Genomic DNA, 458486 nt, shown 5'->3' on the forward strand with positions numbered 1-458486 from the left:
GCTCGGCGTGTACGTGGTGGCGCTGGCCTACTTCGCCTTCTACAGCCGTCACCGCCTCGTCGCGAGCGCCCCGGAGGAGGAGTTCGCCGCCCTGGCGGCGGCCGAGGCCGAACTGTCGCGGGACTGAACAGGTCCTCGGCACAAGGGCGTCGCGGACACGCCCGCACCGCCGCACCCGCACCCGTACGCGGCAGCGGCGGCACCACGACCGAACAGCGAACCAACCGGAGGAGGCGGCCATGACCCGGCCCGTCATCGGTATCAGCACCTATCAGGAACCGGCCCGGTGGGGTGTCTGGGACACGCAGGCGGTCCTGCTGCCCGCCGTCTACCCGCGCCTGGTGCGGGCGGCGGGCGGCCTGGCGGTGATGCTGCCGCCCGACGACACCGCCGAGGCGGCCCGGGAGGCCGTGGCGGCACTGGACGGTGTGGTGATCGCGGGCGGCGCCGATGTCGAACCGGACCGGTACGGCGAGTCGCCCGACCCGCGCACCGGTCCGCCGGCACGTGAACGCGACGCGTGGGAAATCGCGCTGATCGAGGCGGCGATCGACCGGAGCGTCCCGCTGCTCGGCATCTGCCGGGGCATGCAGCTGCTCAACGTCGCGCTCGGCGGCACCCTGCACCAGCACCTGGACGGGCACACCGGCGGTCCCGGCGTCTTCTGCGAACACCCCGTCACTCCCGTTGCCGGCACGGCGTACGCGGCGGCGGTCGCGGAACCGGACGTGGTGCCCGCCTACCACCACCAGGCCGTGGACCGCCTGGGAACCGGCCTCGTCGCGAGCGCCCACGCGCCCGACGGCACCGTCGAGGCCGTCGAACTCACCGGCCACGACAGTCTGGTGCTGGGGGTCCAGTGGCATCCCGAGATGGGCCACGACACCCGGATCATGGCCGCACTCGTGGACGCGGCCGCCCGGCGCCGCGCCACCACATTCGTACCCTGACAGCTCGTCGGGGGCGGGACCGCTGGGTCGGCGGTGACGGGTGAGTCCGGTCGCTCTCTTGTCACCGCCCTTTGCCTGCACATAAGTTGGGCGCTTGCGACGTGTCCTACTGTCAGTGGGGGAGCCAAGCCATGGCCGCGAACGGACGGCACCGCAGATATCAGCCCAGCCGGATCAACCGTGCCTCGCTCACGGTCACCGCGGGCGGTGCGGGCCTCGCTCTCCCGCTCATCGCGGCAGCCTCGGCGGGCGCCGCGTCGACGGACGTGTGGGAGAAGGTCGCCGCCTGCGAGTCGACCGGCGACTGGCACATCAACAGCGGCAACGGCTACTTCGGCGGACTGCAGTTCACCCGGTCCACCTGGGCGGCGTACGGAGGTACGGTCTACGCCCCGCGCGCCGATCTGGCCACCCGGGACGAGCAGATCTCCATCGCCGAGAAGGTGCTCGACGCGCAGGGACCCGGCGCGTGGCCGGGCTGCTCGACGAAGGCCGGGCTGACCAGCGGCGGGGACACCCCCGACATCAACCCGCAGTCGCAGCGCACCAGTCATGTCAAGGCTCCGGACCGGACCGCCCCGGGCACGACCGTCTCCGGCAAGTCCACGGCGAAGCGGACCTCCGCCCCCGCCACGCCGACCACCGTGCCCGGCAAGCGCGAGTCGTACACCGTGGCACGCGGCGACTCGCTCTCCGCGATCGCGGCGGCCGAGCGCGTCCGGGGCGGCTGGCAGCACCTCTACGCGCAGAACCGCGAGGTCGTGGGGGACGACCCCGACCTCATCCTGCCCGGGCAGCGCCTGAGCCTGGACACGGCCCGGCCGCCGAGGACGGGCCCAGCCGGGCCGGCGCAGCCGAAGGCCGAGCCGAAGCCCCGGAAGTCCACCGCACCGCAGCGGTCGGCAGCCCCGGAGCGCCCGAAGGCGAAGGCCCAGGACCGGGCCGCCGAACCGAAACAGCAAGCGGCCGCCTCCCGGCACCAGACGGCGAAGCCCCGCCCGACCACCGCAACACCCAAGCCCCGCCCGACCACCGCAACACCCAAGCCACACCACAGCACCGCGAAGCCGCAACCGAAGCCGAAGCCGAAGAAGACCGAGAGCCACCGGCCGAAGCCGCGCGCGGAGCATCACGCCGGTCTCGTCGCCCCCGTCGCGGCCGGCATCGGCACCCCGTACCACCAGTCCGGATCCTGGGCCAGTGGCTACCACACCGGGGTCGACTTCCCCGTCCCGACCGGTACGTCGATCAGGGCGGTGGCCTCCGGCACGGTCGTCTCGGCGGGCTGGGGCGGGGCGTACGGCTACCAGGTCGTCATCCGGCACAGCGACGGCAAGTACAGCCAGTACGCGCACCTGTCCGCGCTGCACGTGCGCGAGGGCCGCCACGTCTCGGCGGGCCAGCGGATCGCGCGCTCGGGCTCCACCGGGAACGTCACGGGCCCGCACCTGCACTTCGAGATCCGCACCGGCCCCGGCTACGGATCGGACATCGACCCGCTGGCCTACCTCAGGGCGGGCGGCGTCAGGGTCTGAACGGCCCCCAGGGATTCGGCCCCGTCACCGGGTTCGGCAGGGCCCGCAGACGAGCGGCTCTGCTCCTCGGGGCCGGGGTCCGGCGACAAGCCGAACGTCACCCCGCCCAGGCACTCCAGCGGCATCAGCACCGGCAGCGGACGCGGTGCGGAGAACGTGCCCCGGACCCCCTCGGCGGTCCCGGCGGGCGTCGAAGGGCCGGCTGAAGCGGCAGGCTCTGCCGGTACGGGCCCGGAGAGCACCGCGGTCCCCGGTGCGAGGGCCGGGCGGACCGGTTCCGCCGCGGGTACCGCCGCCCCCGAGCCACCGGCTCCCGCTCCCGCTTCCGCACTCGCCACGTCCGCAGTGTCCGGGAGCGCACCGTCCGCCGTCTGCGCGACCTGGTGCTCCGTGCCCAGCCGCTCCGTCGTGAGCAGGATCAGGCCGCCCGCCGCGACCACCGCACAGGCCAGCGCGAGCATGGTTCCGGTCGTGCCGTACCGGAACTGCTCGCCGAACATCGTGATGCCCACGACCGCCGCTATCACCGGGTTCACCACGGTCACCGTCGCCAGCGGTGCGGTCAGTCCGGCACCCCGGTACGCGGCCTGGGAGAGCAGCAGCCCGGTGGCCGCGAAACCGGCGATCGCCAGCAGCGCCGGCAGCCCTTCCGTCACCGCGCCGGACGTCCACCCCACCGCCACCGTCTTCACGAAGACCGAGGCGATCCCGAACGCGATGCCCGCCGCCCCGGCCAGGATCACGCTCCGTACCACCGGCCGGTGCACGCCCGTGGAGACCAGGGCGAGCAGCGCGACCGCGCCGAGCGTGACACCGGCGACGATCAGCTGATCCCGGCCGTTCAGGGCGTGCGACCCGGCGTTCCCCGTGAGCGCGAGCAGGCCCGCCAGACCGACGGTCGCCATGATCGCGCCCCGCCACGCGGTGGCTCCCGCCCGGCGGCGTACGAAGAGCGCCGCCATCGGCAGGGCGAAGACGATGGTCAGCGCACCGAGCGGCTGGACGAGACTGAGCGGACCGTAGGCCAGCGCCACGACATGGAGCACCGCGCCCCCGCCGTTCAGCGCCACGGCGGCCCACCAGACGCGGTTGCGAAGCGGCGCCAGCGAGTGGTCGTCGCCGGTCGCCACGCGCTCCTGGACGATCGCCCCGGCCGCGTAGGCGACCGCGGAGACCAGTGACAGCAGCACAGACAGCGCAAGGGAACTCATGTACACCACGATGTCCCTTCGACGCGGCTGCGTCGTCGTCCTTGAGACGGCGATTCGGCGTACTGCCTCAGTAGTACGGCCGTGGTCCCAGTGTCCTCCTCCGGAGGGTAGTTCTCCCTCGGAGGGCTTAGAGTCCTCACCCCGCAGGGTTACGGCGAACGCCGGGAGGGAGCAGGTGCGATGGACGGGTCCGCAGCGGCCTCGGTGGGCGGATTCTTCGCGCTGCGCACCACCGCGTCACCCGACGGAGCACATGCTCCACTGGCACGGCTGTACGCGGGTGAGCAGGCCCCGCTCACGGCCCGGATCGACACGGTCGCAGCCCGGCTGGGCACCTCCGAGCGCAGGGTGGCCGCCTCGATCGCGCACCTGGGGCTGGCCTCCCGGCTCTGGTCGGTCGCGCTCGGACCGGCGGCGCTGACCGGCAGCTTCCCCGCCCTCGCGCCCGGCGCCCTCCACTGGGACCCGCGGCACCCGGCCCCCGACGACCTGTGGCTGGACGGCACCGAGTCACTGCCCGGCACCGCCTGCCGGATTCGCGAAGCCGTCCAGTACGGCCACCTCGTATCCCTGGCCGAGGCGGTCCACCGCGACGGCCCGCTGTCCGACCGGCTGCTGTGGGGCAACGCCGGGTCCGCCCTGGCCGGAGCCCTGCGCCAGCTCCTCGCCTGGGCACGTACGCACCGCCGCCCCGACGCGGCGGCGCGGGCCCGCGCACTGGCCGCCGAGCTCTTCGACCACCCGGACCTCCGGGACACCGGCGCCCCGCACGACGCGGCATTCCGCCGACGCAGTTGCTGCCTGTACTACCGCACACCGGCCGGTGGTCTGTGCGGGGACTGCGTCTTCGAGCGCGGCTGAACCACCGCCGCCCCCGGAAAGCGGTCGGCCCGGCACACCCCCGGGTCCGCTGTCACAGGCCCCCGCGATCATGTGGGAAGGGACGGCGGACGCCGTACTCGGAGGGGCTTCACGCGGGCGGACACGGTACGGGACCCCTGTCTCGCGGACCGCGTGCCACGGCGGCGGACGCCCTGGCCGGGGGCCGGCGCGGTCGAAGCCATCGTGCGCGCGCATCCCGCACCGCTCGTGCGCCGACAGTCGGTCCGGGGGGTCCGGTACTGCGACGACGCCGGGGCGGGCGGCGTCGAAGCGCGTGCCGACGGGCGCGTACCGCATCTGAGGGCCGGGCATGGTCGTGGGGCGGGCGGCGTCCCGCCCGCCCCACAGCTCAGCTGCTCAGTTCGAACTCGGCCCGGATGCGCTTGCCCACCGGCACCCGCTCCGCGGTCAGCCGGTCGCACAGCGCCACCACGATCTCCATGCCGTGGCCGCCGGGGCGCGTCGGGTCGGGCGAGTAGAACAGCGGCAGGGCGGTGCTGGAGTCGTACACCGTGACGCTGACGCGCTCCGCGGTGCCCTCCAGCTCCAGCAGATAGGGGCCCTGGCTGTACCGGTCGGCGTTGGTGACCAGCTCGCTCACCGCCAGCAGCAGATCGCTGCGGGTGTGCTCACCGAACACCGCGAGCCACTCGGCGGCCAGCCGGGCCAGGAAACGATCGGCCAGCGCCCGCGCCTGTGCGATGCAGCCGGGCTCGCCGTCGAACACCTCGGCGCTGTGCAGAACCTCCGTGGACCGGTCCGGGCAGGGGCAGCCGGCCGGTCGCGAGGTGACCTGTTCGTTCATGTGCTCCAGCCAGGGCGACGCAGGGGTGTTCGGTGACAGCTTCTCGACGTCCGCCTACCCGCGACGAACGGTCCCACTCCGGGAAGAATCCGGCGGATCTCAGCCATGGCCGGGCCGCCCGGCTGCGGTGTCTGCCACGAGCGGTTCCGCCGCGGAGCGCGCGGGCGCGGCGGCGACCGGCAGTGTGAAACGGATCCGGGTGCCTTCGGAGGTCTCCTCGTCCAGCCAGATCCGGCCCCCGTGGAACTCCACGATCTTCCGGCAGATCGCCAGGCCGATGCCTGTCCCCTCGTACTCGTCCCTGCCGTGCAGACGCTGGAAGATGACGAACACCTTCTGCGCGAACTCCGGGGCGATGCCGATGCCGTTGTCCGACACGCACAGGTGCCAGTCCTCGCCCTCCCGGACGCAGCCGACCGTGATCCGGCACGGCACGTCCGGCCGGCGGAACTTCACCGCGTTGCCGATCAGGTTCTGCCAGACCATGGAGAGCGCCGTGGCGTCCCCGGTCACCTCGGGCAGCGTGGACTCCCGTACGACCGTGGCGCCGGACTCCTCGATGACCAGCGCGAGATCGGCCAGCGCCCGGTCGAGCGTCCGGTCGAGGCCGACCGGCTTCCACTTGTCGTGCACCCGCCCCACGCGGGAGAAGGCGAGCAGGTCGTCGATCAGCACCTGCATCCGGGTCGCGCCGTCCACCGCGTAGTCGATGTACTGCCGGGCCCGGTCGTCGAGCGAGGCCGCGGCCCGCTTCTCCAGGAGGCGGCAGAACGAGGCGACCTTGCGCAGCGGCTCCTGAAGATCGTGCGAGGCGACATGGGCGAACTGCTCCAGTTCCGCGTTGGACCGGCGCAGTTCCTGGGCCTGCTCCGCCAGCAGCTGCTCGCGCTCCTGGGATTCGGCGAGCTCCCCGACGATACGGCGGCGCATGTCCTCGACGGCCGCCGCGACCGCCCGCACGTCGGACGGTCCGCCGACCTCGATCCGGTTGCGGAACGCGCCCGAGCGGACCGTGTCGGAGGCGGCGGCCAGCCGGCTCAGCGGCCGTCCCACCATCCGGTGCAGCAGCAGCCCCAGCGCCACCACGGCCGCCAGGAAACCCACGACCAACGCGATGAACACCCGGTCCCTGGTGGTGCGGGCGGTGCCCAGATCGGCGCGGGCCCGGTCGCGCGCCGCATCGAGATGGGCCTGCTGGGTCCGGTACAGCCGCCGCAGCGTGTCGAACTCGGTGTTGCTCCGCCGGATCGGGGCGGAGGACTCGGAGGCCGGACCGTCCCGGCGGACCGCGGCGATCAGCGGCTCGGCGTGCCGGCCGCGCCACTCCCGCGCGGCTGCGGCGATCCGGTCGAGGTCGTCGGCGAAGGGCTGCTCGTTCCCGACGAGCGCGCGGACCCGGGCCAGCCGGAGGCTCTCGTCCCGCCTCCCCTCCTCGTAGGGCCGGAGGAAGGCCGAATCACCGGTGAGCGCGAAGCCACGGACCCCGGTCTCCTGGTCCAGCAGGGCGTTCTGCAACTGGAAGGACGAGGAGCGGGCGGGCTGGATGCGGTCCACCAGCTCGGTGGTGCGGTCGGATATCCGGGACTGCACCAGACCGCCGACGACCGCACCGGAGCAGACGATCAGCACGAAGACGGCGAGTATCAGATGCACCCAGCGCTGGACGGAGAGGCGCGAGGCCGGACCGGGCCGGGTCTCCGGCGACGCGTCGCGGCCGCTCATCGCGAGCTGCTCCGTCCCCAGCCCAGGTGGAGCACGGCGACGTCGTCCGCGAGACCGCCGTACGGGGACGCCGCCTGCGCGGCCTCGTCGACCAGGGTGTCGACGAAGGCACGGGCCGCCAGCGCCCCGTGCCGCCGGGCCATGGCGAGCAGCCCCTCCTCGCCCAGCCGGGAGCCCGGCCCCGAACGCCCCTCGAAGAGCCCGTCGGTGAACAGCACGAGGCGGCCGTCCCCAGGCAGCGGCAGCTCCGAGGCGCTCCACCGCTCGGTCCCCGTTCCCGGCACCAGACCCAGCGCCATCCCGGGCTCGGGCTCCTCCCAGCTCACCCGGGCACCGCTGCGCAGCAGCAGCCCGGGGTGCCCGGCCCGCACCACCCGCACCCGGCGCCGGTCCGGAGCGAAGGCCAGTGAGGTGACGGTCGCGAAGACATGGGGGTCGGAGCGCTCGGCGACCAGGATCTCCTCCAGCAGCCGGACCTGTTCGAGCTGGCCGGTCGCGCACAGCACCGCCGTACGCCACGCCACCCGCAGACAGACCCCCAGCGCCGCCTCCGCCGCCCCGTGCCCCGACACATCGCCGATCACCGCGTGCACCGTGCCGTCGGACGTCTGCACCACGTCGTAGAAGTCGCCGCTGAGCAGGGCGTGCGCCCGGCCCGGCTCGTACCGTGCGACCGCCTCGAAGGAGTCGTCGAGCAGCAGGGGCACGGGCAGCAGACCGCGTTCGAGGCGGGCGTTCTCCTGCGCCATCAGCCGGTTGGCGCGCAGCGCCGCCGCCGCCCGCTCGACCTGCTTGCGCTGGAGGGCGTACCGGACCGAGCGGCCCAGCGCCTCCGGATCGAGCCGCCCCTTGACGAGGTAGTCCTGGGCGCCGGTGGCCACGGCCGACAGGCCCGTATCGGACTCCGCCCGGCCGGTCAGCACCACGATGGCCGCGTCCGGAGCCGACTCGACGAGCTGGGTGACGGCGTCCAGACCGAACACATCGGGCAGATGCAGATCGAGGAGCACACAGCACGGGGTCCGGCTCCCGGCCAGGAAACGGCGCGCCTCCGCCAGCGTCTTGCACCAGGTCAGCGCGGAGTCCAGTTCGCTGTCCGCGAGCATCTCCTCCACCAGGAGCGCATCGCCGGCATCGTCCTCGACCAGCAGGATCACGGCATCGACGTCCCAGACCGATCCATTGCCGACCGGGGGAGGACCTGGCTGTACGGGGATGGCGTCCGAACGCGCGGGTCTGGCCGGAGAGCTGCCCGCGGGGAGCCCGGTCACACTGCACCCCCTCGTACGCGCGGCACGGCTCGCCCCGGCCGTATGGCAGCGAAGCATATGTGACCGTCTTGTGGAGGAGACGTCGGGGCGCCGGGCGGCCGGCGGCCGCCCGCATCCGCGCCGAACGGGAGTGGAGGGGGAGTGGTGGCGGGCGTGAACGCGGGCGCGAAGTCGCGTGACATGTTCCGCGACATGTCACGCGAACGGAGCAGCATCCGGTGCATGGCAGACTTGATCGGGGCGTTGGGCCCGGCAGGGGCAGGTACGGCGGTCGGCGCCACGAGAGACGGACGGCAGAGGAACGGCAATGACGGTGACAGAGGACAGCCCGGGGCTCGCTCCCGGAACTGAGGAGTTCGGTCCCGGTATCGACCCGGAGCGGCTGGCCGTCTGCCTGAGCGTGCTCGACGAACTCGACACCATCGAGGTCGACCATCCCGACGCCATTGCCGTGCGCCGTGCCACGGCCGGTATCTACCGGACGGTGAAGCAGCGCCGTCGCCAGGAGCGCCGCGCCGCCAAGACCGCGCACGACAAGGCGGTAACCGAGGCCACCGCGACCGGCTCGGCCGACCGGATCGACGACGAGACGCAGGGCGTACTGCCGTCCTCGTCCGCCCGCGCCGAGATCGCGGGAGTGCTCCAGCGGCCCCGCTCCTGCTACATCTGCAAGACCCGTTACGTCGAGGTGGACGCCTTCTACCACCAGCTCTGCCAGCCGTGCGCAAAGGAGAACCGCGCGCGCCGCGACGCCCGCACCGACCTCTCCGGCCGCCGTGCGCTGCTGACCGGCGGCCGGGCGAAGATCGGCATGTACATCGCGCTGCGGCTGCTGCGCGACGGGGCGCACACCACCATCACCACCCGCTTCCCCAACGACGCGATCCGCCGCTTCAAGGCGATGCCGGACAGCGACGAGTGGATCCACCGGCTGAAGATCGTCGGCATCGACCTGCGCGACCCCGCCCAGGTCGTCGCGCTCGCCGACTCGGTCGCCGCCGAGGGCCCGCTGGACATCCTGATCAACAACGCAGCGCAGACGGTGCGCCGCTCCGCCAACGCGTACAGCGAACTGGTCAACGCCGAGTCGGCGCCGCTCCCGGCGGGCGAACTGCCCGCCGCCGAGGTCATCGGCACCTTCGGCAGCGGCACCGTCGACCGGGTCGCGGCCCTTCCGGCCGCCCGCAAGGAGGGCCTGAGCGCGCAGGACGTGACCGAGCTCGCGCTGGTCACCGGCTCCGCGTCGCTGGAGCGGATCGCCGCCGGGACGGCGATCGACGCGGGCGGACTGGTGCCCGACCTGCACGACACCAACAGCTGGATCCAGACCGTCGAGGAGGTCGAGCCGATCGAGCTGCTGGAAGTCCAGCTCTGCAACTCCACCGCCCCGTTCATCCTGATCAGCCGGCTCCGCCCGGCCATGGCGGCGACGGCCGCCAAGCGCGCCTACGTGGTCAACGTCTCCGCGATGGAGGGTGTGTTCAGCCGCGGTTACAAGGGCGCGGGCCACCCGCACACCAACATGGCCAAGGCCGCCCTGAACATGCTCACCCGGACCAGCGCCCAGGAGATGTTCGAGAAGGACGGCATCCTGATGACCGCCGTCGACACCGGCTGGATCACCGACGAGCGCCCGCACCCCGACAAGATCCGTCTCGCCGAGGAGGGCTTCCACGCCCCGCTCGACCTGGTCGACGGCGCCGCCCGTGTCTACGACCCGATCGTGCGCGGCGAGGACGGCGAGGATCTGTACGGCTGCTTCCTCAAGGACTACGCACCCGCCAACTGGTAGTCGCGCGGTGACGCATCGTGCGTGAGCAGGGCCGGGCCCGGTCGGGATTCGCTCCCGACCGGGCCTTTTGCGTATGCGGTGGCTGAAAGTGACCTAGAGCACACGTTCCATCGAGCGCGAAGGCGCTCATTTGGTTACCCTGATGTGAACGGACGTAATCGAGGAGTCCACAAACCTTCCTCGACCGTCCCGGGACAGGCTTTCAACCAAGTCGCCGTCCCGCCCCGTACCCGGCGCCACCGCGACCGAACTGTTCTTGCCCCTTCCCACCACGGGCAGCCGATCCCCGGTAATGAGGCCGGAACGTCGGCGACGCCCGGGGCTACGCGACACAAAGGAGTGCGCGGTGACGACACCGGACCTGACGAAGCACGAGAAGCGACCGGCCGAACGGCACGGAGAGCGGGCCCGCGGGCCCGAGAAGCTCCGGAACATCGAGGTCTGGGCCAGGTCCGCACCGATCCGGCTGGCCGGCTACGAGGACGACCTCGCCGAGCCGCACATCCTGCCCGGCATCGACTGACCCCGCTTCACACCCGGCGCCACCACACCCGAGCTCCGGACCGCATAGCGCGGTCCGGAGTTCGGCCGGTCCGGGCTTGCGCCGTTCACAGGGCCGCCCGCGCCACGGCCGCCCCGGCGAACGACAGCCCGACGCCCGCACCGACGGTGAGCACCAGATATCCGGCCGCCACGGCCAGCCGACGGGCCGACGGTGGTGAAGCCGCCCAGGAACCCGTTGCCCAGCAGCGGACTGATCAGCCGGGGCGCCCGGGAAACCGCCGCTTCACCGTGACCATCAGGACACCCATGAGGAAGCAGCCCATGGTGTTGACCAGCAGAAGCTTCCAGGGGAACGCCGAGGCGCCGGTCGGCCGGATTCGCTCGGCGCCATAGCGGGCCACGGTCCCCGCGGCGCCGCCGATCGCCACGGCCGCCACGACGGCCGGCTGCGCCCCGGGGTGGTGATCGGGGTGGGTGCGGTGATGCAGTCGCATCCTGGGGCATCTGGACCGGCGCGTTCATCCTCACCGGGCTGTGGGCGGCCGGTTGGCAGACCGGACTCTTCGCCACCCTGGGCACCGTCGTCTCGACGCTGACCGCCTACGCGCTCGGCATCGACCGTTCCGGCATCGCCCTCGGCCTCCACGGGTACTCCGGCTGCCTCACCGGCATCGCGCTGGTCAGCTTGCTGGGACACCACCCCGCGACCTATGCGCTCGCAGTCATCGGCTCGATCATGTGCACCGTACTGACGACGACGCTGACCACCCTGCTCAAGCCGTACGCACCGTTCTGCCTGGTCTCCGGAGTCATGGTGCTCGGGGCGCCGTCCTTCGGACGGATCTGGCACGGAGCGCCGAATCCCGTGTCCAGCACCACCAGCGGGGACACCGCGATCTCCTGGGACGACCTCTGGCTCCTGGTGGACGCGTGGTACGTCGGGCTCATCATGCTCGTCGGCCTGGCCTTCGCCGGGGTGCGCGTGGTGCTGTACGCGGCGGCCGGCTCCGTCATCGGGATCGTCGCCGCCTGGGCGCTGGGCGCCCCCACCTCGCTGATCGCCGACGGGATCTACGGATACAACGCCGTGCTCGTGGCCATCGCCATCGGCGCGGTCTTCCTCACCGGCACGGTGTGGAACGGGGCGTACGCCCTCTTCGGTGCCGGGGCCTCCACCGGTCTGCGTGATCGCGTTCTCCTTCATCCTCACCTGGATCATCGCGAAGGTGGTCGATCTGACCGTGGGCTTCCGCGCGGCCGACGAGTACGACAGCGTTCCCGGCACGGACCGGGAACGCGCCTACGACTCCCAGACCGCCGAGCGCCTCGGTGCCCTGGCCTCCGGCAAGGCCGTGACCAGCGACGACGAACTCGTCAGACAGATCACCAAGCTGCTGAGGGCCCGGGAGGAGTCCAAGTGACGGGCTCCGCCCCGGCAGCGGGGCCGTCCCGGGGGCCTCAGAACCGCCGGGCCGGGCCGGTCCGGGCGGGGCCGAGCGAGACCGGGGGCATGAACTCCCGCACATGGGTCCGGTGCCACCAGCGCCCGGTGGCCCGCAGCTCCCGCCAGGTGGTGTACCGGTAGTGGTACAGCCTGGCGCGGACATGCGTCGGAGGAGCATCGGGGAACGGGTTGTGGCGCAGCAGCCGCAGGGTGTCCCGGTCGTTCTCCAGCAGCCGCTCCACGAACGGGCCGAACCAGGGATGGGCGTACGCGGGGGAGAGCGCCGCGAACCACATCAGCCAGTCCAGCCGCAGATGGTACGGGGCGAACTGGCGGGGCATCCGGCGCGGATCGCCCGGTTTGCCGCGGAAGCCGTACTCCCGCCAGACGGTGTCGTCGTGGAGCTCCGGCTCGTCCGTGCCCTCGACCACCACCTCCAGCCGGACCCGGCTGATGCTGCCGAACGCGCCGTAGGTGTTGACCAGGTGCAGCGGGTCGAACGAGCGGTTCATCACCTGACGGCGGGAGACCAGATTGCGCGCCGGGCGGTAGCTGAGGAACAAGACCAGCGCGGTCACCGCGATGACGACGACCTCGTACCAGAGCGGCGGCGCTGACTGGGCGGGCGGCGTGGTGAACAGGGACCAGTCGACGGCGGACAGCGCCAGGGTGATCGTCAGCCAGTTCAGCCAGGCGAAGTTCCCCGAGACGACGAGCCACAGCTGGGTGACGATCATCAGCCCCGCTGCGGCGCTCGCCACCGGCTGCGGAGTGAAGAGGAGCACCGGAACCAGGAGCTGGGTGACATGGTTGGCCGCGACCTCGGCCCGGTGGACGGGTTTGGGCAGCCGGTGGAAGAACCAGCTCAGCGGCCCCGGCATCGGCTGGGTCTCGTGGTGGAAGTACAGACACGTCAGCTTGCGCCAGCACTCGTCGCCGCGGATCTTGATCAGCCCGGCACCGAACTCCACCCGGAACAGCACCCAGCGCAGCAGCCACAGCACCAGCACCGGGGGAGCGGTGTGCGCGTTGCCGAGGAAGACGGCGAGGAAGCCGGTCTCCAGCAGCAGCGACTCCCAGCCGAAGCCGTACCAGGTCTGGCCGACCTGGACGATCGAGAGGTACAGCGCCCAGGGGAGCGCCCAGAGCAGCATCGCCGCCCAGAGCGGAACATACGAGTCCGCGCCCACGAGCAGGGCGACGGCCAGCGCGCAGCCGGTCCAGGCGACGAGCGCGAAGAAGCGGTCGGAGTAGTGGAGCCGGAAGAGCCCGGGGCCGTCGCGCCACTCGGTGCGGCGCAGGAAATCGGGCACCGGCAGCATGCCCCGTTCGCCGATCAGCGCCCGGAACTGGAGCGCGGCGGTGAGGAACGCGAACAGGTAGACAGCGGCCAGCGCCCGCTGGAAGATCAGCCGGCTGAGCCAGTACCCGTCTGCGGTGAACCACTCCATCACCTCCAGTATCGGCGATTCAGCCCCGCCCGCCGCGCTCCTCGTCCACGATGCGACGCAGCGTGCTGCCCAGCCGCCGTGCGTACCACCGCTGGAGCACCGGGACGACGGGCCCCGCGAGCCGGCTGTACCAGGCCGCCGGGCGGCTGAACGCCGTGACGGTGAACCACACCGTCCCGTCGTCGGCCAGCTCCACCACGAAGGACTCCTCGCCGCGCTCCGGATGCCGGGTCTCGGTCCCGTAGGCGAACCCGACGCGGTCCTGCTCGTACGCGGTCCAGACGACCTGGCAGGGCGCGGCGAACCGGAGCGGGCCGACGCCCAGCGACACCCGGACGCGCACCCCGTCGCCGGCGCACGGAGCCGACGCGTCGACCCTCGCCCCGCTGGTGCGGTGCATACGCCATTCGGTGACCGCCGCGCCCGCCGCCCGGAGATCGGCCCGGCCGCGCCCGACCCTGGCCCGGTGGTGGAGGTGGTGGTATCCGGCGGGCAGCGGGCCGAGGCGGGTGGCGCCGGCCTCGGGATAGCTGAGGTTGCTCATGCGGTCCTGCCTTCTTCGTGGTCGGTGCGATCGCGGAGCCGCTGCCAGGCGAGCACCGAGCAGAGCGCGAAGCCCAGTGCGTTTCCGAGGCCGTGGGTGGCGGCCATCCAGGTCAGTGTGGGGTGCGGGAGTCCGGTGGCCTCGCCGAGCGCCCAGCTCAGGGCGAGCACCATGGTGACGGCGAGCACGGCGGACGAGACGGCGAGCAGGGCCCGGGTGACCCGGTCCCGCTGCCCGGCACGGACCTGCCGCCAGGTGAGGAGGGCGACCGTCCACATCCCCGCGGTCAGCACGGCGGCTCCCGCGAGCTCGGCCCAGTCCCCGATGAAGTAGCCGATCAGGACGAGCAGGGTGCCCAGCGGCACGCTCAGTGCGGCGAACCTTCCCGCGCGGCTGTCGGTGATCCGGCAGACGAGCCCCGCGACCAGCGCGGCGGCGAATCCGGCGAAGTGGAAGTGCGGCACGGTCAGCGCGAGGATGCCGAGCCCGAAGCCGAAGAGTGTGTGCCCCGAGCGTTCGGCGACCAGGGCCGTGGCGGCGATCGACGGCGTGACCAGGGCGGTGAGCAGGGCGATCTCGGCCGGTGCCCGGGACGTCGGGAGGTCGCGGAGCCGCAACAGCCGGGGCGGGGCGTGCAGGGCGAGCAGTACGGCGCCGAGCGCGTAACAGACCGCCAGGGCGGTGGCGGCCGTGCCGCGCGGCAGCCAGAGCGAGACGGCGCCGGGAACGGCGAAGAGCGGCCACAGGCGCCGCATCCGGTCCAGCCCGGCCGCACCGGTCAGCCGCAGCCCCGCGGGAACCACCACCAGCATGCCCAGCATCACGATCGAATTGACCAGCACGGACATCGCCGCCCCCCGACTTGAACGCGTTCAACTGTGCTCGGCGCAGACTCTACGAGCTTTCTTGAACACGTTCAAGGGGGCGCGGGGCCGAGGTCGCTTCAGTGGCGAGTGGCGTACGGTGCCGGCCTCACAGGGCTCCCCGGCGCCACTCCCGTACCAGTAGATAGCCCAGGTACACGCCTCCGACGGCCATCGTGTAGATGCCGACCGGCAGGTTGTCGAAGAGCGGCAACTGCTGGGCGCAGAGATCCGCGAGCACCAGCAGCAGTGCACCGGTCAGCGCCGAGAGCGCCAGGTGCGGGCCGGAGACCCGGGTGATCCGTCTGGCGATCTGCGGGGCCGTCAGCGAGATGAACGCGATGGGGCCGGCGACGCCGACCGCACCTGCCGAGAGCACGATCGCCAGCAGCACGGCGGCCGTCTTCGTGCGGCGGGGCTCGGAGCCGAGCGCGGCGGCGATGTCGTCGCCCATCTCCCCGATGTCCAGCCGCCGCGACACCAGCGCGGTGAGCGGGGCCGCCGCCAGCAGCACCAGCCAGATCGTGGTCGCGTCCTCCCAGGACCGCGCCGACAGGCTGCCGTTGACATAGGCCGTGAGGACGGCGGCGCGGTCGCGCTCCATGGCGTAGACGACGTACTGGGTGATCGCGGTGCCGATCGCGGCGACCCCGATCCCCGCGATGACCAGCCGGGCCGGGTTGCGGAACCCGGTCCCGGTCGACACGTAGACCAGCGCCATGGCGAGGACGGCTCCGAGCAGCGCGCCGAGCGCCACCGGCACGGTGTCCGGGAACAGCAGCGCCGAGATCGCGGCGCCCGCCCCGGCCCCGGACGCCAGCCCGATCACATCGGGGCTGCCCAGCGGATTGCGGGTGACGGACTGGAACAGCGCCCCGGAGAGCCCGAGCGCCGCACCGGTACCCACGGCGACCGTCAGCCGGGGACCGCGCAGCCGCTCCAGCACGAACGCGTCCTTGCCCTCGGCCCCGCCGGTCACCGCCCCGGCCAGGTCGGCGAGCGGAATGCCGAGCCGCCCGAGCGACAACGTGGCGACGGCGCCCGCCAGGAGCAGCACCAGCAGCACGAGGGCCGTCAGCACCGACACCCGCCGGACCGGCACGGCCACCCTCCCGCCGGCCCTGATCACCTTCCGGGGCGAAGCGGTGCGGACCGCGGTCTGATGCGACGTCATGCGTTGCCCCTCATCCTGCGTACGGCGACGAGCAGTGCCGGCGCCCCGATGAACGCGGTCACCACACCGACCATCAGCTCCTGCGGGCGCATGACCACCCGGCCCACGACATCCGCGAGAAGCAGCAGCGCCGGACCGGCCAGCGCCGAGAAGAGGACCTGCATGCGGAAGTCGACACCGACCACGGCCCGCACCACATGCGGAACGGCCAGTCCGACGAAGGCGATCGGACCGACCGCCGCCGTCGCCGCCGCACTCAGCAGCGTGGCCGCGAACAGCCCGCCCGCTCGAACCAGCGCCGGATTCGCCCCCAGGGACGCCGCCGTCGAGTCGCCGAGCGCGAGTGCGTTGAGGCCGGGACCGAGCACCGCGGCGATCACCAGACCGGCCACGGCGAACGGCAGGACCGACCAGAAGACATCGAAGTCCCGCCCGCCGAGCGCCCCGACGACCCAGTACCGGTAGCTGTCGAACACCTGCGGGCGGCTCAGCGTCACCGCCTGGATGAACGCCATCAGCACGGCGGAGAGCACCGCGCCGGCGAGCACCAGCCGGATGAGACCGCTGCCCGAACCCGCCGACCCGATCGCATGGACGAGCAGACCCGCGAGCAACGCACCGGGCAGCGCCCACCACATGGTGTCCGTGCTGCCCGAGGCCCCCAGGAACGCCGTCGCGGCGACGATGCTCGCGGAGGCACCCGCGTTGATCCCGAGGAGCCCGGGATCGGCCAGCGGATTGCGGGTCACCCCCTGCATGAGGGTGCCCGCGACGGCGAGGCAGAGACCGGCCAGCACACCGAGCGCGGTGCGCGGATAGCGGCTCTCGACGACGGTGGTGACATTCGGGTCCGCGCTGCCGGACAGGACGTGCAGCACATCGCCGAACGAGGTCGTACGGCTGCCGAACATGACGCTCGCGAGTACGGCGAGCACAAGGACGGCGACCGCGATGACGACGGAGAACGCCCGCCGAGCGGTGCCGGTCCGTGAGGTACCGGCACCGCTCGGCGGTGCGTGCGCGGTGATGACCATGGGGGTGGTGGTCCGCCTCAGCCCTTGGCGGCGGACTCGACGGCCTTGTCGATCAGCGGCAGGTAACGGTCGATCACCCACGGCACGGTGAGCGGGTTGATGATCGAGGAGGCGGTGACGAAGGAGTTGTCCTTGCCGGCCACCACGGCACCGCTCTTGACCGCCGGGATCGCCGCGTACAGCGGCTGCGCCTCGATCTCCTTGCGGGCCTTGTCATCCATGTAGAACGTGAAGACCAGGTCGCTGTCCTTCAGCTGCTCGGCGTTCTCCAGGCCGATGAGCGCCGAGTCGGTGCCCTTGGTCTCCTTGAAGGTGTTCACCACCGGGTCGACCGTGAGGCCGAGCGAGGAGACCATCTTGACGCGCTGCTCATCGGGCTTGAAGACACCGAGGGTGCCGGGGCCGGTGTTGTAGATGTACGAGAACTTGTACTTCTTGTACTCCGGCCGGGTCGCCGCCGCGTCGGCCAGCTGCTTCTCGATCTTCGAAGTGAGGGTCTTCGCCTCGTCCGGCTGTCCCAGCGCCTTGGCGATGATCCCGATCTGCTGGTCCCAGTCGGTGCTCCACGGCAGGTCGGGATAGGCGACGGTGGGGGCGATGTCCTTGAGGATGTCGTAGTCCTTCTGCGTGATCCCGGACCACGGCGCGAGGATGACGTCCGGCTCCAGCTCGGTGATCGCCTCGAAGTCGATGTCCTCACCGCCCGTGAACTGGGTCGGCAGCTTGTCGCCGGACTTCTTCACCGCGTCGTGGATCCAGGGCAGATAGCCCGTCTTGTCGCTTCCCCACTCGTACTTCTCGATGCCCACCGGGGTGTGGCCGAGCGCGATGGCCGTCTCGGCGGAGCCCTGGCCGAGGGTGACGACCCGTTCGGGCTGCTCCTTGATCTCCGCGGTGCCGAGCGCGCTCTTGATGGAGACGGGGAACGCGCCGCCGCTCTTCCCGGACGCGCCGGACGCCTCCTTGCCGTCGTCGCTCGACGAGCAGCCGCCGAGGGCGAGGACGAGCGCTGCGGCGGCGGCAGTTGTGGCGAGCGTCCGGCGACGCGCGCGGGTGAACCGGGACATGGATGTTCCTCATGCTTGAACGGATGGAGCAGCGGGTCCCCGCGACCGTGTGAGGGCATGCCGAATGAGCGGCCGTACGGGGGTACGACGGGCGGCCCCCGATGCAGATCGCAAGGAGTTAGGCAAGCCTAAGCTAAGCCATTGTGTGGCAGCAACCGGCCCCCCGGGGAGTGCTCTCGGGCCTGCTCGCGCGAAATCGCGGCCGGTTCCGGGGCTCGGCCCGGTCGCTGCTTTGGTCCAGACCTATTGACGGAAGGTCCGGGCCTCCCTAGCGTGTGGCGAGCCGTGAAATGCGAGACCGCATTCCGCCTGGATTTGTCAGGCGCATGCCATTCACGCGCCAACTCGCCCCGCGCCGGGCCGCCTCGGGCAGCAGTACCGCCCCGGCGGCACCGGCCGCGACAGGAAGGGAACTGAGCATGTTCGGTCGGACATCGCGCCTGCTGGGGGTCGGCCTCGCGGCGGCATGTGTCGTACAGCTGCTGGTGGGTGCGGAGTCGAGCGTCGCGCAGGACGAGACCTGCGCGGTCAAGTCGAGGCCCTCCGGAAAGGTGCTCCAGGGGTACTGGGAGAACTGGGACGGCGCCTCCAACGGGGTGCACCCGCCGCTCGGCTGGATACCGGTCACCGACGGCCGGATCGCGCAGCACGGCTACAACGTGATCAACGCGGCCTTCCCGGTCATCCGCTCGGACGGCACCGTCCTGTGGGAGGACGGGATGGACTCCACCGTGAAGGTCCCGACCCCGGCCGAGATGTGCCGGGCGAAGGAGTCCGGACTCACCACCCTGATGTCCATCGGCGGCGCGGCCGCCGGCATCGACCTCAACTCCACCGCCGTCGCCGACCGGTTCGTCGAGACGATCGTGCCGATCCTGAAGAAGTACAACTTCGACGGCATCGACATCGACATCGAGACCGGTCTGACCAGCAGCGGCAACATCAACCAGCTGTCGGCCTCGCAGTCCAACCTCATCCGCATCATCGACGGCGTGCTCGCGCGGATGCCCTCGAACTTCGGGCTGACGATGGCGCCGGAGACGGCCTATGTCACCGGCGGCAGCATCACCTACGGATCGATCTGGGGCGCGTACCTGCCCATCGTGAAGAAGTACGCGGACAACGGGCGCCTGTGGTGGCTGAACATGCAGTACTACAACGGCAGCATGTACGGGTGCGCCGGGGACTCGTACTCCGCGGGCACGGTCGAGGGGTTCACGGCCCAGACCGACTGTCTGGACAAGGGGCTCGTCATCCAGGGCACCACCATCAAGGTCCCGTACGACAAGCAGGTTCCGGGGCTGCCGGCCCAGCCCGGTGCGGGTGGCGGTCACATGACGACCGGCCAGGTGTCACAGGCCTGGAACCACTACGGCAACGCCCTCAAGGGCCTGATGACCTGGTCGCTCAACTGGGACGGCTCGAAGGGCTGGACCTTCGGGGACAACGTGAAGGCGCTGCAGGGACGCTGAGGCGCCGCGGCACCCCCTGCACGACCGGGCGGCTCCGCCGAGGTGGACGGAGCCGCCCTTCCGGCCGGCCGTGACATCGGCCGGCCGGTGCGCCGTACGGTCAGGAACGGGGCTCGGAGGCGTCCAGCATGGCTTCGCGCTCCACGACCTTGATCCGCTCGCGGCCCTGCTCCTCGCCCAGGGCCTTCTCGTGCGCGTCCAGGCGGTACCAGCCCTCGCGGGTGGTGTACCGGACGCCGCGCTCCTCCAGGAAGGCGGTGACGGCCTCCGGTTCGGGCCGGACCGGCGCGGGCAGCCGGCCCTCGGCCTGGTCCTCCAGCAGGCAGGCCACGGTCTCGTTGGCGTCGCCCTTGGTGTGGCCGATCAGGCCGACCGGGCCGCGCTTGATCCAGCCCGTGACGTAGACCGAGGGCATGTGCTCCCCGCCGTCGACGACGCGTCCGGCGGCGTGCGGGACGGTGCCGGAGACCACGTCGAACGGGAGCTTCGGGAGCTCCTGCGAGTAGTAGCCGACCGCGCGGTAGACGCTCTGCATGTCCCAGTCGGTGAAGTCACCGGTGCCCTTGACGTTGCCGGTGCCGTCCAGCTCGGTGCGCTCGGTGCGCAGGCCGACGACCCGGCCGTCCTCGCCGAGGATCTCCACCGGGGACTCGAAGAAGTGCAGGAACAGCTTGTGCGGCCGGTCGCCGACGTCGCGGATGGCCCAGTTCTCCAGTGTGGAGGCGACCATGTTGGCCTGCTTGTTGCTCCGCCGGGTCTCGATCGAACCCGCGTCGTACTCGATGTCCTCGGGGTTGACGATGACCTCGATGTTCGGCGAGTGGTCCAGTTCCCGCAGCTCCATCGGGCTGAACTTGGCCTGCGCGGGGCCCCGGCGTCCGAAGACGTGCACTTCGAGGGCCTTGTTGGCCTTGAGGCCGTCGTAGACGTTGGCGGGGATCTCGGTCGGCAGCAACTCGTCCGCGGTCTTGGCGAGGATCCGGGCCACGTCCAGGGCCACGTTGCCCACGCCGAGGACGGCCACCTTCTCCGCCTCCAGCGGCCAGGTGCGGGCGACGTCGGGGTGGCCGTCGTACCAGGAGACGAAGTCGGCGGCGCCGTGGGAACCGTCCAGGGTGCTGCCGGGGATGTCGAGCGCGCGGTCCGCGTCGGCGCCGGTGGAGAAGATCACGGCGTCGTAGAAGGACCGCAGATCGTCCAGGTCGATGTCGTTGGGGTAGTCGACGTTGCCGAACAGCCGGAGCTGCGGCTTGTCGAGAACCTGGTGGAGTGCCTGGACAATGCCCTTGATCCGCGGGTGGTCCGGGGCCACTCCGTAACGGATCAGGCCGAAGGGGGCGGGCATCCGCTCGAACAGGTCGATCGAAACACCCGGTTCCTGGGCGGCCTCGGATTTCAGCAGCGCGTCCGCTGCGTAGATGCCGGCGGGGCCGGCTCCGACTATGGCGACGCGGACGGGGCGGGTCATCAGGTGCTGGTCCTTAGAACGTGCTGATGCGGGCAGTGCAGCTCAGGGTAAAGGTAAGGCTGGGCTTACCGTGCTCCACGGAACACCGTATCCGTTGCCGGTCCGCGGCCTCGGGGCGGTTCGCCCTACGAGACGTCCGGTCCCTCCGTGCGGTGCTCGAAATGGCGTGAAGTGCACTCGGGTGGCGCGAGTGCGGGATTCGCCCGGCCGTGCGGGGTTCGCTCGAAGAATCGGACAAATGATGGCAGAGTGACCCGCATGGATGATCGGGTAGCGGGTGCCCTGTCACTCCCGGACGACTGGCCCGCCCACCCGGATCTCAGCCTCGCCCTGAACCGTATGGGCAGCTTCGACTGGGACCTGGACAGTGGCCTCATGCACATGGACCGGCCCGCGCTCGACGTGTTCGACCTGAGGACGGAGGAGTACGACAACCGGCCGGAGACGCTGGGACTGCGGGTGCCGCCGGACGAGGGCGTCCGGCTCGACGCCATGGTCGCGCAGGCGCTCAAGCGGGGGCAGAGCAATTACGGGGCGTACTTCAGGATCAGGCGGCGCGACGGCAGCCTCCGCTGGACCCACACCCAGGGCTTCATTCGGCGGGACGGCACCGGCCGCCCGCACCGCATCATCGGCATCGTCCGCGATGCGACCCAGGAGCTGGCCGACTCGACCGCCCGCAGCGAACTGGACACGGAGCGGCGCCGCCGCACCAGCCTGGTGGACGGCACCACGGCCGCGCTGGCCCACGCCCGCACCGTCGGCGACGTCATCGAAGTGCTGAAGAACTCCCAGGGGCTGGCGCATCTCGGCGCGACCAGCCTGGTCATGGGGCTGATAGAGGCCGGGCGCATCCATCTGGTGGCCGACGGGCCGGAGGACTCCTTCGTGCCCGGCACCCGGTACACCCGGACGGACGAGCAGTACCCGATGAGCGAGGTCGTGCGCACCCTCACCCCCCGCTTCATCGAGTCCGCCACCGACTTCGCCACCTCGTACCCGATCCTGTGGCCCCACATCAGCCACCTCGGCATCACCTCGGCGGCCTATCTGCCGCTGATCGCCCAGGCCCGCCCCATCGGCGCGCTCGGCCTGCTCTACAGCGACAAGGACGGCTTCACCGGCGACGAACGCAATCTGCTGGTCGCGCTCGGCAGCTCCATCGCGCAGAGCCTGCAGCGGGCCATGCTGTACGAGCAGGAGCACGACCTCGCCGAGGGCCTCCAGCAGGCCATGCTGCCGCGTAGGATCCCGGACGTGCCGGGGGCGCAGATCGCAGTCCGCTACCGCTCGGCCCGGCTGGGCCGGGACATCGGGGGCGACTGGTACGACGTCATTCCGCTGCCCGGCGGCCGGGTCGGGGCCGTCATCGGGGATGTGCAGGGCCACGACACCCACGCGGCGGCCGTCATGGGGCAGCTGCGCATCGTGCTGCGCGCCTACGCGGCCGAGGGGCACAGCCCTGCCACGGTGATGGCGCGGGCCTCGGTCTTCCTGCACGAGCTGGACACGGACCGCTTCGCGACCTGCACCTACGCCGAGGCCGATCTGACGACCGGGGTGGTGCAGCTGGTCCGGGCCGGCCATGTCGACCCGCTGGTGCGCGAGAGCGACGGCAGCTGCCGCAGGCTTCCCGCGGAGGGCGGGCTGCCGCTGGGGCTCTCGGCCGAGTTCGAGCGGCTCGAATACCCGGTCAGCACCGTGGAGCTGGACCCCGGCCAGACCCTGGTGATGTTCACCGACGGGCTGGTGGAGATGCCGGGTGCCGATCTCGACGAGGGCATCCAGCTGCTGACGGCCATGGTGCGCAACGGCCCGCAGGACCTCCAGCGGCTGGCCGACCGGCTCTGCGAGGAGGTCGACGAGCGCGGCGGCGAGGACGACGTCGCCGTCCTGATGCTGCGCCGCAAGGCCGCCCACGCACCCCAGCCCGGCGGCCGGCTCCAGCAGCACGTCGCGCAGAGCGACCCGGAGGCGCTGAGCTCCGCGCGCCACATGATCCGGGCGGCGGTGCGGGCCTGGGGCGCCAAGGCGCGCGCCGACGAGGTCGAGCTGGCCGCCGACGAGCTGATCACCAATGCGCTCATGCACACCGACGGCGGGGCCATCGTCACCATCCGGGTGCTCACCGGCCCCGAGCGGCGGCTGCGGGTCGACGTCGAGGACCGCTCCAGCGCGCTGCCCAGGCGCCGGGACGCGGGGGAGGCCGGGGTGTCCGGGCGGGGGCTGATGCTGGTGGACCGGCTGACGGACCTGTGGGGCGTGGAGTCCCGGGGCGGTGGCAAGTGCGTCTGGTGCGAATTCGTCATCCCGGCACACGAGTGAGAAACGCACTTCTTTACCTGATAGTAACGGAACGTAAGATGTCTGTACTTGACCGTAACCGATCGCGAGCGATTGACTGCGACTCCGCAAGTCTTTGGCGACTCCGTCAGTCCTTGTCTTCGACGACATGAGGATCCGTTGGGAACTGAGCTGCTGGCACCCCTCGATCTTGCCTTCTGGCACCTCGAATCCGATGCCCACCCGATGCACCTCGGCGCGCTCGCCGTCTTCTCGCCGGCCCCCGGCCCGGCGCACGGCGCCGACGCGGAGACCGTGCTCGAACTGCTGGGCGTACGCGCCGCCGCCATTCCCCGGCTGCGGATGCGGGTCAGGGACGTACTGCTGCCCGTCGGCGGCGCGGCCTGGTTCGTCGACAAGGACTTCGACGTCCACCGGCACATCGGGCGGGTGCGGCTGACCGGGGCGGAGGCGCGGGACGAGGACGGCGGTTTCATGGCGGGCGCCACCCGGCTCGCCGGTGAACTGATGGAGCGGCCGCTCGAACGGGGGCTGCCGCCCTGGCAGATGTACGTGATCGGCGGCGCCGACGGCGGCCCCTTCGCGGTGCTCGTCAAACTCCACCACGCGCTGGCCGACGGCATGCGCGCGGTCGCCATCGGCGCCGGGATCTTCGACGAGATCGCCGCCGTCGGCCGGACCCGCGCCGGAACCCCCGTCCGCCGGGCGCGCACCGTCCCGCCCCGCTCCTGGATGCCCGGCCCGCGCCAGGTCGCCGGATTCGCGCTCGGCCGGATCGAGGATCTCGGGCGGGCGTTCGGCGTCGGCGCCTCCATGGTGCGGGCCAGCCGCCTCGATCCGCGCGGCACGCCCGCACTCACCGCGAGCTCCAGCGGCACCCGGCGGCTGGCCACCGCGGACCTGGACCTCGAAGCCGTCCAGCGGATCCGCCGCGCCGCGGGCGGCACGACCAACGACGTCCTGCTCGCGATCGTCGCCGGGGCGCTGCGCCGCTGGATGCGCGAGCGCGGTGAACCACTGCCCGTCGAGGACCCGCGCGCCCTGGTGCCGGTCTCCCGGCGCAGGCCGGGCCAGGCCGCGGCGTCCGGGAACAAGCTCTCCGCCTATCTGCTCGGGCTCCCGGTCGGCGAACCCGACCCGTGGCGGCGGCTCGCCGTCGTCCGCGCCGCCATGGACCGCAACAAGGCCGCGGGTCCCTTCCGCGGCGCCGGCGCGGTCGCCGTGCTCGCCGATCAACTTCCCTCGCTCGCCCACCGCTTCGGTGCGCCGATCGCCGGGAACGCCGCCAGGATGCTCTTCGACGTCCTGGTCACCAGCGTGCCCCTGCCGCGTTCGGCGCTCTCGCTCGGCGGCTGCCCGCTGCGCGCGGTCTACCCGATGGCGCCGCTCGCCCGCGGTCAGTCCCTCGCCGTCGCGCTGTCCACGTACGGCGGCCGGGTGCGGGTCGGGCTGGTCGCCGACGGCAAGGCGCTGCCCGATCTGGACCGGCTGGCGCGCTGCGCCGACGACGAGCTGGCCGAGCTGCTCGCCCTGCTGTCGGCGCACTGAGTTGACGCCCGCCCCGGACCGGCCACAGAAACGCTGCCCCCGATCGGTCATAGATCGGACAGATATCCAGGAAAGTGCCACAACCAGTGGCCGCCGAGGTGTTGACGTGCCCAAGTGATCCGATGAATATTCCTGTGTGCAGGAAACGATCATCGGGGAGGGCGGCGGAAGCATGCGGCGCAACAGGCTGGGAAGCAGCGCGGTCGAGGTCACCGAGCTGTCCTTCGGGGCGGCCGCCATCGGCAATCTCTTCACCGCCGTCGACCCGGCGCGGGCGGCCGCCGCGGTCGACGCCGCCTGGGACGAGGACGTCCGCTACTTCGACACCGCGCCGCACTACGGACTCGGCCTCTCCGAACGACGGCTGGGCGAGGCCCTGCGCTCCCGGTCCCGCGACTCGTACGTGCTGTCCACCAAGGTGGGGCGGGTGCTCGACCCGCTGCCCGCCGACGCCACCGGCTCCGGCTACAACGCCGACGGCCTCTCCGAGGGCTTCGCCGTACCCGCCACCCACCGCCGACGCTGGGACTTCAGCGCCGACGGCGTACGCCGCAGCATCGAGGACAGCCTGGAGCGGCTCGGGCTCGACCGTATCGACATCGCCTATCTGCACGACCCCGACGACCACGCGCGGGCCGCGTTCGACGAGGCGTACCCGGCACTGGAGAAGCTGCGCGCCCAGGGCGTCGTCGGCGCCATCGGCGCCGGGATGAACCAGACCGCGATGCTGACCCGGTTCCTGCGCGACACCGACGTCGACGTGGTGCTCTGCGCCGGGCGCTACACCCTCCTCGACCAGTCCGCGCTCGACGAGCTGCTGCCCGAGGCGGCCGCCCGGGGCCGCAGCGTGGTCGTCGGAGGGGTCTTCAACTCCGGGCTGCTCGCCGACCCGCGCCCCGGCGCCACGTACGACTACACGGCCGCGCCCCTCACCCTCCTGGACCGGGCCCTGCGGATCAAGGCCGTCACGGAGGGCCACGGCGTCCCGCTGCGGGCCGCCGCCCTCCACTACCCGCTCGCCCACCCGGCCGTCGCCACGGTCCTCGTGGGCATCCGCTCCCCGGGCGAGGTGCGCGACGCCGCCGCCCTGCTCCGCCGCGAGATCCCGGACGAGCTCTGGGACGAGCTGCGCGCCGAGGGCCTGCTGACCGAGAACGGACACTGACATGAGAATCGCCCTGCACACCAAGGTCCGCGCCGACCGCATCGAGGAGTACGAGGCCGCGCACCGCGAGGTCCCGGCGGAGCTCACCGCCGCGATCCGCGCGGCGGGCGCCACGTCCTGGACGATCTGGCGCAGCGGCACCGACCTCTTCCACGTCATCGACTGCGAGGACTACGCCGCACTCCTCGCCGAGCTGGAGCGGCTCCCCGTCAACATCGCCTGGCAGGCCAGGATGGACGAACTGCTCGACGTCGCGCACGACTACTCGGCCGACGGCGCCGCGGCCGGGCTCCCGGTCGCCTGGGAGCTGTGACATGACCGGTCAGGAACGGATCGTCGACGCCCACCACCATGTGTGGGACCTCTCGGTACGCGACCAGGACTGGATCACCGGCGACGGACTCGCCCCGCTCCGGCGGAACTTCACCCTGGCCGACCTGGAACCCGAGGCACGCGCCGCCGGGGTGTGCGCCACCGTCCTCGTCCAGACCGTCACCGTCGCGGCGGAGACCCCCGAGTTCCTGGCGCTCGCCCACGACAACGACCTCGTCGCGGGCGTCGTCGGCTGGTGCGACCTCACGGCGCCGGACATCGCCGACACCCTGGCCCACTTGCGTGAACTGCCCGGCGGCGACCGGCTCGTCGGCATCCGCCACCAGGTCCAGGGCGAGCCCGACCCCGGCTGGCTGCTGCGCCCCGAGGTCCTGCGCGGACTGCGCGCCGTCGCCGACGCCGGGCTCGTCTACGACCTCGTCGTCCAGGCCCGCCAACTGCCCGCCACCGTCCAGGCGGCGGCGCTGCTGCCCGAGCTGGCCTTCGTGCTCGACCACGCCGGCAAGCCCCCCGTCGCCGCCGGTGAGCTGCGCCCCTGGGCGGACGACATCAGGGCGCTGGCCGCCCGCCCCAACACCGTCTGCAAACTCTCCGGCCTGGTCACCGAGGCCGATGTGCGCTCCTGGACCGTGCACGACCTGCGCCCGTACGCCGACACCGTCCTCGACGCCTTCGGCCCCGACCGGCTGATGTTCGGCTCGGACTGGCCCGTGTGCCGGCTCGCGGCGACGTACGAGGAGGTCGTCGACACGGCACGCACCCTCACCGACGCCCTCACCGGGGAGGAGCGGGCTCAGGTCCTCGCCACCACGGCCGAGCGGGTCTACGGCCTCTGAGAGCCACCACGGCCGAGCGGGTACAAGGCCGCCGACAGGCACCGGACCGACGCTTTTGGCAGTCTGGGACCATGCCCGAACTGCCGGAGGTCGAAGCCCTGCGGGTCTTCCTCGACGACCACCTGGTCGGCAAGGAGATCGACCGCGTCCTGCCGCTCAACGTGAGCGTCCTCAAGACGTACGACCCCCCGCTGTCCGCCCTCCACGGTGGTGCGGTCACCGGCATCGCCCGGCACGGCAAGTTCCTGGACATCGGCGCCGGGCCGCTGCACCTGATCACCCATCTCGCGCGGGCCGGCTGGCTGCGCTGGAAGGACGCCTTCCCCGCCGAACCGCCGCGCCCCGGCAAGGGGCCCCTGGCACTGCGCACCGTGCTGACCGGCGGCGACGGCTTCGACCTCACCGAGGCGGGCACCACCAAGCGCATCGCCGTGTACCTGGTGCACGATCCGGCCCAGGTGCCGGGCATCGCCCGGCTGGGCCCCGACCCCCTCGCCGACTCCTTCGACCGCGACGCGTTCGCCGCGCTGCTCGCCGGGGAACGCCGCCGGATCAAGGGCGCGCTGCGCGACCAGTCGCTGATCGCCGGCATCGGAAACGCCTACAGCGACGAGATCCTGCACGTCGCGAAGATGTCGCCGTACCTGCTCACCGCGAACCTCACCGACGAGCAGATCACCGCGCTCCACACGGCGACGCGCACCACGCTCCAGGACGCGGTGGCCCGATCCAGCGGCCTCACGGCCGGGAAGCTCAAGGCCGAGAAGAAGAGCGGGATGCGGGTCCACGGACGCACCGGCGAGCCCTGCCCGGTCTGCGGGGACACCATCCGCGAGGTGTCGTTCAGCGACTCCTCGCTCCAGTACTGCCCGACCTGCCAGACCGGCGGCAGGCCGCTGGCCGACCGCCGCCTGTCCAGGCTGCTGAAATGACCCGCCGGGGTGCGCGGGCGGGCCGGTACGCGAAGAAGCGGTGAATCACCGGGCTCCGCACCCCCGTGCGCGCTCTACACTCCGGCCCATGCTGCGCGTACTCGCCGTCGACGACGAAGAACCCGCCCTGGAGGAACTCCTGTACCTCCTGCGCGCCGATCCCCGGATCAGCAGTGCCGAGGGGGCCACCGGGGCCACCGAGGCGCTGCGCCGCATCGGCGCCGCCGTCGAGGCGGGCCCGGACGACCCGGCGGCCATCGACGTCGTGTTCCTGGACATCCACATGGCGGGCCTCACCGGTCTCGACGTCGCCCAGCTGCTGGTCGGCTTCGCCGCGCCTCCCCTCATCGTCTTCGTCACCGCCCACGAGGGCTTCGCCGTCCAGGCGTTCGATCTGAAGGCCGTCGACTACGTCCTCAAACCCGTACGCCGCGAGCGGCTGGCCGAGGCGGTGCGCCGGGTCGCCGAACAGGTGGGCGACCGCTCCGCGCCCGTGCTCGACACCGCGGGCGACCAGATCCCGGTGGAGCTCGGCGGAGTCATCCGGTTCGTCCCGATCGACGACATCGCCTACGCCGAGGCCCAGGGCGACTACGCCCGGCTGCACACCGCCACCGGCAGCCACCTCGTCCGCGTCCCCCTCACCACCCTGGAGGAGCGCTGGCGCTCCCGGGGCTTCGTACGCATCCACCGGCGCCACCTCGTCGCCCTGGGCCGGATCGACGAACTCCGCCTCGACGCGGGCAGCATGAGCGTCCGCATCGGCACCGCGGAGCTCGCGGTGAGCCGCCGCCACACCCGGGCGCTGCGTGATCTGCTGATGCGCCAGACCGGCCGCTGACCAGCACCGACCAGGATCCGGCCCTTCCCACGGCGGTCCGGCGCCGCATACACTCCGGGCCCATGTCCGCAGAGCCAGCGCCCCGGCGCGAAGTGGTGACGGGGGAGCCCCGGCGGGTGCGCCCGCTGCCGCGCTACCGCACCCAGTCGGAGATCGACGAGCAGACTGCGCTCGGCGGCGCGTACGTCCGTTCGCTGATGCGCAGCCAACTGCGGGCCGGGATCACCGCGTTCACCGTCCTCGCCGTGGTCGTCGGGACGCTGCCGCTGGTCTTCGAGGCCCTGCACAGCGCCGCGCTCGTCTGGGCGGTCCTCGGCTTCGCCGCCTACCCGCCGCTCACCCTGATCGCCTGGTGGTACGTGCGACGGGCCGAGCGCAACGAACGCGACTTCGCCCGGCTCGTGGAAGGCCGCCCCGCACAGTGAGCCGTACGTACGCGGTGGCGGCGGTCGCCGCCGTCGTCCTCGCGACCGTCCTCGTCGGCGGCTTCGGACTGCGCATCTCCCGCACCACCTCCGACTTCTACGTCGCCTCGCGCACCGTACGGCCCCGGCTCAACGCCGCAGCCATCAGCGGCGAATACCTCTCCGCCGCCTCCTTCCTCGGCATCGCCGGCCTGGTGCTGGTGCACGGCCCGGACATGCTCTGGTACCCGGTCGGCTACACCGCGGGCTATCTGGTGCTGCTGGTCTTCGTCGCCGCACCGCTGCGCCGCTCGGGGGCGTACACCCTGCCCGACTTCGCCGAAGGAAGGCTGGAATCACGGCAGGTGCGCAGACTGGTCAGCGTCTTCGTGGTCGCGGCGGGCTGGCTCTACCTCGTACCGCAGCTCCAGGGCGCGGGGCTGACGCTCAAGATCCTCACCGGGGCGCCCGGCTGGCTCGGCGACGTGCTCGTGGCCTCCGTCGTCGTCATCGCCGTCGCTGCGGGCGGCATGCGCTCCATCACCTTCGTCCAGGTGTTCCAGTACTGGCTGAAACTGACCGCGCTCCTGGTCCCCGCGATCTTCCTGGTGCTCGCCTGGCAGGGCGACGGACGCCCCCGCGTCAGCTTCGACGAGCAGCTCTCCGTCTTCCGCGCCGACCACCCGCTGTACGCCACCTACGGGCTGATCGTCGCGACCTTCCTCGGCACCATGGGGCTGCCGCACGTCGTGGTCCGCTTCTACACCAGCCCCAACGGCCGCGACGCCCGCCGCACCACGGTCGCCGTCCTCGCCCTCATCGGCGTGTTCTACCTGCTGCCCCCGGTCTACGGAGCCCTGGGCAGGCTGTACGCCCCCGAGCTGATCCACGGCGGGGACGCGGACGCCGCCGTGCTGCTGCTGCCCGGCCGGATCGTCGGCGGACTCGGCGGGGAGCTGCTCGGCGCGCTCATCGCGGGCGGCGCGTTCGCCGCGTTCCTGTCGACCGCCTCCGGGCTCACCATGGCCGTCGCCGGGGTCATCACCCAGGACGTCCTGCCCTCGCGCGGGGTACGACACTTCCGGCTGGCCACCGTCCTCGCCATGTGCGTACCGCTGGCCGGTTCGCTGATCGTCAGCCGGGTGCCGGTGGCCGACTCCGTCGGCATGGCGTTCGCCGTCTCCGCGTCCTCCTTCTGCCCGCTGCTGGTCCTCGGCATCTGGTGGCGGCGGCTCACCCCGCCCGGCGCCATCGCCGGACTGCTGCTCGGCGGCGGCTCCGCGTTCCTGTCCGTCGCCATCACCGTCAGCGGCGCGGTCCGCCCGCCCGGCTGGCCGCACACCCTGCTCGCCTGGCCCGCCGTCTGGTCGGTGCCGGTCGGCTTCCTCGCGATGATCCTGGTCTCCCTCGCCACCCCCGGCCGGATACCCCCGGGCACCAACGCCGCCATGACCCGCTTCCACCTGCCCGAAGCACTGACGTCGGGGAGGCACCGATGACGAGCGCCGGATACGCCGCACTCGTCCTGCTCGCCCTGCTGCTGCTCGGCGCGGGTTTCCTGCTCGGCCGCCGCACCGCCCGGCCCCTGCGCACCAGCGACGTCGGGACCCCCGTCGAGCACGCCACCTTCGAGACCCTGCACACCGCCTCGCTCGCCGCGCCCCCGCTGCGCGCCGGTCTCACCGAGGAGAGCGCCCGCAGGTCCGCCCGCCGGCTGCGCTCCCTGCTCGGCACGGAAGCGCTCTGCCTCACCGACCGCGACCGGGTCCTCGTCTGGGACGGCGAGGGCGAACACCACGGCCGCCACGTCATGGACCAGGTCCGCGACCTGCTCGCCAGCGGCCGGGACACCGCCTTCCGCAGCGACTGCGACGACCTGGACTGCCCGCTGCGCTGGGCCGTCGCCGTGCCGCTCACCGTCGACAACCGGGTCCTGGGCACCCTGATCGCCTACGCCCCGCGCGAATCCGCGGTGCTGGCGCGCGCCGCCGGAGAGGTGGCCCGCTGGGTCTGCGTACAGCTGGAACTCGCCGAGCTCGACCGCTCCCGCACCCAGCTCATCGAGGCCGAGATCAGAGCGCTGCGGGCCCAGATCTCCCCGCACTTCATCTTCAACTCGCTCGCCGCCATAGCCTCGTTCGTCCGCACCGACCCGGAACGGGCCCGCGAACTCCTGCTGGAATTCGCCGACTTCACCCGCTACTCGTTCCGCAGCCACGGCGACTTCACCACCCTCGCCGACGAACTCCACTCCATCGACCAGTACCTGGCACTGGTGCGCGCCCGCTTCGGCGAACGGCTCCTGGTCACCCTCCAGGTCGCCCCCGAGGTACTGCCCGTCGCCCTGCCGTTCCTCTGCCTCCAGCCGCTCGTCGAGAACGCCGTCAAGCACGGCCTCGAAGGGGCCGTCACCTCCAGCCGCATCACCATCAGCGCCCTGGACGCCGGCTCCGAGGCCGAGGTCGTCATCGAGGACGACGGCACCGGAATGGACCCGGAGCGCCTGCGCCACATCCTGCGCGGCGAGGGCGGCCACTCCACCGGAATCGGACTGCTCAACGTCGACGAACGGCTGCGCCAGGTGTACGGGGACGACTACGGCCTCGTCATCGAGACGGGCATCGGCGCCGGGATGAAGATCACCGTACGGCTGCCGAAGTACCGTGCCGGGGTGCACGGTTCCTGACCGGCCGACCGGGTCCCTGTCAGTGGAGATGGATCGCCAGATGCCCCAGCGGCAGCCCCAGTTGCCAGGCCGGCGTCCACACCTGGGCCGCCTCCTCCGCTTCCGGCCCGTCGCCCACCGGCTCCCAGGGCGGCGGCGCGATGGCGTCGAGGTCGGCCGCGAGCAGCTCGGTCTCCTCCAGCCAGCGCCAGGCTGCGCGGGCCAGGGCCAGATCGGGATCCGGGCCGGCCGTGCCGGACACCGGGGCCGCGCCGAGCGCGTCCAGCCGCTCACGGACCCAGCCGCACCACGTCGCCCCGTACGCCGTCAGCAGGCGCAGCTCGTCCAGCCGGGCCGCGGGCAGCGCATCGGCCACCGCGCCGTCCGAGAGGAATACGGTGAGAGCGAGGGCATCGCGCCCCGCTCGGTACTCCAGTGTGGACGGTTCCATCAGATCGCCGGTCCGCAGCAGCTCATCGGCGATGTACTCCGCGTACATCCAGGCCATCGGGACCTGCAGCCCGGCCCCACCGGTTCCATTCTGACGCTCCGGGCACATCCCGTCTCGCCTCTTTCTCTGTTCGGTACCGCGCTTCACGGAGCATTGAACCGGGGGAGCGCGCCCCGCGTGGCCAGAAGGACAGGATCCGTCACCACCGGATGCGTCGACGACACGAGGATGCGATGACCGCCGATCCCGGGGAGGGCCCGCACGTGCGCCATGCGCTGGGCGCCTACGTACTCGACGCGCTCCCGGCGGGCGAGACCCGCACGGTCTCGCGCCATCTGCAGTCCTGCGACCGCTGCGCCGCCGACTACGTGGAGGCCGCGGAGGCCGTCTCGTTGCTCGCCCTGCTGCGTGAGGAGGACCTGCTGGAGTAGCCGGGGAGGTTGTGGGAGAGCCGGCGCAGCGCGTAGTAGGAGCGCGACTTGACCGTGCCCGCCGGAATGCCGAGAACCCGGGCCGTCTCGTCCACGGTGAGCCCGCGGAAGTACATCTGGACGAGGACCGCGCGGTGCTCCGGACTGAGGGTGCGTACCGCGTCGCGTACGTCGAGCGCCGAGACCGTGGTGTCGGCGGGGTCCTCGCCGGCCGGGGTGGTCTCCAGCACGGCGTCGCCGACCTCGGCCGGCCGGGCCTGCCTGGAGCGGCGCGCGTCGATCGCCAGCCGCCGCGCGACGGTGAAGAGCCAGGGCCGCATCGAGTCGTACGGGGCGTCGAAGGCCTCCGGATGCTGCCAGGCCCGGACCAGGGTCTCCTGGAGCAGGTCCTCGGCGCGCTGCCGGTCGCCGAAGGTCAGACCGAGCAGGAAATGCAGGAGGGCGGGCCCGTGCTCCCGTTGCAGATCCGCGAGGGTCCGCTCATCGGTCGTCGTGATGGTCATCGTGAACGCCCTTTCCGCCGAGGCCCTGCGGCTTCGCTGCCGACTGGCGTATACGAACGCATCGGGGCGCCGAGGAACAGGCGGTGGGCGGCCTCGTGCGACGAGCGGTCGCACAGTGCGGCGAATGGTGCGGTGAACGGTCGGGCGGCGGCCGGGCAGCCGCCCGATCACCCGGTCAGCCCGTCCCCGTCCCCGTTCCGGAGGTGTTCGCCATGTTCGACTTCCGGTACGAGTAGCCGAAGTAGATGACCAGACCGATCAGGAACCAGATCACGAAACGCACCCAGGTCTGCCACTGGAGGAAGGTGATCAGCCAGATCGAGAACACCACCCCGAGCGCCGGGACGAACGGCATGCCGGGGGTGCGGAACGTGCGCGGCAGCTCCGGCTGCTTGTAGCGCAGCACGATCACCGCGATGCACACCACGACGAACGCCAGCAGAATGCCGATGTTGGTCAGCTCGGCGGCCTCGCCGATCGGCAGGAACCCGGCGATCAGGGCCGAGGCGCCACCGACGATCCAGGTCACCCGGGTCGGCACGTGCCGGGTCGGATGGGTCTTGGCGAACCACTTCGGCAGCAGCCCGTCACGGCTCATCGAGAACCACACCCGGGTCACGCCGAGCATGAAGGTGAACATCACCGTGAGGATGCCGATGATCGCGCCCACCGCGATCACATCGGCGAGCCGGTCGAGCCCCACCGACTTGAAGGCCGTGGAGAAGCCGGACTCCGGGTCGATGTCCTTGTAGCTCTGCATCCCCGTCAGCACCAGGCACGCCGCCACGTAGAGCACCATGGAGATCCCGAGGGAGTACAGGATCGCCTTCGGCATGTGGCGCTGGGCGTCCTTGGACTCCTCGGCCGCAGTCGACATGGCGTCGTACCCGAACACCGCGAAGAACACCGTGGCCGCACCGGTGAAGGCCCCGCTGATCCCGAACGGGAAGAACGGGGTGTAGTTGGCGGTGTTGATGTGGAACACACCGACGCCGATGACCAGCAGGACGACCAGGACCTTCAGGACGACCACGACCGTCTCGAAGCGGGCCGCGTTCTTGATGCCGAGGGTGAGCAGGTACGCGACGAGCAGACAGAGCAGCGCGGCGAACAGGTCCACCTTGTGGCCGTCGCCGGTGCCGGGCGCGCCCAGCATCCACTTCGGGACTTCGAGCCCCATCTCCCCGAGCAGGAAGCTGAAGTAGCCGGAGATGCCGATGGCGACCACCGCCACGATCGCCGTGTACTCCAGCAGCAGGTCCCAGCCGATGAACCAGCCCACCAGCTCGCCGAGCACCGCGTACCCGTAGGTGTAGGCGGAGCCGGCCTTCGGGATCAGGCCCGCGAACTCCGCGTAGCTGAACGCGGCCGCGGCACTCGCCACACCCGCGATCAGGAACGAGACCAGGACGGCGGGACCGGCGGTGCCGTTCGCCACCGTGCCGGCGAGGGTGAAGATGCCCGCGCCGATGATGCCGCCCACGCCGATGGCCGTGAGCTGCCACAGTCCGAGCGTTCTGGTGAGCTGAGTGGTGGCTTCCCCCGCAGGCGCTTTCTCGTCGATCTGCTCGATCGGCTTGCGGCGCAGCACACCCTCGCCCACTCGGAGCCTTGCCATGAGTCACCTCTCCGCTGACGGCTGTCCCTGACGGGCGCTCATGATGGCTCAGGCGGAGCCGGTGCGGAAGAAGGCGTGCCGTCCGTCGGAGTGAAGGATTCCGCGGCGCCTACGGGACCACCGTGACGGGCCAACGGCCTGCCTTCACCAGCCGGATCGCGACCGAGCCGATGAACCGGTGTCCGGCCGATTCCGACGCGCCCACGACCACGGCGTCCGCCTTCAGTTCGTCCGCCGCGGTCACGAGCCCGTTGTAGGGATCGCCGCGGAAGGTGTGGAACTCCCAGCGCACGTCCCATATTTCCTTCACCCGTTGGGTCGACTCCCGGATCTCGCTCACCAGTCCCTCCGCGACCTCGCCGGTCGTATCGGCGATCGGTGCGCCCAACGCGGCCCCCGCGGGCAGCACCGGCTGGACGTAGACGAGGGCGAGCATGGCGCCCTGGCGGCGGGCGAGCCCCGCAGCGTAGGCCGCGGCACGCATGGAGGAATCGGACCCGTCGAGGCCTGCGACGATCACTTTCGGGCCGTCTGTGCCACGTTCGAACTTATGAGGCTGCGGTTCTGTCACGGCAGCGAGGTTATCCGCTGCTCGGGCCGACTCCGGAGCGGGCTGCGGCATGCCCTCGGCCGGGGCTGCCGGATGCCCCGCCGGGGATCCCTCCATCGGGTGCAGAACCGTCCGGGGCCGGGCGCTTCGGCCCCGGCGTCGGGACCGGACCGAAACGCCCGTCGCCCCGGGGCCCGCAACGGGACCCGGGGCGACTTCTCGGTCGGCACCTACCCTGCTGTCAGTGCGAGCGGCGCTCCCTGCGACGGCGTGCCACCAGGACGGAGCCGGCGACCGCTGCCATCGCCGACGCCGCTCCGGCGGCGATCTCCACCCTGTTCATCGTGCCGATGCCGCCGCCGAGCCCGCCCTGCGCACCGGCCGGGGCCACCGCGGGACGGGAGGCCCGTGCGGGAGCCGCGGCGATCGTGAGACCGGACTTCGCCGTGGGGTCGGGCGACGTGCTGCAGATGAACGTCACTTCGTAGGAGGCGCCGGGTCTCGCGTCCCAGTCGACCGTGGCCACTCCGGTGCCACCCGCGGGGATGGTGACGGTGTCGAAGACGGCCGAGCCGGCGGTTGCGGTTGTGGAGCACCCCCGGGCGGCCAGGGTGACCTGGCTTCCCGGCGAGATCACCGACGGGGTGACGGTGAATCCGGTCGCGGAGGACGCGCCTCCCGACGTCGTTCCGTACGCGGCTGCGGACGGAGCGGTCAGGGCGAGAGCGGCGGCGCCTAGCAGGGCGACGGGTGCGACGCCTATTGCGCGCATGGGTGAGCCTCCGGATCCCCGAGGAGCACTTGCGGAACGAGTTTCCACAAAGCGTCAGAAATGCACCTCGACGTGCCAAACGCTAGGAGCCGTGCATACCGCCCGCGATCGGAGTGCGCCGCTCGGGCTCCGGGTTCGCCCGAGCGGCGCACTCCGGCCCGTTCTGACGGACCGCTAGCCGCCGGTGGCGCGGGGGAACAGATCGAGGAACGGTGCCGCGGTGGCCGAGATGCCCCGCCCGAAGGGGGAGTCGAAATCCCAGATCAGGAACAGCAGAAAGGCGATCAGAACACTGAAGAGGCCCGCCAGCAGGAGTTCCCGGAACGTTCTGCGGATCTGCAACGTGAACATCAGCCCAATGGTCACCAGGGCTCCGACGATCAAGCCGAACCAGACCACGCCCGGCATGGTCGCACCGGCGCTCTGCCCGCGTGCGCTGCGTGCGTCGTCGGCCGCGGCCACCTGGTCGACCAGTGGCTGATATGCCTGCCCCTCGTGGTCGTTCCTCGGCTGGTACTGGGTGACATCGGCGCGCACCTTGGCCAGCAGGCGGGTCCCTTCGGGGGTGAGGCTGCCGTGCTCGCTCATCGCCCGCCACTCGTCGTTGACGACGTGGTGGACGTAGGCGTCGACATCGGCGCGGATGCGGGAGCGCACCTCGGCCGGGTAGACGGCGGAGCGGACACTCACCTCGTGCAGTGCCTGGGCCTCCTGACGTACGTACTCCTGCGCGGCGCCACGTCCCTCCCAGACGCCGGCGATGGCGAGGCCCAGCACGATCGCGTAGACCACGCCGATCATCATCGTCATGTACTCGATGACGTCAGGGGTCTCGGACGGGTCGTCGTCCTCCCCGATCCGGCGGTTGTTGAGTACGGCGATGGTCAGCACTACGGCGCTGGCCGCGGCCATGGCGAGGGCGAGAACAAGCCATTCCGACATTGTGATCCTCCGGAGGTCAGCGGGAGCGGGGACGCAGTACGGCGACGGCGAACACCGCGGGCGCCGTGATCAGCAGGGTGAGGTTGACCAGGGAGGTGCCGTGCCGCACGACCTTGCGCGGCGGCTTGCGGTAGGTGGGCAGCGCCACGGGCCGGGGTGTGGGGCGTACGGACGGCGAGGGGGACGGCGTCGGTGTGGGCGACGGCGTGGGTGTGGGCGCCGGCGCGGGGGGTGGCGGCACGGGCACCGGCTTCGCCCGCGGCGGTGCGGGTGACGGCGGTGGCGGTGGAGGCGGCGGGGGAGGCGGTGGCGGAGGTGCCGGTCGTGGTGTGGGTGGTGGCGTCGGCTCGGGAACCGGGCCCGCGTGGCAACTGCCGTCGCCCGACGTAGCGATCGATGAACTGCCGCCGCTCTCACCGATGGAGGCGTACGCGCAGCTGTCCGCGACCGCGGGCGCCGGGGTGCCGAGCAGCCAGAGAAGGGCGACGGCTGCCGTGAGCCGTCCTATGAGTGATCCGTACACGACCGGGAGCATGTTCCGGCAGCTCACGGGACACGCGGAGCGAGGGCGGGATTCGCCTGATGGTGGGGACCTGGAGCGGCGGACGTTTGCCGTCGGGGGAGGGCCCGGGACCAGGCAGAACCCGGCAGGGGCGGGGCCGGTGCCCGATGTCATGGGTGGTGCGAGTGCCCTCGGCAACTGGGACGAGCCGTCGGGAAGTTGACGCGTCCGGCCAGGCCGGACCGGTGAAGTGGCGGTGAAGCGACCGGACATTGCCTCATTGGTAAAGAACGCTTCCAAAGGCGTCGCCGCCAAGGCATTTGTCACCGCCAATCGACCCGGCGGACCCAACTGCCGGTACATCGCCGGCCATCCGGTCCGGAACTGAATCCGCCGATGTGAAACCGGCGCCGTCACCGGATTCACCAACAGCCAAGGCCGCAACGGAGCATGGGGTCCGGAGACACGTCGCAGGGACCGGTCCGGCATCGAATGTCACCCGCAGCAACGGCCCGGTTGCACATGCCACTGGTGTGTGACCAATAACGGACGGCTAATTTCCGTTTCCGCTCGCTCTCTTGGCAGTCGATCAGTAGCCTCTGGACAACACTGACCATGGACATGGCCGGATCGCCGTGGCGACTTGTTGGAGACATCGATGGAGCGTCCCGCCTGGGCACCGCGAGGCATTGACATTTCAGTGCCGAGCGTGTCTCGAATGTACGATTTCTATCTGGGCGGATCGCACAATTTCGAGGTGGACCGGGAAGCGGCACGCAAGGCCATGGAGTTCATGCCGGGACTCCCCAAGATCATGCAGGCGAATCGCGCCTTTATGCGGCGAGCCGTGCGTTACGCGGTGAGCGAGGGCATCAGTCAGTTTCTGGACATCGGTTCCGGAATACCGACCTTCGGCAATGTGCACGAAGTCGCCCAAGCAGCCGACCCCGAGGCCCGGGTGGCGTACGTCGACCACGACCCGGTCGCGGTCGCGCACAGCCGGGCCGTGCTCGAAGGAAACGACCGGGCGGTGATCGCCGCCGCCGATCTGCGCCGCCCGCAGGACATCGTGAAAAGCCCGGAGATCTCCGGACTGCTCGACCTGGACCGCCCGGTGGCCCTGCTGCTGGTCGCGGTGCTCCACTTCATCGAGGACTCCGACGACCCGCAGACCGCGGTCGCCGAACTGCGCGAAGCGCTCGCCCCCGGCAGCATCGTCGTCGTGACCCACGCCTCGTACGAGGGCCTTCCGCTCACCCGGGAAGAGGCGGGCGGCGCGGTCGACGTCTACGAGAACATCCGCAATCCCCTGGTCATGCGGTCCCGCGACGAGATTGCCCGCTTCTTCGAGGGGTACGAGATGGTGGAGCCCGGCCTCGTGTCGATGCCGAACTGGCGCCCGGACGCCCCGGTGGTGACGGAGCAGGAGGACCCATACGCGTTCTCGGGCTTCGCGGGAGTGGGACGCAAGGCGTGAGCATCCCCGCCCAGTCGTCCGGTGCGCCGGACACGGATCCCGACGGCCCCGAGGATCGGCTCCGGCGATTCGCCACGATCTGGAGCCGGGCCATCTTCCCCTCGACGGCCACCTCCTTGACGCGCACCGAGTTCGAACAGCATCTGCTGCCGCTGGCCCGCGAGCTCAGCGACATCCTGCACGCCCGGCCCTTCGACGCGGCACCCGCGGTCGAGGTGGGGGCAGCCCTGGTCACCGCGCACTGCACCGATCCGGACGCGCTGAGCAGCACGCTCGGCGTCATCGACTCGTACCTGGTGCTCTACTGCGGAAACAACGGCGCCACGGCGTTGTCGACCGAGGACAGCAGGGCCCGCTGCGCGCGGATCCAGCACACCCTCGCGGGCGGCTTCACCCAGGCGCTGCGCGAGCGCACCCTGGCCGAGCAGGAGGCCATCGCCCGATCGGCGCTGACCGCCCGCACCGACGCCGAACACGCGCTGCACGCGACCGAGGCGCGCTTCCGTGCCGTCTTCAAGGACGCGGCCATCGGCATCGGCATCGCCGACCTCGACGGCAAGGTGCTGGAGGTCAACGACACCCTCACCCGGATGTTCGGCGGGCTCGACCACCATGTGCGCAGCCACAGGCTCAACGAGTGGGTCCACCCCGAGGACTCGCCGCACGTGTGGAAGTACTACGACGAGCTGGTGCGCGGAGAACGCGAGCACTACCGGGTCGAGAAGCCGTACTACCGCAACGACGGCACGGTGCTGTGGACCAATCTGACGGTGTCGCTGCTGCGTGACGCAGACGGCAAGCCGCAGTACCAGCTCGCGCTGATGGAGGACACCACCGAGCGCCGGCTGCTCAATCTCCGGCTGCGGTACGAGGCCACCCATGACGCGCTCACCGGCCTGCCCAACCGGACGCTGTTCTTCGAACGGCTGGAGAAGGCGCTGTCCGCCGCCGACAGCAGCAGGTTCGGCCTGTGCTACCTCGACCTGGACGGCTTCAAGGCGATCAACGACAGCCTCGGTCACGCGTCGGGGGACCGGCTGCTGGTCGAGGTGGCCGACCGGCTGCAGAGCTGTGCGACGGCGCCCGGAGAGATGGTCGCCCGGCTCGGCGGCGACGAGTTCGTGGCCCTGACCACCGGACCCGACACCGAGACGGAGGTCGCCGAACTCGCCTGCCGCATCCTCGGCGTGCTCGGCACCCCGATCCGTCTGGACGGCCGCGAGCTGACCGTACGCGGATCCATCGGGGTCGTCGAAGGACCGGCCCGTGAGCGCAACGCCGCCGAGGTGCTGCGCAGCGCCGACATCACGATGTACCGGGCCAAGTCGGCGGGCGGCAATCGCTTCGAACTCGCCGACGACGAGGCCGACGCACGGGCCATCACCCGGCACGGGCTGACCACCGCGCTGCCCGCCGCCCTGGAGCGCGGCGAGTTCTTCATCGAGTACCAGCCGCTCGTGCACCTCGACGACGGCACGGTGCACGGCGCGGAGGCGCTGGTGCGCTGGTGCCACCCGCAGCACGGGGTGCTCGGCCCGGACCGCTTCATCCCGCTCGCCGAACACACCGGGCTGATCGTGCCGCTGGGCCGCTGGGTGCTGGAGGAGTCCGTACGCCAGGCCAACTTCTGGCAGGAGCGGCACACCGACGGCGGTCCGCTGCGGATCAACGTCAATCTCTCACCGACCCAGCTGCACCATCCGCGGCTGGTCGCCGAGACGGTCGACGTGCTGGAGCGCTCGGGGCTCGAACCCGGGGCGCTCTGCCTGGAGGTCACCGAGTCCGCGCTCATCGGCGCGGACGACGACCTGCTCAAGCCGCTGCGACAGCTGGCCGAAATGGGCGTGGACATAGCGCTCGACGACTTCGGCACCGGGTACTCGAACCTGGCGAATCTGCGCCGGCTGCCGGTGAGCGTGCTCAAGCTGGACCGTTCCTTCACCATGGGCATGCAGCAGCATCCGGCGGACCCGGTCGATCTGAAGATCGTCGAGGGGATCGTCTCGCTGGCGCACAGCCTGGACCTCGCGGTCACGGTGGAGGGCGTGGAGACCGGCGCCCAGGCGGAGCAGCTGCGCAAGCTGGGCTGCGACACGGCACAGGGCTGGTACTACGCCCGGCCGGGTGCGCCCGACCGGATCCACTCGCTGCGGCTGGCCGACGCCGTGTGAGGTGACGGGTACGGGGCCTCCGGCCGACCCCGTACCCGCCGCCTCGGCGCTCAGGCCCGTCCGGCGGCGAGGAGCACCTTCTGGAGCTCGCGTGCCGCGCGCGGCGGAGCCACGTCGCTGCGGTGCGCGAGCGCGATCGTGCGCCGCAGCCCGGGGCGGGCCAGCGGTGTGGTCCGCAGGCCGTGGCCGGAGCGGACGGCCACCATGCTCGGCACCACGGCGATCCCGAGCCCCGCCCGTACGAAGCCGAGCACGGCGTCCATCTCGCCGCCCTCCACCGTGAACGACGGCTCGAAACCCTCCGCCCGGCAGGCGGCGACCGTCAGCTCCCGCAGGTCGTAGCCGTGCCGGAACATCACCAGGGGCTCGCCCTGGAGGTCGGCGATCCGTACGCTCCCGCCCCGGCCGGGCCTCGGCTCCCGCGCCGAGGACACCACGACCAGGTCCTCCCGGAGCAGCTCCACCGTGGTCAGCGCGGGCGACGCGGCGGGCAGGGGCAGCACCACCAGCGCGAGATCGAGCGCGCCCCGCGCCAGCTCCCGCACCAGGTCGAGCGAGCCGCCCTCCTCCAGCAGCAGCTGGATCCCCGGATGCCGGTCGTGGAAGGCGCGCAGCACGTCGGGAAGCAGGCCGGTGCAGAGGCTGGGCGTCGCGCCCAGCCGGACCCGGCCCCGGCGCAGCTGCGCCAGCTCCTGCACCTCGTGGCGTGCGGTGTCCGCGTCCGCGAGGATCCGGCGGGCCAGCGGCAGCAGGGCCTCGCCGGCGTCGGTCAGCGTGATGTTTCCGCGCGCCCGGCTGAACAGCTCCGCCCCCAGCTCGCTCTCCAGCGCCCGGATCTGCTGGGAGAGCGAGGGCTGCGAGACATGGACCTCCTCGGCGGCCCGGGTGAAGTGCCGGGTCTCGGCCACGGCCACGAAATACATCAGCTGCTGGAACTGCATACACCCACCCTACCGAGGTCGATAGTCTCAGCCTATGAACATGAGCTGTTCCATGTCTTGGACTGATGAGGTGGATCGGTTCTAGCGTCGTGTCCATGGCATTGGCAACCCGGACGGACCGACGGCCGTCCATGACGCGTACGCTCTGGGACTCGTCCCTCGGCAAGAAGACGGTCATGGCCGTGAGCGGCCTGATCATGCTCCTCTACTTGGTCGTCCACATGATCGGCAACCTGAAGATCTTCTTCGGGTCCGGCGAGTTCAACCACTACGCGCACTGGCTGCGGACCATGGGCGAGCCCTTCCTGCACTACGAGTGGGCCCTGTGGATCGTCCGCGTCGTGCTCGTCGCGGCGGTGGTGCTGCACGCCGTCTCCGCGTACCAGCTCAGCCGCCGCGACATCAAGGCGCGCCCCGCCAAGTACGTGCACCGGAAGCCGCGTGCCACCTATGCCACCCGCACCATGCGCTGGGGCGGGATCATCCTCGCCCTGTTCATCGTCTGGCACATCCTCGACCTGACGACGGGCACCGTGCACTCCGGCGGATTCCAGTCCGGCCACCCGTACCAGAACGTCATCGACACCTTCTCCACCTGGTACGGCAACACGATCTACATCGTCGCCATGCTCGCCCTCGGACTCCACGTCCAGCACGGCTTCTGGAGCGCCGCCCAGACCCTCGGCGCGGGGAAAGCGACCCGTGACCGCGTCCTCAAGACCATCGCCAACGCCCTCGCCGCGGTGCTGACGCTGGGCTTCATCTCCGTACCCGTCGCCGTCATGACCGGAGTCGTGAGCTGACATGACCGACTACTCGCACTACGAGACCGGCGCACCCGTCGTCGACACCAAGGCCCCCGAGGGCCCCGTCGCCGAACGCTGGGACACCCGCCGCTTCCAGGCCAAGCTGGTCAACCCGGCCAACCGCCGCAAGCACACCGTCATCGTCGTCGGCACCGGCCTGGCCGGCGGCTCGGCCGGCGCGACGCTGGCCGAACAGGGCTACCACGTCGTCCAGTTCTGCTTCCAGGACTCGCCCCGCCGCGCCCACTCCGTCGCCGCCCAGGGCGGCATCAACGCCGCGAAGAACTACCGCAACGACGGCGACTCGATCCACCGGCTCTTCTACGACACCGTCAAGGGCGGCGACTTCCGGGCCCGCGAGTCCAATGTCCACCGGCTCGCCCAGATCTCCGTCGAGATCATCGACCAGTGCGTCGCCCAGGGCGTGCCCTTCGCCCGCGAGTACGGCGGCCTCCTCGACAACCGCTCCTTCGGCGGCGTCCAGGTCTCCCGCACCTTCTACGCCCGGGGCCAGACCGGACAGCAGCTCCTGCTCGGCGCCTACCAGGCGCTGTCCCGGCAGATCGCCGCGGGCAACGTCGAACTGCACGCCCGTACCGAGATGCTCGACCTGGTCGTCGTCGACGGCAAGGCCCGGGGGATCGTCGCCCGCGACCTCGTCACCGGGAAGATCGACACCTACTTCGCCGACGCGGTCGTCCTGGCCAGCGGCGGCTACGGCAACGTCTTCTACCTCTCGACGAACGCCATGAACTCCAACGCCACCGCCGTCTGGCGCGCCCACCGCCGCGGCGCCTACTTCGCAAACCCCTGCTTCACCCAGATCCACCCCACCTGCATCCCGCGCACCGGCGACCACCAGTCCAAGCTGACGCTGATGAGCGAGTCGCTGCGCAACGACGGCCGGATCTGGGTCCCGAAGGCCAAGGGTGACGACCGTCCCGCGGGCGAGATCCCCGAGGACGAGCGCGACTACTACCTGGAGCGCATCTACCCCGCCTTCGGTAACCTCGTCCCCAGGGACATCGCCTCCCGCGCCGCGAAGAACGTCTGCGACGAGGGGCGCGGCGTCGGCCCCGGCGGCCAGGGCGTCTATCTGGACTTCGCCGAGGCCATCGAGCGGATGGGCCGGGACAAGGTCGAGGAGAAGTACGGCAACCTCTTCGACATGTACGCACGGATCACGGCGGAGAACCCGTACGAGACCCCGATGCGGATCTACCCCGCCGTGCACTACACGATGGGCGGCCTCTGGGTCGACTACGACCTCCAGACCACCATCCCCGGCCTCTTCGCCATCGGCGAGGCCAACTTCTCCGACCACGGCGCCAACCGGCTCGGCGCGTCCGCGCTGATGCAGGGCCTCGCCGACGGCTACTTCGTCCTCCCGTCGACGATCAACGACTACCTGGCCCGCCATCCGCACCACGAGGCGGTCGACGCCTCGCACCCCGCGGTCGAGGAGGCCGTCGCCGACACCGAGGACCGGCTCAACCTGCTGCTCTCCGTCGACGGCGACCGCACCCCCGACTCCTTCCACCGCGAGATCGGTGAACTCATGTGGGAGTACTGCGGAATGGCCCGCACCGAGGACGGGCTGCGCACCGCTCTCGAACGCATCCCGCAGATCCGCGAGGAGTTCTGGCGCCGCATCAAGGTCCCCGGCACCGGCGAGGAGTTCAACCAGTCGCTGGAGAAGGCCAACCGCATCGTCGACTACCTGGAGCTCGCCGAGCTCATGTGCCTCGACGCACTGCACCGCGCCGAATCCTGCGGAGGCCACTTCCGCGAGGAGTCGCAGACCCCGGACGGCGAAGCCGCCCGCCGGGACGAGGAGTTCTCCTACGCCGCCGCCTGGGAGTTCTCCGGCACCGGTGAGGCCCCCGTCCTGCACAAGGAAGACCTCGTCTTCGAGTACGTCCACCCCACTCAGCGGAGCTACGCATGAAGCTCACCCTGCGCGTCTGGCGCCAGAAGAACGCCGGCGCACCCGGCGCCATGTCCACCTACGAGGTGGACGGCATCTCGCAGGACATGTCGTTCCTGGAGATGCTCGACACCCTCAACGAGGAACTGATCCTCGCCGGCGACGACCCCGTCGCCTTCGACCACGACTGCCGCGAGGGAATCTGCGGCGCGTGCAGTCTCGTCATCAACGGCGATGCGCACGGCCCCGAGCGCACCACCACCTGCCAGCTCCACATGCGGTCCTTCGAGGACGGCGACACTATCGACATCGAACCGTGGCGCGCCTCCGCCTTCCCGGTCGTCAAGGACCTGGTCGTGGACCGCTCGGCCTTCGACCGGATCATCCAGGCGGGCGGCTACATCTCCGCCCCGACCGGCACCGCCCCCGAGGCGCACGCCACCCCGGTGCCCAAGCCGGACGCGGACTTCGCCTTCGAGCACGCCGAGTGCATCGGCTGCGGCGCCTGCGTCGCCGCCTGCCCCAACGGCTCGGCGATGCTCTTCACCTCGGCGAAGATCAACCACCTCAACGTGCTGCCGCAGGGCGCCCCGGAGCGCGAGACCCGGGTGCTCGACATGGTCGGCCAGATGGACAGTGAGGGCTTCGGCGGCTGCACGCTCACCGGCGAGTGCGCTACCGCCTGCCCCAAGGGCATCCCGCTGCCGTCGATCTCGGCCATGAACAAGGAGTGGCTGCGGGCGACCCGCAAGGTCCGCCGCTGAGCGGAGCGCGAGTTCCCGGCCCCGGAGGCCGCCCGCCTCCGGGACCGGGAAGTCTCATCCGTTCCGGCGGATCAGGACGTTACGGAGATGTCGTCGCCGTAGACCGTGCCCTGTCCGTACCAGCCGTGCAGATAGACGGTCACCGTGCCGGAGGAACCGGTGGTGAACGTCACCGACTGCTTCGCGTAGCCGCTCGACGAACCCCAGGCGCTCGCCGTCGCGTTGCCGCGCACCCCGAGGTATCCGTAGCTGCCCTGCACCCAGCCGCTCAGCGTGTACTTGGTGTTGGCGGACAGGGTGAGGGTCTGCGCGCACTCACCGGTCTGCGACGCGGTGGCCGCCGCGGCGAGCGCGTGCGAACCGCCGTGCACCGGCGTGGAGACGACCGCGCCACCGGACTCGCATGTCCAGGGGCTCAGTGCACCCGACTCGAAGTCACCGTTCACCAGGGCACCGGTGCCGCCACCCGGGCCCGACACCGTCAGGGTGAAGCCGGCCGTGTGGCTGAGCGTGCCCGAGGCACCGGTCACATCGATCCGGTACGCGCCCGGCGCCGCGGACGCCGATGCGGCGAGCGTCAGCTTGGCCGTCCCGCCCGCGGTGACCGAGGTGGGGCTGAGCGTCGCCGTCACACCGGCGGGCGCACCGCTCGTCGTCAGCGCGACGGTCTTCGCGCTGCCGGAGGTGACCGCGGTGTTCACGGTCGCCGTCGTGGAGCCACCGGGTGCGACCGTCGCCGAACCGGGAGCCACCGTCACGGAGTAGTCGTCCGTCACCGGACCCCCGCCGCCCGTGAACGGAGCGAAGGTGTGGCTGAAGTACCACGTGTCCTGTGCGATGCCGGAGCAGGTGTCGTTCCCGCCGGTCCCGGGGCAGCCGCCGTTGTCGCGCTGGAGCGCCCAGAACGACAGGGTGCTCAGGCCCTTGGACACGGCCCAGTCGTAGACCACGGGCGCGTCCGCCGTCGTGAACGTCTCGGCCGGGCCGTAGTCGTCGATGCCCGGCATCTCGATGATCCCGGTCATGCCCCACAGCTGGGCGTCGGTCTTCGACGGGTACAGATCGGCCAGCTGGCCCTTGAGACCCGTGATCGCCGTCTTGGTGTCCTCGGCCATGTTGTGCGTGGCACCGTCGTAGTAGTCGAAGGTCATGAGGTTCACGACATCGACCTTGGTGCCGTTGGACACGGCGTTCTCCAGCACCGCGAGACCACTGTCGGCCAGACCGCTCGTGGTGGTGGGCAGGGTGTACGAGATCTGCACCGAGCGCCCGTTGGCGGCGGCCCAGTCCTGGACCTTCTTGATCGCCTTGTTGCGGCGGTCGATCCCGGCGCTGTTCTCCAGGGAGTTGTCCTCGATGTCCATGTCGAGGCGGGACACGTCGTACGTCGTGATGACCTTCTCGTAGGCCGCCGCGATGGAGTCGACGCTGGTACAGCTGTCGGCGATCTCGGTGCCGCCGTTGTCGGCCGTGTATCCGCCGAACGACGGGATCACGTCGCCGCCGCGCGAGCGCATGGTGGTGAAGTCGGCGCCGAACTCGGACTGGGCGATGGGTGTGCTCGAATCACCGTTCCAGTAGGGGGTGCAGGAACCGCGGGCCTCCGTCTGGATGAAGGCCATGGTCAGGTACTTGGCACCGGACGCCTGCGAGAGCGCGGCCGGGCTGTCGCCGTTCCACGCCTCGAAGTACGGGGCGAAGACGTGCGCGGGCAGGGGGGTGGCGGCGGTCTCTGCGGCCTGTGCGCCGGCGCCGGATCCGAGGATCAGACCTGCGGACGCGACGGCGGTGGCCAAGGCGCTCAGGAGGGCGCCGACTGTTCTTGGACGTCTCATGGGACAGCTCCCAGCGGGGTGAGGCAGCGGGCGGATCGCGCGGCTCGGCCGCGCCCGGGGAGGGGCGCGGCCCGTTCCTGTGATTCCCGGCCGGGGTCACGTGCCGCACGGCGTGGAGCGGCCGTGAGGCATGCCCATAATTGGTCTGGACCAACTGACTGTCAATGTTCTTTACTGTTTCATTCCCCATCGCTTGCCAGGGTCGGCAACTGACGTGGCAAATAGGCGAGTTGGTGACGACTGGACGGTCAGTCGAGACGGAGCGCGGTCCGGAGGTACGGGGCCGTACGGCTCTCCGGGGACCGGGCCACGTCCATCGGCGTCCCCGCCGCCACGATCCGGCCGCCCCGGTCGCCGCCGCCGGGGCCCAGATCGATCACCCGGTCGGCAGCCGCGACCACCGACATGTCGTGCTCCACGACCACCACCGTGTCGCCCGCGTCGACGAGACCGTGCAACTGCCGCATCAGCACCTCGACATCGGCGGGGTGCAGCCCCGTCGTCGGCTCGTCCAGCAGGTACAGGGTGTGGCCCCGGCGGATCCGCTGGAGCTCGGTGGCGAGCTTGATGCGCTGGGCCTCGCCGCCGGACAGCTCCGTCGCGGGCTGACCGAGCCGCAGATAGCCGAGCCCGACGTCGAGCAGGGTCCGCAGACTGCGCTCGGCGGCCGGCGTACCCGCGAAGAACCCGGCCGCCGACTCCACCGTCAGGTCCAGCACCTGAGCGATGTCCAGACCGCGCAGGGTGACCTCCAGGGTCTGCGGGTTGTACCGCGCACCGTGGCAGTCCGGGCAGGGCGCGTACGTGCTGGGCAGGAAGAGCAGCTCCACGGAGACGAAGCCCTCGCCCTGGCAGGTCTCGCACCGCCCGCCCGCCACGTTGAAGGAGAACCGCCCGGCCCGGTAGCCGCGCTCCCGCGCCGTCTCCGTCGCGGCGAACAGCTTCCGTACGACGTGGAAGAGCCCGGTGTACGTGGCCAGATTGGACCGCGGGGTACGGCCGATCGGCCGTTGGTCGACCTGTACGAGACGGTCCACCGCCTCCAGCCCCTGCGCCGAGGCGCACCAGGGCGCGGGGCGCTCCGCGGCCGGTTCCGCGGCGGCGCCGGTCTGCCGGTCGGCGAGCGCACCGGCCAGGACCTGGCCGACCAGCGTCGACTTCCCCGACCCCGAGACCCCGGTGACGGCCGTGAAGACGCCGAGCGGGAACTCGGCGTCCACGCCCCGGACATTGTGCCGGTCGACCCCGTTCAGCCTCAGCAGGCCCGACGGCGTACGCACCTTCCGCTGCGGCGCGGGCCCGTCGTCGAAGAGGAAGCGCCGGGTGGCGGACTCCGCCACCTCCGCGAGCCCGGCCGGTGGACCGCTGTGCAGCACCCGGCCCCCGTGCTCACCGGCCAGCGGCCCCACGTCGACCAGCCAGTCGGCCCGGCGCACCACATCCATCTGGTGCTCCACGACGAAGACCGAGTTCCCGGCCTCCTTCAGCCGGCCCAGCACCCCGAGCAGCGACTCGGTGTCCGCCGGATGGAGGCCGGCCGACGGCTCGTCCAGCACGTAGACGACCCCGAAGAGCCCCGAGCGCAACTGGGTGGCGAGGCGCAGCCGTTGCAGCTCGCCGGAGGACAGGGTCGGGGCGGTGCGGTCCAGGCTGAGATAGCCGAGGCCGAGCTCGGTGACCGTCTCGATCCGGGCGAGCAGATCCGCCGTCAGCACCCTGGCCGTCTCGCTGCCGCCCGCCGCGCGCAGCAGCTCGGCGAGCGAGGTCAGCGGCAGCGCGGCCAGCTCCGCGATCGTACGGCCCGCGAAGGTGACGGCCATCGCCTGGGGGCGCAGCCGGCTGCCGCCGCAGGCCGGACACGGGGCACTGGCCAGGAACCGTTCCGCCTTCGCCCGCAAAGTGCGGCTCTTGGAGTCCGCGAAGGTGTGCATCACATAGCGCCGGGCGCTCATGTACGTGCCCTGGTAGGGGCGTTGGATGCGCCCCGCCTCCCGGACCGGATGGACCGTCACCACCGGCTGCTCGTCGGTGAACAGGATCCACTCCCGCTCCTCGGCGCCCAGCTCGCCCCACGGCCGGTCGATGTCGTACCCCAGCGCGTCCAGCACATCGCGCAGGTTCTTGCCCTGCCACGCCCCCGGCCAGGCGGCGATCGCACCGTCCCGGATCGACAGCGAGGGATCGGGGACCAGCAGCTCCTCGGTGGTGCGGTGGATCAGGCCGAGTCCGTGGCACTGCGGGCACGCCCCGGCGGCGGTGTTCGGCGAGAAGGCGTCGGAGTCGAGCGGCTCGGCACCGGCCGGGTAGTCCCCGGCCCGCGAGAACAGCATGCGCAGGAAGTTGGAGAGCGTGGTGACCGTGCCGACGGACGAACGGGCGCCGGGCGCCGAACGGCGCTGCTCCAAGGAGACCGCGGGCGGCAGTCCGGTGACCTCTCCGACCGCGGGCGCGCCGACCTGATGGATCAGCCGGCGCGCGTACGGGGCGACCGACTCGAAGTAGCGGCGCTGGGCCTCGGCGTAGATCGTCCCGAACGCGAGGGAGGACTTCCCGGAGCCGGAGACACCGGTGAAGACGGTGAGGGTGTCGCGCGGGATGTCGACCGAGACGTCCTGGAGGTTGTGCTCACGGGCGCCGCGCACCCGGACGTACGGATCGTGGGGGGTGGACATGTGCGCGGGCACTCCGTACGGATCGGGGCAGGGCCGACGGCCTGGGGCCTGTCCGGCGGATCACGGTCGGACAGGCCGTAGGGGCAAACAGTCTGATTCTAGACATCGAGGGGCGGCCCGTGACTCCGGTGCCCCCTGCCGGGCCGGCCCTGCGGATCGGTGCGGGAAGCCCCTGGCCCTACCGGGAGGGACGCAGTGCGCGCTTGATGGGCCTGCCCACGACGCTGCGGGCGCGCTGGTACGTGGACCGCTGGGCGGGCAGCGAGGCGTTCTTCTGGACCTTGCGCTTGAGCCGGGTGTTCTCGGCGGTGAGTTCGGTCAGCTGGGTCTGGAGCCAGTTCAGCCGGGCCGCCATCATGGCGGGGTCGGAGCCGACCCAGGGGCGGACGCCCGGCGGGAAGGACAGCCCGCTCATCCGCTTCTCGAAGGCCGCGCCGCCGTCGCCGTGGGTGAAGGTGTTCTCCAGGCCGTTCTTGTCGAGGAAGTTCATGAACCGGTCGAACCGCTCCTGATGGCCGCGCATCAGTGGCCCGAAGTCCGCCGAGGCGTGGAGGTCGGCGGGGTCGAGGTCGGCCGGGACCTTGGAGAGCATCCGGTGCGGGATGTCGAAGTAGCGGCACAGCTCCAGCGTCCGGGAGTCGCCGCAGAGGACCGTGGCCGGCGTTCCGGCCAGCAGCGCCGCGATGTTGCCGTGGATCCGGGACCCGAAGGAGAAATCGAAGCCCCTCAGGTCGTCCATCCAGGTGACCGGGTCGATGTAGACCCGGACCTTGCCCTCCTCGAACATGGGGTGGTCGGGGTGGGTGGGGATGCCGGTCACCGCGGCGTTCGGGTGGGACAGGTCGCGCCAGTGCAGCTGACGGGCGTCGGAGAGGTTCTGGCCGATGAACCGCAGGTGCGGGTAGCGCGCGTGGGTGCGGTCGATGATCTGCCCGAGCTTGTGCTTGCGCACCGCGTCGTGCGATCCGTTGACGGCGACGCGGGACTCGGGCCCGAGCGCCCGGCCGTCCTCCCGGATGGTGAGCCTGCTGCCGTTGAGGAACATCGAGGGGCAGCCGATGACATCGACGTCGCGGAATCCCATGTCCCGCAGATACCGCTCGGTGAACTCGCCGCGCACACCGATGGAGGCGCTGTGGTCGAGTACGGCGGAGACGAACGCGTAGACCGTGGACTGCATCGGCTTCAGCCGGTCCGCGGAGTAGTTGACGCCGGTCTGGGCGCCGACGCCCGGGACCACGACGGGGATCTTCAGCTTCGAGATGAGCTGGGTGAGCCGCTCCAGCTGCGGTTCGAAGGAGGGCCGGAAGGCGTTGGCGAGCGGGATGACGAAGACGTCGTACTCGCTGTTGATCCGGTCGGCGTCGGCGACCCGGGTGGTGATCCCGTTCGACGCCACCTGCGAACGCGGTGTCTCAAGGATCTTGTGTGCGGCATCGCTGAAGATCAGGTTGCCCGAGTTGGTGGCGAACACGTCCTCGTGGAGAGCGCGCTCGACAGGTACTACGTCGTAGGGGCTCTTCCCTGATCGCAGGAGTATTCGCTTCACATCGTTAACGTTGGATGCCACAAAACTGAATATAGCTTTACAAACGCTGGTGCATCCATGCGGATCCTGTACAACCTTTTGCGATCCGTGCGGAACGTGAGGGCATGATCACCCATCCGTGCGCGCGAGCGGGTGTGCACGGTGAGCAACGGGTGCCGGGCGTGGCGCCCATGGGCTTGCTCGTGCGGCCCTCTTGAGCCCCCGGCGGCGCCGACCGTACGCTGCGTCGAGCGCGCAGGCACGCCTGCCGGGGAGGAGGTGGAAGCGCCGTCATGGCCGACTCACTGTCCGAGGACGACATTCTGGAAGCGGTCGCCCGGCACATCGGCCGCCCGGGGCAGGGGCCGCAGTTGCGGCGGACCGGCGCCGGTATCACCCGGCTTCCGATGCTCGACCTGAGCATCGTCCGCTCCGTGGAGACCCGCAGCACACAGCCGGAGTCCAGACCCGGCAAGTACGACATATCCGGACGGGAGACGTACGAAGGGGAGCTCCGAGACCATCCGGTCGAACCGCCGAAGGATCCGGCCCGGTCGCGGAAGGTGGAGCTGGTGCTCCACGGTTCCGTGCGGACGGTGGCCTGCGGCTGCGACGAAGGACGGCAGCCCTGTTCGCGCTGCCGGGCCAAGGGGAAACTGCGCTGCGAGACCGGACCGTTGTGCCCGGCCTGCAAGGGTGTGGAGCCGTGCACCTGGTGCGACGGCACGGGCGAACGCCGCAAGGACCGGGCACCGGCCGGATCGTCGCGGGAACGGGGCGCGGCCGGACGGACCACCTGCCTGAAGTGCCGCAAGCCCCGCACCGCCTGCCCGCAATGTCAGGGGTGGGGCACCAAGAAGTGCCCGAAGTGCGACGACACCGGATTCCGGGACTGCCCGGTCTGCGAGGGCGAGAGGTCCACGGAGCACACCCCGTGCGACGGCACGGGCCTGGTCACCCTGTGGACGGGCGGCTCGGTCGGGCACGCGCCGCAGCGGAGCACGGTGAAACTGCCGGACCCGGCACCGCCGCTGCGGGTCCGCCAGCAGACCGGACGCACCGGTGCGTGGCAGCGGGCCACGCTGACCTCGGCCGACGAGCCGATACCCGAGACGCTGGACCCCGCCCATGTCGAGGCCGTCGAATCGGCACTCGCGCCCCGGCCGGACGAGGTGGCCAGACGGGCCGAGATCGGGTGGCTGCAACTGGTGGCGGTCACGATCCCGGACGATCCCGACCACGTCTTCCATGTCTTTCCCGGACCCGACGGTCCCCAGGTGCTTCCGGTCTGGTCGAGACGCAGGTCCCTGCGGGTGGCCGCGGTGCTGGCCGGGGTCGTCGTCGTACTGCTGCTGGTGGCCGCGCTGGTCTGATTTGCTGGGGGTGTGAGAAGCGACCACCGGCCCCTGGCCGTATTCGACTTGGACGGCACCCTCGCGGACATCGGCCACCGGCAGCACTACCTGCAGGGGCGCCGGCGCGACTGGGACGGCTTCTTCGCCGCGGCCGTCGACGACCCGCCGCTCGCCGAAGGCGTACGGCTGGCGCTCGACAGCGCCGGGAGCTGCGAGGTCAGGTACCTCACGGGCCGGCCCGAGAGGTGCCGCCGGGGCACCGTTGCCTGGCTGGCGGAACAGGGGCTGCCCGAGGGGCGCGTGTACATGCGCCGCGACGGCGACCGCAGGCCGGCCCGGCACACCAAGCTGGAAATCCTGAAGCGGCTGGGCCGGGAGCGTGAGATCCGGATGCTGGTCGATGACGACGAACTCGTCTGTGACGCGGCCGAGCAGGCCGGTTTCACCGTGGTACGGGCCCGCTGGGCGAAGGCGTCGGCGGCTCTCCGGGACGCGCAGGAGCGGGAGGGCCGTACCTGATACCCGGCGGCGTGCGACCGGCCGGACACGGCCGCGGTCCGGTCGCGCCGCGGCGGCGGTGCGGGGCGGTGGGTATCAGGTGGCGGCCATCAGCTCGTCTCGTCGAGCCGGAAGCCCACTTTCAAGCCAACCTGGTAGTGCTCCACCCGGCCGTCCTTGATCTCGCCCCGCACCTGAGTGATCTCGAACCAGTCGAGATTGTGCAACGTTTCAGAAGCTCTTGCGACGCCTCTGCGGATGGCGTCGTCCACCCCCTCGTGCGAGGTTCCGACGATTTCGGTGACCCGGTAGGTGTGATTTGACATCTTATGTCTCCTCTCGTCCCTACTACGGTGCCCCAACCGGCCCGAGTCCGCGAGGGGTCGAAGTGGCGAATGCGCTGTGAACGGCGCTTGACCAAATCAATGGTCCATACCAAAATCCAGCCACGCCCGTGCGAGCGCCGCCCGCAGTCCCCCACACCGGGTCCTGAATTAAGCCGTGCCGTTTCGCAGAAGGTGAACCTGGTGAAGAACCGCATACTCGTCGGCGCCGTCGCGCTCGTCTCCACGTTTGCCCTGGGGGGATGTGGCCTGTTCTCCGGATCGGAGGCGTCCGGCAGCAAGAAGGTCACGATCTGGCTGATGAAGGACAGCGTCTCCGCCGATTTCCTGAAGCGGTTCACCAAGGCGTACAAGGAAGAGCACCCGTCCGTCGAGCTGGAGTTCAAGTTCCAGAGCTGGAGCGGAATCGGCCCGAAGGTCACCGGCGCACTCAGGGGCGAGGACACCCCGGACGTCATCGAGGTCGGGAACACCCAGGTCGCCCAGTACGCGGAGAGCGGCGGCCTGCGCGATCTCACCCTGGAGTCCGTACGTGACCTCGGCAGCGAGGACTGGCTGCCCGGCCTCGCCGACCCCGGCAGCATCGGCGGCATGCAGTACGGCATTCCGTGGTACGCGGCCAACCGAGTGGTGATCTACAACAAGGAACTCTTCGAGCAGGTAGGCATAGAGAACCCGCCGAAGACCCGGGACGAGTGGATCGCGGACAGCCGGCAGCTGAACCGGAACGGAAATCAGGGGATCTACCTCGCGGGCCAGAACTGGTATGTCCTCGCCGGATTCATCTGGGACGAGGGCGGCGAACTCGCCGAGGAGAAGGGCGGCCAGTGGGAAGGCGCCCTGGACAGTCCCGCCGCGCTGCGGGGCATGAGCTTCTACAAGGAACTCCAGGCGTTCGGTGACGGCCCGAAGGACGCCGACGAGGAAAAGCCCCCGCAGGCCGATGTGTTCGCCGAGGGGAATGTCGCACAGATCATCTCGGTGCCCGGCACCGTCGCGCAGATCGAGAAGAAGAATCCCGAACTCAAGGGAAAACTCGGCTACTTCCCGATCCCGGGCAAGACCGCGAAGGAGCCCGGCTCCGTCTTCACCGGCGGGTCCGACCTGATCGTCCCGGACAAGGCGGACCATCGTGCCGAGGGCATCGAAGTGGTCAAGGCGCTGGCGGGCCGGAAGTGGCAGGAAGAACTCGCCAGAACGATGAGCTACGTGCCCAACAAGCCCGACCTCGCCCGCGTCATCCTGGGTCAGGAAGGCACCGCGGCGATGGCCCGCGGCGCCACGAAGGGCCGCGCGACCCCCAACTCGCCGCAGTGGGCGGATGTGGAGGCCGACAACCCGATCAAGCCGTACATGACGGCAGTGCTGGAGGGCGGCGACCCACAGCGTGCGGCGAGGACCGCCTCGGCGAAGATCACCTCCAAGCTCACCGCGAGCTGACCCGCACGACGCACCCGGCCGCCCCCGGGATTCAGCCTTCGCACATTTCGGCTCTCCCGAGCGGTCATGTCGAATCCAGCCGGTCACGGAAGAAGTAAGGGGCCGGGCCTTCGCACCCAGTGCGGCGGCCCGGCGGCCGCCCTTGCCGATCCGTCCCCGGAGACCGTCATGAACGCGCTGCCCGTCACCTCCCTCCCCACCGCGCCCGTCGTTCCCGCGCAGCCCGTCGCCCCCGCCCCGCCGCGCTACCGGGTGTCCCTCGCCGCCGACCAGGACGAGGTCCGCGCCGCCCAACGGCTGCGCCACCTGGTCTTCGCCGGTGAGCTGGGCGCCAGGCTCGACGGACCCGAACCCGGCCTGGACAGCGACGCGTTCGACGCGTACTGCGACCATCTGCTGGTCCGGGAGGAGACCACCGGCGACGTCGTCGCCACCTACCGCGTGCTCCCGCCCGACCGGGCCCGCATCGCCGGACGCCTCTACGCGGAGAGCGAGTTCGACCTCGGCCGGCTCGGCCCGATCCGCGACGACCTGGTCGAGGTCGGACGCTCCTGCGTCCACCCGGCCCACCGCGACGGCGCCGTCATAGCGCTGATCTGGGCCGGACTCGCCCGCTACATGGAACGCACCGGCCACAACTGGCTGGCCGGCTGCTGCTCCATCCCCCTCGCCGACGGAGGCACCGCGGCGGCCGGCGCGTGGGAGACCGTACGGACGAAGCACCTGGCACCCGAGGATTACTGGGTCACCCCGCACCGCCTCTGGCAGCCCACCACGGCCGCCCAGGCGGCCCCGCCCACCGGGCTCGCGACGCTGCCCCCGCTGCTCCGGGGCTATCTGCGCCTCGGTGCCTGGGTGTGCGGGGCGCCCGCCCACGATCCCGACTTCAACGTCGCCGACCTGTACGTACTGCTGTCGCTGCGCCGCACCGACCCCCGCTACCTGCGCCACTTCCTCGCCCTCGCCCCGCTGCGATGAACCCCTGGCTGCCCACCGCCCCCTGCACCCCGGGCGCCTGCGCCGGTCACGAGGGCCGCGTGCGGTGCCGCCCGGCCGCCGCGGTCCTGCTGCTCGCCGGGTGCCTGTGCATCATGGCCGGGGCGCTGGGCGCCCCGTTCGTGGCGCTGCTCGGCGCGGCACGACGGGAACGGCTGATCCGGCGCTGGGCGTACGGCGTCGTGCGTGCCTTCGGGGTGCGGGTAAGAATCGTCGGTGCCCCTGTGGAACCCGCCGGGGCACTCGGCACGACGGGCACGCTCGTCGTCGCGAACCACATCTCATGGCTGGACATCCCGCTCGTCGCCGCCGTTTTCCCCGGACGGATGCTCGCCAAGAGCGAGATACGCGGCTGGCCGCTGCTCGGCCCGCTCGCCGCACGCGGCGGCACGCTCTTCGTCGAGCGCGACCGTCTGCGCGCACTGCCCACGACCGTGCGCACCATCGGGGCGGCGCTGCGCGGCGGTTCACGTGTGGTCGTCTTCCCGGAAGGCACAACCTGGTGCGGGCGCGGCCCCGGAGGCCGGTTCGCACCCGCCGCCTTCCAGGCCGCGATCGACGCGGACGCCGAGGTCCGGCCGGTATGCATCGCCTACCGCACCACGCCGCCCCGGCGCACCGGGACCGGCCGGACGGGGCACAACGAACCGGCGGAACACAACGCCTCGACGGAACGCAACGCACAGGCGGAACACAACGAACCGGCCGGTGCGGCCGCGTTCGTCGGTGACGATCCGCTCGTCGCCTCGCTGTGGCGGGTGGTGACGGCGGCCGGCCTGACCGCCGAGATCCGCGTGCTGCCGCAGATCCCGGCGGCCGGCCGGCCGGACCGCCGTGAACTGGCCCGCCGCGCTCAGACCGCCGTCGCCAACGAGAGCGCGAACCGGCCGCCGGAATCCGTCCACCACTGATCCAGCCGCAGCCCGGCCGCGTCCAGTTCCGCCCGGACACCCTCCTCGCGGAACTTGGCCGACACCTCCGTACGCAACTCCTCGCCGGCCTCGAAGGGCACCACCAGATCCAGCTCCGGGATCTTCACGGTGTGTGCCCGACGGGCCCGCAGCCGCATTTCGATCCACTCGTGCCCCGGGTCCCAGAACGCCACGTGATCGAAACCGTCGGGGTCGAAGTCCGCCCCCAGCTCCCGGTTCACGACCCGCAACACGTTCCTGTTGAACTCCGCGGTCACCCCCGCCGCATCGTCGTACGCGGCGACCAGCACCTTCTCCTCCTTCACCAGGTCCGTGCCGAGCAGCAGCGCGTCGCCGGGGGAGAGCAGCGACCGTACGGACTTCAGGAACACGGCGCGCTCGGCGGGCAGCAGGTTGCCGACCGTGCCGCCCAGGAACGCGATCAGTCTGGGCCCCGGGGTGCCCGGCAGCGCCAGACCGACGGTGAAATCGGCGATCAGGGCGTGCACGGACAGCTCGGGCCGCTGCGCGAGCAGCGCCTCGGAGGCCCCGCGCAGCGCGCTCTCGCTCACATCGACCGGCACGTAACTGTGCAGCGCGGGCAGCGCGTCCAGCAGATGCCGGGTCTTCTCGGACGAGCCGGACCCCAGCTCGATCAGGGTCCGTGCCCCGGAGGCCCGCGCGATCTCGTCGGCGCGGTCGATCAGGATCTCCCGCTCGGCGCGGGTCGGATAGTACTCGGGCAGCCGGGTGATCTCCTCGAACAGTTCACTGCCGTGCGCGTCGTAGAACCACTTGGGCGGCAGTGTCTTCGGGTGCCGGGTCAGACCGTGCAGCACGTCGGCGCGCAGCGCCGCGTCCGTCGCGTCCACCGGCAGGGTGCGGGTCAGCAGAAAGGGACTCACGCGGTGGGCTCCTTGAGCGGGGTCAGCAGAACTTCGGCGCGGGTGGCCGTCAGCAATGTGCGGTCGGGGACCGTGCGCCAGCGCGGATCGTCGTCGTACGGCTCCGAGGCCACGACGGTGCGCTGGCCCGGCCCGGTGAGATACGACAGGGTGTCGCCCCAGGCCGTCGCCACGATGGTCGTGCCGTCGGTGAGCAGCAGGTTCAGCCGGGACTCCGGTGCCGCGGCGGCCACGTCGAGCACGGTGTCGGAGACGGCCTGCGGCAGTTCGTCGCCGTCGGCCAGACGGTGCCGTACCAGGGCCCAGACGAGGGCCGAGTCGCAGCGCGCGGTGAGGGTGAGCAGTTCGGCCGGTGGCAGCGTCGCGGCGAGCGGGGCCACGGAGTGGGGCCAGCCCTTCACCGCACCGTTGTGGCTGAACAGCAGCGGCCCGGCGGCGAACGGCGCGGCCGCCGCCTCGCCGTCGGCGCCCGCCTCGGTGGCGTCACGGACGGCGGCGAGCAGTGCCGTGCTGCGCACCACCCTGGCCAGGTCGGCGAAGGTCTCGTCGCCCCAGACCGGGCCCCGGCGCCGGTAGCGTCCGGGCACCGGATCGCCGTCCGCGTACCAGCCCACGCCGAAGCCGTCCGCGTTGACGGTCCCGTACCACTGGTTTCTCGGTTCCCAGGACTGGCGCACGAGCGAGTGCGGCGGCCGCGTCAGCAGTTCGCCGAGGGGCACGAGCGGTCCCAGGTATGCGATGTGACGGCACATCAGGCATCCCTCGCGGTACGGAAGCCGGAGAAGATCTGCCGGCGCACCGGCAGGTCCCAGTTGCGGAACGTCCCCCGGCACGCCACCGGGTCCACGGCGAACGAACCGCCGCGCAGCACCTTGTGGGCCGGCCCGAAGAACACCTCGGAGTACTCGCGGTACGGGAACGGCGAGAAACCGGGGTAGGGGAGGAAGTCGCTCGACGTCCACTCCCACACATCGCCGATCAACTGCCGTGCACCACAAGGCGACCGGCCATGCGGGTATGCCCCGGCCGGTGCGGGCCGCAGGTGGCGCTGACCCAGGTTCGCCAGCTCGGGGGACGGGTCCTCGTCGCCCCAGGGATAGCGCCGCGAACGCCCGGACTCCGGGTCGTGGCGCGCCGCCTTCTCCCACTCGGCCTCCGTGGGCAGCCGGCGCCCCGCCCAGCGGGCGTACGCGTCGGCCTCGTACCAGCTGACATGAAGCACCGGTTCATTGCCGGGCACCGCCTCGGTGACCCCGAAACGACGGCGCAGCCACTGACCGGCGTCCCGGTGCCAGAAGAGGGGAGCGGCCAGTTCGTGCTCACGGACCATCGCCCACCCCTCGGGCGCCCACCAGCGCCGCTCCGTGTAGCCGCCGTCCTCGATGAACGCCTGGTACGCACCGCAGGTGACCGGGGTCGTGTCGATGAAGAAGCCCGGTACGTCGCGCACGTGCGCCGGGCGTTCGTTGTCCAGGGCCCAGGGCTCGGCGGACGTCCCCATGGTGAACGGGCCTCCGGGGACCAGGATTTCGGCCGGAAGGCCCGCCGCGTCCGTGGGGGCGGGTGGCACGGGCGCGGTCAGCACGGCCGGACCCGACCGGAGCTGGTGGGTGATCAGCATCGTCTCGTCGTGCTGCTGTTCGTGCTGGGCGATCATCCCGAAGGCGAACCCGGACCGCACCAGTGGGCGGGCGCCGTCCAGTGCGGTGCCGTCCAGGACGTCCAGAGCCCGGCCGCGTACCTCCGCGGCGTACGAGCGCGCCTCGGCCGGGGCCAGCAGCGGCAGCGAGGGGCGGGTCGCCCGGGGATGCTCGAAGGCGTCGTACAGCCCGTCGATCTCCGGACGCATCGCCTCCCGCCCGGCCACCGCGCGCAGCAGCCACAGCTCCTCCTGATTGCCGATGTGCGCGAGGTCCCAGACCAGCGGCGACATCAACGGCGAGTGCTGGGCGGTCAGTTCGCGGTCGTCCACACTGTCGGTGAGCAGTGCGGTGCGTTCGCGGGCGCTGAGCAGCGCGGCAAGAGCGCGCTGCCGGAGCACCTCGGGTTCGGCCCACCGGGGTGCGGATCCGGTGGGCGTGGCGGAATCGTTCATGAGCGGGACCCCTCCCAGGGGCGGCCCGGACCGCCGGGCGAGCCCGGCGCGAGCAGTTCGGGAAGATCGTCGGCGGGACATCGGCCCCGGGCGACGAAACGGTCGTTGAAGCCGGCCACGGCGTCCTGCACGGCCTTCGTGGCACCCATCCGGGGCAGCGCCTCCAGCGCGGCCCCGAAGCAGGTGACCGCCGCGGCCCGCAGTTCGGGATCGGCCAGGCCGTCGCGGGCCGCGCAGACCCAGAGGGGATTGCGCGGCGCCGGCTCCGCCCCGGCCGTCTCGGCCAGCGGTTTCACGGTGCGGTACACGGTCTCGGCGGCCTCCGGGTCGTCGAACAGGGCAGTGGTGACGGCGAGCGGCACCAGCCACCCGTCCGCACCGTGCTGTGCGTCGATCATGCGCAGCTCCAGGTGACCGCGCGGGCGGACGGGCGGGAAGAGCGTGCTGATGTGGTAGTCGAGATCGGCGCGCACCGGTGGTCTCGGCGCGCCGGTCCGGATCCATTCGCGGAACGAAAGCCCCTCGGGCACGGGCCAGGGGCCCCCGTCGCTGCGGATGCACATCACCGGGGTGTCCAGCACATGCGCCGTCCAGGCGTCGCGCGGCGGCAGCAGGCCGGGAGGCGCCAGGGACCGCCAGGGATCGAGGTCGGCCCAGAGCGACTGCCGGGCGGACCGCCAGGCCGTCGGGCTGCCGAGCCGGAAGGACGAGTTCGCGAACGCCGCCACCAGGACGGCGCCCAGCAGATGGGACAGCTGCCAGCGCCGTCCGTAGCCGAGCGGACCGGGCTCCTCCTCCCCGGCGTCCAGGCACACCTGGACGGACGCGGTGGTGCACATCATGGCGCGACCGGCCGGTCCCGACCGGTCGAAGGCGACCTCCATGGCGTCGTAGCGGGGCTCGTGCAGCAGACGGCGCGGCGGGTGCCACGGGTCGACGCCGAGACCCACCGGCACGAGGTCCACCCGGTCCAGGGCGTCACGTACGGCGGTGAGGTCGGCGGCGGTGGCATCGATACACGCCATCAGGGAGTCGGCGGGGCGCGAGCTGAGCTCCAGCTGGCCGCCGGGCTCGAAGGTGAGGGCCGCGCTCAGGGGCAGTGCCCGGAGGATGTCGGCGGCCGCTTCGAGGCGGTGGTGCGGGACCGGGACGCGGGGTTGATCCCGGTCGTGGATGAGCCATTCGAGTTCCACGCCGACCCTTCGGGGCGGTCCCGTCTTGAAGCAGATGCAGCGCAGTAAATCCTCCGCCTCACCCTCGCCGAGGGGCGGGGAATGGCTGGGCGGACCGTGGTCCCCGGGGGTGTCGGACGACATGCCGGGCCTCCTTCTGTCGGTGCCTCCCCACCACCCAAACCCCTCTGGATGGATCGCACAAGGGCGCCCCTTCGGAACGGAAATCCGGTTGCGTCCATGCCGCCGGAGCGTCGAGCATGCCCCGTATGCACCACACGGGGGAGTACCGATGAGCGCACGACTGCGCGGCATCGCGCGTGAGACCGAGGCCATCGTCGAGGCGGGCCGCTACCGCACGCCGGACGGGCGCGAGGTGAGTATCGAACGGGCCCTGACCACCGCAATCTCGGGAACCAGGCTGTACGGCCCCGAGCCGGTTCCGGTCGCGGCACTCGACTCCGACCGCACCACGGCCGTCGAGGTCACCGACGAGAGCAGCCTCCGGGCGGCGCGCCGGATGACCGGCGAGGGCCCCGGCAAGGTCGCCGTCCTGAACTACGCCTCCGCCCGCAATCCCGGCGGTGGATACCTCAACGGCGCACAGGCCCAGGAGGAGGCGCTGTGCCGGGGCTCCGCCCTGTACGCCACCCTGCTGCGCGCCCCGGAGTACTACGCCCACCACCGCGCCGAAAGCAGCGCCTTCTACACCGACCGGGTGATTCACTCACCGGGCGTGCCGGTGTTCCGCGACGACCGCGGACGGCTGCTCGACACCCCGTACACCGCGGGCTTCCTCACCTCCCCGGCGCCCAACGCCGGGGTCATCCGCAGCCGCACCCCCGAGGAGGCCCACCGCATTCCCGCCGCGCTCGCGTCCCGGGCGGAGCGGGTGCTGGAGGTCGCGGCGGTGCGCGGGTATCGCAGGCTGGTGCTGGGCGCCTGGGGCTGCGGGGTGTTCCGCAACGATCCGGCGCAGGTGGCGGGGGCGTTCCGGGCGCTGCTCCTGGACGGCGGCAGATTCGCCGGGCACTTCGAGCAGGTCGTCTTCGGCATCCTCGACCGCAGCCCCGAATCAGCCACCCGGACCGCCTTCAGCCGGACGTTCGACCAGGACCTTCCGGGGCCCTACTGCCAGCCGTAGAGCTCCCGCAGCCGGCCCGCGACCAGGTCGAACCTGTCCCGGTCCAGCGCACACGCCTCACGCCGCATCCCGTCCTCGTGCACCCGCAGGACCCGGTCCAGATCGACCCACGACGGGCGGCCGGAGCTGTCCCAGGGACCGGCCCCGAGCGCCACCCACTCGCGGTCCCGGTCGTGCTGCTTGCTGGAGAGCTGCACGGCGAGCAGTGTGCCCGCCGCCTCGCGGGCCACCACCAGGACCGGGCGGTCCTTGCCGCGCCCGTCCATCTCCTCGAACGGCACCCACGTCCAGACGATCTCGCCGGGGTCGGGGTCGCCGTCCCGGTCGGGGGCGTACGAGGTGCGGACCGGCCCCACGTCGCGCGGGTCGGCCTCCGAGGTGGCGGTCGTGCCGGTGCGGCCGGGGAAGTCCGCCGAGGTGTCGATGCTGTCGTCACGGTGCTGGATGGTCATCCCCACACCGTAGGACCTGTACGGCCGATTCCGTGGAGCGAGGCCGGTGCGCGCCCGGACCGGGAACGCACCGGCAACCGGCGCCGCCCGGACCGGTCAGGAGGGCGAGCCGCCCTCCTGATCATCCGTCACCGCGATCCGCTGCTTCCGCGGCGAGGGCGGGGCGGCCGGAGCCACCCCGTTCGTCTGCGGGGCCGGCCGCGCCGGGTCGTTCTGGCCCATCGTGGCCAGCAACTGCCGGGCGAGCCCCAGTCCCGTGCCGCCCATCGTCAGCGCCTTCGCGAACATGTCCGACATGCCATCGGCCCCGTTCAGCAGCACCATGTGGTCGACACTGCCGAAGGCACCCGCGCCCGCCTGGACGATCTCGGGCCACTTCTCGGCCAACTGCTGGGCGACGACCGCCTCCTGGTTTTCCGCCAGGGCCGCGGCCCTGGCCTTGATCGCCTCGGCCTCGGCAAGGCCCTTGGCTCGGGCCGCCTCCGCCTCCGCCAGCCCCTTGGCCTGAGCCGCGGCTGCCTCAGCCTCACCCGTGGCCCTGGTCGCCGTCGCGGACGCCGCGCCGCGCGCCTTCGTGGCCTCGGCCTCCGCGAGCGCCGCCGTCTTGACGCGATTGGCCTCCGCGACCGCGGCGAGCTCCGTCTCCCGCGCCTTCGCCTCGGCGGCCGAGATCCGGGCGTCGCGCTCGCCCTCGGCCAGGGTGCGCTTCTCGTACGCCGCGGCGTCCGCGGGCTTTCGGACATCGGCCTGGAGCTGCTGCTCGCGCCGCTGGGCCTCCAGTTCGGCGACCCGGGTCTCCTGGACCACCACTTCCTGCCGGGCCGCCGCGTCGGCGAGCGGGCCCGCCTGGCGGGAGCTGGCCGCCGCCTTGTCGCGCTCGGCCTGGTAGCCGGCCTGCAGGATCTCGCTGTCCCGGGTCGCCTCCGACATCCGGGCGGCGGCCTGCTGCTCCGCCTCGGTGGCCAGCCGGTTGGCCTCGGCCTGCGCGATGCGGGCGTCCCGCTGAACGGCCGCCGCGTGCGGCATCGCCAGGTTCTTGATGTAGCCCGTCGGGTCCTCGATCTCATGGATCTGGAGCGAATCGACGATGAGCCCGAGCTTCTCCATCTCGGTCCCGCACGCGGCCCGGGTCTGCCCGGTGAGCTTCTCCCGGTCCCGGATCATGTCCTCGACCGTCAACCCGCCCACGATGGAGCGCAGATGACCGGCGAAGACGTTGTGGACCCGCTCCGACATCAGCTTCTGCTGATCGAGGAAGCGCCGGGCCGCGTTGGCGATCGACACGAAGTCGTCGCCCACCTTGAAGATGACGACGCCCCGCACCCGCAGCGGTATCCCCTGATGCGTGACGCAATCGACGGAGAGTTCGGTCTCGTTGAGATCCAGGGACATCTTCCGCACGGCCTGGACCCCGGGCAGGACGAGGGTGCCGTGACCGGTGACGATCCGGAACCCCATGCCCTGCCCCAGGCCCTCGGTCTTGTGCTTGGAACCCGAGATGACCAGTGCTTCGTTCGGTTCGGCCACCCGCCACATCAGCTTGAACAGGCCGAACAACACCATGATGGCGGCGAGTACGAGACCCGCCGTGACGCCGATGACCATCGGCATGCGCCCCCTTATCACGGTACCCCGTCGGTACCGCTGAACACGTGGGAGTCTTCTCCTGCTCGCGGCGGTGCAGAAGACGCGTGTGGATCCTTGCCGAATCCTTGACGAAGAAATCCGTCAAGAACCCCCCGCTCGGGCCTCAACTCCCGTACGCGGGAGCCACATAGACCGTACGCGGCGGCAGGTGCTCGACCACCGTCACCACCGTGCCCACCTCGATGCGCTCCTGCCCGGAGGCCGGATGCGCGAGAAAGTGCTCGGCGCCGCCCCGGATCTGTACCATCACCTCGCCGACCAGTCCCGGCCCCACCGTCCCGGTCACCCGGCCGAGCAGCCCCACCATCGAGGAATCATCCATGCCCCGGAGCGTACCCACGCCCAACGGGTCTGGAAGACTGCCGGACGCCATGAGCCAGTTACCGAACCAGCCCACCCAGCGCCCCGTCCCCACCAGCGCCGACGTCGCACGGCTCGCCGGGGTCTCCCGGGCCACCGTCTCGTACGTGCTGAACAACAGCTCCACCGTACGGATCAGCGAATCCACCCGCCGCAGGGTCAGGGAAGCGGCCACCGAACTGGGTTACGTACCGCACGCGGCGGCACGGAGCCTGCGCGCCGGACACACCCGCATGGTCCTCCTGCCCACCGCAGCCTTCCCGACCGGTCCGCTGCACCAACGGTTCTTCCACGACCTGGAATCGGGGCTGCGCCGCCTCGACTACACCGTCGTCCAGTACGGCAACACCGGCCTGGACCCCGACGACGCCCCCCGTGCCTGGGCCGAACTCCGCCCCGTCGCCGTGATCGCCCCCGGCACGATCCCCCTCGGCCCGCAGGGGATATCCGTGCTCAGGCGATCCGGGGCCAAGGCCGTGATCACCCTCGGCCCCCGGCCGGTGCCCGGCGCCCACGCACTGGTGATGGACCAGCGGGAGGTGGGCAGCTGCGCGGTCGGCCATCTGCTGGAACACGGCCGGCGCCGCATCGGTGTGGTCATGCCCGAGGAGAGCGGCCTCGCCCTGTTCGCCGAGCCCCGGCTGACCGGGGCCCGGCAGGCCGCGCAGCTCCACGGGGCGCGGGCCGAACCACTGCCGCTGCGGTACGACGAGGAGTCGGCCGCCCGGCTCGCCGCCCGCTGGCGCACCCTGGACCTCGACGCCGTGTTCGCCTACAACGACGAATACGCGATGCTCCTGATGCGGGCCCTTCAGGACGCGGGCATCGACGTGCCCCGCGAGGCCGCCGTGGTCGGTGCCGACGACCTGATGCTGGGCAGGCTGCTGCGGCCCCGGCTCAGCACCGTACGGATGGAGCTGGCCACGGCCCAGCCACTGGCGGACCTCGTCGACAGGCTGGTACGGAACCCCGGCGGCGCACCCGAGCACCACGACCTGCTGCGGGTCAGGGCGGTCGGGCGTGAGTCGGCCTGAGCCGCCGGGGCCGGGCGCGGCGGCCGGACCGCACCGCGCCCCAGCGCGGCAACGTGCGCACCACCCGCCGCATGCCTAGCGTCATGACCATGAGCCATCCGCAGAGTTACGAGATCCTGCTGGTCCCGCGATTCGCCGAGGAGACCACCACCGGCGCGGCGGAATCCGACGCCGCGGAATCCGGCGCCGCCGAATCGGAGGCCCCGGAATCCGAGGCCGCCGGGTCCGAAGCCACCGCGCCCGAGGCCGCCGGGTCCGAGGCCGATGCCGAGGCCACCGAGCCCGGCGGGGTCGTCCGCTCGGCGGTCGTGTCGGCGACCGGTGAGACGGGCGCGTCGGGTTACCCCCGGTATTCCGGCGAGGGCGTCGTCGCCGACATCGACCCCGAGACACACGCGGTCGAGGCGCTGCTCGTCGACGGCGCCGAGCTGTCCTACGGCCTCTCGGCCCGGGTCAAGGAGACGGACGCCGGAACCGGCTCCGACCGCTGAGGCCGCGCCCCCGGACCCGGCCGGACACGGCGAAGGGCCCGGCCGGATCGGCCGGGCCCGTCCCCCGCGCGCAGAACGCGGGGCGCGCGCGAAGCGCCAGGAGCGTGGAGCCTACTGCTGGCCCTTCTGCTGCTCGATCGACTTGCGGACCTCATCCATGTCCAGCTTCCGCGCCTGCCCGATCACATCCTCCAACGCCGCCTCCGGCAGCGCTCCGGGCTGCGCGAACACCGCCACGTTCTCCCGGACGATCATCAGCGTGGGAATGGAGCGGATCTCGAAGGCCTCCGCCAGCTCATGCTGGGCCTCCGTGTCGACCTTGGCGAAGACCACGTCGTCGTGGCGCTCCGACGCCGCGTCATAGACCGGCGCGAACTGCCGGCACGGGCCGCACCAGGAAGCCCAGAAGTCGATCAGGACGAATTCGTTCTCACTGACGACCTCATCGAAGTTTTCCTTGGTGAGCTCAACGGTGCTCATTGTCTGATACCTCTTCCTGTGCCCGCTCGGACCTGTCTCAACAACGGTGTCTTCACCTGCGCTATTCCGCCTGCCCATGTGGCCGCCGCGCACACCCCCGACCAGACTGTCCCCATGACAGATCCTTCACTGAACACCGAGTACGACGTCGTGGTGATCGGGGCAGGTCCGGTGGGCGAGAACGTCGCCGACCGGGCCCGTGCCGCCGGGCTGAGCACCGCGGTCGTCGAGGCGGAGCTCATCGGCGGCGAATGCTCCTACTGGGCGTGCATGCCCAGCAAGGCCCTGCTGCGCCCGGTGGTCGCCCGCGCCGACGCCCGCCGCGTCCCGGGCCTCAGCGACGCCGTGCAGGGCCCGCTGGACACCGCGGCGGTCCTCGCCCACCGTGACGCGTACACATCGCACTGGAAGGACGACGGGCAGGTCGCCTGGCTGGATGGCATCGGCGCGGACATCTACCGGGGCCAAGGCAGGCTCACCGGCGAGAAGACGGTCTCCGTCACCGCGCCCGACGGCACCGAACACCGGCTCACCGCCCGCCACGCCGTCGCCGTCTGCACCGGCAGCCGCGCCGTCGTCCCCGACCTGCCCGGCATCGACGCGGCCCGCCCGTGGACCAGCCGGGAGGCGACGAGCGCCAAGAAGGTGCCCGGCCGCCTCGTGATCGTCGGCGGCGGCGTGGTCGGCGTGGAGATGGCCACCGTCTGGCAGGCCCTCGGGGCCCGGGTGACGATGCTGATCCGCGGCAGCGGACTCCTGCCGAAGATGGAGCCCTTCGCCGGCGAGCTGGTCGGGCAGGCGCTCACCGAGGCGGGCGCCGACATCCGTACCGGGGTCTCGGTCGCCGCCGTACGGCGCGCGGTCCCGGACGGCCCGGTCACCGTGGAACTCGACGGTGGTGATCACATCGAGGCCGACGAGATCCTCTTCGCCACCGGCCGGGCCCCGCGCACCGAGGACCTCGGACTCGAAACGGTGGGCCTGGAGCCCGGTAGCTGGCTCACCGTCGACGACAGCTGCCGCGTCGACGGCAGCACCTGGCTCTACGCGGTCGGCGACGTCAACCACCGGGCGCTCCTCACCCACCAGGGCAAGTACCAGGCACGCATCGCGGGTGCCGCGATCGCCGCCCGAGCCGCCGGCGCACCGCAGCTGGAGACCGACTGGGGCGCCCACGCGGCCACCGCCGACCACGCGGCCGTCCCCCAGGTCGTCTTCACCGACCCGGAGGCGGCCTCGGTCGGCCTCACCCTCGCCGCGGCCGAGCGGGCCGGCCACCGGGTCCGGGCGGTCGATCACGACCTCGCCGCGGTGGCCGGTTCCGGCCTTTACGCGGACGGATACCGGGGCCGTGCCCGCATGGTCGTGGACCTCGACCGGGAGATCCTGCTCGGCGTCACCTTCGTCGGGCCGGGCATCGGCGAGCTGCTGCACTCGGCGACGATCGCGGTCGCGGGCGAGGTCCCCATCGACCGGCTCTGGCACGCCGTTCCCGCGTACCCGACGATCAGCGAGGTCTGGCTGCGGCTGCTGGAGGCGTACCGGGACGCGTAACCGCCCGGGGCGGGCCGGCGGTGAGGGCGGCGGTGAGCGGTGACTCGGTGCACGGCGGGGGCTGGTTGTACGGGTGTCGGGGTGCGGCGAGCAGTTCGGACGTCGGTCCCGTCGTCACGGCCGAACCGTTCCGCAGCACCGCGGTGCCGTACGCGATCCGCGCGACGGCGCCGAGGACGTGACTGATCAGCAGCCGCCCCGTCCCGTCCTCCCTCGCCCCGGTGCAGCAGCTCGACGACGCGCGCGCCGATCAGCGCTACGCGGAACTGCGTTCCTTCTTCGCCGAAGCCGAAGCCTCGGCGGGACCGACCGGCGCCTGCACCACGATCAGCGCCTCCGGGGCGTCGACCTGGCGGAAGGCCGAGAGCAGCAGGCCGAGCCCGCCGTGGCGGGGGAGCAGAACCGAGATCCGGCGGGCCGTCAGATCGCCGACGCCCTGCCACTCCCACCACTCGGCCGGCTCGGGGAAGTCCGCGCGCATGGTCACGTAGGCGCCGCCAGGAACCGTCCGGCGAGGACGGGATGCCCGGCGGGCCACGGATGCAGCCGGTCCAGGCCCTCGGGCCCCAGCAGCGGTCCGGCCCCGCGCGGGCCGAAGATATCAGGCCCGTCGATGTGGTGGAGATTCAAATCGCCGTGTCTGCAGGGGAGTTCGATGGAAACCAGGCTCGACAGGCTTGGCCGCAACGATCGTCTCGCCACAGTGCCACCCGACCCGACAGAGCGTGAAGCCAGGCACGCGGCGTACAGAGCGGTGGTCCAGGTCCAGCTACCGGCACGGGCTCGATCGGTGCCTGTCAGCTCACTGGCTCGGGGCCGGCAAGAGCTGCTTTGCGCCGGGTCTCCGTGAGATGGAGGTCGATGTACCGGGCGAGGATCAGCGCGTCCGCAGGCTCGTCGGCCTGGAACGTGAAACGGCGCAGCAGGCCGACCTCGTCGAGCGCGACGCCTTCGCGGGCGAGGACGAAGACGAGGGTGAGGAAGGCAGACCTGGCGTTGCCGTCGTCGAAGGGATGGAAGAAGCAGACGTCGAGATAGGCGCGGGCGGCGCGGGCGGTGAGGGGGACGGGCGGCTCTGCGTCCTTCGCGCTCTCGGCCAGGCAGGCGTCGAGGCGGGCCCGGGTGTCCGGGCTGATGCCATAGCGTTCCCGGCCCGCCTTGGCGAAAGCGGGCAGATCGCGGAACGGCGGTGGCTGAGGTGTGCCCAGGACGTGTTGCTGCCATTGCTGGAGCAGTTCGAAGCCGAGGGAGGCTCCGCGAGCCGCTTCGGTGCGCAGCAGTTCGAGGGCGGCGAGCAGGCCCTCGGCCCGGTCGGGGTCCAGGGCGCCGTCAAAGGCGCGGATGTCCTCCGTAGCGCCATCGCGCGACGGGTTCACCGGTCCGTCCCCACCGCCGTCCGGCGCTTCCTGCCACGGCACGGTCTCGCGCACCGTGAGCCAGCGTTCGAGGTGATCCGGCAGGGGCCGCCCGACGGACCGTGCGCCGTCGGCCGGCCGGAGCGACAGCGCGAGCTGTTCCGCGACATCGTCGACCAGCACCGCGTCGGGGCCGGTCCAGCTCTCGAACCGCCCTCCGATCGCCTGGTCGACCAGATCCTCGGCGAGGTCGGGCGCGACACCCCAGTGGCTGAGGAACCAGGTGAGCACCTGCCGGCAGTGGCCGTACCAGCCGCTGCCGCAGCCAGTGCGGTCGACCACCTGGAGGATCAGGTTCCGGGCGGCGCGCTCCCACAGGACCCGCTGATCGTCCACGTCGGCAAGGGCCAGCGGGTACGCCTCGAACCAGCCGGAGAGGGTCTCCAGCCAGGCGCGCCACTCGCACAGCGCCGCCGCGACACGGGCGAGCGTTTCCTCCGGGGTGGTGATCGAGTGGCTCGGACAGCACCAGTTCCCGACGGGTCCCCCGTCGAAGTCTCCTTCGTCGTGCGCCCAGCGCCAGCCCACGGTCCAGCGGCCGTAGTGCTCCGCGAGGGCGGACGCCATGGCATCCGCCCAGAGCCTGCCCTTTCTCCAGCTCCGGTCACTCGTCGCCGGGGCCCCGTCGGGAATGCCGGGGCGGCCGGGTATCCGATCGGCCGGCCCGAGGGACCGCACCACCTGCGGCGCCGACGTGCTGTCGAAGGGGTGACGGGCGGGGTCCACATCGTCCCAGGTCAGAAAGGGGGGTGCCAGCTCGACAATCACCGCGCAAGCCTGCACTTCCATCCGACTGTGTCGCAAGCGGATTACTACCGGGCGGGGTCGGGCGTGGGGGACAACGGCTGTCCGCACCGCAGGTTCCACCGGCCGGAACGCCCGCTGAGCGCGGTGAGCGTCAGCGGGGCGACGTCCAGCCGCCAGAACGCCTCCACCGGCAGAGCGAGTGCCGCCACCATCATCGCCCGCACCACCGCGGGTTCGACGACGCCCAGCACGCGGTGGGCCCCGGCGCCCTCGGCGGACTCCGTCGTCCCCACCGTCTCCAGCCAGTGTTCGGCCCGGCAGCAGAGATCCAGCAGGGACTCGCCGCCGTGGGGAACCGCCGACGGATCGGTCAGCCAGGCCGACACCGCCTCCGGCTCGGCCGTGCTCACCGCTGTCAGCCGCCGACCGCTCCACCGGCCCATGTCCCAGCCACGGACCGCCGGTTCGGGCCCGGCACGGAGCCCCAACGCGTCGGCGGTCCCGGCGCACCGTTCGGACGGCCCACGCAGATACCGCTCGGCGGCGGGCACCGCCGCGGCGACGGCCCGCGCCCGGCGGGCCCCGGCCGCGTCGAGCGGCGCGTCACCGTCGAAACGGGCCTCCCGCAGCGCGGCGTTGAGCGCCGGTGAGATCAGCATCACCTGTACGGTCATGGCCCGGTCAACTCCCTGAACTCTGGCCCCATGGGTGTGCCCACCATGGCATCAGGGCGGTCCGGCCGCCGTCGGCACCATGGCAGGGGGTTGCCCCCAAGGAGTATCGTCACGACGAGCATGACGTAGGTGCGACGGAAGTCCGGTGAGAATCCGGCACGGTCGCGCCACTGTGAACCCGCCTCCGCGCGGGAAGTCAGACCCAGCACCTACGTCTCAGGCACCACGATCGGGACGCGTGTTCCCTCAGGAGGTTCTGCCATGGCACAGACTGCTGCCCCCGCCACCGCCGTACCGGCGATCACCCCCATCTCCCTGAAGGCCATCGCCCCTTGGGCGGTCTTCTTCGGCATTCTCATGCTCGTACTGCTGTACTTCGTTGGCGCCGAACAGGGCGCCACCGCGGTCATCTCCGGCGAAGGTGTCCACGAGTGGGTCCACGACGGCCGCCACCTCCTCGGTTTCCCCTGCCACTGACGTACCGTCCGATCCCGGGGAAACCTCATGAACTCCATATCTGTCAGAGCCCTGCTCGTCCGCGGCATGCTGGCCGGCCTCGCCGCGGGCGCGCTCGCCCTGCTGGTCGCCTACTTCCTCGGTGAGTCGCGTGTGGACGCGGCCATCGCCCTGGAGGAATCGCACAGCCACCACCATGACGGCGGCGAGGAACTGGTCAGCCGCACCATGCAGTCCACCGCCGGCCTCGCCACCGGTGTACTGGTCTTCGGCGTCGCGATCGGCGGCATCGCCGCCCTCGTCTTCTGTTACGCCCTCGGCCGGATCGGCAGATTCGGCCCTCGGGCCACGGCCGCACTGATCGCGGGTGCGGCCCTGCTGACGGTGTACGTCGTCCCGTTCCTGAAGTACCCGGCCAACCCGCCGGCCGTCGGCAACCCCGACACCATCGGCCGGCGTACCGCCCTGTTCTTCCTGTTGGTCGCCCTGAGCGTGCTGCTGGCCGTCGCCGCGGTCATCCTCGGCAAACGGCTGGCTCCCCGCCTGGGCAACTGGAACGCGACGATCACGGCATCCGCCGCGTACGTCCTGGTGATCGGGCTCGCCTACGCGTTCCTGCCCTCGTACAACGAGGTCGGCAAGGACTTCCCGGCCGCCCTGCTGTGGGAGTTCCGCCTGAGCACCCTCGCCGTGCAGACCACCCTCTGGGTGGCCTTCGGGCTCTTCTTCGGCTATCTGACGGACCGGCTGCTCGCACCGGGCACCGGCGCCGTCACCACCGCGAACGGCGGCGCCGGACGGGCGGCCACCGCGGCCGGCTGACCGGCACCGCCCACGCGGGCCGACGACCGGAACCCCGCCGGGACCTCCCGGCGGGGTTCCCGCGTCCCGCCCCGCACCGGCTCACCGCTCGGGCCGCGGGCACCAGTCGATCCGGTAGTACTTCAGCCGCTCGTCCTGCTTCACCAGGCGCATGCCGACGGCTTCCATGACGCGCTGGGACGCGGTGTTGTCCAGGTCGCTGTCACCGTGCACACGACTCACCCCCTGCTCACGGGCGAACAGCAGCAGGGCGCGCAGCGCCTCGGAGGCGTAACCCATCCCTCGTGCCGAGGGGACGAGGCCGTAGCCGATCGTTACCTCCCCGTTCTCGTCCGGCGCACCGTGGAATCCCATTCCGCCGATCACCAGCCCGTCGGTGCGGCGCCGTATCTCGTACGAACCGAAGGGGCTGGGATCGCCGGTCGTCGCACAGGTGTCGAGGAAACGCTCGGCCGCGGCCATCTCGCCGGGGGACGGGTAGCCGGGTGCCCAGCTGTCCCCTTCGCCCGGCGTGCCCGAGATCACCCGCAGGGCGTCGGAGCCGTTCATCAGGCGGAGCAGAAGGCGCGGAGTCTCGATGTGGGTCATGAGGGAGTGAAGTATCACGCGGGGCGGTCAGGCGGCATCCCGGATTTTCCGGAATGCCGCCGTGGCGCCGATGCCCGCTCACATGCCGGCGGGCCCCCGGGTGCTCGTCCGCCCCGGGCCGGAGTCGAAGTCGAAGTCACCGGAGAGCGCCGCGGCCATCCGCAGATGACCGGCCGCCTCCGCGCCCCGCCCCTGCCGCTCAAGGGTGCGGCCCAGCATCAGCCGCGCGTAGTGCTCCACCGGGTCGAGCTCCAGCACTGCCCGCAGCTCCGCCTCGGCCTTTCCGAGCCGCGCCGAGTGGTAGTAGGTCCGGGCCAGCAGCAGTCGCGGCGACACCTGCTCCGGGACCTCCTCGACCAGCCCCTCCAGGATCCGGGCCGCGGTCATGTACTCCTTCGCCTCGAAGAACATCTGCGCACGGTTCCAGCGGTCGGCAGCCGTGCCGAACTCGTAGTAGGTGTCGCTCACTTGACCTCCTTGGTCACGGACCGTGCCGGGGCGGTGCCCCGTTTCGTCCAACCGCCGGCCGAGCCGCTGCCCGGCCACCCTGTGACTGCCTGAACCCCACCTGGTGATTGAATATTCCACTAAATCATCGGCGTGGGTACCGGCGCTCCCGGGCCTGCTCGGGAATAGGTTGAGCGCCATGAGCAATCTCGATCGCCAGGCCGCACTCTCCGTCTGCGGAGGACGGGGCTTCGTCGTCGCCGAGCCCGTACGGGAACTCCTCACCCCCCGCCACGTCCGGCTGGGCGAGTCCACCGAGGTCCGCAGGCTGCTGCCCAACCTGGGCCGCCGGATGGTCGGTGCCTGGGCCTTCGTCGATCACTACGGCCCCGACGACATCGCGGACGAACCCGGGATGCAGGTGCCGCCCCACCCCCACATGGGCCTGCAGACGGTCAGCTGGCTGCACGCCGGCGAGGTCCTGCACCGGGACAGTCTCGGCAGCCTGCGCACGATCCGGCCACGCGAACTGGGGCTGATGACCTCCGGCCGGGCCATCAGCCACTCCGAGGAGAGCCCGAAGGCCCACGCGAGGTTTCTGCACGGCGCCCAGCTCTGGGTGGCGCTGCCGGCCGCCCACCGCCAGGTCGAGCCCCATTTCCAGCACCACCCCGACCTGCCGACCGTCTCCGCCCCGGGCCTCGTCGCCACCCTGATCCTGGGCGAACTCGACGGCACCACCTCGCCCGGCACCACGTACACCCCGATCGTCGGCGCCGACGTCGCCCTGGCCGCAGGCGCCGAGGCCCGACTGCCGCTCGACCCCGACTTCGAGTACGCGGTGCTCTCGATGTCCGGCCAGGCAGAGGTCGACGGCGTGCCCGTGCTCCCCGGCTCCATGCTCTACCTCGGCTGCGGCCGCACCGAACTCCCGTTGCGCGCGGACAGTGACGCGGGCCTCATGCTCCTCGGCGGCGAGCCCTTCGAGGAGGAGATCGTCATGTGGTGGAACTTCATCGGCCGGTCCCACGAGGAGATCGAGGAGGCCAGGCAGGCATGGATGGAGAGCTCCCGCTTCGGCGACGTGAAGGGCTACGACGGCGACCGGCTGCCCGCGCCCGAACTCCCGCCGGTCGCGCTGAAGCCGCGGGGTCGGGTGCGCTGAACCGGAGCCCCGGCTGCCACCCCGTCCGTCCGGCCGCGCGGGCAGGAGCGCGGCAGCGCTTCGACAGATCCGCGCTGTCGAGCACGAGCTCAGTCGGACGATGTGACGGGGGGCCACATGCCGAACCACTGCTCGGCGCCGTAGGCCTCATACCGCTCCACCTCGATGAACCCCAACTTCGCCGCGAGGCGCATCGAGCGGAGGTTGGCGGTCTGGGTGGCGAGTACCACCGGTTCGCCGGGAAGCGTGCCGGCGAACCAGTCGAGTGCCGCTGCGCACGCCTCAGCGGCGTACCCGTGTCCCCACGCCTGCGGCAGGAACAGGTAGCCGAGCTCGGTTCTCCCGGCAGCCTGACGAAGGTGCCCTGTGTTCTTGACGAGCGTGATCTGGCCGATCATCGCTCCGTCGAGATCGACTATGAAAAGGCCGGGGCGCCGGCTGGGTGTCCCGGGCATCGCGTGTTCGAGCTCGTCACGCGGTCGAGGGCCACCGAGGTAGGTGCCCACCTCCGGCGAGGCCAGCAGCTCGATGACCGCGGCACGGTCCCGGGCCTCGGGCTCACGGAGCACGAGTCTCTCGGTCTTGATCGGGGCAGGTGGCCAGGGTACGGGTCCGAGCTCGGTCATGCCGGTCAGCTAATCAGCAGGCTCGGCAGCGATCAAGATTCGCGGGAGGGCCGCCTGCCCACACCGCACTCGTACACCCACAACCCTGCGTGAACCACGTGGAAGTACATCCCGCCCGTCACCGGGCGGCCCGGCCGGCCTCGGCGGCGGCGACTCAAGAACGCCAGATCATGATCGCGCCATGGGCTCTCATGGCCTCCACGCGGGCAGAGAACCTCTCCTCCTGCCCGCGCGCAGGCCGTACCGGTTCCCCGGCTCAGGCAGGTCCTGTCAGGTGCTGCCACACCGTCGGGTCCGTGCGGGGCCCGCCGCGGGTGTCCGCGCCGTACTTGGCGATCTCGGCGTCGAGGTCCAGGGGGCGGGTGGGAGAGGTCATGGCCGACAGTTCGGCGACAACCGCCCCGTCCGGGACCAGCCAGCACACCTCGAAGTCCAGACCGTCCGGGTCACGCGCGTAGAGCGCCTTCGTGGAGGCGTGATTGCTCGCCCCGGTCAGCGCACCCGCCTCGGTGAGACGCGCCTGCACACGGCGCAGCTCGGCCAGGGTGTCGACCTCCCAGGCCAGGTGATACAGCCCCACCGCCCCGGCACGGTGGCCGCCGGGCGCCGTGTCCCGGGCCTGGAACAGTCCCAGGTCGTGGTCGTTGGCGGAGTCCGCCGCCTGAAGGAAGGCGGCCCCGGGGAACGCCTGGGGCAGCGCCCTGAAGCCGAGGACGTCACAGTAGAAGGCCGTACTGCGCGCCACATCGGACACGAACAGCACGGCGTGGTTCAGCCGGTGGATCGGCATGGTCGGAATCGGCTCCATTCGCGAAACGGTCTGCGGTCACAAAGAAGTATCCGGTGCAGGTCACTCGGCCCCGCACCGGGATGGGCAGCCGTTCCAACGGGCGACACACGTGCGGAGGTTCAGAGCGGCGAGCCGTTGTGTCCGCCGTTGTGTCCGCCGAACCATGCCCGGGTTTCCGGCTGGTTGGGCCGGACGAGGGCGAGGATCGCGGGCACCAGCCAGGCGACCCCGAGAACGGGCATCACCTGGAAGAACACCACGGTGAAAGGCAGGGCGGTCCAGCCGTACGCGAAGGCCGAGGTCCGCAGGCCGGGGTTGCGGGTGGGGAACTTGAGGGCGGTGATGATGCCCCAGGCCGCGACGGCCAGCACGAGGATCCCCGCGAAGACGACCTGCCCCGAATGAGCCTCGCCCTGCGTCGCGCCCCACGGATTCGGCTCGCCCTCGCCCCAGATCGACGTGGCGATCGCCACGCTGTTGCTCACCAGGGCGAGCCCGAGCACGGCCTGCATGCCGCCGAGGACCATCATCAGGACCCGCAACTTCCGTACCGGGTCGGGCATGGGGACTCCGGAGGGAGAGGGGGGACCACCGGGCCCCCAGGGCCGCCCCTGCCCCGGGCCACCGCCGCCGTCCGGACCGGGATTGCCGCTCGCCCGGCTGCGCTCTCCGTGCCGCTCGTTCCCGGGCCCGTTCGGGTCGTCAGGTTCCATCTCGGCTCCCTCCATGACAAGCGTGACGCGCCCACGACATACTGCGGTTGCGCGGATCGGCCGTCGAGTGCGCGTCCGGCGAACACAACGCGTGGGGAGTCCGCGGCTTTCGTCGAAACCGAGGGGGCAGGGGGACTGTGGTCGGGGGACGCATCGGTACGTACGTGATCGTGCGCGAGCTGGGCAGCGGGGGCATGGGCTCGGTCTACCTGGGCCGCTCGCGTGCCGGGCGGGCCGTCGCCATCAAGGTGATCAGGGCGGAGTACGCGGCGGACCCGGAGTTCAGGAGACGCTTCCGCAAAGAGGTCGAGGCCGCCGCCAAGGTGGGCGGTTTCCATACGGCGGCGGTCGTCGACGCCGACGCGGACGCCCCGCAGCCGTGGATGGCCAGCGCCTACATCGAAGGCCCGACACTGGCCGACGAGGTCGCCCGGCGCGGCCCGCTGGACGAGCGGAGACTCTGGGCGCTGGCCGCCGCGCTCGCGGAGGCGCTTCAGGCCATCCACGCCTGCGGTCTGGTCCACCGTGACCTCAAGCCGGGCAACATCGTCCTCGCCGAGGACGGCCCCCGGGTACTGGACTTCGGCATCGCCCGTGCCGTGGAGGGCACCCGGCTGACCGCCGACCGGGCGGCCATCGGAACGCCCGGGTTCATCGCTCCCGAGCAGGCCCAGGGGCTCGAAGTCACCGGCGCCTGCGACGTGTTCGCGCTGGGGGCGGTGCTGGTCGCGGCGGCGGGCGGCAGCGCGTTCGGGGAGGGGCAGGTCTTCGGGCTGCTGTACCGCGCGGTCCACGAGGAGGCGGATGTCTCCGCGATCCCCGCGGACCTGCGGCCCCTCGTCGCCGCCTGTTTGCGGAAGGAGCCCGAACTGCGGCCCACCCCCGAGCAGTTGCTGGTCGCGTGCGCCGACCGGATCGACCTGACCGTCGTGGCGCCCGGTGAACCCGCACCGACGCCACCACCGCCCACGCCCCCGGCACCGGCCCGGCCCCGCGCGGCGACTCCGCTCCGGCCACCGGGGCAGGCCGCGCTCCGGCGCCGCTCCGCCGCCCGCTCCGGGTCCGAGCCCATCGCCTCCTACCTCCGCAGCAGGCGGAGCCGGAGGGTACTGATCCTGCGGAACGCGCTGATCATGCTCGCCTTCGCCGGAATCGCGGCGATCGGCGATCTGCTCCACATCGGTGACGGGGCGAGGGCATCGGCCGGGTTCGTCGCGTTCCTGATGCTGCTGCGGCTCTTCGGCCTGCTGGGCCAGAACGACGGACTCGTGGTGAACGACCTCGGCATCGGAGTCGGCTCGGCCATGAACCTGGCGGTGCTGCGCTGGGCCGACGCCGATGCGGTCGAGCTCGGCCGGCAGGCGGGCGAAACCGTGCTCACGGTGCGGATGCCCCGGGGCCACCGGCTGCCCGAGGCATTCCTGAAACCCCGGTGGGTACGCAGGCGCAAGGACGGAAGCATCCACATCCGGACCGCCTGGCTGACTCCGAGCCCCGGCACGGCGCCCCTTGCCGAAACGGTCCGCTCCTTCGCCACCCGCCATGAGGTACCCGTCACCGAGAACCACGACGGCTCCTAGACGGATGAGCCCGATGTGATCAGTGATCGAAAGCGATGGGTGAACGGTTCACCGGTGCGCCGATCTTGTTGCTGAGCCAGATGTCAGGGCGGTCGTCGCGTCTATCGCGTTCCTCCGGTCCTGTCGTCGATCTCCGCATGGAGTGCGGTCAGGGAAGGTCACCAAGTCGGCTGCTACAAAGGGAACTTGGGGGCCTTCATCGGGTCCGCGCACCCGATGTCCGGGCCCATCGCTCGAATGAGCTCTTCCATGCGTCGACTGAACGGAGTCCCACCGTCATGCCGGACACAACCTCCGCCCACCTCGGCCGCCGTGAGGTCCTGGCCCGCTTCCAGCAGGCGATGCTCGACAAGTCCGCGGACGACCTGGCCGACCTGTACGCGGTCGATGCCGTCCATGAGTTCCCCTTCCTCTCTCCCGGTATGCCGGCGCGTTACGAGGGGCGCGAAGAGATCCGTGCGGGCTATCGAGCGGCCTGGGGCGCAAGTCCGGTGCAGCCGCAGGAGATCCGCGAAGTCGGTGTGCACGAGAGCACCGACCCCGAGGTGATCACCGTCGAGCAGGTCGTCACCGGGACCGTGGCCACGACCGGCAAGTCCTTCAGAATTCCCGGCCTCCTGGTGATCCGGGTCCGAAGCGGTCGGATCGTGCATGTCCGCGACTACATGGACGGGCTCGGCGTGGCTCACGCCATGGACCGACTGGACGCTGTGGTCGCCGGCCCAGGTGACCGCGGCTGAGGCCCCGCTCCGGACTCGTTCCTCCTGTTGCCGTCCTGGGCATGGCGTCGTACGGGCAAGGCGCAGTCGGACTTCGCCCGCCCGGATCGGGTTGTCAGTGGGTGAGGTTAGGGTCACGACCATGGCCAACCGTTCTTACCTCTATTCAGCGGGCACGTTGCCGACCGCGGCGGCGAATCCGGAGAAGATCCGGTGCATCTCCGAGCACAACTGGAGCATTCCGCTGGCGCACAAGCTGCTCGTCGGGCGTGGGACGGACATAGTCCCGTCCATGCTCTGGAACATGCGTATCGGCATCGCGGCGGACTTCGCAGGCGGCGCCGCCCTGCTGGGCGATCTCCTGCGCGTGGTCGGGCAAGGGCTCGCGGACGACGGCGACTTCGCCGAGTGCGTCGCCAGGACCACGGCCCACCTGGACAAGCAGCGGGACACGTACTTCGTGCTGGAGACGGGCGAGATGGTCGCGCTCGGCGACGAGGATCCCGAGGAGGCGGTGCGGTACCTGGTTTCCCGCGACATCCCCGACGCCGTGGCCCGTGCCGAGGCAGCGATCGCCGGGGAGGACGACGTGTGGCTCGCGTCCCTCCGGGCCGACTGGCAGAACCACTTCGCTTCCTTCTACAGCGAGGCGCTCTACTTCTCGTTCCCCGACGAGTAGGACGAGTTCCGAGGCCGCCTGCGACCGCACACCGTCGGCCGTCGCGCTCGAATGCGGTGCACACCGGCTGAGCTACGCGGACCTCGACGTTCGGGCCAATCGGATGGCCCACCACCTGCGTCGGCTCGGGATGGGGGCGGCGGCCGGCGCGACGCTCGTCGCCGGACCGGCCGGCCCCGGACGGCTCGGTACGGAGCTCGCCGATTTCCTCCAGGAGCGCGCTGCGGCTGCGGCTGACGGCCGCCGCGGCCCTGGTCATGGCGGCCGGGCTGGCCGGAGCCGCCGTCCTGCTCGCCGTCTGGCTGCACGGCAGCCTGATCGCCGGTCTCGACCAGACCGCCTTCCAGCGAGCGCAGGTCGTGGCGGCGGACGTGGACACCAACCAGATCGGCGCGGAGGTACCGGCCACCTCCCACGCGGAGACCGCCGTACAGGTCGCCGACGCCAAGGGGAAAGTGGTCGCCAGCTCGGCCAACCTGCCCGGCCTGCCACGGGTGTTCCCTTCCCGGCCAGCCGCTCCGGCACCCCGCGGGCCCACACCGTCCACGACATTCCCCAGCACGAGCATGGAGCCTGGCGCGCCGTCGGCGTCCCCGCGGGCACGCCGGGCAACCCCGTCACGGTGTACATGGCCCTGCCCACCGAAAGCGTCGACCACGGACTGGCGCAGCTCAATGCGGGCCTGGCCACCGGCGTGCCCTCGCCATCGTCCGCGACATCGTCGAGGCCCACCACGGCACCACCCACATCGAGGACAACCGGCCGGGTACCCGGCTGATCGTCCTGCTGCCGGTCGCAGGACGGTAGGTGTCAGAGGCCCCCGTTTGATAGGCAAGTCGATGCTTGCCTATGGTGTGGGGCGTGGCGGAAGATGTCTTCAAGGCGCTGGCCGACCCGACGCGTCGGCACATCCTCGACGAGCTGGTGGAACGGAACGGCCAGACCCTGTTCGAGATATGCACACGGCTGGTGACCAAGCACGGCCTGGGGCTGTCCCGCCAGGCGATCAGCCAGCATCTGGCCGTACTGGAGTCCGCGGGCCTGGTCCGTACGCGGCGCCAGGGCCGCTACAAGTTCCACGACCTGAACACCCAACCCCTTGAGCGCATCGTGACCCGGTGGCTCAGGCCCGGCAAACCGGAGCGCACCCCATGAGGATCCACCTGACCAGTGTCTTCGTCGACGACCAGGACAAGGCCCTGCGTTTCTATACGGACGTGCTGGGCTTCCTGAAGAAGGCCGAGGTCCCGTTGGGCAAGGACCGGTGGCTGACCGTGGTCTCGCCGGAGGACCCCGACGGCACCGAACTGCTGCTGGAGCCCGACGGCCATCCCGCGGTGAAGCCGTACAAGACGGCGCTGGTCCAGGACGGCATCCCGGCCGCGTCCTTCGCCGTGGACGACGTGAACGCGGAGTTCGACCGGCTGCGCGGGCTCGGGGTGCGCTTCACCCAGGACCCGCTGGAGATGGGCCCGGTCACCACCGCCGTGCTGGACGACACCTGCGGCAACCTGATCCAGATCGTGCACAGCAAGTAGGACCGGATCGGACCGTACGGGCGGTGGCTGTCGTCAACCGCGCGTCAAGGGCCGGACCTGCGGGATCAAGGGACCGCTAACGGAGAGGTCCGGACCTGCAGGAGCGGGCATAGCGTCTTTGCATGCCCCGGATCGCCAGTGGTCCGGGGGCGACGTACCCGCCTCCACGAGGAGTGTCATGAACGACAGCCGGCCTGCCGAGGACCCCGACCCCCTTCGACCGAGCCGGACCGGAGCACTGTTCGTTCCGGTCCGGCCGGGGCCCGAGGGCCACTGCGCCCGCCTCTTCCGTACGCCCCTCGGTGTACGCACCGCCGTCGCCTTCACCGATGACCGGCAGCTGACCCGCACCCTCGGACAGCGCCAGCCCTGGATCCGCCTCTCCGAGCCCGCGCTGCGCGCCCTCGTCGCACCCTTGGGGGTCGTCGATCTCGTCGTCGATCCACTGTTCGCCGTCCCGGCGCCCGGTGCTGCCGCCCCTGCGAGGCGCCCCCGCCGTACGGCCCCCGTGCCACAACACGACCGGCGGACGGCAGCCACCTCCTGCGGCAACCTCCTGATCGGCTGAGGGAACACCATGACCACAACACTGCACGGGCTGCCGACTCCTTCTCCGGCTCCTTCTCCGGCTTCGGTTCCGTCCGTGGCACCGGCCGCCGCGGGACTGTCCGTCTGGCCCGCTTCGGCACGGCTCACCTCCCATGGCGATGTCGCGGTGGGAGGCGTCTCGCTCGTCGAGGCGGCAGAGCGGTTCGGCACACCGGTGTACCTCCTCGACGAGGGCGAAGTACGGGAACGCTGCCGCACCTATCTGCGGTCCTTCCCGGACACCGACGTCGTCTACGCGGCCAAGGCGTTCCTCTGCCGCGCCCTTCTGCACTGGGTGCGGGAGGAGGGCCTCGGTCTGGACGTCTGCTCCGCGGGCGAGCTGGAGTTCGCCGTGACCGCCGGCTTCCCGCCCGACCGCATCGTGCTGCACGGCAACGCCAAGAGCCCGGACGACCTGGAGGCCGCGCTGCGCCTGGGCGTCGGGCGGATCGTCATCGACAGCGCGTGGGAGATCGCCCGGCTGTCCGCGCTCATCCCGGACGGCGCCCGCCAGAAGGTGCTGGTGCGCGTGGTTCCGGGCGTGAGCGCGGGGGGCCACGCCGCGATCCGCACCGGCACGGACGACCAGAAGTTCGGACTGTCGATCAACGACGGGAGCGCCGGGCACGCCGTCGCCCGGATCCTCGACCAGCCACGGCTCGAACTCGTGGGCCTGCACTGCCACATCGGCTCGCAGATCACTACCGTCAAGCCCTACCTGACCGCGCTGCGACGCGTCGTCGGGCTGCTGGCCCAGATCCGCCACCAGCACGGAACGGTGCTGCCGGAACTGGACCTCGGTGGCGGACACGCCGTCGCCTACCGGCCGGGGGAGGCCGCGCTCGACATCCCGACCCTCGGCGCCCGCATCCGTCGCGAACTGGCCGAGAGCTGCGCCGCGGCCGGCATCCCCGTGCCCCGGCTCACCGTCGAGCCCGGCCGTGCGCTGGTCGGGCCGGCAGGCGTCGCGCTGTACCGGGTGCTCGCGGTGAAGAGGACCGGCGACCGCACCTTCGTGGCCGTGGACGGCGGAATGAGCGACAACCCACGGCCCGCGCTGTACGGCGTACGTTACGCACCCCGGCTCGTCGGACGACGCTCGACGGCGGGGCCCTGCACCGCGACCGTCGTCGGCCGGCACTGCGAGGCGGGCGATGTGCTCGCCGCCGATGCGACCATGCCCGGCGACATCCGCCCCGGGGACCTGGTGGCCGTTCCGGTCGCGGGCGCGTACCACCTCTCCATGGCATCCAGTTACAACGCGGTCGGACGTCCGCCGGTGGTCGCCGTCACGGACGGCCGCGCACGGCTGCTGGTCCGCCGTGAATCCCTCGCCGACATGAACGGCCGCGACATCGGTCTGTGAGCCGTGGCCCTTTCCCGGGCATGCCGTGGAAGGGCCCGGTCGCCGGCCGCAGCCGTGGTGGATCCACCGGCCCGGTCCGGCCTAACGGGCCAGGGCCCCGGCGACGGCATCGCTGTGGTGGCAGGCGATGTCGCCGCCTGGCTCACTGTCCGTGCACAACTGCCGCTGTTCCGGGCCGAGAAGCGGATGCGCCGGGCACCGGGACCGGAACACGCAGCCGCTCGGCGGGTCGGCCGGGCTGGGCAGATCGCCGGACAGCCGGATCCGTCCGCTGCGGTCCGCCGTCGGGTCCGGTTGCGGGACGGCCGACAGCAGCGCCCGGGTATAGGGATGCCGAGGGGTGTCGAAGACCCCGGCGGTGTCTCCGTACTCCATGATCCGGCCCAGGTACATCACCGCGATGCGGTCGGCGAAGTGGTCGACCACGGACAGGTCATGGGCTATGAAGAGGTACGCCACCCCGGTGTCCCGCTGGATGTCCTCCAGCAGATTGATCACCTGTGCCTGCACCGAGACGTCCAGCGCGGACACCGGCTCGTCGCAGATGATCAGCTGTGGGTCCAGGGCAAGGGCACGGGCGATGCCCACGCGCTGCTTCTGGCCGCCGGAGAACTCGTGCGGGAAGCGGTTGTAGTGGTCGGGGCGCAGTCCGACCCGGTCCATGAGGTCCCGCACCTTGGCCTTGACGCCGCCGGCCGGTGTGATCCGCTGGGCCACCAGCGGTGCGGCGATCGCACTGCCCACGGACTGGCGCGGGTTGAGTGATGAGGAGGGGTTCTGGAACACCATCTGCACCCGGCGCCGGTATTCCTGCAGTTCGGAGCGGCGCAGTTCGGCGATCTCCCGGCCCTCCAGCCGGATGCTCCCGGACGTGGGCTCCAGCAGCCGCATGAGCAGCCGGCCGGTGGTCGACTTGCCGCAGCCGGACTCGCCCACCAGGCCGAGGGTCTGCCCGGCCCCGACCGAGAAGCTGACACCGTCGACGGCCTTGATCACGCCGCCGCCGGACCGGAAGGCACCGGGGCGGAACGCGCCGGAGCGGATCGGGAAGTGCTTGGTCAGATCGGTGACCTGCAGCAGCGGTGTCATCGGGTCGCCTCTCCGGCCGGTTGCGGGCTCTTCAGGTGGCACCGTGAAAGGTGCCCGTCGGGGCCGGTCAGGGCCGGCCGCCGGGTTCCGCAGGCTCCGTCCGGCACCAGGTGCGTCTTCGGGCAGCGGTCCGCGAACAGACAACCCTCGGGCAGCGCCAGCAGCGACGGCGGGAAGCCCGGGATCGGGCTGAGCCGCTCGGAGCGCCGTGCCAGCGACGGCATGGAGGTCAGCAGCCCCTGGGCGTAGGGGTGTTGTGGTTCGCGGAACAGGTCGGTGACGGTCGCCCGTTCCACGCACTGACCGCCGTACATCACCACGACCTGGTGACACACCTCGGCGACCACACCGAGGTCATGGGTCACCAGGATCACCGAGGCCCCGGTCTCGGCCTGCAACTCGCCCAGCAGATCGAGGATCTGGGCCTGGACGGTGACGTCCAGCGCGGTGGTGGGCTCGTCGGCGATCAGGAGCTCGGGTTCGCAGACCAGCGCCATGGCGATCATCGCGCGTTGCCGCATGCCGCCGGAGAACTCGTGCGGGTACGCGGAGTACCGGCGCGCCGGATCGGGGATCCCGACCCGGCCGAGCATGTCGACGGCGACCGCCGCCGCGGCCTTCCTGGACACGTTGTTGTGCACCCGGTAGGCCTCGGCGATCTGCGCTCCGACCGGGTAGAAGGGGTGCATCGCCGAAAGCGGGTCCTGGAAGATCATCGCGATCCGCTTGCCGCGGTAGGCCCGCATCCCCGCCTCGCCGAGCACATTGAGATCCTGCCCGTCCAGCAGGATCTGCCCGGTGACGGTGGCCGAGGTGCCCTTGAGCAGCCCCATCAGGGCCTGACTCGTGACGGTCTTCCCGGACCCGGATTCGCCGACGATACCGACGGTCTCGCCGCGCGCCAGGGTCAGGTCCATCCCGTTGACCGCGTGCACCACGCCGTCGTCGGTCGGGAAGCTCACCCGCAGGTCGCGGACGGCCAGCAGGGGAGCCGGCTCGGGCGTGGTCATCAGGCCATCCTCACTCGCGGGTCGATCACCGCGTAGGCGATGTCGACCAGGACGTTCGCGACGATGATGAAGAACGCGGCCATCATGGTGATGGCCATGGTGACCGGCAGGTCGCCGGCCTGTGCCGCGTGCACCGCGGTGAATCCGACACCCGGCACCGAGAAGATCTGCTCGGTGAGCACGGCGCCGCCCAGCAGTCCGCCGATGTCGAGGCCCAGCATGGTGACCACCGGGGTGATCCCGGCCCGCGTCCCGTGCTTGAACACGATGCTCCGCCGGGACAGGCCCTTCGAGCGAGCGGTCCGCATGAAGTCCTCGCCGAAGGTCTCCAGCATGTTGCTGCGGGTGACCCGGATGTACTGCGCGCTGAACAGCACGGCCAGTGCCACCCAGGGCAGCAGGTAGTTGAGGAGCCAGCCGCCCGGCCCCGCGGCGCCGAACGGCGAGGCGATCTCGTTGGTGGTGAAGGGCAGCACGTCCAGGGTGCTGACGAACAGCAGCAGCAACAGCAGCCCGGTCACCGGAATGGGCAGCGACACCCCGACCGAGGCGGCGCCGACGATCAGCTTGTCGGTGAGCCGGCCCTTGCGCAGAGCCGCCAGCAGACCGAGCCCGACGCCGGCGACGGTCCACAGCACGATCGCACCGCTGGCCACCGACAGTGTGTAGGGCAGGGCCCGTCCGATGATCGCGGTGACGTCCTCGTTGGTCTGGAACGACTTGCCCAGACAGGGCCACGAGCACAGCGTCTCGGCGCCGGGTGCACCGACCGGGTGGCTGCTCACGAGCCCGGACATGTAGGTGACGTACTGGGTGAGGAACGGCTTGTCCATCCCGAGGGCGACGCGGGCCTCGGCGATGCGCTGCGGAGTGCACTCCTGACCGCAGGCCGCCCCGGCCGGGTCCGCCGGACCGAGCTGGAACAGGGTGAACGTCGCGAAACTGATCACGATCAGCAGCACGATCATCGCGGCGATCCGCCGCAACAGGAAACCGGTCATGGGCGCGGCCCGCCGACTCGGGATGGACTCACCGTTGTGCCTCTCTCGCCTGCTGTCGCGTCGTCGTCAGTGCTCTACGCCGACGACCGACAGGTCGATGGCGCCGAAGAAGTAACCCACCTGCGCGTTACGGACCTTGGAGCCGACCACACTGCTCGTGTAGCTGCGTACCAACGGCACGAGCGGGTAGTCCTGCATGGCCCGGTCGAAGAGGGTGGCCCACTTCTTGCCCAGTTCCTCACTGGTCCCGTTGGTGCCGCGGAGCCGGTACATGGCGCCGGAGATCTCCGGGTCGTGGTAGCGCGGGATGTTGGAGAAGCCGAACGTCTTGCCGTCCAGGCTCGGGCCCAGGTTGGGGTCGATGGTGGTGCGTACGGAGCCGCTGTCCGCGCCGCCGCACCAGCCGCTGCGGGCGATGTCCGGCATCTGGTCACCGGCCAGCACCGTGTAGTAGTTGGCGGCCGGGATCGGGCGCAGCTGCAGGTCGATGCCGAGCGCCTTGAGGTTCTGCTGGAGCACGGTGCCGACGTTCTTGTACCGGGCGTTGGTGTCGGCGTACCCGTACACGAGGGTCTTGGGGACCTTCTTGCCCTTGAGTGCCTTCTTGGCCTCGGCGAGCTTCGGCTTGCCCGTGGGGTCCAGGTCGGTGTGCTGATCGACGTAGCCGCGCTGTGCCGGGTTGATGTAGGACTGGGCCAGCTTGCCGAACCGGCCTCCTCCGTACTGCAGTTGGATGGCGCTCCGGTCGATGGACAGTGCGATCGCCTTGCGTACCAGGGGGTCCTTGATGGTCTCGGTGTTGAGGTTCAGGACGTCCGTGCAGCCCAGCAGACCGGCCGCGGTGCGCGCCTTGACCCGGGGGTCGTTGAGCTTGGCGGCGTCGGAGGCCTGCAGGCCGCCGTTGCTGTCCAGGGTGATCGCGGTCGGGTCCGAGTCGGCGATCAGCTGCTGGCTGATGGTGGCCTGGGCGGTGGACAGGGTGAAGCTGAAGGTGTCCGGGCGGGCGGGCCGGTTCGGATCGGTGGCCGGGTCCCACTGGCTGTTGCGGACCAGCTTCATCGACCGGCCGCGGTCGTACGACGCGATCTTGTACGGGCCGGACGAGACCGGGTGGTTGGTGTAGTCGAGCTTGGTGTCCTTGGCCCGCGGCACCGGCGCCGTGTTCGAGCGCGAGACCAGGGCGGGGAACTCGGCGAACGGCTGCTTGAGGTGGAAGACGACGGTGTGGTCGTCCGGGGTGTCGATGCCCTTGAAGTCACCACCGGTGTAGGGGCCCTTGTACTTGTCGTCCGCGAGCGCGGAGTTCAGCTCCTGCGGTGCCTGGGTGAAGACGTCGCGGGCGTAGGTGCGCTCGACGCCGTACTTGATGTCCTTGCTGGTGATCGGCGTGCCGTCCTCGAACTTCAGCCCCTTCTTCAGGGTGTAGGTCCAGGTGAGGCCGTCGGCGGAGGGCTTGCCCAGGTCGGTGGCGAGATCCGGCACGACGGTCGGCGGCCGGCCCGCGGTCTCCTTCGCCATCGTCAGGGTGCGGTAGTACAGCTGCCCCACATCGGCGGTCTGCACGTAGTTGCTGTTGCCGGGGTCCAGCGTCTGGAAGTCCGAGGACATAAGGACGTTGACGTTCCCGCCCTTGGCGGTGTTCCCCTTCCCGATCGTGACCGGTGCGAAGGCGTCGGCCGGGCGGTCGGAGCCGGAGCCGGGGGCGGGCTTGGCACCGCCGCATGCGGTGAGGGCCAGCCCGGCGGTGACCGTCAGGGCCAGTCCCGCCACGGTGGTTCTCTTCACTGAAGTCTCCTTGCGAGTACGTAAGGGGTGGTGCGGACGGGCGGATCAGCCGCGGGACGACTTGGGGTCCAGCGCGTCGCGGACCGCGTCGCCGAGCAGATTGAAGGCCAGCACGGTGATCACCAGCGCGCCGGCCGGCACCGCCAGGAACCACGGGTCGGACAGGTACCAGTTGCCTGCCTGGGCCGCGTTGAGCATCTGGCCCCAGGACGGAGTGGGGTCCTTGACCCCGACACCGAGGAACGAGAGGGCCGCCTCGGCGGTGATGTTGGTGGGGATCATCATCGTCGCGTAGACCAGCACGACGCCCATGACGTTGGGGATGATCTGCCGGAAGATGATGCTGCGGTGGGAGGCTCCGTAAGCCTGGGCGGCCTCGACGTACTCCTGCTCGCGGATGGAGAGGACCTGGCCGCGCACCACTCGGGCGAGATAGGCCCACCCGAAGAAGCCCAGGATGATCACCAGCGAGGCGATCGGCACCAGGCTGCCCGAGTCGAGGGCGGTGCCCCGCAGCCGGGACTGCAGGATCGGGGTCAGCGACAGCACCAGCAACAGGTGCGGGAAGGCCAGGAACAGATCCATCACCCGGCTGATCACCATGTCGACCTTGCCGCCGAAGTAGCCGGCGGCGGCACCGAGCACGGTGCCCAGGACCACCGAGACCAGGGTGGACAGCAGCGCGATGGTCAGCGAGATCCTGGCGCCGAAGGCCATCCGGGCGAAGATGTCACGGCCCAGGCCCGGTTCGAGGCCGAGCCAGTGCTCGCCGGACGGGAAGCGGTAGTACGGCAGTGGCAGCCCCGGTGTGTAGAGGTCGTCCAGGAAGTCCGGGCCGATCCGGGGGGTGAACGGATCCGAGCCCTCGATGGCGACCAGCACCGGGGCCAGGGCCGCGAACAGCACCATCAGGACCACCACGGCCAACGCGGCGACGGCGATCCGGCTGCGCCGGATCCGGAGCCATGCGGTGCCCAGCAGCGACCGTGCGGTGGCGATCTCCGCCGCCGGAACGCGTCCGGCCGGTATGGCTTCGGCAGCCGGTGGGTTCAGGGTGGCCACCTGTCCGTCAGCGGGCTCCGGCGCGCCGGCGCGAGGCAGTGGGATGGGTGGCTCTTGTGGATCCGGCACGTCGGTCCTTCGGTGCTCGGGGGTGCGAGTTGCCGAGACGGTATACCAAGGATCGCGATTTCTACTAGGGTTCGGCGACATTCGGGGCAACCCGTGCCACGCACCATGGAGCACGTCGAATCTCCGCTGATCTGTGTGTTCTTGGATGCAGTGCGAGGTGTACGAGCGTTGTTCCGAAGGTCTGCCCGGTTCGTGAAGCGCCGATCGCGCGCGGATCACGGGCGGTCTGTTCTGCGATTTGGTGTACCAAACGTGAAAGGGAATCGATGAAGACCCTGGTCACCGCCTCCTGGGTGATAGCCCATGACGGACGCTCGCACGTGGAGATCCCGGACGGCGCCGTGCTGATCGACGGCGACACCGTCGTCGACGTGGGCGATCGCGCCGAACTCGGCCGGCACCGGCCCGACGAACACATCGAGCTGGGCGACGCCGTTGTCACCCCCGGCCTCATCGACCTGGACGCCCTCACCGACATCGACCACCTGATCCTCGACTCATGGGCGTCCCCGGAACTGGCCGACGGCTTCACCTGGTCGGCCGGGTACTTCGCCGCGCCCCGCGCGGTGTTCGACGCCGCCCAGCGGCGCACGGTGCGCGAGTACGCGCTGGTGCAGCTCGCCCTGCACGGCATCACCAGCTACATGCCGATCGCCTCCGAGGTGCACAGCGACTGGGCGGAGACGTACGAGGACTTCGTGGCGATGACCGAGGTCTCCACCCGGCTCGGGCTGCGCGCCTTCCTCGGGCCGTCGTTCCGCTCCGGGGTCAACGTGGTGGGCGCCGACGGCAAGCGCACCGTGATGTTCGACGAGGAGGCGGGCCGGCGCGGCCTGGCCGACGCGCTCCGGTTCCTGGACCACACCGAGCACCTCGCTGATCCCCTGGTGACCGGGGTGCTGCTCCCGTGCCGGATCGAAACCCTGACCCCGGACATGCTCCGCGAGATCGCCGAGGCCGCGCACCGACGAGGCTCGCTGGTGCGCCTGCACGCGCTCCAGGGCCAGTGGGAGCGGGAGTTCGTCCAGCGCACCCACGGCCGCACTCCGTCGCAACTCATCGCGGACTCCGGGCTGTTGTCCGACCGGCTGATCGTGCCGCACGGCGTGGTGCTGGACGTGCACCCCGACGTACTCGGTACCGACACCGGTGATGTGGCCGTACTGGCCGACTCCGGGGTCTCGATCGTGCACTGCCCGCTGACCAACGCCCGGTACGCCCACAACCTGCACACCTTCGCCGGCTACCGCGAGCAGGGGGTCAACCTGTGCCTGGGCACCGACTCCTTCCCGCCGGACCTGATCAGGGGCATCGACGTGGGCACCCAGATCGCCAAGCTCCAGGCCGGTGACCTGGGGCAGGGGCAGCTCACCGGCTACTTCGACGCGCTGTGGACCGGTGGGGCGACCGCGTTGCACCGCCCGGACCTCGGGCGGCTGGCCCCGGGGGCCACCGCCGACCTGGCGGCGTTCGCCCTGGACGACTTCCGCATGGGCGTCACCGAGGACCCGCTGCGCACCCTGGTCCTCAACGGAACCGCCCGCGACGCGGTGCTGACCATGGTCGCGGGCAGGGTGGTCATGCGCGACGGAGCCGTCCCAGGGGTCGACCTCGCCGCGCTGAGGCGGGCCGGCCAGGAACTGTTCGACACGATGCGTGCGGCCTATCCGGAGCGCGACCACCGCCGCCGCCCCGTGGACGAACTGTTTCCGCCGGTGTTTCCGCGCGGGTAGGAGCCAGTGCCGCCGTCACTCACCCTCTTCGGTCTCTTCGGCGGCGTAGTCGTCCAGGATGGCCAGCGCGGCGGCGGTGGCGGCCGGGGACCCGCCGCTGAAGCCCCTGCCCGGTCGGCGGTGCCCAGCGGCGCCGACCGGGCGCGGGACGAGTGGATGTGTTCTCGGTACGCGGGCCGTGCCTGCACAATTCGACTCGTGACTGATGACGATCCGTACCTGTGGCTGGAAGACATCGACGGCGAGGCCGCGCTCGCATGGGTGGCCGAGCGGAACGCCGAGACGGCGGCGGCACTGTCCGCCGACGCCGGGTTCGCCGCCCTGAAGAAGCGCCTGAGAGAGGTGCTGGACGCCTCGGACCGGATTCCCTACACCGTCCGGCGCGGCGCGTTCCTCTACAACTTCTGGCAGGACGCCGGGCAGGTGCGTGGTGTGTGGAGGCGCACGACGCCGGAGCAGTACCGCAAGGAATCGCCCGACTGGGAGGTCCTCCTCGATGTCGACGCGCTCGCCGCGGCGGAGGGCGAGAAGTGGGTGTGGGCGGGCGCGCAGGTGCGCCGCCCCGACCACGACCGGGCACTGGTGTGTCTGTCGCGCGACGGCGGTGACGCCGTCGTGGTCCGCGAGTTCGACCTCGCCACCCGGACCTTCGTCGAGGACGGGTTCCGCGTGGGGGAGGCGAAGACGCGGATCGGATGGATCGACGCCGACACCGTCTTCATCGGCGCGGACCTCGGTCCCGACTCGCTGACCGAGGCCGGCTATCCGCGCACGGTACGCAGATGGCGCCGCGGCACACCCCTGGAAGAGGCCGCGCTGGTCTTCGAGGCCGGGACGGGAGACGTGGCGGCATGGGGACGGCACGACAGCACACCCGGCTTCGAGCGGGACTTCGTCTCCCGGTGGCTGGACTTCTTCCGCAGCGAGACCTACCTCCTGACCCCCGACGCCTCGCTCGTCAGGATCGACGTCCCCGACGACGCCAACGCCTACGCCCACCGCCGCCATCTGATCGTCACCCTGAAGTCCGACTGGCTCGGACAGCCGGCGGGCTCCCTGCTGGCGTTCGACTTCGACGCCTTCCTGGCCGGTGACCGCACCGCACAGGTGCTGTTCACCCCGGACGCGCGGACGGCTCTGGCCGGGCACTCCTGGACCCGCCACCATCTGATCCTGGAGACGATGCGCGACGTCAGCACCCACATCGAGGTCCTGACCCCCACACCCGGAGGCGGATGGGAGCGCAAGCCGCTCGCGGACGTCCCGGCACTCTCCCGCGTCACGGTTGTGGACACCGACCCCGACGTCTCCGACGAGTACTTCCTGGACGTGTCCGGGTTCCTCCAGCCGTCCGCCCTCCACCACGGGCGGATCGGCGCCGAATCCGAGATCCTCAAGCAGGCCCCGGCCCGCTTCGACACGGCCGGCCTGACGGTGGAGCAGTTCTTCGCGCCCTCCCAGGACGGCACCCGGGTGCCCTACTTCGTGATCGGCCCCGGACACTCTCCCGCCACCCCCGGACCCACACTGCTCTACGGCTACGGCGGCTTCGAGGTACCGCTCGTCCCCTCCTACGACGCGGTCACGGGCCGGGCGTGGCTGGAGCGCGGCGGCACCCATGTGATCGCCAACATCCGGGGCGGCGGCGAGTACGGGCCGGACTGGCACCAGGCCGCGCTGGGCGCGGACCGGCCGCGGGCCTTCGAGGACTTCGCGGCCGTCGCGACGGACCTCGTCGCACGCGGCATCACCACCCCGGCCATGCTGGGCGCCGCGGGAGGAAGCAACGGCGGCCTGCTCATGGGCGCGATGCTCACCCGCTACCCGCACCTGTTCGGCGCGATCGTCGCCCAGGTACCGCTGCTGGACATGCTCCGCTTCCACAAGCTCCTGGCCGGCGCGTCCTGGACCGCCGAGTACGGCAACCCGGACAACGAGGCCGACCTCCCGCACCTTCGCGAGCTCTCCCCATACCACCGGCTCACCGCGGACCGGGTCTACCCGCCGGTACTCCTGACCACCTCCACCCGTGACGACCGGGTCCACCCCGGCCATGCCCGAAAGACGGCGGCACGACTGCGCGAACTCGGCCACCCGGTCCTGTTCCACGAGAACACCGGCGGCGGGCACGCCGGCGCCAGCGACAACGAACAGTCCGCCCACAACGAGGCCCTGACGCACACCTTCCTGTGGCAGCACCTGGCGCCACCGGCATAGCCGGCGTCCCGGTTCGTTCAGGCCAGGACGACCGGGTTGCAGAGCGCCGCCATCTGCCCGTCGGGATGGCGCACCTCGATACGGACGAACGCGGAGTCCGCCGTACGGGTGCGCCACTCCACGGTGCCCGCTCCCGATCCGGGCAACGATGCGCGATGCGCCACGCCCCGCTCGGTGTGGAAGGCGACGGTGCCCGAGGGCACACCCCGTACGTCCACCCGCACCTCGGCCGGTGCGTCGCCCGCCATCAGCCGCTCACCGATTCCGGCGCTGCGGCCGCCGGCCGAGGCCGTGCACGACAGCTCGACGGCGGCCGATCCGGCGATCCAGCTCCGGCCGGCCCGGATCCCGGCCAGGACCGCTTCGGCGCTCAGCTCCTCGGCCAGCACGACGGTGTGCGGGACCCCCATCTGGCCCGCCAGATGCGTATCGCTGTTGCCCATGGCCGGCCGCCAGCGCCCCCGGTGGATGTCCGCGGCCAGGCCGCGCCCCCACTCGGCCAGGGCCGCCTCGTTGTCGGCGTTCCACGGCACGTCCGAGCTCCACGCCCCGTTCCAGACCTCGACCACATCGAACCCCTGGTACGGATACATGAAGGTGCCCGAGGCGTACGGTGCGTGCGGATGGGCGGCCACGCACAGCCCACCGGCCCGGTGCACCTCGTCCAGATGCCCGTCGATGCGCCCGTCCCGCACCCCGTACCGCCAGTCGACGACCTGTCCGGGGCGGATCCCCAGCGCGAGCCAGTGCCCCGTCCGGGTGGTGACCTCTTCGCCGAGGATCACCAGCAGATCGTCACCGGCGGGCCGGCGCCAGACGCCGTGCGCCTCGGCGGTGTTGTGTTCGGTGGTCGCCAGGAAATCGAGCCCCGCCGACCGGGCAGCGGCCGTGAGCTCCTGCGGTGTCAGTTCGCCGTCCGAGTGCACCGAATGCACATGGCAGTCACCGCGATACCAGCCGCGCCCCCGGCCGGCCACCCGTCCCGGCGGAGCTTCCGGCGGAAGATTTAGTATCCCATTGTCCATCGGTGTGTGACCTCCACCGTCCGTGTCGAGCCTGTGTCATGGGACTTCTTTGCCTGAGAACCGATATTTGGTATACAAAAAAGCCATGTCTGGTTCCGCGTCACCCCACAGCTCCCCGCCGTCGCCGCACCCGCACCCCAGGCGCTGGTGGGCCCTGGGCGTTCTGGGGCTGGCCCAGCTGATGATTCTGCTGGACAGCACGATCGTGAACGTGGCCCTGCCGTCGCTGCAGAGCGAACTGGACATGAGCGACGGCGACCGCCCCTGGGTGGTCACCGCCTACACCGTCGCGTTCGGAGGGCTGCTGCTGCTCGCCGGGAGGCTCGCCGACCACCTCGGACGCAAGCGGGTGTTCACCGCCGGCCTGCTCGGGTTCGCGGTCGCCTCCGCCGCGGCGGGCGCGGCACCCACCGCGCAGGCCCTCTTCGCCGCCCGTGCCGTGCAGGGCGCCTTCGCCGCACTGCTCGCCGCCTCCGCCCTCGCACTCGTCGCGACCACCTTCACCGACCCCGGCGAGCGACGCCGTGCTATCGCCGTCTTCGGCGCCCTCGGCGGGGCCGGAGCATCCCTGGGCGTCGTGCTGGGCGGGGCGCTCACCCAGTGGTTCGGGTGGCGCTGGTGCCTGCTGGTCAATGTGCCGATCGCCCTCACTGCGCTCCTCGGCACCGCCTGGATGCCCCCGGACCACTCGCAGCGCCTGCACGGCCGCATCGACATCGCCGGTGCCCTGCTGGGCTGCGGCGGGCTGACGGCCATGGTGTACGGCTGCAGCCAGGCCGAGGCGCACGGCTGGTCGGCCCCCTCGGTGCTGGGCACCCTCGTCGGCGGCGCCGCACTGCTCATCGCCTTCGCGTACTGGCAGACCCGCGCCGCGGCGCCGCTGCTGCCGCCGCGGCTGATGCGCGACGGCCGCCGTGTGGCCTCGCTGGTGGCCGGGGGAGCGCTCATGATGGGACAACTCTCCGTCTCCCTGTTCCTCACCTACTACCTGCAGACCGTCCTGGACTGGTCCGCACTGGCCAGCGGTCTCGGCTTCCTGCCGATCAGCCTCGTCACCACCGCCACGGCCACCCAGATCGGCACGCGGCTGCTGCCTCGGCTCGGTCCCCGCGTGATGATGACGGCGGGTCTGTCCGTCTCGGCCTGCGGACTGCTCCAGCTCGCCCTCCTGACACCGGACTCCGGCTACGCCGCCAACGTCCTCCCCGCGCTGGTCACCTTCAGCGTCGGGAACGGTGCCAGCTTCCTCGCCATCATGACCGGGGCGACCTCCAACGTACCCGCGCAGGACGCAGGAATCGCCTCGGCCTCCGTCAACTCGGCCCAACAGGTGGGCGGTTCCATCGGCTCCGCCGTCTTCAACACCGTCGCGGCGAGCGCCGCCACCGCGTTTCACGGCAGCGCGCGGGCGGCCACACTGCACGGCTTCACCGCCGCCGTCCGGTTCCCGCTGACCGCTCTGCTGCTCGCCGCCGTCGTGACGGCCGTGCTCGCCCGCACGCCCGCACGGCCCCCCTGCCCGGGCCCGGCCGCCCCGCGAGCCATAGACGCCGACAATGAGATCTATGGGAAGTGAGTCTTGGACTCTATCGGTGCGGGCAGGGCATCGTGAGATACGCCGGTCCGTTCGCGCAAGCGGCGACCGGCCGCCCGCCCGCACCGCCGGGCACACGAGCACCGACGGAGTACCCCATGACCATCACGTCACCTTGCCGCGGCCCGTCCACCGAGGAGGCGCCGTTCCGGGCCGTCTGCACAAAGGAGGCGATCGCGTCGTCCGTGCCGTTCCTGCGCCGTTTCGCCGGGGCGGCCGTCGAACGGTGGGAACTCTCCGGCGATGTTCGCGAAGCCGTGGCCATCGTGGTCGCCGAACTCGTCACCAATGCCGTCGTCCACACCACCAGCGACGACGTCACTCTGCGCCTGCACATCCGTGACGGCGTGCTGAGGATCGAGGTCCGGGACCAGGGGCACTGGCGACCGGAGGGACACGACCGCCCCGGTCCGGCCCCCGCCGACGCGGAATGCGGTCGCGGGCTGGACATCGTCGCCGCGTACAGCGGCGTTCCCGCCGTCCGCACGACCGCCACGGGCACCACCGTGTCCACCGATCTGCGGCTGCTGCCGCAGACGGCCTGAAACCCGGCGGGGCCGGCCCACCGGGTTCCAGAAGGTGCGGGCGCCCCGGAGGGCCCCCGTCGGACTCAGGTCCTGTCGTTTCGCTCGATCAGCAGCCCCGACCGCCCGGTGATGTTTCCGTCCTCGGCGATCCGCTCACCGCGCAGCCACGTCCCGCGGACGACACCGTGCAGCGTCTTTCCGGCGTACGCGGTGATCGGGTTGCGGTGGTGCAGCCGTGCGGGGTCGACGGTGAAGGTCTCCTCGGGGGCGAGGACCGCGAAGTCGGCGTCGTAGCCGGGGGCGATGGCTCCCTTGCCCGTCAGTCCCGCCAGCCGGGCGGGGCCGGCCGACATCCAGTGCACGACGTCCTCCAGGCTGTGGCCGCGCTCGCGGGCAGCGGTCCAGACGGCGGGCAGACCGAGCTGGAGCGAGGAGATGCCGCCCCAGGCCGTACCGAAGTCGGGGGTCTTGAGGTCGGTGGTGCAGGGCGAGTGGTCGGAGACGACGCAGTCGAGGGTGCCGTCGGCCAGGCCCTGCCAGAGGGCGTCCTGGTTCTCCCGCTCGCGGATGGGCGGACAGCACTTGAACTCGGTCGCGCCGTCCGGGACCTCCTCCGCGGTGAGGGTGAGGAAGTGCGGGCAGGTCTCGGCGGTGATGCGGACCCCCTCGCGCCTGGCCGCGGCGATGAGCGGCAGCGCGTCGCTGGAGGAGAGGTGCAGCACGTGGACCCGGGCGTCGTGCTCCCGGGCGAGCCGGATCAGCAGGGCGATGGCGTCGTTCTCCGCCGCGCGGGGGCGGGAGGCGAGGAAGCCCGCGTAGGCGGGGCCGCTGTTCTGCGGGGCGGCGGCGAGATGGCCCGGGTCCTCGGCGTGCACGATGAGCAGCCCGTCGAAGGAGGCGATCTCCGCGATCGCGGCGGCCAGCCGGGCCGGGGCGAGCTCCGGGAACTCCTCGACCCCCGAGGGCGAGAGGAAACACTTGAAGCCGAACACCCCCGCCTCGTGCAGCGGTCGCAGGTCCTTGAGGTTGGACGGGATCGCGCCGCCCCAGAAGCCGGTGTCGATGTGCGCCTTCGCGCGGGCGACCTCCTGCTTGACCCGCAGGTTGTCGACCGTGGTGGTCGGCGGCAGCGAGTTGAGCGGCATGTCGATGAGGGTGGTGATGCCACCGGCGGCGGCCGCCCGGGTGGCGGTCCAGAAGCCCTCCCACTCGCTGCGGCCGGGGTCGTTCACATGGACGTGGGAATCGACGAGGCCGGGCAGCACGGCGTCGTCGCCGACGTCCTCAAGACGCGCCCCGGCCGGCACCTCGGCGGTGTGCGGCAGCACGTCCACGATCCGGCCGTCGGCGACGGTCACGGACGCGGGGCGGGCACCCTCGGGAGTGATGACGCGCGTGGAGCGCAGTACGAGCTGTACGTCGGGCAACGGATGCCCCTCCTCCTGTGTTGTTTCTCCGTCCACCGCCGCTCCCCGGCCGGATGCCCGGGGAGCGGCGGCCACTACGCGCCGGTCGGTTCCGGCATGGCCTGCGGCGTCACGCCCGCGGCGGCCAGTTGAGGATCTTCTTGGGACGAGGCGCCGCGTACGTGCGCACCTTGGAGGTGCTCAGGCCGAGGCGGACGAGGGACTCGGCGATCGTCACGGCGGCGGTCACCCCGTCGACGACGGGAACCCCGGTGCGCTCGATGACGCGCTCGGTGAGACCGGACATGCCGCCGCACCCCAGACAGATCACCTCGGCGCGGTCCTCCTCCACCGCACGGGCGGCCTGCTCGACGATGGCGTCCACGGCGGCCTTCTCGTCCCGCTCCAGGTCGAGTACGGCCATTCCGCTGGCGCGCACGGAGGCGCACCGGGCGCTCAGGCCGGCGGCGTGGAGGCGCTCCTCGATCAGCGGGACCGTACGGTCCAGGCTCGTGACCACGGAGTAGGTGCGGCCCAGGAACTGGGCGGTGCTGGCAGCCGCCTCGGTGATGTCGACGACCGGTACGTCGAGCAGCTCCTGCAGCCCTTCCCGGCCGTGTTCGCCGTACCCGGCCTGGATCACGGCGTCGAACGGCTCCGGATAGGCGCGGACGGCCTCCATCACGGCGATGGCGGCGAGGTAGCTCTCGTAGTTGCCCTCGACCGACTCCGCCCCGAAGGCAGGGGTCAGCGGAACGATCTCGGTACCGGGTGACGCCACACCGGCAGCCTGCTCACCGATCGAGTCGGTGATGGACTGCGTGGTGTTGACGTTCACAACGAGGATGCGCATGGTTCGGCTCTCTGCTGGATGGTTCATTCGGCGGCGACGGCGATCGACTCGCCGTCCACGTCGCGGGTCTGCATGCTGCGGTCGGCGATGGCCGCGTACAGCACGGCGGCAAGGATGGCGCCGACGAACCACGAGAATCCGGCCACGGCGCTGAAGAACGGCACCAGCGCGACGACGACGGCGATCGCGGCGCTGGGGACGAAGGCCCAGACGGCCCGGGGGTTGAAACCGTGGCGGTAGTGGTAGTCGCCCTGCGCGGCGTCGGTGTAGAGGTCGGGCACGTTCACCCGGGCCTTCCGCAGCAGCCAGTAGTCGGCCATGATCACGCCGAAGAGCGGCCCGAGCAGGGCCCCGAGCCCGCCGAGGAAGTAGTTCACCACGACCGGGCTGTTGTAGAGGTTCCACGGCAGGATCACCAGGCCCACGACGGCGCTCACCATGCCGGCCCGGCGGAAGTTCAGCCGCTGCGGGAAGAGGTTGACCAGGGCGTAGATGGGGGCCACGAAGTTGGCCATCAGGTTCACCGCGACGGTCAGGGCGATGAGCGCGAGCGAGGCGATGGCCAGCAGGAACATGTTCGGAATCGTCCGCACGATGTCCGTGGGGCTGGTGATGACGTGCCCGTCCAGCTTGAACTGCGCTCCGCTGAGCACCGCGACGATCACGGCGAAGAACAGCATGTTCACCGGGATACCGATCACGTTTCCGCGGACGATGGAGCCGCGGCTCCGGGCGGACCGGGTGAAGTCGCAGAAGTTCAGCACGAACGTTCCGTAGATCACCACCCACAGCGCGGCGCCCTGCAGGATCTGGAGCCACATCTCGCCGCCGCTGAGCGGGGAGTCGATGGACATCGAGATCGAGCCGTCCGCCCGCCAGAACATCCAGGCCGCGAGAGCGCACATGGTGATCAGGGTCGTGGGCGCGGCGAAGGCCATGTACCGCCGGATCATCTGCATCCCATAACTCACGATGAGGACCTGGAGGGCCCACAGTGCCAGGAAGGTGATCCAGCCGAGCGTCGACTGGCCGAGAATGGAGTTGGTGTCCAGGGACTTGATGCCCGGGAACATCGTCACGAGGAGCGTGCTCAGCACGGACGACGCGAGGTAGGTCTGGATACCGAACCAAGCGATGGCGACGAGGCCACGCACTGCGGCCGGTATCTTCGCCCCCCTGATGCCGAAGGCGATGCGGCTCATCACGGGGAAGGGCACGCCCGTCTTGTGGCCCATGAAGCCCGAGAGGGTCAGCAGGAGGAAGAGCAGCACCGAAGCGAGCGCGAAGGCGGCCAGGATGCCCCACACGTTCAGCCCGAGCGCGAAGAGCCCGATGGCGAATGCGTAGTTGCCGAGGCTGTGTACATCGTTGGCCCAGAGGGTGAAGACGTTGTAGGCGCCCCAACGGCGCCCTTCCTTCTTCGTCGGGGCGAGATCGTACGTGTACAGACCAGAACTGGCGGTGCCGTCGGTTTCCACGGACGATCGGTCATCCACGGCAGTCATATGGAGCTCCGGGGAGTGGCGATGGGGGAATGTTTCAAAGTTTCCACATAATGGAAGTGAACTTCCGTTGGCCAAAAACGTAGTTTTAGCCAACTCCACCGTCAAGGGTTTGGAGGTAATGACTTCGGCAAGCGGACATACCGTCCGCGATCGAGGCGAATGTGCTCCGGTGGTGACGTATGCGTGACATGCCGGGCCGGGCAAAACCGGGCAAGTCTTCAGTTATTGGGGAGTGTTGTGTTGTGAATCGCCGTGTGTGGGAGTGGTGAAAACACTCCCACACGCGGCGGAGAAACAGTGTGATCGGCGCCCGGAGGGCGGCTGGCCGAGCCGGGTGAGCAGGGGTTACGCGGCTGTCGGTGCGCCGGGGACGCGGCGGCTGCCGCCGTTGTGCTCCTGCCACAGCCGGTACACATCGACAGCGGCGTCGTACGGCTCGTGGCGCATCGGGAGGCGCCGCTCGGTGTGGTCCTTGGCGAATTCACCGTAGAAGGTGTCGAGCTCGAAGTACTTGCGGTCGTCCACGTAGTGCGGCTCGTAGGCGTCGCGGGTGGTGAGGAAGACGACCTCGTCGGGGGAGCAGTAGTACAGCGACCCCAGGCACATCGGGCAGGGGTGGGCGAGTACGTAGATGGTCGTGCCGACCAGGTGCTCGGTGCCGAGCTTCTGGCAGGCGTCCCGGATGGCGAGGATCTCGGCGTGGGCGGTGGGGTCGTTGGTCTGGGCCACCATGTTGGGGCTCTCGGCGAGGATCTCGCCGTCCTTGACGATGACGGTGGCGAAGGGGCGTCCGCCCTCCTCCACGTTCTTGCGGGCGATGTCGATGGTGCGCTGGGCGAAGTCCATGGTGGAGCCTCCGGTGAGAGACGGCTGGTGCCGGTGTCGGTACCGGTGTTGGTGAAGAGGTCGGCGGGCGGGGCCGGTGCGGCCGTGCGGCATGGGCCGGCCCCGCCCGGTCATGAGCTGATGTGTTGTCAGAAGGGCTTGGTCGGGAGGTACTTGCCGTCCAGGGTGATGACGGCGCGCTCGCCGCCCTCGGGGTCGGCGACCTTCTTGACGTCGAGCTTGAAGTTGATCGCGGAGATGATTCCGTCGCCGAACTGCTCGTGGACCAGGGCCTTGAGGGTGGTGCCGTAGACCTGGAGCATCTCGTAGAAGCGGTAGATGGTCGGGTCGGTGGGGATGCCGCCGGGGATCGAGCCGCGGGTCGGGATGGTCTGGAGCAGCATGGCCGCGTCCTCGTCCAGGCCAAGGAGCTCGGCGACGGCCTCGGCGGAGGCGGCCGGGAGGGCGTGCTGGCCGAGGACGGCGGCGGTGACGAACGCGACGGACAGTCCGGCGGCGTCCGCGATCTGCTGCCACGACAGGTCCTTGCGGACCTTGGCCTCGACGGCGGCGGCGGCAAGCAGCTGGCGGGCGGTGGGGTCGAACTGGGCGTGCGCCATGAGGGGGGTTCCTTGTCGGTTCGGTGCGCCGGCCTCGGGGTGCGGCCGGGCGGGTTCGTGCGTGAGGGGAGCGGCGGGTGGTTGTGGGGGTGGTCAGGCCGCTACCAGGGCGGCGTCGACCGGATCGACGGTCCCGGTGGCGATGTCGAAGACCCAGCCATGCAGTGTGAGTGCGCGGTGGGCCAGGGCGCGGGCCACGGAGGGGTGTGTGGTGAGGTTCTGCAGTTGTGCGGCCACGTTGGCCCGCACCAGGGCGGCCACCTTGGCCGGTCCGGACTCGGCCGGTGTGGCGGCGGCACGGGCCCGCGCGGCGTCCGCGTGCCGCAGCCAGCCGGCGACGACCGGCGCCGCGCTCAGGTCGTGCCCCTCCGCCAGGGCGGTCATCGCGCCGCAGGAGGAGTGGCCGCAGATGACGATGTCGGTCACGTGCAGCACGGTGACGGCGTACTCGATGCTGGCCGCGATGCCGTCCGGGCCGGCGGCGTGGGCCGGGACCAGATTGCCGGCCGTGCGGATGACGAACAGCTCGCCCGGGTCGCTCTGTGTGATCAGTTCGGGGACCACTCGGGCGTCGGAGCAGCCGATGAACAGTGTCTTCGGCCGGTGAGTGGTGGCCAGGTCGGCGAAGAGCTCCGCCTTTGCCGGAAAGACATCGCGGCGGAAACGCGCGAGGCCGTCCGTGAGGTCGTGCATCGGTCACTCCCTTCGGTGAATGTCGGCCCGACGGGCTGACGGGATCCACCATGCATGAGCTCGACCTATAGTGTCCAAGTCTTGCTATCCATAATTTCCATAGATTTCATCAATGACTTAAGGGTGTGAGGCGGCGACCCTGCCAACCAGGGGGCCATAGGTGGCGAGATGCCCTCGCGGGGATATCGATTGGGCTTCTCTATACTCGGATCATGGGTCCGGAACTACGACACCTCCGCTATCTGATCGCGGTGGCCGAGCACGGCAACTTCACGCGCGCCGCCGAAGAGCTGCGCATCTCCCAGCCGACGCTGTCGCAGCAGATCAAGCAGCTGGAGCGCGTCGTCGGTGTCCAGCTGCTCGACCGCAGCGGCCGCAGCGTCCGCCCCACGGACGCGGGCGAGGCCTATGTGCACTACGCGCAGCGGGCGCTGCGCGAGCTGGCCGCCGCCGACCGTGCCGTACTCGATGTCGCCGACCTCTCCCGGGGGCATCTGCGCCTCGCGGTGACGCCGACGTTCACCGCGTACCTGATCGGCCCACTGGTGGAGGCGTTGCACACGCACCATCCCGGCATCACGCTGGATCTGCGGGAAATGACCCAGGACCGAATCGAGGCGAGCCTGCTGGCCGACGATCTCGACCTCGGGATCGCCTTCGCCGGAACCCATCTGCCCGGCATCACCGCGACCGCGCTGTTCACCGAGACCCTCAGCCTTGTCGTCACCGCGGACCGCGTCCAGGGCCGAGGCGACCGGCCGCTGCCGGTACGTGACCTGGTGGACCAGCAACTCGCGCTGCTCAGCAGCGACTTCGCCACCCGGATCCACATCGACGGCTACTTCGCGCAGCATCGTGTCAGCCCGCCGATCGCCGTGGAGGCCAACACCATCCAGGCCCTGACGGAGATCGTCCGGCGCACCGGCCTGCTGGCCACCGTGCTGCCCGACGCGGTGACGGACGACCACCCGCATCTCAGGCCGATTCCCATCGACCCTCCGCTGCCCGCCCGCGTCGCCACCCTGCTGCACCGGGAGAGCGCCTACGAGAGCGCCGCCGCGCGCGCCTTCACCCGGATCGCCCACGACCTGGTCCGCGCGCGCGGCTACGCACCGGCCTGAGAAACCCGTCCCGTGGACGGCGAACCGAACAACGACTTCGAGTGATGAGAGAATTGAGGACATGACAGGGTCTGGGGAGTTCGAGCCCGAGTCGGAGCGGGTCACGCGCCTGCTGCGTGACGAGATCATCGACGGTGTGCGTGAGCCGGGCAGCAAACTCGTCGAGCGCGAGCTCGCCGCGGAGCTCGGTGTGAGCAGGCTGCCCATCCGAGAGGCCCTGAAGGCACTGGTCACCGAGGGGCTGGTCACGCCGAGGCCGCGGACCTGGGCCGTCGTGCGGGAGTTCACGCCGGCGGACGTCGAGGACCTGGACGAGGTACGCGCGGCGCTTGAGACGCTGACCTTCCGGCTCGCCGCCCAGCGGCGTACCCGCGCGGGACTGGAGAAGCTCCGTTCGGACCTCGACGCCGAGCTGAAGGCGGCGGAGAAGGGCGACGCCGTACGGGCCCACCGCGCCGCCGCCGACTTCCACGAGACGGTGACCGAACTCGCCGACAACGAACTCCTGAACGAGCTCCAGAGCACCCTGAGAAGCAGGATGCGCTGGCTGCTGGGGCAGCACGACGACCTGGCGGGCGTCGCGCAGGAGCACGAGGGGCTGTACCAGGCGATCGCGGAGCGGGATGTCGCGACCGTCGAACAGCTGGCCAGCACACACCTGGTGACAGGCCGCAACGCGGCCGCCGCGCGACGCAAGTCCAAGGACTGACCGGAGCGGCCTCGCCGGGGCGGCGCGCCCGTCGGCGGGCCCGTCGGCGGGCCGTCCCCAGGGCCTTTCGTCCGGATCATGCCGGGCTCGCGTGTCCCGGTCCCTGACCCGGCCTGATCCGGACGAAAGACCCTGGCGCCCTCAGACGTAGACGATGCCGTCCGGGACATCCGGGCGGATCTCCGTGCCGATGTTCCGGTCGATGAGGTCGTCGAGCCGTTCGAGGGGACCGATGAGAGCCCGCCCGCCGGCCTGGGCGACCCGTACGGCGGCGTCGACCTTCGGCTTCATCGACCCCTCGGCGAAGGCCAGCCGGGAGATCGCCTCCGGTGAGGCCGTGAGAATGTCCCGCTGCTCGGCCGTCCCCCAGTTCTCGCTGACGAAGTCACCGTCCGTCAGCATCACCAGCATGTCCGCCTTGAGTTCCGCGGCCAGGGCCGCCGAGGCGAGGTCCTTGTCGACGACCGCCTGCAGGCCGGTCTGCCGCCCCTTGCTGTCGGTCCGTACGGGCACACCGCCACCGCCGACGCAGACGACGAGGTGCTGGCTCTCCAGCAGTGTGCGCACGAGCGGCGCCTGGACGATGCGTACGGGTGAGGGGGAGGGCACTACCCGGCGGAAGGCGGCGCCGTCGCGCGCGATGGTCCAGCGGTACTCGGCCGCGGCCTCGGCCGCGTCCTGCGCCGAGTACTGGGGGCCGATCAGCTTGGTGGGGTGCTCGAACGCGGGATCGTTCTCGTCGACCTCGGTGGTGGTGAGTACCGCCGCGACCTCGCGTTCACCGGCGAGCGCGTTCGACAGCTCCTGCTGGATGACGTAGCCGATCATCCCCTGAGTCTCCGCGCCGAGTATGTCGAGAGGGTAGGCCGCGACGTCCTGGTACGCGAGATTCTGCAACGCGAGAAGTCCCACCTGCGGCCCGTTGCCGTGGGTGATGACGACCTCGTGCTCGCGGGCCAGGCCCGCCAGGGCCTCGCAGGATGTTCTGACGTTCGCCCGCAACCGGTCGGCCGTCATCGGCTCCCCCCGCCGGGCCAGCGCATTGCCACCGAGAGCCACCACGATGCGCATGGAATTCCTCCTCAGACGTGTAGGCCTCTGCATCGCCAAATGGTATACCAGAAGCAGTACATCGCCGGGGAACACCGTGGACCGGCGGAGTCCCGACAAGGAGGGGGCGCATATGACGTCCACCCGGTGCGACGCCGCCGTACTGCGCGCACGGTCCGCGGACGCGGTGCTCCTGGACCGGCTGCGGACACTCGGTGCCGACGGTCGTGTCGACACCGTGTTCCGGCACGTCATCAATGTGCTGACCTCCGATGGGCAGCTCATCGCACTCGCCTCCCGGTCGAGCGGTGACGCCCCCCGGACCCTTGTCGTCGACGTCGAGGACTGGAGCGGCAGCGCCGTCGAGGCCGGGCAGGTGGTGCGGTTCGGGGCGGGGTCGATCCTGCTCCCGGCCCCCGCGGGGGATCTCCGGATCGACATCCGGGCGGCGCGCCGGTGGAATCCCATCCCTGCCTCGCTCGGACACCTCGGCGATGACCACCTCGCCGTGGCCACCCGCGCCCTCGGTCACCTGCTGCGTTCCAACGGAGTGCCCGGCGGCATGCTCGCCGGCCCACCGGACGCCCCGCCGATGGACGCGGCCGTCGGCCGGGCACTCGCCGCCGGACGGGACGCGTTCGTGCACGCGGTGCGGCTCCAGGACGACGAGGGCACACGCCGCGCCGTACTCGGCCTCCTGGGACTGGGGCCGGGCCTGACCCCGGCCGGCGACGACTTCCTCACCGGACCGGCCCTGCTGTCCGCGCTGACCGGCACCCGCCTGCGCCCCTTCGCCCGCACACTCGCCGCAGTGCTCGGCGACCACCCCGGGCGGACGACGCTGCTGAGCATGACGACCCTGCGCGAAGCCCTGGCCGGGCGCGTACGCGACCCCTGGCCGGCGGTACTGCACGCCCTCGCCGCGACCGCCGGCCGCAGCGAGGCGCAGGTCACCGAAACCCTCCGCAACCCGGTCCGCCGCGCGCTGGCCATCGGCCACACCTCCGGCACCGACACCCTGTCCGGCCTGCTGACCGGACTCCACCTGGAAAGAGAACTGCGAGGTTCGCTGTGAGCATCACAGCAGTCATCAAGAAGAACACCTATTTCGACTCGGTGTCGCTGATGTCCATCTCCACCAAGGCCAACACCCTGGACGGGGTGGACCAGGCATTCGTGGCCATGGGCACCGAGATGAACAAAGGCGTGCTGAACAACCTCGGTCTCCTCACGACCGAGCTCGAGGCCGCCACCAACGGCGACCTCATGATCGTCCTCGTAACACGTGAGGACACCGACACCGAGCAGGTGCTGACCGAGGTCGAAGCCCTCCTCGTGCACAAGAAGCCGGCCGGCGGGGCCCACACGGTCGCCCACCGGACGGTCGCGGCGGCCGCGGCGGACAACCCGGACGCCAACCTCGCGGTGATCGCGGTCAACGGCGCCTACGCCGGACGCGAGGCCCGCAAGGCCCTGGAGAACAACCTGCACGTGATGCTCTTCAGCGACAACGTCCCCGTCGAGGAGGAGATCGCCCTCAAGCAGTACGCCCACGACCACGGGCTGCTAATGATGGGACCGGACTGCGGCACCGCCATCATCAACAACGTCGCCCTGTGCTTCGGCAACGCGGTGCGCCCCGGCAGCGTCGGAGTCGTCGCCGCATCGGGCACCGGCGCGCAGGAGGTCAGCGTCCGCATCCACGCGCTGGGCGCCGGGATCTCCCAGCTCATCGGCACCGGCGGCCGTGACCTGAGCGAGCAGGTCGGCGGCATCATGATGATCGACGGCATCCGCGCACTGGCCGCCGACCCGGCCACCGACGTGATCGTGCTCGTCTCCAAGCCGCCGGCTCCGGCCGTGGAGAAGAAGGTCCTCGCCGAGATCGCCACCGCCGGCAAGCCCGTCGTCGTCTACTTCGTCGGCGGCTCCCGCGACGCAGTGGTCGAGGCGGGCGGACACTTCGCCGCCGGCAGCCAGGACGCGGCCCTCCGGGCCGTCCGCCTCGGTGTGGACCCCCACGCGGATGTCGAGCCCCTCGACAGCGAGCGGGTGGACGAGGTGGTCTCCCGCCTCGCACCGCACCAGCAGTTCGTCCGCGGACTGTTCTGCGGCGGCACCCTGTGCGACGAGTCGATGTACTCCCTGCTGGAGATCAGCGACAACGTGTGGAGCAACATCCAGAAGAGCCCCGAGCGCCGCCTCACCGCCGACAGCCCCAGCACCGGACACACCTTCCTCGACTTCGGCGACGACGACTTCACCAACGGCCGCCCGCACCCGATGATCGACCCCTCCCTGCGCCTGGCCCGCCTGGTCGAAGAGGCCAAGGACCCCCAGGTCGCCGTCATCGTCATGGACTTCGTACTCGGCTTCGGCGCCCACGAGGACCCGGTCGGCGTCACCCTGCCGGCGATCGCGCAGGCCCAGCAGATCGCGGCCCAGGACGGCCGCCACCTGGAGATCGTCGGCTACGTCCTCGGCACCGACCTCGACACCCCGGCCCTCGACGAGCAGGTCGCGGCGCTGGCGGCCGCCGGAGTGACCGTGACCCGAAGCAGCACCGAGACGGGCGCCTTCGCCCGTGAGATCGCCAGGAAGGTACAGACCGCATGACCAGCCCCATCACCAATCTCTTCGCAGCCGACCTCGATGTCATCAACGTCGGGCTGGCCATGTTCGAAGGGGACATCGCCGCCCAGGGCGCGAACGTCACGACGCTCGACTGGGCCCCGCCCGCCGGCGGCAACCCGGAGATCCTCGCCGTACTGGACGGCCTGGAGGAGACCGCCGTCGCGGCGCGCATCGAGGCGGCCAACGCCGAGGCCGTCGAGCGCATCACCAACTCCCGCCCCATGCTGGTCGGTTTCGGCCGCGCCCTCGACGTCGTGCCCGGCATGACCCCGACGACGATCCTGCACGCGGGCCCGCCCATCACCTGGGAGCGCATGGCCGGCGCGATGAAGGGCGCCGTCACCGGAGCCCTCGTCTTCGAGGGCCTGGCCGCCGACCTCGACGAGGCGGCCGCCCTCGCGGCATCCGGCGAGATCACCTTCTCGCCCTGCCACGAACACAACTGCGTCGGTTCGATGGCCGGTGTCACCTCCGCCTCGATGTACATGCACATCGTCCACAACGAGACGTACGGCAACACCGCGTACACCAACCTGTCCGAGCAGATGGCGAAGATCCTGCGGATGGGCGCCAACGACCAGTCGGTGATCGACCGCCTCATCTGGATGCGTGAGGTCCTCGGCCCCATGCTCAAGGAGGCCATGGAGATCGGCGGACCCGTCGACCTGCGCCTGCTGCTCTCCCAGGCCCTGCACATGGGCGACGAGTGCCACAACCGCAATGGCGCCGGCACCCTCCTGCTCATGCAGGCGCTCGCGCCGTCGCTCCTGCAGACCGGTTTCACGACCGAGCAGAAGAAGGAGGTCTTCGACTTCATCGCCAGCTCGGACTACTTCTCCGGACCCACCTGGCTGGCCATGGCCAAGGCGGCCATGGACGCCGCCCACGGCATCGAGGGTTCGACAATCGTCACCACGATGGCCCGCAACGGCGTCGAGTTCGGCATCCGGGTCAGCGGACTCCCCGGCAACCAGTGGTTCACCGGCCCCGCCCAGCCGGTCATCGGGCCGATGTTCGCCGGCTACAAGCCCGAGGACGCGGGCCTGGACATCGGTGACAGCGCGATCAGCGAAACCTACGGCTTCGGCGGTTTCGCCATGGCCACCGCACCGGCCATCGTGCCGCTCGTCGGCGGCACCGTGCAGGAAGCCATCGGCTTCACCCGGGACATGGGCGAGATCACGACGGCCCAGAACCCCAACGTCACCATCCCGATGCTCGACTTCCAGGGCATCCCCACCGGCATCGACATCCGCAAGGTGCTCTCCACCGGAATCCTCCCGGTCATCAACACCGCCATCGCCCACAAGGAAGCGGGCATCGGCATGATCGGCGCCGGAATCACCCACCCGCCCGTCGAAGTCTTCGACCAGGCCCTCGTGGCCTTCGCAGCCAAGCTGTCCTGACCGCGTGCCAGCCCACCCAGGAGACCAGCCATGAGCAGTCGTCAACCCGCAGCGCAGGACACTGCGGAAACGGACGCCGCACTCGACTCCGAGTACGAGCACACTCCCGTTCCCGTGGAGCGCCGCAAATCCCTGCTGACCGTGTCGGCCGTCTGGTTCGGATTCCCGATGATCCTGACCAACGCCGTCCCCGGCGGGGTGGTCGTCGCCGTCCTGGGCTTCTGGCGTGGGCTGGCCGCCATCCTCGCCGCCAACCTCGTCATGCTCGTCTACGTCGGACTGCTGAGCCACCGGGCCGGCAGCACCGGCGAGAGCTTCGCCCTCCAGGCAACCCGGACGTTCGGCAGGATCGGCTACGTCATCGCGTCCGGCTTCCTCGCCACGATCGTCGTCGGCTGGTTCGCCTTCAACACCGGCGCCACCGGAGCCACCCTCCACCAGGCGTTCGGCTGGCACGAGCAACTCGTCGCCGTACTGGCCGGGGCCGCGTTCATCGCGATCACGTATCTGGGCATCCGCGCCCTGTCATGGCTGGGCGCCGTGGCCGCCCCCCTGTTCATCGTCGTCGGTGTGATCGCCCTCGTCATCGTCGCCAGGGACCACGACCTCGGTGCGGTCTTCGACTACCAGGGCGCCCCGGGGAACAGCACACTGACCTTCGGTGCCGCCGTCTCGCTCATCATGGCCACCTTCGCCGACTCCGGCACCATGACCGCCGACTTCACCCGCTGGTCCAGGAACGGCAGGGAAGCCGTCCTTGCCACCGCGACCGCGTTCCCCATAGCCAGCCTCGTCGCCCAGATCACCGGCGGCCTGGTCGTGGCGGCCGGAGCGATCGCCTCGGCCCGGACCGTCGGCGGAAACTTCCTGCCCATCCTCACCAGCGGCCACGGAGCCCTCCTGAGCACCCTCGCCGCGGTGTTCGTCTTCGTCAACCTCGGCTCGGTCTGCAGTCACTGCCTATACAACGGCGCCCTGAGCTGGTCGCACCTGACCAACACCCGAATGCGCCTGATGACCCTGGTCCTGGGCATCATCGGAACCGCCGCCGCACTCGCCGGGGTCTGGAACCACTTCCTCGACTGGCTGGTCGTCCTCAGTGTGTTCGTCCCGCCCCTCGGCGGAGTGCTCATCGCCGACCAGGTCCTCCTGCGTCACCGGCTGAAGGACCGCCCGGACGCGGCGGTGCGCCCCACCGCCTTCATCGCCTGGGTCGCGGGTGCCGCCGCAGGCGGACTCGTCCACTGGTTCGCACCACAACTCTCCGACGCGGTGAGCGGACTCGTCGTGGCGCTGCTCGTCTACGTCGTGATCGAGCGGGCCGCCCTTGCCCGTCCCGCCGTCGTGCAGACCACGTAGGTCATCCGAACGAACGGCCCAACTCTTGTGCCAGGCACAAGGGTTGGGCCGTTCGCGTCCCGCTGTCCGGCTGCCCGGTCGTCACTTGCTCAGCAGCCGGGCGATCTCGTCGAACCCGCGCTGCCGGGCGTGCTGGAGTGCGGTCGTGCCGGTCTTGTCGGCGATGGACGGATCGGCGCCTCCCGCCAGCAGTAGCTCCACGGTCCTCCGGTGGTCCTTCCCTCCGTCGCCGAGGATGACGGCCTCCAACAGAGCGGTCCAGCCGAGGTTGTTGACGTGGTTGACGTCGACGTCGATGTCCGGGTTGGTGGTCACCTCCCGGACGTAGTCGACGTGGCCGTGTTCGCCGGCCGGGATGAGGGAGGTGCCTCCGTACCGGTTGACGATGGTGTAGTCGGGGTCGGCCGCCGCCAGGGTCCGGGCCATGGCGGCGCTGCCGGTCACGCCCGTCACCAGCCACGGAGTGTCGTGCTGCTGGTCGAGGGCGTCCGGGTCGGCACCGGCGTCGACGAGGATCTCGGCGGCCTTGACGTGATCGCCGGTGGCCGCGAGGAGAAGCGGGGTGCGGCGGTCATTGTCGCGGGTCTCCAGATCGGCGCCCCGCTCGATCGCACCGCGCACCGCGCCGACGTCACCGGAACGTGCGGCTTCCAGCAGCTCCCGGTCGGCGGCCGACTGCTTCCCGGGCGCCCCGGTGGGGGACAGGGGGCCGGATCCGGTGACCGAGGGCTTCTGCCGGGCGGCATCACCGTCGGACGGGGCGCCGCACGCGGTCGCCAGCGTGGCCAGACCGAGGAGCGGGGCGATCAGGAGGGCGGCGCGTCGTGTCGGAGACATGGTTCCTCTCAATCCATGGGGCGGCGGACCCCGGATGGTGCGGGTCCCGCATCATCCATGCTGGGGGCGCCCGGAGCCCCGCGTCGTCGCTGAACCGGATGGCGATGCGCGGACGTTGGGACGACGGCGGGGTCGACCGATCGGATGATGCGGGGTGCGGGCAGCTTACCCATGTCGTATACCAAGAGGGTCGAACTGGTAAGTCATTGGCGAGGAAACAGCCTATTCCGTGCAAGATTTCGAGTGAACCCTTGTCTCGCCCTGCATTTTGGTATACAAAATGGCTCCCGGTTGTGTATCGGATACATCGGATACGAGGAGCCCGTCATGTGTGTCGAGTCCGTCCCGCCCCCCTCCAGCCGGCTCACGCGCCGTGGTGTGCTGGCAGGGGCCGCAGCGCTGGCGGGTACAGCAGCCGCCCTGTCGGTGGCACCGTCCGCGGTGGCGGCGCAGCCGAGAACACCGGGCAGCACGGCCGCGCACTCGGGCGACCTGGTCGTCGAGGGCGGCACGCTGCTCGACCCGGAGACCGGCCATGTCACCGAGGACGCGGTCGTCGTCATCCGCTCCGGCACGGTGCGGGCGGCCGGCCCGCGCGACCGGGTCGAGATCCCGGACGGCGTTCCGGTCCTGGACGCGCACGGCAGCTGGGTGCTCCCGGGTCTCGTCGACGCGCACATCCACCTGAACACCGCCGCCGAGGCGCTCGACGCCGTCCGCCAGGGCGCCACCAGCGCACGCAGCGGCTCCACCAACTTCTACCAGGACATCGCCGTACGGGAGCTGGCCCGCCAGGCCCCCGCCCTGGCCCCGCGACTGCGGACAGCGGGCATATTCGTCACCCCCGACCTGGGTGACACCATCCTGGCCGACCCGGACCTCACACCCCTCGCGCGGTCGCAGGACGGCGTCCGTTCCGCCGAGGCGCTGTGCCGGGTCGTCGAGGTGAACGTCGCCCGCGGCGCCGACGTGATCAAGACGCGCGTCAACGAGCGCGCGGGTCTGCCGGAACAGGACCCGCTGGCCCAGGTCTACTCGTACGAGCAGCTCTCCGAGGTCGTGGCGGCGGCACGGCGCGGCGGCAAGGGCGTGCTCTGCCACAGCTACAGCGAGCGCGGCTGCGACGACGCGGTCCGGGCCGGCGTCCGCTCCCTGGAGCATGGGGTTTTCGTGGGCGAGCGCACCCTGCACGACATGCGGCGCAGGGGCACCGCCTTCACGCCGACGCTGAGTGCGATCGCCGGACTCGTCGACTCGTCGAACCCGGTGCTGGCCGAGCGCGGGCGTGCGTATCTGCCGGTCCTGAAGGAAGCGGTGCGAACGGCCCACCAGATGGGGGTCCTGGTGGTGGCGGGCACCGACTCCTCCGGTGGCAAGGTCAAGCCGATCGGACGCGAGGTGGAGCTGATGCACGCGGCGGGTCTCACGACGCTCGACTCGATCCGCACGGCCACCACCCGGGCCGCCCGGCTCCTCGGCCTGGAAGAGACGGTGGGCCGGCTCGACCGCGGCTTCGCGGGCGATGTGATCGTGGTGGACGGCGACCCGCTGGCCGATGTGTCCGTGCTCAAGCGGCCGCAGCATGTGGTGCGGGCGGGCCTGGTGGTCCAGGGCGCATCCGCATCCTGACGCGGAACTCAGCCGGGGTCGGCTCCTTGTGACGAGCCATCAGCATGAAGCCGACCCAGCCCGAGCCGTGGGCGGTGCGGGCGTTGCGGGTGACGTCGGCGGTCGACTCCGCCTCGGTTCCGGCCACGGTGAGCGTGGAGATGTACGCCTCGCCGGTGCCCAGGGTCCAGAAGTGGTCGAGGAACAGCTCTTCCTGACCGGCGACGAAGACGTTGTTCTGCACCCAGGGCGGCGGAGTGCGTCCCTCGCGGGTGCGGTAGTAGGCCAGCAGGGCGGCCGAAGCCCGGTCGTAGGCCCCGGACTTCGCGGCCGCCTCGACCTCGGCGAGCGCACCGAACGCCGCGTAGTCGAGTGCGGGCTCCTTCGTCCAGGTGCTGGTGGCGGGGTTCCAGACGCCGAAGAACTCGTCCTCGGAAGGCACCGGTGCGGCGGCGGCCGGAATCGACGCGAACAACCCGCCCGCGCTGACGGCGAGTGTTGTGGCGATGGCTGCGCGCAGCACAGCCCTGCGGCCGAACTCCATGGCTGCTCCCGAGATCCAGTGATGCGCGAACTGCGCGCCCGGCCACCGTGTGTGTGACCGCCGCCCCTTTGCTGCCGGTACAAGATGCAGGGAATCTAGAGCGCTTACTATCGGCGGTCAAGGCTCCCGACCTCGGTGATCGGCCGCTCCAGGAAGGGGTGAACTCCCGGCTCCGGACGGGTGATTGGAAACGCTTACTGTCGTGTGACGGAGGCAGAGATCGAACGGTCACGTGAGGTTTGCGGCCTGTTGCCAGTCGACGATGCGCGGCTCGTCGAGAAACAGCAGGCGCAGATCACTGCCGGGAGTCAAGTCGTCGATCAGCTCGACCAGTTGCGCCCACAGGGCTCGGCCCAGCCGGTCCAGCTCTTCCCGCGCACCCGGTATGGGACCCATGACGCCCCCTTCTCGCCCGGCCCTGCCATCGCCAGGCAAACCGCTCGGCCACCGGGATCCTATTCGGCGGTCGTATGAATCCGGCCTGCCGCGCTGTGGCACAGTTGCCTTGAGCGGGATCGGAGCGGACGGGGCGTCGAGTCGGCGGGTGGTCGGCGGACTCCGAGGGGCGGTGCCGCCCCGAACCGACGGAACGAGGACGGTATGTTGCCGGTAGCCGCGCAGGCCGAGGCCCGTGCACAGTTGCTGCGGCACTTCACCGGGACGCTCCGGGCGCTGCCCGCCGAACTGGCCCTGGCGCTATGGCATCCGGACCTCCCCAAGGCGAGGTTTCACGATGGCGTCACCCTGCCAGCGAACCAGATCGACGACGACATCGTCCTGTTCGCGTCGTTCGGCATCAGGTACTGGGTGCTCGGAACCACACCCGACACCTGCGACCAGTATTTCGACGCGGTGATGCGTGTCTGGAGTGATCAGGGCCGGCCGAGGCGGACCATCAGCACCTCGCGCCCGCTCGCGGGGAACGCGGGCACCCCCGACGGGTACGGATTCAGCCTCACGCAGAGTGTCAACGGGTACCTGAGCATGGCCGGGTCGACACCGCTCTTCGTGGCCGACTCGGACACCGGAGACCCGTTCCCGACCCGGATCGACCACCCGGCCGCATCACGGAACTGAGCACCGCCCATGCGACTGCCCGGTGCTCGGGCAGGAGCGAGGTGAATCGGTCCCGGAGCGGGTCGGCCGGTCGCACGGAGGCATGCGCCCGCTTCGTTGTGGGGGTGTCCCGCACCACCTGTCCGCGCGAGCTATAAGCTGCACATGCCCCGCGGGGGAAGTCCGGTCGAAATCCGGCGCTGACCCGCAACGGTAGGCGGAGCCCGGCATCGGGCCCCGTAAGCCCGATTACCCGCGGTGGTGAAGGCTCCTGTCGATTCGCCGTGGACTGCGAGTGGTGCTGCGCAGGGCGCTTCGCGTCCGGGCTGCTCCTTTGATCACGTAGGTGCACGGCCCGAGGCGAAAGCGACCGCCCGTGGCCACACCCCTCGACCGCAGACCCGCCGTGCCCCCGCGGACCTCCCGCGCCGCGGCCGGGCCCGCGCCGCCCCGGCACGTGTCGCTGCCACTGCTGCTGGTCACCCTGTGCGCCGTGCTCCTGGTCTGTCCGCCGCTGGCCAACGCGTCGGCCGTCAAGAACGACCGGATCTCCGTTCTCGACTACGCGGACCTGGTGGAAAGCCCACGCAATCCGGCGGCCATCGGCTCACTCGCCGCATATCTGAAGAAAGTGACCTCCTGAGCGAGGCACCGTGGCGGCCACCTGGCCGCTGCCCGATCACGGCCGGACAGTAGAGTTCGGCTGCGTCATCCACTGAACACCGAGGTACCGTCCGTGACTCTCGCACCACCCGAACAACCCGTCCCACCTGCGGTGACCGTCGTGGGAATCGGCGCCGACGGATGGGCGGGACTGCCCGACGCGGCGCGCGCGGAGCTCGTCGACGCACAGGTCCTCATCGGCGGCGAACGCCAGCTCGGCCTGCTCCCGCCGTCCTGCCGGGGACAACGGGTGCCGTGGCCCTCGCCGTTGCGGCCCGCCGTCCCCGGCCTGCTCGCCGAGCACGCCGGGAGCAGGATCGCCGTGCTCGCCAGCGGCGACCCCATGTTCTACGGCATCGGCCGGGCCCTCACCGAAGTGCTCGGCACCGATGCGCTGAGAATCCTGCCCCACCCGTCCTCGGTGTCCTACGCCTGTGCCCGGATCGGCTGGCCGGTGGAGGACACCGAGGTCGTCACCCTGGTCGGCCGCCCCGCCGCCCGGCTGGCCGCCGCCCTGCACCACGGCCGGCGGGTCCTGGTCCTGAGCGCAGACGCCGCCACCCCGGCCGCGGTGGCCGGGCTGCTGCGCGAACAGGGCTTCGGACCGAGCCGGCTGCGCGTGCTCGAACAGCTCGGCGGAGCGGACGAAGCCTGCCTGGAGGGCACCGCCGACCACTGGCCGCACCCACCGGGCGACCCGCTTAACGTCATCGCGATCGACTGCCGGCGCACCCCCGAGGCCCTGCGCCTCGGCGCAGTACCCGGCCTGCCCGACACGGCGTACGAACACGACGGGCAGCTCACCAAGCGGCACGTCCGGGCCGCGACGCTCGGTGTGCTCGCCCCCGCCCCCGGCGAACTCCTGTGGGACATCGGCGGAGGCTCGGGATCGATCGCCATCGAATGGATGCGGACCCACCCCTCCTGCCGCGCGATCACCGTGGAACGCGACCCGCGACGCGCCGGGCGCATCGCACGCAACGCCGACCGGCTCGGCGTACCGGCCCTGCGCGTGCTCACCGGACCGGCCCCCGGCAACCTGGCCCAACTGCCCGCGCCCGACGCCGTGTTCATCGGCGGCGGGCTGACCGTGCCCGGCCTGCTCGACACCTGCTGGGACGCGCTGCCGCCCGGCGGACGGCTGGTCGCCAACACGGTCACGCTGGAGTCCGAGGCGCTGCTCGCCGAGGCGCACCGCACACACGGCGGCGAACTGGTCCGGCTTGCGGTCGCGCACGCCGTGCCGGTCGGCGGGTTCACCGGCTGGCGGCAGGCCATGCCCGTCACCCAGTGGTCCGTACGCAAACCCCTGACCAGTCCCGAAGCGGCACACTCGGCAACCGAGCCCGCGCAACACCCAGGAGACAACACATGACCGTGTACTTCATCGGCGCGGGCCCGGGGGCCGCCGACCTGATCACCGTGCGCGGCGCCCGCACCCTCGCCTCCTGCCAGGTGTGTCTGTACGCGGGCAGCCTGGTGCCCCGGGAACTGCTCGCCGAATGCCCGCCGGACGCCCGCCTGGTGGACACCGCGCAGCTCGACATCGACCAGATCACCGCCGAACTGCTCGCCGCGCACGAGGCCGGTCACGACGTGGCCCGGCTGCACTCGGGCGACCCCTCGGTGTTCAGCGCGGTCAACGAGCAGATGCGCCGGCTCGACGAGGCCCGGGTGCCCTACGAAGTGGTGCCCGGCGTACCCGCGTTCGCGGCCGCGGCGGCGGCGCTCAAGCGGGAACTGACCGTGCCGACCGTCGGCCAGACCGTCATCCTCACCCGGATCGCCCACCGCGCGACCGCGATGCCGAAGGGCGAGGACCTGGCCACCCTGGGCCGCAGCGGCGCCCTGATCGTGCTGCACCTCGCCGCCAGGTACGTGGACCGCGTCGTCGAGGAACTGCTGCCGCACTACGGGGCCGACTGCCCGGCCGCCGTGGTGGCGATGGCCTCACGCCCGGACGAGATCGTGCTGCGCGGCACCCTCGACGACATCGCCGGGCAGGTGAAGGCGGCGGGCGTGATCCGCACCGCCGTCATCATGGTCGGCCGCACCCTGGGCGCCGAGCAGTTCCGCGACAGCCACCTCTACTCGCCCGCACGCGAACGCCACGTCTGCTGACGGGCCCCGCACCGGCCGGGCGGCCGGTCAGCGCACCTCGCTGCGCCCGACGACCGTGCCCGCCCGGTCGATGCAGATGACGTCGACGGCGACCGGCGCGCCCCGCAGCACCGACAGCGCCTCGTCCCGCGCCGCCACGGCCACCAGGTCCCCGAGCGGAACACCCCGCGCGAGGCACAACTGGAGCGCCGCGAGTCCCGTGTTCGCGACCGCCACCTCGGCCGCCAGGGCCTCGTCCGCACCACCGCGCCGGGCCAGCCCGGCCAGGAACGGCTTGTCCACCTGCGACCGGCCCGAGTGCAGGTCGAGGTGGCCGGCGGCGAGCTTCGACAGCTTCGCGAACCCGCCGCAGACCGTGAGCCGGGCCACCGGATGACGGCGGATGTACTTGAGGACCGCGCCCGCGAAGTCGCCCATGTCGAGCAGCGCGATCTCCGGCAGCCCGTACTCGGACACCACCGTCCGCTCCGAGGTGGAACCCGTGCACCCGGCCACATGGGTGTGCCCGGCGGCCAGGGCCACGTCCACACCGCGGCGGATCGAGTCGATCCACGCCGAGCAGGAGTACGGCACCACCACACCGGTCGTGCCGAGGATCGACAGACCGCCCAGGATGCCGAGGCGCGGGTTCCAGGTGGAGCGGGCGATCTCCTCGCCGTGGTCCACCGCGACGGTGACCTCCACGTCCCCCGCCCCCCGGTGCTCCGCGGCGACCCGTGCGATGTGGTCGCGGATCAACTGACGCGGCACGGGATTGATCGCCGGCTCACCGACGTCGAGCGGCAGCCCGGGAAGGGTGACCGTGCCCACTCCGGGCCCGGCCCGGAACACCACACCCGAGCCCGGCGGCAGCCGCCGCACGGTGGCCCGGACGAGAGCGCCGTGCGTCACATCGGGGTCGTCGCCCGCGTCCTTGACCACCCCGGCCGTTGCCCGCCCCTCGGCCAGCTCCTCCACCGCGAGCGCGAAGGCGGGCGTCTGCCCCTTGGGTAGGGTGATCGTCACCGGGTCGGGGAAGTCGCCCGTCAGCAGGGCCGTGTACGCGGCGGTGGCCGCCGCGGTCGCACAGGCGCCGGTGGTCCAGCCGGGCCGCAGACCGGTGTGTTTCAGCTGGGCGCTGCGTCCGCCCTCAATCTCACCCATGGATGGATCCGATGCATGTACTCGTACTCGGCGGAACGACGGAGGCCCGCCGCCTCGCCGAGTTGCTGGTGGAGGTGGTCCCGGCCGGTGCGCTGACGAGTTCGCTCGCCGGACGCGTGGCCGGCCCGAGGCTGCCGCCCGGCGAGGTCCGCATCGGCGGCTTCGGAGGAGCCGACGGGCTCGCGGCATGGCTGCGTACCCACCAGGTGGACGCGCTCATCGACGCCACCCATCCTTTCGCCGGGACGATCAGTTTCAACGCGGCCGCTGCCGCCGCTGCCGCCCATGTTCCCCTGCTCGCCGTGCGGCGGCCCGGGTGGGTGCCCGGTGACGGCGACGACTGGCATCCGGCCGGTTCCCTCGCCGAGGCCGCCGCGATGCTGCCCGTGCTGGGCCGGCGGGTGTTCCTCACGACCGGACGGATGGGACTGGCCGCCTTCGCGGGGCTCGACGAGCTGTGGTTCCTGATGCGTTCGGTGGACGCCCCCGAAGCCCCGTACCCCGCCCGCATGGAGGTGCTGCTCGACCGGGGCCCGTTCACCCCGGACGGGGAACGCGAACTGATTTGCCGTCACCGCATCGACGTCGTCGTCACGAAGGACAGCGGCGGCGCCGCCACGGCCCCCAAACTCGCCGCGGCCCGCGAGGCGCGGATCCCGGTGGTGGTGGTGCGACGGCCTCCCGTGCCCCAGGGCATCCCGGTCGTCGAAGACCCGGAAGCGGCCGTCGCCTGGCTCCGCGCACACATCCTGCACGGCAGGTAGCCGACGGCCGCGCCCCGACAGGCTCTCAGCCCTCCGGATAGCGGCGGGGCGTCCAGACGATCTGCCGCCCGTCACCGCGCTCGACCCAGCGGGTCTGCGAGGACCCGACGAGCAGGATCGTGCGCATGTCGACCTCGGCGGGGTCGAGATCGCCCAGGCGCACGGTCCGCACACTCTCGGCGGGCCCGCCGACATCCCGGCCGAGGACCACGGGCGTGTCCGGCGAGCGGTGTTCGAGCAGCAGGTCACGGGCCTTGCCGACCTGCCAGGTCCGGCTGCGCGAACCGGGGTTGTACAGCGCGAGCACCAGATCCGCCGTCGCCGCGGCGCGCAGCCGCTCCGCGATCACCTCCCACGGCTTGAGCCGGTCGGAGAGCGATATCGTCGCGTAGTCGTGGCCCAGCGGCGCACCCGCCCGCGCGGCGGCGGCGTTGGCCGCCGTCACCCCCGGCAGCACCCGCACCGGGACCTGCGCGTACTCGTCCTGCGACGCCACTTCGAGGACGGCCGTCGCCATGGCGAAGACCCCGGGGTCGCCGCCCGACACCACGGCCACCCGCCGCCCGCGCCGGGCCAGATCGAGGGCGAACTCGGCACGCTCCGACTCGACCTTGTTGTCCGAGCCGTGACGCACCTGCCCCGGCCGCACCGGCACCCGGTCCAGATAGGTGGTGTAGCCGACCAGGTCGTCGGCGGCGGCCAGCACCCCGCGCGTCTCGGGGGTCAGCCACAGCGGACCGGCCGGGCCGGTACCCACCACGGCCACCTCGCCACCCTCCGGGGTGCCTTCGGGACGCGGCGCCCCGATCCGGCTGGGCAGGACCGCGACCGCGAAGTACGGCACCGAGCCGGCGTCGACCTCGGCCAGCTCGCCCACCCGCTCCCCGGCCATCGTGGCGCGCTCCACGTAACGCGCCTCGGGCAGCCGCCCGGACGCCTCGAAGGCGCCGCGCACCGCGGGAAACGTACGGCCCAGCTTCATCACCACGGCCGCGTCGGTGGCGGCGAGACGGGCGGTCAGCTCCTCCTCCGGCAGCGTGCCGGGCAGGATCGTCAGCACCTCCTCGCCCTCCACGAGCGGGGTGCCGAGCCGCGCGGCGGCCGCGCTGACGGAGGTGACGCCCGGGATCACCTCGGTCGGGTAGCGGTCGGCGAGCCGCTTGTGCATGTGCATGTACGAGCCGTAGAAGAGCGGGTCGCCCTCGGCCAGCACGGCGACCGTCCGCCCGGCGTCGAGGTGCGCCGCCAGACGGGCCGCCGCCTCGGCGTAGAACTCCTCCATCGCACCCCGGTAGCCGCCCGGGTGGTCCGTGGTCTCCGTCGTGACGGGGTAGACCAGTGGCTCCTCGACATGGTCGGCACGGATGTGCTTCGCCGCGATGGACCGGGCGATGGACCGCCCGTGCCGGGCGCTGTGATAGGCGATCACATCGGCCTCGGCGATGATCTCCACCGCGCGTACGGTCATCAGAGCCGGATCACCGGGGCCGAGCCCGACCCCGTACAGCCGGCCCGTCTTCTGCTCGCTCACGTCTACTCTTCCTCGCTGGCGATCGCGTTGAGGGCGGCGGCCGCGATGGCGCTGCCGCCGCGACGGCCCCGTACGATCAGATGGTCCAGCCCGGACGGGTGCGCCGCCAGGGCGTCCTTGGACTCGGCGGCACCGATGAAGCCGACCGGCACACCGATGACGGCGGCGGGGCGGGGCGCGCCCTCCTCGATCATCTCCAGCAGCCGGAACAGGGCGGTCGGCGCGTTCCCGACAGCCACGACCGCACCCTCCAGCCGGTCCCGCCACAGCTCCAGGGCGGCGGCGCTGCGGGTGGTGCCCAGCTCCTTCGCCAGGCCGGGCACCGACGGGTCGGACAGGGTGCACACCACTTCGTTGTCCGCGGGCAGCCGCTTGCGGGTCACACCGCTGGCGACCATCGCCACATCGCACAGGATGGGTGCGCCGGCCCGCAGCGCGGCACGGGCGCGGGCGACCGCGTCCGGGGTGAAAGCGAGATCGCGGACGAGGTCGACCATCCCGCAGGCGTGGATCATGCGGACCGCGACCTGGCTCACATCGGCGGGCAGCCCCGCGAGGTCCGCCTCGGCACGGATCGTGGCGAAGGACTGGCGGTAGATCGCCGGTCCGTCCTTCTCGTACTGGTGCACAGTGCTTTCGCTTTCTTCCTCGGGCGTGCAATGGTCGGGTGCAGTCGGATACAGGAGGAGTGGGACGTACGGGATCAGCCGCGCGTACCGCGGGCCGCGGCCACCGCCGCGGCGAGACCGCCGGGGCTGTCGGGGCTGTCGGGGACGTTCACGGGGGCACCCCGCTCCTCGCCCCGTACGAGGGAGATCCGGTGCCCGTCGGGGGTGGCGACGACGTCGACCCACTCGCCGCGGGGATGGCCGCACCGGCGTTCGCACCCGGACCAGTACACCGGCAGCAGGCCCACGGGCCCCACCACGGCCGCCGCCCGGCCCCGCACATCGGCCAGCGACTTCGCGCAGCCGGGCCGGCCGATACAGGCACCGACACCGGTCCAGGGGGAGTCGGGCCCGACGACGAGGCCGGTGGCCCCCAGATCGTCCAGCAGCCCTGACGCCCGCCGCCGCTCCACCCCCGGTACGACGACCCCGCGCCACGGTGTCAGCCGCAATTCGCCACGCCCACCGTGCCGGGCCGTCTCCGTCAGGGCCCGCCACTGCGCCGGGGTGAAGCGCCCCAGCGGGATGCCGACGGACAGCGCGGCCCCGTCGTGCGGGCCGGTCACCACGCCCGGGCCGGGGCCGTCCGAGCCCGGCGGGCAGTCACGGTCCTCGGTGGAGGCGGCGCCGGAGCCCTCCTCCCGCAACCGCCGTACGACCTCGTCGAGAAGCGGGCCGGCGCCGCCGGGCAGATCCCTCACGCGCCAGGCACCGGTGCCGGCCGCCCGTTCCAGAAAGACCTCGGCCGCCATGAGGGCGGCCCGCGGCGCCTGCGCGCCGGGTATCCGCACCACGGTCCGGTCCGTGCCGATCCGCAGCAGCGCCGCGCCGTCGTCCTGCGCCAGCAGCGTCACATCGCCGCCCAGCGCGTCCACATCGCCACGACCGTCGTCGAGCACGAACAGGAACCTGCCCGACAGCCCGGCTGTCCGGTCGCCCGCGCACAACAGCCCGTCCAGCGCCCGCAGCCACGGTCCGACGTCCCGCGCCCTCCGGCCGTCGAGCCCTGACAGCGGCGACGCCACGATGTTGCGTATCCGCTCGTGGCGGGCGGAGGGCAGCAGCCCCGCTTCGCCCAGCCGGCCGGCCAGTTCGCCACCGCAGTCCGCGCCCAAACCGCGCAACTGGACATTGCCGCGCGAAGTGAGATGCAACTCACCATCGCCCAGGCTCTCCGCGACCGCTCCCAGCGCATCGGCCTGCATCGCGGTCAGCAGACCACCGGGCAACCGGACCCGGGCCAGAGCGCCGTCGTCCGCCCGGTGCAGCCGCAGCGTGCCGGGACAGGCGTCACCGCGGCCCCGGGCAGACGCGTCTGCGGGCAGCGAAGGCGAAGTGGCAGGTGGGGGCATGGCGGCGAGCATACCGACCATCCGACCGGATCCGTATGCCTCCATCAGTTGACCGGCCCTTACTATGCCTAGTGACGGGCCATCCGGCACGTCGTCGCCACAGACGGCGACAGGGGAGGAAGTCCGGTGCGATTCCGGCACGGTCCCGCCACTGTGAGCCCGGCCCCGGCCGGGCGAGTCAGGAACTCCCTTCCCCGGCCCTCGACTCCGTCGAGCAGGGGAGACTCCATTCCGACACCGCCCGGGGCGTGGACACCCCGAGGAAGGCCCGACGCCGCATGATCCTGCTCCTGTCGACGTCCGACACCGACCTGCTCAGTGCCCGCGCCTCGGACGGCCCGGTCCCCTACCGCTACGCCAACCCCTCCCGGCTCCCGCTCCAGGACCTGCCCGAGCTCCTCGACGGCGCCGACCTGGTCGTCGTCCGCCTCCTCGGCGGCGTACGCGCCTGGCAGGACGGACTCGACCAAGTCCTCGCCACCGGACGCCCCGTCGTCGTCCTCACCGGCGAACAGGCCCCCGACGCCCAGCTGATGGCCGCCTCCACCGTCCCCATCGGCATCGCCGCCGAGGCCCACGCCTACCTGGCCCACGGCGGGCCGGCCAACCTGGACCAGCTCGCCCGCTTCCTCTCCGACACCGTCCTGCTCACCGGCCACGGCTTCGCACCGCCCGCCCCGGCGCCCTCCTGGGGCCCGCTGGAGCGCACCGCCCGCCGCACCGACGGCCCGGTCGTCGCCGTGCTCTACTACCGCGCCCACCACATGAGCGGCAACACCGCGTTCGTGGACGCCCTGTGCGGTGCCGTCGAGGACGCGGGCGCACGCGCGCTGCCGCTGTACGTCGCCTCGCTGCGCACCCCCGAGCCCGAGCTCATCGAAGCGCTGCGCGCCGCCGACGCGATCGTGACCACCGTCCTCGCCGCGGGCGGCACCCGGCCGGCCGAGGCATCGGCGGGCGGCGACGACGAGTCCTGGGACGCGGGCGTCCTCAGCGGCCTCGACGTCCCCATCCTCCAGGCCCTCTGCCTCACCGGTTCACGCACCGACTGGGAGGACAACGACGAGGGCGTCTCCCCGCTCGACGCCGCCAGCCAGATCGCGGTCCCCGAGTTCGACGGCCGCCTGATCACCGTGCCGTTCTCCTTCAAGGAGATCGACGAGGACGGCCTGCCCGCGTACGTCGCCGACACCGAGCGCGCCGCCCGCGTCGCCGGGATCGCCGTGCGCCACGCCCGGCTGCGCCACATCCCGGCCGCCGAGAAGCGGATCGCGCTCGTGCTGTCCGCGTACCCGACCAAGCACTCCCGGATCGGCAACGCCGTCGGTCTCGACACCCCGGCCAGCGCCGTCGCCCTGCTGCGCCGACTCCGCGACCAGGGATACGACTTCGGTTCGCAGGAGGTCCCCGGCCTCGTGTCGGGCGACGGCGACGAGCTGATCCGGGCCCTGATCGAGGCCGGCGGCCACGACCAGGAGTGGCTCACCGAGGAGCAGTTGGCCCGCAACCCGGTCCGGATCCCGGCCGCCGACTACCGGCGCTGGTACGCGACCCTCCCGGCCGAGCTCCGCGAAGCCGTCGAGCAGCACTGGGGCCCCGCCCCGGGCGAGATGTTCGTGGACCGGTCGAGCAACCCGGACGGCGACATCGTGCTCGCCGCCCTGCGCCGCGGCAATCTGCTCATCCTCATCCAGCCGCCGCGCGGCTTCGGCGAGAACCCGATCGCGATCTACCACGACCCCGATCTGCCGCCCTCGCACCACTACCTGGCCGCCTACCGCTGGATCGCCGCCTCCGCCGACGACAACGGCTTCGGCGCCGACGCCATGATCCACCTCGGCAAGCACGGCAACCTGGAGTGGCTGCCCGGCAAGAACGCCGGCCTCTCCGCCGCCTGCGGTCCCGACGCCGCCCTGGGCGACCTGCCGCTGATCTACCCGTTCCTGGTCAACGACCCGGGTGAGGGGACGCAGGCCAAGCGGCGCGTCCACGCCACCCTGGTGGACCACCTCGTACCGCCGATGGCACGGGCCGACAGCTACGGGGACATCGCCCGCCTCGAACAACTCCTGGACGAGCACGCCCAGATCGCGGCGATGGACCCGGCGAAGCTCCCGGCGATCCGCGCGCAGATCTGGACCCTCATCCAGGCCGCCAAGCTCGACCACGACCTGGGGCTGGAGGACCGCCCCGAGGACGAGGGTTTCGACGAGTTCATCATGCATCTCGACGGCTGGCTCTGCGAGATCAAGGACGCCCAGATCCGCGACGGCCTGCATGTGCTGGGCGGCGCCCCGGCCGGCGCCGACCGGGTCAACCTCGTCCTCGCGATCCTGCGGGCCCGCCAGATCTGGGGCGGCACCGCCTCCCTGCCCGGCCTGCGCGAGGCCCTCGGGCTCGACGAGTCCGCCGCGACCCGCGTCACCGCCGACGAGGCGGAGGAGCGGGCCCGCGCACTGGTCCAGGCGATGGAGGACGCCGACTGGTCCCCGGAAGCCGTCGCCGAGGTGGCGGCCGGGCACCCGCGGGCGGTCGCCGACATCCTCGCCTTCGCCGCCCGCGAGGTCGTCCCGCGGCTGGCCGCCACGACCGACGAACTCGACCACGCCCTGCACGCCCTGGACGGCGGATTCGTGCCCGCAGGACCCTCCGGCTCCCCGCTCCGCGGCCTGGTCAACGTCCTGCCGACCGGTCGCAACTTCTACTCCGTCGACCCCAAGGCCGTGCCCTCGCGCCTCGCCTGGGAGACCGGCCAGGCCCTGGCCGACTCGCTCCTGGAGCGCTACCGCACCGACAACGGCGACTGGCCCACCTCGGTCGGCCTGTCCCTGTGGGGCACCAGCGCGATGCGCACCGCCGGTGACGACGTCGCCGAAGCCTTCGCCCTGCTCGGCGTCCGCCCCGTCTGGGACGACGCCTCACGCCGGGTGACCGGGCTGGAGGCGATCCCGCCCGCCGAGCTCGGCCGCCCGCGCATCGACGTCACCCTGCGCATCAGCGGCTTCTTCCGCGACGCCTTCCCGCACACCATCGGCCTGCTCGACGACGCGGTCCGCCTCGTCGCCTCCCTGGACGAGCCGGCCGAGCAGAACCACGTACGCGCCCACACCCAGGCCGACCTGGCCGCCCACGGCGACGAACGCCGTGCCACCACCCGTATCTTCGGTTCCCGCCCCGGCACGTACGGCGCCGGTCTGCTCCAGCTCATCGACTCCCGCGACTGGCGCACCGACGCGGACCTCGCCGAGGTCTACACGGTGTGGGGCGGCTACGCCTACGGACGGGAGCTCGACGGCCGCCCGGCCCGCGAGGAGATGGAGACGGCGTACAAGCGGATCGCGGTCGCGGCCAAGAACACCGACACCCGCGAACACGACATCGCCGACTCGGACGACTACTTCCAATACCACGGCGGCATGGTGGCCACCGTCCGCGCCCTGCGCGGCACCGCCCCGGAGGCGTACATCGGCGACTCCACCCGCCCCGAGACGGTCCGCACCCGCACCCTGGTCGAGGAGACCTCACGGGTCTTCCGCGCCAGGGTGGTGAACCCCAAGTGGATCGAGGCGATGCGGCGGCACGGCTACAAGGGCGCCTTCGAGCTGGCCGCCACCGTCGACTACCTCTTCGGTTACGACGCGACGACGGGTGTGGTCGCCGACTGGATGTACGACAAGCTCACCGAGACGTACGTCCTGGACCCGACCAACCGCGAGTTCCTCCAGCAGGCCAACCCATGGGCTCTGCACGGCATCGCGGAACGCCTCCTGGAAGCGGAGTCCCGCGGCATGTGGGCCAAGCCCGACCCGGCGATTCTGGAGGCCCTGCGCCAGGCGTACCTGGAGACGGAGGGCGACCTGGAGGGCGAGGACTGACTCCCGGGGGCCCGGCTCCGGACCAGCGGTCGGTCACGGGTGTCCGGGCCCCGGGGCGTCACCCCATTGCCCCAGGTAGACGCACTGTTCATCGAAGGGGCGTTACCCGTCCTGTCACCGGGCATAGTGTCACCTGTGGCGTGGAAGCGATCTACGCATGACCGAAAGTTCCAGTCCTTACATCTCGTCGGCCCGGATCACCGTGCTCGCGGTGCAGCCCGGTGACCCGCCCTTCCGCCTCGTGGAGATCGACGGGGAGGTGGTGAGCGCGGCAACCTCGATGGTGGATGTGCTCGCCGCCGCCTCGGCCGCAGGAATCAAGGTCCATGACCTCGACGACCCGACTGTGGTGCGGTGGGTGGGGGGTGGCAAATTCCATTGGCGGCCGCACTGAGAGTGGTCGCGCGGCGGCCCCGCGGGTCGGGCGGCGGGTTCGACCCCGCCGCCCGACCTCCGGCGGCATCCCGGCGGGGTGCCGACGACGGTTTGCGACCACCGTCCGAAAACCCAACGCGCGAAATCCGGCAACGGGAACCGGCACACGGAAACCCAACAACCCGAGAACCAACACCCGGACCCAACACCCAGAACCGAAACCCAACACCCGGACCACGGCTCGCGAGCACAACACGACAACCCACGAGCGCGTCACAAACCGGGGCCGACGGATCGGCCGGGCCCCGAACTCTCCCGTCCCACGCTGACGTTCCACGCACGTTTCGCTGACGTTTCGCTGACGTCCCTGGCCTGCGGCCGCCGCTTCAGGCGAGCGAGGCGGAGCGGGCGGGGTCGATCGCGTGCTGGAGAGGTTGGTCATGTATAAAGCGTCGGAGTTCGTCGAGCACAAGCTCTCCGAGGCGATGGCGTTCGGCCCCGAGGGCACCGCCCAGGTGGGGTGTCAGGACGACGTTGGGAAGGGTGAAGAGTGGCGAGTCATGGGCGGGAGGCTCCGGGTGCGTGACATCGAGTACGGCGGTGAGGTCGGGTCTGGCGTGCAGGACCTGCGCCGCGGCGGTCTCGTCGATGAGCGCGCCGCGTGCGGTGTTGATCAGCGTCGCGCCAGGCCCCAGGGAATTCAGCAGCCGTGCCCCGATCGTGCCGCGGGTCTCGGGCAGGAGGGGCGCGTGGAGGCTGACGACATGGCAGGTGGCGAACAGCTCCTCGATGCCGACCAGCCGGACGCCCGCCTGCCGGGCGGTGTCGGGGGAGGCGAGGGGATCCGTGGCGAGGACCTCGACGTCGAAGCGGCCGAGGTGGGCCGCGACGAGACGGCCGATGTGCCCGAGCCCGAGCAGGCCCACGCGTGACCGGTAGGCCCCCGGCACCTGGGGGTTGTGCGGGAAACGGCGGCTGCTCGCGACCTCCCGGGCGATGCGATGCACCTGCTTGAGGCCCAGGAGGACCTGGGCGAGAGTGAACTCCGCGACCGGGACGGCGTTGGCCGCGGCCGCGGAGACGATCGGGACGCCGCGTGCCCAGAAGGCCGGCGTGGTCAGGTGCCGCACGGAGCCCGCGGCGACGAAGACCGCCCGCAACCGGGGGGCACGCGAGAGGAAGGCGGCATCGAGCACGGGCGCGCCCCAGCCCGTGAGCAGGACATCGACCTGTCGCAGCACGTCGGGATCCTCGTCGAGCTGCTGCCGGGTGAGGGGTGGACCCTGCAGGTGTACGAGACGTTCCACTTCGGCTAGGACCTCGCGGGGATAGACGTCCGCCCTGCGTTCTTCCTCCATGACCAACAGGGCTGTCGGTGTGCGGGCCGGCTCGTTCATGGCGTTACGCTCCTCGGCTCTTCGCTGACAGGCGGTCAGTGATTCCACTCGTGGTCCCTGGTCGGGCGCGTGGGGAAATGTCTGACCCGGTGTTGAAGATTGACGTGGCTTGTTTGTTGCCTTGGTCGGTGTGGTTGCAGGCACGATACATCGGATGATTGGGGAGTCCCTGGATGAAGATCGGCCACCCGGAACTCGCCGAACCACAGGCTTTCGCGTTTGTCTGCCAATGGTGTGCGGCCGGTCCATCGGTGCACCAAGCGGCGAAACCAGTGGCTCACCAGGGACTTTCGCCAACTGATTCGGCCGCATCCCGAGGTGGCGGACGGTGGGTGAGGGGTGCGGGGGCGGGTTCGGCAAGGCTGTTGTGGGTCATCGCGAAAGTTTTGTATTCATCGGACTATTGACCAAGGATTCGGACGCCGTTAGCGTCCCCAGCAAGCGCTTTCCAGGCCAGCTGTGACCAAGCGCTTCCAGGCCGGCTGTGATGCGGCGAAACAGGAGTTGTCATGCAGAGATCGCGGTGGATCGGTGCGGGTGTTCTCGCTTCCGCACTTGTCCTCACCAGCTGTACATCAGGGCCTGCGGGAGTGGACGCCAAGCAGAACTCGAAGGCACCGCTCGAACTGTGGACCCGGACGACACCGGGCGGCCCGGGAGAGCAGGGAGCGCTCAAGCTCGCCGCCGCCTTCGAGAAGGCCACGGGCTACAAGGTCAAGGTCACAGCGATCTTCGACGACTTCGAGACCAAGCTCCAGCAGCGGGCCGCGCAGAAGAAGCTGCCCGACATCGTCATGAACGATGTGACGCAGCTCGGCGCCATGCACAGCCAGGGCCTGCTGAGGGAGATCGACCTGGACAAGCTCAAGAACGCCGAGCAGATCGTCGGCCAGGGGCTGGACTCCGGCAAGAGCGTGGACGGCAAGCAGTTCGGCCTGCCGTACTCGGCGCAGGCGTCCGCGCTGCTCATCCGCAAGGACTGGCGGGAGAAGCTGAAGCTCGAAGTCCCGCAGAGCTGGGACGACTTCGCCGCGATGGCCGAGTCCTTCACCACCAAGGACCCCGACGGCGACGGCAAGAAGAACACCTACGGTCTCGCCGCACCGCTGTCCACCAAGCGCGGATACGCCTCCTGGTACTTCTCCAACTTCCTCTGGGCCGCGGGCGGAGACTTCATCACCGACGCCGGAGGCGGCAAGTACAAGCCCGCGATGACCACGAAGGAATCGGTTCAGGCCGTGCAGTGGTTCCGCGACCTCGGCTGCAGGAACAAGGTCATCCAGCCGGGCGCCGTGACCATGGAGACCCCGCCCACGAACGAGACGTTCGAGGCGGGCCGGACCGGCATGTTCGTCGTCGGCCCGTACCTGCTGCCCCGCTTCGACGAGACCCTCGGCAAGGACAAGTACGAGGTCGTCCCGATGCCCAAGGGCCCGAAGGACGCCACCGTGCTCGCCGAGGGCGGGTCCATCTACCTGATGGCGGGCTCCGAGAACATGGCGGGGCAGGACGCCTTCGCCGACTACGCCGTCTCCGCCGAGGGGCAGAAGACCGGGATGGCGGGCGACACCGGATTCACCGTGCAGCTGCCCGTCAACAAGACGGTGGACATCTCCGAGGTGCGCCCCGACCCCCGCTGGAAGACCTACGCCGAGGTCTACCGGAGCGCCGGCCGGTACGCGCCGTCCATCCCGAACTGGACCCCCGTCCGGCAGACGACCGCGGAGACCGTCAACGCCCTGATGGCCGACTGCGACCTGGACACCGGGACCAAGCTCAAGGAGCTCGACAAGCAGCTCGCCGACATCCTCAAGGAACAGGGAATCGCCGCGTCATGAGTCTTGACCAGGCGGACCCGGCCGCCCTCCCGGCGGCCGGGCCCGCCACCCGGAAAACGGGCCGCGCGGCCACCGGCCGCCGCGGGCACGACCGCCGGGCCGGCCGGTGGTGGACGCCATGGCTGTTCCTGGCACCGGCACTGCTCCTCTTCCTGTACTTCAAGTTCATCCCCATGGTCAGCGCGCTGACCATGTCCTTCCAGGACGTCCAGCCCTACCTCGGCAACAGGTGGGTCGGCACCGAGAACTACTCCACGGTGCTCCAGTCCGAAGGCTTCCGCGAGGCCGCCTGGCACACCGTCGTCCTCGCCGCCGGACAGACGGCCGGCTCGATGGCCCTCGGCCTCGCACTCGCGCTGCTGATGGAGGGGCAGGGCCGCAGGCTCGGATTCGTCCGCTCCGCGGCGTTCCTGCCGGTGGTGGTGCCGATCGCGGTCGTCGCCGAACTCTGGCGGATCATGTATCACCCGACCGAAGACGGCATGCTCAACTCCATCCTCGGTCTGGTGGGGTTCGGCCCCTCGGGATTCATCAACGACCCCGACACCTCGATGGCCTCCATCATGCTCACCGGCATCTGGCGGGGCGCCCCCTACGACATGATGATCTTCCTCGCCGGCCTCACCAGCGTGGACCGCGGCCTGTACGAGGCCGCGAAGGTCGACGGCGCCTCCAGGCTGCAAAGGGTCTGGCACGTGACGGTGCCCGGACTGCGGTCGGTGTTCTCGATCCTGTTCATCCTCGCCGCGATCCGCGGACTGCGCGTGTTCACCGAGGTGTTCCTGCTCACCAACGGCGGGCCCGACGGCTCGACCGAGGTCGTGATGACCCTGATCTACAAGCTCGGCCTCGAGCAGAACAGACTCGGCGTCGGCGCGGCGGGAGCCGTCCTGCTGTTCATCGCGACGCTGATCCTGACAGTCGTCGTCCACCTGCTGCGACGGAGAGAGAGCAAATGAACGCGCCGACCGAGACCGCGCTGGGCCTGACGGAGAGCCGCAGTCCGGGCGGGCGGATCCTGAAGGCCGTCACCTACCTGCTGGTCCTGATCGTCTTCGCCGGCCCCCTGCTGGCCCTGCTGGTCAGCGCCTTCAGCCACGTCAAGGACCCGACCCAGCTCAGCGTCATCCCCTCGGGCGCCACTCTGGACAACTTCCGGATCGCCTTCGACCAGGGTGTGCTCGGGTACCTGCTGAACTCGTTCTTCGTGGTCGGCTTCGGGCTGCTGCTCCAGGTGGCCGTCTCCGTCCTCGCCGGGTACGCACTGGCCAGGAAACGCTTCCCCGGGATGACGCTGGTGCTCGTCGCCATCCTCGCCACGCTGATGCTGCCCGAGGAAATCCTGGCCCTCCCGCTCTCCTTGATCCTCTCCGACCTGCCGGTCGTCCACTTCAACCTCATAGGCACCCTGGCCGGAATGATCGTCCCGCTGGGCGCCTGGGGATTCTCCATCCTCGTGATGACCGAGTTCATGAAGGACGTGCCGCGCGAACTCGAAGAGGCCGCCCGCATCGACGGCGCCGGTGACCTGCGCATCTTCGCCCAGATCATCCTGCCGATGTGCAAGCCCGCCCTCGGGGTCATCGGGGTCTTCGGCTTCACCATGATCTGGGACCAGTACCTGCTGCCCCTCCTGGTCTCCACGGACTCCTCCTCGTACACGCTCCCGCTGGCGCTGCGGACCCTGCGGATCGACCCCGCCGTCACCCCCGGAGTGGTGATGGCCGCCTCCCTGCTGGCCCTGCTCCCCTCCGTGATCGTCTTCCTGTTCTTCCAGCGTTCCTTCGTGCACGGTCTGTCCTCCGGCGCCCTCAAGGGCTGACCCGGCAGACCGTCCGCGCGCGAACCTCCTCGCACGACCCGTACGACCAGCCCTCCGGCGGCGCACCGAACACGCCACCGGACGCCGACGACAAGGAACGATGCCCCATGACCCCGAGCGCCGAGACCCCGGTTGCCGCGCCCGCCGCCCCGGACACGACCTGGTTCACCACCGACCGGTTCGGCATGTTCGTCCACTGGGGCCTGTACTCGCTCGCCGCGCGACACGAATGGGTGAAGAACCGGGAGAAGCTGACCGACGAGCAGTACCAGGTCTACTTCGACCACTTCGACCCCGACCGCTACGACCCGGTCCAGTGGGCCAGGGCCGCCAGAGCGGCGGGCATGCGCTACGTCGTCCTGACCACCAAGCACCACGACGGCTTCTGCCTGTGGGACAGCGCCCTCACCGAGTACAAGGTCACCAACACCCCGTACGGCCGGGACCTCGTCGGACCGTTCGTCGAGGCGTGCCGGGCCGAGGGGCTCAAGGTCGGCCTCTACTACTCCCTCATCGACTGGCACCATCCGTCCTTCCCGGTCGACGGCACCCATCCGCAGCGCGACGACGAGGAGTTCAAGGCCGCGGCCGCCGACCGCGACATCCGCGACTACCAGCGCTATCTGCACGGCCAGGTCCGCGAACTGCTGACCTCCTTCGGACGCGTCGACTACCTGTTCTTCGACTTCTCGTACGCGGGGCGCACCTGGTGGGGCGGCAAGGGCCCGGACGACTGGGACTCCCCGAAGCTGCTGGAGACGGTCCGTGAACTCCAGCCGCACATCCTCGTCAACGACCGGACCGGCCTGCCCGGTGACTTCATCACGCCCGAGCAGTACCAGCCCTCCGGCCCCATGACCAAGGACGGCCGGCCCGTGCTGTGGGAGGCGTGCCAGACGCTCAACGGGAGCTGGGGCTACGACCGCGACAACCTCGACCACAAGAGCGCCGACCTGCTGATCCGCATGCTCGTCGACGGCGTGTCCAAGGGCGGCAACCTGCTCCTCAACGTCGGCCCGACCGGCCGCGGCGACCTCGAACCGCGTGCCGTCGCCGTCCTCGGCGAGATCGGCCGGTGGATGGACCTGCACGAGCGGTCGGTCCGGGGCTGCGGCCCGTCCCCGTACACCGCCCCGCCGGAGTGCCGCTACACCCAGCGCGGCGACCGGCTCTACGTCCACCTGCTCGCCTGGCCGCTGCGCCATCTGCACCTGCCGGGACTCGCCGGCCGGGTGCGTTACGCCCAACTGCTGAACGACGCCTCGGAGATCATCCAGGTCCACATCGACCCGGACCGGCCCGCCATGAACACGGAGATGGGCGGGCAGCCCGCCGGAACGCTCACTCTCGAAATCCCCGTCCAGCGCCCCGACACCCCGGTGCCGGTCATCGAGCTGTTCCTGGACACCCCGGCAGACCGGGCCGACGGCTGACACCGGCCCCGGTCCCCTCGATCCACCACCACACTCACGGAGGCACCATGCAACGCCGCACGTTCCTCATGGCTTCCGCGGCAGGGGCGGCGCTCGCCGTCGCCCCCACCGGCCCTCTCCCGACCGCGAGCGCGGCGGCGGCCCCGGCCGCCGTCGGTTCGCTGGACGAACTCCAGGCCGCCATCGACGGGGCACGGCCGGGCACCCGGATCGTCGTGGCCGACGGCACCTACACCGTTCCGCCGGACCGTCCCCTGACCATCCGGAACAAGCAGGGCACCGAGCGCGCGCCCATCACCATCGTCGCCGGCTCCCGCGGCGGCGTCGTCCTCGACGGCGAACACAGCTTCGTCCTCGACGCGTCCAGCCACATCACACTCAGCGGCTTCGCCTTCCGCCAGAGCAGCACCCTGGACATCCCCCCGAACTGCTCGCACATCAGGCTGACCCGCAACGACTTCCAGCTCGCCGACATCGAGGGCCTGCACTGGGTGATGGTGCGTGCCGACGACAGCAAGGTCGACCACAACCACTTCCACGGCAAATCCACACTCGGTATCTACCTCGGGATCGAGGGCGCGGGCACGGAGGAGATGGCCCAGCGCGTCCATGTGTTCAGGAACTACTTCTCCGACCACAGCTTCGCCGGCTCCAACGGCGGAGAGCCGATCCGGCTCGGCGTCAGCCCCCGGGCACTGTCCAGCGCCCACGCCGTCGTGGAGTACAACCTGTTCGAGCGCGCCAACGGCGACCCGGAGGCCATCTCCGTCAAGAGCTCGGACAACGTCATCCGGCACAACACCATCCGCGACAGCCTCGGCGGAATCGTGCTGCGGCACGGCAACCGCAACCGGGTGGACGGCAACTACCTCGTCGCCGGCACGGAAGGCGTACGGATCTACGGCAACGACCATGTGATCGTCAACAACCACCTCGCCGGTCTCTCCGGCCGGGCCATGGTGATCGGCAGCGGTTCGGAGCGCGACCACCTGCCCGGCGAGTCGCCGGACGCCCGCCGCGGCAACGACGCACCCGACCGGGTCCTCATCGCGTACAACACCCTGGCGAACAACAAGGGCACGCTCTCCGGCGAGAGCCACCGCCCCCACGAGCCGCGCGATGTGACCGTCGCGGACAACCTGTTCGTCGGGGACTCGGGCGAGCTGGTCGCGATGGCGAACACCGTGCGGTTCAACTGGTCCGGCAACGTCCTGTGGGGTGCCGCCACCGACGGCAACATTCCTTCCGGCGGTGGCACACGCGTCGACCCGAAGCTGCTGACCGGCCCGGACGGCATCGCCCGGCCGGGCTCGGACAGCCCGGTGATCGACGCGGGCACGCTCAGGCGGCCACCGGTCACCCACGACATCGACGGAGAGCCGCGCGGCCGGCACCGGGACGTGGGCGCGGACGAGTACTCGCACCGGCCGCCCCGGCGCGGACCACTGACCACGGCCGACGTCGGCCCCGACGCCCGCTGACCAGATCCCCCCCACAACGCAGGAGGCACCATGCAACGACGCACGTTCCTCAGGGGTACCGCGGTGGCAGCACTCGCCGCCGTGCCACTCGGCACCTCGATGTCGGTCGACGCCTCGGCGGCCGACAAGCCGGTCGGCTCCCTGGCCGAACTCCAGAGCGCGATCAACGCCGCCGTACCCGGCGACCGGATCATCGTGGCCGACGGCACGTACACCGTGCCGTCGGGGGGTGCGATCAATGTGTCCGGCAAGAACGGCACCGGCGCCGCTCCTATCACCATCGTCTCCAAGTCCCGTGGCGGCGCGGTGCTGCGCGGCGAGCGCAGCTTCGTCTTCGCCGATTCGAGCAACATCACTGTCAGTGGTTTCGCCTTCCGGCAGAGCACCACGCTGGAGATCCCGGCGAGCTGCTCGTCGATCCGGCTGACCCGCAACGACTTCCAGCACGTGGACACCGGCGACCCGTACTGGGTCGTCGTACGGGCGAACAACACGAAGATCGACCGGAACCACTTCCACGACAAGACCACCGCCGGCATCTTCCTCGTCGTCGACGGCCCCGGCTCGACCGACATGGCCCAGAACATCCAGATCCTCAGGAACCACTTCTCCAACCACAGTTTTGCCGGGGACAACGGTGGGGAGTCGATCCGGCTCGGCGTCAGCGGACGGGCGCTGTCCGGCGCCCACGCGGTCGTGGAGTACAACCTGTTCGAGCACGCGGACGGGGACCCCGAAGCCATTTCGGTGAAGTCCTCCGACAACACCATCCGCTACAACACCATCCGCGACAGCCGCGGCGGGATCGTGCTGCGGCACGGCAACCGCTCCAGGGTGGAGGGCAACTATCTGATCGGCGGCAGCGAGGGCGTACGGCTGTACGGCAACGACCACGTGATCGTCAACAACTACCTCAGCGGACTGTCCGCGCGGGCCCTGGTCGTCGGCAGTGGCACCACCCGCGACCACAACTCCGGCGAGACGCAGGACGAACGGCGGGGCAACGACGCCTGCGACCGCGCGGTGATCGTGCACAACACCCTGATCGGCAATTCCAGCACGCTGTCGGGCGAGACCCGGACGTACGAGCCCCGGGACGTCGTGATCGCCGACAACCTGCTGGTCGGCGACTCCGGCAGCCTCGTCGCGATGGGGACGGCCACCGGCTTCACCTGGCAGACCAACATGCTGTGGGGTGCGGCCGCCAACGGCAACATTCCTTCCGGCGGTTGCACCCGCGCCGACCCGAAGCTGGTGACCGGCACGGACGGCGTCGCCCGGCTGTCGGCGGGAAGCCCGGCGATCGGCGCGGCCACCCTGGGCAGCCCCGCCGTGGCAGACGACATCGACGGTGACACCCGGGGCAGCGCGCGGGACATCGGCGCCGACGAGTACTCGACCGCGCCCGCGCTCCGCCACCCCCTCACGGCCGCGGACGTCGGTCCGAACGCAGCGTGAGGTGACACGGGTGGTGACGGCACCACCGGTGAGACGGTCGCTTCGTTGGAGCCCGGCCGCAGGCCGTTGCCGGGCTCCATGGCAGGGCGGGGCACCGTCCCGCAGAGGAGGACCGCCGCCAGGCGGCCGAAGAAGGGAACGCCGTGACAGGCAGCGAGACCCGGGACCGCGCCCCGGGCACCACCGTGACCAGACCCGGATTGTGCTCGGTCACCTTCCGGCAGCTGCCGGCGGCCGAGGTCGCACGCCGGGCCGCGGACGCGGGCCTCGAAGCGGTCGAGTGGGGGGCGGACGTGCACGCACCCGCGACGGAACCCGACATGCTCCGCGCCGCCCGCGAGGCCGGCGACAGTCACGGGCTCACCTGCTGCTCGTACGGCTCCTACTTCCGAGCCACGCAGGACGAGCTGGCCGCGTTCCCCTGGACCGCCCGTGCCGCGGTACTCCTGGGCGCGCCACGGGTACGGGTCTGGGCGGGCGGGGCCGGATCGGCGGCCGTCACACCGCAGGAGCGGGGCGCAACCGTGGACTGTCTGCGGGAGGCGGCCCGGATCGGCGCGGACCACGGGCTGGAACTCGCGCTGGAGTTCCACTCCAGGACCCTCACCGACACCGTCGACTCGACGCTCCGGCTGCTGGACGAGGTCGGCGAGGACAATCTCCGTACTTACTGGCAACCGCCGCTGGACGCCCCCGACGACGAGGCGCTGGCGGGGCTCTCCCAGCTCGTCGACCGGGTCAGCGCGGTACATGTCTTCTCGTGGTGGCCGGGCAACCGTCGGCTGCGGCTGGCCGAGCGCGCGGAGCTGTGGACCGGGGTCTTCGACCTGCTGAACGAACGGCGCGTCCCGATGGACGCGCTGCTGGAGTTCGTGCCCGGCGACGACCCCGAGGTGCTGGCGCACGAGGCCGCGACGTTGCGGCGCGTGGCAGGTCACCGCCGGCGGCCGCTGCCCCAGGACGTGCTTCAGTAGGGCACCGGCGTACGAGGCACACTCGACCGGCGGCCACCGACCCACCACACCACCGTCAGGACGGCACCATGCACATCGAGGACGAGCACATCAAGGACAAGCACGACGTGGAGATGCACATCGCGGGGACGCACATCAAGGAGACGGACACACTCCTGTTCATCGGTGACTCCATCACCGACGCGGGCCGCGACCGTACGGACTCCGCATCGCTCGGCAGCGGATACGTCCACGAGATCGCCCGGACCCTGCACGACCGGGCGAGCGGCGGACCCGGGCCCGCCGTAGTCAACAAGGGCCTCAACGGCAATCGCGTGTACGACCTCGAAGCCCGCTGGACCACCGACGTCATCGATCTCCGGCCCACCGTGGTCACCGTGAAGATCGGCATCAACGACACCTGGCGGCGCTACGACCGCGGAATCATGAGCCCGGTCGACGAGTTCGAGGCCTGCCTGGACCGCCTCCTCGCGGACACCGCGCGGAAGCTGTCCGCCCGACTGGTCGTCATCACCCCGTTCCTGCTGCCGGTCACCGCGGAACAGGAGGACTGGTTCGAGGACCTCACGCCCCGTACCGAAGCCGTCCTGCGTGCCGCGACGGCCAACGACGCCCAACTCGTCCGCGCGGACCTCGCGCTCCGCCGAGCGGCCGAGCAGCACGAGGCCGCGGAGCTGGCCCGGGACGGCGTCCATCCGAGCCCTGCCGGCCACCGGATCATCGCCGATGCCTGGCTCGACGCGGTCGGCTTCGCCGCCGCCGTTCCGGACCCGCGACGGTAGAGCCGTCGCCGGCGCGGCACCCCTGGGCCTCTCCCTGCTCGCGGAATTCGCGGAGCGGGGGGAGGCCCATTTGCACATCCATGGACTCCGTGCGGCCGTCGATCTGTGCCGAATCGCCGAAGCGCAGGGCGCGATCCGGGCAGAGGGCCGGTTAGCCGAGTCGCAGCAGGCCCTTTCCGTCGCGCCTCGGCCGGGAGCATGCCGCGTATTCCCGGCTGTACGACACGACTTGCCCGCATCGGCGCGTGAGGCGGGTCACTTTCCGTGCAGCCCGGGGCATGGTTCTCCGAACCCGGGGCATGCGGCCAGATCGCCGGGGTGTGACCGGCGCACCAGGCAATCCGGAACCGAAGGGCCAGATACGACGTGTCGGCAGCACAACAGACCATCCATGTGGGCGGACAGTGGCGTTCGGCCGTCTCCGGCGCCACGCGCGACATCATCGACCCCGTCGACGCGAGCGTCTTCGCCGTTGTGTCGGAGGGCGACGTCGCCGACACCGATGCCGCCGTCGCCGCCGCGCGTGCCGCCTTCGATGACGGTTCCTGGCCGCGTACTCCCGTGACCGAACGGGCCGGCCTGCTGCGACGCGTCGCGGACCTGCTGGAACGGGACCGGGAGAAGATCGGCGCCCTGGAGAGCCAGGACGCCGGAAAGACCCTCGAAGAGGGGCGCGTCGATGTCGACTGCGTGCGTGACGCCTTCCGCTACTTCGCCGACCTCGTCATGAACGAGAGCGGCGGACGTGTCGTCGACGCCGGGAACGACGAGGTCCACAGCGTCGTCGTCCACGAACCCGTCGGCGTGTGCGCATTGATCACCCCCTGGAACTACCCGCTGCTCCAGGCGAGTTGGAAGATCGCCCCAGCCCTCGCGGCCGGCAACACCTTCGTGATCAAGCCCAGCGAGATCACCCCGCTCACCACCGTCGCACTGATCGGGCTCCTTGCGGAGGCCGGGCTGCCGCAGGGCGTCGCCAACATCGTCACCGGCGCCGGTACCACCGTCGGCGCCCGCCTCGCCGAGCACCCGGACGTCGACCTCGTCTCGTTCACCGGCGGCCTGGCCAGCGGTACGAAGGTGGCGCGGGCCGCCGCCGACACCGTCAAGAAGGTCGCCCTCGAACTCGGCGGCAAGAACCCCAACGTCGTCTTCGCCGACGCCTGCGCCACCGACGAGGGCTTCGACACCGCCGTCGACCAGGCGCTCAACGCCGCCTTCATCCACAGCGGTCAGGTCTGCTCCGCCGGATCGCGCCTCATCGTCGAGGAGTCGCTGCGCGACCGGTTCGTCACCGAACTCGCCCGCCGCGCCGAGCGGATCCGCCTCGGCCGGGGCACCGACCCCGGCGTCGAATGCGGGCCGCTCGTCTCCGCGCGGCAACTCGCGAGGACCGAGGACTTCGTCGCGTCCGCCATCGAGGAGGGTGCAGTGCTCCGGGCCGGCGGCGAACGGCCCCACGGCCCAGGCTACTTCTACCGCCCCACCGTCCTCGACCGGTGCCACCGCCGGATGCGCGTCGTCCGCGAGGAGGTCTTCGGCCCTGTCCTGACCGTCGAGACCTTCCGCACGGAGGAGGAGGCCGTCGCTCTCGCCAATGACACCGATTACGGGCTCGCCGGCGCCGTGTGGACCGCCGACGCGGGCCGAGCCCGGCGCGTCGCCGGGCGGCTGCGCCACGGCACCGTCTGGATCAACGACTTCCACCCCTACCTCCCGCAGGCCGAATGGGGTGGCTTCGGGAAGTCCGGCATCGGCCGCGAGCTGGGCCCGACCGGGCTCGCCGAGTACCGCGAGGCCAAGCACATCTACCAGAACCTCGCCCCGCGCCCCGTGCGCTGGTTCGCGGGCTGAAGCACGCGCGACGCGACGCGCCCGCCACACCTGACACATGGAGCAGGGCGGTGGGCGCACCCGCACCCGTACGCAACCGGCGCAACGCACACAACGGAGCAGAGGGAAGCAGCACATGACCGACAACCACGTCTACGACTATGTCGTCATCGGCGGCGGCACCGCCGGATCGGTGATCGCCTCCCGGCTCACCGAGAACCCCGACACCACTGTCGCCGTCATCGAGGGCGGCCCCAGCGACGTCGGACGGGACGACGTCCTCACCCTGCGCCGCTGGATGGGCCTCCTCGGCGGTGAACTGGACTACGACTACCCGACGACCGAACAGCCCCGCGGCAACTCCCACATCCGGCACAGCCGGGCCCGCGTCCTCGGCGGCTGCTCGTCCCACAACACCCTCATCGCCTTCAAGCCCCTGCCGTCCGACTGGGACGAGTGGGTCGACGCGGGCGCCGAGGGCTGGGACGCGGAGTCGATGGATCCGTACTTCGCCCGGCTGCGCAACAACATCGTCCCGGTGGACGAGGCCGACCGCAACGCCATCGCCCGGGACTTCGTCGAGGCCGCGCGGACCGCACTCGACGTGCCGCGCGTCGAGGGCTTCAACAAGCAGCCGTTCCACGAGGGCGTCGGCTTCTTCGACCTCGCGTACCACCCGGAGAACAACAAGCGCTCCTCCGCCTCCGTGGCGTATCTGCACCCGTTCCTGGACCGGCCCAACCTCCATATCGCCCTGGAGACATGGGCGTTCGGACTGGAGCTCGAAGGCACCCGGGCCATCGGTGTGCGGGTGCGCACCAAGGAGGGCGAGGAGCACGTCGTACGGGCCCGGCGCGAGGTGCTCGTCTGCGCGGGCGCCGTGGACACCCCCCGGCTGCTGCTGCATTCGGGCATCGGGCCCCGCGCCGACCTGGAGAAGCTCGGCATCCCCGTCGCGCACGACCTGCCGGGCGTCGGCGAGAACCTCCTCGACCACCCCGAATCCGTCATCGTCTGGGAGACCGACGGGCCGATCCCGGAGAACTCCGCGATGGACAGCGACGCGGGCCTGTTCGTACGCAGGGACCCGGACGCCGGCGGGCCGGACCTGATGTTCCACTTCTACCAGATCCCGTTCACCGACAACCCCGAGCGGCTGGGGTACGAGCGGCCCCCGCACGGTGTGTCGATGACCCCCAACATCCCCAAGCCCCGCAGCCGCGGCCGCCTCTACCTGACCAGCGCCGACCCCGAGGTCAAACCTGCCCTCGACTTCCGGTACTTCACCGACGAGGACGACTACGACGGCCGCACCCTCGTCGACGGCATCCGCATCGCACGCCGCATCGCGGAACAGGAGCCGCTCGCCGGCTGGCTGAAGCGCGAGGTCTGCCCGGGGCCCGGGGTCACCTCCGACGAGGAGCTCGGGGAGTACGCGCGCAAGGTCGCGCACACCGTCTACCACCCGGCGGGGACCTGCCGCATGGGCTCCTCGGACGACGAACTCGCCGTGGTGTCACCCGATCTGAGGATTCGTGGCCTGGAGGGCATCCGGATCGCCGACGCGTCCGTCTTCCCGACGATGACGACCGTCAACCCGATGATCGGCGTGCTGATGATCGGGGAGAAATGCGCTGACCTCCTGGAAGGCAATGCCTGATGACCGCCGAGTCGCCTGTCTTCTCCGTACGCGAGTTGTGGAAGGTCTTCGGCCCGAAGGCCGAACGGGTGCCGAAGGATCCGGCTCTCGCCGCTCTCGCCCCCGTCGAGCTGCGCGAACACACCGGCTGCACCGCCGCCGTGCGCGACGTGTCCTTCGACGTCCGCAAGGGCGAGGTCTTCGTCGTCATGGGGCTGTCGGGCTCCGGCAAGTCGACGCTCGTACGCTGCCTGACCAGGCTGATCGAGCCCACCTCCGGCTCGATCGCCATCGACGGTGAGGACGTGCTGTCGATGGACGCGTCCCGGCTGCGCGAACTGCGCCGCCACCGCGCCGCCATGGTCTTCCAGCACTTCGGGCTGCTGCCGCACCGGTCGGTGATCGACAACGTCGCGTACGGTCTTGAGATCCAGGGCGTCCCGCGCGCCGAACGGCGGGAGCGGGCGGCCGAGTTCGTCACCAAGGTCGGCCTCGAAGGCATGGAGGGCCGCCTCCCCGGCCAGCTGTCCGGCGGCCAGCAGCAGCGGGTGGGACTGGCCCGCGCACTGGCCGTCGACCCCGAAGTCCTGCTGTTCGACGAGCCGTTCAGCGCGCTGGACCCACTGATCAGGCGCGACATGCAGGAGGAGGTCGTACGGCTGCACGGCGAGGAGGGCCGCACGATGGTCTTCATCACGCACGACCTCGGCGAGGCGCTGAAGCTCGGCGACCGGATCGCGCTGATGCGGGACGGCCGGATCGTGCAGCTCGGCACGCCCGAGGAGATCGTCGGCGCCCCCGCGGACGACTACGTACGCGACTTCGTCCGCGACGTGCCGCGCGAACACGTCATGACCGTGCGCACGGCGATGCGGCCGGCCGAGGCCGCCGAGGCGGACAGCGGGCCGGCGCTGCCCCCCGGCGCCACGGTCCACGAGGCCATCGAGGCCGTGGTCCGCAGCGGCGGGACGGCCCGGGTCGTCGAGAACGGCCGCTGCGTGGGCGTGGTCGGCCACGCGGACCTGCTCGGTGTGGTGGCGGGGCTCGCCCCGCAGAAGGAGGCGGCCTGATGCCCGCGCACACCACCTGGGGCCCGCCGGGCCCCGGCACCGCACCCACCCCCACCCGTGCCTCGGCCGCGACGGGAAGGCTGCCACGATGAGCACCACCGTCACCACCACCGCCGCCGAGGCGCGCGTGCCACTGAGCGACACCCTCGCCCGGTACCGCACCGCACTCGTGGCGGGCGCCGCACTCGTCGCGCTCCTGCTCGGCACCCTGTTCCTGGGCGGCGGCACCTGGCCGGCGCGCCTCGCCGTCGACCTGTCCGGGCCGCTCGGCGACGCCAGCGACTGGATCATCGACAACCGGGACAGCCACCCGCTCTTCCTGTACTTCTTCGGCCACATCAGCAACACCGTCGTCCTGTCCGTACGCGCCGTCTACCTCGTGCTCCTCGCCGCCGGCTGGGCCGGGGTCACGGCAGCCGCCGGCCTCGTCGCCTGGCGCCTCGCGGGCATTCGCTCGGCGCTCACCGCCGTCGCCGCGTTCGCCGTGTGCGGGCTGCTCGGCATGTGGGTCCCCACCATGCAGACCCTCGCACTGATGACCGTCGCGGTCACCGTGTCCGTGCTGCTCGGCGCGGTGCTCGGGCTCGCCGCCGGACTGTCCGACCGGGTGCACCGGGCGTTGCGCCCGGTGCTCGACACCATGCAGGTGCTGCCCGCGTTCGCGTATCTGCTCCCGGTCGTACTGGTCTTCGGCATCGGCGTCCCGGCGGCCGTCCTCGCCACCGTCGTCTACGCGGCACCGCCCATGGCCCGGCTCACCGCGCTCGGGCTGCGCGGCGCGGATGCAGGGGTCATGGAGGCCGCGGCCTCGCTCGGCGCGACCGGCCGACAACGGCTGCTGACCGCCCGGCTCCCGCTGGCCCGCAAGGAACTGCTGCTCGGCGTCAACCAGTCGATCATGATGGCGCTCTCGATGGCCGTGATCGCCTCCGTGATCGGCGCGGGCGGCCTCGGTGATCGCGTGTACCAGGCCCTGGCCTCCGTCGATGTCGGCGCCGCGCTCGCCGCCGGTGTGCCGGTCGTGCTCCTCGCCGTTGTCCTCGACCGTGTCACCGCCGCGGCGGGGGAGCGGATCGGCGCCGCACCCTCCCGGGGGACGGCCCTCGGCTGGGCCGTCGCCGCAGTCGTGGCGGCCGCCGTCGCACTCGTCGGCCGCCACACCGGCCGGCTGTCGTGGCCCGATGCCTGGACCGTGGACATCGCCGCGTCCGTCAACCGCGCCGTCGACTGGATGACCGCACACCTGTACTCCGGGGTGCCCGTCGTCGGCGGCACCGCCGACTGGGCCGCCCGCTTCACCGGCTGGGTCCTCGACCCGGTCCGCGACGGCCTGCAGTGGCTGCCCTGGTGGACCGTACTGCTGCTGGTGGCAGTACTCGCCCAGCTCGTCGGCACCTGGCGCACCGCGCTGACCGCCGTGCTCGCCATGGCTGTGATCGGGGTGCTCGGGGCATGGGAACCGGCGCTGGACACCCTCTCGCAGGTGCTGGCCGCGGTTGCCGTCACGCTCCTTGCCGGTGTCGCCATCGGCGTCGCCGCGGCGCGCGGACCACGCCTGGAGCGGCTGCTGCGGCCGGTGCTCGATGTCTTTCAGACGATGCCGCAGTTCGTGTACCTGATCCCGGTGGTCGCGCTGTTCGGCGTCGGCCGGGCACCCGCCGTCGCCGCCGCAGTGGTGTACGCGCTGCCCGCCGTCGTCCGCATCACCACCCAGGGCATGCGGGCCGTGGACCCGGTCGTGCTGGAGTCGTCCCGCTCGCTCGGGGCGACCGGCTGGCAGCAGCTGCGCCAGGTCCAACTACCGCTCGCCCGCCCCGCGTTGCTGCTGGCCGTCAATCAGGGAGTGGTCCTCGTCCTCGCCGTCGTCATCATCGGCGGCCTGGTCGGGGGCGGTGCGCTCGGCTACCTCGTGGTGTTCGGGCTGGCCCAGGGCGACCTGGCGACCGGACTGGTCGCGGGCGTGGCCATCGTGTGCCTCGGACTGATGCTGGACCGGGTCACCCAGCCTGCCGGAAAGGAGACCCGGAATGCGTAGCCGTACCATCGCCGCCGCTGCAGCGGCGTTCGGTCTGCTGGCCCTCACGGGCTGCGGGGCGGCGGACATGACCAAGCAGGCGTCCCCGTACGCCGATGCCCACGGCGCGAAGACCGTGACACTGTCCGTCCAGTCGTGGGTGGGCGCGCAGGCCAACGCCGCCGTCGCCCGGTACCTGCTTGAACACGAGCTCGGGTACCGCGTCGACACCGTCCAGATCGACGAAGTACCCGCTTGGGACGCGCTCAGCCAGGGCCGCGTCGACGCGATCCTGGAGGACTGGGGCCACCCGGAGCAGGAGCAGCGGTACGTCGCGGACAAGAAGACCATCGCGCCGGGCGGGGAACTCGGCGTGACCGGCCACATCGGCTGGTTCGTGCCGAAGTACTTCGCCGACACGAACCCCGACGTGACGGACTGGAAGAACCTCAACAAGTACGCCGACCGGCTCCGCACGGCGGAGAGCGGCGGGAAGGGCCAGCTCCTGGACGGCTCGCCGTCGTACGTCACCAATGACAGGGCGCTGGTGAAGAACCTGGACCTGGACTACCAGGTGGTCTTCTCCGGCTCCGAGGCGGCGCAGATCACCCAGATCAAGCAGTTCGCCAAGGAGAAGAAGCCCTTCCTGACCTACTGGTACAAGCCGCAGTGGCTGTTCGAGCAGGTTCCCATGACGGAGGTGAAGCTGCCCGCGTACGAGGAGGGCTGCGACGCCGAACCGGAGAAGGTGGCGTGCGCGTATCCGCACACCCCGCTGCGGAAGTTCCTCAACGCCCGGTTCGCCGACGCGGGCGGCCGGGCCGCCGAGTTCCTGAAGAACTTCCGCTGGACGACCCGGGCCCAGAACGAGGTGGCGCTGATGATCGCGGACCAGAAGCTCGCGCCCGAACAGGCCGCGGAGCGCTGGGTGAAGAAGAACGAGTCCACCTGGCGGGCGTGGCTGCCGAAGTGAACCGCGACGGTATGCCGTGCCGTACCGGACTTCGGTACGGCACGGCAGGACATGTGTGCGGTGGCAGGTCAGGCGCTGGTGTGCAGCGGGACCGTCAGCTGCTTGAGCCAGGTACCCGTGGTGAAGTCACGGGCCTTGATGACGACGGAGTGGGGACCGACCTCGACCTGGAGCCCCTGGTTGAAGGCACCGCCGAGGGAGACCTCGCCGCCCTTGCCGTCGTCCATCCAGCCCACCTGGACGGCCGCGGTGTTGACGACGGTGAAGCCTTCGAGGTTGCCGGTACCGGGGACGACCCGGCGCACCACCCAGTCGGACAGGTTGAGGTCCCAGTGGGTGTGCCCGGAGAAGAGGAACACGTCCTTGTGCCGGCCGAGGATCGACAGGAGCCGGTCGGGCTGGAGGTAGTCGTTGAGGTAGAGCTTGTTGTGAGTGCCCGACACGGTGTTGGGCAGCGGGTGGTGGGTCATCACCATGACGGGCCTGCGGCGGCGGGCCCAGTACGCGAGACGGTCCTCCAGCCAGGCGAACTGCTCGTCGCTGATCCACACCTCGTCCCACAGCTTCGCGTCGTGGTAGTGCGAGTAGCGCTCGGTCCCGAGACTGAGCACGGGCACGCCACCGAACGACGTCTCGGAGTAGACCTTGTTGCGGCCGGCGAAGTTGTAGAAGCTGCGGAAGAGGGAGTCCTCCGTAGTGCCGTTGGGCCAGGTCGCCTGGGCCAGGGTGTTGGGGTCGCTGTACTTCGGCACGTAGAACTCGTGGTTGCCGATGGCCCAGGCGACGTTCTTGGGATGCGGGTGCCGCTCAAGGGTCTGGCGGACCGCCGCGTACTCGAAGTCGTAGCCGCGCGGGGTGATGTCGCCGGCTATGCCGAGGCCCGCACTGTCGGGGTTGATGTGGTGCAGATCATCGAGGGCCTTGCCGAAGTCCGTCAGATCGCCCTGGATGTCACTGATGATGTTGAACCGGACCGTCCGGCCCTTGCCGGGCCGGTACGGAGCGGCCTCGGCCGCCGGTGCCGCGAGTCCGGCCCCGGCGGCAAGGGCACCGCCCACCAGGGAAGCGGTGCCTGTGGTGGCCATGAACGATCTGCGATCCATTGGAACTTCCTTCGTCTGTACGCCCCCGTGCGGATGGGACAGGGGGAGTGTCGCTGCCTGGGATGGCCCGCCGGGGTATCGCGGATGACTGTGGCCTGAACTGTTCGGTCTGGCCGATTTCGGTGAGGCTGGAAGAGGATGCCTGCCTCGGGCCGGCGGAGGTTTCTACCGCATTCCGTCGTGTGGGAACCTTTAGAGTGCGAGTCCTGGACAGCGGCAAGTCTTCGGACGGAAGCCGGGTTTGCGCGGAGTACCTGGCTCGGCCGTGTCGGGCAGGGGATGGGAGCGGATCCTGAATGAGGGTTGAACTGCCACCGGAGCCGATGCACTTCGTCAACCGCGAGGAGGAGAAGGCACGGGCCTTTCGCGCGGTGGAGGAGTGGCAGGGCCGCTCCCGGCCGCTGGTCCTGTCGCTGAGCGGACCGGGAGGTCTCGGCAAGACCGAGCTGGCCTTCCTGATCGCGCGGAAGCTGCGTGAAAGCTTCTCCGATGTGCTGTCGGTCGACCTGGACGACTTCCGGGTGGGCGGCGCGGTGGACCCCGGCGAGGTGCTCGCACAGTTGCTGCTCTCCCTCGATGTGGAACCGGACTCGGTGGAGCGCCAGTTCAAGGCGCGTTGCCGGCAGTACTGGAACGTGACCTCCGACCGCCGGCTGGTCGTCGTCGTGGACAACGCCCGGTACGCCTCCGAGATCGTCCCGCTGCTTCCGGCGTCGGGCGACAGCGTGGTGATCGTGGCGAGCCACGGGCCGCTGTACGACCTGGAGGACGGTGCCGCCGTCGACCTGGTGCTGCCGCCGCTGGAGGATCCGGTTGCGACGGAGCTGCTGGAACTGATCGTCCGGGACCGTCGGCTGACCACCGATCCGGAAGCTGTGCAGACAGTGGTGCAGATGTGCGACGGCTTGCCCGCAGCCCTGCACGTCGCGGGCCGCTGGGTCCGCTCCCACCCCTTGCGGCCGCTGTCGCGTCTGATCGCGGAGCTGCGGGCCGAGCTGGACGAGAAAGGGGTGTCCTCCGGGGTGGAGGACATCTGGGACGCGATCTACCGCAGTCTGTCCTCCTCGGCCGCCCTGCTCTACCGGTTGCTGCCCAACCACCCCGGCTCGACGTTCACCCACGAGTCCGCCACCGCGTTGCTGGGGCTGGGGCCGGAAGTCTGCCAGGACGCGCTGGAGGAGCTGGTCACGGCGGGGTTGCTGGACCTGCGCATGATGCAGCTCACCGATGACGGCCGGATGAGGCTGCCGGGTCCGCTGCACGCCCACGCCCGGCGCCGGGCCCGCGACCACGAGGCGCACGGCGAGACGGCCGAGGCGCAGAAGCGGGTGCTGCGCTGGTTCGTCCGGCAGGCCCAACTGGCCGACCGCTTCGCCGCCGGCCGGCGGCTGGTCGTCGCCGACGGCTTCGGCCCCGTCCCCGATGCCCCGGACGTGCCCCTCGACGATCCGGCCCGGTCGGAGGACCGCTCGGTCCGCACCGCACGGGCCGAGAGGGCGGCGCGCTGGCTGTACGCGGAACGGCACGCGTTGTTCGCGTGCGTACGGCTGGCCCACGGGCGAGGAATGGACGCCGAGGTCGTGGCCCTGTGCGAGCCCGTGTGGACGTACGCGATGGACCATCCTCACGCCTCCGATGTGACCGAGCTGTTCCGGCTCGCGGTGACCTCCGCGCTCCGGTCCGGAAACGCCTCCTGGATGGTGCGCATGCGATGTCAACTCGCACGTCCCCTCTGGGAGTCGGGCAGGCTCGCCGACGCCGGACGCGAACTCGACGGCGCGTTCGCGGCCCTCGATCTGTTGGGGGACTCCGAGGCGGACCACAAACTCCGGGCCTCGACGATCGAGTTCCGCGGCATGCTCAGCTCCGCACGCGGGGACTGGAACGCCGCGGTGGCCGACTTCGCCCGGTCCCGTGAGGTGCACCTGGCCATCGGCAACGACTACGGAGCCATGCTCCAGACCTACCGCTCGGGCCAGGCGAGCGCGGAGCTCGGGGACCTGGAGGAGGCGGCCCGCCTGCTGGCCGAGGCACGCGACGCGGCCGTGGCACAGGACCGTGCGAGGCTGAGCGGGCGCACCGGATTCGCACTCGGCGGCGTCCTGCAACGGCTCGGCCGTACCGATGAGGCCCGGGGGCTGTACGAGCGGTCACTTGAGGGAGCACGCCAACGGGGCTCCGGCTTCGACCAGGTCCGTGTCCTCGACGCACTGGCCGAGCTGGCCGGTGCGGAGGGGGCGAACACGTCGGCCGAGGAACACCGTGCCGCCGCGGACGCCATCCGACGCCGCAACGGCCTGCTCTAGACGGCCTGCCCGGCTTCCTCGTCCGTGGCCGGGCGGAGCAGAACGTGGAAGGTCCGGTCGCCGATGACGCAGTTCAGGCCGGACTGTCCGTCGGGTACGCCCCGGTGGGCGGACAGCCAGGCGTGAACGGCGGACAGTGCGGCGGCCGGGTCGACGCGCACGATCCGGCCGTCCTCGTAACGGGATTCGACGTGCACGGCGTACGTACCGTCGTCGCCCCGGACCTTGAGCACGCAAGGCCCGGTGGTCATGATGGCCGCGGCGGAGCGGCAGCCCGAGTACTCGGACAGGGCGTGCCGAGCCCACCCCGCCGCCGTCCACTCGACTTCCCCAGCAGTGGGGGAGGGCTGCGACGGGCGGCAGTACAACAGGCCTGCGGACCGGACGAGTTGTTCGCTCGCGGCGCCGTACTCCGCAGCCAGGTGGTGTCCGGGCGGGCCCATTCCGGCGGGGCGCCGGTCGATCAGGACCCCGTCCTCGGAGACCGTGGCGTGTACATCGAAGGCTGCAGGCGTACGGGTGGCAGCCGAGGGGGAGGGCAGCAGCCGCGGCGGGACGTGGTGGGCCGGCGGGGCGAGGCCGAGGAGTGCGTAGACCTCGGTGCGCAGCCGGCTCGACGACTCGCCCCGGGCGGCGAACCCGGCCTGGGCGGCGGCATGTCCTGTTCCGGGCCGGTACGCACTGAGGGCTTCCTGCACCGTTTCGGCCGGGCCCAACTCCGGTACCTGTCGCAGGAGTACGTCCATCGGGCTGCCGGGGATCAGCTCGGCGCCGGTCCGGTGGACGTTGACGACCGGTCGGTCGCGTACTGCGGAGTAGTACAGGGCCGTCGACCCGTGGTCGGTGATGAGCGCGTCGGCGGCGATCAGTACGGATGCCCATTCCTCGTACGGTCCGGCGAGGACCAGTCCCGCGTCCAGTGCCGGGGACAGGCGCTCGGTCAACTCGTACTTGCCGAGCAGGCTCCGCTCGTTGGGGTGCACGATCAGCGCCAACTGGTACTCGTCGTAAGGCAGATGGGCGGCCAGCTCGGCAGGCAGTCCGGGCCGCCGGCGCAGCAGGCATTCCGGTCCCCACGTCGAAGCGAGAACGATCAGTGTGCGGGAACCGGTGCCCAAAGCCGTGCGGTATCGGTCGCGGAGGGACAGCGAGGCGAGGATGCGCTCCAAGGTGGGGTCACCGATGACCTCCGCCCTCTCGGCGGCCCTCGGGCTCGCGGCAGCCAGCCGGGCGACCTGATCGGGATGGGCGAGCGCGTACAGGGCGGCGGGCGCGTCGTCGTCGGACGGCAGCAGGTATTCCGGATCCAGTCCGGAGGCCGAATCGGGGGAACCCTCTCCCGGAATCGACTTGTTGAACCCTGCTCCGTGCGGGAGCAGCACGTGCTGCCCGGAGAGCAGGCTCAGTTCGCCCTTCGGGCTGGCCGTGAGGACCAGGTCGAATGTGCGCCGGCACGCCTCGTCCCACGGAAGCGTTCGGCCGCCGACGTCGTCGATGACCGAGAGCGCGTCAACTCCGAAGTCGGATCCCGGCACCAGGGTGAAGAGACGGGTGATGCGGTGATCACCGGCGAAGACCGGGAGAGCGTCGAGAAGGCGGTAAAGAGCTACCGCGGACCGAGCCGCGAAAAGAACCGCCCGTCGCCCGTCGCCCGTCGCCCGCAAGTGTCCATTCTAGGGAGGCGGGGCGGGCGCTATCCGGCGTTTCCGCAGATCGGGGGTCCTTCTTCGCGCCGTCGAACGACATGTTCCGATCGTACCGTGTGCTCGGTACGCTCTCCGAGCGTGATCCACAACGCACATTCGGCAAGCGTGCGGCGCGGGTCGGCGGCTGTTCGGGAGGATGACGACATGAGTGACTTGGGGATCGCGCTGATCGCTGCGGGAGCAGCCATCGCGGGGAGCGTCGCTACCGGTTGGTACACCCGCAGCGCCGGACTGCGGCAGGCCGAGGCGGCGCGTCAGGCCGGAGACCGTCAGGCCGACGCGCTGCTCGAAACGGTACGGATGACTCTCCGGGAGCAGGCGGCCGTGCGCTTGCTCGACATCCGGCGTCAGACCTATGTGGCATTCCTCGGAGCGGCGGAGTCGAGTATCCGGACCGAGCGGACGGGGCGGGGGCGGGGGGACGACGACGCCCTGCTGGAGACCGCACTGGGTGAAGTCGTCCTGGAGGGACCGGCCGAGGTCGCCGACGCCGCACGGGATGTCGTCGACCGCCTGCGCCGCCACGAGGCGCCGGACAGCATCCAGCGCGCCAAGCTCGCCTTCGTATCCGCTGCGCAGGAGGTGCTGACCACATCACCCGGGGTTCTGTAGGCGTCGGCACGCCCTGCCGTAGTTGTTCGGGGTAGGGCGAACTCCGTTGTCAGTGGCCGCGCGTAGGGTCTGCGCATGGTTGATCAGAGATCTCGCTCGTCGTTGCTGCACGACTTCGCGACGTGGAAGCCCGTGCTGCGATTCCTGCGGGACGGCGGAGAGCAGGAGCAGGCTGCGCACTCCATCCGAGTCGCGGGACGTGTCGGCCGGGGGAGCTGGAGTCTGCCCCGGCAACGAAAGTCGCCCGGGTTCGGTCGGGCCTCCCTGGCCGATGGCATGCGGGACGAGATGAAGGCGGTGGAGCGGGTGCGGCGCGTACTCGCGGACGCCGGTGTCGATGACGTCGCGTTCACGGCGGAGATATCACCGGCCGGGAAGACCGAGCTCCGGCTGTTCGGGACGAGCCCCGCGGTGGAGCCCGGCCTCGGCAACCCGCACCCGGGGACGCTCATCCTGGTCGAGGACGCCGTTCCCCGGCCCTGGCTCCGTCTTCCCGACCCGGCGCCCGGGGCGGTGCCGGCCCCCTCGGCGGATCCGGCGCTGCTGGAGCGGACGCTCCGCGAGCGGCTGCCCGAAGCCGTCGGCGCTACGGAGACGGATATCGCCGCTGCGGAAGCCCGACTCGGCATCACCCTGCCCGAGGAGCTCAAGGCGCTCTACCGGGTGACACGGGCGCGGTGGGAGGACCAGGTCGACGACCACACAGCGGCGGAACGGGAATGCATGGCGGTCGGCTGCGAGCTCTTCGCCCTGGACGACCTGTACATCGCGGAGCCGGCGTCCCGCCACTGTCTCTGGAAGTTCGCGGCGATGGAGGCGGTCGTCACCCCGCCCGACGCGGCGGTGCAGGGCGTGGTCGGCTCGCCCGGCTGGATCGTGTTCGGGGACAACGGCGGCGGCGACCGGCTGGCGGTCGATCTGACACCCGGCCCGCGTGGGCACACAGGGCAGGTGATCATCCTCAGCCATGAGAAGAACATCGGCGCCGGCCTGGTCGCGGACTCGCTCACCGACCTCGTGATGGGGCGGCGCAGCAAGCGACGTGGTGGTTCGGACGGAGACCGGCAGCCCGCCGTGGCCCACGTCAATATCCGGAGCCTGCCGAGCATCGAGGCCGCCGCGCACCCCGGTCTGGAGGTCCTGTCCATCGGTGTGTGGGAGGCCGAGCCGCTCAGCCTCTCCCCGGTCATGGAGCTGCCCCGTCTGCGGACCCTGGCCGCCTACCCCGGCACGCTCGCCGATCCTCTGGAGATCGCCGGCCTCACCGCACTGGAGTTCCTGGAGCTCGGCCCGGAGGAATGGCGTGTCCTGCTCGACGCGGGAGCCGTCCCGCGCAGCCTGTCGGCCGCGGCCATCACAGTGCACGGCACCCGGGACCCCCTGCCCATTGTGGGCTTGGCCAACGAACTCCTGGCCCTTTGGGACCGGCCCCAGATCATCCAGACCGTCCTCGAAGGCGACCTCGGGCCCATGGCTCGGGGCGGGGAGGAGGCTATGGACGGTGTCTCCCGAGACCGTGAATGACAGCACCTCAAGCCTCGACGGCCTCGGGGACGACGGCCGCGGAGCTCACGAAGCGGATCCGCTCCGCTTCTTGTCCGGGGGCGCTCCGTACGTGACGGGGCCGGGGTCGGCGGGCAGATGGCGCACCGCGGCCGCCACGGCCTCCTGTGCCGTCGCGGCCTCGGCCAGCGGGTCCCCGCCCATGAACCCCTTGCTGACCGTGTAGGCCTGGCCGGCATCGCCCGCGAGCAGGCACGGCCCGATGACGGTCAGGCTCGGGCCGGTGGTCGTGGAGAAGCGCAGCGCCCAGTGGCTGGTCAACGGGTAGAGGCGCCGCAGCGCCGGCTCGGCGTAAGCCGCTTCGATGAGCGCGTGGTAGGCGGGCCAGTTCCGTTCGACGGCCTCCGTGCGCATGCGCTGCCACTCGGATTCGGTGAGGCGTACGGGATCGGGGTCGGGTACTTCGAAGCGCCCGGTCAGACGCACGAACGGCGCGGCCCGCCGGATGTCGTTCAGTGCCGCCCCGTCCTGCCACCCCTGCACGGCCCGCGCGACCTGCGCCAAGTCGTCGGTGTCTCCTTGGACGAGCGGGCTGTCCTCGAAGGGCTCCTCACCGCGAATCGACCACCGTCGCTCGACCGCCCACGCGCTGACGACCAGAGCCTTGCGGTACGGCAGCCGGCTCGCGGCGCGGGCATGGGACAACGGGTCGGCGGACGAGGGCGTCGCAACGACGGAGAAGCCGCCGTCTTCCGCCACGGCTCGCAGTGCCGCGGCGAGGCTGCCTCGCGCCGCGACATCGGGATACAGAACGGCTGGATCAAGGTGTGTGACCACAGCCGTTGATTGTGCCGCAGCGGCGGGAGGTGTTCCGCCGGGTGTGCGGAACACCCCGCGCCCCGGCCCGGAGACGGCCACGGTCCGGCGCGCGGCCCGTGTCAGGTCTCCTCGTCCTCCCCGCGGCGCTCACCCTCTGCCTGGGACGGCTGGGTGCGCATGGTGGCGGGGTGGCGCTCCTCGGCCGGATCCCTGTCCTCGTCCAGCCTCTCGCCCTCGGCCTGCGACGGAGTCGGGTACTCGATGTTCTCCTTCATGGCAGCCTCCGTAGTCGGGACGCCTGCCTACAGATCGAGCCTATCGCGTCCGTCGGGTCGACGGCCGGGCCGGATAGGGGTGGTCAGCACGGCCGGCGAGCGGGTGCGGCGAGGCGGCGGCGCATACCGAAGGCGTAGACGGTGGCGGCGACGGCCATGCCGACCGGGAGGGCGAGGTCGAGTCCGCCCGCCGCGTCGGCCAGTGGGCCCACGTAGGGCTCCGTGCTGACACAGAGAGCGGATGCGGCCGTGCCGGTGGCCGGCGCGATGACGCCGGTCCAGTTGACGCCGGCGGTGTACCGGTACGTACCGCCCGGGGTCTCGTCGGTGAGAGCGGGGCCGTCGTACCGGTTGCGGCGAAGGCCTGCCAGAGGGTCAGGCCCATGAGGATCAGGGCGCCGCCTATGACCAGGCACAGGTGGTTGACGTTCGCGGCGGCCCGGACGGAGAAGAGCTCACAGGGTCGGCCATGGCGTTCCCGTTCGGGAATGTGGTCGATGCGCGGGACTCGATGTGTCCGGCCTGATCGGACGCCGGGGCGAGATTCGGGCAGGGATGCGGGGCGTCCGACTCAAGGCCGGGGGGCTGTGGAAGTCATGCGCGCCTCTGCCTGGTGTGCGTGCCCACACATTTGTCTATTGGTCGGACACTCAATAACATCGGGTTCATGGCGTCAAGAGTTCACCGGCCACGAAGTCGGCAGTCACTCACTGATCGACGTGCGGAGATGGCCGAAGCGGTCGCCCCGGAGGCCCTGGCTGAAGGGCTGGAGGGTGACGCCCTGCGGCGGACCGGTGAGCGCATCGATGTACGCCAGGGGCCGATCGGCCGCTGTTTCTCCGTGGCGGACGAACCGGTGGCGGGGGCGTTCGGCAGGGTCGCCGGTGCCGAACCGGGCACTCTCATTCTGTCCGTCCGGGCGGAGGATGCCGCTGTCGAGCACCTCACACACTCCTTCGCACTCGCGACCGGATCCCGGTATGACGCTCTCGGCCGGCCGTGGATCAACGCCCGGAGACTGAGCCGGTACGGTGCCGGCGGCGGCCACGGCCGAACGCGAACCCGGTCCGGCCGCCGGCACTGTGCACTCTGCTGGAAGCGCCCGGCACACCGGACCGTCGCACTCTTCGCCACCCACTGACCAGCCCCCAAGGAGACCGCCCGTGCACCCCGGCCTCGTACTGCTTTCCGCCCGCCTGGTCGACGTCGTCACCGGCGAACTGCTCCCGCAGACCGCCCTGGCCGTCTCCGGCGGCCGGATCTCCGCACTCGACGACGACCAGCGGATCCGCGCCCTCGCCGGACCGGCGACCACGGTGATCGACCTCAGGGGCGCCGTCGTGACGCCCGGCCTCGTCGACGGGCACATCCACCCCCTCATGGGCGCCGAACTCACCCACGGCCTGGACCTGTCCGGCTGCACCACACTCGACGAGGTGCGTCAAGCCCTGGCGAGGGAGGCCGGATCGCTGGCGCCCGGAGCCTGGCTGCACGGCTGGGGCCTGGACCCGAACGTCTTCGGCGACCGGCCCGTCGCATCCGCCGCCATCGGACCGGTCCTGGACGGCGTCCCGGCCGTCCTGCTGCTCTTCGACGCCCACTCCATGATCGCCAGCCCCCGTGCGCTGGAACTCGCCGGAATCGACGGGCCCCGCCGGTTCGAGCAGTACGCCGAGATCGTGTGCGACGAGGCGGGCCGTCCCACCGGTCTGCTGCTGGAGGACGCCGCCTGCGAACTGGTCGAGCGGGCCGCACCGCCGATCGCCCCCGCCGAGCGCCGCGCCCGCCTCGCCTCGGCGCTGCGCGAGGTGGCCGCCTCCGGGCTCACCGGCGGGCACGCCATGGACGCCAACGGAGAGAGCCTGTCGCTGTACGCCGAACTCGACGAGGCGGGCGAACTGCCGCTGCGCCTGAGGGTCGCGCCCTGGCTCCAGCCCGGAGCCGACAGCCGGGCCGTGGCCGACCTCATCGCCCAGCAGGGCAGGGGCGGCCGGCTGTGGGAGGTGGCGGGCGTCAAGCTGTTCATGGACGGCACGATCGACAACGGCACCGCCTGGCTGGAGCGGCCCGACTGCCACGGCGAGTCCACGCACGCCTTCTGGCCCGACCCCTCGTCCTTCACCAAGATCATCGACGAGCTCCACCGGGCCGGTGTGCCCACCGCCACCCACGCCATCGGCGACGCCGCCGTGCGCCACGTCCTCGACGCCGTGGAGGCGGCGACAAGTGCGGAGTACCGAGGCGTACGGCACCGGATCGAGCACATCGAGACCGTCCCCGACGACACCCTGCGCCGGTTCGCGGAGCTCGGAGTCATCGCGTCCATGCAGCCCACCCACTGCTGCGACTTCACCCGCGCCGACCACACCGACAACTGGTCCCGGCGGCTCGGCGAGGAGCGTGCCGGGCACGCCTGGCGCTGCCGCGACCTGTGGGACTCCGGAGCCACCGTCGTGCTCGGCTCCGACTGGCCCATCGCGCCCTACCCTCCGCTCACGGTCATGGCCGGCGCCCGCCACCGTCGGCCCACCCGCGATCTCACCCAGCCCCCGCACAACCCCGGACAGGCGCTCACCGCCCTCGAAGCGCTCCAGGGCATGACCCTCAACCCGGCGCGCGCGGCGGGCGCGGAACACGAGTCGGGGCGCCTGGCCATCGGCCACCGCGCGGACCTCACCGTGTTCTCGGAGAACCCGCTCGCCACGCCCGCCACCGACCTGGCCGGCCTTCCCGTCCTGCTCACCGTGGTGGACGGCCGCACCACCCACCGCGACGCCGGCCTGTGACGGCGCGAGGGGCGAGGCTGCCTCGGACAGCCTCGCCCCTCGACCCTCACACCTGTCCCGCCGCGCCGGTCACTCCCCGGCCGCGGCGCCGAAGACCTGCTGCCCGCCGACATAGGTGGCCTCGACATGCAGCGAGGCCAGTTCGGCCGGATCCACGGAGTGGGGGTCGCGGTCGAGCACGATCAGGTCCGCGAGATGGCCCGCCCGCAGAACGCCGGTGTCGTCGAGCTGGTTGACGTACGCGGAGCCCGATGTGTACGCGCGCAGGGCGGTCGTCAGGTCGAGCCGCTGGTGGGGGAGGAACGGCGGCATGTCGCCGCCGGGAACGATCCGGTTGACCGCCACGTGGATGCCCTCCAGGGGATCGGCGGAGCTGACGGGCCAGTCGCTCCCGGCGGCCAGCGGGGCGCCGGCGCCGTGCAGGTCGCCGAAGGGGTACTGCCATGCCGCGAGCTCGTCGCCGAGGAACGGGGTGGTGAGCTCGTCCAGCTGCGGCTCGTGCGCCGCCCACAGCGGCTGGAGGTTGGCGACCGCCTCCAGCCGTGCGAAGCGCGGTACGTCGTCCGGGTGGACGACCTGGAGGTGGGCCAGGTGGTGGCGGTTGCCGCGCGGCCCGTTGGCCTTCCGCGCCGCCTCGACCGCGTCGAGCGCCTCGCGGACGGCCCGGTCGCCCAGCGCGTGGAAGTGGACCTGGAAGTCCAGGGCGTCGAGCTCGGTCACGTACCCCCGCAGCGCCTCCGGGTCGACGAAGCTGAGGCCGGAATTGGCGGTGGCGCAGCCGCAGGCGTCCTTGTACGGGGCGGTCATCGCCGCAGTGTGGTTCTCGGCGATGCCGTCCTGCATGATCTTGACGGTGTCGGCGCGGAAGCGGCCCGTGAGCAAGGTCCTGCGGCGTTCGACGAGCTGGGGGATCTGCTCGGCGCCGGCGTCCCGGTCCCACCACAGGGAGCCGTTGACCCGGGCAGTGAGCAGGCCGCGTCCGGCCGCCGTGACATAGGCGGCCGAGACGTCGGGGTGTCCGCCGTACTCGCCGAGCAGGGCGTCCTGCCAGGCGGTGATGCCGTACGAGTGCAGCAGCCGTTGGGCCCGCAGCAGCCCGTCGACCAGGTCCTCCACGGTGGGCCGGGGCGCGGCGCGGCCGACGAGTTCGACGGCGCCTTCCTGCAGCATGCCCGACGGTGTGCCGTCGGCCTCGCGTTCGACGCGTCCGTCGGCGGGATCGGCGGTCGAGGCGGTCACCCCGGCCAGCTCCAGGGCCCGGGTGTTGGCCCAGGCGCCGTGATGGTCCCGGTTGACCAGCAGTACGGGCCGGTCGGGCACGGTCTCGTCGAGCATCTGCCTGGTCGGCAGGCCGCCGGGGAAGCTCTCCATCGACCAGCCGCCGCCGGTGATCCAGGGCCGTTCGGGGTGGGCGGCTGCGTAGTCCGCGATCCGGCGGCGGTACTCGGCCGGGTCCGTCGTGCCCGTCAGGTCGCAGGTTCCCAGCTCCAGGCCGCCGAACACGGCGTGGACGTGGGCGTCCTGGAAGCCCGGCAGCAACGCCCGCCCCGCCAGGTCGACGACCCGGGTGTCCGGACCGATCAGTTCGCGTACCTCATCGCCGCCGACCGCGGTGATCCGCTCACCGGTCACCGCCAGGGCGGTGGCGCCGGTGTGCGCGGGGTCCATGGTGATCACGGAGCCTGAGGTGAAGACGAGATCTGCGTGGCTCATCGGGGGTACTCCTCGTGGTGCTGGTTCATGGGGCCGTCCCGTGCAGTGGGACGGTTCAGGGGGGCGGCGGCTAGTCAAAGGGCCGGCCTGTCACGCGGTCGGAGCGGTGTCGCGCTCGGCGGGCACGGGCGCCTTCGAAGGGCGGGGTGCGGACGGACGGTCGCGGTGGAAGTACGGTGCGCGCCGCCCGTACTTGGCCCACAGCGCGGCCGGGACTCCGGTGACGAGGATGACCACCGGCACCAGGGTCAGGAAGCGGCCGTTGTCGGCGGCGAACGCGAAGTGCTCGGAGGACGTCCACAGGCTGTAGACCATGTAGCAGCCCAGCCCGAGCAGCGCGAGCCCGCACACGATCGGCACCAGCACCGTGACCACCAGCATGCGCGGGTCCCGCCGGGCGTCCGGGGCGAAGGTGATCGCGCAGGCCAGGGCGGCGAAGGCGTAGTAGAGGGAGATCAGGATGCCGACGGAGGTGACGGATCCGACGATGATGTCCTGCAGGCTGCCCAGACCGGCCGACAGCAGGGCCAGCACCGCCGACAGCGCGGCGATCCGCAGGGTCGACAGATGCGGGGTGCGGCGGCGGGTGTGCACCGCGGCCCAACCCGCACCGAGCACCCCGTCCCGGCTCATCGCGAGTGTCTGGCGTGCGGAGCCGATCAGTACGGACTGCACGCAGGCGATGATGGAGCACAGCAGGACGACGGTGGTCACCGCCCGGCCGAAGCCCCCGGCCGCCATCTCGCCGATGTGGGGCAGACCGCGCTCCCCGTTGGCGACGAGTTCCTCGGGGGTCAGGGCGCGCTGGAAGGCCACGGCCGCGAGCAGGAAGAGCCCCGCCACCGCCGCGAGCGACCACATGCCGGCCCGCGCCGAGGTGCGTGCGTCGGCGTTCTCCTCCGTCACCGAGAACGCGGTCTCCCAGCCCCAGTACATGAACACCGCGAGCAGGATGCCCATCGCCATCACCGAGGGCGAGGAGAAGACCGTCGGCGAGAACCAGCTGAGGTCGAAGTCGGCCGCGCGACCGGCGACGACGGCCCACCCGCAGACGGCGAGGAGCACCACGAACTCCAGGCTGATCAGCACCAGTTGGAAGCGCGCGGCGACATCGACACCGAGGATCGCCAACGCGGTGAGTCCGACGGTGAGGACCAGGCCGACCGCTATCGATGCCAACGCGGGGGCATCGGCCAGGCTCACCCCCGCCACCTGGTCCAGTCCCATCGAGTCGGCCGCGAGCAGTGTGTACTGCCCCATCAGCGGGATGGCGTAGGACAGGAACAGCACCTGGGTGACGACGGTGACCCAGCCGATCATGTACCCGGGCATCGGCCCGACCGCCTTGCCCACCCATACGTACGCCGTGCCGCAGTTGGCCTCGCGCTGGTTCAGCTTGGTGTAGGCCAGGGCGATGCCAAGGATCGGCAGCAGCCCCAGCAGGAATGCCGCCGGGATCCCCACGCCCACCGAGGCGCCGATGATGCCCAGGCCGACGCCGATGCTGAAGGTCGGGCTGATGTTGGACAGGGAGAGCACGACCCCGTCCAGCACTCCGAGAACCCTGGGCAGCTCGGTGGGGGCTTGCGACGGGGTGCCCGAGGCCGGGGAGGAAGGGGGCGGGTGACCGGGCATGGGCTACTCCTTGACCTCTGAACGGGGCGGTGCGATGTGCTGTGCCGTGGCGCGCTGTGCCGTGGCGTGGTGCGGGTGGCGGCAGCGTGGCAGGGAGGCGACATCAAAGTCAACGGTGATGACAACGAGGTTGACTCCGAATGGGTGAGGGTATGACGTGCGAGGGCGCGGCTGACGGCACAATGGGGCCGACCGGAGCGAGGGGAGTGCGCAGTGGAGTCACGTACGGGGAAGCCGGCCGCGGCGGCCAGAGGGAAGCGTGCCGACTCCGGCCGCCCTCGGCCGTCGCTCAGTCCCCGGCTGATCGTCGAGGCGTGCCTCGAACTGATGGACACCGAAGGAGCCGACGCCCTGACGTTCCGCCGGATCGGCGCCCAGCTGGGCGCCGACCCCACGGCGCTCTACCGGCACTTCCGCAACAAGGACGATCTGCTGCTGGCGGTGGCGGACCATCTGCTGGAGGAGGGCATCGAAGGGTTCGAGCCCTCCGACGACTGGCGGCAGACGCTGCGCAGGCTGTTCATCCGCATGCACAAGGTCTATCTCTCGCACCCGCGCGCCGCCGTGCTCGCCACGGTACGCATCACACGGCGCCCGGCCGAGATGCGGGTGATCGAGATGACCCTCACCGCGCTGTCCGACGCGGGATTCCCGCCCGAGCAGGCGGTGCGCCACTACCGGGCGCTGGTGGACTTCCTGCTGGCCTGGTCGTGCATGGACGCCACCTACTCCACGCTCGACGCGCACACCCGCCGCGGCGACGAGTCCGCCTGGTCCGGCGAGTACGCGGCGGTCCCCGCCGCCACCCACCCCCATATCGCGGCGGCGGCCCCCTACTTGGCCTCGGTGGACGACGACGCCAACTTCCATTTCGCCCTGGACCTGATGCTGGACGCGATCGCCGCCCGCGCCCCCGCGAGCGGCTGAGGGGCCGGGCGTCGCGAGCCGGACGGCACGGTTGGGAGCTGTCCGGCCGATCGCGCATGTGGGTAGTCCGGCAACTTCGATCCTGAAGAGGCTGTGGTCGGGTGGGAGTGCCTGCTTGCCGGCGGCAGCTTCGAGGAACTCGTCGAAGCCGCAGGGCCGTCCGCCGCGTGATCCTCTGCGCAGGCGGGCGACCCGGCTGTCAGTCTTCTCCGGGATGGTGTGCCGGATGCCCCGGACCAGGTTTGTGGTGCTGAAGGAGGCCGTTCGCCGGGCTGGGCGGTTGATCTTCGGTGAGCGAATCACTGAGTAGTCGCCTGGTCGGTGTGTTCCTGCGGCGTCTTCGGAGCACCCCTGTGCCTGCTGAGCAGTGTGGAGATCAGGAGGGATGCCGTCAGGCCGCTGAGGAGTATGGCGGCGAGCGCGCCGAGGACGGCGGGCTGGTCGGCGAAGGCGAGGCCGATGGCGGCCAGCGCGGGGCCGGCGTTGCGCACGGAGGTGACGCCTCCCATGGTGGTGCGGCGAGTCATCGGGCCGGTGGCCAGCAGTGTTCCCAGGGCGAAGGCGAAGGCGGCGAGCAGGAAGCCCGCGAGTAGGGCGAGTGAGCCGAAGAGGTCGACGACATCGTGCCAGCTGCCCAGCAGCATGCCTGCAAGCACGATGAGGAACGTGATGTTGGAAAGGGCTGCTGCCGTGGGATGCCAGGACTGTGCGGTGGGTTCGGCGTAGCGGCGCAGGAGCAGGCCGATGACGAACGGGACGAGTTGCAGGAGCGCCACTGTCCGCACGAGTGCGCCGACGTCGAGGGAAACCTTGGTGCCGATGTCGGCGGCGGTGAGGACGGCGCTTGCGGTGGGGGCGAAGGTGAGGCTGCCAATGGAGGCGAGCAGTACCTGCATTGCCGCGCCTGTGACGAGGTCGCCTTGCTGTACGGTCGCCAGCTTCGCCCCGAAGGGGCCGCCCGGGGACGAGGCGATCAGAATGAGGGCGGTGAAGGAGGCTGAGGGGAGACCGAGCAGGGAGCCGATGCCCCAGCCGAGCAGCGGGATGACCATCATGTTGGCGGTCAGCGCCAGCAGCAGCAGGGGGACGTTGGCGAAGACGCCGCGCAGTGCCGGGACGGTGGCTCGTAGGCCGGCGGCGAACATGGTGGCCGCGATGAAAATGACAGTGACGGCGTTGAGGACGAGATGCAGGGTGTTCATGGCGCTTGCCGGCCCTGTCAGTCGTGGAGGTCCCCGAGCCAGCGCAGGGCGCTCAGGCTCGGCACGAAGCAGTACTCGCCTCCACGGGTGACGACGAACCGGGGCAGCGGGGCCAGGCAGCGCCTCACCGGCCTTCGAGGAATGGTGTAGCGGGTCTGCCCGTCCTCGGCGCCGACGACGGGGTCCTTCGTGCTGCCGGCCCCGAAAAAGACGCCGTCGTTCATCCACTCCGACTGGACGAACTCGAACTGGCGGCCCAGGTGGGCGCCGATGAACGCGAACATCAGACCGCGGTCCGCTCCGTCGTCCTCCAGCGCTCCTTCCGGCAGCGGCGGGCCGTACACGGCGCCGCGCCGGATCATGCGGTGCAGACGCACCTCTCCGGCCACTGAGGCGTCGCGTGGGTTGGCGCGGCGGATGTGGCAGCCACCGGGAGTGGTGAATCCCATCGGGTCGTCCTGTTCGTACAGAAAGGTGTTGCGGCGGTGGGGGTCGGCGCCGAGGGCTTGGTCGTCGCGCTCCGGAGCGAGTGCCAGTGGGGCCCCGCTGCGCCAGCGGCCCATGATCTTCGCGGCGATCAGTTCCTCGTCGTGGTCGCCGGTGGAGTTGTCCTTCAGATAGCGCCTGAACGCGGCGACGTTCTGGTGGAGTTTGCGGAAGACCGCGTAGCTGCCGTTGCGCCCCAGCACGGGCGGCTGAGGTGTCTGGACACCGCCGATCTCATCGGGGTAGCCGAGGACGAACTCCCCGCTCTTCAGAGGCGCTTCCAACTTATTGGACCCTGGGATACCGCTGCCTTCGACAGCCGGATGGCTGACGCTGTCGAGATAGCCGAAGTGCTCCTTCTCGGTGGGCAGGGCGTAGCAGTCCTGTCGCCAGACCGCTGTCACGCCGGACAGGCGTTCGTAGGCGGGCCGTGCGCGGTCGATGGCCGCCTCCAGGCTCAGAGGGTCGGGTGCGACGGCCGTGATCACCACGTGAACGTCGTGCGAGCCGAGGGGCGCTTCCCAGTGCTGCGGGCTGCTCGGTCCCTCGTCGCGCAGCGCCCGCGCACGGGCGGCCATGCCCTGCCGGAGCTCCCAGGCGAACGTGGCCAGCGATGAACGTGGCGTCCCCAGCGCCTCCAGGCCCCAGTACGTGACTGCAACACTGACCCAGGTGTTCCCGAGAGGGCTGGAGGTGTCGGCGGCGGAGGTCGCCACCGCGCTTGCCCGCCGCATCAACTCCCGGCCCTGGGAACGGTCGTCGATACGGAAGACCAGGTACGTCGCCGCGTACGGGGTGGGGCGCGGGCTGAGGACCCCGCGCTGGATGTCGTCGAGTTCCAGCGTGACGTCCGTGGGTGCGCTCATATCGGCCTCCCTGCGGCATCGCTACGAGACGAGGTTGCGCCAGAAGTTCCGCAGGCTGTCGTCGGCGCCGAAGAGTGTGCTGAAGATTGTCGAATCGGCCAGCAGCACGTCTGCTGCGCGGTCATCGCCAGGGGGCATCCACAAGAGCATGTTGAACTCGGTGTTCCCGTCCTTGGTGAACGGATGGGGCCGGGACGTGTCGATCGGCTGCCGGGCCAGCACATGGATGGCCTGCGGCTCGTGGGTCGTCACCGCGTAGTGCGGCAGGTGCATGTGGAAGTTGAAATTCGTCACCCCGTTCAGCCATCCCTTCTCGTCCAGATCCCTGATGGTCGACAGGGGGACGATCCGGTTGTCCCGATCGGTGGCGGGGCGCAGCCCGTATTGGTTGATGACGGGCACGTCCAGGCCGTTCATCACACCCCTGACGTAGGTGGCGAACCGTTGTTGGCGAGGCACCAGGGGATCGCCGTGGTGGCGGTACTCCACCTCGCGCACGGACAGGTCGTCCGACGCGCCGACGTCGTGATGGGGTCCCAGGACGAGGCGGGCGTCCTCCCGCGAGAGGAAGGACCGCAGGGCCTCGATCTCGCCGGGCTCGGCTTCCTGTCCGGTGATCATGTGGTCGAGTCCGAAGACGAACAGGACGTCTGTGTCGTCGAGTACCCGCCCATCGAGGGGGGTGTGGAAGCCGGCCTGGTCGATGCGCTGGTAGACCGGGACGGGATGCCCGGTGACCTCCGCGACGAATTCCTGGAACGGCACCCAGGCCCGGAAGAACAGCTCCAGCGATCCCGCGATGCCCTGCTGGAACTGGTAAGGGTCCGACCACTTCGGGTCCTCATAGGCCGGCCACGCCACCCGCCGGACCTCGGTCATGGTGGAGAACCGGTTGTCCAGTTCGGCCGCGTTCCGGCCCGCCTCGGCTGGATAGCTCCACGAGACGTAAATGCTCACACGCCGTCCGGCAGGAGTGTACTTCCGGGGAATGTGCCGCTGGTTGTAGGTCCGCGCTGTTCTGGCCTCACTCATCGCCCAGCTCCCAGCCTCACTGCATCTGGTCGAGTATCTCCGACAGAGCGCTCTTGATCCGCAGGGCCTTCTTGATCTCGTCCGCCGTCACGTACGGGTACTCTCCGTACTCGATGAAGCTCGGACAGTGGTGCTCACGGACGAATCTGACGAACGCCTCCGGATTGGTCCGCCAGTCCTCGGGGAATCCTTCCAGATGCTCGAACGCGGTGCTCACGCCCGCCTTCGAGAACAGTGCGATGGCGTCCTCGGTGTACTTGTCGAAGTCGGTGTCGAAGATTCCCTGGTACATGAAGCGCGTGTCATCGTCGAAGAGAACCCACCGCAGGTAGTGCAGCTTCAATGGCGCGAGAAGGTACGGATCCTGTTCGAGCGCCTTGGCCAGCGAGTAGCCGTACTCGCGCATGGCATCGGCGTGACCGGGCTTGACCCGCGCGACGATGGTGAACCCGTAACATGCCGGAGTCATGGGAAAGACGGGCCCGTACTTCCCCTGTTCGAGATGGTCCGTCCCCTTTGGGAGGACGGCTGCCTCAGGCCTGATCTCCATGTCCACTCCTCCCGACGACCAGCGAACCGGGACGATTACATCTTCGCGCCTCAACGTTGGGCGCGCCTGCCGGACAGCCCTTGGGCTGCGGCTTCACCAGCAAGCTCCGCCTGATCGCGGACGGCCGCTGCCGCCCGCTGTCCCTGATCGTCATGCCAGGTCAGCGGGCGGACTGCACCCAGTTCATTGCTGTGCTGGAGAAGATCTGCGTTCCGCGGATCGGTCCGGGCAGCCCGCGCAGGAATCCCGACAGCCTGGCGGCCGAGGGGGGCATACAGCAACGGCATCGTCCGCGAGTACCTGCGTCGCCGGGGCATCCGGCACACCATTCCGGAGAAGACTGACAGCCGGGTCGCCCGCCTGCGCAGAGGATCACGCGGCGGACGGCCCTGCGGCTTCGACGAGTTCCTCGAAGCTGCCGCCGGCAAGCAGGCACTCCTACCCGACCAGAACCTCTTCGGGACCGAAGTTGCCGAAGGAGAGCGACTCGAATGCGCGTTGCGGCCCGGTCCGAAGAGCCAGAGCCGCTGACGCGTCATCCGGAGCAGCGAAGAACTCGACGATGACGCTCATCCCGGCATCATGCCGGACTTCCCACATGCGTGACCGGCCGGACGGCTCCCAACCGGTGCGCCGCAGGCCGATGCGGTCGATGGCGCACGTCCCGGGGGACCTGGTGCTGTCGGGGTGCTGGCCGACGTGGGCCAGGCGGAGTGTGTTGGTCCCCGCCCGCACGGGTACCTGGCCGAACTCCGGTTCGTCGTAGGTCATGACGGGGTGGACCATCCACAGCCCCGCCGAGCTGCCGCCGATGCCCACGACGAGACTCCCGGTATCGGCGCGGGACTTCCACACGCCGTGGGTGCCGACCGGCACGCCCGCAGCGGCCTGGTCCCAGATCATTTTGCCGTGCGGTGCGTGGACCGGATGCAGGCCCATGAGTGGATGCTGCCGCCGAGCGCGTAGCCGATCCACTCCGGATCGTGGGCGCTGTGATGGAAGTGCGTGGCGAACGCGTCCCCGGAGCAGACGTCCCTCACTCGGCCGCCCGCAAGCTCGACGTCCACCGCCGTGGTGGGGCCGGCGGTGATCGGTGTCGGGTGGTGGCTGCACAGCACCCGATCGCCCGCCGGATGCAGATCGACGACGACGCTGAGGTCGCGGGGTGGCGCAACTCGAACGGTTCCTCGGCGGCAGTGGCAGTGGCAGTGGCGGCGGCGGTGGCAGGGGCAGTGGCACCGGAAGTGTCTGCGGCTGCGGCCCTGCCCACACCCTGCGTCCCGGTGGTGAACCCTGCGGCCGGCACAGCCGGCCCGGCCATGCGGCCGAACCCTCTGCGGGTGATCTCACTCATGGCGTCCTCACTCATCCGTGCTCACGGTGGGTGGCGCTCGGCTTCGAACCCGCCGATGGAGGAAGTCAAGGTAGTAATACGAATTAGTAGCCGTCCGGGTGCCGTGGCCGCTCCGTCGACGGCTCCTCCATTCCGTTCCGCCGCTCCCGGCGGCACCGCGCTCCGGCCGTCAGGGCTCGGTCTCCAGCACCTCGGTCACGGGGCGGCGCGGCGTACGCGGCCCCTCGGGCCCGTACCCCAGGCGCACGATCATCTGCAGGTGCCCCGTGCCGAGAGCCGGGTCGCGCAGCAGGTGCCGGAGTTCCGGCCATTCCAGGGGCTGCGTGGCGAACGAAGCGACGAGCCCGTGCACCACGGCGGTGAGCAGTACGCGCTCCAGGGCCTGACCGGCACGCAACCAGTCGGCCGGGCGGTCGCGCACGGTACGGAGCAGGGCGAGCTGCGGCCTGCTCTCGAACAGGGCGCGCGCCCGCACCGGAACGACATCCCTGCCCGCGAAGTCCCGGTTGACCGCTCTGCCCGATGCGTCGGTGGGGCCGAAGGCGTAGTCCGGGATGCCGTCGACCGGTGCCTCCACCTCTGTGTCCCGGGTCCAGTAGCGCTGCTCCGCCTCCCTCGCAGGGTCGCTCAGGCCGTACCCCTCGGCGTCCCGGATCAGCGCGAGCACAGCTTCCAGGTGTTCCGGCGGCAGGAAGGCGAAGTCGGCCCCCTCGACGCGGGCCGCGTCGACGAGGCGTGCGCGGACGTCGTCGGGGATGACCCGGTCGCCGAACGGAGCGCGGCTGGTGTGACGGTTCCGGATCGCGGGATGCAGGGCGGCGAGGGCCGCATCCGCCGGCTCTCCGGGTACGCCGGAGCACTCGGCCAGGCGGACGGTCGCCGCGACGGCCGGATCGGCGGGAACCGGAAGCAGTGTGGTCACCGCGTCGAGGCCCCGGTGCGACGCCGAGACCCGGAGATTCAGCAACGCCGCGCCGCACCCCACATGCAGGGCGCGTGTGGACGGGTCGGCCTCCGGCATCTCCCGGTCGAACTCCGCCCGGAGCGTGAGCGTCCGGGTGGCCTGCCGGTACCGGAACCGCCAGGGCTGGGCGTTGTGCATCGACGGGGCGGCGGTGGCATCGGCGACCAGTTCCCGAAGCGTCGTGTCGTCGAGCGGCTGTGCAGGCATGCGACACCTCCCGCAGCACACGGTGTCCTTCCACCGTCCCACGCGCGGCGGGGCCGGGCGCGAGAGGCCCGCCGGGTACGGGACACAGCGTGTCGCGCAGCGCGATGTCCGAATAGCGCCGGATCCGATGCCCGGGGCGGGCCCGCATTGACCACAGGAGCCACCGAGAAACCAGGAAACCGGAATCAGGACCAGACCCGTGATCGACACAACACACCCGGCCGGAACCGTGCGCGACCGGGTCGACGCCACCGACTGGGCCGCGCTCACCGACGAGATCGCCGCACACGGCAGCGCACCGACCCGGCGGCTGCTCACCCCCGCCCAGTGCCCGCGCACAGTCCCGCGGATCGGCCACCACACTGCTCCAGGGCCACGGACTGGTCTTCACCACCGGTGACCGGCCGGTCGCCTCCAGGCGCGGCTGGTCGACCGCGCCCATGCGGCACGGAGTCAGCACCGTCCGCTCCGGCCGACGCCGCACCTTGGGCCTCGTCTTCCATGACGCCGAGTGAACGACCGTCCGGGAGAAACGAATCCTGCGCCAGGGACCGGTGACCGGGCCCGTGTCACCCCGTGCGGTCGATCAGGTACGGGAAGAGCGCGAGGATCTCGCCCAGCGCTGCCGGAGCGAGCGGAACGGGCTCCAGACCGCGCCGGGCGATGTCCAGCTGCTGATGGGCTTCGGCCAGGGTGGCGGTGCGTCCGCCGGCCTCCTCGACGAGCTCGGCCGCCCGCCGGGCGTCGGCGTCGTCGAGCTGGTTTCCGGTGCCCAGCAGCAGGGCGAGCCGGCGGGCGGCGGGGTGGTCCGTCGCCAGGGCCGAAAGGACGGGGTACGTCTTCTTCAGCCGGCGCAGATCGCTGTGCACGGGCTTGCCCGTGACCTCGGGATCTCCCCATGTCCCCAGGAGATCGTCCACCGCCTGGAACGCCACCCCGAGATGCCGGCCCGCCCGGGCGAGTGCGTCGACGGTCGCGTCCGGGGCACCCGCCAGCACGGCGCCCAGACCGGCCGCGCAGCCGAGCAGCGCACCCGTCTTGTTCTCGGCCATCCACCGGTACTCGTGCGGCTGCACCGCCTCGGGTCCCTGCCAGGGCCGGGACTCGAAGAGCAGGTCGTCGGCCTGGCCGCGCACCAGCTCGGTCAGCGTCCCGGCGAGGTGCCGGACCGCTGCCGCACTGTGTCTTCCGGGTGCGTCGGCCAGGGTCTGCACCGCCAGCGCGAAGAGAGCGTCGCCCGCGAGGATCGCCGGGCCGGTTCCGTACGCCTTCCACACGGTGGCGCGCTGTCGGCGGGTCTCGTCGCCGTCCATGATGTCGTCGTGCAGGAGCGAGAAGACATGGATCAGTTCCACGGCGACCGCCCCGACGACCGCGTCCTCGGCCCGTGCGCCGGCGGCCTCGGCGCTGAGCAGCGCGAGGGCCTGCCGGACCCCCTTGCCCTGTGAGCCCGGGGCGGGGCTGCCGTCCGCCGTGGCCCACCCGAGGGAGAACACGGCCATTTCCGCGTGCCACGGATGCAGGCGACGCACGGCCTGTGCGAGCGCCGGGCGCACCTGCTCGCGGCAGCGGGCGAGCACCTCCGGCGGCGCGGCCTGCCGGGTTGCGGGCGGTGGTGTCATCGTCGTCCGCTCTCCTCGTCCGCGCCGCCGTCGACCGGTGCCACGCCGAGCTCGGCGTATGCCTTGTCCACCATGTCCCGGGCGTTGAGCAGGCCGATCCGGCTGAGGGTGCGGCGCAGCTCGTGCAGATCCGCCGCGGTGTCGTCGCGGTCGCGGCCGAGCCGGGCCAGCGATTTGACGAGTCCGAGCCGGGCCAGCGCCTCGCCCCGGGGTTCGGTCATGGCGCGGAACTCCCCGAGCGCTTCCTCGTACATCGCGCGCGCCTCCTCGTACCGCTCGGCGCGGAAGAGGACGTTGGCGCGCATCTTGTGGTTGTAGGCGAGCGCGCTGGACAAATCCATCGCACGGCAGGTGAGTTCGGCCTCCGCGAGCAGGGCAAGGGCACGTTCCGGATCGTCCCGCAAGGAGATGATGTCGGCCATGCCGCGCAGGGCCCACGCCCGGCCGCGCCGGTCGTCCGCGTTGCCGGCGAGCTCGGCCGCCTCCTCGAACATGGCCAGGGCGGTGTCGAGCGAGCCGGTGTTGCGGTGGATCTGCGCGATGCCCTCCAGCGCCCAGACGGTGTGACGTGCCTCGCCGCGCGCCCGTGCCTCGGCGAGCAACTGCTCGTGCAACGCGGCAACGGTGCGGTAGTCCCCCTGGATCCGGCCGGTCTCCGCGAGGCCGGCGAGGGAGTAGCCGCGGGCGACTATGTCCCCGCCGCGCTTTCCCATGTCGGCGGCCAGCCCCAACAGCCGGAAGGCAAGCCTGAGTTCACCCCGCTGCCGGGCCAGGGTCCCGCCGCTCCAGAGTGCCCAGGCCATCGCCCCGAGGTCGCCGGCCGAGCGGGCGGACCGGTAGCTGGACTTCCAGGCCCGATCGGCTTCCTCGACGTTGCCGAGCCGGCGGTGCGCCTCGGCGACGGCGAGCCCGCACCGGGCCACTTCCTCCTGTGAACCGGACAGTTCGGCCTCCCTCAAGTGGCGTACTCCTTCTGCCAGTACGTCTGTGAGGGAGGAGTTCACCGACATCTTGGTGAGGGCGCCTTGGTACTCGGGCGCCAGTGCCTTGCTGTGCATGGGGGCCTTTCGTGCGCGGGCGGATCAGGGCAGGGGATTGCTATGCACTCGATGTATACATTTCGTGCATAGTTGCCTGGCCGGTGGACCCGGGCGCTTGCGAGGGGTCGGTCTGGGCTGTCGGACGTGGCTGCTGCTCGTGGCTGTTGCCCGTGGCGAGCCGCCTTGTTGTGGATCAAGACGACGGTCGTGCGTCCGAGGTTGCTCCGCGTTCAACAGAAGTCGACGTCGCCGCTACGGCAAGGCCGCGGCCTCGTGTCCGGTACGTGGCCATCGGGCCGCAACTGCCGGGCGTCGCCGACTCCACCCGTAATGCCGCCCGGACTCCGCCCGTAATGCCGCTCGGTGTCAGCGGTTACTGTCGCCGTCGCATGCCCTGGCCATAGTAAAAGACAGAAACATTCGAGAGCCCCTTGCACCCTATGGCAATCGCTTACATGCTGACGCGCAGCCCCCACGCCCCCGATTCCGTTGATCCCCAAGGGAGTTTCCGGATGCGTCCTGCCCGATCACCGTTCACCACCCCGCCCCCCGGCATGCCGGACGGCTCCGTCCCGCGTGCCTTGAGCCGCCGGACCGTCCTGGGCTCACTTGCCGGTGCCGGTGCGGCGACCCTGCTGGGCGCGGGTCCGGCCGCCGCTCGCCGGGCCGGACAGCAGGGCGGGGGACCGGCCGGACGGGAGGCCGGGCGCAGCGCGGGGGACACGCTCCTGATCAAGGCCCACCCGGGGCTGGGGGCTCTACCACGAGCTCGGCCACCTCCACCAGCAAGGCGCATACCAGGCCGACCAGTTGACGGAGGTCACCGTCAACGTCTACTCACTGGCCGCGCAACGCACCCTCGGCCGGCCCTCCAACCTGCTGACGGTCGACCCGAAGACCGGGCTGAACCCGTTCCAGACCGCGCTGCCGAAGCTCGGCGCCGAAGGAACCAGCTACGAGAAGACCTTCGGCGCGTACGAAAAGCTCATCCCGCTCCGGCAGTTGGAGCTGGCCTTCGGCGAGGACTTCTGGCCGAAGCTGCACCGGCTCGTACGCAGTGAGCACCAGCACGACGCCCCGGTCGACGACTACACGCACGACCCCGTCATCAACGCCCGCCAGTACCTGGCCCTGGCGAGCTATGCCGGCCGCACCGCCGGATACGACCTCACCGACTTCTTCGTCCACAGGTGGGCTCTCCCTGTCGATTCCGCGGGCGTCGCCGCACTCGCCGCGCTGGGGCTGCCGAAGCCGCCCGTCGATCCCAGCACGCTCACCGACTGATCGGAGTCCGACACCCTGCGGACCACCCGAGCCGCAGGGTGTCGGACCCGGAAGAACTCGGAACCGTACACAACACAAGACCGCATCAGCGCACATCGCGCACCGCATCACCGCGTACGGCATCACGGCACACGACAATAGGCCCAGCACACCAGCCAGGAGATGACATGAACGCGACATCGACGATCCGCTCCGGTACGCCCGCCCGCAGGCATCTGCGCAGCCTCATGAGGTCGGGCACGGTCCTCGCCGCCACCGCACTGCTCGCCGTCGGCACGGCGGGCCAGTCCTGGGCCTCGACGCCGATCCTCCGCTGGACCACGAACGCACCCACACCCGTGTCCACGCTGACGCTCCCGATGGCCGTGGACTCCGCGCCGGACGCATCCGGCGTCTACTTCGCCTACTACACCACTCTGGAGAGCGGTACCCGCCCCTACGCCGGCTTCCAGCCGAAGCCCGTGGACGCGAACGGGAACCGTGTGCTCCAGGCGATCTTCAGCTCCTTCAACGCCGATGCCACGACGACGGACGACCACTGCAACTACGGCGCCGACGGCGGTGCCGGAGTGAGCTGCGCGGTCCGGTTCCGCTACACACCGGGGACGATGTACTCCCTGGTCCTCGAGCGGGCCGGTGTGAGCGGTACGACGCAGCTGATGACCGGGGACGTCATCGAGACCGCGACAGGGGCGCCGGTGGCGCACATCGGCAGTTTCGGGCTGCCGTCCGCCTCGGGCCGGTTCAAGAACGCCGATCAGGGGTTCATCGAGCCGTACCTCTCCGCGGGCTGTGGCCAGCGGATCACGGTGACGTACGGCAGGCCGGTCGGCAGCGAAGCGGGCGTCGCCCATACGGGCAGCCTCCCCACCGTCACCGATCCGTCCTCCGGGAGCTGCCTGAGCACCGCCTCGCAGACCACCAGCCGGGGGCAGCAGGTCACGGTGACGGGCAACGCGGCGGCAGCGGCGTCGGAGCCCGCAGCCGGCCGAATCGATTGAATCCGGAACCACGCCCGGCCCGGCCCCCTACTGGTGAAGCGCCACCGGCGCCCACTGGCTAAGCTCGACGAGGGGCCCGGAACGGGACGGAGGCTCCCATGACGACTCTCGAACCACGCGATGTCCCCCCTCGCCTCGCCACTGGCGCGTTCATCCTGAACTCCGGCCTGGGCAAGCTGAAGGCCGACGCGGAGACGGCCGAGGGCCTGCATGGCATGGCCTGTGTCGCCTATCCGTTCCTGAAGAAGATCGAGCCGGAGAGGTTCACCCGGCTGCTCGCCTGGTCGGAGATCGCGGTCGGCGGAACGCTGCTCGCCCCTTTTGTGCCGACCAGGCTGGCCGGGCTGGCGCTGACAGGGTTCTCCGGGGGACTGGTCGGTCTGTACCTGCGGGTACCCGGCCTGCGGGAGCCCGGAAGCCTTCGCCCCACCCAGAACGGCATCCCGATGGCCAAGGACTTCTGGATGCTGGGCATCGGCCTCGGTTTCCTGGGCGCCGGCGGGCGCCGGTCGCGCACGGCCGCGTCCGGATGCCCATGGCATCGGTTCCGTGGCTGACAGGCACCGGCCGGGAACCGTACGGACGACGAGCGGCTCCGTGCCGGGGGCCAGCACATCCAAGGAGTGATCATGAGTGAGTCGGACGAGCTGCGCAATCGCGTACAGCAGATGCGAGCCAAGGCGAAGGACCTGAAGGCCGAGGCCGAGCGCGCCACCGATCCCGAGGAGCGCCGGCGCCTGAAGGAGAAGGCCCGCAGGATCGAATCGGAGAGTGAGCAGGTCAGCGGAATGGCGAGTGGGGACATCTACCCCATGAAGTGAAGCCGGGAAGGCCCGGCGCGTGCCCCGTCCCCGGCTCCCGCACGGATGCGGGAGCCGGGGACGGGTCATGGGGAATGCGGGCGGGCCCCGGACGTTGAACAACGATGTGAGCTCAGTGATCGCATCCACCCGGTTCTCCGTGCTCGACCGTTCCCGCATCCGCGCGGGGCACGACGGCCCGCAGGCGCTGCGCGACACGGTGCGCCTCGCCGAGGAGGCCGAGACGCTCGGCTACCACCGCTTCTGGGTGTCCGAGCACCACAGTGTGCCGGGCGTCGCCGGCTCGGCGCCGACCGTGCTGGCCGCAGCCGTCGCGGCCGCCACCTCCACCATCAGGGTCGGTACCGGCGGCGTCATGCTGCCCAATCATCAACCGCTGCTGGTGGCCGAGCAGTTCGGCGTTCTGGAGTCCCTTTTCCCCGGCCGGATCGACATGGGCCTCGGCCGCTCGGTGGGTTTCACCGACGGCATCCGCAGGGCGCTGGGACGGGACAAGTCGGCTGCCGAGGACTTCGCCGGGCAACTCACCGAACTGCTCGGCTGGCTGGACGGCACCCAGCGCTCCCACCCACAGGTCCACGCCCTCCCCGCCGAGGGGCTGCGCATCCCGCCGTTCCTGCTGGCCACCGGCGAGGGCGCGGGCATCGCGGCCGCTGCGGGGCTGCCACTGGTGGTCGGCGACCTCAGAGGCCGGGAGAAGCTGCTGCGCGCCGTCGAGCGCTACCGCCGCGAATTCCGCCCCTCCTCCTGGGCCGCCGAGCCCTATGTCGTCGTGGCGGGGACCATCGCCCTCGCCGGCAGCACGGAGGAGGCCCGGCGGCTCCTGATCCCGGAAGCGTGGTCGATGGCTCATTCCCGGACCCACGGCGTCTTCCCGCCGCTAGTCCCCGCCGAGCAGGTCGAGGCGCGAACCATGACGGAGAAGGAGCGCCGTTTCTACGAGAGCGGGCTGCGCGGCCACCTCCACGGCACGGAGGACGAGGTCGCCACGGAGCTCGAAACGGTCATCAAGGAGACCGGCGCCGACGAGGTGCTCGTCACGACCAGTACGTACGACTGTGCGGCGCTGGTCGACTCGTTGCGTCGCCTGTCCCGGATGGCGCGGCTGACCCCGCACCGATCGGGGTGGTGACCTGCCCTTCGCGGATCTTCCCGTGGACGGTGTCGATGAACAGCGGCTCATCCACCGGGGCGTGCCCGACGCAGTGGCCGTCTCCAGGGCCGTGTCACGACCAGGCTGTGACACGGCCCTGGAGATGCCTCGACTCAGTCGAGCCAGTAGCGCTTCCGCTGGAATGAGTAAGTCGGCAGATCGACCCGCTGAGTGGCGTGTCCCTCGAAGACGGCGTGCCAGTCCACCGCCGCTCCTTGCGTGTAGAGAGCGGCGAGAAGACCGAGCAGCGTGCGGGGTGCGCTCCGCGGGGCGTCGGACAGGTGGAAGGCGATGTGAGGGACATCTGTCTCCCTCGGCGGATCACCTTCAAGCGTGACATGGGGGCGGACACCCCAGTGCGTCAGCAACTGCTCCACGCCTGCCGGCACGGAGTCCCGCCCGCCTTGCTGACCCGCCTTTGCCGGAGACGGGAAAGCGGGGAAGGCGGACGCGAGATCGGCGGCCGTGCGATCAATGTCATGGAGATGGGTGAACAGCAGCGTGGCGTGAGGTGCCTCCGCGTCACGCGCGCGAGGCACTGAACCTTGGATCAGTGCGGAGGACTCCTCACCGTCCTTGAGCGCTTTCAGCCCTTGGAGCAGTTCGTCCATGCTGCTCGCGACGACGACCGCTCGATGGCTCAGTGCGGCTCGTCCGGTCGCCAACGAGTGCCCGATACTCGCAAGCGAAGCCGTTGCGAGGCCTGACGCCTTGTCATCGCTGGTGAGCGCCTGGTACAGGCGTGCGGCCTGGGCGCGCAACGCCTCAGGGGTCCGGCCGTGAACAGGCAGGGGTACCGGGCCCGGACGAGGCTCCTGGAAGGAGACCTGCCCCTCTGCCGGTGGCGCCTCTTCCACTATGAGGTGGGCGTTCGTGCCGCTGATGCCGAAGGCGGAGACGCTCGCCCGTCGCCTGTGCGTCGTCACCGGCCAGGGCTGCGCCTCGGTGAGGAGCTGTACCGCGCCGCCTGCCCAGTCGATGTGCGGTGAGGGCTCCGTGATGTGGAGCGACTGCGGCGCTGTGCCGTGACGCATCGCCATGACCATTTTGATGACACCGCCCACCCCGGCCGCGGCCTGGGTGTGGCCGATATTGGACTTGAAGGAGCCGAGCAGCAGGGGACGGTCCACGGGCCTGTCCTGCCCGTACGTGGCCAGCAGCGCATTGGCCTCGATGGGGTCGCCCAGCATGGTGCCGGTCCCGTGCGCCTCCAGTACGTCGATGTCGCAGGAGGCGAGGTTGCCGTCGGCCAGCGCCTGCCGGATGACCTGCTGCTGGGCCCGTCCGTTCGGGGCGGTCAGCCCGTTGGACGCACCGTCCTGTGCCACGGCGGACCCGCGGATCAACGCGAGCACGGTGTGACCGTTGCGCCGTGCGTCGGACAGGCGCTCCAGTGCCAGGAGCCCGACGCCTTCGCCCCACCCCGTACCGTCCGCGTTCGCCGAGAAGGACTTGCACCGGCCGTCAGCGGCCAGGCCGCGCTTGCGGGAGAACTCGATGAACTTGCTGGGGGTGGACATGATCGTCACGCCGCCGGCCAGGGCCAGCTCGCAGTCCCCGGAACGCAGCGCGCGGCAGGCCTGGTGGAGGGCGACCAGGGAGGACGAGCATGCCGTGTCCACTGTCACGGAAGGCCCTTCGAACCCCAGGGTGTAGGAGATCCGGCCGGACAGCACGGCGGCAGCCGCGCCCACCCCCTGGTAGACCTCGGCGGGACCGCGCGCCGCTCGCAGGAGCGCGCCGTAGTCCTGGCCGTTGGTTCCGATGAAGACGCCGGTGGCGCTCCCGCGAAGAGTCGGCGCGGGGACCCCCGCACGCTCGATCGCTTCCCAGGCCGTCTCCAGGAGCAGCCTCTGCTGAGGGTCCATGGCCGTGGCCTCGCCCTGAGGAATGCCGAAGAACGGAGCATCGAATTCAGCCGCATCGTGAAGGAAACCGCCGGCTCGACCGTACGACGGATCGTCCTTCCGGCCGGCATTGAGCCGGTCGAGCCTCTCGTCGTCCCATCCCCGGTCCACGGGGAACTCAGAGATTCCTTCCGCGCCGTCGGAGACCAGTCGCCACAGGTCTTCGGGCGACGAGATTCCTCCGGGGTAGCGGCACGCCATCCCGACGATCGCGATCGGATCGTCGCTGTTGCCCATGCCGGACCGTCGGGTGGTGGCGCCCTGATGAGAACCCCGTGCCATATCGGCGAGGTGATCGGCCAGGGCAGCCACGGTCGGGAAGTCGAAGGCCGCCGTGGTGGCCACCGGCAACCCGGTGCTGCTTCTGATCGCCTCCCGCAGTTCCACCATGGCCAAGGAGTCGAGACCGAGCTCGCGGAACGGGATGTCGTCCTGGACCTGGCTGTCGGCGAGATCCGGCCGCACCGCCGCCACGGACGCCCGCACCACGTCCTCGAAGGCGTTCGGATCCTCGCTCGGGCTTCGGTGCCCGGCGGTCGCCGCAGGGATGTTCGCGCCGGTGTGCAGCTGGGCCAGTGCCTGAGTGGCGGTGGCTGCTTCGGATTCCCCGGCTCGCAGGAGATGGATGAACCTGGTGCGTTCACCCGGCACGATGCGCCGGGCCATGGCCGTGAGCACGGGATCCGGGCCCACCTCGACGAACGTGGCGACGCCCGCGGTGTGCAACTCGGTGATTCCGTCGGCGAAGCGCACCGTGTTGCGTATGTGCTGTATCCAGTAGTCCGGAGCCCCCAGCGCGGTGCTGCCGGCCAGGCGCCCCGTCAGGTTGGACACGATCGGGGTCCTGGCCTCTTGGTACGTCAGCTGCTCCGCCACGACCCGGAAGTCATCGAGCATCGCGTCCATCCGGGGCGAGTGGAACGCATGGCTCACCCGCAGCCGTGACGTCCTGCGGCCGGCCGACCTCCATCGCTCCGCCAGCGCCAGCACCGGCTCCTCGTCGCCGGACAGGACGACGGAGGCCGGGCCGTTGACGGCGGCAAGGGCCATGCGTCCCTTCTCTCGCGCGAGGTCCGGCAGCACTTCGGATTCCGATGCCTCCACCGCCACCATGGCCCCGCCGCGAGGCAGGGCATCCATGAGCTGCCCCCTTGCCGCCACGAGGCGGCAGGCGTCTTCGAGGGAGAAGACACCCGCGATGTGCGCAGCCGTGATCTCGCCCAGGGAGTGGCCGATGAGGAAGTCAGGGTGTACGCCCCACTCGCGCAGCAGCCGGCTGAGCGCCACTTCCATGGCGAAGAGGGCCGGCTGAGCCAGCGATGTGCGGTGGAGAGCAGTTTCGTCGCTGCTGTTCTCCAGAGGTTCCGCGCGGTCCGGGAACAGGGTTTCACGCAGCCCGGGGCCCGTCAGGTGCGGATCGAGTGCTGCGCACACCTCCGCGAACGCGTTGGCGAACGCGGGGAAGACGTTGTGGAGTTGGTTGCCCATGAACAGCCGCTGACTGCCCTGCCCCGTGAACATGAAGGCAGTCGCCCCCACGGATCCGTTCATCATGCACCTTTCATTGCCTGTTCGTGGTGTGTTCGTGGTGTGTGCGTGGTGGGGCTACGCGGAGTGGGCCCGTGCGTCCCGGGCAGTGCCACGGTGGAGTGCCATGACGTCGCCGTAGAACTTCTCGACCTGTGACGCCATCGCATCGACGCCGAAGTGGAGGCGGGCGTGCTCGCGAGCGGCTGCCGTGGGCGAGAATTGCCTGGTCAGGGTCTCCCTCAGCGCGTTTGCCGCATCGGCTCCGTCGGGCTCTTCGACCAGACGCCCGAAGGCACCGCCGCCGAGGAGCTGCGGGATCCCTCCCACGTGGGAGGCGATCACCGGGGCACCGGCGGCCATGGCCTCGACGATGACGCGAGGAGTGGCTTCGGTGTGTGAGAGGAGGACGACCGCGTCCGCCGCCGCGTAGACGGTGGACAGGTCGCGTACCAAGCCGGCGAAGGTGGTCCTCGAGCCGATTCCGAGCCGTTCGGCCTGTTCCCTCAGCCGGTCCTCCCACGGCCCCGCACCGGCGATGAGGAGCCGGGCGTCGGCGAGATCTCCGTCCAGCCCGGCAACGGCTTCGATGACCCTGTCGGGGCGCTTCTCCGGTGCGAGACGGCCCACGTAGCAGACCAGAGCCGCCTTCGGTGGGATACCGAACTCCGCCGCCAGGCTCTTCCTGGCCTCGTGCCGGTCGACCGGCTTCGGGAACCCCACGCCATTGGGTATGTACCGGACTTCCGCACGGGGGTTCCACCGGCGCATGCGCGGCACGAGATCTTCCGCGCAGGCAATGATCCCGTGAGCCGTACGCATGAACAGGCTGTCTCCCAGGGTCGTCAGCCGGCCACGCCAGGCGTTCTCTACGATGCCGTGCTGAGTGAAGACCAGCCTCGGTGAGCTGCGTCTTCGTTGCCCGGCCAGGGCCGCGAACGCCCAGGCGTCCGAGGCCGGCCCGTGAGCATGCACGAGGTCGGTGAACGGCCTGGTGGCGGCGCGGCGGAGTAATCGTACGGCGCTGTGCGGACGCATCCCTCCGGTCGAGGCCACGGCAATGCCGCAGCGCTTCGCACGCTCGACGAACTCGGGTGCCCCTCGCTCGACGACCAGAGGATGATGGCCGCCTTCTTGCTGAGCTCGCGCCAGCTCCAGCACGTGCATGTCGACGCCGCTGAGTTCGCCTGGTACTTCTTTTACGAGAATATGAACAATGCGCAAAGGCACGTGAGATCCCCCCGAATGGTGATACGTGTTCGCAAGCGCAGTGGCGATGAGATGAGTGGTGTCGCCGACCCCGGGTCGGGTGCTGCCGATCAACGAACCTATGAAGGCGAAATTGATTTAGTCAAGAGGGTAAGGATTGAGCCAGCGGCGCGAAAGCGCTATCTGCATGCCTGAAAAATGAGACACAGCACCTCGAAACCGACGACCTGTTGACGACGGGGTATTTGACGGGATTCGCGCGTTCGCGGGTTGACACCGGTGATGTGGCAGCCGTTAGGATCCCCGTCGATCATGGAGTACTGGACGTTTGCCCCGGTGAATCCGGGGGATAGCTGAGGGGGGCTTCGTGTCTGACGGTGTTTTACAGAGCGGTTTGGGTGGCAGGCGGGTCAGGGCTTCGCATACCCAGGAAGAGCGCCTTCTCGCCGGTGATGGCTACATAGCCAACAACATCATCGCCTCCGCGCTTGAATTCGAAGGAGCGTTGGATATCTCCGCACTGCAGCGGGCCCTGGTGGCGCTGGCGTGCCGGCACGAGAACCTGAGGTCCTCTTTCTCCGTCGAAGGGGACGCGGCCTGGCTCGAGATATCTGACGCAGTGACAGATTTCTTTGAAGTCGTCGACGGAGGCGTTCGCGGTTTCTTGGAGCGGGACGCCGCACTGGCCCTTCTGAGCGATCGCTTGCAGGAGCCGTACGATCTCGAAAAGGGCCCGCTCGTGCGGGCGGTACTGGTGCCGGTGTCCGAGGAGCACAACGTCCTCGGTCTGGGCATGGATCACATCATCGCCGACGGTCGTTCCAGGGAGATCCTCCTGAGCGACCTCGAAGCTCTCTATGAGGCGGAGGTCGTCGGCGAGGCGCCGGATCTGCCGGACATCTCCGTTCAGTTCGCCGACTACGCGTCCTGGGAACGGGACTATCTGCAGGGCAAGACCCTGGAACGTCTGCAGGCCTACTGGAGCAAGACGCTCGAAGGCGCGGACCCCATCCCCGATGCCGGACTCGTGGACGAGCAGGCACCTGGCGGTGAACCGAGGGGTGAGCGTCTGCGCGTCACCATCCCGGCGGATGTGAAGCGGAGTATCGAGGCGGTCATGCGCGAGGAACGCGTGACGATGTTCGGTGTCGTGTCGGCTGCGCTCAAGGCGGCCATCTTCACCCATCGATCCACGGAAGCGGCCACCGCGCCGGTCGCTGTATTCGGCTCGGCCGCGAACCGGCTTCGCAAGGAACACGCCAAGGTCTTCGGCTACTTCGCCACCCCCATCGTCTTCTGCACGGACCTCCGTGGTGATCCCGCACTCAGTGAGCTGATCGGGCGGGAGACGCGTTCGGTACTCGGCGCCCTCAGGCACCAGCAGCTGCCCCATGCCCTGGTCACCAAGCTGGTCAACCCGGCCCAGTACGGAGCTCGGCACCGGCAGGACCAGACCGGCGTTCCGGCCTATGTGAACTTCGACTTCGGCAGTGCCGTCCCGCACATCGACTCAGCCGCGGACGAGGCGCGGGACGAACGGCAGGAGCAGAGGATCGGCGTCAGGATCCGCAAGGTCGGGCTGCCCGTCCTGCCCCCTCCGCGCGGCGGACTGCGCATCCTCGGTACGGAGCAGCCCGATGCCATCGTCATCGAGGTGCGCTACCGGGCCGATCTGTACAGCAAGCCGTGGGCCGAGGGCTTCGCCCACTACTTGCAGAGGTTCCTGGAGGCCGTCGCCACCGATGCAGGGATGCCGCTGTCCGCGGTCAAGGGGGCGTGAGATGCCCCAATACGCCGCCGTGGCCCTGGACTTGGACGGCACGCTGCTCAGATCGGACGGAACACTCAGCGACCTCTCTGTCGCAACACTCCGCGCCTTGGCGAGCCGGCGGCATCGCATCGTGTACGTCACGGCCCGCCATCTCGAAGCCGCCCGGCTGGTCACCGACCAGGTGGGCGTCCCTGCCGATGTCGCCAGTAGCCTCGGCGCGGCCCTGCACGAACTGCCCGGCGGTGAGCCGGTGCGCGACCGGTCACTGCCCGCGGGAACAGCCAGGGCTGTCGCTGAACGTCTTGCACACGCCGCGCCCGGAACGTCGTTCGGGTGGGTCGAGCAGGGCAAGGCATACGTTCAACCCACCTACCCCGACCCGTTCGGCACGGCACACATCGCCGAGTCGCCGGGCTGCCTGCCGACGAACCCCGTGGCCAAACTGTTCGCCAAGAACATCACGGCTGAACCCGGCGCGTTCTGGGGGGCCGCAGTGGAAGCGGCCGCAGCGGCGGGCGCAAGGTCCTTGCCGGCTTCCGCCGGTCTTGCCGAATTCGTTCTGCCAGGGGTGGACAAGGGCGCAGTGCTGCAGGCGTGGTGCTCGCTCAGGGGCATCGACGAGCGGTCGGTGGTGGCCTTCGGTGACTCGCTGCCCGATCTGCCTCTGCTGGCTGCAGCCGGGCTGGGGCTGGCCGTGGGGAACTCCGTCGAGAAGGTACGGGCGGCCGCGGATGCGGTGGTGGGAGGCAACGACGACGACGGCGTGGCTCTCGCGCTGCACGACCTGTTCCAACTGAGCACGGAAGAAGTCCGGTTACATACCGATGCGCCGCAGTGCGATGGCGCGTCGCTCTCGAAATGACACAACTTGTAGGGGGAACAGCATGTCGGAGCACTGGGACGACAACTTCGTGGACGCGTTGCGGGAGAACCTCCCCGATGGGGAGGCACTCGTCGACCTGGACGAAGAAGCATCACTGTCCGACCTCGGGCTCGAATCGATCAACATGATCAGCCTGATGATGAGGCTTGAGGGGGACTACGACATCAGCTTCCCGGACGACGCCGTCAGCTTCGCCACTTTCGCCACGCCCATCGCACTGTGGAACACAGTGTGTGAGCTGCGCGTCAGCGAAGCGCGTCCGGCATGAACGAGGGCACGTCGGCACCCGCGCCGCCGGGTGCCGTCTCCCTGTGGGCATCGGGCAACTTCCGCAGATACTTCGCCGCGCGCTCGGCGTCCCTGCTGGGGGACACCGTTCTGCCGATCGGTCTCAGCGCCGCGGTGCTGGAGCAGGGGTTCGGAGCCAGCGGCGTCGGCTATGCGCTGGCGGCCTCCCTGGCGCCCACGATCCTCTTGATGCTCTTCGGCGGTGCGCTCGCCGATCACTTCCGCCCCAAACCAATGATGGTCATCGCGGACGTGGTCCGGTTTCTCGCACAGGGCGTCCTGTGCGTGCTGCTGCTCGTCGGAGAACCGTCCCTGTGGGCGATCCTCGTCACGCAGGTCGTCTTCGGAGTGGCGACGGCACTGTTCCAGCCGACCATCTCCGGGCTCGTGCCGGAGATCGCGCCGGACGACGTGCACAAGGCGAACGGGCTGCTGCGCATCGCGGAATCCATGGTGACCCTCGGCGGACCTGCCCTGGCCGGCATTCTGCTGGCCTTCGCCCCGGCCACCGCAGTGGTCGGGATCGATGCCGCGACCTGCCTGATCAGCGCGGTCCTGGTCGCCACGCTGCGACTGGCGGGCAAGCGTGGGGACCAAGGGCCTCCGAAGGTCTTCGACGACATCCGCGAGGGCTGGAGCGAATTCGTCTCCCGGCCGTGGCTCTACTCCGTCATCTCCGCGTTCGCCGTGATGGGCCTGGTCGTCTTCGGGCCCTTCCAAGTGCTCAGCGCCACCGTTCTCACCGAGGACCACGGCGCCTCCGCGTACGGACTGCTGATGTCGGCGCACGGCCTGGGCGCTGTGATCGGGGGCCTGGTCGGCCTGCGACGCATGCCGCGGCGCCCGCTGCGCATCGGCGCCCTCGCCATGCTGGCGTTTGCGCCGCAGCTCGCCTTCATCGCCCTCGGCGCTCCCGTACCACTGGTGGCCGTTGGCATGCTGGTGGCGGGGATCGGACGCTCGTACTGGGCGGTGATGTGGTCGACCTCTGTCCAGACGCGCGTCCCACCGGACGTACTCAACAGAGTGCTCGCCTACGAGATCACCGGCTCGATGATGCTCATTCCGGTCGGCCGCGCCGTCGCGGGACCGGTGTCGGAGTCGCTGGGCAGTACGCCTGTTCTGATGACCGGGGCCGTGTGCACGGTCATCGGGTGCCTGTCGCTGCTTCTGGTGCCATCCGTCCGGCGCCTCGCCCTGCAGCGGCCGGGCCGTGTACCGGGAGACCCGGCGGAGCCCGTGCCGGCATCTTCACCGAGGACCGAAACAACGGAGGGACGATCCGCATGACAGCGCAGGAACCACTGACCGTAGGGGTGGTGGGTGCCAGCCTGGGGAAGAGCTGGGGTGCCGGAACACACCTTCCGGCGCTCAGGCGACTGCCCGCCTACCGCATCCTGGCCGTGGGGAGCAGCCGAAAGGAGAGCGCGCAGGCGACGGCTGAAGCCTTCGACGCGCCTCTGGCGTTCTCCGATGCCGAAGAGCTGATCGCGCATCCGGACATCCAAGTGGTGTCGATCTGCGTCAGGGTGGCCCACCACGAGGAACTGGTCCGGGCCGCCGTCGCGCGCGGCAAGCACGTCTACTGCGAGTGGCCCCTGGCCACGGACCTGCTGCAGGCCGAGGCGCTGGCCGCGCTCTCCGCGCGCGCTCCCGAGCAGCACATGGTCGGGCTCCAGGGGGTTCGCTCACGAGGAGCGCTGCAGGCCAAGGAGCTGATCGCGCAGGGGCGCATCGGGCGCGTCCTCTCCGCCTCACTGACCGTCCGACTCTCGGGCTTCGGCAATGCGACACTGCCCCGGACACGCTTGCACACGCTCACCCCCGAGAGCGGTACGAACTTGCTCACGGTCGGAGCAGGGCATGCCCTGGCGACCTTGACCACGGTGCTGGGGCCGTTGCGCAGCCTGTCCGCGGCGACCGGCACCCGTACCCCGACCGTGATGGTGGCGGAGACCGGAGAGCAAGTCGCGGCCGAGGTGCCGGATCAGCTGACGCTGGCAGGCGAGTTGACCGACGGGGCAGTCGTCTCAGTCGCCGTGCTGGGCGGAGCGCAGCCCGGCGCGGCCCACTTCTCCCTGCACATCGTGGGATCCGAGGCGACACTGGACATTCAGCCGGTGACGCCCACTCTCCCCGTTCAGATCGCCGAGTGGGCGATCCGGCTCACGGACCACAACGGATCCAGGAACCTGTCGTCTGACGGAGCCGAGGGCGCGGTGGAGAACGTGGCCGCCATGTACGACGCGCTCGCAACGGCGATCACCACAGGAGGCAGGGTGTCTCCCGGATTCGAGGAGGGCCTGGCCACACACCGGCTGCTCGCGGGTATCGAACGCAGCGCGCAGACAGGCAGCCGGGTGGAGTTCACCGACCCGTCATGAGGGCGCAGGCCCCATGGAACCCGGCAGGGACGGCGGGATCCGCGTACTCCCACCCCTCCATCCTGGCCGGAACGGGGCCGGCCGACGTGCGCTCGCGAGAGCCCGCCGGCCGGCCCCGTTCCCAGTGCCGTCAGGTGTGCTTCCTCAGGTGCCCAGCAGCGATCGAAGCGGGCCGGGCGCTCACCCCGCCGTAGGCCGTGACCGGGCCAACAGGGCATCGGCAATGGCGATCTGGGCCGGATCCAGGGCCCTCTCGCCGTCCTCGATGTCCCACAGCGCGTTCTGCAGGACACGCCCCAGCGTCCAGCCGGTCGCCCGCTGCCGGTCCAGGCCGAGCACCTCGGTCAGCAGGTCGAAGCGGCGGAGCACCGCGCGGGGCACGTCTCCCGTCGCCACGACGTCGTCCCAGCGGTTGTGCAGCGCCGGCAGCAGGTCGAAGCCGGGGTCGCCGGCCAGTGGTTCCGGATCGATGGCCAGCCAGGGTTCCCGCTGCCCGGCGAGGACGTTGTCGTAGTGCAGGTCCCAGTGCAGCAGGCGGTCGCCCGGTTCGCCGACGAGTTCGGCCACCGCCGACGCGCAGGTACGCACCAGCCGCCGTTCGGCCGGGTCGTGCAGCATCGGCACGCTGCGCGGGACCTCTTCGAGCATGGCCGCCACGATGTCGGCCAGCCGGCGGAAGCCCGGCGGTGCGTCCACCGCGACCAGACGTGCCAGCAGTTCGGCGAGGATCTGCACGGCGGCCGCCTCGTCGGCCACCGCCGACAGGGGCCGCGCGGTGTCCAGCCGTTCGAGCAGCATGGTGCCGGTGTCCGGGTCGTGGTCGAGCAGGTGCACCACTCCGTTGCCGTTCCACGCCCGCAGGCCCGGCGCGGCGTCGATGTTGTCCTCGGTGGCCTCCTGGAGCTTCAGCACCGCGGGCGTGCCGTCGGCGCGGGTCACCGGCAGCACCAGAGAGGCCATGCCGTGTGCGGGGGGTCCGTCCAGCCGCAGGCTCCAGCGGTCCAGGAAATCCTCGGCCAGCCCCGGGAGCGCGGCGAGCCAGGCGCGGGCGGACGCACCGCCGTTCTTGCTGTAGGACGCGGCGAACGCGTCGGGGACGTCGATGGGCAGGGCAGTACTCATGTGTCGCTCCTTCGTCGGGTCCGGAACCGGTCGGGTACGAGGGAGGCGGCGGTGGTGCCCGGTCTGCGGGCAGGCGTCAAAGCATGCTGCCACCCTATGCGGACGACGGGGCCCGGCGCGTGTCGATAACGGGGGAGCGGGCCCGCAGCGGTGAGGGTGAGGGCATGAACAGTGCTGACCTTTTGACCGACGCGTTCACCCGCGTCCGGGAGACGGTGCACTCGGCGGTCGAGGGCCTTTCGAGCGCCGACCTCCATGCCCGTCTCGACGACGGCGCGAACTCCATCGGCTGGCTCGTATGGCATCTCACCCGGATCCAGGACGACCACGTCTCGGACGCGGCCGCAGCCGAACAGGTCTGGTTCTCCGAGGACTGGGCCTCCCGCTTCGATCTGCCCTTCGCGAAGGAGGCCACCGGGTACGGACACAGCAGCGCGGACGTCGCGGCCGTGCGGGTGGGCTCGGCGGAGCTGCTGCTCGGCTATCACGACGCGGTCCACGAACAGACCCTCGGTTTCGTGAGCGGGCTCGACGACAGGGCCCTGGACCGCATCGTCGACGAGGCGTGGTCCCCGCCGGTCGCTCTCGGGGTGCGTCTGATCAGCGTCATCTCGGACGATCTGCAGCACGCGGGTCAGGCCGCATTCGTCCGGGGAGCGCTGGAGCGCCGGTAGGCGGCAGAACCGGCGGGCGCCCTCTCCGGGCCCCGCCGCGTGATCGATAGATTGACCGCACGGCTCGGCCGGAGCCGTGGACCCCGATGACCGGAGGGCACACGTGGGAAGTGACGTACGTTCACGAATATCGGCGTATGCGATCGCTGTCGTGGAGCATCAGCTGCTGCTGACCCAACTCTCGGACAGCTCACCGGTCTTCTTGCCCGGACTGTGGCACCTGCCGGGCGGGGGCATCGATCCCGGTGAGCAGCCGCGTCAGGCGCTGGCACGCGAACTGTACGAGGAGACCGGCCTCGAACTCCTGGACGCCCACCTGGTGGACGCCCGCTCGTACAGCGCGTACCGGCTCGGCGTGAACTGGCACCTGGTGGGGCTCTTCTACCGGGTCGACCTCAAACCGGGACCGCTCGCGGTCACCAGGACCGACGACTCCACCTCGGCCGTCAGCTGGAAGCCCCTGTCGGGCCTGGAGGAGTCACTGCTCTCCCCGGCGGCGATCGACGGTCTGGCGATGATCGACACACAAGGGACGCGGCAGTAGGGCGGTCGTACGCCGCGCACCACCGCCGGAAAACCGGATGAGGGACTGGCCGGCCCGGTGGTGGGATGGCGCGATGCGAAACGATACGGCGGTGGCGGTCGACCGAGGGCGGTACCCGGACGCGGTGACGCCCTGGGAGCGGGAGGACTGGCGGGCGGACGCCCTCGGATGGGCGGAGCGCGGGCTCGCCGCGCACGGGCTGCGCGAAACCGGCCCACGGAAGGTGAGACTGCGGCCCTGGTCCGTTTTGGTACGGATGTCCGTCGCGGGCGGCGAAGCCGTGTGGTTCAAGGCCAACCCGCCCGCCAGCGCCTTCGAGGCGGGGCTGACCGAGGCGCTGGCCCGCTGGGTGCCCGGTTACGTACTGCGGCCGCTCGCCGTCGACGCGGACCGGGGCTGGTCGCTGCTGCCGGACGGCGGCACGCTCTTCCGCGACGCGCTCGACTCGGCGGCGGACCGTACCGCAGCGGATCCGCGGGCCTGGGAGGAACCGCTGCGGCAGTACGCCGGGATGCAGCGCGCCCTCGTTCCGTACGCCGGCGAGATCGAACGGCTCGGAGTCCCTGGCGCACGCACACCCGACCTCCCGGCGACCTACGACCGGATCGTGGCCGGGAACACCGCACTGGAGCCCGCCGACCGCCGGGCCCTGGGCGAGCTGCGGCCCCGGCTCGTCGAGTGGTGCGAGGAGCTCGCGGGAGTGGGCATCGCGGACACGCTCGACCACGCCGACCTGCACGACGGCCAGCTCTTCGCGCCGGAGCCGGGCCGTTTCACGTTCTTCGACTGGGGCGACGCGGCCGTCGCCCACCCCTTCTGCAGCTTCCTCGTCCCCGCCCTCGCGGCCCGCGAGCGGTTCGGGCCCGAGGCGCTGCCGCGGCTGCGCGACGCCTACCTGGAACAGTGGACGGGCCATGGCCGCACCCCGGCCGAGCTGCGGCGGGCGCTGAGCCTGGCCTGGCGGCTCGGGGCGATCGGCCGGGCCCGCTCCTGGGGACGGCTCTTCCCCGGCGCGTCCAGCGGGGGCGTGGACGCGCAGGGCGCGCGCTGGCTGCTCGAACTCCTCGCCGAGCCACCGCTGTAGGGGCGTTCGGCGGGCCGGGGGCCCGGTGGGTCGGGCCGGGGCAGTGGCAACTACGCTGCTCCGATGCCTCGTACGACGCCTCCGCGCCCGGTGGACATCACCCAGGAGTTCCCCGAACTCGCCCCGCTGGCACGCACGGCGGTGCGGCTGCACCCGCGCCCGGGGCAGCCGGCCGTCTCGGACAGCTCCGTCGGCGGACCGTTGCTGTGGCCACGGGACGAACCCTGGCCCGGCTGCCCGGAGCACGCGGGTCCGTGGCACCTCGGCTATGTACCCGACGAGGTGTGGGACAGCCGCCGTGTTCTGACCGCGGGCTGGGCACGGGCGGAGGGAAACAGCCTGACCCTCGCCCCGCAGGAGCGGGAAGTGGTGGACCGGGTCGGCTGCACCGGTCGGCGCCTCCCACAGGACGGGCCGGTCCCCCTGCTGGCTGTCGCCCAGCTGTACGCACGCGACCTCCCGGCCGCAGAGGGCGCCGAGGGCGGCGGCCTCTGGCCGGGTCCGGAGGAGGCCGATCTGCTCCAGGTGCTGTGGTGCCCCTTCGACCACGACGAGGACTGCCTGCCGCGGGTGCGGCTGGTGTGGCGGCGGGCCGCGGAGGTCGGTACGCCGCTGTCCACGCCTCCCGGGCCGTCGGTGATCGGGGACGACAACTACCTGCCCGCCCCCTGCGTCCTGCACCCCGAACAGGTCACCGAGTACCCGGCACCGCACGAACTGGCCGAGGAACTCGCCGAACGCGTCAGGGACTGGGAGGAGCCGCGCGACTACCTGTACCAGGACGCCCTGTCCGTGGCGCCCGGATGGAAGCTCGGCGGCTGGGGCAACTGGAGCTTCAGCGATCCGTGGCCCATGGAGTGCCCGGACTGCGGAGGGCCCGTCCGCCCGCTGCTGACCGTCGACAGCGGCGAATGGGACAACGAGAGGTATTGGTGTCCCGTCGAGGACGAAGCCGCGGCCGCAGCCCCCGGAGTGGTCTACCCGCAGCCGCAGGAACCCACCCAGATCACCATCGGGCGCGGCTACACCATGCAGGTCTACTCCTGCGAGCGGTCCTTCGGACACACCCCGCTCCAAGTGATGCAGTAGCCCTACGAGTCGATGCCGAGGCGCTTCGCCACGGCCGGGGGCACCGGGCAGATCCGCTCCGGCGGGAGCAGCCGCTGGGCCTGCGCGCTCCGGCCGCCCTGCCTGAGCGCCGCGATCCTCTGGACCCTGGGCGTGATGTCGCTGAGGTCGACGACCCACTCCTCGGCGAACGTACGGATCAGACCGCGTCCCACCCCGACCTGGATGCTGTAGTGATTGAGCGCGGCTCCCCGCAGCGAGCGCTCGGGATCCCACTGGACGTGCACGGGAGCCTGGGCGACAGCTGACGGATCGGCTGTCGTCAGCACCGCCTGCGAGAGCGCCTCCTCCCAGCCGGCCCGGGTGATCCGTACCGCGAGAATCCGCTCCTGGCCCGGCTTCTGCGCCCAGTTGCTGCGGTGCATGAGCCAGCGGAACGACGGCTTGATCCAGGTCATCCGGTTGAACGAGAAGGGCGGGACGAACCTGTTCGCCCGCAGGGCCGGTCCGGCGACCGCCGGTGAGTACGCCTGAAAGACGACGATCGTCCGGGCGTCGTAGTCGGCCCGTATCTGATGCTGCGCAGTCATACGCCAGACGTTTTCACCTGGCGGATCTCCGCCGCGATCGGTTTTCCCGCGCCGGAACTCCGCCGTCCGCGATACCGGGTCCTTGCATCCGTCTTCGGTGCGGCGCACCGTCGGGGGCCTCGATTTTTGTGCGGCGCGACCAGTCGGAGCCGGTGCGGCGCTGCCTACTGTTCCCTCACTCGGCGGCGGAGTGCCGCTTCTTCGGAGGTGGACCATGGCCGGCACCGCAGGCACGGAGAACAGGAACAGAAGGGCCCGCGGGACCAGGGCGGCGGCAGCGGTGGTCACGGCGCTCGGCCTCGTCGGCACCGCGCCCGCGTGCGGCGGCGGTACGTCCGCCGGCGGTGGTGACGGGTCGGCGGTGACGGTCGCCGTCGCCGGTGATCCCGGCAGCCTCAGCCCCACCACGGCACTGGCCGGCACCGCACTGGCGATGAACTCCTTCGCGTACGACACCCTCGTGCACCTGGACGCCGACGGTTCGCCGGTGCCCGGAGTGGCCGAGAAATGGATCGCCGATGCTCGGCCTCTCCGTCCCCGTCACCGCTGTGGCCAAGGCCGACAAGGCGGCCCGGACGGTCACCGTCACCACCCCCGGCGCCGGGTGTCCGTTCGCCGCGCGCTGCGAACGCGCCCGGGAACGCTGCCACGACGACGCCCCCGGACTGACGGACCTCGGGCCGGGACGCCAGGTCGCCTGCTGGTACCCGGTCGGGCCGGCCGCGGCCACGTCATACACAGAGGAGGCGACGTCATGAGCTCACTCGAACTGCGCGGGATCACGGTCCGCTACGGCCGCTTCACCGCCGTCGACAACGTCGACCTGCTGGTGCCGGAAGGCACGGTGACCGGACTGGTGGGCGGGTCCGGGTCGGGGAAGTCGACCCTCGGCAAGGCCGTCGTGGGGCTGGCTCCGGCACGGTCGGGGCGCGTGCTGGTCGACGGGAGCGACGCTTCCCGCCGGCACGGGCGCAGCCCCGTGCAGCTGGTGTTCCAGAACCCGTACGCCTCGCTCGACCCGCGCATGACCGTCGGCGCGTCCGTGGCCGAGGCACTGTCCGGCGGGGCGCTTGGGCGCCGGGCACCCCGCCGCGAACGCCGCGCCGCACGCGACGCCGAGGTGCGGCGCTACCTGGAGCTCGTCGGCCTCGACCCCTCGCGTGCCGCGCTCACCCCGGACGCCCTCTCCGGTGGCCGGCGCCAACGCGTGGCGCTGGCCACCGGAGAGGGCGTCCGGCCCGCCGTGCTGATCGCGGACGAGATGACCTCGGCCCTGGACGTCTCCGTACAGGGCGCGGTGCTCAACCTGCTGCGCCGCCTCCAGCGCGAACTGGGCTTCGCGATGCTCTTCATCTCCCACAATCTCGCGGTCGTCCGCCATCTCTGCGACCAGGTCGCCGTGATGGAGGGCGGACACCTCGTCGAATGCGGCCCCGCCGAACGGGTGCTGGCGCATCCGGAGCACCCGACGACCCGCGAACTCATCTCCTGCGTACCCGGACTCGCCCTCGCCGAGGAGGCGTCATGACCCGACCGCTGACGATCGACGACCTGTACCGGTTCGAGATCCCCGGTGATCCCGCACTGTCCCCCGACGGCGAACGTGTCGCGTACACGCTGACCACGCAGGACGCAGGGAACGACCGGGTGGTCCACTCGATCTGGGAGGTACGCGGCGGGGGCGGCCCGGCCCGGCGCCTCACCCGCGGCCCGGCGGACACCGCGCCGCGCTGGTCCCCGGACGGGAAGCGGCTGGCCTTCCTGCGCGCGGGGCAGCTCCATCTGCTGCCCGCCGACGGGGAAGAGGCCATGCCGCTCACCACACCCGCCGGCTGCCCGGCCGGGGCGGGCATCCCGGTCTGGAGCCCGGACGGGTCACGCATCGCCTTCGCCGCTCCCGAGGCATATCGCGCGGACGGCGCACCGGTGGTCATCGACGCCCTCGGCTGGAAGGCGGACGGGGCGGGCCTGACCGGGTCGGTCCGGACCCAGCTGTTCGTGGTGGAGGTGGCGTCGGGAGAGGTCGTACAGCTCACGCACGACGACCGGCACGTCGGCTCGCCGAGCTGGTCGCCCGACGGCACCCGGCTCGCCTACCCGGCGCAGACCACCCCGGACGCGGCCGTCTTCGGCCCCTCGGCCGTCCATGTCGTGGGGGTCGGGGAGAACGCGTCCGAGCCCCGCCGGGTCGGGCCCGCCGACGGTCTGGCCGGTCCGGTGGGCTGGTTCCCCGACGGGTCCGCGCTGCTCGTCGTCGGCCGTGCCTCGTTCGGTGTCGGCCACTCGGAGCTGCTGCGCCAGCCGCTGGACGGCTCCGCGCCGGTGTCGCTCAGTGCCGCCCTGGACCGCAACGTCATGGGCGGTGGCCCCGGATACCCGGGCGCGCTCCCGCAGTTCCACGGCGACGACATCGTGTTCTGCGCCCGGGACCGGGGCGCGACCCGGCTGTACCGGGTGGGCGCGGACGGGATCAGCGCCTCCCCGCTGCCCGCCGGTAACGGGGTCAGCGGCTGCTCGGTCGTCACCGAGGCCGGGCGGGCGGCGGTCGTGGTCTGCGACGCGACGCGTTTCGCGGAGATCGTGCTGCTGGACCTGGAAGCCTGGGCCGACGGGGAGCCTGGACGGCCTGTGCGGCTCACCGACCACATGGCCCGGTCGCTGCCGGAGATCGCCCTCCACCCGGTCACCGAACGTGAGTTCGATATCTCGGACGGTACGGTCGTGCACGGCATGATCACCCGCGCCGCCGGCACACCGCCGGGCGGTCCGCTCCTGGTCGATGTGCACGGCGGCCCGCACAACGCCTGGGCCCCGCACTCCGACCCGGTCCACCTCTACCACCAGGAGCTGGCCTCGCGGGGCTGGACGGTCCTCACGCTGAACGTCCGCGCCAGCGACGGCTACGGCGAGGCGTTCTACACCGCCGCCGTGGGCGCCTGGGGCGAGACGGACGAACAGGACGTCCTGCAACCGGTCGCCGCCCTGGTCGACGAGGGGCTCGTCGACCCGGAACGGATCGCCCTCACCGGCTACAGCTACGGCGGCTATCTGAGCTGCTGGCTCTCCACCCGCACCGACCGGTTCGCCGCCGTCGTCCCGGGCGGCGTCCTGGTCGACCTGAAGAGCATGGCCGGCACCTCGGAGGAGGGCCACCTGATCGCCGACCACGAGATCGGCGACCCGGCACGGATGACGGAACTCTCGCCACTCAGCCATGCCGACTCCGTACGCGCCCCCACCCTGATCCTGCACGGCGGCGCGGACGACACCTGCCCGGTCGGCCAGGCCGAACAGTGGTTCCACGCGCTGCGCACCAGGCACGTACCGGCCCAGTTGGTCGTTTACCCGGGCAGCTCGCATCTCTTCCTTCTGGACGGCCGGCCCTCGCACCGGGAGGACTACTCCCGCAGGCTTGTCGACTGGGTCACCACGCACACCAACCGCTGAACGAGACGGAAATCGGAGTACGACATGACCGACCCCACCGAGCTGTCAGCCCGCTGGACCACCCGGCTCACCGAACTCGCCGCCCGTCGCTCCGTACCCGGTGCCGGCCTCGCGATCCTGCACCGCGGAGAGATCGTCGCCGAGACCGCCGTCGGCCTGGCCAACACCGAGGCCGGGATCGGGACGACCACCGACACCCTCTTCCAGATCGGCTCGATCTCCAAGGTCTGGACGACCACGGTGGCCATGGCCCTGGTCGACGAGGGCGTACTCGACCTGGACGCCCCCATCGTCTCCATCCTCCCCGAACTGCACGTCGCCAATGAGGAGTTGACCCAGGGTCTGACGCTCCGGCACCTCCTGACCCACACCAGTGGCATCGACGGCGACCTCTTCACCGACACCGGCCGGGGCGACGACTGCCTGGAGAAGTACGTCGCTCTGCTGGGCGACACCACCCCCAACCACCCGCTCGGCGCCACCATGTCGTACTGCAACGCGGGCTTCACCCTGCTCGGCCGGGTGCTGGAGGTCGTCACCGGCGTCCAGTGGGACGAGCTGATGCGCGAACGTCTGTACCGGCCGCTCGGCCTGACGCACACCGCGACCCTGCCGGAGGAGGTGCTGCGCTTCCGCGCCGCCATCGGGCACCTGGGGAGCCCGCCGGCGCAGGCACCCATGTGGGGGCTGATGCGCTCGGCCGGACCGGCCGGACTGATCTGCTCCACACCGCGCGAGGTACTGGAGTTCGCCCGGCTGCACCTCGACAAGGGCGTCACCGCGGACGGCACCAAGCTCCTCTCGGAGGAGTCCGTCGCCGCCATGCAGACCCCGCAGGTCGAGCTGCCCGACCCGTACATCCTGGGCAACGCCTGGGGGCTCGGCTGGTTCCTCGACACCTGGGACGGGCAACGGGTGTACGGACACGACGGCGGCACGATCGGGCAGAGCGCCTACCTGCGGGTCCTGCCGGAGGCCGAGCTGGCGATCTGCCTGCTCACCAACGGCGGTGATACCTCCGGCCTCTACCGGGACGTGTTCTCAGAGATCGTCCAGGAGCTGGCCGGGGTGACGATGCGCGCCGCCATCGAGCCCGCGACGGAGCCGGTGGCGGTGGACCCCGCCGACCACGTCGGTGTGTACCAGCGGCTCTCCAGCCGGATGGAGATCGTGGAGCGGGACGGCGGCCTGGTGATGCTGGACCGGATCACCGGCCCCCTGGCCGAACTGGTCCCCGAGACGGAGTCGGAGTACGAGCTGCATCCAGTCGAGCCGGGACTGTTCGTCGTGCGGCGGCCGGGGTTCGACATCTGGGTCCCGGTCGTGTTCTACACGCTCGACGACGGCACTCCGTACATCCACCACGGTGGCCGGGCCACCCCCAAGGTGGGCTGACATGACGGCGATCGTCACCGCCCTGGAGGCCGGACTGCCGGACCTGCTGGCCGACATCGAGGAGCTGGTCCGCACCGAGTCGCCCAGCGAGGACCTGGCCGCGGTCGCCGACTGTGCCCGTGTCGTCGCCGGGATCGGCACCCGGCTGACCGGTGCGGCGCCCGAGTGGGTCGACGGCTCGGGACGGCCCGCCCTGCGCTGGCGCTTCGGCTCCGGCGACCGGGTGCTGCTGCTCGGCCACTTCGACACGGTGTGGCCGGTGGGTTCCCTGGCCCGGCACCCCTTCGAGGTGGCCGGCGGCCGGCTCACCGGACCCGGCTGCTTCGACATGAAGGCAGGTGTGGCGCAGCTGTTCCACGCACTGTCGGTGCTGGACGACCTGGACGGGGTCTCGGTGCTGCTCACCGGCGACGAGGAGATCGGCGCCCCGACCTCGCGCACCCTCATCGAGGACGAGGCCCGGCGGACCGGCGCCGTACTCGTCCTGGAGGCGAGCGAGGGCGGCGCGCTGAAGACCGCGCGCAAGGGGATGTCCGGCTACGAGCTGACCGTCGCCGGACGTGCCGCGCACGCCGGTCTGGAACCCCACAAGGGCGTCAACACCACCACCGAACTCGCCCACCAGGTCCTCGCGTTGTCCGCCCTCGCCGACCCGGCGGCCGGCACCACCGTGACACCGACCGTGGCCTCCTCAGGCACCACCCGCAACACGGTGCCGGACACGGCCCGGCTGATGGTCGACGTACGCGTGGCGACGGCCGCCGAACAGGCCCGGGTGGACCGCGCCGTGCACGGCCTCCCACCGGTGCTCGACGGCGCCTCGCTCACCGTCTCCGGCGGCCCGAACCGGCCGCCGCTGCCGACCAGCGCATCGGCCGGGCTGTTCGAACTCGCCCGCGGCCACTACGAGGAGCTGGGCTTCGGCCCGCTGCGCGGCGTGGCGGTCGGCGGCGCCTCCGACGGCAACCTCACCGCCGGAGTGGGCACCCCCACGCTCGACGGCCTGGGCGCCGTGGGTGGCGGAGCGCACGCGGACGACGAGCACGTGGCCGTCGCCGAACTGCCCCGACGCGCGGCACTCGTGGCCTGTCTGGTGGCCTCGCTGCTGCGCGGGTCGCCGGCCGCCCCAGGCCGGGTGGCACCGTGAACGGCACGCAGGCAGCCGCCGCGACGGCCGCCGCCGAGCTGGCCGCGCAGCGTGCGGGCGTCACCGTCCGGGAGCTGCACGGGCTGGACGAGATGCACGAGGCCTGCCTGGTACTGGACCGGATCTGGCGGCCCGATCCCGGGAAACCGCTGATCACCCCGGAGCTGCTACGGGTCTTCGCGCACTCCGGCAGCTATGTCGTAGGCGTCGAACGGGGCGGCCGGATGGCCGGATTCTGCCTGGGCTTCCTGGCCAGCGCCGGACTGCACTCGCACATCGCCGGGGTGGACGACAGCCTCCGGGGCCGCAACGCCGGCTTCGCGGTCAAGCAGCACCAGCGGGCCTGGGCACTGGAGCGCTCCATCACCACCGTCACCTGGACCTTCGACCCGCTGATCAGCCGCAACGCCTACTTCAACCTGGCCAAGCTGGGTGCGGAACCGAGCGAGTACCTGGCCGACTTCTACGGGGCCATGCAGGACGAGGTCAACGCCGGGACCGAGACGGACCGGCTGATGGTGCGCTGGGAGCTGACCGGCGAGCATGCCGTCGGATCCGCCGCGGGCACGCCCCGCATCGTCACCGCCGACGGCGCGGGAGCCCGCACCGTGGTGGCACTGGACGCCGGACCCGACGGCCACCCCGCCGTCGGGCGGCAGGACGGCGACACCTTCCTGGTACGGATCCCCGCCGAGGCGGAGGAACTGCGCCGGACAGACCCGTCCCTGGCCCGCGAATGGCGGTACGCGCTGCGCGAGGTGCTCGGCGGCCTGATGGCCGAGGGACACACCGTCACCGGATTCACCCGGGACGGCTGGTACGTGATCGACAGACGTCAGGAGAGTCAGGCATGAAGCTCGCAGGGGTGGAACTGCGCCGGATCGCGATGCCGCTGGTCGCGCCCTTCCGGACCTCGTTCGCCACGATGACCACCCGGGAGATCCTGCTGGTCAGGGTCGAGACCGAGGACCACGAGGGCTACGGCGAATGCGTCACCATGGCCGATCCGCTGTACTCCTCGGAGTACACCACCGGCGCGGCGGACGTGCTGCGCAGCTACTTCGTGCCCGCCCTCGCCGCCCTGCCGGCGCTCGATCCGTGGGCGGTCGCCCCGGCACTGGCCGCGTTCAAGGGACACCGGATGGCCAAGGCCGCACTGGAGACGGCGGTCCTCGACGCCTGGCTGCGCGCCCACGGCCTGTCGATGGGCCAGTGGCTGGGAGCGACGGCCGAACGAGTGCCGGCCGGGGTGTCGGTCGGCATCATGGACTCGGTCCCCGCACTGCTCGACACCGTCGAGGGCTATCTGGCCGAGGGCTATCTGCGGATCAAGCTGAAGATCGAACCCGGCTGGGACGTGGCACCCGTGCGCGCCGTCCGGGAACGCTTCGGCGACGACGTACAGCTCCAGGTGGACGCCAACACCGCGTACACCCTTGCCGACGCCGCACAGCTGGCCCGGCTCGATCCGTACGGGCTGCTGCTGATCGAACAGCCCCTGGACGTGGAGGACGTCCGGGGCCACGCGGAACTCGCCCGCCGGGTCCGCACCCCGATCTGCCTGGACGAGTCCATCGTGTCCGCCCGTTCGGCGGCCGACGCCATCGCGATGGGCGCCTGCTCGGTCGTCAACATCAAGCCGGGGCGGGTCGGCGGCTATCTGGAGGCCCGGCGCATCCACGACGTGTGCGCCGCGAACGGCGTCCCCGTCTGGTGCGGGGGGATGCTGGAGACCGGCCTGGGCCGCGCCGCCAACGTGGCCCTCGCCGCACTGCCCGGCTTCACCCTGCCCGGCGACACGTCCGCCTCCGACCGGTACTACCGGACCGACATCACCGAGCCGTTCACACTGCGGGACGGCCATCTCGACGTGCCCCGCGGACCCGGCATCGGAATCTCCCCGATCCCCGGGCGGCTGGCCGAGGTGACCGAATCGACGGAATGGATCGGCAGATGACCGGCCCCGGCCCCGGACCGTCCGCCCCCGCCGCGGACGATCCCCGGTCAACTACCTTGTGATGATGACGGAGCAGCCACGGGCCGTGCTCGGCCGGATCCTCAACGATCTCGGGTCGACGCTGATCGAAGTGGTGGCCGGGGAAGCCGACCCGGCCCGCACCGTCACCGGGGTGCTGATCCAGGACCCCCTGGACGAGCCGGCGAGGCTGCCCGGCGCGGTGGTGCTCGGCGTCGGGGTGTACGGCGCCGAGCCGGTCGCCGCCCTGGTCGACACGGCCGCCGGACTCGGCGCGGTGGCCGTGGTGGTCCGCTCCCCGGTCCCGGTGGACGGTCCGGTGTCCGAGGCGGCGGCCCGCACCGGCCTGACCGTGCTGGGCCTGACCCCCGGAGCGTCCTGGGCCCAGGTGGCCGCGCTGCTGCGGTCGCTGCTCGCGGTCGACGAACTGGGCACGGTGGGCGGCCCCGACGAGGCCGACGGCGCCGAGCCGCTCGCCGGGGACCTGTTCGCCCTGGCCAACGCGACGGCCGGGCTGCTGGACGGCCCGGTCACCGTGGAGGACCGCGGCGGCCGGGTGCTGGCCTTCTCCAGCCGGCAGGACGAGGCCGACCACGACCGGATCGCGACCGTCCTGGACCGCCAGGTGCCTGCCGAGAAGCTGCGCGCCCTGGAGGAACGCGGCGCCTTCCAGGCCCTCTACCGCAAGGAGGAACCCGTCTATGTGGACGGCATCTCGGACAAGCCCCGGGTCGCGATCGCCGTCCGCGCCGGCGGCGAGATCCTCGGCTCGATCTGGGTCGTGGTCGGCCGGCCGCTGAGTGCGGACCGGACGCAGGCCCTCCAGGAGGCGGCGAAGGTGGCCGCCCTGCATCTGCTGCGCCGCCGCACCGGTGAGGACGCCGAACGCCGGCTGCGCGCGGATCTGCTCGCCACCGTCCTGGAGGGCGGTATGCACGCACCGCAGGCCGCCGTCCGGCTCGGCCTTTCCGCGCAGCCCGCCTGTGTACTGGCGCTCGCGGTGACCGGCGAGCAGTACGAGCCCGACCGGGTGGCCGCGGGCCACCGCGTCGCCGAGGCACTCGCCCTGCACCTGGCCGCGATCCACCCCCGCACCGCCGCGGCCGCCCTGGGCCAAGTCACCTACGCGGTCCTGCCCACCAGTTCGGACGAGCAGGGACTGCGGGTCGCCGAGTCGTTCCTCGGCCGGATCGGCGGCCGGGTGCCCGCCGTCATCGGCGTCGGCCGGCTCGCCGCCCGTCCGGTGGAGCTGCGCCGCTCGCGCGCCGACGCGGACCGTGCGCTGCGGGTCCTCGGCTCCGGCCGCACCCGGCGCAGGGCCGCCCGGCTTTCGGACGTCTACGCAGCCTCGCTGCTGGAGGAACTGACGGACCGGATGGCCGCCGAGGACGATCTGCCGGACGGCCCCGTCATACGGCTGCTCGCCTACGACGCCGAACACAACACGGCCCTCACCGAGACCCTGGACGCCTGGCTGAGCACCTTCGGCGACGTGGCCGCGGCCGCTGCCGCCGTACACATCCACCCCAACACCTTCCGCTACCGCCTCAAGCGGCTGGCCGTGGTCGCCGACATCGATCTCGACGATCCGGAGGCGAGGTTCGAAGCGATGCTGCAACTGCGCCTGAGACCGCCGCACTCCTGAGCCGGATCACTCCATCGCAGTGCCGCACGGAGCCACCGTGACGCCGGTCGGACGGAATGGTGCGAGAGTTTCCCGGAGCAGTGGGACACACCGGCACCCGGGTGTCCGGAAGCCGACGATGGGACAGATGCCATGCCTCTGCAGGGAGAGTACGAGCCGAGCCCCGAACAGTGGGTCCGCGACCAGGTCGAGCTGTTCGAGAGGTCCGGCGGCACCGAGGGAACCACGATGCGGGGCATGCCCGTCATCATCCTCACCACCCGCGGGGCCAGGAGCGGGAAGATCCGCAAGACCCCGCTGATGCGGGTCGAGCACGACGGCACGTACGCCGTGGTCGCCTCGCAGGGCGGCGCCCCCAAGCACCCCGTCTGGTACCACAACATCGTGGCCGACCCCCGGGTGGAGCTCCAGGACGGGCCGGTCCGCCAGGACATGAACGCCCGCGAGGCCACCGGCGAGGAGAAGGCCCTGTGGTGGCGGCGCGCGGTCGAGGCGTTCCCCGACTACGCCGACTACCAGCTCAAGACCGACCGCCGGATTCCGGTCTTCGTCCTCGAACCGGCGGCCGGACAGCGCTGACGGCCGGGCAGCACCGACGACCGTCGGGGGAGGCGCGGGCCGGCCCGCCCGCGCCCCCGCGCGCGGCCGGGGCACGGTCAGCGGTGCTCCGGATTGGGAGCGTCCGCACGGCAGCCCGCTTCCCACGCCGAGCGCTGATTGCCATGGGCCGGGATGCCGCCCGCACGCTTCAGCATCGCGGCGAGGTGCATCAGGTTCCAGGCCATGAACGAGGTGTTGCGGTTGGTGAAGTCGTTCTCCGGACCACCCGACCCCGGGTCCAGGTACGAGGGGCCGGGCCCCGCCTCCCCGATCCAGCCCGCGTCGGCCTGCGGAGGGATCGTGTAGCCCAGGTGCTGGAGGCTGTAGAGCAGGTTCATGGCACAGTGCTTGACCCCGTCCTCGTTCCCGGTGATCAGACAGCCGCCGGCCCGGCCGTAGTACGCGTACTGGTCCTTGGCGTTGAGGATGCTGGAACAGGCGTAGAGGCGCTCGACGACCCGTTTCATCACCGAGCTGTTGTCGCCCAGCCAGATGGGCCCGCACAGCACCAGGATGTCGGCCGCCATCACCTTCTCGTACAGTCCGGGCCAGGCGTCCCGCTCCCAGCCGTGCTCCCGCATGTCCGGCCAGACGCCCGTCGCGATGTCGTGGTCGACGGCCCGGACCACCTCGGTGCCGACACCGTGCCCCTCCATCACCGCACGGCTGCGGTCGATCAGCCCCTCCGTGTTGCTGACCTCCGGGGAGCGCTTGAGGGTGCAGTTGACGTACAGCGCACGCAGGTCGTCGAAGCGGTAGGCGTCGTCGGAAGGTCCGGACGGCGGCATGCGGGGCTCCTTGGCAGGCACGGGGAACGCGGGATGTGGACCCGGTCTACCGTCAGCTCCGGCCGTACCGGGCGGTAGACGCGCCGACACCCCCCGTACGCAGCAAGTCCGGCCCCGGGACCAGAGCGCCCCCGGACAGCCGATCAGGACGCGCGCCCGCGCCGCCCCGCGCGCTCCAATGGACGGGTGACCGTGCCCCCGGACGACTGCCTGGCGCGCAACGAGTGGCTCTGCGGGGCCTACCTCTCCAGCCGTCGCGAGATCCTCTGGGACGCCGTCGTGGAGCACCTCCAGCTCACCGCGGTCTCCGTACTCATCGGGCTGGCGCTCGCCGTTCCGCTCGCCCTGGTGGCACGCCACCGACGCTGGGCGGCGGGCCCGGTGCTCGGTGTGACGACCGTCCTCTACACCGTGCCGTCGCTCGCCATGTTCTCGCTGCTGCTGCCGGTGTACGGACTCTCCGCCTCGCTCGTCGTCGCCGGGCTCGTGCTCTACTCGCTCACCCTTCTCGTACGGAACATCCTCGCCGGACTGCGCGCCGTGCCCGAGGAGACCTTGCAGGCCGCACGCGGGATGGGATACGGCCCGCTGCGGCTGCTGCTCGCCGTGGAACTGCCCCTCGCGCTGCCCGCGGCCATGGCCGGACTGCGGATCGCGACCGTCTCCGCCGTCTCCCTGGTCACGGTCGGCGCGCTCGTCGGCTACGGCGGGCTCGGCAATCTCATCTACTCCGGGATGAACACCTACTTCAAGGCCCAGGTGCTCACCGCGTCCGTCCTCTGCGTCGTGATCGCCGTCGCCGCCGACCTGCTGCTCCTGCTCGCACAGCGGGTGCTCACCCCATGGACCAGGAGGCAGTCGTGAAAACCCTCGCCGACGCCTGGTCCTGGCTCACCACCTCCGCCAACTGGTCCGGCGACGGAGGCATCTGGCACCGGCTGGGACAGCACATCTTCCTCACCGTCGTCTGCCTGCTCATCAGCTGCCTGATCGCGCTGCCCGTCGCCCTGGTCCTCGGCCATCTCGGCAAGGGCGGCGCACTGGCCGTCAACATCTCCAACATCGGCCGGGCCGTGCCCACCTTCGCCGTGCTGGTACTGCTCCTGCTCACACCGATCGGCGGGCACGGCGAATGGCCCACCATCATCGCCCTCGTCCTCTTCGCCGTACCGCCGCTGCTCACCAACGCCTACGTCGGCATGCGGGAGGTCGACCGCGACATCGTGCGCGCGGCCAAGGGCATGGGCATGACGGGCAGACAGCTGATGCTGGGTGTCGAGGTGCCGCTCGCCCTGCCGCTGATCCTCACCGGAGTACGGATCGCCGCCGTCCAGCTCGTCGCGACCGCCACCCTCGCGGCACTGGCCGGCGGCGGTGGCCTCGGCCGGATCATCACGGCGGGCTTCAACCTCGCCTCCACGGCACAGGTCGTCGCCGGGGCGGTGCTCGTCGCGGTCTTCGCGCTGATCGTCGAAGGGCTCTTCGAAGCGGGCAGGCTGCTCGTCCCGGGCCGGCTCGGCGGCGGAGGGTCCGGATGAGGCCGGCAGCCGCCCTCCTCGTACTGCTGGTGCTGCTCCCGGCGGCCGCCTGCACCACCGGCCCCTCGCTGGAGAACCAGGGCGAGATCACCGCACCGCCGGGCGACAGCAGACACCTCACCATCGGCTCCGCGGGCTTCACCGAGAGCGATCTGCTCGCCCAGATGTACGCGCTGCTGCTGGACCGGGCCGGCTACTCCACGAAGATCATCTCCGTCACCAACCGGGAGATCTACGAACCGGCGCTGGAGAGCGGCCAGATCGACGTCGTTCCGGAGTACGCCGCGACCTTCGCCGACTGGCTGAACGCCAAGAAGAACGGCGCCGACGCCGCCCCGGCCGGTTCGCCCGACCTCGCTGCCACCATGAAGGCGCTGCGCGCCCTGGCCGAACCCCGTGGCCTCACCGTTCTCGATCCCGGGCGAGCCGTCGACCAGAACGCCTTCGCGGTCGCCGGCCGGTACGCGGCCGAGCACCACCTGAAGACACTGAGCGACCTGGGCCGGTCCGGGCTGCCCGTACGGCTGGCCGCCGGCGACGAATGCGTACAGCGCCCCTACTGCGCACCCGGGCTGAAGAAGACGTACGGCATCCGCATCACCGCCGTGGACCCCAAGGGTGTCGGCACCACCCAGGCCAAACAGGCCGTCCAGAAGGGCCGGGACCAGATGGTGCTGACCACCACGACCGACGCCACGCTCGACGACTTCGGGCTCGTCCTGCTCGCCGACGACCGGCACCTCCAGAACGCCGACTACCTCGTCCCCGTCGTCAACCGGTCCCGGGCGGGCAGCGAAGGCGTCCGCACGGCACTGGGCAGGCTCAACACCGTACTGACCACCGCCGACCTGGCCCGGCTCGACGAGCAGGTCGACAGCTGGCGGCGGCTGCCCGAGGGCGTGGCGCGCAACTACCTGGAGTCCAAGGGCCTCGTCCCGCGCGGCTGACCGGCGTGGAACACCGCCGCGGACCACCGTCGTGGCCGGCCGCCGCCCCGCGCGGTCAGGCCCGCAGCCTCCCCGGCAGCCAGCCCAGCTGCACGGCCTCCTGGAACGGCCCGCCGCCCTCGTGGTCGTTGAAGTCGTAGACCTCGATGGTCTTGTCCGGGTGGGCGTAGGCGTTGAAGGCGGCGAAGACGGTCGAGGGCGGGCAGGTCATGTCCTCCAGGGCGGTCGAGAACAGCGCCGGCGCCCGCCCGCGCGCCGCGAAGTGCACCCCGTCGAAGTAGGACAGCGTGGCCCTCGCCCCATCGGCCCGGCCGCGGTGTGTCTTGAGGTAGTTGCCCACCTCGCGGTACGGGGTCCGGTCGGTGACGGTGAGGGCGCGGGGGAAGTCGCAAAGGAACGGGACGTCCGGCGCGATCGCCACCAGGTCGGGTATCAGCCCGCCCACGGCGAGGGTGATGCCGCCGCCCTGGCTCTCGCCGATGGCCGCGGTGCGCGCCGCGTCGGCCAGCGGATGCGAACGCGCCGCCTCCACCGCCCGCACCGCGTCGGTGAACACCCGCCGGTAGTAGTAGGACTCAGGGTCCTCGATGCCCCGGGTCATGAAACCGGGGTACGCCGGGGCACTGCCCACCGGGTCCGGGGTGTCGCCGACGAGCCAGCCGCTGCCCTGGCCCCGGGTGTCCATCACGAAGTGGGCGAATCCGGCCGAGGCCCAGAGCAGATGGGTGTGCGCCAGGCCCCGCCCGCCGCCGTAACCGATGAACTCGACCACAACCGGCAGCGGCTCCGTGGTGCCCGCCGGGAGGACGAACCAGCCCTTGACCGGATGACCGCCGAAGCCCGCGAACGTCACGTCGTACACGTCCACGGTGGACAGCCCGGTGCCGGTGCGCGGCTCGAAACGGGCGTCGAGGTCGTGGGACCGGGCCTCGTCCAGCGTCTTCGTCCAGAACGCGTCGAAGTCCTCCGGCTCGACCGAACCGCTGCGGTACTCACGCAGCCGGTCGAGCGGCAGATCGAACAGGGACATGTGGGACCGCCTTCTTCGCGGGGATGGTTGATCACACCGTACGGGGGTGTGCGGCGAAGAAGTTGTGCCCGCCCCCTTGACCGGCGTCAGGCCGACCCTCACAGTACTCGTCAATGCGCATTAGTAATACGCATTAATCGATGTGAGGAGCCATGGTGGAGGAACCCAGGAAGCGGGCCAGGCCCGGCCGTTCACCCGCACCGGCGGGCCGCACGGCCCGTCCGCGCCAGGCGGAGGTCGCACGGCTCGCCGGAGTCTCGCAGGCCACGGTCTCGCTGGTGCTCGCGGACAAGAGACAGGGGCCCGCGATCTCGGAGGAGACCCGGCAGAAGGTCCTGGAGGCGGCCCGCACCCTCGGATACGTCCCCGACCCGGCGGCCCGCAGGCTCGCGGCGGCGCGCAACAACCTGCTGGGCGTGTTCAGCTTCACCGCGACGTTCCCCACCGATGTGCAGCACTCGTACTACCCGTTCCTGGTGGGCGTGGAGCGCGAGGCCGCGGAGCGCGGCTACGACCTGGTGCTGTTCACGGGGTCGAGCACCGGCGGCGCGGGGGCCGCCGGGCCCGACGCGCTGAACCGGGTCCGCCTCGCCGACGGCTGCCTCTTCCTCGGCCGCCACGCACCGGCCGAGGAGCTGGGGCGGCTGGTCGCCGACGGCTTCCCGGTGGTCCACCTCGGCCGCCGGGACGAGCCGGAGGGCCTGCACTGGGTCGGCGCCGACTACGTGAGCGCCGCCCGCGAGGTCGTCGGCCACCTCGCCGGCCTCGGGCACCGCCGGATGGTGCTGATCCGCGAGGACGACGAGGCGCCCGCCTCCACCGACCGCGAACACGGCTTCCGCGAGGGGCTCGCGGCGGCCGGCCTGGCCGGACCCGGGACCGTCTTCCGTTCCGCGGACCCGGAGCGAGACCTCACCCCCGAGCGGCTGCGGAGCTGGCTCGCCGACGGCGTCACCGCGTTCGTCGCCGAGGAGACCGACACCTCAGCCCCCTGGCGCGCCCTGCGGCGGGCAGTCACCGACACCGGGACCGACTACCCGCGCGACGCCTCGCTGGCGCTGCTCGGCAGCCCGCCCGCCGACCTCGCGGACGGACCCGAACCCACCGGTTTCGACATCCCCCGCACCCGGCTCGGCGCGGCCGCCGTGCGCATGCTCGCCGCACTGGTCGCGGGGGAGGAGGCCACCGAACCCCTGGTCGCCTGCGCCTTCCGGCCGGGCGCCACCTCGGGCCCGCCACCCGTCACCGAAGACTGGTGACCGACCGCAACACCCGTACGTGTGTGTGGCTCAAGGAGACCCTTGATGCCCGAACCGGACGTCCTCGTCGTGGGCGCCGGACTGGGCGGCGTCGCCGCCGCGCTCGCCGCCCGCCGCGCCGGACGCACCGTCGTCCTCACCGAGGAGACCGACTGGATCGGCGGCCAGCTCACCGAGGCGCGCGGCGAGTTCGACGAACCGCACGCCCCCGAACAGGCCCAGCCGCTCAACCCCGGATTCCCCGGACTACGGATCCGCCCCGACATCACCGGCACCGAAGACGGCCTGGCCAAGGCCCCGTACGTACGCGAGTCCCGCCGGATCAAGGCCGTCACCATCGTCACCGAGCAGGACGTGTCGATCGACATCGTCGGCCCGCACGGCGGAACACGCCACCGGGACGCGGTCGGTGTCGGCAGCTACCGCATTGATCTGCACCCCTCCACCGGAGGCGACAACTGCATCGGTCCGCACCCTGCCCCACATCTGGGCCGTCGCCCTTCGGCGGCTTCTGCGTGACGGCCGCCACGTACCTCTGATCCGGGGGCGTTCACCCGCTCCCGCGGGCGGGCAGAAAAACCGTTGCCCGCGGGGCGGGTGCCTGCGATCCTCCTCCCCATGCCAGACAACGAAACAAGCGGCTCGCGCCAGGTCGAGGCGCTCTTCTCGCACGGCCGCCTGACGGCGATCCCCCGCAAGACGGCCCGCCGGGAGCAGTTGCTCGTCCACCTCTCCGAGACCCTCTTCGAGCGGGACCGGAGCTACACGGAGCGAGAGGTCAACGAGGCCCTGCTCACGGTGCACGACGACTGCTCGGCGCTGCGCCGCTACCTGGTCGTCGCCGGCCTGCTGGTCAGGCCCAAGGACGGCAGCAGCTACCGGCGCGGGCGGTAGCACCGGCCGCGCCCGTACGTCCTACGCGTCCGCGACCGAGTCGAAGGGCACCTCGCCCCGGGCCACGCCCCGCGCGTCCGCGTCGACCGAGCGGCGCAGCGCCTCGTGGAGCTTGGCCGGTGTCAGCACGCCGAGGAACCGCGAACCGTCCAGTACCGCGACCCACCCCGCGTCGTGCTGGAGCATCTCGCTGAACGCTTGCTTCAGCGGGGCGCCGACCGGCACCCAGGCATCCATCCTGCGGGCCAGTTCGCCGACCGTGCCGTGCCCGCCCGCGATGCGCAGCGCGTCCGCCGCCACCCAGCCGTGCAGATCGCCCTCGCCGTTCAGCACCACCGCCCAGCGGGCCCCCGTGGCGCCGAGCCGGGCCGCCGCCGCGCCGGCCGGCTCGTCCAGCCGGGCGACCGGCGGCTCCTGAAGGTCCTCCGGCTCGATCTCGGTGACCGAGAGCCGCTTCAGGCCCCGGTCGGCGCCGACGAACCGTGCCACGTACGGGGTCGCGGGAGCCCCGAGCACGGCGGCCGGGGTGTCGAACTGCTCGATGCGCCCCGCCCCGTACACCGCGATCCGGTCGCCCATCCGGACCGCCTCCTCGATGTCATGGGTGACCATCAGGACCGTCTTGCGGACCGTCGCCTGCAGGCTCAGGAACTCGTTCTGCAGCCGCTCGCGCACCACCGGGTCGACCGCGCCGAACGGCTCGTCCATCAGCAGCACCGGCGGATCCGCTGCCAACGCCCTTGCCACGCCCACTCGTTGGCGCTGACCGCCGGAGAGCTGCGCGGGGTAGCGGGAACCGTAGGTCTTCGGATCGAGGCCCACCAGATCCAGCAGCTCGGCCGCCCGCTCCCGGGCCCGCGCCCGTTTCCAGCCGACCAGGGCCGGCACGGTCGCCGTGTTGTCGAGGACCGTGCGGTGCGGGAAGAGACCGACCTGCTGGATGACGTAGCCGATCCGGCGACGCAGTTTCACCGGGTCGACACCGGAGATGTCCTCGCCGCCGACGAGGATCCGGCCCGACGACGGTTCGATCAGCCGGTTCACCATCATCATCGTGGTCGTCTTGCCGCAGCCGGACGGCCCGACGAGGGTGACCAGTTCCCCCTCGGCGACCTCGAAGGAGAGCCCGTCGACCGCGCTCGTGCCGTCCGGATACACCTTGCCGACCTGCTCGAACCGGATCATGCCTGCACGGTAGGAGCCGTCCGGGCAGCGCGCACACGGGCCGCGACCGTCCGTGTCGGTGCCGTGTGCTGAACTGTCCGTGGCACATCTGATTCAGGAGCACCTTGTGAACAGCTACCGGCACCCCGGCATCGTATTCACCGACCGCTATTTCGCGGTCCCGCTCGACCACAGCGATCCGAGTGGCGAGCAGATCGAAGTCTTCGGCAGGGAGGCCGTGGCGAGCGGCCGGGCCGATGAGGAGCTGCCCTGGCTGGTGTACCTGGAGGGCGGTCCCGGCTTCGGTGCGCGGCGCTTCATCGGCACGGAGGCCTGGCTGGGGCGGGCCGTGCAGGAGTTCAGGGTGCTGCTGCTCGACCAGCGCGGCACCGGCCTCTCCACCCCCGCCAACCGGCAGACCCTGCCGCTGCGCGGCGGCCCGCGCGAGCAGGCCGACTACCTCACCCACTTCCGGGCCGACAGCATCGTGCGCGACTGCGAGCTGATCCGCCCGCAGCTGACCGGCGGCGAACCCTGGACGGTCCTTGGCCAGTCCTTCGGCGGCTTCTGCGCCGTCCGCTATCTGTCGGCCGCCCCCGAAGGGCTCAGGACCGTCCTGATCACCGGCGGGCTGCCCTCCCTCGACGCGCACGCCGACGACGTGTACCGGGCCGCCTACCCGCGGATCGAGCGCAAGAACGCCGCGCACTACGCCCGCTATCCGCAGGACGTCGAGCGCGCCCGGGAGATCACCGCCCATCTGCTGGAGCACCCCACCGACAGCGCCCACCGCCTGACGGCCGAAGGGTTCCAGTCCCTCGGCATCATGCTCGGCGGCGGCAGCGGCAGCCACCAGCTGCACTACCTGCTGGAGAACGCCTTCGTCCGCACTCCGCACGGCACCGAGCTCTCCGACACCTTCCAGGAGGCCGTGCGCACGGCCTCCTCGTTCGCCGGGCACCCGCTGTACGCCCTGCTGCACGAGGCGATCTACGGGCAGGACGAGCGGCCCACCGGCTGGTCCGCCGAGCGGGTCCGTGGTGAATTCCCGCAGTTCGACGCGGCCGAGGCGCTCAAGGGCGACGGCCCGGTGCTCTTCACCGGTGAGAGCATCCACCCCTGGCACTTCGAGGTGGACCCGGCGCTGCGCCCGCTGCGCGAGACCGCCGAACTGCTGGCCGCCCGCACCGACTGGGCGCCGCTGTACGACCCCGAGCGCCTGGCGGCCAATCAGGTGCCGGTCGCGGCGGCCGTCTATCACGACGACATGTACGTCGACACGGCACACGCGCTGCGCACGGCGGCGTCGATCCGGGGACTGCGCACCTGGGTGACCGACGAGTACGAGCACGACGGGCTGCGCGCCGGCGGACCGCGGGTGCTGGACCGGCTGCTGGCCCTGGTCCGGGACGAAGTCTGACCGTGTCCGTGAGCGGAAGGAGCCGGCCGGCTCCTCCCGCTCACGGCACCGCGGGTGTCAGTTCTGAAGGGCGTGCAGCGTTTCGTCCAGGCCGGCGCCCGAGCGCGGGGCCCGGTTGTACGGAAGCTTCGACAGGGCCGCAGCCATGCCGCAGGTGTTGGTCACGGCGGAGAACACCAGGCCGGAGCCGATACCGGCGGAGATCCAGCGGGCTGCCGGGAACCGCACCCCGGCGAGCAGGCCGGCCACCACGAGCGAACCGGCGGCGAGCCGGACCTGACGCTCCATGGGCCAGGTCGCGCGGGCCCCGGCGGGGTGGTCGAGATCGCGTCCCTCGCCCGCCCAGGCCGAGGTGCCACCGGTGAGCGTCATGGCGTCGATGTCGGCGGCGGCGAGGATGTCGCAGGCCCGGGTGGAGCGGACGCCGGAGGCGCACACCATCAGCAGCGAGCTGCGGGCGGCGGCGGACTTCAGCGCGGGCACGGCCTCGGAGAGGCGGTCCAGCGGGATGTTCAGCGCACCGGGCACATGCCCGGAGGCGTACTCGCCGGGGGCCCGCACATCGATCACGGTGAACTCCGCGAGACGGGCCGCGGCCTGGGCGGGGGAGAGGGAGACGGGGCTGGTCACGAGCAGTGTTTCCTTTCGTTCACCGGGGATCGGGAGGGACTCGGTCCGTCCCAGGTCCTGTCCGGCGGATCAGGCCCTGCCCCGGTCGGGCTAGAATACCCCTCGGGGTATCAGGAGGAGGATGTTGTGGAACTCGACATGGCGGCCGACGAACTGAAGTCGGTCCTCAACCGCCTTCGCCGCGCGCAGGGCCAGCTCGCCGGGGTCATCAGGATGATCGAGGAGGGCCGGGACTGCGAGGACGTGATCACGCAGATGGCGGCTGTGTCCCGGGCGCTCGACCGGGCCGGTTTCGCGATCATCGCGACGGGCCTTCAGCACTGCATGGCCGACGGCGGCAGTGAGCCGGAGGACCGGGACCGGATGCGGTCACGGCTGGAGAAGCTCTTTCTCTCACTGGCCTGAGCCGGCCGGGGGCGACGCCGTGGTTCATGCCACCGCGTCGACGATCATGAACGCGGCCACCGCCAGCAGGGCCACGCCGAAGATCCGTCGCAGGGCGGCCGTGGACACCTTCGGGGCGATCGCCGCCCGTCCCAGGCGCCGAGCACCGCCGTCGCCGTGAACGGGGCGATGGTCGCCCAGTCCAGCGCGGTGGGCGTGGCGAGCCGGGTGCGCCGAGCGCCAGTCCGACCACCGCACCGGCGACCAGCGCCACGATCAGCGCGCTCACGCCGCGGAGGGCGCGGTCACGGGGGCGGCGACACCGAGGCCGGCCTCCGCCGCCGCGCCGAAGCCGTCGTCGACGGCCACCACCTCGCGCCCCGCCGCGTCCAGCATCGACGCGGCGATCGCTGCCCGCGCCCCGCCCGCGCAGTGCACCCACACGAGGCCCGGAGGCACCTCGGCGAGCCGCCGGGGCAGCTCGTGGAGCGGAATGTGCACCGCGCCGGCTATCGCACCACCGAGGTGCTCGGTGTTGCGGCGCACGTCGAGGACCACCGGGTCCTCGCCGCGCTCCCGGGCGGCCGCCAGGCCCGCGAAGTCGGACCTGGCGAAGGACCGGAGCTCCGTCGCCGGGGCCGCCCAGTCCTCGGGGCCGCCGGTGGCCGCGGCGGCCGGGCGGTCCAGCCCGACGCGGGACAGTTCCCGCTGTGCGTTGGCGATCTCGGCGGCGGTGCCCGCCAGCAGGGTGACCGGCTTGCCCCACGGGATCAGCCAGGCCAGGTACGTGGCGAGCGGGCCGTCGCCCTCGAAGTTGAACGATCCGGCGATATGTCCCTGGGCGAAGGCCACCCGGCTGCGCAGGTCCACCACCCACTCGCCCGCGGCCAGTCGCCGGGAGATCTCTCCGGCGTCGGCGGGGCCGGGTGGGGTCAGGTCGAGCGGAGCGGGCCCCGCGGCATTGGCCGGGCCCATGTGCGCGTAGTACGCGGGGATGTCGTCGAGGCCGGCGAGCAGCTCCGCGACGAAGGTGTCCACGTCCTTGACCAGGGCGTCGTTCCGGCGGCGCTCGTCGCCGATCGTCGTGGCCGACCCCTCGGCCTGCGAGGACGAACAGAAGCTGCCGAAGCCGTGCGTGGGCAGCACGGGCACCTCGTCCGCGAGCTCGTCGGCGAGGCGGTGCACGGAGGCGTGCTGGGCGCGGGCCAGTTCGGCGGTGAGCCGGGGCTCCACCAGATCGGGCCGGCCCACACTGCCGATCAGCAGCGAGCCGCCGGTGAAGGCGGCCACGTCGCGGCCCTCCTCCACCAGCACGTACGAGGTGTGGTGCGGGGTGTGCCCGGGGGTGGCGAGCGCACGCAGCGCGAGGCCGTCGTCGACCTCGGCGATGTCGCCGTCCGCGACCGGCACCCGGGCGAAGGAGACCTCCGCGGCGGCGGGCACCAGGTAGCGCGCCCCCGTGACCCGCGCCAGCTCCAGGCCACCGGTCACGTAGTCGTTGTGCAGATGCGTCTCCACCACCAGGGCGATCCGCACGCCGCGCCGGGCAGCGGCGGCGATGACCCGGTCGATGTCGCGCGGCGGGTCCACGACGACGGCGGCCCGCCGGCCGCCCGCCAGATAGCCGCGGTTGCCGAGGCCCGCTGTCTCGATGGTGTCGACGAAGAACACGACACGGCTCCTTCCGTGATGCTTTACCCCGGGGGGTATCTCTGAATCAGGCTAACACCAATACCCCAGGGGGTATTTCTCGCCCTGGGTGAGACGTGCGCTACGTCGGGGGCATCCGGGGAACGCGGGGGGTCGTTGATCGGCGGCGGTCGGGGCCTGTCCGGTGGATCGGGGCCGGACAGGTCCTAAGCTGCCGACATGACGGAGCAGCTCGAACCCATGCCCGCGGACTGGCTGCGCGCCCTGGCCGTGGTCGCGCACCCCGATGACCTGGAGTACGGCTGCGCGGCGGCGATCGCGGGCTGGACCGACGAGGGCCGCGAGGTCTCCTACCTCCTCGCCACCCGCGGTGAGGCCGGCATCGACCGGCTGCGGCCGGAGGAATGCGCACCGCTGCGCGAGCGCGAGCAGCGGGCGAGCGCCGCCGTCGTCGGCGTCCGCGAGGTGGAGTTCCTGGACCACCGCGACGGCGTGATCGAGTACGGCCTCCCGCTGCGCCGGGACATCGCCGCCGCCATCCGCAAGTACCGTCCCGAGCTGGTCATCACGCTCAACCACCGGGACACCTGGGGTGGCGTCACCTGGAACACCCCTGATCACCGGGCGGTCGGCCGCGCCACCCTGGATGCCGCCGCCGACGCGGGCAATCGTTGGATCTTTCCGGAACTCGCGGAGTCGGGACTCCGGCCGTGGAACGGGGTGCGGTGGGTCGCGGTCGCCGGGTCGAACGCGCCCACCCACGCCGTCGACGCGACGGTCGGGCTGGAGCGCTCGGTGCAGTCGCTGCTGGCGCACCGCTCGTACATCGAAGGGCTCACGGACGAGGACCCCGAGGCGTACTGCCGTACCTTCCTGACCGGTCACGCGCGGGCCGAGGGCGAGCGCTTCGGCGGCCGCCCGGCCGTCACCTTCGAACTCTTCACCCACTGATTCCGGTCCGGATCCGCTCGGTGTTCCGGCTGCGAATGTTCGATGTCGCGCATATTCGGGTACCGCCTCGGAAGACAAAGTCGCAGGTCCACGACTCGATGTTGTCCAGACCATTGACATGCAAGCGCCACGATGTTGAATTCGGTCTTGTTCTGCTGCGCGACTCCGGTGACTTGAGTGATCAATGGAGGACCTGTGACGCCTCGCCCACCCCGCCTCGCCGCGCTCGGCACGGCGGCGACCCTGCTCGTCGGCGGTCTGCTGACTGCCGTGCCGCCCGCCCAGGCGGCCGGCGGCGCCCGCGCCGCCACCCCGGCGAAGGCCGCGGACGACCGGCCGGCCCCGGCCATCACGCCGACCCCGCAGTCCGTGAAGCCCCGGCCCGACCGGATCACCATCAGTCCGACCGTCACTCTGGTGGCGGGCGATACCTCCGACGAGTCCGCCATGCAGGTCGTGGAGAGCGCGCTGCGCCGGGCCGGTGCCCAGCGTGTCGTACGCGCCGACAGACCCGCCCGGAACGGTCTCACCGTCCATGTCGGTGACTCCGCCGCGCTCGCCGCGCAGCGGATCGACGGTCCGGCCGCGCTGCCCGCCGACGGCTATGTGCTCGGCATCGGCGCCGGTCGCATCGTCCTCGCGGGCAAGGACACCACGGGTACGTACTACGCCGCGCAGACGCTTCGTCAGGTCCTGCCGGACGCCGGGCATCCGGGGGCGAAGGTCGCCGGGCTCGCGGTGCGCGACTGGCCGGGCACCGCGCTGCGCGGTGTCATCGAGGGCTTCTACGGCACCCCGTGGTCGCACGAGGCCCGGCTCGATCAGCTCGACTACTACGGCGAGCACAAGATGAACATCTATGTGTACTCGCCGAAGGACGACGCGTACCTCCGCGCGAAGTGGCGCGACGCCTACCCGGCCGGCCAGCTGGATCGGATCAAGGAGCTCGCCGACCGGGCCGCGCGGCGCCATGTGGAGTTCACCTACGCGCTCTCGCCGGGGCTCTCCGTCTGCTACAGCTCGGAAGCCGACGCGAAGGCGCTGGTCGACAAGTTCCAGACCATCTGGGACATCGGGGTACGCACCTTCGCCGTGCCGCTCGACGACATCAGCTACACCGACTGGAACTGCGCCGAGGACAAGGCGAAGTGGGGGACCGGCGGCGGCGCCGCGGGTGCGGCGCAGGCGTATCTGCTCAACCGGGTCAACAAGGAGTTCATCGCCACCCACCCGGGCGCCCAGCCGCTCCAGATGGTCCCGACCGAGTACTACAACGTCTCCGCCTCGCCGTACAAGAAGGCGCTGTCCGAGCAGCTCGACCCCAATGTCCTGGTCGAGTGGACGGGCGTCGGCGTCGTCGCGCCGACCATGACCGTCGCCCAGGCGGAGGCCGCCCGCACCGTCTTCAACCACCCGATCCTGACCTGGGACAACTACCCGGTCAACGACTACGCGACGAACCGGCTGCTGCTCGGCCCGTTCAGCGGGCGGGAGAAGGGGCTGCCCGGCAAGCTGGCCGGGATCACGGCGAACCCGATGATCCAGCCGTACGCCTCGAAGATCGCGCTGTACACCGTCGCCGACTACGCGTGGAACGACGCCGCGTACGACCCCCGCGCCTCGTGGGGCAAGGGGCTGAAGGAGTACGCGGGCGGCGACCCGCGCACGCAGAAGGCGCTGCGGGCGTTCGCCGACGTGAACTACAGCTCGGCCCTCAACAAGGGCCAGGCACCTGAACTGGCGGCGGAGTTCGCCCGCTACTGGAAGTCCGGTGACGCCACCCGGCTCGCCTCGGTGCTCGGCGGACTCGGTGCGGCCCCCGGGCGGCTGCGCGACGGCCTTCCGGACCGTGGCTTCGTCGCCGACGCCGGACCCTGGCTGGATGCCACCGGGTCCTGGGCCACCGCGGCCCGCACCGCCCTTCGCATGGTCGAGGCGGCACGCGCCGGAAAGGGCGCGCAGGCCTGGGAGCTGCGGCAGCAGCTGCCCGCGCAGGTCACCGAGGCGAAGTCCTTCACGTACACCGGGCTCGACGGGCGCAAGGTGCCGGTCCTCGTCGGCGACGGCGTCCTGGACCGGTTCATCGACGCGGCGAACGCCGAGCACGACCGGATCCTCGGTGTGAACGGCAGGCCCACGGCCTCGACGAACCTGGGCACGTACCAGACCAACTCCGCCGCCCGGATGCTAGACGGCGACGACTCCACCTACTTCTGGAGCGACGGGGCGCCCGCCGCGGGGGACACGGTCACCGTGGACCTCGGCCGGGTCCGCGACATCGGCTCCGTCGCCCTCGCGATGGGCAAGCCCGGCAGCACCGAGGACTACCTCCACCAGGGGGTGCTGGAGTACTCCGCCGACGGGCAGAGCTGGCAGCAGCTCACCGCCTTCTCCCAGAAGCCTGACGTCACCGCGACCGCACCCGCCGGGACGAAGGCGCGCTACGTGCGGGCACGGGCGACCGCGGGCCAGGACAACTGGCTCGTCGTACGGGAGTTCAGCATCCCGACGGACGAGGGCGCCGTGACCGGAGGCCCGCCCGCCGCGGCCGGTTCCTCGCTGCGCGCGGCCTCCGACGGGGACCCGGGCACCGTCTACCGGGCGGCCCGTGCCCCGGAGGCCGGGGAGACGCTGGAACTCGGGCTCCTTGCCGCGCGTGCCGTGCCCTCCGTCACCGTCCTCCAGCCGGCCGGGTCCGAGGGCCGCGCCGACATCCAACTGCGGGGGACCGACGGAACCTGGCAGACCGTCGGCAAGCTCGACGGCCCGTACACCCGACTCGACACGGCCGGCCGCACGGCCGACGCGGTGCGGCTCGTCTGGCACACCGGGTCGGCGGCACCGCAGATCGCCGATGTGGTGGTGGCCGGCCAGGACTGAGGCACGCTCCCGGTAGCCCCGCCGCCCGGAGCCGTCCCGCACCTGGAACCGCCCGGCACCTGGAACCGTCCCGCGCCCGGTGCGGCCCGAACCTCTTCGGGCCGCACCGGGCGCACCCATGTCCGGGTCCGGCCGAAACCGGCACCGGCAGGTTGTTCCCAGAGGGGCAAGCAACCGCTTAGTATGCGCCGGAGCAGTGGTAATGCCGACAGTGTTGTGGAGGCCCCTCATGCAGGCATGGCGAGTGCACCGGAACGGCGAGCCGAGCGAGGTGATGCGGCTGGAGGAGACGGACCGGCCGGCGCCCGGCGACGGGCAGGTGCTCATCGAGGTGCTCGCGGCGGACATCAACTTCCCCGACGCGCTGCTCTGCCGCGGCCATTACCAGGTGCGGCCGCCGCTGCCGTTCACCCCCGGCGTGGAGATCTGCGGCCGGACGGCGGACGGGCGGCGGGTGCTGGCCACCCCCGCCCTGCCGAACGGCGGGTTCGCCGAGTACGTCGTCGCCGACGAGGCGGCACTGCTGCCCGCCCCGGACGCCCTGGACGACGCCGAGGCCGCCGCCCTGCACATCGGCTACCAGACCGGGTGGTTCGGCCTGCACCGCAGGGCGCGGCTCCGGGCGGGCGAGACCCTCCTGGTCCACGCGGCGGCCGGCGGCGTCGGCAGCGCCGCCGTCCAGCTCGGCAAGGCCGCCGGAGCCACCGTCATCGGTGTGGTCGGCGGCCCCGAGAAGGCGAAGACCGCCACCGGGCTCGGCTGCGACCTGGTCATCGACCGCCACAGCGAGGACATCGTCGCCGCGGTCAAGGAAGCAACCGGGGGACGCGGTGCCGACGTGGTGTACGACCCGGTCGGCGGCGACGCCTACGCCAAGTCCGTGAAGTGCATCGCCTTCGAGGGCCGGGTGATCGTCGTCGGCTTCGCGAGCGGCGTCATCCCCACCCCGGCGCTGAACCACGCGCTCGTCAAGAACTACTCGATCACCGGACTCCACTGGGGCCTGTACAACACCAAGGACCCGGCCGCAGTCCGCGCCTGCCACGACGAACTCACCCGGCTCGCCGCGCAGGGCGTCATCAAGCCGCTGATCAGCGAACGCGTCGGGCTGGCCGGGGCCGCGGCCGCCGTCCAGCGGGTCGCCGACGGCACCAGCACCGGCCGGATCGTCGTCCTCCCGTCAGGAGCCGCCCGATGACCGCACCCGACGCGGCCGGACTGCGCCGCCGCACCCAGGACCTGCTCGCCGCGCACCCTCCGGCCACCACCGGCCGCACCGAATTCCTCAAGGCCCGCTTCGACGCCGGACTGGCCTGGGTGCACTACCCGGCCGGCCTCGGCGGCCTCGACACGCCACGCTCCCTGCAACCCGTCGTCGACGCCGAACTCGCCGCGGCGGGCGCCCCCGACAACGATCCGCGCCGGATCGGGATCGGCCTCGGCATGGCCGCCCCCACCGTCCTCGGCTTCGGCACCGACGAGCAGAAGCAGCGCTTCCTGCGGCCGCTCTGGGTCGGCGAGGAGGTCTGGTGCCAGCTCTTCAGCGAACCGGGCGCAGGCTCCGACCTCGCGGCCCTCGGCACCCGCGCCGTCCGCGACGGCGAGGACTGGGTGGTCGACGGCCAGAAGGTCTGGACGTCCAGCGCCCACCTGGCCCGCTGGGCGATCCTCATCGCCCGCACCGACCCGGACCTGCCCAAGCACCGCGGCATCAGCTACTTCATCTGCGACATGACCGACCCCGGCGTCGAGGTGCGGCCGCTGCGCCAGATCACCGGCGAGGCCGAGTTCAACGAGGTCTTCCTGACCGGCGTACGCATCCCCGACAGCAGGCGCCTCGGCCCGGTCGGCGAGGGCTGGAAGGTCGCGCAGACCACGCTGATGAACGAGCGGGTCTCCATCGGCGGGGCACGCGTCCCGCGCGAGGGAGGCATGATCGGCCCGGTCGCCCGCACCTGGCGCGAACGCCCCGAACTGCGCACCCACGACCTCCACCAGCGGCTGCTGACCCTCTGGGTCGAGGCCGAGGTGGCCAGGCTCACCGGCACCCGGCTGCGCCAGCAGCTCGTCGCCGGACAGCCCGGCCCCGAAGGCTCCGGAATGAAGCTCGCCTTCGCCCGGCTCAACCAGGAGATCAGTGGCCTGGAGGTCGAACTGCTCGGCGAGGAAGGGATGTTGTACAGCGACTGGACCATGCGCAGGCCGGAGCTGGTCGACTTCACCGGCCGGGACGCCGGCTACCGCTATCTCCGCTCCAAGGGCAACTCCATCGAGGGCGGCACCAGCGAGGTGCTGCTCAACATCGTTGCCGAGCGCGTACTCGGTCTGCCGGCCGAGCCGCGCAACGACAAGGACGTCCCCTGGAAGGACCTGGCCCGATGACCGCACCGACCGACGAGACCCCGACACCCGATCTGCTGTACTCGGAGGCCGAGGAGGACCTGCGGGCAGCGGTCCGCTCGCTGCTCGCCGACCGGAGCGACGCGCCGACGGTGCTCGCCCGGGTCGAGTCCGACACGCCGTACGACCCGCAGCTCTGGAAGGCCCTCGCGGCGGACATCGGCGCCGCCGGGCTGCTGGTGCCGGAGGAGCTCGGCGGGCAGGGCGCGGGCCATCGCGAGGCCGCGGTGGTGCTGGAGGAGCTGGGCCGCGGTGTCACTCCCGCGCCCTATCTGACCAGTGCGGTCGTCGCCACGGAGATCCTGCTCGCGCTGTCCGTGCGGGAGGGGCCGGCCACCAGCCTCCTCGGTGAGCTGGCTGCCGGGCGCAGGGTCGCTGTGCTCGCCGCGCCGTTCGCCGCCGGGCGCCCCGGCGGCGCGCAGCCGGTCGCGGTGGTCGCCGACACGCTGGAGGGCACGGTGACCGGCGTCGCCGACGCGGCCGCCGCCGATGTGCTGCTGGTGCCCACGACCGACGGCCTGTACGCGGTCGAGCCGGGCGCCGAGGGGGTCGCTGTCGAGCCGCTCGTACCGCTCGACCTGACCCGCCCGCTGGCCACCGTCACCCTTCGCGGGGCGGCCGGGACCCGGCTGGCCGACGGCGCGTCCGCCGTCGACGCCGTGCGCCGGGGCCTGCTGGCAGGCGCCGGACTGCTCGCCTCGGAGCAGCTCGGACTCGCCGAGTGGTGCCTGACCGAGACGGTCCGGTACACCCGGGAACGGCACCAGTTCAACCGGCCGGTCGGCTCGTTCCAGGCGCTCAAGCACCGCATGGCGCAGCTCTGGCTGGAGGTCGTGTCGGCCCGCGCCGCCGCCCGCAACGCCGCGGACGCCCTGGCGAGCGGCAGCCCCGACGCGCCGTTGGCGGTGGCCGTCGCGCAGGCGTACTGCTCCCGGGTCGCCGTGCGTGCCGCCGAGGAGTGCGTCCAGCTGCACGGCGGCATCGGGATGACCTGGGAGCACCCGGCGCACCTGTACCTGAAGCGGGCCAAGGCCGACTCGGTCGCGTACGGCACCGCCGGACAGCACCGCGCGACCGTCGCCGAGCTCGTGGAGCTGCCCGCACCGTAACGGCAGGAGAGGCAACCATCCGCGGAACTGCGGGACTTGGAGCGGAGGCGCGTGAAGAAGCGCCTCCGCTTCCGCTGTTTCCCGTCAGGCGGGGTACCGCGCACCCCTTTACCTGCTGTTTAATTGCGATCTGTTCGCAATAACATTTGATCTTGAATAAGGGGTGCGGGTATGACGGCCCGATCGATACGGGGAGCGGCCGCCGCGACACTGGCGACCGTGCTGTTGGCGGCCGCGACGGCCTGTTCGCAGCCGGGAGGCCCGGACGGCGGCGGCTCCGGATCGGGCGCGGGGGATTCGGCGGTGGTCGGCATCGCCTACGAGCCCGACAGCCTCAGCCCGCTGCTCGGCTACGGCAAGGACGGCAACTCCAAGATCTTCGACGGGCTGCTCACGCTCGACGACAAGATGGAGCTGCGGCCCGCGCTCGCCACCGCCCTGCCCGAGGTGAGCGACGACGGACTGACGTACACCTACCGGCTGCGCAAGGGCGTGAAGTTCAGCGACGGCGAGCCGTTCGGTGCGAAGGACGTGGTCTTCACCTACCGGACCATCCTCGACGAGAAGACCAACAACGCCTCCCGCACCGAACTCGACGCGGTGAAGAGCGTCGAGGCGGCCGGGGACGACACCGTCGTCTTCACGCTCAAGTACCCCTACGCGCCCTTCGCCCGGCGCACCGTCCTGCCCATCGCACCCGAACACGTCGCGGGCAAGCAGGACGTCAACACCGGTGACTTCACCACCCACCCCATAGGCACCGGACCGTACCTGCTCACCAAGTGGTCCAAGGGCGAGAAGATCGCCTTCAAGGCCAACCCCGGCTACTGGGGCGGCGCGCCGAAGGTGAAGAAGTTCACCATGGCGATCATCAAGGACGACGACGTACGCGCCACCCGGCTGCGCTCCGGCGAACTCGACGGCGCGATCCTGCCGCCCAACCTCGCCAAGGGCTTCGCCCGCACCGACGGCACCCGGACGTACGCCGCCACCACCTACGACTACCGCACCGTGACCCTGCCCACCCACAACGAGGTCACGGGCGACATCGCCGTCCGGCGCGCCCTCGATGTCGCCGTCGACCGCAAGGCCATGGTCGACTCCCTCCTCAACGGCGAGGGCCGGCCCGCCTACGGGCCCGTCCCCACCGACAGCGAGTGGTTCACCAAGGGCACCGAACGCCCCCACGACCTCGCCGCCGCGAAGAAGATCCTCGACGACGCCGGATGGAAGCCCGGCAAGGACGGCATCCGCACCAGGGACGGCGTGCGCGCCGCCTTCCCCCTCTGGTACCTCACCGGCGACAAGCTGCGCCAGGACCACGCGCTCGCCTACGCCTCCGACGCCAAGAAGGCCGGCATCGACATCACCACCGAGGCCGGGACCTGGGAGGTCATCGAGCCCCGGATGAAGCAGGACGCGGTCCTCGCGGGCGGCGGATCACCCGCCGACCCCGACTTCGACCAGTACACCCTGCTGAAGTCCTCGCTCGCGGGCGACGGCTTCAACAACATGGCGTGGTACGACAACAAAGCCGTCGACCGGGCCCTGGAAGCGGGCCGCAGAAGCGGTGACCGCGCCGCACGCAAGGCTGCCTACGACGCAGTCCAGCGCGAACTGGTGAAGAACCCCGGCTACACCTTCCTCACCCACATCGACCACCTCTACGTCGTCAAGGACCGCTTCGGCACCCTGACCACCCAGGTCGAACCGCACGACCACGGACTGGCCTCCGGCCCCTGGTGGAACGTCGAGGACTGGACGCCGAAGAAGTGAACCACCGCCTCCCCTGGGGGCCGATGGGCAGGATGGCGGGACGGCGGGCACTGCTCGCCGTCCCCGTCCTGGCCGCTGTGACGTTCGGCGTCTTCGCCGTCGCCGCCGCCTCCCCCTTCGACCCCGTCAAGGCGTACGCGGGCACCGCCGGCCTCACCGCCTCGCAGGACAACCTCGACCAGCTGCGGGCCAACCTCGGCGTCGACCAGCCGCTCGTCAGCCGCTGGTGGAACTGGCTGACCTCCGCGCTCGGCGGCGACCTCGGCGACTCCGCGGTCATGCGCCAGCCGGTCGCCGACGTCATCGCCGAACGCCTGGGCTGGTCCGTACTGCTCGCCGCGACCGCCTTCGCCGTCGCCGTGGTACTCGGCACGGGCCTCGGCGTGCTGGCGGCACGCAGGCCGGGACGCCTGCTCGACCGGTGCGCAAGCTCCGCCGCGTATACCCTCGAAGCCGCCCCGGCCTTCTGGCTCGGCCTGCTCGCCATCTGGCTCTTCGCCCTGGAACTCGACGTGCTCCCGGCCGGCGGCCTCACCGACGCGGCCAGCGACACCGTCACCCCCGGGCAGGTCGCCACCCATCTGGTGCTCCCCGCGGCCGTGCTCGGGATCTCCCAGCTGCCGTGGTTCTTCCTCTACGTGCGCCAGGGCGTCGCGGACGCCCTCGACGAGGACCCGGTGCGCGGCGCCCGCGCCCGCGGACTGCGCGAACGCACCGTACTGCTCGGCCACGCACTGCGCTCCGGAATGCTGCCGATGCTCACCCTCATCGGCTCCCGCGTCCCCGAACTCATCACCGGCGCCCTGCTCGTCGAGACGGTCTTCAGCTGGCCCGGCATCGCCGCCGCCACCGTGCAGGCCGCCACCTCCGTCGACTTCCCGCTGCTCGCCGCGCTCACGGTGCTCGCCACCGCGGCCGTGGTGCTCGGCAACCTCCTCTCCGATCTGCTGTACGCGATCGCCGACCCGAGGGTGGGCTTCGATGGCTGAGACCGACCTCGGACCCGCGCGTCGCACCACCCGCCGGATCCGCGTGATCGCTTCCGCCGGGATCACCGGCGCGGTCCTGCTCGCGGTCCTGCTCGTGCCGCCGCTGGTCCAGCTCGACCAACAGGCCGTCGACCTCGCCGCCAAGCTCCGGCCACCGTCCTGGGAGCACCCGTTCGGCACCGACGACGTCGGGCGCGACCTGCTGCTGCGCTGCGTGTACGGGCTCCGTGTCTCCCTGCTCGTCGGCGTCGTCGCCGGGCTCACCGCGACCGTCATCGGGACCGCGGTCGGGGCACTGGCCGCGGCGTCCGGCGGCTGGACCGACCGCGTCGTCATGCGGCTCGTGGACACCTTCTCGTCCGTGCCGCATCTGCTGCTCGGCATCTTCATCGTCGCGATGTTCCGGCCCGGCGTCGGCCCGGTGATCGTGTCCGTCGCCCTCACCCACTGGCTCTCGACCGCCAGGATCGTCCGCGCCGAGGTGCTGTCGCTGCGCTCCCGCCCGTTCATCGACGCGGCGGTCTCCGGCGGCGCCTCGCGCAGCCGGGTCGTCGCCCGGCACCTGCTGCCCGCCGTGCTCCCGCAGGCCGGCCTCGCCGCGGTGCTCATGGTGCCGCACGCCATGTGGCACGAGTCCGCGCTCTCCTTCCTGGGGCTCGGACTGCCCACCCATCAGGCGAGCCTGGGCAATCTCGTACAGACGGCCCGCGGTTCGCTGCTCGCGGGGGACTGGTGGCCGACGCTCTTCCCCGGCCTGTTCCTGATCGTCCCGACCCTCGCCCTGGCGGGCCTCGCCGGAGCCTGGCGGGAGCGGATCAACCCGCGCCGCCGATCGGAGCTGATGCTGTGACGTCCGCCCCCGGCCCGATGACGCCGGTGCTCCGTGTCCGTGGACTCTCCGTGCGCTTCCGGATGCGCGGCGGGCGGCACATCGCCGCCGTCGATGACGCGCACTTCGACCTCGCGGCGGGGGAGTGCCTGGCCCTGGTCGGCGAGAGCGGCTGCGGCAAGTCCGTACTGGCCTCCGCACTGCTGGGGCTGCTCCCCGGCAATGCGCGGACCTCGGGCTCGGCGCTGCTCGGCGACGGCACCGAACTCCTCACCGCCGGTGAACGGACCCTGGCCCGCACGGTACGGGGCCGCCGCATCGGACTCGTCCCGCAGAGCCCCGCCGCACACCTCACCCCGGTCCGCACCGTGCGCGACCAACTGGAGGAGACCCTGCGCGAGCTGACCGGCACCCGCGGGTCCGCCCTGCGCCCGGCCGCCGAACGGGCCGCCGCACGCGCCTCGTTCCCGGCCGGGCACCTCGACCGGTATCCGCACGAACTCTCCGGCGGCCTCGCCCAGCGTGCCGCGACCGCGCTCGCCCTGATCGGCGACGCGCCCCTGCTCCTCGCCGACGAACCCACCACCGGGCTCGACCGCGACCTCGTCGAGCGGACCGTCGACGAACTGCGCCGCCACACCGACGGGGACCGGGCGCTGCTGCTCATCACCCACGACCTCGCGGCGGCCGAGCGGATCGCCGACCGGGTCGCCGTGATGTACGCGGGCCGCATCGTCGAACTCACCGACGCCGCCGGGTTCTTCGGCGATCCGGGACCGCGCCACCCGTACGCGCGCGGCCTCCTCGACGCCCTGCCGGAGCGCGCCTTCGTGCCGATCCCCGGCATGCCGCCGGAACTCGGGGCGCTGCCCGAGGGGTGCGCGTTCGCCGCCCGGTGCGGCCGTGCCGACGACCGGTGTGCCGAACTGCCCCTGTTCGACGGCCGTCTCGCCTGCCACCACGGTGTGCGGGCGGACGGGGAGGAGCCGGTCCGTGCTTGAACTCACCCGGGTCACCGCCGGATACGACCCCCGGGACCCCGTCGTCCGCGAGGCGTCGCTGAGCCTCGCGGCGGGGGAGTCGGTCGGGCTGCTGGGCCCGAGCGGCTGCGGCAAGTCCACCCTGGCGAGGGTCGCCGCACTGCTGCACCGCCCGTACGCGGGCACGGTCGTGCTCGACGGCGAGCAGGTACGCGGCTGGCGGCACGCCGCCCCGCGCGCGCAGCGCACCGCCGTCGGTGTCGTCTTCCAGCAGCCCCGGCTCGCCGCCGACCCCCGGCTCACCCTGCGCGAGCTCATCGCCCAGCCGCTGCGGGCCACCGGCCGCCGGGCCCAGGTGCCGGACCGGGTGGCCGAACTGGCGCCGGCCGTCGGACTCACGGCCGAACTGCTCGGCCGGCGCCCGCACGAGGTGAGCGACGGCCAGCTGCAGCGCGCCTGTCTGGCCAGGGCGCTGGTCCTGCGGCCGCGGTGGCTGATCTGCGACGAGATGACCGCGATGCTCGACGCGTCGACGACCGCCGCGCTGGTCGCGGTGGTGGAGACCTACCGGCGGGAGTCCGGGGCCGGACTGCTGGCCGTCGGCCACGACCGGGTGCTGCTGGAACGCTGGTGCGACCGGACGGTGGGCTGGACGACGGTGTGCGGTGCGGGCGGCACGGCGCAGGAGTCCATGAGCCCGACCGGATAAGTCCATGCCCCTGGCGGTCCGCCGACCCCCACCCTGTTTGACGAGTCCATGACCAATGGGTGAGTCCGTGGCCAATGGGCGAGTCCATGACCGAAGGGCGGGTCCACCGCCGACCGACGGGTCGGCCCGTCGACCCGTCCGGACAAGGAGTGGGACATGCACGGAGCACGCGCCACCGCCATGGTGGTGATCCTCGCCGTTGCCGCCTGTCTGGGCCTGGCCGGTCCCTCCGCCGCGGCCGGCCAGACCCCGGGTTCCTACAGCAACTACACGTTCCCGGCCGGGACTACCGCTCTCGACGAGGTCACCTTCGGGACGACCGTCCAGTCCGACCCCGGCCGGGCGAACGTCTTCTGGTCCCATCAGTTCGGCTTCACCAACGGGGTCGGCGGCTACATCGGCATGCAGCGCAACCGCTCCGGCGGCGGCCTGTTCCTCTTCTCGCTCTGGGACTCCACCGGAGGCAGGGCGGGAAGCACGGGCACCTACTGCCAGACGTTCACCGAGGGCGGCAGCGGCTACACCTGCCGGCTCGGTGAGCGTTTCGCGGCCGGGCACCACTACCGTTTCCGCGTCGCACCCGACGCGACGGCCGGCTGGTACCGGGCCACGATCACCGATGCCACGGCAGGGACCTCGTTCGTGCTCGGCAGCCTGCAGACCGGCACCGGCGCGAAGGTCGCCACCGGTGGAATGGTCGACTGGGTCGAGTACTTCGACTGGAACAACAACGCCGCCACCTGTGCCGACTCGCCGTACTCCAAGGCCCTCTTCGACCTGCCCGGCGGTACGACGGGCAGCGGGACCGTCACCGCCGCCCTCGGCGGCACCAGCGTCAGCGGCACGTGCTCCAGCGGCGCAGCGGTGCGGGGCCAGAGCGGCGGCAGCGTGCACGAGGACGGCATCGGCAACTCGTCCTCCGGCTCCCTCACCGGCGTCGGAGGCGCCTGCGTCGACATCCCCGGCGGCACCACGGGCACCCAGCTGAACCTCTGGAGCTGCAACGGCGGCAACAACCAGAACTGGGTGCGGGCCGCCGACGGAACGCTCCGCGCGCAGTTCCACTGCATGGCGGTGAGCGGAACCACCGTGCGGACCGCGGCCTGCGACGGCTCGGCCGCCCAGCAGTGGCGGACCGACGGAGCGGCCCTGGTGAACCCCGCCACCGGGAAGTGCCTCGACGCCTACGGGGGCGGCAGCGCCAACGGCACCCCGCTCGGCATCTACACCTGCACCGGTGGAGCCAACCAGCGCTGGACGCTCCCGGCCTGATCGAGGGAACGGCAGCCGACGGACGGACGACGACCGGGACAACTCTTGTGCGGGGTCTGCCCGTTGAGGTGATCACCGTCGCATACTCGGTCGCGTCCGCCCGTCCGGTCCACCACCGAATCCCGGGAGAATCCATGGCGTTCCCGACCCGCCGGTCCGTCGTCACCACCGCGCTCGCCATCGCGGCCGCAGGCACGTTCCTGTCTTCGCGGACGGCCGTCGCCTCCGACGCGGCCGCCACGTCCCCGGCCGCACGGCACCATCGCACCCGCGCCCTGCCCAGGGCCCACGCGCACAACGACTACCTGCACCCGCGTCCGCTGCACGACGCGCTCGCGCACGGCTTCACCAGTGTCGAGGCCGACATCTTCCTGGTGGACGGGGAGCTGCTGGTAGCCCACGAGGCCACCGACCTGGACCCCACCCGCACCCTCGCATCGCTCTACCTCGACCCGCTGCTCGCGAGGGTCCGGGCCAACCACGGAACGGTCCACCCCGGCTACCGCGAACCCGTGCAGCTGCTGATCGACATCAAGACGGACGGAGCCGCCGCCTATCTCGAACTGGACCGGCAGCTCCGGCGCTACCGGCGGATGCTGACGTCGTACCACCACGGCCGGGTGCGGCCCGGCGCGATCACACCCGTCATCTCCGGTGACCGCGCCGCCCGCGCCCCGATGGAGGCACAGAGCACCCGGTACGCCTTCTACGACGGCCGGCCCGAGGACCTCGGGGGCGCGGCCGACGCCACGTTCGTCCCGCTCATCAGCAGCAGCTGGACCGACGGCTTCAGCTGGCTCGGCGCGGGCCCCTTCCCCGTGGCCGAGCGGGACAAACTGCGCGCGCTCGTCGCCACGGCCCACCGGAGCGGGATGCGCATTCGCTTCTGGGCCACTCCCGACACGCCGGGACCGGAGCGGGAGGCACTCTGGACGGAGCTGCTGGCCGCCGGGGTCGACCACCTCAACACCGATGATCTGGCGGGACTGGAGCGCTTCCTGCGCACCCACGACCGGTAGCCCCGGACACGGGCCGTTCGTCCCCGCGACCGAACCGGACGCAACGCCCCGAGCGTGACAGCCAGTCAACACCCGGATGGCGGACACGCCAGTCGTCCGGATGGCTCCTCCGCTACGCCACACTGGCGGCCGAATGCCGCATTCCGGCGCGGCGGAGGAGGTTGGCCATGGCCATTTCGATCTCACTGGTGCTGCTTCTGCTGATCCTCGCGGTGATCTTTCTCCGCAACGGGGGGCTCAAGATCTCGCATGCGCTGGTCTGCGCCATGCTCGGGTTCTTCCTCGCGGGTACGAGCATGGCGCCGACCATCCAGGACGGCCTGGCGGCCACGGCCGACGTCGTCAGCAGTCTCAAGCCCTGAAGCCCCCGGGCACCGCGCGGCCGCTTCGCGGACGTGACCGGCACGCGCGGAGCCGGGTGCCCGCCCTCCCCGGGGCGGGCACCCGCCGCTCACGCGGACGGGGTCGTCATCCGCGCCAGTGCCACCCCGCCGACGATCAGGGAGACCGCCGCCAGCCGTCCCGGACTCACCGGATCGTGCTGGACGAGGATCCCCAGGGCGATGGCCCCGATCGCCCCGATGCCCGTGAAGACCGCGTACGCCGTGCCCACCGGCAGCCCCTCCATGGCCCGCGCGAGCAGATACACCGCGCCGATCATGAGCACGGCGCACACCAGTGTCGGCAGCGGCCTGGTGAACCCCTGCGTCGGTTTGATGCTCTGGGACCAGGCGACCTCGACCAGCCCGGCGCAGATCAGCAGCAGCCAGCTCATCGGATGCCTCCGCCCAGTTCACGTGCGGCGGTGAGGGCGGCCTCGCGCGACTCGTCGTGCTGGGTGCGGCGGGCGGCGAGCGAGGGATCGATCCGGGAGTTCACCAGCTCGGTCGAGAGGAAGACCGGGTCGTCGATCGCGAAGTGGCCCGCGAGGAAGTCCCGCAGATAGCGCTCCTGGTGGTCGTACGGTTCGCGCGGGGTGCCGGGACCGTACGCCCCGCCCCGGGCGGAGGCGATCACGAAGCGGCGCCCCGCCAGCGACATCCTGGGAAACGTCACCTGGTCGATCCACGCCTTCAGGGAGGCGGGGACGGAGAAGTTGTACATCGGGGTCGTGATCAGTACGACGTTGGCGGCGACCAGTTCGGCCAGCAGCGGCCGCAGCACCTCCCAGGCCCGTGCCTGGTCCGGGGTGCGCACAGCCTCCTCGTACCGCGCGATGTCGGTGATGCCGTGCCGCAGGACGTGGTCGCAGAGCTCGGTCCACGCCTCGTCGATCTGCGGCGCCGGGTCGGTACGCAGATCGCGGAGCACGTACGTGCCGGCCGGGTTCGCGCTCTGCCAGGCGGCGGCGAAGGCGTCGCCCAGTTCGCGGCTGTAGGAGTCGCGCCGCGCGCTCGCGGCGATGTGCAGCAGTACAGGCATGGGTACCCCCTGGAATCAGTAAGTGGACATCGTGTCCGCTTGGGTCGACCAGGGTAACCGGACGACGTGTCCACTTATTCCTGTACGGTGGAATCCATGGAACGCGCGGACGCAGCAAGGAACCGGGCCAAGGTGCTCGCAGCGGCCAGCCGGCTCTTCGCCGCGGGGGATCCGCGCAAGGTGACGATGGACGCCATCGCCCGGGAAGCCGGCGTGGGACGGGGCACGCTCTACCGCCGGTACCCCGACATCCCGTCCATCGCCACGGCGCTCCTCGACGAACACGAACGCTCGCTCCAGGAGAAGCTGCTGAGGGGCGAGCCGCCGCTGGGGCCGGGTGCGCCGCCCGCGCGGCGGCTGGCCGCCTTCTACGCGGCGATGACCGACCTGCTGGAGCAGCACATCCATCTCACCCTGGGTGCCGAGTCCGGCTCCGCGCGGTTCGCCACCGGGGCGTACGGTTTCTGGCGCGCGCATGTCCGCATGCTCGTCAACGAGGCGGGTGTCCCCGGCCCCGACGCGCTCGCCGACATCCTGCTGGCCCCGCTGGCGCCCGAGCTGTTCGCGTACCAGCGGAGCCGGGGCCGTGGCGTCGACGAGATCAAGTCGGCTCTGGAAACACTCGCGGAACGGACGCTCGCCGCGAGCTGAGGAGCGCTGGGGTCAGTTCCCGGCCGTGGCTGCCGGAGCGCTCCTCAACTCGCCTTCGCTCACGCGTACCGGTGCTCGGGGCGGCCCGTTTCGCCGTACTCGAGGCTCAGGCTGATGCGGCCCGCGCCCTCCGGATACTTGAGGCAGCGCAGGGCGGTGGAGCGGCTGAGGCCGGCCCGGGCGGCGACCTCGTGCGCGGACAGCGGCCCCTCGGCGGCCGACAGGACATGGCGGATGACGTCGGCGGTGGGCGCGGAGTGCCCCTTGGGCAGCCCGGCCGCCGGGCCGGACTCCATGGTGCGCAGGGCGCCGAAGATCTGGTCCACCTGCTCCTGCCCGGCCTCGCCCCGGCCGCCGCCCACGCCTTCGAGGGTCCGGCGCAGGGCCGCGTAACTCTCCAGCTTGGACCGCAGACCGCTGAAGCTGAACGGCTTGACCAGGTACCGGAGCGCGCCGTATCGCATGGCGGTCCGGACGGTCGCCACGTCCCGGGCGCCTTACTGCCGCCACCGTCGAGCGGGTCCTGAAGGCCTTCAAGCCGAACCTGAAGAATGCCGAGGTGGACCTCGCCAAGACGTACACGACGGAGTTCGTCGAGAAGGCGAACCGACCGCCGCCCACCACGCCCGCAGACCCTGGCGGCGCGGCTCCCGGCAACCGGAGCCGCGCCGCCGGGGTGCGCCGGCTACTGCTTCCAGCTCGGGGGCTGGGCGGGGTCGAGGGTCCGCCACTGCGCGAGGACCTTGGGGTCCTGCGCGTCGAGCCAGTCGGTCAGTTCACGGAAGGACACACAGCGGACCTCCTTGCGGGGGCAGACCTCCCGCATCGTGTCCTCGGCGGCGTCCATGTAGATCCCGCCGTTCCAGTCCTCGAAGTGGTTCCCGATGAACAGCGGTGCGCGGCTGCCGTGGAAGACCCGGTCGAACCCCGCCACGTACGCGTTCCGCGCCTCCTCGCGCCACGTCCGGTACTTCGCGGGATCGCCCTCGGTGCTGCCCTCGGACTGGTTGTAGAGGAAGTTGAAGTCCATGGACAGCACCTGGAAGTCCTTGCCGGGGAACGGCAGCATCTGCAGCGGGAGGTCCCAGATGCCGTTCTTCTTGGACGGCCAGATCTGGAAGTCGCCCGGGGAGCTCGCGTCGTAACGCCAGCCGAACGGCTTGGACGCCGACAGCAGGTTCTTCTGGCCCTCCAGGCACGGTGCCCGACCGCCGACGACCTCACGGGTGGGGTCGAAGGGGAGCGGATCGAGGTCCTTGAAGCCGGTGTTCGTCTTCCAGTTCTGCACGAAGGAGTAGAACTGGCCGATCTCGCTGATCCACTCGTCCTTGCTCCAGTCCCCACCGCCCTTCTTCTCGCAGAAGTGGCCGTTGAAATGCGACCCGATCTCGTTGCCCTCCTGCCAGGCGCCGCCGAGCTGCTCCAGTGTCATCCGGATGTGCTCGCGTGTCGGGTACGAGATCGCGGCCGCGCCGGCCTTGTGCTGGGGCGGCCGGTAGAGGTCCCGCTTCTCCTTCGGGAGCAGATAGATGCCGGTGAGGAAGAACGTCATGTGCGCGTTGCTCTCCTTCGCCGCACGGCGGAAGCGGGAGAACATCCTGTCGTCGCCCTCCAGCGCGCCGTCCCACGAGAACACCACGAACTGCGGCGGCCGTTCACCCGGCTTGAGCCGCTCGGCCTTCAACTGGCCCGGCTGCGGACCGGTGTAGGACGTGGAGCCGTCCCCCAGGATCTTGACCTTTCCGTCCCACTCCTCCTCCTCGGTGCTTCCACCGCCTCCGCGGTGCTCCCGGGCGGTCGGCTTCGGCGCGGCGATGGTACGCGTGCCCTCCTGCGGGGCGCGGGCGTCCGAGGCATCGTCGGACAGCAGCGGGACGAGGGCCGCGGAGCCCGACACCACGAGACATGCCGCGAGCCCCAGGACGATGCGGGGCGTGAGCCGGGCCCGTATTCGGTGTGCGGTGGACTTCACTCTGTTATCCGTCACTTCGTCGTGGCTTCCGTGTATGTGTTCCAGATCTGTGCCGGGAGCTTCCCGTCGTCCTCGGGGCCACCGGCCAGCCCCTTGAGCGGCAGCGGCGCGAGGCTCTTGGCCAGGTCCATGCGGTAGACGACGACGGCGGTGGACGCGGCCGGGCCGTATCCGACGTACCAGCGCGCGGTGTCGTCCTCGGTGGTTCCGGCCTTGGCGGCGACCGGCGCGGCCAAGGCGACCCCCCTCATGCCCGGCCGGGTGAGCGATCTGGTGATCGCGTCGGCGACGTCGGACCGTACGGCGCGCCTGGGCCGCGGCAGGTCGAGCCGCACCGGCTCGCCGTTGCGGGTGACCTTGCGGACCGAGTACGGATCGGTGTGTACGCCGCGGGCCGCGAACGTTCCGTACGCGTCGGCCATCCGGATGGCGCTGGGGGTGGAGTTGCCCATCGCGAACGCCGGGACGGGCGGGCCGAAGCTGGAGGGGAGCAGCCCCGATGCCTCGGCCGTGCTGCGGACCAGCTTCAGGCCCGTGTCCATGCCGAGTTGGAGGAAGGGCGAGTTCGCGGACTTCGTCATGGCCTCGTGCAGGCTGATCCGGCCGAAGGACTTGTCACCGTCGTTGTTGCCCTTGACCATCTTGCCGCTCCGGTCCCAGTAGGGGCCTTCGGGTGTAATGACGGGAATGTCGTCGTCGCCGTCGTACTCGGTCGACGGTGTGACGGTGGAGCGCGGGCCATTGCGTTCGTGCGTCACACCGTGCTGGAGGCCGGCGGCGTAGACGAAGGGGGTGAACGCCGAACCGGCCGGGACGGTACCCGCGTTGGATTCGTTGAAAGCCTGCCGCTCGAAGTCCGGTCCGCCGTACACCGCGAGGATCCGGCCGTCCGGTGCGACGGTCGATGCCCCGAACCGGACGAACCGGTCGGCCTTGCGCTGCTTGGGATCGAGCTCGTCGCGCGCATCACGGACGGCTCGGGCGAGGGCGGTCATCCGCGGTTTCTCGAACGTCGTGTAGATCTGGTAGCCGCCGAGGTCGAAGCGTGCGTCGGAGATGTGGCCGGCCCGCTTGGCGTACGACTCGGCGAGCTGTACGAGATAACCGTCCTGCCCGCCCGCGCTGTTGGGCCGGTGCGGGGGTTTCGGTTCGGGGAAGGTGGTGTACTTGGCCCGTTCGGCCGGGCTCAGCCTGCCGATCTCCACCATGCGGTCCAGCGTCCACTGCCACCGCTCGACGGCCCGTTCACGGTTGCGGGGGTTGACGGCGGGGTCGTACAGCGAGGCCCCCTTGAGCAAGGAGGCGAGGAAGGCGCCCTCGCTGGCGTTGAGTTGGGTTACCTCCTTGCCGTAGTAGGCCTGCGAGGCACGCTGGAGACCGTAGGTGCCACGGCCGAACCAGCTGGTGTTCAGGTACTCCTGAAGGATCTTGTCCTTGCTCAGGCGGCGGTCCAGCTTGACCGCCAGCAGCATCTCGGTGAACTTCCGCGAGAAGGACTGGTCCTGCGACAGATAGACGTTCTTCACGTACTGCTGGGTGATGGTGGACCCGCCCTGGGTGTCACCGTCGCCGACGGTGCGCCACAGCGCACGGGTGATCCCTTGCGTCGATATGCCGGGGTCGGAGTAGAAGTCGGCGTTCTCCGCCGCCAGTACGGCCCATCGGACATGGTCGGGGATCTTCGACAGGGGCATCTCCTGGCGGCTCACCCAGCCGGTCCGGGCCATCGGCGTGCCGTCGGCCCAGTAGTAGACGGTGTCCTGCTGGGTGGCGAAGGCGTTGAGGTCCTCCGGTATGTCCGTACGGGCATAGGCGATGCCCACCACGGTCGCCAGGGTCGCGGTGAACATCAGGACCGAGCCCAGGACCAGCCGCCACGAGGGAACCCATCTTCGCCAGCCGCGCCGTCCCGCGCGTGGGTAGTCCGGTCTGCGCAGCCGGCGGGCGATCGGGCGCTTCGTCTGCTTCCGGCGCCCCGTCCCCGGGATCAGCACCGCTCGTGCGGCCAGCGCCGCCCTGCTGAATCTGTTGTGCTGTGTCATTTCGTCCAGCCAGGACAGGCCGGGCCGGCCGCGGACCGCGGCCGTGCCCGTGCAGTGGTCATTGAACGTCCGCCGCCACACGTCGGCACATCGACGCCAACAGATCAAAGGCCAAAGCATGACCGAGAGTTCTGTCGCGAAGTCACGTAAAGATAACAGGCCCCCGGGAGAGGTGGTGCCGGGCGGCTCGCTCCGCCCTCGCGGCCCGGCCGACGACCGCCCGGTAGTCCGGGCCACCTGGTGCCGAACCGGCCAATTCGATTCTTGTCGCGCGCCGACCCCGCCGGAACACCGGACCGGTACCGCGACTTCACCGGGCCCGGCAGCGGCCGGGGGACGAGAGCGGGGGAAACGTCAAGCGCCGTTCCCGGCCAACGGTGACACGCGGGCGTGAGAGTGTCGTGGTGACACCCGGGGCCACCTGCCTAAGGTCTGAGAGCACGCAGCCGGGCCGGCCGGTCGACCCATCGCCATCGTCGAACGACGCATCGCACAGGGAGAAGCAGTGTCGCGTGTCAATCCCGTCCTGGCGCGGGCCCTCAGCACAACACCCTTACTCCGCCTGGACGTCGCCCACCGGGGTCGGGTGCGGCGTCTGGGCCTGAAACTCGAAGAACACGGCCCCACCGGATCGGTGAAGGACCGCAGCGCCGTAGGACTGTTACGGGCGCTGCACGACGAACGGCCGCTCACCCCGGGCACCGTGGTGGTCGAATCCACCTCGGGCAACCTGGGCCTGGCCCTGGCCAGGCTGCTGCCGACGCTCGGCTGCGACTTCCTCGCCGTGGTCGATCTCAAGACCCCGCACGCCACCCGTCGCGGGCTCGCGGACAGCGGAGCGCGGGTGATCGTCGTCGACGAACCCGACGGCCTGGGCGGCTACCTGCTGAGCCGGTTGCGCCGGGTGCGCGAGCTGTGTGCGGACAACCCCGGATACCGCTGGCCCGACCAGTACGAGAACTGGGCGGCGCCCCACATCCACCGGCACACCACCGGACCCGAACTCACCGCGCAGGCGGGACCGGAACTCGGCGCGGTGTACATACCGGTCTCCACCGGCGGCACCCTCGCGGGCATCAGCGCCCATCTGCGCGAGTACCGGCCCGACGTCGCCGCGGTCGCCGTGGACGTACGCGGCTCACTGGCTGTCTCGGGCAGCGGCGGACGGCGCCTGGTCCCGGGCATCGGAGCCAGCCGCCCGTCCGTCTTCCTGAAGGCGCCGCACAGCTACCACCGCGCGGTGCACGTCGACGACATCGAGTCGATCGCCGTCTGCCGGATCATCGCCGAGGACATCGGGCTCGCACTCGGCGGCTCCAGCGGTTGCGCCGTGCGCGCGATGCTGACCGATCAGGACGAGGCCGGGACGGACGGCCGGCTCGCGGTCTGCCTGGCCGCGGACGGCGGCGCCAAATACCGGGACACCCTCTACTGCGACAACTGGGCGACCGAACAGGGTGTCGCCAAGGAGATCACCGCCGCCGTGCAACGACTGCGCAGCGAAGGACTCTTCTTCGACCGAAAGCACCAGGAGCACTGAACATGGGCACCAGCACCACCCTTGACCGGCAGCGGACCCGCCCCGGCCACCGGCAGTACCTGCCGCTGGTGCAGGGCGCCACGCTGATCGAATGGACCGGCACGGGCCTCTTCCTCGCCGTCTCGACCATCTACTTCGTCAAGGTCGCCCATCTCAGTACCTCGTCCGTCGGCACCGGCCTGACCATCGGCGGGGTCGTCGCCATCGCCGCCGCCGTGCCCATCGCCCGGCTGGCCGGGCGCTTCGGGCCGAAGCCGGTGCTGATCGGTGTGATGCTGCTGCGCGCACTGGCCACCGTCGGCTACCTCTGGGTGGACGGTTGGTGGAGCTTTCTGCTCGTGGTCGCCGTCATCGCCGTCACCGAGCAGTCCTCACCCCCACTGGTCCAGTCGTACGTCGGTGCGCGCGCCCCGGAGAACCTGCGCGCGAAGGTCATGGCTGTGCAGCGCACCGTCGTCAACCTCGGTATCAGCCTCGGTGGGCTGATCGCCGGAGTCGCCCTGGGCTCCGGCGCGCCGGGGGCCTTCAGGCCGCTGCTGGTCGGTGGCGCGGTCGCCTACGTGGCGGTGGCCGCCGTGTACGCCACCGCGCGGCGGGAGGAGAAGACGGCGACGGCGGTCGCGAGCGCCCGGGTGGCGGATCTGCTCAAGGACCGCCGACTGCTCGGCTTCACCGCGTACAACGCAGTGGTGTCGCTCTGGATGCCGGTGCTCAATGTGGCCTTCCCGCTGTGGCTGGTCACCGAGACGGACGTACCGGAGCGCTATGTGGGCATCCTGTACGCCGTCAACACCGTGCTGTGCATCGCCCTCCAGTACCCCCTCAACCGCTGCTACAGCACCACGCGCCGGGCCTGGCTCTCGTACGCGGGTGCGGCCCTGCTGCTCAGCTGCGGAGCCCTGGCCTTCGCCGCCGCGCCCGGTTTCGGGGCGCGGGAGGCACTGCTGGTGCTCGGCTCGGCCGTCGTCCTCCTGACGTTCGCCGAGCTGCTGCAGGTCGGCGCCTCGTGGACGCTCTCCTTCGACCTGGCACCGGAAGGGGCGCGCAGCGCCTACCTGGTGCTGTTCAACACCAGCCGCACGGTGGCCAACCGGGTCGCGGGCCCGGTGCTGATGACCGGCGTCGTCCTCGCCCTCGGCACGGCCGGCTGGATCGCACTCGCCGGTGTACTGCTGCTCGGTGCGCTCGTCCCCTTCGTGATGCTCCGCGCGGCACACGCCCCCGGCGGCTGAACCCGCTCCCGCGTTCCCACCGCAACCGACCCCTCTCGCCAAGGAGCCCCGCCCGTCATGGACTTCGAGCAATACCCCGACAGCCACTTCAACTATCTGACCCGCGCGGACGTCATCGAGGCCGCCCGCGACGTGGACATCGTGGCGACGGTGGCCGATGCGCTCAGACTGCACTCCGCCGGTCGGTCCGAGCTTCCCGAGGAGGCCTACCTGGGCTGGACCACCCCGCAGGGCGACTCGGCCAGGCTGCTGGCCATGCCCGGCGCACTCGTCCAGGAGGGGCGGCCGCCGGTCATCGGCATGAAGACCATCAACGCCTCGATCGGCAACCCGGGGCGCGGAATACCCCGCTCCCAGGGCTTCACGCTGCTCCTCGACCCGGAGACCGCCCGCCCCCTCGCCCTGATGGAGGCCGCCTACATCAGCGCGATGCGCACCGCGGCGGTGACCGCGCTCGCCGTGCGCCATCTGGCGGTGGCAAAACCGCGCGGGCTGGCACTCCTCGGCTGCGGCGCCCTCGCCCAGGCGCACATCGCGCTGCTGCTGCGTACCGTGCCCACCCTGCGCCGCATCGCGCTGTACGACGTGGCGCCCGACCGTGCGAAGTCCGTCGCCCACCACATCGCCTCGCTGCCGGGTGCGGCGGACATCGAGACGGTGGTCGCCGACGGACCGCGCGAGGCGGTACGGGGCGCCGAACTCGTCGTGCCCGTCACCACGGTGACCCAGGGGTACATCGAGCCCGACTGGCTGCTGCCCGGCGCGCTCGTCTGCCATGTCTCGCTGGACGACCTCACCGAAGCGGCCGTGCTCTCGGCCGACGCGGTGATCGTCGACGACTGGAGCCTGGTCCGTGACGACCCGCGACGGCTGCTCGGCCGGATGCACCGGGCGGGCACCCTGCTCGGCCCCGACGGCACCCCGCGGGAAGGAGTGACCGCCCGGCCCGGGGCCCGCCGCGTCGACGGCACGCTCGGCGATGTGCTCGCCGGGCGGCACCCGGGCCGCCGCAGCCAGGACGAGATCGTGATCAGCAACCCGTTCGGGATGTCGATCCTCGACGTCGCCGTGGCCGACCGCATCCACGCCCGCGCCGAAGCCGCCGGTCTCGGCGCCCGGCTCACGCTCTGAGGGGGATACGCATGACGATCGATCAGAACATCCAGGAGATCAACCGGACCATGTGGTCGTACGGCGAGTACCGGCACGTCGCCGATCTGCTGCGGCCGGGTGCCGTCGAGCTGGTCGACCGGCTGGCTCCCGCGCCGGACACCGCCCATCTCGATGTCGCCACCGGCAACGGCAACGTCGCGCTGCTGTCCGCCCTGCACGGCTGCGTCGTCACCGGGCTGGACCTGACCGACGAGTTCTTCCCCGACGCGCGCGAACGGTTCGCCCAGGCAGGCGTCCAGGTGGAGCTGCGACGGGGCGATGCCCAGGAACTCCCCTTCACCGATGCCTCGTTCGACCTGGTGACCTCCACCTACGGGATCCAGTTCGCGCCGGACCACGCCGCGTCGAGCGGGGAGATGGCCCGGGTACTGCGGCCCGGCGGCCGCATCGGCATGTGCAACTGGACGGCGCGCAGCTGGACCGCGCACTTCCAGGAGATCCTCTCCGCCTACTTCCCCTCGCCCAACGGCCATCAGGGACAGCCCATGCTGTGGGGATCGCCGGACTACCTCGCCGAACTCCTCGGCCCCGGCTTCACGGTCACCTCCGAACGCCGGGAACTCTTCTACCCGTTCGACGCGGCCGAGGACCTGGTCACCTTCTTCGAGAACTGCTTCGGCCCCTGCATCGCGGCGAGGAACACCATTTCGCCGCCCTCTCGATGGAAGGAACTGCGAGCGGAAATGGTCGAGATGACCGAGGGATTCCACACCACGGACGAGCGCGGCACGGGCGTACCGGTCGAGTACCTGCTGGTCATCGCCGAGAAGCAGGCGGGCCGGTGACCGGCCTGCCCGAGCACTACCCCAGCCTTCCGCTGGCCGACGGGGCGCGCGAGCGCGCCATGGCCGCGGCACTCGCCCGCCACGAACCGTACGAGCTGAGGGAAGGGGTCCATGCCTACGTCGAGCTGTTCGCGGCCGCACACCCCCACCGGACCGCCGTCGAAGACGGCGAAGAGTCCCTCGGATACGGCCGGTTGGCCGACCGGATGCGCCGCATCGCCGCGCAGCTGGCGGCCGCCGGGATCTCGCGGGGGCAGATCGTCGCGGTCGGCGGGCGGCGCGGCGCCGATGTCGTCACGGCCTTCCTCGCCCTGGAGCTGCTGGGCGCCGTCTACCTGCCGGTCGATGCGAGCTGGCCCGCCGCGCGCGTCGAATCCCTGCTCACCGACAGCGGCGCGGTACTGATGCTGGCCACCGGCGCGACGACGGACACCGGGGAGCTGGTCAAGGGTGCCCGCGCGGCCGGCGTACCCACCACCACACCGGAACCGGCCGATGCTCCGTACACCCGGACCCTGTCGCCCGGCCCGGACGAGGTGCGCTACGTCCTCTACACCTCGGGGTCGACCGGCCGGCCCAAGGCCGCGATCGTCGAGCACCGCGGAATGCTCAACCACCTCTGGGCCAAGATCGACGATCTGGGGCTGACCGCGGACGACCGGCTGGCCCAGACCGCGCCGCTGAGCTTCGACATCTCCGTATGGCAGATGCTCGCCCCGCTGCTCGTCGGCGGCCGGGTCCAGATCTTCGCCGACGATCAGGCACAGGACGGCGCCCTGCTGCTGGAGGCGTTGCGCGGACGCGGAACCACGGTGCTGGAGACCGTACCCACACTGATCCGCTTCCTGCTCGACGCCCAGGAGAGCGCGGGAATCCGGCCCGGCGCGCTGCGCTGGATGATCGCCACCGGCGAGGAACTGCCACCCGCGCTGGCCCGGCGGTGGCACGACACCATGCCGGGCATCCGGCTGCTCAACGCGTACGGCCCCACCGAGTGTTCGGACGACGTCACCCATGCCGAACTCGGTCCTCCGGCCGCCGGAGTACGCCATCTGCCGATCGGCTCGCCCATCGGGAACGCCGAACTGTACGTACTTCGCGAGGAGAACGGGCAGTGGCATGCCTGTGCGCACGGGGAAACGGGGGAGCTGTTCGTCGGGGGACTCGTCGTGGGCCGTGGCTACCTCGGTGACCCGGAGCGCACCGCTCTCGCCTTCTTCACCGACCCGTTCGGCAGCGGCGGCGGACGCCTCTACCGCACCGGGGACGCCGTACGCGCACTGCCGGACGGCCAACTGGAGTACCTGGGCCGGGTGGACCGGCAGGTGAAGCTCGGCGGCGTACGCATGGAGCTCGCCGAGATCGAGGCGGTGCTGGGCGACCACCCCCGGATCGCCGCCTGCGCCGTCACCGTCCACACCCCCGACGACACCGGAGCCCTGGTCGCGCGGGAGAGCGCGCACACTCCGGTGGCGGCACAGCCTCCCCGGCTCGTCGCGTATGTCGCCGCCTCCGGCGACGAGCCGACGGAGGAATCACTGCGCGCCCATCTGAGCGGCCGGCTCCCCGCTCCCATGGTGCCGCACACCTTTGTCGTCCTGCCCCGGCTCCCGCTCACCCGCAACGGCAAGACGGACTACAAGGCCCTGCCCGCACCACCGCGCCGCAGCCGCCCCGACATGCGCCCGTACGCCCCGCCGCGCGGCGCGGCGGAATCCGCGATCGCGGACGTCGTCGCCGGGCTCCTCGGCACCGGACGGGTCGGCAGGAACGACAGGTTCCTGGAGCTGGGCGGCGATTCGCTGCTGGCCATGCGGCTGGTCGCCGCCCTTCGCGGGACGGGATCGGCCGCCGGCCTGCGTGACGTGCTGCGCGACGGCAGCCCCGCCGCGCTCGCCGCGCTCGGGCAGGAACGGAGGCCCCTGCCCGGTGCCCGCACGGAGGCGGTGCGGGACGGCACACCGCGCACCCGGCCGCTCACCCCTCAGCAGGCCGGCGTGTACTTCCACTGGCGGCTCGACCCGGTCAGCCCCTACTACAGCTACCAGGGGTCCCTGGAGCTCGACGGACCCCTCGACGTGGCAAGGCTGGCCCGGGCCTGGCAGCTGCTGCTCGCCGAGAATCCGCTGCTCCTCGCCCGATTCGCGGAGAACGACGGGACCGACGCGGCGGACGGGCAGGACGCGGCGCAGGAAGTGGTGCACGAGGTGGTGCACCACTACCCGCACTGGGAGGTGCCGCTGCCCGGCAGCGCCCAGGACGTCACCGCGGACGCATTTCGCGCGAAGGCCGCCGAGGAGGCGGCCAGGCCCTTCGACCTGCTCACCGAACCGGCCCTGCGGACCAGTCTGTTCCGGTTGCCCGACGGGCAGCACCGGCTCCTGGTCACCATGCACGAACTGCTCCTCGACGGCTGGGGAGCGACCGTGCTGTTCCAGCGCCTGGCCGAACTCTACGAACAGCGGCCCGCCGGGCCCGACCCCGAACGCGCCACCCGCTACGACCGCTATCTCGACCATCTCACCGAGCGGCTGGCCACCGAGGAGGTGGCCGCGGCGGGGGAGTACTGGCTGCGGCGGCTCGCGGGCGGGCTTCCGGTCCTCCAGATCGCACAGAAGCACCGGCCCGCCGCACCCACCTACCGGGGTGAGATCACCGAGGCGGTCCTCGACGAGCAGCTGTCCCGGCGGCTGCGCGACACCGCGCTGGCCGCGTCCGCCACCGAGTTCGTACCGCTGCTGGCCGCCTACGCACTGGCCCTGAGCTACTACAGCGACGCCGACGACGTGATCATCGGCGCCCCGATGGCGGGGCGGGAGCGTCCGGAGACCGCCGATGTGCCCGCCTTCGTGCTCGCCATGCTGCCACTGCGCCTCGACATCGACCCGGCCGCCACCCTCGCGGAGTTCACCGCACAGGTGAGGGAGACGGTGTACGACGCCTACGCCGCGGCCGAGCACCCCTTCGGCTGGACGCTGCGGCGGCTTCCGGCCGCCTCACGGAGCTCATCGGCGACCCCGGTCTTCCAGACCATGCTCAACATGCTGCCCTACCCGGCGCGCGCCACCACCGCGTCGGACGTCCGGTTCCGCTTCGTCGAACTGGACACCGGCTACACCAAGTACGACTGCGCCCTGTACGTCCAGCCGCACGGCCCCGGCCGACTGCTCCTCCAGTACGCCTACCAGCGGGAGCTGCTCGACGCGCCGGCCGCCCGCAACGTACTGGAATCCACCCTGATCGCGCTCCGGGCCCTCACCGACCCGGAGCGTGCCGAGCACACCCCCGTTCGCTCCCTCGATCTGCTGCCCGGAGACGATCACCGATGACCACGCCGACCCTGCTGGAACGCTTCGCCGAGCAGGTGGCGGCCCACCCCCGGGCCGTCGCCCTGCGCCACACCGGCACCAGCGTCACCTACCGCGAACTCGACGAATGGAGCGGCCGGCTGGCCGCCCGGCTCACCGCCAAGGGCACCGGCCCGGGCTCGCTGGTGGCACTCGCCGCCCAGCGCGGCCCCGCCGCCGTCGCCGGCGTCCTCGCCGTACTGAAGACCGGCGCCGCCTACCTCGGGCTGGACCCCGCGATACCCGTGCGACGGCAGCGCCGGATGGTGGAGGAGACCGGGCCGCACTGCGTGCTGGCCGAACCCGGACTCGACCAGTTCCCCACCCTGGACGCCCCCCGCGTCACACTGGCGCCGATTGCCGAGGGCCCGCTGCACCAGGCCCCCGAGCAGGAGCCCGACGAGGACGCGCTGTTCCACATCGTCTACACCTCGGGGACCACCGGAGACCCCAAGGGCATACGCATCAGCCACCGTTCGGTCCGTGGCCGGCTGGAGTGGATGTGGCAGGACCACCCGTTCCCCGAGAACGCGGTGCTCGCCGTCCAGAAGTCCCTGGCACTGGTCGCCTCGCCCTGGGAACTGCTGGGCGGACTGCTCAAGGGCATCCCGTCCGTCGTGCTCGCCACCGATGAACTCCTCGATCCGGTGCTCTTCGCCGCCGCCGTCGAGCAGGAACGGATCACCCATCTCTTCCTGACCCCGCAGCTGATCGCCGGACTGCTCCAGGAGTACGCCGGACGCCCCGGCGTGCACCGCCCGTTGCTGGTCACCAGCGGCGCCGACACCCTGCCCGTGGAAACCGTCCTGCGCTTCCGCGAGGTCTGGCCCGACACCACCCTGCTCAACCTGTACGGCATGACGGAGACCGCCTCCAACGTCGCCGCCTACGACACCGTTCGGCTGCCCGCCGACGCCGAACGCGTCCCAGTCGGCAGCCCCGTGGCGGGCGCCTCGCTCTCGGTCCGTGACCGGCTCGGCCGACGCCTCCCGGCCGGTGTGACCGGCGAGGTGTGGGTCTCCGGACCACCACTCGCCCTCGGCTACGTCGGCGGCGACGCCGAGGACCGCTTCACCACCGATGACGCCGGAGTCCTGCACTACCGCACCGGCGACCGTGGCCGCCAACTCCCCGACTCCGTGCTGGAGATCACCGGACGCGCCGACAACCAGATCAAGGTGCGCGGCTACCGCGTCGAGCTGGAGGAGATCGAGGCCACCCTGCGCAAGGCACCGGACGTCACCGACGCGGGGGCCTACGCGGAGACCGAGGGCGGCGAAACACGCATCGTCGCCTGTGTCATCTCCGACGAGGAGACCGGCGCCGGCGCACTGCGCGCGTATCTGCGCGACCGGCTGCCCGACTACATGCTGCCCGCCCGCATCCAGCAGGTCCCGCGGCTCCCGCTGAGCACCAACGGCAAGCTGGACCGCACCGCCCTGCGCACACTCGTGGCAGGCATCGGGCAGGAACAGGCGGCCGGATTCACCCCGTCCGACGCCACCGAGACCGCCGTCGCCGCGCTCTGGCAGGAACTGCTCGGCGCACCGCCCGCATCGGCGGACCAGAACTTCTTCGACGCCGGAGGCCACTCCCTGCTCGCCGTCCGGCTCGCCAACCGGCTGGCGGCGACGGCGGGCCGCCGCGTGCCGCTGCGCCGCATCCTCGGCGCACCCACCGTCACCGCGATCGCCGCCCTGTGCCGCGAGATCCAGCAGGAGGAGCAGAAATGAACGACCCATGGCTGACCGTGCCGGGCGAACAGCCGCAGGGCGCCGCCACGAGTACCCTCGCCGTCTGCTTCGCACCCACCGGCGCCCACGGCTCGACGTTCGCGAGCTGGCGGGGCCTGACTCCCGAGGACACCACCCTCGCGTTCGTCGCACCGCCGGGCCGCGGGACCCGCGTCGACGAGGAGCCCGTCACCGACATGGCCGCCTACGCCGACGCGGTGGCGGCGGGGATACGCGAACTGCTGGGCGGGCGACGGCTGGTGCTGATCGGAGTCAGCCTCGGCGCCCTGCTGGCGTACGAGACCTGCCGCCGGCTGCTCGACGCCGGGGTGCCCGTCACACGGCTGTGCGCCGTTGCCGGACAGTGCCCCGGCGACTTCCACGGCCGCGGCGAGGACGTGACCGTCGAGGACGCCCGCGCCTTCGTCGCCGGAACCGGACTGACCGACCCGGAACTGCTCGCGGACCCCGAGTTCGAGGAGGTGCTGCTGCCTCCCGTCATCGCCGATCTGCGGCTGGCCGCCCGGTACGACGGCCGGCGGGGAACCGTTCCGCAGGTCGAGTTGCGTGCGGTGTGGGCCACCGACGACCCGCACGTGCCGGAAGTCACCGTGCGCCGCTGGGCCGAGTGGACCCGGGGCGAATGCACCCTGAAGTCCGTCGGGGGCGGTCACTACGCCCACCAGGAGAATCCGGCCGCGGTCATCACCGCCTGCCTCGACGGACTTCCCGGAACCCGGCCGTCACGGCGTTCCGTGCTCGGTGCCGGCGCGACTGCCGTCGCGTCCACGGTGCTGGGCCTCGGCGCGGTGGCATCGGCGGCACCCGCGGCGCGGGCCGACGCGCCGACGGGGACGGGCGGAGCCTCCTTCGACGGCGATCCCACCGACCCCGTGGCCCTGGCCGTCGCCATGATCCGCCAGGACACCAGCAACCCCGGCGACGGCGCGGTCACCCTGCCGTTCGCCCGGATGCTCCAGGGCATCTTCCGGGATGCCGGAGTCGGAACCGAGATCGTGCCCACTCCGAAGGACGGCAACGTCCACTTCTTCGCCCGCGTACCCGGCAGCGGACCGATCACGAAGAAGCCCCTGATCCTGCTCGGCCACTCCGACGTGGTGCCCGCCATCGGCGACAGATGGGAGACGGCCCCCTTCGCCGCGGAGATCAAGGACGGCAAGCTGTACGGCCGCGGCTCGCTGGACATGAAGGGCGTCAACGCCGCCTTCGTCGCCGCTCTGCTGCGCCATGTCCGCGAGGGAGCGGCCTTCGACCGCGACATCGTCCTGTGGTCCGACTGCGACGAGGAACAGGGCCCCTACGGCGTGCGCTGGTTCCTCACGGAACACCCGGGCAAGGTGGCGGCGGGCGCGGTCATCACCGAGGGCGGCTGGGTACTCAACCAGCGCGACGGCACCACGCCCATGATCGCCTCGCTCACCTGCAACGACAAGCGTTCCCTGCTGCTGCGCCTGGAGACCGCGTCGTACGCCACCCACACCTCCAAGCCGTTCAGCGGACAGGCGGTGATCCGGCTGGGCGAGGTGCTCGACCAACTCGGGGGGTGGCGTGCCCACATCCGCCCGAACGCGTTGTCCCGGCAGTACTTCGCCGAACTGGCCGAGGCCACCACCGACCGGCCGTTCGCCGAGGCGATCCGGGAGCTGCTGGCGGCCCGCACTGACCAGCGGCGGGACCGGGCGGGGGAAGCGGTGGTGCGGCTCAGCGAGACCCCGGAGCTGCACAACGCGATGCTGCGGACCACGCTCGCCTTCACCTCCGCCCAGTCCGGCTACTACCCGAGCATCGTTCCGGGCACCGCGACCGCGGAGTTCCGGGCGGCCTTCCTGCCGGGGGCCGACGACCCCGGGCGCATCGTCGCCGAACTCCGCTCGCTGATCGGCAACCGGGCGACTCTGAGTGTGGTCGGAAACCCCGGCGAGAGCGAGCGGCAGGCCCTGGACCGATTGCGCGGCTATCTGGCCACACCCGACTCCGACTACGACACGGACGTCTTCCGCGCCTGGCAGAGCGCTGTACGCCGGACCCACCCCGGAGTACGGGCCACCGCCTGCCAGTTCGAGGCGGTCACCAGCGCGGTGCCGTTCCGGGAACAGAACGTACCCGTGTACGGCATGTACCCGTTCACCGTGAACCGGGACATGCTCAAGCGCATGCACGGCACGGACGAACACATCGGCGTCGAAGCACTGCGACAGGGCACCGAGACCGTCTACCAGCTCCTGGCCGGTCTGCGGACGCGGGCCTGAGCCCCTGGCGCACTGTGCGGGCACGCCCGCACAGTGCGTCGGACCGTCATCCCACGCTGACCCAGTCCAGGGTGCGCTCCACCGCCCGCTTCCAGTTCGCGTAACCCTCCGCCCGCTGCTCCTCGCTCCACTGCGGTTCCCAGCGCCTCGACTCCTGCCAGTGCTCACGCAACTCGTCCTGGTCCCGCCAGAATCCGGTGGCGAGACCGGCGGCGTAGGCGGCGCCGAGCGCGGTCGTCTCGGCGACCACCGGGCGGCTGACGGGGACACCGAGCACATCGGCCTGGATCTGCATGCACAGGTCGTTGGCGGTGACCCCGCCGTCGACCTTGAGCACGTCGAGATGGACACCGGAGTCCTGCTCCATCGCCTCCACCACGTCCCGGCTCTGGTAGCAGATCGCCTCCAGAGTGGCCCTCGCCAGATGGGCGTTGGTGTTGTACCTGGCCAGACCGACGATGGCGCCGCGGGCGTCCGAGCGCCAGTACGGCGCGAAGAGCCCCGAGAAGGCCGGCACGAAGTACATCCCGCCGTTGTCCGCGACGGACCGGGCCAGCCGCTCGCTCTCCGCCGCATCGGTGATGATCTTCATCTGGTCCCGCAGCCACTGCACCGCGGACCCGGTGACCGCGATCGACCCCTCCAGGGCGTAGACCGCCGGGCTCCGCCCGAACCGGTAGGCGACCGTGGTGAGCAGGCCGTGCTGCGACCGGATGGGCTTCGTACCGGTGTTGAGTAGCAGGAAGTTGCCGGTGCCGTACGTGTTCTTCGCCTCGCCCGGCTCGAAGCACACCTGCCCCACGGTGGCCGCCTGCTGGTCGCCGAGCACCCCGGTGACCGGGACGGCGGCCCGCAGCGGACGCGAGGTGCGGGTGCGGCCGTACGCCTGAGCATCGGAGGAGGGATTGATGGTGGGGAGCATCGCCCGGGGGATGCCGAAGATGTCCAGCAGTTCGTCGTCCCAGTCGAGCGTCTCCAGGTTCATCAGCATCGTGCGGCTGGCATTGGTCACATCGGTGGCGTGGGTGCCGCCGTCGGGGCCGCCGGTGAGATTCCACAACACCCAGGAGTCCGTGTTCCCGAACACCGCGTGCCCACGCTCCGCGGCCTCGCGGACCCCCTCGACGTTCTCGAGAATCCACTTGATCTTCCCGCCGGAGAAGTAAGTGGCCGGAGGAAGCCCCGACTTGCGCCGGATGACCTCGCCGTGCCCCTCGTTCTCCAGGGTCTGGGCGATCGAGTCGGTGCGGGTGTCCTGCCACACGATGGCGTTGCAGTACGGACGGCCGGTTCGGGGGTCCCAGACGACGGTGGTCTCGCGCTGGTTGGTGATCCCGATGGCGTCGAGATCCGTGCCGCTGAGACCACCGGTGCGCAAGGCGTTCTGCATCACCGAGTTGGTGCGCTCCCAGATCTCCACCGGATCGTGCTCCACCCAGCCGGGGCGGGGGAGGATCTGTTCGTGCTCCAACTGGTGTCTGGCCACTTCGTTGCCGTCGTGATCGAAGATCATGAAGCGGCTGCTGGTGGTGCCTTGGTCCACTGCGCCGATGAAGTCCGCCATGGCATGCTGCCTCTCCTGAGTCCGGGCTCGGTGATGGGACCGGGCGTCACGTCTCCGGCGGTACGGGGATGGTTCCCTCCGGTTCCTCTTCCGCCGTGGGGAGGAAACGGCTGATGAACACCTTGTAGACGAACGCTCCGAGTGGTCCGCCGACCAGCGGGCCCACGATCGGCACCCAGAAGTAGAAGTTCCCGTACTGATCCCGCCACGCCTCGCCGTAACCGGTGAGGAAGCTCGCGAGCCGGGGGCCGAGGTCACGGGCCGGGTTGATGGCGTATCCGGCGTTGGTGCCGAACGCCATGCCGATGGCGACCACGATGAGGCCCACGATGAACGGGCCGAGATTGGAGCCCGGCGGGGTGTTGAGGAGATCGGTGACCGCGAAGATGAGCAGTACGAGGATCGCGGTGCCGATGACCTGGTCCCGGAACGCTCCCCATTCGTGGACCGGAAGAGCGGGGTTGCCGTTGGCGGGCAGCGTGGAGAACACGAACTGCGTCTTGATCGTGTGTCCCGGGTCCGCCCTCGCCAGCGCCTCCGTGTAGTTCCACCGCACCAGCAGCGCCGCGACGAACGCCCCCGCGACCTGGGCGAGCGAGTACGGCGCCACCTTCTTCCAGGGGAAGTCCTTGAACGCGGCGAGGGAGAGGGTCACGGCGGGGTTGAGATGGGCTCCGCTGAGCCGGCCCGCCACATAGACGCCCAGTGTGACTCCGAGCCCCCAGGCCCAGGCGATGCTGTCGTGATTCCCGAGCCCGCCCGGCGGATCGGTGAGCGCACCGCCCGCGACGACCTGGGCCACCACACCACAACCGATGAGGATGAGAATCATCGTGCCGAGGAACTCCGCGGAGACTTCCCCGGCGAGCCCCGACCGCTTGAGCCGCTCCATGGGGTCTCGCTTCCTGTAGATTCACGACCTCTTGCGGCATAGATCCACATCTGAGCGTAGACGGGGGCAGTTGGATCCGCACTCGGTGGCATACGCATCCATCCCGCCCCCTCCCGGGGCGGGATGGGCGCCCGGTCTCAGTCCACGGCGACGTGTTCGAAGAGCTCCAGCATCCGCCCGAGCACCCGTACGCACGCCGTCACATCGCCATCGGTGAGGTCCCCGTCCACCTGGCGCAGCAGCGACTGCTCGCGGGCCAGGGCGGCGTCGATCGCCGCCCGGCCGCTCGCGGTCAGCCGGACCAGCGGCGACCGCTGGTGTGCGGGGTTGGGGACGATCTCGACCAGTCCCGCGGCCGAGGCGTCGTTGACCATGCGTTGCACGAATTGCCTGCTCAGTGCCTGCGCCCGGCCCATCTGGGGGACCGTCATGGGGCCGTTCCCGCGCAGCAGATCCAGTACGGCACGCACACCGACGGACAGGCCCTCGATCGGCGCGGTCTGTTCCACCTTGCGCTGCACACGCCGGTAGAGCGGGCCGACCAGGGCGAAGACCTCCGTGAGCCGGTGGGCCAGTTCCTCGGGCGGCAGGGGCGGGTCGATATCGGTCATCCCGCAATCATGACACCTTGGTTGTCAAAGTGGCGAGGGGATGGCACCTTGGTTGTCATGAGTGCTGCTTCCGAGCTGAAATTCTTCGAGACCGAGGACGGCCGCCTCGTCCACCGGGACACCGGCGAGGGCCCACTGCTGGTGCTGCTGCACGGCGGATTCCTGGATCACGGGATGTGGGACGACCTGGTGCCGGAGCTGTCACGCCATCACCGGGTGATCGTGCCGGACGCCCGTGGACACGGCGGATCGGTCAACGCGACCAGGCCCTTCCGGCACACCGACGACTTGGCCGCCCTGCTGCGCCACCTCGACGCGGGGCCCGCGGTCCTGGCCGGAGTGTCGATGGGCGCGGCCACCGCAGTCGACACCGCGCTGGAACACCCGGATCTGGTGCGTGCGCTGGTCGTCAGTGGGGCGGGGACTAGCGAGCCCGAATTCGACGACCCCTGGACCCAGGGGGTTCTGGCCGCGCAGGCCCGCGCCCTGGGCGCGGGTGACATCGAGGGCTGGATCGACGCCTTCATGCTCTTCGTGGCGGGCCCGCACCGCACGCTCGACGACATCGACCGTGCCGTGGTGGCGAGGGTGCGCGAGATGGCGGCCCGGACGCTGTCCAAGCACAGCGGTGGCGAAGCCGATCCGAGGGTGCCCGTTCCCAACACCTGGGCGCGGGCGGCTGGAATCGCGGTCCCGGTCCTGGCCGTCAACGGCTCCATCGACGCGGCGGATCACCTCGCCATGGCGCGGCGCCTGGTGCGGACGGTCGCCGACGGGCGGGAGGTGCTCGTCGAGGGCGCCGCCCACTACCCGAACATGGAGAAGCCGGACGTGTTCGGCCGGATCCTCGGGGACTTCCTGGCGGCCGTGCCCGCGCCGTAGGACGGCGCAGGGAGCAACTGTCCTCAACGGCCGGTGACGGCCACCGTGTCGTCGGCCCCGGCGGTGACCTGCGCCGGGGTGTCGTGCAGCCCCAGGCGCAGGTGTTCGACGTGGAAGAGGGCCTGGTCGAGGAGTTCGGCCACGTGGTTGTCGTACAGCGCGTAGATCACCGAGCGGCCCCGGCGCTTGCCCGTGACCAGGCCGAGGTTGCGCAGCAGCCGCAACTGGTGGGAGCAGGCGGACTGCTCCATGCCGACCGCGTCGGCGAGCTCCGTCGCGGGGCAGGGGCCCTCCTGGAGGCGGGCCAGGATGCGGAGCCGGGACGGGGTGGCGAGGGCTTGAAGGGTGGACGCCACCTCGGTGGCCCCTACCGCGTCGAGGCGCTCGCGCGCGGTGGCAGCGGTCTTCGCGTCAACTCCGTGGCCCATGCCCTCATCCTACGGAGATGCATACATGAATGCGTGTTCATGTGATCCTGTATGGTGCGGAGGTCGAACCACTCCGCCCTCTCGCGTGAAGGATCACGCCCATGTCTTCCACCCTCACCCGCCCGGTCGCGCCAGCCGGCCCGGTCCGAACGGGAGGCCCTGGGCGGCGCACCCGGATCCTGGCCCTTCCGGAGGCCCGCTGGGCCGGGGCCGCGCTGCTGCTGTTCCTGGCCGCGCTGCCCCTGCAACTGCTCGGCGCCCCGTGGTGGACATGGGGCCCGCTGTACGCGCTGACGTACGTCACCGGTGGCTGGGAGCCGGGCTGGGAAGGGCTGAAGGCGCTCCGGGAGAAAACGCTCGACGTCGACCTGCTGATGGTCGTCGCTGCTCTCGGCGCGGCGGCGATCGGACAGGTGCTGGACGGCGCCCTGCTCATCGTCATCTTCGCCACCTCGGGCGCCCTGGAGGCGTTCGCCACCGCGCGGACGGCGGACTCGGTACGCGGACTGCTCGACCTGGCACCCGCCAAGGCCACCCGGCTCGGCGAAGCGGGTGCCGAAGAGACCGTGCCCACGGAGGAGTTGACGGTCGGGGACGTGATCCTGGTACGCCCCGGCGAACGCGTCGGGGCCGACGGCCGGGTGCTCGACGGGGCGAGCGACGTGGACCAGGCAACCATCACCGGTGAGCCGCTGCCGGTGGCCAAGGAACCCGGCGACGAGGTCTTCGCGGGAACCCTGAACGGCACCGGGGCGCTGCGGGTGACCGTGGAGCGCGACCCGTCCGATTCGGTGATCGCCCGGATCGTCGCCATGGTCGAGGAGGCATCGGGGACGAAGGCCCCCACTCAGTTGTTCATCGAGAAGGTCGAACAGCGCTACTCGATCGGCATGGTGGCCGCCACCGTCGCGCTGTTCGCCGTGCCCCTGGCCTTCGGCGCGGCACTGCAGCCGACACTGCTCCGGGCGATGACCTTCATGATCGTGGCCTCGCCGTGCGCCGTGGTGCTGGCCACGATGCCGCCGCTGCTGTCCGCGATCGCCAATGCCGGACGGCACGGGGTGCTCATCAAGTCCGCCGTGGTGATGGAACGTCTCGGTCTGATCGACGCCGTCGCACTCGACAAGACCGGCACCCTGACCGAAGGCACCCCACGCGTCACCGACATCCGTCCACTCGTGTCCTCGGGCCTGACCGAGGACGCCCTGCTCACGCTGGCGGCGGCGGCCGAGCATCCCAGCGAACACCCCCTCGCCCGCGCGGTCACCGAGGCCGCCCGGACCCGCGGTCTCGCCCTGCCACCGGTGGCGGACTTCACCTCCGCCCCGGGCACCGGCGTCACCGCCACCGTGGACGGCCGCAAGGTCGCCGTCGGCAGCCCGGCCCGCCTGCTGGACGTTCGTACCGGCGAGGCCGAGGCCGGGGCCGCCGCCGAACTCGCCGTACAAGTGGAGGAGGACGGCCGCACCGCCGCCCTCGTCGTGCTCGACGGCACGCCCGTGGGCGTCCTGGGCATCGCCGACCGGCTGCGCACCGACGCCCGTTCCACCGTCGCCCGCCTCGCTCGACTCACCGGCAGCACACCGGTGCTGGTCACCGGGGACAACCCACGTGCCGCCGCCCGTCTCGCTGCCGAGGTCGGCATCGATGACGTCCGGGCCGGTCTGCTGCCGCAGGACAAGGTGCACGCGGTCAAGGCGATGGAGAGCGCCGGGCGGAAGGTGCTGGTGGTCGGGGACGGTGTGAACGACGCCCCGGCCCTGGCCGCGGCGCACACGGGCATCGCCATGGGCAGGGCCGGCTCCGACCTGGCCCTGGAGACCGCCGACGCCGTCGTCGTCCGCGACGAACTCGCCACCGTCCCCACCGCCGTGGCGCTCTCGCGGCGATGCCGCCGCCTCGTCGTGCAGAACCTGGTGATCGCGGCCGTCTTCATCACCGGCCTCGTCGTCTGGGACCTGGCCGGCACGCTGCCGCTCCCGCTGGGCGTCGCCGGGCACGAGGGCTCCACCGTCATCGTCGGCCTCAACGGCCTGCGCCTGCTCCGCGACGCCGCCTGGACGCGCGCCGAGCGCGACCACTGAGCCCGGGGCGGACGGGGCAGTACGGAACGGGAAACCCGGTGGGGGTATCGTCTGGCAAGCACCGCAGGACCCGTCGACCTGTACGAGCGAGCAATCGAGGCAGCCGTGGAACGCGGACGGACACGCGCACCGGGAACGTCCCGGCTGCTCGTGCTCTGTGCCGTCCTGCTCGGGCTGTTCCTCATGCACGGAGCGCCCGCGAGCGCCGCGGAGGGCTGCCACGACGCGATGACCGTCACGGCGGCCGCACCCGCGCCAGGGTCCATGCAGGCGACCGCCGGCCACTCGGCCATGGGGGCCGGGCACGGTTCCGCTCAGGTGGCTGCAGCCATGCCCGCGATGAACGGCGAGTCGTGCGTATTCACCCATGCCCGTGACCGGGTGCTGCCGCTGCTGATGTCGCTGGGCCTGGCGCTCGTGGCGGTTCAGGCACTCTCCGGGCGCCGTACGGCTGTACGCGGACCGGCCCGGCGGGGACCGCCGTCGGCCGGCAGGGGGCTGCTGCTCCAGGTGTGCATCGCGCGGACGTGACAGGGATCCGCCGGTCCACGGCCCTTCGAGGTCGGACCGGTTGGACGAACCTGCCCCATCCGCGCGCCACGGACGTGGCGCAACCACCTGGAAAGAACCTCTGATGTCCGCTTCCCGCTGCTCCGCCGCCCGCCGTCGCACCCTCGCGGCCGCCGGCACCGTCGCCGCCCTCGCTCTGGCATTGACCGCCTGCGGCTCCTCCGACGGCTCGAAGTCCGACGGTTCGTCCATGCCCGGCATGGCCCACGGCTCGGCCGGCGCCTCCGCACCGGCCACCCCCGGCGCCGGGTTCAACGACGCCGACGTGGAGTTCGCGCAGCAGATGATTCCGCACCACGAGCAGGCCATCGAGATGGCGAAGCTGGCCGACGGCCGCGCTGCCGACCCCGAGATCAAGAAGCTGGCCACCGCGATCGAGAAGGCCCAGGACCCCGAGATCGACACGATGAAGGGCTGGCTGAAGTCGTGGGGCAAGCCGCTGCCCTCGTCCTCGATGGGTGCCATGCCCGGGATGGATCACGGCTCGGCGATGCCCGGAATGATGTCCGGCAAGGACATGAGTGATCTGGCGGCCGCCAAGGGCAAGGACTTCGACAAGAAGTTCGCCCAGCTCATGATCGGGCACCACCAGGGCGCCGTCACCATGGCCGAGGACGAGCAGAAGAACGGCGACAACGCCGACGCGAAGAAGCTCGCCGGTGCCGTCGTCACGGCCCAGACCGCCGAGATCGAGCAGATGAACAAGATCATCGACAGGCTCTGACCCCGGCAGGGGTGCGGGCCGCCGGCGTACGAAGGCCCGCACCCCTTCTCCCGGTCCGGCCGGTACGGGCACGTCCCACAGACAGCCGTTCGGCCGGCGGCCTCCGGCGCCGCTGCCGGACTTGCGGCAAGGGGATGGCCGACCCGCCGACAGCGCGGTTAGCGTGACCGCATGGATCGTGACGAACAGTTGCTTCACGCCTCGTCGTTCGGCACGGCGGCGGTCGCGTACGCCGAGCACCGCCCGGACTACGTCCAGGACGCGGTGGGCTGGGCGCTTGAACCCGCGCCCGGCCCACGCGTGCTCGACCTCGGCGCCGGAACCGGCAAACTCACCGCCACCCTGGCCGCGATGGGTGCCGAAGTGATCGCGGTCGAGCCCGACCCGGCGATGCTGGCCGAGCTGCGCCGTTCGCTTCCGGCCGTCCGTGCCCTGCAGGGCAGCGCCGAGTCGATCCCGCTGCCGGACGCCTCCGTCGATGCCGTGCTGGCCGGCAACGCCATGCACTGGTTCGACATGGCCGTCGCGGGACCCGAGATCGCCAGGGTCCTCGCACCCGGCGGCATCCTGGCCGGCCTGTGGAACCTGATGGACGACCGGGTCGAGTGGGTTGCCGGGCTGGCACGGGTCGGCGGGAGCGCGGCCATCGGCCCGAGGGACACGCCCACCAGCTGGCGCGCCGAGACGGCGGACATGCACCTCCCCAAGACCGGCGAGGCCGCCCGGTTCGGCTCCCCGGAGCAGACCGGGTTCCCGCACGGGCAGCACCGCACCGCCGACTCCCTCGTCGCGACCATCGCGACGCGGGCGGGGGTGCTCGTCATGCCGGCAGAGGAGCGAGAGGCCTTGCTGGGCCGGATCCGCGCCTTCCTCGCAAGCAGGCCTGAGACCGCCCGCGGCGAATTCACCCTCCCGATGCTGACCGGCGTGCTGCGCGTCCGGCGGCTGTGAGGCGCACGAGGCCGACAGCCCCGCCATCAACCGATCGGGGCGCGCAGCAGTTCGGCCACCTCCTCCGCGCCGGTCTCCCGCAGCTCCTCCCCGACCAGCAGCCACCTGGTGACACCGACCGATTCGAGGAAGGCCAGGTCGTGACTGGCGATCAGGAGTGCGCCCTCGTAGGAGTCGAGCGCACCGGTCAGCTGTCGCACACTGGCGATGTCGAGGTTGTTGGTCGGTTCGTCCATCATCAGCAGCTGCGGGGCCGGTGCGGCGAGCATCGTCGCCGCGAGGGCGGCACGGAAGCGTTCGCCGCCCGACAGTGTGCCCGCCGGCTGTTCCGCGCGCTTGCCCTGGAAGAGGAAGCGTGCGAGCTGGGCGCGGATGTGGTTGTCGGTGACGCCGGGCGCCATCCGGGCCACGTTCGCCGCGACACTCAGTCCGTCGTCCAGCACATCGAGCCGCTGCGGTAGGAACCGCGCCGGTACGAAGGTTTTGGCATCGCCGGACAACGGGGCCAGCTCACCGGTGAGCGTGCGCAGCAGCGTCGTCTTACCGGCGCCGTTGCGGCCGACGAGCGCGATGCGCTCCGGCCCGTTCACCTGGAGCGTTCCCTCGCGCAGCCTGCCGAACCGGGGGCGCAGCCCGTTCAGGCTCAGCACGGTGCGCCCGGTGGGCACCGCCGTGTGCGGGAGGCTCACGCGGATCTCGGCGTCGTCGCGGATCGCGTCGGCGGCCTCCTCCCGGCGTTCGCGCGCCTCGCCGAGACGCTCCTCGTGGACGCCGCGAAGCCTGCCCGCCGACTCCTGTGCCGATCGCTTCCGGCGGCCCGCCAGGATCTTCGGGAGGCCGCCCTCGGCCTCCGCCTTCCGGCCGTTCTTCTGGCGCCGGGCCAGCTTCACCTGGGTCTCCTGCAGTTCACGCTTCTGGCGGCGCACATCGGCCTCCGCCGCCCGCAACATCCGCCCGGCGGCCTCCTGTTCGGCTGCCACGGCCTCCTCGTACGCCGACCAGCCGCCGCCGTACCAGTTCACCGAACCGGTGCGCAGTTCGGCGATGCGGTCGACGCGCTCCAGCAGTTCCCGGTCGTGGCTGACCACGACCAGTACGCCCGAGCGCCAGGAGTCGACGGCTTCGTAGAGCCTGCGGCGCGCGAACACATCGAGGTTGTTGGTGGGCTCGTCCAGGAGCAGGACGTCGGGGCGTTCCAGCAGCAGCGCGGCCAGCCGGAGCAGAACGGTCTCCCCTCCGGACAACTGCCCCAAGGTGCGGTCGAGTTCGATGTCGCCGAGGCCGAGCGATCCCAGTGTCGCCAGGGCCCGTTCCTCGACGTCCCAGTCGTCGCCGATCGTCTCGAAGTGTTTCTCGTCGACATTCCCGGCCTCGATGGCGCGCAGCGCATTGCGCTGCTCGGCGATGCCCAGGGCCCGGTCCACCCGAAGTGTGGTGTCGAGGGTGATGTTCTGCGGAAGGTGGGCGAGACTGCCGCCGACGGTCACCGACCCCTGGGACGGGCGCAGTTGACCGGCGAGCAGTCGTAGCAGGGTGGACTTGCCCGCACCGTTGGTGCCGACGAGCCCGACGCGCCCCCGGCCGATGCTGAGCGAGAGCCCGTCGAGGACGGTGGTGCCGTCCGGCCACCGGAAGGTCAGGGCCGAGCAGGTGAGGGAGGCGTGGGGGGTGGTGGGTGTCGCCATGGGTGTTCCTCGCATTCGCAAGCGCAGTGAAGGGGGCTTCGTATGCGAGCACCACGCGGCGACCGGGCAGCGGAAGGAGATACGGCGGTCCTGAAGATCGAGGGACGGCTCATGCACCGAGGTCGCATCCACGCGGGGTCACGGGCAGTGCGCAGCACTGCTACTGCGTGACGGGCGTACGGGCAAAGCCGTACGGCGTGATGTTCGCGAACCTCAGATGCGCAACGTCCACCTCAATCGGAGACAACAGGACATCGAAACTGTAACGACCAGGGGGCGGAAAGGCAATGTCACCGGGCCTTGGCGGTCGCTGGGTGAAATGCCCGCTTTTGTGAATTCGTGGCGCGAGTCACGTTCAGCCCGCGGGATGCCGCGTCCCGTGAACCGGTTCCCTTTCCGCGCAAGGGGAGTGGGTCCTGCGGTGTGAGGTGGATTACCGAAATTCCCGTTAATCGATCTTGTGGGTGAATTGCATTCGGAAATTGGGGTCTTGTCCCGTTCGGCTTTTCTCGCCTACGGTCACCGTCAATCCGGACGGAACGCCGAATCCTGCCGCCGTCCGGCCATCCGACCACCCATGTACGGCAGGAGCGGGGAACCCAGGTAAGCCGCCGGTCCGGAATCCGGAACGGCTCGGGGTGAAGCCGCGATCGTGTGCGGCCAGGCATCTCCAGCCTGAACCCGACAGCTCACCTCGCAGGCGACGGAGAGGAATCCACCATGTCCGCAACGGGTACGTACCGTCGTCGCAAGTCCACCCCGCTGACCCGCGGTTTCATCGCCGTGGGCACCGGCGCCGCCGCCCTCCTGCTGCCGCTGCTCGGTGCCCACACAGCCTCGGCGGCTCCGGCGCAGTTCGCCGCCACCGCACCGGCTGCGCAGTCCGCGACGTACACCAACGATCTGGACGGCTGGATCAAGGAGTCGCTGGCCGTCATGGCCGAGCACAACATCCCGGGCAGCTACGACAGCATCCACCGCAACATCATGCGCGAGTCGTCCGGCAACCCCCGGGCCATCAACAACTGGGACTCGAACGCCGCCGCCGGGACGCCGTCCAAGGGTCTCCTCCAGATCATCGATCCGACGTTCCGGGCCTACCACGTGCCCGGGACCTCGATGGACAGCTACGACCCGGTCGCCAACATCACGGCAGCGTGCAATTACGCGGCCGCCAGGTACGGCTCCATCGACAACGTCTTCGGGGCCTACTGACGTACGCGACACCGCCGCCGCACGGCCGGGTGCTCCGTCCCGAGGTCAGCCCAGCCTCGGGGGTGTCCAGTCGGCGTGGCGGAGGATCGTGCGGACCGTGACACGGGACGGTGCGAGACGCAACGCCGCGTTGCGCAGCGCGACGGCCGCCGGGTGGGACAGCTGCTGGCCCATCCGGCCGGCCTGCCGCGCGGCCCGCGCGACCGACTGGCTGCGGGGCCGGCGCTCCGCGTCGTAGCGGCCGAGCGCCGACTCGACGGTCGCTTCGCCGGACAGCGCGGCGGCCAGTGTTGCCGCGTCCTCCAGTGCCTGGCAGGCCCCCTGGCCGAGATTCGGGGTCATGGCGTGCGCGGCATCACCGAGCAGTGCCACCCGGCCCACCACGTAGGAGGGAAGCGGGACGACCAGCTCGTGGACGTCATGGTGCAGGACGGCATCGGGCCGGGTCGCCGCCAGCAGGGCGGGAATGGGGTCGTGCCAGCCGTCGAACCGGCGGCGGACCTCCGCCAACGGGTCCCGATGGCGCACACCGGCGGGAGCGTTGAGCACCGCGTGCCACTCGGCCCTGCCGTCGGCGAAGGCGATGTGACCGAACTCGGCCCCCGGTCCCCAGGTCAGCTCGAAGTCGGTACGCAGGTCGACCGGCGACTCGGTGATGGCGCGCAGCACCGTCGAGCCGCTGTGGGCCGGACCGGGGTGCCCCGGGAAGAGCAGGCCGCGCAACCGGCTGCCGATCCCGTCGGCGGCCACGACCAGATCCGCCTCCAGCCGGGTGTCACCGGCGGCCAGCCGCACCCGCGAGGCGTCGGACCGGTCGACGGACGTCACCTCGGCCCCGATGACCAGGGACTCGGGAGGCAGGGCCGCGCGCAGCAGGCGGTGCAGCCCGGTCCGGGGGATGCCCACGATCGGGGTCCCCAGCTCGCGTTCCAGCGCGGCACCGTCCATGCGCGCCAGCAGGCGGCCGTCCGGGGTGCGGGTGCCACCGGTGTACTGGGGCCGCGCGGCCGCGCGCACTGCCGCGCCGACACCGAGGGCGTCCAGCGCGCGCAAGCCGTTGGCGTGCAGGGAGATGCCCGCGCCCGCGTCGTCGAGGGTGCGGGCACGTTCGACGACCGTCACCTCCCAGCCGACGAGCCGGAGCCCGATCGCGGCGGCCAGCCCGCCGATGCCGCCGCCGACAACCACCGCACCGTTACCCATGCCGAGTCCCTCCTCGCGCCCTGCCCCGACCTTCTACAGCTGTAGAAGGAGCGTACTACGCCGTCTCTACAGGTGTAGAAAGGGGGCATGAGCACAGATCGACGGACCGTCCTGGCCGATGCCGCCATCCAGGTGCTGGCCGAGGAGGGGATGCGGGGCCTGACCCACCGGGCCGTGGACCGGGCGGCCGAGCTGCCGCCCGGCACCACCTCGGCGTACTTCCGCACCCGTCAGGCCCTGCTCACCGCGCTCGTCAGACGGCTCGTCGCGCACGACCAGGCGGAACTCCAGGCGGCCGGCGAGCGGGCGCCGGTGATGCGCGACGCCGGTGAACTGACGGACGGGCTCGCCGGTTTCGTCGAGCGGCGGCTGACCGGAACGGGGCGGCAGCGGTCGCTCGCCCGCTACGCGTGCGCGGTCGAGAGCGTGCGCCACCCGGAGCTGCGCGAGATTCTTGTGCCGCGGGAGAACGCGGCTCGTGAGGCAGTGCGGGCTTTCCTGCGTGCGCGGGGGGTGGCCGACGCCGAGAGCCGCACGCTCACGCTGCTGGCCTGTGTGGACGGGCTGGTCTTCGACCGGCTGGTGGGCGGCGGGGGAGTACCGAGGGACGATATCTCGGGGCTGGTTGCCGCAGCCCTCCGTGACTCAGGCTCCGATGAGGGGTGTGGCCGCGACGCCCCGGGGTGATGCCGGGCTCCGTCACTCCTGGGCGGGTTCCGCCGCCTGCCGCCGTGGTTCGCGGCGGGGCAGTACGGGAACGGTCGCCGCCTCCCCGCCCCGGACAGCCTGCACCGCCGCGGCGTGCAGGCTGCGGCTGTCCTCCTCCGAACAGCACCGCACCGGGCTGCCCGACATGGTGAACCAGTCGATCGCACCGGTGTACTGCACAGTGACCTGGGCCGAGTCATCCGCCCAGGTCGTGTGAACGGTCAGGTCTCCGGACAGCACACCGACCTCGTCCGTGAGCACGCCACCGCGTCCCGAGAACACACCGCAAGTCGTCCACGACGCCCAAGCCATGACTCCAGGCTGGCACCACGACAGCGGTTGCGCGACCCGTGAGCCCCGCGCTTCGGTCCCGGTCAGGCAGCCCCGCCCTTCCGGATGCTGGAAATGGGCGAAACTTTCCACCGGGCCCGGCTGCGGTTCCCGCACCCACCGATCCTCATGCATTGACGCGTTGTTAGCGCCAAATCGTCGAATCGCCCCCTCGGGGCAACGAATTCCGAAGGTGAACACCTATTGACCTGCGGATCACGTCAGGATTGCATGTCGCGCTGGGAGCGACGAAACCACTCACCACGTCCTCGTCTGGAGGCGATAGCGCTCCCGTGCTCGAACACCGCACCTGTCGATCGGAACCGCACGATGACCGAAACGCTCAGCGCTCCCCAGGCGCTCGCACCAGCGACCGGCCCCACTCCACAGAAGCTCAAGCGTTCCATCGGCGTCGTGGGCGGAACACTGCTCACGCTCTCCTGCGTGACGCCCGCATCGACCCTCTTCGTGGTCGTACCGGACCTGTTCTCCAGCCTCGGCACGTACACCGCCCTCACCATCGCCATCGGCTCGCTGCTCTGTATCGCGGTCGCCTTCTGCTACTCGGAACTGGGCACGCTCATTCCGAGCGCCGGGGGTGAGTACGCCATGGTGTCGACCATGGCGGGGCGGCTCGCCGGGTGGCTCGTCTTCGTGCTCTCGCTGCTGGTCGTGATGATCGTGCCCCCGGTCATCGCCATGGGAACGGCCGACTACCTCGCTCCCGTCGTGCACATCCCGGCCTCCGTCGCGGGCGCCGGCGTCATGGTGCTCGCCACCCTCGCCGGTCTGTTGGACCTGCGTGCCAACGCGTGGATCACCGGCATCTTCCTCGTCCTCGAAGTGATCGCGGCGGCCGTCGTCGCCGTGCTCGGCTTCGCGCACTCCGAGCGCGGCGCCTCGGCACTGGTGCACGGCTCGGTCGCCTCGTCGGGCGGCGGGAGTTCGACCGTCACCGCGATGATGGTGGTCTCCGGGCTCGCCATCGCGCTCTTCATCACCCAGGGCTTCTCCACGGCCGTCTACCTCTCGGAGGAGCTGGAGAACCCGCGGCGCAACGTGGCCCGCACCGTGCTCGCCACCCTCGCCATCTCCACGGCGGTCATCCTCGTCCCGGTCATCGCCATCACGCTGGGCGCCCCCGACCTGGCGGCACTGACCTCGGGCGACCTCAACACCATGGTCGCCGCCTGGTCCAACTCGGCCGTCGGGACCTTCGTCAGCCTCTGCGTCGCCCTCGCGATCATCAACGCGGGCATCGTGATGGTCATCCAGAACTCGCGGGTGCTGTTCGCCTCCGCCCGTGACAAGGCCTGGCCCGGGCCGGTCAACAACGCCCTGTCCCGGCTCGGCCGCTTCGGGTCCCCGTGGGTCGCGACCCTGGTCGTCGGCGTTCCCGGCGCGGCGCTCTGCTTCGTCAACCTCGACACCCTGTACGGCGTCACCGGAGTCTCCGTCACCGCGATGTACCTGCTGGTCGCCGTCGCCGCACTGCTCTGCCGCCGCGGTGCCCACCGCGAGGCGCCGGCCTGGCGCATGCCGCTCTGGCCCGCCGTCCCGGTCCTGCTGATCGCCGTACTGGCGTACATCCTGACCCAGCAGGAGACCGAGTACCTGCTGTGGACCGGCGGGATCACGGCGGTCGCCACGCTCTACTGGGCGTTCTACCTGCGGCCCCGCAAGGAGACCCGCTGGCTGGTCAGCATTCCGGAGGACGCGCAGTCCTGACCCGGACGTGTTCCGTGCCGTGCCCGGCCCGTCGGCAAAGACCATCCCCAGGCGGGCCGGACACGTGTCCGGCCGGGCCGCCGGCGCGGGCCGGATCGCCCGACCGGGCGCCGTGACGGCCCGACGACGGGCGGACCCACCCCCGACTCCCGCACAGTGGGGTGAGGACAGGCCGTCGTCACAACACGGGGAGTCGGAGCGGGATGAGCGTGGCACGGGTCGGAGTCGTCGTACACCAGGGCCGTCCCGAGGCCGTCGTCGCGGCGGGCGTCGTACGCGACTGGTGCGCCCGCGAGGGCATTCCCTGCACGGACATCGACGTGTGGCGCGACGACGAGCGCAGGCGCGGCGGGCGCGAGGAAGCCGATGTCGCGGGCAATCCCGATCTCATCGTGACGCTCGGCGGCGACGGGACGTTCCTGCGCGGCGCCCGGATCGCCGCCAAGAACGACGGTGCGGTCCTCGGGATCGACCTGGGCCGCGTCGGCTTCCTCACCGAGGTCCCGGCGAAGGACGTGGTCCGGGCGCTCGACGCCGTCCACCGGGGCCGGGCGGCGGTCGAGGAGCGCATGACCCTGACCATGCGGGCCTCCCGTGTACTCGAAGTGCCCAAGGACATCGACGCCCTGATGGCCTACGGACGACGCCCGATGCTGCCGCCCCCGCACGTCGACCTCGAAGCGGAGGCCGGGGCGGAGGACTGGGGCGTGGCCCTGGACGTCACCGCGCTCAACGACGTCGTAGTGGAGAAGCTCGCCCGCGACCGGCAGGTCAGCCTCGGCGTCTACATCGGTGGACGGCTTCTTGCCTCGTACTCGGCCGACGCGGTCATCATGGCCACCCCCACCGGCTCGACCGCCTACAGCTTCGCCGCAGGCGGTCCGGTGGTCTCGCCACGCATGGACGCCGTCCTCTTCACGCCCGTGGCGGCGCACATGACCTTCGACCGCACCGTCGTCGCCGCGGCCGATGAACCGATCGCCGTCCGGGTCCTGCCGCACTCTGGGCAGGGCGCGGTGACCATCGACGGCCAGCTGCGCGGCGTACTGGACGCCGGGGACTGGATCGGGGTGTACGCGTCACCGCACCGCCTCCGCGTCATCAGGCTCGGCCCGCACGACTTCTACGGACGGCTGCGCACCCGCCTGCGTCTCACCGACGCTCCGGCCACTGCGGCCGACGGGACGAGCGCACCGCTCTTCCGACCCGACGGACCGGTCCCGCACGACCTGGCCCACCTCCATCTCTCCCTCGCGGACCGGGACGTGGCCGACGGTGGACTTCCACGCACGGCACCACCCGGATCCCGTCCGTGAACCGGGGCCGCAGGGAGCCCCGTGCGCCGAAGTCCGGTGCGCCGAAGTCGCTCACGTCCGATTCGACAGGTCCCTTACGCCGAAGGAGTTCCCATGGCCGGCAGCGCCGATCTCCCCGCCCCCACCACCGTGACGGTTCCCGACACCGAACTGACCTCAGCCGCCACCCAGTTGGTGCGGGACACCACCGACGACCTGATCTACCACCACTCCCGCCGCGTCTATTTCTTCGGCGGTCTCCAAGGACACAACAGGGGGCTGAGCTTCGACCCGGAACTGCTCTACGTCGCGGCCATGTTCCACGATCTCGGCCTCAACGAGGAGTTCCGTGCCAGCGGGCGCCGGTTCGAGGTGGACAGCGCCGACGAGGCGCGGCGGTTCCTGCAGAGCCGGGGTGTGCCCGAGGACAGCATCCGCCGCGTCTGGACGGCGATCGCGCTCCACACGACGCCGGGGATCCCGTCGTTCATGGAGCCGGAGGTCGCACTGGTGACTGCGGGGGTGGAGTACGACGTACTGGGCATCGGGTACGACGACATCAGCGAGGCGGACCGCGCGGCGATCGTCGCCCTGCACCCCCGCCCCGACTTCAAGCGGCGCATTCTCAGGGCCTTCACCGAAGGCATCGAACCCAAGCCGGAGACGACGTTCGGCAATGTGAAGGCCGATGTACTGGCGCGTTACGTGCCCCGGTTCGAGCGGGGCGACTTCGTGGACACCATCCTGGATTCGGCCTGGCCGGAGTGACGGCGTCGAGCGGACCGCATGACCCGGTGGAGGCGACCCCGTCGTTATGGTTGGCATCTGCAGGAAAGTGGCCGTGCGGGGGCGAACGGCTCCGCGCCCGCCGCCCGTTCCTCCACCGTCCACGGAAAGGGCGAGCGATGCCGGCCGTCCTCGTACTGCTGCTCGCCGGAACGTGGCTGCTCTCCGGCGCCCTGGTCACCGGGACCGATCCCCTGATCGTCGCCGTGGGCCGCACCGCGGTGTGCTGTCTCGTGCTCACCGCCGTCGCGGCGGCCACCGCCGAGGGCAGGGCCGATCTGCGCCGGGCCGCCGCGAGGCCGGGCACGGTATGGCTGCTGGGACTGCTCGGCTTCGCCGGGTACGCGGCAGGGACCCTCCTCGCCATTCCGCGCATCGGGACCTCGCTCACCAATCTCGTCGTCGCGCTGATGCCGTGCGCTTCGGTGGCCGTGGGCGCGTTGTTCTTCGGCGAACGGTCCGGGCCGCGCAAGGCGGCGGGGGCGGTACTCGCCTGTGCGGCGGCCGTCGGATACGCGGCGCTCGGCGCGGACGCGGGCGATGCGGACGGTCCGGGGCTGCTGCTGGTCGCGGCGGCGACCGTGGCCTTCGCCGGGTACGGATTCCTGTACCGGCAGCGGCTCTCGGGACTGCCGCCCCTCGCCGTGCTGCCCGTACTGCTCGCGGCCGCCACCTGCCTGCTGCTCCCGATGGCGCTGCCCGCGCTGATCTCCCACCCGCCGACCCCGGCCGCGATCGGCGGCACGGTCGTGCTGGGCGCGGCCGTGTACGCACCCGCCTACCTCGTACAGCACCGGCTCATCCTGTTCCGCGGGCCGGTCTTCACGGCCGCCGTGCAACTGGCCGTTCCCTTCACCGTGCGACTGGGCGACTGGGCGCTCGGCACCGCGTCCGCCCCCTCCGCGGCCGAGCTGATGCTCCTTGCCGTGTGCTGCGGGGGCATCGCCCTCGTGACCGTCCAGCCCGCTCCCCGGCTCGCCGCCGCAGAGTGAGCGCGGGGCCGCCGGGCAGACCGGCTCAGCCCTCCGGCCCAGGTCCGGCCGTCGTCGCGCCGACCACCAGTGTGCACGGGTGGGCATGTGTTCCGGGGGCGTCGCGGCCAACCCCGTGTCCACGGTGGTGAGATGGCGGGCGCTCCGACCGCCGATCACGTACTCCCAGTTGTCCACGCCGACCAGCGCGACATCGTCCGGCACGCGCCTTCCCGACTCCCGCAGTACGGACTCCGCGCCCAGCGCTATCTGGTCGTTGCCGCAGAGCACGGCGTCGAACCGGGCACCGGAACCGATCAGCCGACGGCCCGGGCGAACGGGCGACCTTCGGAGTCCTGTCCGCCCGCGACCGCTCGGTGCCATGGAGCGTCCGCGACTACCGGGACCGCACCGTGCGGCAGGGTACGCCGCCATCGACCCGGCCACCCGCGAAGGCGCCGTCGACGCCGGTGAACCACCGGTCGGCTACTACACATTGACGCTTCACGGCACTGTCGCGGACGAGGCCCCGGTGGCCCGTACCGCCGGTTTCGCGGTGCAGCACCCCGGCCCCGACCCGAAGCGCACCACCGACTCCTTCTTCGGTGTCAACCACGGCCGGCACCGGCGCGGGCCGGACCGGAGCGGTCGCGACCGGACGGAGGTGACGGCCCGGGCGGTGACGGTCGACACACAGTTCCCCCAGTGGGCGGGGCTGCCGCTGAAGCTGCTCGACCGGGCCGGCTCGGATCATGTGATCCACCGGCCCGGCGAGGAACTCTCCGTCCGGCTGCCCCGCCATCCGGGGGCCATGGGGCAGGCCCGGAAGGAGGCGGCAAGGCACGGGGCGCTCGGCGCGCCGGGATGGGACCGCCCTCCGGTCTGGTTCCACGGCGATCTCCACACCGGCAACCTGCTGACCACCGACGGCCGTCTCGGCGCGGTCATCGACTTCGGTGAACTCGGCATCGGCGACCCGTCCTGCGACCTGACCGTCGCCTTCACCCTGATGCCACCGGAACCCGGGCCGTCTTCCGCGACGTGCTGGGCGTGGACGACGCGACCTGGACCAGGGAGGCGTGGCTGGGCGCCGGCCACCGGCCTGACCGCCTACACCGCGTACGCCGCCGAGCACCCCCGGGGCGTCGCGCAGACCACCAGCCAGATCACCGAGGCCCTCATCGGCTGACGAGTCCGGCGGCCCGGCGCGCCGCCGGTCGACCTCCGCTGCCCGGGGTGGGCCCCGTGCCGGGCAGCGGAAGTCGACCGGGTGCGGACCGGGATCAGAAGGTGACGTCCGAGCAGGCGTAGAACGCGTTGCCGGTGTCGGCGATCGTCCAGACGCCGAGGATCAGGTGCTTGCCCGACTTCTGCGGCAGGATCCCGTCGTGGGTCACGGTGGAACCCGGCAGACGGCCGCCGAAGGGCACCGTCAGGAACGGCTGCGGATCCAGGTCGGCCCTGGTGAGGGGCTTGGCGGGGTCGTAGCCGTCCTTGGTGATGTAGTAGCGGAAATCGGTCGTGGCGTGCCGGGCCTCGATGCGCCAGCGGAAGGTGTAGCTCTGCCCGCCGGTGACCTTCGTCGCGGGCCAGGCGCCGCCACGCGGGTCGTCGAGCTCGGAGAACCGGCCGTTGCCGCCGGCGCAGATGGTGCCGTCGACCGGGCCGCGGGCGGGGAAGCCCTTCGGGCCCTCGACGCTCGGTGGCTCCCACTGGATCTGGCCGCAGTTGCGCACGGTGCCGTTGCCGCAGAGCTGCTGACGGCTGACCGGGGCGTCGGTGTAGCCGTGGCTCTGAGCGCTGCCCGTGGTGACGAGGAAGGAGGCTCCGGCGACGCCGAGGCCGAGGACGAACGAGGTGATCTTTCTGCGCATGCTTCGCTCCTGGAGGAGGTGTGGGGCGCTGCGTGACGAGTGGGGAGGGCGCGCTCCACCCCACTAGGTCTAGACCAACTTCGAGATTAGTCAGGGCGCTTGGTCATGTCCATACCAGTAATGCGCCGTCGGTCGGCGGGCTGGTGACGGCCGCGATCGCGTCGGTGGAGACCCGTCGGCATGGTGGGCCGAGGAACAAAGCAGGCGTACGCTGACAAAAACGCCTGTGCACCGCGAGTGCGCGATGGAGGCGGCCCCATGACCGACCCACACGGCTTCCTCAAGTTCCCCCGCCGGCCCGTCCCGGCACGCCCCGTCCAGGAACGGCTGAGCGACTGGAACGAGGTCTACGCGGGACAGGCGCGGCTCCCCCTGGTGTCCGAGCAGGCCGGCCGCTGCATGGACTGCGGCATCCCGTTCTGCCACAGCGGCTGCCCGCTGGGAAACCTCATCCCGGAGTGGAACACGTACGCCCGGCGGGAGGACTGGCGGGCCGCGGCCGAGCGGCTGCACGCGACGAACAACTTCCCGGAGTTCACCGGACGGCTGTGCCCGGCCCCGTGCGAGGACGCCTGTGTGCTGGCCATCAACGCCGACCCGGTGACCATAAAGAACGTCGAGCAGGCCATCGCCGACCAGATCTGGGAACGCGGATACGCTCCACCGCGGCCGCCCGAGCGGCTCAGCGGGAAGACCGTCGCCGTCGTAGGCTCCGGTCCGGCGGGCCTGGCCGCGGCGCAGCAGCTCGCCAGAATCGGCCATACTGTCGCCGTCTACGAGCGCGCCGACCGCATCGGCGGACTGCTGCGCTACGGAATCCCCGAGTTCAAGATGGAGAAGCGCCATCTGGACCGCCGCATCGAGCAGATGCGGGCCGAGGGCACCAAGTTCCGTACGGGCGTGGACATCGGCAACGACATGGGCGCCGCCGAGCTCGCCGAGCGAAACGACGCGGTCGTCATCGCCGTCGGCGCGCGTGGACAACGGGAGTTGCCCGTACCCGGTCGTGAACTGCACGGTATCCACCAGGCCATGGACTATCTGACCCTGGCCAACCGGGTCACCGAGGGGGACTGCGAAGCTCCGGCCGTCACCGCCGAGGGCAAGCGTGTGGTGATCATCGGGGGAGGGGACACCGGATCGGACTGCATGGGCACCGCACTGCGCCAGGGGGCCGCATCCGTGGTGCAGTTGGACATCAACCCGGAGCCCGGCGGCGACCGTCCCGAGGGCGAGCCCTGGCCCGTCTATCCGAAGGTCTACCGGATCTCCCATGCCCATGAGGAGGCCCGAGGGCGGGAGGGTACGGATCCCCGGGTCTTCTCCTCGGCCACCCTCCGCTTCGAGGGGGACCGGACCGGGCGAGTGCACGCCTTGCACCTCGCGGAGGTCGAGCCGCAGGCCAGGAGGCCGTGCCCCGGGACCGAGCGGGGGATCCCGGCGGATCTGGTCCTGCTCGCCCTCGGCTTCTACGGCCCCGAACACGGCACGGGGCTGATGCGGCAGCTCGGACTCACCCTGGACAGCCGGGGGAACTTCGCCCGGAACGCCTGCTTCCGGGCCGAGACGGCGGAGCCGTCCGGGCGGGCGGCCCGCCCCGGGACGGGCGGGATCTTCATCGCAGGTGACGCGGGACGTGGCCAGTCCCTGGTGGTGTGGGCCATCGCGGAGGGACGGTCCGCCGCCGCCGCGACGGACCGCTACCTGACCGGCTCCACGGTGCTTCCGGCACCGATCGCACCGCACGACCGGCCCCTGGCGGCTTGAGCTCCCCTTTGGGTGGTCGACCTCCTCGTGGGCGGTCGACCTCCTTGTGCCTGTATTACTAGTAATTCATATTCATGGTGGACTGGATGGACGGGGTGGGTGAGGTGGTCAGGGCGGCCCCGGTGGACCGAGTGGTCCGGTCCTTGTCGACGATTCTCGCCACGACTGTCGCCGGGTGTCAGCATGCGGCTTGAATTCGACGGTTGAGGCCGCCGAGTGAGGAAAAGTTAGTAGAGCGGGCCGGCCCGACGAGGGTTCTCGGGTCCGTGGGGTCCATCAGGCGATCCCTCTCGCGCTTCAGCGCATATTCCTTTCGTCTGGCACGTGCTGACCGGTGTGCCGGTCCCGTGTGCCCGCATGCGGTAAATCAGTATCTATTTTCTGGCCAGTGCACTCCGCTGTGCCGGTTTCTTTCGTAAAGGTGCTGTGAGTGGAAAATCGTGAACCGCTGCCCGGCGGTGATCCGGAGGCGGATGCCGGTCGGGCCGGAGGGAAGGGTGCTCCGGTGCCCGCCATGCGCACAGTCCTGCGTGTGGCGGCGTACCCGTTCCTGCTGGCGGGCGCGGTTTCGGTGGCTGCGACGGCACTGTGCCTCGACTGGGACCCCGACCGGGTGAGCCCGCTCTTCCTGCTCGGTGTCATTTCCTATTTCACCGTCCTCGAACGGCTGATTCCACACCGCCGGTCCTGGCATCCGAATGCCGGTGAATGGTACTGGTACGGGGTCTATTTCGTGCTGACGGCGGTGTCCAGTGCATTCGCACAGTACCTGGTCTCCGTCGCGGTCTCCGAGGTGTCGCCGAGTGAGTCGGATCTCAATCTCTGGGCAGAAATACCGGCGGCATTGCTGACCGGTTCTCTCGCCAGCTATCTGGTGCACCGGCTCGGCCATACCAATGCGATATTGTGGCGACTGCACGGCGTGCATCATGTGCCGGAAAAAGTCAATGTCGCCAATAACGGCGTCAATCACGTCCTCGATATCGTTCTCGCGCAGGGAACCGTTCAGCTGGCTCTGGCACTGGTCGGATTCTCCCGGGACTCCGTGTTCGTCGTGGGCCTTTTCGTGGCCGCCCAGGGCTATTTCATCCACGCCAACATCGACGTGCGCATCGGCCGGCTCAACCATGTGCTCGCCAGCCCCGAACAACACCGACTGCACCACAGCACAGACCTGTCCGAGGCGGGCCACTACGGCTCGGACCTGTCGATCTGGGACCACGCCTTCGACAGCTACACCTGGCGGCCCGGCCGCGAACCGGTCGCGGTCGGGCTCGGCGATCCCGCGGCCTTCCCCCGTACCGGGGAGATCGTCGCCAGCCTTCTCCACCCCTTGCGCCGTGCGAAGGGGCCCGGGACCGGTTCTGTCTGAACTGCCCTTCCATGCCGGTCCTCGGCGTCACGACTTGAGGAGTTACAGCCTTGCCCGACGTGAACAGTGCCTCCGTGAGCGAAAAAGTAGCGATCATCGGCATGGGGTGCCGACTGCCCGGCGGTGCGTCGGACCACCGCGCGTACTGGCAGAACCTCATGGAGGGCAAGGACTGCATCACACCGACACCGGCCGATCGCTATGACGTCGGCAGTCTCGGCAGCAGACACAAGGAGAAACCGGGACGTCTGATCGGCGGCCGCGGTGGATATATCGACGGTTTCGACGAATTCGACCCCGCCTTCTTCGGCATCAGCCCGCGCGAGGCCGACCACATGGACCCGCAGCAGCGAAAGCTGCTCGAAGTCGCGTGGGAGGCGCTGGAGGACGGTGGGCAGCGGCCCGCGGAGCTCGCGGGCAGCAATACCGCCGTGTTCGTCGGTGCGTTCACACTGGACTACAAGATCCTGCAATTCTCCGACCTGGGCTTCTCGTCACTCGCCGCCCACACCGCCACCGGCACCATGATGACGATGGTCTCGAACCGTCTCTCGTACTGCTTCGACTTCCGCGGACCGAGCCTTTCGCTCGACACCGCGTGCAGTTCCTCCCTGGTCGCCGTGCACCTCGCCTGCCAGAGCCTCAACAACCGGGAGACCGATCTCGCGCTGGCCGGTGGTGTCCTGCTGCACATGGCGCCGCAGTACACCATCGCCGAGACGAAGGGCGGATTCCTGTCGCCCGACGGTCGTTCACGCGCGTTCGACGCCACGGCCAACGGCTACGTACGGGCCGAGGGCGTCGGCCTGGTCGCGCTGAAACGCCTTGACGACGCCCTGCGCGACGGCGACCCCATCCACGCGGTGATCCTCGGCGCGGGGGTCAACCAGGACGGCCGGACCAACGGCATCACCGTGCCTAACGCGGACGCTCAGGTCTCCCTCATCCGGCGCGTCTGCGGCGAGGCCGGCATCACGCCCGGCGACCTCCAGTACGTGGAGGCGCACGGCACCTCCACGCCGGTGGGCGACCCCATCGAGGCGAACGCGCTGAGCCGGGCGCTGGCCGAGGGCCGCCGGCCGGACGCGCCCTGCTACGTGGGCTCCGTCAAGACCAACATCGGGCACACCGAATCGGCGGCCGGCATCGCCGGCCTGATCAAGACCGTGCTCTGCCTCAAGCACCGCATGATCCCGCCCCACATCAACCTGGAGCAGCTGAACGCCGCCATCGACCAGGGGGCGTCCCCGTACCGCATCCCGACCGAGCCGACCCGGTGGCCCGCACACGAGGGACCCGCGCGGGCCGGGGTGAACTCGTTCGGGTTCGGTGGCACCAACGCGCACGTCGTGCTGGAGCAGGCACCGGAGCGGAGCGCTCCGTCGGACCCGCCCGCCGAACGGGCCTGGAACATCCTCCCGCTGACCGCCCGCGCCCCGGAAGCCCTTCCGGCGGTGGCGGCCGGCATCCGCCGCGAGCTGTCAGGAACGCACGGCCCCGAGGCATCGCTCCCCGACCTCGGCTACACACTGGCCCACCGCCGCCAGCACCTGGAGTCGCGGCTCTCCGTCGTGTACTCCTCGCGGGCCGGACTGGACGAGGCACTCGGCGCATTCCTGCGCGGCGAACCGCACCCCGGAGTCGTCCAAGGCCGGCAGCTCGAAGCCGAACAGCGCGGCCTGGTCTGGGTCTTCACCGGGATGGGTCCGCAGTGGTGGGGGATGGGCCGCCAACTGCTCGACGGCGACGAGGTGTTCCGGGACGCCGTGACCCGCTGCGACCGAGTCATCCGATCGATCGCGGGCTGGTCCCTGATCGAGGAGATGAGGGCCGACGAAGCCGGCTCGCGCATGGGCGAGACCTGGCTCGCGCAGCCGGCCAACTTCGCTGTCCAGGTGGGACTCGCGGCCATGTGGCGCCAGTACGGTGTGCGGCCCGACGCCGTCGTCGGTCACAGCACCGGAGAGGTCGCCGCCTTCTACGAGGCCGGGGTCTACTCCCTGGAGGACGCGGTGAAGGTGGTGCTGCACCGCAGCCGTCTCCAGCAGAAGCTGACCGGGACCGGCACCATGCTCGCCGTGAGCCTGCCCGAGGACGAGGCGCAGGCCCGGGTGGCCGAGTTCGGGGACCGGGTGTCCGTCGCCGCGGTCAACAGCCCCTCGGCGGTCACCCTGGCCGGCGACCGCGACGCACTGGCCGAGCTGGCGGACCGGCTCCACGCCGAGCAGGTCTTCGCCAAGTTCCTCACGGTGCAGGTTCCGTACCACAGCGCGGGCATGGAGGTGATCAAGGACGAACTGCTGGCCTCGCTGGAGGATCTCGCTCCCCGGGCGGCGACGGTTCCGCTGTACCTGACCGGGCAGGAGGGCACGGCGCACGGCAGCGAGCTGGACGCGAGCTACTGGTGGAAGAACGTCCGCCACCGGGTCCGTTTTCGCTCGGCCGTCGACCGGCTCGCCGACGACGGATACGGACTGTTCCTGGAGATCGGTCCGCACCCGGTGCTCGGCCACTCCATCCGCGAGTGCCTCGAAGACCGGGGCGCGGCCGCACCGACCCTGCCGTCGATCCGCCGCCAGGAGAACGAGCCGGAGCGCTTCGCCGCCTCGCTGGCCCAGCTGCACAACCTCGGCGTCCCCATCGCCTGGGACACCCTGCACCCGGCGGGCAGACCCGTGGTCCTGCCCCGCTACCCGTGGCGGCGAGACCGCTACTGGACGGAGCCCGCACCCGTGGCCCAGGTCCGTCTCGGCCACGCCGACCACCCTCTGCTGGGCCGTCGCACCGCGGACACCGAACCGACGTGGGACACCGCCCTGGACACCGAGCGGCTGCCCTACCTCGACGACCACCGCATCCAGTCCACGGTGGTCTTCCCGGCAGCGGGATACCTGGAGATGGCCACGCAGGCGGTCCGTGCCCTGACCGGCGGCACCCATGTCGTGCTGACGGACATCGAGTTCCGCAAGGCGCTGTTCCTGCCGGAGGGCGAGGACCGGGCCGTCCGGCTGACCCTCTCCTCGCAGAACGCGGCGTTCACGATCGCGTCGAAGGGGCCGGACGAGGGCGGCCGGGCGGTGCACGCGAGCGGAGTCGTGCGCTCGGGCCAGCCACGGCCCGCCGGGCCCCCCGCCGACACCGAAGCCATCCGGGCCCGCGCCCGGCGCCGGCTGGGAGGCGAGGACTGCTACGCGGAGCTCGCCGCCCTCGGCTACCACTACGGGCCCGCGTTCCGGGCCATCGACGAGGTGTGGATCGGCTCCGGAGAGGTGCTCGCCCGTCTGCGCCCGCCCGCGGTGATCGGTGACGACGCGGCCGGACACCACATCCATCCCGTACTGCTCGACGCCTGCTTCCAGTCGCTGCTGACGACACAACTGCTCGGAGCCGAAGGCACCGGCGCGGTTACCGGTGGACCGGAACGCCGGACGACCGGGATCCGCCTGCCGCTGTCGATCGACGAGCTGCGCCTCGCCCCGGTGGGAGACCGGCCCATCTGGGTGCACGCCACGGTGACCCGCGACGGCGCGGACGAGCTCGTCGGGGACATGGCCGTCTACGCGGACAGCGGCGAACCCCTCGGCTCCATCAACGGCTTCCGCGCCGCCGACGTGGAGAAGGCCTCCACCACGGTCGGACTCGGCACGATCGACTCCTGGCTCGCCGAGACCGTCTGGATCGACAGCCCGCTCGACCCCGCCACGGACGAGGCCGGACACGGCGCGGCCACCGGCGCCGAAGGCCGCCCCACCGAACCCACCGGCGGCGACTGGCTGGTGTTCTCCGACAGCCAGGGCGTCGGCGACGCCCTGCGCGCCCTGCTGGCGGCCCGGGGCGAGCGCTGCCACCTGGTTCGTCCGGGCGACACGTACCGGCGAGGGGACGAAGGCGACGGGTTCACGGTCGTTCCGGGGTCCGCCACCGACCTGGAGCGGCTCTTCACCGACCTGGGCGAAGGCAGGGAGGGCGAGCACAGCGGCGGCGCGGGCGAAGCGGGGAGCGTCGGATCGATCGTGCATCTGTGGAACCTCGACCTGCCTGCGCTCGCCCAGGCCTCACCGCAGGACCTCGTACGGACCAGCACCGCCGGGGCCTACTCGCTGATCGCGCTCGCCCGCACGCTGCTCCGCCGCGGGAAGGCCGGCCGGCTGCACATCGTGACCCGTGGCGCCCAGCATGTCGAGCCCGGCGAAACCGTCGAGCCGCTGGGAGCACCGGCGTGGGGAGTGGGCCGGGTGCTCAGGCACCAGGAGCTCACCTCCCACCCCGGCAAACTGATCGACCTGGGCCCCCGGGTGCCGGGCGACGAGGAGTGCCGGGCCGAGGCCCGTGCGCTGCTGCGTGAACTCCTCACCGACGACGAGGAGGAGATCGCGCTCCGTGGTTCGGCCCGCCGGACCAGCCGCATCCGACGGGCCGAACAACTGACACACCCCCTTCCGCTACGACTGCGCACCGATGCGAACTACCTGGTCACCGGCGCCTTCGGAGCGCTCGGCCGGCTGCTCTGCCGGACGCTCGTCCGGCGTGGCGCGCGCAGTCTGATCCTGATCGGACGCACCGCACTGCCGGAGCGCTCCATCTGGCGGGAGCTCGCCCCCGACACCGCCGCGGGCCGTGCCACCGCCTTCGTCAAGGAATTGGAGGCGCTCGGGGCACGGGTCGTCCTGGCACCGCTCGACATCACCGACGAAGCCGCGCTCACGACCTGGCTGGACGCTCACCGGCGCACCGATCCGCTGCCGGTGCGCGGCGTGTTCCATCTCGCCGGTCAGGTCCGCGACATCCTCGTCGAGGACATGGACCACCGCACGTTCGCCGAGGCCCACGACCCCAAGGCCATCGGTGCCCAGCTGCTCCACCGCCACCTGCGGGACGAACCGCTGGACCACTTCGTGCTGTTCGCCTCGATCGCCTCGCTGCTGACCACGGCGGGCCAGACCAACTACGCCGCGGGCAACGCTTTCCTGGACGCGCTGGCCCAGCACCGCCGGGCACTCGGGCTGCCGGGGCTGAGCGTGGACTGGGGCCCCTGGGCCACCGGCATGATCGAGGAGCTGGGGCTCGTCGACCACTACCTCCACAACCGGGGGATGAGCTCGCTCGCACCGGACGTCGGCATGGCCGTGCTGGAACGCGTCATCGGCCAGGACCGCGCCCAGCTGCTCGTCGCCACGGTCGTCGACTGGCCGGTGTTCCAGGCCTGGTACGCCTCACCGCCCCGGCTGGTCGCCGAGCTGGCGGCGGCGGCCCCCGCCAGGGCGGCCTCCGGGCCGGGCGAGGGCATCCTCGAAACCTTCCGTCACGCGGACACGGCTGAACGTCTGTCCCTGGTGACCGGACGGTTCGTCGAACTGACCGCCTCGGTGCTGCGGACCGGCCCCGACCGGGTCGATCCGCAGGCCGGGCTCAACGCGCTGGGGCTCGACTCGCTCCTGGCGATGGAGCTGCGCGCCCGCATCAGCTCCGAGCTCGGCGTCGCCCCGCCCGTGGTGGCACTGCTGAGCGGCACCCCGGTCGCCGAACTGATCACACAACTCCACGACGCCCTGGCCGAGTTGGTGGCCCACGAGGCCGGCGGAACGGAAACGGGCGAGGTGGAGGTGTTCGAGGACGAATTCAGCCACCCGCTGACACAGAACCAGAAGGCCCTGTGGTTCCTCAGGCAGCTCAACCCCGAGGGCTACGCGTACAACATCGGCGGCGCGGTCGAGGTCCGGGTCTCACTCGATCCCGACCTCATGTTCGAGGCCGTGCGCCGCATGGTGGCACGGCACCCAGCCCTGCGCACCAACTTCCGCACGGTGGACGGAGTGCCGCTGCAGCAGGTTTCGCCGGAGGCGAGCCCGGACGTCGCACTGTTCGACGTGCAGGACCAGGAGTGGGAGGACATCCACCGCACGATCGTCGCCGAGTACCGAAAGCCGTACGACCTGGAGAGCGACCCGCTCTTCCGCTTCCGCCTCTTCAAGCGCGCCCCCGACCGCTGGGTGATCATGAAGGCGGTGCACCACATCGTCTCCGACGCGATCTCGACGTTCACCTTCATCGAGGAGCTCCTGGCGGTGTACGAGGGTCTGCGCCAGGGGCAGGCCCCTTCGCTGCCGCCCGTCACCGCCCGCTACCTGGACTTCCTCAACGCGCAGAACCGCTTCCTGGCCGGACCCGCGGTGCCGCGCATGCTCGACTACTGGCGTTCGCACCTGCCGGCCGAGGTGCCGACCCTGGAACTGCCCGTCGACAAGCCCCGCCCCGCCGTGCAGACACACAACGGCGCCTCGGAGTTCTTCGTCCTGGACGGCGAGCTGAGCGCCCGGGTGCACACGCTGGCCCGCGAGCACGACGTGACCCCCTTCATGGTGCTGCTCAGCGCCTACTACCTGCTGCTGCAGCGCTACTCCGGTCAGGACAAGGTCATCGTCGGCAGCCCGGTGACCGGCCGGACCGAGCAGGATTTCGCCTCCGTCTACGGCTACTTCGTCAATCCGCTCCCGCTGCACGCGGATCTGTCCGGCGACCCGTCGGTGGCCCGGCTGCTCCAAGAGGTCCGTACCACGGTGCTGGGCGGCCTGGACAACCAGGAGTACCCCTTCGTGCTGCTGGTCGACGAACTGGGGCTCCAGCACGACCCCAGCCGCTCCGCGGTGTTCCAGGCCATGTTCATCCTGCTCACCCACAAGGTCGCCACCGAGAAGTACGGATACCGGCTCCAGTACATCGAACTACCCGAAGAAGAGGGGCAGTTCGATGTGACGCTGTCGGTCTACGAGGACGAGGCGGAGCGCCGTTTCCACTGCGTCCTGAAGTACAACACCGACCTGTTCCTGCCGGAGACCATGCGGCGGATGGCATCGCACTACACCGCACTGCTCGACAGCATGACCCGTGCCCCGGCGGACCGGCCCACCTCCCGGCTGGAGATGCTGGACGCCCAGGAGCGCGAGCGGCTGATCAGCGAGTGGAGCGGCGCCGGACGCATCGCCCTGCCCCCGGCTGCGGGAGAGGGCGGGACGGACGGATTCCGCCCGGTGCACCGGCTGATCAGCGAGAGGGCCGCCCGCTGCCCGGATGCCGTGGCCATCACGGCCCCGGCGCTCCAGGGGCCGGCGCGTCGGCTCACGTACGCGGAACTGGACCGCGGTTCGGACGAGCTGGCCCGGCGGCTGCGCGCGCTCGGGGCCGGTGCCGGGTCGGTGGTGGCGCTCTGCATGGAGAAGTCGCCCGACCTCGTCGTCGCACTGCTCGCGGTCCTCAAGGCCGGCGGCGCCTATCTCCCGATCCCGGCCGACCACCCGGCCGACCGCGCCGCCCACGCCGTCCGGGCCGCGGGCGCCGCCCTCGTCGTCGTCGAGGACGACGCCTGCCGGGACCGGATGACAGGGCTGCCGGTCCGGGCCCTCACGCTGCGGGAGTTGCACGAGGCGGACCCGGAAGCCGTTCCCGACCCGGACGGCCGGAGCGAGGCCGGGACCGGCGCCGTGGACCCGAGCGGTCCCGACTCGGCCGCGTACATCATCCACACCTCCGGCTCGACCGGCCTCCCCAAGGCCGTGCGGGTCAGCCACCGCAACCTCGCCTCGGCCTACGCGGCCTGGCTCCAGGAATACCGGCTGGACCGCGACGTCCGGGTACACCTCCAGATGGCCGCCCCGTCGTTCGACGTCTTCACCGGCGACGTGGTGCGGGCGCTGTGCTCCGGCGGCAGCCTGGTGCTGGTCGACCGCGATCTGCTCTTCGACACCGAGCGCCTGTACACCACGATGCGCCGGGAGCGCGTCGACTGCGCGGAGTTCGTGCCCGCCGTCGTACGCGGACTCATGGACCACTGCGAACGCCGGGACCTGAGCCTGGACTTCATGCGTCTGCTGGTTGTCGGGTCGGACGTGTGGAAGGCCGGGGAGTACCGACGGCTGCACGACCTGTGCGGGCCGCAGACCCGGCTGATCAACTCCTACGGAGTCACCGAGGCGACCATTGACAGCGCCTTCTTCGAAGGACCCGTCGACGACCTGGAACCCGGCCGGACGGTGCCGATCGGACGTCCCCTGGGCAACAGCACGCTCCATGTGCTCGACCGGCACGGCGAACCGGTGCCGCCCGGTGTGCCCGGAGAGCTGTGGATCGGCGGCGAGGGCGTCGCCCTCGGCTACGCGGGCGACCCCGCGCTGACCGACCTGCGCTTCGTCACCCGGACCCTGAGCCGGGAGCCGGGCGCCGCCCCCGTACGCCTCTACCGCAGCGGCGACGCGGCACGCTGGGACGCGGACGGCCGGGTCCATCTGCTCGGCCGGGTCGACGACCAGGTCAAGCTCCGGGGCCACCGGATCGAGATCGGCGAGATCGAGGCACACCTCGCCCAGCGCCCCGAGCTGGCCCGGACGGTCGTCACGGTGCGCCCCGACGCCCGCGGCGAGGACGTGCTCGTCGCCTACTGCGTACCGGCCCAGGGGGCCGCACTGGACCGGCGCGCGCTGCGCCGCCACCTCGGGGAGCGGCTGCCCGCGTACATGGTTCCGGCACACTTCGTCGTACTGCCGCGACTGCCGCTGACCGCCAACGGCAAGGTCGACCCCACCGCCCTGCCGACGCCCCGGTTCGACGCGGACGACGAACCCGAGGAGACGCCGCACACACCCTTCGAGCTGAGCATGGCACGGCACTGGGAGGAACTGCTCGGACTGGAGAGGGCCGGCCTGTCACAGGAGTTCTTCGAGGCCGGCGGAAGCTCCATCAAACTGATCGAGCTGATCCACCGGCTGCGCAAGGAATTCGGCGTCGGCATCCCCGTCAGCCTGCTGTACCGGGTCACGACCCTGCACGGAATGGCCGCGACGCTGGAGCGCCTGGCCACCGGATCGATCGCCGACGACCTGCCCTGCCTCAGCTTCAACAGCGAGCGGGATCGGACCGTGTTCTGCTTCCCGCCGGCGGGCGGCCATGGACTCGTCTACCGGGGGTTCGCCACCGCACTGCCGGAGTACCGGCTGATCGCCTTCAACTACGTCCCCGGGGCCGACAAGGTGGCCCGCTACGCCGACCTCGTCGAGTCGCAACGGCCCGAGGGCCGATGCCTGCTGCTCGGCTACTCGCTCGGCGGCAACCTCGCCTTCGAGGTGGCCAAGGAACTGGAGAGCCGGGGACGCGAAGTCGCCCATGTGATCGTGCTGGACTCGCACCGCATCGTCGAACCGTACGAACCAGGCCCCGAGCACATCGAGTTCTTCGAGGCGGAACTGGCCGAGCACCTGCGCAAGCACACCGGATCGGACGCGGTGGCCCGCGAGACCCTCGACCACGCCGCGGAGTACCTGGCCTTCTGCGGGCGCACACCGAACCTCGGCACGGTGTCCGCGACCGTCAGCGTGATCACCGACCAGGAGAAGACGGCACTCTACGCCGCCGGCGAGTCCGGCACCTGGCACGGCAGCTCGACCACGGCCACCGCCCTGCTGCGCGGCTCCGGGAACCACGCCGACATGCTCGACCCCAAGCACGCGGCACGCAACGCCGAGCTGGTGCGCGGCATCCTCCAGGAGGGCGGCGCCGATGGCCGATGAGACGGAGGACGACTGGAGCGTTCCCGGCCGGGAGAAGGACGGCAGCCCCCGGGTCATCGTGATCGGCGCCGGCGTCGCGGGAATGTCCACCGGGTGCTACGCGCAGATGAACGGGATGCGCTCGCGCATCTTCGAGAAGCATGTGCTGCCCGGCGGCTGCTGCACGGCCTGGTCGCGCGACGGCTACATCTTCGACTACTGCATCGAATGGCTGATCGGCACGGCCACCGGCAACGAAGCCAACCAGGTGTGGCGCGAACTGGGCGCGCTCGACGGCAAGACCATCACCAACTTCGAGATGTTCAACCGGGTGGTCGACGAGAACGGGCGCTCGGTGACCTTCTACAACGACCCGGACCGGCTGGAACACCACCTGCTGGGGATCTCGCCCGCCGACGACCGGCTGATCCGTTCCTTCTGCCGTGATCTGCGCCGGTTCACCGACATCGAGCTGTACCCGTTCCTCACCGCCCCCGCCCTGCGCACCGTACGGGAGAGAGCGGCGCTGCTGCGCACCGTGCTGCCCGCGTTCCGCCTGTTCTGGCGCACCGCGGCGACACCGATGCACGAATTCGCCGACCGGTTCCAGGACCCCTTGCTCCGCAGGGCGTTCCGCAACATCTTCTTCCAGGACCCGGAGGGCTTCCCGCTCCTGCCGTATCTGTTCAACATGGCCGGCGCCCACCACGACAACGCCGGTTTCCCGCAAGGAGGTTCGCTCGGTCTGGCCCGGTCCATCGAGGAACGCTACACCGGGCTCGGCGGCGAGATCAGCTACCGGGCGCGCGTCGAACGGATCCTGGTCGAGGACGGGCGCGCCGTCGGGATCGAGCTGCGCAACGGCAAGCGGTACTACGCCGACCACGTCGTCGCGGCCTGCGACGGCCACACCACGATCCACGGCCTCCTGCAGGGCCGGTACACCGGACCGCGGATCGACAAGCTCTACGACGAACTGCTGCACCGCCCCGGCACGCTGTTCCCCGCCGTGGTCTCCGCCTTCGTCGGCGTCCGGGGCGAGCTGGCCCCCGACCGCGCCCACAGCACCACCTACCTGCTCGACCCGCAGGACGCGGAACAGCTGCCCGGCGCACTGCAGAGCAGCGTGGTGGTGCAGATGCGCTCCGACTACTCGGACGGATTCGCGCCGCCCGGAAGATCGGTCATCCACTGCACCTACTTCAGCGACTTCGCGTACTGGAAGGAACTGCGCGCCGCCGACCGCAAGGAATACCGGGAGAAGAAGCGCCAAGTGGCCGACTTCGTCAGGAGGTTCCTGGAACGCCGGCTGCCGGGCACGGGCGAGCGCATCGAGCTGGTCGATGTCGCCTCCCCGGCGACGACCCGCCGCTACACCGGCAACCACGACGGTTCCATCCTGGCCTGGAAGGCGTTCTCCGAGGCCGACGACATCGCTGCCAAGCTGGTCGGCAAGGACCGCATGCGCCTGCCGGGCCTGCGCGGATTCTCGATGGCCGGTCAGTGGGTCGGCATGGGCGGGCTGATCCGCGCCGCGTCCACCGGGCGTTTCGTCGTCCAGTACCTCTGCGACGAGCTGGGACGCGGGTTCACGGCAACCGAGAGCCGGGGCACCGAACCCTGGCATCCGGGAAAGCTGGGGCGGCTGCCCCAGCTCGACAACTGGTCCATGCGTGGTGACACCCGCACATGAGCACCGAGGAGAACAGGTTCATGCCGCGTTCCGAACGAGAGTCGATGATCATCATCGGCGCAGGGCTGGGCGGGCTGTCCACCGGGTGCTACGCCCGGATGAACGGCTACCGGACCCAGGTCCTGGAGATGCATGAACTGCCCGGCGGCTGCTGCACGGCCTGGGACCGGGGCGACTTCAGACTGGACCCCTGCGTCAGCTGGCTCCTGGGCAGCGGTCCCGGCAACGAGATGCACCAGATCTGGCTGGAGCTCGGCGCGTTGCAGGGCAAGGAGATCCGGCACTTCGACGTGTTCAACGTCGTACGCGGCCGCTGCGGACGGGCCGTGTACTTCTACTCCGACCCCGACCGGCTCCAGGCCCACCTCACCGAGCTCTCGCCCGCCGACTCGGCCCTGATCAGGGACTTCTGCAAGCAACTGCGCGCCTTCCGCAAATGCCTGGCCGTCTACCCGTTCCTCAGACCGGTCGGACTGATGCCGACGACGGAACGCTGGCGCATGCTGGCCTCCTTCATCCCGTACTTCAACGTCGTGCGCAAATCCATCGGCGTACTGATGACCGACTTCTCGGCGCGGTTCAAGGACCCCCTGCTGCGCGAGGCGTTCAACTTCATCCTGTACGAGAAGCATCCGGCGTTCCCCGTACTGCCGTTCCACTTCCAGCTCGCCTCGCACGCCAACCTCTCCGCAGGCGTCCCCGAAGGAGGCTCGCTCGGGCTGGCCGAGTCGATCGAGCGGCGCTACCGCGCGCTCGGCGGCGAAGTGACCTACAACGCCAAGGTCGAGGAGGTACTGGTCGAGGACGACCGCGCGGTCGGGGTGCGGCTCAGCGACGGCCGTGAACTGCGCGCCGACATCATCGTCTCGGCCTGCGACGGACGCACCACCATGATGGACCTGCTGAAGGGCCGCTACCTCAACGAGGAGTACCGGCGCCTCTACACCCGCACCATCCGGGAACCAGGCATGGTGTTCCCCGGCTACTTCACGCTCTTCCTCGGCCTGCGCCGGGACTTCCCCTACGCCGACCCCTGCACCACCTACCTGCTCGACGAGACGGAAGCGGCCGCACTGACCGGCATCCGGCACCCCAGCATCAACGTCCAGTTCCGCAATCAGCACTACCCCGAGCTCTCCCCACCCGGGACGAGCGTCGCGTACGTCACCTACTTCTGCGACATCGCCCCCTGGCGCGCCCTGGACGAAGGACCGGAACAGGCGACCCGCAGCCGGGGCGGGCAGGAGCTGCACACGCTCCCGGTGCGCCACGGCCGCGGCTACTACGCGGCCAAGCGCCGGGCCCGCGAGACACTCGTCGCGTTCCTGGAGCGGCAGCACCCCGGCATCGCCGACGCGATCGCCGTCCGTGATGTGTCCAGCCCGCTCACCCAGGTCCGCTACACGGGCAACTACGACGGCACGGTGCTCGGCTGGCAGCCGTTCGTGGAGAGCGGCGAAACGCTGGAGAAGCTCGTGAAACGGCACGGCCCCGGCCTGCCGGGGCTGCGGAACTTCTACCAGTCCGGCGTATGGGCGACCACCGGCGGCCTGATCCGCGCGGCGGCGGCAGGCCGGCACGTCATGCAGTTCATCTGCCGCGACGACGGCCGCGCGTTCACCGCGTCCATCGACGAAAGCGGTCCGTCACCGACCCATCGGGTCATCGAGGTGGGGCCCCGGCCGGTGCCGCGGCCCCTCACGGAGGGCCGACCGGCCCCCGTCGGGAGAGAGGCAGCGGGATGAGGGCCAGGAAATGGGTGGTGCGCGAGCACGTCGAGGGCATCCCCGACGTCGAGCGGGTCTACGGCGAGATCGAGGAGGAGATCGACACCGAACTCGCCGCGGACGAGATGCTCCTGAGGACGCGCTACGTATCGGTGGACCCCTACCTCCAGGGCATCGCGCTGGACACCCCGCTCGGTGCGCACATGGGCGCCGACTCGATCATGGAAGTGCTGGAAGCGGGCCCGCTCGCCGCCCACCGCCCCGGTGACCTGGTGCAGGGGTTCGGCGGCTGGCGCACCCATCTCGTCAGCAACGGCGCCGCCACCCCCTGGCAGACCGGCACGTTCCCGATGGTCTTCCCGGCCTTCCGCCGCCTGGACCCCGACTGGTACGACGACGTGCTGCCGCTGCCCACCGCACTCGGCGTGATGGGTGGCCCCGGCATGACCGCCTGGGGCACCCTGACCAAGTTCATGTCGATCCGCCCGGGGGACACCGTCGTGATCAGCGGCGCCTCCGGCTCCGTCGGCTCGCTGGTCGGCCAGCTGGCCAAGCTCGCGGGGGCCAGGGTGGTGGGCACCACATCGAAGCCGGAGAAGGCGGACTACCTCGACGAGCTGGGGTTCGACGCGGTCGTCGTCTACCGCCACGGGGACAACAGCGAGGCGGTACGGGACGCGCTGCTGTGGGCCGCGCCGGACGGTGTCGACAAGTACTTCGACAATCTGGGCGGCACTGTCACCGACGCCGTGTTCTCCATGCTCAACATCGAGAGCCAGGTGGCCGTGTGCTGGCAGTGGGCCACCCAGGTGGGCCGCGACGTCACGGGACCGCGACTGCTGCCCTACATCATGTTCCCGCGCGCACACGTACGGGGCATCTTCTCGCTGGAATGGTTCACCGAACAGAACTGGCGCGCGCTCCACGACGAGCTCGGCGGCCTGGTCCGGCGGGGCGAGGTGCGCTGCGGACACACCCTCCACCACGGCTTCGAGAACATCCCGGACGCCTACCGGAGCCTCTACCGGGACAGCGGGGCCAACCGGGGCAAGGTACTCGTCGAGCTCTGACCCCCGGCCCGGCGCAACACCCGCACCCGCCCGCACCCAGCAGTTCGCCGCACCCGCGCAAGCCAGGAGGCCCCATGTCCTGCCCCGCCGACGCCCACACCCGCCCCGGCCCGCCCCTGCCCCCGCTGCACCGGCTGGACTTCGACCCACCCGGCCCGCCCCGGCCCGTCGAGTTACCCGATGGGACCCCGGCCTGGCTGGTGAGCCGATACGCCGACGTGCGCATGGTGCTGACCGACTCCCGGTTCGGACGCGCCGAGCTCCACCCGCCGGACTCCCCGTCCCTGTCGGGCGAATCCGGCCTGGTGAGCAGCGTCGACCTGATCTTCAACCAGGACGGCGAGGACCATCTGCGCCTGCGCCGCACCATGCGGCGCGCCTTCACGCCCAGGGCCGTCGCCCGCTGGCGGCCCTGGATCGCCGAGATCGTCGAACAGCGCCTGGACGAACTCGCGGACAGCGCACGCCCGGCGGACCTGGTGGCCGGCTTCACCCTCCCGCTCCCGGTCGCCGTGATCAGCAGGGTGATGGGCCTCGACAGCCAAGCCCAAGAGCCGCTGCGCCACTGGAGCCAGTACGCCTTCTCGGACGGCTCCCACCCGGAGGAGGAAATGGCCTCCGTGCTGGAGGAGTTCGCGGCCTTCGGAGCCGGGCTGCTGGCCGAGCGGCGGAAGCAGCCGGGCGACGACCTGCCCAGCGCGCTGGTACAGGCGGCCGACGAGGAGGGCGGCATCCCGGAGAGTCAACTCGTCGAGCTGGTATGCGGGCTGGTCGTGGGCGGCCATGACAGCACGATGACGATGCTCAGCAATTCACTGCTCTATCTGCTCGGCGAGCGACCGGAGGTCTGGCCCCGGCTCGGAGCGGACGAACAGGCCGCCGGCACACTGGCGGACCGCCTGCTGCACCTGATTCCGCTCGGCGACGACCGGGGGACCGCACGCCACACCGCCACCGACACCGAGGTCGGCGGCGTGACGATCCCGGCGGGAGCGGTGGTCCTCGCCGACTGCGGCGCGGCCAACCGCGACCCCGAGGTGTTCCCGCCCCGGCCGCTCGACGACCTGTTCGCGCCCCTGGCGGCGCCCACCCTGGCGTTCGGAGCGGGCGCGCACTACTGCCTGGGCGTCTGGCTGGCCAGGCTGGAACTCCGGCTCGCCCTGCACCGGCTCGCAGCGCGCTTTCCCGGCCTGCGCCTGGCCCAGCCCCCGGAATCCGTCGAATGGCACCTGGGCAGCACCTCCCGCAGTCCGCAGCGGATCGCCGTGACCTGGTAGGAGCAACCGTCCGCGGTGCGCGGAGTCACCCCCGGGGCTCAGGCCAGTCCTGGGCGTCCGCCCACGTGGCGTAGGAGGTCCAGGGGACGGCGGGGAACTGTGTCCGCAGGGCCGCCATGTCCACCCGGTAACCGCCGTTCGCAAAGAAGCTGTACATGGCAAACATGTCGGGGTTCACGGTGCGCAGTTCCTCCAGTGACGACTGGCGGAACGCGACCGTGCCACCCGCGGCCCGCCCGATCTCCTCGGCCATCCGGACCGGAGTGGGGTCGTCGCCCGCGACCTCGATCCGCTGTCCGGTCCAGCGGTCCGGATCGGCGACGACCGCGGCAACGACTCGTCCCAGATCCTGCCGCGCAACCTGCTGGAGGGGAGTGTCACCGGGCATCGGCATGGTGAGGAGACCGGCGGCCACCTCGTCCCGGGAACCCAGGGCGTTGTCGTAGAAATAGGCCGGTGCCACCACCGTCGCAGGCAGTCCCGAGCGGGCCAGCAGTTCCTCGGTCCTGGCCTTGGTCTCGAAGTGCGGGACACCGGTGTCCTGGTCCGCACTGGCGACGGAGGCCAGCACCAGATGGGGCAGCGCGGCGTCCGCGGCCGCCCGCACGATGGCTGCGCCCTGGGCGACCTCGGCATCCAGGCCGTCCTGGAACGGGGTGGTGACGGCGAACGCGGCCTTCGCGCCCCGGAACGCCTCGGTGAGCGAGGCCGCGTCGAACAGATCGCCCGGCACGACCTCCGCTCCGGCCGCCGCCAGCGCACGGGCCCGCCCACTGCCGGGATCGCGCACCACGGCCCGTACGGCACCTCCCGCCTCCAGCAGGGCGGCGACCACCGCGCCACCCTGACCACCGGTCGCACCGAGTACCGCTGTAGGCATGAGGTCTCCTTGATCGAGCGACATGGGTCAATGCTGGCCCGGATCCGGCCGGCCCTGCCACCGGGAGGACGCCGGAGACGTCCGGGCGTACCAGGCAGGTCGCCCCGGCCTCCGTGTCCTGCCGGAGGCCGGGGCGACGTACCGTACCGCGGAGGGCTCAGTTGCCGGCGGCGGTCCCGGCGGCGTTGCGCCAGACGGTGAGGTCCAGCGTCATGTACTCACTGGGCGAATCCTCGCTCGGGAGCCCCTGGACCGTCACGAGGCCCATGTGCCCGGTACCCGTCGTGACGCAGATCTGCCTGCCCTTGGAGAGCGTGCTGAGCTCGATGGTCTCGGTGAACCGGGTCTCCGCGAGGCAGACATCGAGCGATCCGACCTGGCCCGGATCGAGGAGCACGAGAGTGCCGCCCGTGGTCTCGGAGTCGAGGTACCGGCCGGTGTCGTAGGAGAGCTCGTATTCACCGTCCTCGCCCTTCTGGGGCCGGACGTCGTCGTCCCCGAGCGTCAGGTGGTAGCCGGCCGGCAGGTTGACGCCCTTGTACTCGGCGGGCTCCGGCCGGGGCTTGGTGCTCGGCTTGGAGTCGCTCTCCTTGTCCCCGCTCGGCTTCTCGTTCCCGGTCGCGCCGCTGGTCTGGCTGCCGCCCGAGGAGCTGCTCGCCTGCGACTTCTGATCGTCTTTCTTGAGAAGGAAGTACAGCGTGCCGCCTGCCACGATGCCGAGGACCAGCGCGGCGGCGATGGCGGTGACAGCACGCCGTTTGCCGGAGCCCTCGGGGCGCTGGGGCGCCTGCTGCGTGGTCTGCGGAGCGGGGGTGCCGGGGTACGTATGCGCCTGCGTCGGGAACTGGGTCGGAGCGTAGGCGTTGGCGTGGGCCTGGCCCTGGGCCGGATGGGGCACCTGGTACGGAGGCTGGGGCTGTGGCGGGACGGGAGAGGGCTGAGCCGGCTGAGTGAGCTGCTGCGCCACGGGCGGACCGTAGCCCGGAGGCGGGGTCGCCGGGGCCACCGGCGCGGTGGGCGAGTACGCCCCGGGCGGGGCGGCGGCCGGAGGCGGCGGGGTCTGGACCGGGGCCGGGGCCGCCGCGCGTACCGTGATGTCGGCGGAGACCGGGGCGGGCAGCCAGTCCTCGGGGCGGCGCAGCACCGTCTCCGCGTTCGCGGACTGGCAGAGCGCGATGACCTCGGCGATCGACGGCCTGGCCGCCGGGTCCTTGGCGAGGCAGCGGCTGACGAGCTCCGTCAGCCGCGGCGGGACGTGGGTGAGGTCGGGCTCCTCGTGGACGATCCGGTAGAGAACACCGTGCGAGGTCCCCTCGCCGAACGCCGGTGTCCCCGTCGACGCGTAGGCCGCCACCTGGCCGAGCGCGAAGACGTCGGTGGCCGGGGTCACCTTGCGCCCGGCGGCCTGCTCCGGCGCCATGAACGAGGGGGTGCCGATGGTGACGCCGCTGCCGGTGAGCGAGGTCGCGTCGGCGGCGTGGGCGATGCCGAAGTCGATGACGCGGGGGCCGTCGGCGGCGAGCAGCACGTTGGACGGCTTGAGGTCGCGGTGGACGATGCCCGCGCCGTGGATGACGTGCAGTGCCTCGGCCATGCCCGCGATCAGCAGCACCACCGTCTCGACGGGCAGCGCCCCGTGCGTGACGACCGCGTCGGCGAGCGAGGGGCCCGGCACGTACGCGGTGGCGAGCCACGGGTGCGCGGCGTCCGTGGCCGCGTCGATGACCGGCGCGGTGAACAGGCCCTGCACGCGCTGCGCGGACTTCACCTCCTGGGCGAACCGGCGGCGGAATTCGGCGTCCTCGCCGAACTCGGGCCGGATCACCTTGATGGCCACCGGCCGCCCGCCGGGTGTGTACGACAGGTACACCTTGCCCATGCCGCCCGCGCCGAGCTTGGCGGCCAGCCGGTATCCGGCGATGGTGGTCGGGTCGTCTCCCTCAAGCGGTTGGAAGACCTGAGAGGCCCTTCCCGGGTCCGGCTGCTGACCACTCATCACTAACGTCTCCCACGCAGAACGCCGATTTCGAAACGGCACCATGTACAAGTACGGGCCCTGGGCGCCCGTTCCGGCCGGGCAAGGGCTGTCCCGTACTCAGGACCGGGAGGACGCCGTGGGTGGTGGTCCCGGTTGCAGATCCGGCACCCGGGGCAGCCTGCGCGCCGCGTACGTGCCCGCGCCGGCAGCCAGCAGCATCACGCAGCCCGCGAAGATCAGCCCGGCCTGGCGCAGCCCGAGCCAGGTCGCCAGGGCGCCGACGCCGACCACCGGCAGCGAGATCCCGCCGTACGCGACGACGAAGAACGCCGAAATGGTGCCGCCGCGATTGCGTGCCGGGGCCACGCCGCTGATCAGGGTGAGCGCGGCACGGAAGGCCAGCCCCTGGCCGGTGCCGCCGCACAGGGCGCCCAGGACGAGCAGGAGCAGGGATTCGGCGATCAGCGAGGACGCCACCAGCAGGAGTCCGGCGACGAGGATGCCGCAGCCGACCGGAAGTGCGAGTCGTGCGCCGATCCGCGGGGACAGGGACTGCCCGACCGTCGAAGCGAGGAACACGGAGAAGACCACGGCGCCCGAGACCGCCAGATTGTGCACACCGAGCGTCCGCTCGGCGAAGCTCGGTGCGACCGCCGTGAACAGTCCCAGAAGCGCGAAGCCGGCGAAGGCCGCCAGCGAGGCGGGCAGGAAGACCCCCTTCACCTCGGAGGGGACGGACAGCCCCTGTGGCCTCAGGCGCGGCCGTCGCTTCGGCTCGGCGACGGTCTCCGGCAGGAGCCAGGTGATCCCGCAGGCCACGGTCACCAGGCCCAGATGGACCCAGAACGGAAGCGTCAGCGGCCAGGGCGTGTACTGCGCGAGGATCCCGGAGAGCAGCGGCCCGCAGCCCAGACCGCCCATGTTCGCCGCGGTGGCGGCGAATCCCGCACGTGCCTTGTGCCCGGGGCCCGCCAGTTCGATCACGGCCGCCGTTGCCGCACCGCTCAGCAGACCGGCCGCGCAGCCGGACAGCAGCCGCCCCGCGAAGAGCAGCGGCAGACCCCCTTCCACCAGGAAGCACCCCGCGCTCGCCGCCGACAGGCCCAGTGCGCAAAGCAGCACAGGTCTTCGGCCGCTCTCGTCGGAGTAGTTCCCCGCCACCAGCAGCACCGTGATCACGGCGACGGCGTAGACGGCGAAGACGACCGTCACCATCAGCTCGGAGAATCCCAGCTGTTCCTGGTAGAGCCCGTACAGCGGGGTGGGCAGGGTGGTCCCGGCCATCCCGATGGCGAAGACCAACGCGGCGGCCACGTACCCGGGCCGCCATCGGCCGCCGGTGTTCCCTGTGCATTCGCGAGCGTTCACGCACATCACCTCGCGGCCGGTGTCTCCGTCGCGGCCGGGCCCGGGAGCGGTCAGTCCCAGAGCTCGTGCGTCATGACCCGCTCGGTGTATGCCGGCCTGCCCTCGGTGTAGACGAGCTGCATGCGAGTGAACTGCCGCAGCTCGGGATGGGCCTTCCAGGACTGAGGGCGGTCCAGCCGGACGATGACGGTATAGGTGTGGAACTTGCCGGCTGCACAGTAGGGCTCGCAGTCGTTCACCGCGTCAAGTGCCCTGCCCACGGCGGATTGCGATCCCCAGTGGGACCACTGGATGTCGATGAGGCGGTTGTTGCCGTCGCCGCAGGCGAGCAGGAAGTCGTCGGGCCGTACCTGTGGGTTCGAGAAGCAGTCGACGGCCACCACACGTGTCGACGAGCGGGACTCCGTGGCGGCGGGTGCTGACGCGGATGCGGATGCCGGAACGGGAATCGCCGCCGCGAGTGCCGTGGCGGCGCACAGCATGAGCGCTGTCCTGAATTTGCGTGTGTGCATATCGGCTCCTCGGCTGCCTGAGGCCGGGCCCACGCCGACCGGCGCAGTCGTCGGTCGTGGGTCCTTCTTCCAGCCGTCGTCCCTGAAACGACAATATGGCCACACCCAGTGATACACCACCCGTACGGGTTGCAACAGTGCCAAAATGGCACAAAAGGTTACCCGGGTGCTTCCGGTACTCGTCAGCGACCGGGCCGGACGGCGCGCAGGGCGCGGTCGGTGTCCTGCGGCTGTTCCGCGGCCTTCTCCGTCCGACCCACTGCCGACTCCCATTCCGCCCGGTCGGGGCCGTCGAACCGGGGTGCGAAGCCCGGGTGTTGGTCGAGCCAGTGGGCCAGCCGGGCGCGTACCTCTTCGGTGCCGTACGCCTGATCGGCGGTGAGCTGGAGGTGGCGGACCTTCGCGCGTGCGCGCATGACCAGTGGGTCGTCGAACGCGCAGGCGGCGAGGGCGGCCCGCTCGCGGGCGGCGGCGGTGGGGGGATCGGTGGACACCCGTGCGGGATCGCCGAGTTGAGCCGCGTTGGCCCGGTCCGCGGCGACCTGGGCGTCGAACCGCAGGCGCAGGGTCTGCGAAAGCCATCGGTGGTATGCGTCGGTGAACGCCGCCGGATCCGAGGCGGCGCCGGCGTTCCGGGCCACCCACTGCGCCGCTTCCAGGGCCATGGCCACTCCCTGTCCCATCGTGGGATTGGTGTACGCGACCGAATCCCCGACGCCGACGAGGCCGGTGACCACGGGCCCGTCGGCGTCGGCCGGTGTGGCCCAGCGATTGTGCAGGCCACCCATCGCGAGCACTCCGGAGACCGGCTCGGGCTCCAGCGCCAGCCAGGCCGCGATGGCGGGAAACGTCCGGGCGACCCGCTCGAACACCGCCGGGTCCCGCAGTGCCGCGCGGGTCGGATCGGCGGTGGACACCGTCAAGGAGGCCGCGAAGATGCCGTTGTCCGACGGGAACACCCCGCCGACCGCGAATGCAGAGGTCGAACCCGCCTTGACGCGTCCGGCGTCACGCGGCCCGTCGGGGCGCAGCCGGTACCAACGGCAGAAGTACGCGATCCGGACGCGGTGGTTCTCCACGACGGCGTCCCGGCAGCCCGCCGCGGACAGCCAGCGGGGCACCGGCGAGCGCCGGCCCCCCGCATCGAGCACCAGATCCGCCTCGTGCGTCCCGGAGGCGGACCGTACCCCCGTGACCTGCGGGACGTCACCGCGCCGGTCGGCGAGGATCCCCTCGACGGGCTCCCCGAGCCGTACCTCGACGCCCGGCTCGCGGTGCACCGCATCGTGCAGGGCGGCCTCCAGCACGATGCGCCGGGTCTGGATCGTCACCAGGTCCTCGTCGCCGGGGCGGGCGGGCCCGCGGTCGTCGAACCACTCGAATTCATTGCGTTCCCGGGCGCCCATGCGCAGCATCGCACGGTACACATCCGGAACCTCGGCGCGAAGTACGGTCCGGACCGGGGCCAGGAGTCCGTGCGGCTGGACCGCCTGCGGCACACCGGGGCGGTGCCAGTCGAAGAATTCCCGGTCGGCATCCGGTCCCGGACGGTGGCCGTCCCGTTCGAACAGGGTCACCCGATGGCCCCGCCGCCCCAAGAACAACGCGGCGGCCAGGCCGCCGATCCCGCCACCGACAATCGCAACCCGCGTCAATGTGGTCCCCTCCACGCCGTGTTGCGAACCAACCGTATCCCAGGCCCGGGGCCCCGGCATGACGCGAGCGGGAAGGTCTAACCCCGCTCCACCAGCCGCTCGGTCGCCGAAAGTGCCATGCGCAGCACGCTCGCCCGGTCCGCGCCGCGCTGGCCGAGGACCACGCGCGTGCTCAACCCGTCGAGCAGGGCCAGGAGTTCGGAAGCGCGGGTCGCCGTGTCGAGGTCCTCGGCGAAGCGGCCCTGCCGCACGCCCTTGGCGAGAAGCGATTCGAGGTCCTCCTGCCAGCCGCGGTCGATCTCGGCCTGGGCCTGTCGCAGCGGCTCGTTCGACGCGGTGCGCGCCCACAGTTCGATCCACAGGGTCCAGCGCGGATCGCGCGGCCCGAGAGGGAGGTACAGCTCGATGAACTGGCCGAGCTTGCGTTCGGCGCCGGCCCGGCCGGCCAGCAGCGTCCGGCGCTCCTCGGCGAGCGCGCTCTCGCTCCAGCCCAGCACCTCCAGGAGCAGCCGGTCCTTGCTGCCGAAGTAGTAGAGGATGTGGCCGCCGCTGGTGCCGAGGCGCTTGGCGAGTGCCGACATGGTGAGTCCGGCCAGGCCGTCCTCGGCGATGGCCGTCATCGCCTCCTCCAGCATGCGTTCCCGGGCCAGATGCCCGTCTCGCCGTCGCGTCGCCGCCACGCCACCCCTCCCTTTTCCGTGGACCCCGTGACGACCTTACGGGACACCCCCCGGCCCGCCGATTTCGGCGGAGGTCTTGACGGGCCCCCGCGGACGCATCTTGAATGCCGTTCTAACTTTTAGAACGGCATTCAAAGTACTGTTCCGGGATTCCCGGAGCACGCACGGATGAGGGGCAGGCCGCATGACGCAGCAGGAGACGACCGCGAGAGCGCCCGGTGGGACCGTGGCCACCGACCAGGCCTTCCAGGTCGAGACGCACGGCATCGACCCGATTCCCGACGAGGAGCGCCACGGCGGCGCGAGGGATCTGTTCTGGCTCTGGTTCGGATCCAACCTCACCTTCACCTACGTCATCAACGGCGCCCTGGCCGTCGCCTTCGGGCTCTCCTTCTGGCAGGCGACCGGCGTCGTCGTCATCGGCGGACTGGCGTTCTTCGCCATCAGCGCAGCCGGGCTGAGCGGCGTACGCACCGGCACCGCCACCCTGGTGATCTCCCGGGCCCCCTTCGGCGTCCGCGGCAACTGGCCCGCCGGAATGCTCAACTGGGTGGTCAGCATCGGCTACACCATCCTCAACACGGTCGTCGGCACGCTCGCCCTCGAAGCGTTCTTCGCCGACCTGGGATGGGTCTCCGGCCACACCGGACGGGCCCTCGCCCTGCTGATCACCCTCGCGCTGACGTTCCTCGTCGCCCTCTGGGGCCATGCCACCGTCCAGCTCGCCGAGCGCTGGATCGCGTACGTACTGGCCGTCGGGTTCGCCGCCCTCCTCGTTTTCCTGCTGCCGGGCGCCGACACCGGCGGCGCGGCGGTCCACCCCGGGGCCTCCGGGTGGAGTCTCGCCTTCGTCGTGATGCTTGCCGGGCCGTTCTCGTACGTCCCGATGCCCGCCGACTACACGCGTTACCTGCCGAGGACGACCTCGCTGCGCTCGCTCACCTGGTGCGGAGCCCTGGGCGGCTTCGTCTCCTCGGTCGCCCTGGGCGTGGCCGGGGTGGCCGCCGCCACGCAGACGGACATGACCGACGCCGTGGCAGGCACGGAGAAGCTGCTGCCGGGATGGTTCCAGCCGCTCTTCCTCGCCCTCGTGCTCGGCGGCTCGGTCACCAACTCCATCGTCACGCTCTACTCGTCGAGCCTGAACCTCCAGGTGCTCGGAGTGCCCTGGAGCCGCTCCAAGGCCATCATCATCAGCGCGGCCGTCACCGCCGCGGGCTCCCTCTGCGCGCTCTTCCTCACCGACTTCACCAGCTCGCTGCTTTCCTTCCTCTCCCTGCTCATCATCGTGTTCGCACCCTGGGGCGGTGTGTTCCTCGCGGACATGGTGATGCGCAGCTGCCACTACGACGCACCGGCACTGCACGCCGGACCGGACGGTGCCTACTGGTACCGCTCCGGCTACCACCCCGCCGGCATGACCGCGCTGCTCGCCGGAATGGTCTTCGCCGCGCTGACCTGCGACTCCGAGCTGTGGACCGGCCCGCTGGTCGCACCGCTGGGCGGCGCCGACCTCACCCTGCTCGGCTCTGTCGTCTCGGCCCTCGTCTACTGGGCGCTCGCCCGCCGGACCGTCGCACCGCACACCGAACCTTCCTGACCGGCGGCCACACCCCGCCGAACCACCGACCGACCGCACCACCGCACCACAAGGAGTCACCCCGCATGGCCAGCCCCGCCCGCCCCGCCCACCTCGTCCTGCGCAACGCCCGCATCCACACCGTCGACCCGGAGCTCCCCGAGGCACAGGCCATGGCGGTGGTCGACGGCCGTATCGCCTGGCTCGGTTCCGACGAGGACGCGAACAGCTGGACGGGGCCCGGCACCCAGGTGATCGACGCCGAGGGCAAGCTCGTGCTCCCCGGGTTCGTCGACGCCCACAACCATGTCCGGCTCGGCTCGGACGACGCCTGTGCCCAGCTCGCCGGCGCCGCGACCCTCGACGAGGTCCACGCCCGCATCCGCGCCTGGCACACCGCCAACCCCGACGCCGGGTGGATCGAGGCGGAAGCATTCGACTACTCGGCCATCCCGGACGGCCGGATGCCCACCGCCGCCGACCTCGACCCGGTCACCGGCGACGTACCGGCCTTCGTGCTCAGCTACGACGTGCACACCGCCTGGGTCAACACCGCGGGCCTGCGCCGCCTCGGCATCGACCGCGACCACACCCACCTGCCGTTCGGCGAAGCCGTGACCGACCCGGCCACGGGTGAACCCACCGGCTTCATCAAGGACTTCGCGGTCAAGGGCCTGTCCCGCGACGGCCACCGCGCCCTGAAGCAGCTGGGTCTTCCGTGGGCCTCGCCCGACCGGCAGTACGGGCGGCTCGCCAAGTCCCTGGACGACGCCATCCGCTTCGGCATCACCACGGTGGTCGAACCCCAGAACTCGCTCGACGACCTCCCGCTCTTCGACCGCGCACGCGCCGAGGGCCGGCTCAAGTCCCGGATCGTCGCCGCCCTCTTCCACCCGCGCGGCACCACCGACGCCGACCTCGACGACTTCGCCACCGCCGCCCACCGCTACGACGACGACCGGATCCGGGTCGGACCGCTCAAGCTCTACATCGACGACGTGGTGGAGCCGCGGACCGCGGCCCTGCTGGAACCCTACGCGGGTTGCCGCCACCACCGGGGCGACACCTTCTACCCGCCCGAGGAGTTCGCCGAGCTGCTGACGAAGCTGGACGCCCGTGGGTTCCAGTGCTTCGTCCACGCGACCGGCGACCGGGGTATCCGCACCGTACTGGACGCCGTCGAGCGGGCCCGCACCGTCAACGGGGAGCGGGACGCCCGCCACCAGGTCGTCCACGTCGAGTGCCTGGACCCCGAGGACACCCCGCGGTTCGCCGCCCTGGGCGTGGTCGCGTGCATGCAGCCCCGGCACTGCGCCCCGGAGGTCGCCGGCCCCGGCAAGGACTGGGCACAGAACGTCGGGGAGGAGCGCTGGCACAAGGCATGGCCGATGCGCAGCCTGCACACGGCCGGGGCCGTGCTCGCGCTCTCCAGCGACTGGAACGTGGCGGAGATGGACCCGATGATCGGCATCCACACCGCGGTCACCCGGCGTCCGCTCGGCGGTGGTGAGCCCTGGATGCCGCAGGAGACGATCAGTGTGGAGACCGCGGTCCACGGCTACACGATGGGCTCGGCGTACGCCAACTTCCTCGAGGACGAGCGGGGTTCGCTGACCGTCGGCAAGGCGGCCGACTTCGTGGTCCTGTCCCGTGACATCCTGCGCGCCGCACCCGAGGACATCCCCGGCACCGTCGCGGAGACCGTCGTGGTCGGCGGAGTCGTCGAACACACCGCGTGAGAGAACCGGGCCTCCCGGACCGAAACGCCCCGACGGCCTCCCGGAGTGCCACGCTTCCGCGTGCCCCGGGAGGCCGTCGGCATTCATGCCGTACGTGGTGCGAGGTGGGGTGACCCGCGACGCCGTCAGGTGCCGTACGGGCCACCCCACCGGTCAGGCGGCCTGGATCTCGTAGAGCGCGAAGTTGCCCCACTGGAGGTTGGCGTCACGGACCGTCAGTCGCAGGCGCTCGGTCGTCACCCGCTGCGGCAGGGTGATCGTGCGCTGCTCGACGGTCGACGTGTTGCCCGACCAGGCCAGTTGCTGCCCGGCGACCTGGGTCACCCAGGCCGAGCCGTTCCAGGTCTGCACGTCGAGCTGTTTGATGCCCTGGCCGGTGGCGAAGGCGGTGTGCAGGGTGACGGTGCCGACGCTGGTGGGCCGGCGGAAGTCCACGTCGATGGTGCCGGGGAAGGTGACCCCGGAGGACGCGCTGCTCCACGCGGTCGCGGTGTTGCCGTCGGCCATCCGGTAGGCGTGGCTGTTGCCGAGCGTGGCGTACGAGGTGGTGACGACCGGCTGCGGCGGGGCCCCGGTGAACTGGTGGAAGCCCCGGTCGGGAGCGGTGGCCGGGACCGCGTTGCCGAAGTAGTCCTTGATGCCCTGCGTCACCGTCGCGCCGCGTCCCCTGGCGGGGGAGCCGGCCTGGAGCTTGTAGCCCGCCGGGTCGGTGCCGATGGAGACCAGCTTCGGGTCCGCCTTGATGGCGTTGATGTCGCCGGAGGGGGCCACGGGGGCGTCGGTGCCCCAGTAGAGGTTGGAGTCGTAGACCGTGTTGTTGGTGGTGTCGTAGCCGGCCGTGGTCCGGTTGTAGAAGATGTTGTTGCGGATGTCGATGCCGCCGGCGTTGTTGTAGATGTGCACGATCTTGCCGAGCGGATAGTCGCCGGCCCCGGTGTACGGCGGGTGCACGGTGACGACCCGGCCGCTCGCGTAGATCGTGTTGTTGTAGATCGCGGTGCCCGACGTCTCGGTGGAGAGGCTGAAGACCTCGAAGCCGTCGTCCTTGCTCAGGTTGTACCGGACCACGGTGTCCTTGGTCGGCGCTCCCTTGAAGGAGACGGTGATGAAGAACCCGCCGTCGTTGTCGTGGCTGTAGTTGTACTGGACGACGCTGTGGTTGTTGTCGGCGTCCGCGTCGAAGCCGTGACCGTCGGTGCCCGGCCCGTTGAAGCCGGAGCCCGACACCTCGTTGCGCTGCACGAGCAGGTCGTCGTTGCCCTGCCACCAGATGCCGACGTTCCCGCCCTTGGTGTTGAGCCGGCCGGTGGCGGCCTTGTGGACGCGGTTGCCCTCGATGACGGCGCCCTTGGTGTGCATGGGGGTGATGCCGCCGGCCGTCACGTCATGGACGTAGTTGTCACGGATCCTGACGTTGGTGCTGGGTGTCCAGGTGACGACCTCGCTGTCGGGGATGCCGGTCTCCACCGGGTACAGGCTCGTCATGCCGTTGCGCCGGGACCAGGTGGACCAGTTGATGATCCCGTACGAACGGATCTTGCCGACCTCGTTCTTCTCCACCACCAGGTTGTCGAAGAACGTGGGCGTCGTGTTGCCGCGGATGGAGATCAGCAGCCCCGCCGAGCTGACCGTGCTGCCGCCGGGCCCGTCCACGTCATGGATGTTCAGATTGCGCAGGGTGATGTTGGACAGCTTGCCCGCGTCCTTGCCGAACAGGTTCACACCGGAGCGGGGCGTGGTGCTGTCGCTCCAGTTGGTCACCTCCAGCCCGTCGAGCGTGAAGTCGTGGACGTTGTTGAGCTTGACCGCGACGTCGCTCGTGCCGCCGCCCTCGATCAGCGGCTTGGCACCCGTGCCGTACGAGCCGACGAGCGCGGGACTGCCGACCGCCCCCGCCCCCTGCACATCCAGCCGTCCCTTCCACCGCTGACCTGCCTTGAACAGCAGCTGGTCGCCGGGGCCCAGCGTCAACTGGCTCGCCCTGGCAAGGGACTTCCAGGCAGCCGCCGCGTTCCGGCCCGATGCGCTGTCGTTGCCGGATTCGGCGTCGACGTAGTACGTGGTGCCGACCGCGCGCGGATGGGGCTGCTTCGCGGGCGCCGCCTGCGCGGGCACCGCCGCCACCGCGGAGAGGGGGAGAGCGAGAGCCGCGAGGAGCGCCCCTGCGATCCGACTTCGCCGGGCGGGTGGGGTACTCGGGATACGTGAGGTAAGCAAGTCTCGGTCCTTCCGATTGGATTGCCGGTCTCTGTTGCGCGTTACTTACCGATCCCTGCAGTCATGCCTTCGACGATGCGACGGCCCAGCCAGAGGTAGAGCACGATCATGGGGTAGACCAGGATCACGATTCCGGCGAACAGGGCGCCCCAGTCGGAGCTGTACTGCATGGAGCTGTAGAGGCCGAGAAGGGCCGCGGGCAGCGTGCGCTCCTCAGGCGTGGGGGTGATCAACAGGGCGAGCAGGGTCTCGTTCCACAGGCCGATGACGTTGAGGATGAGCACCGTCATCACACCCGGCTTGGCCACCGGCAGCACGACCTGGACGAAGGCGCGCAGCGGACCGGCACCGTCCAGCTCGGCCGCCTCCTCGATCTCGTGGGGCAGCGAGCGCATGTAGCCGGTCAGCACGAACACGGCGAACGGGAGCGACAGCACCACCTGGAAGACCAGGAGCGTGATCCGGTTGTCCCACCAGCCGGTCACCCAGTCGATCATGAACGTGGACACGGAAAGCTTGATCACGATGATGGGGATCACGATCGTCTGGACCGGGATGCTCAGCCCCATCGCGAAGTACCCGGTGAGCCGCCCGGCGGCGCGCCGGTCGGAGCGGGCCAGTACATACGCGGCGGGCGCAGACAGCGCGACGATCAGCAGGGCTCCGACCACGGTCAGGACGGTGCTGTTGAGCGCGGCGGCGGAGAAGCCGGCCGCCTTCCACGCCGCGGAGTAGTTGCCCCACTCGATGGTGTCCGGCAGCGCGAACGGCGAGAGCCAGACCTGCCCGGAGTCCTTGAGCGACTGGAGGCCGACCCAGGCGACCAGCGCGAGGTTGAAGACGACCCAGGCCCACAGCGCGACGGTCGTCGCACGCGGCACCAGAATGTCGCCGAGCAGGCGCCTCATGAAAGCTCCACACGTTCGCGGCGGGTGACACGCCGGGTCAGTACGATGAGGATCGTCGTGACGATCAGGATGACGACGCCCATGGCGGCCCCCGAACCCAGCTCGGGCACACCGCTGCCGGCCACCGAGGCGTACTGCTGCACCGCCACGGTGCGGGCCTGGATCGGCGGACTCGCCGGTGTGCCGGCCGTGGTGAAGGCGATCACGATCTCGAACACCTTCAGGCTGTTGACCACCCACAGCACGGCCGACACCGCGAACACGTCCCAGGTCAGCGGCAGTGTGATGTGCCGGAACTGCTCCCACTTGGTGGCGCCCATCAGCTTGGCGTCCTCGTATAGGTAGGGCGGGATGGAGTCGGCGGCCGACATCATCAGCGCCACGTAGAAGCCGGTGCTCGACCACACCAGCCCGGCGACGATGCACTTGAACACCATGTCCGGGCCCAGCCACGGCCGCCCCTCGATGCCGACCCAGCCCAGGACCGTGTTGACCGCGCCGTCGGGATTGAGCAGGAAGCCGATGGCGACGCCGACCGCGATCACCGAGACGATCATCGGCAGGAAGATCACGGACCGGATGAAGGCCCGGCCCTTGAGCTGCCGCAACACCATCATGGACAGGAACGTGAAGGCGAAGACCAGGACCCCGCCGCCGAAGGCCAGCACGAAGGTGTTGACGAAGGCGGTGCGGAAGGCCTCGCTGCGCGTCAGGTCGAGGTAGTTGCCCAGACCGTTCCACGTCATGGCGGAACCGGGCCCCGCCCATTTGTTGAAACTGACCCAGAAGCCGAACAGTGACGGCAGGACGAAGAGCGCGGAGTAGGCGATCAGCGCGGGGAGCAGGAAGGGCCAGAAGGCGCGCTCACGTGCCAGCCGCACCCGTTTGCCCCCCTTGCCCGCGGCGGGTGCTGTTACTGCCGCGGGCGGGGTGAGCGTTGCTGTCCCCATGGGTTCAGCCCTTGCTGGCGAGGTAGTCGGTGACCTTCTTCTTGCCGGTCTTCACGAAGGTCGCGGCATCGATCTTGCCGGAGAGCAACTCGTCGTCCAGGGGCAGGAAGACGTTGTTCCACCAGTTCTTGTCCGTGACCATGTCGTCGTAGGTGCGGTGGGTGGACTTCGCCTCGGCGACGTCCTTCTGCACACCCGCCAGGTAGCCGGGCGCGGGGACGTCCGGACGCGCGGGGATGTTGTGCGCGGCGGCGGAGATCTTCTCCGCGTACTTCTTCTGCATCGCGAAGGCGAGGAACTCCTTGGCCGTCTCGATGTTGTGGCCCTTGGCGTTCACGCCCCAGCCGAGCGTGCCGACCTCCACGGAGTTCTTGCCGCCGGCCGGCAGCTGGAACGAGGCGACCTCGGTTCCCTCGGCCAGCTTCGCGTTGGTCTCGGCGGCCAGCCAGGTGCCGTTGAGGTTCAGGTCGTACTTGCCCTGGGCCCAGGCGTCCTGCGCCGCAGGGTACTTGGTGGCCATGAAGTCCTTCTGGAAGTAGCCGCCGTCGGCCAGCTGCTCCACCTTCTCGGCCGCCGCGAGGACGGCCGGCCTGTCCCAGGCGGCCGGGTCCTTGCGCAGGGCGTTGAGGCTGCCGGCACCCTCGGAGCGGACCAGGGCCGAGTAGAACCAGTACGCGTTGTAGAAGTTGACCGTGCCGTCCTGGCCCAGCGGTGTGCGGCCGTCCTTCTTCGCCTTGTCGAGATAGGCGATGAACTCGTCCCACGTCTTGGGAGCGAGCCCCGCGTGCTTGGAGGCGTCGTACCAGACCGCGGTGGAGATCACGGTGTGGGCCATGAAGCGGACGTGGTCCTCGTCGGTCGACGCGTTCACCACCGACTCCGGCAGCACGTCCCGCACCTTCTTGCCCTCGCCGGGCACCTCCATGTCCAGGACGTCGTCGAGCGGCGCGGCGAGGTTCTGCGTGACGAAGGCGCCGACGCTGTCGGTGGAGGTGTCGAACAGGTCCGGGCCCTGGCCCGCGTTCATCTCGGTGGGGAGGGTGTCGGTGCCCTTGCGGCCCACGAACTTCAGGTCGACCTCGGTGCCGGTCGCCTCGGTGAAGTCGTCGGCTATCGACTTGATGAGCTTTCCCTGCGGCTCGTCGGCCCCCCAGGAGGATGTGTAGACGAGCTCCTTCTCCGAGGTGGCGGAACCGTTCTTCTTGCCGCAGGCGCCTACGCTCAGGGCGAGAGCTCCGACGGTGAGCACGACTGTCAACTTACGCACGGGGGTGTGCCTTTCGTGAGGGTGACCGGTGAGCGCGGGATCCGGCGGGCGCGGTGCCACGGCCGGGGATCAGTGCGGCAGGAGGGATACGACGGTGCCGGTGCGGCGGGCCTGCTCGGCCGCCCAGACGACCCGGTGCGTGGCCAGGCTCTCCGCACCGTCGGTGAGTACCAGGGAGGGGTTGTTCTTGTCGATGGCATCGACGAACGCGTCGAACAGGGCCGCGTCACCGCCGCCGTGCCCGGTGGCGGCCGTGGGATCGCCGTTGGCTCCGGTGTCGATGACGGTGACTTCGTCGGTCACGAAGTCGTGCACGCGCAGGACGACTCCGTCCCCGTCGATGGAGCCCCGGGTGCCGAAGATCCGGGTCTTGCGGTGCTCCAGCGCCGCGAACGCGGTGACCGTGCAGGTGGCGGAGGTGCCGTCGGCGAACTCCATGGTCACCACCTGGGTGTCGACCACGTCGTTGTCACACGTGTATGCGCACCGGCCGTACGGGCCCTCGCGCAGCGCCGCGAGCACGCCTTCCTTCGTGTGGTCGGCCGTGACCGCGGACAGTGGCCAGAACTCCTTGTCCGCGTCGCCCAGGCAATCGAGGTAGATGCGCTTGGCGGAGTACGGGCAGGTGGATTCCACCGGGCACTCCACGCAGCGGTCCGCCGCACCCTCGGGCCGGTTCTCGGCCCGGAAGTGCACCAGATTCCCGAAGGACGACACCCGCTCGGGCAGCGCCCCCTTGACGTGGGCGATCCAGTCGAGGTCGTGGCAGGCCTTGGTCATCAGCATCGGACCGGACCCCTCCTCGCTGCGCCAGTTTCCCCGTACGAACGAGTGGGCCTGATGCCACCAGCCGACTTGTTCCAGGTGCTGGATGTTCATCACGTCGCCGATCCGCCCCTCGGCGATCAGCTCCCTGAGCCTGATCGTGTAGGGCGTGTAGCGCATGACATGGCAGACGGCCAGCAGAACGTCATTGCGGTCGGCGGCCGAGGAGATGGCGGCCGCCTCCTCCTCGCTCTGCGCCATCGGCTTCTCCAGGAGCAGGTGGTAGCCGAGATCGGCCGCCCGCACCGCGGGTTCCGTGTGCATGCTGTCCTGCGTCGAGATCACCGCCGCATCGGCCAGCCGGTCCCGGGCGAGCAGATCCCGCCAGTCGGCGAAGACGTTCTCGGCCGGTACGTCGTGCGCGGCTGCCATGCTCTGCCTGCGTTCCGGGTCGGGTTCGGCCACGGCCACAACACGCGCCATGCCGGTCTCCAGAGCACGCCGCGCATAGCTCATACCGCGCAGCCCCGCCCCGATGATGGCGAGAGTGACCACAAAAACCCCCTCGGACTTGCGACTTACTAATGCAAGCTGTTTTTATTTCTCATGCACAGAGCCTGTCAAGGGAGTGACGGTGACAATTTCCGGAGGCGACACCTCACGGCTGCGGCGCATCAATCTGGTCACGACGCTTCGCGCCCTGCGCGGCCAGGGCCCCCTCAGTCTCACCGAGGTCACCAGACGCACAGGTCTGTCCCGCCCGACCGTGGAGAGCCTGACGGAGGAGCTGCTCGGCTCGGGATGGCTGAAGGAACTGCCGCCTCAGCCGGGCCACATGGGCCGCCCCGCCAGGCTGTTCACCTTCCACTCGACCGGCGACTACGTGCTCGGGATCGACATCGGCTCGTACAGCATCAGGGCGGCCGTAGCCGACCTCGACGGCACCGTCGTGGCGGCCCGCACGGAGCGGGTGAGCGCGGACGCGGGGCGTTCCGTACGCCTGGCAGCCGTGCGCACGACGGCCGTCGGGGCGCTGGAATCGGCGGCGGTCCGGTCCGCCCAGCTCGCCGCCGTCTGCGTCGGCACCACGGGCGTGGTCAGCCATGACGGCCGGGTCAAACGCTGCGTCGGCCTGCCGGAATGGGACGGTCTGGACCTCGCGGGCGAGTTGGGCGCCGACTTCGACTGCCCGGTCCTGGTGGAGAACGACTGCAATCTCGCCGCACTCACGGAGGGCTGGATCGGCGAGGCCCAGGGCGTCGACGACGTGGCCTTCGTGCTGTCCGGAGTACGCACCGGTGCCGGACTGCTGATCGGCGGCCGGGTGCACCGGGGGCGCGGGGGAGCGGCCGGTGAGATCGGTGCCCTGCCCCTGCTGGGCTGGCACCGGGCCACCTCGCATCTGACGGGCTATCCGAAGATGCCGGCGGACATCCTGCCCCAGGAGGCGGCCGAGTACGTCTTCGCCCAGGCCCGCACCGGCGAACCGGCCGCCCGCTGGGCCGTGGAGCAGTACGCTCACGACCTGGCCGAAGGAATTGCCGCACTGGTCCTGGCCCTGGACCCGGAGCTCGTCGTGATCGGCGGCGGGGTCTCGCGCTCCGGTGACGTACTGCTGGAGCCGCTGCGCCGGCACCTGGACCCGCTGTGCCTGGAACCCCCGGCCCTGGCGGTCTCCACCCTCTCCGACCGGGCCGTGGTGCTGGGCGCCGTCCGGCTCGCACTCGACCATGTGGACACCCAGCTCTACGACGTCGACAAGGTGCTGCCCGAACCGTCGTCCTGAACCCCGTCCCCGGGCGCGGCGCGTCCCTGTCCGCCCAGTCGCGCACCTTTTGTCCTGTAACCTCCCTCTCTTAACAAAGGACTCTGCATATGTTGGGCGGGTGTCCTCGGGGGCACGGGCCCGGTGAATGGAAACGGCAGGATGGCGATGCACCGGCTCCACACCCTCCACCGGCAGACCCGCCCCGGCATCGTCGGCGCACCCGCGACGAAGGCCGATCGCGAGGCGCACACGAACCGACGGGTGGCGGCCATCCGTTCCTGAGCCGAGGCACGGACGGCGGGGCGCTCCGGCCGTCCGAGCTGCGGGAACAGCGGGGGTACGGGCGTGGCCGGGGGTTTGTCTGCCGCCGATGCCGCCGCGCTCAGCGGCGCAGGGCGGTCTCCTGAGCCATGTGCGACAGCTTCTCGGGATTGCGCACGGCGTAGACCGCGGAGACGAGACCGCCGGCGATGCGCAGCGTGATGACGGTGTCGAGCACGCCGTCGAGCCGGACGATCAGCGCCGGGTAGGCGTTGATCTGTGCCGGCAGCAGCGAGACCTCGGTGACCCTGTCCAGCCCGGTGGCCAGCAGGCGGGCCACCTTGTCGACCCCCACGACCGGGTGCAGGACGGCCTGCTTGATTCCGCCGCCGTCGCCCATGAGGACCACGTCCGGCGCGAGGATGTCGAGCAGGCCCTGCAGATCGCCCGTCTCGGTCGCCCGCCGGAACGCATCGAGCGCGTCCCGGGTCTCGGCCGGGGAGACTACCTCGCGCGGTCGGCGCGCGGCGACGTGGGTCCGTGCCCGGTGCGCGATCTGGCGGACCGCGGCCGGGCTCTTGTCGACGGCCTCGGCGATCTCGTCGTACTCGACGTCGAACACCTCGCGCAGCACGAACACCGCACGCTCGGTCGGTGCGAGGGTCTCCAGCACCAGCAGCATCGCCGTCGAGACGCTGTCCGCCAGCTCTATGTCCTCGGCCACGTCGGGTGCGGTGAGCAGCGGTTCGGGCAGCCAGGAGCCGACGTAGGACTCCTTGCGGCGGCCGAGCGTACGCAGCCGGCTCAGCGCCTGGCGCGTGACGATCCTGACCAGGAACGCGCGCTGGTTCTGCACCGTGCCGAGATCGACACCAGCCCACCGAAGCCAGGTCTCCTGCAACACGTCCTCCGCGTCGGCGGCCGAGCCGAGCATCTCGTACGCGACGGTGAACAGCAGGCCACGATGGGCGACGAACGCCTCGGTGGCGGGGTCCGCGCGTACGCCGTCCGCGACCTGCCCGGCTGTGTCCGCTGTGCGCTCGCTCTTCACCAGCTGCTCCTGCCTGTTCGTTCTCGACGGTGCCACGCGCACAGGACGCCGCTCCGCGCCGTTCTGTGACACCGATGGGCAGTGGCGCAGGTCACACAACAGGAACTGTCACAACGAGCGGGGCGGCGGCGTCTGGTTTCCGTCGAGTGCAACACCACGAGTGAGGACGAAGCCATGGACGCCCGATTCAACCTGTTCGAGAACGAGACCGCCGCCAAGTTCGCCAAGCGGTTCGCCAACGCCGGCCTGGTGATCCAGCAGTCGTCGCTCCCGAATTCCACCCAGGAGCTGGTGTCGCTGCGGGCCAGTCAGATCAACGGCTGCGGTTGGTGCATCGACATGCACACCAAGGAGGCCGCGGCCGCCGGTGAAACCGCGCTCCGCCTCAACCTGGTCGCGGCGTGGCGCGAGTCCACCGTGTTCACCGAGGCGGAACGGGCCGCGCTGGCGCTCGCCGAGGAGGGCACCCGGCTCGCGGATGCCCACGAAGGCGTGTCCGACGAGACCTGGGCCGCGGTGCGCAAGCACTACGACGACGACCAGGTCGCCTCATTGGTCGCCCTGGTCGCCCTGATCAACGCGGCCAACCGGCTCGCCGTGATCGTGCATCTGAAGGGCGGTTCCTACGAGCCCGGCATGTTCGCCGCCTCGCTCGACTGACCGGAGGACGGCGGCAGGGCGGGAAGCACGAATGGTGCGAGCAGCGCGAAGGGCGCCTGATGAGCAGCTGCTCACCAGGCGCCCTTCGCGGCGCGTCCGGACAGGGATGGCCGGGGCAGTGGCTCCGGCCGGATCAGACCGCCGGTGCCGGGTAGGTCGGGTACTCCACGCCGGAGACGTGCTGCACGACCCGGATGACCTGGCACGAGTAGCCGAACTCGTTGTCGTACCAGAGGTAGAGGATCGCGTTGTCGCCGTCGACCTTGGTGGCGCCGGCGTCGACGATCGAGGCGTGGCGCGAACCCATGAAGTCGCTCGACACCGCGTCGGGCGCGGTGGTGAAGTCGATCTGGCGCTTGAGCGGCGAGGTCAGCGACACGTTGCGGAGGTAGTCGAGGACCTCCTCACGGTTCGTCTCGCGCCCGAGCCGCAGGCTGAGGATCGCGATCGAGACGTCCGGCACCGGGACCCGGATCGAGCTGCCGGTGATCGGCGCCTTGAGCTCGGGCAGCGCCTTGGCGACGGCGGACGCGGCACCGGTCTCGGTAATGACCATGTTCAGCGGCGCGGAACGGCCGCGGCGGTCGGCCTTGTGGTAGTTGTCCAGCAGGTTTTGGTCGTTGGTGAACGAGTGGACGGTCTCCACGTGGCCACGCAGGACGCCGTACTCGTCCGCCATCGCCTTCAGCGGCGGCACGATCGCGTTGGTGGTGCAGGACGCGCAGGACAGGATCTGCTCGTCCTGCTTGATCGTGTCGTGGTTGACACCGTGCACGATGTTGGGGACATCGCCCTTGCCCGGCGCGGTCAGGACGACCTTGTCGATGCCGGGGCGCAGGTGCTTCGACAGGCCCTCGCGGTCGCGCCACTTGCCGGTGTTGTCGATGAGGATGGCGTCCTTGATGCCGTACGCCGTGTAGTCGAGCTCGGACGGATCGTTGGCGTAGATCACCTTGATCTCGTTGCCGTTGGCGACGATGGTGTTCTTCGCCTCGTCGACGGTGATCGTGCCCTGGAACTGGCCGTGGATCGAGTCGCGGCGCAGCAGCGAGGCACGCTTGACGATGTCCTGGTCGCCGCCCCGGCGGACGACGATGGCGCGCAGCCGCAGTCCGTTGCCGGAACCGGCCTTCTCGATCAGCAGCCGGGCGACGAGGCGGCCGATGCGGCCGAATCCGTACAGGACGACATCGCGTCCGTCACCGCGCTCGATCTTGTTGGCACCTGTGGCCCCGGCGACGGCCCCGGCGGTGAACTCCTCGACGGAGAGACCGCGGTCGTCGGCTGCGTAGGTCGCGGCGAGCATGCCGATGTCGATCTGGGAAGGACCGAGGTCGAGCGTGGTGAGGGCCTGGAGGAACGGCAGCGTGTCGGTGACCGACAGCTCCTCACCGGCGATCTGGCGGGCGAATCGGTGTGTCTTCAGGATGCTGACCACCGACTTGTTCACCAAGGATCGGCTGTGGAGCAGAACCGTTACGTCCCGCTCCCGGTGCAGTTTCCCGATGACCGGGATCATCGACTCCGCGATCTCCTCGCGGTTCTTCCAGCTGGTGAACGAGTCGTCATTGACAGTCACAGGTTTATCTTTCGAGCTAGGCGGCGCTCATATGGTAACCCCTCGCTACTTTGATCATCCAAATGGGTCGCCGGAGCCGGGTCCGAGCACCCCGTGCCGGGGCCGTCCTCGGCCGGTGCCGGGCCGGCGAGATGGTCCGGCACGGCCGGTTCGGGCAGGCCGCGGTACAGCAGCCAGCTCAGGGCGGGCATGAGGATCAGCGGGGTGAGTGCCGTCTGCAGGGACGTGGCGTCGGCGACGCTTCCGATGAGCGGGCCGGCCAGGCCGCCGACACTGACGGTCAGCCCGAGGGTGATCCCGCCGGCCGTGCCGACGCGTGAGGGCAAGTAGTCCTGAGCGAGGGTGACTTGCAGCGAGAACGGGACGTACAGGCCGACCGAGGTCAGGGCGATGAACAGATAGATCGCCGGACCGGGGACGAAGACGGTCCCGGCCACGGCGCCGACCGTGAGCAGATACGACATGCGCACCACCGTGACCCGGTCCCACCGGTTGGCCAGTCGGCTGCCCAGCACGGTTCCCGCCGCGCCACCGAGGTAGAGGACGAAGAGCGCGACCGTCCCCGCCGCCGTACCGCCTCCTGTGCGCTGCCGGGCGTAGAAGGAGATGAACGTGCTCAGGCCGACGAAGACGATCGACCGGCAGACCACGGCGAGCGACAGCCTCACGAACGACGTCCTGTCGTCGGTTCCCTTCGCCGTCGCGGCCCCGGGACCGGCGGCTGCTGTCTTCTCCAGTGCGCGCAGCACCGGCAGACACAGCACACTGCCTACGACGGCCGGGGCCACGAGCAGCGGGGAGAACCGCAGTCCGCCGGTGGCCACGACGGCAGTGACCATGAGGGGGGCGACCGCGAAGCCGACATTGCCGCCGAAGGAGAACCACCCCATCGCGCTGTGGCTCCCCTGGCCGGCGATCCTTGCGACGCGGGCGGATTCGGGGTGGTAGGCGGCGACCCCGATCCCGGACACCGCCACGAACAGCAGGGTCAGCGGGTATGAACCGCTGAGGCCGCTCAGTGCGACCCCGAGTCCGCCCAGGACCGTGCTCACGGGCAGCAGCCAGGGTATGGCCCGACGGTCGGTGAGTGCGCCGAACACCGGCTGCGCCACCGAGGACAGCAGTGATGCGGCGAGCACGATGCCCGAGGCCGCCGCGTAGGTGTAGGCGCGCTCGGCGACGAAGAACGGGACGAGTGAGGCCACCGCGCCCTGATAGACGTCCACGCACGCATGCCCTACCGACAGCAGAACGATTGATCTATTCCTTGGCATGCCGTCATCGTCATCGCCGGAACCCATGTCGCGCTTCCGATAATCTGCCAACCACTACCGAAATTCCGCCTCTCCGGTTGCCCGCACGACGTGATGTCGTGGTCAGGGCCGGCGGTTGTGGGTGCCCGGGGTGTACCCGAAGGCGCGGCGGAAGACGTCGATGAAGGCGCTGGTGGACGACCAGCCGCAGCGATGGGCGACCGTAGTCACCGGTACGTCGTCGGCCAGCATGCGAAGCGCGTGGTACAGGCGCAATTGGGTGCGCCACTGCGGGAACGTCATGCCCAGCTCGCGGCGGAAGAGGCGGCTGAGGGTGCGTTCCCCGGCGCCCGCGGCGTCTGCGAGGGCGGCCAGTGTGCGTGCGTCCGCGGGGTCCTGGTGCAGTGCGTCGCAGACGGCTCCGAGCCGGGGATCGGTGGGGGCGGGCAGCTGGACGGGCTGCTGGGGCGAGGCGCGCAGGCGGTCGAGGAGCACCGCCCGCAGGCGCAGCCGCTCCGGTGAGTCGTCGTGGGGGCTCCGGGTGCAGGCGAGGATCAGCTCGCGGAGCAGGGGGTCGACGGAGAGCACGGTCGGGGCGTCGAGGCCGAGGGGGTTGGTGTCGGCGGGCAGGCCCAGCAGATGCAGGGCGAGGTGCCCATGGGCGCGGTGCGCGTGGACGCAGCCGGCGGGCACCCAGATGGCCCGGTTGCCGGGCGCGAACCAGGTGCCCGCTTCGGTGGTGACCGCGAGGACGCCGGAGCCCGCGTAGACGACCTGGTGGTCGTCGTGGCGGTGTGCGTCGATGCGCTCGCCGGGGGCCATCGCCTGCGTGCGGGTGGGTGCCTCGGGGGAATGACGGATGTCCGGCATGCGCGGGGACCCTAGCTGACGGGTGCCGGGCTGCGCGGCCCGACGTTCCACCGTGCACTGAACGCCCGCCTGAGAAGTCAGCTCATTTGGCATGCTGAGCGGGCTGTTGGCCGCGGTGCGAATGGTTGAGCGGCCGGTGCCGGACGAGCTGTGGGACCTGTTCCAGCAGGTCGTGCCGCCTGGCGCCGACGCGGTTGGCGCCAGGCGGTCGACCTCGAGCAGTCGGCTTCCTTGCGCAGGACGCAGACGGTGCCGGCCAACGTGGTGCCGTCCGACGCCGGAAGCCGTACGGGACGGCGACGGGCAGGCTGAGGCCGAGCAGACGATGACTCGAGGTCACGGCATGGACGATAGCCAGCGCCGCCGGCACACGAGGCCCACCGCGAACAGGGGGCCCCGACCTGCCCGTGGGCGCGGCTGCAGCAGATGACGGACTCCGCGTCCGCTACCGATGCGGTGCCGCCAACCTCTATTCGGATCTGGTCGAATTCGCTCGCAGTGTCATCTGCACCCGAAGTCATTCCGAAACCACCGGTTACCGGCCGTCGAGTTGTAGCGGCGGGTTCGGATCGGTGTCGTCGCTCATGAAGTCCTTCATGCCCTGCCACAGCGAGCGGGCCTGGTGGACGGTGGCCCCCCGGACACCGGCCAGGACCTCCGAGCGCTCACCGAAGCCGACCGGGAGCGGCGGGAGGCCCAGCTCGGCCAGGGTGCGGATCAGGAGCTCCGACGGCTCACCCGGGTCGCGCAGCAGCCGCGCCACCTCGCGGGCATCGCCGCTGCCGGCCGCCGCGACGAACAGCTCCGCGTGCTGTTGCGCGATCTCCTGCGACGGCGTCGTCCCGGGCCCCGCCCATCGGTGCCGGGCGGCCGTCCTGCCCTTGCTGACGACGGTGAGGGCCTGGGAGTCGTGCCCTTCGCAGCGGGCGACCAGGGTGGTCAGTTGAGGGGCGTCGAACGCGGTTTCCGCGACCCTTGCCAGCCCGTCGAGGCGCAGCAGCGTCGCTCGGCGTCCGCGCTTGCCTGGTGTCTCCTGTGATGGGGCCGCCTCCATCAGCGTCCACCGTCCGGCCGGAGCGAGCCGGACGGTCGCCCCGCACAGCAGCAGCTCCTGCGAGGCGCGCTGCGGCGAGGTGGGCACGTACGCGATCTCCTGTGCCGCCTGCGGCCGCGCGGACTCAGGCAGCGGCACCGCAGGCGCGGGGACGGTGCCGTTGCGAGGGATGGAGGCAGCGAGCCGGGACCGGGCATGGTCCCGGAAGTGCAGGAATGCCTGCAGGGGAGTCCCTGCGTATCCCCACGGGGACTCGGTGGCGTACCGCCCGATGGAGCGGTAGACGTCCAGCGACTCGGCCCAGCGTTCCTGGCTGTTCAGTGCCCACACCAGGTGGTTGCGGATCAGGCGGGCACCACGGTCCTCGGGCGGGCGCGATGCGGAGTACGCCTGTGCTGTGGCGATGATCTCGTCGATCCGGTCGGCGCCGAGAGATGCCTGGCCGCCGTTCTTGCGCGGGCGTCTCTCCCTTCTGTCCGTCTCGATGTCGACTTCCGTCAGTGCCACGACCTCCAGGGCGCGGACGGGGGAATCCTGCGGGGCGTCGGCGGCGGCGCGGGCCGCGTAGTCGAGCATCTCCTTGTGGCTGCCGTACCACTTGGCGGAGAGGAACTGCACGGCTCGGAGGTGGGTGGGCACGTGGTGGGGCCCGCAGGCGAGCGCATGGAGCAGGCAGTCGTCGAAGACATCGCGCGGCGCCTGGGCACCCGTGCAGTGGCTCAGGGCTGCGGACCACGGGACCGGGTCGCCGGGGCTGGCTGCGACGGCCGCTTCGATGACCGGCAGTGCGTCGTTCAGCAGCGAGCGAAAGGCGCGGAACTGGTCCGGGGCCACGTCTTTCGCGTACGCGCTCGTGCGGACCCTCCATGCCTCGGCGATCCGCCGGAACGCCTCGACGACGAGGGCGTCGGGGTCGTCCGGCGACTCGGCCTGCCAGGCGTTCAGCCACGCCGCATCGTCCACAGCGATCTCGGCGAGGGCACGCACGGACTCTTCCCGCAGGGTCCAGTTGGCCTTTTCACGTGTGGCGGCGAGGAGTGCGCGGGCCGGCGCGTACGCGCCACGGCGAGCGGCGGTCAGGGCGTCGGTGGCGTGTGCGTCCGGTGCGTCGACCGCGACCGAGTGGTCCGGCGACAGCCCGACTCCTGTCGCCTCCAGGTGCCTGACCATGCGTGCTGCCTTGCCGAACACGTGCGCCTCCTCCATGAAACCCGCATGTGCCCGTCATGATCGCTTCGGTGTCGCGCTCTTGGCAGGGCCGGCCGCCGAGTCGTGTCCATAACGCCGTCGTGACGTGACCGCTATGGCGCTATGTCACGAAGTGACATGCATCGGCGAGGACGTTGGCACCGGAGATGCCGACGGACAGGGGCAGACCGGTCCGCTCGGTGATCGGATGGATCATGAACGACCGCCGCAACCGCCGGGACTACGAGCGTCTGCCCCAGCACGCCGAAGCCCACCTGAACTGGGTCTTCATCACGCTCATGACCCGGCGCCTGTCCCGGAAAGGCCCGCGCACCGACAGCTGGACGAAGAAGAACCGGCCCGGCAACTGACCCGGGAACGCTCTTCAACTCGGTTCCGGATCCCGTCCCCTCAGCCCTCTGCGGCGTACGGCCACCTAGTTCATCGGGCCGTGGCCAGTGGGCCCCAGGAGGCGCTCGCGACGGACGACGGAGAGGTGAGACCCAGCGCGAGGTTGTCCCTGCCGTCCCCCATGTGGTTGAGCCAGCGTTCGTACCAGCTCAGGAAGTCCCGGGCAGAGGAGACGTCCGCGTGCCGGAAGCCGTCCGCGTTGCCGGTGACCACACGGCCGGTGAGAGGCCCGGTCACGCCGATGAGGCACAGGTCGGTGCAGCCCATCTCAGCAATGTGGAGGAACCGATCTCCTTGCAGCGCGTCCGGGTGGTCCACGTGATGGAATCCCCGAGGGGTGCCGTCCGGGGGCTGTCGGTCCATGGTGAACAGCCTGCAATCCTCCAGCGGAAGCAGGCCGTAGAAGGGGCCGGCACCGCTGCCTCCGAGTTCGACGAGGAACTCTCGGTAGGCCGACGGCAATGCGATGTGGTGTTCGAGTTCGAAGGCGCCGGCCTGTGCGGAACTGACTCGGGGGCCGACGCGAAACTGGTGGCACTCGGCACCCATCGAGTGGCTGCGCTGTGCCTGGTACGGCGCCTTCGCCAACTTGGAGCGTATGCGCGATATGCGGGAGTCCATCGGAGGATCTCTTCTCTTGTCTGCCGCCACTCTACTGGCGCCTGAACGAGACACCTCCGAGCGTCTGGAGAACCGTCGAGCCACGGGGGGCTCGGGGCAGGGCCTCGTCTTGGTCGACGGCATCCGGCTCACCGAGGTCCGTCACACCACCTGTCTATCGACCGACGCTCCGGGCGTCGACGGTTCCGGCGGATCCGTCGATGCGCTGACCTGCACTGACTCGCAGTCGACGTTCAAAGACACCTACGGTTCAGGCAGCTCCGAGGAACCCCGGGTCGGCGCCGTCGAACTGCAGGCAGGAGTCGCGACTCAGGCCCAGGAGTTCCGCCATGGGCACCGCTCGACGACTGGTCGCCAGCAGATCCTGGCGGGCCTCGGCCGACCACAGCGGAGGGAAGAAGGACAGCCCCTGCCGACCGTTCAGCACGGAGACTTCGCTGCGCCAACCGTCCCACCGCAGGCCCTCGTGGAACTCTCGGAGGCCTCCAGAGAGAATCCAGGACAGCCATGCCGAGTGCCCGGCGCCCAGGGGCTCCCAGCCAAGGGCGTCGGGGGCGAAGTAGAGGATCTCGCCTGGTTCGCCGGGCCGGCCGGCCTCACGGGGGTTGCCTCCGTTGAGGGCGAAGACTCCGCCCAGCACATCGTGCGCGACCACCAGCCCTGCCCCCGCCCGCCATGCGGGATCGAAGGTCGCGGGCATCGCGTTGGTCTCGGCCAGGCTGGGCAGTCCTTCGGGTCCGGCGCCGCTCGGGCTCCCGAAGATCCTCAGCCATCCGCTGTCCACGAGCAAACCGCCGCAGTTCAGTGCAATGCCGCCCAAATTTGAACGGGCTGACACCTGCAGTTGCAGCAGAGAGGCGCGGCCCATCTCGCCATCGCCGGGCAGCACCTCAACCGGTACGTCGGAGCCGGACAGCTCCTGAAGGAGGAGCGGCCAGGCTGGATCCTCGACGTTGATCAACTCATTGACCTCGCGCATCCCCGCATCGTCGCACCAGCCCCCAGAGGCTCGGTCAGCCGGGTCACCCGCACTTCGATCCACCGATCGAGACGGCCTCTAAACCCTCGAAATGGCCCTGTGGATGTGATGCCACCCATAGGGGCCACGTCACATCCTAGGCCGGATAGTAGAAACAGGGTCGCCCCAAGCAGCGTGAAAACGTTCCAGAGTGGTTCATTTCGGACATTGCTCCGTATTGGGGTAGTACGTCACATCATTGACCCCCGTCCCGGCCGCCGCTAACCATGGTTCTCGTCGCAGTCCACCGCGACCGGCCCGGACGGACCACCCGCCGGACCACGCAGGGCCCCCGCCCCGCACGCCGCCCCCCACCCCGGACGGCACACCCCCCTCACCAAGGAGAGTCACTTCCGCATGACCACCCACGCCCTGAACCGCACCAGCCGCCTGCGCAACCTGTCCGTCACCGCCCTGGCCACCACCGCCGCCGCGGCAGCCGCCCTCACCCTCACCTCCACCTCCGCACACGCCGCCGAGACCAAGCAGCCCACCGCCCCCGCCGTCGCCAAGGCCACCACCAGCGGCGACACCCAGGGCAACAGCGGCTACACCAACAACCTGGACGGCTGGATCAAGGAATCCCTCGCCATCATGAAGGCCAAGGGCATCCCCGGCACCTACGAGGGCCTGCACCGCAACATCATGCGCGAGTCCAGCGGCAACCCCAACGCCCAGAACGGCTGGGACGTCAACGCCCAGAAGGGCACCCCCTCCAAGGGCCTGCTCCAGGTCATCCAGCCCACCTTCAGCGCCTACCACGTCGCCGGCACCGCCAACAGCCTCACCGACCCCGTCGCCAACATCACCGCGGCCGCCAACTACGCCGCCGACCGCTACGGATCCATCGACAACGTCAACTCCGCCTACTGATCAGCGGAGTCGGGCGTGGGGCGCGATGGCGCGCCCCTTGTGGACGGCCGGAAGCGATACCGTGGGGCCCTTCGACGGGCAGGACGGGGTCGTGGGAATGATCGAGCAGTTGTGGGCGGCCGAGGAGATGCCGTTCCACGACGGGCTGTACCGGCCGGACGACACCGGCCGGGAGCTGTACGTGGACGGCCCCGGGGCCTACCATCCGGACGCCGGACAGCCGATCCCCTTCCGGCTCGGAGGCCCGCTCGACGTGGCCCGTGCCATCGAGGAGGAGGGCATCATCGAGGTGAACACCTACTTCGAGTCGGCACTGCCGGACGGATCGGGCTGGATGTCCGGCGGTGGCAGCGGGATGGGCAACATCGGCTACCTCGCCCGCATCGGCACCGACCGTTCCCTGCGATGGCTCGCCGTGATGTTCTGCTCCAACCCGTTCGCCGGCGTTCACCACGAGGGAGCGACCGCGGTCTTCACCAACGACTGGAACAACCGGCTGACGCTCGACCTCACCGCTCCCGAGCTCGCCTGACCCTGCCCGCGAACAGGCGAAACCGGCTCGTTCCCTCCCCGGGAACCCGCACACCTCTCAACCGGGCTTCCGCTCCCGCGCGTTGATGCCGATCGATCCGATCACGAGTTGTGGTCCACCGCTCCGACAAGCGCGCGCATGTGGCACAGTCATGCCGTGGATGCACTGAGACCTCAGGACCCCGCGCGCATGGGCGCCTACCACCTGCTCGCCCGTCTCGGCGCCGGCGGCATGGGGCAGGTCTATCTCGGCAGGTCGCCCGGCGGGCGGCTGGTGGCCGTGAAGGTGATCCGCGACGAGATCAGCGAACACCCCGAATCGCTGGCCCGGTTCCGGCGGGAGACCGCGACCGTCGAGGCCGTCCGCAGCGCCTACACCGCGCAGTTGATCGAGGCCTCGCTCGACGAACCCCCCTACTGGCTGGCCACCGAGTACGTGGCCGGACCCACGCTGCGCGGCGCCGTCGGCGCGAGCGGTCCCTTCCCTCCGGACAGCGCACTGAGACTGCTCGCCGCGCTTGCCGAGGGCCTGGCCGCCGTCCACGCACATGGAGTCACGCACCGGGACGTGAAGCCGCACAATGTCATCCTCTCGCCGCAGGGCCCGCAACTGATCGACTTCGGCATCGCGCGAGGACTTGAGCAGACGATCCTCACCCGGGACGGGATGGTGTCGGGCACACCCGGCTACACGGCACCCGAGGTTCTGCTGCGCAACGAGGTGGGCCCGGCGGCCGATGTCTTCGCTCTCGGCGCGACCCTCGCGTACGCGGCGACGGGCCGCCCTCCGTACGGCACGGGCGAACCGGCGGCGGTGAGCTACCGGACCGTGCACGAGGACATCGATCTGGAGGGGGTCCGGCCCGCACTGGCCGAACTCGTCCGGTGGTGCGTCGCCAGGGATCCGGCGGACCGGCCGGACCCGGCCGCCGTGATCGCCCGGTGCGCGGTGGACTCGCCGTTGGCGTCCGACACCCATTACCGGATGCTGGCGCGCACCGCCGAACCCGGCCCCGTACCCCTGCCGGGGGCCGGGACCGGGACCGGGACGGAGACGGAGACGGAGGGCGAGCCGACGGTGGGGGCGGCGAAGGTGCCGGGGACGCAGGAGCGGACCCGGCCCGTGGACCAGGAGCCCGACGTCCAGGTGGCGGAGCGGGCCGGGACCGCCGCACCCACCGGGTCGTCGGGCACCGCGGCGGACGACCGGCCGGGACCGGAGAGGCGCCCCGGCCAGGGGTTGCGGGGCAGGACCTGGCTCGCCGTCTGCGCGGTGGCGCTCGCGGTGCCGGTGACGGTCTGGCTGCTCCCGGAATCGAACGGGCAGGAGACCGGAGCCGCCCCCACGGCGGAGGGGACCACGTCCGGGCGGCCGGCCACGTCACCGCCGGCCACCAGGGACTCGGACGGCCGGCCGCCGGACCACATCGTGAACGATCGTGTCTCGCAGGACCGCTGGGCCCTGTCCGAGGATCCGGAGCTGGCGGCCCAGGGCATGGGCTCCTGCGATCTGTCCAGCATCGCCGACTCCCCACCACCGACGGGCCTGCGGTCCTCCGTCACCCACACCACCGGCTCGGACACCGCCTCGCTGCAGTTGCGCCCCAAGGACGCCGGAGTGGGGAAGCGGCCCGCGCCGTACTACATATCCGTGGGGGTGCGGCCCCCGCACGAGACGGACCCCGCCACCGGACGGCCCCTTCGATCCGTGAGCAAGGGCATCGGTTTCACCAGCAAGCCCGTCGACATCTACTCCCGCTGGTCCTCCGGCGGAACCGTCAAGTTCAAGTACCCGGACGACTTCCGCGCGCATTTCGGCAATCGAACCGTCGACGCGATCCCGGTCGGGGACGACAGGGGCGACTGGACCGTGGTGCTGTACCACGTCGAGGGCGGGCCGAAGAAGTACACATCCGTCGTGTGCAACGGATTCCACGCCTGAGACACGGACGCACAGCGCGGGGCCGCAGTGTTCGGGCGGCCGGCCCTCAGCGCTGACGGAGGTGATCACGCAGTGCGCGGGCCACCTGGGCCATCAGGGCGTCGGCGCCGGGCTGCGCACTGGCCGGGACGAGTGACTCGGTCAGGGCGGCGACGGCGAAGGCCTGGCCGTCGGAGTGCTCGACGACACCGATCTCGTGCCGGAGATTGAGAAGAGTGCCGGTCTTGGAGGACCAGGTGGAGGCGTCGGAGCTGAAGTCGGGGGCGAGCCGGTGCCGGATGAGGTTGTGGGCCATCAGGCCACGTACGCGTTCGGCCACTTCGGGATGGATCGCCGACGGTGTCCACAGGGCCTGCAACAGCTCGACGTAGGCGCGTGCGCTGCCGGCGCTGGCGCGCGTGGTGTCGAGCTGGGGCACCCGATGCCCGCGACCGCTGGTGCCCGCGTCGATGGCGAGGGAGAGGGCGAGATGGGCCTGCGAGGCGTCGAAGCGTTCCAGCGGGGTGTCGGTGAGCTCGTCGAGACCGTGCCGCACTGTGATGCCGCGGAGACCGAACTCGCGGAGCATGTCGGTGACCTGGGCGGGCGGGGTGAGGCCGAACAGTACGTCGGCTGCCGCGCCGTCACTCACGCAGGTGCTCATGTAGAGCAGGTCGTCGACGGCGATCCGGACGGGGTGGCGGAACCGGCTCAGCCCGGTGGGGCCCGGCGTGGTCGTACGTCCGGGCCGCACATCGATCATCGTCGCCCCGTCGAGCTCGCCCCGCCGGATGCGCTCCGCCGTCGCCAGCGCGAGCGGAACCTTGACCAGGGACGCGGCGGGCAACTGGGTGTCCGGGGCGATCCCCACCTCCTCGCCGGTGTGGAGATCCCGCACCAGCAGACAGCCGTGCAGTCCGCCGTCGCGCAGTTGCCGGCGCATCACGCTCAGCAGCGTCTCGGTGCTCACTCCGCAGCCCCTCCCGTACCGGCCGCGCCGCCGTACGTCCCGCTGCGCGCACCTTTGTTCGCGCCATTGTCCGCACCGCTGTTCGCGCCCAGGCAGTGGCCGATGGCCTCGCCCAGCCGCGCCTCGATGTGTTGTGGATTGCCGCCCGCCGCGGCGACGAGGGCGAACCCCCGGCCGAGCTCGACCTCACCGATCGGCCGCCAGCTCAGGGCGAGTTCCTCGGCCTGGTCGGGGGAGCACAGCAGCAGGTCGCCGGTGCAGAGCACCTCCGCCGCGGCAGTCGCCAGGTCGGTCGCGGCAACGAGCTGGGCGGGCCGCAGGCCCACCGCGTCCCGCAGCCGGGTCAGCGGGTCACGGATGTGCGGCACGTCGTCCTCCGGCTGGATCCAGATACGGCGGGCCGGGCCCGGCGACGCCCGCCCCATCCGTAACGTCTCGATGTAGACGCGCCGCACGCCGGGATCCCGGGCACCGGCAAGACCCAGCGGAACGGACCACGTTGCCTCGTCCGCGGGTACCGCGAGCAGAGCGGCGCGCACCAGTTGCGCGTGGATGAGCTCGGTGCGCTGTGCGGGCGCGGCGATCCGGAGATCGAGCGTGATGCCGTGCTCCCTCGCCTGTGCGATCAGCCGGGCCAGACCAGCCGTCGAGCAGAGGGCGGGCACCGCGAGCCGCCAGGGCCTGGACTTGACCGCTTCGGCCTCGTGCAGCAGCACATCGGCCGCCTGGACCAGCTGTCTGGCCGCCGGAAGCATCTCCCGGCCGAAGGGTGTGAGCACGGCCCGCCGCGACATGCGCTCGAACAGCTGCTCACCGAAGTGTTCCTCCAGGGCGGCGACGCGACGGCTGGCCACCGGCTGGGACATCCGGGCCGCGGCCGCCCCCACGGTGAAACTGCCGTGCTCGCTCACACTGACGAATGCCCGACATGCTCCGACCAGATCCACAGGCCGCAGCCTATGCCGGATCGGCATGAAATCGTGCCCGAGCGTATTGGACCGCATGGCCGCCGGACGGCGAAGGTGGGCCCGGCACTCAAGACCGCCCCGGGATGGGGAGTTGCCTCTCCATCCTCTATACGCCCTGCCCTCGGGGCGCCTTGGAGGTTCGGACCCCATGAAGACGCACAGCAGCGCCCGGCGCTCCTTGCTCGGTGTGCTGGCCGCTCTCGCTCTCGTACCGCTCGCTGCGTGCAGCGCAGAGGAGGCCCGTCCCCGGTCCTCCGCATCCCCGGTGGCGTCCTCCCCGCACGCCGGGGCGACGGGACCGACCGCGGACGCGAGCGCGAAGCCGTTCGACCGGCACCACCTCGCCCGGCAGTTCAAGGAACTGGAGCGCAAGTACGATGCCCGGCTGGGCGTTTACGCCATCGACACCGGCACCGGCCGCGAAGTCGCCCACAACGACGGCGAGCGCTTCGCCCATGCCTCCACGTTCAAGGCGCTGGCCGCCGGTGCCGTGCTGCGCAAGTACTCCCTGGACGGGATGGACGAGGTGATCAAGTACTCGAAGGACGATCTGGTCAGCGACTCCCCGGTGAGCGAGAAGCACGTCGCGACCGGGATGAGCCTGAGCGCGCTGTGCGACGCGGCGGTCCGCTTCAGCGACAACACCGCCGCCAACCTGCTGCTCGGACGACTGGGCGGTCCCCGGGGCCTGGACGCCGTACTCGCGGAGCTCGGCGACGACGTCACCCGGATGGAACACAGCGAACCGGAACTCAACCGGTGGTCCCCGGGCGCCACGTCCGACACGAGTACACCGCGGGCACTCGCCGAGGATCTGCGCGCGTTCGTCCTCGGAGACGTGCTCGGCACGGGCGAACGCGCGCAGTTGGCGAAATGGCTGCGGACCAACACGACCGGAGCCGAGCTCATCAGGGCCGGGATGCCCAAGGGCTGGGTGGTCGGCGACAAGACCGGATCCGGCGGCACCTACGGCACGCGCAACGACATCGCCGTGGTGTGGCGCCCCGACGCCGAGCCCATCGTCGTGGCGATCATGTCGAACCGGTGGAAGGAGGACGCCGAGTACGACAACGCGCTCATCGCAGAAGCGGCCTCCGCGGTCGCCGGGGCGTTGGCGTAGCGGGCAGTGTGCCGTCAGGCGGTGTGCGGCTCCATGCCGTGCCGTATCCACACGTTGGGCTCGACGTAGACAGCGCGATCGTGTGCGGTGTCGCAGTGCACCGGCGCCAGGGCGCCGGGTATCTCCACACAACCGTCCCGGTCGAAGGGCAGACCGGTCCACTGCCGCCACTGCGCCAGCGAACCACTGACCGTCATCGAGGCCGGGGCCACCTTCTCGATGGTGCCGCCGGCCTTGACGTGCACCCGCACCCAGGGGTCGGCCGGCAGCCCGTCGTCCCGGCACCGGCGGAGGTATTCGGCCATGGGGACGCGCGGATCCAGGTGCTTGGCCGTCGGGCGGACCGGCGCCAGCAGGGCGTCGTGCCCCTGCCGGCCCGCTGCCCGGCGCAGCGCGGACAGCATGCGGTAGGACAGGCCACGGCCGAGATAGTCGGCGTCCACCGATATCTCCAGCGCACTGGCCGCCGTCGGAGCGTTCCGGTACTGGCGGTCACGGAAGGCCCAGGCCAGTACCCGGTCCCAGCCCTGGTCGGGCATCTCCTCACGTCCGTCGAGCACGGAGTTGAACGGCACGGCGAGCCCGCGAGCGACGACCCGGTCGCCGTCCGTCGCCGCCACGCAGTACTGCGGGAAGTCCTCGGGCACCCGGCTCAACAAGGCGCTCGCGACCATGTCATGGGGCGTGAAGACGGGCCAGGTGTCGTTGATCTCGTACACACGGGAGATCAGCGAAGGGTCTTCGGCGAGCGGGACGATCCGGATGTTGTCTTTCTCTGTCACGACGCAGCACCCTGCCACAGGGCGGCGCCGCGGCCAAAGGAAAATGACGGGCGGACGGTGCGGGGTGCCGCTCGTCCATGACAGTCCCGTCGGCCGGATCCGCATCGAGGATGGCACGTCGTGGTGCCCCACTCGCGCGAGCGCACCGGGTCCGGAGTCCCGAGAGAGGATCAGCGCAGTTCCACGGTGATGCCGACCTTTTCGAGCAGCCGGAGCACGTCGTCGACGTACGGTGTCTCGCCCGCCGTGTCCACACTCACCGGGGCGAGCGCGCGCCTGGCCACCTCGGCGTCGTGCCAGACCAGGGTGAACGGAGCGGTCGGCCGCTCCCCGCCGCACACGCAGCCTCGCAACGCGCCCCAGCACTGCTGGTAGTGGCCGCCGGGCCCGGCGACCGCCTCGCCCAGCGCGCACACCAACGCCGGCACATCGGTGATGTGCCGGCCGTCGAGGTGCCGCACGGGACCCGGCAGCGGCCCGCCGGCTCCCTGCCGTGCGGCGGCGAACGCGGCCCACTCGGCCCGGCCCTCGGGCGGAAACGCGGCCCATGCCCCGCGCTCGGCCGGTGGCCCCTCGAACCAGGCATCCCACACCGGACGGACCGCCGGCACGGGCCGCACGGCCGGGCCCTCGCCCAGCCACAGGTCCACGAGGGCCCCGCCGAGCGCGGACGGGCGGGAGGCGACGACCCCCAGGGGCATGTGTTCCTGGTGGCGCATCACCCGACCGGACCGGTCCAGGGCGAGCAGTGTGACGCGGTCGCCGTCGGCGCGCGAGCGCACCAGCCGGTTCAGCAGCCGCTCACCGGGCTCGCAGCCGATCAGCCGGAGCGGCGGTGCGCAGGGGAGCGGGCGGTGTGCGTAAAGGCCTTCGGTCCGGCGGCAGTTGCCCAGGCCGGCACCGCCGGTACCGTTGAACAGCCGCCAACGGGCGTCCGCGGGCTCGGCGCGGTGCCATACCGGGCCGTCGACCTCGGCCTCGACGGTCACATCGACCAGCGACGCGTCGCGGGCCGAGGGCCGGCAGTCGAGCAGGACGGGGTCGAGCAGCTGCCAGCGGTGCGCGTCGGGGGAGCAGAAGGGGCCGTCCTCGGGATCGGTCCCGGGCTCGGGGCGGTCCACGATGAGGTCGAGCTGTCCGAGGCCGCCGGGCCCGCCGGGACCGGCGGATCCGTCCGGTGCGGGCGACCGGTGGCGGACGCGCTCGACCGCCTTGCGCAGCCATCCGGTCGGGGCGCACTCCACGAGGGTCAGCCGCTCCCGGCGCGGCGCCGGCTCGACGAACAGGCCATCCGCGTCGGCGCAGCGTGCCCACACGATCAGCTCGCCGTCCCATTCCTCGCTGACCAGCACGTACTTGAGCGGGAGCGCGCGCTCCCAGGTCCACACGGCCTCCTCGACCAGCACCGCTTCCGCCGCCCCTCGCTCGCTTGTCGCCCCTGCTCACAGCTGCCTCAGACTGCCACGCCCAGGTGACGGAGACGGGGCCGGGGGAGGTGTTCGCGAGGCGCTGCGCCGTGACGCGTGCGGGCGTCACGGGCTACGCGTCCGGGCGTCACGGCGTACGCGTCCGGGCGGCCGCCCGTCAGCCGAGGGCGCGGCGGAGCGGTGCCGCGGCAGCGGGGTCCCAGCCGCGCCGGGGCACGGAGCCGAGCAGCAGACGTGTGTACGGATGCTCGGGGGCGTCCAGGACCTGGCCCGCCGGGCCCGATTCCACGACCTGTCCGGCCTTGAGGACCAGCACCTCGTCGGCGACGTGGCGGACCACGGCGAGGTCGTGGGTGACGAACAGGTAGCCGATCCCCGACTCGCGCCGGATCGTGGCCAGCAGGTCGAGTATCTGCGCCTGGATCGACACGTCCAGCGCCGCGACCGCCTCGTCCAGGACGAGGACGCGGGGCTCGACCGCCAGGGCGCGGGCGATGGCCACACGCTGGCGCTGGCCGCCCGAGAGGCGCCGGGGCAGCGCCGCCGCCTCCCGCTTGCCGAGGCCGACCTGGTCCAGGAGTTCAGCGACCCGGACCCGGCGGTCCGCCGCGCCCAGGGAGCCGTGCAGACGCAGCACCTCCTCGACGCAGTCGGCCACGGTGACCCGTGGATCGAGCGAGAGGTACGGATCCTGGAAGACCATCTGGATCTCCCGGGCCCGCGCCAGCCGTTCGGCCCGGCCGCGGGCGCGCGCCGAGCGGTCCCGGCCGTCGAGGCGGACGGTGCCGCCGTCCGGGCGTTCCAGGCCGACGAGCATCCGGACCGTTGTCGTCTTGCCGCTCCCGGACTCACCGACCAGGGCCAGACACGACCCGGCGGACAGCGTGAACGACACGTCGTCGACCGCCGTGTGGTTCCCGTACCGCTTGCTCAGCCCCTCGACGACGAGGCCCTCCGTCTGTCCAGCAGTGCCGGTCACAGCGTGATCCCTTCGTCGGCGCGGTGACACGCGGCGAGGCCGTCGCCGTGTCGCGCCAGCGCGGGGGTTTCCTCGGAGCAGCGGGGCAGCGCAACGGGGCAGCGCGCGGCGAAGGCGCAGCCGGGCGGTGCCTCGGCGAGGGAGACGGGGCGGCCCGGAATCGCCCGTGGAGCCGGCGCGTCCGCCTCGATGCGGGGGGTGCAGGCGAGCAGCCCCGCCGTGTACGGATGGCGCGGCCGGTCGAACAGCTCGTCCGTGCCCCGGGTCTCGACGATGCGGCCCGCATACATCACGTACACCCGGTCGCAGATGGCGGAGGCCAGCTCCAGGTCGTGGGTGACGAAGAGCAGTCCGGTGCCGCGCTCGGCCCGCAGACGGGTGAGGATCGCGATGATCTCGGCCTGGGTGGTGACATCGAGGGCGGTGGTGGGCTCGTCGGCGACGAGCAGCGCGGGCTCGCCCGCGAGGGCGGCGGCGATGACCACCCGCTGGAGCATGCCGCCGGAGAACTGGTGCGGGTAGCGGCGCAGCGCGCCACGCGGGTCGCGGATACCGACGGCGTCGAGGAGTTCCGCGGCCCGTGCGGTGGCGGCCCCGGCCGACGTGCCCGCCGCCCGCATCCCCTCGGTGAGGAAGTCACCCACCCGCCGCAGCGGGTTGACGGAGGCACGCGGGTCCTGGAAGACCATCGCGACCTGCCGGGCGCGCAGCGCGGCCAGTTCGGTGCGGTTCATCGTGAGGACATCGCGCCCGGCGACCCGTACCTCACCGCTGGTCCGCGCGTCCGCCGGCAGCAGCCCCAGCACGCTGCGGCAGGCCACGGACTTGCCCGAGCCGGACTCGCCGACCAGGCCGACGGTCTCCCCGGGGCGCACCCGCAGACCGACCCCGTCCAGGATCGGCCGGGCGGCCCTGTCGCCAGGCAGCCGGATGCCGACCCCGTCGATCTCCAGGACCGGGTCGGGGCCCGGTGTGCCGTTCTCGGTCATGATGCTCACCGTTCCTCCCGACGGGCGATGCGGTCGGCGAGCCCCTCGCCGACGATGCCGAAGGCCACCACCGCGAGGACGATGCACGCGGACGGCGCGAGTGCGGGCAGCATCGCCCCCTGCTGGATCGCCGCCTGCCCTTCGTTGATCATGGCTCCCCAGTCGGCGGTGGGCGGCTGCACACCGAAGCCGAGGAAGGAAAGTGCCGCCAGGTCCATCAGCACGTACCCGAAGTTCATCGCGGACTGGGCGAAGACGGTCGGGGCGATGTTGGGCAGCAGGTGCCGCAGACAGACCGACCATCCCGACCAGCCCTGCACCCGGTACGACTCGATGTAGGGGCGGGCCTTCTCCTGCCGTGCGATCCCGCGCACCAGGCGTCCCACGTACGGGGTGTACGCCACCGCCATCGCGACGACCGGGGCGGTCATCCCGGAGCCGACCACGGACACGAGCAGGATCGCGAGCAGCAGTCCGGGGATCGCGAACACCATGTCCATCGACCGGGACAGCAGCGTGTCCGCCCAGCCGCCGCCCCAGGCCGCGACCACCCCGACGAACGTGCCGAGGAGGGTGGAGACGCCGACGACGAGCAGCGGGCCGAGCAGGCCGGTGCGGGCGCCGTGGAGCAGCCGGGACAGGATGTCCCGCCCGGACTGGTCGGTGCCGAGGAGGTGGTCGGCCGAGGTTCCCGTCAGGCTCGCCGACAGGTCGACGGCCTCGGGGTCGTAGGGGGCGAGGAGCGGCGCCAGGACGGCGACCAGGACGAGAAGTACCAGGACGGCCACGGCCGCCGTGAACATCGGGCCCTGGCCGAGGACCTTGAGACCGCGCAGGCCGGGGCGGCGGCGCAGGGCGCCGGACGCGCCCGACGGGCCGGGGAGTTCGGGCGCATTCGCCGCAGAAGGTGATGTGAGGGTCATGAGGTGCCTTCCCCGTTGATGGACAGACGGGGGTCGATGAGCGGGACCAGCAGGTCCACGACGAGGTTGACGAGGACGAAGGCCGTCACGCTGAGCAGCGTGATCGCCTGCACGACGGCGAAGTCCTTGGCCGTCACCGACTGCACGAGCAGCGAACCGATGCCGGAGACGTCGAAAGCGGTCTCGACGATGGAGGTGCTGATGAGCAGTCCGGCGAGCATGGTGCCGCCGACGGTGACGACGGGGCCGAGCGCGTTGCGCAGGACGTGCCGGCGGACCACGGCGCGCCCCGGCACACCGCGGGCGCGCGCCACCTCGACATGGTCCCGGACCGACTCGTCCAGCATCGCCGAGCGGGTGACCCGGGCCAGCAGTCCGGCGAAGGTGAGCGCGAGCGCGAAGGAGGGCAGCGTCAGGTGGTACAGCCGTTCGCCGAGGCCCTCCGGCGTGCCGCCGGGCCCCGGGAACCAGCCCAGTTGTACGGAGAACAGCGAGATGAGCGCGATGGCGGTGACGAACGAGGGCGTCGCCGTGGCGACACCCGTGCCGAGGAGCACCGCGCGGTCCGCGATCCCGGGGCGCAGCGCGGCGAGGACACCGGCGCTCACCCCGACGACCGCGACCAGCAGGGCCGCGTAGCCGACCAGCAGGGCCGTGCCCGGGAGCCGCGAGCCGATCAGGCTCGCGACGTCCTGGTGGTACTGGGCGGAGCGCCCGAAGTCTCCGTGCAGCACGCCGCCGAGCCACTTCGCGTACTGCGTCGGCAACGGGTCGTCCAGGTGGTACTGGCTGCGCAGGGACGCCACGGTCTCCGGGGTCGCCGGGCGGCCGTGCAGGAGGAAGGACACCGGGTCGCCGGGGGCCAGGTGGACCGTGCCGAAGACCACGAGCGAGGTCACGAACAGCACGGCCACCAGGCCGGCCAGCCGGCCGAGGACGTAGCGGGTCATCGCTGAGCGGCCCCGATCGTCGCGGCCCAGGGGTAGTACAGCTGGGCGATGCCGGTGGGGGCGCCGGTGATCCGCTTGCCGAGGTAGACCGTGAACGGCGCCTCGTAGAGCGGGATCACCGGCAGCTCGCGCACCGCGATCTCCTGGAGCTTCGCGGTCAGGTCGGCGCGCTCGGCGGGGTCGGGCTCGGCATTGGCCCGGTCGAAGGCGGCGTCGAACTCGGCGTCGGACCAGTTGCCGTAGTTCCCGAAGTCGCCCGTGCGCAGGTACTGGTAGAACTCCAGCGGGTCGGGCGTGTTGTCGTACCCGTTGGTGACCACCAGGTCGAGACCGGTGCGCGCGCCGGGGTCGACGAAGATCGAGCTGTACGCCTCCGGGGCGACCGTCTTCAGCTCGACGTCGAGTCCGATCTGCCGGCCGGCCGCCTGCACGGCGTTGGCGACGACGCTGATCTCGGGTGTGAGCGAGCTGGTGACCATGGTGATCTTCCGGCCCTTGGCGCCGGCCTCGGTGATGAGCTTCTTCGCGGCCGCGACGTCGTACTTCGGTTCGGGCAGGGCGTCGAAGTAGCCGGCGGTCTTCTCCGGCACGAGGGCCCAGGCGCCCTGCGCCGCGGGTGCCTTGGCGGGGACGCCGACGCCGCCGGCCGCCGCCTTGATGATGCCCTTGCGGTCGAGCGCCATGGAGAGCGCCTGACGGACCCTGAGGTCGCCGAGCGGGCCGTCGTAGTCGAGGACGGCCAGGTCTGCGGCGGCGGTGTTGGGGCCGAAGAGGACCTGGCCTTTGCCGCTGGAGCGCAGCTGGGCGAGCGAGGTGGAGGGCACCATGTAGCCGCCGTCGGCGGTGCCGGAACGCAGGGCGTTGGTACGGGCCGCGGGGTCCTCGACGAAGGTGAACGTCAAGCGGTCCGTCTTGGGGATCAGCGCCCGGTCCCAGTAGGCGGCGTTCTTCTTGAGCGTGATGCTGTTGCCCTGGGCCCACTTGTCGAGGGCGAAGGGGCCGGTGCAGTTCACGGTGCCCTTCGGGGTGCCGTAGTCCTTGCCGTTCTCGGCCAGGGTGGCGGCGCTCTCGACGGTGCCGGGGGAAGCGGCCAGGAGCTCGTTGAACAGGACGTCGGGCTTGCGCAGCCGGATCGTCACCTCCAGCGGACCGGTCTTCTTGATGGAGCTGACGTTCTTGAAGGCGGAACCCCACGGGGAGCCGGTGGCCGGGTCCGTGTGGCGCTTGAGGGAAGCGACCACGTCGTTGGCGGTCATGGTCGTTCCGTCGTGGAACTTCACGTTCGGGCGCAGGGTGTAGACGAGGGTGCGCGGATCGGGCCGGTCGTACTTGACCGCGAGACCCGGTTCGGTCTTCAGGTCCGGGGTGACCCTGAAGAGCTGCTCGCAGACGTTGGCGAGCACGGTGTTCGGCGGGTAGTCGTACGCGAGGGCGTAGTCGAGCGTGTACGGCTCGGCGTAGAGGGACCAGGTGACCGAGGACAGGGAACCCTTCGCCGGTGCGGAGGTCGGCGTGACCCGGTACTCCGGACCGGTGCCGTTCCCGGCGGAACCGGGGTTCGTGGCGCCGGAACAGCCGGTGGCGGTGACCGCGAGGGCGGCGGTACAGACGAGCGACGCGATGGCTCTGGGCATGCGCAAGGAGACCAGCCCTTTACGAATGTAGTGACGGGCGCTGGGGGATGGAGCGAGTATTGGTGCGGGAACGTTCCCGCACAAGGCTTTGCGGGACCGATTTTTCAGAGGTCGTGAGGGTGGCAGCATGAGCCCATGACCGAAGCTTCACGACACGGCGGGCGTGCCTCGTCGCCCACCCCGCCACGCGTCCGGCTCGTCGACGTGGCCCGTGAGGCGGGCCTGTCCAAGACCACCGTCTCGGCGGCGCTCAACGGCACCGGACGGCTCTCCCCGGCCGTCCGGGAGAGAGCCAGGGAGGCCGCGCGCAGGATGGGCTACCGGCCCAACGCCACCGCACGCCAGCTACGTGCGGGACGGGCCAGGCTGATCGGATACGTGGTCGGAGAGTTCGCCGGCGACCCGTGGACGTTCCTGGAATCGCCGTACTTCGCGCAGCTGACCAGCGCGACCGCACGGGCGGCGCTCAGCCACGGCTACGCCCTGGTGCTCCTTCCCTCGGGCTCCCTCCAGGACGAGTGGGCCGATCTCCCGCTCGACGCGGTGATCGTCGCGGATCCGGTCGCCGACGACCGGATCGTGGCCGACCTCCTTGCCGCTCGCATCCCCGTGATCAGCGACCGTTCCGTGGAGGGACGGCCGGGCGCCCGATGGGTGGACGTCGACGCGGTGGATGCCGTACGCAAGACGCTCGACCATCTGACCGGTCAGGGGGCGCGGCGGCCCGCGCTCGTCCAGCCCGAGAGCACGACCCGGTTCCACACGGGCGCGTTCGCCGCCTACCGCGACCGGTGCGCCGCGCTCGGCCAGCCGGAGCGCGTCGCACTCGCCACCGAGGCCGGCAACGGGCCGGTGGTCCGGGCCGTCGAGGAGGTCCTCGGCGGGCCCGACCGGCCCGACGCGCTGCTCGTCGTCGCCGAGGCGAGCCCGCCCCTGGTGCTGGAGGCGGCGCGCCGCCACGGCTACCGGGTGCCCGACGACCTGCTCGTGGTCTGTGTGAGCGAGGACGTCACGGCCACTCACACCGAGCCGCCCGTGACGACGCTCAGCCTGCGGCCCGGGGAGGTCGCGGAGGCCGGGATAGAACTGCTCGTTGCCGCCCTGGAACTGGGCCGCGACGAGCCCGACGGCGTGCTGGTGCAGTCGCGGCTCGATGTACGGGAGTCCTCGCTCCGCGGGAGCGGGAGCGGGAGCGGGAACTGAGCCGGAGCGGACCGGGCGGCGCACTCGGGCGGCTCAGCGCTCGCGACCCACGCGTCGTACGGCTCCGACCTGCAAGCCACATTGCCGGCCGCGCACCGCACGACCGGTGACGCGGGCGCCGGGCCGACGGGCGGCTCGGATCACAGGGGCGGCCACGTACACGGATTCGTCCCGCTCGTCGGCGAGGGCGACCTTACGTCAACACCATTGACCTTATCCGGTCCGGACGGGTCTCATTACGGCATTCCGGAGGTATATCCCTCCGCGATCCGAAGGAGCCCGCCCATGGACCACCTCACCTCGCTCCGGGACGCCGAACCGACCCCGTTCTGGCTGGACGACCCCGACCGGCCGCAGGCCACTCCCGCACTGACCGGGGGCACCACCTGCGACCTCCTCGTGGTCGGCGGAGGGTACACCGGCCTCTGGACCGCCCTCGTCGCCAAGGAGCGCGATCCCTCGCTCGACGTGGTGCTCATCGAGGCCGACGAGGCCGGTGGTGCTGCCTCCGGCCGCAATGGCGGATTCTGCGAGTCCAGCCTCACCCACGGTCTGGACAACGGCCTCAGCCGCTGGCCCGACGAGATGGATGTCCTGGAACGCCTCGGCCGGGAGAACCTCCGGGCGATCGAGGACACCGTCGAGCGCCACGACATCGACTGCGCCTGGGAGCGCACCGGTTCCATCGTCGTCGCCACCGAGCCCTACCAGGTCGAAGGCCTCCGGCACGAGGCCGAGGCCGTCGCCCGCCACGGCGGCAGGGCCGTCCTGCTCGACACCGACGCCGTCCGGGCCGAGATCGACTCCCCGACCTTCCTCGGTGGACTGTGGAACAAGGACGACGTCGCCATGGTCAACCCGGCCAGGCTCGCCTGGGGCCTCAAGCGCGCCTGCCAGTCCCTCGGCGTCCGCGTCTTCGAGCACACACCGGCGCTCTCGCTCGACGAGCGGGGTGCCGTGATGACCACCCGCACCCCCTACGGCAGGATCACGGCCCGACGGGTCGCCCTGGCCACGAACGCGTACCCCTCCCTGCTCCGCCGCCATCGCCCGTACACCGTCCCCGTGTACGACTACGCGCTGATGACCGAGCCGCTGAGCGAGCGGCAGCTGGCCTCCGTCGGCTGGCGGGGCCGTCAGGGCTTCGCGGACAGCGCCAACCAGTTCCACTACGTCCGGCTCTCCGTGGACAACCGCATCCTGTGGGGCGGCTACGACGCCGTCTACCACTACCGGGGCCGCGTCCGCGCCGAACACGATCAGCGGCACGCGACCTTCGCCACTCTGGCGCGGCACTTCTTCACGACCTTCCCGCAGCTGGCCGGGTTGCGCTTCACCCATGCCTGGGGCGGGGCCATCGACACCAGCACGCGCTTCTGTGTCTTCTTCGACACGAGTCACCACGGAAAGGTCGCGTACGCGGCCGGCTACACCGGCCTCGGCGTCGGTGCGACCCGATTCGGCGCTGAGGTCATGCTCGACCTGCTCGCCGGTGAGCGCACCGAGCGCACGGCGCTCGACCTCGTGCGCCGCAAGCCCCTTCCGTTCCCGCCCGAGCCGGTCCGCTCGATCGGCATCGGCCTCACCAAGTGGTCCCTGGCCCGCGCCGACAGCGACGAAGGCCGCCGCAACCTCTGGCTGAGGTCTCTGGACCGCTTCGGTCTCGGCTTCGACAGCTGAGCGAACCGGCGACCGCCGACCGTACGTGCGGCTCGCCGCGCCCGCCCCCGGCCGAGGTGACGGTCACCGGCTCCGCAGGCCGCAGGCCCGGTCGTCGAACCGCCGTGGTGGTCAGGCGTCCAGGGGCTCCGGCGGAGCGACCACGATGTCCCGCTTGAAGATCTTGCCGGTCGCCCCCTTGGGCAGCGCGTCGGCGAACCGCACGATCCGCGGGTACTTGTAGGCAGCCACCCGCTGTCTGACGTAGTCGCGCAGCTCGTCCGATGTCGTGCGGGCGCCGGGCCGAAGGACCACCACGGCGGCGATCTCCTCACCGTGTGCGGGGTCGGGAACACCGACCACCGCGGCCTCCAGGACATCCGGATGCCGGTACAGAACCTCCTCGATCTCCCGCGGGTACACGTTGTAGCCGCCGCGGATGACCAGGTCCTTCTTGCGGTCGACGACGAAGTAGTAGCCGTCCTCGTCGACACGGGCGAGATCGCCGCTGTGGAACCACCCGTCGCGGAAGGCGCGCGCGGTGGCGTCCGGCCGGTTCCAGTACCCCTTCATGACGTTCGCGCCCCGGATCACCAGTTCGCCGACCTCGCCGGGGCCGGCCGGGGAACCGTCGTCCGCGACGAGCCGCAACTCGACCCCGTGCACGGGAACCCCGATGGAGCCGGGCTTGCGGGGTCTGTCCGGCGGGTTGAAGCAGGCCACCGGGGACGTCTCCGAGAGGCCGTAGCCCTCCAGCACGGTGACACCCAGCTCCCGTTCGGTGGCGTGCAACAGCTCGACGGGCAGTGAGGCGCCGCCCGAGACCGCCAGGCGCAGCCGCGGCAGGGGCTGCCCGATGCCGTTCTGGAGGAGCGCGTTGTACATCGTGGGCACCCCCAGGAAGACGGTCACCTCGTCCCGGCGCATCGTCTCCAGGGCTCCGCCCGCGTCGAAGCGGGGCAGCAGGGTCAGGCAACAGCCTGCCGCGACCGCCGTGTTGAGAGCACAGGTCTGCCCGAACGCGTGGAACAGCGGAAGGCCTCCGAACAGGACGTCGTCCGGGCCCACGCGCAGCAGTGTCCGCGCCGTCGTCAGCGCGTTGCTCACGAGGTTGCGGTGTGTCAGCTCCGCACCCTTGGGAGTCCCCGTGGTGCCGGACGTGTAAAGAATCACCGCGGTGTCGTCGTCGGCACAGTCGGCCGCCCCGGTCATCGGCGGGACCGAACGCAGCAGCGCGTCGAACACCGCTGGTTCCGCGACCAGGCACTCTGCACCGGCCTGCGCCGCCGCCGGTGCGGCCTCGTCCGCGCAGGCAGGAGCGGACACCACCAGACGGGCACCGCAGTCACGGAGCACGAAAGCCATCTCGCCGGACTTCAGCAGCGGATTCATCGGTACCACCACGCCACCGGCGCGCAGGATGCCGTAGTACACGACGGGGAAGTGGATGACGTTGGGCAGGGCCACCGCCACGCGGTCGCCGGCCCGCAGCCCTTCGGCGTGCAGGAGCGAGGCGAACCCGGCTGTCATGTCGTCGAGCTGCGCGTAGGTGAGCAGGGCCCCGCCCTGCCGCACGGCCGTCCGGTCAGCGTGGGACCGGACAGATTGGGCCAGGAGTGCGAACAGGTCGGTCATGCGGCTTCCTTGTCGTCGGGGATTGCGGGGTGATCACATCGCGTGGCGCGACTCCGCCGCGGCCACCGCCGAGGGAGTGCGCGTCGCCCCAGAAACCCGGAGGCAGCTCGCGGGGGCGATGCGGGGTGAGCCACAACCGCAGTGCGTGAAACCGCGGTCCGGGCCCGGTGGTGTCCGCCGGTGCCGTGAGGGAGTGCAGGACCGCGTGGTTGTTCACCAGCAGCAGGTCTCCGGGGGCGAGGGCGAGATCGAGGCGGAGCTCCGGGGCGGCCGCCGATTCGTCGATGTGGTCGAACAGTTCCAGGTCGCCGGGGGTCAGGCGCGGCACGTCGGGAAAGCGCTGTGCCGACTCCAGCCGGTGACGGTCGTAGCGCAGGCTGAACCGCTCCGGGCCGCGGTGGGCGAGGGGCACCGCGTGGCAGGGGTGCTGCCCCGGGGCCTGCTCGCCGAGGCGGTCGAGGAAATGCGTGCGATAGAGACCGTCCACCAGATCGGGCCGACGCGCCAGCACGGTGTTGTGGACAGCCGCCGAACTGGCCAGCGCCGCATGCCCCGCGCCGCTGTCGTTGCGCAGGCACAGCAGGGCGAGCGTGTCGGCCTCGTCGGTGTGGAACGGCCGTGCCGCCCGGACCTCGTGCGGGTCCGCGATGTGGCCGAGCATGTGCCCCGTCGCGTTCTGCGACACCGGGATGCCGAGGTGCCGCCCCAGGCCCCAGAGCAGGACGGCTGCCGTCGCCGGGCCGAATCGCCCGACCGGGACGCGGCGGACCAGGACGAAGCCCCGCCCGTTCTCCAACTCATCTGCCACTGCCGCCAGTTGTGACGCCAGTGCCGGGAGTGGGAAGCGGTCTGCGGTTATCCTCAGCAGCGGGGTCCCCCGTACCCGTACCGCATGCAGCGCGGTGTCGAGCTCGTCGAGCTGAGCCGGGGCGAGATGCCACTCCCAGACACGGGAGTGTGCCAGCTCCGGACCCCGCCACACGGCAGAACCGGTGCAGGGGCTATGGGCGATCTCTGCTGTTGGCCCACCCACCACGATTCTTCTCCTCTCCTCGCCGGTGCATTCAGCTGTGCCAAGGGTGGAATCCTGATTTCGTCCGCGAATTCGAGCCGAGAGCCGGCTCTTTTCGGCGGGCCGAGAATTTGCCAAGGTTTTTGTGACGGAATTCTTTGAGGGCCCCGCGGTAGTGCCACGCTAGGTCAAGGCCCGACACATCGCTTGACCTGACGGGACAGATCGCTTATCAGTTTGGGACAGAGCCCTGGAGTGCCCCGACCGGAACAGAGCCTTGGAGTGCCCTGATGAAGCCACTGGTCCGCAACGCAGCACTGAGCAACTACATAGAGCTCAGCCAGTCCCTCGGCATCGATCCGCGCACCCTGATGAAGCGCGTGGGGCTCGATCCGGTCGGGCTCGCCGTCCAGGACCGGTGGATCTCCGGCCTTGCCGTCACCGAGCTCCTCGAACTCTCCGCCGCGGCCGCCGGCCGCGACGATTTCGGCCTGCTTCTCGCAGAGCGCCGCCGCTTCTCGAACCTCGGGCCCATCAGCCTCGTCCTGCGCGAGGAACCCGACGTCCGCAGCGTCATCCGGCTCCTGGTCCGCCACGAGCGCATGTACAACGAGATGCTGCGCAGCCGGCTCACCGAGGCGAACGGGCTCGCCACCGTCAAGGTGAGCCTGGAGCTCGGCGAGGCGCGCCGGGCACGGCAGGCCGTCGAGCTGGCCGTGGGTGCCTTCCATGGATTTCTGCAGGTCTTCCTCGGTGCCCGCTGGCGGCCGGTGTCCGTGTGTTTCACCCACGGACCCCCTCGTGACATCGCGGCGCACCGTCGCCACTTCGGACCGGTGGTGGAATTCGACCAGGAATTCAACGGCCTCGTTCTCTACGCCTCCGATCTCGACACCCCGAATTCGATGTCGGATCCCCTCCTGCGTGGCTATGCCCGCCAGTATTTCGAGTCCATCGCGGTGGTCTCGGAAACCACGGAGCTGGACCGGGTGCGCGAGCTGATCGAGGTCCTGCTGCCGACCGGACGCTGCTCGATCGAACAGGTCGCCGGCAGCCTCGGCGTCGACCGCAGGACCGTCCACCGGCATCTGGCGGCGTCCGGCGAGACGTTCTCCTCGCTCGTCAACGCCACCCGCACACAGCTGGCCGAGCAACTGGTGGCGAACCCGCGCCGCTCCCTGACGGAGATCTCCGGCCTGCTCGGCTTCTCCGCCCCCAGCGCCTTCTCCCGCTGGTTCCGCGACCAGTTCGGCACCAGCGCCCGCGAGTGGCGCACCCGCCGGGCGGACACCGGCACTGTCCCCAAGTGACAAGTCTCCTGTCACCTCGGGTGAAGCGCGGCGCGTAACCCGCTCTTAACGTGGCCGTACCGCAAGGGACACTGCAACTCCTTCGAGCAACGCCCTTGTGAACAGCCCCAGTTGGTGTGGATGGCGCTTGACGGCCATCCACCCGCCGCGTCCGAGTACCAGGAGATGACCCATGCACTTCCTCGACGACTCCCTGCTGCCCGAGAACCAGGAGAAGCTGGTCATCCAGGCCGCTCCCTACGGCCCGGAGTGGCTCCCCGGCGACGCCGACGACCTCCCCCTGACCATGGACGAACACGTGCAGGCCGCCGTCGACTGCTACAACGCCGGCGCCACCGTGCTCCACATCCACGTACGCGAACTGGACGGCCACGGCTCCAAGCGCATGTCCATGTTCAACGAACTGCTCGGCCGGCTGCGCGAGGCCGTTCCGGACATGGTCCTGCAGATCGGCGGATCCATCTCGTTCGCCCCCGAGGGCGAGGGCGCCGATGCGAAATGGCTGAGCTACGACACCCGCCACCTGCTGGCCGAGCTCACCCCGCGCCCCGACCAGGTGACGATCGCCATCAACACCAGCCAGATGAACATCGTCGAGATCATGACGGACGACGACCTGGCCGGCACGTCCATCGCCAAGCCCGACTACTACAAGGCCTACCGCGACATGGTCGTCGAGGCCGGTCCCGACTTCTACCTCGAACACCTCAAGCGCCTGCACGCCAACGACATCCAGCCGCACTTCCAACTCGCCACCATGGCGCAGCTGGAGACCGTCGAGCGCCTCATCCGCAGTGGCGTGTACACGGGCCCGCTGGTCCTCAACTACGTCGCCATCGGTGGCGGGTTCGCCGGACGCCACCCCGCCGACCTGATCGAGTTCGTCCGCCGTGTCCCCGACGGCGCCGTCCTCACCATCGAGTCCTCGATGCGCGCCGTCGCCCCCATGAACGCCATCGCCATCGCCCTCGGCGTGCACGTCCGCGTGGGCAACGAGGACAACCTGTGGGCGCGCAAGGGCGAGCGGATGAGCTCCGTCCGACAGGTCGAGCAGATGGTGCGGATCTCCGAGGCACTCGGTCGCGACATCGCGAGCGGCGCGGAGGCCAAGGAGATCTACCGCATCGGCGAGTACTACGCCGACACCGACCAGACCCTGGCACGGCTCGGCATGGTGCCCAACCGGCGCCCCGGACAGCGCGGGTTCATGCTCCGCGAGACGACCCGCTGACCACCGCCGAACGAAGAGAGCAACCCATGGCACACGCCATCCGCTTCCACGAGACCGGCGGCCCCGACGTCCTGCGGCTGGAACAGGTCACCGTCGGCGACCCGGGCCCCGGACAGGTCCGCCTCCGGCACGAGGCCATCGGCCTCAACTTCGCCGACACCTACTTCCGCACCGGCCTCTACCCGGCGCCGCTGCCCGCCGGTCTCGGTGTCGAAGGCGCCGGAATCGTCGAGGCCGTCGGCGCGGGCGTCACCCACGTCGCCGAGGGCGACCGCGTCACGTACACCGGCAGCCCGCTCGGCGCCTACAGCACCGAGCGGATCATGCCCGCCGACCCACTGATCCGGCTGCCCGACTCCATCGGCTGCGAGACCGCCGCCGCGATGACCATGCGCGGCCTCACCGCCGCCTACCTGCTGCGCCGGATCCATCCGCTGAAGCCCGGCGACACGATCCTGCTGCACGCCGCCGCGGGCGGGGTCGGCCTGATCATCTGCCAGTGGGCGAAGCTGCTCGGCCTCACCGTGATCGGCACGGTCTCCACGGAGGCGAAGGCCGAACTCGCCCGTGCCCATGGTTGCGACCACACCATCCTGTACCGCCAGGAGGACGTCGCCGAGCGAGTGCGGAAACTGACCGGCGGGGCAGGAGTGCCCCTCGTCCTCGACAGCATCGGCAAGGACACCGTCGCCGGGTCCATGGCCTCGCTCAGCCGCCGCGGCCTGCTGGTCTGCTTCGGCACGGCGTCCGGCGTGCCCCCGCTCGACGCGATGCAACTCGCCGTCCACGGCTCGCTGTTCGTGACCCGCCCCGCCCTGGCCGACTACATCGCCGAGCCGGCCGAACGCGACGCCCTGGCCGACGAGCTGTTCGGCCACGTCGCAGCCGGCCGGATCGCGATCCGGGTCAACCAGCGCTACGCCCTCGACGACGCGGTGGCGGCGCACCGGGCCCTGGAAGCGGGCCGCACCACGGGTTCGTCCGTCCTCGTTCCCTGAACCCCTCGTTCCTCCCGACCGCCCCAGGAGAGTGCAATGACGCAGAGCTCCACCCGCACGCGGATCCAGGTCGAACCGCTGACCTGCACCATCGGCGCCGAACTGCACGGCGTCCAGCTCAGCGAAGCCGCCCACGACCCCGGCCTCCACGCCGAGATCAAACAACTCCTGCTCCGGCACAAGGTGTTGTTCCTGCGCGACCAGGACATGAGCCGCGCCGAGCACGTCGCCTTCGCCTCCCGCCTCGGCCCGCTGGAGGACCACCCGGTCCTCGGCAGCGATCCGGACCACCCGGGCCTCGTCCGCATCTACAAGGACCTGGACAGCAAGCCCGAGCACTACGAGAACGCCCTGCACTGCGACGCGACCTGGCGCGACCGGCCGCCCATGGGAGCCGTGCTGCGCTGCGTCGAGACCCCCGAGGTGGGCGGCGACACGATCTGGGTGAACATGGCCGAGGCGTACCGCAGGCTCCCCGAACACATCCGCACACAGATCGCGGGCCTGCGCGCCCGGCACAGCATCGAAGCGAGCTTCGGCGCGGTCCTGCCGATGGAACAGCGCCACCGGCTGAAGGCCCGCTACCCGGACCCGGAGCACCCGGTGGTCCGCACCCACCCGGAGACCGGGGAGAAGATCCTCTTCGTCAACGCCTTCACCACCCATTTCGTCAACCACCACACCCCCGAGAACGTACGGTTCGGCCAGGACCACGCCCCCGGCGCCAACCTGCTGCTGAACTACCTGATCAGCCAGGCGGCGATCCCCGAGTACCAGGTCCGCTGGCGCTGGACCACGAACAGCGTGGCCATCTGGGACAACCGCTCCACCCAGCACTACGCCGTCCAGGACTACTGGCCGGCCGTCCGCAAGATGGAGCGTGCCGGGATCTCCGGTGACCGGCCCTGCTGAGCCGATGACCCGCCGCTACGCGTGGCTGGTGTTCGCCCTCAGCTTCGGACTGCTGCTCTCCGACTACATGTCGCGGCAGGTCCTGAACGCGGTGTTCCCGCTGCTGAAGGCCGAATGGTTGCTCTCCGACGCCCAGTTGGGCTCCCTGAGCGGAATCGTGGCCCTGATGGTCGGACTGCTGACCTTCCCGCTGTCGCTGCTCGCCGACCGCTGGGGCCGGGTCAGGAGCCTGGTCCTGGCCGCGGTGGTGTGGAGCCTGGCGACCCTGGGCTGCGCCGTCTCCGCGAGCTACGGACAGATGTTCCTGGGCCGCTTCATGGTCGGCGTGGGCGAGGCGGCGTACGGGAGCGTCGGCATCGCCGTGGTGCTGAGCGTGTTCCCGGCAGCGCTGCGGGCCACCCTCTCCGGCGCGTTCATCGCGGGCGGCGCCTTCGGATCCGTACTCGGAGTGTCGATCGGCGGAGTCGTGGCCCAACACCTGGGCTGGCGCTGGACGTTCGCCGTCATGGGCCTGTTCGGACTGGTCCTGGCGGCCGTCTACGGCGTCGTCGTGACGGAGCGGAGACTGGCAGCGGCAGACGTCGGTCCCGGCGGAGCGCCGGACACCGGGGGGCCGGTGCGGGCGCTTCTGCCGAGGCTGTTCTCCTCCGTCTCCGTGCTGTGCGCCTATGTCGGCAGCGGACTGCAGATGTTCATCGCGATGGCGCTGCTGGCCTGGATGCCCAGCTTCCTCGATCGCTCCTACGGCCTGGCGCCGGGCAGGGCCGGGCTCGCCGCCGGCGTCTTCGCGCTGATCACCGGGATCGGCATGGTCGGCGGAGGAATGGTCTGCGACCGGCTCGGACGCGGAAGGCCCCGGCTCAAGTGGACCGTCGCCATCGTCTGCAGTCTCGGCTCGCTGACCCTGCTCACGGCAGGGTTCCAGCTCGCTCCCGGCGCACCGCAACTCGTCCTCGTCGGCATCGGCACACTGCTGTCCAACGCCACCGCGGGACCCGCCGCCTCCATGGTGGTGAGCCTGACCCCGACCGCCGTCGCGGCGACGGCCATGGCCACGCTCACCCTCGCCAACAGTCTGCTGGGCCTGGCACCGGGCCCCGCGGTGACCGGCATGCTCGCCGACCGCATGGGCCTGCACGCCGCACTCCAGGTGATCCCGCTCGTCTCGCTGGTGGCGGGCCTGGCCTTCGCCCTCGGCAGACGCCATTACGACCAGGGTCTCGTCTCGCTCTCGGCCTGGACCCTCAGAAGATCGGAACTCCCGACATGAACCCCACTCCCGACCCCACGGTCGTGCTGGTGCCCGGACTGCGCGACCACGTAGCCGACCACTGGCAGACGCTGCTCGCCGCCCGGATTCCCGGCGCCGTGACCGTGCCCCCTCCGACGGACGCCGGACTCGCTCGCGACGCCCGGGTGGCGGCCCTGAACGACACACTGTCCCGGATCGAACGGCCGGTGGTGCTCGTCGCGCACAGCGCCGGAGTGCTCACCACGGTGCACTGGGCGGCCCGGCACCGCCACCCGGTGCGCGGCGCGCTGCTCGCGACACCGCCGGACTTCGACACCCCGCTGCCCGACGGCCACCCCGGCCCGGGGGCCCTGCGGGAGAACGGCTGGCTGCCGGTCCCCCGTACGCCCCTGCCGTTCCCCGGCATCGTCGCGGCCAGCACGAACGACCCCCTGGCCCGCTTCGACCGGGTCGCCGGACTGGCCCGCGCCTGGGGCAGCCGCCTGGTGGACATCGGCCCGGTCGGACATCTCAACCCCGCATCGGGCTACGGGGAATGGCCGCAGGCACTGGAGTTGCTCCGCACCTTCGGCTGCGGCACGAGCCCGGACACCGAGGTGCCCGCATGAGCGCGCACGAATCCGACCTCGCCGGCTTCCTGCGATGGCTGGCCGGGGAGCGCGGCCTTTCGTTCACCGACTACGCCGAGCTGTGGCGGTGGAGCACCGACGACCTGCCCGGGTTCTGGTCGGCGGTGTGGGAGTACTACGGGCTGGACGCCGTCAGCGACTACGACGAGGTGCTCGCCGACGCGACCATGCCCGGCGCGACCTGGTTCTCCGGAGCACGCCTCAACTTCGCTCGGCAGTGCCTCGCCCGCGCCACGGACGAACGCCCCGCTCTCATCGCCGTGTCCGAGACGGGCGACCCGGCGGAGATCTCGTGGGACCGGCTCACCGGCGAAGTGGCCGGCCTGGCCGCGTCCCTCCGCGAGATGGGCGTGGGCCCCGGCGACTGCGTCGCCGGGTACCTGCCGAACATCCCGCAGGCCGTGGTGGCCCTCCTGGCCACCGCCGCCGTCGGCGCGACCTGGACGGTGTGCTCGCCGGACTTCGGAACGCCGAGCGTGCTCGCCCGGCTGCGCCAGGCGCGGCCGACGGTTCTGGTGGCCGCGGACGGCTACCGCTACGCGGGCCGGGACCACGACCGGCGCCCGCACACTGCCGAGCTCCTGGACGGCCTGCCCACGGTCCGCCACCTCGTCGCCGTCGACCGTCTCCACACCGGCGAGAGCGGTCCGGCATGGTCCCGGCGGACGGACGTGACACAGCACAGGTGGACCGAACTGGCCGGCCGGCGGGCCCGGCCGGCCTTCGCCGACGTCCCGTTCGATCACCCGCTGTGGATCCTGTGGTCCTCGGGCACCACCGGCGTACCGAAGGGCATCGTGCACGGCCACGGCGGCATCGTCGTGGAACTGCTCAAGGCCCTCGGGCTCGGTGCCGACCTGCGGGCGCGGGACCGCTATCTCTTCCACACCTCCACCAGCTGGATGGTGTGGAACCTCATGGTCGCGGGCCTGCTGCACGGGGCCACGCTCGTCCTGTACGACGGCAGCCCCACCCACCCCGACGTCAACGGGGTCTGGCGGATCGCCGAACGTACCGGCGCGACGGTCGTCGGCGTCGGCGCCGCCTACCTGATCGCAGGGGAGAAGGCGGGCGCCCACCCGGCGGCCGATACGGACCTTCGCGCGGTGCGGTCCATCCAGCAGACCGGTTCGGCGATGCCCGACAGCACCTGGCACTGGGTCCACGACCGGCTCGCCCCGGACGCCCGCCTCCAGTCGATCTGCGGCGGCACCGACATCTGCTCGGTCCTCGCCGGCGGCTCCCCGCTGCTGCCGGTGCGCACGGGCCGGATCTCCGGGCCCGCCCTGGGCGTGGCCCTCGCGTCCTGGGACGCCAACGGGCAGCCGCGTACCGGGCAGCAGGGCGAACTGGTGGTGACGGCGCCGATGCCGTCGATGCCGCTGTTCTTCGTCGACGACCCCGGCGACGAGCGTTACCGGAGCAGCTACTTCGACGTCTATCCGGGAGTGTGGCGGCACGGCGACTGGGTCACCGTCGACACCGATCTCTCCGTCGTGGTGGCCGGACGCTCCGACGCCACGCTCAACCGGATGGGGGTGCGGATGGGCTCGGCCGATCTCTACGCCGTCGTCGAACAGCACCCGCGGATCGCGGACAGCCTCGTGGTCGGCGCCGAACTGCCGGACGGACGCTACTGCATGCCCCTGTTCGTCGTGCCCGCGGAAGGGGAGCGATTCGACGACGGCCTGCGCGACGAGATCGTCGGCGCGATCCGGCTGAGCCTGTCGCCCCGCCATGTGCCGGACATCATCGTCCCCGTCGAGGCCGTGCCCCGCACCCTCACGGGAAAGAAGCTGGAGGTCCCGGTCAAACACATTTTCCAGGGCGCACGCGTCACCGACGTCAGCACGGAAGGCGCCGTGACCCGGCCCGACATGCTGGCCTGGTTCGCGGAGTTCGCTGCCGAACTGCGCACCGGCGGGGGAGAGGGGCCACAGTGGAACATGCCCCGCTGACCGGCCCGTGATGGGGCCTCGCGTGTTACTCAGCGGTAAGGAATGATGGGGAAAACCAACCACATGGCGGGGGCTGAGGCAGCGATGACCACTTTCGAGGAACGGACCAGGGTGCACGCCTTCCGGGACGACGCCCTGGGAGAGCACGACGCCGTCGGTCTGGCCGCGGCGATCCGACGGGGTGAGGTCGGCGCCGCCGAGGTCGCCAGGGACGCGGCGGAACGGGTACGGACGGTCGAAGCACGGCTCAACGCGGTCCGGACGCCCGTCGACGTCCCGGCGGCCGCCACCCGCAGGGGCGGCGCCTTCGCCGGGGTACCGACCTTCGTCAAGGACAACACCGACTACCTGGGGCTCCCCACCGGCCACGGCAGCGCGGCCTTCACCCCGAGGCCCGCGCGAAGGCACTCGCCGATCGTCCGGCAGTTCCTGAGCAGCGGCGTCACGGTGCTTGGCAAGACCCGGCTGCCCGAGTTCGGGTTCAGCCCGACCACGGAATTCGAGGACGCCGAGCCCGTTCGCAACCCGTGGAACACGGAGTACTCGGCGGGTGGTTCGTCCGGCGGCAGCGCGGCGCTCGTCGCCGCCGGGGCGGTGCCGATCGCGCATGCCAACGACGGCGGCGGCTCGATCCGCATCCCCGCCGCCTGCTGCGGTCTCGTCGGCCTCAAGCCGACCCGCGGACGGGTCATGGCGAACGCCGAGAGCCGCCGGCTGCCGATCGACATCGTCGCCGACGGCGTCGTGAGCCGTTCCGTCCGGGACACCGCCGCGTTCCTCGCCGCCGCCGAGAACTACTGGCGCAACCCGAAGCTGCCGCCCCTGGGCCTGGTCGAAGGTCCTTCCGCGCGGCGGCTGCGCATCGGGTTCCTGCTGGACTCGCCGAACGGTGTCCACGCCGACGCCGCCACCCGGGCGGCCGTCACAGCGACCGTGGCCACGCTCGAACGGCTCGGCCACACCGTGGAACCGGTGGAGTTGGACCTCGACGCCCGCTTCACCGACGACTTCCTCACCTACTGGGGCCTGCTGTCGTTCCTCATCGGTTCCACGGGCCGGACCTTCGGCGCCGACTTCGACCGCCACCGCATGGACGGCCTCAGCCAGGGGCTGCGGGAGACGTACCTCGAGAACTGGCGGCGCACTCCCGGCGTGCTGCGCAGGCTCAGGCGTACGAAGGAGGCGTACGCGGCGGCGTTCCGCGGGCACGACCTCATCCTTTCCCCCGTACTCGCCCACACCGCGCCCCCGATCGGCCACCTCAGCCCCGCCGTTCCCTACCCGGCGCTGATCGAACGGATCCTCGCGTACGTCGCGTTCACGCCCATCGACAACGTGGTCGGCACACCGTCGATCTCGGTGCCCACCCCGAGCGCGACCGAGGACGGACTGCCCGTCGGTGTCATGCTCTCCGGCCGCCCCGGCAGCGAACGGACCCTGCTGGAGGCCGCGTTCGCACTGGAGGCGGAGCAGCCCTTCCGGCGCATCCAGGGCCTGTGACATCGCAGCGGCACCCCGGGCTCCCGCGGTTCAGGCGACCGCTCACCGCCGTCAGGCCCCGTCGAAATTCCATGAGGTGATGTCGCGGTAGTGGATCGGCCCCGGACCGCGGCCGATGTTGCTGCCCACCAGATGCAGACGCGCCGCTTGCCACGGCCGGCCGGTGAACCCGGACAGACCGGCGGCCGCCACCGCGCACGACATGTCGTCGCGGCGGGCGCGGGCCAGGGTGAGATGGGGTCGCAGGGGACGGCCCGCGAAGGGGACGCCGCACTCCTCGACCGCGGCGCGCACCGAGGTGGCGAGCAGGCGCAGCCCTTCCAGGTCTCCGTCGATCCCGCTCCACAGCACCCGCTCGTCGAAGTGCCCGCTGCCGCGCAGTGCCAGTGCCAGGGGTGGGCGCGTCGCGGCCAGGTGCGCGAGGGGCGGCAGCAGCAAGGGCACCGCCGTGACGGGGAGCTCCCCGAGGAACGCCAGCGTGATGTGCCAGTCCTCGATGCGGTTCCACCGCATGCGCGGATACGCCTCGTACGTGGGTCCCAGCGCCCGCGCCAGCTCGTCCTTCGCCTCGTCGGGCGGGGCGAGTGCGATGAACACGCGTATCGTCGCCGCCGGGAGCTGTTCGCCCGCTCCGGATTCCATCGCCTGCTCGGACGGATCGGTCATTGTCGCTTTCCTGCTCGGGGTGCGGCCGGTGCCGCGTACGCCACCCGATGACACGCCGTCCGACACTGCAAACTCATTTCCTGCCGACCCGAGGGTACGTGGCGGAGGGACCGGTCTCCTACGCGGAAGGGGTGCCCGGGGCGGGCGTCGCGCCGCCCACCCGGCGGGTCAGTTCCCGCGCCGTCTGCGCCACGTGCCCCGCGATCCGCTGCCGCTCCTCCTTGTCGACCGCCTCGTCGGGGTAGGTGACCGCGACCCCGGCGATCGGACGCGCGTGATGGTCCAGGACGGGCGCGGCGACCGAGGAGAGGCCCGGCGTCACCTCGCCCTCTTCCGTCGCGTACCCGAGGTGCCGCGCCTGGGCCAGCAGGGCGCGCAGTGCCGTCAGCGTCGCGGGACCGGCGCCGTGCCGCTGCACGAAAGCCGACCGGTCGGGGAAGATCGCCCGCACCTGCGCGGGCGGCAGCAGCGCGAGCACGGCCCGGCCGCTCGCCGTCAGGTGGGCCGGCAGCCGGACGCCGACCTCGCTGACCAGGGGCGGGCGGCCCGGGGCGCGTTCCTCGATGACGTAGATGACCTCACGGCCGTGCAGGACGGCGAGGTTCGCGTTGTGCCCGGTGCGGTCCACCAGAGAGGCGAGCGGGGCCCGCGCGAGCCGCTGGAACGGCGCCTGGCGCTCGTACCCGGAGGCCAGCTCGAAGGCGCTGACCCCGAGCCCGTAGCGCCTCTCCTCCGGCAGATGGACCACGAAGCCGTCTGCCGCGAGGGTGTCGAGCAGGTGGTAGGTCGTCGATCGCGCCAGCCCCACGTCACGGCTGATGGCGGCCGCGGGGACTGGCGCGGCCTGCCGGGCCAGATAGCGCAGGACGGCCAGCGCCTGCGCGGCGGCAGGGACGATGCTCATGGGGCGAGAGTAGACCAGACACGTCGCAAACTTTCTGTCTGGTATCCCAGATACAACGTCTTGGATCCCAGACACAAGCCGTGCTGCAGGACTCGCGAACCCCTTCCCACCTGCGGCTTCATAGGGGCATGACCGTTGTTGTTGGTGTCGGTGCCCTTTCCGCCGACGAAGTTGTGTCCGTTGCCCGTCACGGTGCCCAGGTGGCCCTCGCCCCTGAGGCGCTCCAGGAGATCGCCCGCAGTCGCGAGGTCATCAAGGCCCTCGCCGACGACGTCAAGCCCCACTACGGCGTCTCCACCGGCTTCGGTGCCCTGGCCACCCGCCACATCCCCACCGAGCTGCGCGCCCAGCTCCAGCGCAGCCTCGTGCGCTCGCACGCCGCCGGCTCCGGCCCCGAGGTCGAGCGCGAGGTCGTACGGGCCCTGATGCTGCTGCGCCTGTCCACCCTCGCCACCGGGCGCACCGGCGTCCGCACCGAGACCGCCGAGGCCTACGCCGCGCTCCTGAACGCGGGCATCACCCCGGTCGTCCACGAGTACGGCTCGCTCGGCTGCTCCGGCGACCTGGCCCCCCTCGCGCACTGCGCGCTCGCCGTCATGGGCGAGGGCGTCGTCCGCACCGCCGACGGCGAGCGCAAGCCCGCCGCCGAGGCCCTCGCCGAGGCCGGCATCACCCCGGTCGTCCTGGAGGAGAAGGAGGGCCTCGCCCTCATCAACGGCACCGACGGCATGCTCGGCATGCTCGTCCTCGCCGCCCACGACCTGCGCCGCCTGCTGCGCACCGCCGACATCGCCGCCGCCATGAGCGTCGAGGGCCAGCTCGGCACCGACGCAGTGTTCGCCGCCGACCTGCAGGCCATGCGCCCGCACCCCGGCCAGGGCGACAGCGCGGGCAACCTGCGCTCCCTGCTCGCGGACTCGGCGATCATCGCCAGCCACGCGGGCCCGGACTGCACCTACGTCCAGGACGCCTACTCGCTGCGCTGCACCCCGCAGGTCCATGGCACCGCCCGCGACACCCTCGGTCACGCCGAACTCGTCGCCTCCCGCGAGCTCGCCAGCGCCGTCGACAACCCGGTCGTCACCCTCGACGGCCGCGTCGAGAGCAACGGCAACTTCCACGGCGCCCCCGTCGCCGCCGTGCTCGACTTCCTCGCCATCACCGTCGCCGACGTCGCCTCGATCTCCGAGCGCCGCACCGACCGGTTCCTCGACCCGGCCCGCAACCGCGGTCTGAACGCTTTCCTCGCCGACGACCCGGGCGTCGACTCCGGCCACATGATCGCCCAGTACACGCAGGCCGCGATCGTCTCCGAGCTCAAGCGGCTCGCCACCCCGGCCTCCGTCGACTCGATCCCCTCCAGCGCCATGCAGGAGGACCACGTGTCCATGGGCTGGTCGGCCGCCCGCAAGCTGCGCCGCGCCATCGACGGCCTCGGCCGCGTCCTGGCCGTCGAGCTCTACACCGCTGCCCGCGCCCTCGACCTGCGCGCCCCGCTCACCCCCGCCCCGGCCACGGCCGCGGTGCGCGACGGCCTGCGCAAGACCGTCGAGGGCCCCGGCACCGACCGCTGGCTCGCCCCCGAGATCGAGGAGGCCGTCCAGTACGTGGCCTCCGGCCGCGCCCTGGCCGCCGCCGAGTCCGTGACCGGCGCCCTGGTCTGACCGGGACGCAGTCCCTCGCACCTTCCGGGTCCCGCGGGACCCGGAAGGTGCGGCAGGCCGCTGCCGCGCACGCCCAGGGCCTGCCTGGCCATTCCGTCGGGTCCGGCCCGCCCGGCACGCACGCTCGCCGCACGGCCGAAACGCCCAAGCAGCTCCGCTACGAGGGCGTCCCGGCCGCACGACGATCGCACGCATCGAACGACCCGGCCTGATCCGAAGCGAATGGCCAGGCAGGCCCCAGCCACCCTCCGCCCTCCCCGTCTGCGGCGGGCCGGGCAGCCCTCAGAAGGAGCCGTTTCCCGGTGAATGACCTGCCGACCGCCACGGTGCACAACAGCGTCGGGCAACTGCGCGCCGATGCCTGGAGTTCACTGACGGACCTCACCCACCGCCTCGCCGCACAGGGCGTGGACGGCCGCCCGGACACCACCGCGCGCATCCAGGAACTCATCCGCCTCCTGACGCCCATCGAGCACTGCTGGGCCTTCCCCGGCACAGCCGCCCTGAAGGAGCTCCGCAGGCTGTACGACCAGGGGGAGTACCGGCAACTCGCCCAGCGCACCGACGAGCTGGACCGAGCCCTCGCCGGCCACCGGCACCGCGGCACCGCCCCGCACACCGCAGCCACGCCGAGCGCCGCGCCCGACGAGACGACGGACACCGCCCACACCCTGCCCGCATCCTCCACCCCGTACTTCGAGGTCCTCGTCGTCGGAGACCTGGACGCCGCCGAGGAACAGGCGCTGCGCGCCGAACTGCGCCGACTGCGCCGCCCCGACGACGAGTTCGCCTACGAGATCGTCGTCGCCCCGAGCTTCGAGGACGCGGTCATCACGTCCCTCGTCAACTCCAGCCTCCAGGCCGTCGTCATCCGCGACCGGTTCGCCGACCGCTCCCGCCACGACCTCAGCGTCGTCCGCCGGTTCTTCGACGAAGCCGCCGACGCCCACGCCGCCACGCCCGGGGACAGCGGCGAGCAGATCCGCGCCCTGGGCGACCGACTCCTCGCCCTGCGGCCCGAACTCGACCTCTACCTCGTGTCCGAACGGGCCGTGGAGTCCACCGCGGGCCGCCTCAGCCGCCGCTTCCGGCGCGTCTTCCACGCCCGCGAAGGCCTCCTCGAACTGCATCTGTCGATCCTGTACGGCATCACCGAACGCCACCGCGCCCCGTTCTTCACCGCCCTGCGCGCCCACAGCCGCAAGCCCACCGGCGTCTTCCACGCCCTGCCCGTCTCCCGCGGCGCCTCGGTGCTCAACTCGCCCTGGATCCCGGAGATCGCCGACTTCTACGGCCTGAACATCTTCCTCGCCGAGACCTCCGCCACCTCCGGCGGCCTGGACTCCCTGCTCGCCCCCACCGGCCCGCTGCGCGAGGCCCAGGACCTGGCCGCCGAGGCCTTCGGCGCCCGCCAGACCTACTTCGTCACCAATGGCACCTCCACCGCCAACAAGATCGTCGTGCAGGCGCTCGTACGCCCCGGCGACATCGTGCTCGTGGACCGCAACTGCCACAAGTCCCACCACTACGGACTCGTCCTCGCCGGCGCCCATGTCGTCTACCTCGACGCCTATCCCCTCGACGAGTACGGCATGTACGGGGCCGTGCCGGTGGAGGAGATCAAGCGGAAGCTGCTGATGCTCAAGCACGAGGGCGTCCTGCACCGCGTCAAGCTCCTCATGCTCACCAACTGCACCTTCGACGGGATCGTCTACAACCCGTCGCGCGTGATGGAGGAGTGCCTGGCCCTCAAGCCGGACCTGGCGTTCCTGTGGGACGAGGCCTGGTTCGCCTTCGCCCGCTTCCACCCCGTCTACCGCCAGCGCACCGCCATGGCCGCGGCCCGCACCCTCACCGACCGCTACCGCGACCCCGGGTACGCCGACACCTACGCGGCCCACCGCGCGAGCCTCGGCGACGACCCGGACGACGAGGCCCTCATAACCGGCCGGCTGATGCCCGACCCGGAGAAGGTCCGTGTCCGCGTCTACGCCACGCAGTCCACGCACAAGACGCTCACCTCGATGCGCCAGGGCTCCATGGTCCACGTCTTCGACCAGGACTTCCGCCACAAGGTCGCGGAGACGTTCCACGAGGCGTACATGACGCACACCTCGACGTCGCCCAACTACCAGATCCTCGCCTCGATGGACCTCGGCCGCCGACAGGCCGTCCTCGAAGGCTTCGCCCTCGTGCAGAAGCAGCTCGAACAGGCCGGCGTGCTCCGCGACGCGGTCGCCCAGCACCCGCTGCTCAGCCGCTACCTGCGCATCCTCACCACGCCGGAACTCATCCCGCACCGCTTCCGCTCCTCCGGCGTCGAACAACCCTTGCGCACCGGCCTCGCCCGGATGGAACGGGCCTGGGCGGAGGAGGAGTTCGTCCTCGACCCGACCCGCGCCACCCTGCACATCGGGCTCACCGGCATCGACGGAGACACCTTCAAGCACGACCTACTGATGGACCGGTACGGCGTCCAGGTCAACAAGACGACCCGCAACACGCTGCTGTTCATGACGAACATCGGCACCACCCGCAGCTCCGTCGCCTACCTCATCGAGGTGCTCGTCCGCATCGCCGAGGACTTGGAGGAACGCATCGGCGAAATGGGCCCGCACGACCGCGCCGCGCACCGCGATGCCGTCACCGCACTCGACGCGGGCTCCGCCGCCCTGCCCGACTTCAGCGCGTTCCACCCGGCGTTCCGGCCGAGCCCGCGCACCCCCGAGGGCGACATGCGCGCCGCGTTCTTCCTCGCCTACGACGACACCGAGTGCGAGCACCTCTCGATGGACGCCATCACCGACGCCATGGCGCGGGGCCGCACGGTCGTCTCGGCCACGTTCGTCACCCCGTACCCGCCCGGCTTCCCCGTGCTCGTCCCCGGACAGGTCGTCAGCAAGGACGTCATGACCTACATGGCAGCCCTCGACACCCGCGAGATCCACGGATACGACCCGGCTGCCGGATACCGGGTCTTCACCGAGGCCGCCCTCGAAGCACGCCACACCGCCGAGCGCTAGGGTCTTTCGTTCGGATCAGGCCGGACAGGGAGCGGGGTCCGGTGCGTGCGATCGCAAGGCGGAGGAGGGAGTCAGGGCGGCGCCCTGGCGACCGACGACAACGCGGCGAGTGTGCGTGCCAGACCCCGCGAGCCCGGCGTGATCCAAACGAGAGGCCCCAGCTGTGTCCGACCCAGGTACCTCCTCTCCCGCAGCCCCAGGCAGCGGGGGAGGAGGTCGCGTTTTCCCGACCGACCGACCGGATCCCGAAGGAACAACACCCCCTCATGGCACCTCAGATCCTGCGCGCACACGACCGGACCCCCGCACCGTGGAAGAACGGCGGTGGCATCACCACGGAGGTCATGGCCCACCCCCAGGGCGCCGGCACCGACGACTTCGCGTGGCGGATCAGCGTCGCCGACGTCGCGAGCAGCGGCCCCTTCTCCGTGTTCGAGGGCGTCGACCGGATCATCACCGTCGTCGAGGGGCCGGGCATGGCCCTCACCGTCGACGGCACGGAGCACGTCGTGGACACCCGCTGTGCGCCCCTTGCCTTCTCCGGCGACGCCACCACCGACTGCCGGCTGCTCGACGGCCCCGTCGTCGACTTCAACGTCATGGTGCGGCGCACCGAGGCGAAGGCCGACGTGTCCGTCGAACGCCGCTCCACGGTGCTGCGCCCCGCCCCCGGGACCCGCGTCCTCGTGATCGTCCTCGACGGCACCGCGGCCCTGCGCCGGGAGCCCGTCCGCCTCGGCCGGCTCGACGCGGTCCTGTTCCACGACGAGGAGGACCCCGCCGACATCGCTGTCGACGGGGTCCTCGCGGTCGTCTCCCTCACGGATGTCCGCTGAGCGGATCCGGGTAGGCCGCCCGGCATACAACAGCCGCGGCCGCCAGGCCGCGGCTCTCGCATGCCGGGCGGCCTGGCGGCCTGTTCAGGGGGAGGACGTCACGCCCAGGTGGTGGCCGTCCGGTGCACCAGACGGGCGCCGGCCCGAGCCGTGCGCTGGTCGACGTCGAACTCCGGATTGAGCTCGGCGACGTCGACGACCACGAGCTTGCCGCTGCCCGCGACCCGTGTGCAGACCCGCTCGACGACCTCCATCGGCACGCCGTACGCGGCGGGCGCGCTGACCCCGGGGGCGACGGCCGCCGGCAGCACGTCCAGGTCGATCGTCAGGTGTACGAGGTCGCAGCTCGCGAGGAACTCGTCGACGAACGACTCCACCCGCCCAATGTCGAGCAGCCCGCACTCGGTGTCCGGCAGGTACCGCACCCCGAGCGACTCCGCGGTGCGGAACAGCGTCTCGGTGTTGGCGGCCTGGCTGATGCCCAGCACCCAGTAGTTGAGGTCACGGCCGTGCCGCCGCTCGCTCTGCGCCATCTGCAGGAACGGCGTGCCCGAGCTGGGTCGCACGTCATCGCGCAGATCGAAGTGGGCGTCGAGGTTCAGCACGCCGAGCCGCGCGCCGGCCTTCAGCGCCCGCGTCTGCTCCAGACCGCTGTACGTGCCGAACGCGACCTCATGACCGCCGCCGAGGACCACCACCGGGTGGCCCGCGTCGACGAGGTGCGCGACCGCGCGGCCCAGCCGCTGCTGACCGGCCTCCAGAGCGTCGTCCGCGTCGCCGGTGACCGCCACGTCACCGGCGTCGAGCGCCCGCAGCGGCTTCGGCAGTGCCATCGAGGCGAGGGCCCGCCGCAGGGCGTCAGGACCCTGCGCGGCGCCCTGCCGCCCCTTGTTGCGGCGCACGCCCTCGTCGCTGCGGAATCCGACGAACGCGATGTCGCCCGGCTCCGTCAGCTCCGTATCGAGCTCGACGGCCTTGTGCCACCGCAGGTGCTCCGCACCGGGCCCGTCGTCACGGCCCGACCAGGGGCGGGCCGTGACGTCCGTGGCCGGAGCGGTCTCCTGGAACGTGCTCACGCCGCGCCGCCCCCGGCCTCCGTCATCGGGATGCGCACGCCGCGCTCCTTGGCGACCGAAGTGGCGTACTCGTAACCGGCGTCGACGTGCCGGATGACACCCATGCCCGGGTCGTTCGTCAGGACACGCTCGAGTTTGCGGGCCGCGAGCTCGGTCCCGTCGGCGATGCAGACCTGGCCGGCGTGGATGGAGCGGCCCATGCCGACGCCGCCGCCGTGGTGGATCGACACCCAGGAGGCACCCGAGGAGGTGTTCACCAGGGCGTTGAGCAGGGGCCAGTCGGCGATGGCGTCGGAGCCGTCGAGCATCGACTCGGTCTCGCGGTACGGGGAGGCCACCGAACCGGAGTCCAGGTGGTCACGGCCGATCGCGACCGGCGCGGACAGCTCGCCGCTGGCGACCATCTCGTTGAACTTCAGGCCCGCACGGTGGCGTTCGCCGTAGCCGAGCCAGCAGATGCGGGCCGGCAGGCCCTCGAACGAGACGCGCTCGCCGGCCATGTCGAGCCAGCGGTGCAGGTGCTTGTTCTCCGGGAACAACTCCTTGATCGCCTTGTCGGTGGCCGCGATGTCCTTCGGGTCGCCGGACAGTGCGGCCCACCGGAACGGGCCGAGGCCCTCCTCGAACAGCGGCCGGATGTGCGCCGGCACGAAGCCGGGGAAGTCGAAGGCCCGGTCGTAGCCGGCCTTGCGCGCCTCGTCGCGAATCGAGTTGCCGTAGTCGAAGACCTCGGCGCCCTTGTCGAGGAAGCCGACCATGGCCTCGACGTGCAGGGCCATCGACTTGCGGGCGCGCTCGGTGAAGCCGGCCGGGTCGGCCTCGCGCTCCTTGTGCCAGTCCTCGACCGAGATGCCGACGGGCAGGTAGGCCAGCGGGTCGTGGGCGGAGGTCTGGTCGGTGACGATGTCGATCGGGGCGTCCCGCTCGAGGAGCTCGGGGAAGATCTCGGCGGCGTTGCCGACGACACCGATGGACAGGCCGCGGCGCTCGTCGCGGGCCTGGACGGCCAGTTCGAGGGCATGGTCGAGGTTGTCGGCCTTGACGTCGAGATAGCGGGTGCCGATGCGGCGGTCGATGCGCGTCTCGTCGACGTCGACACAGATCGCGACACCGTCGTTCATCGTCACGGCCAGCGGCTGGGCGCCACCCATGCCACCCATTCCGGCGGTCAGGGTGATCGTGCCGGCCAGGGTGCCGTCGAACTTCTTGCGGGCGACGGCACCGAAGGTCTCGTACGTGCCCTGCAGGATGCCCTGGCTGCCGATGTAGATCCACGAACCGGCCGTCATCTGGCCGTACATCGTCAGTCCCTCGGCCTCCAGCTTGCGGAACTCCTCCCAGTTGGCCCAGTCGCCCACCAGGTTGGAGTTGGCGAGCAGCACGCGCGGCGCCCACTCGTTGGTGCGCATCACGCCGACCGGCTTGCCGGACTGCACGAGGAGGGTCTCGTCGTCCTTGAGGGTCTTGAGCGTGCGGACGATCGCGTCGTACGCCTCGTGGTTGCGGGCGGCCTTCCCGGTACCGCCGTAGACGACGAGGTCCTCGGGGTGCTCGGCGACCTCGGGGTCGAGGTTGTTCATGAGCATCCGCAGGGCGCCCTCCTGCTGCCATCCGAGGCAGTTCAGTTCGGTGCCGCGGGGGGCCCGGACGACGCCCGGCGCTTCGTGGGAAGGGCTGGTCATGTGTGCTCCTCTTGGGGATCGAGCCGTTGTGCACCGTCATGACACGCGACGGGCGGAGCCGGGACCAGTGGCGCCGCCCGCATTTCTCGGATCCGAGACGCTTACCCGGGAAGGGGACCACCGGCCCGTTCGCCGATGGCACCGCTCCCATAGGATCGTCACAGGCATTGGGCAGCATGCAGGGGGAGCGGATGGCGAGGACGGTGGGCGGCGTGGTCGTGGACCCGGCGGAGCTGGCCCGGTGGTACGAGCAGGGCGCGGGCGGTTCCGTCCCCGCGTACCAGCGCGTCAAGGAGCTCGTCGAGCGGCAGATCAGGAACGGCCACTGGCAGGAGGACGACGCCCTGCCCTCGGAGAGCCAGTTCGTCGACGCCCTCGGCCTGTCCCGCATGACCGTCAACCGTGCCCTGCGCGAGCTCGCCACCGAGGGTGTCATCCGGCGCGTCATGGGCGTCGGCAGCTTCGTCGCCCAGCGCAAGGCCAGCTCCGCGCTCCTGGAGGTCCACAACATCGCCGACGAGGTGCAGCACCGCGGCCACCGCTACGCCGCCCGTGTGCTCTCCCTGGGCGAGGAGAAGGCCGACGACCGGACAGGCGCGCACCTCGGTCTCGGCACCGGGCAGCCGGTCTTCCGATCGAGGGTGGTGCACTACGAGGACGGGGTGCCGCTCCAGCTGGAGGACCGCTACGTCAACCCGGCCTTCGCCCCCGGTTATCTGGAACAGGACTTCACGCTGCAGACGCCGTACACGTTCCTGTCGAAGGTGGCGCCGCTCGGCCGGGGCGAGCACATCGTGGAGGCGGTCCTGGCCTCGCCCGAGGAATGCGCGATCCTCGGCATCGGGCCGTCCGAGCCGTGCCTGCTGATCTTGCGCCGCACATGGTCGCGGGACGCGCTCGTGAGCCTCGCGCGCCTGCTCCATCCGGGTTCCCGCTACCGCCTCGAGGGCGCGTTCGCCATGCACTGAGGCGGCCCGGATCCGCTGGACGGGCTTCAGACGACGGTCTGCGCCCCCGCGGCCGGAGGTGTGTGTCCCGAGACCGCCGCGGTGAGCCGCGCCGCACCCTGCGTCAGGGCCCGGCGCACCTCTTCGGTGTCGTGCCGGCCGTGGTGGCGGCGCCAGGTGGTGCTGATCGCGGCGACGGGCCGCTCGTTGTGGTCGAACGCGGCCACCCCCATCGAGCAGAAGCCCTGCGACACCAGCTCCACCTCCTGCGACCAGCCGCGCTCCCGCTCCCGGGCCAGCTCGCCGGCCAGTCCCGGCAGGGAGCGCGGCCCCCGGCCGGTGCGGGTGGTCAGATCGCCGGGCCGCGAGAACAGCGCCCGCAGCTGCGCCTCCGAGGTGTGGGCGAGGATGGCGCGGCCGTTGGCCGTCAGATGGGCTGGCAGGCGCACGCCGACATCCGTCACAAGTGCGATGTCGACGTCCCCGGCCCGGATCGGGGGACGCTCCTTGAGCAGGTAGACCGTCTCCGCGCCCTGCAGGATCCCCAGGTGCACGGTCTGGCCGAGGCGGCTCGCGACCGTGCGCAGGATCGGCCGGGCGAGCCGCTCCAGCGGCTCGTGGCGCAGATAGGCCGAGCCCACCTCGAAGGAGGACACACCGAGCCCGTACGCCTGTTCCGACGGGACGTACGTGACGAAGCCGCGGTCGGTCAGCACGGTGAGGATGTGGTAGGCGGACGAGCGCGGAATGCCCAGGTCACGGGCGAGCGTGGCGGCCTGTACGAGGCCGGGCCGGCCGGCGAGGTACACGAGCATGTCCAGGGCTCGCGCGACCGCGGGGGACGCGCTCGACGCCGGTCCGGGCGTCGGCTTGTGTTCACTCATCGGATCACCTCTTGACGCGCACCTGTATAGACAGGAATATACAGGCTCGTTCACTGTCGAGGGCCTTGACGACAGGCCGGTGCCACGAGGCGCATCGCTCTGCCAGGCCCTCCGGCACCTCCTGCGGCACCCGCCCCCCCAGAGGGAGACACTCGTTTGCGCACCGAAAACGCCGGCCTGAGCCGCGGGCTCAACTCACGGCACATCCGCTTCATCGCACTCGGCTCCGCGATCGGCACCGGGCTCTTCTACGGCTCCTCCGCGTCCATCCAGGCGGGCGGCCCCGCGGTCCTGCTCGCCTACCTGATCGGCGGCGCCGCCGTCTTCCTCGTCCTGAGGTCGCTCGGCGAGATGGCCGTGGCGTCCCCCTGCGCCGGCTCCTTCGGCGAGTACGCGAACCGCCACCTCGGGCCGCTCGCCGGCTTCCTCACCGGCTGGACGTACGCCTTCGAGATGGTCATCGTGGCCGTCGCCGACGTCACGGCCATCGGCGTCTACATGGGCTTCTGGTTCCCCGAAGTCCCGCGCTGGATCTGGGTCCTGGCCGCCGTGCTCATCGTGGGCGCGCTCAACCTCGTCAGCGTCAAGGTCTTCGGTGAGCTGGAGTTCTGGCTGTCCCTCGTGAAGATCGTCGCCATCGTCGCGATGATCGTCGTCGGCATCGCCGTGATCGCCTTCGGTCTCGGCAGCGGCCACGCCCACGTCGGCCTGTCCAACCTGTGGAGCAACGGCGGATTCTTCGCGGGCGGCATCGACGGCTTCGTCATCTCCTTCGCCATCGTCATGTTCGCCTTCGGCGGCACCGAGATCATCGGCGTCACGGCCGGCGAGGCGCAGTCCCCGGAGAAGACCATCCCGGGCGCGGTGAACTCCATCCCGCTGCGCATCATCCTCTTCTACGTCCTGACCCTCGCCGTGATCATGTCGATCACCCCGTGGCAGCAGATCAGCGACTCGGGCAGCCCCTTCGTGCAGATCTTCGCCGGAGTGGGCCTCAAGTCCGCGGCCGCCGTTCTCAACGTCGTGGTCCTCACTGCCGCCCTGTCCGCCATCAACAGCGACATCTTCGCCGCGGGCCGCACGATGTACGGCCTCGCCGAGCGCGGGCACGGCCCCGCCGCCATGCGCCGCGTGACCAGCAACGGCGTGCCCTGGGTGACCACCCTCGTCATGATCGGCGCCCTGCTCTTCGGTGTCGTGATGAACGCGGTCGTCCCCGGCGAGATCTTCCTGATCATCGCCTCCATCGCCACGTTCGCGACGGTCTTCGTCTGGGTAATGATCATGCTCACCCACATCAAGGCCCGCAGCTCGATGTCCCCGGAGGAGTCCGCGGCCCTGAAGTTCCCGGCCCCGTTCTGGCCCTACGGCCAGATCATCACCCTCGTCTTCATGACGGCGGTGCTGGTCCTGCTCGGCGTCCACGAGAGCACCCGCGTGGCGCTCGTCGTCGGCGTGGTCTGGCTGGCCCTCCTCACGGTGGTCTACCTCCTTGCGCTCCGCCGCGGGCGGCACCGGCCCACAGTCGGTGATGCCCGGGCCGACGCCCCTGAGGCCACGACCACGGGGGCAGTGGAGCCGGCCGAGATCTCCGGCTGACTTGTCGCGAAGGCCGGCGGGCGCGCGCCGTCGAGGCTACGGCCGCTCGGCTCCCGCTCGCCGCCGCGTCGACTCCCGCTCCAGCAACTTCGCCGGGACCAGGCGGTGTTCGGGGGCCGCACCGGGCTCCGGGGGGTTGCCTATGACGTCCATGAGGAGTTCGGCGGCCTGGCGGCCGATGGATTCCGGGGCGAGGTCCAGGGCGGTCAGTGGGGGGCGGGAGCTGCGGGCGAACTCGCCGTCGGCGCCGACCACGATCTGGACGTCTTCCGGGACGGACAGGCCCAGTTCGCGGCAGACGGCGAGCGTCGCGAAGCCGAACTTCTCCATCACGACGTACAGCGCGTCGGGCCGGTCGGGGCGGGTGAGCAGGCGGCGGGCGGCGGCCGTCGAGTCGGTGCCCGGCTCGGCGTGGTCGAGCAGCACCGGACGGCCGGTGCGCGCGCACCAGTCGCGGTAGGCGCGGGCCGCGTCCTCGTCGTAGGACTGGCCGGTGGAGCCCGTGAGGAGGCCGACGCGCTGCGCGCCGGTCGCCGCCAGGTGGTCCAGGGCGGCCTGGGCGCAGGTGGAGAGTTCGTTGTCCACCCAGGGGAAGGCGTCCTTGCGGGACAGGTCGCGGCCGGTGGTGACGACGGGGACGCCCATCGCGGACAGGCGCGTGAGCAGCGGGTCGTCGGTGAGCGGGTCGATGACGATCGTGCCGTCGAGCGGGAGCGACTCGAAGGGCCGGCCGTCGAGCGAGGGCGGGACGAGGACGAGGGAGTAGTCGCGGTCCATCGCGGTCCAGGTCGCCGCGTTGACGATCTTGACGAAGTACTCGATGTCGGTGATGCCGCCCTCGACGGCGGTGCGGTGCGTGAGGCCGATCAGCCCGGTGCGGGCGCCGCGCAGGCCACGGGCGTTGGGGTTGGCGCGGTAGCCGAGGTCGCGGGCGACGGCGAGGACGCGTTCGCGGGTGTCGGCGCCGACCCGGCCGACGCCGTTGAGCGCGTGCGAGGCGGTGGTGACGGAGACGCCGGCCCGGCGGGCGACCTCGCGCAGACCGCCGCCGCCCGCACCCCGTCGGCCTGGCTTCCGGTCGGCCCCGTGCGGTCCGTGCGACCCGTGCGGCTCTGTGACGTCTGACATGACCGTGAGCTTACAGATTGACTGCCAAAACGTTTAGGCATTACCTTCCGAATCATCGCCAAAACGTTTGGGCAATGGCGCCCGGCTCGATGCCAAAACGTTTAGGCACTCCGCTCACCCCGCAAAGGACGCCTGCCGACCATGGCCGAGGCCACCCGCTCCGCCCCGCCCGCACCCCCCGCGCCCGCCGAATCCCCGAAGACCCCGGAGGGTTCCGCCTCCGTCTTCACGGTCGAGCAGCGCGGCATCGACGCCGTCCCCGACGCCGAACGCCAGGGCGGCCCCAGCCGCCTGTTCGGGCTGTGGGCCGGCACCAACACCACCGTGTTCACCGTGGTCTACGGAGCGCTCGTCGTCTCCTTCGGCCTGTCCTTCTGGTACGCGGTCGCGCTCATCGTCGTCGGCAACATCCTGGGCTTCGCCGTCACCGGCCTCACCAGCCTCCAGGGCCCGCGCACCGGCACCTCCACCCACTCCGTCTCGCGCGCCGCGTTCGGCCCGCGCGGCGGCAAGCTGCCCGCGCTGCTCAGCTGGGTCATGCTCGTCGGCTTCGAGGCCGGAGGCATGGTGCTGATCGTGCTCGCCGGGCTCGCCCTGCTCGACCAGGCCGGCGTCACCGCCGGCACGCCGGTGAAACTGCTGGTCATCGCGGTCGCCGCCGGGCTGCAGATGCTGCTGCCGCTGTCCGGCTACCACCTGATCATGAAGGTCCAGAAGTACTTCGCCTGGATCTTCGCCGCGATGTTCGCCGTCATGGCCGTCCTCGTCTTCCCCAAGGCCGACTTCGGCACCCACGGTGACGCGCCGTCCCTCGTGACGATCTCCCTCGTGCTCGCCATGGTCACCGCGTCCGGCGGCCTGTCCTGGGCCGACATGGGCAGCGACTACTCGCGCTACCTGCCCGCCGACTCCGCGCCCCGCAAGGTCTTCGCCTGCGCCGCGCTCGGCGGCATGGTGCCCAACATCCTGCTCCAGGTCCTCGGCGCCGCCGTCGCCACCGCGACCACGAACGCCGCCGACCCGGTCTCCGGACTCCCGGAGATCCTGCCCGGCTGGTTCACCACCCCGTACCTGCTGCTCGCGATCGTCTCGCTGCTCGCCGTGAACACCACGGACATGTACTCCTCGGGCCTGAACCTGCTCGCCGTCGGCATCCCGATCAAGCGCTGGATGGTCGTCTTCGTCGACCTCACGCTGTGCACGGCCATCACCCTGTGGGCCGTCTTCTCCGCCGACTTCTACACGCTGCTCTCGAACTTCCTCAGCCTCATCGTGCTGTGGCTCGGCCCCTGGGCCGCCGTCTACCTCACCGACTGGGCGCTGCGCCGCGGCCGCTACCACGTGCCGTCCCTCTTCCCGAAGGAGAGCGGCAGCGAGGGCATCTACTGGCACAAGGGCGGCGTCCGCCCCGCCGGTCTGATCGCCGTCCTGCTCGGTTTCGCGGCCGCCGTTCTCTGGGTCGACTCGACCGTCTTCACCGGACCGCTGTCCGACGCCGCCGGCGGCCTGGACCTGTCCGTCTTCGCGGGCGCCTTCGTCGCCGGCGTCACCTACTGGCTGCTGGCCCGGCGCACCGTGCGCGCCGAGGCCGAGCTGACCGCCACCCTCTGAACCACCCCGACTCCCTCACCCCGTACGTCTTCTCCTGGAGCCGAACCACCATGAACCAGCCCAGCCTCCGCCAGCTCATCGATGCCGGTGAGGGAGTCGTCAAGGCCGACCGGATCATCCGCGGCGGGCAACTCGTCAACGTCTGCACCGGCGAGATCTACCCGGCCGACGTCGCCATCACCGGCGACCGCATCGCCGCCACCGGCGACGTCGCCGCGTACGAGGGCCCGGACACGGAGATCGTCGACGCGACCGGCAAGTACCTCACCCCGGGTCTCATCGACGGCCATCTTCACCTGGAGTGCTCCAAGCTGTCGGTGACGATGTTCGCCGACGCCGCCGTCCGCTACGGCACCACCTCGGTGATCTCCGGGCTCGACCAGTTCCTCGTCGTCGCCGGGCTCGACGGGGTGCGCGAGGCGCTGCGCGAGGCCGACGCGTCGCCGATGAAGATCTTCTGGGGCGCGCCGTTCAAGACCCCGTACACGCTGCCCGAGACGACGGTCGGCTTCTCCTTCGGGCCCGACGAGCACGCCGAGACCCAGGAGTGGGCGGAGTGCTTCGGTGTGTGGGAGACCGTCGCCGAGTTCGTCCTCAACCGTGACGAGAAGGTGCTGCGAGCCCTCGAGCTCGCCCACCGCAACCGCCTGCCGATCTTCGGCTGCGCCCCGATGGCCGCCCCCACCACCATCAACGCACTGTCCGCCGCCGGTGTCCGCCTCGACCACGAGAGCTACACCGCCGAGGAGGCCCTGCTGAAGCTCCGGGCCGGCATGTCGCTGCTGATCCGTGAGTCGTCCGTCGCGCACTTCATGAACGAGAACGTGCGCACCGTCACCGAGTTCGGCGCCCAGTCCCGCCGCGTCGGCTTCTGCACCGACGACATGCACGTCGCCGACATCCTGCGCGAGGGCCACCTCGACAAGCTGGTCCGCATGGCGATCAAGGCGGGCGTGAAGCCTGTCGAGGCGATCCAGATGGCCACCCTCAACTGCGCCGAGATGTACCGCATCGACCACCTCGTCGGCTCGATCACGCCCGGCCGCTACGCCGACGTGCTCATCGTCGACTCTCCCGAGTCCTTCCAGGTCGAGCGGGTCTTCGCGCGCGGCGAACTGGTCGCCGAGGGCGGCCGCACGCTCGACGCCCCCGTGGCCCCCGAGCGCTCCGCCGCCCTGTCCCCGGCCTTCCAGGTCGCCCCCGTCACCGCCGACGGCATCGGCGTGCGCGCCGAGGGCGACAGCGCGGACGTGCTCGTCGTCGAGATGGACCGCACCGTTCCGTTCGTCCGCAAGGGCGTGCCGATGACGCTGCCCGTCGTCGACGGCACGGTCCGCGCCGACACCGACCGCGACGCCCTCTACGTCACGGTCTCCGAGCGCTACGGCAAGAACGACGGCGCCACCGTCACCGCGATGATCAACGGCTTCGGGCTGCGCTCCGGTGCCATCGCCTCCTCCGCCGCGCCCGACGACAACAACATCATCTGTGTCGGCGCCGACCGTGCCGACATCGCACTCGCCGTCAACCACCTCTCCGAGCACGGCGGCGGCCAGGTCGTCGTCGAGAACGGCGAGATCAAGGAGTTCCTGCCGCTGCCCGTGGCCGGCATCGTCGCCGACCTCGCGCCCGAGGAGATGGCCGCCGCCGAGGACCGGCTGGAGGCCGCCGCCCGCGCGCTCGGCTGCGAACTCCCGTCCGCCTTCGGCTTCCTGATCTTCCTGGAGATCACCGCGATCCCCGAGTACGCCGTCACCGACCTCGGCGTCGTCAACTACCACACGCAGGACGTCGTCGACATCCTCGACCCGGCCGCCGCCCCGGTCGCCGACTGACGTACAGAACTCAGGAGTTGAGGAGAATCATGACCACGAACGTCGACGCTTTCATCGCCGGACTGCCCAAGTGCGAGCTGCACCTGCACATCGAGGGCACCCTTGAGCCCGGCCTCAAGTTCGCGCTCGCCGAGCGCAACGGCGTCGAGCTGCCGTACGCCGACGAGGCCGCGCTGCAGGCCGCGTACGACTTCGACGACCTGCCCGGATTCCTCGCCGTCTACTACGAGGGCATGTCCGTCCTCCGTACCGAGCAGGACTTCTACGACCTCGCGGCGGCCTACGCGGCCAAGGCCCACTCCCAGAACGTGCGTTACGCGGAGATCTTCTTCGACCCGCAGGCGCACACCGCGCGCGGTGTCGCCTTCGACACCGTGATCCGCGGCCTGACCCGCGCCCTGGACGACGCGGAGCGCGCGACCGGCTTCACCGGCCGGCTCGTCATGTGCTTCCTGCGCGACTTCCAGGCCGAGTTCGCGATGACGACCCTGGTGCAGTCCCTGCCGTACAAGGACTGGATCGTGGGCGTCGGCCTCGACTCGGACGAGGCGGGCAACCCGCCGGTCAAGTTCCGCGAGGTGTTCGCTCGGGCCCGGGCCGAGGGCTACCGACTGACGATGCACTGCGACGTGGACCAGAAGAACTCCACCGAGCACATCCGTCAGGTGATCGAGGAGATCGGTGTCGACCGCATCGACCACGGCGTCAACGCCCTGGAGGAGCCGGCGCTGATCGCCGCCATCCGCGAGAAGGGCCTCGGCCTCACGGTCTGCCCGATCTCCAACTCGCACGTCACGGACGGCCTGAAGGCCGCCGAGATCCGCGCCCTGCTCGACCAGGGCGTCAAGGTCACGGTCAACTCCGACGACCCGGCCTACTTCCCGGGCTACGTCGCCGAGAACCTGGCCGCCCTGCGCCCGGCCCCGGCGTCCCTCACGGACGCCGACCTGGTCCGCCTCCAGCGCAACGCGATCGACATCTCCTGGGCGGCCCCGGCGATCCGCGACCGCTTCCTGGCGGAACTCGACGCGTACGCGAACCGCTAGGACAGACACGGCAGTTCACATCGAGACCCCGGCAAGGACCTGCCGGGGTCTCGGCGTCGCCGGAACCTTCGTGGTCGCCGCCGCGTAGCCGTCCAGAGCGGTGCGCCACTGCCCGTGCCCGGCCGCGCCCCTGCCCCAGGACGCGGCCGCCTCGATCCGGGACGACTGCGGCGCAGACCGCTCGCCGGCCACCTCCCGCCACAGCGCAAGCGCCTCCTCCGTGTGCTCGTCGCCCAGATCCAGCAGAGCGGCGGCGAGGTTGAGTACGGCGAGAGTGTGCACGGGGTCGTACGGCGGTGTGGCCTCGCGCGCCTGCCGGAACAGGGCGACAGCCTGCTCGCCGTCCGCGCGCTGCAACGTGGCCCGGAAGCGGGCATGGGCGCTGTTGCCCCAGTTGTCGAGGTAGCCGCCTCGCTGCGGCCGGTGCTGCCCGATGGCCCCGCACGGCCAGCCGGTGGGCTTTCGCCGCCTCCGCCAGGTCTGCCGAGTCGTCGTCACCGGACTCGCGCACCAGCGAGCTCAGGCCCTACTCGATCTCCCGTGGCAGCCGCGGCCTGCGTCCGGATTCCAGGTGGGCGTTGCCGAAGCTGACGGGAAGCGGGTCGGGGCCGCCCTCATGCCGGTACAGGAGTACGTTTCCCAGGTTGGACGCGTACATCGCACGCTGGGGATGCTCCGGCGTCGTCAGGCGCAGCGCCTCGCGGTGCGAGTCCACGGCCGCGTCGAGATGGATGCGTTCCCCGGTCGCGTCCGCGAGGGCACGGAGCACGGTTCCGTGCCGTCCGCGAGAGCGCGGAGCACGGTTCCGTGGGTGTTGAAGCTGTTCGGACGGGGCCGGCCCCGTTCACGCTCCACCCGCAGCGTGCTCTCGATCGCGGCCACCGCGTCGTCGAGGTCCTGGACGTCGTCACTGAGCAGGTGGCGGGCGTGCAGCACTCTGCTCAGGCCCGACAGCGCCAGCGGCCGGTTGACGTGCTTGGGCCCTGCGGTCTTCACCGCGGCGGTCGTCGACGCGACGGCCTCGCGCAGGAGATCGGGTCGTCGCGTGACTTCGAACTGTCTGAGCAGTGCCAGGTCAGGCGCCTCTTTCCGTACCCCTGGAAGAGCGCGGACTTCCCGGCCGAGTACGACACCAGGGGGTTCTTCGTACCGGGCAGACGATTTCAGCAGGCATATTCGCGTGAATCCGCCATTTTGACTGCCGGCCGGTCGGTGGGGGCAACCGTCGCCCGGTCCGAGGCGCTTCATCGGCAGCCCCCGGAAAAACCGTCAGGCCCGTTCTAGATCTGTCGTGCACCCCAACCAGCCAATCCCCAACTGGCCGCAGAGTAAAGGAAGTTGCAACAGTCCAGGTGAACGATGCCTCGTCGGAAAAGAATTCAGCCGTTTCCCTCCGGCCATGCCTTCCACTCGCGACCGACGGGGTCGAAAAAGACGGTTGCCGATCACTCACTCGCACCTTGACCGGTGAGTAACCACGCCACTACCTTTCAATCCGCTTCGAACACACGCTTCATATCGGCGTTCCGCGGTGGGCCTTTCCCTGCAGGAAGCCGGTGAGCCGCCGTGTCTGTTTCTGTACAGAACCCCCCACCGTGCAGTCTCACCCTTGATTCGGAGAATGATGAACTCCGCTGTGCGTTCCGAAGAAATGATCATCGGTATTACTCCGTACGGTGAGCCCGATGCCGGGCTCACCGTGGCGGTCGGCCGGGCCGGCGGTCTTGGTGTGCTCGACCTCGGGGCCGGCGACCGGAGATCCCGCGAGGCCCTCGCTCAACTGCGGCGCACGGCTTCGGGCAGGTTCGGCGTCAGGGTCGATGCGCACTGCCGGCTCACCCCGGCCGACCTGGCTCCGGACGGTCCGCACACCGTGGTTCTCGCGGTCGCGGCGGCGGCCGGGGAAGCAGGCGCGGCCTGGACGATCGCCGGGCTCGCGGCGCGCTTCCGCGTCCTCGTCGAGGTCACCGACCTGGAGGGCGCACGGGACGCGATACGCGCCGGGGCGCACGGCCTGATCGCTCGCGGCACCGAGTGCGGCGGCCGGATCGGCGAGTTGAGCACCTTCGTCCTGCTCCAGCGACTCCTCGCCGCGCCCGAGGTGACCCGGCCCGTGTGGGCGTGCGGCGGCATCGGCCCTCGAACGGCCGCCGCCGCGGTGGCCGGCGGAGCGGCCGGCGTCGTCCTCGACGGCCAACTCGCGCTGCTCGCCGAGTCGGCGCTGCCCGAACCTGTTGCCGCGGTGCTGCGCACCAGCGACGGCTCGGAAACCGTCGTCCGGGCCGGTCACCGATTCCTGCTGCGGCGAGGCCCGGACGCCCCGCGCCTCGCCGAGGGCGCCGGACCGCAGGAGGTGGCGGCGCTTCTGGGCGGGCGGGATCCGCGTACCCAACTGCTCCCGGTGGGCCAGGACGGCTTCCTCGCCACCCTGTTCGCGGAGCGGTGGGGCGATGTGCGCCGAACGGTGCGCGCGCTGCGGGAAGCGGTGCTGGGCGCCGTCCGGGACGACACGGCAGCTCGGGCGCTGCGGCCCGGATCGCCCATGAGCCTGGCGCTCGGCACCCGGCTCCCCGTCGCCCAGGGGCCGATGACAAGGGTGAGCGACGGACCCGCTTTCGCCGCGGCGGTGGCAGCGGACGGAGCACTTCCCTTCCTCGCCCTGGCGCTGGCGGACGGCACGCGGACGCGGACGATGCTGACCGCGACCCGGGACGCGGTGGCCGGCCGGCCGTGGGGCGTGGGAGTCCTCGGCTTCGCGCCGGAGGACGTGCGTACGGCCCAGCTGGAGGCCGTACGGGAGATGCGGCCGACCCACGCGATCATCGCCGGTGGGCGGCCGTCCCAGGCGCAGGCCCTGGAGCAGGACGGTATCCGGACGTTTCTGCACGTGCCCTCACCGGGGTTGTTGCGGCAGTTCCTTCAGGCCGGGGCGCGCCGGTTCGTGTTCGAGGGCTCGGAGTGCGGCGGGCATGTGGGGCCGCGCGGAAGTTTCGCGCTCTGGGAGGCGCAACTGGCCGTCCTGGAGGATTTCCTGGAGAGTCACGAGGCCGCGGACCTCGAGGTGTTCTTCGCGGGCGGCGTGCACGACGAGCGGTCGGCGGCGATGGCCGCCGCTCTGGCCGCGCCGCTGACCGCGCGCGGCGCGGCCGTCGGTGTGCTGATGGGTACCGCATATCTGTTCACCGAGGAGGCCGTTTCCCGCGGGGCGGTCCGGCCGCTCTTCCAGCAGCAGGTCCTGGAGGCCGAGTGCACCACGCTGCTGGAGTCGGCGCCGGGCCACGCGACGCGGTGCGTGCCGAGCCCGTTCACCGCCGGCTACCGCGACCAGGAGGCCCGGCTCCGTGCCGAGGGCGTGCCGGACCGGCGGATCTGGGAGGAGCTGGAGAGGCTCAACGTCGGCCGGCTGCGCATCGCCAGCAAGGGCGTCGACCGATCCGCCGACGGCTGCCTCTCTCCGGTCGACGAGCGGCGCCAGCTCGCCGAGGGAATGTTCATGGCCGGCGAGGTGGCCGTGCTGCGCTCGGCGACCACGACCGTCGCGGCACTGCACGAGTCGGTGACCACGGGCGCCGCCGAGCATCTCGCCCTGCGGACGGCGCAGTCGGCCCCGGCGAACGAGGTGCGGGAGCCGGCCGCGCCCGCTCCGCTGGACGTCGCCGTGGTCGGCATGGCGTGCATGTTCCCGCAGGCGCCCGACCTGCCCGCCTTCTGGGCGAATGTGGTCGCCGGAGTGGACGCGGTGAGCGAGGTCCCGCCCGAGCGGTGGGACCCGGCCGTCCACCATGGCGAGTCGACCCCCTCCAAGTGGGGCGGCTTCCTGCCCCGCATCCCCTTCGACCCGCTGCGCTACGGCATCCCGCCGACGTCTCTCGGCAGCACCGAACCGGTGCAGCTGCTGTCCCTGGAGGCCGCCCGGCGCGCTCTGGAGGACGCCGGATACGGCGACGGGGGACGGGAGTTCGACCGCTCACGAACTTCCGTGGTGTTCGGAGCCGAGGCGGGCAGCGATCTGTCGAACGCGGCCACGCTGCGGGCGGTGCTGCCCTCGTACTACGGCCGCGTCCCCACGGGTCTGGACGACCAGCTCCCGGGACTCACCGAGGACTCCTTTCCCGGCATGCTCGCCAACGTCATCTCGGGCAGGATCGCCAACCGGCTCGATCTCGGCGGCGCCAACTACACCGTCGACGCCGCCTGCGCCTCGTCACTGGCCGCAGTGGACGTCGCCTGCAAGGAGCTGGCCGGCGGCACCTCCGACGTGGTGCTGTGCGGCGGCGCCGACCTGCACAACGGCATCAACGACTATGTCCTGTTCTCCTCCGTGCACGCCCTGTCTCCCACCGGCCGCTCACGTGCCTTCGACGGCTCGGCGGACGGCATCGCGCTCGGCGAGGGCATCGCCTGCGTCGTCCTCAAGCGGCTCGCGGACGCCGAGCGGGACGGCGACCGGATCTACGGCGTCATCAAGGGCCTGGGCTCCTCCAGCGACGGCCGCTCACTCGGTCTGACCGCGCCGAGGCCCGAGGGCCAGCGCTCGGCTCTGGAGCGCGCCTATCGCAACGCCGGCGTCTCACCGGCGGACGTCGGTCTCGTCGAGGCACACGGCACCGGGACGGTCGTCGGCGACCGCACCGAACTGCGCATCCTCAGCGAGGTGTTCACCGAGGCCGGGGCGGAACCGGGCGGCTGTGCACTCGGTTCGGTGAAGTCGCAGATCGGCCACACCAAGTGCGCCGCCGGTCTCGCCGGAATGATCAAAACGCTGCTGGCGCTGTACACCGGCGTCCGGCCGCCCACCCTGCATGTCGAGAATCCCAACCCGGCCTGGGAGGCGGACACCAGCCCCTTCGCCTTCCACGCCGAGGCCCGGCCATGGGCGGCGCCCGCGGAGGAACGGATCGCCGGAGTGAGCGCGTTCGGCTTCGGCGGGACCAACTTCCACGTGGTGCTGGCCGCCCACGCCGGTGGCGTACCGCCCGTGCGGGGACTGGACGCCTGGCCGGCCGAACTGTTCGTGTTCCGCGGACGGGACGAGGCCGCGGCCCGCCGGGCGATGGAGGAGCTCCTCGCAGCCGCTCAGCCCGAGGGCCGGTCGTGGCGGCTTCAGGACCTCGCGCTGAGCGCGGCCCGGCGGTCGGACGCGAGCGCGGACCCGGCCCGGGTCGCCATTGTGGCGACGGACGTGGACGACCTGGTCGAGAAGGTGCGGCGGGCCCTGGCCGACCCCGCCGACCCCGCTCCGGCACGCGGCATCCACCGGGCCGGCATCGGCGAATCGGACGGCGCCAAGGTGGCCTTTCTCTTCCCCGGCCAGGGCAGCCAGCGCACCGGCATGCTCGCCGACCTGTTCGTCGCCTTCCCCGAGCTCCGCCCCTATCTGGAACTCGCCCGCGCCCACGCCGACACCCTGTATCCCCCCGCCGCCTTCGACGACACCGAACGCGAGAGGCAACGGGCCGCGCTGACCGACACCCGGGTGGCACAGCCCGCCCTCGGCGTCACGGGACTCGCCGCGCACGCCGTGCTCACCGCGGCCGGCGTGCAGCCGGACATGGCCGCCGGGCACAGCTACGGCGAGCTGGTGGCACTGTGCGCGGCCGGCGCACTGACCCCGGAGACGCTGCTGGAGCTGAGCGCGGAGCGAGCGGCGGCGATTCTTCGGGCCGCCCAGTCCGCCCGGGGCGACGCGGGCGACCCCGGGACCATGGCCGCGGTCTCGGCCGGCGCCGAGGACGTGGCACAGGCGCTCAAGGCGGCGTCCGTGCCGGACAGTGTGGTCGTCGCCAACCGCAACTCGCCCGGCCAGACGGTGATCTCGGGACCGACGGACGCCGTCGACGAGGCCGTCCGGCTGCTGCGCGACGCCGGCCACGGTGCCAAGCGCATCCCCGTCGCCTGCGCGTTCCACAGTCCGCTGGTCGCCGCCGCTTCCGACCGGTTCGCCGAGGCGCTCGCGGCCCGGCCGGTGCACGCGCCCGAATTCCCCGTGTGGTCCAACCGCACGGCCACCCCGTACGCCGCCGACGGTGACGCGGTACGGGCCGAACTCGCGGCCCAGATCGGTGCCCCGGTCGCCTTCGTCGAGCAGATCGAGGCGATGTACGAGGCAGGAGCCCGCATCTTCGTCGAAGCCGGCCCCGGCACGGTCCTGACCCGGCTGGTCGGGCAGATCCTCGGCGACCGCCCGCACCGCACGGTGGCCTGCGAACCCCGGCCGGGCAGCGGCCTGCGCGGCTGGCTCGACGCCTTGGCCGAGCTCGCCGTCGCGGGGCTGCCGGTGCGGGCCGGGTGGCTGCTGCGCGGCCGGAACGCGGTGGACGCGGCACGTACCCCGGCGCCGAAGCTCCCCGGATGGACGGTCGACGGACAACTGGTCCGCACCGCCGACGGCGCCCTCCTCACCGGTGCGCTCGCACCGGCCCGACGAGTCACGGAGACCCTGGAGACGACTGTGACGACGAATTCCCCGCACAGCGCACCGTCCGACCAGGACACGCTCATCTCCGAATTCCTGCGCACCAGCCGGGAGATGATCGCCGCCCAACGGGACGTTCTGCTCACCTACCTCGGATCCGCCCCGGGCGCGCGGCCCGTACCGTCCCCGGCGGCCCCGCAGGTGATCCAGGCCGTGCCACAGCTTCCCCCGGCGCAGCCGCCGATGAAGGACCCGGAACGGGGCACGCCGGCCACCGCCGTGGAGCCGGTAGCCGCGCAGCCCGCCGGTCCGGCCGATGTCCAGCGGGTCGTTCTGGAAATCATCAGCGAGCGCACCGGCTACCCCGTCGACATGATCGAGCCCGACCTCGACCTGGAGGCGGACCTCAGCATCGACTCCATCAAGCGGGCGGAGATCGCGGGCGAACTGGCCCGGCGCCTGGGTGCCGGGGCCGGCACCGACCTCGCCGCGCTGGACGACGACGCGCTGGAGGAGCTGGCGAAGGCGCGGACGGCCGCCGCGGTGACCGACTGGCTGACCGCGCGGACGGGCGGACCGGCCGAGCGGCCCGCCGCCCCGGCGGAGGCGGAGCCCGCTCCGGCGGTGCTGGAGCCCGGACCGGACGCGGCCACCGCCGAACCCCCCGGACGGCACCTCCTGCGCCCGGTCCTCCTCGACGAGCGGGCCGACGCCGGCACCGATCCGTCGTCCGTTCTCACGGGCACCCGCTGGATCCTGCTCGGCGACGCCCCCGAGGTCGCCGCCGGCCTGGCGTCCCACGGCGCCGAGGTCTGCGCACGGGCCCGGGACCACGTCCTGACGGAGACGGACGGACCGGTGGACGGCGTGCTGTGGTCAGGGGCCCTCGCGGGCACCGACGAAATGCCCTTGCTGCCCGCCTCGTTCCCCGTGCTGAAGGCCGCCCTCGCACGCGCCCCTCGATGGCTGCTGGCCGTCCGGCCCGCCGACGGTGAGGTGCCCGACCCCCGGACCGCGGGGCTGCGAGGGCTGTTCCGGACCGTGGCGCGCGAGTACCCACAGACGGTGGCCCGGATCATCGAGGTTTCCGATTCCTCGCCGTCCGCGCTCGCGGACGCCGTGGTCGCCGAGGCCGTCGCGTCGGACCGGACACCGGTCGTGCTGCGGACGGCGGCAGGCCGGCACGGGTTCGAACTGGTGGCGGCGCCGCTCGGCGTGCTCGGCAGCACGGGCGCCGGACCGGCCGGGGCGGGCACCCCGGAAGCCACCGCGCTCGGCCTGGACCAGGACTCCGTGGTGCTGCTGACCGGAGGGGCACGAGGCATCACCGCACAGTTCGCCGCCGTGCTCGCCGGCGCCGCACGCTGCCGTCTGGAACTCCTCGGCCGCACCCCCGCCCCGGACGGTCCGGAGGCCGCGGACACCGCGTCCGCGCGTACCCCGGCCGAGCTGCGCGCCGCGCTCGCCTCCCGCGGCGGACTGAAGCCGGCCGAGATCAACAGCGCCGCCGAGCTGCTGCTCGCCCAACGGGAGATCACGGCCACCCTGACCGAGATCACCGCCTCGGGCGGCCGGGCCCGCTACCGGACGGTCGACTTCCGCGAACCGGACGCGGTACTGCAGGCGGTGAAGGAGATCCATGCCGAGCACGGCCGGCTCGACGGCGTGGTGCACGCGGCCGGTGTGATCGAGGACCGGCTCATCGCCGAGAAGAGCACTGAGTCCTTCCGACGGGTCTACGCCACGAAGGCGACCGGAGCCGACGCCCTGCTCACCGCGTTGGAGGAACTGCCCGCACCGCCCGCGTTCACCGTGCTGTTCGGCTCGATATCGGCCGTCCTGGGCAATCGCGGCCAGGTGGACTACGCGGCCGCCAACGACGCGCTGGAGACCCTCGGCGCGGCGTTCGCCGCCCGCACCGGACGGCGGGCAGTGACCGTGCACTGGGGTCCCTGGGCACCCTCGGCCGGTCACAGCGGCATGATCGGGGCCGAGCTGGCCCGGGAGTACGCCCGGCGCGGCATCCGGCTGATCGACCCGGAGGAGGGGACCGCGGCGCTGCTGCGGGAGCTCGCCTGGGGCGAGGAGTCCGCCACCGCCGTCGTCTACACCGCCTCGGGCTGGTGACGGTCGTGGTGGCGCCGCCCCGGCACGGTCCGAGCACGCAGGCCATGGCCGCACGACAGGTGCCGGTGGCCATCGTCGGGATGGCGGTGCTGCTGCCGGGCGCCGCGGACCTGGATGCCTACTGGCGCAACCTGCGCGACGGCGTGGACGCGATCGGCGCGGTACCGGACGGGCGTTGGGACGCCGAGTACTACCACCCGGGCACCGCTTCCGACCCGGCTGTCGCGAACCAGGTCTACGCCCGCCGCGGCGGGTTCGTGGACGGACTCGCGCAGGTGGAGGTCACCCGGTTCGGGATCATGCCGAACTCGGTGGCCGGTACCGAGCCCGACCAGCTCATCGCCCTGCACGTGGCTTCGGCCGCCCTCGACGACGCGGGCGGCACGGATCGCCTCCCCGACCGGGGGCGGGTCGGCATCGTTCTGGGCAGGGGCGGCTATCTCACGCCCGGCCTGGTCCGGCTCGACCAGCGGGTCCGTACGGCCGGCCAACTGATCCGCACACTGGCGGAGCTGCTCCCGGACCTGACGGGGGACCAACTCGCCGGAGTGCGCCAGGCATTCACCGAGCGTCTCGGTCCGGACAGCCCCGAGTCCGCGATCGGCCTGGTGCCCAACCTCGCCGCCTCCCGGGTCGCCAACCGGCTCGATCTGCGCGGGCCCGCGTACACGGTGGACGCCGCCTGCGCCTCCTCACTGGTCGCCGTGGACCAGGCCGTGGGCGAACTCGCCTCCGGGCGGTGCGACGTGATGCTCGCCGGCGGCGTCCACCACTGCCACGACATCACGCTGTGGAGCGTCTTCTCCCAACTGCGCGCACTCTCCCCGAGCCAGCGCATCCGGCCCTTCCACCGGCACGCCGACGGCATCCTGATCGGTGAGGGGACGGGCGTCGTCGTCCTCAAGCGGCTGGTCGACGCCGAGCGCGCCGGAGACCGGATCTACGCAGTGGTCCGGGGCACCGGAGTGGCCAGCGACGGACGGGCGGCCGGTCTCATGAACCCCGAGCCCGGTGGCCAGACGCACGCGGTACGGCAGGCGTGGCGGGCGGCCGGACTCGACCCCGCCGAGCCGGGCTCGGTCGGCCTGCTGGAGGCGCACGGCACCGCGACACCGGCAGGTGACAGCGCCGAACTCGCCACGCTCGCCGAGGTGTTCGGACCCGGAGACGGTGACGCGGTGCTGGGATCGGTCAAGTCGATGATCGGGCATGCCATGCCGGCCGCCGGGGTCGCCGGCCTGGTCAAGGCCGCACTCGCCGTCCACCACCGCACACTCCTTCCGACACTCCACTGCGACGACCCGCACCCCGCCCTGGCCCGCACCCGGTTCCGCACCCTGGAGAAGGCCGCCGACTGGGAGGCCACCGAGCGCAGCCCCGTGCGCCGGGCCGCCGTCAATGCGTTCGGCTTCGGCGGAATCAACGCGCACGTGGTGCTGGAGGAGGCCCCTGGCGGGCACGGATCCCGCGCGAGCGCACCGGCTCGCCCGGTCGTCGAGGTCGACGAGCCCGAGCACGTCCTGCTCCTCGCCGCCGACTCCCCGGCGCGCCTCACCGCCCTGCTGGACGCCGACGACGACACCGTACGGGCGGCCGGTCTCGCCCCCGGCCACCCGCACCCGGAGGCGGGCCCCGCCCGCCTCGGCATCGTCGGACCGACCGCCAAACGGCTCGCCCTGGCCCGCCGCGCGGTGGCCCGGCAGCGGGGCTGGCACGGACGCGGTGACGTCTGGTTCCGGCCGAGCCCCCTCCTGGGCGCCGGCCACGGCCGACTGGCATTCCTGTTCCCGGGCCTGGAGGGCGAGTTCACCCCGCAGGTCGACGACGTGGCCGCCCATTTCGGTCTGCGTGCCCCCGAAGTCGACGGAGACCGGACCGGAGACGTGGGCCGGCACGGTTTCGGCGTGGTCGCCGTCGGCCGCCTCCTCGACGCGGCGCTGCGCCGCAGCGGGATCGTGCCGGACGCGGTCGCCGGACACAGCGTCGGCGAGTGGACGGCCATGGCCGCGGCCGGGCTGTATTCCGGGGACGAGGTCGATGCGTTCATGGCCGCCTTCGACCCCGACTCGGTGACGGTCCCCGGTCTCGCCTTCGGCGCGATCGGCGCCAGTGCCGAGCACGTCCTGGCCGCCCTGCGCGACGAGGGCGGGAGCCGGGCGGGCCTGGTCCTCTCCCACGACAACGCGCCCGGTCAGTCGATGGTGTGCGGTCCGCAGGCGGCGGTGGAGGACTTCGTACGGGCGCGTCGCGCCCAGGGCGTCCTCAGCCAGGTCCTGCCGTTCCACTCGGGCTTCCACACGCCGATGCTGCGCCCCCATATCGGACCGATCGAGGAGGCCGCCCGCCGCTTCCGGCTGCATCCGCCGCACACTCCGCTCTGGTCGGGCACGACCGCCACACCGTTCCCCGAGGACGAGACGGGGATCCGGGCTCTCTTCGTCCGGCATCTGCTGGAACCCGTACGGTTCCGCCGGCTGACCGAGGCCCTGAACGCGGCCGGTCACCGGGTGTTCGTCCAGGTCGGCCCCGGTCAGCTCGGCTCCCTCGTGAGCGACACCCTGGGCGCTCGCGACCACCTGGTGGTCGCCGCCAACTCGCCCCACCGCACCGGCCTCGCCCAGTTGCGCCGGGTGGCCACCGCGCTGTGGACGGCGGGTTCGGCGGTGGCGCCCTCCTTACGCCCCGTCGAAGCAGCGACCACCCGCCAACGGCCGCCGGTGCAACTGGACTTGAGTGGTGCTCTGGTGTCCCTTTCGCCCCATCGGCTCCCCGGGCTGCGGGCCGGGCTGCGGGCCCCCGCGCGTGCGCCGGTCCAGGTCGGCCCGTCGCCGCTGGACGCCCTCGCCGAGAGTTCCCCGGTGGCCGCCGAACTGCGCGCCCTGCTGAGCGAGACCGCGGACACGGCCGCCGCCCTCATGTCCGCGCGGACGGGGACACCTGCGCCCGCCCCGTCCGCCGGGCCGCGGCACACCACCGTCCACGTCTCGCCCGACACCATGCCCTACCTCCTGGACCACTGCTTCTTCCCCCAACGGCCCGGCTGGCCCGAAGTCGCCGACCGCTGGCCGGTCGTCCCGGCAACGACGATCGTGCAGCACATCGTGGACGCCGCCCAGGCGACGGTCCCAGGCGGGCTGCCGGTCGCCGTGCACGGCGCGCGGTTCGACGAGTGGCTCACCGCCACCCCGGCCGTCGACGTGCCCGTGACCGTGACGCCGAAGGATCCGGGGCTTCTCGCCGTCTCCTTCGGCCCGCGGGCCCGCGCCACCGTGGAGTTCGCCGCCGCGTACCCCACCCCGCCCCCCGCCCCATGGGTCACCGATCCCGGCAACGAGCACGCCCCCGACCACACCGCTGCCCAGCTCTACGCCGAGCGCTGGATGTTCCACGGCCCGGCGTTCCAGGGCGTCAGCGAACTCACCGCGATCGGCGACCGCCATGTGCGCGGACGTCTCACCACCCCTTCCGCGCCCGGCGCGCTGCTGGACAACGTCGGCCAGCTCCTCGGCTACTGGATCATGGCGACCCGTTCCGAGCGCACCGTCGTGTTCCCGGTCGGGATGCGGGAGATGCGGTTCTACGGGCCGCATCCGGCGCCGGGCACAGAGGTGGAATGCCTGGTGCGCGTCACCTCGCTCACCGACGCCCTTCTGGAGGCCGACGTACAGCTGAGGGCCGGGGGCACCGTGTGGGCGGAGCTGTACGGCTGGCAGGACCGCCGCTTCGACAACGACCCGCAGACCCGGCCCGTCGAGCGCTTCCCGGATCGCAACACCCTGTCCGAGCCGCGCCCCGGCGGCTGGCGGCTGCTGCACGAGAGGTGGCCGGACCTGGCGTCCAGGGAGCTGATCATGCGCAACTCCCTGGGCGGCGCGGAGCGCGCGGAGTACGCCCGCCACGCGCCACGCGGGCGCCGGCAGTGGCTGCTGGGGCGCATCGCGGTCAAGGACGCGGTGCGGCAGTGGCTGTGGGACCACGGCGAGGGCCCCGTCTTCCCGGCGGAACTGCGGGTGCACAACGACGAGGCGGGCCGTCCGTACGTCACCGGCGTGCACGGACGGGCCCTGCCCCCGCTGGACGTCTCGCTGGCCAACTGCGCGGAGGCAGCCGTTGCGATCGTCCGACCGCACCGGACCGGCCCCGGCCCCGGCATCGATATCGAGGAGGTCACCGACCGCACCCCGCAGGCCCTCGCCGCCGCTCTCGGCGGGGACGAGCTGCGGCTGCTGCACCGCCTGTCGGCCGACTCCGGCGAGAGCGAGGCCGTGTGGTTCACCCGTTTCTGGGCGGCCAAGGAGTCCGTCGCCAAGGCGGAGGGCACCGGATTCGGCGGCCGGCCGCGGGACTTCACCGTGCTCGACGCGACCCCGGCGGGCGACCGGCTGGCCGTCGCGGGCCGCCTGCAACGCGCCTACACCGTGCACTGCGTACCGGCCACCAACCCGCCCCGGCTGCCGGAACGCGCGTACGCAGTCGCATGGACGACGGGAAACCCGACCGCTGAGGAGTACGACGCCCGATGAATGCCCCCACCCCCCACACCCCCGTCACCGCCGACGAGGAGTCCGTACTCGCCGACCTCACCGGCATGCTGGCGCGGCTCCTGGAGGACGAGTACGGCCTCGACGACATCGAGATCGGCATGACGACCACCTTCAACCGCGACCTGGAGCTGGAGAGCATCGACCTCGTCACCCTGGCCGGGGTGCTCCAGGAGCGGTACGGAGACCGGGTCAACTTCGCGGAGTTCCTGGCCGGTATGGAGTTCGACGAGATCATCGAACTGACCGTCGGACGGCTGGTCGAGTACGTCGTGACCAGTCTCAAGGCCGGGGAGGCGAGCTGAGCCATGGCCATGGTCGACACCGGCTCCGTCCGGTTGCACGTACAGCGGATCGGTCCGCGCGAGGGCCGGCCGGCCACCGCCACCGTAGTGCTGGTGCACGGTCTGCTCACCGACAGCCTGGCCAGCTACTACTTCACCGTCGCACCCGCGTTCGCGGCCGCCGGTCTCGACGTCGTCATGTACGACCTGCGCGGCCACGGGCGCAGTGAACGCCCTGCCGAGGGCTACACGGTCGAGCACAACATCGACGACCTGGAGGCGCTGCTCGACCGGCTGGAGGTGACCGGTCCGGTGCATCTGGTCGGCAATTCCTTCGGCGGCACGATCGCGTTCGGCTTCGCGGCCCGGCACCCCGCGCGGGCGGCGAGCGTCAGTCTCATCGAGTCCGAACCGGCCACCGCCGCCTGGGCAGAGAAGCTGGGGGGCATCCTGGACCGCGTCGTGACCCAGCTCGCCCACAACGAGCCCGACGCGATCGCCTGGATCAGCACCCACCGCGGGCACAACACCGCGCGCCTGGCCAAGGGTGCGGCCCGACTGGCCCGTGACACCACCCTCGGCCGGGACATCCCGGCCAGCGGCGTCCTGACGGCCGGCAGGATCGCGGCAGTGCGCTGCCCGGTGCTCGGCCTGTACGGCGGCGACTCCGATCTCGCCGAACTCGCGCCCTGGCTGGCATCGGTGCTTCCGGACTGCCGGACCGTGGTGATTCCGGGGCACGAGCACTCGGTCCTGGTGGAGGCATCCGGGACGGTCGGCCGGCACATCCTGGCACTCGTCGAGGAGGCCTGCCGCGCCACCGGGCGGGTGGCGGCGGAGGTGGCCGGGTGAGCCGCTTCCTCTTCGTCGTCCCGCCCCTGGTCGGGCACATCAACCCGACCATCGGTGTCGCCGCGGAACTCGTCGCGTCAGGACACGCGGTGGCATGGGTGTGTCCCGATCCGGCGCTGGTCGGCCGACTCGCGGGCCCCGGGGCCGGGCCCGTCCTGGCGTGCGCCGGGGCGCCCCGGGGCGAGCGGCCGACCGAGCTGCGCGGCCCGGAGGCGCTGAAGTTCCTGTGGGAGCGGTACCTGCTGCCGCTGGCCGAGTCGATGGCCCCGGGGGTCCGGGCCGCCGTCGAGGCGTTCCGGCCGGATGTCGTCGTCGCCGACCAGCAGGCCTTCGCGGGCGCGCTGATCGCGGAGCGGCTGGGCCTGCCGTGGGCGACCTCGGCGACCACGTCGGCCGAGTTCACCGACCCCCTCGCCGGGCTCCCCAAGGTCGGCCAGTGGCTGCAGCAGCGGCTGGGCGCGCTCAGGGAGGCCGTCGGGGACCCGGCGGGCACGGCCGACCCCCGCTTCTCACCGCATCTCGTCCTCGCCTTCAGCACACCGGAGTTGGCGGGTTCCGCGCACGACGGAGTCTGCTGGGTCGGTCCGTCGATCACGGCGCGTCCGTCCGCCGCCGGCTTCCCGTGGGAGTGGCTCGACGCCGGCCGCACCACCGTCCTTGTCACCTTGGGCACGGCGAACGCCGATGTCGGCGGCCGCTTCCTCGACGTGTGCCGGAGCGCGCTGCGGGAGCGGGCCGACCGGGTGCAGGCGGTCATCGTCGATCCCGGTGGCGTGCTCTCGGCGCGGGACGGCGACAAGGATGTGCTATTCGTGCCGTCCGTGCCGCAACTCTCCCTCCTGGAGAGGGGCGTTGGCGCAGTCGTCTGCCATGCCGGCCACAACAGCGTGTGCGAGGCCCTGTGGCACGGGGTTCCCCTCGTGGTGGCTCCCATCCGCGATGACCAGCCGGTGGTGGCCGGCCAGGTCGTGGACGCCGGGGCGGGGGTGCGGGTGCGGTTCGGGCGGGTCACCGTCCAGAAGCTGGCCTCTGCGGTCGACTCCGTCCTGGACGACCCCGGATACCGCGACGGGGCCCACCGGATCCGTACGGCGTTCCGTTCCGCGGGTGGGGCCCGTGCTGCCGCGCGCCACCTCGATGATCTCGCTGTGCGTCAGGTGGGCAGTGCCGCCGCCCGGGAAGGCTCCGCCATGTCCACCCGGGCGGCCCCGACTTCGACAGAAACACTCGCGCACTGCGAATCAGCCGATGCAACCCCACGACGTACGGGAACAGCCAGGGAGTTCAGATGAGCGAAGACACCGAGTCCACTGACCGGATCGCCCGGCTGCGGCCCGCCTATCAGGCGGACATCGCCGCCGGCTGGGAGCGCTTCTTCGAGCCGCGCCGCACCGACTGCCCATGGTGCGGTTCGCAGGAGCTGACGACCCGGCTGCGCACCACCGACCTGCTCCAGCACAAGCCGGGCCGTTTCGTTCTCGACCGCTGCGAGGGCTGCGGTCACACCTTCCAGAACCCTCGGCTCAACGCGCAGGGACTGGACTTCTACTACCGGGACTTCTACGACGGGCTCGGCGAGAAGCAACTCGGTGACACCTTCGGCGGCCGTACCAAGATGTACCGGGGGCGGGCGGAGTCGATGCTGCCGTACGACTCCGCGCCGAAGCGATGGCTCGACGTCGGGACCGGGCACGGCCACTTCTGCGCGGCTGCGCGGGCGGTGCTGCCCCACACGGTGTTCGACGGACTCGACTTCACCGACGGCGTCGAACTGGCCGAGCGCGAGGGCAGGGTGGACCGCGGCCACCGGGGCGGTTTCCCCGACCTCGCACCCGAACTGGGCAGCCACTACGACGTGGTGAGCATGTTCCACTACCTGGAGCACAGCACTGAGCCCGAACGTGAACTGCGCGCCGCATGGGAGACGGTACGGCCCGGCGGGCATCTCCTCATCGAGGTGCCGGACCCCGAGAGCCGCTACGGGAGGCTGCTGGGCCGTTGGTGGCTGCCCTGGCTCCAGCCGCAGCACCTGCACTTCGTCCCGGTGGCCAATCTGCGGGCGCGGCTCACGGAAATGGGCTTCACAGTGGTCGCCGAGCAGCACGCCGAGCCGCACGACCCGGTCGACCTGCTGGCCGCCGTATGGCTGGCACTGAACCACGCGGCACCGCGCGACGATGCGCCGTGGCTGCCCGAGCCACCGAGCCGGATGCGCCGCACGCTGCGCGGGGCGCTGCTGATCGCCGGCATTCCGGCGCTGGTGGTGGGCACCCTGCTCGACCGGTTCGCGGTGCGGCCGCTGTCGTACCGGCTTCGGGTGTCGAACGCGTACCGGATCGTGGCCCGGCGCGACTGACGGGCGGGGCGAGGTGCCGTCTCGGCCCCGGCTGCCCGGCGCGGATCCCCGCGCCATCGGTTCCGGGCAGCAGGCCCGCATCAGGGCCGGGTGTCACACGGCCTGTGGGTCGACGGCCATGTTCTGGCCCGCCACGATGCGCCAGCCGTCCACCTGCTCGGCGATCACGTAGAGCGTCGCCCCCCACGGACCGTCGACAGGATTGCCCGCGCTGTCGGTGGGCGTCTGCACCACGTTCACCGCGATCACGTCGGGGGCTGTCTCCAACATCTTGACCACGTCGTACCGGGCATAGGAGTCGCGCAGGAAGCTCTTCAGCGCCGGAGCGCTGAACTCGGCGATCGCTTCCCTGCCGTCAAGACGCGTGCCCCTCGCGTTGGTCCAGGAGGCGTGTTCGGTGTACTGCTCGCCCAGCGCAACCGGGTCTTTCGCATTGAAGGCCTTCTCCAGGCGCTTCACCACACCGGTCACCGCGGTCCGGGTCTCCGGCGGAATCGTCCCCACTACAAGAATGTCGCTCGTCATGACAGTGCCCTTCTCCGCGCCGAATTGCTCAGGTGGTGGCTGCGAACGCCGCCATCGCCCACCCCACAACATCAACCGTGATCGAGGTCAAGCCACGAGACGAGCAGGCTCATCGTCTGCTGGTGTCACTGGTGCCACATTGCTGTTGGAGGTCGAGCGCCTGTACGGCAGCAGGCAGCGCGCCGAGCTGCTGCATCAGCGAGAACAGGTTCGCGACGCCCCAGTGCTCGGTGATCTTCCCGTCGCGTACCCGCATGGCATCCACGGTTTCGAAGCTGATCTGCTTGCCGGTGGGCGCGATGCCGAAGAACTCGCCCTTGTGGGTGCCGTGATACGTCTTGTACGTGGTGACGAGGCTGCCGTCGGCGGACTGCCAGTGAATGACGGCGTGGAAGTCGGGGAAGGCCTCGCGGAGCACCTGGTACAGCCGGCGCGCGCCCGCCTTGTCGGCCGTACGTCCCGGCTGCGGTGTGTGGTCGATGAAGTCGTCGGCGAACAACTCGTCGAAGAGGGCGAAGTCCCCGCCGCCCTGTACCTCCTCGGTGTTGCGACGGACGATCGCCTTGGCGGCCTCGCTCGGATTGTTCTCGTTCATGGGATTCCTCCGTGGAGGGTGCGGTCGGTCGCCTGTGCGGCGGGGCTACGTGGGGCCTGCCGACGGCGACCCGGTGCGGCGCTGCTCGGCGCGTGGGGGAACTGCCCCATGATCAGCCATGCGAGGGGGTGGATGGAGGAACGGTCAGTCCGTGTCGCGTGAGAGTGAGTCGGGGAGCCGGTCGAATCAGCACCGCTGACCGCTGACCGCGGACGAGGGCGACCGATATGAACCGGTGCAAGGCGGGCGCGATTTCAAGATCTTCAGGGCACTTCTATTCGGGCAGGTGGTAGATGGCGAGGGCGGCGGTGTCGTCGTGGAGGTGGTTGTTGCTGTAGATGAGGAGATCGTGGTGGAGGCGGTCGAGGAGTTCCCGGGGCTGGAGAGGGCCCCAGGAGAGGACACGCCGGCGGAGGGGGTAGAAGGCCCCGGTGCGGTCACGTGCTTCGGTGACGCCGTCGGTGTAGAGCAGCAACTGGTCGCCGGGACCGAAGGGGTATTCATCGACCCGGTAGGCCTCTGTGAGGTGCATGCCCAGGTTGAGGGGCGGTGCGGGGTCGTCCGACTCCAGTTCGGTGACCCCGTCCGAGCGGATCAGGAGGGGTGGGGGGTGGCCGCAGTTGACGATGCGGACCACGTGACGGCGGGGGATCTCCGCGAAGACAGCGGTGACGAAGCGCTCGCCCACGTCGCTTCCGGACAGGTGGGCGGCTCTGCGATTCATGCTCGTCTCCGCCCGGCGGGCAATGGCGGCGAGGTCGGGTTCGTCGTGGGCGGCCTCGCGGAAGGCGCCGAGGAGGGTGGCGGCCGTCTCGACGGCGGGGAGTCCCTTGCCGCGGACGTCGCCGATGACAATGCGGAGTCCGTACGTGGTGGGGACGGCCTCGTACAGGTCACCGCCGATGCGTGCTTCCGCGGCGGCGGACAGGTAGAGGTCTTCGACCAGAAGTGGGCCGATGCGGTGCGGGACCGGGCTCAGCAGGACATGCTGCGCGATCTCGGCCACGAAGCGCACATTGGCGAGAGTGCGTTCCCGGCGCACGCGGTGGCCGGCCAGGAGTGTTCCGAGGGCGCCGACCACAGCGGTGCTCAGGTAGGCGGCCACGTAGTGACGCTCCCACACGTAGCTCACCGGGCGGCCCGCGCAGCAAGGGGTGCCGGCCAGGACTCCTTCGAGGACGATTGCGAACACGGTGACGCCGACGACGGCAGCGGGGCCGTGGGCGAAGGCTGCGATCACGGGGAGAGCGATGAGCAGGAAGCTCACCGGCCACTGCACAGGCGTGAGGGGTTCGAGCACCAGGATGCCCGCGACATAGAAGGCGGGCAGCCACCGCATCCACACGGGCGCGGGCGTCACCCGCGGGGCCCCATCGTCGGGCGGCGCTGCCCAGCCACTCGCCGCCCCAGGGCGGCCCGGCCACCTCACCGCTCACTCCGTCGCAGAACGAGCGGCGCAAGCGCGGACGCTGCCCGGCCGGAGGACGAAGCCGCCGTATGAGCCCGCATGCGGACGTTGCTCCTGGCGGCTCCACTCAAACAGCCTGTACACGCGGGACTCCCGGCACCTGATGTGGGCAAGACGTCCATCCTGCTGCCCGGAAACGCTTCGGGCCCACCATTGCTCCAGCCAATGGCATGTCAGGACCTTCGTGAGGGGACCTCCATGCCCGACGAACAAGGCGCCTGACGGGTGAAGCCCCGGGCAGGCGCCTTCGTCGTGCGTCTGGAAGAAGCCCGGCTTCTTCGGCGAGTACGAGACGAGCAGGTTCTTCGTCTGCTGGTCGTCGGCCGGACCTGTTCGGGCCTGTCACGGCCTGCTGACATGGTTGAACTGCCCCGGGCCGGCGAGGAGATGGACGTGCACACGTCTTGACCGGTGGCCGCTGCCGCACGCACCGTAGCTGGGCAGTTCTTTCCAAGGGGGGTACGTGAACAGCAAGTGGCTCGGTGCGTGTACGGGACTGGCCCTCTTCGCCGTGGTGGGCGCCTTGACGGCACCCGCTTCCTCCGAGCCGCGGCCGGGGCCGACACATGCCCTGCCGCTGGGCGCCGCCGGCTTGACCGAGACCCGTAGCACGCGGACGTTGCAGCCTGGTGTCACCCTCACGCGGATCGTGCGCGGTGCCGACGCCCCGGCGCTTGCGTGGACGGTCGAGGTCTCGATACCCGGCGGCGTCACCTCGCCGGACCCCGACGCCCCGCCGACGGCGCTGAAGGACCGGGCGAGCGCCGACGAGCTGGCTGCCGATTTGCAGGAGGACGGTTTTGACGCCCGGGTGGAGGAGGTCACGACTCCGGCGGTCGCCGACTACGCCGGTGGAACGCTTGGATGGCGGGTCCGGGTCGGGCAGTTCGACTCGCAGTCCACCGGGACGTCGGAGCGGACCAGGCTGAGAGGTGCCGGGTACGCAGGGTCCGTCGTGTACACCGGCTGGGACGGGAATCCGGCGGACCGTGGCCCCTGGCGGATCGACGTGCTCACCATCGACCCGGACCGGTTCCGCGGCGGGCTCGAGGCATCGTACGGTTCCGATCTGGAGAACCGCGAGAAGACCAGCGAGCTGGCAGCCGCCGCCGGCGCGACCGCGGCGGTCAACGGCGGGTTCTTCGTCCTCGACCCGAGCGCCGGAGCCCCGGGCGATCCGGCCGGCGTCGGCGTCTACGACGGCCGGCTACTGAGCGAGCCGGTGAACGGGCGCCCCGGCCTGGTGATGCGCGACTCCGGCCGGCACAGCGCGGTCGCCCGGCTCAGATGGAAGGGACGGGTGGTCGGCCGGGACGCGTCGCAATCCCTGGACGGCGTCGACCGCGTACCGGGCTCGATCAGGAACTGTGGCGGCACCGCCGACGACGATCCGACATCGCTGCCCCTGCACGACGTGACCTGCACCGACCGCGACGAACTCGTGGCGTTCACGGCGGATTACGGACGGCGGACACCACAGGGCGACGGCCTGGAGGCCGTACTGGACGCCCGAGGAAGGGTCCTCGAACTCCGCTCACCGCGTGGCGGACCGCTACCGGCGGGCGGCAGCTCCGTGCAGGCGACCGGCACACGCGTCGCCGAGCTTGCCGACCTGGCGCAGGTCGGCCGACCTCTGCGCATAGAGGGGATGCTGCGGGACGGCAGCGGTCGCAAGGTCACCCCATCACCGGCGACCAGCATCATCAACGGCGGCCCCGAACTGGTCCGCGACGGGCGGCTGCACGTAACGCCTGCCACCGACGGAATGGTGCAGCCCGGCAACGCGAGCTTCTACTACGGCTGGGTACACAAACGCAATCCACGCACGCTCGCCGGGGTGGACACCGCCGGCCGGACCGTGTTCGTCACCGCCGACGGACGCAGCACGGATGCGCTCGGGCTGAGCATTCCCGAGAGCGCCGCCGTGGCCAGGGCACTCGGCCTGCGCGACGCGGTCAATCTCGACGGCGGCGGGTCGACCACGATGGTGGTCGACGGAGAAGTGATCAACAACCCGTCCGACGCGGCCGGTGAACGCCCTGCAGGGGACGCACTGCTGATCCTGCCGGACCGGGGCTGACCCGGCTCGATCCGGAAACACCTGAGCCAGTTACCACCGACCGACGGGAGCCGCCATGACCGCCGTCCCGATCCACCGATACCGCCTCCTGCTCGTCCTTCTCGCGCTGCTGCCGGCCCTCGCATCGACTCCGCCGGCGCACGCCACCGCGTCGACGGTGTCACCTGCCTGGCAGGCGGGCGGGTCGGGTGTCCCGTCCCGGGGCGCGGAAGTCGTCGCAGTCACCCAGGTCACCGACCGGCAGGTCGATCTGTCGGTGCGTTCACCCGCCCTCGGAGGCCGGGCGGTGAACGTACGCCTGCTCACGCCCGATGGCTGGGACCCGGGCGACCGGAGCCGGCGCTGGCCGACGCTCTGGCTGCTGCACGGCTGCTGCGGGGACTACACGTCGTGGACCGCCCGGACCGACATCGCGCGGACCGACAGCCTGCGCGACGTCCTCGTGGTCATGCCGGAGGCCGGCTGGAACGGCTGGTACAGCGACTGGTGGAACTACGGCCGGGGCGGTGACCCGGCGTGGGAGACTTTCCACACCAAGGAACTTCGCCTGCTCCTCGAGCACGGCTGGGGGGCGAGCAGGAACCGCGTCGTGGCGGGACTTTCGATGGGTGGCCAGGGCGCTCTGCTGTATGCCGCCCGGCACCCCGGGATGTTCAAGGCGGCCGCGGCGTACTCAGGTTCCGTGCACCCGCTGCTCAACGACGAGTCGACGAACCGCATCATGGGGTTCTTCGCCGGTCAGGGCAATGATCCGCTGAGGGTCTGGGGCGACCCGGTCGCGCAACGTGACGTCTGGGCGGCCCACGACCCGTTCCACCTGGCCAAGCGCCTCACGCCGATCCCCGTCTACCTGTCGTGCGGTGACGGCACCACCGGCCCCCTGGACCCGCCGGGCAGCACGAGCGCGCTCGAGGCGGACTTCAACAGGCAGAACCAAGCTCTGGCCGGCGAGCTCGAACGCAAGGGCGCGAAGCATGTGACCACCAACTTCTACGGACCGGGTACCCACGGGTGGCCGTACTGGCAGCGGGAGTTGCACTCCTCGCTACCGATGCTGCTCCAGGCCATGAGGGCCGACGGCTGAACGGCCGCGCGCCGAAGTTGTCCGTCACGGCATCCCCGGCGTGCCATGCCCGACCGCGGCAGCCGGGACGCGCACGGGCGCGGCATCTGCACCAAGACCGAACTCGGCGGAAATCGTCGTTGTCCCCGTCGGACAGCACAGATCACGCCCCGGGCCGGAGCCTGTGGGGTTCGGCGAGACCTCAGGCCCCGGACCGGCCGGACATCCCGGCGCTGGTGTACACGCGGCTCGCGAACTCGGCGATCTGTTCGTCGCTGAGATTCTTCGCGAGGTTTGCCTCCGTGATCATGCCGATCAGGCGGTGGCCGCCCTGGACGTCGATCACCGGCAACCGCTTGATCTGGTGTTCCTCCATGGTTGTCAGGACATCGCCCGCGTCCGCTTCGGCATCGATCCAGTGCACCTTGGCCATGAGTGATCCGGCCTGTACGGTCGCCGGGTCGATGCCCTCGGCGCAGCACTTGACGACGATGTCACGGTCGGTGATCAGGCCTGTGAGCCTGTTGTTGTCACCGCAGATGGGTAGGCAACCGACGTTCAGATCGCGCATCATCTTCGCCGCGTCGAACAGCGACTGGTGCGCGCCGACGCACTGCACGCCGCCGGACATGATGTCTCGCGCTCGCAGTTTCGCACCCATGTCTTCCTCCCGTTCCGACTGCGATGCCTCCTCCGTCATCGATCACAACACGAATGGCCCAACACCGCTCCTCAAGAGCGTCGGCGATACAGGGATCCCGAGCGTCACGCCCGGCCGACGGCTCTACCGCGTTGTCGGTGGAGTGGCGGTTGCCCAGGAATGGGCGGCCTCCTTGTCGGAGTCGAGCACGTCCTCACCGTAGAGGTCCTGCAGCCAATTGGTCTGGTAGATGGTGTCGAGGTAGCGCTCGCCGAGGTCCGGGGCGATGGCCACTGCGGTGAGTTCACTCGCGTCGTTCCGGGCCAGCCAGTCCGTTGCGCCACTGATCACCGTGCCGGTGGAGCCGCCGAACAGGAATCCGCGACTGGCCAGACGATGGCAGGCACGTATGGTGTCCGCCTCCTCGACAAGAATCACCTCGTCGACATAGGACTCGTCGAGCAGCGGCGGGCGCATGCTCATGCCCAGGCCGGGAATCATCCGGGGGCCCGGCGAACCGCCGAAGGACACCGAGCCGACACTGTCCACCGCGATGATCCGCACCGGCCGGTGCCATCCCCGGAAGAAGCGCGCACAGCCCATCAGGGTCCCGGTCGTGCCGGCTCCGACGAACAGCACGTCCAGCCGCGGGAACTGCCGGGCGACCTCCGGCGCGGTCGTACGGTAGTGCGCCTTCCAGTTGCTCGGATTGGTGTACTGACTGAGCCACACATATCGGTCGTCGGAGGCGCACAACGCGCGGAGGTAGTCGAGCCGGGCGCCGAGAAATCCGGAGTCTGCCCGCGGTTCGGCGAGCACATGCACCTTGCTGCCCAACGCCTCCATCATCATTCTGTTCGACAGATTGCCGCGGGAGTCCGTCACACACAGGAACCGGTAGCCCTTGCTCGCCGCAATCACGCTCAGCGCCACGCCGAGGTTTCCGGACGAGGACTCGACCAGGATCGATTCCGGTGTCAGGATTCCATCCCGCTCAGCGGCTTCCACCATCGCGGTCGCAGCTTTCAACTTGATCGAGCCGGCGAAGTTGAAGCCCTCACACTTCAGGAAGAGCGAATGCCCGAAGATCGACCGGAGGTCGACATAGAGATTCTCTTCGTTGAAGCCGTAGGGAGTGGAAATGACGGGCACCATGGTCTCCTCTGTCTGGAACAGAGCACTTTCGGAGTCATCCGGCCGGGGGCGGGTTCCTCGCCTGTGCGGGCGAGACCCTGTCTCCAGCCGGCGGGACAGGGCCCTGTGCCAGCGGCCGCTGCCTCGTGCGTCAGAACCTGCTGCGATGTGACTGGTGTGCTCTTCTGGGCTCAGCCTCGAAGGAGCCGCCTGCGCTCTGGCCGGCTCATCCGTAGCGGCTCATTTCGTGGAAGAAGTCGTCGACGACGTGCAACTCTCCGGAGCGGGCCACTTCGGTGTACACGTACTTGCCCACCGCGAGGTCGAGCACCCCGAGGCCGAAGGGCGAGAACACCACCGGCCGGTCCGCCGGCACCTTTACCCGTCCGGCCATCACGTCGTCCAGCGTGCCGTGCAGGAAGTCCCGGTTGCCCGTGAGTTGCTCGGCCAGATGTGGGGACGTGTCGGCCTTGAGGCAGTGTTCGACGTCATCGACGATGTTGGTCGAGGCGAGCAGGATCTCCGGCGCGAGGTCGCGCAACGACACGTGCAGCACCAGCGGATTGTGTGCGAACCATGACAGGTCACTGACGTGCGGTTGACCGGCGACCGTGGCGAAGACGACCAGGTCGCTGTTTCGGATCAGCTGCTCGGCGCTGTCGTGCACGGTGATCCGGCCGGCGGTGTCCGACTGCTCCAGGTAGCACCGGAAGCCTGCCGCGCTCTCGGCGGACAGGTCGTGTACGCCGATCTCGTCGAACGACCAGCCGGTGCCGGCCAGGAAGGTGTGGATGTAGCGGGCGATCAAGCCCACCCCGAAGAACCCGACACGTGTCGGTCGCGGCCGGTCGCGGCTGAGCCAGTCGGCCGCCGACGCCGCCGACGCGGCCGTCCGGGTGGCGCTGATGATCGAACTCTCCAGACAGGCGAACGGGTAGCCGGTGTCGGGGTCGTTGAGGATCAGCACCGCCGATGCCCTTGGGATGCCTGCCGTCACGTTGCCCGGGAAGCTGGAGATCCACTTCAGGCCGTCCACCCGTGCCTTCCCGCCGATCGAGGCGGGCAGCGCGATGATCCGGGAGGACGGGCGGTCGGGGAAGCGCAGGAAGTACGACGGCGGGTTCACCGAATCACCGGCGCCGTGTGCCCGGTAGGTGGCCTCGACCAGTTCCGTGATCCGCTTCTCGCATCTGTGCAGCGTGCGTTGGACCTGGGCACCGGAGATCACCGCGAACGGTGGAACGGTGGTCGGTGCGACCGTTACGGGCTCTTTCGGGGTGGAATCGAGGGTGGTCATCGCGTGGTCACCTTCACGGTCGGCGAGCAGTCGTCCAGACGCACCGGATCGGCCATGGCGACGAGCACCTCACGCGGTCCCTCGAAGGGCTCCCGGCTGTGCGCGGTGCGGACGTTGTCGACGACCATCAGGTCGCCGGCCTGCCATGGTTCGCGTGCGGTGTTCGCCTCGTAGACGCCGTTGAGCAGCTGCACGACATCCTCGCCGATCGGGTCGCCGTTGCCGAAGCGGGTGTTGAACGGCAGCCCGTCGGCGCCGTAGACGTCCACCAGGTACTCGTGCACCTCGGGGGCCATCGTCCACTCGTTGAGGAACGCGATCTGGTTGAACCAGCAGCGTCGGCCGGTGACCGGGTGGCGCACCACGGCGCTGCGGTGCTGTCTGGTACGCAGTCCACCATCGGGCTGCCACTCGAACATGATCGCGTTGGCGCGGCAGTAGCGCTCCACGGCGCCCCGGTCCTCGGTGCCGAAGGCCTCGGCGACGGACGCGCCGATGTCGTCGTTGTAGCTGCGGGTGAGCAGCCAGCCCTCGCGCTCGAACCGCTCGGTCAACTCGGTGGGCAGCGCCTCGAGCACGGTCGGTGAGTCGGCCACCGCGGTCGCCCCGCCGTCGGTGGGCGCGCTGAGACAGGCGAACATCATCAGGCCGGGGAACTCGAGCGTGTAGCTCAGTTCGTGGTGCATGCACATCGGCTGGTTCGGCGGCCACTTCGATGAGGAGTACACCCCGTCGGAGTAGGTCTGCCGGGGCGCGAATGCCTCCTGCTCGGTCATCAGACCGGTGGCCAGCTTCGAGAAGACGGCTGCGGTCTCGGCCGCGTCACGCAGCCCGAGGCCACGGACCAGGACCGAACCGTGTTCGGCGACGACTGCGCGCAGCGTCTCCCGGTGCTCGGCCGCCCAGGCCGGCGCGTCTGCGGTGACCTCGGCCCTCAGGCGCGGGGGTTTGCCGGATTCCAGTTCCACGTCGACCAGCGACGTCGTGGATGTGGACGACATCTCGATCTCCTTTCAACTGATACTCAGGAAGAAGCGAACAACTCGGTGGCCTGCAGAACAGCCTTGGCTGTCTCTGCCGGACGGGTACGCAGGAAGTAGTGGCCGCCGTCGGCGAGCTCGTGCAGGTCGACCTGCTCGGCCAGAAGCTGCCAGTCGAGGTACCGGCGCGGGTACTCCGCCGTGCTCGGGTCGTCCGAGGCAACGACCACGGTGACCGGCACGGACAGCTTCTGCGCGGGCGGGCTCTCCAGAGCATCGGTGAAGTAGCGGTGAGCGGACACGCAGTCGTGCCGGTACGCGGCGCCGACCTGCTCGGCGTGCTGCGCACCCAGCTCACCGAGTGCGCTGCAGCCGCCGTCCGTGCTCAGGTCCGTGGCGATCTCGGCGTCGCTCCGCCCTGTCAGCTCGGCGATGGCGGCGCGGCGGTCGTCGGCGTCACCGAGCAGTTGCGCGCCGAGGAACACCCGTTGGACGTCCACCCCGCGCTCCCGCAGCTTTCTGGCAGTCTCCACGGCCCACGCGGCGCCCGAGGAGTGGCCCCACAGCAGGACCCTGGTCAGACCACGCCCGGTGATCTCGTCGACGACCCGCTCGACCACCTGCTTCATCGGCGCGAGCGGCTCGCTCTCGGCGGCCACGTCGTGACCGGGCGGCTCGACGGCGTAGACCGACGGTCCACCGTCCGGCAGCGCCCTGGCCATCGGCTGGAAGTTCACCGCGTTGCCGCCGGCGTAGGGGAAGCACACCAGGGCAGAGTTCTGCGCACCGTCCGATTCCGACAGCGGCTGAAGCAGCCCGGCACGTCGCCCGGACCTGCCGTCGACCAGCCCGGCCAGATCGGCGAGGATCGGGTGACGGGTGACATCCTTGAGGGACACCGCGCGGTCCAGGACGATGGCCAGCTTCACTGCCGACAGCGACGTACCGCCCCGGTCGAAGAAGTGGTCCCGCCGTCCGATCTGGTCCTGCGGGATGCCGAGCACCTTCGCCCATGCGGCCGCCAGCTGCCTTTCGGCCGGCGTTTCCGGCGCGCGGAAGTCGTCCCGGACGACATCGAGCTCTCCGGCGAGTGTCTGCAGAGTCCTTCTGTCGATCTTGCTGTTGGCCGTCAGCGGCAGAGTCTCCCGCCAGTGAAAGGCCGACGGGACCATGTACGCGGGCAGCGACTCACCGAGCCGGTCCAGCAGCACGTCCGCCTCGAGCGGCCGCCTACCGGAGTAGAACGCCACCAGGTGCTTGCTCTGGTCGGCCCGCTCGGCGACCACGACCGCACCGTCGCGAACACCGGGCACCTGCAACAAGGTGTTCTCGATCTCGCCGATCTCGATCCGGAAGCCACGGATCTTCACCTGTGTGTCGCGGCGGCCCAGGAACTCCAGCTTTCCCCCGGGCGTCCAGCGGCCGTAGTCGCCGCCCCGGTAGAGCCGGGCGCCCTCACGGTGTGGATCGGCCAGGTAGGCCTGCCGGGTGAGCTCGGGGTCGTTGACGTATCCGCGGCCGACGCAGACGCCGGAGAAGACGATCAGACCGGGGGCTCCGAGCGGCACCGGGCTCAGGTGCTCGTCGACGACGTAGACGTGCACGTTGTTGACCGCGGGACCCAGCAGGACCCGGTCTCCGTCGGGCGCGCGGTCCATGACCTCGTGGTTGGTGTCGTCCGAGGTCTCGGTCAGCCCGTAGGCGTTGACCAGCTTGATCCCGGGCTGGGCGGCGAACCAGCGCTGCACGAGCTCCTTCTTCAGCGCCTCGCCCGTGACCGACACGCACCGCAGGTCCGGTAGCTCGCGGGGGTGCTGATTCAGCCAGGACACCACCACGTCCAGGTAGGAGGGCACGACCTGGAGGACGGCGACCCGGCCGTCGATGATCTTGTCGACGAACCGCTGGACGTTCAGGATCACCTCCTGCTCCACCAGCAGGGTCCGTCCCCCGACCAGGAGCGCGGACATCAGCTGCCAGAGCGAGATGTCGAAGCATTGGGGTGCGGTCTGGGCGACCACATGTCCCTCGCCGATCTTCAGGTCGTCGATCTTGGCGTAGAGGTGGTTCAGCATGCCCGCGTGCTCGCACATCGCGCCCTTGGGCTCACCTGTGGAGCCGGAAGTGAAGTAGATGTAGGCGAGCTGGTCCGGTGCGACGTGGACGGCCAGATCATCGTCGGCATGGTCTTCCTCGTAGGCTGTGCCGACGAAGAGTTTCTGGACCCCGGGGAGTGGGCCGAGGGCCTGGTCGAGCGTGGCGGTGCTGCCGGGTTCGGTCAGGACGAAGTCGCATGCGGCACGGGAGAGCATGGTCGTGAGCCGGTCGGCCGGGAAATGCGGCTCGATGGGCAGGTACACGCCACCGGCCTTGAAGATCGCGAGGACGGCGACCATCCAGTCCAGGTTGCGCTCGGTCACCACCGCGACGACACCCTCAGGGCGCAGCCCCCGCCCCAGCAGGGCTCGTCCCACCCGGTTGGCGCGCGCGTTGAGTTCCTGGTACGTAAGTTGCAGATCCCCGTGCACCGCGGCGACGGCATCCGGGTGTGACGCCACCCGCTGCTCGAACAGTTCGTGGAACCGGTGGTCCGGCAGTTCCCGGCGCGGACCGGCGAGTTCTTCGAGCTGGAAGCGGAGTTCCTCGGCGGAGAGCAGGCTCTGCCGCTCGTGCCCGGCGTCCGGATCGGCGGCGATCAGCGCGAGTGCGGTGAGGTGGTAACCGGCGATCCTGACGGCGCAGTCCTCGTCGAGTGCGTCGGTCCGATACCGCAGCCGCAGCGCAAGGTGGCCGCCGCGTTGCGAGAACCCCACCCACAGCATGGTGTCACCGGTGACTTCGCCGCCCATGCCGTGTGGATCGAACACGACCTCGATCGACGGCTCGGCCAGGCCCAGTTCGCACCTGAGCTCGTCGACCGGGAAGTTCCGGTACGACAGCAGATCCGACGCGACCCGATGCGCGTCCAGCAGCAGAGTCCGCCATGTGTCGGGCTCCGTCGACAGCCGGCAGAGCAGCGGCCGGCCGCCCTCCGCACCGACAAATCCGGTCGCGACCTCGTGCTCGCCGGACAGCGCGGCGAGCACCTTGGCGTGTGCTGCCAGCAGTACCGAGTCGAGCGGCACCGCCAGGTCCTTGGCCAGTCGGCCCAGCGCCGCCACGACGTCGTCCGGGATCGGCACCTCGTGTTCTCCGATGCCCTTCACCGGATTGAGCGTCCACCGCGGGATTTCGGTGTGTCCACCGGCGACGAGCACATCGCGCCAGAATTCCCGGTCGGCCTTCACTTTCGTTCCCATCTGGCCGTCTCTCTCCAATCGCCTCAGCTACCGTGCTTTGCCGCACCGACAAGGGCCGAGCTGCTACCCCTTCCGCGTCAGCGCCTCGGGCTGATGGGGGGCGTCTCGCATCTCCGCGGCGGGGTTTCCTCCCCAGCGTGCGTGCGGGGGGACCTCTTCGCCCTTCATCAGGAAGGAGTCGGGTGCGAGCACCGCGCCGGCGCCCATCGTCACGCCGTAATGAACGTGGGCTCCCACACCGACGGTGCAGCCGGCATCGAGGGTGCTGCGATCGGACTTGAAGGTGCCGTCCTCCTGCGAGTGGCACTGGATCTTGCTTCCCGCATTGAGCGTGCAGTCGTCTCCGACGGTGGTGAGCGTCCGCTCCGTCATATAGCAGCCGTCATCGAAGACCCTGCTGCCGATCCGAACCCCCAGCATTCGCCAGATCACGTTCTTGAAAGGCGTTCCGTTGAAGATGTTGAGGTAGGTGTCGGGCACCTTCCAGAGGCGCTCGTGCCACCAGAAGTAGGGCTCATAGATGGAGCACACCTGCGGTTGCAGCCTACGGAATGCCGCGATGCCGCGCTCCACCAGTACGAAGTAGACAGCGGTGAATCCGAGACTGAACACCAGGAACGCGGCGATCATCACATGCCCGTAGGAGTCGTACAGTTCGGCGTTCGTCAGGCCGAAAATCGTGAGCACGAAGAAGTGCAGCCACCGCACGAGGAGGAAGAAGATCATCGAGCGGATGTTGTAGCGGTTCTTCGCAGCGAGGCTGCGGCGCAACTCGTCGCCGGTGCGCAGATGGTCGAACCGGGAATCGCGCTCGACCGACCGGGGAATCTCGAAGCACGGCGAGCCGAGCAGTCCCACCCCCTCGCGCACCTCGCCTTCGAGGGGAACCATCACCTTCGTCGCGAGGAGACAGTTCTCGCCTGTTCTGGCCCCCGAGGGATAGGCGATGTTGTTCCCGAGGAAGTTGTACGACCCGATCGAGGCCCGGGACACCCGGAAGGACGTGCTCGAATAGTCGGCGTTGATGACGGAGAGCCCGTCGGCGACCATCGTCCCGATCCCGACCGAGCACAGAAACGGGGTCTCGTGCTGCACTTCTGTGCCGAAGTTCGACCCGGTCTGCTCGACCTGGGACAAGTCGTATCCGATGCCGCGCAAGTAGTGGACGATGTAGGAGCTGTCACCGAACAGCCATGTGAAGAACTTGATGTTGGTCATGCGCCCGATCGCCCGGTGCGTCGAGTAGTGAAGCCCGTACAGCGGATAGACCTTGTCCGGCTTGACGACCAGGTTCAGCAGGCGCGGAACGGTGAACATCACTGCCAGGCCCACGACGACGAAGCCGAAGAACAGCAGCAGGGAAAGGACCAGCGCGTCGACGAAGAGATCCGGCGACGTGAGTTCTGTGCCCGGCCCCAACCGGTCGTGCAGCGCCGGAACCAGGGTTACCAGCATGTACGCGCCCCCGACGGTCAGTGGCACGTAGAGGAAGAGCAACTGAAGCACGGTGATGAGACCGAAGCCGACCCGGCGCAGCGTGCCGCATTCGGCCGGCTCGATCCTCAGGTAGTCGTGCTGTGTGGGCTGTGCCGGGGACCCGTGCCAGCGCTGACCGCCCGGGACCGCCTGTCCGCTGTACAGCGTGGACGTGTGGCCGAGTTGAGCCCCGTCGCCCATCGACACGTCGATGTCGAGCACGGTCTTCTCGCCGATGAACACGTCCCGGCCCAGGGTGACCCGGCCGGTCTGGATACGGCCGGCGTGCGCCCGGTAGCAGAGGAAGAACGAGTCCTTGCGGATCACCGTGCCGGCGCCGACGGTGAGCAGGTCGGGGCAGACCGGAACGCTGCGGGAGAGGATCGTGACGCCTCTGCCGATCCGTGCGCCCAGCGCTCGCAGGTACAGCACGTACAAGGGATTGCCGACAAAGAAGATCATCGGGTTGGCGTGGATCAGCACCTTGACGGTCCAGAAGCGCAGATAGGTCAGACCCCAGACCGGGAACTCGCTTGGTTTGCACCGGCCGATGAGGAGCCATTTGGCCGCGACGGGGAAGGTGCACAGAGCGACGAAGCCGATGCCTCCGAACACGAACGACCGCAGATAGATGTCGATGACACCCGATCCGGCGGAGACCCACGCATAGCCCCGGTCGGCGACAAGTCCGGCGAGGAAGGAGTACCCCAGGAAAAGCAGGAACTGCAGGATTCCGCAGAGGGCGTATCCCGCCGTGCGGGCCGGCGCCACCACCCCGGTCGGTACCGGGACCGACGGCTCGACGGGAGCGACATTCGCGAGCCCCGTCGCCAGGCTGCGGATCGTCGGGTACTGGTAGATGTCCTTCATCGACGCCGAGGGAAGGTCTGCATGCTTCCTGACTCGTGCGCAGAAATGAGCCATCACCAATGAGTTGGCGCCGAGGTCATCGAAGAAATGGCTGTCGACAGACACCCATTCGACGCACATGACGTCAGCCAGCACTTCGGCGAGGTCCTTCTCGATGCCGGTTTCCGGGCCGGTGTACCTGCGTGTACCGATTGCGGATTCATCCGGCCCGGGAGTCAAGACGTCGAGGGGTTGATCCTCCATGCGAGCTCCTTGAGGAACTTTCGAGCACCGTCGTCATTACGGTCGGCGCCCTGTACTCGCGGTTTCGATGGCCGGAGCGAGTGGTCCGGAAGCCACGAGATCGGGATTTGTTGTCCTTATCCCAAACCGCTGCCTCAGTCTTAGCTGTCCACCGTCGGGCTGCCACTCGAACTCGGTCGCCCTGGTGCGGCAGTAGCTGTCCCGGTTCACTCCTCGTCCGTGATCCTGCCTGGTGGGACGGCGGTGATCTGCGCATGCGTTTCGACGTACTGCATGTGAGTGATGCGTAGCCGTGTGTAGCGGAACACGGTCGCGATTCCGAGGCCGAACCCCGCGGCCGGCTGGGCTTACGTATCACGGCAGGTGTCGCGCGTGGCACACGGCCGCAACCGTCTGATGTCACTCCATCAGCGAGACACGCCTGCCCCCGGCAGAGTGATCGTGGTCATGCTCCGAGACCTTTCACCCACTGGTGTCATAGTGCGGCTGACGCACCACGAAGCGATCGTGCAGGGCGGACTCGGTACACGCCGCACACGACGGTGACGCGCTCAGCGGCCCCGGAGCGGGCGGACCCGGCAAACACCGGGCCATCGCGGCCTCCGGGCAGCGGGCGAAGGACCCGCTGCACGGCCTGCTACCAGCCCGGACCGCAGTCGACGGACCACCGCTGCAGCCACACGTCCCGTCCCTGCACCAGCATTGCTCGTCAACATGCCGCGCGAGCACATCGACCGGTTCGGCATTGCGCCGGATCGCCGACTCCTCAGAGGAGAGGCCGGCGGCCATGTCGATACCACTGCTCATGGCAGAGCGCGGTCGCGAGCGCGCGAGGGCGCCTTCGACCTCGGTGAGCACGCCGCCGGCTTTGACCGGCCGTCCCGCTGATTCCCTTCGGCCGGGAGGTCATCCGGTGGGCGCCGGCCGGTGGTGCGCCAGGGCCCGCGCCACCAGGGCGTCGGGCTCGGGGCGCGCCTGCAACGCCTTCAGGACCAGCAGCCACCACCGGTGCAGCCGGTCGGAGAGGTCCTCGTGCTCCGCCAGCTCCTCGGTGAGGTCGTACAGCCCGAAGAACGTGCACACCAAGGTCGTGGCGATGCTCGACGGCTCGACGTCGTCAGCGAGTTCGCCCTCGTCGCGTGCCTCGGCCAGAAGGCGCGTGACGGCAGCCGTCCAGACGGCGAAGGGAGTGGGTATGGCGACGTCGATGGTGCGGCGCTCAGCCCACAGACGCGCGCCGGCCCGGGTCATGACGTCGTCGCGCAGTGCCTTGGCGATATCGAAGCTGAGGGCGACCAGCTTCTCCAGCGGCGGTACCCCGGGGGCGGCATAGCGGTCAGCCAACAACGGCCAGGATGCGAACTGTTCGCGCACGACCGCCAGTGCGAGTCTCTCCTTGCTGGAGTAGTGGAAGTAGACGGCTCCGCTGGTGCGCCCCGAAAGTTCGCTGATCTCATTGATGCTTGTCCGCGCGTACCCTTGTTCAACGAAAAGGTGTGCTGCGGCTTCCAGCAGAGACTTTCGGGTCGCGCGCGCCCTGTCTTGCATGTGTGTTCTACCTTCGTTCGCCTGTGCCCATTTTTTGATCCGGGAAAGTAGTGCGCCGTGGCGCACTGACGGCGCTTCATGCCATTAATGCGTGGAGATTATTATTGTCCTTGGGCCGTAATTGGGTACGGCCAATGGCGAAAATTCGCGCTTCGTCGGTGCTGTCGAGCGCGGTCGCCGGTCTGCGGGGGTTCGGCATCTTCCGCCAAATACCCTTGATTTCAACGGAGTTGGGGGACGAGAGGCTTCGTTCGCCCGTTGCCGGATGCCGCGCGCGCTTCGCGAGTACTCGGTGGTGAGCGTTCCGTCAAACACTCGAAATGATGATTGCGCCTTCTCGTTCGGGAAAATAACGTAGTCATCACGATGTTTCTGGGTTCTTCCGGAGAAGATCGGACGATGTCCACCTCTGGAGCACCCGGAAGCGAAGCATCAGCCTTCACGCGTGGTCGAGCGGGACTCGTTCGACAGCGCACCTTCTGCGGCCGAGCGGGCCTCTCCGCAGCCCCCTGCTTGTAACTGCGAGCACCGACGCAGCGGGGCGGCGCGCTCTTCGAGAACGGCAGGCAAATGACACCTCGTCACATCTTCACTTGGTCCCCGGCCGCCATCGTCTTCGACTGTGACGGAACCCTCGTGGATACCGAACGGCACTGGCAGGACGCGCGTAGCCGGGTCTTCGGAGAGTTCGGGCTGAAGCCCCGCCCCGGCTTCGCCGAGCGGGCCAAGGGCGTGCACTACACCGAGTGCGGCAGCCTCATGGCCGGAGAGGCCGGAAAGCCGCAACTCGCCGACGACATGACACATGCGCTTCTGAGACACTTCACGGCGCTCGTTGCCGAAGACCCCGTGACCATGCCGGGTGCGGCGGCACTGGTCCGCCTCGCCGCCGGCCACATCCCGCTCGCGGTCGCCAGCAACTGCCCCTTGGACGTGGTCGAGTCCACCCTCGCCCGAGTCGGACTCCTCGGCCACTTCGCCCATGTCGTTGTCGCGGGTGATGGACTGCTGCCGAAACCCCATCCGGACGTCTACGCCACCGCGGTCCGCCTGTGCAGCGTGCGGCCGGAGGACGCGATGGCTGTGGAAGACTCGCTCACCGGCGTCGAGTCGGCCCGGAGAGCAGGCATGCGTGTGCTCGGCGTGGGACCTCGACCGGCCGATGAGGGGGCTGACCAGGCCGACCTGTGGCTGCGCACTCTGGCCGATCCGGAACTCCAGGCATGGGCCCATACCTGGGCGGATGAGACCGCCTGAGCTCGTCCCGTACTGATCTCGAGGTTGACGCAGCTGCCCACCGGCCGAACAGCGGAGCTGACGGTCTACCGCCGGCGTCGCGACTCATGAGCGGTGTCACCAACGTCCTGCCCTCCTGCATCTGGCACTCCAGTCGGACTTGCTCATTTGCGCTGGTCAACGACTTGGGTGTGGAGAGTGCAGCGGGCTGGAGCGAGGGCGGGGCGGTCTCTGTCGGGCCGTCCCGCGAACAGGAGACCGCGCTGCTCGTGCCGGACGGCGTGGCAGTCGCCGCCGGGCTCGACCAGGACGTGGGCGGACGGTGATTCGCGGCACCCTTCTGGGTACGCAGGGCGACCCCTGCACAGGGTTGCCTGGAGGGCAACGGAGCCTCCAGGCAACCGAGTTCATCTTCTAGAAGAACCCAAGCTTCTTCGGGCTGTACGAACAAAGAATGTTCTTCGTCTGCTGATAGTGCTCCAGCATCATCTTGTGGTTCTCGCGGCCGATCCCGGACTGCTTGTAGCCACCGAAGGCCGCGTGTGCCGGGTACGCGTGGTAGCAGTTCGTCCAGACCCGGCCGGCCTGGATGGCGCGGCCCGCCCGGTACGCGGTGTTCATGTCGCGAGTCCACACACCGGCCCCGAGGCCGTACAGCGTGTCGTTCGCGGTCCCGATCGCGTCGTCGAAGTCGGAGAAGGACGTGACCGCCACGACCGGGCCGAAGATCTCCTCCTGGAAGACGCGCATCCGGTTGTCGCCCTCGAAGATGGTGGGCTGGATGTAGAAGCCGCCCGCGAGCTCCCCGTCGTATTCGATCCGCTCACCGCCCGTGAGGACCTTCGCGCCCTCCTGCCGGCCGATGTCCAGGTACGAGAGGATCTTCTTCAGCTGCTCGTCGGAGGCCTGTGCGCCGATCATCGTGTCCGTGTCCAGCGGGTGTCCGGGCACGATCCGTTCGGTGCGGGCGATGCCCGCTTCCAGGAATTCGCCGTACACCCCGCGCTGGACGAGGGCTCGCGACGGACAGGTGCAGACCTCGCCCTGGTTGAGGGCGAACATGGTGAAGCCTTCGAGGGCCTTGTCGCGGAAGTCGTCGTCCGCGTTCCACACGTCGTCGAAGAAGATGTTGGGCGACTTGCCGCCGAGTTCCAGGGTCACCGGCCGGAGGTTCTCGGAGGCGTACTGCATGATCAGCCGCCCCGTCGTGGTCTCACCGGTGAAGGCGACCTTCGCGACCCGCGGGCTGGAGGCGAGCGGCTTGCCCGCCTCCGTTCCGAAGCCGTTCACGATGTTGACGACGCCGGGCGGCAGCAGGTCGGCGACCAGCTTCAGCCATACGTGGATGGAGGCCGGGGTCTGTTCGGCCGGCTTCAGGACCACCGCGTTGCCGGCCGCGAGCGCCGGAGCCAGCTTCCACGTGGCCATCAGGATCGGGAAGTTCCACGGGATGATCTGCGCGACGACGCCGAGCGGCTCATGGAAGTGGTACGCGACCGTGTCGTCGTCGATCTCGCTCAGCGAACCCTCCTGGGCGCGCAACGCACCGGCGAAGTAGCGGAAGTGGTCGATGGCGAGCGGGATGTCGGCGGCCAGGGTCTCGCGCACCGGCTTGCCATTGTCCCAGCTCTCGGCGACCGCGAGCTCCTCCAGATGGGCCTCCATCCGGTCGGCGATCCTGTTGAGCAGCCCCGCGCGGTCGCCGGCCGCCATGGCTCCCCAGGCGGGCGCTGCGGCGTGTGCCGCGTCCAGGGCCAGTTCGACGTCCTCGGCCGTGCCGCGGGCGATCTCGGTGAAGGAGCGGCCGTCGACGGGGCTGGGGTTCTCGAAGTACTGACCACGGACGGGCGGTACGTAGGCGCCGCCGATCCAGTGGTCGTAGCGGGACTCGTACGAGACGATGGCGCCCTCGGCACCCGGCGCGGCGTAACGGGTCATCTCTGTGGCCTCCCGGTCCGGTGCCGCCCGCCATCGGGCGGCCCTCGGCGCGAGGGTAGGCAGCGGTACGTTGCAACCCCGTTGCACAGGGTGCGCGGGGCAGCGGCTACCGCTGCTCGGCGTCCAGTGCCCGGACCCTGGCGAGGAGGGCCGGGCGCTGCCCGGCGGGTACGGCCGCGGCGAGCGCTTCCCACACCGGGAGGTCGTCCTCGCCCCAGGGGCTGTACGCCCAGTCGGCCAGCAGCCCCGGGTCACCGCGTGCGATGAGCGCCGCCCGCAACTCCTCATCGAGCCGGCGCCGCAGCCGGACGACGGAAGGCGCCCGCGAGCCCGGCAGCAGCGGACCCGCATACGCCGCGAGCGCCGCGGCCACCGCCCCCGACGCCAGCCGGCGCGCCACCGTGTCGAAGTCCGCGTCTACCGGGGCCGAGAGCCGGTACGGGCGGGAGAGGAGGAGTTCCGGACCGAGCAGCCGTCGCAGCCTGGAGAGTTCGGCCCGCAGTGTCACCGGGGTCACCGACTCGTCCTCGTACAGCTCGACGAGCAGTTCGTCGCCGCCGAGACCCTCGGGGCGGCGGGCCAGCGTCGCCAGGATCTCGCTGTGCCGTCTGCCGAGCCGGATCCTGCGGCCTCCCGTCATCAGCAGCGCCTCGTCCCGGCCGAGTGCGCTGAGCCGCACGGTTCCGGCGGCCGGTGCGGGGGCGAGCAGTGCGAGGTGCGACTCGGCGGCGCGGGCCACCGCCTGTACGAACGCCAGGCTGTGCGGATGCGCGAGCCGGTCCCCGCCGGTGATGTCCACGGCACCCAGCACCCGTCCGGTGTGCGGGTCGTGCAGCGGTGCCGCCGCGCAGGTCCACTGCTGGACCGGCCGCAGGAAGTGCTCGGCGGCGAAGACCTGCACCGGACGGTCCACGGCGATGGCAGTACCCGGCGCGTTCGTCCCGGCCGCCGACTCGGACCAGCGGGCACCCTCCACGAAATTCATCCGGCCGGCGGCCCGCCGGGTCACCGCAGGTCCTTCGACCCACAGCAGTCTGCCGTGCTCGTCGCACACGGCCAGGAGGTGCTTCCCGTCCGTCGCGTAGGCGCCCATCAGTTCACGGATCACCGGCATGGCCCGGGCCAGCGGATGGCCGTCCCGGTACGGTCCGAGGTCGTCCGGGCCCAGTTCGACCAGGGCCGCACCGTCCGGGCTGACCCTGGCCCGCGCCGAACGCCGCCACGACTCACCGACGACCGGACGGACCGGCTGCTCCAGCCGGCCCGCCGAGGTGAACACTTCGTGTGCGCGGCGCAGCTGGCCGATCCGCGCACCCGGGTCCGTATCGGCTGCCAGTGCCACCCAGGGATCCGTCAACTCACCCTCCCGTCAAGGAGCTTCCCGCACACCCATCGTCGTCGCAGCCGGCCGCTGCGACAACCGCGGTGAAGAGAGCGACCGGCCCGGGTGGCGAAGGCGGGTCAGCCCGCCGAGTACAGATTGACGAGCCGGATGTACCGCACCCAGTCCCAGTTCGGGCCGGGATCGGTGTGGTCGGTGCCGGGGACCTGGGCGTGGGCGAGGATGTGCGCGCGGTCCTTGGGGATGTTGTAGCGGTCGCACACCGAGGCTGTCAGCAGCGCGGACTTCTCGTACATGGCGTTGGTGAAGTACGAGGGCTTGTCCACCCAGCCCTCGTGCTCGATCCCGATGCTGCGCGTGTTGTAGTCCCAGTTGCCCGCATGCCAGGCGATGTTCTTCTCCCGGACGCACTGGGCGACATAGCCGTCGGCCGAGCGCACCAGATAGTGCGCGGAGACCTGCTTCGCCGGATTCTGGAAGATCCCGATCGTGTCCGGGTACGTCTCCTGTGTCACATGGATGATCACGTACTGGACCGGATAGGCCGAAGGGCGGCTCGACACCGTGTAGTTGGAGGTGGAAGCGGGCGTCCAGTGGGCGAGCGGATAGTCCGTGTCGCCCGCGGTCGAGTCGGCCATGGCGCGAGTGGAGGCCGGGATCAGGGCGGCGGCCGCCGTCGCGGCGGCGCCCTGGAGGATCCTTCTGCGGTGCATGAACACTCCTGTGTGTGGGGGGAGAGAAGGGCGGGGTGTGAGGAAGGACGGGGACGGGTGGGTGGTCAGGGGCTGGCCAGCAGGGTCGCGGTCTCCCGCAGATGGCGGTGGAGCCCGCGGTGGGGGTCGCCCACCGGCAGCCATTCCTTGCGGATCTTCGCCACGCAGGTGTAGTTGGTGTCGCACACATTGGCCAGCGGGGCCTCACCGGCCTGGCTGACCAGCTGGTAGGCGTCGAGTTCCGACAGGCCGTAGTCGCGCGCGAGCCACTGCACCAGGTCCAACTGGGAGATCCGGAAGGCGTCTTCGAGCGGGCGGGCGGAGCCGGTCGACATCAGGTGGGTGTCGGACTCGATGCGCGGCCACGGCGTCGTGACACCCTTCAGCAGCTCGACGAGCACGACCGTGTTCATCGCGCACTCCACGGCGACCCCGCAGGTCTCGCCCTCGCCCTGACGGGCATGGCCGTCGCCCAGGCTGAGCAGCGCCCCCTCGACGTTGACGCCCAGGTAGCAGGTGACGCCCGCCCGCATCTCGGGCGTGTCCATGTTCCCGCCGTGCGCGTCCGGGACCAGCGCGGACCGTACCTCCAGGTTGGCCGGGGCCACCCCGACCGTGCCGTGCATCGGGTCCATCGGCAGTTCCACCTGGATGTCGCTGTCCCGGGCGCTGAACAGACAGGTGCGGCGCGCCCGGTCGAGCTGCCACATCCACACCACCTCGGGCAGCGGCGCCTGCAAGGACGCGGTGGTGTGGGTGGAGGTGAGCGCCCCGAAGAGCGGCACGGTCGTCGAAGCCGCCCAGCCCCGGGCCGGTTCGACGGAGACGAAGTGCACCGCGACGGTGTCGCCGGGCTCCGCGCCCACCACATGGAAGGGGCCGGTCTGCGGGTTCAGGAAGGGGAACTCGCAGACCTCGGAGACCAGGTCCTTCTCGGAGCGGACCCGCCCGGCGAAGCAGTCCTCCGTGTACACGTCGAGGAACGTCCCCGGCTCGATGCGGGCGACCGGAGCCGCTCCACCGAAGGTCCAGGCATACTCGCCCTCCTTGGGACGGACGGTCAGGATGCGGGGGTCGTTCATGGCTGTACTGCTCCTGTCTCTGCTTCCGTCCCGGCTTCTGCGGCCGGCGCCGGGGTGTCGTCGAGATGGATCCGTCCGGTCTGTGCCACCCGCTCCGGATGTCTGCGCAGCAGCACCACGAGGACAACGATCCCGATCAGCATCCAGACACCGACGACCGGACCGGCGTACGAGACGGGCGCGCTGAGTTCGGAGACGAAGTCGAACGCCGGGATCCCGGCGGCCGTCAGCAGGGCGGGGACGAACGCCGTTATGCCCAGCACCGGGAACAGCAGGTGGAGCACGGGGTTGAAGGCGTCGCGTCGTCGTCGCAGGAAGTACCCGGCGCAGGACAGATTCACGATGATGTACACACCGGTGATCACCGTGACGATCACGGTGGCCAGCAGCGTGAACGCGGTCACCGGGTCATAGGCGAGACCCAGTCCGAGCGCCGCGCCGACCGCGATCACGAACTGCACGGCCACGCCGATGACGGGGGAGCGGAACCGTGGGTGGAGCCTCGCGAACGCCCGGGGGAACACGCCGATACGGCCGAGGGCGAACGCCGTCCGGGTCGACACGTTGGCACACGCGTTGGCGTTGGCCACCGTCGAGTTGACCACGGCGAGGAAGAGCAGCACCCAGAACAGCCCGAACGAGGCGCGGGCCACGCCTTCCCACGAGGCCGCCCCCGATCCGCCGAATCCGGCGAACCTGTCGGGCCCGAAGTACACCGACATCGCATACGTGGTCAGGACGTACACCAGGCCGATGGAGAGCGCCGCACCGAGCACCGCACGCCGCATCGTGCGCCGGGGGTTCCGGGTCTCTTCGGCGAGCGGCGCCGCCGCCTCGAAGCCCGCGAAGGCGAGCACGGTGTAGACCGAACCGGCGAAGATCCCGCTGATGCCGCCGTATCCGTCGGCGGTGTGCGAAGTGCCGAACACCGAAAGGGTGTTGTCCGCACCGGCCTGCCCGATGAGCAGCACGGCGAAGGCGACGAAGACGAGCACCTCGAAGATGCCGAGCACGGTGCCGAACCGGGCGGAGGCCCGTGCGCCGGAATACCCGACGAGCGCGATGATCAGCGCGCCGAGCAGCGACCAAGGCCACCACAGGTCCGCCGGGTAGGAAGACCACTCCTGGTGCAGCGTCCCCGCGGTCGTGAAGCCGAGCTGGAGCAGCAACAGCGCGGGGACCAGCGCTTCGACGAAGACATAGCCCCAGCCGACGAGGAACCCGATGACCGGGTGCAGCCCCTGTGCGGAGTAGGTGGCGACGGAACCGGCGGCCGGTAGCCGGCGGGCCAGTTCGGCGACGCACGAGGCGGTGAACAGGCAGGCGACCAGGGCCACCAGCACGGACAGCGGCAGACTGCCGCCCGCGAAGGCGGCCCCGGCCGGAATCGACGCGGCGATGGCCGCGGCGGGTGCCATCGCCGTGACGCTCTGGAACAGGACCTCGCGCAGCCCGATGGCGTCGCGCAGGAGTCCGCTGTCCGATTCCCCCGACATCCCGCGGCTCCCTTGGTGTCCGATGACCGGAAGGTGCTGTCCGGTGTACGGCCGAGTGTCTCGCGCGCCCTACCGTACGGGCGCCGCGCGGGTGGCGTAAGACGGCGGGGCGGAAATGGCCTCTGTGGACCGGGGAGAGCGCCGGAATGTACGTCGATGTCGGTACGGGCGCGGCCACTTGGGATCAGTGACCTCGCCGGAGGCGGGGAGCGTGTGGAGTGAAGTCCGTTACGGAGAGGAGGTGTTGATGATCCCGTTCCTCGGCCGACAGGTGCTGTGCAGGGATGGTCTGCGGCGGAAGCACCTGTGCGCGGGTCAGACGTGCAGCGGGCGGGCGAGCTTCAGCTCCGTCCTCGCCCGGATCCACGACATCCACCGCGTCGAACCGGTAGGCGTACTCCGCGGTGACCGCGCGCTTCTTCGTCGAGAAGCGCAGCAGCCGCACATTGCGCGAAGCCTCGCCCGCGTCCTGGTCGGGCAGTGAGAGCGGGCTCTGCACAGCGAGCACCGGATCGCCGCCCGGGAGGAGGGCCGGCCCCTCGAAACCTCGGTTGATCTTGCGGTGCAGAAGTACGCCGGGCAGCGCCTCCACCACCGGATAGTCGGCGCCCGTCAGCCCGAGCCCCTTCGGCACGTAGTGGGCGAGCACCCGGCCGTGCGCGGAGACGTGCACCAGGGAGGGCCCGCACTCGTCGACGAGCCAGAAGCTGCCGTCGGCGGCACGGACGATGCCTTCGGTGTCCAGACCGTTCGGGTCGTACCCGAGCGGCGTCTTCGCGTCGTAGGTGTACGGGGCCTCGTCACGGCCCGGCTGGTTCGGCAGACCCATGACCGCGGCTCCGGACCGGGTGGTGATCGGGATGGCCTGGACGACCTCGACGCGCTTCTGGCTGACCCGCACCTTGACCAGCGCCGGGTCGAAACCCGGAACCGGGAAGGTGCGCCGCTTCTTCCCGTCGACCTTGATCTGCCCGTTGGGCCCGCGGTCGGTGACGGTCCAGAACTCGCCCCGGCGGCCCGCCGGACAGATGTCGCTGCCGATGCCGACGAGCCGCACCCCGCGGTCGTCCGTGACCGTCCCCGGCAGCAGCCCATTGCTGAAGCCGGCCAGTGGAACGTCGCCGAGCACGGCGGTCCCGGTGACCCGCGCCGTGCGCTCCGGACGCTGGTGCAGGTCCTGCGCGCCGATTGCCGTTCCCGCTGAACGCACGGGCAGAACGCGGCGACGGGCGGGAGAGGAGCCGAAGCTCGGTCGCCCCCGCCCCCGCCCGTCGTCGATCGGCCTCGCCGGCCGTACGAGCGGGGCTCAGTCCTCCGAGGCGCCCGAGCCGGCCAGCGCGGCCGCCGGGTCGTCGTCCGCCGGACCGGCCGGGACCCAGCGCCCGCCCTCCTTCCGGTACGGCCACCAGCGTCCGTCGCGTCCGTACCGGAGCTGCGCGCCACCGTCCACCGCGGTCCACCGATTGCCCGCCGACCGCAGCCGGGGCCGCTCGCCCTCCTCCCACGCCTCGGCGAGCCGGGCCCGCGCCCTGGCCAGGTGCTCCGGATCGGGCGTCCACTCCTCTTCGAGCACGGTCAGCGCCGCCACCCCGCCGTACCGCCAGGCCCGCACCGCCGCGTCGAGCTCCGCCCCTCGCCGCCCCGAACCGGCCGCCAGCCGCTTCACGATCCAGGGCTCGGGCCTGGCTTCCGCGGCCAGTCGCACGGCATCCTGAGGCGCGGTCAGCCCGGTCGGCAGCGGCTGCTGTTCATGGCCGGGCGAGAGCGCGTCGGCCAGCATCCGGTGGGCGCGTGCCGCACCGTCCGTCGCCAGCACCTCCAGTGCCGCCGGATCGATACCGGCCTGTGGTTCGGACTCCGTGTCCAGGGACGGCGCCGATCCTGGCTCCGCGGGCAGCGGCGGGGGATCGGGCAGCGGGGGCAGGATGTCCCCGGCGGCGAACGCCTCGTCCGCCCGTACACCATGCTCGTCGGCCTTCGCCGCCGCAGCGGCCTCCGTTCCGTCGGCCGGACCGGACGCCACGTGCCCCTCCGCGCGGGCCGCGATCCGGACCTGGAGCTCGTCCAGCAGCCGCCGCTCACCGCGCCCCCGCATCAGCAGCAGAACGAACGGGTCCTGATCCAGCAGCCGCGCCACCTGGTAGCACAGCGCAGCCGTGTGCGGACAGTGGTCCCACGCGTCACAGGTGCACTCCGGGTCCAGGTCGCCGATCCCGGGCAGCAGCTCCACCCCGGCCGCCGCCGCGTCCTCCACCAGGTGCGGCGGCATCTCCCGGTCCAGCAGCGCCGCGATGTGCCCGGCCCGCTCGACGGCCATCGCGAGGAACCGCTCCCAGTCGGCCTCGCTCAACTCCTGGAGCAGCACATCGCTGCGGTACGTGGACGAGTCCCCGTCGCGGACCACCGCGGTGATCCGGCCGGGCCGCACGGAGACCGCACCGACCCGGCCCTCGCGGGCGAACCTGCGCCCCTTCTTCAGCTGTTGGCCGTCCAGCGCGGTGTCCTCCAGGGCCTTCAGCCACGCCTGGCCCCACCAGGATGCGGCGAAGCCGCGGCCGTGCGAGGGCGGCAGCGCGGCGAAGGTCCGTTCCTGACCCGCAGCGGCGTCACCCCGGCCGTCGCTCTCGTACTCGCCGCCTTCGTAGCGGTCGCCGTCGTGTCCGTCGCTCATCGTGTGCCCCCTCGCAGCTCCACCAGATCGGCCAGTTCCGCATCGGTCAGTTCGGTCAGCGCCGCCTCGCCGGAGCCGAGCACCGCGTCCGCGAGCCCCTGCTTGCGGGCCAGCATGCCGGCGATCCGGTCCTCGATGGTGCCCTCGGCGATCAGCCGGTGCACCTGCACCGGCTGGGTCTGGCCGATCCGGTACGCGCGGTCGGTGGCCTGAGCCTCGACCGCCGGGTTCCACCAGCGGTCGAAGTGCACGACATGAGCGGCCCGGGTGAGGTTGAGACCCGTACCGGCCGCTTTCAACGACAGCAGGAAGACCGGTGCTTCGCCCGCCTGGAAGCGGTTGACCATCGCCTCGCGCTCCGCGACGGGCGTCCCGCCGTGCAGGAACTGCGTGCGCACCCCGCGTGCCGCCAGGTGCTGTTCGAGCAGCCGGGCCATCTGCACGTACTGGGTGAACACCAGCACGCTCGCCTCCTCCGCCAGGATCGTGTCGAGCAGTTCGTCCAGCAGCTCGATCTTTCCCGAACGGTCCGCGATCCGGGGCTCGTTCTCCTTCAGGTACTGGGCAGGGTGGTTGCAGATCTGCTTCAGTGCCGTCAGCAGTTTGACGACGAGACCGCGTCGGGCGAAGCCGTCGGCGCCGGAGATCGCTTCCAGCGTCTCGCGCACCACCGCCTCGTACAGCCCGGTCTGTTCCGCCGTCAGAGACACCGTGCGGTCCGTCTCGGTCTTCGGCGGCAGCTCCGGTGCGATACCCGGATCGGATTTGCGCCGGCGCAGCAGGAACGGCCGCACCAGCGCGGCGAGCCGCTCGGCAGCCGCCGGATCACCGCCTTCCGCGGTCCGCGCGTAGCGGGTACGGAAGGTGCCGAGCCGTCCCAGCAGACCGGGCGTCGTCCAGTCGAGGATCGCCCACAGCTCGGAGAGGTTGTTCTCCACCGGAGTGCCGGTGAGCGCCACCCTGGCCTGTCCGCCGATCGTCCGCAGCTGCTTGGCCGTCGCCGAGTACGGGTTCTTCACGTGCTGTGCCTCGTCGGCGACCACCAGACCCCACCGGATCCCGGCGAGCCTCGCCGCGTCGAGCCGCATGGTGCCGTACGTGGTGAGGACGAACTCGCCGTCCGCCAGGTCGTCGAGGCTGCGCGATCCGCCGTGGAAGCGGCGTACCGGCGTACCCGGCGCGAACTTCTCGATCTCCCGCTGCCAGTTCCCCATGAGGGAAGTCGGGCAGACCACCAGCGTCGGCCCGGCGGCCGATTCGATGCTCTGGCGGTGCAGATGCAGCGCGATCAGAGTGATGGTCTTGCCGAGCCCCATGTCGTCGGCGAGACAGCCGCCGAGACCGAGCGAGGTCATGGTGTGCAGCCAGTTCAGGCCGCGCAGCTGATAGTCGCGCAAGGTGGCGGCGAGGGCCTCGGGCGGGCCGACCGGCTGCGGATCGCCCTGCTGCCCGGCTGCCTCCGGGTCGGCCAGCCTGCGGCGCAACCTCTCCAGCCAGCCGGTGGCCCGGACCTCGACCCGCTGCCCGTCGACCTCGGTGGATCCGGTCAGGACCGCGCCCAGAGCATCGATCGGTGTGACCTTGCGGTCCCGGGTCTCACGGGCCCGCCGGGCCTCCTCGGGGTCGATCAGCACCCACTGGTCCCGCAGCCGCACCACCGGCCGATTGGCCTCGGCCAGGCGGTCCAGCTCGGCGCGGCTGAGCTTCTGGTCACCCAGCGCGAACCACCAGTCGAACGCCAGGAGCGCATCGGCCGACAGGAGCGGCGGTGCCTCGGAGCCGGTACGTGCGACCCCCTCACGCCCCTCGTCGTTCTCCTCGCCGTCGGGCGGACCGATCACCGCGCGGGCGGTGAGTTTGCGGGCCAGCTCCTTGGGCCAGTGGACCTGGACCCCGGTCGCGGCCAGTTCCCGTCCGGCGGGGCCGAGGAGTTCGGCGAGTTCGTCGTCGTCCGGCTCGATGGACTCGGGCACCGCGGCGGACAGCAGCGGAGACAGCGGCGGCCAGGCACGGGCCGCCCGGCGCAGTGCCGGCAGGACATCCATCCGGGCACGTGGTCCGAAAGCCGCCGCGGTGCCCGCGCCGCCCGCCCAGACCTCGGCCGCGTCGGCGACCAGCGTCGGATCGCTGACACTGTGGATCTGCAGGACGGCCCGGAAGGAGGGGCCGGCTGACAGCTCGCCGTCCTCGTCCGGAGCGGTGAGCCCGGACGCCTCCACCCGGAGCGAGAGCCGGACGCCCGCGTCGTGCCCGGCCGCGACATCGGTTGCCCAGGCCCGAAGGCCGGGCAGCTGCTGCGGTTCATCGACGGTGAAGGCCGGGCCGCCGCCTGCGATCGGTGCGGCGGGGGTGCGGGGCAGACCGTCCGCCACCGCGTCGAGGCACGCGCGCAGCAACCGCTCGGGCTCGGGCAGCAGTACGGTCTCCGCGGCCCCGTCGAGCGGCACCGCGTGGGCGAGGGGCGGCATCGAGGCGGCGAGGGTGCGGATCCGTGACTGGTCCTCCGCGGTCAGCGGACCGACCCGCCAGGCATCGTGATCCGTGACGCTGAGCCCCGGCAGCAGCAGGCCCCGGGCGGCGAGTTGGAGAGCGAGGAGGGCGGCCGCACCCCAGAACGCGGCCGCCTCGGAGGCATGCGCCGAGGCCTGCGCACGCGTCAGCACGGGCAGTGCGTCACGGACCGGAAGGAACCGTGCCGGTACGGCGTACACCCGCGCGTCGGCACCGACGACGGCCAGTTCCTCCACGGATCCGGGACCGTCGGGCGGGCTGCTGCCGTCGGGGTACCAGAAGGCGACGCGGCCGGTACGGGAGGGATCCCCGGGCAGGAAGACCACGGAGCAGGCGGAGAGTGCGGAGATCTCGGAGAGGGTTGCCGCAGGGAGTCTTTGCAAAGTGATGCCGAATTCCTCAAATTTGACTAGTGGGGGGTCGGGTCGCCGAGGGTACCCCAGCGACGCCATGGGACGTGAGCGGATTCTTCGTGATTCAGGACACACGTCGATCCGTCGGGATGCCGGGATGCCGGGCCATGCGTCGGTCAAGGGGGGGCATGGTGCACCCCTGGGTGTGGTCAGCACCCCCGTCGGGGGAGGGGGTATACCCCCGGAGACCCCGGGTGGTGGCGCCATGGTTGCCGCATGCTCGGCCGCCATACGTTTCTACAGGTCAGCGCAGCTTTCCAGAGACCGGAGACGTCATGCCCCAGGCCACAGCCACCGCAGCGGAGGGTACCCGTGACGGTGCGGAAAGCGCGGGAGGTGCAGCCGGAGCCGGAGCCGGACCGCGAGTCGGAGTTGGAACCGGAACCGCTCCGGCTCAGGGAAGCGACTTCGCGCCCCTGCTGCGGGCCGTGAAAGGGCAGGGCCTCCTGGAGCGGCGAACCGGGTGGTACGCCGCAGGCATCGCCGTCAATCTGGTCGCCCTGGGCGCCGTGATCACCGGCATGGTCCTCCTCGGCAACACCTGGTGGACCCTGCTCCTCGCGCTGCCGCTGGCGATCTTCTGGTCGCGCACCGCGTTCGTCGGGCACGATGCCGGGCACGCCCAGATAACCGGCGACCGCGGCGCGGGCCGGGCCATCGGCCTCGTGCACGCCAACCTGCTGCTCGGCATGAACGAGGCGTGGTGGAACGACAAGCACGTACGCCACCACGCCAATCCCAACCACATCGACAAGGACCCGGACGTCGGCGTCGGCGCCCTCGTCTGGACGCAGAAGCAGGCGGCCCAGCGTGAGGGCTTCGCCCGCTGGCTCACCCGAAACCAGGCCCGGCTGTTCTTCCCGATGCTGCTCCTGGAAGGCATCGCGCTGAAGATTTCCGGATTCCAGTACCTGCGACAGCAGCCCGCCCGGGAACGAGCCCTCTCGGCACTGCTTCTGGTCGCCCACCTGGGCCTCTACGCAACGCTGCTGCTCACCGTGTTGTCCCCGGGCAAGGCCATCGTCTTCGCGCTCGTCCACCATGCGCTGTTCGGGCTCCACCTGGGCATGGCCTTCGCGCCGAACCACAAGGGAATGGAGATGCCGGACCCCGACGGCGAACGCTGGGGCCACCTCCAGCGCCAGGTCCTCACCTCGCGCAACGTACGCGGCGGCATCCTCACCGACTGGTTCCTCGGCGGGCTCAACTACCAGATCGAGCACCACCTCTTTCCGAGCATGCCCCGACCGCACCTGCGCCTGGCGCAGCCCATGGTGCGCGCCCACTGCGAATCACTGGGCATGCCGTACGCGGAGACCGGACTGATCGAGTCCTATCGGCAGGCGCTGCGCCACATGCACGAGGTCGGCGAGCCCCTGAGGTGAGTTCTTGATCTGCTGGAACCGATGGGCTCGGACATGCGTTCTCACAGCAGGAGCGGCTCCGGGCCGCGAAGGAGGCATGGACGATGTCGAACAGCGCGAAGATCGCCATCGGGGGAGTGGTCGTAGCGGTCATCCTGATGCCGTTCATCGGTTTCTGGCTGTCGTTGCTTGTCCTGGTCGGAGTTCCGGCCGTTGCGTATCTGCTGCTGGACCCCGGTCAGCGACGCAGGCTCCGCAGGATCACCCGCAAGGAAATAGGCCGCTGAGGCGACAGGGCACCGACGGGTCCGACTTTCGGTGCCCCCGCCGACTCCGCGGGGCGGATCTCAGGCCGGCCGGACCGCGAGCGCGTCCAGAGCCTTCAGGAGCTTCGGCAGTTCGGTACCGCGTCCGACCGGCAGCACCTCGCCCGGCTCCTCGTCCAGCAGGATGAACGCGATGTCGTCGGTCCGGGCGACCAGGGACCAGCCGGGGCCGTCGGCGCGCAGCATCCGTGCGTCGCCCGTGGCGAAAGAGGACCTGACACGGCCGGGTGGCGGCGGGGTGCCGATGTAGTCGTGTGCCTGGGCGAGTGCCCGCCGCACACCGGGGTGCACCCCGGAAGGCGCTTCCGCGGCAGGGCTCGCGGCGGTGTCGTCGGGCCCGCCGCTCCCGGATCCGGATTCGGTCTCGGCTCCGGACTCGGTCTCAGCGTCCACCTCACCCTGAGCCTCTACTTCAGGGTGAGGGTCAGGTTCGGATCCGGGCGCGGATCCGGGCTCGGGTTCGGCGACGCCTTCGGCTACGGATTCGGCCTCGGATTCGGCGACGCCTTCGGCTACGGCCTCGGCTCCGGGTTCGGCGGCCTCGGCTCCAGGCACGGGTCCGGTCTTGCCCCCGGTCTCGGCCCCCGGGCTCTCCGCGCCCGGCGGGGTGGTGAAGGCCGTCTCGTCATCGATCTGCTCGCGCCACGCGCTCCACTGGTGCGCTATCTCGTCCGCGCCCATGCGCCGCTGGGCCGGTCCCCACGACTCGGTGTCGGGCGGGGTCAGCGGCGCTGGGTCGGTGCCCTCGGCCTCCGGATCCGGCAGCGGATCGTGCGGCGCGGCCACGCCCGGGGCGGCGACCGCCACCGGGAGGGGCCAGCCCGGCAGCGCGCAGACCACCGAACGGTCGTCGGGAGAGAGGTCGTACTCCATGCCGCAGTCCCATGCCGCGATCGCGACGGCCACCAGCGATACGTCATCGACGACCACGGTCCACCGCGCGCCACTGCCGTCCTGGCCGAGGACCAGCCCGTATCCCTCGGCGTACGGTTCGAGGGCGAGCGTCGCGCAGGCGGCCGGGTAGTCGTCGGCGAGGACGCTCGGGAACTGCGCCGGTGTCAGCAGCACGGCGGTCAGCACATACAGCGCGTCGTCGTCGGCGACCGTGTCGTTCGGCGCAGTCACGGCGCTCTCCTCGTCCGTCGTCGTTGTCCGTCGGCGCACCTTAACGAGTGAGTAACCCACTCGTCGAGGTCCTGACAAGGCAGGATGTCGGTTCGGTGCGCGGCCGGACGGCGCCCGTCATCGGACAGGCAGCCCCAACAGGGATCGGGCCACGGTCTGGGGCGATTCGCCGCGCTCGTGGGCCAGCGCGATGACGGCTCGGCAAGCCAGTTCACTGACGCCGAAGGAGAGCGCCTCGGGCGACACCCAGCCGCTCGCCTCGTCCATCCGGGCCTGATCCTCCTCCACGGATGCCGAGACGAAGGTGGCGGCCGCCTCGAAGAGGTTGTGCTGCTTGCGCCGGTCCTCCTTGGAGGGCGCTGCGGGCCGGTCCTCCTTCCGGTCGGAGGTGACGACCTTCCGCAGGCTGCCGATTATGTCGATCATGAGGACCGCCTTCCCGAGGAACTCTGAGTGCGTGACATGCCGTACCTGCTTGCGGTGTTCCCCGTCGACGTAGGGTTGGACCTTCGGCGCCGATACAAGGGGGCAGTGAGGTGAAGCGGTACGACCGGCTGAAGGAGATCCAGCGTCTCGATCCGGAGCGGGACTTCCTTCGAATCTACCGGATCATGGCAACCTACGAGTTTCCCTGGGACATCACCAGAGCGCTCGAACTGGCCCTCTACCGCACGTACGCCGTACCCAGCATCGGCCGACTCCTGGCTCGGACCGCCGAGCTGACGGACCGTTCACAGAAGCGGTACGACGACACCGCGCTGCTCCTCGACACCGTCCTGGAGCACGGCTTCGACAGCGATCCGGGGCGGACGGCACTCCGCCGGATCAACCAGATGCACCGCAGCTACGACATCAGCAACGACGAGATGCGTTATGTGCTGTGCACCTTCGTCGTCACCCCGAAGCGCTGGCTCGACTCCTACGGCTGGCGCCGGCTCTCCGACCACGAACTGCGGGCGTGCGCCGCCTACTACCGGGTCCTGGGTGCGCACATGGGCATCAAGGAACTGCCGCAGACATACGGTGAGTTCGAGCGCACACTCGACACCTGTGAGGCCGAACACTTCGGCTGGGACGAAGGGGGACGCCGGGTTTCCGACGCCACCTTGGGCCTGATGAGCTCCTGGTATCCGCGCCCGCTGGCCCCTGCCGCGCGGAAGTTCGCCCTCGCGCTGCTCGACGACTCCCTGCTGCGCGCCTTCCGGTACGAACGTCCCGGCGCTGCTGTCCGTAGCCTCACGCATGGCGCCCTGCGGCTGAGGGCGCACGCGGTGCGTCTCCTGCCGCCGCGTTCCACCCCGCACTACGCCCGGCAGAATCCGGAGATCAAGGGATACCCGGACGGCTACGAGGTCTCCGGGCTGGGGACGTTCCCGGTCCCGGGCGTCGGAGGCTGCCCGATCCCGCACGACCGGCGTTCCGACGCGCCGGTGGAGTGAACACGACGACAGGGAACGGGCGGGCGGTCAGGCCGTCCGGACGGCCAGGGCGAGGAAGCGGTCGTCCTCATCGGTGTACTGATCGAGCCGCCAGCCCGAACGTGCCAGCATCGGGCGGAGGTTGTGCTCGGCCCGCAGATCGTCGTCCGTGATCCGGCGGCCGTGGCGTGCCGCGAGGGCCGCCCGCCCGATGGGGTGGAAGAGAGCCAGCTGCCCGCCCGGCCGCACCACCCGTGCCAGCTCCGCCAGGTCCGGACCGGGGCGCGACAGGTGGGAGATCAGCCCGGCCGCGAACACCGCGTCCAGCGCCCCCGACCTCAGCGGCAGACGGGCCACATCGGCGAGCAGCAGCATCCCCTCGCGGTGCCGCCCCGCCCGTACGGCCGCCTCCAGCATCGCCACCGTCAGGTCCACGCCCACGACCGTGCCCTGCGGCCCGACCGCCGCGCGCAGGGCGGGAAGCGCCCGTCCCGTGCCGCAGCCGGCGTCGAGCACCGCATCGCCCGGGTGCAGCGAGAGGGCGCCGGCGGCCGCGTCGTAGGCGGGTCCGTCGTCCGGGAAGCGGGCGTCCCAGTTCGCCGCGCGCGCTGTGAAGAACTCCTGGACGTGTGTGTGGTCATCGGTCATACAGGCATGATCGCGTAGTTGCCGATGGAGCGAAACGGAGCGAAACGTCGGGAAATGAGGTAGGCGTTCGAGCCCTGGTCGATCGTTTGGCAACCTCTCTCTGTCATATTCCGGCAGTTTCGAAATGCTCCCCTGGCGTACGCCCCCATCGCGGCTAGCGTCCCCGATCCATGGGACACCTGGACCACGCCGCCTTCGGCTGGCTGACACCCGCGCTTTCGTACGTCATGGCATGCATCGGCGCGGCTCTCGGCCTGAGCTGCACCGTGCGCGCTCTCGACTCGACCGGCCGCTCGCGCCGCAACTGGCTGATCACGGCCGCATCCGCCATCGGCTCGGGCATCTGGACCATGCACTTCATCGCGATGCTCGGATTCGGGGTGAGCGGCACGGACATCCGCTACGACGTACCGCTGACCCTCCTCAGCCTGCTCGGCGCCATGGTGGTGGTCGGCGGCGGTGTCTTCGCCGTCGGCTACGGCCGCGACCGGACCAGGGCGCTGCTGCTCGGCGGGCTCGCCACCGGACTCGGCGTCGCCAGCATGCACTACCTCGGCATGGCGGCACTCCGCCTGCACGGCACGATCCACTACGACCCGCTGCGGGTCGCGCTCTCCGTCGCCATCGCGGTCGCCGCGGCGACCGCGGCGCTGTGGGCCGCACTCAACATCAAGTCGTCCCGGGCCGTCGCGCCGGCTTCCCTCGTCATGGGCGCCGCGGTCAGCAGCATGCACTACACCGGAATGTTCGCGGTCTCCGTACGGGTCGCACCCTCCGGGGAGGGACTGCCCGGCGCCACCACCATGCAGTTCATTTTTCCCCTGGCCGTGGGACTCGGCTCGTACCTCTTCCTCACCTCGGCATTCGTCGCACTCTCCCCGACGGCCGGGGAGCGCGCCGCCTACGCCTTCGCCGAACGCGCCGAAGCACCCGCTGACACGGACCCCGCCGCTGCCCCGCAGGGCTTCACCGGGCGGGGCGCCGCCTTCCGGTCACGGCGCGGCGGCGGCCTCGCGGCCCCCGAAACATCGCCCGCCACCGCGCCCGTCACCCGCCCGTGAAACAGGCGTGACCCGTCGCCCGGAAACCGCGACACACCCAGCACCACACTCGGAACGAGGAGGCCATGCGCCCACCCCGCACGACCCCGGAACCCTGTGAGCCGGCCACCGCCCAGCCGGCGCGAGGCCGCCGCGCACACGCGGGCCCACCGGCCGACGAGAGCGCCGAGCACGACCTGCGGCTGCTGCGGACACAGGCCCCGCCCGCGCCGCGAGGCCGGTGGACCCTGCGCCCCAGGACCGTACGCGCGAAGATCATCTCGCTGCTGATGGTGCCCGTTGTCTCGCTGCTCGCCCTATGGGGATTCGCCACCGTCACCACCGCCCAGGACGTGGCACGCCTCCGCCAGCTGGAGCGGGTCGACGGCGAGATCCGGGCCCCCATGTCCACCGCTGTCGCGGCGCTCCAGAGCGAGCGCCGGGAAGCCATGCTCCAGAGCGCCGCGCCCAGCAGCACCCAGGCCACCCTGCTGGAACGCAGGGCCGGACGCACCGACAAGGCGCTCGCAGCCCTCAGGCTCGACAGCGGCCACACCATCGCCGACACCGGCAACGTCCCGTCCGAGGTCGCCGACCAGCTCGACGGCTTCCTCGGCCTCACCCGCAACCTGCGCGCCGATGAACGATCGGAGGGACAGGCCGACGGCGACGCGAACGCCGTGTACGACCGGTACACCGAGGCCATCTCCGCGGCCCTGGGAGTCTCCGGCGCACTCACCACGATCCAGGACCACGCCGGCGGCTCCGACGCCCGCGTGCGGCTCGAACTGGCCCGCGCCGACGAGATGCTGGCCCGTGAGGACGCCCTGCTGACCACCGCCGCCCGCATCGGAATGCTCAAGGACGGCCAACTGCGCCAGTTCACCGGCGCGGTGGAGACCCGCAGGAACCTCACCGAGACCGCGGGCGCGGACCTCCCCGCCCCCGAGCGCGCCGCCTGGCAGCGGCTCACCGCCGGCCCCGCCCACCGGCAGATCCAGGCAGCCGAGGACAAGGTGCTCGCCGCACCCGCCGGACACGGGGCCGCGCGGGCCGCACCGGCCGACGACTGGGAACGAGCGGTCGAACGAGTCCGGACCGGGGCCCGCACCATCCAGGCCACTGCCGGTCAGCACACCACCGGTCGATCCTCCCCGCTCGCCCGAGGACTGTTCACCCCGTCCGGAGCCGCCGTCCTGTTCGGCTGCGTCGCCGTCACGGCCTCCCTGGTCATCTCCGTACGCATCGGCCGGGCGCTCGTCGTCGAACTCGTCAGCCTCCGCAACAGCGCCCTGGAGATCGCCCGCCGCAAACTGCCCCTGGCCATGCAACGGCTGCGGTCCGGTCAGGAGCTCGACATCGGGGCCGAGGCTCCGCAGGGCCCGGCCGCCCACGACGAGATCGCCCAGGTCGCCGAGGCACTCGGTACGGTGCACCGGGCAGCCCTCGGCGCAGCCGTCGAACGGGCCGAACTCGCCGACGGCATCTCCGGAGTCTTCGTCAACCTGGCCCGGCGCAGCCAGGTGCTTGTCCACCGCCAGCTCAACCTGCTCGACAGCATGGAACGCCGCGCCGACGACCCCGACGAGCTGAGCGATCTCTTCCGGCTGGACCACCTCACCACCAGGATGAGGCGGCACGCCGAGAGCCTGATCATCCTGTCCGGCGCGGCACCGGGACGCGCCTGGCGGATGCCCGTGCCGCTGACCGACGTCGTACGGGCCGCAGTGTCCGAGATCGAGGACTACGCCCGGACCGAGGTACGGCAACTTCCCGACGCCGCCGTGCAGGGCACAGCCGTGGCCGACCTCACCCATCTGCTCGCCGAACTCATCGAGAACGCCGCACAGTTCTCACCGCCCCACACCAAGGTACGTATCAGCGGAGAACCCGTGGGCAACGGCTATGCCCTGGAGATCGAGGACCGAGGCCTCGGCATGGGCGACGAACTCCTCGGCGAGGCGAACCGGCGGATCGAGCAGGCCGAGGCGCTCGATCTCTTCGACAGCGACCGGCTCGGACTCTTCGTCGTCAGCAGGCTCGCTGTTCGGCACCACATCAAGGTCCAGTTGCGCACGTCCGCGTACGGCGGGACGACCGCGGTGGTGCTGCTGCCCACCGCACTGCTGCAGAGCGCGCTGCCGTCTGCCGGAAGCCCGCCCGCCGAGGACCCGCCCGCCGAGGACCCGGCTGCCGAGCGGAACACCACTGGCCGACGCGGAGGCGCCCACGGCCGCCCGCCCTTCGGTCCGGGCGCAGGCGCCCGCACGGGCCACGGCACCCGTGCCGCCCGGCCGACGACCACCGCATTCCCACCACCGGTGCCCGCACCCGCGCTGGATGCCGGTCGCGATCCGGGGCACCTTCCCGGCCCCGCCACCGTCACCGCGTTGCGCGGGCGTCCCGGCCGAGCGGACCAGCCCTCCGGTGCCCTGCCCCGCACGGAACCGCCGCCGGACGAGGACACGCTGCCGCGCCGGGTACGGCAGGCCAGTCTCGTTCCGCAGCTCCGCGAAGAGCCCCGTCCCGGCGAACCACCGTCCGGCGACGGCCCGAACGGCACCGTCCGGCCGTCGCGACTCACCCCCGAGCAGGCCAGGGACCGGATGACCGCCTACCGCAATGGGTGGCTGCGCGGCGGCGGTACGGCTCCCGGCACGTCCGCGCTCGGGCCCGATGCCACAGACCCGCGTCCACGCAGCGAAGAAGACCCTGAATGATCGCGAACGTAAGGAGACCTTGAATGATCGCGAACGAGAGGACCGCCGGGCGCCATACCTCGGGCGAACTCGACTGGCTGCTGGACGACCTGGTGACGCGGGTCGGCGAGGTCCGGCACGCTGTCGTGCTCTCCAACGACGGCCTTGCCGTGGGCGCCTCCAGCGCGCTCAGCCGTGGGGACGCCGATCATCTCGCCGCGGTGGCCTCCGGATTCCACAGCCTCGCCAAGGGCGCGGGCCGCCACTTCGAGGCCGGGGACGTACGGCAGACGATGGTCGAAATGGACGAGGGCTTCCTGTTCGTGGCGGCGGCCGGCGACGGATCGTGCCTCGCCGTGCTCAGCACGGCCTTCGCCGATATCGGCCTGGTCGCCTACGAGATGGCCCGGCTCGTCAAACGCGTCGGCGAGCATCTCCGTACCCCGGCGCGGTTAGCCGCATCCCCGCCAGCGGCCGGCTGAGCGGGCGGAGGCGGTCGTGCTCATGAACGATGACGGCCCGGAAGACATCCCGCTGCTTCCGGGATCGCGCCTGCTTCCGGGCAGCCAGTGGTACGACGCCGAGGCCGGCCCACTGGTGCGTCCCTACGCGGTGACGGGCGGCCGGACCGAACCGGGCTCCAGCGGGGCGCAGTTCGACCTGATCGCGCTCGTCACCCTCGACGACAGCGCACCGGACCGGTCGGAGGAGCAGTACCTCCTCGGCCCCGAACACCGGGCCCTGCTCGCGCTCTGCCGGTCGCGGACCCAGTCCGTCGCGGAACTCTCGGCCGATGCGGACCTTCCCGTGGGCGTCGTCCGCGTACTCCTCGGCGACCTGCTCGAAGCGGGCCGCGTACGCGTCAGCCGTCCCGTTCCGCCTGCGCAGTTGCCCGACGAGCACATCCTGCGCGAGGTGATCAACGGCTTGCGGGCCCTGTAGAAGCACACCGAGCCGCCGGGCGGGCGAGCGGCACGGGCCCTGCTCCCCGCTCGGTGGAGGGGAGGAAGAGCCCGTGCCCGTTGTACATGGGGTTCGTCCGGGTCAGACGTTGACGCCGTAGTCGGACGCGATGCCCGCCAGGCCCGAGGCGTAACCCTGGCCGACCGCACGGAACTTCCACTCCGCGCCGTGCCGGTACAGCTCGCCGAAGACCATGGCGGTCTCCGTGGACGCGTCCTCACTGAGGTCGTAGCGGGCCAGCTCGACGCCGTTCGCCCGGTTCACCACGCGGATGAACGCGTTGCGGACCTGGCCGAAGCTCTGCCCACGGCTCTGCGCGTCATGAATGGAGACCGGAAAGACGATCTTGGCCACGTCCGACGGGACGGCCGACAGCTCCACATTGATGGACTCGTCGTCGCCCTCGCCCTCACCGGTCAGGTTGTCGCCGGTGTGCTGGACCGAACCGTCCGGGCTGGTGAGGTTGTTGTAGAAGACGAAGTGCAGATCGGAGAGGACCTTGCCCGCGTCCGAGCAAAGCAGCGCGCTCGCGTCCAGGTCGTGGTCCGCGCCCGTCGTCGTCCGTACGTCCCAGCCCAGGCCGACCGTCACTGCGGTCAGGCCGGGTGCCTCCTTCGACAAGGAGACGTTGCCGCCCTTGGCCAGGGTCACACCCATGAACTTCCTCCATTGATCCAGTGGTCCAGCGGTTCGGTGAACGACGCTGCTTCGGCCGTCCCCTGGTCAACGACGGCGTCGCGACCGTGGTGGTTCCCTTGCTTGCGCAAGCCCTGAAGTGAACGTCCGTGAGACGTACCGTACGTTGGTGGCTCGGCGCCCTAGGCAGGTGGGTCGGCTCGGGGCGCCTGTACATCGGTCTCCTTCATGGCCTTCGCCTCACTCTTCAGGATCCGCATGGATTTGCCCAGGGCTCGGGCTGTGTCCGGCAGCTTCTTCGAACCGAACAGGACGATCACCACGATCGCCAGGATCAACAGGTGCCAGGGTTCGAGGCCGTTGCGCAACATGTACGTCCCGCCCTTCCTTTCGGTGCTTCGGCCGCAGTTTTCGCTCGGCGTTCGTGGACAGTGCTTCAAGCTGGCTGTAGGCAGGTCCGATGATCCGCTCGGACATCAATACTTGCTACATTGCGCAACTGTACAACCATGGAGTGGTGGAGCACGTCTTCCCTCATGGGAACCTGACGGACGGGGTGGCCGATGACGGGAAGTCGTAACGCGGGAGCGGGCAGGGGGAGGGCCGGCCGCCTGCGCCGGACAGCCATGTTCGGGCTGTCGTTCCTCGTACTGCTGGTCGCGGGCGTCGGGTGGGGCTACCTCAAACTCGGCGGCAGCATCGACACCTTCAGCGCGGACGGCATCTCCGACGACCGGCCGCCGGGTTCCTCGCAGGGACAGAACGTCCTGGTCATCGGATCGGACTCGCGCTCGGGCGACAACAGCCGGCTCGGCGGCGGCACGGGCGCCGTGGGGCGTTCCGACACCGCGTTCCTCCTCCATGTGTACGGCGACCACAAGCACGCGGTCGCCGTGTCCATTCCGCGTGACGCGCTGGTCGACATTCCGGCCTGCAAGGGGCCCGACGGCCGGTGGACCGCCCCGCAGCACGGCGTGATGTTCAACGGGGCGTTCTCGGTGGGGGAGACGGCCGAAGGGAACCCTGCCTGCACCCAGAACACCGTCGAACACCTCACCGGCCTGCGCGTCGACCACACCGTCGTCATCGATTTCGCCGGATTCTCCGCGCTGACCTCGGCCGTCGGCGGCGTACCCGTCTGCCTGCCCCAGGACATCTACCAGCGCGACCTCAGCCCGAAGCGCACCACCCGAGGGGAAAGGATCTTCACGAAGGGTCCTCAGACCGTCTCCGGTCAGCAGGCACTCGACTACGTCCGGCTGCGGCACGGCATCGGCGACGGCTCGGACATAGGGCGTATCAAACGGCAGCAGGCATTCGTCGCCTCCCTCATCAAGAAGGTCAAGTCGCAGGGACTGAACCCCACCACGCTCCTTCCCCTGGCCAACGCGGCCACCGATGCGATGACCGTCGACCCCGGACTCGGATCGGCCGACCGGCTGCTGTCGTTCGCCCTGTCGATGAAGAAGATCGACCTGCACAACACCAAGTTCGTGACCGTGCCCTGGCGTTACGAGGGGGCCCGCGTCGCGATCGTCGAGCCGGACGCCGACGCGCTCTGGGCCGCGCTCAAGGCCGACCGTACGGTCGACGGCAAGGACGCCAGCGGCAAGGGGCCGGGGAAGTCCTCGGACGAGGGCGACGAGAACGACAGCCGCCCGGCGTCGCCCGCGGCGGACGCTCCGGTCTCCGGCAAGGGAATCAGCGTCGCCGTCTACAACGGAACCACGGTCAGGGGACTCGCCGCCCGGGCGGCCGAATTCCTGCGCTCGCGGGACTTCACCGTCACCACCACGGCCACCGCGAGCAGCCAGGACCGCACCTCGACCGTGATCGAGTACGGACCCGGACTGCGGGACGAGGCGGAAACCACCGCGCGGCTCTTCGCGGGGGCACGGACGACGGCGTCCGGCACCGCCGGAATCCAGGTGATCCTGGGCAGTTCCTACGCGCAGAACCCCTCGGCCACACCCGACGCGCCGACCCCCTCCACCGTTCCGTCCAACGTCGCCGACGAGGCCCGGTCGGCCGACGACGACCCGTGTGCGGACCTCTCGTACGGCTGACCGGCCATCAGGGGCGGTACGGCGTGGCTCAGCGCGACGCCCCGGCCGTCCGGAGCTGCAACGCCGGGTGACGGGGAGCCGCGAAGCCGTACGACTCGTACAGCGCGGCCCCGTCCTCGGTGGCGTTCAGATTGATCACCGTGACCCCGGCCTCCTCGCGGAACCAGGTGAGCAGGGCGTCGAGGCAGACCCGGGCATGCCCCAGACGGCGCCGCCGGGGGCCGGTGCTGACATTGGAGACGTGCCCCTGCAGACCGCTCGGGTTCGCCGGGCCGGGGGCATGCGCGTCGCACGTCCCGACCGCACTGGCGACGACGCCGAGCACGGGATCGTCGACCAGGAACGCGGCGAACAGGTCCGGCCGGCGCATCCGCTCGGCGAACCACTGCGCGGAGGCCGCCCGCCACGGCGCGTCCGGGCCGCCCGTCTCCGCCCCCATCCCGTCCAGCATCAGCCCGCGCAGCCGGACCGATGCGGGCACGTCGTCGAGCGTGGCGCGACGGGCACGCACCACCGGCACACCATCGCGGCCGGTACCAGTGCTGGAGCCAGTACCGGTGCCGGACTCATCACGGTCGACGTACGACGGGGTCACGAAGGGCTCCACTTCTGCTCGTAGCGGGTCCGGGCCGCACGCAAGGCGTATGCGTACAGGGCCAGCACCGTTGCCAGCAACAGGTAATAGAGCGGCGGCAGCACGCTCATGCCCAGCAGCCCGCCGAGCGGGGTGAGCGGCAACAGCAGGCCCACCACGGCGAGACCGCACGCGGCCACCCGCAGCGGACCGCCGCCGTGAGCGCCGACGACCCGTCCGTCGTCATTCCGTCCGCCGACCATCCGTCCGCCCGTCCGGAGCAACAGCATCACCAGGGCCTGGGTCAGCAGGTTCTCGGTGAACCATCCGGAGTGGAAGGCCTCCTGCCCGCCCGAAGTCGCGGAACCGTGCAGGGCAAAGGCAAGCACGGTGAACGTCGCCAGGTCGGCGGTGGCGTTCAGCAGACCGAACCCCGTGATGAAGTGGAGGAAGTCGCGAGGACGCAGCACCGTGGGCCATCGCAGCACCTCGGACGCGGGCCGGTCGAAGGCGAAGGCGAGCTGTGCCACGTCGAAGCACAGGTTCTGCACCAGGACCTGCGCCGGAAGCATCGGCAGGAACGGCAGCATCAGCCCCGCGGCGAGCATCGCGATGACGTTGCCGAGGTTCGACGAGAGCGTGATGCGCAGATACGTGGCGATGTTCCCGCTGGAGTGGCGGCCCGCGGTGATCGCGTGATCGATGGCCGCGAGGTCCTTTTCGGCGAGGACCACGTCCGCGGTCTCCCGCGCCACGTCGACCGCGTTGCGCGGGCAGATGCCGACGTCCGCCGCGTGCAGCGCGGGCAGATCGTTGACCCCGTCACCGAGGAACCCCGTGGTCCGCCCGGCGGTGCGCAACGCCGACACGATCCGTGCCTTGTGTTCCGGCGTGCAGCGCGCGAAGACCGTGACCCGGTCGGCGGCCTCCGCGAGCTTCCCGTCCGACAACGCGTCGATCCGCTCCGCGGACATGACCTCGCCCGGATCGAGTCCGAGATCCCGGCAGGTGCGGGCGACGGTGCCGGGATCGTCACCGGTGAGGACCTTGACGGCGATGCCCCGGTCGTCGAGCGCGGCCAGGGCGTCCGACGCGCTCGGTGTGAGTGCTTCCCGCAGAGTGACGAAGCCGAGGAACGTCAGTCCCCTCTCGTCGGCCGTGGAGTACGCACGGGGCCGGGCCGGGCGCTCGGCGCGGGCCACGGCGATCAGCCGCAGACCGCCGGCGGTCTCGCGGGCGGCGAGTTCGCCCAGCCGGATCCGTTCGGCCTCGTCCAGCGCGCACCGTTCGAGCACCGCCTCGACCGCCCCCTTGGCCACGAGGGTGTGGAAGCCGAGCCTGCCGGGGCGGCGGACGACCGCGGTGGCGAGGCGGCGCACCGGATCGAACGGGAGCGCGGCGATGCCTTCGTACGCGGACAGCGGCTCGTCCCGTTCCTCCCACTCCTCCCGCTCCTCGGCCGCGTCGAGCACCGCCTCGTCGAGTGCGTCGGGGGCGGGCAGATCGGCCAGCTGGAGCGTCCACAGCGCGTTGACCGCGGCCCAGCGCAGTGCCTCGGGATCGGAGCGGCCCGACACGCCCAGCGAACTCTCGACGACCGGCCGGTCCTGGGTGAGGGTTCCGGTCTTGTCCACGCACAGCACATCGATGGCGCCGAGGTCGTGCAGCGCGGGCAGCCGTTTGACGATCACCCCGTGGTCCCTGGCGAGCAGCGAAGCCCCCCTGGCCAGTGCCGTCGTGACGATCACCGGCAGCATCTCCGGAGTCAGCCCGACGGCCACCGCGACGGCGAACGGCAGCGTCTCCAGGCCCCGGCCGCGCAGCGCCGCGTTGGCCATGAGCACCAGGGGCGGGGTGAGCAGCATGAAGCGGATCAGCGTCCAGGAGATCCCGTGCACCGAACGGTCGAAGGCACTGGTCCCGCGGCGGCGCGCCGAACCGTCGTACGCGGCGGCGAACCTGGTCTCCGCACCCGTCGCCGTCACCACAGCCGTACCGCTGCCGGAGGCCACGCTGCTGCCCTGGAAACACAGCTCCGGCCGGGCGAACGGCCCTTCCCCGGCGCCGTCCCCGGGGCCGGCGGTGGCGCGGAGCCGTGACGGCGTGTCCACTGGGTGCTTCGCGACCGGCACCGACTCGCCGGTGAGCGCCGACTGATGGACGGTCAGGCCACTCGCACGCAACAACCGCAGATCGGCGGGTACGAGATCACCCGGACCGAGCCGGATCACATCACCCGGCACCAGCTCCGCGACCGGGAGCTCACGGGCGCGCGGCGCGGCATCCGGCCCCGCCCGGCGCAGCACGGTCGCGGTGGTCGCCACCAGCTCCCGCAGCGCGGCGGTGGACCGGTCCGCCCGGTGCTCCTCCGCGGAGCGCAGCAGACAGCTGACCACCACGAGCACCAGCGTCACGCACGCCGTGCCCCATGAGGCCACCGCTGCCGAGACCAGGCCCAGACACAGGAGGACCGAGGTGAACGGGTCGCGCAGACTGCGCAGGAAACGGCGGGGCCAGGAGACCGGGCGCCAGGCCGGCAGCATGTTCTCGCCGAACCGCGCCAGCCGTTCCCCGGCCTGCTCCTCAAGCAGTCCCCTCGGTCCGCTGTCCAGCGAGCGCAGCACCTGCAAGGAGGTGGGTGCGGCAGTCGCGGAAGCGTCGGCGAGGACATCGGGGGCGGCGCTCCGCCCGGCCTTCGCACCGGCTATCGGTACGACGAGGGCGGAAGGCGCCTCGGGGTCGCCGGTGCTGCCGGGGCCTGCGGCGGTACTGCTCTCAGGCACCGAGCCCACGGAGGCGTGAGGGCTTTGCGGGCGCGTGTCCGGCACGCTCCGCGAGCTGGCCGACCATCAGCCGGACGACGGTCACCACATCGGGATCGTCGACCAGGTACACCTGCCGGCGGCCTTCGCGCCGGGACCGTACGAGACCCGCCAGCTTGAGCTTTGTCAGGTGCTGGCTCACCGAGGGAAGGGTGCCGCCCACGCGGTCCGCGAGCCCGGTCACATCGCTCTCGCCCTGGGACAGGGCCCATACGATGTGCAGTCGCGCAGGCGTCGCCAGGAGGCCGAAGGCAGCCGCGGCCTCCACCAGTACATCCGCGGGCGGATCCTCGAAACCGCCGTCGGCAGCTCTCGACACTCTTGCTCTCCCTGTCCGCGTGGCCCGATTCCTCGCACCCGAAGCCTTCAGTGTAGGCGCCGGACGTCCGCCGCCTGCGGGCCCCTGCGCGGACGGGCCGGGAGCGGCGGACACTGCCCCGGTGATCGGCGGAAATGGCCGGGGGAGAGATGCCGGATTGCGGACCGATCCGATTGTGGGCCGATCCGGGCAGCGAAATGATCCGGACTTGTCACATCACCAAGAAATCGAACTCACCCCATGGCGAGGGTTCTTCTTTGCCATGCTGTCGGCCTGCGCAGGCGGGAACTGGGCGGGCGATTGCCGACGCACACGGCATCCGAGCACCCTGAGACGCTCCGACCTGCGCATTCGACATCCAGCGACGCACTGGTGAGAGAAGTGATCAATGCCTTCCGAGCACGCTGACAACACATACGGGGAGACGGCCGGGGAGTCCGCGGAGACCGATGCTCTCGCGCTGAAGATATTGGTCGCCGGAGGCTTCGGCGTCGGAAAGACAACACTGGTCGGCGCCGTCAGTGAGATCAGGCCACTGCGGACGGAGGAATTTCTCAGCGAGGCGGGACAGTCGGTCGACGACACGGACGGGGTCGATCAGAAGACCACCACAACCGTCGCCATGGACTTCGGACGGATCACCATCCGGTCAGGCCTGTCGCTCTATCTGTTCGGCACGCCGGGACAGGACCGCTTCTGGTTCCTGTGGGACGAACTCTCCCAGGGCGCGCTCGGTGCCGTCGTCCTCGCCGATACCCGTCGGCTGGAGGACTGCTTCCCGGCCGTCGACTACTTCGAGCACCGCCGCATCCCCTTCGTCGTCGCGGTCAACTGCTTCGCCGGTGCCCGCACATATGGCGAGCACGAGGTGTCCCGAGCTCTCGACCTCGACCTCGGCACACCCGTCGTCCTGTGCGATGCGCGCGACCGGGAGTCCGGCAAGGAGGTGTTGATCCGCATGGTCGAGTACGCCGGCAGGATGCACACCGCCCGGCTCCTCGACTCCGTGAGCTGACCCTCCCGGGCGCTCGTCCGCCGCGTGATCCGGGGCCCGGACCAAGCCACATGGCGAAGGAGTGCTTGCCCCTGGGTGACCGGTGCGCAAGGCTTACGGCAACGGGGCACGGGGAACGCATGAGCGGGGAGGAGCGGGGAATGGCGCTGGACAGGGGACTCGACTGGCTCCTTGACGACCTGACGAACAGGGTCGAGTACATACGGCACGCACTCGTGCTGTCGAACGACGGACTGGTCACGGGCGCGAGCACGGGCCTGGCCCGCGAGGACGCCGAGCATCTCGCAGCGGTCTCGTCCGGGCTGCACAGCCTGGCGCGTGGGTCGGGGCGCCACTTCCGGGCAGGGAAGGCCCGGCAGACCATGGTGGAGTTCGACGAGGCACTGCTCTTTGTGACGGCGGCAGGGGACGGCAGCTGCCTGTGCGTGCTGAGCGAGGCCGAGGCCGATGTCGGCCAGGTCGCCTACGAGATGACGTTGCTGGTCAACAGGGTCGGTGAGCATCTTGGTGTCGCCGCGCGGCAGTCGGCGGGCGAAGGGGCCGACCGCCTCTGACCGGGGTGAGGGGCGCTGATTCGGCGGCGGCAGCTCTGATCGGGGCAAGGGGATCTGATCGGGCGGAGACAGTTCTGATCGGGGCGCCGGAGTTATCCACAGGCCGGGCGGGCGGGATCTCTTCCGGGTTACGGTGCTCACAGAGAGTGACCGAGCCTCATGGGGGAGAGCGTCATGACTGTTGCCGAAGACGTGTGCACGGAGATCACCGGTATGCCTGCGGAGAGCATGCCTGCCGCAGGCGCGGTGGCGGTGGGCACGGCCGCCCAGGAACTCCGCTTGAAGCGCGACGAGTTCGCGATCGCCGTGCATCTGGGGCTGATCCGCCTGGCAGTGCCGCAGGACGGCGGGCGGCCGAGGGTCGGGTGCGACGAGATCGAGCGGCTCCGGTCGCAGGCCGGGTTCCCGGCGGAGCTCCGGGAAAGGGTGCGCACGGTCGGGACGGCGAAGGGGGCTCAGCAGCTCGGGATCAGCCCGGACCGCTTCACCAAACTCGCCCGTGCGGGATGCCTCACGCCGATCACCTTCTACCTCAACCGGTACCGGGCAATCGTCTGGCTCTATCTCGCCGATGAAATCACGGGGTTCGCCGCCCGGGAGTCGCAGCTCCTGACCGGCAGGAGCCCGGCCTGGCTGCGTGACCGCCTGGAGGGAGGCGCCGACTGCCGTGCGGTCAACTGGCGCTCGCGCAGGGTCGAACGGCTGCTGAGCCTCATGGAGGATCCATGGGCCCGAGTGGCCGTGCTCGCAGACACGCTGGACCCGGTGCAGTTGGCGGAGGTGGTCGACGATCCGTACGAACGCGTGTACCTCGCCAGGATCCGACCCGGACCGGCCTTCGGGCCGGCCGGGCCGGCCTGGGCGCGCGAGACCACGGCGCATCTGATGCAGGCCGACGAACCTGACGAGATGCTGTGGCGCCGGGTGAGCCTGATCGCGGAGCTGGACAATGCCCGGGAGGTTCGGCAGGCGCCCCGTCCGGGAGGCGATCGGCGCGCCTTCCCCTACCCGCGAACCGGGCGTGAGCCCGCGCCGGATTCCCGAGCCGATTCGGAACCCGGTCCGGCGTCCGCTGTGGTACCCGCGCCCCCTCCCAACGCCTCACCGATCCCGATTCCGAGCCCAGGTTTGAACCCAGGTCCGAGCCCGATCCCAGGGCCGGTTCCGGCGCCCGGTCCTGTCAGGGCGTCGACAGACGCGGCAGGGCCCGAGGTTGGTCTGCTCGCCCGGATCGGTCTGCGCAGGCGAACAGGCAGGGCTGCGAACCGTCGGCCATCCCCACCAGGGCGTGCGCCGTTCGGCGGGTGACGAGGCGGAATCGCGCCCACCGCGATCGATGGGGCACCAGCCGACCGCGACCGATGGAGAACCAGCGGAGGGAGGAAAAGAGCTCGCGGAGAATGCGCGGCACCAGGCATTCTGTCCCCCATGCTGATCAAGGAAGCCACCACCGAGGACTGGCCCGCCATCTGGCCGTTCTTCCACGAAATCGTCGCCGCGGGGGAGACCTTCACCTACCCACTCGATCTCGGCGAAGCCGACGCCCGCTCCTGGTGGCTCCTGGAGTCCCCCAACTGTACGGTCGTTGCGGTCGACGACGACGGGACAGTTCTCGGCACGGCCAAGATGAACAACAACCACATGGGCAATGGCTCGCACATCGCCAGTGCCAGTTACATGGTCGATCCCAAGCACTCGGGGCAGGGCGTCGGCCGGGCCCTGTGCGAGTACACCCTGGACTGGGCCCGCACGTCGGGGTTCAGGGCGATGCAGTTCAACGCGGTGGTGGAGACGAACGTCCACGCCGTCGGGCTCTACAGGTCGCTCGGATTCGAGGTTCTCGGGACGCTCCCGGAAGGGTTCAACCACCCGGAACAGGGCTTTGTCGGGCTGCACATCATGCACCGCCGCCTCTGACAACGGCATCGCCACTCACGCCGCACTCCTCGCTTCTCCGTTCGCGGTATGTCCGTCATGTCTGAACACGTGGTGGTGTGTGAACAGTTGGTGTCACAGGTGCTTCGTGGGGCGGGTGCGTGGGGTGTTGGCGGGGGCAGTACTCTGCGCCCCACCGCCACTCGGGCGATGACATTCATGCGGAGGAAGAATCCATGACCATACCCAGGAGATCGTTGCGCGCCGCGGGAACGCTCGTGGCCGCCGCGGTCGTCGGCCTGACCGGCGCGGTGCTCTCCGCCGGCCCGGCCGCAGCTCACACCCCCACCTGGGCCGTGACCTGTTCCGAGGTGAGCCTCGACCTGACCGCCTACAACAGCAACGTCACCAACCAGGTGACCGTCACTGTCGACGGCAAGGACCTCCTGCCCACCGAGACCTTCGGCAAGGAGTTCCACAAGAAGCTGGAGCTGCCGAAGCACGACAAGGAGCTCACGGTTCACCTCGTCGTCAAGGCCGGCGACGGCGACAACTTCTCGCGCGACGAGACCAAGACGGCGCCCGTGTGCGAGGACGCCGGCACCCCGCCGCCCGCACCGTCCGAGGGCACGCCGTCCGCGGCTCCGTCCACCGAGGCACCGGCCGCGAGCGCCACGCCCAGTGAGGCGCCTTCGACGTCCGCGCCCGCCGCGGCCTCCCCGAGCCCCAGCTCGCCGGACCTGGCCGAGACGGGTTCCTCGTCCGCCACCCCGGTCATCGCCGGAGCGGCCGTGGCCGTTCTGCTGGCGGGCGGCGGCATCATGTGGTCCGTGCGCAAGCGTCGTACCGCACAGCACTGACGAATGAGCCGGTGGTCCTGGCACAGGCTGTGCCGGGACCACCGGTCGAGGCGGTGCCACCGCACGCCCGGCGCGTGGGGCGGCACGTCCTCCGAAACGCCGTCACACCTGCTGCGTGGTCGGCGGAGGAGTGGCGACGGGCGGCACCGAGGGCCCGATCTCGCACCAGACCGCCTTGCCCTCGCCGCGGGGCTCGATGCCCCAGCGAATGGCTATGGCGTCCAGGAGCAGCAGACCCCGCCCCGATGTCGCGGTTTCGCCCGGACTGCGCCGCCTCGGCCAGGCGCTGGAGCGGTCCTGCACGGAGAGGCGGACCCGCCGTACGGGCTCCGGCAGCACCTCCAGGGTGAGGACCGCGCCGCCTTCCGTGTGCAGCAGGACGTTCACCAGGAGCTCGCCCGTCACCAGCTCGGCGTCGTCGGCGAGTTCGGCCATGTCCCAGTCGGTCAGGGCCTGACGCACGATGTTGCGGGCGTCGGACAGCCCCTCCGGGTCCGCCTGGTGGATGTACTGATGCAGCCGCGGAGCCCGCGGCGACCCGGGGTCCGGGCTGCGCCGAAGCACCAGCAGCGCGACATCGTCCCCGGAACCCCAACGTTCCCAGAGCCGGTCCGACAGATGGTCGGCCAGTGCCTGGGCACTCGCCGGCCCCGCGCTCACCTCATTGATCAGCGCCTGGACACCCGCGTCGATGTCGGCGCCGGGCTCTTCCACCAGCCCATCGGTGTACAGGACCAGTGTTTCGCCCGGCACCAGGTCGAGGCGGGTCTCCGGGAACTCCTCGTCCTCGAAATCGGTCGAGATACCCAGCGGCAGACCGCCGCGCACCTGGGGGCTGCCTACCCGGCCGTCCATATGCCGGATCAGCGGGCCGAAATGCCCGGCCCGAACCACGCGCACGGTACCCGACGCGAGATCGACCTGGGCGTACGTACAGGTCGCGAAGCGGTCCGTGTCCAGCTCGGAGAGGAAGCGCGACGCCCGGGCCAGCACCGTCGACGGAGGGTGCCCCTCGGCGGCGTACGCACGCAGGACGATGCGCAACTGGCCCATGATGGCGGCGGCGTGCGTGTCATGACCCTGTACGTCACCGACCACGATCCCGAACCGGTTCTTGGGCAATGCGATCACGTCGTACCAGTCACCGCCGACCTGACGTCCGCTCCAGGCGGAGTGGTAGCGCACGGCGATCTCTCCGCCCTCGATCTCCTGGATCCGCCGAGGCAGCATCGCGGCCTGGAGACCGGTGGCGAATTCGCGCTCCTCGTCGAAGAGCTTGGCGCGCTGGAGGGACTGCGCCACGATCGCTGCCAGCCCCAGGCACAGATTCCGCTCGTCCGCGTTGAAGGACGTGCTCTCGCGGTAGAACAGCGCCAGTGTGCCGAGGGAACGTGCCTGGGCGACGAGGGGCAGATAGGCGGCAGCCCGGAATTTCAGCCGGGCGGCACAGGGTGCCAGCACGGGGTAGCGATCAGTGAGAGCCGGGACCGAGGTCAGGAACCGGGGCCGGCCGCTGAGCACGGTGTCCGCCAGGGGGAACCGCCGGTCCAGCCCGGCGTCCCCGAACCCGTCGATCGCCTCCACCGAGTCGCCGCTCAGAGCGATGACACTCAGCGTGGTGTTCTCGACCAGGCCGAGCGAGAGACCGTCCGCCCCGAGCCGGGCGAGCCCGCCGGGTCCGGTCAGCGCCGCGGTCACATCATCGACGGTCACCGCACGTGACAGCGCGCTCGTTGTTCGTTCAACGATGCTGGTCTGGCGTTGCCGCCGTTTCTCCAGATCCAGCACGAAGGCCGAATGGGTGACTTCCGCCGTGGCGTCCTGCACCACCCCGACGATCCGGTGCGCCAGGCCGTCGTCGCTGCGCAGTATGCGTGCCTGGATGTGGGTCCACTGGTCCCTGCCGTCGTCCAGCGGCACCCGGAAATGAACGCTGTACGAACTTCGACCGCTCTTGATCGCCTCGTCGACCGCTACCTCGAGACGGGTCCGTTCCGACCCTTCGAGCCGTTCCAGCACCGTCTCGGGCCGTGAGTCGAAGGTCCGTGGATCCAGGCCGAACACCAGCAGCCCGGCGTCGTCCATGTCGAGCGTCCCGGCCACCACGTCCCACTCGAAGCTGCCCGTCCGATTCATGGCAAGCCGCTGAGCCGTCGCGATCTCGCCGTTGTGCGTCTTCTCGATCAGCGGGCGAGGCGGGACGGAAGTACTCGGTTGCTGGTCGTGATCGGTCATTCCTGCTCCGGAGGTCGCCGGGCGGGGCTGACGGGCGGCGCGGCCCGAACTGGGTCACCTAATTGTCGAACCGCGTCCGGCAGGTTGCCACAGCGGAAACCCGGAAAAATCCGGCCGGACGAGCCCGACGAGCCGGACGAGTCGGACCGGACGAGCAGGTTCGGGCGGGCCAGGGACCCCTGCTGTCCCGGCAACGGCCCTGCCCCGCAGAATGGCAGCGGAAGATCGTCCGCGATCGGCGGTCGACACGGCACGAGGGCTGACCGGAGCGCATTCATGAACCACGAAGATCCAGTTCTGCTGCACACCGAAGGACGCGTCCGGCACATCACGCTCAACCGCCCACGTGCCCTCAACGCGCTGAACCACGCCATGGTCGCGCGCGTCACCGAAGCACTCGCCGACGCCGAGCACGACGAGTCCGTCACCGCGGTCCTGATCACCGGCGCGGGCGAGCGCGGCCTCTGCGCGGGCGGCGACATCCGGTCCATCTACGAGGACGCCCGGGCCGCCGGCAGCGCATCGCTGGACTTCTGGCGGGACGAGTACCGGCTCAACGCCCGTATCGCCCGATTCCCCAAGCCCTATGTCGCGATCATGGACGGCATCGTGATGGGCGGAGGCGTCGGCGTCTCCGCCCACGGCGACATCCGTGTCGTCACCGAACGCTCGCGCGTCGCCATGCCCGAGACCGGCATCGGATTCGTCCCCGACGTCGGCGGCACGCATCTGCTCGGTGCGGCGCCCGGTGAGCTCGGCACCCACCTGGCGCTCACCGCGGAAGCGGTAGGCGCGGGTGACGCGCTGCTGTGCGGGCTCGCCGACCACTTCGTACCGTCGCAGCGCCTCGCCGGACTCACCGCGGACCTCGCCGAGTGCGGCACGGCCGCCGAGATCGAGGGGACGGTGCGGCAGTACGCCTCACCCGCGCCGGAGGGCGAACTGGCCGCGCACCGCGAGTGGATCGACTCCTGCTACCGGGATGCCTCGGTGGAGGAGATCATCGACAGCCTCGAAAACAGTGGCATCCCCGCCGCCAAGCAGGCCGCCGAAACCATCCTGACCAAGTCGCCCACCTCGCTCAAGGTGACCCTCTCCGCGCTGCGCAGGGCACGCCGGCTCGGCAGCCTGGAGGCGGTGCTCGACCAGGAGTACCGGACTTCGTGCACCGCCTTCACCAGGCCGGACTTCGTGGAGGGCGTGCGGGCCCAGATCGTCGACAAGGACCGCGATCCGCACTGGAGCCCGGCGGACCTCGCCGAGGTGACCGACGCGGACGTCGCGCTCTTCTTCGCCCCGCTCGGCGACCGCGAACTCGGCCTGGCCGCCGTTTCCGGGACGGCGCGCTGATACGCGGCCGGCGGGGCGGGAGACACGTACGGGAATCAGAGGTCGTTCGGCCCGTCGACCGTGCGGAAAGGGACGCCGAGCAGATCGGCCGCAGCCTTGAGGTCCTTGGCGCGATGGCCGGTGCACAGCGTCCAGTGATGACCGATGCCGGTTGCCGACCAGGCATCGGTCCACTCACCGGGGTCGAAGCCGAAGTCGACCCGTGAGGTGGTGTTGCCGATCTCCAGCAGCGGCCCGGGTACGACCCGGCCCTCGGAGGCGACGAAGACGAAGGTCCCGTCGGCTTCCTGCCCGATGCCGAACGTGGTGACCGGGCCATGTCGGACGTCGAATTCCACGCTCACGCCCCAGCCGCGCTTGCCGTGGTAGACACCCAGCCCGCGCAGCAGCGGATCCTTGGCACTGATGGCGAGGTGGGCGGGGCCGTCGTGGCCCATCTCCACGACCCGGTCCCGGAAATTGAGGGCCTGGAGTTCGGTGAAGGAGCCACCGGCGCCGATGGTGTCGGCGATCAGCATGGCGAGGCTGGTTCGCAGTTCGTACTCACCGGCCATGGGGATGCCACGTGCGGTCAGCAGCGATGCGCCGAGGATCATGCCGGCGCCGAGCCGTTCGTGGATCTCGCCCTCCAGACCGCGGTGGTAGTAGGCGAGACTGTCGAGTGCGAAGTCGTCGACGAGCCGGTCCAGCCCGACCGAAACCCGGGCGGCCCACGCGAGATCATCCTCGTCGACGGAGTCGTCGAGGGTGAAGACCGTACGGGCGAGCGCGACGCGTTCGGCGGCCGCCTCGTCCGTCACGGCGGCGACCCGGACCCGCAGGTCGTCGAATTCGAGAACTTCGACATGCCCGCCGAACTGGGTGGAGACCAGCGTCAGGTCGGTGGAGACATCGAGCATGCCGGGGTAGAGGTGACCCATCAGACCGTGCCGGCCGTGACGCAGCGCGCCGCGGACCTGTGCGGCACGGATCCAGCGGCGGATCCGGTTCCACGCGTTCTCGTCGCGCAAATGGCCCGAGACGGAGCGGAAGGGGATGCCGCCGCGTCGGAACACATTGGCGACCTCCGGCAGCGGGCACTGCCCGCAGTACGCCAGCCACTTGCCCGTATCGGTGTCCGGGTGGTCCATCGCCTCGGTCGGCTGGAGGTCGATGACCAGTACCGGAGCGTGTGCGCGCTGGGCGATCGGTAGGACCATCGAGGCGGTCAGATACGTCGTCAGAAACGTCACGACGATGTCGCAGTCGGCCGAGCGCAGCCGTTCCGCGGCCTTCGCCGCCTCCTGCGGATCGGAGATGAAACCGGCGTCGACGACCTCGCAGCCCATCTCCTCGAACCGCCCGGTCACGAAGCGAGCCGACTGCCGCAGCCGGTCGAGCAGACCGGGGAACTGCGGCCAGTACGCGCCGAGTCCGCCGGACACCAGACCGATCCTGGTACGGCGGCGCGTGGTGCGGGTGAGCACACTGTCGAGCGCGGCGGGCGAGACATCAGTCATGAGCTTCCTTCCTTCGGTTCTGTCGAGGGCCGAACGGACTCAGGGCTGTTCCAGCCGCGCGGCGGCCCGGTCCCAGGCCCGCCGGTCCCCCTGCGGGGCGTACTGGCGCAATTCCTGCGTCCGTGCCACCAGTTGTCGCATGTCCGTGAGGCCCCCCACCAGACCCCGGGCACGCGCCTGCACCAGGATGTTGCCGAGCGCGGTCGCCTCGGCCGGGCCGGCCGTGACGGGAAGCCCCGTGGCATCCGCGGTCCACTGGCACAGGAGCTCATTGCGCGAACCCCCGCCGACCACATGGATCCGGTTCGGATCCCGCCCCGCGAGACCGGCTGCCTCCCGCAGCGTCCTGCGATGGGCCAGCGCCAGGCTCTCCAGCACACACCGGACATAGCCACCGGGGCTGTCGGGCGGCACCTGCCCGGTCCCTACGAGATGGGCGTCGATCCGCGACGGCATGTCACCCGGTGCGAGGAACGCCTCGTCGTCGGGATCGATCACCGCGGCGAACGGCCGGGCACGGGCCGCCGCCGCGAGCAGTGCGGGCAGACCCGGATCCTCGCCCCGCCGGTCCCAGGTCCGTCGGCACTCCTCCAGCAGCCACATCCCCATGATGTTGCGGAGATAGCGGACGGTGCCGTCCACCCCGCGCTCGTTGGTGAAGTTCGCCGCACGGGAATCCTCCGTCAGTACCGGAGCCGGCAGTTCGAGCCCGGCAAGCGACCACGTTCCGCAGGACACATAGGCGAACCCGGGCTCGGTCGCGGGCACCGCCGCGACCGCCGACGCCGTGTCGTGCGAGGCGACGGCAGTCACCGGCGTGCCGGCCGGCAAACCCGTGTACTCGACGACGTGCGACAGGATCGTCCCCGCCGGATCACCCGGCTCACGCAGCGGTGGGAACATGGAACGCTCCAGGCCCAGCCTGCCGATCAGCGCATCGGACCAGCCGCCGGCCGAAGCGTCGAACAGACCGGTCGTCGACGCATTGGTGATCTCCGCTCCCACCGAGCCCGTCAGCCAGTGGGTCAGCAGATCGGGCATCAGCAGCATCGTCCGCGCCGCACCCCACTGGGCACTCGCGCGGTGTGCGGCCAGCTGGAACACGGTGTTGAACGGCAGATGCTGCAACCCGCCGACGGCATACAGCTCCTGCGGCCCGCACACCCCCAGCACCTGCTCGGCCGCCCTTCCGTTCCGGCTGTCGCGGTAGTGGAAGGGCAGCCCGAGCAGGGCCCCGTCGGCGTCGAGAAGGCCGTAGTCGACCGCCCACGTATCGACCCCGATCGACGCGACCGGACCGCTGCGCGCCGCGGTCCGCAGACCGTCCAGCATTCCCTGGTACAGGGCGAGCACGTCCCACCGCAGCCCGTCCGGCAACCGGATGGGCGCATTGGAGAACCGGTGCACCTCGGTCAGCCGGAGCTTCTCGGGCCCGGCCAGGCCGGTGATCACCCGGCCGCTGGTGGCACCGAGGTCCACGGCGGCGAAGGCCGCTTCGCTGCGTGACATCACAGACATCGACCCCTCATCCGGTCATCGGAGGAAGGCCGCGGCCACGCCGGCATCGACGGGAACATGCAGCCCGGTCGTGTGCGTGAGGTCGCCGCCGGTCAGCGCGAAGACGGCGTTGGCCACATGCTCCGGGAGCACCTCGCGCTTGAGGAGCGTCCGCTGGGCGTAGAACTCGCCGAGCTTCTCCTCCTCGATACCGTACGTCGCCGCGCGCTGAGCTCCCCAGCCGCCCGCGAAGATCCCGGAACCCCGCACCACGCCGTCTGGGTTGATGCCGTTGACGCGGATGCCGTGCTCACCCAGCTCGGCCGCCAGCAGCCGCACCTGGTGCGCCTGATCGGCCTTGGTGGCCGAGTAGGCGATGTTGTTCGGACCCGCGAACACCGCGTTCTTCGACGTGATGTAGACGATGTCGCCTCCGAGGTTCTGCGCCCGCATCATCCGGGCGGCCTCGCGCGAGACCAGGAACGAACCGCGCGCCATGATGTCGTGCTGAAGATCCCAGTCCGCGGCCGTCGTCTCCAGCAGCGGCTTGGAGATGGAGATCCCGGCGTTGTTCACCACGAGATCCACACCGCCGAACGCCAGCGCGGCGGCCCGGAAGGCGTCTGTGATCTGCTCCTCACTGGTCACATCGGCCGTCACCGCGGCGGCCCGGTCCGGCCCGCCGAGTTCCTGCGCCACCGAGGCGGCGTTCGCCGAGTCGATGTCCGCGACGACGACACATGCCCCCTCCGCGACCAGCCGGTGCGCGATGGCCTTGCCGATGCCGGACCCCGCGCCCGTGACGAGCGCCACCCGGGTGGCCAGTGGCTTGGCCTTCGGCATCCGCCGCAGCTTGGCCTCCTCCAGCTCCCAGTACTCGATTCGGAACTTCTCGGACTCCTCGATCGGTGCGTAGGAGGAGACGGCTTCGGCACCGCGCATCACATTGATGGCGTTGAGGTAGAACTCCCCGGCGACCCTGGCCGTCTGCTTGTCCTTGCCGAAGGAGAACATGCCGACCCCGGGCACCAGCACGATCGCCGGGTCCGCACCGCGCATCGCGGGGGAGCCGGGCGAGGCATGACGTTCGTAGTATGAGCGATACGCCTCCCGGTACTCCCCGTGCAGCTCCTTCAGCCGTGCCGCCGCCTCGTCAAGCGGGGCATCCGAGGGCAGGTCGAGGACCAGCGGCTTGACCTTCGTACGGAGGAAGTGGTCCGGGCACGAGGTGCCCAGAGCGGCGAGCCGTGGGTGTTCGGTCCGGGCGAGGAAGTCCAGCACCGGCTCGGTGTCGGTGAAGTGGCCCACCTGCGGACGGTCGCTGGAGGCCAGTCCGCGGATCAGCGGGGCGAGGGCGGCGGCCCGCTCGCGGCGCCGTTCCTCGGGAAGCGGTGCCCGGCCCGCCCATTCGGGGCCGAAGGGTTCGGCCCCGCCGTGTTCCTGGAGGAAGGTCTCGGCGGTGCGGATCATCCAGAGGGCATTGCGCTCGCACTCCTCGGACGTCTCGCCCCAGGCCGTGATGCCATGCCCGCCGAGGATCACCCCGACGGCCCGCGGGTTGGCCTCCTTGACCGCCGCGATGTCCAGACCGAGCTGGAACCCCGGCCTGCGCCAGCCCACCCAGGCCACCTTGTCGCCGAAACACTCCGCGGTCAGCTTCTCGCCGTCGGCGGCGCACGCCAGCGCGATCCCCGAGTCCGGATGGAGATGGTCGACGTGAGCGGCCTCGACCAGGGCATGCATCGCAGTGTCGATGGACGGCGCCGCACCGCCCTTGCCGTGCAGGCAGTAGTCGAAGGCCGACACCATCTCGTCCTCGCGCTCCACCCCCGGGTACACGGCCTTGAGGGCGCGCACCCGGTCCAGGCGCAGCACGGCGAGCCCGGCCTCGGTGAGCGTGCCGAGATCACCACCGGAACCCTTGACCCACAGCAGTTCGGTGCCGCCACCGGTGACCGGGTCGGTGGCGGTGGCCTTGACCGATGCGTTGCCACCGGCGTAGTTGGTGTTCCGGGCGTCGGAACCGATCCGATGGGCGCGTTCCAGGAGCGCGGCGACTTCGGCATGCGTCGCGGAGGCCATGAGTTTCCTTTACGGTCGGGGGTTCCGTCTGAACCGGTCGATGGTCGTACGGGGGAGTGGCGGACGGGCTCAGGCGCCCCAGCCGGCCTGCTCGCCGCCGACCCGGGCGGTGGCGATCCGCTCCTGATTGCCCGAGGCCAGATAGGCGGCGAACGGATCCCTCGCCAGCCCGAGTTCCTCCCGCACCTCGGCCAGCAGCGGACGTACATCGGTGTTGTACGCGTCCATCAGCGCGCCGTTCGCGGCCAGTACATCGCCGGACCGCTGCGCGGCGCTCAGCGCCTCCAAGTCGACCAGCAGGGCCTTGGCGGTCGCTTCCTGCACATTGGCGACCGACCGGATCACGGCCGGGATCTTCGCCTCGATGTTGTGGCACTGGTCGAGCATGAAGTTGACGTTGGTCTTGGGCTTCAGGCCGCCGTTCCTGACCACTTCGTGCATGATCCGGAACAACTGGAACGGGTCGGCGGCCCCGGCCATCAGGTCGTCGTCCGCGTAGAACCGGGAGTTGAAGTCGAACGCGCCGAGCTTTCCCCCGCGCAGCAGACTGGCCACGATGAACTCGATGTTGGTGCCGGGCGCGTGGTGCCCGGTGTCCACGACCACCTGGGCCTTCGGGCCGAGCCTCAGGCAGTGCGCGTACGCCGTACCCCAGTCGGGAACGTCGGTCGCGTAGAACGCGGGCTCGAAGAGCTTGTACTCCAGCAGCATCCGCTGGTCGTCGCCCAGCCGCTCGTACACCTCGGCCAGCGCCTCGGCGAGCCGGTCCTGACGGGCCGTGATGTCGTCCTGCCCGGGGTAGTTCGTGCCGTCGGAGAACCAGAGCTTGAGATCGGGAGACCCGGTCTCGTCCATGATGCCGACGCACTCCAGCAGATGGTCGGTGGCCTTCCTGCGCACCTTCGGGTCGGGGTGGGTGACCGAACCGAGCCTGTAGTCGTCGTCCTGGAAGACGTTGGAGTTGATCGCCCCGATCCGCAGCCCGAGACCCTCGGCGTGCCGCGTGAGCGTGGCGTAGTCCTCGACCTTGTCCCACGGAATGTGCAGGGAAACCTTCGGTGCCACACCCGTGAACGCGTGCACCTGGGCCGCGTCCTCCATCTTCTCGAACGGGTCGCGCGGCACACCCGGTTGCGCGAACACCTTGAAACGCGTCCCGGAGTTCCCGTACCCCCATGAGGGCGTCTCGATGACCTGGGACTTCAGAGCTGCCTTGACGGCCGACACATCAGACATGAACACCTCGTAGCAGAGTCATCCAGCGACCGGAAACCGCCCGGACGTATGAATCGTTTCATCCGTCCGTACGCTAGGTTTGTCGCAAGCTTCCAGTCAAGGAGCCGGTCGGGTTCTCTTGGAGTGTTGAATCAATTCATCGTGCAGTGCTCCGGCTCGCCCCGACCTGCCCCACCTCCCCGGCCTGACCGGCCCGTTCGGCGCATGATGCCTCCTGGAAGGCGAGCCTCAGCGGCCGCCGGACATGCTCGGCCGCAGCGAGCTCACGAGGTCGAAGAACCGGGACTCGTTGCCGCAGAGGCCGGCCCGCTGAAGCGCGCTGTCGGCCTCGGCGATCGGCGAGGCGAGCAACGGCACGTACAACGGGCCGTCTTCGGGATCCGCGAGCGCGGCGCGAGCGGCCTCCAGCAGTCGGACATACGCCTGGGCCGCGGCGAGTTCGTCATTGCGCATCTCAGCATCTCCCGGTCAGAGGTGTCGGACCCACCAGCATCCACCATGGGTCTGACAACGCCCGCCGACGGCGGCGCGGGAGCGCCTGTCATCCGCCGTCCGGTCTCCGTGCGCCGGCCGGTGGTTCGACCTCCAGGAATCTTCGGCGCCGCGCTCCTCGGTACAGCAGAACCGCCCAGCCCAACTCCCGCAGCACCGCCGCGCACCGGGCCAGCTCCTCTTCCTCCGAACGGGCCGCCCCGCTGCCGGGCGGACCGAGCCACTCGACGCGCACACCGCCAGGTGCCTCGCCCTGCTGCAAGCGGTAACCGGTCGCCGTTCGCAGGCCCGATCCGTCAACGGCCGAGTGGGCCAGCCCCGATGCCTCGAGGGCGATGGCGACCGCTCTCACCGGCCGGAGCGTCTCCCACCGCGCGGGTACACCCTTCGGGTCGGCGTGGCCGGTGTTCGTCAGCCGACGGATCTGCAGCATTCCCTCGAACGCCGTCCGCACGGAAGCGGTGCGTCCTGCGTCCGGCACCGCAGCCGTCGGGCCGTCCCCGGTGGCCGGTTCGAACCCGGCCCCGTCCTCGGTTTCCATCGGTGTCCCCCTTCGACTGTGCCGTACTGCTGCCAGTGTGCGTCGTGCCACTGACAGCGGCTCGGGTGCGGGCCGGCCGCCCCGTCGGCCGCCGGAACCGCCGTTGCCTTCGCGGCCGATGCCCCGGGTCAGGTCTGCGGCACGTCCGCTTTCCCGGTGAGCGGCGACCCACCCCGGCCGAGCACCTTGCCGGGGTTGAGGATGCCGTGCGGGTCCAGCGCCGCCTTCACCGCGTGATGCATGCCCAGCACCGCGGAGCCCAGCTCCTTGTTCATGCCGCGCATCTTCAGCAGCCCCACCCCGTGCTCGCCCGTCACCGTGCCGCCGAGGGCGATCGCGTCGTCGAGGATGTCCTCGAAGGCCGACTGGGCGCGGGCGCGCTCGGCTTCGTCGCCGGGCGTCGTGATGATGAGTGGATGCAGGTTCCCGTCACCGGCGTGGGCGATGTTGGCCACCAGAATGTCGTGCCGGGCCGCTGTCCGCTCGATCCGGGCCAGCATCTCCGGCACCGCGGTCCGCGGTACGCACACGTCCTCGGTCAGGACCGGGCCGAGCCGTTCCAGCGCCGGATAGGCCAACCGGCGTGCCTGGAACAGCGCGTCGGCCTCCTGCTGGTCCGTGGAGACCGCGGCCCAGGTCGCCCCCGCCCGCTCGAAGCACTCCCGTACCAGCTCGGCCTCCGCGTCGCCCTCGGCGCCCGGAGTGTCGACCCTGCCGAGCAGCACCACGTCCGCGTCGGCGGAGAGCCCCATCTTCTTCCAGGCGTCGACGGCGGCCAGGCAGTGACGGTCGACCAGTTCGAGCGCCGAGGGGATCACGCCCGACGCGGTCACGGCGCTCACCGCCTCACCGGCGGCGACCACCGAGGAGAAGTATCCGGCCACGGTCCGCTCCTGCGGCTGCGCCGGGCGCAGCCGCACCGTGATCTCCGTGATCACCCCCAGGGTGCCCTCGGACCCGACCATCAGTCCGGCCAGGTCGTACCCCGCCACGCCCTTCGCGGTCCGCCGGCCCAGCGGGACGACCTCGCCGAGCCCGTTGACCACTTCGAGGCCGAGCACGTAGTCACGCGTCACGCCGTACTTGACGCAGCACATCCCCCCGGCGTTCGTCGCGACGTTCCCGCCGATCGTCGACCAGGGCGAGCTCGCCGGATCCGGCGGATACCAGAGCCCGTGCTCCGCGCACGCCGCCCGCAGATCGTCGTTGACCACTCCCGGCTGGACGACGGCCAGCCGCTCCGCCGCGTCTATGCGGACGATGCGGTTCATGTCCTCGAAGGACAGGACGATCGCTCCGTCCACGGCGTTCGCACCGCCCGACAGGCGGGTGCCCGCGCCGCGCGGAACGAGCGGGATGCGGTGGGCCAGGCAATGCCGGACCACATCCCGGACCTCTTCGGTGCTCTGCGCACGCACCACGGCCAGGGGCGTTCCGTACGGGGTCCACTCGGCCTCGTCGTGCTGATACCGGGCGAGGCCGGCCGGATCGGTGAGTACCCGCCGGGCCGGGATGTCGTCGACTGGTGCGTTCGCCACGTCCGTGGCCACCTCCCACTACGAAGATGTACTGACCGTCATCATTGCGCGCGGAGTCCGGTAACGGGCCGGAGCCCCCTGTTCCAGCGCGTGGGAAAACTGGCCGAGTGTTGTCCCGGGGCCATCGGCCCTTGATCGATCCATCCGGGCGATGATCATGAAATTGACGCGAACGGGTGACGAATTTCGATAGGGTCGACCGTCCGACAGTCCCATACCCAGAGGATCCACGTACCGTGCCCGACAACGTGGTAGGCCCCGGCACAGATCGTGCCGCGCTGCGCGCCGACTGCGCGAACTGCTTCGGGCTGTGCTGCGTGGCACTGACCCTGACGCGGTCCGCGGACTTCGCGATCGACAAGGACGCCGGGAAGCCCTGCCGGAACCTCCAGGAGGACTTCCGCTGCGGCATCCACACCGAGCTGCGCACCCGGGGCTTTCCAGGCTGCACCGTGTACGACTGCTTCGGGGCGGGCCAGAAGGTCTCCGTCGAGACCTTCGACGGGCAGGACTGGCGCAGTGCCCCGCAAACCGCCAAGCAGATGTTCCAGGTGTTCCCGGTCATGCGGCAGCTCCATGAACTGCTCTGGTACCTCACGGAAGCGCTGTCCCTGGAACCGGCGCGGCCACTCCACGACGAGATCCGGCGCACCCTCGACGAGACGGAACGCCTCACGCACCTCCCGGCGGACGCGTTCCGCGAACTGGACGTGGCCGGGCACCGCGACGTCGTGGCCGAGCTGCTGCTCCGCGCCGGCGCGCTGGTACGGGCGACGGCACCGCGGAAGAAGAAGCACGACCACCGGGGCGCCGACCTCATCGGAGCCAGGCTCAGGGGCGCCGATCTGCGGGGCGCCGACCTGCGCGGCGCGTATCTGATAGCAGCGGACCTCACCGGTGCCGATCTGCGCCTGGCCGACCTGATCGGCGCCGACTTCCGGGACGCGGACCTCTCCGGAGCCGACCTCACATCGAGCCTCTTCCTCACCCAGGCACAGCTCAACGCGGCCAGGGGCGACGCGGCGACGAAACTCCCGCCGTCCCTCGGCCGCCCCGCGCACTGGGACCGGTGAACCCGGGACCGGAGGCGGCCGCCGACGGACGACCCGGTCCACGCCACTGACGGCCGTGGACCGCCCGTGCCGCACCGTGCCGAATCGACCGGTGCGTCGGGGCACTGCGGACGTGTCCGGTTCGTTGCACAGTGTGGCGTACCCGGAACGCCGCAGACGACCGGACCGAGGAGTCCCGCACATGCCCAGCAGTACCGACCGCAGCCGCACCGAACCGACTCGCACGGACGGGAACCGCACCCGTCTCGTCGAGCGCCTGATGGAGCAGTTCCCGCACGTGCCCCGGGAAGCCGTCATCAAGGAGGACCTGCTGCGCGGCGGCCTGGCGTTCGACGAGTCCGCGCTCAGTGACAACGAGGGCGGTGACGTCAAGCCGAAGTCCTACTTCATCTTCTCCTTCGACCACGGCACCCTCCCCGAGCTGGGCGCGGCCGCCCTGCGCCGCCCGCCGGAGGAGATCGTCCTCACCGGCGGTCCGTACGACCTGCGCAGGACCGTCGTGTCCGTCCGGGTCAATCCGGCGTCCCCGTACCGTGTCGCGGCCGACGGGGACGGTGTGCTCGGGCTGTATCTCGACGGCCGGCGGATCTCCGACGTGGGCCTCCCGCCCATGCCGGACTACTACCGGCACACCCTGGAGAACGGCAAGTCCGTGATGGAGGTGGCACCCACCATCCAGTGGGGATACCTCATCTATCTGACGGTCTTCCGGGTCTGCCAGTACTTCGGGGCGAAGGAGGAGTGCCAGTACTGCGACATCAACCACAACTGGCGCCAGCACAAGGCGGCGGGACGCCCGTACACCGGGGTGAAGCCGGTCGAGGAGGTCCTGGAGGCGCTCGCCATCATCGACAAGTACGACACGGCGAGGACCTCCACCGCCTACACCCTCACCGGCGGGGCCATCACCTCCCACATCGGTGGCCGCGACGAGGCAGATTTCTACGGCCAGTACGCCAAGGCCATCGAGGAGCGCTTCCCCGGCCGCTGGATCGGCAAGGTCGTCGCCCAGGCCCTGCCCAAGGCCGACGTGCAGCGGTTCCACGACTACGGCGTGCAGATCTACCACCCCAACTACGAGGTATGGGACCGCCGGCTGTTCGAGCTCTACTGCCCGGGCAAGGAACGCTACGTCGGCCGTGACGAGTGGCACCGCCGCATCCTGGACTCCGCCGAGGTCTTCGGCCCCCGCAATGTCATCCCCAACTTCGTGGCGGGCGTGGAGATGGCCGAGCCCTTCGGCTTCACCACGGTGGACGAAGCCATCGCCTCCACCACCGAGGGGCTGCGGTTCTTCATGTCGCACGGCATCACCCCGCGGTTCACCACCTGGTGCCCGGAGCCCACCACCCCGCTCGGGAAGACCAACCCGGACGGGGCGCCGCTCGAATACCACATCCGCCTGCTGGACGCCTATCGCGCGACCATGGAGGAGTACGGTCTCAGCTCGCCCCCCGGCTACGGCCCGCCCGGCCCCGGGCGCGCGGTTTTCTCCGTCAGCTCGTTCATGGACAGTCTTCCGGCCCGCCCGGACGACGCCCTCTAGTTCAGGCCCGGCCGCCGGACCCGGCGGCCGCCAGTTCACGCACGACGCGCGCGAACCCCCGTACCAGGCCGCTGTCCGTGCCGTCGACCCAGGCGAGCACGGTCCGCAGGGGCTCGGTATCGGTCAGCGGCACCCAGGTGAGACCGGGCCGGGCGTAGTACCTGGCCGTGCTCATCGGCGCGAGGCAGACGGCGGAACCTTCCGCCACCTGCTCCAGCATCTCCTCGACGTTGTCGTTGGTCGGCCCCCACCTGGGACTCGATCCGTCCGGGCGGGGGTTGACCGCCCACCAGTCCACCCACTCGCGCGGCGCGCGCTCGGTCCACATCAACGGCTCGTCGGCGACGTCGAGCACGGAGATCCCGTCGCGTCCCGCAAGCGCATGCCCGGAGGGCATTCCCACGACGCGCGGCTCCGTATGCACCAGCTCCGAGCGGAGGCCGGTCAGGTCATTGGGCACCAGACGAAAGCCACGTCGACCAGCCCTTCGCGCAGAGCCGCGGCCTCCTGCCCCCAGTCGTATCGCCTGGGCACCACTCGTACCCCGGGATGGCGCCGTGCGAACTCGGCCCGTGCCCGGGTGGTGAGTTCACCCGCACCGCTCGCCCCGAAGCCCACCCGCAGCACACCCGTCTCACCGTGGCGGTGCCGCTCGGCGGCGGCGGACACATGCTCGGACTGACGGACGGTGAGCAGCGCCTCGGCGGTGATCTCGCGGCCCGCGTCGGTCGCGGAGACACCCCCCCGCGTGCCGGTCGAAGAGCCGCACGCCCAGCTCCGACTCTCAAGACTTTTCAACGCGTAGGACAGGCCGGTTGGCTGACGTACAGCCGCTGTGCTGCCCGTCCGAGGTTCTCCTCGTCGGCGATCACGGTGAGGTAGCGCAGCTGAGCAGCTCCGGGCAGCGATTATAAATCGTCCTCATGAAGAGAGAGGGGATCTGTCTTGGACCGTGCTGGATATCGGATGAAATAACTGGATCAGCTCAACAACCCCTTTGGACAAGTGGAGTTATTGATGAACGCAGAGAACGGCACCGCTGACCACGACGGGACGACGGGGCGCGTCTGGCTCATCACGGGAGCGTCCTCGGGCTTCGGCCGTTCGATCGCCGCCGCCGCTCTGGCCGCCGGGGACACGGTCGTGGCCACGGCTCGCAGGCCGGAAACGCTTGACGATCTGGTCGCCGCGTACCCCGACCGGGCCGTCGCAGCCCAGCTGGACGTCACCGATACCGCACGCTTCGCCGCAGTCGTCGCCGATACGATGCTCTGGCACGGGCGTATCGATGTCGTCGTCAACAACGCGGGCCGCGGCCTGGCCGGTGCGGTCGAGGAGACCACCGACCAGCAACTGCGGGACCTGATGGATCTGCACTTCTTCGGGCCCGCGGCATTGGTCCGCGCGGTGCTGCCCCACATGCGCCGTCAGCGGTCCGGCGCCATTGTGCAGATGAGCAGCATGGGCGGCCGGTTCACCTTCCCCGGAGTCGGCGCCTACTCGGCGAGCAAGTTCGCCCTCGAAGGCCTGTCCGAGGCGCTCGCGGCCGAGGTCGCCCCGCACGGGATCAAGGTACTCATCGTCGAACCCGGAGCGTTCCGGACCGGATTCGCCGGGGGAGGGGCGCTCCGGCAGACCGCCGCGATGCCCGCGTACGAGGCGACCGTCGGCCCCGTACGGACGGGCCTGCCCGACTCGGACGGAAAGCAGGAGGGCGACCCCGACAAGGCCGTGGCGGCCATCCTCACCGCACTCGCCGCCGAGGAGCCGCCCCTGCGACTGCCGCTCGGCAACGACGCGACCGACGCGATCCAGGCCCACCTTGAAGCGGCCCGTGCAGAGACACTCGCATGGGAGAAGGTCAGCCGGAGCACCGCCTTCGACGGCTGAGGAGCACGGCCGGCCCCAACGTCCCGGGCCGGCCGGACGGCGACCGAGCGCCGGGGGCGGCGAGAGCGCCCCGCCGTTCCCCGGCGCCGGCGAACCTCAGGCGCGCCACTCGGCGGTGCGCTCGGGGGACGCCTCGGTGAGTGCCTTGCGAATGGCCTCCACGTCGCCCTGATGACCGTAAACAGGCGTACCGGGCTGCTGACGCCAGGACTCGTCGAGTCCCCCCGCGTCCACGGTGTCAAAGCCCAGCTCGTCGATGAGATCGCGCACGACCTGCTTGGCCGCCGCGTCGTCACCGGCCACCGGAAGCGCCTGACGGCCGGGACTTCCCGCGGGGAGCCCGTTGGAGAGGATGTCCTGGGCGTACGTCCCGTTGAACGCCTTGATCACCGGGTGGCCGATCTGCTCCTCGGTCCACCGGCTCTCGGGCTTGCCGTCCTCGATCGCGGCGATGCGGCCGTCGCGCTGCTGCGGGTAGTAGTTGCCCGTGTCGATGACCGCGACCCCGTCCGCAGCACCGTCGATCAAGCCCGAGGGCAGGTCGGGGACGGCCTTGAGGGGGACGGTGACGACGACGACCTGGGCTCCTTGAGCCGCCTGAGAGGCGTTGACCGCCGTGGCTCCGGTCTCGTCGGCGAGCGCGGAGAGCGTCTGCGGGCCACGCGAATTGGCGATGGACACCTCGTGGCCCAGTGCGGTGAGGCGCCGGGCGAGATTTCCGCCGATGTTGCCCGCTCCGATGATGCCGATCTTCATGGATCCGACCTTCCGATGGCGACTGCGGTACGTGATGTGGTCTCGCGGGTTCATCAACTACCCGTTTCCGGGCTGTATTCCTGGCAATGGCAAAACGATTCGCCCGTTCATCCGAAGGATGGGAACGGCCGACTGCGGGCACCTACAGGAAGACGACCGAAGCACTCATCCCACGTGAAGGCGGTGCCCATGCTCCATGGCGTCGACGTCAGTTCCCATCAGTCGTCCTTCGACACGGACGGACTGGACTTCGTCTTCATCAAGGCCACCGAGGGCCGTTCGTACATCAATCCGCATCTCTCGGCGCAGGTGAAACGGGCGAGGGACGCGGAGTGCGTGGTCGGCTTCTACCACTTCCTCTGGCCGGGGAACATCACGGCCCAGGCCGAGTACTTCGTGAGCAAGGCCCCGGAAAAGGCGGGCGATCTGCTCGCCGTGGACTGGGAGGAGAACGGCGAAGGCACCCGGGCCGGCAACGCGGAGAAGGACCAGTTCATCCGTGAGGTCAAGCGCCTGCGGCCGAATCACAAGGTTCTGCTGTACTGCAACCGCTACTTCTGGCTGAACCACGACACCACGTCGTACGCGGGTGACGGTCTCTGGATCGCCGACTACGTGACCGCCGGAAAGCCCAGGATCGAAGCCTCCTGGCGTATCCATCAGTACACCGACCACCCGCTCGACAAGGACGTCGCCGACTTCTCCTCACGGACCGCCATGCGCAACTGGGCCCGGGGGTAGCCGCCGCGGGACCGTACGCGTCGGCGGTGCGGCCCCGATCGGGAGGGGCGTGACCGGGCCGTAGCGGCGGGCAGAGCCTCCGACGACCCCGCTCATCAGCAGGTGCCGGTGCAGGCAGCCGAGCCTTGCGCCGATCAGCAGGTGAACACCCATGATGGGTGCGCGCCTAAGATGGCCGGCGATGTGCGCGACCCCGCCCAGCCTCCTGGGACTCACGACATACCTGCTGTCCAAGACCGGCAAAGCGGCGCGGAGCCGGCTGGCGGCGCGGCTTGCCGAGCGCGACATGCGGATCTGGCACCTGGCCGTGCTGTCGGCGCTCATCGACTTCGGCCCCCATGCGCAACGGGAACTGGCATCCCGGCTCGGGATCGACCGGAGCGACATCGTCAAGATCGTGGACGATCTCGCGCTGGCCGGTCTCGTCGACCGGGCCCGGGACACCGGAGACCGCCGCCGGGTGACCGTGACGCCCACCCCGGCCGGGCGCGCGGTGCTCGCAGAGCTCCAGGACGATGCGCTGAGCGTGCAGAAGACACTGCTCGCCCCCCTGACTGCGCGCGAACAAGCCCAGCTGGCAGCACTGTTGAGGCGTGTCCACGCCCACGTCCACGACGGCCCCGAAGAGTCGAAGCCAGGTCGCTGACCGATTCCCCGGGCTCGGTGCGGCACACTTCTCGGGTGACCACAGCCGCGGCTCAGCCGCCTCGCGACCGCGCACTCGGGCGCGGCATCACCACCCTCATTCCGCAGGCCGCCACGGCCACCCCGGCCGAACAGGCAGCGGCCGTGCTGACGGCGATGCAGAGCGTTCCGGTACGTGTGGGCGTCCTCCAGGCGGCCGTGGTGCTCCTGGAGGAGCGAGTGCGCGCGACGCAGGACGAGGCGGAACGCGCGGCCGCCGCGACGACGGTCGCCATGCTGCGCAGCGCGATCGGCCGGGCCGGCTGACGGGGCCGGGCGGAGTCGATCGGTACAGGCCGGGTCGGGCCGGGGAGCTGATCGGTGTGGACGGAGCCGGGCCCGGCTGGGGTCTTTCGTTTGGATCCGGCCTGATCCAAACGAGAGGCCCTAGTTGATCAGTTCAGCTCGTCGAGGGCTTGGTCGCAGGCCTCGGGATGGTTCCGCCAGTACCGCCAACTACGCTCGTGGGACAGGACACTGGCGAGTGCCTCCGCCGGACCGAGACGCCGAGGCCCGGCGATCTCGCGTACGACCACGACGGCCGCCTTCAGCCCGTCCCACCCGCCATCGGCCAGAAACCCGAGTACGGCGGCAGGATCCTCCGCGGCTGCGGCGCGCGTGGACTCCACCAGCGGTTGCAGCCACCGGGCCCACTGCCGGTACTGGTCCGATACATCCGAGTCCGCCCCGTCCGGTCGCTCCGCAGTCTCCAGCAGCGGCGCCAGCGCCCGCGTGAGCCGTTCGCAGTAGCTCGTCGCGCTCTCCGTGACCCACGGGTGTTCAGTGGTGAAGTGCTCCCAATCGGTCACCCCCAACTCGTTGAGCCACCAGGCGCCGACGGGCCGCAGTCCCTCGGTCCCGCCGAGCACGAAGGCTTCCCGCACCAGTTCGTAACTCGGCAGGGTGCGTTCCGCGAGCAGCACGGCGTCGTACAGATCCTTTCCCTGCGGATACGCGTCGGTGATCAGCCACAGCAACTTCCAGGCGAGTGACAGCTCGGGCGACACCGCCTGCACCCGGCAACCCGGTCCGTCTCCCAGCGGTTGAAGCTCGGTGAGCACGGCGGGAGAGGGCAGGGCCTCGTTGAACACCACGTCGAGCTGTACGGTCCCGCCGGGCACTCCGTCCGCCGTCCACGGCAGTAGCATGCGCCGGCCCGGAACCCGGTCGTACGTCCAGATGTCCTCGGTCACCAGGCCCGCCGAGTCGATCCGTACCGAGCCATGGGCGGCGGCCGCAGCTGCCGCGTCCCGGGCGATGGCGTCGAAGAGACCCGTGGCACGGGGGTCGTCCATGCCCCAGTCCCGGGGCACGAAGAGGAAGTCCAGATCTCCCGGATCACGGGCGACTTCCCCGAACCACGTGGCCATCAACACGCTGCCACGCAGCACCAGATGGTCACCCCACGGGCCGTCCGCGACGGACGCGAGCACCGTGTCCAGTACGGTACGCCGCGCCCGATGCCAGGCCCGCCCCACCTCTTCCCGGTCTTCGTCGAAGAGCGGCTCTCCGGACCGGTAGGCATTGGCGAACTGCTTCAGAGCGGGCTCGAAGACCAGTGGATGATTCATGCCGTCCGGTGCAGGCAGCAACGTGTCCGGAAAGTCTGATCTGCGCCGCGTTTCCTCGTCAAGGGGCGCATGCGGGACTTGCGTGGTCTCCTTCCACAACGTGTTCCAGGCGGTGGATCCGTCGGCGGAAGATGTCATGGTGAGGCTCCTGCGGGAGGGCGCGCTGCTTTTCGCGGGGCACGTGGTGGACGCCGAGGCATCGGGCACGCTCGATCATCTGACGCGAGCATAGGTGTCCGCGCCGGGTTCGAGAGCGGCGGGTCCGGGCCTGACGGCAGGAGCGTCCGCAACGGCAAGCGCCTGTCGTCCAGCGATCCATGGGCGTTCGTCAATTGGCATGGACCTGATAGTGCTGCTGCGTTACAGTCCGTTGCGGCACACTCTGAGAGCGCTCTCAGATCCGAGCTCTCGGACGCCTGCTGTTCCTCCCCCGCGATTCCGGAACAACAGAAGGGCCACTGCCTTGAGATGTATGAACGCGCTGCGAACGAGCCTGGCTGCCGCACTGGTCGTCGGTGCCTGGGCGACTGTGGGTCTTGCCTCCGGCCCGGCATCCGCCGCCGCCGTGGACTCGCCTCCCGCAACACCCCGCTCCAGGGCAGGTGAAGCGCCGGCGTCCGCAGTACTGCTCGCCGCCATGCGGCGAGACCTCGGTCTGTCAGAAAGCCAGGTCAGGACGCGGCTGGCCGTGGAGAAGACGGCAACCGCCATACAGGGCAAGGCGCGACGGGCCACCGGTTCCTCCTACGCCGGTTCCTGGTTCGATCCGGCCACGGGCAGGCTCGCTGTGGCGGTGACCGACGGTCGGAAGTCGGCCGCCGTACGCGCCTTGGGGGCATCCGCCCGGCTGGTGCGCCACAGCACACGGCAGCTCGACGAGACCAAGGCCCGGATCGACGGACTGGCGGCACCGGCAGGTGTCAGCAGCTGGCACGTGGACCCGAAGACCAACCGGGTCGTCATCGACGTCGTCGCTTCGGCAGCGCATGACAACGATGTCCGCACCTTCGTCGAACGGGCCCGCAGGGCCGGCCCCGTACTGGTGAAGCAGACTCCCGAAGGGCCCAGAACCTTCGCCGCCGGAACCGTGGGCGGCGATCCCTACTACACGGGCAACGTCCGGTGTTCCATCGGCTTCTCCGTGCACGGTGGCTTCGTCACGGCAGGCCATTGCGGACAGACGGGCGCCGCGGTCAGCGGATGGGACCGTTCGGCCATCGGCAACTTCCAGGGGTCGTCCTTCCCCGGCGACGACTACGCCTGGGTCAGCGTGGGCAACGGCTGGTGGACCGTTCCCGTCGTGCTCGGCTGGGGCACCGTCTCGGACCAGTTGGTGCGGGGCTCCGCGGAGGCACCCATCGGCGCCTCGATATGTCGCTCCGGCTCCACGAGCCACTGGCACTGCGGCAACGTGCTGGCCACGAACGAGACGGTGAACTACAGCCAGGGCGCGGTTCACCAGATGACCAAGACGAGCGTATGCGCTGAGCCGGGAGATTCGGGCGGCTCGTTCATCAGCGGGGACCAGGCCCAGGGAGTCACGTCCGGCGGCTGGGGCAACTGCACCAGCGGCGGGGAGACCTGGCACCAGCCGGTCAACGAGATCCTGAACCGGTACGGGCTGACACTGCACACAGCCTGACGTCACGCAGGGCGGGCTCGACCCGACCCGCCCGGATCCCACCGTGAGGGCCTGCCGCGCGGCGCGAGCGTATTCGCTCGGATGCGGCAGGCCCTTCACGCGGGACAACCGGCAGACCGGAACCCCCATGGTCGTCGCGTTCCGCAGTGGGACCTTTGTGGTCGGCGCGGACGGCGTACTTCGGGAAGCGCCGTGACCTAAGGGCTGTCCCGGGGCAGCGCTCTTCTCCTCGGTCAAGAAGCCGCTTCGCCGGACGGAAAATCTGGCGACCCGGGAAGACTGTTCGCGTACGGTCGCTGGGGGAGGTAAACGCGTGTCCTGGCCATCTGTGATCATTCTCGTCCCTGCGAAGCGACGCCCGTCGTTCGAAGGGCGCATCCGTTCCCTTGAGCTCGTGCCGGATCCTGTGACGGGGGACGAAAGGCTGTACCGGCACGGGTACTCGTACTGCATCGACCTCTCGGGTGGGATCCTGGCGGACTACGAGCCGGAGGAGATCGAGCAGGTGACGACCCGGATCGGGGAACCGTACGCGGTCTACGTGTCGTGCCAGTCCATGGACGCGGCCCGCGCTTTCCTCCGCGACGTCCTGCCCGGTGTCGACGGCCTTGTCGACACCGATCACTTCGAGATCCTGCAGGCGAGCGAGTTCCTCACGCTGGTGGACCGTTACCCCGGATGGGACTGGCGTCGCCAAGCAAGTACGGACCTCCAGTAGATCGGCTCGAATCCATGTCACGGCAGAGTCCAGAAGGGTCGCTCGAGTGCGGCTCTCCTCCCGCGAGGCAGGTCGCTTCCCCGCCGCCGCTGTCCGAGGCGGAGATCTGCGAAGCGGAGGCGGAGCTGGGCATCGTGTTCCCGGACCAGTACCGGGAGTACTTGCTCCGGCAGAGCGCCGGCGGTGTGGTGAACCAGCTGTGCCGATCCGCGGCGGGCTGGGGCTGGCATGGGGACTCAAGCACCAACTACCACTTGCTCACCACTGACTTCCCGCATCCCGACTCCTACCGTGCGTACGAGGATGAGCTGGACGCACGTGAGCCGCAGGCGCCGGACTTTCCGGATCACGACGCCTACCAGGCGGCGTGGGAGCAGTGGGACGCCGAGTACGGGGTGTTCCAGGAGCGCAGGACCGCCGGCGCTGTATTCATCCAGGACAACGGCTGTGGCTTCTCGACCCTGCTCGTTGTCACCGGTCCGCACCGGGGCTCACTGTGGTTCGACGGCCGGGCCACCTGCGACCGGATCCTCCCTCTGAACCTGGAGGGTCACCCCGTGTCGTTCACGGACTGGATCGCTCGCAACTCCATGGATCTGGTCGGCTGGTGAACGCGACCGGGCCGGCACCGGTGGGAGCCGGCCCGGCAGCCCGGTCGCAAAGCAACCACCTTGACCACCGATGAGAACTTGGTCGGGCTCATCGCGGGTCCGGTCGTCAGCGGGGGTCGTTCAACCAGTCTCCAGGGACCAGATCGCGAATCTTGTTGATGCCCTCTTCCGTACGGCCGCGCGCCAGAACGACCATTCCACCGTCGTCACGCACCAGGACGTCATCCCCGAGGAACCAGCGGATTCCGGGTTCTGCCTCGCAGACAGGATAGGCAGGGAAAGGCAGTCGAGTGCAGACCCGCTCCAGCGTCTCAATCCCCTGATCGTCGAAGACGTCCAGGAAATCACAGTATTCGTCGTCCGCCTGCAAGAACTCCGAGAGAACGATGTCGATAAAGGCCAAGGAGAGCCGCTCAAGCCAACCCTCCCATCGTTCGGCAGCCTTGTCGGCCATATCGGCCCGGATGAATACAGCGGGATCTTCTTCGCCCAGCGCTTCCAGGAGAATTCCCCAGGAGGCGGCACCCTGGTTCTCGTGCCGGAAGACCAGGGCTTCCTTGGAATCGTCCACATGGAGTTCGGACGGGCTCAGCAGGACGTCATGATTTCTGGTCAGATCCCGACGGCGGCCGAACAGCAGGTAGCCATCACGAAGCGTCCGAGGCAGCTGGACTCCCAGCCTTTCCTCCGCTGCCACGAGGTCGGCCTCGGTCCAGCCGTCGTCATCGCCGAGCGGCTCCGCCCAGTTCGCGACGAACCCTCGGATGAACTGCCAAGCGCCACTGCGGCTCTCAGTGCCGACGGCGAGGGATTGAACCATGTCGAACTCATGTGTCATACGAGGACGATATCGTCTCGTCCGAGCGCACCGTACGCGCTGAGCCCACACTCCCACCGTGCGAGGCCGGCGTCGATGTTGTCGGATCACGGGTGTATGACCCGACCCGGAATCCGTGTTGCCGCATACGTGATCCGGCATCGTGCCGTACCCGAATTGTTGGTTCTCGACCATGTCGGAACTCCGGCCGCCGGAACTCAGGTGCCCGTAGGAGGAGTGACGTCCGACGAGGAGTTGGGTCAGGCCGTCCTGCGGGAATTAGCCGAAGAAACCGGGCTGTCGGACCTCGCGGTGGTCCGGCAGATCGCCATGGAGGACAAGCCTCACCCCGATACGCGGCTACCGCGCAGGACCACCTTCTTCCACCTCCGGGCACCGGCCGATACCCCTGACTCGTGGGAGCACGGGGTCAGTGGAGATGGCGACGACGCCGATCTCACGTTCGCCTGCTACTTCGTACGCCTTCCTCTGAAGTGCCAGTTGGCGGACGAACAGGACGTCTGGCTGGGTCGCATCGATCCTCTGTGGACCACATTGATGTCGTCCGACGGCCGTGGTGCGGACATTCCGCGTCGTCGGCCGAGCGCACCCTGACCGACTTCGGCGCGCTGGTCGGTAGTGGAGGGGGTGAGGTGTGGCGTTGCCGTCCATCGAGAATCGGGGCCAGTGTGCGGGAGGGCTCAGGGAGGGCTCAGGGAGGGCTCAGGGACCACTCCGGGGGGAGAACCTGATGTCAGGGCGCGTGGTCGCCTGAAAGCCTGCTGGACATGACTTCAACAGGCTTGACTCGAAGGACCGTTGTGGGCGCTGCCCTGTCGGGAACGGCAGCGCTGCTCGCCACCGCGGCGCTGCCCTTACCCCGTGCCGACGCCTCGTCCGAGTCGCTCCCGCCGTTGGACCCCACTGCCCTGCAGGCCGCGATCGACGACCTGGAGCACCCGCCCTCGACCGCGGCCCAGCTGCGGGTCGGCGGCGCGGCCGGCCACTGGTACGGCACCTCGGGTATCGCCGATGTCGGGACGCGGCGGCCGGTGAGCGCAGGGGACAAGGTCCGGATCGGCAGCATCACCAAGGTCTTCGTCGCCACGGTGCTGCTGCAACTGGCGGGGGAGGGCCGGGTCGAGCTGGACACGCCGGTTGTGCGCCTTCTGCCGGGGTGGCTGCCGGCCGGCTTCTCGGGCGTCACTGTGGCCCATTTGCTGAACCACACCAGCGGTCTGCCCGACCACGTCGGCATCCCCGAGCCGGAGACCGCGGAGGAAGTGTTCCGTCACCGCTTCGACCACTGGACGCCGCGGGAGTGGGTGGCGACGGCGACGCTCGGGCCGCTGAAGTTCACCCCGGGCACTCGACAGGAGTACCGCGGGATCAACTACTCACTGGCCGCACTGATCATCGACAAGGTGACCGGTTATCCCTACCGGGAGGCGGTCGAGGCCCGCATCCTCCGCCCGCTCGGCCTGGAGCACACCATCGTGCCCGGCGAAGACCCTCGCATCCACGGTCCCCACGTGCACGGCTACCTGACGATGGCCGACGGCCGCCTGCGGGACGTCACGACGTACGACCAGTCGTCCGCCCGGGGCGAAGGCGACATGATCTCCACCACGGGCGACATCGACCGCCTGCTCGTCGCGCTGTTCTCCGGCGAACTGCTTTCTCCGGATCTGCTCCGGCTGATGTTCACCCTGCCGCCGGCCGATGTGCGGATGCTCGACGGGTCTCCCGCCCGTTACAGCGCGGGGTTGCAACAGGCCACCGTCAACGGCACCACGCTCTGGGGCAAGACCGGGGAGACGTACGGGTACAAGAACGCCGCCTTCTCCACTCGTGACCAGCGGCGCCGCTTCGTACTCGCTCACCAGCCGACGACCCCACGCAACGGCGAGGAGACCCAGATGGTCGCCAGGGTCGCCGACCTGCTCACCCGTAATTCCTGACTCGTGACTCATGGCCTGTGACCTGTGACCCCAGCACCGGCGCCCGGGACGTGGCCCAGCACCTGCCGCTTCCTCCCCGTCTGTATGGTCAGTTGATCAGGGGACGTCAGCACGCGGCAACGGTCCGCGAGGCTGCCGGTCCGGCGCACCGGTTTGATGCGCCGGAGTAGATGGGGAGAAGTGATGAGCGTGGGATCCGTACTTCGTCAGGCGAATGCCGAGGGCATGAGAGCCATTCCCGCAGGGGAGATCATTCTGCGTGACGAAGGCACTCGGACGGACTGGAAGGTGGAGGTCGGTGCCTTCCGACTGGCGCCGTATCCCGTGACCCGCGAGCTGTACCACGCGGTTCGGGGCGAGGCGCCCGTGAGTTCGGCCGGTCCGCGTACACCGGTGACCGAGATCTCGTGGAACGACGCTGTCCGGTTCTGCAACCTGCTCTCGCGGGAGGCGGGGCTCCGGCCCTGCTACTCGACGGGCGACGACCCCGACGGGCTGGACGTGGTCTGCGACTGGCGGGCCGACGGCTATCGACTCCCGTCCGAGGCGGAGTGGGAGTACGCATGCCGAGCCGGAACCTCCGGCGTTCGCTACGGGGACCTGGACGAGATCGCCTGGTACTACGGGAACTCCGGCGGCGAGGTGCACGACGTCGCGACCAGGACGCCGAACGCCTGGGGCCTCCACGACATGATCGGCAACGTGTGGGAGTGGTGCTGGGACCTCTACGACCCCGAGGTCTACGGCCCGTACCGCGTATTCCGTGGCGGGGGCGGATTCGACCGGCCCCGAAGCTGCCGGGCGTCGTGCCGCCGCAAGAGCCATCCGACCTTCCGCATCGACGACCTGGGGTTCCGGCTCGCGCGAACGGTGTGAGCCGGTGAGGAGAGAAGGCGGCCGCCTCCGGAAGCGTTGCGGACGAGATGCAGCGCGATGCCGGGGTGGTCGGTGAGCCGGGCGGACACCGGCAGCGCGTGGGTGACCACGGCGAGGTGGGCGTCGAGCGGAATGGCCGCCGGCCGGGCGGCCGTACTGCCCGCGTCGATGATCACGTTGCCATCGGTGGGGGAGCTCACCGATCGCGGCTGTTGCGATGCGCTCCTTCTCGTCGATGGCCACTGCATCGCGCTCGGCGAGATCGAGCTCGAAGTCGAGCCGCCCGGCCGGGATCGCACCGCCAGTGACGCGCCGCAGCAGCCCGGCCCGGTCGAGACTCTTCAGGTCACGCCGCACGGCCTCGGTGGTGACCTGGAATTCCTCGGCCAGCGACAGCACGTCGCCCCGGTTGCTCTCGCGGACCTGAACGGACATCTGGCTCGGGGGCCGGCCCAGGTCGATGAGCGCCGCGCCGCGCGTGCACCTCTTGCCCCTCGCCCCTTGCCCCGGCCTCCTGCCCCGGCCCCGCCCCTTGGTCCTGCCCCGGCACCGTTCGCCATGTCAGTGAGTCTCTGTAGGGTGCGTCGTGTGAGTGACATGTATGAGCTGGCGGTATCGGTCGATCTGCGGGACGAGCTCTCCGAGCCGGAGCTGGCCGAACTGCGCTGGCACCTGGGAATCGGGCCGCAGCCGGCGAGCCTGTCGATCGTGACCGAGTTCCCGATCGTGGTGGAGGACGAGGCGGGCGAACCGGTGGTCGAGGACGAACCTCGTCCACTGCTGGCCGGCAGTGGTGCCGCCTGGTGGGTCGGCGGTGTGCTCGGGTCGGCGCTGGTGGGCCGCGCGGACCTGCCGCGGAAGGGATGGTCGCTGACCTCCCGGCAGGAAATCCACCCCGACGAATTCGACAAGGTCGGCGAGCTGCTCCGCTGGCTTGCTGCGCGCGTGCAAGACACCCACCGGCAGGTGGACGATGTCGTTTCGATCGGCCACTTGAGGTTCCACGAATCCTTGATACCGGAAGTGATCGGGGTCGTGAACGGGCAGATCGTGTGGCCGGACCAGTAGTCTGCTCCGTAAATCGCGTAGCCGTCCGCCACCGGTCCGGCATAGCTTCTGCCTCATGGCTGACGAGTGCTTCGCCCATCCCCGGCTCGCCGCGATCTACGACGCGCTCGAACCTGATCGGGGCGATCTGGACGCCTACGTCCGTCTCGCCGAGCAGATCCGGGCTCGCCAGGTCCTGGACATCGGCTGCGGTACAGGAGTGTTCGCCCTTCTGCTGGCCGACCGCGGCGTCGAGGTCGTGGGCGTCGATCCGGCCACCGCGGCCATCGATGTGGCCCGGGGCAAGCCGGGCAGCGAACGGGTGCGCTGGATCTCCGGTGATGCGACAGCACTTCCGCCACTGCAGGTCGACCTCGCGACCATGACGGCGAACGTCGCCCAGGCCATCGTCGACCCACGGGAGTGGCGGACGACCCTGCGGAGGGCGTACGAAGCACTGCGGCCCGGCGGAACCCTTGTGTTCGAGACCCGGGATCCGGCCAGGCGTGCCTGGGAGGAGTGGAATCGCGAGGCCTCGTACGGCGTGACCGAGATACCGGGAGTCGGTGGGGTCGAGAGCTGGGTCCAACTGCTCGAAGTGCGCGGGCCGCTGGTGACCTTCCGCTGGACCTATGTGTTCGCTGCGGACGGGCAGGTACTGACATCGGATTCGACGTTGCGATTCCGCGAGCGGCGGGAGGTCGAGACGGAGCTGGCCGCGCAGGGCTTCGTGGTGCAGGACGTCCGCGACGCCCCTGACCGCCCGGGACGCGAGTTCGTCTTCCTCGCCCGGCGCCCCGGGGGCGATGGCTGACCGCATGCATACTGCGCGGGAGATCGCGGCGCGCGAAACACAACTCGGATTCCCGCTCCATCCGCAGCTGAGGGCACTTCTGAAGCGGCACAACGGCATCATCGAACACCTGGCGAGGGCCCGTTCTGTGCGAGCGGCGTCATCTTGAACGACTCTGAGGACCCCGAGAACAAAGGCGGTTTCGCTTGGGTTTTCGGGCGGACAGGCCTGCGGGCGGACCGGAGACGGATGCCCACGATGCGCAGTGGGACGGTGTGATCTGTGCTGCTCAAAGCCCGCAGCGGTGCTCAATTCGGTTACGGCGGGTGTCGGGCCCGGGGCCGCGGATGATAGGCAGGGCGCGTGATCGATACGGGGGAGGGCAACGCCCGATGAGGATGATGCGCCGGATCGCGCTGTACGCCGCGCTGCCGCTGGTTGTGCTGCTCGCGGCCGGCTACGGCTGGTACCGGGTGAGCGACACCGGTAAACGGTGGCGGTACGAGGACCGGCTCGCCACGTACTGCGAGGGTCTGCTTCCGGTCGCCGAATCCGCAGCCCTGACCTCGTACTCCATCGATCCCGGACTGCCGGGGGACCGCGCGGGCGGTGCCGGTGACGACCGCTGGAGCGAGTGCGGAGTGGCGGACACACGGCTGCTGGTCGCCCTGATTCCGCACGACGCCGTCCGTAGCCGCAACCTCTCCGGTGAGCCGCTCTCGATGCTGCGCGACGGGAGTTCGGACCATCTGCCCGTAGCCATCGGTGGTGGCTGGCAGGGCTACACCGATTTCCGCGACACCGGCCTCGTGCTCAACTGCACCGACCGGCCTGCCTCCCTCGTAGTGACCGTGAGTGCCGACGAGTCGCACGAGAACGCCCGGGAGACCCGGCA

The 458486-nt window shown here is 70.8% G+C and carries 388 protein-coding genes, 14 pseudogenes and 4 riboswitches (2 of these 406 cut by a window edge); of the genes and pseudogenes, 221 read left to right on the plus strand and 181 right to left on the minus strand.

Annotation, left to right across the window (positions count from 1 at the left end; translation table 11 throughout):
• From eat to ACFYY7_RS11300, 3 genes are all read left to right on the plus strand, one after another.
• Positions 1-127, plus strand: partial view of an ethanolamine permease gene (gene eat / locus ACFYY7_RS11290; RefSeq protein ID WP_376319035.1) — the end only. 1343 nt of this gene lie to the left of the window's left edge; only the last 127 of its 1470 coding nucleotides appear in the window; its start codon lies beyond the left edge, outside the window; the stop codon is at positions 125-127.
• A gap of 112 nt (positions 128-239) precedes the next feature.
• Complete coding sequence (locus ACFYY7_RS11295; RefSeq protein ID WP_388659918.1) at positions 240-950, plus strand: gamma-glutamyl-gamma-aminobutyrate hydrolase family protein; 711 nt, start codon at positions 240-242, stop codon at positions 948-950.
• A 131-nt stretch (positions 951-1081) separates the two neighbouring features.
• Positions 1082-2485 (plus strand): peptidoglycan DD-metalloendopeptidase family protein, encoded by a 1404-nt coding sequence (locus tag ACFYY7_RS11300; protein ID WP_388659921.1) that lies wholly within the window; start codon positions 1082-1084, stop codon positions 2483-2485.
• Here ACFYY7_RS11300 and ACFYY7_RS11305 read toward each other — a convergent pair.
• The gene (locus tag ACFYY7_RS11305) at positions 2455-3705 is read right to left on the minus strand and encodes a DMT family transporter (RefSeq protein ID WP_388659924.1); all 1251 of its coding nucleotides are present in this window, start codon (positions 3703-3705) and stop codon (positions 2455-2457) included. The two genes, ACFYY7_RS11300 and ACFYY7_RS11305, sit on opposite strands and share 31 nt — an antisense overlap.
• A 171-nt stretch (positions 3706-3876) precedes the next feature.
• Here ACFYY7_RS11305 and ACFYY7_RS11310 point away from each other — a divergent pair, with 171 nt between their 5' ends.
• Entirely contained in the window at positions 3877-4557 is a 681-nt protein-coding gene (locus ACFYY7_RS11310; RefSeq protein ID WP_388659927.1) for a (2Fe-2S)-binding protein, read from the plus strand.
• Between the two features lie 370 nt (positions 4558-4927).
• Here ACFYY7_RS11310 and ACFYY7_RS11315 read toward each other — a convergent pair whose 3' ends face one another.
• From ACFYY7_RS11315 to ACFYY7_RS11325, 3 genes are all read right to left on the minus strand, one after another.
• Positions 4928-5383, minus strand: coding sequence for an ATP-binding protein (locus ACFYY7_RS11315; RefSeq protein WP_376427827.1), 456 nt, complete (start codon positions 5381-5383; stop codon positions 4928-4930).
• A 99-nt stretch (positions 5384-5482) separates the two neighbouring features.
• Positions 5483-7105, minus strand: a complete 1623-nt coding sequence (locus ACFYY7_RS11320) for an ATP-binding protein (RefSeq protein WP_388659931.1) — start codon at positions 7103-7105, stop codon at positions 5483-5485.
• A complete protein-coding gene (locus ACFYY7_RS11325) occupies positions 7102-8376 on the minus strand; it encodes a PP2C family protein-serine/threonine phosphatase (protein ID WP_388659934.1) in 1275 nt (424 codons plus the stop codon). Before ACFYY7_RS11325 ends, ACFYY7_RS11320 begins: the two co-directional genes overlap by 4 nt.
• A 307-nt stretch (positions 8377-8683) precedes the next feature.
• Here ACFYY7_RS11325 and ACFYY7_RS11330 point away from each other — a divergent pair, with 307 nt between their 5' ends.
• Positions 8684-10168, plus strand: coding sequence for an SDR family NAD(P)-dependent oxidoreductase (locus ACFYY7_RS11330; protein ID WP_388659937.1), 1485 nt, complete (start codon positions 8684-8686; stop codon positions 10166-10168).
• Positions 10169-10514: 346 nt separating this feature from the next.
• Positions 10515-10691: a hypothetical protein gene (locus ACFYY7_RS11335; RefSeq protein WP_388659940.1), complete on the plus strand. Its 177-nt coding sequence runs from the start codon at positions 10515-10517 to the stop codon at positions 10689-10691.
• Between the two features lie 235 nt (positions 10692-10926).
• On the opposite strand, the gene ACFYY7_RS11340 is transcribed toward ACFYY7_RS11335, so the two are convergent.
• Positions 10927-11166: a CrcB family protein gene (locus ACFYY7_RS11340; RefSeq protein WP_388659943.1), complete on the minus strand. Its 240-nt coding sequence runs from the start codon at positions 11164-11166 to the stop codon at positions 10927-10929.
• Positions 11167-11174: 8 nt separating this feature from the next.
• On the opposite strand from ACFYY7_RS11340, the pseudogene ACFYY7_RS11345 reads away from it, so the two are divergent.
• Positions 11175-11855, plus strand: a pseudogene (locus tag ACFYY7_RS11345) (urea transporter); the annotation flags it as partial.
• Positions 11833-12093: a hypothetical protein gene (locus ACFYY7_RS11350; protein WP_388659946.1), complete on the plus strand. Its 261-nt coding sequence runs from the start codon at positions 11833-11835 to the stop codon at positions 12091-12093. The pseudogene ACFYY7_RS11345 and the gene ACFYY7_RS11350, both read left to right, overlap by 23 nt.
• Before the next feature lie 37 nt (positions 12094-12130).
• Here ACFYY7_RS11350 and ACFYY7_RS11355 read toward each other — a convergent pair whose 3' ends face one another.
• The 6 genes from ACFYY7_RS11355 to ACFYY7_RS11380 all read right to left on the minus strand — a co-directional run bounded on the left by ACFYY7_RS11355 (position 12131) and on the right by ACFYY7_RS11380 (position 18249).
• Positions 12131-13567, minus strand: coding sequence for a lipase maturation factor family protein (locus ACFYY7_RS11355; protein WP_388659949.1), 1437 nt, complete (start codon positions 13565-13567; stop codon positions 12131-12133).
• Positions 13568-13586: 19 nt separating this feature from the next.
• Positions 13587-14111 (minus strand): DUF1990 family protein, encoded by a 525-nt coding sequence (locus ACFYY7_RS11360; RefSeq protein ID WP_388659952.1) that lies wholly within the window; start codon positions 14109-14111, stop codon positions 13587-13589.
• Positions 14108-14959 (minus strand): YndJ family protein, encoded by an 852-nt coding sequence (locus tag ACFYY7_RS11365; RefSeq protein ID WP_388659954.1) that lies wholly within the window; start codon positions 14957-14959, stop codon positions 14108-14110. Before ACFYY7_RS11365 ends, ACFYY7_RS11360 begins: the two co-directional genes overlap by 4 nt.
• A gap of 124 nt (positions 14960-15083) precedes the next feature.
• Entirely contained in the window at positions 15084-16148 is a 1065-nt protein-coding gene (locus tag ACFYY7_RS11370; RefSeq protein ID WP_388659957.1) for a FecCD family ABC transporter permease, read from the minus strand.
• Positions 16145-17182: a FecCD family ABC transporter permease gene (locus tag ACFYY7_RS11375; protein WP_388659960.1), complete on the minus strand. Its 1038-nt coding sequence runs from the start codon at positions 17180-17182 to the stop codon at positions 16145-16147. The genes ACFYY7_RS11370 and ACFYY7_RS11375 overlap by 4 nt, the downstream gene beginning before the upstream one ends.
• Before the next feature lie 17 nt (positions 17183-17199).
• A complete protein-coding gene (locus ACFYY7_RS11380; RefSeq protein ID WP_388659963.1) occupies positions 17200-18249 on the minus strand; it encodes an iron-siderophore ABC transporter substrate-binding protein in 1050 nt (349 codons plus the stop codon).
• Positions 18250-18668: 419 nt separating this feature from the next.
• Here ACFYY7_RS11380 and ACFYY7_RS11385 point away from each other — a divergent pair, with 419 nt between their 5' ends.
• Positions 18669-19721 (plus strand): chitinase, encoded by a 1053-nt coding sequence (locus ACFYY7_RS11385; protein WP_388659965.1) that lies wholly within the window; start codon positions 18669-18671, stop codon positions 19719-19721.
• A gap of 100 nt (positions 19722-19821) precedes the next feature.
• Here the strand turns inward: ACFYY7_RS11385 and ACFYY7_RS11390 are convergent, their stop codons facing one another.
• Complete coding sequence (locus tag ACFYY7_RS11390; RefSeq protein ID WP_388659968.1) at positions 19822-21189, minus strand: FAD-dependent oxidoreductase; 1368 nt, start codon at positions 21187-21189, stop codon at positions 19822-19824.
• A 258-nt stretch (positions 21190-21447) separates the two neighbouring features.
• Here ACFYY7_RS11390 and ACFYY7_RS11395 point away from each other — a divergent pair, with 258 nt between their 5' ends.
• The 10 genes from ACFYY7_RS11395 to ACFYY7_RS11440 all read left to right on the plus strand — a co-directional run bounded on the left by ACFYY7_RS11395 (position 21448) and on the right by ACFYY7_RS11440 (position 32238).
• Complete coding sequence (locus ACFYY7_RS11395) at positions 21448-23514, plus strand: SpoIIE family protein phosphatase (RefSeq protein ID WP_388659971.1); 2067 nt, start codon at positions 21448-21450, stop codon at positions 23512-23514.
• 138 nt (positions 23515-23652) lie between these two features.
• Entirely contained in the window at positions 23653-25041 is a 1389-nt protein-coding gene (locus ACFYY7_RS11400; RefSeq protein WP_388659974.1) for a wax ester/triacylglycerol synthase family O-acyltransferase, read from the plus strand.
• 172 nt (positions 25042-25213) lie between these two features.
• A complete protein-coding gene (locus tag ACFYY7_RS11405; protein WP_388661067.1) occupies positions 25214-26206 on the plus strand; it encodes an aldo/keto reductase in 993 nt (330 codons plus the stop codon).
• 1 nt (position 26207) lies between these two features.
• Positions 26208-26519: an L-rhamnose mutarotase gene (locus ACFYY7_RS11410; RefSeq protein ID WP_388659977.1), complete on the plus strand. Its 312-nt coding sequence runs from the start codon at positions 26208-26210 to the stop codon at positions 26517-26519.
• Between the two features lies 1 nt (position 26520).
• Positions 26521-27375: an amidohydrolase family protein gene (locus ACFYY7_RS11415; protein ID WP_388659980.1), complete on the plus strand. Its 855-nt coding sequence runs from the start codon at positions 26521-26523 to the stop codon at positions 27373-27375.
• 71 nt (positions 27376-27446) lie between these two features.
• Positions 27447-28307 (plus strand): Fpg/Nei family DNA glycosylase, encoded by an 861-nt coding sequence (locus tag ACFYY7_RS11420; RefSeq protein ID WP_388659983.1) that lies wholly within the window; start codon positions 27447-27449, stop codon positions 28305-28307.
• A gap of 88 nt (positions 28308-28395) precedes the next feature.
• Positions 28396-29148 (plus strand): LytR/AlgR family response regulator transcription factor, encoded by a 753-nt coding sequence (locus ACFYY7_RS11425; protein WP_388659986.1) that lies wholly within the window; start codon positions 28396-28398, stop codon positions 29146-29148.
• A 62-nt stretch (positions 29149-29210) separates the two neighbouring features.
• Positions 29211-29573, plus strand: coding sequence for a hypothetical protein (locus ACFYY7_RS11430; protein WP_388659989.1), 363 nt, complete (start codon positions 29211-29213; stop codon positions 29571-29573).
• Positions 29570-31051: a cation acetate symporter gene (locus ACFYY7_RS11435; RefSeq protein WP_388659992.1), complete on the plus strand. Its 1482-nt coding sequence runs from the start codon at positions 29570-29572 to the stop codon at positions 31049-31051. Before ACFYY7_RS11430 ends, ACFYY7_RS11435 begins: the two co-directional genes overlap by 4 nt.
• A complete protein-coding gene (locus ACFYY7_RS11440; RefSeq protein WP_266727487.1) occupies positions 31048-32238 on the plus strand; it encodes a sensor histidine kinase in 1191 nt (396 codons plus the stop codon). The genes ACFYY7_RS11435 and ACFYY7_RS11440 overlap by 4 nt, the downstream gene beginning before the upstream one ends.
• A gap of 19 nt (positions 32239-32257) precedes the next feature.
• On the opposite strand, the gene ACFYY7_RS11445 is transcribed toward ACFYY7_RS11440, so the two are convergent.
• Complete coding sequence (locus ACFYY7_RS11445) at positions 32258-32776, minus strand: hypothetical protein (protein WP_388659996.1); 519 nt, start codon at positions 32774-32776, stop codon at positions 32258-32260.
• Positions 32777-32901: 125 nt separating this feature from the next.
• On the opposite strand from ACFYY7_RS11445, the gene ACFYY7_RS11450 reads away from it, so the two are divergent.
• A complete protein-coding gene (locus ACFYY7_RS11450; RefSeq protein WP_266727483.1) occupies positions 32902-33099 on the plus strand; it encodes a zf-HC2 domain-containing protein in 198 nt (65 codons plus the stop codon).
• On the opposite strand, the gene ACFYY7_RS11455 is transcribed toward ACFYY7_RS11450, so the two are convergent.
• The 6 genes from ACFYY7_RS11455 to ACFYY7_RS11480 all read right to left on the minus strand — a co-directional run bounded on the left by ACFYY7_RS11455 (position 33033) and on the right by ACFYY7_RS11480 (position 37632).
• Positions 33033-33602, minus strand: a complete 570-nt coding sequence (locus ACFYY7_RS11455) for a sigma-70 family RNA polymerase sigma factor (protein ID WP_388659999.1) — start codon at positions 33600-33602, stop codon at positions 33033-33035. The genes ACFYY7_RS11450 and ACFYY7_RS11455 overlap by 67 nt on opposite strands.
• Before the next feature lie 175 nt (positions 33603-33777).
• Positions 33778-35220: an amino acid permease gene (locus ACFYY7_RS11460; RefSeq protein WP_388660002.1), complete on the minus strand. Its 1443-nt coding sequence runs from the start codon at positions 35218-35220 to the stop codon at positions 33778-33780.
• Positions 35221-35329: 109 nt separating this feature from the next.
• Positions 35330-35791 carry a universal stress protein gene (locus tag ACFYY7_RS11465; RefSeq protein ID WP_351252277.1) on the minus strand — a complete coding sequence of 154 codons (462 nt, stop codon included), beginning with the start codon at positions 35789-35791 and terminating at the stop codon, positions 35330-35332.
• Positions 35792-36011: 220 nt separating this feature from the next.
• Positions 36012-36542 (minus strand): hypothetical protein, encoded by a 531-nt coding sequence (locus tag ACFYY7_RS11470; RefSeq protein WP_388660005.1) that lies wholly within the window; start codon positions 36540-36542, stop codon positions 36012-36014.
• A 174-nt stretch (positions 36543-36716) separates the two neighbouring features.
• A complete protein-coding gene (locus ACFYY7_RS11475) occupies positions 36717-37484 on the minus strand; it encodes a hypothetical protein (protein WP_388660008.1) in 768 nt (255 codons plus the stop codon).
• A 16-nt stretch (positions 37485-37500) separates the two neighbouring features.
• Entirely contained in the window at positions 37501-37632 is a 132-nt protein-coding gene (locus ACFYY7_RS11480) for a hypothetical protein (protein WP_351252274.1), read from the minus strand.
• A gap of 1012 nt (positions 37633-38644) precedes the next feature.
• Here ACFYY7_RS11480 and ACFYY7_RS11485 point away from each other — a divergent pair.
• Entirely contained in the window at positions 38645-39463 is an 819-nt protein-coding gene (locus ACFYY7_RS11485; protein ID WP_388660011.1) for an SAM-dependent methyltransferase, read from the plus strand.
• Complete coding sequence (locus ACFYY7_RS11490; RefSeq protein WP_388660014.1) at positions 39460-41634, plus strand: putative bifunctional diguanylate cyclase/phosphodiesterase; 2175 nt, start codon at positions 39460-39462, stop codon at positions 41632-41634. The genes ACFYY7_RS11485 and ACFYY7_RS11490 overlap by 4 nt, the downstream gene beginning before the upstream one ends.
• 50 nt (positions 41635-41684) lie before the next feature.
• Here ACFYY7_RS11490 and ACFYY7_RS11495 read toward each other — a convergent pair whose 3' ends face one another.
• Positions 41685-42575 carry a LysR family transcriptional regulator gene (locus ACFYY7_RS11495; protein ID WP_388660017.1) on the minus strand — a complete coding sequence of 297 codons (891 nt, stop codon included), beginning with the start codon at positions 42573-42575 and terminating at the stop codon, positions 41685-41687.
• 95 nt (positions 42576-42670) lie between these two features.
• Here ACFYY7_RS11495 and ACFYY7_RS11500 point away from each other — a divergent pair, with 95 nt between their 5' ends.
• The 3 genes from ACFYY7_RS11500 to ACFYY7_RS11510 are packed head-to-tail and all read left to right on the plus strand — an operon-like array spanning position 42671 to position 46072.
• Positions 42671-43378 carry a succinate dehydrogenase gene (locus ACFYY7_RS11500; protein WP_388660020.1) on the plus strand — a complete coding sequence of 236 codons (708 nt, stop codon included), beginning with the start codon at positions 42671-42673 and terminating at the stop codon, positions 43376-43378.
• 1 nt (position 43379) lies between these two features.
• On the plus strand, positions 43380-45329 hold the full coding sequence (locus tag ACFYY7_RS11505) for a fumarate reductase/succinate dehydrogenase flavoprotein subunit (RefSeq protein ID WP_388660023.1): 1950 nt from the start codon (positions 43380-43382) through the stop codon (positions 45327-45329).
• A complete protein-coding gene (locus ACFYY7_RS11510; RefSeq protein ID WP_388660026.1) occupies positions 45326-46072 on the plus strand; it encodes a succinate dehydrogenase/fumarate reductase iron-sulfur subunit in 747 nt (248 codons plus the stop codon). Before ACFYY7_RS11505 ends, ACFYY7_RS11510 begins: the two co-directional genes overlap by 4 nt.
• A gap of 71 nt (positions 46073-46143) precedes the next feature.
• On the opposite strand, the gene ACFYY7_RS11515 is transcribed toward ACFYY7_RS11510, so the two are convergent.
• From ACFYY7_RS11515 to ACFYY7_RS11525, 3 genes are all read right to left on the minus strand, one after another.
• Positions 46144-47907 (minus strand): glycosyl hydrolase family 18 protein, encoded by a 1764-nt coding sequence (locus ACFYY7_RS11515; RefSeq protein ID WP_388660029.1) that lies wholly within the window; start codon positions 47905-47907, stop codon positions 46144-46146.
• Between the two features lie 248 nt (positions 47908-48155).
• Positions 48156-50579, minus strand: coding sequence for an ABC transporter (locus tag ACFYY7_RS11520; protein ID WP_388660032.1), 2424 nt, complete (start codon positions 50577-50579; stop codon positions 48156-48158).
• 178 nt (positions 50580-50757) lie between these two features.
• The gene (locus tag ACFYY7_RS11525) at positions 50758-52149 is read right to left on the minus strand and encodes a polysaccharide pyruvyl transferase family protein (RefSeq protein ID WP_388660035.1); all 1392 of its coding nucleotides are present in this window, start codon (positions 52147-52149) and stop codon (positions 50758-50760) included.
• 251 nt (positions 52150-52400) lie between these two features.
• Here ACFYY7_RS11525 and ACFYY7_RS11530 point away from each other — a divergent pair, with 251 nt between their 5' ends.
• On the plus strand, positions 52401-53480 hold the full coding sequence (locus ACFYY7_RS11530) for a hypothetical protein (protein ID WP_388660038.1): 1080 nt from the start codon (positions 52401-52403) through the stop codon (positions 53478-53480).
• 12 nt (positions 53481-53492) lie between these two features.
• Positions 53493-53981: a hypothetical protein gene (locus ACFYY7_RS11535; protein ID WP_388660041.1), complete on the plus strand. Its 489-nt coding sequence runs from the start codon at positions 53493-53495 to the stop codon at positions 53979-53981.
• An 89-nt stretch (positions 53982-54070) separates the two neighbouring features.
• On the opposite strand, the gene ACFYY7_RS11540 is transcribed toward ACFYY7_RS11535, so the two are convergent.
• Positions 54071-54286 carry a dodecin gene (locus ACFYY7_RS11540; protein ID WP_093546549.1) on the minus strand — a complete coding sequence of 72 codons (216 nt, stop codon included), beginning with the start codon at positions 54284-54286 and terminating at the stop codon, positions 54071-54073.
• A 201-nt stretch (positions 54287-54487) separates the two neighbouring features.
• On the opposite strand from ACFYY7_RS11540, the gene ACFYY7_RS11545 reads away from it, so the two are divergent.
• The 3 genes from ACFYY7_RS11545 (at position 54488) to ACFYY7_RS11555 (ending at position 57651) form a co-directional block, all read left to right on the plus strand.
• A complete protein-coding gene (locus ACFYY7_RS11545) occupies positions 54488-55744 on the plus strand; it encodes an extracellular solute-binding protein (protein ID WP_388660044.1) in 1257 nt (418 codons plus the stop codon).
• Between the two features lie 168 nt (positions 55745-55912).
• Positions 55913-56722 carry a GNAT family N-acetyltransferase gene (locus ACFYY7_RS11550; protein ID WP_388660046.1) on the plus strand — a complete coding sequence of 270 codons (810 nt, stop codon included), beginning with the start codon at positions 55913-55915 and terminating at the stop codon, positions 56720-56722.
• On the plus strand, positions 56719-57651 hold the full coding sequence (locus tag ACFYY7_RS11555) for a lysophospholipid acyltransferase family protein (protein ID WP_388660049.1): 933 nt from the start codon (positions 56719-56721) through the stop codon (positions 57649-57651). Before ACFYY7_RS11550 ends, ACFYY7_RS11555 begins: the two co-directional genes overlap by 4 nt.
• Here the strand turns inward: ACFYY7_RS11555 and egtD are convergent.
• From egtD to egtA, 4 genes are read right to left on the minus strand one after another with little or no spacing between them, the layout of a single operon-like run.
• Positions 57594-58556, minus strand: a complete 963-nt coding sequence (egtD, locus tag ACFYY7_RS11560) for an L-histidine N(alpha)-methyltransferase (RefSeq protein ID WP_388660051.1) — start codon at positions 58554-58556, stop codon at positions 57594-57596. The two genes, ACFYY7_RS11555 and egtD, sit on opposite strands and share 58 nt — an antisense overlap.
• Positions 58553-59308, minus strand: coding sequence for an ergothioneine biosynthesis protein EgtC (egtC, locus tag ACFYY7_RS11565; RefSeq protein ID WP_388660054.1), 756 nt, complete (start codon positions 59306-59308; stop codon positions 58553-58555). Before egtC ends, egtD begins: the two co-directional genes overlap by 4 nt.
• Positions 59308-60651 carry an ergothioneine biosynthesis protein EgtB gene (gene egtB / locus ACFYY7_RS11570; RefSeq protein WP_388660056.1) on the minus strand — a complete coding sequence of 448 codons (1344 nt, stop codon included), beginning with the start codon at positions 60649-60651 and terminating at the stop codon, positions 59308-59310. The genes egtC and egtB overlap by 1 nt, the downstream gene beginning before the upstream one ends.
• Complete coding sequence (egtA, locus tag ACFYY7_RS11575) at positions 60648-61967, minus strand: ergothioneine biosynthesis glutamate--cysteine ligase EgtA (RefSeq protein WP_388660059.1); 1320 nt, start codon at positions 61965-61967, stop codon at positions 60648-60650. The genes egtB and egtA overlap by 4 nt, the downstream gene beginning before the upstream one ends.
• 148 nt (positions 61968-62115) lie before the next feature.
• Between egtA and ACFYY7_RS11580 the strand changes: the two genes are divergently transcribed.
• A complete protein-coding gene (locus tag ACFYY7_RS11580) occupies positions 62116-62967 on the plus strand; it encodes a TIGR02452 family protein (protein WP_388660062.1) in 852 nt (283 codons plus the stop codon).
• Here ACFYY7_RS11580 and ACFYY7_RS11585 read toward each other — a convergent pair.
• From ACFYY7_RS11585 to ACFYY7_RS11595, 3 genes are all read right to left on the minus strand, one after another.
• Positions 62952-63419, minus strand: coding sequence for a type II toxin-antitoxin system PemK/MazF family toxin (locus tag ACFYY7_RS11585; protein ID WP_388660065.1), 468 nt, complete (start codon positions 63417-63419; stop codon positions 62952-62954). The two genes, ACFYY7_RS11580 and ACFYY7_RS11585, sit on opposite strands and share 16 nt — an antisense overlap.
• Positions 63420-63515: 96 nt before the next feature.
• Positions 63516-65030, minus strand: a complete 1515-nt coding sequence (locus ACFYY7_RS11590; protein ID WP_388660068.1) for a flotillin family protein — start codon at positions 65028-65030, stop codon at positions 63516-63518.
• A 139-nt stretch (positions 65031-65169) separates the two neighbouring features.
• Positions 65170-65388 (minus strand): hypothetical protein, encoded by a 219-nt coding sequence (locus tag ACFYY7_RS11595; RefSeq protein ID WP_388660071.1) that lies wholly within the window; start codon positions 65386-65388, stop codon positions 65170-65172.
• A gap of 49 nt (positions 65389-65437) precedes the next feature.
• On the opposite strand from ACFYY7_RS11595, the gene ACFYY7_RS11600 reads away from it, so the two are divergent.
• Complete coding sequence (locus tag ACFYY7_RS11600) at positions 65438-66460, plus strand: LacI family DNA-binding transcriptional regulator (protein ID WP_388660074.1); 1023 nt, start codon at positions 65438-65440, stop codon at positions 66458-66460.
• 89 nt (positions 66461-66549) lie between these two features.
• Positions 66550-66951 (plus strand): hypothetical protein, encoded by a 402-nt coding sequence (locus tag ACFYY7_RS11605; RefSeq protein ID WP_388660076.1) that lies wholly within the window; start codon positions 66550-66552, stop codon positions 66949-66951.
• 111 nt (positions 66952-67062) lie between these two features.
• Here ACFYY7_RS11605 and trxA read toward each other — a convergent pair whose 3' ends face one another.
• Complete coding sequence (trxA, locus tag ACFYY7_RS11610; protein ID WP_388660079.1) at positions 67063-67431, minus strand: thioredoxin; 369 nt, start codon at positions 67429-67431, stop codon at positions 67063-67065.
• Between the two features lie 114 nt (positions 67432-67545).
• Here trxA and ACFYY7_RS11615 point away from each other — a divergent pair, with 114 nt between their 5' ends.
• A complete protein-coding gene (locus ACFYY7_RS11615) occupies positions 67546-68985 on the plus strand; it encodes a dihydrolipoyl dehydrogenase family protein (protein WP_388660082.1) in 1440 nt (479 codons plus the stop codon).
• 256 nt (positions 68986-69241) lie between these two features.
• On the opposite strand, the gene ACFYY7_RS11620 is transcribed toward ACFYY7_RS11615, so the two are convergent.
• From ACFYY7_RS11620 to ACFYY7_RS11635, 4 genes are all read right to left on the minus strand, one after another.
• Positions 69242-69472, minus strand: coding sequence for a hypothetical protein (locus ACFYY7_RS11620; RefSeq protein ID WP_388660085.1), 231 nt, complete (start codon positions 69470-69472; stop codon positions 69242-69244).
• Positions 69469-69615, minus strand: coding sequence for a hypothetical protein (locus ACFYY7_RS11625; protein ID WP_388660087.1), 147 nt, complete (start codon positions 69613-69615; stop codon positions 69469-69471). Before ACFYY7_RS11625 ends, ACFYY7_RS11620 begins: the two co-directional genes overlap by 4 nt.
• Before the next feature lie 167 nt (positions 69616-69782).
• Positions 69783-71168, minus strand: coding sequence for a Fic family protein (locus ACFYY7_RS11630; protein WP_388660089.1), 1386 nt, complete (start codon positions 71166-71168; stop codon positions 69783-69785).
• Between the two features lie 44 nt (positions 71169-71212).
• On the minus strand, positions 71213-71821 hold the full coding sequence (locus tag ACFYY7_RS11635) for a histidine phosphatase family protein (RefSeq protein WP_388660092.1): 609 nt from the start codon (positions 71819-71821) through the stop codon (positions 71213-71215).
• Between the two features lie 109 nt (positions 71822-71930).
• Positions 71931-72079, plus strand: a riboswitch (adenosylcobalamin (AdoCbl) riboswitch).
• 3 nt (positions 72080-72082) lie between these two features.
• Here ACFYY7_RS11635 and ACFYY7_RS11640 point away from each other — a divergent pair.
• Positions 72083-72298 (plus strand): CbtB-domain containing protein, encoded by a 216-nt coding sequence (locus tag ACFYY7_RS11640; RefSeq protein ID WP_124720415.1) that lies wholly within the window; start codon positions 72083-72085, stop codon positions 72296-72298.
• 27 nt (positions 72299-72325) lie between these two features.
• On the plus strand, positions 72326-73099 hold the full coding sequence (locus ACFYY7_RS11645; protein WP_388660095.1) for a CbtA family protein: 774 nt from the start codon (positions 72326-72328) through the stop codon (positions 73097-73099).
• Positions 73100-73180: 81 nt separating this feature from the next.
• Here ACFYY7_RS11645 and ACFYY7_RS11650 read toward each other — a convergent pair whose 3' ends face one another.
• Both ACFYY7_RS11650 and ACFYY7_RS11655 read right to left on the minus strand, forming a co-directional pair.
• Entirely contained in the window at positions 73181-73687 is a 507-nt protein-coding gene (locus tag ACFYY7_RS11650; RefSeq protein ID WP_388660098.1) for a GNAT family N-acetyltransferase, read from the minus strand.
• Between the two features lie 78 nt (positions 73688-73765).
• Complete coding sequence (locus ACFYY7_RS11655) at positions 73766-74155, minus strand: tetratricopeptide repeat protein (protein WP_388660101.1); 390 nt, start codon at positions 74153-74155, stop codon at positions 73766-73768.
• A gap of 178 nt (positions 74156-74333) precedes the next feature.
• On the opposite strand from ACFYY7_RS11655, the gene ACFYY7_RS11660 reads away from it, so the two are divergent.
• Positions 74334-75299, plus strand: coding sequence for a pirin family protein (locus ACFYY7_RS11660; protein WP_388660104.1), 966 nt, complete (start codon positions 74334-74336; stop codon positions 75297-75299).
• A gap of 89 nt (positions 75300-75388) precedes the next feature.
• Here ACFYY7_RS11660 and ACFYY7_RS11665 read toward each other — a convergent pair whose 3' ends face one another.
• The 3 genes from ACFYY7_RS11665 to ACFYY7_RS11675 form a co-directional block, all read right to left on the minus strand.
• Positions 75389-75925 (minus strand): GNAT family N-acetyltransferase, encoded by a 537-nt coding sequence (locus ACFYY7_RS11665; protein WP_388660107.1) that lies wholly within the window; start codon positions 75923-75925, stop codon positions 75389-75391.
• Positions 75926-76181: 256 nt separating this feature from the next.
• Positions 76182-76733, minus strand: coding sequence for a VOC family protein (locus tag ACFYY7_RS11670; RefSeq protein WP_388660110.1), 552 nt, complete (start codon positions 76731-76733; stop codon positions 76182-76184).
• A 101-nt stretch (positions 76734-76834) separates the two neighbouring features.
• The gene (locus ACFYY7_RS11675; RefSeq protein ID WP_388660113.1) at positions 76835-77278 is read right to left on the minus strand and encodes a hypothetical protein; all 444 of its coding nucleotides are present in this window, start codon (positions 77276-77278) and stop codon (positions 76835-76837) included.
• Positions 77279-77565: 287 nt separating this feature from the next.
• On the opposite strand from ACFYY7_RS11675, the gene ACFYY7_RS11680 reads away from it, so the two are divergent.
• From ACFYY7_RS11680 to lysA, 7 genes are all read left to right on the plus strand, one after another.
• Positions 77566-79008 (plus strand): serine/threonine-protein kinase, encoded by a 1443-nt coding sequence (locus tag ACFYY7_RS11680; protein WP_388660116.1) that lies wholly within the window; start codon positions 77566-77568, stop codon positions 79006-79008.
• Positions 79009-79286: 278 nt separating this feature from the next.
• A complete protein-coding gene (locus ACFYY7_RS11685) occupies positions 79287-79748 on the plus strand; it encodes a nuclear transport factor 2 family protein (RefSeq protein ID WP_388660118.1) in 462 nt (153 codons plus the stop codon).
• Between the two features lie 121 nt (positions 79749-79869).
• Positions 79870-80406, plus strand: coding sequence for a hypothetical protein (locus ACFYY7_RS11690; RefSeq protein ID WP_388660121.1), 537 nt, complete (start codon positions 79870-79872; stop codon positions 80404-80406).
• Positions 80407-81267: 861 nt separating this feature from the next.
• Entirely contained in the window at positions 81268-81561 is a 294-nt protein-coding gene (locus tag ACFYY7_RS11695; RefSeq protein ID WP_388660123.1) for an ArsR/SmtB family transcription factor, read from the plus strand.
• Positions 81558-81944, plus strand: coding sequence for a VOC family protein (locus ACFYY7_RS11700; protein ID WP_388660126.1), 387 nt, complete (start codon positions 81558-81560; stop codon positions 81942-81944). The genes ACFYY7_RS11695 and ACFYY7_RS11700 overlap by 4 nt, the downstream gene beginning before the upstream one ends.
• 178 nt (positions 81945-82122) lie before the next feature.
• Positions 82123-82512 carry an SAV_915 family protein gene (locus ACFYY7_RS11705; protein ID WP_388660129.1) on the plus strand — a complete coding sequence of 130 codons (390 nt, stop codon included), beginning with the start codon at positions 82123-82125 and terminating at the stop codon, positions 82510-82512.
• 9 nt (positions 82513-82521) lie between these two features.
• A complete protein-coding gene (gene lysA, locus ACFYY7_RS11710; protein ID WP_388660132.1) occupies positions 82522-83898 on the plus strand; it encodes a diaminopimelate decarboxylase in 1377 nt (458 codons plus the stop codon).
• Positions 83899-83979: 81 nt separating this feature from the next.
• Here lysA and ACFYY7_RS11715 read toward each other — a convergent pair whose 3' ends face one another.
• The 5 genes from ACFYY7_RS11715 to ACFYY7_RS11735 all read right to left on the minus strand — a co-directional run bounded on the left by ACFYY7_RS11715 (position 83980) and on the right by ACFYY7_RS11735 (position 89836).
• On the minus strand, positions 83980-84987 hold the full coding sequence (locus tag ACFYY7_RS11715; protein ID WP_388660135.1) for an ABC transporter ATP-binding protein: 1008 nt from the start codon (positions 84985-84987) through the stop codon (positions 83980-83982).
• Positions 84984-85997, minus strand: coding sequence for an ABC transporter ATP-binding protein (locus ACFYY7_RS11720; RefSeq protein ID WP_388660138.1), 1014 nt, complete (start codon positions 85995-85997; stop codon positions 84984-84986). The genes ACFYY7_RS11715 and ACFYY7_RS11720 overlap by 4 nt, the downstream gene beginning before the upstream one ends.
• Positions 85997-86998, minus strand: a complete 1002-nt coding sequence (locus ACFYY7_RS11725; protein WP_351252220.1) for an ABC transporter permease — start codon at positions 86996-86998, stop codon at positions 85997-85999. The genes ACFYY7_RS11720 and ACFYY7_RS11725 overlap by 1 nt, the downstream gene beginning before the upstream one ends.
• Positions 86999-87064: 66 nt before the next feature.
• A complete protein-coding gene (locus tag ACFYY7_RS11730) occupies positions 87065-88783 on the minus strand; it encodes an ABC transporter substrate-binding protein (protein ID WP_388660141.1) in 1719 nt (572 codons plus the stop codon).
• A gap of 45 nt (positions 88784-88828) precedes the next feature.
• Positions 88829-89836: an ABC transporter permease gene (locus tag ACFYY7_RS11735; RefSeq protein WP_388661070.1), complete on the minus strand. Its 1008-nt coding sequence runs from the start codon at positions 89834-89836 to the stop codon at positions 88829-88831.
• A 344-nt stretch (positions 89837-90180) separates the two neighbouring features.
• Between ACFYY7_RS11735 and ACFYY7_RS11740 the strand changes: the two genes are divergently transcribed.
• Together ACFYY7_RS11740 and ACFYY7_RS11745 are read left to right on the plus strand one after the other, a co-directional pair.
• Positions 90181-91647 carry a chlorohydrolase family protein gene (locus ACFYY7_RS11740; RefSeq protein ID WP_388660144.1) on the plus strand — a complete coding sequence of 489 codons (1467 nt, stop codon included), beginning with the start codon at positions 90181-90183 and terminating at the stop codon, positions 91645-91647.
• Between the two features lie 156 nt (positions 91648-91803).
• The gene (locus ACFYY7_RS11745; protein ID WP_388661073.1) at positions 91804-93864 is read left to right on the plus strand and encodes a prolyl oligopeptidase family protein; all 2061 of its coding nucleotides are present in this window, start codon (positions 91804-91806) and stop codon (positions 93862-93864) included.
• A 17-nt stretch (positions 93865-93881) separates the two neighbouring features.
• Here ACFYY7_RS11745 and ACFYY7_RS11750 read toward each other — a convergent pair whose 3' ends face one another.
• Positions 93882-94889, minus strand: coding sequence for a CehA/McbA family metallohydrolase (locus ACFYY7_RS11750; RefSeq protein ID WP_388660147.1), 1008 nt, complete (start codon positions 94887-94889; stop codon positions 93882-93884).
• Positions 94890-94974: 85 nt separating this feature from the next.
• Here ACFYY7_RS11750 and ACFYY7_RS11755 point away from each other — a divergent pair, with 85 nt between their 5' ends.
• A complete protein-coding gene (locus tag ACFYY7_RS11755) occupies positions 94975-96465 on the plus strand; it encodes an MFS transporter (protein WP_388660150.1) in 1491 nt (496 codons plus the stop codon).
• A gap of 116 nt (positions 96466-96581) precedes the next feature.
• A complete protein-coding gene (locus ACFYY7_RS11760; protein ID WP_388660152.1) occupies positions 96582-97028 on the plus strand; it encodes an ATP-binding protein in 447 nt (148 codons plus the stop codon).
• 65 nt (positions 97029-97093) lie between these two features.
• Here ACFYY7_RS11760 and allB read toward each other — a convergent pair whose 3' ends face one another.
• From allB to ACFYY7_RS11790, 6 genes are all read right to left on the minus strand, one after another.
• Complete coding sequence (allB, locus tag ACFYY7_RS11765; protein ID WP_388660155.1) at positions 97094-98437, minus strand: allantoinase AllB; 1344 nt, start codon at positions 98435-98437, stop codon at positions 97094-97096.
• Between the two features lie 109 nt (positions 98438-98546).
• Positions 98547-99269: an aspartate/glutamate racemase family protein gene (locus ACFYY7_RS11770; protein WP_388660158.1), complete on the minus strand. Its 723-nt coding sequence runs from the start codon at positions 99267-99269 to the stop codon at positions 98547-98549.
• 23 nt (positions 99270-99292) lie between these two features.
• On the minus strand, positions 99293-100774 hold the full coding sequence (locus tag ACFYY7_RS11775) for an NCS1 family nucleobase:cation symporter-1 (RefSeq protein WP_388660161.1): 1482 nt from the start codon (positions 100772-100774) through the stop codon (positions 99293-99295).
• 345 nt (positions 100775-101119) lie between these two features.
• A complete protein-coding gene (locus ACFYY7_RS11780) occupies positions 101120-101620 on the minus strand; it encodes a nucleoside deaminase (protein ID WP_388660164.1) in 501 nt (166 codons plus the stop codon).
• Between the two features lie 128 nt (positions 101621-101748).
• Positions 101749-102219 carry a cyanase gene (gene cynS / locus ACFYY7_RS11785; RefSeq protein WP_388660166.1) on the minus strand — a complete coding sequence of 157 codons (471 nt, stop codon included), beginning with the start codon at positions 102217-102219 and terminating at the stop codon, positions 101749-101751.
• Positions 102220-102312: 93 nt separating this feature from the next.
• Entirely contained in the window at positions 102313-102912 is a 600-nt protein-coding gene (locus ACFYY7_RS11790) for a carbonic anhydrase (RefSeq protein ID WP_376626985.1), read from the minus strand.
• Between the two features lie 212 nt (positions 102913-103124).
• Here ACFYY7_RS11790 and cynR point away from each other — a divergent pair, with 212 nt between their 5' ends.
• Entirely contained in the window at positions 103125-104033 is a 909-nt protein-coding gene (gene cynR / locus ACFYY7_RS11795) for a transcriptional regulator CynR (RefSeq protein WP_388660169.1), read from the plus strand.
• Between the two features lie 61 nt (positions 104034-104094).
• A complete protein-coding gene (locus ACFYY7_RS11800) occupies positions 104095-104742 on the plus strand; it encodes a GntR family transcriptional regulator (protein ID WP_388660172.1) in 648 nt (215 codons plus the stop codon).
• 141 nt (positions 104743-104883) lie between these two features.
• Here the strand turns inward: ACFYY7_RS11800 and ACFYY7_RS11805 are convergent, their stop codons facing one another.
• Positions 104884-105813 carry a carbamate kinase gene (locus ACFYY7_RS11805; RefSeq protein WP_388660175.1) on the minus strand — a complete coding sequence of 310 codons (930 nt, stop codon included), beginning with the start codon at positions 105811-105813 and terminating at the stop codon, positions 104884-104886.
• Between the two features lie 112 nt (positions 105814-105925).
• On the opposite strand from ACFYY7_RS11805, the gene ACFYY7_RS11810 reads away from it, so the two are divergent.
• From ACFYY7_RS11810 to ACFYY7_RS11825, 4 genes are read left to right on the plus strand one after another with little or no spacing between them, the layout of a single operon-like run.
• Complete coding sequence (locus ACFYY7_RS11810) at positions 105926-106867, plus strand: DUF2877 domain-containing protein (protein ID WP_388660178.1); 942 nt, start codon at positions 105926-105928, stop codon at positions 106865-106867.
• On the plus strand, positions 106864-108408 hold the full coding sequence (fdrA, locus tag ACFYY7_RS11815) for an acyl-CoA synthetase FdrA (protein ID WP_388660180.1): 1545 nt from the start codon (positions 106864-106866) through the stop codon (positions 108406-108408). Before ACFYY7_RS11810 ends, fdrA begins: the two co-directional genes overlap by 4 nt.
• Entirely contained in the window at positions 108405-109832 is a 1428-nt protein-coding gene (locus tag ACFYY7_RS11820; RefSeq protein WP_388660183.1) for a DUF1116 domain-containing protein, read from the plus strand. Before fdrA ends, ACFYY7_RS11820 begins: the two co-directional genes overlap by 4 nt.
• Before the next feature lie 30 nt (positions 109833-109862).
• Positions 109863-111191, plus strand: coding sequence for a purine-cytosine permease family protein (locus ACFYY7_RS11825; RefSeq protein ID WP_388660186.1), 1329 nt, complete (start codon positions 109863-109865; stop codon positions 111189-111191).
• Between the two features lie 81 nt (positions 111192-111272).
• Here the strand turns inward: ACFYY7_RS11825 and ACFYY7_RS11830 are convergent, their stop codons facing one another.
• Positions 111273-111896: an ankyrin repeat domain-containing protein gene (locus tag ACFYY7_RS11830; protein WP_388661076.1), complete on the minus strand. Its 624-nt coding sequence runs from the start codon at positions 111894-111896 to the stop codon at positions 111273-111275.
• A 459-nt stretch (positions 111897-112355) separates the two neighbouring features.
• On the opposite strand from ACFYY7_RS11830, the gene ACFYY7_RS11835 reads away from it, so the two are divergent.
• Positions 112356-113657: an amidohydrolase family protein gene (locus ACFYY7_RS11835; protein WP_388660189.1), complete on the plus strand. Its 1302-nt coding sequence runs from the start codon at positions 112356-112358 to the stop codon at positions 113655-113657.
• Here ACFYY7_RS11835 and ACFYY7_RS11840 read toward each other — a convergent pair.
• Both ACFYY7_RS11840 and ACFYY7_RS11845 read right to left on the minus strand, forming a co-directional pair.
• Positions 113596-114180, minus strand: a complete 585-nt coding sequence (locus tag ACFYY7_RS11840) for a hypothetical protein (RefSeq protein WP_388660191.1) — start codon at positions 114178-114180, stop codon at positions 113596-113598. The genes ACFYY7_RS11835 and ACFYY7_RS11840 overlap by 62 nt on opposite strands.
• A gap of 228 nt (positions 114181-114408) precedes the next feature.
• Positions 114409-114576, minus strand: coding sequence for a hypothetical protein (locus ACFYY7_RS11845; RefSeq protein ID WP_388660194.1), 168 nt, complete (start codon positions 114574-114576; stop codon positions 114409-114411).
• Between the two features lie 204 nt (positions 114577-114780).
• Between ACFYY7_RS11845 and ACFYY7_RS11850 the strand changes: the two genes are divergently transcribed.
• The 4 genes and pseudogenes from ACFYY7_RS11850 to cobM all read left to right on the plus strand — a co-directional run bounded on the left by ACFYY7_RS11850 (position 114781) and on the right by cobM (position 118020).
• On the plus strand, positions 114781-115257 hold the full coding sequence (locus tag ACFYY7_RS11850; protein WP_388660196.1) for a hypothetical protein: 477 nt from the start codon (positions 114781-114783) through the stop codon (positions 115255-115257).
• Positions 115258-115362: 105 nt separating this feature from the next.
• Positions 115363-115512: riboswitch (cobalamin riboswitch) on the plus strand.
• Between the two features lie 235 nt (positions 115513-115747).
• Positions 115748-115879, plus strand: a pseudogene (locus tag ACFYY7_RS11855) (iron transporter); the annotation flags it as partial.
• Between the two features lie 93 nt (positions 115880-115972).
• Positions 115973-117274, plus strand: coding sequence for a precorrin-6y C5,15-methyltransferase (decarboxylating) subunit CbiE (gene cbiE, locus ACFYY7_RS11860; RefSeq protein ID WP_388660199.1), 1302 nt, complete (start codon positions 115973-115975; stop codon positions 117272-117274).
• Entirely contained in the window at positions 117271-118020 is a 750-nt protein-coding gene (gene cobM, locus ACFYY7_RS11865) for a precorrin-4 C(11)-methyltransferase (protein WP_351252149.1), read from the plus strand. Before cbiE ends, cobM begins: the two co-directional genes overlap by 4 nt.
• A 27-nt stretch (positions 118021-118047) precedes the next feature.
• Here the strand turns inward: cobM and ACFYY7_RS11870 are convergent, their stop codons facing one another.
• Positions 118048-119163: a cobalt-precorrin-5B (C(1))-methyltransferase gene (locus tag ACFYY7_RS11870; RefSeq protein WP_388660202.1), complete on the minus strand. Its 1116-nt coding sequence runs from the start codon at positions 119161-119163 to the stop codon at positions 118048-118050.
• Positions 119164-119174: 11 nt separating this feature from the next.
• Here ACFYY7_RS11870 and ACFYY7_RS11875 point away from each other — a divergent pair, with 11 nt between their 5' ends.
• Positions 119175-119927, plus strand: coding sequence for a cobalt-precorrin-6A reductase (locus ACFYY7_RS11875; protein WP_388660205.1), 753 nt, complete (start codon positions 119175-119177; stop codon positions 119925-119927).
• Positions 119928-119952: 25 nt separating this feature from the next.
• On the opposite strand, the gene ACFYY7_RS11880 is transcribed toward ACFYY7_RS11875, so the two are convergent.
• The 3 genes from ACFYY7_RS11880 to cobG form a co-directional block, all read right to left on the minus strand.
• On the minus strand, positions 119953-121458 hold the full coding sequence (locus ACFYY7_RS11880; RefSeq protein WP_388660208.1) for a precorrin-2 C(20)-methyltransferase: 1506 nt from the start codon (positions 121456-121458) through the stop codon (positions 119953-119955).
• A gap of 2 nt (positions 121459-121460) precedes the next feature.
• Positions 121461-122087 (minus strand): precorrin-8X methylmutase, encoded by a 627-nt coding sequence (locus ACFYY7_RS11885; RefSeq protein WP_388660211.1) that lies wholly within the window; start codon positions 122085-122087, stop codon positions 121461-121463.
• Between the two features lie 74 nt (positions 122088-122161).
• Positions 122162-123490 (minus strand): precorrin-3B synthase, encoded by a 1329-nt coding sequence (cobG, locus tag ACFYY7_RS11890; RefSeq protein ID WP_388661079.1) that lies wholly within the window; start codon positions 123488-123490, stop codon positions 122162-122164.
• A 103-nt stretch (positions 123491-123593) separates the two neighbouring features.
• Positions 123594-123666: riboswitch (cobalamin riboswitch) on the plus strand.
• Positions 123667-123756: 90 nt separating this feature from the next.
• Here cobG and cobN point away from each other — a divergent pair.
• Both cobN and ACFYY7_RS11900 read left to right on the plus strand, forming a co-directional pair.
• A complete protein-coding gene (gene cobN / locus ACFYY7_RS11895) occupies positions 123757-127353 on the plus strand; it encodes a cobaltochelatase subunit CobN (RefSeq protein WP_388660214.1) in 3597 nt (1198 codons plus the stop codon).
• 157 nt (positions 127354-127510) lie between these two features.
• Positions 127511-127747 carry a hypothetical protein gene (locus ACFYY7_RS11900; RefSeq protein WP_388660217.1) on the plus strand — a complete coding sequence of 79 codons (237 nt, stop codon included), beginning with the start codon at positions 127511-127513 and terminating at the stop codon, positions 127745-127747.
• A 367-nt stretch (positions 127748-128114) separates the two neighbouring features.
• Here the strand turns inward: ACFYY7_RS11900 and ACFYY7_RS11905 are convergent, their stop codons facing one another.
• Complete coding sequence (locus tag ACFYY7_RS11905; RefSeq protein WP_388660220.1) at positions 128115-129125, minus strand: hydroxyacid dehydrogenase; 1011 nt, start codon at positions 129123-129125, stop codon at positions 128115-128117.
• A gap of 509 nt (positions 129126-129634) precedes the next feature.
• Between ACFYY7_RS11905 and ACFYY7_RS11910 the strand changes: the two genes are divergently transcribed.
• From ACFYY7_RS11910 to ACFYY7_RS11970, 13 genes are all read left to right on the plus strand, one after another.
• Positions 129635-130963 (plus strand): extracellular solute-binding protein, encoded by a 1329-nt coding sequence (locus tag ACFYY7_RS11910; RefSeq protein WP_388660223.1) that lies wholly within the window; start codon positions 129635-129637, stop codon positions 130961-130963.
• Positions 130960-131922, plus strand: a complete 963-nt coding sequence (locus ACFYY7_RS11915) for a carbohydrate ABC transporter permease (protein ID WP_388660226.1) — start codon at positions 130960-130962, stop codon at positions 131920-131922. Before ACFYY7_RS11910 ends, ACFYY7_RS11915 begins: the two co-directional genes overlap by 4 nt.
• The gene (locus tag ACFYY7_RS11920; RefSeq protein WP_266727310.1) at positions 131919-132785 is read left to right on the plus strand and encodes a carbohydrate ABC transporter permease; all 867 of its coding nucleotides are present in this window, start codon (positions 131919-131921) and stop codon (positions 132783-132785) included. Before ACFYY7_RS11915 ends, ACFYY7_RS11920 begins: the two co-directional genes overlap by 4 nt.
• Positions 132786-132892: 107 nt before the next feature.
• Positions 132893-134218 (plus strand): alpha-L-fucosidase, encoded by a 1326-nt coding sequence (locus ACFYY7_RS11925; RefSeq protein ID WP_388660229.1) that lies wholly within the window; start codon positions 132893-132895, stop codon positions 134216-134218.
• A gap of 47 nt (positions 134219-134265) precedes the next feature.
• Positions 134266-135699 carry a polysaccharide lyase 6 family protein gene (locus ACFYY7_RS11930; RefSeq protein ID WP_388660232.1) on the plus strand — a complete coding sequence of 478 codons (1434 nt, stop codon included), beginning with the start codon at positions 134266-134268 and terminating at the stop codon, positions 135697-135699.
• Positions 135700-135729: 30 nt separating this feature from the next.
• Positions 135730-137157, plus strand: a complete 1428-nt coding sequence (locus tag ACFYY7_RS11935; RefSeq protein ID WP_388660235.1) for a chondroitinase-B domain-containing protein — start codon at positions 135730-135732, stop codon at positions 137155-137157.
• A 143-nt stretch (positions 137158-137300) separates the two neighbouring features.
• On the plus strand, positions 137301-138131 hold the full coding sequence (locus tag ACFYY7_RS11940; RefSeq protein ID WP_388660238.1) for a sugar phosphate isomerase/epimerase family protein: 831 nt from the start codon (positions 137301-137303) through the stop codon (positions 138129-138131).
• Positions 138132-138199: 68 nt separating this feature from the next.
• Positions 138200-138913 (plus strand): SGNH/GDSL hydrolase family protein, encoded by a 714-nt coding sequence (locus ACFYY7_RS11945; RefSeq protein WP_388660241.1) that lies wholly within the window; start codon positions 138200-138202, stop codon positions 138911-138913.
• Between the two features lie 366 nt (positions 138914-139279).
• On the plus strand, positions 139280-140767 hold the full coding sequence (locus ACFYY7_RS11950; RefSeq protein WP_388660244.1) for an aldehyde dehydrogenase family protein: 1488 nt from the start codon (positions 139280-139282) through the stop codon (positions 140765-140767).
• 115 nt (positions 140768-140882) lie between these two features.
• Positions 140883-142406 (plus strand): GMC family oxidoreductase, encoded by a 1524-nt coding sequence (locus ACFYY7_RS11955; protein ID WP_388660247.1) that lies wholly within the window; start codon positions 140883-140885, stop codon positions 142404-142406.
• On the plus strand, positions 142406-143455 hold the full coding sequence (locus ACFYY7_RS11960; protein WP_388660250.1) for a glycine betaine/L-proline ABC transporter ATP-binding protein: 1050 nt from the start codon (positions 142406-142408) through the stop codon (positions 143453-143455). Before ACFYY7_RS11955 ends, ACFYY7_RS11960 begins: the two co-directional genes overlap by 1 nt.
• Before the next feature lie 88 nt (positions 143456-143543).
• Positions 143544-145490, plus strand: coding sequence for an ABC transporter permease subunit (locus tag ACFYY7_RS11965; RefSeq protein ID WP_388660252.1), 1947 nt, complete (start codon positions 143544-143546; stop codon positions 145488-145490).
• Complete coding sequence (locus ACFYY7_RS11970; RefSeq protein ID WP_388660255.1) at positions 145483-146442, plus strand: ABC transporter substrate-binding protein; 960 nt, start codon at positions 145483-145485, stop codon at positions 146440-146442. Before ACFYY7_RS11965 ends, ACFYY7_RS11970 begins: the two co-directional genes overlap by 8 nt.
• A 68-nt stretch (positions 146443-146510) precedes the next feature.
• Here ACFYY7_RS11970 and ACFYY7_RS11975 read toward each other — a convergent pair whose 3' ends face one another.
• A complete protein-coding gene (locus ACFYY7_RS11975) occupies positions 146511-147545 on the minus strand; it encodes a metallophosphoesterase family protein (RefSeq protein WP_388660257.1) in 1035 nt (344 codons plus the stop codon).
• A gap of 296 nt (positions 147546-147841) precedes the next feature.
• Between ACFYY7_RS11975 and ACFYY7_RS11980 the strand changes: the two genes are divergently transcribed.
• Complete coding sequence (locus tag ACFYY7_RS11980) at positions 147842-149851, plus strand: NB-ARC domain-containing protein (protein WP_388660260.1); 2010 nt, start codon at positions 147842-147844, stop codon at positions 149849-149851.
• On the opposite strand, the gene ACFYY7_RS11985 is transcribed toward ACFYY7_RS11980, so the two are convergent.
• Positions 149848-151515, minus strand: a complete 1668-nt coding sequence (locus ACFYY7_RS11985) for a translation initiation factor 2 (RefSeq protein ID WP_388660263.1) — start codon at positions 151513-151515, stop codon at positions 149848-149850. The genes ACFYY7_RS11980 and ACFYY7_RS11985 overlap by 4 nt on opposite strands.
• Positions 151516-151701: 186 nt before the next feature.
• Between ACFYY7_RS11985 and ACFYY7_RS11990 the strand changes: the two genes are divergently transcribed.
• Positions 151702-152169 (plus strand): hypothetical protein, encoded by a 468-nt coding sequence (locus tag ACFYY7_RS11990; RefSeq protein ID WP_388660266.1) that lies wholly within the window; start codon positions 151702-151704, stop codon positions 152167-152169.
• A gap of 75 nt (positions 152170-152244) precedes the next feature.
• The gene (locus tag ACFYY7_RS11995; protein ID WP_388660268.1) at positions 152245-153693 is read left to right on the plus strand and encodes an SMI1/KNR4 family protein; all 1449 of its coding nucleotides are present in this window, start codon (positions 152245-152247) and stop codon (positions 153691-153693) included.
• Between the two features lie 45 nt (positions 153694-153738).
• Here the strand turns inward: ACFYY7_RS11995 and ACFYY7_RS12000 are convergent, their stop codons facing one another.
• From ACFYY7_RS12000 to ACFYY7_RS12020, 5 genes and pseudogenes are all read right to left on the minus strand, one after another.
• Positions 153739-154509 (minus strand): DUF6193 family natural product biosynthesis protein, encoded by a 771-nt coding sequence (locus ACFYY7_RS12000; protein ID WP_388660271.1) that lies wholly within the window; start codon positions 154507-154509, stop codon positions 153739-153741.
• A gap of 101 nt (positions 154510-154610) precedes the next feature.
• Entirely contained in the window at positions 154611-154766 is a 156-nt protein-coding gene (locus ACFYY7_RS12005) for a hypothetical protein (RefSeq protein WP_259928902.1), read from the minus strand.
• Positions 154767-154849: 83 nt separating this feature from the next.
• Positions 154850-154978, minus strand: a complete 129-nt coding sequence (locus ACFYY7_RS12010; protein WP_388661135.1) for a hypothetical protein — start codon at positions 154976-154978, stop codon at positions 154850-154852.
• Between the two features lie 6 nt (positions 154979-154984).
• Positions 154985-155182: pseudogene (locus tag ACFYY7_RS12015) on the minus strand (hypothetical protein); the annotation flags it as partial.
• Between the two features lie 287 nt (positions 155183-155469).
• Positions 155470-155709 (minus strand): hypothetical protein, encoded by a 240-nt coding sequence (locus tag ACFYY7_RS12020; RefSeq protein ID WP_388660274.1) that lies wholly within the window; start codon positions 155707-155709, stop codon positions 155470-155472.
• A gap of 220 nt (positions 155710-155929) precedes the next feature.
• On the opposite strand from ACFYY7_RS12020, the gene ACFYY7_RS12025 reads away from it, so the two are divergent.
• Positions 155930-157552 (plus strand): amidohydrolase, encoded by a 1623-nt coding sequence (locus tag ACFYY7_RS12025; protein ID WP_388660277.1) that lies wholly within the window; start codon positions 155930-155932, stop codon positions 157550-157552.
• A gap of 69 nt (positions 157553-157621) precedes the next feature.
• Here ACFYY7_RS12025 and ACFYY7_RS12030 read toward each other — a convergent pair whose 3' ends face one another.
• Both ACFYY7_RS12030 and ACFYY7_RS12035 read right to left on the minus strand, forming a co-directional pair.
• Positions 157622-159265, minus strand: coding sequence for an amidohydrolase (locus tag ACFYY7_RS12030; protein WP_388660280.1), 1644 nt, complete (start codon positions 159263-159265; stop codon positions 157622-157624).
• Between the two features lie 90 nt (positions 159266-159355).
• Positions 159356-160900, minus strand: a complete 1545-nt coding sequence (locus ACFYY7_RS12035; protein WP_388660283.1) for an APC family permease — start codon at positions 160898-160900, stop codon at positions 159356-159358.
• Positions 160901-161113: 213 nt separating this feature from the next.
• Here ACFYY7_RS12035 and ACFYY7_RS12040 point away from each other — a divergent pair, with 213 nt between their 5' ends.
• Entirely contained in the window at positions 161114-161827 is a 714-nt protein-coding gene (locus ACFYY7_RS12040) for a TetR/AcrR family transcriptional regulator (RefSeq protein WP_388660286.1), read from the plus strand.
• 299 nt (positions 161828-162126) lie between these two features.
• On the opposite strand, the gene ACFYY7_RS12045 is transcribed toward ACFYY7_RS12040, so the two are convergent.
• From ACFYY7_RS12045 to ACFYY7_RS12070, 6 genes are all read right to left on the minus strand, one after another.
• Positions 162127-163029: a bile acid:sodium symporter family protein gene (locus ACFYY7_RS12045; RefSeq protein WP_388660289.1), complete on the minus strand. Its 903-nt coding sequence runs from the start codon at positions 163027-163029 to the stop codon at positions 162127-162129.
• Positions 163030-163046: 17 nt separating this feature from the next.
• Entirely contained in the window at positions 163047-164381 is a 1335-nt protein-coding gene (locus ACFYY7_RS12050; RefSeq protein WP_388660291.1) for a Dyp-type peroxidase, read from the minus strand.
• Between the two features lie 21 nt (positions 164382-164402).
• Complete coding sequence (locus ACFYY7_RS12055; RefSeq protein WP_388660294.1) at positions 164403-165338, minus strand: hypothetical protein; 936 nt, start codon at positions 165336-165338, stop codon at positions 164403-164405.
• A 91-nt stretch (positions 165339-165429) separates the two neighbouring features.
• Positions 165430-165963 carry a hypothetical protein gene (locus ACFYY7_RS12060; RefSeq protein ID WP_388660297.1) on the minus strand — a complete coding sequence of 178 codons (534 nt, stop codon included), beginning with the start codon at positions 165961-165963 and terminating at the stop codon, positions 165430-165432.
• Between the two features lie 438 nt (positions 165964-166401).
• Positions 166402-166902: a hypothetical protein gene (locus ACFYY7_RS12065; RefSeq protein WP_388660300.1), complete on the minus strand. Its 501-nt coding sequence runs from the start codon at positions 166900-166902 to the stop codon at positions 166402-166404.
• Positions 166903-167486: 584 nt separating this feature from the next.
• A complete protein-coding gene (locus tag ACFYY7_RS12070; RefSeq protein WP_388660303.1) occupies positions 167487-168488 on the minus strand; it encodes an Acg family FMN-binding oxidoreductase in 1002 nt (333 codons plus the stop codon).
• Between the two features lie 199 nt (positions 168489-168687).
• Between ACFYY7_RS12070 and ACFYY7_RS12075 the strand changes: the two genes are divergently transcribed.
• Both ACFYY7_RS12075 and ACFYY7_RS12080 read left to right on the plus strand, forming a co-directional pair.
• A complete protein-coding gene (locus ACFYY7_RS12075; protein WP_388660306.1) occupies positions 168688-168888 on the plus strand; it encodes a hypothetical protein in 201 nt (66 codons plus the stop codon).
• Positions 168821-169003, plus strand: a pseudogene (locus ACFYY7_RS12080) (2OG-Fe(II) oxygenase); the annotation flags it as partial. The gene ACFYY7_RS12075 and the pseudogene ACFYY7_RS12080, both read left to right, overlap by 68 nt.
• A 54-nt stretch (positions 169004-169057) precedes the next feature.
• On the opposite strand, the gene ACFYY7_RS12085 reads toward ACFYY7_RS12080, so the two are convergent.
• The gene (locus ACFYY7_RS12085) at positions 169058-170110 is read right to left on the minus strand and encodes a polyprenyl synthetase family protein (RefSeq protein ID WP_388660309.1); all 1053 of its coding nucleotides are present in this window, start codon (positions 170108-170110) and stop codon (positions 169058-169060) included.
• Positions 170107-171168, minus strand: coding sequence for a tetratricopeptide repeat protein (locus ACFYY7_RS12090; protein ID WP_388660312.1), 1062 nt, complete (start codon positions 171166-171168; stop codon positions 170107-170109). The genes ACFYY7_RS12085 and ACFYY7_RS12090 overlap by 4 nt, the downstream gene beginning before the upstream one ends.
• Before the next feature lie 735 nt (positions 171169-171903).
• Between ACFYY7_RS12090 and ACFYY7_RS12095 the strand changes: the two are divergent.
• The 5 genes and pseudogenes from ACFYY7_RS12095 to ACFYY7_RS12115 all read left to right on the plus strand — a co-directional run.
• A pseudogene (locus tag ACFYY7_RS12095) lies at positions 171904-172434 on the plus strand (M60 family metallopeptidase); the annotation flags it as partial.
• Between the two features lie 167 nt (positions 172435-172601).
• The gene (locus ACFYY7_RS12100) at positions 172602-173435 is read left to right on the plus strand and encodes a hypothetical protein (RefSeq protein WP_388660315.1); all 834 of its coding nucleotides are present in this window, start codon (positions 172602-172604) and stop codon (positions 173433-173435) included.
• Between the two features lie 98 nt (positions 173436-173533).
• On the plus strand, positions 173534-173992 hold the full coding sequence (locus tag ACFYY7_RS12105) for a hypothetical protein (RefSeq protein ID WP_388660318.1): 459 nt from the start codon (positions 173534-173536) through the stop codon (positions 173990-173992).
• A 72-nt stretch (positions 173993-174064) separates the two neighbouring features.
• Positions 174065-174256, plus strand: a complete 192-nt coding sequence (locus tag ACFYY7_RS12110) for a DUF6381 family protein (protein WP_266727263.1) — start codon at positions 174065-174067, stop codon at positions 174254-174256.
• A 67-nt stretch (positions 174257-174323) separates the two neighbouring features.
• On the plus strand, positions 174324-175388 hold the full coding sequence (locus ACFYY7_RS12115; protein WP_388660321.1) for an MsnO8 family LLM class oxidoreductase: 1065 nt from the start codon (positions 174324-174326) through the stop codon (positions 175386-175388).
• Positions 175389-175522: 134 nt separating this feature from the next.
• On the opposite strand, the gene ACFYY7_RS12120 is transcribed toward ACFYY7_RS12115, so the two are convergent.
• The 3 genes and pseudogenes from ACFYY7_RS12120 to ACFYY7_RS12130 form a co-directional block, all read right to left on the minus strand.
• Positions 175523-178870 (minus strand): beta-ketoacyl synthase N-terminal-like domain-containing protein, encoded by a 3348-nt coding sequence (locus ACFYY7_RS12120; protein ID WP_388660323.1) that lies wholly within the window; start codon positions 178868-178870, stop codon positions 175523-175525.
• A gap of 51 nt (positions 178871-178921) precedes the next feature.
• Entirely contained in the window at positions 178922-179566 is a 645-nt protein-coding gene (locus ACFYY7_RS12125) for a glycosyltransferase (RefSeq protein WP_388661087.1), read from the minus strand.
• 57 nt (positions 179567-179623) lie between these two features.
• Positions 179624-180010: pseudogene (locus ACFYY7_RS12130) on the minus strand (glycosyltransferase family 4 protein); the annotation flags it as partial.
• Positions 180011-180419: 409 nt separating this feature from the next.
• Between ACFYY7_RS12130 and ACFYY7_RS12135 the strand changes: the two are divergent.
• The 5 genes from ACFYY7_RS12135 to ACFYY7_RS12155 are packed head-to-tail and all read left to right on the plus strand — an operon-like array spanning position 180420 to position 185378.
• Positions 180420-181832: a condensation domain-containing protein gene (locus ACFYY7_RS12135; protein ID WP_388660326.1), complete on the plus strand. Its 1413-nt coding sequence runs from the start codon at positions 180420-180422 to the stop codon at positions 181830-181832.
• A gap of 1 nt (position 181833) precedes the next feature.
• Positions 181834-182685, plus strand: a complete 852-nt coding sequence (locus tag ACFYY7_RS12140) for an HAD family hydrolase (RefSeq protein ID WP_388660329.1) — start codon at positions 181834-181836, stop codon at positions 182683-182685.
• Positions 182686-182707: 22 nt separating this feature from the next.
• On the plus strand, positions 182708-182974 hold the full coding sequence (locus tag ACFYY7_RS12145; RefSeq protein WP_388660332.1) for a phosphopantetheine-binding protein: 267 nt from the start codon (positions 182708-182710) through the stop codon (positions 182972-182974).
• Positions 182971-184284 (plus strand): MFS transporter, encoded by a 1314-nt coding sequence (locus ACFYY7_RS12150; protein ID WP_388660334.1) that lies wholly within the window; start codon positions 182971-182973, stop codon positions 184282-184284. The genes ACFYY7_RS12145 and ACFYY7_RS12150 overlap by 4 nt, the downstream gene beginning before the upstream one ends.
• Complete coding sequence (locus tag ACFYY7_RS12155) at positions 184281-185378, plus strand: Gfo/Idh/MocA family protein (RefSeq protein ID WP_388660336.1); 1098 nt, start codon at positions 184281-184283, stop codon at positions 185376-185378. The genes ACFYY7_RS12150 and ACFYY7_RS12155 overlap by 4 nt, the downstream gene beginning before the upstream one ends.
• 180 nt (positions 185379-185558) lie before the next feature.
• On the opposite strand, the gene ACFYY7_RS12160 is transcribed toward ACFYY7_RS12155, so the two are convergent.
• Entirely contained in the window at positions 185559-186500 is a 942-nt protein-coding gene (locus ACFYY7_RS12160; protein ID WP_388660339.1) for an aminoglycoside phosphotransferase family protein, read from the minus strand.
• Between the two features lie 164 nt (positions 186501-186664).
• Here ACFYY7_RS12160 and ACFYY7_RS12165 point away from each other — a divergent pair, with 164 nt between their 5' ends.
• From ACFYY7_RS12165 to ACFYY7_RS12180, 4 genes are all read left to right on the plus strand, one after another.
• Positions 186665-187174, plus strand: a complete 510-nt coding sequence (locus ACFYY7_RS12165; RefSeq protein ID WP_388660342.1) for a DUF664 domain-containing protein — start codon at positions 186665-186667, stop codon at positions 187172-187174.
• A 103-nt stretch (positions 187175-187277) separates the two neighbouring features.
• On the plus strand, positions 187278-187718 hold the full coding sequence (locus ACFYY7_RS12170) for an NUDIX hydrolase (RefSeq protein ID WP_388660345.1): 441 nt from the start codon (positions 187278-187280) through the stop codon (positions 187716-187718).
• Positions 187719-187791: 73 nt separating this feature from the next.
• On the plus strand, positions 187792-188802 hold the full coding sequence (locus tag ACFYY7_RS12175; protein ID WP_388660348.1) for a phosphotransferase: 1011 nt from the start codon (positions 187792-187794) through the stop codon (positions 188800-188802).
• A gap of 63 nt (positions 188803-188865) precedes the next feature.
• On the plus strand, positions 188866-189891 hold the full coding sequence (locus ACFYY7_RS12180; RefSeq protein ID WP_388660351.1) for a hypothetical protein: 1026 nt from the start codon (positions 188866-188868) through the stop codon (positions 189889-189891).
• 2 nt (positions 189892-189893) lie between these two features.
• On the opposite strand, the gene ACFYY7_RS12185 is transcribed toward ACFYY7_RS12180, so the two are convergent.
• Entirely contained in the window at positions 189894-190460 is a 567-nt protein-coding gene (locus ACFYY7_RS12185) for a DUF4291 domain-containing protein (protein ID WP_388660354.1), read from the minus strand.
• Positions 190461-190978: 518 nt separating this feature from the next.
• On the opposite strand from ACFYY7_RS12185, the gene ACFYY7_RS12190 reads away from it, so the two are divergent.
• The 9 genes from ACFYY7_RS12190 to ACFYY7_RS12230 all read left to right on the plus strand — a co-directional run bounded on the left by ACFYY7_RS12190 (position 190979) and on the right by ACFYY7_RS12230 (position 200648).
• Positions 190979-191218, plus strand: a complete 240-nt coding sequence (locus ACFYY7_RS12190; RefSeq protein WP_388660357.1) for a hypothetical protein — start codon at positions 190979-190981, stop codon at positions 191216-191218.
• On the plus strand, positions 191215-191988 hold the full coding sequence (locus ACFYY7_RS12195) for an ABC transporter ATP-binding protein (RefSeq protein WP_388660360.1): 774 nt from the start codon (positions 191215-191217) through the stop codon (positions 191986-191988). The genes ACFYY7_RS12190 and ACFYY7_RS12195 overlap by 4 nt, the downstream gene beginning before the upstream one ends.
• Entirely contained in the window at positions 191985-193907 is a 1923-nt protein-coding gene (locus ACFYY7_RS12200) for a prolyl oligopeptidase family serine peptidase (protein ID WP_388660363.1), read from the plus strand. Before ACFYY7_RS12195 ends, ACFYY7_RS12200 begins: the two co-directional genes overlap by 4 nt.
• A 24-nt stretch (positions 193908-193931) precedes the next feature.
• Positions 193932-195302, plus strand: a complete 1371-nt coding sequence (locus tag ACFYY7_RS12205) for a serine hydrolase domain-containing protein (RefSeq protein WP_388660366.1) — start codon at positions 193932-193934, stop codon at positions 195300-195302.
• Position 195303: 1 nt separating this feature from the next.
• Positions 195304-196449: a M20 family metallopeptidase gene (locus tag ACFYY7_RS12210; RefSeq protein WP_388660369.1), complete on the plus strand. Its 1146-nt coding sequence runs from the start codon at positions 195304-195306 to the stop codon at positions 196447-196449.
• Complete coding sequence (locus ACFYY7_RS12215; protein ID WP_388660372.1) at positions 196446-197303, plus strand: GNAT family N-acetyltransferase; 858 nt, start codon at positions 196446-196448, stop codon at positions 197301-197303. Before ACFYY7_RS12210 ends, ACFYY7_RS12215 begins: the two co-directional genes overlap by 4 nt.
• Entirely contained in the window at positions 197300-198406 is a 1107-nt protein-coding gene (menC, locus tag ACFYY7_RS12220; protein WP_388660375.1) for an o-succinylbenzoate synthase, read from the plus strand. The genes ACFYY7_RS12215 and menC overlap by 4 nt, the downstream gene beginning before the upstream one ends.
• A 64-nt stretch (positions 198407-198470) precedes the next feature.
• Positions 198471-200069, plus strand: coding sequence for a helix-turn-helix domain-containing protein (locus ACFYY7_RS12225; protein ID WP_388660377.1), 1599 nt, complete (start codon positions 198471-198473; stop codon positions 200067-200069).
• A gap of 132 nt (positions 200070-200201) precedes the next feature.
• On the plus strand, positions 200202-200648 hold the full coding sequence (locus ACFYY7_RS12230) for a nitroreductase family deazaflavin-dependent oxidoreductase (RefSeq protein WP_388660381.1): 447 nt from the start codon (positions 200202-200204) through the stop codon (positions 200646-200648).
• 77 nt (positions 200649-200725) lie between these two features.
• Here the strand turns inward: ACFYY7_RS12230 and ACFYY7_RS12235 are convergent, their stop codons facing one another.
• Positions 200726-201457, minus strand: a complete 732-nt coding sequence (locus tag ACFYY7_RS12235) for a flavodoxin family protein (protein WP_388660384.1) — start codon at positions 201455-201457, stop codon at positions 200726-200728.
• Between the two features lie 186 nt (positions 201458-201643).
• Here ACFYY7_RS12235 and ACFYY7_RS12240 point away from each other — a divergent pair, with 186 nt between their 5' ends.
• Genes ACFYY7_RS12240 through ACFYY7_RS12250 form a run of 3 tightly spaced genes read left to right on the plus strand, consistent with a single transcriptional unit; the run spans position 201644 to position 203942 of the window.
• Positions 201644-202321 carry an ABC transporter permease gene (locus ACFYY7_RS12240; protein ID WP_388660386.1) on the plus strand — a complete coding sequence of 226 codons (678 nt, stop codon included), beginning with the start codon at positions 201644-201646 and terminating at the stop codon, positions 202319-202321.
• Positions 202318-202995 (plus strand): ABC transporter permease, encoded by a 678-nt coding sequence (locus ACFYY7_RS12245; protein ID WP_388661090.1) that lies wholly within the window; start codon positions 202318-202320, stop codon positions 202993-202995. The genes ACFYY7_RS12240 and ACFYY7_RS12245 overlap by 4 nt, the downstream gene beginning before the upstream one ends.
• Positions 202992-203942 (plus strand): ABC transporter substrate-binding protein, encoded by a 951-nt coding sequence (locus tag ACFYY7_RS12250; RefSeq protein ID WP_388660389.1) that lies wholly within the window; start codon positions 202992-202994, stop codon positions 203940-203942. Before ACFYY7_RS12245 ends, ACFYY7_RS12250 begins: the two co-directional genes overlap by 4 nt.
• A 55-nt stretch (positions 203943-203997) precedes the next feature.
• On the opposite strand, the gene ACFYY7_RS12255 is transcribed toward ACFYY7_RS12250, so the two are convergent.
• Positions 203998-204972: an acetylxylan esterase gene (locus ACFYY7_RS12255; protein WP_388660391.1), complete on the minus strand. Its 975-nt coding sequence runs from the start codon at positions 204970-204972 to the stop codon at positions 203998-204000.
• A 152-nt stretch (positions 204973-205124) separates the two neighbouring features.
• Here ACFYY7_RS12255 and ACFYY7_RS12260 point away from each other — a divergent pair, with 152 nt between their 5' ends.
• From ACFYY7_RS12260 to ACFYY7_RS12270, 3 genes and pseudogenes are all read left to right on the plus strand, one after another.
• Positions 205125-206231, plus strand: a complete 1107-nt coding sequence (locus ACFYY7_RS12260) for a LacI family DNA-binding transcriptional regulator (RefSeq protein WP_388660394.1) — start codon at positions 205125-205127, stop codon at positions 206229-206231.
• Positions 206232-206276: 45 nt separating this feature from the next.
• Positions 206277-206696 (plus strand): annotated as a pseudogene (locus ACFYY7_RS12265) (FAD-dependent oxidoreductase); the annotation flags it as partial.
• A 153-nt stretch (positions 206697-206849) separates the two neighbouring features.
• Complete coding sequence (locus tag ACFYY7_RS12270) at positions 206850-207125, plus strand: DUF2087 domain-containing protein (RefSeq protein WP_388660396.1); 276 nt, start codon at positions 206850-206852, stop codon at positions 207123-207125.
• A 21-nt stretch (positions 207126-207146) separates the two neighbouring features.
• On the opposite strand, the gene ACFYY7_RS12275 is transcribed toward ACFYY7_RS12270, so the two are convergent.
• A complete protein-coding gene (locus ACFYY7_RS12275) occupies positions 207147-208310 on the minus strand; it encodes an ABC transporter ATP-binding protein (protein WP_388660399.1) in 1164 nt (387 codons plus the stop codon).
• 106 nt (positions 208311-208416) lie between these two features.
• On the opposite strand from ACFYY7_RS12275, the gene ACFYY7_RS12280 reads away from it, so the two are divergent.
• The gene (locus tag ACFYY7_RS12280) at positions 208417-209709 is read left to right on the plus strand and encodes an alpha/beta fold hydrolase (RefSeq protein WP_388660402.1); all 1293 of its coding nucleotides are present in this window, start codon (positions 208417-208419) and stop codon (positions 209707-209709) included.
• A 57-nt stretch (positions 209710-209766) separates the two neighbouring features.
• On the opposite strand, the gene ACFYY7_RS12285 is transcribed toward ACFYY7_RS12280, so the two are convergent.
• The gene (locus ACFYY7_RS12285) at positions 209767-210339 is read right to left on the minus strand and encodes a rhodanese-like domain-containing protein (RefSeq protein ID WP_388660405.1); all 573 of its coding nucleotides are present in this window, start codon (positions 210337-210339) and stop codon (positions 209767-209769) included.
• Positions 210340-210465: 126 nt separating this feature from the next.
• On the opposite strand from ACFYY7_RS12285, the gene ACFYY7_RS12290 reads away from it, so the two are divergent.
• Positions 210466-210744, plus strand: a complete 279-nt coding sequence (locus ACFYY7_RS12290) for a metal-sensitive transcriptional regulator (RefSeq protein ID WP_266727223.1) — start codon at positions 210466-210468, stop codon at positions 210742-210744.
• A 24-nt stretch (positions 210745-210768) separates the two neighbouring features.
• On the opposite strand, the pseudogene ACFYY7_RS12295 reads toward ACFYY7_RS12290, so the two are convergent.
• Both ACFYY7_RS12295 and ACFYY7_RS12300 read right to left on the minus strand, forming a co-directional pair.
• Positions 210769-210935: pseudogene (locus ACFYY7_RS12295) on the minus strand (sulfite exporter TauE/SafE family protein); the annotation flags it as partial.
• Between the two features lie 73 nt (positions 210936-211008).
• Entirely contained in the window at positions 211009-212394 is a 1386-nt protein-coding gene (locus ACFYY7_RS12300; RefSeq protein WP_388660408.1) for a rhodanese-like domain-containing protein, read from the minus strand.
• A 198-nt stretch (positions 212395-212592) separates the two neighbouring features.
• Here ACFYY7_RS12300 and ACFYY7_RS12305 point away from each other — a divergent pair, with 198 nt between their 5' ends.
• From ACFYY7_RS12305 to ACFYY7_RS12365, 13 genes are all read left to right on the plus strand, one after another.
• On the plus strand, positions 212593-213324 hold the full coding sequence (locus ACFYY7_RS12305; protein ID WP_388660410.1) for a PIG-L deacetylase family protein: 732 nt from the start codon (positions 212593-212595) through the stop codon (positions 213322-213324).
• Positions 213325-213519: 195 nt separating this feature from the next.
• A complete protein-coding gene (locus ACFYY7_RS12310; protein ID WP_388660413.1) occupies positions 213520-216204 on the plus strand; it encodes a beta-N-acetylglucosaminidase domain-containing protein in 2685 nt (894 codons plus the stop codon).
• A 229-nt stretch (positions 216205-216433) separates the two neighbouring features.
• The gene (locus ACFYY7_RS12315; protein WP_388660416.1) at positions 216434-217402 is read left to right on the plus strand and encodes an NADPH:quinone oxidoreductase family protein; all 969 of its coding nucleotides are present in this window, start codon (positions 216434-216436) and stop codon (positions 217400-217402) included.
• A complete protein-coding gene (locus ACFYY7_RS12320; RefSeq protein WP_388660419.1) occupies positions 217399-218586 on the plus strand; it encodes an acyl-CoA dehydrogenase family protein in 1188 nt (395 codons plus the stop codon). The genes ACFYY7_RS12315 and ACFYY7_RS12320 overlap by 4 nt, the downstream gene beginning before the upstream one ends.
• Positions 218583-219713, plus strand: a complete 1131-nt coding sequence (locus ACFYY7_RS12325; protein WP_388660422.1) for an acyl-CoA dehydrogenase family protein — start codon at positions 218583-218585, stop codon at positions 219711-219713. Before ACFYY7_RS12320 ends, ACFYY7_RS12325 begins: the two co-directional genes overlap by 4 nt.
• 171 nt (positions 219714-219884) lie before the next feature.
• Complete coding sequence (locus tag ACFYY7_RS12330) at positions 219885-221489, plus strand: ABC transporter substrate-binding protein (RefSeq protein WP_388660425.1); 1605 nt, start codon at positions 219885-219887, stop codon at positions 221487-221489.
• A gap of 23 nt (positions 221490-221512) precedes the next feature.
• On the plus strand, positions 221513-222478 hold the full coding sequence (locus ACFYY7_RS12335; protein WP_388661093.1) for an ABC transporter permease: 966 nt from the start codon (positions 221513-221515) through the stop codon (positions 222476-222478).
• On the plus strand, positions 222471-223328 hold the full coding sequence (locus ACFYY7_RS12340; protein WP_388660427.1) for an ABC transporter permease: 858 nt from the start codon (positions 222471-222473) through the stop codon (positions 223326-223328). Before ACFYY7_RS12335 ends, ACFYY7_RS12340 begins: the two co-directional genes overlap by 8 nt.
• Before the next feature lie 17 nt (positions 223329-223345).
• On the plus strand, positions 223346-224308 hold the full coding sequence (locus tag ACFYY7_RS12345; RefSeq protein WP_388661096.1) for an ABC transporter ATP-binding protein: 963 nt from the start codon (positions 223346-223348) through the stop codon (positions 224306-224308).
• Positions 224301-224996: an ATP-binding cassette domain-containing protein gene (locus ACFYY7_RS12350; protein ID WP_351251958.1), complete on the plus strand. Its 696-nt coding sequence runs from the start codon at positions 224301-224303 to the stop codon at positions 224994-224996. The genes ACFYY7_RS12345 and ACFYY7_RS12350 overlap by 8 nt, the downstream gene beginning before the upstream one ends.
• Before the next feature lie 156 nt (positions 224997-225152).
• Positions 225153-226268 carry a ricin-type beta-trefoil lectin domain protein gene (locus ACFYY7_RS12355; protein ID WP_388660430.1) on the plus strand — a complete coding sequence of 372 codons (1116 nt, stop codon included), beginning with the start codon at positions 225153-225155 and terminating at the stop codon, positions 226266-226268.
• 134 nt (positions 226269-226402) lie between these two features.
• Positions 226403-227287, plus strand: coding sequence for a phosphatidylinositol-specific phospholipase C/glycerophosphodiester phosphodiesterase family protein (locus tag ACFYY7_RS12360; RefSeq protein WP_388660433.1), 885 nt, complete (start codon positions 226403-226405; stop codon positions 227285-227287).
• A 167-nt stretch (positions 227288-227454) separates the two neighbouring features.
• Positions 227455-227649, plus strand: a complete 195-nt coding sequence (locus ACFYY7_RS12365) for a hypothetical protein (protein ID WP_124720290.1) — start codon at positions 227455-227457, stop codon at positions 227647-227649.
• Positions 227650-227738: 89 nt separating this feature from the next.
• On the opposite strand, the gene ACFYY7_RS12370 is transcribed toward ACFYY7_RS12365, so the two are convergent.
• Both ACFYY7_RS12370 and ACFYY7_RS12375 read right to left on the minus strand, forming a co-directional pair.
• Complete coding sequence (locus ACFYY7_RS12370; protein WP_388660435.1) at positions 227739-228062, minus strand: DMT family transporter; 324 nt, start codon at positions 228060-228062, stop codon at positions 227739-227741.
• Complete coding sequence (locus tag ACFYY7_RS12375) at positions 228059-228709, minus strand: FMN-dependent NADH-azoreductase (protein ID WP_388660438.1); 651 nt, start codon at positions 228707-228709, stop codon at positions 228059-228061. Before ACFYY7_RS12375 ends, ACFYY7_RS12370 begins: the two co-directional genes overlap by 4 nt.
• Positions 228710-228805: 96 nt before the next feature.
• Here ACFYY7_RS12375 and ACFYY7_RS12380 point away from each other — a divergent pair, with 96 nt between their 5' ends.
• Positions 228806-229360 carry a TetR/AcrR family transcriptional regulator gene (locus ACFYY7_RS12380; RefSeq protein WP_388660440.1) on the plus strand — a complete coding sequence of 185 codons (555 nt, stop codon included), beginning with the start codon at positions 228806-228808 and terminating at the stop codon, positions 229358-229360.
• 59 nt (positions 229361-229419) lie between these two features.
• Here ACFYY7_RS12380 and ACFYY7_RS12385 read toward each other — a convergent pair.
• The 3 genes and pseudogenes from ACFYY7_RS12385 to ACFYY7_RS12395 all read right to left on the minus strand — a co-directional run.
• A pseudogene (locus ACFYY7_RS12385) lies at positions 229420-229854 on the minus strand (helix-turn-helix domain-containing protein); the annotation flags it as partial.
• Positions 229855-230045: 191 nt separating this feature from the next.
• The gene (locus tag ACFYY7_RS12390) at positions 230046-231347 is read right to left on the minus strand and encodes a hypothetical protein (RefSeq protein WP_388660442.1); all 1302 of its coding nucleotides are present in this window, start codon (positions 231345-231347) and stop codon (positions 230046-230048) included.
• A complete protein-coding gene (locus ACFYY7_RS12395; RefSeq protein WP_388660445.1) occupies positions 231344-233374 on the minus strand; it encodes a transglycosylase domain-containing protein in 2031 nt (676 codons plus the stop codon). The genes ACFYY7_RS12390 and ACFYY7_RS12395 overlap by 4 nt, the downstream gene beginning before the upstream one ends.
• Positions 233375-233879: 505 nt before the next feature.
• Between ACFYY7_RS12395 and ACFYY7_RS12400 the strand changes: the two genes are divergently transcribed.
• From ACFYY7_RS12400 to ACFYY7_RS12430, 7 genes are read left to right on the plus strand one after another with little or no spacing between them, the layout of a single operon-like run.
• Complete coding sequence (locus ACFYY7_RS12400; protein WP_388660448.1) at positions 233880-234914, plus strand: pyridoxal-phosphate dependent enzyme; 1035 nt, start codon at positions 233880-233882, stop codon at positions 234912-234914.
• A gap of 2 nt (positions 234915-234916) precedes the next feature.
• Entirely contained in the window at positions 234917-236146 is a 1230-nt protein-coding gene (locus ACFYY7_RS12405; RefSeq protein WP_388660450.1) for an MFS transporter, read from the plus strand.
• 57 nt (positions 236147-236203) lie between these two features.
• Entirely contained in the window at positions 236204-237277 is a 1074-nt protein-coding gene (locus ACFYY7_RS12410) for an ornithine cyclodeaminase family protein (RefSeq protein WP_388660453.1), read from the plus strand.
• A gap of 11 nt (positions 237278-237288) precedes the next feature.
• Positions 237289-238104, plus strand: a complete 816-nt coding sequence (locus ACFYY7_RS12415) for a class I SAM-dependent methyltransferase (protein WP_388660455.1) — start codon at positions 237289-237291, stop codon at positions 238102-238104.
• On the plus strand, positions 238101-241433 hold the full coding sequence (locus tag ACFYY7_RS12420; protein ID WP_388660458.1) for an amino acid adenylation domain-containing protein: 3333 nt from the start codon (positions 238101-238103) through the stop codon (positions 241431-241433). Before ACFYY7_RS12415 ends, ACFYY7_RS12420 begins: the two co-directional genes overlap by 4 nt.
• On the plus strand, positions 241430-243184 hold the full coding sequence (locus ACFYY7_RS12425) for an AMP-binding protein (RefSeq protein ID WP_388660459.1): 1755 nt from the start codon (positions 241430-241432) through the stop codon (positions 243182-243184). The genes ACFYY7_RS12420 and ACFYY7_RS12425 overlap by 4 nt, the downstream gene beginning before the upstream one ends.
• Positions 243181-245454, plus strand: a complete 2274-nt coding sequence (locus ACFYY7_RS12430; RefSeq protein WP_388660462.1) for a M20/M25/M40 family metallo-hydrolase — start codon at positions 243181-243183, stop codon at positions 245452-245454. The genes ACFYY7_RS12425 and ACFYY7_RS12430 overlap by 4 nt, the downstream gene beginning before the upstream one ends.
• A 46-nt stretch (positions 245455-245500) precedes the next feature.
• Here the strand turns inward: ACFYY7_RS12430 and glpK are convergent, their stop codons facing one another.
• The 3 genes from glpK to ACFYY7_RS12445 all read right to left on the minus strand — a co-directional run bounded on the left by glpK (position 245501) and on the right by ACFYY7_RS12445 (position 248521).
• Complete coding sequence (glpK, locus tag ACFYY7_RS12435) at positions 245501-247018, minus strand: glycerol kinase GlpK (protein WP_388660465.1); 1518 nt, start codon at positions 247016-247018, stop codon at positions 245501-245503.
• A 46-nt stretch (positions 247019-247064) separates the two neighbouring features.
• Positions 247065-247910: an MIP/aquaporin family protein gene (locus ACFYY7_RS12440; protein ID WP_388660468.1), complete on the minus strand. Its 846-nt coding sequence runs from the start codon at positions 247908-247910 to the stop codon at positions 247065-247067.
• A gap of 137 nt (positions 247911-248047) precedes the next feature.
• On the minus strand, positions 248048-248521 hold the full coding sequence (locus ACFYY7_RS12445; protein WP_388660470.1) for a MarR family winged helix-turn-helix transcriptional regulator: 474 nt from the start codon (positions 248519-248521) through the stop codon (positions 248048-248050).
• 57 nt (positions 248522-248578) lie between these two features.
• On the opposite strand from ACFYY7_RS12445, the gene ACFYY7_RS12450 reads away from it, so the two are divergent.
• On the plus strand, positions 248579-249403 hold the full coding sequence (locus ACFYY7_RS12450; protein ID WP_388660472.1) for an alpha/beta fold hydrolase: 825 nt from the start codon (positions 248579-248581) through the stop codon (positions 249401-249403).
• A gap of 23 nt (positions 249404-249426) precedes the next feature.
• Here the strand turns inward: ACFYY7_RS12450 and ACFYY7_RS12455 are convergent, their stop codons facing one another.
• Positions 249427-249831 carry an ArsR/SmtB family transcription factor gene (locus tag ACFYY7_RS12455; RefSeq protein WP_388660474.1) on the minus strand — a complete coding sequence of 135 codons (405 nt, stop codon included), beginning with the start codon at positions 249829-249831 and terminating at the stop codon, positions 249427-249429.
• A 101-nt stretch (positions 249832-249932) separates the two neighbouring features.
• On the opposite strand from ACFYY7_RS12455, the gene ACFYY7_RS12460 reads away from it, so the two are divergent.
• From ACFYY7_RS12460 to ACFYY7_RS12475, 4 genes are all read left to right on the plus strand, one after another.
• The gene (locus tag ACFYY7_RS12460; RefSeq protein ID WP_388660477.1) at positions 249933-251915 is read left to right on the plus strand and encodes a heavy metal translocating P-type ATPase; all 1983 of its coding nucleotides are present in this window, start codon (positions 249933-249935) and stop codon (positions 251913-251915) included.
• 105 nt (positions 251916-252020) lie between these two features.
• Positions 252021-252446, plus strand: a complete 426-nt coding sequence (locus tag ACFYY7_RS12465; protein ID WP_388660480.1) for a hypothetical protein — start codon at positions 252021-252023, stop codon at positions 252444-252446.
• Between the two features lie 103 nt (positions 252447-252549).
• Positions 252550-253209 (plus strand): DUF305 domain-containing protein, encoded by a 660-nt coding sequence (locus ACFYY7_RS12470; RefSeq protein WP_388660483.1) that lies wholly within the window; start codon positions 252550-252552, stop codon positions 253207-253209.
• Positions 253210-253380: 171 nt separating this feature from the next.
• On the plus strand, positions 253381-254160 hold the full coding sequence (locus ACFYY7_RS12475; protein ID WP_388660485.1) for a class I SAM-dependent methyltransferase: 780 nt from the start codon (positions 253381-253383) through the stop codon (positions 254158-254160).
• Between the two features lie 26 nt (positions 254161-254186).
• Here ACFYY7_RS12475 and ACFYY7_RS12480 read toward each other — a convergent pair whose 3' ends face one another.
• Positions 254187-255845, minus strand: a complete 1659-nt coding sequence (locus tag ACFYY7_RS12480; RefSeq protein ID WP_388660488.1) for an ABC-F family ATP-binding cassette domain-containing protein — start codon at positions 255843-255845, stop codon at positions 254187-254189.
• Positions 255846-256375: 530 nt separating this feature from the next.
• Positions 256376-256561: riboswitch (cyclic di-AMP (ydaO/yuaA leader) on the plus strand.
• 4 nt (positions 256562-256565) lie between these two features.
• Between ACFYY7_RS12480 and ACFYY7_RS12485 the strand changes: the two genes are divergently transcribed.
• Positions 256566-257060, plus strand: a complete 495-nt coding sequence (locus tag ACFYY7_RS12485; RefSeq protein ID WP_388660491.1) for a transglycosylase SLT domain-containing protein — start codon at positions 256566-256568, stop codon at positions 257058-257060.
• 45 nt (positions 257061-257105) lie between these two features.
• Here the strand turns inward: ACFYY7_RS12485 and ACFYY7_RS12490 are convergent, their stop codons facing one another.
• Complete coding sequence (locus tag ACFYY7_RS12490) at positions 257106-258263, minus strand: FAD-dependent monooxygenase (RefSeq protein WP_388660494.1); 1158 nt, start codon at positions 258261-258263, stop codon at positions 257106-257108.
• A gap of 87 nt (positions 258264-258350) precedes the next feature.
• Here ACFYY7_RS12490 and ACFYY7_RS12495 point away from each other — a divergent pair, with 87 nt between their 5' ends.
• Positions 258351-258950, plus strand: coding sequence for a TetR/AcrR family transcriptional regulator (locus ACFYY7_RS12495; RefSeq protein ID WP_388660496.1), 600 nt, complete (start codon positions 258351-258353; stop codon positions 258948-258950).
• A 12-nt stretch (positions 258951-258962) separates the two neighbouring features.
• Here ACFYY7_RS12495 and ACFYY7_RS12500 read toward each other — a convergent pair whose 3' ends face one another.
• On the minus strand, positions 258963-259283 hold the full coding sequence (locus ACFYY7_RS12500) for a hypothetical protein (RefSeq protein WP_351251897.1): 321 nt from the start codon (positions 259281-259283) through the stop codon (positions 258963-258965).
• A 348-nt stretch (positions 259284-259631) separates the two neighbouring features.
• Here ACFYY7_RS12500 and ACFYY7_RS12505 point away from each other — a divergent pair, with 348 nt between their 5' ends.
• The 4 genes from ACFYY7_RS12505 (at position 259632) to ACFYY7_RS12520 (ending at position 264102) form a co-directional block, all read left to right on the plus strand.
• Positions 259632-261029, plus strand: coding sequence for an APC family permease (locus tag ACFYY7_RS12505; protein ID WP_388660499.1), 1398 nt, complete (start codon positions 259632-259634; stop codon positions 261027-261029).
• Between the two features lie 203 nt (positions 261030-261232).
• On the plus strand, positions 261233-262345 hold the full coding sequence (locus ACFYY7_RS12510; protein ID WP_388660502.1) for an NAD(+)/NADH kinase: 1113 nt from the start codon (positions 261233-261235) through the stop codon (positions 262343-262345).
• A 93-nt stretch (positions 262346-262438) separates the two neighbouring features.
• Positions 262439-263092, plus strand: a complete 654-nt coding sequence (locus tag ACFYY7_RS12515; RefSeq protein ID WP_266727148.1) for an HD domain-containing protein — start codon at positions 262439-262441, stop codon at positions 263090-263092.
• 137 nt (positions 263093-263229) lie between these two features.
• Positions 263230-264102 carry an EamA family transporter gene (locus tag ACFYY7_RS12520; RefSeq protein WP_388660505.1) on the plus strand — a complete coding sequence of 291 codons (873 nt, stop codon included), beginning with the start codon at positions 263230-263232 and terminating at the stop codon, positions 264100-264102.
• A 126-nt stretch (positions 264103-264228) separates the two neighbouring features.
• Here the strand turns inward: ACFYY7_RS12520 and ACFYY7_RS12525 are convergent.
• Positions 264229-264516 (minus strand): annotated as a pseudogene (locus ACFYY7_RS12525) (substrate-binding domain-containing protein); the annotation flags it as partial.
• A gap of 229 nt (positions 264517-264745) precedes the next feature.
• On the opposite strand from ACFYY7_RS12525, the pseudogene ACFYY7_RS12530 reads away from it, so the two are divergent.
• A pseudogene (locus ACFYY7_RS12530) lies at positions 264746-265270 on the plus strand (phosphotransferase).
• Positions 265271-265364: 94 nt separating this feature from the next.
• Here ACFYY7_RS12530 and ACFYY7_RS12535 read toward each other — a convergent pair.
• Positions 265365-265955, minus strand: a complete 591-nt coding sequence (locus tag ACFYY7_RS12535; RefSeq protein WP_388660508.1) for a lytic polysaccharide monooxygenase — start codon at positions 265953-265955, stop codon at positions 265365-265367.
• Between the two features lie 258 nt (positions 265956-266213).
• Between ACFYY7_RS12535 and ACFYY7_RS12540 the strand changes: the two genes are divergently transcribed.
• The 7 genes from ACFYY7_RS12540 to ACFYY7_RS12570 all read left to right on the plus strand — a co-directional run bounded on the left by ACFYY7_RS12540 (position 266214) and on the right by ACFYY7_RS12570 (position 284397).
• A complete protein-coding gene (locus ACFYY7_RS12540; protein ID WP_388660511.1) occupies positions 266214-267722 on the plus strand; it encodes a glutamate synthase subunit beta in 1509 nt (502 codons plus the stop codon).
• 430 nt (positions 267723-268152) lie between these two features.
• Positions 268153-269094, plus strand: coding sequence for a sterol desaturase family protein (locus ACFYY7_RS12545; RefSeq protein ID WP_388660513.1), 942 nt, complete (start codon positions 268153-268155; stop codon positions 269092-269094).
• A 50-nt stretch (positions 269095-269144) separates the two neighbouring features.
• Positions 269145-278651, plus strand: a complete 9507-nt coding sequence (locus ACFYY7_RS12550; RefSeq protein WP_388660516.1) for an amino acid adenylation domain-containing protein — start codon at positions 269145-269147, stop codon at positions 278649-278651.
• On the plus strand, positions 278641-280323 hold the full coding sequence (locus ACFYY7_RS12555; RefSeq protein WP_388660519.1) for a phytoene desaturase family protein: 1683 nt from the start codon (positions 278641-278643) through the stop codon (positions 280321-280323). The genes ACFYY7_RS12550 and ACFYY7_RS12555 overlap by 11 nt, the downstream gene beginning before the upstream one ends.
• 20 nt (positions 280324-280343) lie before the next feature.
• Complete coding sequence (locus ACFYY7_RS12560) at positions 280344-282068, plus strand: phytoene desaturase family protein (RefSeq protein ID WP_388660522.1); 1725 nt, start codon at positions 280344-280346, stop codon at positions 282066-282068.
• Positions 282065-283120, plus strand: a complete 1056-nt coding sequence (locus tag ACFYY7_RS12565; RefSeq protein ID WP_388660525.1) for an MDR family NADP-dependent oxidoreductase — start codon at positions 282065-282067, stop codon at positions 283118-283120. The genes ACFYY7_RS12560 and ACFYY7_RS12565 overlap by 4 nt, the downstream gene beginning before the upstream one ends.
• A 74-nt stretch (positions 283121-283194) precedes the next feature.
• A complete protein-coding gene (locus ACFYY7_RS12570) occupies positions 283195-284397 on the plus strand; it encodes a cytochrome P450 (RefSeq protein WP_388660529.1) in 1203 nt (400 codons plus the stop codon).
• Between the two features lie 25 nt (positions 284398-284422).
• Here ACFYY7_RS12570 and ACFYY7_RS12575 read toward each other — a convergent pair whose 3' ends face one another.
• The 6 genes from ACFYY7_RS12575 to ACFYY7_RS12600 all read right to left on the minus strand — a co-directional run bounded on the left by ACFYY7_RS12575 (position 284423) and on the right by ACFYY7_RS12600 (position 291425).
• Positions 284423-285277 (minus strand): NmrA/HSCARG family protein, encoded by an 855-nt coding sequence (locus ACFYY7_RS12575; protein ID WP_388660532.1) that lies wholly within the window; start codon positions 285275-285277, stop codon positions 284423-284425.
• A 157-nt stretch (positions 285278-285434) separates the two neighbouring features.
• On the minus strand, positions 285435-287273 hold the full coding sequence (locus tag ACFYY7_RS12580; RefSeq protein WP_388660535.1) for a serine/threonine-protein kinase: 1839 nt from the start codon (positions 287271-287273) through the stop codon (positions 285435-285437).
• 99 nt (positions 287274-287372) lie between these two features.
• The gene (locus ACFYY7_RS12585) at positions 287373-288629 is read right to left on the minus strand and encodes an MFS transporter (RefSeq protein WP_388660538.1); all 1257 of its coding nucleotides are present in this window, start codon (positions 288627-288629) and stop codon (positions 287373-287375) included.
• A 44-nt stretch (positions 288630-288673) separates the two neighbouring features.
• Positions 288674-289135: a hypothetical protein gene (locus ACFYY7_RS12590; RefSeq protein WP_388660540.1), complete on the minus strand. Its 462-nt coding sequence runs from the start codon at positions 289133-289135 to the stop codon at positions 288674-288676.
• A gap of 182 nt (positions 289136-289317) precedes the next feature.
• The gene (locus tag ACFYY7_RS12595; protein ID WP_388660543.1) at positions 289318-290790 is read right to left on the minus strand and encodes an NAD(P)/FAD-dependent oxidoreductase; all 1473 of its coding nucleotides are present in this window, start codon (positions 290788-290790) and stop codon (positions 289318-289320) included.
• 77 nt (positions 290791-290867) lie between these two features.
• Positions 290868-291425 carry a TetR/AcrR family transcriptional regulator gene (locus tag ACFYY7_RS12600; protein ID WP_388661099.1) on the minus strand — a complete coding sequence of 186 codons (558 nt, stop codon included), beginning with the start codon at positions 291423-291425 and terminating at the stop codon, positions 290868-290870.
• Between the two features lie 229 nt (positions 291426-291654).
• On the opposite strand from ACFYY7_RS12600, the gene ACFYY7_RS12605 reads away from it, so the two are divergent.
• Complete coding sequence (locus tag ACFYY7_RS12605; RefSeq protein WP_388660546.1) at positions 291655-293070, plus strand: purine-cytosine permease family protein; 1416 nt, start codon at positions 291655-291657, stop codon at positions 293068-293070.
• Positions 293071-293135: 65 nt separating this feature from the next.
• Positions 293136-294788, plus strand: a complete 1653-nt coding sequence (locus tag ACFYY7_RS12610; RefSeq protein WP_388660549.1) for an amidohydrolase — start codon at positions 293136-293138, stop codon at positions 294786-294788.
• Between the two features lie 153 nt (positions 294789-294941).
• On the opposite strand, the gene ACFYY7_RS12615 is transcribed toward ACFYY7_RS12610, so the two are convergent.
• The 5 genes from ACFYY7_RS12615 to ACFYY7_RS12635 all read right to left on the minus strand — a co-directional run bounded on the left by ACFYY7_RS12615 (position 294942) and on the right by ACFYY7_RS12635 (position 301450).
• Positions 294942-297005, minus strand: coding sequence for a right-handed parallel beta-helix repeat-containing protein (locus tag ACFYY7_RS12615; protein ID WP_388660552.1), 2064 nt, complete (start codon positions 297003-297005; stop codon positions 294942-294944).
• A 41-nt stretch (positions 297006-297046) separates the two neighbouring features.
• On the minus strand, positions 297047-297913 hold the full coding sequence (locus ACFYY7_RS12620) for a carbohydrate ABC transporter permease (protein WP_388660554.1): 867 nt from the start codon (positions 297911-297913) through the stop codon (positions 297047-297049).
• A complete protein-coding gene (locus ACFYY7_RS12625) occupies positions 297910-298863 on the minus strand; it encodes a carbohydrate ABC transporter permease (protein ID WP_388660557.1) in 954 nt (317 codons plus the stop codon). Before ACFYY7_RS12625 ends, ACFYY7_RS12620 begins: the two co-directional genes overlap by 4 nt.
• Positions 298864-298867: 4 nt before the next feature.
• Positions 298868-300130 (minus strand): ABC transporter substrate-binding protein, encoded by a 1263-nt coding sequence (locus ACFYY7_RS12630; RefSeq protein ID WP_388660560.1) that lies wholly within the window; start codon positions 300128-300130, stop codon positions 298868-298870.
• A 69-nt stretch (positions 300131-300199) separates the two neighbouring features.
• Positions 300200-301450 (minus strand): Gfo/Idh/MocA family protein, encoded by a 1251-nt coding sequence (locus tag ACFYY7_RS12635; RefSeq protein ID WP_388660563.1) that lies wholly within the window; start codon positions 301448-301450, stop codon positions 300200-300202.
• Positions 301451-301529: 79 nt separating this feature from the next.
• Here ACFYY7_RS12635 and ACFYY7_RS12640 point away from each other — a divergent pair, with 79 nt between their 5' ends.
• Together ACFYY7_RS12640 and ACFYY7_RS12645 are read left to right on the plus strand one after the other, a co-directional pair.
• Complete coding sequence (locus tag ACFYY7_RS12640) at positions 301530-302681, plus strand: ROK family protein (RefSeq protein ID WP_388660566.1); 1152 nt, start codon at positions 301530-301532, stop codon at positions 302679-302681.
• 141 nt (positions 302682-302822) lie between these two features.
• Positions 302823-302945 carry a hypothetical protein gene (locus tag ACFYY7_RS12645; RefSeq protein ID WP_388660569.1) on the plus strand — a complete coding sequence of 41 codons (123 nt, stop codon included), beginning with the start codon at positions 302823-302825 and terminating at the stop codon, positions 302943-302945.
• A gap of 100 nt (positions 302946-303045) precedes the next feature.
• On the opposite strand, the gene ACFYY7_RS12650 is transcribed toward ACFYY7_RS12645, so the two are convergent.
• Complete coding sequence (locus tag ACFYY7_RS12650; RefSeq protein WP_388660572.1) at positions 303046-303975, minus strand: RNA polymerase sigma-70 factor; 930 nt, start codon at positions 303973-303975, stop codon at positions 303046-303048.
• 174 nt (positions 303976-304149) lie between these two features.
• Here ACFYY7_RS12650 and ACFYY7_RS12655 point away from each other — a divergent pair, with 174 nt between their 5' ends.
• The gene (locus ACFYY7_RS12655; protein WP_388660575.1) at positions 304150-304635 is read left to right on the plus strand and encodes a carboxymuconolactone decarboxylase family protein; all 486 of its coding nucleotides are present in this window, start codon (positions 304150-304152) and stop codon (positions 304633-304635) included.
• A 133-nt stretch (positions 304636-304768) separates the two neighbouring features.
• On the opposite strand, the gene ACFYY7_RS12660 is transcribed toward ACFYY7_RS12655, so the two are convergent.
• From ACFYY7_RS12660 to ACFYY7_RS12675, 4 genes are all read right to left on the minus strand, one after another.
• On the minus strand, positions 304769-306214 hold the full coding sequence (locus ACFYY7_RS12660; protein ID WP_388660578.1) for a glyceraldehyde-3-phosphate dehydrogenase: 1446 nt from the start codon (positions 306212-306214) through the stop codon (positions 304769-304771).
• A complete protein-coding gene (locus ACFYY7_RS12665) occupies positions 306211-307488 on the minus strand; it encodes an MFS transporter (protein WP_388660580.1) in 1278 nt (425 codons plus the stop codon). The genes ACFYY7_RS12660 and ACFYY7_RS12665 overlap by 4 nt, the downstream gene beginning before the upstream one ends.
• A 102-nt stretch (positions 307489-307590) precedes the next feature.
• Positions 307591-308337: an AraC family transcriptional regulator gene (locus tag ACFYY7_RS12670; protein ID WP_388660583.1), complete on the minus strand. Its 747-nt coding sequence runs from the start codon at positions 308335-308337 to the stop codon at positions 307591-307593.
• 535 nt (positions 308338-308872) lie between these two features.
• Positions 308873-310582, minus strand: coding sequence for a hypothetical protein (locus tag ACFYY7_RS12675; protein WP_388660586.1), 1710 nt, complete (start codon positions 310580-310582; stop codon positions 308873-308875).
• Positions 310583-310794: 212 nt separating this feature from the next.
• On the opposite strand from ACFYY7_RS12675, the gene ACFYY7_RS12680 reads away from it, so the two are divergent.
• Entirely contained in the window at positions 310795-310950 is a 156-nt protein-coding gene (locus tag ACFYY7_RS12680) for a hypothetical protein (RefSeq protein WP_388660589.1), read from the plus strand.
• Between the two features lie 70 nt (positions 310951-311020).
• On the opposite strand, the gene ACFYY7_RS12685 is transcribed toward ACFYY7_RS12680, so the two are convergent.
• Positions 311021-311611, minus strand: a complete 591-nt coding sequence (locus ACFYY7_RS12685) for an SMI1/KNR4 family protein (protein ID WP_388660592.1) — start codon at positions 311609-311611, stop codon at positions 311021-311023.
• 250 nt (positions 311612-311861) lie between these two features.
• The gene (locus ACFYY7_RS12690) at positions 311862-312590 is read right to left on the minus strand and encodes a DUF2625 domain-containing protein (RefSeq protein WP_388660594.1); all 729 of its coding nucleotides are present in this window, start codon (positions 312588-312590) and stop codon (positions 311862-311864) included.
• A 396-nt stretch (positions 312591-312986) separates the two neighbouring features.
• Between ACFYY7_RS12690 and ACFYY7_RS12695 the strand changes: the two genes are divergently transcribed.
• The 3 genes from ACFYY7_RS12695 to ACFYY7_RS12705 all read left to right on the plus strand — a co-directional run bounded on the left by ACFYY7_RS12695 (position 312987) and on the right by ACFYY7_RS12705 (position 315975).
• Entirely contained in the window at positions 312987-313502 is a 516-nt protein-coding gene (locus ACFYY7_RS12695; protein WP_388660596.1) for a transglycosylase SLT domain-containing protein, read from the plus strand.
• Between the two features lie 61 nt (positions 313503-313563).
• Entirely contained in the window at positions 313564-314034 is a 471-nt protein-coding gene (locus tag ACFYY7_RS12700) for a hypothetical protein (protein WP_388660599.1), read from the plus strand.
• 156 nt (positions 314035-314190) lie between these two features.
• Positions 314191-315975 (plus strand): protein kinase, encoded by a 1785-nt coding sequence (locus ACFYY7_RS12705; RefSeq protein ID WP_388660602.1) that lies wholly within the window; start codon positions 314191-314193, stop codon positions 315973-315975.
• A gap of 46 nt (positions 315976-316021) precedes the next feature.
• Here ACFYY7_RS12705 and ACFYY7_RS12710 read toward each other — a convergent pair whose 3' ends face one another.
• Both ACFYY7_RS12710 and ACFYY7_RS12715 read right to left on the minus strand, forming a co-directional pair.
• Positions 316022-316897, minus strand: a complete 876-nt coding sequence (locus ACFYY7_RS12710; protein ID WP_388661103.1) for a serine hydrolase — start codon at positions 316895-316897, stop codon at positions 316022-316024.
• A gap of 23 nt (positions 316898-316920) precedes the next feature.
• A complete protein-coding gene (locus ACFYY7_RS12715; RefSeq protein WP_388660604.1) occupies positions 316921-317898 on the minus strand; it encodes a LysR family transcriptional regulator in 978 nt (325 codons plus the stop codon).
• A gap of 142 nt (positions 317899-318040) precedes the next feature.
• Between ACFYY7_RS12715 and bla the strand changes: the two genes are divergently transcribed.
• Entirely contained in the window at positions 318041-319012 is a 972-nt protein-coding gene (gene bla / locus ACFYY7_RS12720; RefSeq protein WP_388660607.1) for a class A beta-lactamase, read from the plus strand.
• A gap of 14 nt (positions 319013-319026) precedes the next feature.
• Here bla and ACFYY7_RS12725 read toward each other — a convergent pair whose 3' ends face one another.
• From ACFYY7_RS12725 to ACFYY7_RS12755, 7 genes are all read right to left on the minus strand, one after another.
• The gene (locus ACFYY7_RS12725) at positions 319027-319794 is read right to left on the minus strand and encodes an N-acetyltransferase (protein ID WP_388660610.1); all 768 of its coding nucleotides are present in this window, start codon (positions 319792-319794) and stop codon (positions 319027-319029) included.
• Positions 319795-319964: 170 nt separating this feature from the next.
• A complete protein-coding gene (locus ACFYY7_RS12730) occupies positions 319965-321200 on the minus strand; it encodes a hypothetical protein (RefSeq protein ID WP_388660613.1) in 1236 nt (411 codons plus the stop codon).
• Positions 321201-321378: 178 nt separating this feature from the next.
• Positions 321379-322200 carry an ABC transporter ATP-binding protein gene (locus ACFYY7_RS12735; protein WP_388660616.1) on the minus strand — a complete coding sequence of 274 codons (822 nt, stop codon included), beginning with the start codon at positions 322198-322200 and terminating at the stop codon, positions 321379-321381.
• On the minus strand, positions 322197-323189 hold the full coding sequence (locus tag ACFYY7_RS12740) for an ABC transporter ATP-binding protein (protein ID WP_388661106.1): 993 nt from the start codon (positions 323187-323189) through the stop codon (positions 322197-322199). Before ACFYY7_RS12740 ends, ACFYY7_RS12735 begins: the two co-directional genes overlap by 4 nt.
• A gap of 5 nt (positions 323190-323194) precedes the next feature.
• Positions 323195-324112 carry an ABC transporter permease gene (locus ACFYY7_RS12745; protein WP_388660619.1) on the minus strand — a complete coding sequence of 306 codons (918 nt, stop codon included), beginning with the start codon at positions 324110-324112 and terminating at the stop codon, positions 323195-323197.
• Positions 324109-325062, minus strand: coding sequence for an ABC transporter permease (locus ACFYY7_RS12750; RefSeq protein ID WP_388660622.1), 954 nt, complete (start codon positions 325060-325062; stop codon positions 324109-324111). Before ACFYY7_RS12750 ends, ACFYY7_RS12745 begins: the two co-directional genes overlap by 4 nt.
• A complete protein-coding gene (locus ACFYY7_RS12755) occupies positions 325059-326696 on the minus strand; it encodes an ABC transporter substrate-binding protein (protein WP_388660625.1) in 1638 nt (545 codons plus the stop codon). The genes ACFYY7_RS12750 and ACFYY7_RS12755 overlap by 4 nt, the downstream gene beginning before the upstream one ends.
• A gap of 135 nt (positions 326697-326831) precedes the next feature.
• On the opposite strand from ACFYY7_RS12755, the gene ACFYY7_RS12760 reads away from it, so the two are divergent.
• Together ACFYY7_RS12760 and ACFYY7_RS12765 are read left to right on the plus strand one after the other, a co-directional pair.
• On the plus strand, positions 326832-327899 hold the full coding sequence (locus tag ACFYY7_RS12760; RefSeq protein ID WP_388660628.1) for a LacI family DNA-binding transcriptional regulator: 1068 nt from the start codon (positions 326832-326834) through the stop codon (positions 327897-327899).
• A 285-nt stretch (positions 327900-328184) separates the two neighbouring features.
• Positions 328185-329579: an NAD(P)/FAD-dependent oxidoreductase gene (locus tag ACFYY7_RS12765; protein WP_388660630.1), complete on the plus strand. Its 1395-nt coding sequence runs from the start codon at positions 328185-328187 to the stop codon at positions 329577-329579.
• A 111-nt stretch (positions 329580-329690) separates the two neighbouring features.
• On the opposite strand, the gene ACFYY7_RS12770 is transcribed toward ACFYY7_RS12765, so the two are convergent.
• Entirely contained in the window at positions 329691-331193 is a 1503-nt protein-coding gene (locus ACFYY7_RS12770) for a long-chain fatty acid--CoA ligase (protein ID WP_388660633.1), read from the minus strand.
• The gene (locus tag ACFYY7_RS12775) at positions 331144-332229 is read right to left on the minus strand and encodes a TauD/TfdA family dioxygenase (RefSeq protein WP_388660635.1); all 1086 of its coding nucleotides are present in this window, start codon (positions 332227-332229) and stop codon (positions 331144-331146) included. The genes ACFYY7_RS12770 and ACFYY7_RS12775 overlap by 50 nt, the downstream gene beginning before the upstream one ends.
• Before the next feature lie 266 nt (positions 332230-332495).
• Here ACFYY7_RS12775 and ACFYY7_RS12780 point away from each other — a divergent pair, with 266 nt between their 5' ends.
• The 8 genes from ACFYY7_RS12780 (at position 332496) to ACFYY7_RS12815 (ending at position 341995) form a co-directional block, all read left to right on the plus strand.
• On the plus strand, positions 332496-333515 hold the full coding sequence (locus tag ACFYY7_RS12780; RefSeq protein WP_388660638.1) for an AraC family transcriptional regulator: 1020 nt from the start codon (positions 332496-332498) through the stop codon (positions 333513-333515).
• A gap of 172 nt (positions 333516-333687) precedes the next feature.
• On the plus strand, positions 333688-334746 hold the full coding sequence (locus ACFYY7_RS12785) for a 3-keto-5-aminohexanoate cleavage protein (protein ID WP_388660641.1): 1059 nt from the start codon (positions 333688-333690) through the stop codon (positions 334744-334746).
• 26 nt (positions 334747-334772) lie between these two features.
• Complete coding sequence (locus ACFYY7_RS12790) at positions 334773-335744, plus strand: quinone oxidoreductase family protein (protein ID WP_388660644.1); 972 nt, start codon at positions 334773-334775, stop codon at positions 335742-335744.
• Positions 335745-335780: 36 nt separating this feature from the next.
• On the plus strand, positions 335781-336656 hold the full coding sequence (locus ACFYY7_RS12795; protein ID WP_388660647.1) for a TauD/TfdA dioxygenase family protein: 876 nt from the start codon (positions 335781-335783) through the stop codon (positions 336654-336656).
• Positions 336640-337926, plus strand: a complete 1287-nt coding sequence (locus tag ACFYY7_RS12800; RefSeq protein WP_388660650.1) for an MFS transporter — start codon at positions 336640-336642, stop codon at positions 337924-337926. The genes ACFYY7_RS12795 and ACFYY7_RS12800 overlap by 17 nt, the downstream gene beginning before the upstream one ends.
• Complete coding sequence (locus tag ACFYY7_RS12805; protein WP_388660653.1) at positions 337923-338516, plus strand: RBBP9/YdeN family alpha/beta hydrolase; 594 nt, start codon at positions 337923-337925, stop codon at positions 338514-338516. Before ACFYY7_RS12800 ends, ACFYY7_RS12805 begins: the two co-directional genes overlap by 4 nt.
• Positions 338513-340495, plus strand: a complete 1983-nt coding sequence (locus ACFYY7_RS12810; protein ID WP_388660655.1) for an acetoacetate--CoA ligase — start codon at positions 338513-338515, stop codon at positions 340493-340495. The genes ACFYY7_RS12805 and ACFYY7_RS12810 overlap by 4 nt, the downstream gene beginning before the upstream one ends.
• A gap of 84 nt (positions 340496-340579) precedes the next feature.
• Positions 340580-341995 (plus strand): amidase, encoded by a 1416-nt coding sequence (locus tag ACFYY7_RS12815; protein ID WP_388660658.1) that lies wholly within the window; start codon positions 340580-340582, stop codon positions 341993-341995.
• A gap of 51 nt (positions 341996-342046) precedes the next feature.
• Here the strand turns inward: ACFYY7_RS12815 and thpR are convergent, their stop codons facing one another.
• Positions 342047-342661 (minus strand): RNA 2',3'-cyclic phosphodiesterase, encoded by a 615-nt coding sequence (thpR, locus tag ACFYY7_RS12820; RefSeq protein WP_388660661.1) that lies wholly within the window; start codon positions 342659-342661, stop codon positions 342047-342049.
• A gap of 118 nt (positions 342662-342779) precedes the next feature.
• Positions 342780-343565 carry an IclR family transcriptional regulator gene (locus ACFYY7_RS12825; RefSeq protein ID WP_351261627.1) on the minus strand — a complete coding sequence of 262 codons (786 nt, stop codon included), beginning with the start codon at positions 343563-343565 and terminating at the stop codon, positions 342780-342782.
• Positions 343566-343693: 128 nt separating this feature from the next.
• Here ACFYY7_RS12825 and hutH point away from each other — a divergent pair, with 128 nt between their 5' ends.
• The 3 genes from hutH to ACFYY7_RS12840 all read left to right on the plus strand — a co-directional run bounded on the left by hutH (position 343694) and on the right by ACFYY7_RS12840 (position 349088).
• On the plus strand, positions 343694-345229 hold the full coding sequence (gene hutH, locus ACFYY7_RS12830) for a histidine ammonia-lyase (RefSeq protein WP_388660664.1): 1536 nt from the start codon (positions 343694-343696) through the stop codon (positions 345227-345229).
• Positions 345230-345531: 302 nt separating this feature from the next.
• Entirely contained in the window at positions 345532-348252 is a 2721-nt protein-coding gene (locus ACFYY7_RS12835) for an aminotransferase class I/II-fold pyridoxal phosphate-dependent enzyme (RefSeq protein ID WP_388660667.1), read from the plus strand.
• A 266-nt stretch (positions 348253-348518) separates the two neighbouring features.
• Entirely contained in the window at positions 348519-349088 is a 570-nt protein-coding gene (locus ACFYY7_RS12840) for a HutD family protein (RefSeq protein WP_388660670.1), read from the plus strand.
• Positions 349089-349186: 98 nt separating this feature from the next.
• On the opposite strand, the gene hutG is transcribed toward ACFYY7_RS12840, so the two are convergent.
• On the minus strand, positions 349187-350164 hold the full coding sequence (gene hutG, locus ACFYY7_RS12845) for a formimidoylglutamase (protein ID WP_388660673.1): 978 nt from the start codon (positions 350162-350164) through the stop codon (positions 349187-349189).
• Positions 350161-351846, minus strand: a complete 1686-nt coding sequence (gene hutU, locus ACFYY7_RS12850) for a urocanate hydratase (protein ID WP_388660676.1) — start codon at positions 351844-351846, stop codon at positions 350161-350163. The genes hutG and hutU overlap by 4 nt, the downstream gene beginning before the upstream one ends.
• A gap of 191 nt (positions 351847-352037) precedes the next feature.
• Here hutU and hutC point away from each other — a divergent pair, with 191 nt between their 5' ends.
• On the plus strand, positions 352038-352814 hold the full coding sequence (gene hutC / locus ACFYY7_RS12855; protein WP_388660678.1) for a histidine utilization repressor: 777 nt from the start codon (positions 352038-352040) through the stop codon (positions 352812-352814).
• Positions 352815-352840: 26 nt separating this feature from the next.
• Here hutC and ACFYY7_RS12860 read toward each other — a convergent pair whose 3' ends face one another.
• Positions 352841-353677, minus strand: a complete 837-nt coding sequence (locus ACFYY7_RS12860) for an IclR family transcriptional regulator (RefSeq protein ID WP_388660681.1) — start codon at positions 353675-353677, stop codon at positions 352841-352843.
• Positions 353678-353833: 156 nt separating this feature from the next.
• Here ACFYY7_RS12860 and ACFYY7_RS12865 point away from each other — a divergent pair, with 156 nt between their 5' ends.
• Positions 353834-355276, plus strand: a complete 1443-nt coding sequence (locus ACFYY7_RS12865; RefSeq protein WP_388660684.1) for an amino acid permease — start codon at positions 353834-353836, stop codon at positions 355274-355276.
• Between the two features lie 36 nt (positions 355277-355312).
• Here the strand turns inward: ACFYY7_RS12865 and ACFYY7_RS12870 are convergent, their stop codons facing one another.
• Positions 355313-356404, minus strand: coding sequence for a LacI family DNA-binding transcriptional regulator (locus tag ACFYY7_RS12870; protein ID WP_388660687.1), 1092 nt, complete (start codon positions 356402-356404; stop codon positions 355313-355315).
• A 141-nt stretch (positions 356405-356545) separates the two neighbouring features.
• Between ACFYY7_RS12870 and ACFYY7_RS12875 the strand changes: the two genes are divergently transcribed.
• Genes ACFYY7_RS12875 through add form a run of 3 tightly spaced genes read left to right on the plus strand, consistent with a single transcriptional unit; the run spans position 356546 to position 360896 of the window.
• Entirely contained in the window at positions 356546-358015 is a 1470-nt protein-coding gene (locus ACFYY7_RS12875; protein WP_388660690.1) for a purine-cytosine permease family protein, read from the plus strand.
• Positions 358016-358065: 50 nt separating this feature from the next.
• On the plus strand, positions 358066-359850 hold the full coding sequence (locus ACFYY7_RS12880) for an adenine deaminase C-terminal domain-containing protein (RefSeq protein WP_388660693.1): 1785 nt from the start codon (positions 358066-358068) through the stop codon (positions 359848-359850).
• A gap of 29 nt (positions 359851-359879) precedes the next feature.
• Positions 359880-360896 carry an adenosine deaminase gene (gene add, locus ACFYY7_RS12885; RefSeq protein WP_388660695.1) on the plus strand — a complete coding sequence of 339 codons (1017 nt, stop codon included), beginning with the start codon at positions 359880-359882 and terminating at the stop codon, positions 360894-360896.
• A gap of 15 nt (positions 360897-360911) precedes the next feature.
• Here the strand turns inward: add and ACFYY7_RS12890 are convergent, their stop codons facing one another.
• On the minus strand, positions 360912-361394 hold the full coding sequence (locus ACFYY7_RS12890) for a hypothetical protein (RefSeq protein WP_388660698.1): 483 nt from the start codon (positions 361392-361394) through the stop codon (positions 360912-360914).
• Positions 361395-361422: 28 nt separating this feature from the next.
• Positions 361423-361665 carry a hypothetical protein gene (locus ACFYY7_RS12895; protein WP_388660701.1) on the minus strand — a complete coding sequence of 81 codons (243 nt, stop codon included), beginning with the start codon at positions 361663-361665 and terminating at the stop codon, positions 361423-361425.
• Between the two features lie 855 nt (positions 361666-362520).
• Between ACFYY7_RS12895 and ACFYY7_RS12900 the strand changes: the two genes are divergently transcribed.
• The 6 genes from ACFYY7_RS12900 to ACFYY7_RS12925 are packed head-to-tail and all read left to right on the plus strand — an operon-like array spanning position 362521 to position 377471.
• Positions 362521-369438, plus strand: a complete 6918-nt coding sequence (locus tag ACFYY7_RS12900; protein ID WP_388661109.1) for an SDR family oxidoreductase — start codon at positions 362521-362523, stop codon at positions 369436-369438.
• A 44-nt stretch (positions 369439-369482) separates the two neighbouring features.
• Positions 369483-373961 carry a beta-ketoacyl synthase N-terminal-like domain-containing protein gene (locus ACFYY7_RS12905; RefSeq protein ID WP_388660703.1) on the plus strand — a complete coding sequence of 1493 codons (4479 nt, stop codon included), beginning with the start codon at positions 369483-369485 and terminating at the stop codon, positions 373959-373961.
• On the plus strand, positions 373958-374284 hold the full coding sequence (locus ACFYY7_RS12910; RefSeq protein ID WP_388660706.1) for an acyl carrier protein: 327 nt from the start codon (positions 373958-373960) through the stop codon (positions 374282-374284). The genes ACFYY7_RS12905 and ACFYY7_RS12910 overlap by 4 nt, the downstream gene beginning before the upstream one ends.
• A 3-nt stretch (positions 374285-374287) precedes the next feature.
• A complete protein-coding gene (locus ACFYY7_RS12915; protein ID WP_388660709.1) occupies positions 374288-375115 on the plus strand; it encodes an alpha/beta fold hydrolase in 828 nt (275 codons plus the stop codon).
• Entirely contained in the window at positions 375112-376407 is a 1296-nt protein-coding gene (locus ACFYY7_RS12920) for a glycosyltransferase (protein WP_388660712.1), read from the plus strand. Before ACFYY7_RS12915 ends, ACFYY7_RS12920 begins: the two co-directional genes overlap by 4 nt.
• The gene (locus tag ACFYY7_RS12925; RefSeq protein ID WP_388660715.1) at positions 376404-377471 is read left to right on the plus strand and encodes a class I SAM-dependent methyltransferase; all 1068 of its coding nucleotides are present in this window, start codon (positions 376404-376406) and stop codon (positions 377469-377471) included. The genes ACFYY7_RS12920 and ACFYY7_RS12925 overlap by 4 nt, the downstream gene beginning before the upstream one ends.
• A 93-nt stretch (positions 377472-377564) precedes the next feature.
• Here the strand turns inward: ACFYY7_RS12925 and ACFYY7_RS12930 are convergent, their stop codons facing one another.
• The 3 genes from ACFYY7_RS12930 to ACFYY7_RS12940 form a co-directional block, all read right to left on the minus strand.
• Positions 377565-377996, minus strand: coding sequence for an SgcJ/EcaC family oxidoreductase (locus ACFYY7_RS12930; protein ID WP_388660718.1), 432 nt, complete (start codon positions 377994-377996; stop codon positions 377565-377567).
• Positions 377997-378105: 109 nt separating this feature from the next.
• Positions 378106-378591, minus strand: coding sequence for an ester cyclase (locus ACFYY7_RS12935; RefSeq protein ID WP_388660721.1), 486 nt, complete (start codon positions 378589-378591; stop codon positions 378106-378108).
• 274 nt (positions 378592-378865) lie between these two features.
• Positions 378866-379951 carry a PP2C family protein-serine/threonine phosphatase gene (locus tag ACFYY7_RS12940; RefSeq protein WP_388660723.1) on the minus strand — a complete coding sequence of 362 codons (1086 nt, stop codon included), beginning with the start codon at positions 379949-379951 and terminating at the stop codon, positions 378866-378868.
• A gap of 571 nt (positions 379952-380522) precedes the next feature.
• Between ACFYY7_RS12940 and ACFYY7_RS12945 the strand changes: the two genes are divergently transcribed.
• Positions 380523-382139, plus strand: coding sequence for a phosphodiester glycosidase family protein (locus ACFYY7_RS12945; RefSeq protein ID WP_388660726.1), 1617 nt, complete (start codon positions 380523-380525; stop codon positions 382137-382139).
• Between the two features lie 55 nt (positions 382140-382194).
• The gene (locus ACFYY7_RS12950) at positions 382195-383223 is read left to right on the plus strand and encodes an alpha/beta hydrolase (RefSeq protein ID WP_388660728.1); all 1029 of its coding nucleotides are present in this window, start codon (positions 382195-382197) and stop codon (positions 383221-383223) included.
• Between the two features lie 181 nt (positions 383224-383404).
• Here ACFYY7_RS12950 and ACFYY7_RS12955 read toward each other — a convergent pair whose 3' ends face one another.
• The 7 genes from ACFYY7_RS12955 to ACFYY7_RS12985 all read right to left on the minus strand — a co-directional run bounded on the left by ACFYY7_RS12955 (position 383405) and on the right by ACFYY7_RS12985 (position 394689).
• Positions 383405-383863 carry a CBS domain-containing protein gene (locus tag ACFYY7_RS12955; protein ID WP_356085114.1) on the minus strand — a complete coding sequence of 153 codons (459 nt, stop codon included), beginning with the start codon at positions 383861-383863 and terminating at the stop codon, positions 383405-383407.
• A 123-nt stretch (positions 383864-383986) separates the two neighbouring features.
• On the minus strand, positions 383987-384994 hold the full coding sequence (gene sbnA, locus ACFYY7_RS12960; protein WP_388661113.1) for a 2,3-diaminopropionate biosynthesis protein SbnA: 1008 nt from the start codon (positions 384992-384994) through the stop codon (positions 383987-383989).
• Positions 384995-385202: 208 nt separating this feature from the next.
• Entirely contained in the window at positions 385203-386273 is a 1071-nt protein-coding gene (gene sbnB / locus ACFYY7_RS12965; protein WP_388660731.1) for a 2,3-diaminopropionate biosynthesis protein SbnB, read from the minus strand.
• Positions 386270-387274, minus strand: coding sequence for a TauD/TfdA family dioxygenase (locus tag ACFYY7_RS12970; RefSeq protein ID WP_388660734.1), 1005 nt, complete (start codon positions 387272-387274; stop codon positions 386270-386272). The genes sbnB and ACFYY7_RS12970 overlap by 4 nt, the downstream gene beginning before the upstream one ends.
• 23 nt (positions 387275-387297) lie before the next feature.
• Positions 387298-390552: an amino acid adenylation domain-containing protein gene (locus tag ACFYY7_RS12975; protein ID WP_388660737.1), complete on the minus strand. Its 3255-nt coding sequence runs from the start codon at positions 390550-390552 to the stop codon at positions 387298-387300.
• Positions 390553-390615: 63 nt separating this feature from the next.
• Complete coding sequence (locus ACFYY7_RS12980; RefSeq protein WP_388660740.1) at positions 390616-393141, minus strand: Pls/PosA family non-ribosomal peptide synthetase; 2526 nt, start codon at positions 393139-393141, stop codon at positions 390616-390618.
• A 906-nt stretch (positions 393142-394047) separates the two neighbouring features.
• The gene (locus ACFYY7_RS12985; RefSeq protein ID WP_388660743.1) at positions 394048-394689 is read right to left on the minus strand and encodes a ScbR family autoregulator-binding transcription factor; all 642 of its coding nucleotides are present in this window, start codon (positions 394687-394689) and stop codon (positions 394048-394050) included.
• A 570-nt stretch (positions 394690-395259) separates the two neighbouring features.
• On the opposite strand from ACFYY7_RS12985, the gene ACFYY7_RS12990 reads away from it, so the two are divergent.
• Together ACFYY7_RS12990 and ACFYY7_RS12995 are read left to right on the plus strand one after the other, a co-directional pair.
• Positions 395260-395946 (plus strand): HAD family hydrolase, encoded by a 687-nt coding sequence (locus ACFYY7_RS12990; RefSeq protein ID WP_388660746.1) that lies wholly within the window; start codon positions 395260-395262, stop codon positions 395944-395946.
• Positions 395947-396116: 170 nt separating this feature from the next.
• Complete coding sequence (locus ACFYY7_RS12995) at positions 396117-396251, plus strand: hypothetical protein (protein WP_388660749.1); 135 nt, start codon at positions 396117-396119, stop codon at positions 396249-396251.
• A gap of 88 nt (positions 396252-396339) precedes the next feature.
• Here ACFYY7_RS12995 and ACFYY7_RS13000 read toward each other — a convergent pair whose 3' ends face one another.
• From ACFYY7_RS13000 to ACFYY7_RS13035, 8 genes and pseudogenes are all read right to left on the minus strand, one after another.
• Positions 396340-397863, minus strand: coding sequence for an aldehyde dehydrogenase family protein (locus ACFYY7_RS13000; RefSeq protein ID WP_388660752.1), 1524 nt, complete (start codon positions 397861-397863; stop codon positions 396340-396342).
• A gap of 106 nt (positions 397864-397969) precedes the next feature.
• On the minus strand, positions 397970-399220 hold the full coding sequence (locus ACFYY7_RS13005; protein ID WP_388660755.1) for a GAF domain-containing protein: 1251 nt from the start codon (positions 399218-399220) through the stop codon (positions 397970-397972).
• 104 nt (positions 399221-399324) lie between these two features.
• Positions 399325-399918, minus strand: coding sequence for an N-acetylmuramoyl-L-alanine amidase (locus tag ACFYY7_RS13010; protein ID WP_388660757.1), 594 nt, complete (start codon positions 399916-399918; stop codon positions 399325-399327).
• A gap of 65 nt (positions 399919-399983) precedes the next feature.
• Complete coding sequence (locus ACFYY7_RS13015; RefSeq protein WP_388660760.1) at positions 399984-401000, minus strand: acetamidase/formamidase family protein; 1017 nt, start codon at positions 400998-401000, stop codon at positions 399984-399986.
• Complete coding sequence (locus ACFYY7_RS13020) at positions 400997-402496, minus strand: APC family permease (protein ID WP_388660763.1); 1500 nt, start codon at positions 402494-402496, stop codon at positions 400997-400999. The genes ACFYY7_RS13015 and ACFYY7_RS13020 overlap by 4 nt, the downstream gene beginning before the upstream one ends.
• Before the next feature lie 349 nt (positions 402497-402845).
• Positions 402846-403706, minus strand: a pseudogene (locus ACFYY7_RS13025) (esterase-like activity of phytase family protein); the annotation flags it as partial.
• A gap of 96 nt (positions 403707-403802) precedes the next feature.
• Positions 403803-405167 (minus strand): SWF or SNF family helicase, encoded by a 1365-nt coding sequence (locus ACFYY7_RS13030; protein WP_388660766.1) that lies wholly within the window; start codon positions 405165-405167, stop codon positions 403803-403805.
• Complete coding sequence (locus tag ACFYY7_RS13035) at positions 405164-408061, minus strand: DEAD/DEAH box helicase (RefSeq protein WP_388660769.1); 2898 nt, start codon at positions 408059-408061, stop codon at positions 405164-405166. Before ACFYY7_RS13035 ends, ACFYY7_RS13030 begins: the two co-directional genes overlap by 4 nt.
• Before the next feature lie 305 nt (positions 408062-408366).
• On the opposite strand from ACFYY7_RS13035, the gene ACFYY7_RS13040 reads away from it, so the two are divergent.
• Entirely contained in the window at positions 408367-409476 is a 1110-nt protein-coding gene (locus ACFYY7_RS13040; protein ID WP_388660771.1) for a fatty acid desaturase family protein, read from the plus strand.
• 83 nt (positions 409477-409559) lie between these two features.
• Entirely contained in the window at positions 409560-409742 is a 183-nt protein-coding gene (locus ACFYY7_RS13045) for a hypothetical protein (RefSeq protein ID WP_351261712.1), read from the plus strand.
• A 60-nt stretch (positions 409743-409802) separates the two neighbouring features.
• Here the strand turns inward: ACFYY7_RS13045 and ACFYY7_RS13050 are convergent, their stop codons facing one another.
• Entirely contained in the window at positions 409803-410906 is a 1104-nt protein-coding gene (locus ACFYY7_RS13050; RefSeq protein WP_388660774.1) for a hypothetical protein, read from the minus strand.
• 117 nt (positions 410907-411023) lie between these two features.
• Positions 411024-411332 (minus strand): hypothetical protein, encoded by a 309-nt coding sequence (locus tag ACFYY7_RS13055; RefSeq protein ID WP_388660777.1) that lies wholly within the window; start codon positions 411330-411332, stop codon positions 411024-411026.
• Between the two features lie 110 nt (positions 411333-411442).
• Between ACFYY7_RS13055 and ACFYY7_RS13060 the strand changes: the two genes are divergently transcribed.
• Positions 411443-412345, plus strand: coding sequence for an oxygenase MpaB family protein (locus ACFYY7_RS13060; RefSeq protein ID WP_388660780.1), 903 nt, complete (start codon positions 411443-411445; stop codon positions 412343-412345).
• A gap of 27 nt (positions 412346-412372) precedes the next feature.
• On the opposite strand, the gene ACFYY7_RS13065 is transcribed toward ACFYY7_RS13060, so the two are convergent.
• On the minus strand, positions 412373-412972 hold the full coding sequence (locus tag ACFYY7_RS13065; RefSeq protein ID WP_388660783.1) for a class I SAM-dependent methyltransferase: 600 nt from the start codon (positions 412970-412972) through the stop codon (positions 412373-412375).
• A gap of 170 nt (positions 412973-413142) precedes the next feature.
• Between ACFYY7_RS13065 and ACFYY7_RS13070 the strand changes: the two genes are divergently transcribed.
• The 4 genes from ACFYY7_RS13070 (at position 413143) to ACFYY7_RS13085 (ending at position 417653) form a co-directional block, all read left to right on the plus strand.
• Positions 413143-414033 carry an MHYT domain-containing protein gene (locus ACFYY7_RS13070; RefSeq protein WP_388660787.1) on the plus strand — a complete coding sequence of 297 codons (891 nt, stop codon included), beginning with the start codon at positions 413143-413145 and terminating at the stop codon, positions 414031-414033.
• Positions 414034-414098: 65 nt separating this feature from the next.
• The gene (locus tag ACFYY7_RS13075; protein WP_388660790.1) at positions 414099-416732 is read left to right on the plus strand and encodes a nitrate- and nitrite sensing domain-containing protein; all 2634 of its coding nucleotides are present in this window, start codon (positions 414099-414101) and stop codon (positions 416730-416732) included.
• Positions 416733-416755: 23 nt separating this feature from the next.
• Positions 416756-417193, plus strand: coding sequence for a roadblock/LC7 domain-containing protein (locus ACFYY7_RS13080; protein ID WP_388660793.1), 438 nt, complete (start codon positions 416756-416758; stop codon positions 417191-417193).
• Positions 417194-417215: 22 nt separating this feature from the next.
• Entirely contained in the window at positions 417216-417653 is a 438-nt protein-coding gene (locus ACFYY7_RS13085) for a DUF742 domain-containing protein (protein ID WP_388661116.1), read from the plus strand.
• Between the two features lie 102 nt (positions 417654-417755).
• On the opposite strand, the gene ACFYY7_RS13090 is transcribed toward ACFYY7_RS13085, so the two are convergent.
• Both ACFYY7_RS13090 and tatA read right to left on the minus strand, forming a co-directional pair.
• Positions 417756-418331, minus strand: a complete 576-nt coding sequence (locus ACFYY7_RS13090) for a TerD family protein (RefSeq protein WP_388660796.1) — start codon at positions 418329-418331, stop codon at positions 417756-417758.
• 161 nt (positions 418332-418492) lie between these two features.
• Complete coding sequence (gene tatA / locus ACFYY7_RS13095; RefSeq protein WP_266726945.1) at positions 418493-418681, minus strand: Sec-independent protein translocase subunit TatA; 189 nt, start codon at positions 418679-418681, stop codon at positions 418493-418495.
• Between the two features lie 255 nt (positions 418682-418936).
• Here tatA and ACFYY7_RS13100 point away from each other — a divergent pair, with 255 nt between their 5' ends.
• The gene (locus ACFYY7_RS13100) at positions 418937-420376 is read left to right on the plus strand and encodes an LCP family protein (protein ID WP_388661119.1); all 1440 of its coding nucleotides are present in this window, start codon (positions 418937-418939) and stop codon (positions 420374-420376) included.
• Positions 420377-420404: 28 nt separating this feature from the next.
• On the opposite strand, the gene ACFYY7_RS13105 is transcribed toward ACFYY7_RS13100, so the two are convergent.
• The 3 genes from ACFYY7_RS13105 to ACFYY7_RS13115 are packed head-to-tail and all read right to left on the minus strand — an operon-like array spanning position 420405 to position 424091.
• A complete protein-coding gene (locus ACFYY7_RS13105; protein WP_388660799.1) occupies positions 420405-420971 on the minus strand; it encodes a GNAT family N-acetyltransferase in 567 nt (188 codons plus the stop codon).
• The gene (mgtA, locus tag ACFYY7_RS13110) at positions 420968-423733 is read right to left on the minus strand and encodes a magnesium-translocating P-type ATPase (RefSeq protein ID WP_388660802.1); all 2766 of its coding nucleotides are present in this window, start codon (positions 423731-423733) and stop codon (positions 420968-420970) included. The genes ACFYY7_RS13105 and mgtA overlap by 4 nt, the downstream gene beginning before the upstream one ends.
• Positions 423726-424091 (minus strand): ArsR/SmtB family transcription factor, encoded by a 366-nt coding sequence (locus tag ACFYY7_RS13115; protein WP_388660805.1) that lies wholly within the window; start codon positions 424089-424091, stop codon positions 423726-423728. Before ACFYY7_RS13115 ends, mgtA begins: the two co-directional genes overlap by 8 nt.
• 388 nt (positions 424092-424479) lie before the next feature.
• On the opposite strand from ACFYY7_RS13115, the gene ACFYY7_RS13120 reads away from it, so the two are divergent.
• From ACFYY7_RS13120 to ACFYY7_RS13140, 5 genes are all read left to right on the plus strand, one after another.
• Positions 424480-425106 carry an ATP/GTP-binding protein gene (locus tag ACFYY7_RS13120; protein ID WP_388660808.1) on the plus strand — a complete coding sequence of 209 codons (627 nt, stop codon included), beginning with the start codon at positions 424480-424482 and terminating at the stop codon, positions 425104-425106.
• 140 nt (positions 425107-425246) lie between these two features.
• Entirely contained in the window at positions 425247-425660 is a 414-nt protein-coding gene (locus tag ACFYY7_RS13125) for a roadblock/LC7 domain-containing protein (RefSeq protein WP_383722382.1), read from the plus strand.
• Positions 425661-425834: 174 nt separating this feature from the next.
• Positions 425835-426968 carry a DUF6397 family protein gene (locus tag ACFYY7_RS13130; RefSeq protein WP_388660811.1) on the plus strand — a complete coding sequence of 378 codons (1134 nt, stop codon included), beginning with the start codon at positions 425835-425837 and terminating at the stop codon, positions 426966-426968.
• Positions 426969-427088: 120 nt separating this feature from the next.
• On the plus strand, positions 427089-427577 hold the full coding sequence (locus ACFYY7_RS13135; RefSeq protein WP_388660814.1) for a GNAT family N-acetyltransferase: 489 nt from the start codon (positions 427089-427091) through the stop codon (positions 427575-427577).
• A gap of 194 nt (positions 427578-427771) precedes the next feature.
• The gene (locus tag ACFYY7_RS13140; RefSeq protein ID WP_388660817.1) at positions 427772-428395 is read left to right on the plus strand and encodes an LAETG motif-containing sortase-dependent surface protein; all 624 of its coding nucleotides are present in this window, start codon (positions 427772-427774) and stop codon (positions 428393-428395) included.
• A gap of 102 nt (positions 428396-428497) precedes the next feature.
• Here the strand turns inward: ACFYY7_RS13140 and ACFYY7_RS13145 are convergent, their stop codons facing one another.
• The gene (locus ACFYY7_RS13145) at positions 428498-430630 is read right to left on the minus strand and encodes a SpoIIE family protein phosphatase (RefSeq protein WP_388660819.1); all 2133 of its coding nucleotides are present in this window, start codon (positions 430628-430630) and stop codon (positions 428498-428500) included.
• Positions 430631-430906: 276 nt separating this feature from the next.
• Between ACFYY7_RS13145 and ACFYY7_RS13150 the strand changes: the two genes are divergently transcribed.
• Entirely contained in the window at positions 430907-431980 is a 1074-nt protein-coding gene (locus ACFYY7_RS13150) for an enoyl-CoA hydratase/isomerase family protein (protein ID WP_388660822.1), read from the plus strand.
• 35 nt (positions 431981-432015) lie between these two features.
• Here ACFYY7_RS13150 and ACFYY7_RS13155 read toward each other — a convergent pair whose 3' ends face one another.
• The 7 genes from ACFYY7_RS13155 to ACFYY7_RS13185 all read right to left on the minus strand — a co-directional run bounded on the left by ACFYY7_RS13155 (position 432016) and on the right by ACFYY7_RS13185 (position 440865).
• Positions 432016-433479 (minus strand): arabinose isomerase, encoded by a 1464-nt coding sequence (locus tag ACFYY7_RS13155; protein WP_388660826.1) that lies wholly within the window; start codon positions 433477-433479, stop codon positions 432016-432018.
• Between the two features lie 39 nt (positions 433480-433518).
• Entirely contained in the window at positions 433519-434997 is a 1479-nt protein-coding gene (locus ACFYY7_RS13160; RefSeq protein WP_388660829.1) for a rhamnulokinase family protein, read from the minus strand.
• A 15-nt stretch (positions 434998-435012) separates the two neighbouring features.
• Positions 435013-437058 (minus strand): bifunctional aldolase/short-chain dehydrogenase, encoded by a 2046-nt coding sequence (locus ACFYY7_RS13165; protein WP_388660832.1) that lies wholly within the window; start codon positions 437056-437058, stop codon positions 435013-435015.
• 69 nt (positions 437059-437127) lie between these two features.
• Positions 437128-438294 carry an L-rhamnose isomerase gene (rhaI, locus tag ACFYY7_RS13170; protein ID WP_388660835.1) on the minus strand — a complete coding sequence of 389 codons (1167 nt, stop codon included), beginning with the start codon at positions 438292-438294 and terminating at the stop codon, positions 437128-437130.
• A 228-nt stretch (positions 438295-438522) separates the two neighbouring features.
• Positions 438523-438747 (minus strand): hypothetical protein, encoded by a 225-nt coding sequence (locus tag ACFYY7_RS13175; RefSeq protein ID WP_388660838.1) that lies wholly within the window; start codon positions 438745-438747, stop codon positions 438523-438525.
• Positions 438748-438835: 88 nt separating this feature from the next.
• Entirely contained in the window at positions 438836-439327 is a 492-nt protein-coding gene (locus ACFYY7_RS13180; RefSeq protein WP_388660840.1) for a hypothetical protein, read from the minus strand.
• A 128-nt stretch (positions 439328-439455) separates the two neighbouring features.
• A complete protein-coding gene (locus ACFYY7_RS13185; RefSeq protein ID WP_388660843.1) occupies positions 439456-440865 on the minus strand; it encodes an FAD-binding oxidoreductase in 1410 nt (469 codons plus the stop codon).
• Between the two features lie 236 nt (positions 440866-441101).
• On the opposite strand from ACFYY7_RS13185, the gene ACFYY7_RS13190 reads away from it, so the two are divergent.
• Positions 441102-441938 carry a pentapeptide repeat-containing protein gene (locus ACFYY7_RS13190; RefSeq protein ID WP_388660846.1) on the plus strand — a complete coding sequence of 279 codons (837 nt, stop codon included), beginning with the start codon at positions 441102-441104 and terminating at the stop codon, positions 441936-441938.
• A 181-nt stretch (positions 441939-442119) separates the two neighbouring features.
• Complete coding sequence (locus ACFYY7_RS13195; protein WP_388660848.1) at positions 442120-443484, plus strand: radical SAM protein; 1365 nt, start codon at positions 442120-442122, stop codon at positions 443482-443484.
• A gap of 1 nt (position 443485) precedes the next feature.
• On the opposite strand, the pseudogene ACFYY7_RS13200 reads toward ACFYY7_RS13195, so the two are convergent.
• A pseudogene (locus ACFYY7_RS13200) lies at positions 443486-444153 on the minus strand (LysR family substrate-binding domain-containing protein).
• A 125-nt stretch (positions 444154-444278) separates the two neighbouring features.
• Entirely contained in the window at positions 444279-444356 is a 78-nt protein-coding gene (locus tag ACFYY7_RS13205) for a hypothetical protein (RefSeq protein ID WP_388661121.1), read from the minus strand.
• A 145-nt stretch (positions 444357-444501) separates the two neighbouring features.
• Here ACFYY7_RS13205 and ACFYY7_RS13210 point away from each other — a divergent pair, with 145 nt between their 5' ends.
• Entirely contained in the window at positions 444502-445374 is an 873-nt protein-coding gene (locus ACFYY7_RS13210) for an oxidoreductase (protein WP_388660851.1), read from the plus strand.
• Between the two features lie 96 nt (positions 445375-445470).
• Here ACFYY7_RS13210 and ACFYY7_RS13215 read toward each other — a convergent pair whose 3' ends face one another.
• Positions 445471-446184, minus strand: a complete 714-nt coding sequence (locus ACFYY7_RS13215; RefSeq protein ID WP_388660853.1) for an NADPH-dependent F420 reductase — start codon at positions 446182-446184, stop codon at positions 445471-445473.
• A gap of 135 nt (positions 446185-446319) precedes the next feature.
• Between ACFYY7_RS13215 and ACFYY7_RS13220 the strand changes: the two genes are divergently transcribed.
• The 3 genes from ACFYY7_RS13220 (at position 446320) to ACFYY7_RS13230 (ending at position 447822) form a co-directional block, all read left to right on the plus strand.
• A complete protein-coding gene (locus ACFYY7_RS13220) occupies positions 446320-446871 on the plus strand; it encodes a glycoside hydrolase family 25 protein (protein WP_388660856.1) in 552 nt (183 codons plus the stop codon).
• Between the two features lie 181 nt (positions 446872-447052).
• On the plus strand, positions 447053-447517 hold the full coding sequence (locus ACFYY7_RS13225) for a MarR family winged helix-turn-helix transcriptional regulator (RefSeq protein WP_388660859.1): 465 nt from the start codon (positions 447053-447055) through the stop codon (positions 447515-447517).
• Positions 447518-447552: 35 nt separating this feature from the next.
• Entirely contained in the window at positions 447553-447822 is a 270-nt protein-coding gene (locus ACFYY7_RS13230; protein ID WP_351262666.1) for a hypothetical protein, read from the plus strand.
• A 128-nt stretch (positions 447823-447950) separates the two neighbouring features.
• On the opposite strand, the gene ACFYY7_RS13235 is transcribed toward ACFYY7_RS13230, so the two are convergent.
• On the minus strand, positions 447951-449126 hold the full coding sequence (locus ACFYY7_RS13235; protein WP_388660863.1) for a nucleotidyl transferase AbiEii/AbiGii toxin family protein: 1176 nt from the start codon (positions 449124-449126) through the stop codon (positions 447951-447953).
• 82 nt (positions 449127-449208) lie between these two features.
• Here ACFYY7_RS13235 and ACFYY7_RS13240 point away from each other — a divergent pair, with 82 nt between their 5' ends.
• The 4 genes from ACFYY7_RS13240 (at position 449209) to ACFYY7_RS13255 (ending at position 452097) form a co-directional block, all read left to right on the plus strand.
• A complete protein-coding gene (locus ACFYY7_RS13240; RefSeq protein ID WP_388660866.1) occupies positions 449209-449358 on the plus strand; it encodes a hypothetical protein in 150 nt (49 codons plus the stop codon).
• Between the two features lie 240 nt (positions 449359-449598).
• Complete coding sequence (locus tag ACFYY7_RS13245; RefSeq protein WP_388660869.1) at positions 449599-450768, plus strand: S1 family peptidase; 1170 nt, start codon at positions 449599-449601, stop codon at positions 450766-450768.
• Between the two features lie 394 nt (positions 450769-451162).
• The gene (locus ACFYY7_RS13250; protein ID WP_388660872.1) at positions 451163-451486 is read left to right on the plus strand and encodes a hypothetical protein; all 324 of its coding nucleotides are present in this window, start codon (positions 451163-451165) and stop codon (positions 451484-451486) included.
• A gap of 14 nt (positions 451487-451500) precedes the next feature.
• Entirely contained in the window at positions 451501-452097 is a 597-nt protein-coding gene (locus tag ACFYY7_RS13255; RefSeq protein ID WP_388660875.1) for an SMI1/KNR4 family protein, read from the plus strand.
• A 106-nt stretch (positions 452098-452203) separates the two neighbouring features.
• On the opposite strand, the gene ACFYY7_RS13260 is transcribed toward ACFYY7_RS13255, so the two are convergent.
• A complete protein-coding gene (locus ACFYY7_RS13260) occupies positions 452204-452935 on the minus strand; it encodes an SMI1/KNR4 family protein (RefSeq protein ID WP_388660878.1) in 732 nt (243 codons plus the stop codon).
• A gap of 96 nt (positions 452936-453031) precedes the next feature.
• Between ACFYY7_RS13260 and ACFYY7_RS13265 the strand changes: the two genes are divergently transcribed.
• The 3 genes from ACFYY7_RS13265 to ACFYY7_RS13275 all read left to right on the plus strand — a co-directional run bounded on the left by ACFYY7_RS13265 (position 453032) and on the right by ACFYY7_RS13275 (position 455751).
• On the plus strand, positions 453032-453529 hold the full coding sequence (locus tag ACFYY7_RS13265) for an NUDIX domain-containing protein (RefSeq protein ID WP_388660880.1): 498 nt from the start codon (positions 453032-453034) through the stop codon (positions 453527-453529).
• Positions 453530-453702: 173 nt separating this feature from the next.
• Entirely contained in the window at positions 453703-454875 is a 1173-nt protein-coding gene (locus ACFYY7_RS13270; protein WP_388660883.1) for a serine hydrolase domain-containing protein, read from the plus strand.
• Positions 454876-455058: 183 nt separating this feature from the next.
• Positions 455059-455751 carry a formylglycine-generating enzyme family protein gene (locus ACFYY7_RS13275; protein ID WP_388660885.1) on the plus strand — a complete coding sequence of 231 codons (693 nt, stop codon included), beginning with the start codon at positions 455059-455061 and terminating at the stop codon, positions 455749-455751.
• Here the strand turns inward: ACFYY7_RS13275 and ACFYY7_RS13280 are convergent.
• Positions 455733-456186: pseudogene (locus ACFYY7_RS13280) on the minus strand (DeoR family transcriptional regulator); the annotation flags it as partial. The gene ACFYY7_RS13275 and the pseudogene ACFYY7_RS13280 sit on opposite strands and share 19 nt — an antisense overlap.
• Before the next feature lie 162 nt (positions 456187-456348).
• Between ACFYY7_RS13280 and ACFYY7_RS13285 the strand changes: the two are divergent.
• The 3 genes from ACFYY7_RS13285 to ACFYY7_RS13295 form a co-directional block, all read left to right on the plus strand.
• Positions 456349-456819 (plus strand): hypothetical protein, encoded by a 471-nt coding sequence (locus tag ACFYY7_RS13285; RefSeq protein ID WP_388660888.1) that lies wholly within the window; start codon positions 456349-456351, stop codon positions 456817-456819.
• A gap of 55 nt (positions 456820-456874) precedes the next feature.
• On the plus strand, positions 456875-457612 hold the full coding sequence (locus ACFYY7_RS13290) for a class I SAM-dependent methyltransferase (protein WP_388660890.1): 738 nt from the start codon (positions 456875-456877) through the stop codon (positions 457610-457612).
• A 371-nt stretch (positions 457613-457983) separates the two neighbouring features.
• Positions 457984-458486, plus strand: the 5' portion of a protein-coding gene (locus tag ACFYY7_RS13295) for a hypothetical protein (protein WP_388660893.1). It continues 526 nt past the right edge of the window; the window shows 503 of its 1029 coding nt (coding positions 1-503); its start codon is at positions 457984-457986; the stop codon falls past the right edge of the window.

The sequence above is a fragment of the Streptomyces sp. NPDC001933 genome (assembly GCF_042890955.1).
In the GTDB taxonomy this organism is placed as follows: domain Bacteria; phylum Actinomycetota; class Actinomycetes; order Streptomycetales; family Streptomycetaceae; genus Streptomyces.

What these genes read in the sequence shown, in the direction of transcription:
- cynR (WP_388660169.1), top strand. Translation starts at nt 103,125, where the DNA reads ATGGGTCCGGAACTACGACACCTCCGCTATCTGATCGCGGTGGCCGAG.
- ACFYY7_RS12765 (WP_388660630.1), top strand. Translation starts at nt 328,185, where the DNA reads ATGGACCACCTCACCTCGCTCCGGGACGCCGAACCGACCCCGTTCTGG.
- ACFYY7_RS12205 (WP_388660366.1), top strand. Translation starts at nt 193,932, where the DNA reads ATGACCGACCCCACCGAGCTGTCAGCCCGCTGGACCACCCGGCTCACC.
- ACFYY7_RS12495 (WP_388660496.1), top strand. Translation starts at nt 258,351, where the DNA reads ATGAGCACAGATCGACGGACCGTCCTGGCCGATGCCGCCATCCAGGTG.
- ACFYY7_RS13100 (WP_388661119.1), top strand. Translation starts at nt 418,937, where the DNA reads ATGTTCGGGCTGTCGTTCCTCGTACTGCTGGTCGCGGGCGTCGGGTGG.
- ACFYY7_RS11555 (WP_388660049.1), top strand. Translation starts at nt 56,719, where the DNA reads ATGAACCCCTGGCTGCCCACCGCCCCCTGCACCCCGGGCGCCTGCGCC.
- ACFYY7_RS12815 (WP_388660658.1), top strand. Translation starts at nt 340,580, where the DNA reads ATGACCACTTTCGAGGAACGGACCAGGGTGCACGCCTTCCGGGACGAC.
- thpR (WP_388660661.1), bottom strand. Translation starts at nt 342,661, where the DNA reads ATGACCGATCCGTCCGAGCAGGCGATGGAATCCGGAGCGGGCGAACAG.
- ACFYY7_RS12370 (WP_388660435.1), bottom strand. Translation starts at nt 228,062, where the DNA reads ATGAGCTGGCTGCTGCTGATCTGCGCCGGGCTGGTCGAGGTCGCCTGG.
- ACFYY7_RS11510 (WP_388660026.1), top strand. Translation starts at nt 45,326, where the DNA reads ATGAAGCTCACCCTGCGCGTCTGGCGCCAGAAGAACGCCGGCGCACCC.
- ACFYY7_RS11910 (WP_388660223.1), top strand. Translation starts at nt 129,635, where the DNA reads ATGCAGAGATCGCGGTGGATCGGTGCGGGTGTTCTCGCTTCCGCACTT.
- ACFYY7_RS12360 (WP_388660433.1), top strand. Translation starts at nt 226,403, where the DNA reads ATGGCGTTCCCGACCCGCCGGTCCGTCGTCACCACCGCGCTCGCCATC.
- ACFYY7_RS12250 (WP_388660389.1), top strand. Translation starts at nt 202,992, where the DNA reads ATGAGGCCGGCAGCCGCCCTCCTCGTACTGCTGGTGCTGCTCCCGGCG.
- ACFYY7_RS11355 (WP_388659949.1), bottom strand. Translation starts at nt 13,567, where the DNA reads ATGGAGTGGTTCACCGCAGACGGGTACTGGCTCAGCCGGCTGATCTTC.
- ACFYY7_RS11455 (WP_388659999.1), bottom strand. Translation starts at nt 33,602, where the DNA reads ATGACCATCACGACGACCGATGAGCGGACCCTCGCGGATCTGCAACGG.
- ACFYY7_RS12770 (WP_388660633.1), bottom strand. Translation starts at nt 331,193, where the DNA reads ATGACCGACCTGTTCGCACTCCTGGCCCAATCTGTCCGGTCCCACGCT.
- ACFYY7_RS12440 (WP_388660468.1), bottom strand. Translation starts at nt 247,910, where the DNA reads ATGGAGCGGCTCAAGCGGTCGGGGCTCGCCGGGGAAGTCTCCGCGGAG.
- ACFYY7_RS12395 (WP_388660445.1), bottom strand. Translation starts at nt 233,374, where the DNA reads ATGACACAGCACAACAGATTCAGCAGGGCGGCGCTGGCCGCACGAGCG.
- ACFYY7_RS11995 (WP_388660268.1), top strand. Translation starts at nt 152,245, where the DNA reads ATGGTTGATCAGAGATCTCGCTCGTCGTTGCTGCACGACTTCGCGACG.
- ACFYY7_RS11800 (WP_388660172.1), top strand. Translation starts at nt 104,095, where the DNA reads ATGACAGGGTCTGGGGAGTTCGAGCCCGAGTCGGAGCGGGTCACGCGC.
- ACFYY7_RS12480 (WP_388660488.1), bottom strand. Translation starts at nt 255,845, where the DNA reads ATGGCGACACCCACCACCCCCCACGCCTCCCTCACCTGCTCGGCCCTG.
- ACFYY7_RS12320 (WP_388660419.1), top strand. Translation starts at nt 217,399, where the DNA reads ATGACCGCACCCGACGCGGCCGGACTGCGCCGCCGCACCCAGGACCTG.
- ACFYY7_RS12680 (WP_388660589.1), top strand. Translation starts at nt 310,795, where the DNA reads ATGAACGACCGCCGCAACCGCCGGGACTACGAGCGTCTGCCCCAGCAC.
- ACFYY7_RS12540 (WP_388660511.1), top strand. Translation starts at nt 266,214, where the DNA reads ATGACCGACCCACACGGCTTCCTCAAGTTCCCCCGCCGGCCCGTCCCG.
- ACFYY7_RS13175 (WP_388660838.1), bottom strand. Translation starts at nt 438,747, where the DNA reads ATGCGCAATGACGAACTCGCCGCGGCCCAGGCGTATGTCCGACTGCTG.
- ACFYY7_RS11740 (WP_388660144.1), top strand. Translation starts at nt 90,181, where the DNA reads ATGAAGACCCTGGTCACCGCCTCCTGGGTGATAGCCCATGACGGACGC.
- ACFYY7_RS11395 (WP_388659971.1), top strand. Translation starts at nt 21,448, where the DNA reads ATGGATGATCGGGTAGCGGGTGCCCTGTCACTCCCGGACGACTGGCCC.
- ACFYY7_RS11460 (WP_388660002.1), bottom strand. Translation starts at nt 35,220, where the DNA reads ATGGCAAGGCTCCGAGTGGGCGAGGGTGTGCTGCGCCGCAAGCCGATC.
- ACFYY7_RS13150 (WP_388660822.1), top strand. Translation starts at nt 430,907, where the DNA reads ATGAACCACGAAGATCCAGTTCTGCTGCACACCGAAGGACGCGTCCGG.
- ACFYY7_RS12100 (WP_388660315.1), top strand. Translation starts at nt 172,602, where the DNA reads ATGAACGCGACATCGACGATCCGCTCCGGTACGCCCGCCCGCAGGCAT.
- ACFYY7_RS11675 (WP_388660113.1), bottom strand. Translation starts at nt 77,278, where the DNA reads ATGCCCGACCCGGTACGGAAGTTGCGGGTCCTGATGATGGTCCTCGGC.
- ACFYY7_RS12305 (WP_388660410.1), top strand. Translation starts at nt 212,593, where the DNA reads ATGACGGAGCAGCTCGAACCCATGCCCGCGGACTGGCTGCGCGCCCTG.
- ACFYY7_RS12475 (WP_388660485.1), top strand. Translation starts at nt 253,381, where the DNA reads ATGGATCGTGACGAACAGTTGCTTCACGCCTCGTCGTTCGGCACGGCG.
- sbnB (WP_388660731.1), bottom strand. Translation starts at nt 386,273, where the DNA reads ATGACCACCCTCGATTCCACCCCGAAAGAGCCCGTAACGGTCGCACCG.
- ACFYY7_RS11650 (WP_388660098.1), bottom strand. Translation starts at nt 73,687, where the DNA reads ATGACCCACATCGAGACTCCGCGCCTTCTGCTCCGCCTGATGAACGGC.
- ACFYY7_RS12515 (WP_266727148.1), top strand. Translation starts at nt 262,439, where the DNA reads ATGGCCGGCAGCGCCGATCTCCCCGCCCCCACCACCGTGACGGTTCCC.
- ACFYY7_RS13285 (WP_388660888.1), top strand. Translation starts at nt 456,349, where the DNA reads ATGTATGAGCTGGCGGTATCGGTCGATCTGCGGGACGAGCTCTCCGAG.
- hutU (WP_388660676.1), bottom strand. Translation starts at nt 351,846, where the DNA reads ATGACCAGCCCTTCCCACGAAGCGCCGGGCGTCGTCCGGGCCCCCCGC.
- ACFYY7_RS12655 (WP_388660575.1), top strand. Translation starts at nt 304,150, where the DNA reads ATGGACGCCCGATTCAACCTGTTCGAGAACGAGACCGCCGCCAAGTTC.
- ACFYY7_RS11635 (WP_388660092.1), bottom strand. Translation starts at nt 71,821, where the DNA reads ATGACCGTACAGGTGATGCTGATCTCACCGGCGCTCAACGCCGCGCTG.
- ACFYY7_RS11295 (WP_388659918.1), top strand. Translation starts at nt 240, where the DNA reads ATGACCCGGCCCGTCATCGGTATCAGCACCTATCAGGAACCGGCCCGG.
- ACFYY7_RS11870 (WP_388660202.1), bottom strand. Translation starts at nt 119,163, where the DNA reads ATGGGTGAGATTGAGGGCGGACGCAGCGCCCAGCTGAAACACACCGGT.
- lysA (WP_388660132.1), top strand. Translation starts at nt 82,522, where the DNA reads ATGACCACAACACTGCACGGGCTGCCGACTCCTTCTCCGGCTCCTTCT.
- ACFYY7_RS12230 (WP_388660381.1), top strand. Translation starts at nt 200,202, where the DNA reads ATGCCTCTGCAGGGAGAGTACGAGCCGAGCCCCGAACAGTGGGTCCGC.
- ACFYY7_RS12490 (WP_388660494.1), bottom strand. Translation starts at nt 258,263, where the DNA reads ATGGGTAACGGTGCGGTGGTTGTCGGCGGCGGCATCGGCGGGCTGGCC.
- ACFYY7_RS13245 (WP_388660869.1), top strand. Translation starts at nt 449,599, where the DNA reads ATGAACGCGCTGCGAACGAGCCTGGCTGCCGCACTGGTCGTCGGTGCC.
- ACFYY7_RS12455 (WP_388660474.1), bottom strand. Translation starts at nt 249,831, where the DNA reads ATGGGCCACGGAGTTGACGCGAAGACCGCTGCCACCGCGCGCGAGCGC.
- ACFYY7_RS11945 (WP_388660241.1), top strand. Translation starts at nt 138,200, where the DNA reads ATGCACATCGAGGACGAGCACATCAAGGACAAGCACGACGTGGAGATG.
- ACFYY7_RS13290 (WP_388660890.1), top strand. Translation starts at nt 456,875, where the DNA reads ATGGCTGACGAGTGCTTCGCCCATCCCCGGCTCGCCGCGATCTACGAC.
- ACFYY7_RS13000 (WP_388660752.1), bottom strand. Translation starts at nt 397,863, where the DNA reads ATGACCCGTTACGCCGCGCCGGGTGCCGAGGGCGCCATCGTCTCGTAC.
- ACFYY7_RS12600 (WP_388661099.1), bottom strand. Translation starts at nt 291,425, where the DNA reads ATGCTGGAGGAGGCGATGACGGCCATCGCCGAGGACGGCCTGGCCGGA.
- ACFYY7_RS12510 (WP_388660502.1), top strand. Translation starts at nt 261,233, where the DNA reads ATGAGCGTGGCACGGGTCGGAGTCGTCGTACACCAGGGCCGTCCCGAG.
- ACFYY7_RS13015 (WP_388660760.1), bottom strand. Translation starts at nt 401,000, where the DNA reads ATGAACGACCCCCGCATCCTGACCGTCCGTCCCAAGGAGGGCGAGTAT.
- ACFYY7_RS13055 (WP_388660777.1), bottom strand. Translation starts at nt 411,332, where the DNA reads ATGATCGACATAATCGGCAGCCTGCGGAAGGTCGTCACCTCCGACCGG.
- ACFYY7_RS12405 (WP_388660450.1), top strand. Translation starts at nt 234,917, where the DNA reads ATGGGCACCAGCACCACCCTTGACCGGCAGCGGACCCGCCCCGGCCAC.
- ACFYY7_RS13165 (WP_388660832.1), bottom strand. Translation starts at nt 437,058, where the DNA reads ATGGCCTCCGCGACGCATGCCGAAGTCGCCGCGCTCCTGGAACGCGCC.
- ACFYY7_RS12340 (WP_388660427.1), top strand. Translation starts at nt 222,471, where the DNA reads ATGGCTGAGACCGACCTCGGACCCGCGCGTCGCACCACCCGCCGGATC.
- ACFYY7_RS13085 (WP_388661116.1), top strand. Translation starts at nt 417,216, where the DNA reads ATGAACGATGACGGCCCGGAAGACATCCCGCTGCTTCCGGGATCGCGC.
- ACFYY7_RS11720 (WP_388660138.1), bottom strand. Translation starts at nt 85,997, where the DNA reads ATGACCACGCCCGAGCCGGCTCCCCTGCTGGCCGTCCGCGACCTGCGG.
- ACFYY7_RS12235 (WP_388660384.1), bottom strand. Translation starts at nt 201,457, where the DNA reads ATGCCGCCGTCCGGACCTTCCGACGACGCCTACCGCTTCGACGACCTG.
- ACFYY7_RS11415 (WP_388659980.1), top strand. Translation starts at nt 26,521, where the DNA reads ATGACCGGTCAGGAACGGATCGTCGACGCCCACCACCATGTGTGGGAC.
- ACFYY7_RS11930 (WP_388660232.1), top strand. Translation starts at nt 134,266, where the DNA reads ATGCAACGCCGCACGTTCCTCATGGCTTCCGCGGCAGGGGCGGCGCTC.
- ACFYY7_RS12620 (WP_388660554.1), bottom strand. Translation starts at nt 297,913, where the DNA reads ATGAGGCGCCTGCTCGGCGACATTCTGGTGCCGCGTGCGACGACCGTC.
- cynS (WP_388660166.1), bottom strand. Translation starts at nt 102,219, where the DNA reads ATGGCGCACGCCCAGTTCGACCCCACCGCCCGCCAGCTGCTTGCCGCC.
- ACFYY7_RS12860 (WP_388660681.1), bottom strand. Translation starts at nt 353,677, where the DNA reads ATGAGTGAACACAAGCCGACGCCCGGACCGGCGTCGAGCGCGTCCCCC.
- ACFYY7_RS11810 (WP_388660178.1), top strand. Translation starts at nt 105,926, where the DNA reads ATGACGTCCACCCGGTGCGACGCCGCCGTACTGCGCGCACGGTCCGCG.
- ACFYY7_RS12585 (WP_388660538.1), bottom strand. Translation starts at nt 288,629, where the DNA reads ATGTGCGTGAACGCTCGCGAATGCACAGGGAACACCGGCGGCCGATGG.
- ACFYY7_RS12410 (WP_388660453.1), top strand. Translation starts at nt 236,204, where the DNA reads ATGGACTTCGAGCAATACCCCGACAGCCACTTCAACTATCTGACCCGC.
- ACFYY7_RS12985 (WP_388660743.1), bottom strand. Translation starts at nt 394,689, where the DNA reads ATGCAAGACAGGGCGCGCGCGACCCGAAAGTCTCTGCTGGAAGCCGCA.
- ACFYY7_RS12950 (WP_388660728.1), top strand. Translation starts at nt 382,195, where the DNA reads ATGACCGCCGTCCCGATCCACCGATACCGCCTCCTGCTCGTCCTTCTC.
- ACFYY7_RS11705 (WP_388660129.1), top strand. Translation starts at nt 82,123, where the DNA reads ATGAACGACAGCCGGCCTGCCGAGGACCCCGACCCCCTTCGACCGAGC.
- ACFYY7_RS13045 (WP_351261712.1), top strand. Translation starts at nt 409,560, where the DNA reads ATGTCGAACAGCGCGAAGATCGCCATCGGGGGAGTGGTCGTAGCGGTC.
- ACFYY7_RS13275 (WP_388660885.1), top strand. Translation starts at nt 455,059, where the DNA reads ATGAGCGTGGGATCCGTACTTCGTCAGGCGAATGCCGAGGGCATGAGA.
- ACFYY7_RS12260 (WP_388660394.1), top strand. Translation starts at nt 205,125, where the DNA reads ATGGTGGAGGAACCCAGGAAGCGGGCCAGGCCCGGCCGTTCACCCGCA.
- ACFYY7_RS13235 (WP_388660863.1), bottom strand. Translation starts at nt 449,126, where the DNA reads ATGAATCATCCACTGGTCTTCGAGCCCGCTCTGAAGCAGTTCGCCAAT.
- ACFYY7_RS11495 (WP_388660017.1), bottom strand. Translation starts at nt 42,575, where the DNA reads ATGCAGTTCCAGCAGCTGATGTATTTCGTGGCCGTGGCCGAGACCCGG.
- ACFYY7_RS12045 (WP_388660289.1), bottom strand. Translation starts at nt 163,029, where the DNA reads ATGAACACCCTGCATCTCGTCCTCAACGCCGTCACTGTCATTTTCATC.
- ACFYY7_RS12175 (WP_388660348.1), top strand. Translation starts at nt 187,792, where the DNA reads ATGCGAAACGATACGGCGGTGGCGGTCGACCGAGGGCGGTACCCGGAC.
- ACFYY7_RS11905 (WP_388660220.1), bottom strand. Translation starts at nt 129,125, where the DNA reads ATGAACGAGCCGGCCCGCACACCGACAGCCCTGTTGGTCATGGAGGAA.
- ACFYY7_RS11440 (WP_266727487.1), top strand. Translation starts at nt 31,048, where the DNA reads ATGACGAGCGCCGGATACGCCGCACTCGTCCTGCTCGCCCTGCTGCTG.
- ACFYY7_RS11665 (WP_388660107.1), bottom strand. Translation starts at nt 75,925, where the DNA reads ATGACCGAGCTCGGACCCGTACCCTGGCCACCTGCCCCGATCAAGACC.
- ACFYY7_RS11390 (WP_388659968.1), bottom strand. Translation starts at nt 21,189, where the DNA reads ATGACCCGCCCCGTCCGCGTCGCCATAGTCGGAGCCGGCCCCGCCGGC.
- ACFYY7_RS12690 (WP_388660594.1), bottom strand. Translation starts at nt 312,590, where the DNA reads ATGCGCGAGGTCAATGAGTTGATCAACGTCGAGGATCCAGCCTGGCCG.
- add (WP_388660695.1), top strand. Translation starts at nt 359,880, where the DNA reads ATGACCACGAACGTCGACGCTTTCATCGCCGGACTGCCCAAGTGCGAG.
- ACFYY7_RS12315 (WP_388660416.1), top strand. Translation starts at nt 216,434, where the DNA reads ATGCAGGCATGGCGAGTGCACCGGAACGGCGAGCCGAGCGAGGTGATG.
- ACFYY7_RS12450 (WP_388660472.1), top strand. Translation starts at nt 248,579, where the DNA reads ATGAGTGCTGCTTCCGAGCTGAAATTCTTCGAGACCGAGGACGGCCGC.
- cobN (WP_388660214.1), top strand. Translation starts at nt 123,757, where the DNA reads ATGATCCTGCTCCTGTCGACGTCCGACACCGACCTGCTCAGTGCCCGC.
- ACFYY7_RS12335 (WP_388661093.1), top strand. Translation starts at nt 221,513, where the DNA reads ATGGGCAGGATGGCGGGACGGCGGGCACTGCTCGCCGTCCCCGTCCTG.
- hutH (WP_388660664.1), top strand. Translation starts at nt 343,694, where the DNA reads ATGACCGTTGTTGTTGGTGTCGGTGCCCTTTCCGCCGACGAAGTTGTG.
- ACFYY7_RS12905 (WP_388660703.1), top strand. Translation starts at nt 369,483, where the DNA reads ATGGCCGCACGACAGGTGCCGGTGGCCATCGTCGGGATGGCGGTGCTG.
- ACFYY7_RS11925 (WP_388660229.1), top strand. Translation starts at nt 132,893, where the DNA reads ATGACCCCGAGCGCCGAGACCCCGGTTGCCGCGCCCGCCGCCCCGGAC.
- ACFYY7_RS12060 (WP_388660297.1), bottom strand. Translation starts at nt 165,963, where the DNA reads ATGGAGATCAGGCCTGAGGCAGCCGTCCTCCCAAAGGGGACGGACCAT.
- ACFYY7_RS12695 (WP_388660596.1), top strand. Translation starts at nt 312,987, where the DNA reads ATGACCACCCACGCCCTGAACCGCACCAGCCGCCTGCGCAACCTGTCC.
- ACFYY7_RS12685 (WP_388660592.1), bottom strand. Translation starts at nt 311,611, where the DNA reads ATGGACTCCCGCATATCGCGCATACGCTCCAAGTTGGCGAAGGCGCCG.
- ACFYY7_RS11540 (WP_093546549.1), bottom strand. Translation starts at nt 54,286, where the DNA reads ATGTCAAATCACACCTACCGGGTCACCGAAATCGTCGGAACCTCGCAC.
- ACFYY7_RS13065 (WP_388660783.1), bottom strand. Translation starts at nt 412,972, where the DNA reads ATGACCGATGACCACACACACGTCCAGGAGTTCTTCACAGCGCGCGCG.
- ACFYY7_RS11660 (WP_388660104.1), top strand. Translation starts at nt 74,334, where the DNA reads ATGAGCAATCTCGATCGCCAGGCCGCACTCTCCGTCTGCGGAGGACGG.
- ACFYY7_RS11790 (WP_376626985.1), bottom strand. Translation starts at nt 102,912, where the DNA reads ATGCACGACCTCACGGACGGCCTCGCGCGTTTCCGCCGCGATGTCTTT.
- ACFYY7_RS13145 (WP_388660819.1), bottom strand. Translation starts at nt 430,630, where the DNA reads ATGACCGATCACGACCAGCAACCGAGTACTTCCGTCCCGCCTCGCCCG.
- ACFYY7_RS12345 (WP_388661096.1), top strand. Translation starts at nt 223,346, where the DNA reads ATGACGCCGGTGCTCCGTGTCCGTGGACTCTCCGTGCGCTTCCGGATG.
- cobM (WP_351252149.1), top strand. Translation starts at nt 117,271, where the DNA reads ATGACCGTGTACTTCATCGGCGCGGGCCCGGGGGCCGCCGACCTGATC.
- tatA (WP_266726945.1), bottom strand. Translation starts at nt 418,681, where the DNA reads ATGTTGCGCAACGGCCTCGAACCCTGGCACCTGTTGATCCTGGCGATC.
- ACFYY7_RS12955 (WP_356085114.1), bottom strand. Translation starts at nt 383,863, where the DNA reads ATGGGTGCGAAACTGCGAGCGCGAGACATCATGTCCGGCGGCGTGCAG.
- ACFYY7_RS12090 (WP_388660312.1), bottom strand. Translation starts at nt 171,168, where the DNA reads ATGCACAGCAAGGCACTGGCGCCCGAGTACCAAGGCGCCCTCACCAAG.
- ACFYY7_RS11850 (WP_388660196.1), top strand. Translation starts at nt 114,781, where the DNA reads ATGTTGCCGGTAGCCGCGCAGGCCGAGGCCCGTGCACAGTTGCTGCGG.
- ACFYY7_RS12035 (WP_388660283.1), bottom strand. Translation starts at nt 160,900, where the DNA reads ATGCCCGGTCACCCGCCCCCTTCCTCCCCGGCCTCGGGCACCCCGTCG.
- ACFYY7_RS11595 (WP_388660071.1), bottom strand. Translation starts at nt 65,388, where the DNA reads ATGGATGATTCCTCGATGGTGGGGCTGCTCGGCCGGGTGACCGGGACG.
- ACFYY7_RS12460 (WP_388660477.1), top strand. Translation starts at nt 249,933, where the DNA reads ATGTCTTCCACCCTCACCCGCCCGGTCGCGCCAGCCGGCCCGGTCCGA.
- ACFYY7_RS11805 (WP_388660175.1), bottom strand. Translation starts at nt 105,813, where the DNA reads ATGCGCATCGTGGTGGCTCTCGGTGGCAATGCGCTGGCCCGGCGGGGG.
- ACFYY7_RS12745 (WP_388660619.1), bottom strand. Translation starts at nt 324,112, where the DNA reads ATGACCCTCACATCACCTTCTGCGGCGAATGCGCCCGAACTCCCCGGC.
- ACFYY7_RS12900 (WP_388661109.1), top strand. Translation starts at nt 362,521, where the DNA reads ATGAACTCCGCTGTGCGTTCCGAAGAAATGATCATCGGTATTACTCCG.
- ACFYY7_RS11955 (WP_388660247.1), top strand. Translation starts at nt 140,883, where the DNA reads ATGACCGACAACCACGTCTACGACTATGTCGTCATCGGCGGCGGCACC.
- ACFYY7_RS12970 (WP_388660734.1), bottom strand. Translation starts at nt 387,274, where the DNA reads ATGTCGTCCACATCCACGACGTCGCTGGTCGACGTGGAACTGGAATCC.
- ACFYY7_RS12255 (WP_388660391.1), bottom strand. Translation starts at nt 204,972, where the DNA reads ATGTCCCTGTTCGATCTGCCGCTCGACCGGCTGCGTGAGTACCGCAGC.
- ACFYY7_RS11550 (WP_388660046.1), top strand. Translation starts at nt 55,913, where the DNA reads ATGAACGCGCTGCCCGTCACCTCCCTCCCCACCGCGCCCGTCGTTCCC.
- ACFYY7_RS11775 (WP_388660161.1), bottom strand. Translation starts at nt 100,774, where the DNA reads ATGACTGCCGTGGATGACCGATCGTCCGTGGAAACCGACGGCACCGCC.
- ACFYY7_RS12065 (WP_388660300.1), bottom strand. Translation starts at nt 166,902, where the DNA reads ATGGGCCTGCATCCGGTCCACGCACCGCACGGCAAAATGATCTGGGAC.
- ACFYY7_RS11690 (WP_388660121.1), top strand. Translation starts at nt 79,870, where the DNA reads ATGGCCAACCGTTCTTACCTCTATTCAGCGGGCACGTTGCCGACCGCG.
- ACFYY7_RS12990 (WP_388660746.1), top strand. Translation starts at nt 395,260, where the DNA reads ATGACACCTCGTCACATCTTCACTTGGTCCCCGGCCGCCATCGTCTTC.
- ACFYY7_RS12710 (WP_388661103.1), bottom strand. Translation starts at nt 316,897, where the DNA reads ATGCGCCGGCAACTGCGCGACGGCGGACTGCACGGCTGTCTGCTGGTG.
- hutC (WP_388660678.1), top strand. Translation starts at nt 352,038, where the DNA reads ATGGCGAGGACGGTGGGCGGCGTGGTCGTGGACCCGGCGGAGCTGGCC.
- ACFYY7_RS12375 (WP_388660438.1), bottom strand. Translation starts at nt 228,709, where the DNA reads ATGCCTGTACTGCTGCACATCGCCGCGAGCGCGCGGCGCGACTCCTAC.
- ACFYY7_RS12755 (WP_388660625.1), bottom strand. Translation starts at nt 326,696, where the DNA reads ATGCCCAGAGCCATCGCGTCGCTCGTCTGTACCGCCGCCCTCGCGGTC.
- ACFYY7_RS11300 (WP_388659921.1), top strand. Translation starts at nt 1,082, where the DNA reads ATGGCCGCGAACGGACGGCACCGCAGATATCAGCCCAGCCGGATCAAC.
- ACFYY7_RS13260 (WP_388660878.1), bottom strand. Translation starts at nt 452,935, where the DNA reads ATGACACATGAGTTCGACATGGTTCAATCCCTCGCCGTCGGCACTGAG.
- ACFYY7_RS13195 (WP_388660848.1), top strand. Translation starts at nt 442,120, where the DNA reads ATGCCCAGCAGTACCGACCGCAGCCGCACCGAACCGACTCGCACGGAC.
- ACFYY7_RS11645 (WP_388660095.1), top strand. Translation starts at nt 72,326, where the DNA reads ATGAACTCCATATCTGTCAGAGCCCTGCTCGTCCGCGGCATGCTGGCC.
- ACFYY7_RS12565 (WP_388660525.1), top strand. Translation starts at nt 282,065, where the DNA reads ATGAGGGCCAGGAAATGGGTGGTGCGCGAGCACGTCGAGGGCATCCCC.
- ACFYY7_RS12110 (WP_266727263.1), top strand. Translation starts at nt 174,065, where the DNA reads ATGAGTGAGTCGGACGAGCTGCGCAATCGCGTACAGCAGATGCGAGCC.
- ACFYY7_RS11845 (WP_388660194.1), bottom strand. Translation starts at nt 114,576, where the DNA reads ATGGGTCCCATACCGGGTGCGCGGGAAGAGCTGGACCGGCTGGGCCGA.
- ACFYY7_RS12935 (WP_388660721.1), bottom strand. Translation starts at nt 378,591, where the DNA reads ATGAACGAGAACAATCCGAGCGAGGCCGCCAAGGCGATCGTCCGTCGC.
- ACFYY7_RS12740 (WP_388661106.1), bottom strand. Translation starts at nt 323,189, where the DNA reads ATGACCGAGAACGGCACACCGGGCCCCGACCCGGTCCTGGAGATCGAC.
- ACFYY7_RS12580 (WP_388660535.1), bottom strand. Translation starts at nt 287,273, where the DNA reads ATGAGTGGTCAGCAGCCGGACCCGGGAAGGGCCTCTCAGGTCTTCCAA.
- ACFYY7_RS12520 (WP_388660505.1), top strand. Translation starts at nt 263,230, where the DNA reads ATGCCGGCCGTCCTCGTACTGCTGCTCGCCGGAACGTGGCTGCTCTCC.
- ACFYY7_RS12670 (WP_388660583.1), bottom strand. Translation starts at nt 308,337, where the DNA reads ATGCCGGACATCCGTCATTCCCCCGAGGCACCCACCCGCACGCAGGCG.
- ACFYY7_RS11420 (WP_388659983.1), top strand. Translation starts at nt 27,447, where the DNA reads ATGCCCGAACTGCCGGAGGTCGAAGCCCTGCGGGTCTTCCTCGACGAC.
- ACFYY7_RS12505 (WP_388660499.1), top strand. Translation starts at nt 259,632, where the DNA reads ATGACCGAAACGCTCAGCGCTCCCCAGGCGCTCGCACCAGCGACCGGC.
- ACFYY7_RS12180 (WP_388660351.1), top strand. Translation starts at nt 188,866, where the DNA reads ATGCCTCGTACGACGCCTCCGCGCCCGGTGGACATCACCCAGGAGTTC.
- ACFYY7_RS12875 (WP_388660690.1), top strand. Translation starts at nt 356,546, where the DNA reads ATGGCCGAGGCCACCCGCTCCGCCCCGCCCGCACCCCCCGCGCCCGCC.
- egtC (WP_388660054.1), bottom strand. Translation starts at nt 59,308, where the DNA reads ATGTGCCGTCACATCGCATACCTGGGACCGCTCGTGCCCCTCGGCGAA.
- ACFYY7_RS12200 (WP_388660363.1), top strand. Translation starts at nt 191,985, where the DNA reads ATGACCCGACCGCTGACGATCGACGACCTGTACCGGTTCGAGATCCCC.
- ACFYY7_RS11315 (WP_376427827.1), bottom strand. Translation starts at nt 5,383, where the DNA reads ATGAACGAACAGGTCACCTCGCGACCGGCCGGCTGCCCCTGCCCGGAC.
- ACFYY7_RS12980 (WP_388660740.1), bottom strand. Translation starts at nt 393,141, where the DNA reads ATGGAGGATCAACCCCTCGACGTCTTGACTCCCGGGCCGGATGAATCC.
- ACFYY7_RS11370 (WP_388659957.1), bottom strand. Translation starts at nt 16,148, where the DNA reads ATGACGTCGCATCAGACCGCGGTCCGCACCGCTTCGCCCCGGAAGGTG.
- ACFYY7_RS11975 (WP_388660257.1), bottom strand. Translation starts at nt 147,545, where the DNA reads ATGGATCGCAGATCGTTCATGGCCACCACAGGCACCGCTTCCCTGGTG.
- ACFYY7_RS11685 (WP_388660118.1), top strand. Translation starts at nt 79,287, where the DNA reads ATGCCGGACACAACCTCCGCCCACCTCGGCCGCCGTGAGGTCCTGGCC.
- ACFYY7_RS11375 (WP_388659960.1), bottom strand. Translation starts at nt 17,182, where the DNA reads ATGGTCATCACCGCGCACGCACCGCCGAGCGGTGCCGGTACCTCACGG.
- ACFYY7_RS12930 (WP_388660718.1), bottom strand. Translation starts at nt 377,996, where the DNA reads ATGACGAGCGACATTCTTGTAGTGGGGACGATTCCGCCGGAGACCCGG.
- ACFYY7_RS11320 (WP_388659931.1), bottom strand. Translation starts at nt 7,105, where the DNA reads ATGAGCGGCCGCGACGCGTCGCCGGAGACCCGGCCCGGTCCGGCCTCG.
- ACFYY7_RS11750 (WP_388660147.1), bottom strand. Translation starts at nt 94,889, where the DNA reads ATGGACAATGGGATACTAAATCTTCCGCCGGAAGCTCCGCCGGGACGG.
- ACFYY7_RS12005 (WP_259928902.1), bottom strand. Translation starts at nt 154,766, where the DNA reads ATGAAGGAGAACATCGAGTACCCGACTCCGTCGCAGGCCGAGGGCGAG.
- ACFYY7_RS12355 (WP_388660430.1), top strand. Translation starts at nt 225,153, where the DNA reads ATGCACGGAGCACGCGCCACCGCCATGGTGGTGATCCTCGCCGTTGCC.
- ACFYY7_RS12085 (WP_388660309.1), bottom strand. Translation starts at nt 170,110, where the DNA reads ATGACACCACCGCCCGCAACCCGGCAGGCCGCGCCGCCGGAGGTGCTC.
- ACFYY7_RS11410 (WP_388659977.1), top strand. Translation starts at nt 26,208, where the DNA reads ATGAGAATCGCCCTGCACACCAAGGTCCGCGCCGACCGCATCGAGGAG.
- ACFYY7_RS11970 (WP_388660255.1), top strand. Translation starts at nt 145,483, where the DNA reads ATGCGTAGCCGTACCATCGCCGCCGCTGCAGCGGCGTTCGGTCTGCTG.
- ACFYY7_RS11825 (WP_388660186.1), top strand. Translation starts at nt 109,863, where the DNA reads ATGAGCAGTCGTCAACCCGCAGCGCAGGACACTGCGGAAACGGACGCC.
- ACFYY7_RS11590 (WP_388660068.1), bottom strand. Translation starts at nt 65,030, where the DNA reads ATGCCGATGGTCATCGGCGTCACGGCGGGTCTCGTACTCGCCGCCATC.
- ACFYY7_RS12790 (WP_388660644.1), top strand. Translation starts at nt 334,773, where the DNA reads ATGGCACACGCCATCCGCTTCCACGAGACCGGCGGCCCCGACGTCCTG.
- ACFYY7_RS12145 (WP_388660332.1), top strand. Translation starts at nt 182,708, where the DNA reads ATGTCGGAGCACTGGGACGACAACTTCGTGGACGCGTTGCGGGAGAAC.
- ACFYY7_RS12870 (WP_388660687.1), bottom strand. Translation starts at nt 356,404, where the DNA reads ATGTCAGACGTCACAGAGCCGCACGGGTCGCACGGACCGCACGGGGCC.
- ACFYY7_RS11425 (WP_388659986.1), top strand. Translation starts at nt 28,396, where the DNA reads ATGCTGCGCGTACTCGCCGTCGACGACGAAGAACCCGCCCTGGAGGAA.
- ACFYY7_RS11605 (WP_388660076.1), top strand. Translation starts at nt 66,550, where the DNA reads ATGAGCCATCCGCAGAGTTACGAGATCCTGCTGGTCCCGCGATTCGCC.
- ACFYY7_RS13090 (WP_388660796.1), bottom strand. Translation starts at nt 418,331, where the DNA reads ATGGGTGTGACCCTGGCCAAGGGCGGCAACGTCTCCTTGTCGAAGGAG.
- ACFYY7_RS11330 (WP_388659937.1), top strand. Translation starts at nt 8,684, where the DNA reads ATGACGGTGACAGAGGACAGCCCGGGGCTCGCTCCCGGAACTGAGGAG.
- ACFYY7_RS11580 (WP_388660062.1), top strand. Translation starts at nt 62,116, where the DNA reads ATGAGCGCACGACTGCGCGGCATCGCGCGTGAGACCGAGGCCATCGTC.
- rhaI (WP_388660835.1), bottom strand. Translation starts at nt 438,294, where the DNA reads ATGTCTGATGTGTCGGCCGTCAAGGCAGCTCTGAAGTCCCAGGTCATC.
- ACFYY7_RS12325 (WP_388660422.1), top strand. Translation starts at nt 218,583, where the DNA reads ATGACCGCACCGACCGACGAGACCCCGACACCCGATCTGCTGTACTCG.
- ACFYY7_RS13075 (WP_388660790.1), top strand. Translation starts at nt 414,099, where the DNA reads ATGCGCCCACCCCGCACGACCCCGGAACCCTGTGAGCCGGCCACCGCC.
- ACFYY7_RS12380 (WP_388660440.1), top strand. Translation starts at nt 228,806, where the DNA reads ATGGAACGCGCGGACGCAGCAAGGAACCGGGCCAAGGTGCTCGCAGCG.
- ACFYY7_RS12825 (WP_351261627.1), bottom strand. Translation starts at nt 343,565, where the DNA reads ATGAGCATCGTCCCTGCCGCCGCGCAGGCGCTGGCCGTCCTGCGCTAT.
- ACFYY7_RS12160 (WP_388660339.1), bottom strand. Translation starts at nt 186,500, where the DNA reads ATGAGTACTGCCCTGCCCATCGACGTCCCCGACGCGTTCGCCGCGTCC.
- ACFYY7_RS13040 (WP_388660771.1), top strand. Translation starts at nt 408,367, where the DNA reads ATGCCCCAGGCCACAGCCACCGCAGCGGAGGGTACCCGTGACGGTGCG.
- ACFYY7_RS12485 (WP_388660491.1), top strand. Translation starts at nt 256,566, where the DNA reads ATGTCCGCAACGGGTACGTACCGTCGTCGCAAGTCCACCCCGCTGACC.
- ACFYY7_RS11365 (WP_388659954.1), bottom strand. Translation starts at nt 14,959, where the DNA reads ATGTCCGTGCTGGTCAATTCGATCGTGATGCTGGGCATGCTGGTGGTG.
- ACFYY7_RS12500 (WP_351251897.1), bottom strand. Translation starts at nt 259,283, where the DNA reads ATGGCTTGGGCGTCGTGGACGACTTGCGGTGTGTTCTCGGGACGCGGT.
- ACFYY7_RS13020 (WP_388660763.1), bottom strand. Translation starts at nt 402,496, where the DNA reads ATGTCGGGGGAATCGGACAGCGGACTCCTGCGCGACGCCATCGGGCTG.
- ACFYY7_RS11920 (WP_266727310.1), top strand. Translation starts at nt 131,919, where the DNA reads ATGAACGCGCCGACCGAGACCGCGCTGGGCCTGACGGAGAGCCGCAGT.
- glpK (WP_388660465.1), bottom strand. Translation starts at nt 247,018, where the DNA reads ATGGCGGACTTCATCGGCGCAGTGGACCAAGGCACCACCAGCAGCCGC.
- ACFYY7_RS12070 (WP_388660303.1), bottom strand. Translation starts at nt 168,488, where the DNA reads ATGCCTGCACAGCCGCTCGACGACACGACGCTTCGGGAACTGGTCGCC.
- ACFYY7_RS11360 (WP_388659952.1), bottom strand. Translation starts at nt 14,111, where the DNA reads ATGAGCAACCTCAGCTATCCCGAGGCCGGCGCCACCCGCCTCGGCCCG.
- ACFYY7_RS12270 (WP_388660396.1), top strand. Translation starts at nt 206,850, where the DNA reads ATGCCAGACAACGAAACAAGCGGCTCGCGCCAGGTCGAGGCGCTCTTC.
- ACFYY7_RS11515 (WP_388660029.1), bottom strand. Translation starts at nt 47,907, where the DNA reads ATGAGACGTCCAAGAACAGTCGGCGCCCTCCTGAGCGCCTTGGCCACC.
- ACFYY7_RS11500 (WP_388660020.1), top strand. Translation starts at nt 42,671, where the DNA reads ATGGCATTGGCAACCCGGACGGACCGACGGCCGTCCATGACGCGTACG.
- ACFYY7_RS12425 (WP_388660459.1), top strand. Translation starts at nt 241,430, where the DNA reads ATGACCACGCCGACCCTGCTGGAACGCTTCGCCGAGCAGGTGGCGGCC.
- ACFYY7_RS12195 (WP_388660360.1), top strand. Translation starts at nt 191,215, where the DNA reads ATGAGCTCACTCGAACTGCGCGGGATCACGGTCCGCTACGGCCGCTTC.
- ACFYY7_RS12645 (WP_388660569.1), top strand. Translation starts at nt 302,823, where the DNA reads ATGGCGATGCACCGGCTCCACACCCTCCACCGGCAGACCCGCCCCGGC.
- ACFYY7_RS12625 (WP_388660557.1), bottom strand. Translation starts at nt 298,863, where the DNA reads ATGGGGACAGCAACGCTCACCCCGCCCGCGGCAGTAACAGCACCCGCC.
- ACFYY7_RS12605 (WP_388660546.1), top strand. Translation starts at nt 291,655, where the DNA reads ATGACGCAGCAGGAGACGACCGCGAGAGCGCCCGGTGGGACCGTGGCC.
- ACFYY7_RS13270 (WP_388660883.1), top strand. Translation starts at nt 453,703, where the DNA reads ATGACTTCAACAGGCTTGACTCGAAGGACCGTTGTGGGCGCTGCCCTG.
- ACFYY7_RS12925 (WP_388660715.1), top strand. Translation starts at nt 376,404, where the DNA reads ATGAGCGAAGACACCGAGTCCACTGACCGGATCGCCCGGCTGCGGCCC.
- ACFYY7_RS12120 (WP_388660323.1), bottom strand. Translation starts at nt 178,870, where the DNA reads ATGATGAACGGATCCGTGGGGGCGACTGCCTTCATGTTCACGGGGCAG.
- ACFYY7_RS11445 (WP_388659996.1), bottom strand. Translation starts at nt 32,776, where the DNA reads ATGTGCCCGGAGCGTCAGAATGGAACCGGTGGGGCCGGGCTGCAGGTC.
- ACFYY7_RS12430 (WP_388660462.1), top strand. Translation starts at nt 243,181, where the DNA reads ATGAACGACCCATGGCTGACCGTGCCGGGCGAACAGCCGCAGGGCGCC.
- ACFYY7_RS13210 (WP_388660851.1), top strand. Translation starts at nt 444,502, where the DNA reads ATGAACGCAGAGAACGGCACCGCTGACCACGACGGGACGACGGGGCGC.
- cobG (WP_388661079.1), bottom strand. Translation starts at nt 123,490, where the DNA reads ATGCTCGCCGCCATGCCCCCACCTGCCACTTCGCCTTCGCTGCCCGCA.
- ACFYY7_RS11760 (WP_388660152.1), top strand. Translation starts at nt 96,582, where the DNA reads ATGACCATCACGTCACCTTGCCGCGGCCCGTCCACCGAGGAGGCGCCG.
- ACFYY7_RS12665 (WP_388660580.1), bottom strand. Translation starts at nt 307,488, where the DNA reads ATGCCAAGGAATAGATCAATCGTTCTGCTGTCGGTAGGGCATGCGTGC.
- ACFYY7_RS12795 (WP_388660647.1), top strand. Translation starts at nt 335,781, where the DNA reads ATGACGCAGAGCTCCACCCGCACGCGGATCCAGGTCGAACCGCTGACC.
- ACFYY7_RS13255 (WP_388660875.1), top strand. Translation starts at nt 451,501, where the DNA reads ATGTCACGGCAGAGTCCAGAAGGGTCGCTCGAGTGCGGCTCTCCTCCC.
- ACFYY7_RS11960 (WP_388660250.1), top strand. Translation starts at nt 142,406, where the DNA reads ATGACCGCCGAGTCGCCTGTCTTCTCCGTACGCGAGTTGTGGAAGGTC.
- ACFYY7_RS13265 (WP_388660880.1), top strand. Translation starts at nt 453,032, where the DNA reads ATGACCCGACCCGGAATCCGTGTTGCCGCATACGTGATCCGGCATCGT.
- ACFYY7_RS13225 (WP_388660859.1), top strand. Translation starts at nt 447,053, where the DNA reads ATGTGCGCGACCCCGCCCAGCCTCCTGGGACTCACGACATACCTGCTG.
- ACFYY7_RS12610 (WP_388660549.1), top strand. Translation starts at nt 293,136, where the DNA reads ATGGCCAGCCCCGCCCGCCCCGCCCACCTCGTCCTGCGCAACGCCCGC.
- ACFYY7_RS12590 (WP_388660540.1), bottom strand. Translation starts at nt 289,135, where the DNA reads ATGCACACACGCAAATTCAGGACAGCGCTCATGCTGTGCGCCGCCACG.
- ACFYY7_RS12225 (WP_388660377.1), top strand. Translation starts at nt 198,471, where the DNA reads ATGACGGAGCAGCCACGGGCCGTGCTCGGCCGGATCCTCAACGATCTC.
- ACFYY7_RS13220 (WP_388660856.1), top strand. Translation starts at nt 446,320, where the DNA reads ATGCTCCATGGCGTCGACGTCAGTTCCCATCAGTCGTCCTTCGACACG.
- ACFYY7_RS11485 (WP_388660011.1), top strand. Translation starts at nt 38,645, where the DNA reads ATGGAGCGTCCCGCCTGGGCACCGCGAGGCATTGACATTTCAGTGCCG.
- ACFYY7_RS13080 (WP_388660793.1), top strand. Translation starts at nt 416,756, where the DNA reads ATGATCGCGAACGAGAGGACCGCCGGGCGCCATACCTCGGGCGAACTC.
- menC (WP_388660375.1), top strand. Translation starts at nt 197,300, where the DNA reads ATGAAGCTCGCAGGGGTGGAACTGCGCCGGATCGCGATGCCGCTGGTC.
- ACFYY7_RS11915 (WP_388660226.1), top strand. Translation starts at nt 130,960, where the DNA reads ATGAGTCTTGACCAGGCGGACCCGGCCGCCCTCCCGGCGGCCGGGCCC.
- ACFYY7_RS13135 (WP_388660814.1), top strand. Translation starts at nt 427,089, where the DNA reads ATGCTGATCAAGGAAGCCACCACCGAGGACTGGCCCGCCATCTGGCCG.
- ACFYY7_RS12470 (WP_388660483.1), top strand. Translation starts at nt 252,550, where the DNA reads ATGTCCGCTTCCCGCTGCTCCGCCGCCCGCCGTCGCACCCTCGCGGCC.
- ACFYY7_RS11745 (WP_388661073.1), top strand. Translation starts at nt 91,804, where the DNA reads ATGTGTTCTCGGTACGCGGGCCGTGCCTGCACAATTCGACTCGTGACT.
- ACFYY7_RS12880 (WP_388660693.1), top strand. Translation starts at nt 358,066, where the DNA reads ATGAACCAGCCCAGCCTCCGCCAGCTCATCGATGCCGGTGAGGGAGTC.
- ACFYY7_RS11820 (WP_388660183.1), top strand. Translation starts at nt 108,405, where the DNA reads ATGACCAGCCCCATCACCAATCTCTTCGCAGCCGACCTCGATGTCATC.
- ACFYY7_RS12330 (WP_388660425.1), top strand. Translation starts at nt 219,885, where the DNA reads ATGACGGCCCGATCGATACGGGGAGCGGCCGCCGCGACACTGGCGACC.
- ACFYY7_RS11505 (WP_388660023.1), top strand. Translation starts at nt 43,380, where the DNA reads ATGACCGACTACTCGCACTACGAGACCGGCGCACCCGTCGTCGACACC.
- ACFYY7_RS12115 (WP_388660321.1), top strand. Translation starts at nt 174,324, where the DNA reads ATGGGGAATGCGGGCGGGCCCCGGACGTTGAACAACGATGTGAGCTCA.
- ACFYY7_RS12840 (WP_388660670.1), top strand. Translation starts at nt 348,519, where the DNA reads ATGGCACCTCAGATCCTGCGCGCACACGACCGGACCCCCGCACCGTGG.
- ACFYY7_RS11755 (WP_388660150.1), top strand. Translation starts at nt 94,975, where the DNA reads ATGTCTGGTTCCGCGTCACCCCACAGCTCCCCGCCGTCGCCGCACCCG.
- ACFYY7_RS12760 (WP_388660628.1), top strand. Translation starts at nt 326,832, where the DNA reads ATGACCGAAGCTTCACGACACGGCGGGCGTGCCTCGTCGCCCACCCCG.
- ACFYY7_RS12715 (WP_388660604.1), bottom strand. Translation starts at nt 317,898, where the DNA reads ATGCCGATCCGGCATAGGCTGCGGCCTGTGGATCTGGTCGGAGCATGT.
- ACFYY7_RS11965 (WP_388660252.1), top strand. Translation starts at nt 143,544, where the DNA reads ATGAGCACCACCGTCACCACCACCGCCGCCGAGGCGCGCGTGCCACTG.
- ACFYY7_RS12275 (WP_388660399.1), bottom strand. Translation starts at nt 208,310, where the DNA reads ATGATCCGGTTCGAGCAGGTCGGCAAGGTGTATCCGGACGGCACGAGC.
- ACFYY7_RS11520 (WP_388660032.1), bottom strand. Translation starts at nt 50,579, where the DNA reads ATGTCCACCCCCCACGATCCGTACGTCCGGGTGCGCGGCGCCCGTGAG.
- ACFYY7_RS11585 (WP_388660065.1), bottom strand. Translation starts at nt 63,419, where the DNA reads ATGACCATCCAGCACCGTGACGACAGCATCGACACCTCGGCGGACTTC.
- ACFYY7_RS12975 (WP_388660737.1), bottom strand. Translation starts at nt 390,552, where the DNA reads ATGGGAACGAAAGTGAAGGCCGACCGGGAATTCTGGCGCGATGTGCTC.
- egtA (WP_388660059.1), bottom strand. Translation starts at nt 61,967, where the DNA reads ATGTCGTCCGACACCCCCGGGGACCACGGTCCGCCCAGCCATTCCCCG.
- ACFYY7_RS11530 (WP_388660038.1), top strand. Translation starts at nt 52,401, where the DNA reads ATGGCCGACTCACTGTCCGAGGACGACATTCTGGAAGCGGTCGCCCGG.
- ACFYY7_RS13160 (WP_388660829.1), bottom strand. Translation starts at nt 434,997, where the DNA reads ATGTCTGTGATGTCACGCAGCGAAGCGGCCTTCGCCGCCGTGGACCTC.
- ACFYY7_RS11990 (WP_388660266.1), top strand. Translation starts at nt 151,702, where the DNA reads ATGAGTGACTTGGGGATCGCGCTGATCGCTGCGGGAGCAGCCATCGCG.
- ACFYY7_RS12150 (WP_388660334.1), top strand. Translation starts at nt 182,971, where the DNA reads ATGAACGAGGGCACGTCGGCACCCGCGCCGCCGGGTGCCGTCTCCCTG.
- bla (WP_388660607.1), top strand. Translation starts at nt 318,041, where the DNA reads ATGAAGACGCACAGCAGCGCCCGGCGCTCCTTGCTCGGTGTGCTGGCC.
- ACFYY7_RS13120 (WP_388660808.1), top strand. Translation starts at nt 424,480, where the DNA reads ATGCCTTCCGAGCACGCTGACAACACATACGGGGAGACGGCCGGGGAG.
- ACFYY7_RS11980 (WP_388660260.1), top strand. Translation starts at nt 147,842, where the DNA reads ATGAGGGTTGAACTGCCACCGGAGCCGATGCACTTCGTCAACCGCGAG.
- ACFYY7_RS12785 (WP_388660641.1), top strand. Translation starts at nt 333,688, where the DNA reads ATGCACTTCCTCGACGACTCCCTGCTGCCCGAGAACCAGGAGAAGCTG.
- ACFYY7_RS11380 (WP_388659963.1), bottom strand. Translation starts at nt 18,249, where the DNA reads ATGTCCCGGTTCACCCGCGCGCGTCGCCGGACGCTCGCCACAACTGCC.
- ACFYY7_RS12805 (WP_388660653.1), top strand. Translation starts at nt 337,923, where the DNA reads ATGAACCCCACTCCCGACCCCACGGTCGTGCTGGTGCCCGGACTGCGC.
- ACFYY7_RS11780 (WP_388660164.1), bottom strand. Translation starts at nt 101,620, where the DNA reads ATGGACTTCGCCCAGCGCACCATCGACATCGCCCGCAAGAACGTGGAG.
- ACFYY7_RS12140 (WP_388660329.1), top strand. Translation starts at nt 181,834, where the DNA reads ATGCCCCAATACGCCGCCGTGGCCCTGGACTTGGACGGCACGCTGCTC.
- ACFYY7_RS12105 (WP_388660318.1), top strand. Translation starts at nt 173,534, where the DNA reads ATGACGACTCTCGAACCACGCGATGTCCCCCCTCGCCTCGCCACTGGC.
- ACFYY7_RS12185 (WP_388660354.1), bottom strand. Translation starts at nt 190,460, where the DNA reads ATGACTGCGCAGCATCAGATACGGGCCGACTACGACGCCCGGACGATC.
- ACFYY7_RS11430 (WP_388659989.1), top strand. Translation starts at nt 29,211, where the DNA reads ATGTCCGCAGAGCCAGCGCCCCGGCGCGAAGTGGTGACGGGGGAGCCC.
- ACFYY7_RS11475 (WP_388660008.1), bottom strand. Translation starts at nt 37,484, where the DNA reads ATGTCGGAATGGCTTGTTCTCGCCCTCGCCATGGCCGCGGCCAGCGCC.
- ACFYY7_RS12030 (WP_388660280.1), bottom strand. Translation starts at nt 159,265, where the DNA reads ATGAGCCACGCAGATCTCGTCTTCACCTCAGGCTCCGTGATCACCATG.
- ACFYY7_RS11700 (WP_388660126.1), top strand. Translation starts at nt 81,558, where the DNA reads ATGAGGATCCACCTGACCAGTGTCTTCGTCGACGACCAGGACAAGGCC.
- ACFYY7_RS13070 (WP_388660787.1), top strand. Translation starts at nt 413,143, where the DNA reads ATGGGACACCTGGACCACGCCGCCTTCGGCTGGCTGACACCCGCGCTT.
- ACFYY7_RS12555 (WP_388660519.1), top strand. Translation starts at nt 278,641, where the DNA reads ATGGCCGATGAGACGGAGGACGACTGGAGCGTTCCCGGCCGGGAGAAG.
- ACFYY7_RS12575 (WP_388660532.1), bottom strand. Translation starts at nt 285,277, where the DNA reads ATGCCTACAGCGGTACTCGGTGCGACCGGTGGTCAGGGTGGCGCGGTG.
- ACFYY7_RS12910 (WP_388660706.1), top strand. Translation starts at nt 373,958, where the DNA reads ATGAATGCCCCCACCCCCCACACCCCCGTCACCGCCGACGAGGAGTCC.
- ACFYY7_RS12190 (WP_388660357.1), top strand. Translation starts at nt 190,979, where the DNA reads ATGCTCGGCCTCTCCGTCCCCGTCACCGCTGTGGCCAAGGCCGACAAG.
- ACFYY7_RS13140 (WP_388660817.1), top strand. Translation starts at nt 427,772, where the DNA reads ATGACCATACCCAGGAGATCGTTGCGCGCCGCGGGAACGCTCGTGGCC.
- ACFYY7_RS11875 (WP_388660205.1), top strand. Translation starts at nt 119,175, where the DNA reads ATGCATGTACTCGTACTCGGCGGAACGACGGAGGCCCGCCGCCTCGCC.
- ACFYY7_RS12445 (WP_388660470.1), bottom strand. Translation starts at nt 248,521, where the DNA reads ATGACCGATATCGACCCGCCCCTGCCGCCCGAGGAACTGGCCCACCGG.
- trxA (WP_388660079.1), bottom strand. Translation starts at nt 67,431, where the DNA reads ATGAGCACCGTTGAGCTCACCAAGGAAAACTTCGATGAGGTCGTCAGT.
- ACFYY7_RS13125 (WP_383722382.1), top strand. Translation starts at nt 425,247, where the DNA reads ATGGCGCTGGACAGGGGACTCGACTGGCTCCTTGACGACCTGACGAAC.
- ACFYY7_RS12810 (WP_388660655.1), top strand. Translation starts at nt 338,513, where the DNA reads ATGAGCGCGCACGAATCCGACCTCGCCGGCTTCCTGCGATGGCTGGCC.
- ACFYY7_RS13180 (WP_388660840.1), bottom strand. Translation starts at nt 439,327, where the DNA reads ATGGAAACCGAGGACGGGGCCGGGTTCGAACCGGCCACCGGGGACGGC.
- ACFYY7_RS12535 (WP_388660508.1), bottom strand. Translation starts at nt 265,955, where the DNA reads ATGCGCAGAAAGATCACCTCGTTCGTCCTCGGCCTCGGCGTCGCCGGA.
- ACFYY7_RS11835 (WP_388660189.1), top strand. Translation starts at nt 112,356, where the DNA reads ATGTGTGTCGAGTCCGTCCCGCCCCCCTCCAGCCGGCTCACGCGCCGT.
- ACFYY7_RS11615 (WP_388660082.1), top strand. Translation starts at nt 67,546, where the DNA reads ATGACAGATCCTTCACTGAACACCGAGTACGACGTCGTGGTGATCGGG.
- ACFYY7_RS13130 (WP_388660811.1), top strand. Translation starts at nt 425,835, where the DNA reads ATGACTGTTGCCGAAGACGTGTGCACGGAGATCACCGGTATGCCTGCG.
- ACFYY7_RS12165 (WP_388660342.1), top strand. Translation starts at nt 186,665, where the DNA reads ATGAACAGTGCTGACCTTTTGACCGACGCGTTCACCCGCGTCCGGGAG.
- ACFYY7_RS11715 (WP_388660135.1), bottom strand. Translation starts at nt 84,987, where the DNA reads ATGACACCGCTGCTGCAGGTCACCGATCTGACCAAGCACTTCCCGATC.
- ACFYY7_RS12155 (WP_388660336.1), top strand. Translation starts at nt 184,281, where the DNA reads ATGACAGCGCAGGAACCACTGACCGTAGGGGTGGTGGGTGCCAGCCTG.
- ACFYY7_RS11470 (WP_388660005.1), bottom strand. Translation starts at nt 36,542, where the DNA reads ATGCGCGCAATAGGCGTCGCACCCGTCGCCCTGCTAGGCGCCGCCGCT.
- ACFYY7_RS12780 (WP_388660638.1), top strand. Translation starts at nt 332,496, where the DNA reads ATGAAGCCACTGGTCCGCAACGCAGCACTGAGCAACTACATAGAGCTC.
- ACFYY7_RS11770 (WP_388660158.1), bottom strand. Translation starts at nt 99,269, where the DNA reads ATGCGCATCCTCGTTGTGAACGTCAACACCACGCAGTCCATCACCGAC.
- ACFYY7_RS11450 (WP_266727483.1), top strand. Translation starts at nt 32,902, where the DNA reads ATGACCGCCGATCCCGGGGAGGGCCCGCACGTGCGCCATGCGCTGGGC.
- ACFYY7_RS11670 (WP_388660110.1), bottom strand. Translation starts at nt 76,733, where the DNA reads ATGGAGCCGATTCCGACCATGCCGATCCACCGGCTGAACCACGCCGTG.
- ACFYY7_RS11640 (WP_124720415.1), top strand. Translation starts at nt 72,083, where the DNA reads ATGGCACAGACTGCTGCCCCCGCCACCGCCGTACCGGCGATCACCCCC.
- ACFYY7_RS12365 (WP_124720290.1), top strand. Translation starts at nt 227,455, where the DNA reads ATGGCCATTTCGATCTCACTGGTGCTGCTTCTGCTGATCCTCGCGGTG.
- ACFYY7_RS13010 (WP_388660757.1), bottom strand. Translation starts at nt 399,918, where the DNA reads ATGCACCGCAGAAGGATCCTCCAGGGCGCCGCCGCGACGGCGGCCGCC.
- ACFYY7_RS11900 (WP_388660217.1), top strand. Translation starts at nt 127,511, where the DNA reads ATGACCGAAAGTTCCAGTCCTTACATCTCGTCGGCCCGGATCACCGTG.
- ACFYY7_RS11340 (WP_388659943.1), bottom strand. Translation starts at nt 11,166, where the DNA reads ATGCGACTGCATCACCGCACCCACCCCGATCACCACCCCGGGGCGCAG.
- ACFYY7_RS12210 (WP_388660369.1), top strand. Translation starts at nt 195,304, where the DNA reads ATGACGGCGATCGTCACCGCCCTGGAGGCCGGACTGCCGGACCTGCTG.
- ACFYY7_RS13030 (WP_388660766.1), bottom strand. Translation starts at nt 405,167, where the DNA reads ATGAGCGACGGACACGACGGCGACCGCTACGAAGGCGGCGAGTACGAG.
- ACFYY7_RS11405 (WP_388661067.1), top strand. Translation starts at nt 25,214, where the DNA reads ATGCGGCGCAACAGGCTGGGAAGCAGCGCGGTCGAGGTCACCGAGCTG.
- ACFYY7_RS12415 (WP_388660455.1), top strand. Translation starts at nt 237,289, where the DNA reads ATGACGATCGATCAGAACATCCAGGAGATCAACCGGACCATGTGGTCG.
- ACFYY7_RS11600 (WP_388660074.1), top strand. Translation starts at nt 65,438, where the DNA reads ATGAGCCAGTTACCGAACCAGCCCACCCAGCGCCCCGTCCCCACCAGC.
- ACFYY7_RS12560 (WP_388660522.1), top strand. Translation starts at nt 280,344, where the DNA reads ATGCCGCGTTCCGAACGAGAGTCGATGATCATCATCGGCGCAGGGCTG.
- ACFYY7_RS11840 (WP_388660191.1), bottom strand. Translation starts at nt 114,180, where the DNA reads ATGGAGTTCGGCCGCAGGGCTGTGCTGCGCGCAGCCATCGCCACAACA.
- ACFYY7_RS12050 (WP_388660291.1), bottom strand. Translation starts at nt 164,381, where the DNA reads ATGAGCGCACCCACGGACGTCACGCTGGAACTCGACGACATCCAGCGC.
- ACFYY7_RS13215 (WP_388660853.1), bottom strand. Translation starts at nt 446,184, where the DNA reads ATGAACCCGCGAGACCACATCACGTACCGCAGTCGCCATCGGAAGGTC.
- egtB (WP_388660056.1), bottom strand. Translation starts at nt 60,651, where the DNA reads ATGAACGATTCCGCCACGCCCACCGGATCCGCACCCCGGTGGGCCGAA.
- ACFYY7_RS12750 (WP_388660622.1), bottom strand. Translation starts at nt 325,062, where the DNA reads ATGACCCGCTACGTCCTCGGCCGGCTGGCCGGCCTGGTGGCCGTGCTG.
- ACFYY7_RS11385 (WP_388659965.1), top strand. Translation starts at nt 18,669, where the DNA reads ATGTTCGGTCGGACATCGCGCCTGCTGGGGGTCGGCCTCGCGGCGGCA.
- ACFYY7_RS12915 (WP_388660709.1), top strand. Translation starts at nt 374,288, where the DNA reads ATGGCCATGGTCGACACCGGCTCCGTCCGGTTGCACGTACAGCGGATC.
- ACFYY7_RS11310 (WP_388659927.1), top strand. Translation starts at nt 3,877, where the DNA reads ATGGACGGGTCCGCAGCGGCCTCGGTGGGCGGATTCTTCGCGCTGCGC.
- ACFYY7_RS13155 (WP_388660826.1), bottom strand. Translation starts at nt 433,479, where the DNA reads ATGACTGATGTCTCGCCCGCCGCGCTCGACAGTGTGCTCACCCGCACC.
- ACFYY7_RS11725 (WP_351252220.1), bottom strand. Translation starts at nt 86,998, where the DNA reads ATGACCGGTTTCCTGTTGCGGCGGATCGCCGCGATGATCGTGCTGCTG.
- ACFYY7_RS11935 (WP_388660235.1), top strand. Translation starts at nt 135,730, where the DNA reads ATGCAACGACGCACGTTCCTCAGGGGTACCGCGGTGGCAGCACTCGCC.
- ACFYY7_RS12570 (WP_388660529.1), top strand. Translation starts at nt 283,195, where the DNA reads ATGTCCTGCCCCGCCGACGCCCACACCCGCCCCGGCCCGCCCCTGCCC.